Here is a 457467-nt window from a genome sequence, read left to right as displayed (position 1 = left end):
TGGATGGTGCTGCTCGGCGGCTGGGTGTTCGCCGGTGCTTTCTTCGGACTGCTGTGGGCCGCGGGGATCACCACGACGTTCAGCCTCGTGGGCACCGTGTTCTTCGGAACCGTGCTGTTCGACATCGTGCTGTACGTCATCTCGCGCATCGTCGAGGGAGGCCGGCGCGCGAAGGACCGCCTGGTGACCTCGCTCGTGTCGACGGCTTTCGTGATCGCGCTGCTGCCGCTGGTCTCGCTCATCTGGACGGTGGTTCTGGGCGGGCTCGCGCGGCTCGACGTGGCCTTCTTCACCCAGTCGATGCGCAATGTCGTGGGCGAAGGCGGCGGCGCGCTGCACGCGATCATCGGCACGCTGCTGATCACGCTGGCCGCTGCGGTCATCTCGGTGCCGATCGGCTTGCTCACCTCGATCTATCTCGTCGAGTACGGCCGCGGGGCGTTCGCCAAGGCCATCACCTTCCTCGTCGACGTGATGACCGGCATCCCGTCGATCGTCGCCGGCCTGTTCGTGTTCGCACTCTTCGCGCTGATCGCAGGGCCTGCGGTGCGCAACGGCTTCATGGGCGCGGTGGCCCTGTCCGTGCTCATGATCCCCGTCGTCGTGCGATCGAGCGAAGAGATCCTGCGACTCGTGCCGAACGAGCTGCGCGAGGCGTCGTACGCGCTGGGCGTGCCGAAGTGGCTGACGATCCTGAAGATCGTGCTGCCGACCTCGCTCGCGGGCATCGTCACCGGTGTGATGCTGGCCATCGCGCGTGTGATCGGCGAGACCGCACCACTGCTGCTGGTGACCGGATTCACCTTCAGCATGAACTACAACCTGTTCGACGACCGCATGATGACCCTGCCGGTGTTCGTGTACACGCAGTACACGCAGGCGGCCGGAGTCAGCGCGCAGGCGTCGATCGACCGCGCCTGGACGGCTGCCCTCACCCTCATCGTCATCATGCTGGTGCTGAATCTCGCCGGCCGGCTCATCGCCAAGATCTTCGCGCCCAAGCGCGGCCTGTAACCCCAAGGAGACCCGTGTCAAAGAGCATCGACGTCACCGATCTGAACGTCTGGTACAGCGAGTTCCTCGCCGTCGGGGGCGTGAGCATGCACATCGAGCCGCGCAGCGTGACCGCCTTCATCGGGCCGTCGGGATGCGGCAAGTCCACGTTCCTGCGCACGCTCAACCGCATGCACGAGGTGATTCCCGGCGCACGCGTGGGCGGCGAGGTGCTGCTGGACGGCGACGATCTCTACGGCCCGGGCGTCGACCCGGTCGCGGTGCGCCGGCAGATCGGCATGGTCTTCCAGCGGCCGAACCCCTTCCCCACGATGTCGATCCGCGACAACGTGCTGGCGGGCGTCAAGCTCAACAACAGGCGCATCGCCCGCAGCGACGCCGACGACCTCGTCGAGCGTTCGCTGCGCGGCGCGAACCTGTGGAACGAGGTCAAAGACCGCTTGGGCAAGCCCGGTGCCGGCCTGTCGGGCGGCCAGCAGCAGCGCCTGTGCATCGCGCGGGCCATCGCGGTCTCGCCCCAGGTGCTGCTGATGGACGAGCCCTGCTCGGCCCTGGACCCCATCTCGACCTACGCGATCGAAGAGCTCATCGCGAAGCTGAAGACCGAGTACACGATCGTCATCGTCACGCACAACATGCAGCAGGCGTCGCGGGTGTCGGACAAGACGGCGTTCTTCAACATCGCCGGCACCGGCAAGCCGGGCACGCTCATCGAGTACGGCGAGACGGCGACGATGTTCACGACCCCCCGCGAGCAGGCCACCGAGGACTACGTCTCGGGCCGGTTCGGCTGATCGCGGCAGCCGCAGCATCCCGTCCCTGTGCACAGCGTCGGGGATTCTCAGCAACACGCCGCCATCGGCCGGGGAATCACGGCGTGTCCGCGAAGATGCCCTACCGTGTGCACGGCGCGTCGGGGCACGGCGCGTCGGGGCGGGGCGCGTCGGGGCGAGATCAGTCGCGCGGGCTCAGAAGGTACCGATTGAGGGATGCCGTCAGCTCGCGATCGGTCGGGATGCCGACGCCGTCGACGGCCGTGATCGGAGCTGCCAGGCGGACGCTGGAGACGAGCCATGCGGCATCCACTGTTCTCAGCTTCTCGGCCGGAACGATCTCGTAGGCGGTCGGGTGCCCCTGCGCGGCGACGTGCTCGAACACGCTGATCTGCGTCGTGCCGTGCAGGATGCCGCTGCCCACGGCCGGGGTCACGAACCGTTCGCCGAGCTGGAGGATGAGCGACGCGGTGGGCGCCTCGAGCAGGATGCCGTCGCTGGAGACGAAGACGGCGTCGTCAGCGCCGCGGCGGTGCGCCTCGCGGATGGCCGCCATGTTGACCGCGTACGACAGCGTCTTGGCGCCCAGCAGCAGCCAGGGAGCCCGGTCGGCCGCGCCGCTGTCGATGCCGCGATCGAGCAGGACGACGCGGATGCCGCGCTCGCGCACCCCGGTGTTGTCGGCTGCCCGCGCGGCCGTCGCCCACGCGGTGGGTGCCGGCCCGTGCTCGACGCCGCGGCTGAGGATGAGCTTGATGACCGACTCCCCTGCGCCGCATGCTGCGGCCGCCCGCTCGACAGCCTGCCGCCACTGGCCAAGATGCGGCGCGGGCAGGTCGCAGAGCGCTGCCGAGTGCGCGAGTCGTTCGAGGTGCGCGGCGACCTCCTGCGGGTGGCCGTCGACGACGCCGATCGATTCGAAGATGCCGTCGCCGCGCTGCGTGCTCAGTTCACTGACGCTCAGCGCGGGCGCCGAAGGGTCGAGCGCGGTGAAGGTGGCCGCGAAGTCGTCGCGCAGGTCGTCGGGAGCTGCGGGGTCGATGAGCAGGGCGAAGTGTGCGGCCATGGTTCGAGCGTACGGCCAGCCGCGCGTTCATCTCGCAGGACGTTTTCGCGGTCCCGCGCGTGTCGACGGCGTGTCGCGCGCCGTGTCGCAGAAGCCTCCTGCGAGATGAACACGAGAAGTCGCTGGGGAGGGAATAGCCAGGCCGTGACGTCGGTTACACTGGATCGGCCGGGCCGCAGTAACCCCGGGCTCCATCTTCTGCCGCTTCGAGCGGCCTTGCGCCGAGAGGCGTTCTGCGGCCCGGCACTACTGTGTCAGGACGCCTCTCCCGCGAGGCGGCATCAGCACCGCGGCGTTCTGCGGCCCGGCACTACTGTGCCCTGCCCCGCCCTGCCCCGTCCCTCTCAGACTTCGGAAAGTCGCACCAAGCTCGGAGGCTTTGCGCGAAAAGTTCCGAGCTCGGTGAGATTCTCCGAAGCCTGTGGGCGTCGCGCACGCGAACGGCGTCTCGAGCCTGAGGAGAGAAGTGGATGCCGCGGGCTCAGCTCAGCGCATCCATCCGCCACAGTGCGGCGCTGGCCGAAAGGTCGGCCGCGATCGTGGCCAGGCGCGACGCGCGTCGGGTGAGCGTCGTCGCCCGCTCGGGCTCGGAGTCGTCGGCCACGTGCGTCGCACCCGATGCCTGCACCCGGCTGAACGCCGCGGCCCGGTCGAGCGCCACGGCGAAGTCGCCGTCGAACACGCCGCGCAGAATGCGGTCGACGGTGGCGACGAGTTCGTCCGGCCCGGAGGGCACCGGCGCGCCCGCGATCACGGGGTCGGCCGAGCTGATCTCGACTCGTCCGCGCTCGTACAACAGTGCCGCTGTGGCCGGGTCGCGGTGGATCATCAGCTGCAGCAGGTACAGGTTCCACAGCGACCCCGGAAGACTCCGCGCGGGCGCGCGCGACCAGAGCTCGGCGATGTCGTCGATCCCGTGCGTGCGCGTGAAGTCGACGAGCCGGTCGACGGTCTCGGTGTCGGGGTCGGCGCGCACCCGCGACAGCAGCGCGGTCGCGGTCGAGTGCGCGATGCGGGTCGCCTCGGCGGGGTCGTGCGCCCCGAACAACCTGTCGAACTCCTCACTGGCGCGACGCACCGGCTTGTGGAACTCCCTGCCCGAATCCTGCACCCGTCAAGGCTACGCCGTCACGCGGTGCCGTTGATCCGCACGAGGTTGCCGGCCGGGTCGCGGAACGCGCAGTCCCGCGGGCCCCACGGCTGGTCCATGGGCTCCTGCAGCACCTCGGCGCCGGTTGCGCGCACCCGTTCGAAGGTCGCGTCGAGATCGCTCGTCGCGAAGACGACGGGGCCGGGTCCTGCACCTTTGGCGACGAGCCGCGCAAGCGCGTCTGCGTCGTCGGGCGAGCGTCCCGCGCCAGGCGCCGAAAGCACGAGCACGACGCCGGGCTGCTCGGGAAGGCCCATGCTGAGCCAGCGCCAGCCGTTGCCCGAGACGTCGTTGAGCACGGTCAATCCGAGCGCGTCGCGATAGAAGGTCAGGGCTTCGTCGACGTCGTCGACCGTGAGCGGAAAGTATCCGAATCTGATGTCTGCCATGCCCGAAACGCTACGCGGCGGCATCCGCCGTCGCTTCTCGAATCCTGCTCGATCAGGCGTACCGCGTCGGCCGGGTGAGCACGCGCGCGAAGCATTCGGGCAGCGCTTCGGTGTCGTCGTGCGGCCGGGCCCGATAGGCGCTGGGGGCCTCGCCGACGATCTCGGTGAACGTCGAGCTGAACGAACCGAGCGACGTCGCCCCGACGGCGGTGCAGGCATCCGTCACGGTGAAACCGCTGCGGAGCAGCGCCATCGCCCGTTCGATGCGTCGCGTCATCAGGTAGGCGTACGGCGTCTCGCCGTAGGCGGTCTTGAATTCGCGCGAGAAATGCGCGGGTGACATGAACGCGCGTGCCGCCATCGTGGGCACATCCAGTGGGCGCGCGTACTCGCGATCCATGAGGTCGCGGGCGCGTCGCAGGTGCGCGAGGGTCTGTGGACTCTGGGGGGCGGATGCCACGGTCCGAGGCTAGCGGACGGCAGTACGCTCGGACCATGCGGATCGCCATCGCCGGAGGCACGGGGACGGTCGGGCGCCTGGTCGCCGACCTCGTCCTGAACCACGGACACGAGCCCATCGTCATCTCACGGTCCACGGGTGTGGACCTCGTCACCGGCGAGGGGGTGGATGCCGTGCTCGGCGACGTCGACGTGGTGATCGATGTCACCAGCACTCCGTCGATGTCGGCTGCAGCATCCATCCGCTTCTTCGAGACCGTGACGAAGAATCTGCTGGCTGCCGAGGAGCGCGCGGGCGTACGCCACCACGTCGTGCTGTCGATCGTCGGCATCGACAGCGCCGAGAAGGGGTACGGCTACTACCAGGGCAAGCGTGCGCAGGAGCGCGCGGTCGAGGCCGGGGCCATTCCCTACTCGCTCGTACGGGCGACGCAGTTTCACGAGTTCGCGCGGCAGATGTTCGAGCGTATGAAGACCGGCCCGTTCGTGCTCGTGCCGACGATGCGCTCGCAGCCGATCGATGCGTCCGAGGTCGCCGAACGACTCGTCGAGCTCGCCGAGGGAGCCCCGGCGGGGCGCGTGGCCGACATCGCCGGTCCTCGCGTCGAGCGGATGGCCGATATGGCCCGCCGCTACGGCCGCGCCGCCGGGTTGCAGGGCCGCGTCGTCGAGCTCTCGCTGCCCGGTTCTTCGGGTCGGCAGATGCGTGACGGCAGCCTGCTGGCCGGCACCGCCGCACAGGTGCGCGGCAAAGACTTCGCGGCCTGGCTGCGCGAGCAGACCGGTTCGGACGGTCAGGCGAAGAACCCGAAGGGGACGGGCATCGGCGGCATCTCGATCGTGCGCGCTCCCCTGCCCACCGCGCCCGAGCCATCGCTGTCGAATGCGCGCGAACTCGTCGCCGGGTTGCAGACCGCCGGGATGCCCATCACCCTGACGATCGAGGGCGACGAGCGCCGGCTGCCGGTTCACGTCGACGAGGTCGCGTTCCGCGCCTTACAGGAAGGCGCGGCGCTCGTGCTGACCCGCACGAGAGGGGTGGATGCCACGGCCGCCGTCCGCTATCTGCCCCACGCCGTCGAGATCGAAGTGGGGCACGGGCCCGGGCGGCTGACCGCGCAGGCGGAGCACGCGATGACCCTCAGCCGCACGCGGGCCGACATCCGGCGCCTGGGCGGCGCGGTCACGTCGGGCGCGAGCGACGACGGCGCGTTCCACGTGACCGCGACGATCCCCGTGGCGGAGTGATGGTGTCATGCATGCCCCTGCGACAAGTAGGCTTGATGTCACGGGCCTGTAGCTCAGTTGGCAGAGCATCGGACTTTTAATCCGCGGGTCGAGGGTTCGAGCCCCTCCGGGCCCACTCCGACGTCGAGACGTTCATCCGCGAAACAACGCCACCGCGTCATCGATGAGGTCGTCTGTCAGTTCTGCGGGCACTCGACCGCTCGCCACGAGCGTCGCGATCCCCTGCAGCGTGGCGGCCAGCAGCAGCTTGAGGCGCGTCGTGTCTCCCCCGCGCAGCTCGCCGGATGCCTGCCCCTCCTCGATGAGTGCGCCGAGCCGAGTGAAGACCCGCTCCGCCGCCGTGCCGACATCGCTGCGGCCCTCGGTTTTGGCCATCGTGAACATCAGCTCCAGCAGGGCCCCGTCGCGCACGGCGAAGGCGACGAAAGCAGCCGCCGCTGCGCGCACCCGTGCGGCGCAAACATCACCGGCACGTGCGACCGCCTGTGTGATCTCGTCGTCGAGCCGCTCGAAGCCGCGCACGGCAAGGGCTGCCAGCAGCGCCTGCCTGTCGCGGAAGTGGCGGTTCGGCGCGCTCTTGCTCACTCCGCTGCGACGCGCCAGATCGCGCAGAGAGATCTCATCGATCCCCCCCTCCCGCAGCGTCTGCTCGGCGGCCACGAGCAGCACCGCGCGCAGATTGCCGTGGTGGTAGGGCACGCCCGTCATGCACCCACTCTATCACCAATGTATCCCTTGCCAACATTGTTGGCGTCGCCTACTATGTAGGCCATGCCTACTTCACTCCCGAGTCTTACCCTTCCCAACCTCTCCGCACGGACGGCGGTGATCACCGGCGCGTCTGCGGGGATCGGTCTGGCCACCGCGCGGGCGCTCGCCGCCGCCGGCTGCCACGTCGTGCTCGCGGTCCGTGATGTGTCGAAGGGAGAGGATGCCGCGAGCCGCATCGCCGGCAGCACCGAGGTGCGCCGACTCGACCTCGCCGACCTGTCGGCTGTTCACTCCTTCGTCTCGCAGTGGGGCTCGCGCAACATCGACCTGCTCATCAACAACGCGTACGCGGCATCCCCTGCCCTTCAGCACACCGCGGACGGCTTCGAGCTGCAGTTCGGCACCGGCCATCTGGGTCACTTCGCGCTGACCGTGCTCTTGCTCCCGCACATCACGGGGCGGGTCGTCACGGTGTCGTCACAGGCAGAGCGCAGCGGCCGCTTCATCTGGAACGACCTCGCGTGGGCGCACGGTGGATACACATCCGCACGGGCCTACAGCCGCACAAAGCTCGCCGGCCTGCTGTTCATGAGCGAGCTGCAGCGCCGACTCGAGGCCGCAGGCTCGTCGGTTCGCGCGCTCGCCGCGCACCCCGGCTTCATCGCGACGGACATCTACTCGGAGGCAGGAGCTGCGACCCGACTGCTCGTGCGCACCCTCGCCCAGACGCCGGAGCGCGGCGCCCTGCCGGTGCTGCACGCAGCCCTCGCCGATGTGCCGGGTGACAGCTTCATCGGCCCGAGCCGGTGGGCGCGCATGCGCGGTGCGCCCGCGCCGATCCCCCGTTCCGCGCAGGCGGACAACAGCGACCTTGCGGCCCGCCTCTGGGCGGTCTCCGAAGAGCTAACCGGGGTCGCCTGGACCGCGGTCATGCCGACCGAAAGGCATGCCCGGTGACCGGGACCGCGCTGATCAGACCGCGGTGGTGTCACGCCGCGGCAGCACCCAGCCCGCCCGCGGGAAGTGGCAGGTGTACCCGTTCGGGTAGGTGATCAGGTAGTCCTGATGCTCGGGCTCGGCCTCCCAGAACGGCCCCGCGGGCTCGATCGTCGTCACGGCCTTGCCCGGCCACAGCCCCGAGGCGTCGACATCGGCGATCGTCTCGCGTGCGGTCTGTTCCTGCTCCGGCGTGAGCGGGAAGATCGCCGATCGGTAGCTGGTGCCGATGTCATTGCCTTGCCGGTCGAGGGTCGACGGGTCGTGGATCTGGAAGAAGAACGCCAGGATGTCGCGGTACGTGGTCTTCGTCGGGTCGAAGACGATCTCGACCGCTTCGGCATGGCCGGGGTGATGCCGATAGGTGGCGTGGTCGTTCTCGCCGCCGGTGTAGCCGACACGCGTGTCGAGAACGCCCGGCTGGCGACGGATCAGGTCTTCCATCCCCCAGAAGCACCCGCCCGCGAGCACAGCCGTCTCCATGCCCGGTTCGCGCCGAATGTCCCCCGTGTCGTGAATGCCGCTGGTCATGATGACTGTTCCTCCGTTCCGGATGCCGCGGGCTGCGGCATCCACAGGACACAACGTCGCACGAGTCCGTTTTGGTCCCGTTCCATTCTCCCGGCTCTCGGGCGCCCTCGGCGTCACGCGGCGCCGGTATCGTGCTGAGTGTGTTCACCCTCACCGACGACGCCTGCATCATCGTGAAGGCCATCGCCGACCGTACCGACGGCGGGCGCGAGTCCGGCGGCATCCGCGTCTACGACGGCTCCGACCGCGGCACCGACTTCGCCCTCGAACCGGCCGGCGGCCCGGAGGAAGGCGATGTGGTGCTCGAGCAGTCGGGCGCGCACATCTTCCTCGCCCCCGACGTCGTCGACGACCTCGAAGACTTCGTCCTCGAGGCGAGCGTCGGCCCCGATGGCGTGGTGGACTTCTCGTTCGGCACCAACGGCCCGCAGGGCATGACCGGGGTGCGCTCCACGGGCGGCCACGCCCACTGAGCTCACGGCGCGTGTCAGTGGGTGACGAGCTCAGCGCCGCCCTGCGGCATCCGGTTCCCGCCCCACGGCGAAGTACGTGATCGGGCCGACGAAGTTGACCAGGGTGATCAGCCGCCACATGCGCTTCGGGCCGCGCACCTGCGCGTCGGTGCGCCGCGTGAGGTCGGCGTGCGCGAGGGCGAGAAGTGCGAGCTGCGCAACGCCGCCGACCACCACGGCCGCACGCGCCGCGGGCGAGAGGTCTATCCACTGCCGTTTGGCTGCCATGAGGCGAGTCTACGTCGGCGCCACTGTCCAAAACTCAGCTCATCACGGCGACCAGCTCGGCTCCGGCGTGCGCCAGCTCGGCGAGCGCGGCCTCGCTCGAGGCAGCCGCGACGCCCGCCACCAGGTCTGTCAGCACGCGCACGTGGCGGCCATGCGCTATCGCGTCGAGCGCAGACGCACGCACGCAGTAATCGGTCGCTATACCGGTCACGTCGACGTCGATGATGCCGTGCGCGTCCAGCAGCTGCTCGACGGTCTCTCCGTCGTCGGTGACGCCCTCGAACAGCGAGTACGCCGGCTTGCCCTGCCCCTTCTTGACGTGGTGGGTGATGGATGCCGTGACCAGGCCGGGATCGTAGGCGGCACCCTCTGTGCCGGCGACGCAGTGCACCGGCCAGGTGCCGACGAAGTCGGGTTCGCCGGAGAGTGCGAAGTGCCCGCCGTTGTCGCCCGTGCCGTCGTGCCAGTCGCGCGAGGCGACGATGATGTCGTAGTCGTCGGCGTGCTCGGCGAGCAGCCGCGAGACGCCTTCGGCGACGGCATCCCCGCCCTCGACACCGAGGGCTCCGCCTTCGGTGAAATCGTTCTGCACGTCGACGATGAACAATGCTGTGCCCATGCCTCGAGGGTACCGATCAGTCGCGGGTCCGGGCATCCACTCCCCTGCGCCACAGCTTCGACGGCCACCAGATCGCGCGCCCGATGTCGTACGAGACGGCCGGTACCAGCAGGGAGCGCACGATGAACGTATCCAGCAGCACGCCGAATGCGACGATGAACGCTATCTGCGCGAGGAACAGGATCGGGATGACGGCGAGCGCCGCGAACGTCGCGGCCAGAACGAGACCTGCCGAGGTGATCACGCCGCCGGTGGCCACGAGCCCGCGCATGATGCCCGGCCGCGTGCCGTGTCGCTTCGACTCCTCACGCACGCGCGTCATCAAGAAGATGTTGTAGTCCACCCCCAGCGCGACGAGGAACACGAAGCCGTACAGCGGCACCGCCGGGTCTGCCCCCGGGAACTGGAAGACGTGGTTGAACACCAGGGCCGACACGCCCATGGCGGCAGCGAACGACACGATCACCGACAGCATCAGCAGCACCGGCGCGAGGACCGCCCGCAGCAGCAGCATCAGGATCACGAAGATCACCAGGAGCACGATCGGGATGATGAGCGTGCGGTCGCGGATCGACGTGTCGTTCGTGTCGATGTCGGTCGCGGTCACCCCGCCCACCTGCACCGCGCTGTCGCCGAGTTCGGTCGACAGCGCACCGCGCAGGTCGCGCACCGTCTGCTCGGCCGCGTCCGAGTCGGCTGGGTCGGCGAGCGTGCCGGTCAGGAGCACCTGCCCGTCCGACACGGTCGGCTCTGGTGCGGCGGTTCCGGGCGGCCCCTGCGCGGCGATCGTCACGTCGCCGTCGTCAACGGTGACCGTCGCCTGCCCCGATGGGGAGTCGTCGGATGCCGCGGCCAGTGACTCGAGGCCGGGCGAGGCATCCATCACCACCGCGGCGCGGTCCAGATCGGCCTTCTCGACGAGCACGTACACCGGACTGCCGCTGCCGGCGTCGAAGTGTTCGCCAAGCACGGCCTGACCGTCGCGGGCCTGGGACGCGCTCGTGACGAGGTCGCTGGTGGGCACGCCCTCGGCCTTCAACTGCAGGATGCCGGTGCCGGCCGCCAGGAGGACCACCAGGCACACGATCCAGACCGGACGCGAGTGCCGGGCCACCAGCCGCGCCTGACGCGGCCAGAAACCCTTGACCGGCACGGTGAGGTCGTCGGGAATCGTCGCGAGCGGCTGCCTGGGGATGAACGGCCAGAACGCCGCCCGCCCGACCAGAGCCAGCAGTGCCGGCAGGAACGTCAGCGCCGACAGGATCGCGAACGCTATGCCGATGGAGGCGATCGGCCCGAGGGCCCGGTTGGTGGCCAGATCGCTGAGCAGCAGACAGAGCAGGCCCGCGATCACCGTGCCGCCGGAAGCGAGGATCGGCTCGAACGCGCCGCGCCAGGCGGTGGTCGTGGCATCCCACCGCTTCGCCCCCTGCGCCACGGCCTCGCGATATCGCGCGACGTACAGCAGCGCATAGTCGGTGGCGGCGCCGATCACCAGGATGAAGAGGATGCCCTGCACCTGACCGTTGAGGACCACCACCCCCGCCTTGGCGAGCCACCAGACGGTGAGCAGCGCCACACACAGTGCGAAGCAGGCGGTCGCCAGCACGAGGATCGGCAGCAGCGGTGACCGGTACACGATCACGAGGATGACGAACACGGCGAGCAGCGCAACCCCCAGCAACAGGCCGTCGATGCCGAGGAACCCCTGCACGAGATCGGCGGTGAACCCGGCGGGTCCCGTGATCCACGCCGTCGTACCGTCGGGGAGGTCTGCGTCGAGAGCGGTGCGCACGGCATCGACCGAGTCGGAGACCTCTTCGGTGCCCATCGGCACGAACAGCTGCACCGCCTTGCCGTCGTCGGAGGTGATCGGCGGCGACACACTGCCGTTCACACCGGCGACGTCGCCGAGTGGGTCGACGAGATCGCGCAGCGCGGAGAGCTGATCGTCAGTGAGTTTCGCACCGTCGTCGGCGGTGACCACGACGACGGCCGGGATGCTGTCGCTGCCGGTGAAGTCGGCCAACCTGTTCTGCACGACCGTCGACTCGGCCGAGTCGGGCAGGTACGCCGCGTGGTCGTTCGTGGAGACCTCGCTGACCTTTCCGAAGTACGGGCCGCCGATGGCTCCCCCGACCAGCCACACGAGTACCAGCAGCACCGGGATGCCGATGCGCAGCCACCGCGTCGGCAACCTGCTCTGCTCACGGAGCTCTCGACGAGTGTGCGGACGAGGTCGCGACATCATGCCCCCAGACTAGAGAGCCTCTTCGGCAGACGGCGACACTCTAGGCTGACGTCATGCCCGCCGCAGCCATCGCTCTCTTCGGCGCGCTCGTCTACGGCTCGGCGGACTTCCTCGGGGGCCTTGCCGCCAAGCGGCTGCGCTCGATCGTCGCCACGGCCGTCGCCGCGGCATCCGGGCTCGTTCTGCTCGCGGCGCTGTCCCCGGTGCTGGGCGGCGAGTGGAACGGGGTGGATGCGGCATGGGGCGCCCTCTCGGGGGTCTTCGGCGCGATCGCCATCGCCCTCCTGTACGCGTGTCTCGCCATCGGTCCGATGAGCATCTTGTCTCCCCTGACCGCCGTCGTCTCGGCCATCGCGCCGATGACATGGGGACTGCTCGTCGACGGCGAGCAGCTGAGCGCAGTGGGCTACGCCGGGCTCGGCGTCGCGCTGGTGGCGGTCGTGCTGGTGGGGTTCATCCCCGGTGAGGCCGCCGTGCGCCCTGCTGCGCGGGGGCTCGTGATGGCAGCGGGCGCAGGGCTCGCGATCGGCGCCTTCGTCATCGCGATCGATCAGACATCGTCGACCAGCGGCATCCTGCCGCTCGTGGTCAATCGCGGGACGAATGCCGTCATCACCGGAGTGATCGTCGGGATGCTGCTTCTTGCCGGCCGACGCCGCGGGCGAAGCGCGCGACAGGTGTTGGCCGCCCAGGGCGTGGAGATCGGCGCGACGCCCACCGGCCATGCCGACCTCGAGCATGCCGTCGGCGATACCGGCGCGGTCGCCAACGCCGGGATTGCGCCGAGCGCCTGGTGGCTGGCGGCCGTCTGCGGGCTGGCCGACGCCTCCGCCAACGCGGTCATGCTCGTCGCGCTGCGGATGGGCGACCTCTCGGTTGTTTCAGCGCTGACGGCGATGTATCCGGCCGGCACGATCATCCTCGCGGCCCTCGTGCTGCGCGAGCGCATCGCCACCGTGCAGTGGGCGGGTCTGGTGCTCGCCCTCGCGGCGGGCGTCATGCTCGCAGTCGGCTGACAGCGGGGTCGTGCTAGGGTGGAGGTGCCCTTCGGGGCGCACCGCACGTCGTGATCCTGCCGCCTCACCGTCGAGCAGTTCGTGGACCGACGTCCGCACCGGCGCACAACGCCGCATCCATCTCCTACGCGTGGCCTGCCCCGCGTCACACAGCCAAGGTTCTTCATGTCTTCCCCCGCTTCCGTCCCCGTCGCCGCCGTGCAATGGCGCCAGGCCGACGACGACGTCCACGTCGCACACCTCGCAGGTGCGTATGCTGGTTTCATCGAGGTCACCGTGCACGGCTACGCCGCACACAGCGGCCTCGGTGCCGACCTCGGTCTGCATGCGACCCGTTCCGACGCGGTCGCGGCGGTCGAGGCATCCAATCTTTCGGCGCCGGAGTCCCGTCGCCGATCCCGCCGTCCGCTCCGCATTCGTCGGCGCGGCACCCCCGGCCGCTCCGGCGGCCCGCACAACAGAAGGAAAGACACGATGGCCACTGGCACCGTGAAATGGTTCAACGCCGAAAAGGGCTACGGGTTCATTGCACCCGACGACGGCTCCGCCGACCTGTTCGCGCACTACAGCGCGATCACCGGCAACGGCTTCAAGGAGCTGCGCGAGGCGCAGAAGGTCGAGTTTGACGCCGAGCAGGGCCCCAAGGGCATGCAGGCGGCAAACATCCGCCCGCTCTGATCTCTCGAAGAACGGCCGGGGTCCTCATCTGGACCCCGGCCGTTCTGTGTCTGTGCGGGGCCTGTATATTCCGCCTCGCGCACGTGACCGCGCGTAGGGTGGGCATCAGCGATCGGCAACTGCCCTTGGCTCCATGGCCGAAGCGGTCACGATCGAAAGCACAGGTGCTCTCATCTCCTCCACCACCCTCGAGCCGCGGCTCGGGCCCGTTCGTCAGACCTACGCGCGCACCGAGGACTTTCCGCCGCTCACCCGTGCGTTCACTGACGTGTCGCAGGTTGCCCGGGAGAGCGGGCTGCTGGCTCGCACACCGTGGTTCTACGCCTTCGTGGGCCTGCTGATCGCTCTCGGCTTCGGCGGAGCCGTCACGGGCTTCCTGCTCCTGGGCGCCAGCTGGTTCCAGCTGCTGATCGCCGGGGGGCTCGGCATCCTCTTCACGCAGGTCGCTTTCCTCTCGCACGAGGCCGCGCACCGCCAGATCCTCTCCTCAGGCCCCGCAAACGACCGTCTCGCGCGGCTGCTGGGCAACGGCGTGGTCGGCATGAGCTATTCGTGGTGGAGCAACAAGCACACCCGCCACCACGCCAACCCGAATCGGGTCGGTCGTGACCCCGACATCGAGATCGACACGATCTCATTCCTCGACGAAGACGCCGCAACCGCGCGCGGTCTGCGTCGCGCGATCACCCGCCGTCAGGGCTGGTTGTTCTTCCCGCTGCTGGCCTTCGAGGGGATCAACCTGCACCGGCTGGCGTTCACCCACCTGCTGACGCGCAAGCCCGTGAAGGGCCGCTGGATCGAGCTGGGCCTGATCGCGCTGCGCTTCGCGATCTTCGTCGTACCGGTGTTCCTGCTGCTGCCGCTGGGCATGGCCTTCGCGTTCCTCGGAGTGCAGCTGGCGGTCTTCGGAATCTACATGGGCGCTTCGTTCGCGCCGAACCACAAGGGCATGCCGGTCATCGACCGCACGGCGAAGCTCGACTTCTTCAGCAAGCAGGTGCGCACCTCGCGCAACATCACCGGCGGCTGGTGGGCCACCTGGCTGATGGGCGGCCTCAACTACCAGGTCGAGCACCACCTGTTCCCGAGCATGCCGCGTCCGCATCTCGCGCGTGCTCGCGAGCTCGTGCGCGACCAGTGCGCCACGCTCGACGTGCCCTACGTGGAGACGACGCTGTGGCGCTCCTACGCGATCGTGATCGGGTATCTCAACCGCGTCGGCCTGGCCGCACGCGACCCGTTCGACTGCCCGATGGCGTCGTCCTACCGACGCGTCTGACACTCCCCACACACGACGAAGGCCCCCTCTTTCGAGGGGGCCTTCTGTGTGAGCCGCCTGTCGGAATCGAACCGACGACCTATTCATTACGAGTGAATCGCTCTGCCGACTGAGCTAAGGCGGCGTGCGCTGTGCACGATGATCGATCTTACATGGTCGCAGGGCGACCCGTGAAATCGTCCGAGCTCAGTCGCAACGCACGTCGGCGTCGGGTACCGTGCCGTCGACGAAGTAGTCGTTCACGGTGTCATCGACGCAGCTGTTGCCCTTGTTGAATCCGGTGTGCCCCTCACCGACGCGGGTGATCAGGATGCCCGAATCCAGCTGCTTCGCAAGCGCCTGGGCCCAGGTGTACGGGGTCGCCGGGTCGTTGGTCGTGCCGATGACGAGAATAGGGCCCGCACCCGCGGCGTGGATCTCTTCACGCACGCCCGTCGCCTTCGCCGGCCAGCTCTCGCAGCCGTCGATGTCGACGTTCCAGTACGGCGCGATCACCGGGGCCTTCTGCTTCAGCGTCGCCTGCGCGGCCGCTATCTGCGCGTCGGTCGCGTCATTCGGGTAGTCCATGCAGTTGTAGGCCGTGAATGCCTCCTGCGAGTTGTCCTGATACTTTCCATCCACGCGGTTGTAATAGAAGTCAGCGAGCTGGAAGGCGATGCTCGGGTTGCCCTTGGCGATGCCCGCGAGCGACTGGGTGAGGTACTGCCAGCTGTCTTGCGAGTAGAGCGCGGCCACGATCGAGGTCAGCATCGCGTCGGCACCGAGCATGCGCCCGTCGGTGTTGCGCAGTGGCGACTTGTCGACCCTGGCGAACAGCGCGCCCAGGCTCGACATCGCGTCGTCGACCGTCCCCGAGAAGGGGCATCCCCGAGTCTTCAGGCATGACGCCATGTAGGCGCGCAGCGCCGACTCGAACCCGACGCCCTGGGTCACGCTCACCTCGAGTGACGAGGTCGACGGGTCGAGCGCGCCGTCGAGCACGAACCGCCCCACCTTCTGCGGGTACAGCTTTGCGTACGTCGCCCCGAGGAACGTGCCGTACGAGTAGCCCAGGTAGTTGAGCTTCTTGTCGCCGAGCACGGCGCGCATGAGGTCCATGTCACGTGCCGCGAACTCGGTGGTGATGTAGGGCAGGATGCCGCCGCTGTTCTCCTCGCACGCCTGCGCGAAGCCCTTCGCCGAAGCGAGGACCTCTTCGCGCCACTCGGCGGTGTTGCGCGGTGCGCTGGGGATGTCGAATAGGTATGCATCCATCTGCTTGGCGTTGAAGCACTTCACCGCCGTGGACCCGCCCACGCCACGCGGATCGAAGCCGATCACGTCGTAGTGCTCGGCGAGGGTCGATCCCACGGCGTAATCGAGCGAGTCGCGGATGAGCTCGACGCCGCTGGCGCCCGGTCCCCCGGGATTGACCAGAAGCGCCCCCTGCGAGGTGCCGGTCGCGCCGTGCTTGATGATCGACAGCGAGACCTTGCCTTTGCCCGGATCGTTCCAGTCGAGCGGAGCATCGATGTCGGCGCACTGATCAGCACCCGCGCACGACGACCAGTCGATCGTCTGCGTGTAGAACGGCAGCAGTTCGGATGCCACGCCCTCCGCGTCGGGAGTGGGGCTCGACGCAGGTTGAGATGAGGCCGCTCCCCCGTCGGGGATGACGGTGAACAGGCACCCGGACAGGGAGACGGATGCCACGGCCACACCGGCGAGCACTGCCAGCAGACGGGTCTTGGTGTTCACGGGGTCCTTCCGCTTGCGACGGTGATGAGCATGCTCTCCAGCGCGAGTGCCGGAGCGACATTCTGCTCGATGTTCTTACGGGTCGCCGAAATGGCGTCGAGCACGGTGACAGTGCGCGCGGGCTCCCACGCCTTGGCAACGGCACGCAGTTCGGGCTCGAGCTCACGGTTGATGAGATCGTGATCGCGCCCGAACTGCAGCATGAGCACGTCGCGGTACATCGACTGCAGATCGGTGAGCACCCGATCGACGCCATCGCGCCGGCTGCGGGTCGCACGCCGCTTCTGCTCGTCTTCGAGGGCCTTCACCTGCGAACGGACTGCCGGTGGAACCGCCGCGCCGGGCGCCACGCCCATCGTCGCGAGCAGCTGGGCGCGCTCGGCCTCGTCGCGCTCGGCAGTCAGCGCCTTTGCGTCATCGGAGGCACCCGCATCGATCTGAGCGGCGGCCTCGACGGCCGTCGACACTCCGCGCACCTTCAGCACCGCGCGCAGCATGGCATCACGCCGATCACGGGACGCGGCATCCGTCGCCAGTCGCTGCGCCATGCCGATGTGCCGCTGTGCGTGTCGGGCCGACTGCTCGGCGATCTGCACGTCCACGCCGGTGCGCTCGGCCACGAGGGCCGCCACGTCGGCGATCTCGGGGTCGTGCAGGCGCAGGACCCGTACCCGAGAGCGGATCGTCGGGAGCAGGTCGGCGTCGCTCGGCGCGCACAGGACCCAGATGGTGCGCTCGGGCGGTTCTTCGAGCGCCTTCAGCAGCACGTTCGAGGTGCGCTCGCTCATGCGGTCGGCGTCTTCCATCACGATCACGCGATAACGACCGAGGGACGGCGCGAAGTACGAACGCTCGACGAGTGCCCGCGCGTCTTTGATCGAGATGATGACGCCCTCGGTGCGCAGTGCCGTGTAGTCGGGATGCGTGCCCGCGAGCACCTGGCGCATGACGAGCTCGTCACCGGGCTCGGCGATCAGCGCCGCGGCGAAGGCTCGGGCGATCGTGGAGCGGCCCGAACCAGGGGGGCCGGTGATGAGCCACGCATGCGTGAGTTCTGCAGGGTCGGATGCCGCGGCCTGCAGCGAGCGCACGGCGTCGGTTTGCCCCCACACTTCGCCCCACGGGACCGCACGCTCAGAGACGCGGGTCACGGTCTCGGAGGCGGCGTCCATGCCGACCAGCCTAACCGTGGCACCCGACACCGCGCGTCACGCCAGGCGCTCGGTCACGCGGACCCTCACGAGCTCGGCGATCCACTCGACCGGCTGCGCGGCATCCACCACCAGGAACCGTTCGGGTTCGGCCTCAGCCAGTCGCAGGAACGCCGCCCGCACCCGTGCGTGGAAGTCGGCTTTCTCGGCCTCGAGGCGGTCGAACGGCTTGTCGTCGGCGTCGAGGCGACGACGGGCATCGGCCTCGTCGAGGTCGAGCAGCACCGTGACGTCGGGCAGAAGCCCTTCGGTCGCCCACAGTGAGAGCCGGCGCACGTCGTCGGCGTCGAGCACGCGTCCGGCGCCCTGGTAGGCCACCGACGAGTCGAGATAGCGGTCCTGGATGACCACGCCCCCGCGCTCGAGAGCAGGCTGCACGACCGTCGCGATGTGATGCGCGCGATCGGCGGCGTACAGCAGGGCCTCGGCCCGCGGATCCACGTGCCCGCGATGGTGGAGCACGATGTCGCGGATGCGCTCGCCCACCTCGGTGCCGCCCGGCTCACGCGTGCGCACGACTTCGCGGCCGGCATCGCGCAGCCACTGCTCCAGGAGCGCGGCCTGCGTGGTCTTGCCGACGCCGTCGACGCCCTCGAACGTGACGAACAGGCCGGTCACTTCTTCTTCGCCGCGGTCGACTTCTTCGCGGCGGGCTTCTTGGCCGCGGGCTTGCGCTTGGCCGGTCCCTTCGCGCGCTTGTCGGCGAGCAGCTGCACAGCCCGGGCGAAGTCGACGGCCATCGCGTCTTCACCGCGCGGCACCGTGGCGTTGGTCTCACCGTCGGTGACATACGGGCCGAAGCGCCCGTCACGCAGCTTGATCGGCTTGCCGCTGACCGGATCGGCCTCGAACTCCTTGAGCGCGCTCGAGGCGCGTCGTGCGCCGTACTTGGGCTGCTTGTACCGCTCCAATGCCTCGTCGAGCGTGATGTCGAAAAGCTGCTGCTCGGAATCGAGCGTGCGCGAGTCGGTGCCCTTCTTCAGGTACGGACCGTACCGGCCGTTCTGCGCGGTGATCTCCTCGCCCGACTCGGGATCGGCGCCCACCACGCGCGGCAGCGACAGCAGCTTGAGCGCGTCTTCGAGGTCGATCGTGTCGACCGACATCGTCTTGAACAGCGACGCGGTGCGGGGCTTGGGCGCCGCGGCCTTCTTCGCGCTCTTCTTCGCGGACGTGGCAGGCTCGGTCACCTCGCCGGTCGCGGCATCCACCTCTTCGTCCGTCGGCGGATCGTTCTCTTGCACGTACGGGCCGTAGCGGCCATCCTTGACGACGATGACCTTGCCGTTGTCGGGGTTTTCTCCGAGCACGCGGTCGCCCGCAACGGGGGCGTCGATGAGTTCCTGTGCCTTGGCGGCCGTCAGCTCATCAGGTGCAAGCTCTTCGGGGATGTTCACCCGGCGCGGATCGGCGTCGGGATGCTCGGGGTCGATGACCTCGAGGTAGGGCCCGTATCGCCCGATGCGCAGCACGGCGTTATCGGTGACGCGCGTGGAGTTCAGCTCGCGGGCGTCGATGTCGCCGAGGTTGTCGACGATGGCGCGCAGACCGGTGTGGTCGCCGGAGCCGAAGTAGAAGTCCTTGAGCCAGTCGACGCGCTTTCGCTCGCCGCGGGCGATGGCGTCGAGATCGTCTTCGAGCGCCGCGGTGAAGTCGTAATCCACCAGCTCGGTGAAGTGCTGCTCGAGCAGCCGCACCACGCTGAATGCGACCCAGCTGGGCACGAGCGCCTGCCCGCGCTTGGTCACGTAGCCGCGAGCGATGATCGTGTCGATGATGCTCGCGAACGTCGAGGGGCGTCCGATGCCCTTCTCCTCCAGAGCCTTGACCAGCGACGCTTCGGTGTAGCGCGGCTTGGGGCTGGTGGCGTGGCCCTTCGGCTCGACGTCGCGGATGGCAAGCACGTCGCCGACAGCCATCTGGGGCAGCGCCTGGTCGTCATGCTTGTCGGCGTCGGACCGCTTCTCGTCCCGTCCCTCTTCGTACGCCTCGAGGAAGCCCTTGAAGGTGTAGACGGTGCCGGATGCCGTGAACTCGGCCTTCTTCTCGGCGAGCACGATCTCGAGTGTGACGGTGGTGGTCTCGTATGTCGCGTCGGACATCTGGCTGGCGACTGTGCGCTTCCAGATCAGGTCGTACAAGCGCAGCTCGTCGCGGTCGAGCGAGCCCGACACCGACGACGGCGTACGGAAATGCTCGCCGGAGGGGCGAATGGCCTCGTGGGCCTCCTGCGCGTTCTTGCTCTTGCTCTTGTACACCCGGGGGTTCAACGGCACGGCCTTGGGGCCGTACAGCTCCACGGCCTGCTCACGCGCGGCCTGCACGGCCTGCGTCGACAGCGCCGTGGAGTCGGTGCGCATATAGGTGATGTACCCCTTCTCATACAGACGCTGGGCCACGCTCATCGCGTGCTTCGCGCTCATCGAGAGCTTCCGCCCGGCCTCTTGCTGCATGGTCGAGGTGGTGAACGGTGCATAGGGGCGACGGGTGCCCGGCTTGGACTCCAGCTTGGTGACGGAGGCCTCTCCGGCGGTCGCGACCTCGTCGGCGAGCGCTCGGGCGGCCGCTTCGTCCAGCACGACGACGGCCTTCTTGAGTTTTCCGGCGTCGTCGAAGTCGGACCCGCGGGCGATCGACGCACCGCCCAGGCGGACGAGCTGGATGCCGAAGGCGTCCTTCTCCTTCGAGGCAGTGGCCGCGACATCCCAGTACGACGCGGAGACGAACGCGATGCGCTCACGTTCGCGATCGACGACCAGACGCGTGGCGGCCGACTGCACGCGGCCGGCCGACAGTCCCTGCTGCACCTTCAGCCAGAGGACCGGCGAGACGTCCCATCCGTAGAGCCGGTCGAGGATGCGACGGGTCTCCTGCGCGTCGACGAGGTTGAGGTCGAGCTCGCGCGTCTTGTCGACGGCGGCGCGGATCGCGTCCTTCGTGATCTCGTGGAACACCATGCGTTTGACGGGCACCTTGGGCTTGAGCGCCTCGAGGAGGTGCCACGCGATGGCCTCGCCCTCGCGGTCCTCATCAGTGGCGAGCAGGAGCTCGTCGCTTGTCTTGAGTGCGCGCTTGAGCTCGGCGACCGTCTTCTTGCCACGCTCCGACTCGACGTAGTACGGCGAGAAGTCGTTCTCGATGTCGATCGAGTAGCGCCCCACCGAGGTCTTCTTCAGCTCAGCCGGAATCGCCTTGCGATCGGCGAGATCGCGGATGTGACCGACAGAGCTGAGCACCTCGTAGCCGTCGCCCAGGTATCCCTGGATCGACTTCATCTTCGTCGGGGACTCGACGATGACGAGCTTCTTACCGTGTGCCAAAGGGGTGGTCCTTTCTTCGAAGCACACCATACACACAGATTCCTGAGTGCGGCGCCGCTTTCATCTCAGGCGGAGAGGTCTACACGCGCGTGCGACGTCGAGCCCGGCTAGCACGTCGAGAGCATCCTGACCACCCCCTTCACCGCTCGGAGAGCCTGCCCAGACCCTGGGCGGGAGAGCAAGAGAAGGGATATGCATCATGGCACAGTTGACCGACCGGACCGTCGCGTTCCTCGCCACCGATGGATTCGAGGACGCGGAACTGACCAGCCCGTGGGACGCGCTGACCGCGGCCGGGGCGTCCGCGACGATGATCGCCCCCGACGGCGATGAGATCACAGGAAAGAACGGCCACGTGCAGGCCGTCGATCTGCACGCCGAGCAGGCCCACGCCGACGACTTCGACGCGCTGGTGCTGCCGGGCGGCGTCGTCAACGCCGATCACCTGCGCATGGATCAGCCGTCCGTCGACTTCGTGCGCGACTTCTTCGCGCAGCACAAGCCGGTCGCAGTGATCTGCCACGGGCCCTGGATCCTGATCGAGGCCGGCGTCGTCGAGGGGCGCACCCTCACGAGCTACCCGAGCCTGCGCACCGATCTGCGCAACGCCGGTGCCACGTGGGTCGACCAAGAGGTCGTCGTCGACCAGGGTCTCGTCTCCAGTCGCACGCCCGACGACCTGCCTGCGTTCAACGCGAAGGCCATCGAGGAGGTCGCCGAGGGCTCGCACTCCGGCCAGACGCCTTGACCGAGCGCTCATTCTCCCGGCGGCCCCGCGCGGGCCGTCGCCGTGGCTGTGACGGCGCCGAACGGCACCGCCACCGTCACCGTCGCGATAAGACCGTCCACGGCGCACGAGGTCACGGCCGCACCGCCGGCGGCTGCGACGCGCGCCGCCAACTCGCAGGGCACGCCGAAAGCCACACCCGACGCGCCGTCGGCGGCCGCCAGCGCCGCGGCATCGGCGGCGTCGGCGGCGCGCTGCGACTGCACGGCGGCAGCACCTACCGTCGCCAGCCCCATGGTCAGGGCGGCGGCACAGCCGATCGCCCCCACCGCGAGGATGCTCCCGGCCATCAGGCGACGGTTTCCGCGCCGCTCCGACGAGCGAGCATCACAGTCCCCCGGCCAACGCGCACGAGTCGGCGTGCAGCGTGACCGGCACGAGCGGCACACCCGCCGGGGCCGAGGCCTGCACGCACACGAGATCGTCGCGGTGGCTGACCGCGGTGCTCGCGCCCGCCACGGCCGCTCCCACCGCTGCCGACGCCCTCGACACCGGCTCGCCACGTGCTACAAGACGCGCGGCATCGGCCGCGGCATCCTGCAACCGCACCTGACGGCCGCATGCGCCCAGCACAGCCGCACCCAGCACGAGCACCAGCACGACGGCCGGGAGGACGACCGCGAACTCGGCGGTCACCGAGCCGCGGTCGCCCCACCGGGTGCTCATGAGACCGTGAGCGCGCGGCGGACAAGGTCGGTGAGGATGCCGCGGACCTCGTCTGAGCGCATGATCACGACCAGCAGCCCCGCGAAGGCCACCGCCGCCATCGTCGCAATGGCGTACTCGGCGGTCGCAGCCCCGACGTCGTCGGCCTCGTCCAGGAACAGCCGCTCGGCGCGCCGGCGGGTGAGGGTGGGGATACTCATGGCGTTCTCCTTATAGATAGGGATGGATGGGCACGTTCGTTCACAGCGACAAGGGCGTGGTCGACAGCACGCTGAGCAGCATGGGCGCGACGCCCAGCAGCAGGAAGGCCGGCAGCGTGCACACGCCCAGCGGCACGAGCAGCGACGACGAGAGTCGCGCCGCGCGCATCCGCCCGTCGGTGCGCGCGCGGTGCCGCGCGAGCCCCGCGGCCGCCCGCAGCAGTTCGGCCGCCGGCACGCCGGCGCTGTGGGAAAGGGTCAGGATGCCGCGGGTCTCGTCATCGGGTTGGACGGCGCCGGCCGCCCTCACGAGCTCCGTCGCGCGGTCCAGCGACACACCGCCAGACAGCGCGATCGCCATCAGGTCGGCGCCGAGTCCGGCGACGGCCTCGTCGGGATCGGCGCGCCGCACGAGACGCGTGTTCCAGCGATGCGCGGCCAGGATGAGGCCGACGCCGCCCAGCGCGCATCCGATGCCGATCGGATTGGTGGCGAGGGTGCGCAGCGTGTCGAACCCGAGCGCGGCACCGAGGGCGACGGCCACGAGCGGCAGCCAAGACATGAGCCTTGCCGTACCGGCCGGCTCGGCAAGGGCGATGCGCACCTCGTCTCGGGTCCGTGCCGCATCTTGCAGGGCCGCGGCGATGCCGCGCAGACTCTCGGCCAGCGGCGCTCCCACGGTCTCGGCGATGCGCCAGGCCGCAGCCACGTCGCCCCACCCGGCAAGCGCACCGATCGCCGAGGGCACGTCGCCGCCGGCACCCAGCTTCGCGGCGACCACGGCTGCTGCGGCATCCCCCGCCTCCGCGAGGTACCGCCACGCATCGGCCGGCGCGACTCCTGCCTGCAGCAGGACGGCGAGGCGCAGCACCGTGCCGGCATCGGCACGTGCGGGGGCGGCGGCGTGCTTCAGTCCCATGGCAGCTCTTGGATCGCGAGACGCCCGTCGCGCACCACAGGCCTGCCGGCGCCGGCGACCCGACGCACGCCGTCACGGCCGCGGTGCAGGTGGATGACGCAGCCGATGGCGCTCGCCACCTGGCGAGCCAGCGCGATGTCACCGAGGCCGGCGAGCGCGCCGAGGGCCTCCAGCCGGGCGGGCACATCGGCGAGGCTGTTCGCATGGAGAGTGCCCGCGCCGCCGTCATGTCCGGTGTTCAGCGCGCTCAGCAGCTCACGGACCTCTTCGCCGCGACACTCGCCCACGACGAGCCGATCGGGTCTCATGCGCAGGGCCTCTCGCACCAGCCGCGCCAGTCCCACCCCACCGGCGCCCTCGAGGTTGGCCTGCCGGGCCTCGAGCGACACGTGGTGCGGGTGGTCTGGGGCGAGCTCGGCCACGTCTTCGATGGTCACGATGCGCTCGTTGCGCGGCACGAGCGAGAGCATCGCCGACAGCAGCGTGGTCTTGCCGGTGCCGGCGCCGCCGGTGATCAACAGGTTCTCGCGCGCCGCGATGAGCTGTTCGAGCCGCGCATGCCCTGCGGCGTCGACGGCACCGGCATGTACCAGCCCGGCGAGATCCAGCCGCGTGCGCCGCGGGATGCGGATCGAGATGAGCGTGCCCCGGCGCGCGACCGGCGGCAGCACGGCGTGGACGCGCATCCCGCCTTCGAGCCGCACGTCGACGGCGGGATGCGCGTCGTCGATGTGCCGTCCACCGAGTCCTATCAGCGCAACGGCAAGCTCTCGCACATCCGACTCACCGGCTCGCCAGCGGACCGCACGCTCCGCGCCGTTCCCGCGATCGACGAACAGACCAGATGCCCCGTTCACGAACAGGTCGGTGACCGCGGCGTCGTCGAGGAACTCGGCCAGTGGTGCGAGCGCGGTCGGCCATTCGTGCTCCCGTGCCGGCACGGCCCTCGCTGCCAAGGCGGCGGCCTCGCGTTGGTCCGGCAGACGCCCGGGCACGCCGGTGGTCCCGCGACGGGGACGGACGACGAACGGCTCAGGCATGCGTCGAATGTAGGCAGCGCGACGGCCACCGCGGGTGCCGGTTCCCGACATCCGTGGACAACTCGCGCGACACCCCCGCCTGGGGAGGAACCGACGCGCAGTGCGCGTGGCGCATCGTCGGTCGATGCCGCTCATCGACGGCGGGAGAAAATGAGGGCGGCATCCCATGGGGGGAATGGGATGCCGCCACGCGCAGCACCGCAATCGGGGGGGTGGTCGGGTGCCGCAATGCCAGAATCGAATGTTCGGCCGAGGATGAGCATACGCACTTTCTGCGTGCCTGCCAAACAAATCCAGCCGACGCATGACGATATATCAGGTTCCGATTTCCTCATCTCGCAGGCTGGACAACGACACCGACCACCCACTATCGGAGGTAGTCGCTTCCAGACGCGCGGAGTAGATTGACCGCGGCCCGGTTGCACGTCACCGGATGACTGTCCCTCGCAAAGGAGCGCACTATGAGCAGTACCATCGACCATCTCCTCGACGAAGAACGTCAGTTCGCACCGTCACCCGAGTTCGCCGCCCAGGCCAACGGCACCGCCGACCTCTATGAGCGCGCTGCCGCCGACCGCGAGGGCTTCTGGGCCGACCAGGCGCGCGAGCTGCTGCACTGGCACAAGCCGTTCACGCAGGTTCTGGACCGGTCGAACGCGCCGTTCGCGAAGTGGTTCGACGACGGAGAGCTGTCGGTGGCCTACAACTGCCTCGATCGTCACGTCGAGGCGGGCAACGGCGACCGCGTCGCGCTGCTGTTCGAAGGCGAGCCCGGCGACGAGCGCCGCATCACCTACGCCGAACTGACCCGCGAGGTCAAGAAGGCCGCCAACGCACTCGAGGGGCTGGGTATCGGTCATGGCGACCGCGTCGCCATCTACATGCCGCTGATCCCGGAAGCGGTCATCGCCATGCTCGCCTGTGCGCGCATCGGTGCTATCCACTCCGTCGTGTTCGGCGGGTTCTCGGCCGACAGTCTGCGCTCGCGGGTGGATGACGCGGCCGCCCGTGTCGTGATCACGGCCGACGGCGGCTACCGCAAGGGCAAGGTCTCGGCGCTCAAGCCCGCCGTCGACCAGGCGCTCGCCGACCGCGGGAACGGCGCGCAGGAGACCGTCGAGCACGTGCTCGTGGTCAAGCGCGGCGGCAACGACGTCGACTGGGACGACGAGCGCGATCTGTGGTGGCACGACACGGTCGACAATGCGTCCGACGAGCATGAGGCGCCCGCCTTCCCCGCCGAGAACCCGCTGTACATCCTGTACACCTCGGGCACGACGGGAAAACCCAAGGGCGTCATCCACACTTCCGGCGGCTACCTCACACAGGCTGCCTTCACGAACAAGTACACGCTCGACATCCACCCGGAGTCGGACGTCTTCTGGTGCACCGCCGACATCGGCTGGGTCACCGGTCACACCTACGTCGTCTACGGGCCGCTCGCGCTCGGCGCGACGCAGGTCATCTACGAGGGCACGCCCGAGTTTCCGCAACCAGGCCGCTGGTGGGACATCGTCGAGAAGTACGGTGTGTCGATCCTCTACACCGCGCCCACTGCGATCCGCTCGTTCATGAAGCAGGGCCGGCAGATTCCGCAGGAGCGCGACCTGTCGAGCCTGCGCCTGCTCGGCTCGGTCGGCGAGCCGATCAACCCCGAGGCGTGGGTCTGGTACCGCGACATCATCGGTCACGGCGAGACCCCGATCGTCGACACGTGGTGGCAGACCGAGACCGGTGCCACGATGGTCGCCGCCCTGCCCGGCGTCACGGCGACCAAGCCGGGCTCGGCCCAGGTGCCGCTGCCGGGCATCCTCGTCGACGTGGTCGATGAAAGCGGACAGCCGGTGGCGAACGGCAACGGCGGCCTGCTGGTGGTCACCGCCCCGTGGCCGTCGATGCTGCGCGGTGTCTGGGGCGACCCGGAGCGGTTCAAAGAGACCTACTGGGCCAAGTTCGCCGAGCAGGGCTACTACTTCGCCGGCGACGGAGCCCGCAAGGACGAGGACGGCGACATCTGGCTGCTCGGTCGCGTGGACGACGTCATGAACGTGTCGGGCCACCGCCTGTCGACGACAGAGATCGAGTCATCGCTGGTCGCTCACGAGGCCACCGCCGAGGCTGCCGTGGTCGGCGCGAAGGACGAGACGACCGGCGAGGCCGTCGTCGCGTTCGTGATCCTCAAGGAGAGCTATCTGTCCGCGCACACGCCCGAAGGACTCGCGGTGCAGCTGCGGTCGTGGGTCAGTGAGCAGATCGGTCCGATCGCTCGCCCGCGCGACATCTACATCGTCAGCGAACTGCCCAAGACCCGCTCGGGCAAGATCATGCGCCGCCTGCTGCGAGACGTCGCCGACGGCAAGGAGGTCGGCGACACGACGACGCTGGCCGACACTGCGGTCATGAGCGTTATCTCGGCACAGGTGAAGTAAGCCGCGCGACACACGCGAAGGGCCGGTGCCGGGAATTCCCCGGGCACCGGCCCTTCGCGCTCTCGTGCGGCCCCCCGCGTACGCCCCGCGTGAGAATTTCGCGAAAGCAGGTGGATATGCCGCGAGCGAGGGCTGCGGTCGGCCGCCCTATACGAACGAGAAGATGACCTCGACCTCGACGGGCGAGTCCAGCGGCAGCACGGGGGCCGCGACGGCCGAGCGTGCATGGCGGCCGGCCTCGCCGAACACCTGGCCCAGCAACTCGCTCGCGCCATTGATGACGCCGGGCTGGCCGGTGAAGTCGGGGGTGGATGCCACGAACCCGACGACCTTCACGACGCCGGTGAGTCGGTCGACCCCGCCGACGGCGTCCGCGGCCGCGGCGATAGCGTTCAGCGCCGACTGGCGCGCATAGGAGGCGGCGTCGTCGGCCGACACCTCTGCCCCGACCTTGCCGGTCGCGGGCAGCGCCCCGCCCGACATCGGCAGCTGGCCGGAGGTGTAGACGAGGTCACCGTGCACGACGGCGGGAATGTACGCCGCCACGGGTGGGACGACGTCGGGCAGCTCGATGCCCAGGTCGGCGAGCGTCTGCGAAACGGTCATGATCAGTTCCCCCCGAACCGACGCGCGGCGTCGGCCGCGGCATCCAATCCCGCATTCGCCGACGAACCGTCGGCGACCGGGCGCTTGAAGTAGGCGACGAGACCGCCCTCGGGGCCGGGGACGACCTGCACGAGCTCCCAGCCCTGCTTGCCCCAGTTGTTCAGGATGGCGGCGGTGTTGTGGATCACCAGCGGTGTGGTGAGGTATTCCCAGGCGGTCATCGCGACGCGGGCTCCTTCGGCAGGGGGTCACAGGATTCACGACGGAGACTCCTGGAGGCATCGCCCAGATATCTCCTTTACGATCAACCCTATGCCCCACTCGAAACGCAAGGCATCCGGCGTGCTCGGCGGCGTCCTCGGCCTCATCGGCCTGAGCGCTGTCGCCGGTGTCCTGATCACGGCGACCGTCACCCCCGCCGTCGCCGTCACCAGTGCCGCTGCCACCGGCGCGATCGACATGTTCAACAACCTGCCGAGCGTCTTGCAGATCGACAAGCTGATCCTGCCGTCGAAGATCTACTACACCGACGACAAGGGCAAGAACACCCTGATGGCGACGTATTACGACCAGAACAGGTCGCCGGTCACCTTCAAGCAGGTGAACACGGTGATGTATGACGCACTGCTCTCGAGCGAAGACCCCCGCTACTACGAGCACGGCGGCATCGATCTCATCGGCACGACCCGCGCGCTGATCTCGAACATCAAGGGCGGTTCGCAGACCCAGGGCGGGTCATCGATCAGCCAGCAGTACGTCAAGAACGTGCAGTTGAACAAGTGCTACTGGTCGGCCACGACCGACAAAGAGCTGAACGCCTGCTGGTTGAAGGCCAGTGACAGCAGCGGCGCAGACGGCTATGAGCGCAAGCTGCAGGAGATGCGCTACGCCATCTCGCTCGAGCAGAAGTACTCGAAGAACGACATCCTGGTCGGCTATCTGAACCTCGCGAACTTCGGCGGCACGACGTACGGCATCGAGGCCGCCGCGTGGCACTACTTCGGCGTGCACGCGAAGGATCTGAACCTCTCGCAGGCATCGACGCTCGCGGGCATGGTGCAGAACCCGAACACATACCGCATCGACATGGAGGGCGGTTCGGTCACCGACTCCGACGGCAACGGCGTCAACTCCAAGAAGGACGGCTACAAGCTCACCAAGCAGCGGCAGACCTACGTCTTGGACCGCATGCTCAAGGACGGCAAGATCACCCAGAAGCAGCACGACGAAACCGTCAAGGCGCCGATCGAACCCCACATCAAGGTGGCCAAGAACGGCTGCGCGGCCGGTTCGGCAGCCTACTTCTGCGCCTACGTGACGGCGGTTCTCAAGCAGGACCCGGATATCGGCGCCGACCTCCTGCAGAAGGGTGGTCTCAAGATCTACACCACGCTGGATCCGGCCGTGCAGAAGGCCGCCCAGAAGGCACAGGACGACTGGATCCCTTCCTACCAAGACAACATGGACCTCGGCTCAACCTCGGTGAGCGTCGAGGTCTCGACCGGACGGGTTCTGGCGATGGCGCAGAACACCGACTACGTCTCCAGCGGCAAGGCCAAGAAGGGCGAATCGTCGGTCGTCTACGCCGGTAGCAGCAAGCTCGGCGGTTCCATCGGCTTCAATGCTGGATCGACGTTCAAGCTGTTCACCCTCCTGGACTGGCTCGAGCAGGGCAAATCCGTCAACCAGATCGTGGACGGCCGCAAGTACAACCGCACCGATTGGAAGGACAGCTGCGTCGACGGCGGCACGGTGCATGTCAACGACGGCGACATCCCGAACTACAACAAGGAGCGGGGTGTGTTCGGCACGCCCATGTCGTTCACCAAGCAGTCGCTGAATACGGGGTTCATGGGTATGGCGCAGCAGCTGGATCTCTGCGACATCGGAAAGGTCGCCACCCGGCTCGGTGTCACGCTGGGCAACGGCAAGCCGGTCGGCCTGGCCACCGACGGCTCCGACCCGGACAACCCTCCGCTGCCGGCAGAGATCATCGGCTCCGATAACGTTTCGCCGCTGGCGATGGCCGCGGCATACGCGACCGTCGCGAACAAGGGTAAGTACTGCGAGCCGAAGGTCATCGACAAGATCACCGATTCTTCGGGGAAGGACGTGCCGGTCCCCGACACCACGTGCGAGCAGGTGCTCGACGAGAACGTCGCGGCGACGGCCGCGTATGCGCTCAAGGGGCCGCTGTCGCAAGGCGGCTCGGGGGCGCAGGGCAACCCGAACGACGGCACCGAGTTGATCGGCAAGACGGGTACCCACAACAACCTGCAGACATGGCTGATCACTTCGAGCACCAAGGTGACAACGGCAAACTGGGTCGGCAACGCCGACGGCGGCTACCACACGACGCCCGACATCTTCCACCGGTACTACAAGTACTATCAGCTCTCCAGCCTGCGATATCCGCTGGCACGGCAGATCCAGGGTGCCATCGACAAGATCTATAAGGGTGGTTCGTTCCCACAGCCCGATTCGTCCCTGACCCGACAGGTGCTCGTGAACCTCCCCTCGGTGGTCGGCATGTCGATCGATGACGCCACGAAGACGCTGACGGATGCCGGCTTCCAGGTGAAGGTCGGCAAGGAGGTCGACTCGACCGTGGAGAAGGGCAAGGTCGCTGAGCAGAGCCCCGAAGCCGGCAAGACGGCCGGCGGCAGCCTGGTGACGCTGAGTCCGAGCAACGGTGAGGGCCTGGAAGTGCCCGGCGTCGCCGGGCAGGCACCCGCGCAGGCGGTGGCCTCTCTGCGGGCTGCAGGGTTCAGCAATGTGACCGCGGCGTGCACGCAGAAGGACGACGGGTCGGGTCTGGTCACCGGCACCTCGCCGGGCGAGGGCACCGCCGTCAGCCGCGACGCCGCCATCACCGTGAACTACGAAGCCGACGACTGCGGCGGGCGCCCCGGTGACAGCGGCGGCCCCGGCAACGGCAACGGCCGCGGCAACTGATGGCGAGTCCCTCGTCAGCGCGCGCCGCCCTCACCGTGCTCGGCACGGTGGGGGCGGTCGGCGTCGGCGCCGCCGTCTGGGGCGTCGGCATCGAACGTCACCTCTACACCGTGCGCCGACATGAGCTGCGCCTCCTCCCCCACGGCGCGCGGGCCCTTCGTGTGCTGCACCTCTCCGATGCGCACATGGCGCCCTGGCAGCACCGCAAGCAGCGCTGGATCGCTTCCCTCGCGGCGCTGGAGCCCGACGTCATCGTGAACACCGGCGACAACATCGGGCACGCCGAGGGGCTCGACGGCGTGCGCACCGCGTTCGCACCGTTCCGCGGCATCCCCGGTGTCTTCGTCCATGGGTCGAATGACCTCGTCGCGCCGGCACCGCGCAACCCGCTCAAGTACTTCCTCGGGCCTTCCGAACACGTGCCGCACGCGACGAACCTCGATCCGGAGGCCCTCGATTCGTTCCTGCGCGACGACCTCGGCTGGTCAGATCTGAACAACGCGGCCGCCACACTGACGGTGGGCGGAACGCGCATCGACGCCTTCGGTGTCAGCGACGCGCATCGCGACTGGGATCGGTTGGATGACCTGCCCGACGCCATCGCCGGGCTCGGCTCGGGCGCCGACCTCAGCTGGGGCGTCACTCATGCGCCCTACCGCCGTGTGCTCGACAGGTTCACGGATCTGGGCGCCGATGTCCTCTTCGGCGGCCACACCCACGGCGGACAGGTGCGCGTCCCCTTCTCATCGAAGGCACTCGTGGCCAACTGCGACATCCCCCTCGACCAGGCGCGCGGCCTGTCTCGCTGGACGCACGGCGGACGCACCGTGCCCCTGAACGTGAGCGCGGGTATCGGCCACTCGATCTACGCTCCGGTGCGCTTCGGCTGCCGCCCCGAGGCGTCGCTGATCACGCTCCTGCCGCGGTGACACTCGGCGCGGCATCCACCTGATGCTCAGCAAGCCGTCATAGCGTCGCTACCGTGCGCAGAGAGTGGCCGGAAATGAAACGGACTGTCGGCGGGATCGTCGGCGGTCTGCTCGGGCTTGTCGCGCTCGGCGTGGTCGCCGGCCTGCTGGTGAGCATGTCGCTGACTCCGGCCCTCGCGATTGCAGGAGTGAGCGCGAGCAGCGCCATCACGACCTTCGACAACCTGCCCAGCAAGCTGAAGATCGCCAAACTGCAGCTGCCCACCACGATCTATGCGAAGGATCCGAAGACCGGCAAGGAGAAGGAACTCACCCGGTACTACGACCAGAACCGCATTCCCGTCACGTGGAAGGAGATCGCGCCGGTCATGTACGACGCGATCCTCTCCAGCGAAGACCCGCGCTTCTACAGCGAGGGCGGCATCGACCTGACGGGGACGGCCCGCGCGCTCCTGTCGAACATCCGGGGCGACAGCGACATCCAGGGCGGATCGACGATCAGCCAGCAGTACGTGAAGAACGTGCTCGTGCAGGACTGCTACAACGGCGTCGAGGACGAGAAGGACCTCACCAAGAAGCAGAAGCAGAAGAAGATCGAGGAGTGCTACAGCCAGGCCACGAACGACCAGGGCTCGGAGGGTTACGCGCGCAAGCTGCAGGAGATGCGCTACGCCATTGCGCTGACGCAGCGGTACTCCAAGAACGACATTCTGATCGGGTATCTCAACATCGCCAACTTCGGCGGCGTGACGTACGGCATCGAGGCGGCTGCCGAATACTACTTCGGCGTGCATGCCAAGGACCTGAGCTTGACGCAGGCGGCGACGCTGGCCGGCATGGTGCAGAACCCGAACACGTACCGCATCGACATGACGAAGGGTTCTGTGACCGATGCCGACGGCAAGGCCGTCAATTCGAAGAAGGACGGCTACAAGCTGACCAAGCAGCGCCAGTTGTACGTGCTGGGGCGCATGCATCTTGAGGGCAAGATCACCGACGCGCAGTACAACGACGCGGTGAAGGCGCCTATCACACCTCACATCACGGCTCCCAAGACGGGGTGCGGCGTCACCGACGCGCCTTACTTCTGCGAGTACGTCACCTCGATCATCCGCACCGACCCGGCATTCGGGAAGACGCGCGACGATCGGGAGCAGGCCCTGCGCCAGGGCGGTCTGAACGTCTACACGACGCTCGACTGGCACCTGCAGAAGGTCGCGCAGCGCACGGTGTCGAAGTACGCACCGAAGAAGGTGAGCGGTTTCACCTACGGATCGACGATCGTCAACGTGCAGCCCTCGACGGGGGCGATCATGTCGATCGCGCAGAACACGAAGTACAACAGCGTGAAGGCGTCCGCCGGTGAGACCTCGATCGTGTATGCGGGCGACCACAACCAGGGAAACACGAACGGGTTCCCCGCCGGTTCATCGTTCAAACTGTTCACGCTGCTGGCGTGGCTGCAGTCGGGACATTCGCTCAACGAGGTCGTCAACGGCACGGTCCGCGTCATCCCGAGCCTGAAGAACTCGTGTCAAGGTAACTGGACGAACGACGGTCGCGTGATCGTCGGCAACTACCGAAACGAGGCGGGCGTGTACAGCACACCGCTCAAGTTCACCGAGGAGTCGCTGAACTCGGGGTACTTCGGCATGGCTGCGGAGATCGACCTGTGCAAGGCGGCGAAGGATGCTGAAGCGCTGGGCGTCACGTATGCGAACGGCAAGACCGTCCAGATGACGACGCAGACTTCTGTCATCGGGAACACGGCTTACGGCGTCTCCCCCATCGCCATGGCCGGCGCGTACGCGGCGATCGCGAACCATGGGGAGTTCTGCAAGCCCTACGTCATCTCGAAGGTCACCGACGCGTCGGGCAAGGAGCTGGCCGCCCCCGACCACAGCTGCAAGCAGATCATCGACCCCAAGATTGCGGCCACCGCCGAGTATGCCCTGCAGACCGTCATGCACCCCGGCGGTACCGCCGCGATCGCAAACCCCAACGACGGAACCAAGCTGTTCGGCAAGACGGGAACGAATGAGGGCAACCAGACATGGCTGATCACGTCGAGCACGGCGATGACTTCGCTGGTGTGGTCGGGCGTGGTCGACGCCGGATCTATGGCGCTGGACAAGATCGACCTGTTCCACTACTGGTACAAGGGCGTGGATCTCGCCGACATCCGCTACGCGATGTCTAAGAGCATCCAGAGCGCGGCTGACGACTACTACCCGGGCAAGGCACTGGACCAGCCGGACAAGAAGCTGCTCGTCTACTCCAACCCCTACTACGTGGCACCGCCGCCCAAGAAGAAGGATGACGGCGACAAGGGATCCGACAAAGACAAGGGCTCTGACAAGGGATCCGACAAGGGCTCGGGCGGCGACAAGGGGTCGGGTGACTCCGGCGGCGGCAAGGGACACGGCGACCACGGCTGACGCACGGACCGCCCGAACCGGTCTCCTCGATTTCAGCCCCAGGCCCTGTTCGGGGTAGACTCGAACGGTTGCCACGGGGTGTGGCGCAGCTTGGTAGCGCGCTTCGTTCGGGACGAAGAGGCCGCAGGTTCAAATCCTGTCACCCCGACGCATTGTGGAATGGGCTCGCCTTCGGGCGGGCCCATTTCCGTACGAAAGGACACCAATGCCCGCACCGCGCCTGGTCGCGTTCGACCTCGACGACACCCTCGCGCCGTCCAAGAGCGCGATCGATCCACGCATGGGTGAGCTGCTGGTCGCCCTCGCCGAGCGGGTGGAGGTCGCGGTGATCTCCGGCGGCCAGCTGGCGCAGTTCACCACGCAGGTCGTGGACAGGTTGCCGGATGCCGCAGCAGCCGTGCGCGACAGCATCCACCTTCTGCCCACCTGCGGCACGCAGTACTACCGTCTCACCGAGAACGGAGTGCGCACGGTGTACGCCCACGCCCTCACCGACGACGAGAAGGCGCGTGCGCTGACCGCGATCGAGCAGGAGGCCCGACGCCTGGGCTACTGGGAGAGCGAGACCTGGGGACCCATCCTCGAAGACCGCGGTTCGCAGATCACGTTCTCCGCGCTGGGCCAGCAGGCGCCTCTCGAGGCCAAGAGCGCCTGGGACCCCACCGGAGCCAAGAAGAACACGCTGCGGGCGGCTGTGGCCGCTCTGCTGCCCGATCTCGAGGTGCGCAGCGGCGGCTCGACCAGCGTCGACATCACCCACCGCGGCATCGATAAAGCGTACGGCATGCGCCAGCTCGCCGAGCAGACCGGTATCACCCTCGACGACATGCTCTTCGTCGGCGACCGCCTCGACCCCGACGGCAACGACTACCCCGTGCTCGCCCTCGGCGTGCGCTGCCATGCCGTCACCGGGTGGGAAGACACCGCCGTCTACCTTGAAGACCTGATTCCGACGCTGCCCGAACGCTGACAACCCCGTTCATCCGTCGTGGCGCCTGCAGATGGTTAGATTCTTATCGGCGGATCGAGGAGGCGTCACATGGCTGCACGCGTGACCATCACTGAGGTCGCCGCGCGCGCCGGTGTCTCCATCAGCTCGGTCTCGGCCGCGCTCAACGGCCGCCCCGGAGTGTCGGACCGCACCCGCGAGAAGATCGTCGCCCTCGCTGAGGAGCTCGGCTTCGTGCCGTCGGTGCGCGGTCGCAGTCTGGCGGGCAAGCGCACATACGCCGTCGGACTGGTCGTGCACCGCGACCCCGATGTGCTCGAGCTCGACCCGTTCTTCGGCGCGTTCATCGGCGGGATCGAGTCGTACATCGACCGGTACGGCTTCGCGCTCGTGCTGCAGACGAGTTCGAGCAGGGATCAGGTGCTCGATCGTTACCGCCGACTGGCGGCGGGCCGCCGAGTCGACGGGGTCTTCCTCAACGAGCTCGAGGTCGACGACGCGCGCATCGATGTGGTCCGCGAGCTCGGCCTGCCGACCGTCGGCATCAATGCCGACGCCGACTTCCCCCTGCCGAGCGTCCGGCAGGACCACGCCGAGGGGATCCGCGACACCGTCGAGCACCTCGTCGCGCTCGGACACCGCGACATCGCATTCGTGGGCGGGCCACCGCACTACGTGCACTCGCGCCAGCGCGAGCGCGCGTGGCGCGAGAGCATCACCGCCTGCGGACTCTCGCCGCGTCGCGTCGTCCTCGGAGCCTTCACCTACGAGAGTGGTCTCGCTGCGGCGGCGCAGCTGCTCGCGGGCGACGAGCGACCCACTGCGGTCGTCTGCGCGAACGACCTGTCGGCCATGGGCTTCATCGCCCAGGCCGAGCACCTGGGCCTGTCAGTGCCCCGCGATCTGTCGGTGACCGGCTTCGACGGCATCCAGCTCGGCGCCTATCTGCGACCCTCGCTGACCACTGTGCAGACCTCGCCCAAGGCGTTGGGGGCAGAGGCCGCACGTATGCTCCTCGCTCTGCTGGACGATGTCGACGTCGCAGACACCGATATCCCCGCGGCCTCGTTCGTCGTCCGCGACTCCACCGGCCCCGCTCCGCGCTGACGCGGTTGCGCCGCGCCGGGGCGTGTGCCACACTGTTCACGCCCGCAACCGAAACGTTTTGGTTCATGCGGTTCCACGGCGGATGCGCCATTTCTGTCATCAACGAGGAAGCAGCGATCACATGGCACAGGCACAGAGGCGGTCCTTCCGCCTGACACGAGCACTGACGGCCGTGGCGGCCATCACAACGGCGGCGATCAGCCTCGCCGGATGCTCCGGCAACACATCGGACGGCACCGAGGCATCGGGCGACCCGTCGGGAGACCTTCAGATCCTGGTCTCCAGCGCAAGCGCGTCGGACGCGGCCTTCACCGCGATCTCCGACGCGTTCGAGAAGAAGTATCCCGATGTGAAGGTGACGCTCTCGACGGTGTCGAACGACAACTACCCGGCGACCAAGTCGTCGCGGCTGACGGCCGGCAATGTCGACATCATCGTCGTGAAGAACTTCGTCGAGGTCCCCGACTTCGCGTCCGACTCGACCTCCGACGACGTGCTCCTGGCCAAGTCCGGCGGCCTCGTCGACCTCACCGGCGAACCGTTCATGAAGAACTACACGCCGAGCGTTCTGGACACCCAGGCGATCGGCGGCAAGCAGTACGCCGTCCCCACGGGACTCAGCTATTCGACCGGGGTGTACTACAACAAGGCGATCTTCGACAAGTACGGGCTCGAGGTGCCGACGACCTGGTCTGAGCTGCAGAAGGTGATGAGCACGCTGAAGGACAAGGGCGTCAACCCGTTCGGGATCGGCGGCAAGGACAGCTGGCCGGCGGGTCTGGCGATGCTCGGCGCCGTCGGCAGCGCCTACCCGACCGCCGACGACAAGAACGCCCTCGTCGAAGGACTCTGGAAGAACACCGTGTCGCTCACCGACGACAAACCGTTGAGCATCCTGCAGAAGACCGAGACGATCTTCCAGAACGCGCAGCCGAACTTCGCCGGCACCGGGTACGACGACATCCCCGCCGGATTCGCGAAGGGCGACTACGCGATGACCATCGACGGCACCTGGAACGAGCCGACGATCGAGTCGGCCGTGAACGGCGCGTTCGACTTCGGCTACTTCCCGCTGCCGACCAGCGACGATGCCGCCGACAACGCGATGCTCAACGGCAAGATCGAGCTGCAGCTGGCGGTCTCCTCCGGCGCGAAGAACAAGACCGCCGCGCTCGCATGGCTCGACTTCTTCTCCGACCCGGCGAACTACAAGACGTTCCTGGAGAAGTCCGGGTTCTCATCCGCGCAGCCCGACATCGCCGCGACCCCGTTCCTGGAGTCGATCGCGAAGTACACCAGCACCTTCCAGCCGGCGTGGGACACGCTGTGGATCGCGAACAACAAGGCGGGGCAGGACGCGGTCTTCCCGTTCAACTACCCCGCGCTCGCACCACTCGGCCCTGATGACGCCTCTCAGGCCGCCGCGGCCGCGCAGAAGGCCTGGTCCGCCGCCTTCTGACCGTCCGCACGGGCGGCGGCTCCGGCATCCCGGAGTCGTCGCCCCTGACCCGGAGACCACGTGTCCACTTCGTTCCCCTTCCCGCGCCGCGGACCGGTACGCCTCAGCTTCACCGTCGGGCTGCTGGTCCTCACCGTGTTCGGTCTCGTGCCCGCCGTCGCCGTCCTGGTGGTGTCGTTCACGAACCTGCGCGGTCTCCCCTACCTGCCCGTCGACTGGGTCGGCATCGAGAACTACCTCACCTTCTTCTCCCCCGCCAAGTGGGCCGACAGCGCGAACGCGGTCGGCAACACCCTGGTGTTCGCCGTCGTCAGCACCGTCGTGCAGATCGTGCTCGCGCTGGGGACCGCGATCCTGCTCAACCGCCCGCTGCGCGGCCGGAACTTCGTCCGCGCCGTCGTGTTCATGCCGACCGTGCTCGGCGTGACGGTGACCGGGCTGATCTGGTCACTGATGTTCAACGTGAGCGGCGGGCCGGCGGCGTCGGTGCTCGGGTGGTTCGGCGGCGAATCCGCGTTCTTCGGCGACCCACACCTCGCCCTCGCGCTGGTCATCGTGGTGCAGATCTGGATGGTCGTGGGCATCTCCGTGATCATCTTCCTGTCCGGACTGCAGGCGATCCCGACCGAGCTGTACGAGGCCGCCAGCATCGACGGCGCCGGGGGGTGGAAGGCCTTCCGATTCGTCACCGTGCCGATGCTGGCTCCGTCGATCACTGCCAATGTCCTCCTGGGCATCGTCAACGCACTGCAGAGCTACCAGCTCATCTACGTGCTCACCGGCCCAAGCAACAAGGCGACGCAGGTCCTCTCGCTCCTCGTCTACGTGCAAGGCTTCGGCGGACAGTCGGGCACGACGCTCTCGCAGTCACAGGGGTACGCTGCCGCGGTCTCGATGGTCCAGTTCGCGCTGGTGGCGGTCATCAGCCTGCTCTCGCTGTGGTTCCTTCGCCGACGGGAGGCCAGACTGTGACCCTCACTCCGACCCGGACCTCACCCGTCGCGCTGCAGACGCGCGACACCCGAGTGCAGCATCGGCGGCGCCCGGCGATCGGCGGGTACGTGTGTGCGGTGATCCTGCTCATCGTCTTCCTCTTCCCGCTGCTGTACCTGCTGAACACAGCCCTCAAGAGCAACGCGGAGTTCATCGCCGATCCGGTCGGGATCGTCCGCGACCCCCAGTGGGGCAACTTCTTCGATGCGTGGCGTCAGGGCGACTTCGGCGCCTACATCCTCAACAGCGTCCTGTACACGGCCGCGGGCGCCACGATCGGAACGTTCATCTCGCTCGTGCTGGCCTTCCCCGTCTCACGCGGCTACATCCGCGGCGGCAAGCTCTGGTCGGTGCTGTTCGTCCTCGTCCTGTTCCTGCCGAACGCGTTGATCACGCAGTTCCAGCTGCTGCTGCGTCTCGGCCTCTACGACAACCGCCTCGGCTACATCCTGATGGTCGGCGTCGGAGTCGGCGTCGGTCCGTTGCTGTTCAGCGGTTTCGTCTCGTCGATCCCGCGCGAGCTCGACGAGGCCGCCGCCATCGACGGCGTCGGCTACTGGCGCTACCTGTTCGCGTTCGTCCTCCCCCTCGCCAAGCCGGCGCTCGCGACGATCTTCATCCTGCAGGCGGTGTGGATCTGGAACGAGATCATCCTCGCGACCGTGCTGCTCGCCGACCCTGCGAAGTTCCCCGTCACCGTCGGCCTGTACGCGTTCAAAGGCACGTACTCCAACCAATGGCCGCTGCTGGCGGCCGCCACATTCATCGTGGCCGCGCCGCTCATCGTCGGCTACGTGTTCATCCAGCGGTACCTCGTCAGCGGCGTCCTCGGCGCTGTCAAGGGCTGACCCATCTTCCATGAGAGATCCCCACATCGTGACATCCACTCCCCTCATCCCGTACACGCTCGAGCGGCTGGGCGTGCTCATGTCGCCGGATGCCGACAACGTCCTTGAGCAGGAGGGCGTCCTCAACCCCGCGACGGCGTGGGGTGCCGACGGCTCGCTCTACCTGTATCCGCGCCTCGTGGCCGCGGGGAACGTCTCACGCGTCGGCCGCGCCCGGGTGCTTGTCGATGACGGGGTCCCCCGCGACGTCGAGCGGCTCGGGTCCGTGCTGGAGGCCGACCGCGGTTGGGAGCACGGCGTGGCGCACGGCGGGGTCGAGGATCCGCGCATCACGTGGATCCCGTCTCTGGATCGACATGTGATGACGTATGTCGCCTTCGGCCCGCTCGGGCCTCGCCCGGCCGTAGCCATATCGCGCGACGGCGAGCAGTGGACGCGTCTCGGCCCCCTGCAGTTCGCGTACGATGACACGCTCGACACCGACCTGAACCTTTTCCCCAACAAGGACGTGGTCTTCTTCCCCGAGCCGGTGCCCGGTCCTGGGGGGGCCCTCAGTTACGCGCTGTTGCACCGTCCGATGTGGGACTTCAGCTTCGTCCGTCCCGACGAAGCGCCTCCGTTGCCGGCCGGGATCACGGACGACCGGGCGAGCGTGTGGATCTCGTACATCCCCGTCGAGGATGTCGAACGCGATCTCTCCGCCCTGGCGCGGCCTACGGGGCACCGGATGGTGGCCGGTCCCCGGTTCGATTGGGAGGCGCTGAAGATCGGCGCGGGGCCGGCACCGATCCGGGTGCCGGAGGGGTGGCTCGTGCTGCACCACGGCGTCACCGGTGAGGTAGTCGGCGGGGCCTTCGTGCCGCAGCAGAACGTGCGCTACGTCGTCGGTGCTCTTCTGTTGGATGCCGCGGACCCGTCACGCGTGCTCGCGCGTACCGAGACCCCGCTCATGGAGCCGGAGACCGGCGACGAGACGGCGGGAACCGTCGCGAACGTCGTGTTCCCCACCGCCGTCGAGCGGATCGATGGGCGCACCTTCGTCTTTTACGGCATGGCCGATTCGAAGATCGGGGTGGCCGAGCTGCACCGCGGTTCGTCGCTCAGCGCGACGTGATGGAATCGCGCCCCTCTGGCGGTGAAGCGCATCGGCTCCTCCACAAGCAGCCTCGATTCCGGACTTTCCCGAGTTGTCCACAGATATCAGAGCTGATCTGGGATTCGCCTGCTTCCAATGTCGGTGGTGGGCGGCATGATGGAAGCATGAACACGGCACCCGCGGACCTGATCGAGACCCTCACCGGTCTCGACAGCACGCTGGGTGACACCGTGCATGAATCACTCTCCGCCGACGCGGTGCGGAGCCTGTCCGACACCGAACTGCTCGAACTGACCCGAGTCACCGAAGCACTCGGCCGGCGCGTCGACGCGCTACGGATCACCACCGCCGCCGAGGTCGATGACCGCTCCCGCACCGAACTGGGGGAAGAGCGCCTCTCCGCCCGCAGTGGGTGCTCGACCGCCGCGGATCTGCTGTGCCGGGTCACCGGGATCGCGTCTGCCACCGCGCGGGCCCGGATCAGGCAGGGCCGGGCGGTCGCTGTGCGCACTACGTTGACCGGCCAGCCGCTGCCGGCCCGGTTCCCCACCGTGCGGGAAGCACTCATCGACGGGGGCATCGGGGGCGACTCGATCACCGCGATCACCAGCATTCTGAACCCGATCGCCGATCGCACCGACCCCGCCCAGTGGGCTGCGGCCGAGTACGAACTGACCGCCGCAGCCACCGGCAACAGCACCGACCAGGCACCGGCATGCACCGCCGATGAGACCCGCATCCAAGCCAAAGTCTGGGAACTGGTCCTCGACCCGGACGGGAAGCTTCCGGACGACGAACGCGCCGCCCGTAAGCGCGGGATCGTCCTCGGCCGCGAACGCGACAACATCGTCCCCATCCGCGGCGCCCTGCTCCCCGAAGTGGCCGCGCAACTGATCAAACTCAACGACGCGCACCTGAACCCCCGCGTCGAAGACCGCACCACGCCCGAGACCAGCGCGGGCGTCAGCTTCCACGAAACCAGTGACGCCGACACGCTTGGAGCCGCGGAGATCCCCGCCGACACCCGCACCCGGGCACAGAAACTGCACGACGTGTTCGCCACCATTCTCAGCGTCGCCGCCCGCTCCGCCGAAACACCCACCCTGGGCGGACTGCCACCCACCGTGCTGATCACCATCCCCGCCGACGAACTGCACAGCAAAAACGGTGTCGGATTCATCGACGGCACCGACTGCACCGTCCCCGCCTTCGTCGCCCGCCAAGCCGCCTGCTGCGGCGGCATCCAACACATGATCATCGACGACGACGGACGCATCATCGAACTCGGCTCCCCCAACCGCACCTTCACCGCCCAACAACGCCGCGCGATCATCGCCCGCGACGGCGGATGCATCATCCCCGGATGCCACATGCCCGCCACCTGGTGCGAAATCCACCACGTCATCCCCCACAGCAAAGGCGGCCCCACCCACACCGACAACGGCGTCCCCCTGTGCTGGTGGCACCACCCGCACCATCGAAACCAGCGGATGGCAAATCCGCATGGTAGACGGCCTCCCCCAGGTGCGAGCACCACGCAACCTCGACCCCACCGGCACCTGGCGACCCACCCACGGGTCCCTCCACCGAGCCCGCAACACACTCCGCCGACGGCTCAACAGCAGCAGAACGAGAGCACCCGCCACCGAACAGATGAGACGCACGTAGATCGAGCAGCTCAGACGCGGAGCGAGGAACTCACACCCAAGTAGGCCGCTCAGGTCACCCCGCACAGCCGCTTCGACCCGGTCGGGAGCCGTTTCGACGCACGAAGACCCCCACTGAGCGAAGCGAGGCGAAGTCCCGCCCAACGACCGGAGAGCCGTATGCTCCCAGGCCCTCCCACCGCACCCGAGTCAGCGGGTCGCGGCGGCCTTCGCACGCGGCGCGCGCGCCGCGATCATCGCACCGGCACCCGCGGAGCCCACGGGCGTCAGCCGCGTGAGCTGCGTCACATGCTTGGGCTCGAGTTCAGCCAGCGACGAGACGCCGAGCAGCTTCATCGTGCGCTCGATCTCGCTGCGCAGGATCTCGATCATACGGTCGACGCCCTGGCGCCCGCCCGCCATCAGGCCATAGAGGTACGCGCGTCCCACCAGCGTGAACTTCGCACCGAGAGCGATGGATGCCACGATGTCGGCCCCGTTCATGATGCCGGTGTCGACCATGACCGTGGCGTCCTTCCCCACTTCGCGCACGACCTCCGGAAGCAGCCGGAACGGGATCGGCGCCCGATCGAGCTGGCGCCCGCCATGGTTGGAGAGCACGATGCCGTCCACGCCCTTGTCGATGAGCTTCTTCGAGTCCTCGACGTTCTGCACACCCTTGATGACGATCTTGCCGGGCCACATCTCCCGGATGACCTCAAGATCGTCGTAGCTGATGGTCGGGTCCATCGCGGCATCCAGCAGCTCGCCCACGGTGCCACCCGTCGTGCTCAGCGAAGCGAACTCGAGTTTCGGCGTGGTGAGGAAGTCGATCCACCACCACGGCCGCGGGATCGCGTTGATGATCGTTCCCAGGGTCAACTGCGGCGGGATCGAGAATCCGTTGCGCTTGTCGCGCAGCCGCGCGCCCGCGACCGGGGTGTCAACCGTGAAGAACAGCGTGTCGAAGCCGGCAGCCGCAGCGCGCCTCGTGAGTCCGTACGAGATCTCGCGCTCACGCATGACATACAGCTGAAACCAGTTGCGTCCGTTCGGGTTGGTCTTCTTGACGTCTTCGATCGACGTCGTACCCAGCGTGGACAGAGTGAACGGGATGCCGGCGGCACCGGCCGCACCCGCGCCGGCGATCTCGCCCTCGGTCTGCATGAGGCGCGTGAAGCCGGTCGGCGCGATACCGAACGGCAGCGCAGACGGCCCCCCGAGGATCTCGCACGACATGTCGACGGACGGGGCGGGCTTGAGAATTCCGGGGTGGAACTCCACATCTTCGAACGCCTGCCGGGCTCGCGCGATGGACAGCTCGCCCTCGGCCGCACCGTCAGTGTAGTCGAAGGCCGCAGCCGGCGTCCGGCGCTTGGCAATGGTGCGCAGGTCGTAAATGGTCAGCGCGGCATCCAGGCGCCTCTTTCGTCCGTTGAGCTCCGGTTTCTTGAACTGCATGAGCTCGAAGATGTCGTGCAGGTTGGGGATCTGCCTGGTGACCATCAGCGGTCCTTTCCTTCTTCGGTGAGTCCGGCGTGCGCGTAGTAGCCGGTGATGTGGTCGACGACCAGACGCCGGGCCATGCTCGGATCGCCGTGTTCGAGGGCATCGATGATCTCGCGGTGCTGCGCCCGAAGCCGGGGCATGGTCTCGCCCCAGTCGGACACGCGCTCCGCTCCCTCGAGCACGTAGCCCTCGATGGATTCGCGCAGACCCACCATCATCGCCACGACGACGGCATTGCCCGCCGCCTCAGCCAGCGCCAGATGGAACTGGGCGTCCAAAGCCGAAAACTCTGCGGGAGCGAGGCCCGCGGCATCCATCGCCTCCAGCAGTCGGAGGGGCTCGGTGAGGGTCTCGGCCGCAGCCTCGGCCTGCTGGCGCGTGCGTCGCGCCTCTCCGAAGCGCGTGCCGAGCTCCCACGCCGTCGCCGATTCGAGGATCACCCGGGTACGCACGACGTCACCGATCGGAAAGCCGTGCGCTGCCACCTGCAACCGGATGAGTGCCGACATCCCGCCCACCGGCGTCGCGATGACGATAGCGCCCGCGCTCGGACCCGAGCCGGTCGCCGTGCGGATCAGTCCGAGAACATCCAGCACGCGCAGCGCCTCACGGACGCTCGACCGCCCGACGCCCAGGGTCGCAGCGAGTTCGCGCTCTGGCGGGAGGTGATCACCGGGTTTGAGGGTGCCCTCGGCCAGATCGGTCTCGATCTTCTCCAGGACGACGCGCCATGCGCGCGCGGGAACGGCCTTGTCTGCCACGCGATGCTCCTTCTGTGGTCCGACCACCATACTCCCTGTGGTCAGACCAGGCAAGCCAGGGGCTGCAGCCCCTACGCTGAGGGCGTGAACTCTCTCGGCTCCGTCCTCCTCCTCCTCGCCGGTGTCATCAGCGCGTTCTGCTGGATCGCCTCGCTCGCGACGAAAGACACCTCCTGGGTCGACCGGATCTGGTCGCTGGCGCCCATCGCGTACGTATGGACCTTCGCGATCCCCGTCATCGCGAGCGGCCATGACAGCGCACGTGTCCTCGTGATGGCGATCCTCGTCACATTTTGGGGCGCGCGTCTCACCTTCAACTTCGCGCGCAAGGGCGGCTACTCCGGCATGGAGGACTACCGGTGGGCGATCCTGCGCGGACGGATGAAGCGCTGGCAGTTCCAGATCTTCAATCTGCTCTTCATCGTGCTGTATCAGAACGTCCTGCTCGTGCTGATCACTCTTCCGGTGTGGCTGGCATCGCGGTATCCCTCCCCCGTCTCCGGGTGGGACGCGCTCTTCGCAATCGTCTTCCTGGCCGCGCTGATCATCGAGACCGTCGCCGACCAGCAGCAATGGGCGTTCCACCGACGCAAGAAGCAGGCCGGCGGTCACCTCGAGCCGGGATTCGCCGCCGGCGGCCTGTTCCGGTACAGCCGGCATCCCAACTTCTTCGGCGAACAGCTGCAGTGGTGGATGATCTACGCGATCGGCGCCACGGCCGCCGTCGCGTCGGCGCAGGGTTTCTGGGGCGGCGTGGTCAACGCGACGATCGTCGGGCCGGTGCTGCTGACAGGGCTGTTCGTCGGCTCCACGATCTTCACCGAATCGATCTCGGCATCGAAGTACCCGGCGTACCGCGACTACCAGCGCAAGACGTCGATGATCGTGCCCTGGTTTCCGCGACGCTCGGCCGCACGCACCGCCTGATCAGCCGAGGCGTCCGCCCGACTCGTGCAGGTAGCACTCCGCGCACATCGACTCGTAGGTGACGCGGTCGGCCGACAGCTCGTCGATGGCGACCTGGTCGCCGTCGAAGACGAACCGGCCACCCACCAGGCGCGCGTTGAACAGCGCCTTGCGACCACAGCGGCAGATGGTCTTGAGCTCTTCGAGCGTGTGCGCCAATTCGAGCAGCCGTCGCGAGCCGGGGAACGCCTGGGTCTGGAAGTCGGTGCGAATGCCGTAGGCGAGCACCGGCACGCCGTCGAGCACGACGATCCGCAGCAGATCGTCGACCTGCTCACGGGTGAGGAATTGCGCCTCGTCGATGAGGAGGCAGGCAACGTCGACAGAGGCGTCGGGGATGAGCGCTGCCGAGTCGCGGCGCACACGCGCGCGCTGCGCGGCGAACAGCGCACGCACATCGTCATCGGGACGGATGAGGAAATCCACCGGCCGGCTCATGCCGAGCCGGCTCGAGATGCTGTCGGCGTCTTTCGTGTCGATCACGGGCTTGGCCAGCAGCACGTGCTGCCCGCGCTCCTCGTAGTTGTACGCGGCCTGCAGAAGCGCGGTGGACTTGCCCGAATTCATCGCGCCGTAGCGGAAGTAGAGTTTGGCCACCGGACGATTCTACGGTCGCCTAGGCGCCGATCTTCAGCTCCGCCGCCGTGCGATCGATGGTCGTCTCGGCCAGCACCGGCTGGTCGTTGAGTGTCTGCCCGTAGGTCGGGATCAACTCGCGGATCTTGCTCTCCCACGACGGGAACTGCTGCGGGAAGCACGTCTTCATGAGGTTGAGCATGATCGGCACGGCCGTCGACGCGCCCGGCGAGGCGCCCAGAAGGCCCGCGATCGAGCCGTCGGAGTGGGCGACGACCTCGGTGCCGAACTTGAGCTGGCCATTGTGCATCACCTGCGCGCGCTGGCCTGCCTGCAGCAGCCTCCAGTCGGCGTCCTCAGCCCCCGGGAACAGCTCGCGCAGGTCATCCACCTTGCGGTGATGGTTCTTCGCGAGTTCGCTGACCAGGTAGCGGATCAGGTCGAAGTTCGTGAACGCGACCTTGAGCATGCTGAAGAGGTTCGAGAAGCGGACCTGGGTGACGATGTCCCACATGGACCCGTTCTTGAGGAACTTCGGGCTGAATGTCGCGAACGGACCGAAGAGGACGGATGCCTCACCGTCGACCACACGCGTATCCAGGTGCGGCACCGACATGGGCGGTGCACCCACGGTCGCCTTCGAGTACACCTTCGCGTGGTGCTGCGCGACGATCTTCTGATCGCGGGTCTCCAGCCACTGCCCACCGATCGGGAAGCAGCCGTAACCCTTGATCTCGGGAATGCCCGACTTCTGCAGGAGCTTGAGCGCCCAGCCCCCCGCACCGACGAAGACGAACCGCGCATTGATGCGCCCCGGTGCACGCCCGATAGTGCGACGGTACTTGACCTGCCAGGTGCCGTCCGCGCGTCGCTTCAGGTTGCGCACCTCGGTGTTCGTCCGCACATCCACCCCGGCCTCACTCAAGTGCCCGAAGAGCTGCCGGGTCAGCGCACCGAAATCGACGTCGGTACCGCCGGTCACTCGGGTGGCCGCGAACGGCTCGTCGGCCTTCAGCCGCTTGTTCATGAGCAACGGCGCCCACTGGTTGATGACCCGCGAGTCCTCGCTGTACTCCATGTCGGCGAACAGCGTCTGCTGGGTCAGCAGCTCGTGACGCCTCTTGAGGAAGTCGACGTTCTTCTCACCGCGAACGAACGTCATGTGCGGCGTGGGGTTGATGAAGGTGTCGGGAGCGCGCAGGATGCCGCGGTCTACCAGGCTCGACCAGAACTGCCGGCTCAGCTGGAACTGCTCGTTGATCGAGATCGCCTTGCTGATGTCGATGGTGCCGTCGGCGCTCTCCGGGGTGTAGTTGAGCTCGCAGAGGGCCGAATGACCTGTGCCGGCGTTGTTGAACGCGTTTGAGCTCTCTTCGGCGACCTCGCTGAGCCGCTCGATGGCGGTGATCTTCCAGTCCGGCTGCAGCTCGTGGAGGAAAGCACCCAGGGTGGCACTCATGATGCCCCCACCGATCAGTACGACATCGACGGTTTCAGTCACGGTTGTCCAGTCTACGTGTCACAGCGGCGTGGCCCGTTCAGGGGCGCAGCGTCAGGCCGCGGCGGTGATGCGCGCGGCGACGAGCTCGGCGATCTGCACCGCGTTCAGCGCCGCTCCCTTGCGCAGGTTGTCGTTGCTGATGAACAGCACGAGGCCCCTGCCCTCGGGCGCGGACTGATCGGCGCGGATGCGCCCGACGAAGCTCGGGTCTTTGCCGGCGGCCTGCAACGGGGTGGGCACCTCATCGAGAACCACGCCGGGAGCGGATGCCAGGACCTCGCGTGCCCGCTCGGGGGTGATGTCGTGCGCGAACTCGACATTGATCGACAGCGAGTGACCGGTGAAGACCGGCACGCGCACGCAAGTGCCCGCCACTCGGAGATCGGGCAGCTCGAGGATCTTCCGACTCTCGTTGCGCAGCTTCTTCTCCTCATCGGTCTCGTTGTCGCCGTCGTCGACGAGATTGCCGGCGAACGGGATGACGTCGAACGCGATCGGGGCGACGTACTTCTCAGGTTCGGGGAAATCCACCGCTCCGCCGTCGTGCACGAGGGCGATGGTGTTCTGTGCGACCGCGGCCTGAGCCTGGCCCAGCAGCTCTTCGGCGCCCGCGAGGCCCGAGCCCGAGACCGCCTGGTACGTGCTCACGATGAGCCGCTCGAGACCGGCTGCGGCATCCAACGCCTTCAGCACCGGCATCGCTGCCATCGTCGTGCAGTTCGGGTTGGCGATGATGCCCTTCTCCGCCTCGGCGATGGCGTGCGGGTTCACCTCGCTGACGATGAGAGGCACCTCGGGATCCATGCGCCACGCGCTGGAATTGTCGATCACGACGGCGCCGGCCTCGGCGAAGCGCGGCGCGTGCGCGCGGCTGCCTGTCGCACCCGCCGAGAAGAGCGCGATGTCGATGCCGGCGGGGTCAGCGGTCGCGATGTCTTCGACGACGACCGTCTGACCGCCGAACTCGATGGCGCGACCGGCGGAGCGCGCCGTGGCGAACAGGCGCAGCTCACGCACCGGGAACGACCGCTCCGCGAGGATCTCACGCATGACGGCGCCCACTTGACCGGTGGCGCCGACGACGGCGATGGAAAGTCCTGAATCAGAGATGCGGGTCATGCACGTTCCTCGATGACGGGCGCGTCGGTCCTTGCGGAGCGCACGCGCGCCCGCCGGGATGCGACGTCGCAGGGGTTTCGCCGAGTCTACCGGCGCGGCGCCGGGCGGTCGAACGAGACGTCAGCGCCCCGTGCCCGCATAGATCGTGGCATCCACATCGCCGTCCAAGCCGAAGGCGGTGTGCACGGCACGTGCGGCATCGGCGAGGTCGTCGCCGCGCAGCACGACCGAGATGCGGATCTCCGACGTGGAGATCATCTCGATGTTGATGCCGGCGGCGCTCAGCGCCTCGAACAGGGTCGCCGACACCCCCGAGTTCGTCCGCATGCCCGCGCCGACGACCGACAGCTTGCCGATCTGGTCGTCATGCACGAGGCTCGCGAAGCCGACATCGTCCTGTTCGACGGCCAGCGAGCGAAGAGCGAGCGAGGCATCCGACTTGGGAAGGGTGAAGGAGATATCGGTGCGACCGGTGGTGGCCGCCGAGATGTTCTGCACGATCATGTCGACGTTCGCGCCCGACTTGGCCACGATCTTGAAGATCTCGGCGGCCTTGCCGGGGATGTCGGGAACCCCGAGGACGGTGATCTTCGCCTGGCTGAGGTCGGTCGCGACGCCGGCGACGACGGGCTCTTCCATGTGCTCTCCCTTTAGCTGCGGGAACAAGGTGGACAGCTCTTCGCGCCGGGCCTCGTCGATGACGAGGGTGCCCTCTGCGGAGCTGAAGGTGGAACGCGCGTGGATGAGCACGCCGTGGCGGCGCGCATATTCCACCGCGCGGATGTAGAGGACCTTGGCGCCGTTGGCAGCGAGCTCGAGCATCTCCTCGCTGGAGATGACGTCGAGCTTGCGCGCCTTGGGGATGACGCGCGGATCTGCCGTGAAGATGCCGTCGACATCGCTGTAGATCTCGCAGACGTCGGCGTCGAGCGCTGCGGCCAGTGCGACCGCCGTCGTATCGGAGCCACCGCGGCCGAGCGTGGTGATGTCGCGCGTGTCACGGTTGAATCCCTGGAAGCCCGCAACGATGACGATCGCGCCCTCGTCGAGCGCCTCGCGCAACCGCACCGGAGTGACGTCGACGATGCGGGCGGCGCCGTGGTGCGCATCGGTGATCATCCCGGCTTGGCTGCCGGTGAACGAACGTGCTTCGAAGCCCATCGAGTGGATAGCCATCGCCAACAGCGCCATCGAGATGCGCTCACCGCTGGACAGCAGCATGTCGAGCTCGCGAGGAGCCGGAATCGGCGCGACCTCGGCGGCGAGATCGAGCAGTTCGTCGGTGGTGTCGCCCATCGCGCTGACCGCGACGACGACATCGTGCCCGGCACGGCGGGCATCGACGATCCGCTTGGCCACCCGCTTGATGCTTGCGGCATCGGCGACGGACGATCCGCCGTACTTCTGGACGATGAGCGCCACGAACCAACTCCCGGACTGCGTTCAGGGACACGGATGCCGCGCCCGACACCCCATTCTACGGACCGGCCACCGGCGGCTCGACGCGTGTGACATCGCCCGGCACGGGTGCCGCGGGCGCGCGTACACGACCGCCCGTCGCCGCCAGCCAGCACCCCACCAGTACGAGTGGAAAGCCGATCAGCAGCCACGGCGAGAGATGCTCCCCCAGGATGACGACACCCAGGGCGATGGCCACGACCGGGTTCACATAGGTGAAAAGCGGCGCCGTGACCGGCCCGACCTCGGCGATGAGAGCGAAGAACACCACGAACGCCACGGCGGTGCACAGCAGCGCGAGGGCCGCCAGCGCGGCGATGCTGCGCCCCGTCGGCACGGTGTGCGAGGTCATCGCGGCGAAGGGGAGGTAGACCAGCCCCACGAAGACCAGCGCGAGGGTGATGGGCCCCAGCGAGGGCACGTCGTGCAGCTTGGCCGTCACGATGAACGGCGCGATGGCATACAGCAGCGCCGTGAGCAGAACCTCGCCCACCGCGACGAAGGTGGACGCGGCATCTGTCACCGCCAGCCCCTGCCCGGCGACGATCACCGCCACTCCCCCGAAACCCACGAGCAGGCCGATGATGCGCAGCGGGCTGACGCTGCGGTGAGTGCCGATGGTGAAGCCGATGATCGTCGCCCACAGCGGCACCGTCGACACGAGCAGCCCGGTGAGTCCGGAGGGGATCGTGCGCTCGGCGTCGCTGAGCAGGAAGAACGGACCGCCCATCTCGATCGCTCCGAACGCGAGAACCCACGGCCACCGACGCAGCGCGGGGCCGAGCGCCTTTCGATGCAGGGCGATCGGCAGAAGGATCAGCGCACCGCCGAGCGTTCGCCCGCTGACGACAGCCGCCGGCGAGAACGACGTGACCGCCTCGCTGATGAACAGATAAGGCACGCCCCACAGGACGGCCATGGCGGCGAACAGCCACCAGCCCTTTGCACTCACCAGTGAATTGTCACACCGACCTCCGACCCTCGAACGCACGACCGAGGGTGACTTCGTCGGCGTACTCGAGATCGCCGCCCACGGGCAGGCCCGATGCCAGCCGCGTCACGCTGATCTGCAGGGTGTGCAGCAGCCGCGAAAGATAGGTGGCGGTCGCCTCCCCTTCGAGGTTCGGGTTGGTCGCGAGGATGACCTCTTGCACAGTGCCGTCGGCCAGCCGCTGCATCAGCTGCGCGACGCGCAGATCGTCGGGACCGATGCCGGCGATCGGACTGATCGCGCCGCCGAGCACGTGGTAGAGGCCCCGGAACTCACGGGTGCGCTCGATTGCGGCGACGTCTTTCGCGTCCTCCACGACACAGATCACCGTCTGGTTGCGGCGCGGGTCGCGACAGATCGCACAGCGATCCTGCTCGGAGACGTTGCCGCAGATCTCACAGAAGCGAACCCTCTCGCGCACCTCGCCAAGCAGCTGGGCCAGCTTCGAGACGTCGAAGCCCGGCGTCTGCAGGATGTGGAACGCGATGCGCTGAGCCGACTTCGGGCCGATCCCCGGAAGGCGGCCGAACTCATCGATCAGGTCTTGGACGATGCCGTCGTACATGGGTTAGTGGAACCTCGTGGCTGACTCGTAGGGCTCTTCACGGACGAAACGCGCACCGAGCACCTGCCGGACGACGGCTTCGCCGACCCGCTCGATACCGTCATCACGCATCGTCGCGGTCGGAGCGATCGGCGCTGCCATGACCGGTACGCCCGACTCGGGGACGTCGAGGTCTTCTTCCTCGTCGCCGTCAGCGTCGTCGGCCGAAGGCGACATGTCCTCGCGAGGCAGCACATCGCCCTCGCGTGAGCGCGCGAGCGTCGAGACGCGCGACGGGGTGGATGCCGCTTCCTCAGGATCTTCGTCGACGGCGAGTGCACCGCCAGGCGCCGCATCCGGATCGGCGGGGATCGGCGCCACTGCCCAGTCGGTGACCGGTGCCGCGGGCGCGGCGGAAGGCGCGGACCGGGGAGCGCCGGCGGGCGCGGCCGGACCGACCGGGTCGGGGTCGTCGTCGGGCGCAGGACCGTCGCCGGGGGCGGGATGCCGCGGCCCGGGCTGCCCGCCGCCGTGACGCGCAATGTACTTGACGCGCACTCCGAGCACGGCCTGGATGGCCTGGCGGAGATCTTCACTGGGGCCGGCGCCAGCCTGCAGCTTCTTGAACTTCGCAACGTCGGCAGCACTCATGAAGTTCAGCGTGAGCACGTCATCAGCGAAGGCCACCGGCTGCGCGGCGGTTGCCACCAGCCACGACGAACGGCTCGCGCTCTCGAGATGCCGCAGGATGTCGGGCCACGATTCCTGCACCCGATCGAGAGTGACCGGCCCGGGGGGAACGGGGGTCGGCATCGGCTCCGGAGCCGGCTCGGGCGTGGGCATCGGATTCGGCTCCGGAGCAGGCTCCGGCGTGGGCATCGGGCTCGGCTCCGGAGCAGGCTCCGGCGTCGGATTCGGCTCGGGCGAGGGAACCGGAGAGGGCTCCGGCGTCGGCGCAGGGCTCGGTTCGGGCGTCGGAACAGGTGCCGGCGTCGTTTCGACACGCGTCTGCGGCGCTCGCTCGACGACCGGCGACCGTGGCGCTTGCTCGACGACCGGACGTCGTGGCGCTTGCTCGGGGGCCTGAGCCGGTGCACCGCCGCGGGCGAGCACGCGCGCGATCATGAGCTCGAGCTGCAACCGCGGCGAGGTGGCTCCGCTCATCTCGTCAAGCGCCGAGACGACGATGTCGGCGGTGCGCGACAGCCGCTCGACGCCGAATGCCCCGGCCTGCTGCCCCATGCGGGCGAGTTCGTCGCCCGGAACGCCCCGCAGCACGGCGGCGGCGCCCTCCCCTGTTGCGGCGACGACGATGAGATCGCGCAGCCGTTCGAGCAGGTCGTCGACGAACCGGCGCGGGTCCTGCCCGGTCTGCACGACGCGGTCGACCGCGGAGAAGGCGGCTGCGGCGTCGTGTCCCGCGAAAGCGTCCACGACCTCGTCGAGCAACTCCGCCGGTGTGTAGCCGAGCAGCGCGACAGCACGCGCATAGGTGACCGTCGACTCTTCGGAACCGGCGATCAGCTGATCGAGCACCGACAGCGTGTCACGAGGAGAACCGCCCCCGGCGCGCACGACCAACGGCAGCACGCCCTGCTCGACCTTCACGCCTTCTTGTGCACACAACTGCTCGACGTACTCGAGCATGGCCGCGGGGGCCACCAGACGGAACGGATAGTGGTGTGTGCGCGAGCGGATGGTGCCGATGACCTTCTCTGGCTCGGTCGTGGCGAAGATGAACTTGACGTGCTCGGGCGGCTCTTCGACGAGTTTGAGCAGCGCGTTGAACCCCTGCGGTGTCACCATGTGGGCCTCGTCGAGGATGAAGATCTTGAACCGGTCACGCGCCGGCGCGAACACCGCGCGCTCGCGCAGGTCACGGGCGTCGTCTACACCGTTGTGCGATGCCGCGTCGATCTCGACGACGTCGAGCGATCCCCCGCCGCCACGGCCGAGCTCGATGCAGCTGTCGCACGTGCCGCACGGCGTGTCGGTGGGACCCTCGGCGCAGTTCAGGCAGCGCGCGAGGATGCGCGCGGAGGTCGTCTTGCCGCACCCGCGCGGGCCCGAGAACAGGTAGGCGTGGCCGACCCGATCGGCACGCAGCGCGGTCATCAACGGATCGGTGACCTGCGCTTGCCCGATCATCTCCGCGAACGTCTCGGGCCGGTAGCGGCGGTACAGGGCTGTGGTCACCGTTCCAGCCTACGTGGTGCCTCCGACAGCCGCACTGCGGAGGCTGCCTCACCCGAACGAGGACCGCAGCTCGTCCGTGCTCAACAGCTTCTCCACCGCCAGAAGGCGGGCCGTGGGCTGCTGACCGCGCGGCAGTGCCAGCACGATCTCATTAGCGGAGACCTCGTCGTCAATGCGCAGATACGCGACCCGGCCACCGTCGAATGTCTCGGTGCTGGTCGGGCGTCCGCTGAACACGGAGTACCCGAGGCCGCGCGCCACCATTGCGCGCACCGTCTCAGGGTTCGCGAACGACCATCCCTGCCGCGTCGTCACGCCCGCCTCGGCGATCACGGTCTCGATCGCGCGGCGAGAGCCCGCGGAGTGCACCAGGATCAGCGGCTCATCGGCGAGCTCCCGCAGCGACGCCGAGTCGCGGCCCGCGAGCCGGTGATCGGCCGCGACGACGATGTACGGCTGGATCGTGTGGATCGTGCGACCGGCCAGTTCAGGGTCGAGTTGACGCCGATAGAGCAGACAGGCGTCGGCCTCGCCCCGCAGTACCAGTCCCTGCACGCCGGCCGCGAGTCCGTCGGTGAGCTCCAGCGTCACGCGCGGATACGTCTGTGCGCACGCCGCCGCCAGTACCGGGAGCACGCGGGGGGACAGCGCCGAGGTGCACGCTATCCGCAGCGGGCCGGCGACCTCGTCGTGCTCGGAGCGGGCGAGTTCTTCGAGTTCTGCGACGTCGCCGAGGATCCGCCGCGCCACGCCGAGCACGCGTGACCCGCTGGGCGTCAAGGTCACACCCTTTGCGGTACGGCGAACGAACAGCTGCACGGCCAGGCTCTTCTCCAGCTCGCGCAGCGCGGTCGAGACCGCCGCCTGCGACGCCGAGCTGCGTTCGGCCCCGCCGCTGACAGTACCGGCCTCCGCCGTCGCGACGAAGTACTCGAGCTGTCGTATCGTCGTGGCTAGCATAAAGCGATCTTATGCTTTGCTTCGACTTTTTCAGCTTTACAGATGCATTGCGGCGCGCGGATCCTGGGGAGAAGGAACAGCGAGCAAGGAGGCTCCCGTGACACACATCGTCACCCTCGGCACCGCGGGTGGACCGCGCTGGTGGACGCCGGCACAGGCCGAGCCCCGATTCGGAATCGCCACCGCGGTGGTCGTCGGGGACCGCAGCTACCTCGTGGACGCCGGCCTGGGCGCCGGTCGACAGTTCACCCGTGCCGGGCTCACGATCGATGGCCTGGGCGGAGTGTTCCTCACCCACCTGCACTCCGACCACACGACCGACCTCGCGAACATCGCACTGTTCGGCATGTTCGGCCTGAGTGCGGATGCGGCACCCATCCCGATCCTCGGGCCGGGTGACCGTGGCGCACTCCCCCCGCTTTCACCGCGCGCGGCGAGAGCCCCGCGGCCGGTCGCCCCGCACCTGCCCACGCCGGGCACCCGCGACGTCTTCCGCCTTCTCATGGAGGCGCACGCGACCGACCTGAACGACCGCGTGCTCGACGCGCTGCGCCCGTCGCCCTTCGACCTCTTCGCCGCGCGCGACATCGAGGTGCCGGCCTCCTCCGGCTACCATCCGAACGAGCGGCCCACGCCTGCCATGAAGCCCTTCACCGTCTTCGAGGACGATCGGGTCCGCGTCGACGCGATCCTGGTCGAGCACCCGCCGATCGCCCCGGCGTTCGGGTACCGGTTCACGACCGACGAGGGATCGGTGGCGATCTCGGGCGACACCGCGAAGACCGAGAACATGGTGCGGCTGGCCGAGGACGTCGACCTGCTCCTGCACGAGGCGATCAGCTTCGACTGGGTCGAGCAGACCTACGGGGACCCGCAGAACGACACCGCGCGCGCCTCTCACGACCACCACCACAAGTCGCACACGAGCGTCGTGGAGGCCGCCGAGATCGCCGCGGCCGCCGGCGCCCGCTCGCTCGCCGTCCACCACCTCGTGCCCGGAAGCCTCGACACCGCCGCGTGGCATCGCGCCGCGCTCCGTGCGGAGGCCGCAACCGGCACTCCCGTTCTCGTGCCCGACGACCTCGAGCGACTCAGCTTCGCGCGGGCCGCTCAGCGTCTGACCGCCTGATCCGCCGCGCCGCGGCATCCCCCACTGTCCAACCCTGCAAGAAAGGTCAATGATGACCACCGACACCATGCACGAAGAACCGACCCCCACGACCGCCGCCGACGGCACCCAGCTGACGCTGACCACCGCCGACATGCGACGCGTGCTCGCCTCGAGCTTCATGGGCAACATGATCGAGTTCTACGACTTCATCCTCTATGCGACATGCGCGAGCATCGTCTTCGAGCACGTGTTCTTCGGCGGCCTCAGCGCCGGCTTCGGTCTCTTCGCGTCGTTCGCGACGTTCGCGGTCGGCTATCTCGCCCGCCCGCTCGGCGGAATCCTGTTCGGACACTTCGGCGACACGCGTGGCCGCAAGAACGTGTTCATCCTGTCGATCGTGCTCATGGGCGCGGCATCCACTCTCATCGGTCTTCTCCCCGCCACCGCGACCATCGGGATCATGGCGCCTATCGCGCTGGTGCTGCTGCGCATCGTGCAGGGCGTCGCTGTCGGCGGCGACTGGGGCGGGGCGATGCTCGTCGCGCTCGAACACGCGCCGCAGCGCAGCCGCGGGACGGCATCGAGCATCGTCAACGCCGGCGGACCCGTCGGCGCCGTGATCGCGACGCTGGTCCTGGGACTGTTCACGCTGCTGCCGCACGACCAGTTCCTGTCCTGGGGATGGCGCGTCCCGTTCCTCCTCTCGGTCGTGCTGCTCGGAATGGGCCTCGTCGTCCGCCTCAAAGTCGCCGAGACGCCGATGTTCGCCACGCTGCAGGAGCTGAGCGTCAAGAAGCGGGTGCCGATCGTCGAGGTGCTGCGCCACAACTGGCGCCAGGTGATCATCGCGATGATCGCAGTCCTCGCCTTCACCACCAGCCAGGGGCTGATGACCGTGTGGGGCGTCTCCGAGGCGGTCGGCCACGGCGCCGACGCGACCGGCGTGCTCAACACCAAGGCGTTCGCCGCCATCGTGACCGTGGTCGTCGCGCTGCTGGCAGGAAAGGCCAGCGACCGGTTCGGCCGGCGCGCGGTGATCGTCTTCGGCTGCGCTCTGGGCGCCCTGCTGGCCTTCCCGATCATGTGGATGCTGGGCACCGGCACCGTGCTCGGCTTCGCGATCGCCATCTTCCTCGGGAACGGCATCGTGCAGGGCATCGTCTACGGTCCCATCGCCGCATTCGTCACCGAGCAGTTCCCGACCTCGCGCCGCTTCACGGGTGCCTCGGCGTCGTACCAGACCGCCTCGACGATCGGAGCGGGGTTCTCGCCCATGATCGCCACGGCGCTCACTCTCGCGGTCGGTGCGACTTGGCCGGTCGCGGTGCTGTGGATCGCGGTGCTCGCCGCCAGCGCTGTCGCGGTGCTGGTCACCCCAGAGGGACGGGACGTCGACATCCGCACGGTGCGCTGAACACGACACGAGAGGGGTCGGCTTCCCGCCGACCCCTCTCGTGCGTCTGACGACGGCGTTCAGCCGCGGGTCGCTATCACCGGCTCAGTGGATGCCGTCCATGTCGATGATCGGGATCGAGGTCGTATGCGTCGTGGGGACGGAGGCCGACAGCAGAGTCCCGTCTTCCCTGCGCTCACCGATCAGCTCGCGAAGCGTCGGCCGCCCCGGGATGTCGGGCCCCTGGTCGGCGAGCTCCACGACGATCTGTCCGCCCGGCTCGACGGTGTATGCCTCTCCGCGCACGCTGAACGGCACCGGCGCACCGTCGCCCGCGTGCACCGTCAGCCGCTCGCGCTCGAGCACCACGCGCAACGGCGTGCCCTTCCAGTGCATGACGTACTCGAGGTCGTCCCACTCCTTCGGAAGCCGCGGGTCGAACGCCAGCTTCCCGTCGTAGTCGCGCATCCCGCCGAATCCCGAGACGAGCGCCGTCCAGATGCCGCCCGCCGAGGCCACATGCACGCCGTCGGCGGTGTTGTGGTGCAGATCCGCGAGGTCGACGAACAGCGCGTGCTCGAAGTAGTCGTGCGCGAGCGACTGGTAGCCGACCTCGGCTGCCAGCACCGACTGCACGACCGCCGACAGCGTCGAGTCGCCCGTGGTGAGCGGGTCGTAGTACTCGAAGTCGGCCAGCTTCTCTTCGGGGGTGAAGTGGTTTCCCTGCAAGAACAGGCCCAGCACCACGTCGGCCTGCTTGAGCACTTGGTACCGGTAGATGACCAGCGGGTGAAAGTGCAGCAGCAGCGGCCGCTGCGACGGCGGCGTCTTCTCGAGGTCCCACACTTCTTTCTCGAGGAACACCTCGTCTTGAGGGTGGATGCCGAGCTGCGGGCTGTACGGGATGTGCATCGCCTCGGCGGCCCGATCCCACGCGTCGGCCTCGGCCGGATCGAGATTAAGGCGCGTGAGCATGCGCCGGTACACCTCCCCGTCGCGCTCTTCCATGGCCCGGACCGTACGCGCGGCGAACCGCAGGTTGAACCGGGCCATGACGTTCGTGAAGAGGTTGTCGTTGACGACCGTGGTGTACTCGTCGGGGCCCGTGACGCCGTGGATGTGGAACTCCTCCGCGCCGTCATGCGAACGCCAGAAGCCGAGGGTCGCCCACAGGCGAGCCGTCTCCACCACGATGTCGACGCCCTCGCGCCAGAGGAACTCGAGGTCTCCGGTGGCGCGCACATACCTCGCCAGCGCGAAGGAGATGTCGGCGTTGATGTGGTATTGCGCGGTGCCGGCGGCGTAGTACGCCGAGGCCTCCTCGCCATTGATCGTGCGCCACGGATACAGAGCGCCCGCCTCGGTGAGCTGATGCGCGCGGCGACGCGCGGCGGGCAGCATGAGCGAGCGCATCCGCAGCGCATTCAACGCCCACTGCGGCGTCGTGTATGCCAGGAACGGCAGCACGTAGATCTCGGTGTCCCAGAAGTAGTGCCCGCCATAGCCCGAACCGGTCAGTCCCTTGGCGGGGATGCCGAGCTCGTCGGCACGAGCCGCGGCCTGGGCGAGCTGGAAGAGGCACCAGCGCACGGCCTGCTGCAGGTCGTCCCGTCCACCGATGCGCACATCCGAGCGCTCCCAGAACGCGTCGAGCCAGGCGCGCTGCCGTGTGAACTGCGTGGGCAGGTCGACGGTTGCGGCGCGGTCGAGCGTGCGACGACAGCGGTCGACGAGCTCGCCGGCCGGGACCCCGGTCGCCGAGGTGTGATAGCTGACCTGCTTGACCACGCGGATCGGCACGCCGGCCTTCGCCTGCACGCGGAACACGTTCTTCGCGATGTCGGGCTCGACGAGAGTGCGCGCCGTGTACGGATTCTCGGTCTCGATGGAGTGATCGGCGGCCACGGCCAGCGTCATCCTCGAGTGGGCCACCGTGTAGCTGAGCACGGAACGGAGCTTGTCCTGCCAGTACTGCTCGGGCAGCAGCACGCGCTCGGCGAAGCGCTCGGACTTGCGCGGATCGAAGCCCGCACGCCGCGGAGCGACCGGAGTGCCGCCGTAGACGTCCTCGCCGTCCTGACGGTTGACGATCTGACAGCTGATCGTCACGGGGGCGTCGGCGTTCTCGACCGTGACATCTACCGTCATGACGGCCAGGTGCCGCTCCTCGAACGACACCATCCGCTCGAAATCGACGCGCACATGCTTGCCGCTGGGCGTCACCCAGAGAATGCTGCGGCGCAGCACGCCGTCGCGCAGGTCGAGCGCGCGCTCGTACTCGCGCACATCGGCCACGCCGAAGCTCAGCGGCTCATCGTCCACGTACACGCGCATGACCTTCGCGTCGGGCGCGTTGATGATGCTCTGGCCGACCTCGGCGAAGCCGTAGGCCTCCTCGGCGTGGCGGATCGGGAACGTCTCGTGAAAGCCGTTGATGAACGTGCCCTGCTCGTGCGCGTAGCGCCCTTCCGGGTGATTGCCGCGCATGCCGAGGTAGCCGTTGCCCACGGCGAAGAGCGACTCGGTCACCCCGGCGTCGCTGAGATCGAACTCGGTCTCGACCAGCCGCCACGGGTCGACGGGAAAACGGTCGCGATTGATCATTCGGGTCCTGTCTGAAGAAGTTACGACCACACGAGTCTAGGAACCGTTCGGCTCGGTATCGACCACTTGGGCGAGATCGTCGATGACGGCGTCGGCGCCGGCTGCCCACAGCGCGTCCGCGCCGACTCCCCGATCGACCGCGAGAACGAGCCCGAACCCGCCTGCCGCCGCGGAGCGCACGCCGCTCAGGGCGTCTTCGACGGCGGCCGCGCGGGCGGGATCGACCTGCAGCATCCGCGCTGCCGCGAGGAACATGTCGGGGGCCGGTTTCGACGCCAGGTCGTCGCGTTCGGCCACCGTGCCGTCGACGACGACGCCGAAGCGCTCGCGGATGCCGGCGGTGCGCAGGACCTCTTCCGCATTCTTCGAGCTCGACACGACCGCCACCGGTGTGCCGGCGGCGCGCAGCAGGTCGAGCACCCGCAGCGAGCCCGGGTACGGAGCTATTCCGTCGGCGCGCAGTGCCGCCTCGAAGTAGGCGTTCTTGCGGTTGCCGATGCCGCACACCGTGTCGGCGGTGGGCGCGTCGGAGGGGTCGCCCCAGTGCACCTCCACCGACCGGCTGCGCAACACGGCCGCGACGCCGTCGTAGCGCTTCTTGCCGTCCACGTACTCGTAGTAGTCGCGCGCGGTGTAGGCGGGCTCGACGTTCCAACTCGCGAACAGCTCGTCGAACAGGTTCTGCCACGCGTGCATGTGCACCTCGGCGGTGGGCGTGAGCACACCGTCGAGGTCGAACAGCACCGCGTCGTAGGCGGTCAGATCGATTCGGTCGGTCATGGTGTCCCCTTTCAGGCGCCGGCCGCCTGCAGGGTCTGCCGGGCGATCTCGAGCTCCTCGTTCGTCGGCACCACGAGCACCGTCACCGCGGAGCTGTCGGTGGAGATGATCCGGATGCCGCGGTCCGGTGCCTCGTTGCGCGCGGCATCCACTTCCACCCCGACGAATCCGAGCGTCGACATCGCGGCGGCCCGGATCTCGGGCGCGTTCTCGCCGATGCCGGCGGTGAACGAGATCACATCGGCCCCGCCCAGCTGGGCCAGGTACGCGCCGGCGTATGCGCGCAACCGGTGCACGTAGACGTCGAACGCGAGCGTCGCGCCCGGTTCGCCGCGCTGAACGCCGGCCATGACATCGCGCATGTCGGAGAAGCCGCTGAGCCCCTTCAGCCCGCTGCGCTTGTTGAGGAGATCGTCGAGCGCGTCGACGTCGAGACCCGCACGACGGTGCAGTTGGAACAGTGCGGCCGGGTCGACGTCGCCCGAGCGTGTGCCCATGACCAGGCCCTCCAGCGGGGTGAAGCCCATCGACGTCTCCACCGAGCGCCCGCCGTCCACGGCGGTCACCGAGGCGCCGTTGCCCAGGTGGAAGACTATCTGCTTCAGCTCGGCGACCGGGTGCCCCAGGAAGGCCGCTGCGGCCTCGCTGACGAACTTGTGCGAGGTGCCGTGGAATCCGTAGCGGCGGATGCGATGCTGCGCGGCCAGCTTCGCATCGATCGCGTAGGTATAGGCGTCGGCCGGCAGCGTCTGATGGAACGCGGTATCGAACACCGCCACGTGCGGCACGGCGGGGAACGCGCGCTTGGCGGCGATGATCCCGGCGAGGTTCGCGGGATTGTGCAGGGGCGCGAGCACCTCGAGCTCTTCGATGTTGATCTCGACGAGCGGCGTGATGATGGTGGGCTCGAAGAACCGCGCGCCGCCGTGCACGACCCGGTGCCCCACGGCATCGGGCGGGTTGTCGTCGAGGCTCGGGCCATGCGCCGTGAAGTCGTCGAGCATCGCCGCGAACCCGGCGAAGTGGTCGGGGATCGGCAGCTCGCGCTCGTAGGTGGCGTCGAGCATGGTCGGCGCCGGCTCGCCCTCGGCGGCGGTGCGGTGCACCGTGTGCCGGCACCGCCCCATCTCCTGCCCGATGCGCTCGACGAGTCCCGAGGCGAGGACGCCTTCGGTGCTCATGTCGAGCAGCTGATATTTGAACGAACTCGAGCCGCTGTTGACGACGAGGACGATGCTCATGCGGTTTCTCCGGTGGTGGATGCCGTTCCCTGCGCCTGGATCGCCGTGATGGCGATCGTGTTCACGATGTCATCGACAAGGGCGCCGCGGGAGAGGTCGTTGATGGGCTTGTTCAACCCCTGCAGCACGGGGCCGATCGCCACGGCGCCGGCAGAGCGCTGCACCGCCTTGTAGGTGTTGTTGCCGGTGTTCAGGTCGGGGAAGATGAAGACCGTCGCCCGGCCCGCGACATCCGACCCGGGCATCTTCGCCGCAGCGACGGCGGCATCGGCCGCCGCGTCGTACTGGATCGGCCCCTCGACCGGCAGCTCAGGCGCCCGTTCGCGCACCAGCGCCGTGGCGGCGCGGACCTTCTCGACATCGGCGCCGGCACCGGACTCCCCCGTCGAGTACGACAGCATCGCCACCCGCGGTTCGATGCCGAATTGCGAGGCTGTGGCCGCCGACGAGACGGCGATGTCGGCGAGCTGCTCGCTGGAGGGATCGGGGATCACGGCACAGTCGCCGTAGACGAGCACACGGTCGGCGAGCGCCATGAGGAACACGCTCGAGACCACCGAGACCCCCGGCTTCGTCTTGATGATCTCGAACGCCGGACGGATCGTGTGCGCGGTCGTGTGCGCGGCGCCCGAGACCATTCCGTCGGCCAGACCCTCGTGCACCATGAGGGTGCCGAAGTACGAGACGTCGGTCACGGTATCGGCCGCACGCGCGTACGTCATGCCCTTGTGCGCACGCAGGCGCTCATACTCGTGCGCGAACTTGTCGACGTGCACGGCGTCGAACGGGCTCAGCACCTGCGCACCGCTGATGTCGATGCCCAGCTCGATCGCGCGATTGCGCACCTCGAACGGCTCGCCGAGGATCGTGATGTCGGCGATTCCCCGCGACAGGACCGTGGCCGCCGCCCGCAGCACGCGGTCGTCGTCGCCCTCGGGCAGAACGATGCGCTTGCGGTTCGAGCGCGCGCGCTCGACCAGCTGGTAGCCGAACATGAGCGGGGTGACGACGGTCGAACGCGCAAGGCCCAGGGCCCGCGTGAGCTCGTCGACGTCGACGTGCTGCTCGAACATCGCCAGCGCCGTGTCGTACCGGCGCTGCGAGTCGGCGGCCAGTCGCCCGCGCGTGCGCATGATGCGCAACGCGGTTTCGTATGTGCCGTACTCGGTGCTGATGATGGGCAACGACGAGCCCAGCCCCTCGATGAGGCGCTCGATCGCATCGGGCAGCGGAAACGGCCCGTTCAGCGCGATGCCCGCCAGCGACGGGAACGTTCCCGACGCGTTCGCCAGCAGCGTCGCAAGGAGCACGTCGGTGCGGTCGGCGGCCACGACCACCAGCGCGCCCTCCTCGAGCCGCGGCAGCACGTTGTCCATCGACATGCCCGCGACGACGACGTCGAGCACCTCGCGGGTGAGCAGTTCGGGGTCGCCCTTGATGAGCGTCGCATCGAGCGAGCGCATCACACCGCGCACGGATGGGGCGACCAAGACACGGTCTTCGGGGAGGGCCCAGACCGGGATGCCGTGGCCGAAGGCCGAGGCATCCACCACCGCCTTCACGGCCGCCGTCGTCTCGACGAGCGCATCCGGGTCGGTGCGGTTGGCGACGACGGCGAATAGCTCGGCCCGGCCGTGCACGAGCTCGGCCAGCGCGAGCGCGGCTATCTGTCCCATCTGCTCAGCGGTGCGCGGCTGCGATGTCCCGAGCTGCTCGCCCAGCCCCTCCTGCGAGCGGCCGCCCAGCACCAGCAGCACCGGAGCGCCCAGGTTCGCCGCGATGCGGGCGTTGTAGCCGAGCTCGGCGGGACTTCCCACGTCGGTGAAGTCGCTGCCGAGGATCACAACGGTGTCGCACTGCGCTTCGACCGCTTTGTAACGCTCGACGATGACGCCGAGGGCGGCCTCGGAGTCGGTGCGCACGTCGTCGTAGGTGACGCCGATGCACTCGTCGTACGCGAGGTCGACGCCGTCGTGCTCGAGCAGCATGTCGAGCACATAGTCGCGTTCGTCGGTCGAGCGCGCTATCGGCCGGAACACCCCGACCCGCGGCGTCGCATGACTGAGCGCGTCGAGCACCCCCAGCGCGATCGTGGACTTGCCGGAATGGCCTTCTGCCGACGTGATGAAGATGCTCTGCGCCACCTCTTCAGCCTAGGGGCGTACGGACCCGCGTGGGAGGGAGCGGGCCGTGTGAATCAGCCGGCCGGCGCGTCGGGGATCGGCTCTTTGGGCAGCCGGCGCACTCGTTGCCGGCGCCGGCGCCGCTCGGGGATCATCGAGCGCATCTCTTCGAGCTTGCCGAAGCACAGCAGCCGGTCTCCGACCTCGAGCACGACGCCCTTGCGCGGGTTGGGGATCACGGTGGCGCCGCGGTGCAGCGTGAGCACGGTGATATCGCGTTCCCACAGGCCGGATTCGCCGAGGCTCTGACCGACAAGGCCCGCGTCGGCGTGCACGAGCAGTTCGGCGACGCCGTAGCCGGTCGACACGTTCAGACGCTGACGCACGTCGATCTCGGGGAACCCGACCTGATTGGCGATGAAGTCGATGATCGCCCCTGCCACGTCGAGCTTGGTGGCCGTCTCGATGCCCTGCAGGCCCGGTGACGAGTTGACCTCCATCACCAGCGGCCCGTCGTCGCTCTCGAGCATGTCGACGCCCGCGACGCGCAGCCCCATGATCTGGGCGCTGCGCACCGCCGCCGCCTCGAAGGCGGGGTCGAGCGTGACCGGCTCGACGGTGCCGCCGCGGTGCACGTTGGAGCGGAATTCGTCGCCGTTCGCGACCCGCCGCATCGCCGCCACGACGCGGTCGCCGACCACGAGCGCACGGATGTCGCGCCCGCGGCTCTCGGCGATGAACTTCTGGATGAGCACGTTCTGCTTCGTCGAATGGAGTGTCTCGATGATCGCCTCGGCGACCTTCACCTGCGGCGCGAGGATCACGCCGATCCCCTGCGTGCCTTCGAGCAGCTTGATGACGACCGGAGCGCCGCCGACCCGCTCGATGGCCGGGCGCACATCGGCGCGGTTGCGCACGAACGCCGTCGCCGGCAGCGCGATGTTGTGCCGGGAGAGGATCTGGTTCGCGCGCAGCTTGTCGCGCGCGTTCGCTATGCCGTTGGCGGTGTTCGGCGTGTACACGTCCATCTGCTCGAACTGGCGCACCACAGCCGTGCCGAAGTAGGTGATCGAGTTGCCGATGCGCGGCAGGATCGCGTCGTAATCGCTCAGGGGCCGCCCGCGGAACCACAGGTCGGGTTCTTCACCCGACAGGTCGATCGCGAACCGCAGGGTGTTGAGCACCTTGGCGCGGTGCCCGCGCTGCGCGGCGGCCGTGCGCAGCCGCTGCGTGGAGTACGACTGCGGCGCGCGGGAGAGGATCGCGAGTTTCATGTGGGGTGCCCTGCCAAGATGGACGGATGACCGAGACTACCCATCCAAGCACCATCGCGGGGTGGCGCGAGTGGGTGGGACTGCCCGAGCTCGGCATCCCGTGGATCAAGGCCAAGCTCGACACCGGCGCGCGTTCGTCGGCGCTGCACGCCTTCGACGTCGAACCCGTGCCCGGCCAGGCGGATCGGGTACGGTTCCGGGTGCTGCCGTGGCAGGAATCGGACGAGGATGCCGTGAGCTACGAGTGCGCGGTGCACGATCGCCGCACTATCCGCAGCTCGTCGGGGCACACCGCTGAGCGCTACGTCGTGCTCATGGACGTCGTGCTGCTCGGCCGGCAGATCACGGCCGAGATGACGCTGTCGAACCGCGACGAGATGGGCTTTCGCATGCTGATCGGGCGCGAGGCGCTACGACAGGGCTTCGTCGTCGACTCCGCCCGGTCGTTCGTGGGCGGCCGCGCGCCACATCACGCCCGCCGCCGCAACCGCGGGCAGGGCTGAGGCCGCTCAGAGGCTCATCGGGGCAGAAGAGGGCAAAAGAAAGACTCTCCGCGAACCCGGCAGAGCCTGGTTACCCTTGCTACGTTTCCGTCCTGGGGGAGTTGGCCTGGATGCCGCCTCGCGGAGAGCTGTCCCCAGTGTAACCGAACCACGCCGGCCCCTTCACCCCGCCTTCCCAGCCACCGACATCGCCGCCCCGCGTTACGATCGGAAGACACGGGCGATGGTGCCCGCGCCCGACCCGCGAAGGACTGCCCGATGCCGCAGCAGCAGACGACGACCTCCTCCTCCCCTGCCCCCGACGCGCCGCCGATGAGCCCGTCGGCGTTCGCCCAGGCGACCGGGCGGATTCTCGACGAGGTCTCGCGTGTGATCGACGGTAAGCCCGACGCCGTCCGCAGCGCGCTGGTCGTGCTGCTGGCCGAGGGTCACCTGCTCATCGAGGACGTGCCGGGCGTCGGCAAGACGATGCTCGCGCGGGCGCTGGCGGCCACCGTGGAGGCCACGGTCCGCCGCATCCAATTCACTCCCGATCTGCTGCCCAGCGATGTGACCGGCGTGTCGGTCTTCAACCCCGGCGAGCGCGAATTCGAGTTCAAACCGGGCGCGGTGTTCGCGAACATCGTGATCGCCGACGAGATCAACCGTTCCTCCCCCAAGACGCAGTCGGCGCTGCTGGAGGCCATGGAGGAAGGGCAGGTCACCGTCGACGGCCGCACGCACCCGCTGCCTGACCCGTTCCTCGTCGTGGCGACGCAGAATCCGCTCGAGATGGAGGGCACCTATGCGCTGCCCGAGGCGCAGCGCGACCGGTTCATGATGCGGATCTCGATGGGATATCCGGATGCCGCGGCCGAGGCCCAGATGATCCGCGAGCGCGACACCGCCAACCCGCTGTCGGCGATCCGCGCGGTCACCGACGCCGGTTCGGTGCGGGCGCTGATCGCCTGGGCCCGGCGCGTGCATGTCTCCGCTGCCGTCGAGCAGTACGCTGTCGCGCTCGCGCAGGCGACCCGCGTGCACCCCGACCTGCGGCTGGGGGCGAGCCCGCGCGCGACGCTGCAGCTCGTGCGCGCGGCAAAGGTCTGGGCGGCGCTCGACGGACGGGCCTTCGTCATCCCCGACGACATCAGCGCCCTGCTTATTCCGGTGTTCGCGCACCGGCTCATCCCCGCACGTGCGTCGAGCGTGCGCGGCCGCAGCGGCGCCGATGCCGTCATCGCGATCCTGCAGCGGCTCGCCGCGACGGTGCCCGTGCCGCTCGCCGCCGGAGCCTGACATGAGACGCGCGTGGCCACTGACCGCCCGGGGCACCGGCACCGGCGTCCTGGCGCTCGCGTGCTTCATCGCCGCCGCGCAGCTGGGCTCGGTCCAGCTGCTGGCGTTCGGTGTCTTCCTCACGGCGCTCGTGGTCGTGAGCCTCATCGCGCTGCACATCACGCGCCGCGACGTGTCGCTCACCCGGTCATCGTCGCCGACAGCGGTACCCGTCGGTGATGGAGTGCGGGTCACCGTGCATGTCGGGGTGCGCACGGCGCTGCCCACGACACCCGGCACGTGGGAGGACCGCGTGCCCGACGGGCTGGAGGGCCGTACCGACGGGCGCTTCCCCGCGCTCGGGTCGGGGCTGCGCGGCGGCGACCGTGCCGTCGACCTCGTCTACGATCTGCACGCCACGCGGCGCGGAGTGCACTGGCTGGGTCCGCTCGATCTGACCATCCGCGACCCGTTCGGGATCGCCCGACGGGTAGCAGAGGTCGGCGACACGACGCGCCTGATCGTCACCCCGCAGTGCATCGAGCTGCCGCCGCTGACGGCCTTCGCCGGAGCGACGGGCGGGATGCTGCAGGCCACCACGACCCGGCTCGGACAGGGCACCGACAACCTCATCGCCCGGCCGTATCAGCCCGGTGATTCGATGCGGCGCATCCATTGGCGCGCCACGGCGCACCGCGACATGCTCATGGTGCGCGAAGAGGAGCAGGAATCCACCCCCGAGGCGACGGTCGTCCTCGATCGCGGCAAGGCGCGGTGGGGGGCGGATGCTGCGGACCGGCCGGGCGCCGATGAAGACTTCGAGGCGGCCGTGGATGCATGCGTCTCGGCTGTGAACGCGCTCGTGCGCGACGGCTACGCCGTGCAGGTCATCGACGTCGACGGCACGCCGCTGTCGGAGGTCGTGCCCGGTGGCGAGCAGTCCGCCGTCGCCGTGCTCGTCGCGCGGTTCGCGACCGTCACGGCGCAGGGATCGACACACCTGGCGACACTCGCGCACCTGTGGTCGGGATCGACCATCGGCCCGCTCGTCGTCATCACCGGCGCGCTCAGCACCGACGACGTCGACGCGCTGGCACCGGTACCTGCGCACAGCGTGCATCCGGTGCTGCTGACGACCGACGCGCTCTCCGACGCCGTCGAGCGCGCGGCCGCCACCGGGTGGTACGCGACATCCATCGCCCCCGGCACGTCGCTGCGAGATGCCTGGCTCCGCGTCGCGCACGCCGACGTCGTCGCGGCGGAGGTCTCGTCATGAGCGCGCCCGCCGCACCGCGCCGAAGCGGCGCACACCTGTCGCTGTCGATCGCATCGTGGGCGGCGCTGCTGGCCGCCCTCGCACCCCTGCTGGGCGTCATCGCCCCCGGCGCGTGGATCGTCGGGGTCCTCATCGTGAGCGGCACGGTGTTCGCCGTCGGGTTCGTCGGGCGCCGGACGGGCCTCGCGGCGCCGGTCGTCTCGCTCATCGAGGTCGCCGCCTGGGTGGTGCTGGTCACCGGCACGTTCCTGCGTGACGCGGCCATCGTCTTCTTCATCCCGACGCTGCACACCCTGCGCCTGGTGCCCGAACTTGTGCACGAGGCCATCGGACAGATCCAGCTCGGCACCGCTCCCCTGCCCGCGACGACCGCTCTGACATTCTGCATCGTCACCGCGGCGGGCGCGGTCGCCATCGTCGTCGACCACATCGTGCTGACCGCCCGTCTGCCCCTGGCCGCCGCGATAGCGCTCATCGCTGCGTCGCTGATCCCGTCGTTGGCCGTGCCCGGCCCCTTCGATGTGATCGGCTTCGTCGTGCTCGCCGCGGCGATCCTGTTCCTGCTGCGGGCAGACACACGCACCCGGCATCAGCCGCCGCGGTCGGTGCCCACACCGCCGAGCAGCACGTCGGCGATCGCTCTGTCGATCGGCCTCGTGGCGGTGCTCGTCGCCGTCGCGGCGACACCGTTGCTGCCCGCCCCGCCGGTGCGCGCGGGATCGGGCTTCGGCGGAGGCACGTCGATCAACGCGAGTCTCGATCTGGGGCGCGACCTGCGCCGCCCCGACCCGGTGACGGTGCTCACCCTCACCACCACGGGGCTGGGGGCGCCGTATCTCCGGGCCGCGACCCTGTCGTCGTTCAACGAGGACATCTGGAAGCCCGACACCGACCAGACGTCCCTTCTCGAGGGCGACACCGCGTTCGACGCGCTCGACACCGACGCCGACATCCCCGTCAAAAAGACCACGACCACCATCCACATCGACGCGCTGAACGCCCGCTACGTGCCGCTGCCCTACCCCGCAACGACGGTCAAGGGCCTCGGCGAGGGCTGGTTGACCATGTCGTCGAACCGCACCATCGTCAGCAACGGCACGGTGTCGACCTCGGGGGCCGACTACACCGTCGTCGCCGAGGTTCCCAACCCGACACTGGAGCAGATCGAGGCCAGCACCGCACACAGCGGCGATGCCGACAGCATGGGGCTGCAGGCGGTCATCCCGTCGAACATCACGCAGGCCGCGTATCAGATCACCGAGGGCGCGACCAGCGACTACGACGCTCTGCTCGACCTGCAGAACTGGTTCCGCGGTCCCGATTTCCAGTACTCCCTGAGCGCGCCGATCCAGGAGGGCTTCGACGGATCGAGCGTGTCGGCGGTGTCCGACTTCCTACGCGAGAAGAAGGGGTACTGCGTCCACTTCGCGTCGGCGTTCGCGATCATGGCGCGGGTGCTGGGCATGTCGTCGCGTATCGTCGTCGGCTATCTGCCCGGCACCGCCGACACGTCCCGTGTCACCGAGGGCGATCCGATCACGTACACGGTCTCGAGTTCGCAGCTGCACGCGTGGCCGGAGGTGTATTTCGCGGGGATCGGCTGGATCGGCTTCGAACCGACCAAGAGTCTGGGCACGCCCACCGGGTTCCTGCCGGCGGCGGCCGGGGGCGGCGACGACCTCAGCCCGACCGATGCGCCCTCGCAGACACCCGAGACATCGGCCAGTCCGTCGGCAAGCGACGACCCGCACGGGCTGCGCGCCGAGGACGCGAACAACGGGGCGGGTGCTCAGGCGGGTGTGAATCTCCTGCCCTGGGCGCTGGGAGCGGTCGGCATCGTGCTGCTGCTGCTCGTGCCGCTGGCACTGGGCGCGCTGCGGCGCCGGAGGAGGGATGCCGCGGCCCACGCCGGCGATGCGATGGCCGCCTGGAGCTCGGTGCGCGAGACGGCGATCGACCTGGGCATCCCCGTGCCCGTCTCCGAATCACCGCGTTCGCTGGGTCGGCGCCTCGTGCGCGACCACAACGCCCCCGACGCCGAGACGCTGCTGCTCGTGCGCGCGGTCGAAGAGGCCGCGTATGCGGAGTCGGGCGTTCGCGCCGACGGACGGGCGGTGCGGGATGCCGCAGCCGCCGTGCGCACGGGACTGTATCTTTCGGTGCCGGGCGGCCGACGGATGCGGGCGCTGCTGTTCCCGCGGTCGCTGGTCGTGAAGCCGGGCAGCGTGTTCGCGCGGGACGGAGCATCGGCCGCGACCCGGTAGGATGGTCTGCGGCCCCTCGGGGCCACCCGGAGGATTCGCCTAGTGGCCTATGGCGCACGCTTGGAAAGCGTGTTGGGTGCAAGCCCTCGGGGGTTCGAATCCCCCATCCTCCGCCACCTCACCGCGCCGGCGTCGATCGCCAAGCGCGTCACGCGACATCCCGTCCGATGCCCAGCACCTCCACAAGCTCGTCGATGAGCAACGGGTGCGCGGCGACCGTCCATCGGTCGAGGGTGCGCACGGCCGCGCCCGCCTCACGGGCCAGCAGCATCCCGCCGATCCGGTCCCACTGCTCCGACCGGTATGCGACCATGCCCGCGACGGTGCCGCTGATGATCAGCCCCCAGTCGACAGCCGGGCACCATGTGCGCAGCACACGCCGCGCGCGGTATTCGAGAGCGGCGAAGGCCGCGTTGCGCTCTTTGTCGTACGCGGACGTGCGATACCCCTGCGTCCAGGCGACGGTGGCCTCGTCGAGCGGACCCGGCTCCGGCATCGCGATGGGATGCTCGTCGACCAGGGTTCCCGAGCCGACGCTCGCCGAATACGTGTGGCGTGCCGTCGAGTTGTGCATCACCGCCACAACGGGATCGTCGTCGTGGCACAGCGTCACGCACGCGCCGAAGTAGTCGATGCCGAGCACGTAGTTGTTCGTGCCGTCGAGGGGGTCGATCAGCCAGCGGTACTCCGCATCGGGCGGGCCGTGCATGCCCGTCTCCTCGCCGAGGATCGCATGAGTCGGGTACTGCGCGCGGATCTTCTCGACGATGCGCCGCTCGCACTCGCGGTCGACGTAGGTGACCACGTCGCCGCACTCGCCCTTCAACTCGACCTCGGCGCGGTTGCGCTCTTCGACGGCGAAATCACCGGCGTCCCGCGCGAGCTCTACAGCGAGATGCCGCGCCCGCTCCAGGTCCATGCTCACCCCTGCTCGTGCTCTGCCTTGCGCCCACCGGCCTCGAGCACGTCGCCCGTGGGGAGTTCCTTGTGCCCCCCGAACTGCAGCCGCATCGCCGAGAGCAACTGGTTGGCGTAGTGGTCTTCGTCACGCGATGCGAAGCGTTCGAAGAGGGATGCCGCCAGCACCGGTGCCGGCACGCCCACATCCACGGCGGCCTTGACCGTCCAGCGTCCCTCGCCCGAGTCCGAGACCCGGCCGGCCAGGCCGTGCAGGTCGTGGTTCTCTTCCAGCGCCGCAGCGGTCAGGTCGAGCAGCCACGACGAGATCACCGAACCCCGGCGCCACAGCTCGGCGACCTTGGGGGTGTCGATCGTGAACTTGTAGTACTCGGGCTCTTCCAGCGGCGCGATCTCAGCCGAATGCTCGGCCTCGCGGGTGCCGGCGTCGGCGTTCTGCAGGATGTTCAGTCCTTCGGCCAGAGCCGCCATGATGCCGTACTCGATACCGTTGTGCACCATCTTCACGAAGTGCCCGGCACCGCTCGGCCCGCAGTGCAGGTATCCCTGCTCCTCCGGCGCGAAGTCACCGTCACGACCCGGGGTGCGCTCGATCTCGCCCGGCCCGGGCGCGATGGTCTTGAAGATCGGTTCGAGGCGCGTGACCGCGGCATCCGGCCCCCCGATCATGAGGCAGTAGCCCCGCTCGAGTCCGAACACGCCGCCCGAGGTGCCGGCGTCGATGTAGTCGATGCCGCGGTCGGCCAGCGCCGCGGCCCGGCGCACATCGTCGCGGTAGTTGGAGTTGCCGCCGTCGATGATCGCGTCGCCTTCGTCGAAGACGTCGGCGAGCTGGTCGACGACCTTTCCGGTGATGGATGCCGGAACCATCACCCACACCGCACGCGGGACGGTCAGCTTCTCGGCCATCTCCTCGAGCGTCACAGCACCCACAGCGCCCTCGTCGACGAGGGCGGCGATCGCGTCCTTGTTGGTGTCGAACACGACGCACTCGTGTCCGTCGCGCATCAGACGGCGCACGATGTTCGCGCCCATCCGTCCGAGTCCGATCATTCCCAGCTGCATCGTCTCTCCTCCATCTCGAGCGCATGGCGCGCACGTCGGCAGTCTAGGACTGCGACCCGGGGTTCATCTCCCCTCGGCGATCGGCAGCCCCAGCCATTCGGCGAGTTCGTCGAGCTCTGCGCGCACCATCTCGTACTCCTCAGGCTCGAAGGGCAGCAGCTCGTGGATGGCATCGACGCGCAGCACCTCCTGCTTCTTGTCGACGGTCGCGTCGAGCAGGCCGACGAAACGGTCGCCCATCAAAATGGGGTGGGCGAAGTATCCGTAGAGGCGCTGTGCCTTGGGTTTGAACTGCTCGAGCACGTACTCGAACCCGAACACCTCCTTGATGCGCGGCCGGTCAGCGATCATGCCGTCATACGGGTTCAGGAAGGCCACCCGCCCGTCGACCTCGTCATCCGCATGCGCGAGCGCCTCCGGGTCGACCCGCCACTTCCACTTCGAGCCCTCCACGCGAGCGGGCTCGCCGGCGTCACCGACGCGCGTCCACGGGGAGTTCTCTTTCGCGATGCCGTGCGCCTGCAGGCGGCGTTCGCGCAGCATCCTGGCGGCCTCCTCGTCGGGGTAGGCGGGCAGATCCTGCGGGAACACGCGCTCTGCGAGATCCCACACCCGCATGCGCCCCTCGCGGCGGGTGACGGCGACGACGCCTTGCCTGCTCAGCGCCTCGAGCATGCGCGGCACCTGGTTCGGTCCGTACCAGCCGTCGGCCGACTCACGCTCGACGGCAGCCGTGTCGGGAATCTGCTCGGCCCGCAGCGGCCCCTCCGCGCGCAGTCGCGCGACGACCTCGCGCGCGAAGGAGGCGTTGGCATCCATCCACGCTCGCGACTTCTCGTGGCGCGGCCACTGCCGCATCTCGGGCAGCATGAGCGGCAAGAGGCTCGTCGGCCGAAAGGTGCCGTCGAACTCGAAGAGCAGCCGATCGTCTTCGACCGCCTTCTTCAGCTGGCCGGCCTCGTACGACCAGCCGATGCGGCTGAACAGCGTCGTGTGCTCACACGGGGCGATCACCGCGGTCGGGTCGATCTTGAGATACCCGAGCTGCTCGGCGACCTCGACGACGTCGCCGGGGCGGTCAGCATCGAGCAGTTGCGCGCGCACCGCGATGCGCCGCGCCTGGTCGCGTGTCAGCTCATGCACCACGCGGTCGACAGTACTGCGCACCTCCGACGTCGGAAAGAGCCGGATGCCGCGGCGGCCCGCTCACGACGCCAGCGCCGCGACCTTCTTCAAGGCGCCGCCACTGAGTCGCTGCGTCGTCCACTCGTCCATCGGCTCGGCGCCGAGCGCACGGTAGAAAGCTATCGACGGCTCATTCCAGTCGAGCACCGTCCACTCCAGGCGCGAGTATCCCCGGTCCGCGCACACCGCGGCGAGGGCGGCGATCAGCGCCTTGCCGTAGCCGCGTCCGCGCTCAGTCTCGTATACGAACAGGTCCTCGAGCCAGATGCCGTGACGGCCCGTCCACGTCGAATAGGTGAGGAACCACAGAGCGATCCCGACGATACGACCCTCTCGCTCGATGACGTGGGCGAACGCGTGCGAATCGTCGCCGAACAGCGTCTCGGCGAGCATGTCGACGGTGTTCTCGACGGCATCGGGCTCGCGCTCGTACTCGGCGAGCGCCCGGATGCATGCGAGGATGCCCGGCTCATCTCCGGGCCCCGCCTCGCGGAGCAGAGCGTCGGCGGAGAGGGTTCGGGATGCTGCGGTTGGCGCCATGCTCTTCAGCCTACGAGGCGCGGCCCTCTCGCATCCTTGCGAGGATCGGGCCCTGCCGCAGCCTGAGACAATGGTCAGATGCCGAATCAGCTCCGCCCCTCCCGCGCCGTCTGGCCGCTCGTCGCCGACATCGTCATCGTCGTCGTGTTCGCGATCATCGGCCGCGCCAGCCATGGCGAAGCGCTGAGCCTGGGCGGCATCGCGACGACGACCTGGCCGTTCCTGGTCGCACTGCTGGTGGGGTGGACGGCGCTGTTCGCCTGGCGCGCGCCGGTACGGCCGGTGCGCATCGGCCTGCCCCTGTGGGCGGTGACGGTCGCCGGCGGGATGCTGCTGCGCGTGGTCAGTGGTCAGGGCACCGCGGTCCCGTTCATCATCGTGGCGAGCGTGTTCCTGCTGCTGACGCTCGTCGGCTGGCGCGTGGTCGCGACGCTGGTCAGACGCCGCCGTCAGCCCGCGCGCAGCGCCGCGTAGGCGAGCAGGTAGAGCGGCACGAAGACGAGCGCTATCAGCACGGCGTGCGTGAGCACGAAGCCGAACGCCTCGAGCGCCTTGCCCTTGATCGCGAAGTGCGCGCGCAGCTTGCGCAGCATCCCGATCGGATGTCTTACGTCCCAGCTGTTGAAGCGCAGGTAGCGCCCGAAGTACACGCCGACGGCGCCCAGCACGATGACCACGCCCGCGAACACCCAGCTGAGCACCGGCGTGCCGTGCGCCGGATCGAGGATGACGGTCGTGAACGCGAACTCCATGACGCCCATGCTCAGCACGGCGTTCGCGATGCCCGAGAGCGTGAGGGTGAGAGTCTGCACGATGTCGAACCACAGCGGCACCGGGTCGTCTTCCCGACGATGGCTGAAGTTCAGCTCGGTGATGAGGTAGATCGCGTTCGGAAAGAACAGGATCCAGGCGATCGTGCCCACGATCAGATACACCCACAGGATGGTGCTCACGACCGACGGGGCGTTCACGAGGCTTCCCGCTGTGCCGATGAGCAGCAGTCCGATGATGCCGAGCACCGCCACCACCACGGGCACGAACGACAGAACGATGTTCAGAAGCATCGGCCGGTACAGCGCGACCCGGTAGACGACGGCGCGAAGCCAGATCAGGACGGCGGCGTACACGTTCAGCAGGATCACGGCGATGAACGCGGCCAGCAGGGGCATGGGTCCAGGGTAGTGATGGCGAGAGACCAGCGGCCGCGGCATCCATTCACCGGAATAGACCGCGCACGGGTACCGTTGCACCCACCATGCAGCGCTTCGGAACGCTCTCGTTCGGTCACTACGGTCCCCTCGGGGGCGGCCGCCAGCTGACCGCGGGCGACAATCTCCATCAGGCCATCGACCTCGCACAGGCGATGGACGAGCTCGGGGTGAACGGCACCTACTTCCGCGTGCATCATTTCGCCCAGCAGCACTCGTCGCCGATGCCGCTGATGGCGGCCATCGCCGCGAAGACCCAGCACATCGAGGTGGGCACCGGCGTCATCGACATGCGGTATGAGAACCCGCTGTACCTGGCCGAAGAGGCCGCAGCGCTCGACCTGATCAGCGACGGACGGCTCGCCCTCGGCGTGAGCCGTGGCTCACCCGAGTCGGTCGTGCGCGGGTATGAGGCGTTCGGCTACACCGGATCGGTGGACCCCCGCGGCGCCGACATCGCGCGCGAGCACTTCGACCTCTTTCTGCGCGCGATCTCGGGCGAGGGCATGGCCGAAGCGGACGCCTCGAGTCCCTTCGGCGGCGCGCCGGGGATGCAGCGCGTCGAACCGTACTCGGAGGGGCTGCGCTCGCGCATCTGGTGGGGTGCGGGCAGCCACGACACCGCGGTGTGGGCCGGCCAGGTCGGCGTGAACCTCATGTCGTCGACGCTGCTGACCGAAGACCTCGGCATGCCGTTCGACGAGCTGCAGGCTTCGCAGCTGCAGGCCTTCCACGATGCGTGGCGCGAAGCGGGGCACGCCGGCACGCCGCGCACCTCGGTGAGCCGATCGGTGTTCCCGATCACGACGAACCAGGACCGCATGTTCTTCGGACACAGTCAGGAGCGCGGCGGCGTCGGCTACATCGACGGACTGCGCTCGACGTTCGGGCAGACGTATGCGGCCGAGCCGGATGTGCTCATCGAACAGCTGAAGGCGGATGCCGCGGTCCAGGCCGCGGACACTCTGATGCTGACGATCCCGTCGCAGATGGGGGTCGACTTCAACGTACATATCGTCGAGTCGTTCGCCACGCACGTCGCGCCGGCTCTCGGGTGGGTGCCCGCGAACGCCGTGTGAGGTGCGAGTCGAGATGTCGCAGAAGATGACCGCCGAAACGGGCGGCGCCGGGCCGCGGCATCCACCCCCGTTTCGGTCGTCACAGATGACCATTTCTCGCGCGTAGAACCGTCATCTGTGACGACTCAATGAGGCCGCCCGATCTTCGGTCGTCACAGAATGCGGTTTTTCCGCGGTGAAGCGGTAATCCGTGACGACTGCACGAGCCGAGCGGGCGGCTGCGACGCGACGGCGACCGGCAGCAGCAGCCGGAACCGCTCGCAGATGACCGGCATGTCGGGTTCGAACCCACGGGGATTCTCCGAATGCTCACGCCAATAGCGCTCGTGCACCTCGCGCCAAGAGTCGAGCGAACGGTCATCCTCTCCTTCAGCGTACGCGTGAGCGGCGTCGACCCGATCGAAAGACACGATCCGCACGTCGGTGGTCTCGATCACCGCGCGTGGCACGCCGGCGCCGTCGAGGATGATGCTGAACTCCCCAGGCTGCGGCACCGGATCGCCGGTGGCCTCGTAGTCCCACAGCGACGATGCCGTGCCCGTCTTCACGCCGCGCAGCACGAGGTCGAGCAGCTCGTCGGCGTGCGCCGGCGTCGCTCCGAACGCCCATGCCTCGACAAGTACCTCCGGCAGCTGCGGCCGTTGCGTGCGAGACCCCGCCCAGAACGCGGCGATGTCGGTCGGTTCGGGCATGCGTCCACTGTACGGTGGGGCGATGGCGCGCATCCTCATCACCGGCATGTCGGGCGCGGGCAAGTCGTCGCTGCTCGAGGAGCTCGGGCGCCGCGGCCATGACACGCTCGACACCGACTATGACGGGTGGACGCTGGCCGCCGGTACGTGACCGAGGTCGAACCGTTGCTGCGCCGCGGCGCCGACGTCGAGCTCGACGGACGCCGACCGCTCGCGGATCTCGCAGATGGCCTCGAGCGGCTGATGGGGTGAGGGCGCAGCATCCACTTCGCTTTCAGTCGTCACAGATGACCACTTCTCGCGCGCAAAACGGTCATCTGTGACGACTCAATGAGGCCGCCGATCTTCAGTCGTCACAGATGACCACTTTTCGCGATTGAAACGGTAATACGTGACGACCGAAAGCGGGGGCGTCACGGCGACACCCGCGCGATGCAGTAAGGTCTTCTGCATGACAACCCGTTGGTATGCGTATTTCGAGTCGGCTCTGGAGGGGCCGGCGCCGATCTAGCGCAGACCGACCCCTTCAGAGCCGACAAGCCAGAGCATTCGCTCTGGCTTTCGCCGTTTCGGCGGGCTCTGCATCGGGTCTGCCCCGACAAAGGCAGGATCCATGCACACCCTCACCGACACCACCGGCGATCTGCACGTCGCCGCATTCACGCCCATTCCGTCGCCCGCCGCGCTGCGGGCTGATCTCCCCGTCGGCGACGAGCGCACTCGGCTCGTGCAGCGCACGCGCGACGAGGTGCGCGCGATCTTGTCGGGCGACGACCAGCGTCTGCTCGTGATCGTCGGCCCATGCTCGATCCACGATCCCGCTGCGGGTCTCGAATACGCCGGTCGCCTCGCCCGCGCCGCGCACGAGCACCGGGATGAGCTGCTCATCGTCATGCGCACCTACTTCGAGAAGCCGCGCACCACCATCGGCTGGAAGGGGCTCATCAACGACCCGCACCTCGACGGCAGCCATGACATCGCCGCCGGTCTGCGTCTGGCCCGGGCGTTCCTGCGCGACGTCACCGCCCTCGGCCTGCCGTGCGCCACCGAGTTCCTCGAGCCGATCAGCCCGCAGTACATCGCCGACCTCATCACGTGGGGCGCGATCGGCGCGCGCACGACCGAGAGCCAGATCCACCGGCAGCTGGCCAGCGGCCTGTCGATGCCGATCGGCTTCAAGAACGGCACGGACGGCGGCCTGCAAGTGGCGCTCGATGCGGCGGCCGCGGCATCCAGCCCGCAGTCCTTCCTCGGCGTCGACGCCGACGGACGCGCAAGCCTCGTCGCCACGACCGGCAATCCCGACACGGGCGTCATCCTCCGCGGCGGCGCCGACGGACCGAACTTCGACGCCGCGCATGTCGAACAGGCCGCGCAACGCCTCGCCGCTGCCGCTCTCACTCCCCGCCTCGTCGTCGACGCCAGCCATGCCAACAGCGGCAAAGACCACGTGCGTCAGGCCGAGGTCGCCCGCGAGATCGCCGCGCAGCTCACCGGTGGGCAGCGCACCATCGCCGGCGTCATGCTCGAGAGCAACCTCGTTGCGGGCGCGCAGAAGCTCGACGTCGCGCGCGGGCCGGAGGCGCTGACCTACGGTCAGAGCGTCACCGACGCCTGCATGGGGTGGGATGCCACCTCAGACGTGCTCGAGACGCTCGCCGCCGCGGTGCGCGACGGGTCGACCCGTACCCTAGGCTGACGCAATGCGCATACGCGAAGGTGCCCGCGTGAGCGCGCGCTACGAGCTCAGCAGCGACCCGGACCGGCTCGACCGGGAGTGGATCTGGCGGATGCTGTCGACCGAGGCCTACTGGGGACGCTGGCGCACCCGCGGCGACATCGACGTGCAGCTCGACGGCGCCTGGCGCGTCGTCGGCGCATATGACCAGGCCACCGGCGCGCAAGTGGGCTTCGCACGCGCTGTCTCCGACGGCGTCGCATTCGCCTACCTCGCGGATGTCGTCGTCGATCTCGCGCACCGTGGCGCGGCGATCGGCACGCGGATGCTGCAGCTGATGATCGACGACGGCCCGGGCGCCGCCTTCCGCTGGACGCTGTTCACCCGTGACGCGCACGGACTGTACGAGAAGTTCGGCTTCGCCGAACCCGACGCGACCGCGATGGTGCGCCCGGCACGGCGCTGAGCGTCAGGCCAGGGCATCGCGGCATGCCGCCAGAAGTGCGCGGAGCTGCTCGAGATCGCCGCGCTGAAGCGGGCCGGTCATCGTCGCGACCACCTCGGCGACCGCCGCGCGCGCCTCGCTCGTCAGCACGACGGCCTCATCCGTGAGCAGCGTGGCCCGCTCGCGCCGCGGGCCGGGGTCTTCGGAGCGCTCGACGAGTCCGCGCTTCTCGAGCGACTGCAGCAGCACGTTCGTCGACTGCCGCGACACGAACACGCGCCGGGCGAGCTCGGAGCCGGTGATACCGGGGTCGTCATGCAGAGTCTGCAGGCACGCATACTGCGAGACCGTGAGCCCGAGCGGACGCAGCACCTCGTCCATCCGCTGGTTCAGCAGCGCCTGGGCCTGCTTGATGAGCACCCCCACCTGCTCGCCGGGAGTCTGCGCGTCGATGATCATGTCAACATCTTGACACATCCGTCACTGAGTGTCAGGCTATTGACACTCAGATCAAGGAGACATCATGAGCAACCCGACGACAGGGCCCGACTTCATCTCATTCCAGGTGCGCGACCGCGCAGCATCCACCCGCTTCTACGAAGAGCTGGGATTGACCCGGTTGCCCGCGCCGAACCCAGCCGCCTCCGTGTTCTCGGCCGGCGGCGTCGCCTTCGCCGTGCGCGATCCGTTTCCCGGGGTGGACCTCGACGCGATCGGCGCCCTCGGTGCGGGTATCGGTGTGTGGTTCCACAACGATGACGCCGCCGCGCTGCACGAACGCCTCGTGCAGCGCGGCGTGCCGATCGTGCAGGACTCGTTCGAGGGACCGTTCGGCCTGCAGTTCTCACTGCGCGACCCCGACGGCTACGTCGTCACTATCCACTCGAAGGCGTAGGCCGCCGCGGGCGTGTGGACGCGCTCGGCTCGCTCACTCCCCCGATGCAGCCTGCGCGCGCAGCCGGCGTTCGAGGTCGTCGAGCCGCTCGATGACGATGCGGCGCAGCGCCTGCGGCGCCTCGGCCCGCGACGAGAGCCACTCGCGTGCCGCGACGACGAGGGGATGCCGCTGCGCATCGCCGTCGGCCACCTCGGCGTCGGCGGGGAACAGGCCGGCAACCACGCGCGTCGCCTGGCCCTGAGTCTGCGCGCCCCACACGCTTTCGATGCGCTGCCAGTACTCCGCCTCGTGCCCGGCGCCGACACCGGTCGGGTCGATCTCGAGCCCGTCGATCGTCGCCTGCAGGTGGTCGTTCGACAGCACCGCACCGTCGGCGCTTCGGCCGGTGTAGGCGGCCTCGCGTGCGGCATCCTTCACCGCTTCATCGGGGCGCGCCGCGAGTGCGCGGGTCAGCCCCGTGGACGACACCGCGGTCGGTGCAGCCGCCTGCGCGGCACGCAGCTCGGCCTCGTCGGCGGCGCCGTGCGCGGCCAGGGTGACCCAGGCGTCCCAGGTGAGCTCTTCACCGAGAGCCATGTCGGGGTCAACGATCCACGCTCGCACGACCTCGAGCACCGGCTCGACCGGCGAGCGCTGCTCGCACAGCGCGCCGAACAGCGTGCGCAGCAGCACGGTGCGGCGGTCGGAGGTCGACGGGTCTTCGAGCACCGCGTCGACGAGGAACGCCACCCAGCGTGCCAGAAGCTCTTGCCGCTGATCAGCCGACGTGTAGGTGGCAAGCCCCGAGGTCGCCTGCGCCAGCACCTGCGCGAGCACACCGGAGTCTTCGATGAGGTACTCCCCCGCCACCACGCCATCGACGAACCGCTCGGCGGCAAGATCGGCGTCACGCACCATGTTCCAGGCTCCGGCGAGCGCGGTGGCGCGGGCCAGCTCGTCGTCGAGACCCGCGTCGAGCACGACGTCGAGCGAGTGCGCGTCTTGCGCGATCTTCGCGTAGGTGAGATCGCCGTCGTTGGGCAACACCGCGCGATCGGCGGCGACACCGACGAGCTCAGGAACATCGATCGACGCACCGTCGATGCGCGCCTCGAACGCCGCCTCGAACTCGGCCGGACCCTCGTCGTCGGTCGGCGCATAGACGCCGACACGCAGCACATGCGGGCGCAGCACCTCATCGCCCGTGCGCGGATCGACGCCGTCTTGGTGCAGCGCGGCGGAGGCGATCACGCCGTCTTCGACCGTCGTCTGCACGCGCAGCCGGTTCACACCCGCGGTGGTCAGCCAGGCGTCCGCCCAGCCGCGCATGTCGCGGCCGGAGGCCTCACCCAGCGCGTCGAGGAAGTCGTCGAGCGTCGTGTTGCCCCATGCGTGCTTCGCGAAGTACGCGCGGGCCGCGGCCAGGAACGTGTCTTGCCCGACGAACGCCGACAGCTGCTTGAGCACCGAGGCGCCCTTGGCATAGGTGATGCCGTCGAAGTTCTGGTCGGCGGCTTCGAGGTCGACGATGTCGGCCACGATCGGATGCGTGGTCGGGTACTGGTCCTGCCGGTACGCCCACGCCTTGCGTCGTGATGCGAAGGTCGTCCAGGCGGTCGTGAAATCGGTGGCCTCGTCGACGGCCAGCGTGCCCACGTAGTCGGCGAACGACTCCTTGAGCCACAGGTCGTCCCACCAGACCATCGTCACGAGGTCGCCGAACCACATGTGGCACATCTCGTGCAGGAGCGTGTTCGCACGCTGCTCGTGCTGCGCCTCGGTCGCGGGCGACGTGAACACATACCGCTCGGTGAGAGTCACCAGCCCGGGGTTCTCCATCGCGCCGAGGTTGTACTCGGGCACGAACACCTGGTCGTATTTGCCCCACGGATAGGCCACGTCGAATGCGCGATGGAACCAGTCCAGACCGCGCTTGGTGATGTCGAAGACCTCATCGGGGTCCATGCTGTCGGAAAGCGACGCGCGGCACGCGATGCCCAGCGGAACCGTCACTTCGACGCCCGACGCCGTGCGCCCGGTGTACTCGTCGTGCCACTGCGCGTACGGGCCCGCGAGGAACGTCGTGATGTACGTGGACATCGGCTCGGTCACGGCGAACTCGCGCCGGGTCACCCCGTCACGCACGGCATGCGATGCCAGCAGCTCACCGTTCGCAGCGACGTGCCACGACGCGTCAGCCGTGATCGTCACGTGGAAGCGCGCCTTCAGATCGGGCTGATCGAAGCACGGGTAGATGCGTCGGCAGTCGACCGGCTCGTTCTGTGAATAGAGGTACGTGGCGCCGTCGGCGGGGTCGACGAAGCGGTGCACGCCCTCGCCGGATCGCGAGTAGATCGACTCGGACACGATGACGACCTCGTTCTCCTCGGCCAGCGGCCCCAAGGCGATGCGCGCGCCGTCGACGGCGGCTGCGGCATCCACCTCGTGTCCGTTCAGCGTGATCGAGGTGACCCGCGCACCGAGGTAGTCGAGAAAAGTGGATGCCCCGGCCTCGGCGTCGAAGGTGATCCGGGTGCGCACCGGGTAGGTGTCGACAGCCGCGTCGGCGGCACGCGAGAAGTCGATGTCGACGGAGTACTCGTGCGTGCGCACGATGCGCGAACGGGCGGCCGCTTCGTCGCGGGTGAGGTTCTCATTCGTGGGGCGGGGAAGGTCGGTCATCCCTCCAGTCAATCACCCGCCCCCGACGCCCGAGGAGAGAACCCTCATGCGCCGGGCTCTTTCGCCGTGCCGGTGCCCGGGTCTAGTGTGACGGGCGGCCGAGATCCGGCCGAACCGAACGAAAGCGAGTCGACGATGATCCGTGCACGCCGAATGGCGGGCGCCGCCGCGACCGCCGCGCTGACCCTGACCCTGTCTGTGGTCGGCGCGACCTCCGCGCAGGCGTTCTCTCCAGGGCACTCCCCCTCTCCGTCTCACCATCAGTCCCAGACCCTGTCCCCGCGCACCCACTTCACGATGGCTGCCGACGGGACGAGCGGGCGCACGCAGGGCGGTGAGGGCATCCCGAACATCGACGTCGTCAAGAAGACGATCGCCGCCTATTACGGCGACCCGGGCACCGGTATCGCGAACAAGGACGACTCCCCGTACATCGACGAGATGGACGGCATCGTGGCGCGACTGGAGGCGAAGCTGCCGCACTGGCTGCGCGAGGCCAAACGCAGCCACAAGACGCCGGCGATCGTGCTCGACACCGACGACACGATGCTCTGGACGTACGACATGGAAGTCGGCGACATGAAGTTCGTCTACAACCCCGCGCGGCAGGATGAGTGGGTCAAGCAGGAACTCTTCCGGGACGCGACCCCGGGCATGACCGACCTCGTGAAGAAGGCGCAGCAGCTCGGCTTCGCGATCATCGGGATCACCGGTCGCAGCGCCGATCAGAAGGCGGCGTCGATCGACAATGTCAACAGCGTCGGCTACTCCGGTTTCACGAGTGAGAACTACTACACGAAGTGGGCCGCGGGCCAGCAGCCGTCGTACATCACTTGCGCGACCAGCAGCTGCACCACAGTCGAGTTCAAGGCCGGCACACGACGGCACCTGGAGAAGGATCTGGGCTACAACATCGTGCTCAACGTCGGCGACCAGTGGTCGGACCTGCAGGGCGGGTACGCGGACCACGTCCAGAAGCTGCCGAACCCCACGTACTACCTGCCGTCGGCCGATCTGCCGGGCGTGCACGAGCCACGGCTGACTCCGCGCACGCACTTCACGATGAAGGCCGACGGCTCGAGCGGGCTCACGCAGGGCGGCGAGGGCATCCCGAACATCGACAGCGTCAAGAAGACCATCGCCGTCTACTACGGCGACACCGGGGACGGGATCTCGAACAAGAACAGCTCGCCGTACATCAGCGAGATGAACCGCCTGGTGCGCCGTCAATTGCCCGCGATCGCGGCCGAGTGCCACGCGCTGGCGCGTCACCACCGCAACCCGGCCATCGTGCTCGACGCCGACGACACCACGCTGTGGACGTACGACATGGAAGTGGCCGACATGCACTTCGTGTTCGACCCGGCCCGTCAGGACGAATGGGTGCAGCAGGAGCTGTTCCCGGCCACGCCGAGCATGGTGCACGCCACCGACCTCCTGCAGCGCGCGGGGTGCACACTGATCGGCCTGACCGGCCGCAACGACGACCAGAAGGACGCCACCGTCGCGAACCTCGACAAGTACTACTCCGGTTTCACCACCGAGAACTACTACACGAAGTGGACCGGCGTCGGCGCCTCGCAACAGCCGTCGTACATCACGTGCGCGACCGCGAAGTGCACGACCATCGAGTACAAGTCGCAGACCCGCGCGCACATCGAGTCGCGCTCGGGCGGCGACTTCCACATCGTCGCGAACTTCGGCGACCAGTTCAGCGACCTGATCGGCGGGCACGCCGATCGCGCGGTGAAGCTGCCGAACCCGACGTACTACCTGCCCTGACGGTCGTCGCGGTCGGCTTCGCGTCGGCGGGCGAGCACACCGAGGGTCGCGTACTCCATGGTGAATCGCCCGCCGGCGCGGTCGACCACGGCGCCGATCGCGCGCAGCAGTTCGTCGAGCTTCTCGGGCGCTATGCGGTTGTGCCCGCCGCCGGTGGGCACCTGCGCGAGCCACTCGTCGCGCGTGATCTCGGCCTGCCAGTCCACGCGGAACCATTCCGGCTCGTCGAATCCGTCAGACGAGTGGATGCCGTCGGCCGCGGTCTGCAGCATCGCCCGGTATCCCTCGCGCTGGGGTGACGCCCACGGAGTGAACGGCAGCCCGGTGTCGACACTCCGGTAGGCCTCGGCGAAGCCGGCGGCGATCTCGGGGGTGGGGTCGCCGGCGTTCCAGAACACGGCCATACGGCCGCCCGGGGAGAGCACATCACGGGCCTTCGCCGCGCCCGCGACCGGATCGACCCAGTGCCAGGTCTGGCCGGCGATGACGAGGTCGAAGGCGCGGCCCGCGGCATCCCATTCCTCGAACCGGGCGATCTCGACGTCGAAGCCCCGCCGGCGCGCCACCTCGGCCATGCGCTCGTCGACCTCGACGCCGAGGACGCGGCATCCCGCATCGCGGAACGGCAGTGCAGACAGCCCGGTGCCGATGCCGACGTCGACGGTGCGCGGGGCGGTGGGCAGCCCATCGAGCACGACCTCGGCCAGCGGCGCCGGATAATGCGGGCGGAAGCGGTCGTACGCCTCGGCGTCGGCGCCGAAGCCCTCGGCGATCGTACGGGCGCGGAACGGCTGAGCAGCGTCGGTCATGCCGTCACCCTATGCCCGCCTCCACGTCATGGGCTGCCGAGAGCGCCGCGGCCTCGCCGTGCATGGGGCCGATCAGCTGCACGCCCGTGGGCAGACCGTCGGCGCCGGGGCCGGTCGGCACGGCGACCGCCGGCAGGCCGAGGAAGTTCACGACCACCACGAGCCGGAACATGCGCCAGGCCGCGGTCGCCTGCTCGGGGCCGCCCAGATCGAAGTCGACGGGCGGGATGCCGTCGGTTCCGACCGGCCCGAGGATCACCGGGTACTCGGTCTGCAGCCGGCGCCACGCCGCTTCGATCACGAGGCGTCGCGCCCAGGCCTGGGCGTATTCGGTGGCGGTCTCGAAGACCCCGGTGGCCCGGACGCTGTCGCGCATGAAGGTTTCGGCCGAGCGGCCGAGCGGCGACGGCAGCGCACCCTCGCTCATGTCGGTCACAGCCAGCCGGCGCATGAGGGTGAACGCCTCTTCGAGGTGTGGCGGCTCGATCTCATCGACCTGCCAGCCGGCGGTGCGAAGGGCGTCAGCGGCACGGTCGACGCCGGCCGCGACATCCGGATGCACGCCCCACCCCAGCGGGTCGCGCGTGAGGGCGACGCGGCGCGGGCCGTCGTAGACGCCGAGCGGCGGCAACGCGAGCGAGACCGGGTCGTCGACGTCGACGCCGGCGACGACCTGGAGCGAGGCCTCGAGGTCGGCGACGCTGCGCGCGAGCAGGCCGTTCACCGCGAACCGCTGGAGGGTCAGCGCGACGGGCAGGTCGCGCACCGCCGCGCGTGGGACGCGGCCGAGCGAGGGCCGCAGCCCGCAGACGCCCAGCGCCTGCGCCGGCAGGCGGATCGAGCCGCCGAAGTCGTTGCCGAGGCCGATCGTGCTCATGCCGGTGGCCACCGCGACGGCGTCGCCGCCGCTGGAGCCGAACGTCGTGCGCGTGGGGTCGAACGGGTTGAGCGTGCGACCGAACAGGTCGTTGTCGGTGTCCCACCGCATGCCGAAGTCGGGCATGTTGCCGCGCCCGATCGGTATGGCGCCCGCCGCGCGCATCCGCGACACGATCGTCGCGTCGCGCGCAGGGATCGCGCCCACCGCTCCGGCCCACCCCTCGGTCGTCGCCGACCAGGTGAGATCGATGTTCTCCTTGACGCTGATCGGCACACCGGCCAGCGGCCCCGGGTCGTCGCCGCGGGCGATCGCACGGTCGATGTCGTCGGCGGCGCGACGGGCACGGTCGTCGAACACGACGGTCAGCGCGTTCAGCCGCGGATTGCTCTCGGCGATGCGCGCCAGGTGCGCGTCGACCGCCTCGGCGGCCGACGCACGGCCCGCGCGGATGCCGGCCGCGAGCGCAACGGCGTCGGGGAGCGTCTCGCGCAGCGCGTCAGGCCCGACGGGGTCGGGCAGGGCGGGGCTCGGCACGGCGGGGCTCATGCCCCCATCCTGCCGGTTCGCGCGCGAGCCGGCAGCGGTGCTACTGCACCGACCATCCGCCGTCGGAGGGCAGGATGACACCGTTGAGGTTCACGCCGTCATCCGACAGCAGGAAGGTGATGGATGCCGCGAGCTGCTCCGCCGTGGCCACCGTGGGGATCGCCGACTGGAACGGCTGCAGCCGCGCCGCACCCGCCTCCGAGACGTTGGGCGGGAACGGGATGCCGGTGGCCACACCGCCGGGAGCGACGGCGTTCACGCGGATTCCGGCGGGGCCGTACATGAAGGCGGCCGACTTGGTCATGCCGACGACGGCATGCTTCGAGGTCGTGTACGCGTTACCCGACGCGTTGCCGCGCAGACCCGCCTCGCTGGCGATGTTGACGACAGAGCCGCGTCCGGCCTTCAGCATCGCCGGCAGCGCCGCGCGGGTGAGCTTGAACGCGCCCGTCAGGTTCACGCCGATCACGCGGTCCCACGTGGCATCGGTGGTTTCATGCAGCGGCGAGAAGTCGTCGTTGATACCGGCGACGTTGGCCAGACCGTCGATGGTCTCGCCGGCCGCGGCGACGATCTCGTCGACCGACTCCTGCTTGGTGATGTCGCCGGTCACCGCCACGATCTCGGCCTCGGGCAGCGACCCGGCGAACTCGGCGAGCTTCTCGGCCGAGACATCCACCGCCACGACCTTGCCGCCCTCACGCGCGATGCGCGACGCGGTGGCACGGCCGATACCCGAGGCCGCACCGGTGACGATGACGGTCTTGCCCGAGAAGCGGCCGGGTGTGATCTTCTCTGCCCACCCCGTGCTCTCGGTCTCTTCGGGCATGACACCACCGTTGGCCTTGAGGACGAGGTCATCGACGACGGACTGCGGCATCTGCCCCTGGCTCATCGCCACCAGCTGCTGCAGCGGCAGACCCTTCACCGGGGCGAGAGACTCCTCGTTCGCTCCTGCCGCCGACAGCAGTCCGCGCACGAGCTCGCCGCCGATCGGGTGCTCCAGCCATTCGCCGATCGTGCTGTTCGCCGTCAGTGCCTTGTTCTCCGCCATCGTCGTTCCCTTCGCGTCCGGCCGTGGGTTATTCCCACACGGGAAATGCTATGCGCACTCAGGATGCCGCGCCACCGGCAGCGGCCGGAGAAATCTCCCGCGCGCTGCGCCGAGCCACGACGCCGATCGCAGCCACCGCGACCGCGACAAGCAGCGGCTGCACGGTCAGAGATGGGATGCCCAACTCTGTGGTGAACACCGTCTGAGCGAACTCGATCATCCGGGCCGGATCCCGCGCGTACACCCGCGTACTCGCCGCGGATGCGACCGCCCGGACGGTGATCGGCACGAGCACGAGGATCAGGAGGCTGCCGATCCCGGCGGCGATGCGCCCCGGTGAACCCAGACCGCACCAGGCGATGGCCGCGCCCACGAGCACAGCGACCGCCCAGCCCACCGCGCCCGCGGCCCAGAGCTGCAGCGGCGAGGGCGTGATGGTGCCGAACGGCACGATCAGCGCCTGCAGCCACGGCCCGAGGGCGACCGCGCCGATCGCGACCCCGATCGTCGCACCGGCCCGGGGCTTGCGCACGATCAGCCACAGCGCGAGCAGCCCCACGACGAACGACAACGCGCTCCAGGTGAAGACAGCGGCGAAGTAGAGGGTGGCCTCCCGTCCTGGCTGCAGACCACGCAGCACCACGATCGCGGTCTGTGCCAGAGCGACCAGCTGCACGGTCGCCGTTCCTGCGATCGCCGCGCCGGGCCGCGGCATCCTGCCCCGCATCGTCCGGATGACCAGACCGCACGTCACCGCTCCGACGACGAGCAGCGCGGCGGTCTGCATCAGTTCGTACTGGCTGAACGGCAGCAGCGCGACCGGCATCTCGAGCGTCGGCGTGGCCCAGAGGTTCTGCAACGGAAGATGCATGCCGGTGATCAGCCAGGGCACGAGCCCGACGACCGCCGCGAGGGCACCGAGGGCGAAGCGCCACGCGGCGCCAAGCGGTTTCACGGGAGCATTCACCTCGCCGAGTCTGGCACACGGCGAGCGCGGAGCATCGATGCCCGGCGACGGGGATAATGGGGGCATGGCCACCGCCTATAGCGCGATCTCCAGTTACTCGCGTGTGCAGATCCTGCATCTGCTCCAGGAGCACCCTGCCCTTACCATCAGCGACCTCACGAAGTCGACCGGGCTTCACCCGAACACGGTGCGCGAGCACCTGCAGCGGCTGATCGAGTCGGGGTATGTCGTGCCCGAGGCCGAGCGGCGCACGACGCGCGGCCGGCCGCGCATCCTCTACAGCGCGGTGTCGGGTCCGGATGCCCCACACAGTCCGATCGCGCAGCAGCGGGTGCGTGAGGCCGCCGAGCGCGGCGACCTCATGCGGCGCGTCATGCCGTGGACGGAATCGTCGCTGCCGCAGGATGCGCAGCACCAGCTCGACGCCCTCGTCGAAGACCTGCAGGACGCCGGCTTCGACCCGATCGTCGACACCGACGAACTGACGGTCGATCTGACGCCCTGCGAGCACGCGCGCGCCCAGGCCGACCACCGAGACGTGCTGTGCGCGGTGCACATCGGACTCATGCAGGGCGTTCTCGGCGAAGCAGGCGGACCGCTCGAGGTCGACGGGATGCTGCCCGCATGCGACCCGACCGAGTGCCACATCCAGCTGACGCTCAAGGGCTCCCCCGAGCGCGTCTGACCGGTCAGCGGATACTGTCTCGTCATGACGGTCACGGTGCGACAGGCGACGGCCGCCGATGCGCGTGACATCGCGGCGATCCGGGTCACATCGTGGCGCTCGGCATACGACGGGCTGATCCCGTCTGCGCTGCTGGAGCGGCTCGACGTCCGCTTCGAGGCGCAGCGGCGCGCGCAGAACTGGCCCCGGTACCACACCGACCCGCGCTCGGTGGAGTTCCTCGCACTGCGCAGCGGCCACGCCGTCGGGTGGGCATCGGTGGGGCCGTGTCGCGATGACGACGTCGGCGCCGGCGTGCGGGGCGAGCTGTTCGCCCTCTACGCGCTGCCCGCGCAGTGGTCGACGGGCGTCGGGCACGCCCTGATGACGGCCGCCGAGGAGTCACTGCGCTCCTCCGGATTCCGCAGTGCCTCGCTGTGGGTGCTCGACGGGAACGAGCGCGCCGCCGCGTTCTATGAGCGCCACGGCTGGCGCGAGGACGGGTCGGTGAAGGATGACGAGCGCATCGTCGGCAGCACCGGCATCCCGGCACTCCGCGAGCGCCGTCGAGTGCGCGATCTGGCGGAGGAGATTCCGTGCTGAACGACCTTGTGTGGTCTGACCACATAGGAGTATCGTGTGCGGCGAGGACGATAACGGGTCGTCCGAAAGGAAGCGAAAGCTCATGTCCGTTCCCAGCACGATGCGTGCGGCGGTCGTCGTCGCGCCCGACAAGCCCCTGGAGATCCAGGAGGTGCCCGTCCCCACGCCCGGTCCGGGTCAGGCCCTCGTACGTGTCATCACGAGCGGCGTCTGCCACACAGACCTGCACGCGGCCCGCGGCGACTGGCCGGTTCCACCCAAGTCGGACCTCATCCCCGGGCACGAGGGCTACGGCGAAGTCGTCGCACTCGGCGACGGCGTCACCACGCTGAAGGTCGGCGACAAGGTCGGCAATGCCTGGCTGTGGAGTGCCTGCGGCGCGTGCGAGTACTGTCGCACCGGCTGGGAGACGCTGTGTCCCGACCAGAAGAACGGGGGCTACGGCGTTGACGGCAGCTTCGGTGAGTACATGCTGGTCGACGAGAAGTTCGCGGCCCGCATCCCCGAAGGCTCCGATCCCGTCGAGGTCGCCCCGATCCTGTGCGCGGGCATCACCGTCTACAAGGGCCTGAAAGAGACCGAGGTCAAGCCCGGCGAGTGGGTCGTCATCTCGGGCATCGGCGGACTCGGCCACGTGGCCGTGCAGTACGCGGTGGCGATGGGCATGCGCGTGGCGGCCGTCGACATCGACGACGAGAAGCTGGCCCTGGCCCGCACCCACGGTGCTGAGGTGACCGTGAACGCTGCGACGGAAGACCCCGTGGCCGCGATCCAGGAGCAGACCGGAGGGGCCCACGGCGTGCTCGTCACGGCCGTGCACCCCGAGGCGTTCGGCCAGGCGACGGGCATGTGCCGCCGGCGCGGCACCGTGGTGTTCGTGGGACTGCCCCCGGGCACGTTCCCGGCCGACATCTTCTCGACCGTGCTGAACCGCATCACCATTCGCGGTTCGATCGTCGGCACGAGGCAGGACATGATCGAGGCGCTCGACTTCTATGCGCGCGGCAAGATCCACCCGACCGTGTCGTCGGTCGAGAAGCTCGACGACATCAACGACATCTTCGATCGGATGGAGCACGGAAAGATCGAGGGCCGCGTGGTCATGGAGTACGCGACCGCCTGATCGAATCGGGATGCCGCAGCCCGGTGCGACAGCACACGTCGGAGTGCGGCGCGCGAACCTCAGCGCGCGCGCAGGCCGTCCAGGGCAAGGTCGAAGAGCGTCGAGACCTGGGCGCGATCGGTCCCGGCGGCGAGGATACCCGCCAGCAGGGAGCGCACGTCCGTCGCACCGATGTCACTTCGCACATCGTGCGCGCGCGCACCGGCGTCGAGCATCGTGGCGATGATGTCTTCGATCTCACGCCGGCTCGCATCTAGATCGACCACGCCCTCTTGGCGCATCGCCGCCAGGGTGTCGACCATGCCCCGCTTCGCATCGGCCCAGTCGGCGAACAGCTCCATCCACGCGCGCAGAGCCATCGCCGGAGTCTGCTCGCCGAGCAGTCGGGCAGCCCCGGCGCGGAGCTCTTCGACCTGGTCGCGATAGACCGCCTCGACGAGGGCCTCCCGCCGCGGAAAGTGCCGATAGAGGGTGCCGATGCCCACGCCCGCCGCGCGCGCGATCGCCTCGAGGGAGGGGCGCTCTTCGGCTGCGAAAGCCCCGCGAGCGGCACGGATGAGTTCGGCCCGGTTCTCGCGCGCGTCTGCGCGGAGGCGTGAAGGTGAATTCAAAGCGGAGGCTCCTCCGGTTGTGCTACGCTCCCCACTAAGCGGAGGACTCTCCACTTGAGTCTAGCGAGGAGCGTGAGCACATGTCACAGCGGAACGTCCTGATCACCGGCGCCACGTCGGGAATCGGCTTGAGAACGGCAGAATGCTTCATCGCGGACGGGTGGAACGTCTGGGTGACCGGGCGCGACGCCGCGCGCACGCGCGAGGTCGCGGCATCCCTTCACGCCCGCTCCCTCACTCTCGATGTCACCGACACTGCGAGCATCGCCGCGGCAGCGGCAGCGGTGGGAGAACTCGATGCCCTCGTGAACAACGCCGGCATCCAACCCGATTTCTCCACCCCTCTCCTCGAGGCTGATGCGGAGCTGGTACGCAACGCATACGAGACGAACGTTGTCGGCGTCGTGGCGGTGACGAACGCCTTCGTGCCGTTGCTGCGTCGTTCCCGCGCGCCACGCATCGTGAATGTGTCCAGCGGGACCGCCTCATTCGCGTGGAGCACCGGCCCCAATCCGCAGTTCGACTGGGAGGCGACAGCCGACAGCGGCGGGCGCTACGCCGTCTATCGGTCGACGAAGGCGGCACTGAATGCGCTCACCCTCTACTACGCCCAGACCCTCTCCCGTGAAGGCTTCAAGGTCAACAGCACGGCGCCCGGAGCGCGGGCGACCCGGCTGAACACGTCCCAACGAGGCGGTGACGCCGCCGCGGCGGCTCCGGAGATCGTCCGGCTCGCCGGTTTGCCGGATGACGGACCGACCGGCGCATTCTTCTCCTACGACGGCACCGTCGTGCCGTGGTGATACTCAGATCAACCGCATGCCGAAGGCGCTCCCGGCGTCCCATGGCAGCGGAGTGAACCCGACGCGCGGATAGAACGCGATGGCGGCGGCGTTGTCGGATGAGGCGACCAGGTGCACGCCGGGCACGCCGGCCGCACGCAGCGCGTCGGTGAAGGTCGCGATGAGCCGACGGCCGAGGCCCTGCCCCTGCAGCTCGGGCAGCAGGTCGATGTGCAGGTGCGCGGGGTAGCCCTCGGTCTGGGCGGGATTCGGCGTCGTGCCGTGCGCAGAGGCGCCGGTGAGGATCGCCCCCTCGGTGGTCGTCCCGTCTGCGGGCCGCGGCCAGCGCTCGGCGAACGGAGGCCACCACTCGTCGGCGAACCAGCGGTCGAAGGCATCGGAGTCCGGTGCGCCGAGGATGTAGCCTGCGACGCGGCCGTCGTCCGTCTCGACGACGAAGCACAGCTCGGGATGCCGCGCCGCATACGGCCACGCGAAGATCGCGGGCCAGATGTCGTCGTCGCTCAGTTGCCCGGTCGCATCGCCGCCGTTGTCGGCCGTGCGCACGCAGATCTCACCGAGTGCGGGCTCGTCGCCGGGGCGGAAGGGCCGGATGCTGCTCATCCGTCGAGCCTATGCCCCTGGCTCAGGCAGCCCCTCGCCCCAGGCGAGGGCCGCCGCGAGCCGGCCCGCGGGTTGCAACGCCACCACCCACTACGCTGACGAAATGACCCTGCGCTTCTCCCAGGTCGATGTGTTCAGCTCCGAACCGCTCCGCGGCAATCCGGTCGCCGTGGTCCACGACGCCGACGGGCTCACCGACGAGCAGATGCAGGCGTTCGCCCGATGGACCAACCTCTCCGAAACGACGTTCCTGCTGCGTCCGTCGAACGCCGACGCCGACTACCGGTTGCGCATCTTCACGCCCGGCGGCGAACTTCCCTTCGCCGGGCACCCCACCCTCGGTTCCGCCCACGCCTGGCTCGAAGCAGGCAGCACACCGCGTGGCGAGCGCACCGAGAACGACCGCATCGTGCAGGAGTGCGGCACCGGGCTCGTCGAGTTGCGCGAACGGAACGGCCGCCTGGCGTTCGCCGCACCGCCGCTGCGCGAATCCGCCGCGCCCGAGCCCGGCGAGCTCGACCGCGTCGCCGAGGCGCTGCGCATTCCTCGCGACAGCATCCTCAGCGCGCGCCGTCTCGACAACGGCCCGGCCTTCCTCGCCGTCCGTCTGCGCGACGCACGGCAGGTGCTCGAGGTGACACCTGATCTGTCCGCGATCGCCGCACTCCCCCGCCCCGACGTCGGCATCGTCGGCGCTCAGCCCGCCGCCACCGGCCCCGACACCACCGCGATCGAGGTGCGCGTCTTCTGCCCGAACATCGGTGTACCCGAGGACCCGATCACCGGCAGCTTCAACGCCGCCCTGGCGCAGTGGCTCACCGCCGACGGCATCCTTCCCCCGTCCTACGTCGCCGCGCAGGGCACCGCGCTCGGCCGTCGGGGGCGCGTGCACATCACCACCGAGGCCGACACCATCTGGGTCGGCGGCGACACCACGACGACGATCCGCGGCACCGTCGAGATCTAGGCGACGCAACCGGCGCAGCCGGCTCAGCCGCCGATATACGACATCTCGATGCGCTCGGTGGGACGCTGCGTCTGCGCCGACCGGATCTCAGAATAGTGATCGTCGCGCTTCGCCCAGATGCCGACGAGGGCATCCTCGAGTTCTGCGTCCGAGCATCCGCCCCGCAGCAACGCCCGCAGGTCATGGCCGCGCGCGGCGAACAGGCACGTGAAAAGCTTGCCGTCCGCCGACAGCCGCGCCCGCGAGCAGGCGCCGCAGAACGGCGCCGTCACGCTCGAGATCGCGCCGACCTCGCCGCTGCCGTCGCGGTAGCGCCAGCGCGTCGCCGTCTCGCCGGGATACGCCGGGGGCACCGGCTCGAGCGGATGCACGGCGTCGATGCGCGCGATGATCTCGGCCGACGGCACCACCTGCTCGAGGTTCCAGCCGTTGGTCGTACCCACGTCCATGAACTCGATGAACCGCACTGTCGCCCCGGTGCCCTTGAATCGCTCGGCGATCGCGACGACGTCGCCGTCGTTGAGTCCGCGCTTGACGACCGTGTTGATCTTGATCGCGTCGAAACCAACCTCACCTGCCACGCGGATGCCGTCGAGCACGCGCTGCAGCGGGAAGTCGACGTCGTTCATCGCCCGGAACGTCGCATCGTCGAGCGAATCGACCGACACGGTCACGCGATTCAGACCCGCCTCGCGCAGCGCAGCGGCCTTGTGCGCCAGCGCCGACCCGTTCGTCGTGACCGCGATGTCGAGGCGCTCCCCCTCGGGGGAACGCAGCGCCGCCAGCATCCTCACCAGTTCTTCGATGTCGCGCCGCAGCAACGGCTCGCCGCCGGTCAGACGCAGCTTGCGCACGCCGTGCGCGATGCCGGCCCGCGCCACCCGGACGATCTCTTCGAAGGTCAGCAACAGCTCGCGCGGAAGGAACGCGAAGTCGCGCCCGAAGATCTCCTTGGGCATGCAATAGACGCACCGGAAGTTGCAACGATCGGTCACCGAGATCCGCAGGTCGTGCAGGGCGCGACCACGCGTGTCACGGACACTGGGCAACTGCTGCGCGGTCATGGTTCCACGCTAACCGGCCCCGGACACGCCGGGGCCGATCCACGACCGATCACTTCTGCGGCTTCGGGGCGCGTGCGTCGCGCAGCATCCCCGCGACCACCAGAGCGAGGGCGCCCACCAGCACGAGCAGCCACAGACCCAGCGAGTACGAGTTGCTCTCGGCGTGATAGGTGGCGCCCATGACCAGGGGCGGGAAGTAGCCGCCGAGACCACCGGCCGCCGCAACCACGCCGGTGACCGCACCCACCTTGTCGGGAGGCGTCGACGGACCGATCCACGCGAACACCGCGCCCATGCCCAGCCCCATCGCCGCCGCCATCAGCAGGAACACGATGCCGGTGAGCACGCCCTCCGCGGGCTGCTGCCCGACGACGTAGGCGGCGGCGACCACCCCGGCCAGCGACAGCAACGAGATCACCTTCGGCCCGAATCTGTCAGCCAGAACACCACCGATGGGCCGCGCGATCACCGCCGCGACGGCGAACATCGCGGTCCGGGTGCCCGCACCGATCGGATCGACCTCGTCGGGGTAGATCGTCATCAGGTACTTGGGAAGGTAGGTGGAGAATGCGACGAACCCGCCGAAGACGATCGCGTACAGGAACGACATCTCCCACGTGATGAGCAGCTTCAGCGCACCGGTGACCTTGGGCACGAGCTTCTGGCGACTGACCGTCCACGCGGGCGAGTCACGCATGAAGAACCACACCAGGACCGCCATGACGACCATGACCCCCGCGATGAGGAAGTGGGTGTTCAGGTAGCCGATCGAGTTCGCCAGTCGCGGTGTGAAGAACGCCGAGACCGCCGTGCCGATCATGCCCATGCCGAACACGCCGTTGGCGAAGCCGCGACGTGCGGGCGGGAACCAGGCACTGGAGAACGGGATGCCGACCGCGAAGATCGTGCCGGACACACCGAGCAGGAACCCGGCGATCACCAGCAGACCGAAGCTGCCGATCGCACCGGCCAGTGCCACCAGCAGTACTGCCGGGACACCTGCCAGCAGGACGAAGGTGAACATCTTGCGTCCGCCGAAGCGGTCGGTCATCGCGCCCACGACGATGCGGCCCAACGCCCCGACCAGCACGGGCATCGCGAGCATGAGCGAGACAGCTCCCTGACTGAGCCCCATCTGGGTGGCATAGATGTTCTGGAGTGGTGAGATCGCCATCCATGCCCAGAACCCGGCCGTGGAAGCGAGCGTGGCGAGGATGACTTGGAACATCCCGCCGCGCAGATCAGGTGGTACCGCCGCTTGTGTCGGCGTTCCCGGAGCGGACGAAGCCTGCGTCTCGGCCATGTCGATTCCTCTCGTCTGGCCACACAGTAGCGACGATGCGCGCCGGTCTCTACGCCCCTCACCGTGATAATTCCCTTCCCACGCGCGGATCTGTCTTCCCCGATTTCCCACGGGAATAAAAACGGCCGGGCTACTGACAACGGATGTGCGGGCGTCCCATACTGGGGGTAATCGTGAGGCTGGAGGATTCCGCATGACACCCCGCATCCACACCGAGCCGGCTACGGACGGCGCTCTGGCCGACACACTGCTGTCGCTGAGCCGCTTCGTACGCCCCGGCGAGACCTCGCCCGACATGCGCGCTCTCTTCCTCGAGGGCGGTCGCGACGGCGACGTGTTCTATCGTGACCGCTGGTCGCACGACAAGGTCGTGCGCTCCACCCACGGCGTGAACTGCACCGGGTCGTGCTCGTGGAAGGTGTACGTCAAGGACGGGATCATCACCTGGGAGACCCAGCAGACCGACTACCCCTCTGTCGGTCCCGACTCCCCCGAGTACGAGCCCCGCGGCTGCCCGCGCGGCGCGGCGTTCAGCTGGTACACCTACTCGCCCACCCGGGTGCGCTACCCCTATATCCGCGACACGCTGGCGGATCTGTGGCGCGCGGCCAAGAGGCAGCATCCCGACCCCGTCGACGCCTGGGAGTCGATCGTCGAAGACCCCGAGAAGGCCCGGGCGTACAAGAGCTCCCGCGGCAAGGGCGGCCTCATCCGCACGACCTGGAACGACGCGATGGAGATCGCCGCGGCGGCCCACGTGTACACGGTCAAGAAGTATGGTCCCGACCGCGTCGCAGGCTTCTCTCCGATCCCGGCGATGTCGATGATCTCGCACGGCTCCGGCTCGCGATTCCTCAACCTGCTCGGTGGCACGATGCTGTCGTTCTACGACTGGTACGCCGACCTGCCGGTGGCCAGCCCCCAGGTGTTCGGCGACCAGACCGACGTGCCCGAGTCGGCCGACTGGTGGAACTCGTCGTACCTCATCATGTGGGGCTCGAACGTGCCGGTCACCCGCACCCCCGACGCGCACTTCATGGCCGAGGCCCGCTACCGCGGGCAGAAGGTCGTCGTCGTCTCGCCCGACTACACCGACAACACGAAGTTCGCCGACGAGTGGGCCTCGCCGCACCCCGGCACCGACGCCGCTCTCGGCATCGCGATGGGGCACGTGATCCTCACCGAGCACTTCGTGCACAAGCGCACCCCGCGCTTCGAGGACTACATGCGCCGCTTCACCGACGCGCCGTACCTGGTGACCGTCGAGCGCAACGGCGACCAGCTGGTTCCGGGCAAGTTCCTCACGGCGAGTGATCTGGGCGAGGATGCCGGCGCAGCCGCACACGCCGAGTTCAAGCCCGCCGTGCTCGACGCGGACGGCTCGGTCGTCATCCCGAACGGGTCGCTCGGCCACCGCTTCTCGCCGGAGGACGAGGGCAAATGGAACCTCGACCTGGGCGATGTGGTGCCGCAGCTGTCGATCGCCGACCTGGGCGGGTGGGAGAGCGCCGAGCTCGCACTGCCGCGCTTCGACGTCACGCCCGAGTCCGGCCAGGAGCACGCCGGCGGCACGGGCGTCGTGCGTCGCGGCGTGCCGGTGCGCACCGTGGCCGGCAAGACCGTCACCACCGTCTTCGACCTCATGCTCGCCCGCTACGGCGTGGGCCGCGACGGCCTGCCGGGCGAGTGGCCGACCGGCTATGACGACGCCTCGACCCCGGGAACCCCCGCGTGGCAGGAGGAGATCACGTCGGTCCCCGCCGAGCAGGCCACCCGCATCGGCCGCGAGTTCGCCGACAACGCGGAGCGCAGCGGCGGCCGCTCGATGATCCTCATGGGCGCGGGCACGAACCACTGGTTCCACTCCGACACGATCTACCGCACCTTCCTCGCGCTGACGATGATGACCGGCTGCCAGGGCGTCAACGGCGGCGGCTGGGCGCATTACGTCGGCCAGGAGAAGGTCCGTCCGCTCACCGGCTACAACCAGTACGCGGGCGCGGCCGACTGGACCCGCCCGCCGCGGCAGGCTATCGGCACCGCGTTCTGGTACCTGGCCACCGACCAGTGGCGCTACGACGGCCTGCCGGCGAACCAGCTGGCCTCTCCCCTGGCGCGCGGCGCGTTCGACGACCGGACCACCGCCGACTGCCTCGTCGAATCGGTCAAGCGCGGTTGGATGCCCAGCTACCCGACCTTCTCGCGCAATCCGCTGGATCTGTGCGACGAGGCCGAGGCGGCAGGGCTCGAACCCGCGCAGTACATCGTCGACAGCCTCAACGACGGCTCCCTGCATTACGCGTGCGAAGACCCGGATGCCCCGGAGAACTTCCCGCGCGTGATCGACATGTGGCGCGCCAACGTGCTGGGTTCGTCGGGCAAGGGCAACGAGTACTTCCTCAAGCACCTGCTCGGCACCGACTCGGCGATTCGGGTGGGCGAGACCGACTCGCGCCCGCGCGACATCCGCTGGCGCGACGACGCCCCCATCGGCAAGCTCGACCTGCTGATGACCAGCGACTTCCGCATGACGAGCACGACGCTGTTCAGCGACATCGTGCTGCCGACGGCGACCTGGTACGAGAAGTACGACTTGTCGTCGACCGACATGCACCCCTTCGTGCACTCATTCAGCCCGGCCATCGACTCGCCGTGGCAGACGCGCAGCGACTTCGACACGTTCAAGGTGCTCGCCGAGAAGTTCAGCGAGCTGGCCCGCACCCACCTGGGTGTGCGCCGCGATGTGGTCGCCGCTCCCCTGCAGCACGACACGCCGGACGTCATGGCGACCCCGCACGGCGCCGTCCAGGACCTGCCGCTCAAGCCCGGCGTGACGATGGCCAAGCTCGTCGTCGTCGAGCGCGATTACCCGGCACTGGCCGACAAGTGGAAGACCCTGGGCCCGCTGTCGGAGAAGCTCGGCATGGTCACCAAGGGCATCACGTACCACCCCGAGCCCGAGATCGCCATGCTGGGGCAGCTGAACGGCACCGTCGAGGTCGGTCCCATGGCCGGCCGCGTGCGGCTGGACACCGACCGGCGTGCCTGCGAGATGGTGCTCGCGTTCTCGGGGACGACGAACGGCCGCCTGGCCGTGCAGGGCTTCAAACAGCTCGAGCAGAAGACCGGGCAGAAGCTCGCGTTCCTCGCCGAAGAGCACGAGGGCACCCACATCACCTTCACCGATGTGACCGTGCAGCCGCGCAGTGTCATCACGTCGCCCGAGTGGTCGGGTTCCGAGCACGGCGGCCGCCGCTACACGGCGTTCGCCGTGAACGTCGAGCAGCTCAAGCCCTGGCACACACTGACCGGCCGGCAGCACTTCTTCCTCGACCACGATTGGATGGAAGAGCTCGGCGAGAACATGCCGATCTACCGTCCACCACTCGACATGGCACGGCTGTTCGACGACGCCACGCCCGGGAAGACGGGAGTGGATGCCGCGACCGGCGCCGCGGAGGTCTCGGTGCGCTATCTGACACCGCACTCCAAGTGGTCGATCCACTCGGAGTATCAGGACAACCTCTTCATGCTGTCGCTGAGCCGTGGTGGCCCCACGATCTGGATGAGCCTCGAGGATGCCGCGAAGATCGGCGTCCGCGACAACGAGTGGATCGAGGCCTACAACCGCAACGGCGTCGTGGTCGCCCGCGCTATCGTCACGCACCGCATGCCCGAGGGCACGGTGTACATGTACCACGCGAAGGATCGCACGGTGGACGTGCCGATCACCGAGACCAGCAAGCAGCGCGGCGGCATCCACAACTCGCTGACGCGCATCCTGCTCAAGCCCAGCCACCTCATCGGCGGCTACGCGCAACTCGCGTGGGCGTTCAATTATCTCGGCCCCACGGGCAACCAACGCGACGAGGTCACGACGATCCGTCGCCGCAGCCAGGAGGTGCAGTACCGATGAAGGTCATGGCTCAGATGTCGATGGTGATGAACATCGACAAGTGCATCGGATGCCACACCTGTTCGGTCACCTGCAAGCAGGCCTGGACGAACCGCACCGGTGTCGAGTACGTCTGGTTCAACAACGTGGAGACCCGGCCCGGCGTCGGGTATCCGCGCACCTACGAGGACCAGGAGAAGTGGAACGGTGGCTGGGTGCGCACCAAGCGCGGCCGGCTCAAGCTGCGCGCAGGCGGACGCCTCTCGAAGCTCGCGCACATCTTCTCGAACCCCAACCTGCCCGAGATCGAGGACTACTACGAGCCCTGGACCTACGACTACGACATGCTCTTGAATGCCCCGAAGGGGCAGCACACCCCGGTCGCGCGGCCCAAGTCGCTGCTGACGGGCAAGGACATGAAGATCTCGTGGTCGGCCAACTGGGACGATGACCTGGGCGGGTCCGCCGAGACGATGCAGGACGACCCGATCCTCCGCAAGATGAGCGAGCGGGTCTCGGCGGAGTTCGAGCAGGCGTTCATGTTCTACCTGCCCCGCATCTGCGAGCACTGCCTGAATCCCTCGTGCGCGGCATCCTGCCCCTCCGGCGCGATCTACAAGCGCGCCGAAGACGGGATCGTGCTCGTCGACCAGGACAAGTGCCGCGGCTGGCGGATGTGCGTGTCGGGCTGCCCGTACAAGAAGGTCTACTTCAACCACAAGACCGGCAAGGCCGAGAAGTGCACGCTGTGCTACCCGCGCATCGAGGTTGGCCTGCCCACCGTGTGCTCGGAGACCTGCGTCGGCCGGCTGCGGTACCTCGGCCTGGTGCTGTACGACGTCGACCGCGTCGCCGAGGCGGCCAGCGTCGAGAACGAGCACGACCTGCTCGACGCGCAGCGCAGTGTCATCCTCGACCCGAACGACCCCGAGATCATCGAAGCCGCCCGCCGCGACGGCATCCCGGAGGACTGGATCGAGGCCGCGCAGAACAGCCCTATCTACGCGCTGATCAAGAAGTACAAGGTCGCGCTTCCGCTGCACCCGGAGTACCGCACGATGCCGATGGTCTGGTACGTGCCGCCGCTCAGCCCCGTCGTGGACGTGGTGACCGGCTCGGGCAACGACGGAGAGGACGCCCGCACGCTCTTCGCCGCTATCGACAAGCTGCGCATCCCGATCTCGTACCTGGCCGAGCTGTTCACCGCCGGTGACACGGTGCCCGTCGACGAGTCGCTGCGCAAGCTGGCCGCGATGCGGTCGTACATGCGAGGCATCAACCTCGACGACGACCGCGACGAGTCGATCGCCACGGCGGTCGGCATGACGGGTGTCGAGATGGAGGAGATGTACCGGCTGCTGGCCATCGCCAAGTACAACGACCGCTACGTGATCCCCGCCGCGCACGCCGAGCAGGCCCGCGAGCTCGAAGAGCTCGCCTGCTCGCTCGACTACGACGGCGGCCCCGGCATGGGCGGCCCGAACCACTTCGGTCTGTCCAGCGGCCACCCGGTCCCGGTCGCCGTGGAGAACTTCCACGCCCTGGCCGACCGGCAGACCTCCGACACCCCGGCATCTCCCAGCAGCAGGGTGAACCTGCTCAACTGGGACGGCAACGGGTCGCCGGACGGGCTGTTCCCGCCGAAGGACGAGTCCTGATGCCCCTCCTCAGTCGTTCCCGCACCCGCGTGACGCCGCGGCGCAAGCTGCCGCCCCCGCTCGCCGCGCTCACGCTGACCCGCGACGCGCGGCAACGCGTGCACATGGCGGCCTCGCTGCTGCTCGACTACCCCGATGACGCGTGGTTCGCGCGCATCCCCCAGGTGCAGGCGCTGATCGCGTCGGTTCCCGAGGAGGTGCGCACACTGCTGCAGCAGTTCATAAATGTGGCCACGGCATCCGACGATCTCGGTCGTGAATACGTGAACACGTTCGATCTGAAGCGCAAGTGCAGCCTGTACCTGACGTACTACGCCAACGGTGACACCCGCAAGCGCGGCACCGCGCTGGTGACCATCCTCGAGGCGTACCGCGCGGCAGGGTGGGAGTTCGACGCGCAGGAGCTGCCCGACTATCTGCCGGCGGTCCTGGAGTTCTCGGCCATGAGCGACTCCGAGATCGCCGCCGCCGTGCTGTCGAGCCACCGCGAGGGCGTCGAGGTGCTCCGGGCAGCGCTCGAGACCATGGAAAGCCCCTGGGCCGGCGTGGTACGGGCCGTGACGCTGTCGCTGCCCCCGATCGACGAGGCCACACGCGAGCGCTATCTCGACCTGATCAATGAGGGACCGCCCACCGAAACGGTGGGGCTGAGCTTCCTCGGCAACCTGCCGCCGTTCCAAGTGAGGGAGGACGCATGAACCCCCTGTCCATGCTGCTGTGGGTGGCCCTGCCGTACATCGCGATCGCGGTGTTCATCGTGGGCCACATCTGGCGGTATCGCTATGACAAATTCGGGTGGACGACGCGCTCCAGCCAGTCGTACGAGAACCGGCTGCTGCGGTGGGGCTCGCCGATGTTCCACTTCGGCATCCTCTGCGTGGTCGCCGGCCACGCGGTGGGTCTGCTGATCCCCCGCGAGTGGCTGTATGCGATCGGCATCAACGAGCATATGTACCACATCGGCGCGACCGTGCTCGGCACGGCGGCCGCAGTCCTGACCCTGCTCGGTCTCGCGATCCTCATCTACCGTCGCCGTACGGTCGGCCCGGTGTTCTTGGCGACGACGACGATGGACAAGGTCATGTACGTGTTCCTCGGCGCGACGCTCGTGTTCGGAACTCTCGCCACGTTCATCCACCAGCTGTTCGGCCCCGGGTACGAGTACCGGGCCACGATCAGCCCGTGGGTGCGCAGCATCATCCTCTTCCAGCCGCAGCCCGACCTCATGGTCGGGGCGCCGCTGATGTTCCAGCTGCACGCGATCACAGCGACCTGCCTGTTCATCCTCTGGCCGTTCACGCGCCTCGTGCACGTGTTCTCGGCGCCGGTGCAGTACCTCTTCCGCCCGTACATCGTGTACCGCTCGCGCGACGAGCACCGCAGCGGCACCCGTGCCACCCGCCGCGGATGGGACCCGGTCGCCGCCCCCAACCCGGAACGGCTGCGCAGGCCGTAGCACGCAGAGAAAAGGGCGCGACATCCGATTCGGGATGCCGCGCCCTTTGCTGTGCGCGTCAGTCGACCTCCGGCATCCCCGCCCCGTCCACGACCACCGCGGTGGCCGGCGTCTCGGGCTTGGGCATGCGCGTGATCACCGGGACGACCAGCGAGACCAGCGCGATGATGCCGATCACGGTGTAGCCGAGGACGTAATTCTTGTCCTCGCCGATCAGCGCCGCGATGATCGGCGGGCCGATGATGCCGCCGAGGCTCCACCCGATGATCATCAGGCCGTAGATGGCACCGGCGTGCTTGACCCCGAAGAAGTCGCCCGCCGTGGCCGGCATGGTGCCGAACCCGCCGCCGTAGCAGAGGTAGATGATCGCCGCGAGGATGAAGAACAGCACCCCGTTGCTGGCGTGCGGCACGATCAGCAGGCACACGCCCTGCAGTCCGAGCATCAGACCGAACGCGACCATGCGGCCGGTGAAGCCCGAGATCCACGCCCAGAAGATGCGCCCGCCGCCGTTGAACAGGGCCAGCACCCCCACGAGGGCTGCCGCCCCGGCGACCGAATAGCCCGCGATGTCCTTCGCGCTGGCCGCGGCCTGCGCGATCAGCGCTATACCCACCGTCACGTTCAGCGTGAGGATCGCCGTCAGCAGGTACCACTGCGGCGTGCGCAGGGCCTCCTGCTCGGTGAACTGCTTGTACGCGTCACGCGTGCGACCACTCACCGACGGGGTCCACCCCGGCACGGTGTAACCCGCCGGCGGGTTGCGGAAGAACGACGCGCCGATCACCGCCAGCACGATGTATCCGATCCCGAGCGGCAGGAAGGCGCGGTTCGGTTCGGTCGGCGTCATCGCTATCAGCCACTGCGCGACGGGGGCCGTGACCACGGCGCCGAAGCCGAAGCCGGCCACGGCGAGGCCCGTGATGAGCCCGCGCTTGTCGGGGAACCACTTCTGCAGCATCGCGATCGGCACGATGTACGCGTAGCCGAGGCCGAAGCCGCTGATCACGCCGTAGCCGAGGACCAGCAGCCAGAGCAGGCTCGCGTCGTGCGACACCGCGAAGGATGCGAGGATGCACCCGATCCCGTAGATGACACCACCGGTGAGAGCGACCGGGCGGGGACCCGTGCGGTCCTGCACCTTGCCGCCGACGTAGCTGCCGATGAAGATCATGCCGATCGTCACCGTGAACGTCAGCGACGCCTGGGAGGTGGAGAGGTTCATCGCCGTCGGCTCGGCGAGTGCCTTGCCGAAGACACTCCAGGCGTACACGGCGCCGATGGAGAACTGCAGCAGCAGGGCCGCGACGACGATCCACCATCGTCCGGCAGTGGGTTTATGGACTGCGGATTCCGCGCTCGAAGACATCTTTGTCCTTTCTCTCGAGGTGCGGCCGCCTGAGGCTCAGGCGGATACGACGGCTTCGGTGACCGGCTCCAGGCGCACGACGACCGACTTGGATGCCGGAGTGTTGCTGCCCAGCGCGGTGAACGACAGGGGCACCAGCGGGTTTCCCTCCGGGAAGTAGGTGGCCGCGCATCCGCGCGAGGTCGGGAACGCGACCGCCTTGAACGCGTGCACGGAGCGGTCCACGCCGTCCGCGAACTCGCTGTGCACGTCGACGAGCGAGCCGTCTTCGATGCCGAGCTCGGCGAGGTCGTCGGGGTGCACGAAGATCACGCGACGGCTGCGCTTGATGCCGCGGTAACGGTCGTTCAAGCTGTAGATCGTCGTGTTGAACTGGTCGTGCGCCCGCATCGACTGCAGCAGCAGGCGCCCCGGAGGGCGCTCGATGTACTCGAGGTCGTTGACGGTGATCATCGCTTTGCCGGTCGCCGTCGGGAACGTGCGCGAGTCACGCGGGCCGTGCGGCAGGATGAAGCCGTTGTCGGCCTTGAGCCGCTTGTTGAAATCGGTGAACCCCGGGATGACATGCTCGATGTGGTCGCGCACGACGTCGTAGTCCTTCTCGAACGACGCCCAGTCGACAGGTCCGGTGTCACCGAAGTACGCCCGTGCGATGCCGACGACGACCGACATCTCGCTGCGCAGCTTGTCGGAGATCGGCTTCACCTTGCCGCGCGTCGAGTGGATGGCACAGACCGAGTCCTCAACGGTCAGCATCTGGGGACCGGCCTCTTGCATGTCGATTTCGGTGCGCCCGAGCACCGGCAGGATGATCGCCTCGTCGCCCACGGTGAGGTGGTTGCGGTTGAGCTTGGTGGACACCTGCACGTTCAGGCCGACCTTGCGGAAGCCCTCTTCGGCGGCGTGCGTGTCGGACACCGCCGACACCAGGTTGCCGCCCATCGAGATCCACACCTTGGTCTTGCCCTCGCGCATGGCCTCGACCGCCTGCACGACGTCGTAACCGTTCTCGCGGGGCGGGTCGAAGCCGAACTCGCGCTGCAGCGCATCGAGGAACTTCGGCGGCATCTGCTCCCAGATGCCCATCGTGCGGTCGCCCTGCACGTTGCTGTGGCCGCGGATCGGCGAGGCACCGGCACCCGGCTTGCCGATGTTGCCGCGCAGCAGCAGAAGGTTGATGACCTCCTTGATGATGCTCACCGCGTCGCGGTGCTGGGTCAGTCCCATCGCCCAGGTGATGATCACCTTGTCGGCACGCAGATACCGCTCGGCGAGCTCGTCGATCTGCGCGGTGGTCAGTCCCGTGGCGCGCAGCACCATCTCGGGGTCGAGGTCCTTCAGACTCGCGCGGAACTCGTCGAGGCCCTGGCAGTGCTCGTCGAGGAACGCGTGATCGAGGACCGTGCCCGGCTTGGCATCTTCGGCGGCGAAGACGCGCTGCGAGATCGCCTTCATCAGCCACCCGTCGCCGCCCGCGCGGATCTGCAGGTACTGGTCGGCGATGCCGGTGCCGTGACCGATGATGCCCTTGACCTTCTGCGGGTTCTTGTAGCGGATCAGCCCCGCCTCCAGCAGCGGGTTGATCGCGACGATCTCGGCGCCGGCTTCCTTGGCCTCTTCGAGCGCCGTGAGCATGCGCGGGTGGTTGGTGCCGGGGTTCTGCCCCATGATGATGATCAGATCGGCCTTGGCGAAATCCTTGTAGGCGATCGTGTTCTTGCCGATGCCGATCGTCTGCCCCATGGCCAGGCCCGTCGACTCGTGGCACATGTTCGAGCAGTCGGGCAGGTTGTTCGTGCCCATCTCGCGTGCGAACAGCTGGTAGGCGAACGCGGTCTCATTCGCGGTGCGCCCGCTGGTGTAGAACGTCGCCTCGTTCGGCGAGTCCATGGCCTTCAGCCGGTCGCCGATGAGGGTGAACGCCTCGTCCCAGGTGATGGGCCGGTAGTTGTCTTCTCCGGTCGGCTTGTACAGCGGCTCGATGAGGCGGCCCTGCATGCCGAGCCAGTACTCGGACTTGTCCTGCAGGCTCGAGATCGAGTTCTCGGCCCAGAACGACGTCGGAATCGTGACCGGGGTGGCCTCCCACGTCACGGCCTTCGCGCCGTTCTCGCAGAACTCGAACGTCTTGCGCTCCTCCGGATCGGCCCACGCGCAGCTCATGCAGTCGAACCCGTCCTTCTGGTTCATGTCTGTGAGCAGGGTCAGCGCGCGCCCGACGCCCATGTCGGCCATGGCGGGTCCCATGGCGTGAGTGATGCCCGGAACCCCGGCCGCCCAGAGGCGGGGCTCGGCCACCTCCATCGCGGTGGCGGATTCCGTGACATCCTGCACCGGTGCCTTGGCGGTCATCGTGCACTCTCCTTCATTCCAGGCTGCTCCCGCTCAGGCCGGCAGCAGCGCACTCGTTCGCACCCGGTCCGCCCGGGCATAGACGTTCATGGAATCGCCGCGCACGAAGCCGACGAGGGTGAGCCCCGAGGACTCGGCCATCTCGACCGCGAGGGACGACGGCGCTGAGACGGCGGACAGGATCGGGATGCCGGCCATCACAGCCTTCTGCACGAGCTCGAAGCTCGCCCGGCCCGACACCTGCAGCACCGTTGTGTGCAGGGGCAGCCGGTCGTTCAGCACAGCCCAGCCGATCACCTTGTCGACGGCGTTGTGCCGGCCGACGTCTTCACGCACGACGAGCACCTCTCCCGTGCTCGCATCGCACAGCGCCGCCGCGTGCAGACCGCCGGTCTTCTCGAACACGGCCTGCCGCGTGCGCAGCGTGTCGGGCAGCTCGGCCAGGACCGCGGCATCCACCCCCACCGGATCGGCCGACACGTCGAACGACGACGCGGTGCGCACCTGGTCGATGGATGCCGCGCCGCACACTCCGCACGCGCTCGTCGTGTACGAGTGCCGGGCGCGCGCAGGGTCGGGCGGGGGCGTTCCCGGGGCGAGGCGTACGTCGAGCACGTTGTAGGTGTTGGCCTCGGTGCCCGGACCCGAGCAGTGCATCGCCGAGGCGAACTGGTCGGCCCGGGTGATGACGCCCTCCGACACGAGGAAGCCGGCGGCGAGCTCCACGTCGTCGCCGGGTGTGCGCATCGTGACGGTCAGCGGCGTACCGCCGACCCTTATCTCCAGCGGCTCCTCGGCCGCCAGCGTATCCATGCGCCGCACGGTCGAGGCATCCGGCTCGTCGACTCCGACGGTGATCCGGACGATCTTCGTGCGCGTGGTGATCCTACCCATCGCAACCTCCGACGAGAGCGCCGCACTGTGCTCTCGATACCTCTCACCGTAGCGGTTCTCCGCGCGATCGGGGCCGAATGACTCAGACGGATTCGAGGAGCACGTCGACACGACGGAAGCCGCCTGCCGGGGGCGTCTCCCGCTCGGGCGCCGCCCCCGGCGCGAGGCACAGACGCCCCGTGCGCAGAAGCGCTCGCACGAGCACCACGAGCTCGAGTGTCGCAAGCGGCCGGCCCGGGCACACGTGCGCCCCTGCGCCGTACACGAGGTTCGCTGCCGCGTTGTGCACGGGGGCGAAAGCGTCGGGGTCACCGAACACCCGCGGGTCGCGGTTCGCGCTCGGCCAGTGCAGCACGACGAGCTCGTCAGTCGCGACCGGGCACTCCCCCACCTGTGTGTCGGCCGTCGCGCGTCGGCGGCTCGAGATGAACGGGTCGTCGATGCGCAGCAGCTCGTCGATCGCCGCCGCCAGCGCCTCGTCGGGCGCATCGGCGAGCGCGCGCTGCACCTCGGGACGCACGGCGAGGCCGTGCGCGACGACGCCGACGCACAGCGCGAGCGTCGACAGGTCGCCGCCGGTCCAGTTGCGCAGGATCGACACGACCTCCTCCTCGTGCAGCGGGCGTCCGTCGGCCGTGCGGGTCTGAATGAGCTCAGCGGTCACGTCGGTGCCGGTCGCGCAGCGCGCCACGACCAGCGCGTGCACGATCTCGTCGAAGCGTGCGGCGACCGCCGCCGTGCGCGCGCGGTCGCCCGAGCGGGTTGCGGCGCGGTTGTCGGCCACCCAGTCGAGCAGCTCGTCCTCGAGCCCTGCGGGCCAGCCCAGCCACAGCGAGGCGGCGCGCACCGAGTACCGCGCCCCCAGCTCGGCGACGGCATCCACCACCTGACCCGGCGCCGGCACGAGCGAGCGTGCGAGGTCTTCGAGACCGGGCCGCAGCCGCTCCAGCCGCGGCGGCGAGAAGAACGGGTCGAGCAGGTGCCGCGCATCACGGTGCGCCGGTCCATCGAGCCCGTTGGGGATCTGCCGGTACGCGGAGACCCGGCTCGAGAAGGTGTCAGGATCGTGCGCCACCGCCACGACGTCGGCGTGCCGACGCAGCACGAGGCGCCCGCGGTCGTCGCGCTCGCACATGCCCACGCTGCGGGACTCTACCCGACCGTGATCGTCGCGCCCGGCGCGATGGCCGTGCCTATGGGAAGCCGCAGGACCACCTCGGCGCCGTCCGCCGTGCGGGCGCGGGCCGCAAGGCCGTCTTCGTCCTCGTCGACCTGCACGATGCGTGCCTGCAGACCCGCCGGGCCGCGGTGCGGGCGCGTGCCGGCGATGATCGTGACGAACGGGGTGGCCGGCGCATCCATCACCGCCTGCACCGCGCCCGTCTGCGTGACACGGCCGTCCTCGAGGATCACCAGGCGGGAGGCGAGGGATGCCGCGTCCGCCGCGTCGTGGGTGGCCACCAGCGCTGTGGTCCCGGTCTCACGCAGCTGGGCGCTCAGCAGCTCCCGGATGCCGCCCGCAGTCTCGGGGTCGAGCGAGGTCAGCGGCTCGTCGAGCAGCAGCAGCCGCGGCGAGGTGGCCAGCGCCCGCGCCAGCGCGACCCGCTGCTGCTGGCCGCCCGACAGCTCGGCGGGCCGGCGGCCGCCCATGCCGGCCAGCCCCACCCGCTCCAGCCACACATCGGCGTCGGCGCGCGCGGTCGCCCGCACCGTGCCGCGCGCACGCGGTCCGAACGCGATGTTCTCGCGTGCCGTCAGATGCGGGAACAGCCGGGGCTCCTGTCCCAGCAGCACGATCCCGCGATCACGGGGCGTGACGTGGGGGCCGGATGCGGCATCCACCGTCCTTCCGTCCAGATGCACGAATCCCTCGTCGAGGTCGACGAAGCCGGCGAGCGCGCCGAACAGCGTCGACTTCCCTGCCCCCGAGGGCCCCATGACAGCCACGACCTCACCGGCGTCGGCGTGCACCTCCGCCTGGAGCGTGTACCGTCCGCGGTCGACGGTCACCCGGGCCTCCAGCGTTGCGCCGCTCATCCCACACCCTTCACCGAGGTCGGGGTGCTCGGGCGCCACGCGCGCACGAGCAGCAACACGGCGATAGCGGTCACCAGCAGCAGCAGCGAAAGCGCGACGGCCGAGCCTTGCGAGACCCCGGCACCGTTGAACGCCGTGTAGATCGCCAGCGGCATGGTCTGTGTCACGCCCGGTGCGTTTCCGGCGAACAGCGCGGTGGCTCCGAACTCGCCGATCGCGCGGGCGAAGCAGAGGATGACGCCCGAGAGCAGGCCGGGCCCCGCGAGCGGCAGGGTGACCCGCCAGAAGATCGTCCAGCCGCCGGCGCCGAGCGCCGCCGCCGTCTGCTCGTACGCGATACCCGAGGTGCGCAGCGCGCCTTCGAGCGCGAGGACGAGGAAGGGCAGCGCCACGAACGTCTGCGCCATCACGACGGCGGTCGTCGAGAAGGGGATCTGCCACCCGGTCCAGCCGAGCCATCCCGAGCGGCCGAACAGGAACAGCAGCGAGAGGCCGCCCACCATCGGCGGCAGCACGAGCGGCACGGTGACGATCGCCCTCAGCACCGAGGCCTGCCGACCGGAGGCCCGCGCGATCAGCAGAGCGAGCGGCACCCCGATCACGACGCAGAACGCCGTGGCGACGAGGCCGGTGGTCAGCGAGAGGCTCAGCGCGTCGAGCGCCTGCGGCGACGTGATGTCACTCCACAGGCTGCTCCACTCGACCTTGCCGACGAGGGCCGCCAGCGGAAGGACGAGGAACGCGAGGCCGACCAGCGCCGGGACGACGAGGATCGGCGGCGCGTATCCCCGCCGGCTCATGGCTTGTCGAATCCGAACGAGGCGAGGATCGCCTGCCCGTCGCTGCCGGTGACGAAGTCGACGAACGCCTGCGCGGCCGCCTTGTTCGGGGCATCCTTCAGCACGACGATCGGGTAGGAGTTGACGACCGCGTCGGCGCCTTCGGGCGTGAACGAGGTGACCTGATCGCTGGTGGCGGCGTCGGTCTTGTACACGAGCCCGGCGTCGGCCTCGTCGTTCTGCACCTTGGTGAGCACGGCTGTCACGTTCTGCTCGAGGCTTGCGGGCCGCACGGTGACGTCCGCGTTCTTCAGGAGGGTCTGGGATGCCGCACCGCACGGCACCTCCGGTGCGCACAGGACGACCTTCAGGTCGGGGTTCGCCAGGTCTTGCAGGGTCTTCACGTCACCCGGGTTGCCCGAAGGCGTCACCACCACGAGCGTGTTCTTCGCGAAGATCGCCGGGTCAGAAGCGAGGCCCGGGTCGGTCACCTTCGCCATGTTGGCTTCGTCGGCCGAGGCGAACACGTCGACCTTCGCACCCCCGTTGATCTGCGTCGCGAGCGTGCTCGAGCCGTCGTAGTTCGCCGTGATCTTCACCTCGGGGTGGGCAGACTCGAACTCGGAGATCGCCTTGTCGAAGGCGCCTTGCAGCGAGGCCGCAGCCGACACCGCGACCTCGCCGCTGAGCGCGTCGGTCGACGCACCGCCGGCGGGGTCCGCGGACGACGTGGTGTCGCCGCAGCCCGTCAGCAGGAGGGCGAGGGATGCCGCAGCGGCAGTGGCGAAGGCGGTCATTCGGCGCATGTGATGGGCTCTCTCTTCTCGGGCGCGGCGTCAGGCGCGGGGAGTCTCGACGATGACAGTGGTGGCCTTGACGACGGCGACGGCCAGTGAGCCGACCTCCAGCCCGAGCGCCTCGACGGCCTCGGCCGTCATGAGCGACACGACCCGGTGGGGACCCGCCTGGATGTCGACTTGGGCGCAGACGCCGTCGGCGACGACCTTCGTGACCAGCCCGGTGAAGCGGTTGCGAGCGCTGGAGAGCACGTCGGTCGGGTCTTCCGCAGCCTTCGCCAGCTCGACGGCGCGCTGCGCGAGTGCTGCGCCGGGGATCTCGGCCGGGCTCGCGTCGGTGACCGGCAGCACCTCCTGCTCGACCCAGCGACGCACGGTGTCATCGCTGACCCCGAGCAGCCGGGCGGCCTGGGAGATCTTGTAGCTTGCGGACATGAGGCCAAACTAGCACCGCATGCGCGAATATCGGGCCGTTCTTATTCCGCATGCGCGGAGCTTTGGTATTTCCGGTCGCGTCCGGCCCGCGGTGCCGCCGTGCTGGATACGCTGAGACCATGCTGCCCCCGCTGGTCGAGCCCGTCATCGCGCTCAGCGATGCCGAGCAGATGCGTACCGCGCGCCATCAGCGCCTGGCCGGGTTCGGGCCCGACGGGCAACGGCGCCTGGCCGCCGCGCGGGTGGGCGTGATCGGCGCCGGGGGCCTCGGCTCCCCTGCGATCCTCGCCCTGTCGGCAGCCGGCGTCGGTGAGCTCGTCGTCTTCGACGATGACGACGTGGACGCCTCCAACCTGCAGCGTCAGGTGATCCACCGACGCCAAGACATCGGCCGACCCAAGACCGACAGCGCCGAACGGGTGGCCGCCGAGAGGTCGGAGACCCGCGTGCGCCCCGTGCGCACGCGGCTCACTCATGACAACGCCGCCGAGCTGCTCGACGGCGTCGACCTCGTGCTCGACGGCACCGATTCGTTCGACAGCCGCGAGATCGTCGCCGTCGCGTGCGAGCGCCTCGACGTGCCCGTGGTCTGGGGCACCGTGCAAGAGTTCGCGGGCCTGGTCACCGTGTTCTGGTCGGCACCGCCCGCGCCCGCCGAGCCCGTCAGACTGCGCGATCTCTACCCCTCGGGCAGCGAAGCACCCGCGTGCTCGGCGGTCGGCGTGCTGGGCCCCGTGTGCCTGCAGGTGGGGGCACTCATGGCGACCGAGGCGATCAAGCTCATCACCGGCATCGGCCGGCCACTGCTGGGCCGGGTGGCGCTCATCGACGCGCTCGCGGGCACGCAGCGCGAAGCGCCGCTGCGTGCGACGCGAGCGTCGGATGCGGCACCCGCAGTTTCCGCTCCGCTCACCGAGGTCGACGAGCCCGGTGAGACCGACGTCGTCATCGACGTGCGCGAAGACGCCGAGGTCGTCACGGGAATGCTGCCGGGTGCACGACATGTGCCGCTGCGAGCGCTGCTGGGCGATGCGACCGGCGTCGCGGGATCGCTGGGCGGTCAGCCCGCGGTGCTGGTGTGCCAGGTGGGCGTGCGGGCGCGCACGGCCGCCTACGCGCTGAAGGCCGCCGGGGCGCACGTCACGGTGCTGCGCGGGGGCATGGACGGGTGGAACGCCCGGCGGAAGGAGCACGCATGATCACGGTCGACGAGCACCGGGAACGGATCCTGGCCGCCGCGCGCCTGCTGGAGCCCGTCACGGCGCCGGTCGAGGCCGCCCTGGGACGGGTGCTGCGTGAGCCGGTGCGGTCAGCGGTCGACCTGCCGCTTTTCGACAACTCGGCGATGGACGGCTTCGCCGTGCACCACGCGGATGTGGCCACGGCATCCCCCGATTCTCCCGTCACCCTCGAGGTCGTCGCCGATCTTCCGGCCGGTACGTCGCTGAACCCGTCGATCGACCGCGGGCAGGCGGCGCGCATCATGACGGGCGCACCCTTTCCGACAGAAGCCGACACCGTGGTGCCCTTCGAAGACACCGCGGGCGGGCTCGCCGATTCGCTCGAGCGCGTCACGGTGGTCACAGCTCCTCGTTCGCTCGGCATGCACATCCGCCCGCGCGGTGAGGAGTGCCGTGCCGGCGACGAGATTCTCCCCGCCGGGCTCGTGCTGGGCGGTCGGCAGCTGGCCTCGGCCGCAGCCGCCGGCGTCACGGACGTCGTGGTCTCGCGGGTGCCGCGCGTGGCCGTGATCTCCACCGGTGACGAGTTGCGTCCGCCCGGGGCTCCGCTCGAATACGGGCAGATCCCGGAGTCGAACAGCGCGCTGCTCGATGGGCTGTGCCGCGAGAACGGCGCCGAGGTCGTGCTGCGCACCCAGGTCACCGACGATGGCGACGGGTTGCGGATTGCTCTCACCGAGGCGTCGGCACTCGGTGCCGACGTCGTCATCACGTCGGGTGGGGTGAGTGCCGGCGCCTACGAGGTCGTGCGCAATGTCGCCCCGATGCAGTTCGAGAAGGTCGCGATGCAGCCGGGCAAGCCGCAGGGCTTCGGTGACGGCGAGCCGCTGCTGTTCGGATTGCCGGGCAATCCGGTGAGCGTGGCGGTGTCGTTCGAGGTCTTCGTGCGGCCCGCACTGCTCGCCATGCAGGGGGCGACCGTTCTCGATCGGCTGATCCTGCCGATGCGCGTGCTCGAGCCCTGGCGGACGCCGACCGGCCGCCGCCAATACCGACCGGTCGTCGTGACGCGCGAAGGCGTGCGACCCGCCTCGTCGGGCGGATCGCACCTGGCCGCGAGTTTGGGCCGGGCGGATGCCTATGCCATCGTCCCCACCCATGTGGACGCCGTCGCGGCGGGCGACCTCGTCGATGTCATGCTGATCTCATGACTTTCACGCACTTGGATGCCGCGGGCCACGCCCGCATGGTCGACGTCACCGAGAAGCAGCCGACCGTCCGCTCCGCGACCGCCCGCGGCTCGGTACGCTGCGCGGAGCACGTGGTCGCGGCCCTGCGCGACGGCAACGTGCCCAAGGGCGATGTGCTCGCCGTCGCCCGCATCGCCGGCATCGCCGGCGCCAAGCGCACCCCCGAGCTGCTGCCGCTCGCACACATCATCGGCGTGCACGGCGCTGTCGTCGATCTGCAGATCACCGACACCGGCGTCGACATCGAGGCCACCGTGCGCACAGCCGACCGCACCGGCGTCGAGATGGAGGCGCTCACGGCCGTGTCGGTCGCCGCCCTCGCCGTCGTCGACATGGTGAAGGGGCTCGACAAGTCGACCTCGATCGCCGATGTGCGTCTGATCGCGAAGACGGGCGGCAAGTCGGGGTCGTGGATCAGGCCCGACCAGCCATGACTGATCCGGCACCGACACCCGCACAGCCCGGGCCCTCGCTCGGCGCTATCCTCCTCGCCGGCGGACGCGCCTCCCGCATGGGCGGCGTCGACAAGCCGCGCTTGGTCATCGCGGGCGTGAGCATGCTCGACCGCGCGATCACCGCGATGCGCGACGTGGGCGCCGCGCCGATCGTCGTTGCAGGGCCGCGCTCAGGCAGCGCTGCGGATAGCGAGACTGCCGTGCCCGCAGCACCCGCCGTACCGGTGGATTCTGCCGAGCCCGCGGCATCCATTCTCCCGTGTGATGTGCGGTGGGTCCGCGAGGACCCGCCGTTCACCGGCCCCGCCGCTGCGGTCGTCGCAGCGCTGGCCGCCACGGCGGCGGGCTCCGCTCCGGAACCGGAGTGGACGTTCGTGTTGGCATGCGACCTCCCCCGCGTCGACGCCGCCGTGCGGCAGCTGGTGGACGACATCCTGCTCCTGCCCTCCGACACTGAGGGCGCGTGCCTCGCCGACGAGGCGGGCCGCCCGCAATGGCTGACCGGCGTCTACCGCACGTCCGCGTTGCGGCAGGCTGCGGCATCCCTCTCCCACGAGGGCCGTGACCAGTCGATGCGCGCGCTGTTCGCCGATGTCGCTATCGCGTCACTGGCCGATCACAGCGGGGGCGCCCACGACATCGATACGTGGGAGGATTTCAGAAGGTTCACGAAGGAGGACGCATGAGCGAGCACCTGCCCCCCGAGGCCCTGGACGAATGGGCGGACGCACTGCGCGAGCGGTTCGAGCTGACCCAGGAAGACGTGCCGATCGCGCTGGTCCTCAAGCTCGCGAAGGACGTCGCCGACGGCGTCGCCCGCCCCGCCGCCCCGTTCAGTGCCTTTGTCGCGGGCCTGATCGCCGGCCGCGCCGGCGGGTCGCCCGACGACATCAAGAGCTCCGTCGACGCGGTCTCGCAGCTGGCCTCCACCTGGAAGGCGTAATGGCCCACATCCGGTTCTTCGCGGCGGCCGAGGAGGCCGCAGGCGCCGCCGAGCGCCTCGTCGACGCGCCCGACCTGGGCACACTGCGCGCACATCTGGCAGCGGACTACCCTGCGTTAGCGGCGATCCTGCCGAAGTGCTCGGTGCTCGTCGACGGTTCGCGCGTGGACGACGACGAGCCCCTCGCGGCGAGCGCCGTCGTGGACGTCCTGCCCCCGTTCGCCGGCGGCTGAGTCCGCCGGTCAGACCCGAGAAGCGGCGCACGCAGGTCGGCTCAGCCGCCCAGGCCCTTCCAGTTCGTGGTGCCGTCGGCCTCGATCTGGCGCTTCCAGATCGGCAGGCTGTGCTTGATCGCCTCGATCAGCGTGCGCGAGACCTCGTACGCCTCGCCGCGGTGCGCAGCGGCGACCACGACCACCACGGCGAGGTCGCCGACCTCGAGCCGGCCGATGCGGTGACTGGCCGCCACGATCGCCGCGGTGTCGCCGATGGCCTGCTCGCACAGCTGCACGAGGGTCTTCTGCGCATCTGGATGCGACGAGTACTCCAGCGCGACGACACCGGAGGCGGCATCCGGATCATGATCACGCACGCGTCCCGTGAACGTGATCTCCGCGCCCATGCGCGGGTCGTCGACGGCGGCGACGTGGGCGGAAACGTCGAGCGGTTCGGTGCTGATCTGCGCGAGGCGGACGCTCACCGCGTCTCGTCCTCGTGGTGACCGGCGTGTCGGTGATCGGCGCCCTGCAGCTGCCCGAGCACGTGTGCGGCGACCCCGACGATCACGGGCATGCCGGCTTCGACGGCCGCCGGCGCTCCCGGCAGGTTCACCACGAACGCTCCTTCGGCGATGCCGGCGATGCCGCGCGAGAGCATCCCGGCGGGCTTCTCGGCCGTCGCACGGCGGCGCAGCTCTTCGGCGATGCCGGGGATCCGGCGGGTGATGAGGCGGTCGGCCCCCTCCGGCGTCTCGTCGCGGGGACCGACGCCGGTGCCGCCGGTCGTGACGATGACGCGGATGCCGTCGGTCAGCGCCGCGCGGATGGCCGCCTCGACCTCGTCCGCCCCGTCGGGGATGACGATCGGCTCGTCGCAGACGAAGCCCGCCTCATGCAGCGCGGCCACGGCGATCGGCCCGCTGAGGTCTTCTCGTTCGCCCCGCGAGGAGCGGTCCGACACGGTGATCACTGCTGCGGCGTACGGCATGGCACCAGCCTATGCCGCACGCCGCGAGAACGGTCGCGTTATGCGATGTGTCCTCCCGCGATCGTCTCGTCTTCGAGCTCGGACTCCTCTTCGGCGTCCTTGATGTAGTCGTCGACGAGGTGGGTAGGCAGCGTCGAACGCACGGCGAGCCAGTAGATCAGCACCGAGACGCCCAGGTTGATGAGGAACACCCAGAAGAACATGGTCTTGTCGAACGCGGCGCCGAACAGACCCGAGCTGAACAAGAAGCTCACGAGTCCGAAGAGCACGAACCACGGGATGATCCATACCGCCGAGGTGCGGAAGAACAGCGGCGGCTGTTCGCTGCGACGCCCGAAAACCTGGAACAGCACGAGCACCACGTACCCGATGAGAATCGTCACGAGCAGCCTCGAGTTGGTCGCCCATCCTGCCCAGAACATGATCATGTTCGCGCTGTAGAAGGCGAGGAACGGGATGATGTCACCGCCCGGCAGGCGGAACGGCCGAGGCCGGTTCGGGTACTTGCGACGCAGGACCGCGAGCACGAGCGGTCCCGAGCCGAACGACATCACCGTGGAGGTCGTGATGAACCCGACCAGCGATTGCCAGCTCGGGAACGGCAGCAGCAGCACGATGCCGACGCAGAACGTCACCACCAGACTCCAGTGCGGCACACCGTGCCTGTTGTTGCTGGCCAGCCACCGCGGCGCGTTCGCGTTGCGGCCCATGGCGTATGACACGCGCGAGGCGATGGTCGTGTAGATGAGGCCGGTGTCGGCCGGCGAGATGACCGCGTCGAAGTACAGGATGTACGCCAGCCACGCCAGCCCCGCCATGCTCGCCAAGGCCGCCAGCGGTCCGAAGTCGTTCGTGAAGGCCAGCCCCGCCCAGCCGCCCGACTTCTGCAGCACCGACGCGGGCACGGCCAGAGTGAAAGCGACCTGCAGCAGCATGTAGAGGATCGCGCAGAGGATCACCGATCCGATCAGCGCAAACGGGATGTTGCGGTGCGGGTTCTTGGTCTCGCCGGCCAGTTCGATCCCCTGGCGGAAGCCGAGGTACGAGAACGTGATGCCGGCGGTCGAGATGCACACGAACACGGCGGCGAAGCCGTTGGGCGCGAAGCCGTAGGCCGAGAAGTTGGACGGCGACCCCATCTGGGTCGTGCCGAGCGCGGTGATGAGGAACACGATGATGACCAGGGCGATGACGCCGAGCTTCCACCACACCAGCACGTTGTTGATCTGCGCGAACAGCCGCACGCCGAAGTAGTTGATCACCACGAACACGGCCAGCAGCACGATCGCGACGACCATGCCGAGCGGGGTGAGCACCTGGGCGCTGCCGCCCGCGTCGGTGGCACGCACCGTGAACGGCGCGAACTTCGTCGCATAGGTGAGCGCCCCGGTGACCTCGATCGCCGGCACGGCCGCCGAAGCGATCCACGTGATGAACCCGAGCGAGTAGCTGCCGAACGACCCCCACACGAGGTGCGGATACCGCACGACGCCTCCCGAGATCGGGAACATGGGTCCGAGCTCGGCGTAGCACAGGCCGATCAGGATGATCATGACCGCGGCGATGCCCCAGGAGAAGATGGCGGCGGGCCCCGCGATGGCCGAGGCGTGGAAAGCGCCGAACAGCCACCCTGAGCCGATGATCGACCCGACGGCGGTGAACAGCAGGCCGATCGGCCCGAGGCTTCTCTTCAGCTTGTGACGCGGCGGAGCGGTCGTCACGTCGTGTTCGGTCGCGGACATCTTCTTCTCCTTCTGTCGGCGTCGTCAGCCAGGAGAACCGTCGGCACATCGGTCGGGCGGAACCCGACGGAAGGCTACGCCGCCGGACCCGTCGCCGCGAGGGTTCATAAGAAACTCCAAGCTGGGCGGACGGAGAGTCGGGATGCCGCGGCTCAGCGCCGCCCGGTGCCTCAGCGCCGCCCGGTGCCGAAGATGCCGCGGATGATGCCGCCCACGACCGTCTGGGTGGTACGCGAGCCGAGGATCTCCTCCAACGGAGACTTCTGCTTCGTGCGCGCCGTGCGCGTGGTGCCCGCGGTCTTGCGCATGAGCCGCTCGTACTCCGCCTGGGCCTTCTTCTGTGCTGCGGCCTCGGCCTTGTCGATCGCGGCCTTCTGCTTGGCATACTCCGCGTCGGACTTCGCCTTCTCGGCGGCGGCGACCTCGGCCGCGTGCGCCTGGTCGGCGGCGTTCATCTTCGCGGTCAGGATCTCCCGCGCCGACTCGCGGTCGATGGCCGTGCCGTACCTCGCCAGCAGCGGCGACGCATTCACGGCCGCGGTGATCTGCGGGTCGGGCGTCGGCTCCATGAGACCTTGCGGCGCCCGCATGCGCGTCCACGCGACCGGCGTAGGCGCGCCCTTCTCGCTCATCACGGTCACGATGGCCTCGCCGGTGCCAAGCTCCTGCAGCACGCGCTCCAGGTCGTAGCCGGACTTCGGGTAGGTGCCTACCGTGGCCCGCAGAGCCTTCGCGTCGTCGGGGGTGAACGCGCGCAGCGCGTGCTGCACGCGCGAGCCCAGCTGTCCGAGCACGTCAGAGGGCACGTCTTTCGGCGTCTGGGTGACGAAGAACACGCCGACGCCCTTCGAACGGATAAGTCGTACGGTCTGAGTGATGGACGAGAGGAAGTCCTTCGAAGCATCCTTGAACAGCAGATGCGCCTCGTCGAAGAAGAACACGAGTGTGGGCTTGTCGGGGTCGCCCACCTCGGGCAGGATCTCGAACAGTTCAGCCAGCAGGTACATGAGGAACGTCGAGAACAGCTCGGGCTTGTCGATGACACCGGGCACCTCGAGCAGGCTGATGATCCCGCGCCCGTCGGCCGCGGTGCGCAGAAAGTCCTTGACGTCGAACTCCGGCTCGCCGAAGAACACGTCCGCGCCGGCGTCGGCGAACGTGATCAGCTCGCGCAGGATGACCCCCGCCGTCGCCGCGGAGAGGCCGCCGATGCCCTTGAGCTCGGCCTTGCCCTCATCGCCCGTCAGGTACGTCAGCACCGCGCGCAGGTCCGACAGGTCGACCAGGGCGAGACCCGCCTCATCGGCGTAGTGGAACACGAGACCGAGGCTCGACTCCTGTGTCTGGTTCAGCCCCAGCACCTTGCTCAGCAGCAGCGGACCGAAGCCGCTCACCGTCGCACGCACCGGCACGCCCGTGCCGACGCCGCCAAGCGCTAAATACTCGACCGGCGACGCGGTGGCCTTCCAGTCCTGTCCGATCGCCTGGGTGCGCGCGAGGAGCTTTTCGGACGGTTCTCCCGGGGTCGCGATTCCCGTCAGGTCGCCCTTGATATCGGCGGCGAACACCGGCACGCCGTGCGCAGCGAGCTGCTCGGCCAGACCCTGCAGCGTACGGGTCTTGCCGGTTCCGGTGGCGCCGGCCACGAGGCCGTGCCGGTTGAGCATCGCCAGGGGAATGCGGATCTGCGCAGACGGGTCGGGATCGCCGTTCACGAGAGCGCCGAGGTCGAGCGTGGCAGCGTCGAACGTGTACCCGTCGATGATCGCCTGCACGTCGTCGGCGTCCAGCGGACCGTCGACGGGAGGGATGGATGCCGCGGGCTCCGCCGCGGCGGCGGGCTCGGCCGCATCCCCCGCCTTCGCCTTCGCAGCCTCCGCCTCGGCGGCCGCGAGCGCAGCCTTGGCCTGTGCCGCTTTGAGCGCCGCATCGGCGGCCTCGGCTTCGGCGCGCAGGCGGGCGAGTTCGGCTTCGGCAGCAGCGACGTCGGGGTCGGCAGGGGCGCTCATGCGCTCAGCCTAGCCAGGCGCCCTCGGCCGCGATACGGCAGGATGGGCGCCATGACCACGATCCGTCAGACGCTTCGCCGCCTCCTGGCGCCGCTCACCCAGACTGCGGCGTTCCGCCGCGTCGGCCGTCGCCTGATGCCGATGCTGGAGAGGGCGTTCGCGGTCATCGCGCGCGGGAGGATGCCGATCAGCGGCATCCTCGTCCCCTCTCTCACCCTGCGCACGATCGGCGCCCGTTCCGGCGCGGTACGCGACGTGCAGCTGATGTACACGCCCGACGGGGCCGGCAGCGCGATCGTCGCCGGCACGAACTTCGCGGGGTCGCGGCATCCCGCCTGGACGACCAACCTGCGCGCGCATCCCGACGCCGAGATCATCGTGCGGGGACGGCGTCTCGCCGTCCGCGCCGAGCCGATCGGCGACGCCGCGCGGGACGCGGCGTGGGCGCGGATCGAGGCGCAATGGCCGAACTACCGATCGTATGAGCGGGAGTCCGGCCGCACCGTGCGCCTGTTTCGCCTGCGTCCGGTGCGCGAGCTCGGGCGGATCTGAATCAGCCCTTCGTCGCGCCGGCGAGGAGGCCGCGGACGAAGAAGCGCTGCAGGGCGAAGAAGACGAGCAGCGGCACGATGATCGAGATGAAGGTTCCGGCCGATTGCAGGTACCAGCGATCACCCCAGGTGCCCGAGAGCGAGTTCAGCGTCTGTGTCAATGGCAGCGATGAACTCGGTGCGAAGATCGTCGCCACCAGCAGGTCGTTCCACACCCACAGGAATTGGAAGATCGCGAACGACGCGATGGCCGGCATCGCCAACGGGATGATCATGCGGAAGAAGATCTGCCCGTGTCCGGCGCCGTCGACCCGGGCCGCTTCGATCAGCTCGCCCGGGATCTCGGAGATGAAGTTGTGCAGCAGGAAGATCGCCAGCGGCATCGCGAAGATCGCGTGCGCGATCCACACGGTAGCGAAGCTGTGCTCGACATCGCGCAGCGTGAAACCGGGGAAGATCCCGACGCCGGCGATCGTCAGACCCCGCGAGAACAGGCTCAGCAGAGGCACGAGGGCCATCTGGATGGGCACGATCTGCAGTGCGAACACCGCGACGAACAGAGGGCTGCGTCCCTTGAACGGAATCCACGCGAACGCGTAGGCGGCCAGCGCCGCGATCGAGATCGGGATCAGCGTCGCGGGGATCGCGATGGCCAGCGAGTTGATGAACGACTCGCCGAGGGTCAGCGCGGTGCCGCCCGCGGTGAGGGCGTCGAAGTAGTTCGACAGGGTGAAGCTCGGGTCGACGAAGACCGTCCACCAACCGGTGGTGTTCGAGTCGGCGCCGGGGCGGAACGACGTGACGAACAGGCCGAAGGTCGGGATCGTCCACACGACGGCGATGATGGCCGCCGCGAGCGTCGCACCGCGCGACGTGAGCTTCTTGTGCGCGTCGCGCTCAGCCTTGCGACCCGCTCGTCCGCTGACCACCTGCGCGGCCTGCGTGTCGGCGGGAGTGTCGAGGTGCACCGTGGCCATCAGCGGATCTCCTTCTGCTTGCGCATCTGCACGACGTTGTAGATGATCAGCGGCAGCACGAACAGGAACAGCACGACGGCCAGCGCCGATGAGTGTCCGTAGCTCTGGAAGCGCTGCTGCTGATTGACCATCTCGAAGCCGAGCACCGAGCTGTTCGAGCGACCGCCGGTCATCACCGCGACGATGTCATACACCTTCAGCGCCGCTATCGTGATCGTGGTCAGAACCACGATCAGCGAGCTGCGGATGCCGGGAATGGTGACGTTGAAGAACCGCTGCAGGGCCGAAGCGCCGTCGAGCTGTGCGGCCTCGTGCTGATCGATCGGAACCGCCTTGATCGCGGCCGACAGGATGACCATCGCGAAGCCGGTCTGGCTCCAGATGAACACCGCCAGCAGACAGAATGTGTTGATCAGCGGCTGCGCATCGAGCCAGCCGACCGGCTCACCGCCGAACCAGGTGATGATCGCATTGAGCAGACCGATCTGCTGGCCCTGCCGGTAGTCGTAGACGAACTTCCAGATGATGCCGGCGCCCACGAACGAGATCGCGACCGGCATGAACACCCAGAGCTTGAGGAATTTCTCACCGCGAGCCCGGTCGACGAACGCGGCGTAGACCAGGCCGATCGCCGTTGCGATGGTCGGCGCCAGAAGCGCCCAGATGAGCGTATTGATGACCGACCAGAAACCGTAGGGGTTCGTGAAGGTCCACACGTAGTTGTCGAACCAGACGAACTGCGTTCCGGTCTTGTCGAAGAACGACTTCACGAACGTCGAGATCGCCGGATAGATGAGGCCGATCAGCAGCAGGATGGCGGCGGGCGCCATGAAGACGATGAGCTGGAAGACGTAGCCCGCACCTTCACGGGCGCGGTAGTCGGCGAAGAAGAGGATCGCGCCGGCAAGCAACGCGATGCCCACGACGTAGACGACCGAGTTCTGATAGGGGCGCAGCACCATGAAGGCGAGTACCGGGATCAGGAAGCAGACGGCGAGGCGCATCCAGAAGTATCCGCGTCCCGGACGCGGCGCGTACTCGATGAGCAGCAGGATCACACCGACCACGGCGGCGAACAGCACGACCACGATCGGGATCTGGATGAGCGGGTTCAGCGCGCCGATCCAGACGAAGAAGCTGTTCAGCGAGAAGCCGAGGGAGGTGGGCAGGGCGTCCTCGTCGGGGCCGCCCACCAGCAGGAAGACGAAGAGCGCCACAACGAGGATCGCCGCGACGAGGATGATGATGCCGGTGACCTTCCGCGACAGCCGAGGGCCTCGCGAACGGATGATCGGTTGCTCTGTCACGGTCGCCATTGTCCTGCCTTTCTGACCGGTGCCTTCACATCTGCGGAAGCGGGAGGGCGGATGCCCGCTGTGGGGCATCCGCCCTCCCGTCGGACCGGTGGCGGCTAGTTCTCGAAGCCCGCCTGGATGGCCTTGAGCACGTCATCGGTCGACATGCCGTCGATCCAGCTGGTCATGCCCTTCCAGAACGATCCCGAACCCACCGTGGCGGGCATGAGGTCGGAGGCGTCGAAACGCATCGTCGTGTTCTTGTCCTGCAGGAGGGTCATCGCCTCGGTGAGGAACTCGCTGGATGCCAGCGACGGGTCAGCGCCCTTGTTCGCCGAGATGACGCCGCCGAGCTTGACGCGAGCGTTGGCGAACTCGGGCGTCGTCATGAAGTCCTGGACCTGCTTGACAGCCTCGGAGTCGGTGAAGCGTGCGACGAACTCGCCGCCGCCCTCGACCGAGGTCGAGCCCTCTTCGATGCCCGGCAGCACGAAGGCGTACACGTCGCCGTCCGGGGCGACGGTCGGCGTCTTGCCGTCCTTGTTCTTCACGTCGAGGAAGTTCGACGACAGGAACGAGGCCTGGTGGGTCAGCGCGCAGGTGCCGTCGGCGACCTTGGCCGCGACATCCGCGAACGCGGTCGAGTTGATGCTCTTCACGTCGCCGAAGCCCGCGTTCACGTAGTCGGGGTTCAGGAGGATCTTCCCCACCGCGTCGAAAGCCTTCTTGATCTCCGGGTCGGTGAACTTCACGTCGCCCGCGACCCACTTGTCGTAGACGTCGGGGCCGGACTGACGCAGGACGAGGTCCTCGATCCAGTCGGTTCCCGGCCAGCCGGAGGCGTCACCCGATGCGAAGCCGGCGCACCATGGCGCCTTGCCGGTCTTCTCCTGGATCGTCTTGGTGAGGTCGAGCAGCTCGTCCCAGGTCTTCGGAACCTCGACGCCCCAGTCCTTGAACTGTGAGGGCGAATACCAGACGTAGCCCTTGACGTTGGCGAGCATCGGCGCGGCGTAGAAGGTGCCGTCGGACGTGCCGTAGCTCTTCCAGTCCGGGCCCCAGTACTTGTCGACGTTGGCGCTGACGGTGTCGTCCGCCTTGAGCACGTCGCCGGTGGCGATCAGCGACTTGAGCAGACCAGGCTGCGGCACGATCGCGATGTCGGGGGCGGAGCCACCGGTCACCTTCGTGACGATGTTGCCCTCGAAGCTCTTGTCGCCGGTGTACTCGACCTTGATGCCGGTGTCTTTCGTGAACTGATCGAACGACTTGTTCAGCAGGTCGGCCTCGGAGCCGGTGATGCCGCCCGAGATGCGGACGGTCTGGCCCTTGACGTCTCCGTTGTCGCCGCCGCCGGTGCCGGTCTCGGCACATCCGGTCAGCACGATTCCCGCCACGCCCACAAGGGCGAGCGGGAACATCACGGAGCGTCGAATGGACTTGTCCATGTGGTCCTCCTCATTAAGGTGCAGGGGCGCGCACGGCCGGAGTGACCGACGTAAGCGCTTACAGTGACGGTACCGGCGGGATGAGCGCATTTCAACACGAGCGCGGTAACGGCTTGATAACCTATGGGAGCGGTCCCACGCTCAGAGCAGCGGCTCGGTGCGACGCAGCCACACGCGCTGCAGCAGGAATGCGATCCCGATCAGCATGATCCCGGCCGCGCCGATCGCCCACACCAGCTCCAGCAGCGCCGCGCGCATGGGCACGAGCTGGAAGAACCACGTCGTCAGCGGCATCCAGATCACGACGAGATAACCCGCCACCATCGCGGCCACTATGAGCGCCTTGGTCCCGGTCAGGGGCAGCGAGACGAGCACGAGCACCCACAGCCCGAGGATCGCCACCAGTGTCGTCGACGCCGTGCGCACCTCTGCCATGGGCAGCTGCCACACCTCCCGTCCGATGCGTGAGAGCACCGTCATCCCGATTCCGACGACGAAGCCCGCCGGCACGGCGATCGTCAGCGTACGGCGCAGAAAGCCCGGCCGATAGCGTCGCGCGTTCGGCAGCAGTGCCAGGAAGAACGCGGGGATGCCGATGGTGAACCCGTCGGTGATCGACAGCTGCCGCGGCAGGAACGGGATCCGCATGATGAGCGCGCCGAACAGGATGCTGATGACCGACGCGTACACGGTCTTGGTGAGGAACAGCACGGCCACCCGCTCGATGTTGGCGATGACTCGGCGGCCCTCGTCGACCACGTGCGGCAGGTGCTCGAAACGCCCATCGAGCAGCACCAGCTGCGCGACCGCCTTGGTGGCGGCCGAGCCGGTGTTTATGGCGATGCCGATGTCGGCCTGTTTGATGGCGAGCGCGTCGTTGACCCCGTCGCCGGTCATCGCGACGGTGTGCCGGTGCTTCTGCAGCGCCACCACCATGTTCTTCTTCTGCTCGGGCGTGACCCGGCCGAACACGGTGTGCGCATCCATGGCGTCGGCGAGCGCGTCGGCGTCGTCGGGCAGGGTGCGGGCGTCGCAGCCGGATCCCGCGTCGATACCGACCTGCCGGGCGATCGCTGCGACCGTTTCGTGGTCGTCACCGGAGATGACCTTCACGGCGACGCCCTGTCGGGCGAAGTATTCGAGGGTGGATGCCGCATCCTCGCGCACGCGCTCGCGCAGGGTGAGCAGCGCCACCGGGTGCAGTCCGTCGGGCAGTCGCTCGGCGGCGACGTCGTCGGGGGTCAGCGGATGCGGGCTGTGCGCGAGCAGGATCGTGCGGCGACCGCCCGCCGCAAGCTCGTGCACGGCGGCGGCCAAGGTGGCCTCGCCCTCTTCGGCCGCCTCCCCTTCCCACGGCACGGCGCGGTGCAGGGCGTCGTCGATCACGAGCGCGGGCGCGCCCAGGACCCAGGTGCCTCCGATACCCGCAAGGGTCGCGGCGCTCCACTTGCGGGCCGACGAGAAGGTGATCTCGTGCTCCACCACGGGCAGGCGCTCTGCGGTGTACTGCCCAGCCAGGCTCCGCGCGGTGGCGTTGGCCTCGGGGTCGGCGCCGAACCACGCGAGGGCGGTACGCCATCCCTCGGCACGCCGGGTGTCGAGCGCGTGCTCAGCGTCGAAGGCGATGTCGCCGTAAGTGAGGGTGCCGGTCTTGTCGAGGCAGACGACGTCGACGCGCGCGAGGCCCTCGACCGCCGGCAGCTCTTGCACGAGCACCTGCTGGCCCGCCAGCCGCGCGGCACCCACCGCGAAGGCGATGCTGGTCAGCAGCACGAGGCCGAGCGGGATCATGGCGATGATCACCGCGATGGAGTCGACGGCCGCGAGCGTCCAGGCGCCGGTGCGCAGCGCATGCGACCACCCGCCGTGTATCTGCACCTGCGCGTTGGTGACGAGCAGGGCTGCCGGGCCGATCCCCCAGGCCACCCAAGCGAGAATGCGGTTCACCGAGTGACGCAGTTCGGAGCTCGCCAGCTGGAAGCGCTTGGCCTCGTGCGCGAAGCGGTTCGCATACGCGTCCCCGGCGACCCGGACGGCGCGGGCGACGGCGTGGCCGGCGACCACGATGGAGCCGGAGAGGACCTCATCTCCGGCATCCTTCTCCACCGGGGCTGCCTCGCCGGTGAGCATCGATTCGTCGATCTCGAGCCAGTTCTCGCGCACGACGACAGCGTCGGCCGAGACCTGATCGCCTGCGCGCAGCACGAGCAGGTCGTCGATGACCACGTCGCCCGGGGCGATCTCGTGGTCCGCGCCGTCGCGGCGCACGCGGGCGTGCGGGGCGTTGAGCAATGCGAGCCGGTCGAGTGCGATCTTCGCGCGGATCTCCTGATAACAGCCGACGAGGGTATTGAAGATGGCCGACAGGCCGAACAACGCGTCCTGCCAGTGGCCGAGCACGAGCAGAGCGGCGAAGCATGCGAAGACGATCGCGTTGAAGAGGGTGAAGACGTTCGCCCGCACGATGGTCCACCAGGTGCGGCTGGTGTCGGCAGCGAACGCATTCGTGCGGCCGTCGGCCACACGCGCAGCCACCTCGGCGGAACTGAGACCGGCGAGGTCATCGACCGGCACCGCAGGAGGAGGCGCCGCGGCATCCATGATCCACAGCGTAGACGAGCGAAGGCCCCGAGCGCAGTGCTCGGGGCCTTCGAAGAAAGTCAGGCGGACCGGGGTGCCGGCCCGGCCGAACTCACTTGAGGGTGACGGTGGCGCCGGCCTCTTCGAGGGAAGCCTTGGCCTTCTCGGCGGTCTCCTTGTTGGCGCCCTCCAGAACCGGCTTGGGCGCGCCGTCGACGACAGCCTTCGCGTCGCCGAGGCCGAGCGAGGTGAGCTCGCGGACGACCTTGATGACCTGGATCTTCTTGTCGCCGACCGACTCGAGGATGACGTCGAACGAGTCCTTCTCCTCGGCCTCTTCGGCCGGGGCTGCGCCACCGGGCGCGGCAGCGGCCACGGCGACCGGAGCGGCGGCGGTGACCTCGAAGGTCTCCTCGAACTTCTTGACGAACTCGCTGAGCTCGATGAGCGAGAGCTCCTTGAAGGCGTCGAGCAGCTCGTCAGTGCTGAGCTTTGCCATGATGTTTCTCCTTGATCGGGGTTTGTTCTAGCCGTGCCTTGTTCAGGCAGCGGACTCCTGCTTCTCGCGCAGCGCGTCGACCGTGCGAACGGCCTTCGACAGCGGCGCATTGAAGAGATATGCCGCCTGGAACAGCGAGGCCTTGAAGGCGCCGGCGAGCTTCGCCAGCAGGACTTCACGGCTCTCGAGGTCGGCGAGCTTGGTGACCTCTTCCGGGGTCAGGGGGGCTCCGTCGAAGAAACCGCCCTTGACGACCAGCAGAGGGTGTGCCTTGGCGAAGTCGCGCAGGCCCTTCGCGACGGTGACCGGGTCACCGTGCACGAACGCGATGGCCGACGGACCCTTGAGGTCGTCGTCCAGCGTCGAGATCCCTGCCTTGTTGGCAGCGATCTTGGTCAGCGTGTTCTTCACCACGGCGTACTCCGCGTCCTGACGGATGCTGTTGCGGAGCTCCTTGAGCTCTGCAACCGTCAGACCGCGGTACTCGGTGAGCAGAACGGCAGTCGAGTCCTCGAAGTTCTTCGTGAGCTCGGCGACCGCCTGGTCCTTCTGCGCCATGGCCACTCCTTGTCTGTACCTGGCGGCCCGCGGTGGCGGGGCGCCTGCCTCAGATCTCCGTGGCACACGCAACAGAAAAGCTCCGGCGCAGGGCGCACGGAGCTTCAAGAAGAACTTTCGTGTCACCTGCGCGGGCCCCTGCGATGCAGTGCTTCGATCCGTTCGCTTGCGCGTGCGGATGACCGGCGGTCTTCGGCATCGACAAGTCTACGGGATCCCGCGGGGTGCTCCAAATCGCGGCATCCCTTCCTCCCCAACGACACCGCCAGCAGCCGTCTCCACAGAAGAGGGGTGGATGCCGCATCCGCGGCGTCTCCGAGTCCGAGGCATCCTCTACCGTCACCGTCATGCCCCACCTCACCGACGTCCCGCCCCGTTCACGCGAAGCCGCCTACCCAGTGCCTTGGCTCGTCGACCGCAGCCGGCTGCCATGGTGCACGCTGCGCAACGTCGGCGCCGAACGCGTGACGGACGTGGCGACCCAGTTCTTCGGCGATGGGTGGGCCGAACCGGCCGTTCCGCGCGCGAGCCTCTCTCCCGGCGACGAGCTGCAGATAGTGTTCTTCGGCGAGCGCGCCATCGCCTCGGGCCAGGTGACCGTGCACTGGCGACGTCCCGACGGACGTGAGTACGCGTGGACGTTCGTCTGCTGACCGCGCCCCGTCACCCCGCGGCATCCACCCCCAATTCGCGCGCCGCGCGCGAGATCGCCGCCGCCAGATCGGCGTCCTTCGCGGTGAGACCGCCGGCATCGTGGCTGACGAGCCGGACCGTGACAGCGGGATAGGTGACCTCCACATCGGGGTGGTGATTGGCGGTCTCGGCCAGCTCGGCGATCGTGGCGAACAGGCGCGCACCCGTCGCGAAGTCGCCGGTGGCGAAGCGCACGCGCGCCCCGTCGCCTTCTGCCTGCCAATCGTCGACGCCGCCGCCGGCACGGAACTGTTCGAACGTGATGGTGTCCATGCTCTCGACCCTGCCACCCAGCGCGCAGAGCGCAACCCCCAGAGCGCAACCCCCAAGGCGAGCCGTCCGGGAACCCGCGCGCACGGGGCGTACCCTCGATCTGTGACCCCCGAGCTCGAAGCACGCATCGTCGCGGACTCCCGCGACCGGGTCGCGTGGCTGCGAGCCCGCTCGCGCGGCATCACCGCGACCGACGTCGCACATCTCACGAGCGAACGGGCCATCACCCGCGCGGCACAGACCAAGCTGCGCGGCAGCGGATTCACCGGCAACGTCTACACCGAGCACGGCCGCCGCCGCGAACCCGAGATCGCCGCGTGGGTCGCGGCGACCCACGGCATCCAGCCCTCCTCGGCGCTGTTCCGCGCCCTCGTCGAGCCGCGGCATCTGGCCACCCCAGACGGGATCATGCAGGATGCCGACGGACGCATCACCCTTGCCGAGATCAAGACCACCAACAAGGCGTGGCGCAGCATCCCCCGCTCGTATCTGCGACAGGTGTGGTGGCAGCAGCACGTGCTCGGCGCCGAGCGCACCCTCGTCACCTGGGAGCAGCACGTCGACTTCGTGCCGGTCGGCGACGAGCCGAAATGCGCGTGGGTCGACCGCGACGAGACCGAGATCGGCAAGCTCGTGAGGCTCGCCACCGCCCTCATCGACGAGCTGTACCGGGTGACACATCCTTCCCCCTCACGAGAAGTGCATCGAGCCCTCGCGCTGGCCGACTGACGTTAGTTGCGAAACGTCAACAATCGATCTATAGTTGACAAATCTCAACTGTTGACCATCGTCAACCATCTGCGCCAGCGTCGTCGCGCATCAATCCGCACCCTCATCCTCTGAAGGATCTGCATGTCCAAAACTCCCTCTGTCGCCGGCGAGAAGCCGGCCATGTCACACCGGCAGGTACTCGAGGCGCTGTCCGGCCTCATCCTGGGCATGTTCGTGTCGATGCTCGCGTCGACCGTCGTGTCCAGCTCGCTTCCGGTCATCGTCCATGACCTCAAGGGCAACCAGACCGCCTACACCTGGGTGGTCACCTCCACGCTTCTGGCAACGGCCATCGCCACCCCGATCTGGGGCAAGCTGGCCGACCTCTTCAACCGCAAGTTCCTCTATCAGCTTGCGATCGTGATCTTCGTGCTCGCGACGGCCGTCGCCGGGTTCTCGCAAGACACCAACATGCTCATCGCCGCGCGCACCGTGCAGGGTCTCGGCGCCGGCGGCCTCGCCGCCCTCAGCCAGGTCATCATGGCCGACATCCTCAGCCCGCGCGAGCGCGGCAAGTACATGGGCCTGTTCGGCGCCGTGATGGCGGTCTCGACCGTCGGCGGCCCGCTGCTCGGCGGCGTGCTGACCGACACCCTGAGCTGGCGCTGGAACTTCTACGTCTCCCTTCCGGTCGCCGTGATCGCACTGATCATCGTTCAGAAGACACTGCATCTGTCGGCCAACAAACGCCGCAAGGTCTCGATCGACTACGTCGGCATCGTGCTGTTGGCCGCGGCATCCGCCCTCATCATGATCTGGGTGAGCAATGCCGGCACCGACACCACGGGCGACTGGTGGACCAACAACGCCTGGTGGAGCTTCACGACCGTCTGGATGGTCGGTGGCGCCATCCTGGCCACGGTGCTGTTCATCATCTTCGAGCTGCGCTCCAAGGAGCCGCTGGTCCCCCTCACGATGTTCCGCAACCGCACCTTCACCCTCGCGGTCATCGCCTCGATCTCCACGGGCATCGCCATGTTCGGCGCCTCGGTGTTCCTCAGCCAGTACATGCAGCTGGCGCGCGGGGCCACGCCGACCCAGGCGGGCCTGATGACGATCCCGATGATCGCCGGTCTGCTGCTGGCGTCTGTGTTCATCGGGATGCTGATCTCGCGGTACGGGCACTGGAAGCCGTACCTGCTGCTCGGCGCTGTGCTGCTGATCGCCGGCTCATACACACTGTCGACCATCCACTACGACACGAACTTCGTGCTGGTCTCGGTGTACATGTTCCTGCTCGGCGCGGGCGTGGGCATGACGATGCAGAACCTCGTGCTCGTCGTGCAGAACACCTGCAGGCCCGAAGAGCTCGGCGTCGCCAGCTCGGGCGTCACGTTCTTCCGCACCTTGGGTGGAACGATCGGCGTCTCGGTCATGGGCGCTGCCCTGTCGACCAAGGTCATCCAGCTCATGGGCGACAACAAGGAGAACCTGATCACGGCGATCATGAGCCTGGGCGACAAGGCGCAGTACTGGCAGCAGCAGCTGACCAGCGGGACGCTCCCCCAGGTCTCGACGATGCCGCACGCGCTGCGCATCATCATCGAGGACATCTACGCGCAGGGCATCTCGCACTCGTTCCTGATCGCTGTTCCGTTCGCGGTGCTGAGCCTGCTGGCGATCGTGTTCGTCCCGAACAAGCCGCTCACGCGCATGACCAACGTCGAGCGCATGGAGGCCGGCGAGGCCGACCTGGCCACCGTTTCGGTCTCCGAGGGCATGGACGCGCTGTCGGCCACCGGCAGCGTCACGACCGTGACCGGCGGGGATGTCCCCACCCGACGCTCTGCGAGGTCTGAGGAATCATGATCAGCCCCTCCCGCTCCGAGGCGACGCCCGACGGCGCCGCCTCGGGGCAGGATCCCCGCCATGACGCCGTCCGCGACATGGAAGGCGCGTTCTCGCTGCTGTTCACACAGCTGCGCAGATCGTATGCGGAGGCCGCGGAAGGCGTCAGCCCCGGCCTGCTGCCCGGAACCTTCAAGGTGTTCACGGTCATCGACCAGATCGGCCCGGTGAGCGCCTCCACGCTCGCCGAGCGCCTGAACACCGACAAGGGCGGCATCAGCCGCGCGGTCACCGAGTTGGAGGGCCTCGGGCTCATCGAGCGTGAGCTCGACCCCGACGATGCCCGCATCCGCCTGATCTCGGTCACCCCGCTGGGCAGCGAGCGCCTTCAGACCGTCCGCTTCCCGTTCGTCGACCGACTCGAGCAAGCGACGAACGGGTGGAGCCTGGAGTCGATGGAGCGACTGTCGGGCCTCGTCCGGGCCCTGGCATCCACCATCATCCGCCCGCGGGAAGACGACGCAGCACCCGACGACCCTCGCTGATCACCTCGGCCGCGACGGCATCGAGCAGCGGTGACCGCAGATTCCACTGCTGCCAGTGCAGCGGCACGTCGACCGGCTCGCCGCCCAGTCGTACGAGCGACCCGTCGGCCAGCCCCTCGTCGGATTGAAAGCCGGGCAGCAGCCCCCAGCCCATGCCCAGGAACACGGCCCGCGCGAAGTCGCTCGATGCCGGGATGTACTGCCTCGGCGCCGCGGCCGCCAAGCCCTGTGTCCGCAGCCAGGTCGACTGCAGCTCGTCGCGCCGATCGAAGTAGACGACCGGCGCCTCGGCCATCGCCTCCGATGTGAGCCCGTCGCTCAGCCAGGTCTGCACGTAACCGGGCGTCGCGACCGCCTCATACCGCATCGCCCCCAGCGGCTCGACGCGACATCCGGCTACCGGCTGCGACCGTGAGGTGACCGCGCCCATGACCGCGCCGCTCTCGAGCAGGCCCGCGGTGAAGTCCTGGTCATCGCGGTGCAGGTCGAAGACGACGGGATGCCGCTGCATGAGCCGCGCGAGCGGATCGAGGAACCACGTCGTCAGCGAATCGGCGTTGACGGCGAGCGGGATGCTCGTGCGCGCCGCATCGTCACCGAGACCGGCGAGCGCATCGTGCTCGAGCAGTGCGAGCTGACGCGCAAGGCGCACGATGGCGTCACCCGTCGGCGTCGCCCGCGCGGGTTTGGCGCGGATGAGCACGACCTGACCGAGCTGCTCTTCAAGCGCCTTCACGCGTTGACTGACGGCGCTGGGAGTGACGTGCAGGCGGCGGGCCGCAGCATCCAGCGTTCCCTCGTCCACGATCACGGCGAGGGTCTCGGCGAGCTCGAACGGGATACGCATCATCAGTCATGCTAATGCTGCGTAAGGACCATGAGCTGTACTTCATGCGGCCGCGCTCGTAGCGTCAAAAGGTGCTCAGCCCCGTTCTCGCCGGTCTTGGACTCGGCCTGTCGCTCATCATCGCCATCGGCGCGCAGAACATGTTCGTGCTGCGCCAGGGGCTGCGTCGCGAGCACATCCTGGCCGTCGTGCTCATCTGCACGGCGTCGGACGCCACGCTGATCCTGCTCGGCGTCTCGGGCCTCGGGCTCGCACTGCAGGCGCTGCCATGGCTCGTCGACGCCGTGCGCTGGGTGGGAGCAGCGTTCCTGCTCACCTACGCCGTGCTGGCCGCACGCCGCGCGATACGCCCGACCGGCGAGGCCCTGCACGCCGCGTCATCGTCGCCTGCGGCATCCCCCGCCGACGGCACCGTCGCGACGGCGACCCGCACCGCGCTCCCGGTGGTTCTCGCCTGCCTGGCGCTGACCTGGCTCAACCCGCATGTGTACCTCGACACGGTGTTTCTGCTCGGCACCGTCGCGAACACGCACGGCGACGCTCGCTGGTGGTTCGCGCTCGGCGCCGCCTGCGCCAGCGCGCTCTGGTTCTTCGGCCTGGGATTCGGCGCGCGCCTGCTCGGCCCGTGGCTGGCGACGCCGCGCGCGTGGCGCATCGTCGACTGCGCGATCGCCGTGATCATGGCGGCACTCGCGGTGAACCTCGCGCTGGGCGCCTGAGCGCTGGCACGATGGACCCATGCGACGGGTGCATGTGATCGTCTCGGGCGAGGTCCAGGGCGTCGGCTACCGCTACACGATGCGCATGGAGGCCGACGAGGCCGGCGTGAGCGGCTGGGTGCGCAACCGCCGCGACGGCACGGTCGAGGCCGAGGTCGAGGGCACCGACGAGCAGGTCGACCGGATCTTGGCCTGGATGGCCGAGGGTCCGCCCGGCTCGCGGGTGACCGGAGCGGAGGTGCGGGATGCCGCACCCACCGGCGAGCACGGCTTCGAGGTGCGCGCCACGGCGTGAGAAGCGGCATCCACCCGTCCAGACGCGAAACGGGGCCCCGCCCGAAGGCGGAACCCCGTTTCGCGTGAGTGTCAGACTCAGATGGCGTTGACGTCCAGCGGGATGCCGGGGCCGAACGTGGTCGACACGGCGCCCTTCTGGATGTAACGGCCCTTCGAGCTGGCGGGCTTGAGACGCACGATCTCTTCGAGCGCCGTCTTCAGGTTCTCGTCGAGCTGCTCAGCCGTGAACGAGGCCTTGCCGACGATGAAGTGCACGTTGGCGTGCTTGTCGACACGGAACTCGATCTTGCCGCCCTTGATCTCCTCGACGGCCTTGGCCGGGTTCGGGGTCACGGTGCCGGTCTTCGGGTTCGGCATCAGGCCACGGGGACCCAGCACCTTGCCGAGACGACCGACCTGGCCCATGAGCTCGGGCGTGGCGACGGCCGCATCGAAGTCGGTCCACCCGCCGGCGACCTTCTCGATGAGCTCGGTGCTGCCGACCTCGTCGGCGCCGGCGGCCAGAGCCGCCTCAGCGGCCGGGCCGTTCGCGAACACGATGACGCGGGCGGTCTTGCCGGTGCCGTGCGGCAGCATGACGGTGCCGCGCACCATCTGGTCGGCCTTGCGCGGGTCGACCGAGAGCTTGAGCGCGACCTCGACGGTCGAGTCGAACTTCTTCGACCCGGTCTCCTTCGCGAGCGCGACGGCCTCGGTCGGGGTGTAGTACTTGTCTGCCTCGATCTTCTCGACGGCAGCCTTGTAAGCCTTGGACTTGGTAGCCATGTTCGTTACTCCCCTCAGTCCTCGACCGTGATGCCCATGGAACGGGCGGTGCCGGCGATGATCTTCGAGGCGGCCTCGATGTCGTTCGCGTTCAGGTCGGGCTGCTTGGTCTCGGCGATCTGACGCACCTGCTCCTTGGTGAGCTTTCCGACCTTGTCGGTGTGCGGAACGGACGAACCCTTCGGGACGCCCGCGGCCTTCTTGATGAGCTCAGCGGCCGGCGGGGTCTTCAGGACGAAGGTGAAGCTGCGGTCCTCGTAGACGGTGATCTCCACGGGGATGACGTTGCCGCGCTGCGACTCGGTCGCCGCGTTGTACGCCTTGCAGAACTCCATGATGTTGACGCCGTGCTGACCGAGCGCAGGCCCGATCGGCGGCGCCGGGTTGGCGGCGCCGGCGTTGATCTGGAGCTTGATCAGGCCGGTCACCTTCTTCTTCGGTGCCATGTTGTTTCCTTTCATCGAATCGGATGCCAGCGGCATCCGTTCTCCCACGCGTCCGGATGGACGGTGGTGTCTGTACGACGCGCAGAGCGCGTCAAATCATCTTGGTGACCTGGTCGAAGCTCAGCTCGACCGGCGTCTCGCGCTCGAACAGCGAGACGAGGACGGTCAGCTTGCCGCTGGCCGGCTGGATCTCGCTGATCGTGCCCGGCAGGCCCGCGAACGAGCCGTCCTTGATGGTGATGGTCTCGCCGACCTCGAAGTCGACCTCGGCGGGGATGACGCGCGCGGCGACCGGCGCGCCCTTGGCGGCACCGCCCTTGGCCGGTGCGACCTCTTTGATCTCAACGAGCGACTTCAGCATGTTGAAGGCCTCTTCGAAGCGCAGCGGGGTCGGGTTGTGCGCGTTGCCGACGAAGCCGGTCACGCCCGGTGTGTGGCGGACGACCGACCAGGTGTCTTCGTTCAGTTCCATGCGCACGAGCACGTAACCGGGAATGCGCACCCGGTTGACCATCTTGCGCTGGCCGTTCTTGATCTCGACGACGTCCTCCATGGGGACCTCGACCTGGTAGATGTCGTCTTCGACCTCGAGCGTCGACTTGCGCTGCTCGATGTTGGCCTTCACCTTGCGCTCGAAGCCGGCGTAGGAGTGGATGACGTACCACTTGCCCGGCAGCGACCGCAGCTCGGTGCGGAAGGTCTCGTACGGGTCTTCGTCTTCGGCAGCGTCGGCCTCGGCCTCGTCGACGACCTCGGCCGCGGCATCCACCTCTTCGGTGAACTCCTCGTCGAGGACCGGACGATCCTCTTCGCCGTTCACGTCGGGGCCGTCGTAGGGGGCCACCTCTTCTTCGGCCTCGGCAGCACGGCGCTGCTGCTCGTCTGCGGCGTCGTCGTTGAGGACCTCGGCCGCAGCCTCGGCCTCAGCCGTTTCGTCGATGTGCAGTGCGTCGTTCACGATGGCGTCCGCCTCCGGGTCGTCGATGTCGATGTCGTCGAGTTCGTCCGAGTCGCCTTCTGCGTTCTCGCCCTCGACATGGAGAGCCGTGTGCTCGGCGGCGTCGGCAGAGCGCTGCTGCGCCTCGAGCACGTTGCCCTCCTGGGCCTCGTCGTCCTCACTGGACTGCTCGGCGGCGGTCGCCCAATCGGCGTCGTCGGTGTACTTCTCAGACACTTAGTTCTCTTCCGTTCGTGGAGGCGGCGGACCCGCGGGTCACACGCCGCCCGGGTTGCCGAACACCCAGCTCGTCACCATCGTGAACAGGAGGTCGAGCCCCCAGACGATGGCCATCACCACGACGACGAACCCGATCGAGACCAGCGAGTACTTGATCAGCTCCTGCCGCGTGGGGACGACGACCTTGCGGAGTTCAGCGAAGACCTGGCGGATGAAGATGGCGATACGTGCGAAGATGTTGGGCTTGCGCTCGCCCTTCGCGCGCGGCCGGTCGGTTGCGGCGACGATCTCGCCGTTCGGCTCGTCCTGGACCATCGACTCCACCTGAATCGTCTTCGTGATGTCAGCATGCGCTGACGCGCAGGGCGGACAGGAATCGAACCTGCAACCTGCGGTTTTGGAGACCGCTGCTCTGCCAATTGAGCTACCGCCCTAGAGACCCTTGCGAGCCTCACAGTGATCGCATTCCGGCGCCGTGTCGGTGACCTCAGGGGTGTTGCCCGAGACGCCGGGCACGGCGAAAGAATGCAGTTATCAACTGCCTCTCCAGTGTACGGCATGGCCTCCCCCGGCGCGAACCGAGGGAAGCCGAACACCGTCAGGGGCCGACGCGCACGAGCTTCTTGTTCACGAACTCGTCGGCCGCGAGCAGCCCGAGCTCACGCGAGGTGCCGCTGCGCTTCACGCCGCCGAAGGGCAGTTCGGGGCTGTCGGCGAGCACGAGGTTCACGTACACCATGCCCGCGTCGATCCCGTCGGCCACCCGCTGCGCCTGCTCGGGGTCGGTGGTGAACACGTACGAGCCGAGACCGAACGAGGTGTCGTTGGCCAGGGCCACCGCCTCGTCCTCGCCGGCGACGCGATAGACCACCGCGGCGGGGCCGAAGAGCTCCTGCCGGTACACGTCCATCTCGGGCGTGACGTCGGCCAGCACCGTGGGCGCGAAGAACGTGCCCTCGCGGGTGCCGCCGGTGAGCACGGTCGCCCCCTGCGCCACGGCGGTGTCGATCTGTTCCTGCAGGCGAGCCGCGGCCGCCTCGGACGAGAGCGGGCCGAGCACGGTGGCGGCATCGGTGGGGTCGGATGCCGCGACCGCCGCCATCGCGGCGGTGAACTTCTCGGCGAACGCGTCGTAGAGCCCGTCTGTCACGATGAAGCGCTTCGCACCGTTGCAGCTCTGCCCGTTGTTGTCGAGCCGCGCGTCGACGGCGGCCTGCACGACGGTGTCGAGGTCGTCGGTCGACAGCACGATGAACGGGTCGGAGCCACCCAGCTCGAGCGCGACCTTCTTCAGGTTGCGCCCGGCGACCTCGGCCACCGCGGCACCCGCGCGCTCGGAGCCCGTCACCGACACGCCCTGCACGCGCGGGTCGGCGATGATGCGGGCGGCCTGGTCGTTCGTCGCGTACACGTTGACGTACGCCCCGTCAGGCAGCCCTGCGGCCTCGTAGATCTCCTCGAGCAGCGCCGCCGACTCCGGGCACTGCGGCGCATGCTTGAGCAGGATCGTGTTGCCGTTGACGAGGTTGGGCGCAGCGAACCGGGCGACCTGGTAGGCCGGGAAGTTCCAGGGCATGATGCCCAGCAGCACGCCCAGCGGCGCGCGCCGGACCACGGCCGTGCCCTCGCCGAGGATCTCGATCGGCCGATCGGCGGTGATCTCGTCGGCGTGGTCGGCGTAGAACTCGATGATGTCGGCGGCGAAGTCGACCTCGCCCTCGGCTGCGGCGATCGGCTTGCCCATCTCCCGCACGATGATCGCGGCCAACTCGTCGCGGCGCTCGCGGTGCAGTCCGGCGATTCGCCGCACGACGGCGGCCCGCTCGGCGACGGGCGTGTGCGACCAGGTGCCGAAGGCCGCATTCGCCCTGGCGATCGCCGCATCGATCTGTTCGTCGGTGAAGGTGTCGTAGGTGGCGAGGGTCTCGCCGGTGGCGGGGTTGACGACGGCGTAGTCGGTCATGGTGCCTCCTCCTATCGGTCCGTGGGGATCATGGTGTACTTCGTGGACAGGTACTCGTGGATGCCCTCGGCACCGCCTTCGCGGCCCAGGCCCGACTGCTTCACGCCGCCGAACGGGGCCGCCGCGTTGGAGATGACACCCGCGTTCAGGCCCATCATCCCCGACTCGAGCCGGTCGATCATCCGGTGCCCGCGGGCCAGGTCTTCGGTGAAGACGTACGACACCAGGCCGAACTCGGTGTCGTTGGCCATGCGCACGGCCTGATCTTCGTCGCGGAAGGACGCAATGGCCAGCACCGGGCCGAAGATCTCTTCACGGAGGATGTCGCTGCCGGCCTGCACATCACTGATGACCGTGGGCTGGAAGAACGTGCCGTCGGAGGCGATGGCCTCTCCCCCGGTGCGCACGATGGCGCCGCGGGTTGCGGCATCCTTCACCAGAGCACCCGCCTTCGCGACCGCATCGGCGTCGATGAGGGGGCCGATGGCGACGCCCTCTTCGGTGCCGCGACCGATCTTCATCGCCTTGACCCGCTCGGTGACCCGGTTCGCGAACTTCTCGGCGATGTTCTCGTGGACGATGAACCGGTTCGCAGCCGTGCACGCCTGACCGATGTTGCGGAACTTGGCGGCCAGAGCGCCCTCCACCGCCTTGTCGAGGTCGGCGTCCTCGAAGACCACGAACGGGGCGTTGCCGCCCAGCTCCATCGACACGCGCAGCACGTTCTGGGCCGCGTCGGCGATGAGCCGGCGGCCGACCTCGGTCGAACCGGTGAACGACAGCTTGCGCAGCCGCGGGTCGGCGATGATCGGTCCGGAGACGCGGCCCGACGTCGTCGTGGAGACGATGTTCACGACACCGGCGGGCAGGCCCGCCTCCTGCAGCAGGGATGCGAAGAACATCGTCGTCAGCGGGGTCAGCTGTGCCGGCTTGACGACCACCGTGCAGCCGGCGGCCAGCGCCGGCCCGATCTTGCGCGTGGCCATCGCGAACGGGAAGTTCCACGGCGTGATGAAGAACGACGGGCCCACCGGCCGCTGCGAGACGATCATGCGTCCGGTGCCCTCGGGGTTCAGCCCGTATCGGCCGCCGATGCGCACGGCCTCTTCGCTGAACCAGCGCAGAAACTCGCCGCCGTAGGTCACCTCGCCGGCCGACTCGGCCAGCGGCTTGCCCATCTCGAGGGTCATCAGCAGCGCGAGGTCGTCCTTGTGCTCCTGCACGAGCTCCCACGCGCGGCGCAGGATGTCGCTGCGACGGCGGGGCGCCGTGGCCGCCCACGCGTCCTGTGCGGCGACGGCGGCGTCGAGGGCACGGATGCCATCGACGGGCGAGGCATCTGCAATGGTGCGGATGACCTTTCCGGTGCTCGGGTCGTGCACGTCGAAGGTCTTGCCGCCCGAGGCTGCGACCCATTCCCCTCCGATGAAAAGCCCGGTGGGGATTCGCTCCAGCAGCTCTGCTTCTTTTTCGGCGGTCATCTGCTCTCCTTCCTCTCGGCGATGATCTCGGCCGCGATCTCGGCCGCGACGGTGCGGCCCATGCGGATCGCCCCGTCGACGTGCTGGAAGCCGGCACCGGCTATGTCGCTGCACGCGAAGTGGATCGGGCCGACCGGCGTGCGCACGTCCTTCTGGTAGCGCGCGAGCCCGCCCAGGTCGAAGCTGGCGGCGTAGGCGCCGCGGGTCCATTCCTCGGTGCCCCAGTCGCTCTCGTAGTAGACGAGCGGGTTCTTCGCTTCGGGTCCGTAGTAGTGCGACAGCGAATCGAGGATCTTCTCGCGGCGCTCGTCCGCACTCAGCTCGAAGACGCCGTCGGCGAGCCGGTCGGAGACGAAGGCGACCAGGGTGCCGCGCTCATCACCGTGGTTCGTGTTGTCGTACGCCTCGTGAGCAAGCTCATACGGGCTGAAGGCCGTGCCCGACAGGCCCTGCTCGCGCCAGAACGGGCGCTCGTACACGGCGTGCACCTTGATGACCAAGCCCATCGACAGGTGCTGATGCAGCTGCTGCTGCCGGCGCGGCAGAGGCGGCTCGAAAGAGATGCGGCTGTACAGCACCGGCGCGTGCGCGAGGATCGCGTGGCGGGCACGTACCGTCATCCCGTCGGCACGGGCCACGACGCCGTTGTCGGACCACTCGAGGAACCGCACCGGCTGTTCGAGGAACACGTCGTCGCCCAGGCGCGCGGCCAGGCCCTGCGATACCGACTGCATGCCGCCCACGACGCGCTTGTCGAGGATGAAGTCGGCGTCGACGAGGTCGGTGAAGCTGCCGGCCGAGGCGGCCATCTGCAGCGCCTGCAGCATCGAGAACGCGTGCGGCGGCTTGGTGAGCATCATCGCGCCGATGAACAGCCCGATGTTGTCGATGACCTCTTGGTCAGAGGTCTGCTCCCGCAGCCACGCCTCGAACGAGATCTTGTCGAGCGCCTCGGCGTCAGGGGCTTCCCACACGCGGTCCGGGTCGACCTGCGCGACCATGGTGTCGAGCTTCTCGATGAGCGCGACCATGGTCTTCTCGGTCTCGGGCGCCACCGGGAAGATGTCGCCGGTGAAGCGCACGGCCTCCCCCTCGCGCCCGATGTACACCGACTCGCCCTCCCGGTAGCGGCTGTAGGTCTCCAGGCCCAGATCTTCGATCGTCTCGAGCAGCGCGGTCTGGTCGGGCGAGATCCACTGACCGCCCAGCTCGAGCCATGCGCCGTCGACCGTGTTCGTCCACGTGCGGCCGCCCACGCGATCGCGCGCCTCGAGCACGGCGACCGACAGCCTGGCCTCCTGCAGCGTGTTCGCCGCGGCGGTGCCGGCCGGGCCCGCGCCGATGACGACGACGTCACGGGTGATCTCGGTCACAGGGTTCTCCTTCGTTCGTTCGAGTGGCAGCACGGGAGCCGACTCAGTGCGCGGCCAGAGCGGCCGCGACGATCTCGAGGCCCTCGGTCAGCAGCTGGTCGCCGATCGACAGCGGCGGCAGGAAGCGGATGACGTTGCCGAACGTGCCGCAGGTGAGGACGACGACGCCCTGGGCGATGCAGTCCCGTGCGATCGCGCCGGTCAGGGCCGCGTCGGGCGCGCCGGTGGCCGGGTCGACGAACTCGACGGCGACCATGGCACCGCGACCGCGCACATCTCCCACGCGCGGGTCCGACACCTGGATCTCGGCCAGGCGCGGCAGCAGGAGGTCGCCGATCTGGCGCGCGCGCTCGACGAGGCCGTCGTTCTCGAACACGTCGATCGCCGCCAGCGCGGCAGCACAGGCGACCGGGTTGCCGCCGTAGGTGCCGCCGAGGCCGCCGGGGTGCGCGGCATCCATGATTTCCGCACGGCCGGTCACGGCGGCCAAGGGCAGGCCCCCCGCGATGCCCTTGGCCGTCGTGATGAGGTCGGGCTCGATGCCGAACAGCTCGCTTGCGAACATGGCACCGGTACGCGCGAAGCCGGTCTGCACCTCGTCGGCGATGAACACCACGTCGTTCGCGCGACACCACTCCACCAGCGCCGGCAAGAATCCGTCGGCGGGGACGATGAACCCGCCCTCGCCCTGGATGGGCTCGATGAGGATCGCGGCGAGGTTCTCGGCCCCCACCTGCTTCTCGATCTGCGCGATGGCGCGGGCCGCGGCATCCTGCCCGCTCAGTCCGTCACGGAAGGGATACGACATCGGCGCACGGTAGACCTCGCCCGCGAACGGTCCGAAGCCGCTCTTGTAGGGCATCGACTTGGCCGTCAGCGCCATGGTGAGGTTGGTGCGGCCGTGGTAGCCGTGGTCGAACGCGACGACGGCCTGCCGGCCGGTGTGCTTGCGGGCGATCTTGACGGCGTTCTCGACGGCCTCGGCGCCCGAGTTGAAAAGCGCCGACTTCTTCGCGAAGGCGCCCGGGGTGAGCCGATTGAGCGTCTCGGCGACGGCGATGTACGACTCGTACGGCGAGATCATGAAACAGGTGTGGGTGAACTGCTCCACCTGTTCCTGTACGGCCGCGACGACCTTCGGATGCGCGTTGCCGACCGTGGTGACGGCGATGCCGCTGCCCAGATCGATGAGCGAGTTGCCGTCGGCGTCGACGATGACCCCGCCGCCGGCGGCGACCGCCGCGATCGGCACGGAGTGACTGACGCCCGCCGAGACGGCCTCGGACTTGCGCGCGAGGATCTCCTGCGAACGCGGTCCGGGGATGGGGGTGACCAGGCGCCGCTCCTGGGGAAGGGTGGGGCCGCCGACGATGGTGGTGCTCGAAGCCGCAGTGCTCATACCGCGATGCTAAGTCGCAGCCCCGGTGGTGTTCATGTGCCGTCGAGTACAGTGATCGCGTACTGCTCGCCATGATGTACACAGGAGGGTGATGGATGCCACGACCCTGCGCGGTCTGCTCGCGCACAGCGATCTGCATCTGAGGCTGGCCGTCGATGAGGACGAGCTCGAGCACGGAGCGCTCGACGAGCCGTTGCGGTGGGTGCATGGCACCGACCTGGCCGACCCGACGCCCTTTCTCACCGATCAGCTCGTGCTGCTGACCACCGGCACGCAGCTCGGCGACGATGCCGCCGAGATCGAGGCCTACGTCGGGCGTCTGCAACAGGCGGGGGTACGCGGCCTCGGCTTCGGCACCGACGTCGTGCGGGCCGGCATCCCTCCCCTGCTCGTCGACGCCTGCCGCACCGCCCGCATGCCGCTGTTCGAGGTGCCGTACCGCACACCGTTCATCGCCGTGGCCCGCGTGCACACCGAGGCGATGGCCGCGCAGGCGTTCGCCCGGCGCAGCTGGGCCCTGGCCGCCCAGCGCGCTATCGCGCTGGCGGCGCTGCGGCCTGACGGACTGGGAGCGACACTGGCCGAGCTCGCCCGGCAACTGGACGCCTGGGTGGGGCAGTTCGACGCGGCGGGGATGCTGATCCGCGAGCACCCGGTGGGGGCGCTCGACCCTGCCATCGCCGCCGCGCTGACCGACGATGTCGCGCGTGTGCTGCGGCGCGGGGCGCGTGCCGGATCGTCGTTCGCCGTCGATGGCACGCCGTTCACGCTGCAGACGCTGGGCCGCGCGGGTCACCTGCGCGGCGTCATCGCTATCGCCGCGAGCGACCTCGACCAGGAGGGCCGTGGGCTGGTCACCTCGGTGATCGCGATGGCCGGGCTCGCACTCGAGCAGGGCGCCGGCATCGCCCGCGCGCGGGCGCTCATGCGCAGCGGCGTGCTGCAGTCGCTGCGGTCGGGCGACACGACGCTCGCGCGCCGCATAGCGCGCGACATGTGGGGCGGGCTACCCCCAGCGCCCGTGGTGGTGGCGACGACGGATGCAGCGGACGACGCCGTCACCGAGTGGCTCGAGCTGCGCGCCGACTTCGAGCGTGGCACGGTCTTCTTCGGCCGAGACGACGACGGCCTGGTGCTTGCTGCGACGCCGCGTGCGGCATCCCTCTTCGACGATCTGGCCCGCCGGTTCGGCCTGCAGGTGGGGGTCTCGTCGCCCGTGCCGTACGCCGCGTTCGCGCGCGGCGTGGACGAGGCGCGCACGGCACTCGCACGCGGCACCGAGCCCGTAACGCGCTTCGACGAGCTGCACAGCACCGTGCTGTCGGCGCTCGACACCGAGACAGGCCGCGCGCTGGCGGCCGCCTCGCTCGCGCCGTTGGCGGGCCACCCCGCCCTCGTCGAGACGGCGCGGGTCTGGCTCGAACACGATGCCCGCTACGACGTCGCCGCCGAAGCGCTCGGTGTACACCGCCACACCGTGCGCGCGCGCATCGCGCAGGCGCAGCAACTTCTGGGCACTGACCTGAGCGCGTTCCCGGCGCGCGCCGAGCTGTGGGCCGCGCTGCAGGCTGTCAGCCCGCCGAGTCCGTCGCGGTGAGCGTCGCGGTCACGGTCCGCCGCTCGCCGTCGCGCAGGTAGGTGATCTCGACGTCGTCGCCCGCGGTCTTGGTGATCAGCAGCAGGGCGAGCGCGTCGGTGGTGTCCATCGCCCGGCCGTCGATGGACAGGATGACGTCGCCGGCCTTCAGTCCTGCGGAGGCGGCCGCGCCGCCGGCCGACTGCACGAACAGTCCGTGCGGGATGTCCCAGGCACGGGCCACTGCAGGCGGCACCGGGACCACCTGCACATCCAGGCTCGGGTAGGCGATCGAGCCGTGCTCGATGAGCTCGTCGGCGAGACGCATCGCGAGATCGACGGGTACGGCGAAGCCGATGCCTACCGAGCCGCCGCCGTTCGCGCCGGTCTCGTTCGGCACCGTCGCGATGGCCGTGTTAATGCCGATCAGGCGCCCGGAGCAGTCCACCAGTGGTCCGCCCGAGTTGCCGGGATTTATGGCGGCATCGGTCTGGATGGCTCCGGTGAGCACGGTCGTGCGCGTGTCATCGACGGGAACCGGCACGTTGCGGCCGAGAGCACTGACGATCCCCGCGGTCACGGTGCTCGACAGCCCCAGGGGCGCGCCGAGCGCGACGACCGGCTGCCCCACCGCGAGTCGTTCGCTGTCGCCCTGGTCGATGACGGGCAGCTTCGCCTCGGCGTCGGCCTTGATCACCGCGATGTCGTTACGGGCATCGCGGCCGACGAGGGTGGCGAGAACCGTGTGACCGTTGGAGAACGTGACGGTGATCGATCCACCGGTCGCCGCCGCGACGATGACATGGCTGTTCGTGAGGATGTACCCGGTGTCACGGATGATCTCACCGGTGCCGTTGCCTGACCCACCCGGTCCGCTCACGTCGATCGTCACGACCGTGGGCAGCACGTCGTCGGCGACGCGTTGCGCGTTGCACACGGCATCCGGCGTCACCGCCGAGACGATGGCGGTCGTCGCCCAGGCGGCACCGGCACCGACTACGAGAGCTATGACAGCGGCGATCGACCAGATTTTGATGCTCACCCTGGGCATGACCCCAGTGTGCCGCACTCGTCACGCCGGCGCGTGCGCCTGGAGGAACTCGTACACGTCGGTCGTGTCGACGCCCGGGAAAGCGCCCGTCGGCAGGGTCGCCAGCAGGGTGCGGGGCGTGGCGACGTTCGGCCACGAGCTGCCGCGCCATGTGGTCTCGAGGTCGGCGGGCGCCCGCCGGCAGCACACCTCGCTGGCGTGCGGCGAGACCCCGCGATTTCCGGTGTCACGACCGAGGAACCACTTCGTGTCGTCGAAGCGCACCCCGACCGAGACCGAGTGTGCGCCCTCGCTCGACGACTGCACGCGCGCCGTGCACCAGTAGGTGCCGTTGCCGGTGTCGGTGTACTGGTAGTACGGGTTGAAGTAGTCGTCGACGTCGAAGACCACGCGACTGGTCCACTTGCGGCAGCACATCTGCCCCTCGATCGAGCCGAGCCGGTCGGTCGGGAAGTTCACATCGTCGTTCTCGTACGCCTTCGTGATCGTGCCCGATTCGTGCACCTTGAGGAAATGCACGCGGATGCCCAGGTGCACGGTCGCGAGGTTCGTGAACCGGTGCGCGGCCGTCTCGTAGGAGACCGAGTAGGCGTCGCGCAGGTCTTCGATGGAGATCGCCCTGTCTTTCTTGGCGTCTTCGAGGAACGGCACCGCGTGGGCCTCGGGTATCAGCAGCGCGCCGGTGAGGTAGTTCGTCTCCACCCGCTGCCGCAGGAACTGCGCGTAGCTGGTGGGCTCATCGTGCCCGAGGATACGGCTCGACAGCGCCTGCAACACGGCCGTGCGCGGGTCGCCCTTCGCCGTGAGCCGGCTCGACAGGTACAGCCTCCCGTTGCGCAGATCGGCGACGCTGCGGGTGGTCTGCGGCAGGTCGGGAACGTAGTGCAGGGTGAACCCGAGATGGGCGGCGATGTCGGATGCCGTGCGCTGGGTCAGCGGACCGCCCGGGTGGTCCACTGCCTGCAGGATCCGGGCCGCGGCACGCTCGAGCTCGGGAAAGTAGTTGTCCTGCCGGCGCATGAGCCGCCGCAGTGCGACGTTGGCCCGGCGCGCCTCTTCTGGCGTGGCCGAGCGCTCATCCTTGAGCCGGTCGATCTCGCCCTGCAACGCCAGCAGCGCGCGCAGCGCGTCGTCGGGCACCGACTTGCCGATGCGGAAGGGCGCGATTCCCAGGCTCTGGAACGTCTGCCCCGCCATCGCCCGTTCGAGAGCTATCTCCATCTCCGCGCGCTCGTCCAGCGGCTCGGTCGCAAGCAGCGCGTCCAGGGTCGTGCCGAGCGCCTTCGCGATCGCCTTCAGCTGGGTGAGCTTGGGCTCGCGCTTGCCGTTCTCGATCATCGAAACCTGGCTGGGTGCGCGCTCGATGGCGGTGGCGAGGGCCTCCAGCGTCATCTGTCGAGAGGTGCGCAGCTGCCGGATGCGGCGGCCGATCGTGAGAGCGTCTGCATCATCCATCCGGCGATGATGTCACGAAAAACAGAAATACGCCAAAACTTCTCCCTTGATTTGGCCAAAGCAACCCCCGGACTTCACCCAGAGTGGAAACCACACCGACCGAGGCTCACCGCCGACGCATTCGAAGGAGAACGCCATGACATTCACCGCTCCCCAGGGCCCCCTCCGCGCGGGTGACCAGGTCCAGACCGCCGCCGAGCTGCAGGAGATCTGGGACACCGACCCCCGCTGGGACGGCATCGAGCGCACCTACACTGCCGAGGACGTCGTCCGCCTGCGCGGCAGCGTCCGCGAGGAGTCGACACTCGCCCGCCGCGGCGCAGAGAACCTCTGGAACCTCATCCAGACCGAGGACTACGTACGGGCCCTCGGCGCCTACACCGGTGGCCAGGCCGTGCAGCAGGTGCGCGCGGGCCTGAAGGCCATCTACCTGTCGGGGTGGCAGGTCGCCGCCGACGGCAACCTCGCAGGTCAGACCTACCCCGACCAGAGCCTGTACCCGGCCAACTCGGTGCCGGCGGTCGTGCGCCGTATCAACAACGCACTGATCCGGCAGGACCAGCTCGAGCACGCCGAGGGCGAGCTCACCCAGGACTGGCTGGCCCCGATCGTCGCAGACGCCGAGGCCGGGTTCGGCGGTCCGCTGAACGCCTACGAGCTCGCGCACGCCATGATCCAGGCCGGTGCCGCCGGCATCCACTGGGAAGACCAGCTGGCCAGCGAGAAGAAGTGCGGCCACCTGGGCGGCAAGGTTCTCGTGCCCACCCAGCAGCACATCCGCACCCTGAACGCGGCGCGCCTCGCCGCCGACGTAGCGGGCGTGCCGACCGTGCAGATAGCACGCACCGACGCGCTGGCCGCCGACCTGCTCACCAGCGACGTCGACGAGCGCGACCGCGCGTTCCTCACCGGCGAGCGCACCGCCGAGGGGTTCTACCGGGTTCGAGGCGGCATCGAGCCGGTCATCGCACGCGGCCTGGCCTTCGCCCCCTACGCCGACCTGCTCTGGGTCGAGACCGGTGAACCCGACGTCGAACTGGCGCGCGAGTTCGCCACGGCTATCCACGCACAGTTCCCCGGCAAGAAGCTCGCGTACAACTGCTCGCCGAGCTTCAACTGGCGCAGCCACCTGGACGACGCGCAGATCGCGCGGTTCCAGGACGAGCTGGCAGAGCTCGGCTACGCGTTCCAGTTCATCACCCTGGCCGGCTTCCATGCCCTCAACCACTCCATGTTCGACCTCGCTCGCGGGTATGCCGAGCGCGCCATGAGCGCGTACGTCGACCTGCAGGAGGCGGAGTTCGCCGCAGAACGCCACGGCTACACCGCCACCAAGCACCAGCGCGAGGCCGGAACGGGCTACTTCGACGTCGTCTCCACCGCGCTCAACCCTGACAGCGCGACGCTGGCCCTGGCCGGCTCCACCGAGGCCGCACAGTTCCACTAGACCGACCGGCGACCCCGGTCACGGATGCCTCGGCCCCCGAGTCGAATCCCTGGGTCGAGGCATCCGACTCTCTTTCCCTTCTCAGACAAGGACCGATCATGACCATCACCATCACCGAGCAAGAGCCGCAGATCGACATCGAGGGGCCGATCCGCAAGCGCTACGACGAGATCCTCACACCCGAAGCGCTCGACTTCGTCACCGAGCTGCATCATCGCTTCGGCGGCCGCCGGCACGACCGGCTCGCCGAGCGCATGCGCCGCCGCTTCGAGATCGGCAACGGACACGATCCGCAGTTCCGCGACGATACCGCGCACATCCGCAACGACCCGGCCTGGCGCGTGGCCGGCACCGCCCCGGGCCTGGTCGACCGCCGCGTGGAGATCACCGGGCCCACCGACCCGAAGATGACGATCAACGCCCTGAACTCCGGCGCTCGCGTGTGGCTGGCCGATCAGGAAGACGCCACGAGCCCGACCTGGCGCAACGTCATCGAGGGTCAGCTCTCGCTGTACGACGCGATCCGCGGGCAGCTCGACTACACGAGCCCCGAGGGCAAGCAGTACCGGGTGACGGCCGAGCGTACACCGACGATCGTGATGCGACCGCGCGGCTGGCACCTGGTCGAGGAGCACATCCGCTTCACCGATCGCGCGGGGCGCCGCATGGCGGCATCCGGCTCGCTCGTCGATTTCGGGCTGTACTTCTTCCACAACGCCAAGGCGCTGATCGACGCGGGCACAGGTCCCTACTTGTACCTGCCGAAGATCGAGAGCGCCGAAGAGGCGAAGCTGTGGGACGACGTCTTCACTTTCAGCGAGCAGTACGTCGGCATCGCACACGGCACGATCCGTGCCACGGTGCTCATCGAGACACTGCCGGCGGCGTTCGAGATGGAGGAGATCCTCTTCGAGCTGCGTGAGCACTGCGCGGGGCTGAACGCGGGTCGCTGGGACTACATCTTCTCGATCATCAAGAATTACCGCGGCCGGGGTGCCCGGTTCGTGCTGCCCGACCGCAGCGAGGTCACGATGACCGTGCCGTTCATGCGCGCGTACACCGAGCTGCTGGTGAAAACGTGCCACAAGCGCGGCGCCTTCGCGATCGGCGGCATGAGCGCGTTCATCCCGAGTCGGCGCGACCCCGAGGTGACGGCGCAGGCGCTCGAGAAGGTCGCGGCCGACAAGCACCGCGAGGCCGGCGACGGCTTCGACGGCACCTGGGTCGCCCACCCCGACCTGATCCCGGCCGCGCAGGCCGAGTTCGACGCCGTGCTCGGCGAGCGGCCCAACCAGATCGACCGGCAGCGTGACGACGTGCATGTCGAGGCGGGTCAGTTGATCGATCTGCGCATCGGCCGCCCCATCACCGAGGCAGGCGTGCAGAGCAACGTGTCGGTGGGCATCCGCTACATCGAGGCCTGGCTGCGAGGCTACGGGGCCGTCGCGATCGACAATCTGATGGAGGATGCCGCGACCGCCGAGATCTCGCGTTCGCAGATCTGGCAGTGGATCCACCAGGATCGCGTGACCGCCGAGGGCACCGCCATCACGAAGGAGTACGTCGAAGAGCTCATCGACGAGGTGCTCTCGAGTGTGGCGCGCTTCGACGGCGACCGGTTCGACGACGCCGGCGACGTGTTCCGCGAGGTGTCGTTGCGCGAGGAGTTCCCCGCGTTCCTGACCCAGGGCGCCTACTCGCGATTCCTCGTGGAGAGCGACTGACCCTGTGCGGTCAGCCGATCTCGCCGCCCGCGACCGTCTCGGCGAGCGCGTGCACGCGCGGCAGGTGGTGGGCGCCGTAGAAGTCTGCGAGCGTCAGGCGTGCGGCATCCCTCTCCTGCTCGGTCTCGTGCGCGAGCACCGCGGCGACGGTCAGGGCGTGCATCCAGCCGCCGGCCAGCGTGCCGAGCAGCATGAGGTACGGCACGCTGATCGCGGCCACGTCGCGCGGCGACGCGGCGAAACCGAGCAGCGACTGCGTGGCGCGGCGGGATGCCTCGACCGCCCGCTCGAGACGCTCGGCGGTGCGCTGCGCCACCGGGTGCTCGAGAGTGCGCAGCTGTGCGATGGTCTCGTCGACGAGGCCCAGCAGCTGCTGCACGGTGGCGCCGCCGTTGCGGATGACCTTGCGCCCGACGAGGTCGTTGGACTGGATCGCCGTGGTGCCCTCGTAGATGGGCATGATGCGGGCGTCACGGTAGTGCTGCGCGGCGCCGGTCTCTTCGATGAAGCCCATGCCGCCATGCACCTGGATGCCGTCGCTGGTGATCTGCACGGCGTCTTCGGTGGTCCAGCCCTTGAGGATCGGCACGAAGAACTCGGCCAGGGCGGTGTCATCGCGGTCGAACAGGTCGCCCACGTACACGTCGAGCGCGCGCATCGCGAAGATGCGGCTGGCCATCGACAGCAGCAGGCGGCGCACATCGGGGTGCTCGGCGATCGGCGTGCCAGCGGGATGGTCGAGCACGGCGCCCTGCAGACGCTGGGCGGCATAGCCGGCAGCCTGCTGGTAGGCGCGGTCGGCGATGCCGGTGGCCTGGAAGCCCATGCCGGTGCGCGCCGAATTCATCATGACGAACATGCCGGCAAGGCCTCCCCCAACCTCGCCGACGAGGTAGCCGGTGGCGTCTTCGTAGGCGAGCACGCAGGTGGGCGAGCCGTGGATGCCGAGCTTGTGCTCGATCGCCACGGTGGTGATCGCGTTGCGGTCGCCGAGCGTGCCGTCGTCGTTCACGAGGAACTTCGGCGCCACGAACAGCGAGAGCCCCTTGGCGCCCGCCGGTGCGTCGGGCGTGCGCGCCAGGACGAGGTGCACGATGTTCTCGGCGACGTCGTGGTCGCCCCAGGTGATGAAGATCTTCTGACCCGAGATGCCCCAGCTGCCGTCGGCGCGGGGCGTGGCCATCGTGCGGATGGCGCCGAGGTCGGTGCCGGCGTCGGGCTCGGTGAGGTTCATGGTGCCGGTCCACTGGCCCGAGACAAGCTTCGTCAGATAGGTCTCGCGGAGTTCGTCGGATGCCGCAGCGTCGAGCGCATGGATCTGCCCCGCCGTAAGCAGCCAGCACAGCGCGAAAGCGGCGTTGGAGGCGTTCCAGATCTCGCCGAGCCCTGCGCGCACAGCGCCGGGAAGCCCCTCGCCACCGGCGGACTCCGGTGCCTCGGCGGCGATCCAGCCGGCGTCGACGAACGCCTGGTAGGCCTCGGCGAAGCCTGTGGGCAGGTACACCTGGCCGTCGGTCAGCTGCGCGCCGACGCGGTCGCCGACCGACTCGAGCGGCGCCAGCACGGAGGCCGCGAACTCGCCGGCGCCGGCGATGATCTCAGTGGCGTCGTCGGCCGACAGCTCTCCCCCGGTGGCGCGGGCGATGATGTCTGTGCCGAAAACCTCGCCGTACAGGAAGGCGTAGTCGTCGACGGGCGGGGTGTACTCGGCCATGGGTTCTCCTCGTATGGGACTGCGCTCCATCATACGCGAGACTCAGTCTCAGCCTCCAGCGTCGAGCCGCACACCACCGTGCCTCTCGCGGAATCAGGTGTTCTCGCGAAAGCAGGAGAATGCACACCCGAATCGTCCTGAACTCGCGAAAACACCTGATTCGAGTACAGCGCAACGCGTACTCTGGGAGGCGTGACCGAACGCGCTCCGCTGTCCCGCAAACTGTCCGCGATCGCCGAGTCGGCGACCCTCAAGGTCGACGCGAAGGCCAAGGCCCTGAAGGCCGAGGGCAAGCCCGTCATCTCGTATGCCGCGGGCGAGCCCGATTTCGCCACGCCGCAGTTCATCGTGGATGCCGCGGCCGCCGCCCTGCACGACCAGAAGAACTTCCGCTACACCCCCGCCGCAGGGCTCTCCGAGCTTCGCGAGGCCGTCGTCGCCAAGACCCTGCGCGACTCGGGTCTTGCGGTGGACCCCGCCCAGGTGATCGTGACCAACGGCGGCAAGCAGGCCGTCTACCAGGCGTTCCAGGCGGTCGTGAACCCCGGCGACGAGGTGCTGCTGCCCGCGCCGTACTGGACGACCTACCCCGAGGCGATCCGCCTGGCCGACGGCACCCCGGTCGAGGTCTTCGCCGGCGCCGACCAGGACTACAAGGTCACCGTCGAGCAGCTCGAGGCGGCCCGCACCGACAAGACCACCGCGATCGTCTTCGTCTCCCCCTCGAACCCGACAGGCGCCGTCTACACCCGCGAAGAGACCGCGGCCATCGGCCAGTGGGCACTCGAGCACGGCATCTGGGTGATCAGCGACGAGATCTATCAGAACCTCGTCTACGACGGGGTGAAGGCGGTCTCGATCGTCGAGGCGGTGCCCGAGGTCGCCGGTCAGACAATCCTCGTCAACGGTGTCGCCAAGACCTACGCGATGACCGGCTGGCGACTGGGCTGGATGGTCGGCCCGCGCGACGCCATCAAGATCGCCTCGAACCTGCAGTCGCACCTGTGCAGCAACGTCAACAACATCGCGCAGCGCGCGGCCATCGCGGCGCTGAACGGTCCGCAGGACGAGGCCGAGGCCTTCCGCCAGGCGTTCGACCGGCGCCGCAAGCTCATCGTCGCCGAGCTGTCGAAGATCGATGGGATGACGGTGCCCACCCCCCAGGGTGCGTTCTACGTGTACCCCGACGTGCGTGGTCTGCTCGGCCGCGAATGGGCCGGCAAGACCCCGACCACCTCGCTCGAGCTGGCCGACCTCATCCTCGACGAGGCCGAGGTCGCCGCGGTGCCTGGTGAGGCCTTCGGACCCAGCGGCTACCTGCGCCTCTCGTATGCGCTGGGCGACGAAGCGCTGCTGGAGGGCGTGCAGCGCCTGCAGAAGCTGTTCGGCTGAGCTACAGCTCGACGCCGACGAGCACGGGTTCGGGCTGCAGCATGAGCCCGAACTCGGAGTGCACGCGGATGCGGATGTAGCGCGCCAGCTCGGCCAGCTCCCCCGCCGTGGCGCCGCCGCGGTTGGTGAGCGCCAGGGCGTGCTTGGTCGACAGGCCCGCTCGGGAGCGCGGCAGCTTGAAGCCCTTGCCGAACCCGGAGTGCTCGATGAGCCACGCCGAGCTGACCTTGACGTCGGGCTCGGGGGTGGAAGGCATCGGCGACAGGCCCGCGTAGTCTTCGAGCGGGATCACCCGGTCGGGCGCAGGGTCGGGCGCGACCGGCCAGCGCGGGCATTCGGCGGGGAGGGTGCGGGCGAAGGATGCCGGGACCACCGCGTTCTGGAAGAACGACCCGGCACTGTACGTGTCGGGGTCCGCGGCGTCGAGCACCATGCCCTTGCGCGCACGGATCGTGAGGATCTGGTCGCGCACCCACCGCAGCGTCACGGCGTCGTCGGGCGAAAGCCCGAGAGCCGCGCGCAGCTGGGAGCCTGCGACGGTGTGCGCGGCATCCCCCCACTCCGCAAGCTCCAGCGTGAGCGACACGATGACCGCTCGCCGACGCGGCTCGGAACCGTAGTGGGCCTTGAGCACCGAGGTGCGGAAGCCCAGCTCGAGCTCGGCCGCCGGAACGGTCGAGACCTCGCCGGTGTCTTCGTCGAGCAGCTCGACCTCGACGAGGGTCTGCACTATCTCCTGCCCGTACGCGCCGACGTTCTGCACGGGCGCGGCGCCGGCCGAGCCGGGGATGCCCGACATCGCCGTGATGCCGGCAAGTCCGTGGTCGACGGCGTAGGCGACGAGCTCGTCCCAGTTCTGCCCGGCCTGCACGCGCAGGCGCTGATGGCCGTCGGGCGCCCCCGCGACGGGCGTGATCCCCTCGGTGAGGATGCGCACGACCGACCCGTCGAACGGCTCGTCGCCGACCAGCAGGTTCGAGCCGCCGCCGACGACGAACCAGTCGTCGCCGTCGTCCCAGATGCCGCGCAGAGCGTCCACGAGCTCGTCGACGGTGCGTGCCTCATACATGCGGGCGGGCGCGGCACCGGTGCGCAGCGTCGTCAGCCGCGCGAGCGGAACGGGTGTGACCTCGGGCATGTCAGGGCACGCGCACGCGCACCTGGGCCTTGCCCAGCACGGTGGTGTCGGCGCAGGTGACGGTCAGATCGATGCGGGCCACACCCTCGTCGAGGGCGCCCACCTTCGCGGTGACGGCGACGTCGGCCCCGGCCTCGGCGTCGACGACGACCGGGCGGGTGAACCGCACGCCGTACTCGAGGATGCGGCCGGTGTCACCCAGCCACGGCACGATGGTCTCGACGGAGAGTCCCATGGTGAGCATGCCGTGCGCGAGCACGCCGGGCAGGCCGACGCGCGCGGCGACGTCATCGCGGTAGTGGATGGGGTTGAAATCGCCGGAAGCCCCCGCGTAGCGCACGAGCGACTCACGGGTGAGGTGGACGGTGCGCTCGGCGACGACGTCGCCGACGGAAAGCTCGCTCACTCTTCTCCCCCGATCAGCAGAATGGATGTCGCGGTGACGACGTGCTCGCCCGCGGCATCCCGGATCTCGGCCTCGCTGGTGACCATCGCACCCTTGCCCACCGCACGTACACCGGTGATCGCCAGCTGCGCGGTGAGCTCGTCACCGGCGACGATCGGCCGCGTGTAGCGGAAGCGCTGCTCGGCGTGGATCGTGCGCTCGAGCGCGATGCCCGAATCGGGCTCGGCCAGCAGTTGCTGCAGGGTGAGGTCTTGGATCACCATCGCGAAGGTCGGCGGCGCGACCACGTCGGCGTAGCCGAGGGCGCGAGCGGCCTCGGGGTCGGTGTGCTGTGGGTCGGTGGCGAGCACAGCGCGCGCGAACTCGCGCACCTTCTCACGACCCACCAGGTAGGGGGCGGTCGGGGCGAACGCGCGGCCGACCAGATCGGGATTCACGGGCACCGGATCAGTCTACCGAGGCCCGCCGCGCGCGCTGGGCGCGCAGCGTGCGCACGGCCATCTGCACCGCGATGAACACGACGAACGCCGCGAACAGCAGGTTGGCGGCGAACGGGTCGAGCAGACTCGCTATCCACGCGCCGGCTGCCGTCGTCGTACAGGCTGCGACACCGACGAGCGCCGCCGCGGACAGATCGACATTGCCCCGGCGGATGTTGCCCACCGTTCCCGATATAGCGGTCGGGATCATCATCAGCAGCGAGGTGCCCTTGGCGACGAGGTCGCTCGCGCCGAACCCCAGGATGAGCGCCGGGACGACGATGATGCCCCCGCCCACGCCGAGAAGACCCGACAGGATGCCGGTGACCAGGCCGGTCGCAATGAGCCCGGCGACCGACAGCACCGTGAGATCGACGTGCGCCTCGCGCGAGGGGACGACGAAGAACAGCGCGACGACCACCACGCCCAGGAACGCGATGAACGCCCAGCGCAGCGCGAGGACCGGAAGGCGCGCGAGCAGCCAGGTGCCCAACTGCGCACCGACGACGGCCGCGGCGGCGAGGATCAGGGCCGGGACCCAGGCGACGGCGCCGTTCACGGCGTATGAGATGACGCCGACCGCCGCCGTGGGAACGATGGCGGCCAGCGAGGTGCCGGCGGCGCGCCGCTGGTCGAAGTGCGCGAGCAGCGTCAGCAGCGGCACTATCACCGTGCCGCCGCCGACGCCGAACAGGCCGGAGAGCAGGCCCGCGGCCAGCCCGATCGCGAGGAACAGCAGGGTGGATCGGGCCGTCAGGCGGTGCGGGGTCATCGTGTCGAATCTACCGCTCTCAGTGCTGCGGCTGAGTGCAGGTGACCTCGGCGGCGGTGCTGCCGGTGATGCTGCTGGGCAGGTCGACCGCGTCATCGGACGGGCTCGCGCTCGGCCCGGGCGACGCCTCGGCCGTCCCGGTCACGTCGACGCCGTTGACGGGGCTGGCCTTGCCGGTCAGATTCAGTGCCTTGTTGGCCTTGAGCGCGGCGAAGAGGGTGTCGGCGGCGCTGGTGATCGGCAGCACCCGCGACTCATCGGCCGGATCGGTGCCCGTCGGGTACTGGACGAAGACGATGTCTTTGTAGGGCACCGACTTCACCGCCATCGCGATCTGGACCATCCGGGTCGGGTTGGCCAGGTTCTCATCGAGCACCAGCTGACCGTTGCTGACCTGCTGCAGCGCGGTCGTGGCCAGCGCGAACAGCTTCGTCGGGTCGCCGAGCACGCCGCCGGACTGCAGCTTGCGCACCAGAGACGACATGAACTGCTGCTGGTTGGAGATGCGGCCCAGGTCCGACCCGTCGCCGATCCCGTGTCGGATGCGCAGGAACTGCAGCGCCTTGGTGCCCTTGAGCGTGTGCTCACCGGCCTTCAGATGCAGACCCGTGTTGGAGTCGTTGATGTCGCCGGCCACGCACACCTTCACCCCGCCGATGGCATCCGACATGTTGATGACTCCGGTCCACCGGATCGCGGCGGCGAACTGGATGTCGACCCCGCTCAGGTTCTCGACCGTCAGCGCCGTGCACGCCAGTCCCCCGTACTCGTACGACGAGTTCAGCATCTGCGCGCTCATCGCCTGGTACCGGCTCCCGTTCGAGGACGGGCACGACGGGATCGGCACGATCATGTCGCGGGGGAAGGAGACCACCGTGACCCGCCGCGGGTCATCGCCGATGTGCACGAGCATCGTCACGTCGTTGCGCTCGCCCCCGTCGTCGTGCGCGCACCGGGGGAAGATCTTCACATCCTGCCCCTCGCACGAGTCCGTGCCCACCAGCAGCAGGTTCACCCCGCCCTCGATCTCACCGATCGACGGTGGCAGGGGCTTGCTCGATTCGAGCGTGATCGCCTTCTGCTGCACCAGATCGGTCGCGCTCCACGTCGCGAACACGGCCGTGCCCCCGACGCCCACCACGACCACCGCGACCAGCGCGGCAAGGAACGTCGCGATCTGCGCGAGCGGGCGCGGCGACCGCAGTCGCCCATGCCGCGCCAACGGCACCCGAGGGAGCTTCCGACTCATGCACGGCCTCCGTCAGCGGCGGGTCTCGTAGCGGCGCACGTGGTCCACGACCCCGGCGAAGCGGTAAGGACCGGGGGTCTCAGCGGCCGTCTCGTAATCCGAGCCCTGTACCGCGTCGACCGCCTCGTGCAGCGAACGGTAGCGCGCGTGATCGATGACCCGGCGCTCGTCGAGGGTCGCGGCATCCTGCACCGTCCGCAGCAGCTCGCGATACCTGGGCCGCACCACGCCCGTGAACAGCTCGGAGACGCTGCCAGACCCGTAGCTGAAGAAGCCGATGCGCTCACCCGTGAGGTCGGCGTCGTCGCGCTCGAGCAGCGACAGCAGTCCGACGTAGATCGAGGCCGTGTAGCTGTTTCCGGTGCGCCGGTTCATCTCAAGGCTCGCCGCGATCTGGGCCAGACGCTGCTCTTTGTCGAGCTCGGCGCCGGCGATCTTGCACAGCCGGTCGTGCGCCTTGACCGCCATCTTCGTGAACGGCTGGTGATAGCAGAACCGCGCGATCTCGGCGAAGGCCGCGCCGCCACGGGACTGATACTCGTTCCAGGCGCCTTCGAGCGCGCCCAGGTAGGCCGCCAGCGAGTACTTGCCGTCGACCAGGGCCGTGGACAGGTAGTTGGGCCGCCAGAAGTCGTGGATGTCGTCGGTGTGCAGACCCGTGACCGGCTCGATCTCGAGCAGGGCGGGGTCGGCGGTCACGAGGAACGCGACGGCGGCGGCGCCCTGGGTGGGCTCGCCGCTGGTGTCGAGCGCGTAGCGGGCGACGTCGCTGGCGATCACCAGCACCTTCTCGCTCGCGTCCCGCGCGACGATGCCGAGTGCGAACTGCAGAGCTGCGGTGGCCGAGTAGCAGGCCTGCTTGAGCTCGACGACGCGGCAGTGCTCGCCCATGCCGAGCAGGCCGTGCACGAACACGCCCGCCGACTTGGACTGGTCGATGCCCGACTCGGTGGCGAACAGCAGGGTCCGGATGCCGTCGGCACCGTGCCGCGCAAGGATCTGGGCCGCGGCATCCGCCCCCATCGTCACGATGTCTTCATCGGCGAACGGCACGCTCATCTCGCTCTGCCCGATGCCGATGTAGTACTTGCCGACGTCGATGCCCTGGGCGTCTGCCAGCTGCTGCAGGTCGAGCACCTGGTGGGCGGTGGCGAAGGCGATGTCGCTGATGCCGATCGTCATCGCGCGGACTTCCTCTCGATGTTCACGTGGGCGGCCATGAGCTCGCCCGGGTTCGTCTGCGCGGCCATGAGCGAGAGCTCCCCGCACAGCACGGTGGCGGCTACCAGCACGGCCAGGCGCCGGGCGTTCTCGCCGGGTGCGCGGTCTTCGGCGCAGCCCAGCCGCGCTATGTTCTCTTCGACGAAGGCGAGGTCTTTGCCGTTGCCGACGGTGCCGACGATGAGGTTCGGCAGGGTGCACGAGAAGTACAGGTCTCCGTCGCGCACCTCGGCGTGGGTGATGCCCTGCGAGCCCTCGACGATGTTCGCGGCATCCTGCCCGGTCGCCAGGTAGAACCCGAGAAGCATGTTCGCGTAGTGGGCGTTGGCGCTGCGCAGGCCGCCGGCGGTGATGGTACCGATGAGATTCTTGCGCACGTTCAGCTGCGCGATGGCCTCGGGGCTCGTGTGCAGGCGACGGGTCACGACCTCGCGCGGGATGAGCAGCTCGGTCACGACGTTCTTGCCGCGGCCGAGGATGCCATTGACGGCCGTCGCCTTCTTGTCGGAGCAATAGTTGCCCGAGATCGACTCGTAGCGCAGCCCCGGGATCACCCGCAGGATGTGGTCCATCAGATTGTCGGCCGCAAGCGTCACCATGTTGTGCCCCGATGCGTCACCGGTCGACAGCTCGAAGCGCAGGAACAGCAGGTTGCCGACGATCTGGTGGTGCAGGTCGAGCAGCGTCGCGAACCGGCTCGCGCCCGAGATGACCTGCTGCAGCTCGTCGCGGTGCGCATCGAGGTAGTGCACGGCGGCGAGCGCCGTGGCCGCATCGTCGGCCTCGAACAGCACCGACCGGGCCATCCGCTCGTCGATGAGGGTCGCGACGATGCCGCGCTCGGTGAGGGTCGAGATCTTCGCGCCGCGGCCGACCGAGGGCCACAGCGGAGTCTCGTACGTGGCCAGCGGCACTTCCTGCAGCCCCGTCATGACGTTGCCGCTGAGTGAGATCGGGCCGACCCACTTCATCGGGATCGGCGCCGCGCCGATCGGGTCATTCCTCATCTGAACTCCCTGTGTGGCGCTCGCTGCGCCGGCTGAAGGCGGCCGCGTCGACACCGCGCAGCTCGCAGAACTCGCGCACGCCGCCGCGCAGCAGCACATCGGTGTGCACGAGGGCGGTGGGAGTGGATGCCCCGAGCAGCGCCTGCAGTTGTGCGATCTGCTCGAGCCACGCGCGAATCCGGGCGATGAGCGCTTCTTCTCCCCCGTTCAGCACGGCGTGCAGGAACACTCCGGACACGCCGACGGCGCGCGCGCCCAGCGCCAGCGCGCGCACGACGTCGAGCGGGGTGCGCACGCCGCCCGAGGCCACCAGCGCCGGAACGTCGCCGGGCGCGGCATCCACCGCATCCAGCAGGCAGCACACGGCCGACTGCCCCCACCCGGCCATGAACGCGTAGTCGTTCTCGGCGCGGCGAGCGTTCTCGATGCGTGCGAAGTCGGTGCCACCCGCACCGCTGACGTCGGCGACGGCGACGCCGAGATCGGCGAGACGCTCGAGCGTGGGGCGGCTGAGCCCGAACCCGACCTCTTTGACGATCACCGGCACATCGAGCCGGTCGACGATCGCGGCGATGTTGTCGGGCCAGGCCGAGAAGCCCCGGCTGCCCTCGGGCATGACGGTCTCTTGGACGGCATTCAGGTGCACCTGAAGGGCGTCGGCCTCGAGCAGGTCGACGACGCGCGCGGCGTCGTCGGGCGTCGCGTCGGCGCTGAGGTTCACGCACACGTACCCGTCGGGGTTCTCATCGCGCATGACGCGGAAGGTGCCCACCATGTCGGGCTCGCGCAGGGCGACGCTCATCGACCCCGTCGCTATCGGGATGCCGGTCTCGCGCGCGGCGATGGCCAGCTGCCGGTTGATCTCGCCGGTGCGGGTGCTGCCGCCGGTCATCCCGTTCACATACAGCGGCACCGGCCACTCGATGCCGGCGAACGACGTCGCCAGACTCACCGCGTCGCGGTCGAGGCCCGCGAGTGCGTGGTGCACGAAGCGGACGTCGTCGAAGTCGTTGCGGGCAGGGCTCGCGGTCTGCTGCTGCGCGTCCGCAAGATCCACATGCTGGTCTTTACGTTCACTGCTCATTGTTCGCTGCGCTCGTGCTCATCGATGGCCCCCTGCGCCTCCTGCACCTTCAGGTCGAGGTGGCGGATGTCGTTGCGCTCCCACTCTGTCAGCATCCGGTGCACATCGGCTGAAGACGGGGCGAGTACGATGCCGCAGTCGCCGCCGCCCGCGCCGGACGATTTCGCCGCGGCGCCTGCCGACGTCGCGATGTCGCACAGAGCGGTCAGCGCGGGCGTCTCGATCTGCAGGCCCGCATGCCGGGCGAGATCGCCGAGCGCCGTGCGGGCGAGACGGATCGCGAGCAGGGTGGCGGCGGCATCCTGTCTCTCCAGCGCGTCGATCAGCTGCCCGACGGCCGCACGGCTGTCGGCGACGAACTCGCGGTACCGACTCTCACCGGCGGGCTTGCGGTGCTGCACGCTGCCGACCAGGCGCTCGGTCGAGGCAGGCTGGCCCGTCCAGCCGACGAGCAGTCGCAGCCCCTCGGGCGCGGGCAGGCGGCGCACCGACAGCCCTGGCCATTCGCGCTCGAGCAGCACGTGGACCCCCGCGGCGTCGGCGGCGCCGCGCAGGCGGGCGCGGTCGGGGGCGCTGTAAGCGATCCATCCGCCGAAGGCGCTGGCCGCGACATCCCCACCCGACGCCTTCGGCGAGACACGCACGGTCGCGATGAGGGCGACCTTGAACAGCTGCAGCGGGGTCAGCTCGAGTCCGTACAGCCGGTCGAGCGCGCGCACGGTGGCGACCGTGACGGCGGCCGACGAGCCGAGACCGAATTTGCGACCCGACACGTCGTCGAGCTCGCTCGTGATGCGAATGTCGCAGAAGAGCGGGGGGATGCCACGCTCGGCGGCGAGCTGATCGACGGTGCCGATCGCCGACAGCACGTAATCGTAGGGCGCGTGGTCCTGATCGAGCACGACGACGCCGTCGTCACGGGTCCACAGCAGCGGGGCGCGGCCGTACTGGTCGGACGAGATGCTGCCGTGCAGCTCGGCGGGCTCGACCTCGACCGTGATGTGCCGGTCGACGGCGACCAGGACCGAGGGCTCACCCGGCTCGACGACGGCGTACTCGCCGGCGATGAAGAGCTTGCCGGGCGCCTGGGCGCGGATCATGCCACGGCCTCGATGAGGTGCGCGCCGGGGCCGGCGTGGGCTGCGATGAGCCGGTCGGCGGGCATGCCCGCGGCCTCGTCGGCGATGAGGGCGTCGCGCACGGCGTCGACGTCGGCGGCGCGGCACACGAAGACGACGTTCGGGCCGGCATCGGCGGTCGCGTAGGCCTCGAGCCCCGTCCGGCGCAGCCGCTCGGCCGCGTCGAACAACGCGATGGACTGGGGGGCGAGGTAGCGGATCGGCGGGCGGCAGCCCATGATCGCCGCGTGCATGCGCAGGGCGTTGGACTCGGTGACCGCGCCGATCGTGCTGACGTCGTCGGCGGCGAACGCCTGCTGCATGAGCAGGAGGTCCGCCTCGGCGGCGTGCACCCATCCGCTCGCATACGGCGAGGTGCTCTTCGTGCGCTGCATGGCCTCGCGGCTGGAGACGGCCTTGGCCGTGGCATCCACCACCGCTATCACCATGCCCAGGTCGGGACCTGAGACGTGCTCGGCGTAGGAGGTGGCGTCATCGAGGCCTGCGTGCCAGATCGCGGTGCCGCCGATGATCGAGCGGCAGGCCGAACCCGATCCGCGGCGGGCGAGCCGGCTCAGGTCCTTCTCGGCGAGGTCGAGCCCGTACGCATCGGCGGCGGCGACGGCGAGCGCGGCGAAGCCGGAGGCGCTGGAGGCAAGGCCCGCGCCGGTGGGCACCGAGTTGCGGGTGTCGACGCGGGCACGCGCGCTCCTGCCGGCCTGTGCACGCACGAGGTCGAGGAAGGTCGTGATCCGGGCGGCGGGCGACCCGGTGGCGACGGCACCGTCGAACACCATCTCGTCGGCGGTCAGCGCATCATCGACCGTGACGCTCGTCGTGGTCGGAAACACATCGAGCGTCAGGGACAGGCTGCCGGTGTCGGGAAGGATCAGTGCGTCGTCGCGCTTTCCCCAGTACTTCACGAGGGCGATGTTGGGGTGGGCGACGGCGGTGCTGGTCATGCGGCGATGTCCTCGGGGTGCAGCATCCACGTGCGCTCTGCTCCGTTCGCACGCATCGCGGCCGCCACCTGCGCGGCTATCTCGTCGGTGTCGGCGAGTGCGAGTACGCAGCCGCCACGTCCACCGCCGGTCAGCTTGGCACCGAGCGCCCCGGCCGCGGTCGCCGAGGCGACGAGCCGGTCGAGCTGAGCGTTGCTGACGGTCAGCTCGCGCAGCAGGGCGTGTGTGTCGCTCATGCGGGCGCCCAGGGACGCACGGTCGTCGGCGGCGAGATCGGTCACGGCGGCCTCGGTGTGCTCCCGGATGCGGGTCAGGATGCCGGCGACCCGGTCGGGCTCGGCTGTTCTGAGGGCTGCGACGTCGCCGACGGCCTCGCGCGTGCGCCCGTGCAATCCGGTGTCGGCGATGACGAACACGCCGCCCAGCGCGCTGGGCAGTGCGCGCGCCGTGCCGGCCTGGAACCAGACCGGCGTCTCGGACACCACCGAGCGCGCGTCGAGGCCGCTCGGGCGACCATGGGCGACGCGTTCGGCCGCCTGGGTGAGGTCGAACCGTGCGGCATCGTCGAGCTCGACACCGTGACTGCGCGCGACCGCGGTGGCGATGGCGGCTGCGACGGCGGCGCTCGAGCCGAGTCCCCGCTCGGCGGGGATCTCTCCGTCGATGCGCACCGCGAGCCCGGTCGCGGGTGCGCCGACGTGGCGCAGCGTCTCGGTGATCGCGGTCAGGGGCGCTGCGAGCAGCTCGGGGGCGCTTGCGATCGGGCCGCGGTAGAGCACGGAGTCGATCCAGAGCGGACGGTCGGTGCGCGTGACGGTTGCGGTCAGCGTCAGCCCGTGCACCGGCAGTGCTATCGCCGGGGCGCCGTGCACGACGGCATGCTCACCGAGCAGAATGACCTTCGCGTGCGCGACGCCGGTGGCTTCGGCAGGAGCGGCGGCGACGGTCGGGGACGGGCGCGTCCACGCGTCGGAGACGCGACCTGACAAGGCGGCCATGTGTCGTCTCCTGGATGTCGGGAATCGCGGATGCGCGTCACACGCGCCAGCGATCGATTTTATCCACTCTCCGGATGCGTTCGCTGAGTCCGGGCCGTGCGAATGCCCTCCACGGTGCTCTCCGAAGCCGTGAGTCGCGCGCCGACGCGCCGCGATGCGCGGAAAGCCCACCAAGCCAGCGGGTGTTTGCTCCCCTTGCGGTAGACACGATGCGGCACGACGGCATCCTGCGGTCGCGGATACCCGGCCGCGGCGCACACGCTGGGCAGAATCGCCGCAGCGGCGGCCCGGTATCCGGCGTCGGAGGGGTGCAGGTGGTCGTGTATCGAGAACATCCCCTCGGGGTCGCGCCGGAACAGCGGCCCGAGCGTGTCGGCCAGCGAGACAGTGCGCCCGCCGGCGCGCAGCGCAACGATCGCCTGACCGGTCGCGGTGAGCCGACTCGACCAGTGCGCGAAGAATCGCAACGGCTGCGAGAACGGCTGCACCGTGCCCAGGTCGGGGCACGTGGCCACCACAACCTGCACATGACGGCGACGCAGATCGCGCACCGTCTCAGACAGCGGCCACAGTGCATCGGTGAGGCGTTTGAGGTGCATGACGTCGTTCGCACCGATCACGATCACCACGACATCGGGGTCGGGCACATCTTCGAGCAGCTCTGCGAGCTGCGCCACCAGTGCGGTCGACTCGGCGCCCACCACCGCGACGTTCGTCAGCTCCACCTGCCGGTCGGCCGCGTCGGCCAGTCCCATCGCGAGCAGGCTCCCGGGCGTCTCGTCGGGATGGTCGGCGCCGTACCCCACGGCAAGCGAGTCGCCCAGCATCCCGAGCTTCATCGGCGGCCCCGGGTGATGCGCGCCGTAGCGTCCGCCGCGGGGCCGGATCGGCCCCATGCGGGTCGGAGCGAGCCGCTCGCGCACCATGAGCCCTTCAGCGGTGGTCAGCGCCATGACGGCGACGGCGAGACCGAGAGTGGATGCCATGGCCACCCCGACCGCGCGCAGAACAGAGCGGACTCCACTCCGATGCTGTACCTGCGATCGTCTGCGTGAGCCCATGAACCTGTCCCCGATCTCAGGTTAAGCCCGGTGTCAACCGACCGACGTGCCGAACAGCGTTCCCACAGCGAACGTCGCGGCCAGTGCCAGCGCTCCCCCGAGCACGGTGCGGGTCATCGAGCGCCAGCGCACGGCGCCACCTATCCACGCGGCGATGTATCCGGTGACGGCGAGCGCGATCAGCACGGCGACGAACGTCCACGCGACGCGCACGGCGGGCGGGGTCAGCAGGATCGTCAGCAGCGGCAGCAACGCGCCGATCGTGAACGAGATCGCCGAGGCACCGGCGGCGGCCCACGGGCTCACGACGTCGTCTTGGTCGATGTTCAGCTCCATCGACAGGTGTGCCTTCAGCGCGTTCTTCTCGGTGAGCTCGGTCGCCACGGTGCGCGCGGTCTCGCGGCTGAGCCCCTCCTGCTCGTACAGCCCGACGAGCTCTTCGAACTCGGCATCGGGGTCGTCGGCGAGCTCGGCGCGCTCCTTGGCGATGAGGGCGCGCTCGCTGTCGCGTTGACTCGAGACCGAGACGTACTCGCCGAGGGCCATCGAGATGGCTCCGCCGACGAGGGCGGCCGCTCCCGCGAGGAACACCGGACCCACGGCTTCCGTCGCCCCTGCCACTCCGACCGCGACCGCCGCCGTCGAGACGATGCCGTCGTTCGCCCCGAGCACGCCGGCGCGCAGCCAGTTCAGCCGCTGCGCGAGCCCTGGTTCGTGCGGTTCGTTCTCGTGGCCGCTCATGCCCGTCTCCAGACGTTGTCGCTGCTGTGCGGTTCGTCGCACCGCCATTCGACGCGACCGCCTTCCCACTCGCGCGCGCGATCGGTGAGCCAGATCGTGAGGTCGGGGCTGAAGCCGGCGATCACTGTGGCGTGGTCGTCGTCGACGGAGATCGCGCGGGTCGCGGCACGCAGGTATCCGCGGGCGCTGAGGTGCACGGCATCCCATTCCGTCGCCACGCTCTGCCAATCGGGCATGAACCAGCGGCCGTCGCGACCGGTCGTGCGGAACCAGTCGTGACGACGGGATGCCGAGACGTCGAGGGGATGCCGTCGGCACAGCTGCGCCCACGCCTCAGCGTCGTGGATCTCATAGGTGCGACCCGCGCCGCGGATGGGAATCGCTGTGGCCTGCTCCCACCCGAAGCCGTCTTCGACGTGGCGCAGGCCGACGGGCTGGGCTGTGTTGGTGTCTGTGTCGCCGGTCGTGGTGATCACGCCGTGCGGGGTGGTCCACCAGGTGCCGGACCAGTTCGCCGTGGGGTCGCGCGGACGATCGCGCTCGGCGCTCGCCTCTTCGGCGAGGGTGTTCGCACGCCATTGCGCGAGCGCGACCGCCGGGTCGGTGCTCAGCGACACCGGGTCGCCCGGCTCGCGCCACTCAATGGCCCACTGCTCGACGCGGCGGTCGGCGCTCCACCATTCGGGTGCTGCTTCTGCGACGGCGTCGGCGAGCGGCGCAAGTGCGGCGATGATGTCGGGGCGGCCGGCGAGGATGTCTTCCCCCGGAGGTGACTGCCAGTAGCGTGCGTCATCGACCGAGCGGGCGAGGGCTTCGTCGAGCAGGTCGGGTGTGATGCCGTTCAGGTCCGGCGCGGCGAGCAGGCGAGTGAGGTCGCCGATCGTGTGTGGGGCGGGTCGCGGTGCGCCGTCGGGGTCGTCCCCGGCGAACGTCATGCGGACACGAGAGGTTCCCGCATCCGGATCGAACTGGTACCCGAGGTCGAAGACCGCCGACATGACCTCCTCATCAAGGCTCGTCGCGAGGTGGAGGCACAGTCCGCGACCGCGAGGTCCCTCGAGCAGTTCTTTCGCAGACACCATGATCGCGACTGTAGCGCGCGCTCACGACGTCAGTCCTCGTCTTTCGAGCACTGGCTCTCGATGTGCAGCCGAACGAACCCGTCGGTGGCGGTCGTATCGTGCAGTGTCATCCGCTTGATCGGGAGCAGGTCGCTGTACCGGACGGCATCCTGCCCATCGCGATCGTCGTCGTAGCCGGCCTCATCCCAGGCGGCGAGGATATCGGATGCCGCGTTCGGGTCGGCGGTGCGCAGCGCCAGGTCGGCGTACTGTGTGACGTCTCCGAAATACCTGTCGGCGTGGCAGGGCGAGGAGGTGACGGGGACATCGCCGATAGCGAGGCGGTGGCCTTCGGCATCCCACGGATCGACGACGGCGTCGAGCGATTCTCTGACCATCCGATCGATCTCGACGCGTGCGTCGTGGCGTGTCGGCGGCTCGAACCGCGGTGGAGTGCTCGTGCCGTACTCCTGAAAAGATGCGAGCGCGGCGTTCACCCTCGACACGAAGGAGGCCCAGGTGAGTCCCGCGTTGAGCAGGACAACCAGGCTGAACAATCCGATCACGATGCCGAGCGACATCCATCCCTCACGGTCACGGCGCGCGGCCACGACGGCGAGCACGACGGCTGCAACGAGGACCACGCCCGCGATGAGGGAGACCCGCCCGACGGCGATGCCTGCGCCGGCGAGCCGGCGCTGCCAGGCTTCTGGTTCGTCGGCGACGTACGTCGTGTCGGTGCGGCCCCAGACCACGAGCAGCGTCCAGAAGAGCCACGCGAGGAGCACGCAGACGACGGTGACGTACCCGAGCACCGCGGCGACGCGGGCGACGATCCTCACGCGTCGGGCTCCCAGCGCAGGATGTCGCCCGGTTGGCACTCCAGCACACGGCAGATGGCGTCGAGCGTCGTGAACCGCACGGCCTTGGCACGACCGTTCTTGAGCACCGACACGTTGGCCGGCGTGATGCCGATGGCGAGGGCGAGCTCGTTCACGCCCATCTTCTTGCGGGCGAGCTGCACGTCGAGGTCGATGATGATGGGCATCACACGACCTCCGACAGGTCCTGCTCGAGCTGCACGGCCTGGCGCAGCAGCTCTTTGAGTACGACGACGACGAGGGCGATGCCAAGCCCGACGATGATCGCCAGCACGCCCCCGATCAGCACGAGCGGTGTGCCCGCCTGCGCGCGATCGATGAGGACCATGCCCACGATGACCAGCACGACCGCGGCCAGCACGGCGATGACGATGGTGTTCACCCAGCCGAACGCACGCGGCTGGAAGATCTCATCGCGGTCGACCAGCGACAGTAGCCGCCAGACACATACGAGCACGACCTGCACACACACCAGCAGCAGCACGGTCAGCACGATTCCGGGCACCCTGAGGCCTGCGAATTCAGGCGCGGTGGATGCCGTATCCCCCGCGATCGACGGAACAACCCAGACTTGCCCGACCAGGAGCGCGGCGAACAGCAGAACGATGAAGACTCTGGTGAGCAGGACGGCGGCATCGCGCATGATGATTGCACCTATCGTTTCTCAATCTGGACCTATCGAGAAACGATAGCTTAACCGATCGGGATCACAATGGTGGCGGGAGGCAACACATGAGGGTCATCGCTGTAGAAGAACACTGGACGACGCCAGGACTGACGGCCGCGTTGGAGGCGCTCCCCGAGCAATACCGGGACGACAGCCTCGCCCTCAATACGAGGGACGACAACCTCGCCAGGCTCCACGATCTCGACGAGTCGCGCATTGCCATGATGGATGAACAGGGCATCGACCTGCAGATCTTGTCTGCGGCACCCCCGGGTGCCGGGCCGCTCCCAGCCGCCGACGCGGTCGCGCTCAGCCGCGATCTCAATGACCGATCGCTCGAGGCCGTGCGGCGGCATCCCGATCGTTTCCGCACGATGTCGACGCTGCCGACGTCCGACCCCGCTGCTGCGGCCGCCGAACTCGAGCGCGCCGCATCGCTCGGGGCGGTGGGTGCCATGGTCTACGGGCCGACTCGCGGCGTGCCACTGGACGATCCGCGCAACGATGAGCTGTTCGCAGCGGCAGCCGCGCTCGGTCGGCCGATCTTCATCCATCCACAGATTCCGTCGCGGGCTATCCGCGACGCGGCGTATGGCGGGTTCGAGCCGATGACCGAGCTCGCGCTGGCCACGTTCGGCTGGGGCTGGCACATCGAGGCGGCGGTCGCGGCGCTCCGGCTCATCGCACGCGGCACGTTCGACCGGCATCCTGATCTGCAGATCGTCCTCGGGCACTGGGGTGAGCTTCTGCTCTTCTGGGAGGACCGGATAGCCAGCATCGCGCGCATCGCCGGCCTGCAGCGGCCGATGTCGGAGTACCTGCGGTCGAACATGTTCATCACGTGCTCGGGGATGCTCAGCGTGCCTCTTCTGCGTCATGTGCAGACGGCCACGGAGGCGGACCGGCTGATGTTTTCGACCGACTACCCCTTCCAACGACCAGGCCAAGGCGAGATCGAGAAGTTCTTCAGCGCGTTCGAGACCGACGAAGACCGCGGCCTGTTCGCCCACGGCAACGCGCAGCGACTGTTCGGCATTGATGGGATGACGGCGGAATGAACATCATGACGGCAGTCGCCGCGCACGAGTGAACCGCGTGGGCGCCGCTCAGAATGGTGGGTCGTCGGGTAGTTCGGGGGTGGGTCTGGTGCGGTGTCCGGTGGGGAACTCGAGTTGAATGCTCTGGTCTGCTCGGCGTCGATGTTTGATCTTGGTGACGTCTTTGATCGAATGGTCAGGGTCGCACTCCGGTTCGAGGTTCGCGATGTTCGTGGGGCCTCGGCTGGGCCCGTGGTACTGGCACCAGTGGTCGATGTCGGCATCGAGGGCGAGCCGGTCGCATCCATCTCGCACACACGTGCCGTGCCATAACGCCAGCCAGGCCCGTTGCGCGGGCGTCGCCCTGCGGGAACGGCGGTCCATGTCCAGGATCACCCCGGTGACCGGGTCAGTAACCACCCGGGTGAACGCGCCCTCGTCCAGGAGGATCTGCCGGGCGGTCGCGTCATCGATGGGGCCCTCACCGGGGATCAGGGCTTCCCGGTTCAGGTTCAGCCCTTTCCGGCCGGGGACGTGGTCGCGTACCGATGCCCGGGCGCCGGGTGCGAGCCGGTCCAGGGGGATGGTGACGAACACCTTCGTGACCACCGCCTGGTCGGTGTTCTTGCCCTCCAGCCAGTCCGCACACAGGTCAGCACGCAACTGGTGGCGGGTGCGGTCTTCGCGCTTGTTCTTGGCGAGGTGCTTCGCACTCGAGGTCGCCCGGCGGAAGACCGCCCGCGCCCGCCGGGTGGGCATCAGGATCGACAACCACGACATGTCATCGGCGAGATCGGTGACCACGACCTTGCGGGCGGTCAGCGCCTGCGCATGCTTCTGCGCGGCGGTCGCCCCTGTGAGCAGGTGTGCGATCTCTTTCGCCTTGCGTCGGAACACCCCGATACTCACCGTCACCGCCAGCTCAGCCAGCGCCTGGTCGTACCGGGCGAGCAACTCACGATTGCCGGCGATGCCCGACAGGTGGCCTGCGGCGGCTTCCACATGCCTGGGGGTGGCAAACCCCTCGTGGACCAGATGCCACAAGCCCGGCAACTGCCGTCGCCCCGCCCGGGCCGCGCCCGCCAGACGATGCACCTCAGTCTCAGACAGGCACATCCGCGACCCGGCCTCGATCGCCGCGCACCGCTCCGCCCACTCCTCCACCGACCCGGCAGAGCCCGCCTTCATCGGCCGATCCACATACAGACCCCAATTCGAGGCCGCGAAATCGAGGATGTCAGCGAGCTGCTCCGCCCGCCGCGCCGCAGCCCGGTTCGCCTCATACTGGTCAGCCTCGGCCGACTCGAACATGCTCCGCAACACGAAGAGGTCATCGGCACGCTCGACCGGTTCCTCCGGGAACACCGCCTCTTCATCCATACATCTAGATTAGCACTTATCTACGACACTTGAAGGAGGAAACACTCATTTTAGCTCGGGGATAATGTCGCTTGAAGAGCCGTTCACGCCGCGAAACCTGCTGCGACGGGGCGGCTGCCGCGGTCGCCCGACTCGTGCCCATGAGTTTCAACCGAGGTGCGCTGCACACCGGCGTCGTAGCGCGGCCAGTGCGTATCAAGCGAGTCCGAGCTCTCGAGCCTGCACGAGTAGGCCGCAGCAGAGACAAGCCGATGCGCGAAGAACCGCAGGGGAGCTGTCCTACGGTGTCGCCCGAGAGTCCCCCTCTCGAGGGCGAGCCTTCCAAACACAAGCCGCTGCGGGTGGCAGATGGAACCCAGAACACAGACGACAAAACCCCCGGAAATCCGGGGGTTTTGATCTGTAGCAGGAGCGGGGCTTGAACCCGCGACCTCACGATTATGAGTCGTGCGCTCTCACCAACTGAGCTACCCTGCCGCGAGGCATCCCGATCGAAACCGTGATGCGTGCGAGCCCCGAGTCAGGATTGAACTGACGACCCCTTCCTTACCATGGAAGTGCTCTGCCACTGAGCTATCGGGGCGTTCCCGTCACTGCGGGCAACCAGAAAAGAATATCAGAGCAACGCGCGATTACCGAACCGAGCACCGCGTCCGTGACGCACCGTGGTCAGCACTTGTTGTGCGCCCGCAGCCACGGCAGCGGGTCGATCGGCGTCACGCCGTTCTGACGGATCTCGACGTGCGTGTGCGCGCCGAACGAGTACCCGGTGTTGCCGGTACGGCCGATGTACTGGCCGACCTTGACCTTCTCGCCGGCGTGCACCTGCAGCGACCCGTACTGCATGTGGCCGTACAGGCTCGCGACGTGCTGCCCGTCGATCACGTGGTCGATGATGACCGCGACCCCATAGCCCTGGTAACCCTCTTGAGCCACCCGGACTGTGCCGTCGGCGATCGCCTGCACGTGAGCGCCGTTGCCGGGAGTGAAGTCAACACCCTCGTGGAACTCGCCCGGACGCGGACCGAACCCGTATGAGATCGACACGCCCACCGCGAACGGCCACTGCACATCGCACAACGGGTTGTTCGTGAACACCGCGCTCGAGGCATTCGAGATGCCTGTGGTCCCGGCCATCTCGACGAGCGTCGCGGTGCTGTAGTTGCTGGTGCGGTCGAGTTCGCCGGCCACCGGCTGGGCATCACCCGGCGCAACATACGCCTGAATCTCGTCGTCGCTGGACGCCGTGACATCCCCCGCCTGCTGGTTGGGTGCGACCCCGGTCAGCTGCTGGTCGACTGCGGCGACCGCTTCAGCGGGCATCGTCGTGCCGACGGCGAGCAGACCGACCGCGACGATCGCACCGAGCGTGGCGGATGCGGTCGCCATGCGCTTGAGCGAGGTGCGTGTCGTGGCACGCCTGCGGGGGGCCTTGTGCTTCTTCTTGGAAGCTGGAGCCGTCTTCTCGGGCTCATCCTCGACCACTCGCTCGGCGACGAACTCGTTCTCGTCGCGCTGCACGGGCGTCTCACCGGTGAACGAGAACAGCCGCGCGGCGGCCTCGAACTCGTCGACGGATTCGACGGGGGTGGATGCCGCGGGCTCGGGCTCCGGAACGGAAGTGGATGCCGCGGGCTCGGGTGCCCGCTGCGGCGCGGCCTCGGGCTCAGACTGCGGCTTCGACGCGGGCGCCGGCACCGAGAACGACGCCGTGGCGGGGAGGGCGATCGCGGCCGTCGAGACGGCTTCCGGGGGCGTCGACGGGATGATGGGGGTCTGACCGGTGGCCAGGCGACGCGCACGGCGCGTGAGGGGCACCTGCGATTCGGAGGAGGCCGGAGCCTCGACCGCCCGCACGGGTTCGGTCACGGGTGCCGGCACGGCGACCGCAGCATCCGGCTTCACAGGCGTAGGCGCCGGAGTCGCGGCATCCTTCTTCTCTCCCCAGATGACCGAGGGACGCTCGACCGGCGCCGTCACACGACGACGCAGTTCAGACCTGCTGATCTGCGCATCCGCCGACGCCTGAACAGGCGTAGGTGCGGTACGGGCGGAGCGTCGCGAGCGCGCGGGCTCAGCCATAGGGGCGTCAGAAGACAACGGGGAGGCGATCTCTCGGGTCAGGTCGCTGGGGGGCAACAGACGGTCGTAGAAAGATGATCATCTTCGCCGTTCGGGGGACGAAGATAACGAATGGGTAAACACTACCCCGACGAATCTGAAAATGCCATGCACGGCGGCTGATATATCGTCAGCGTCCGTCGATGGCCTCGTCGAGTCTTACGAACAGTTCCGCGCCGGCGGCGATCGTCAGCGGGGTGCCGGGTCGCCCGCCCGGCAGGCCGCCCACACGACCGCCGGCCTCTTCGACCACGAGCGCGCCGGCGGCGTGGTCCCAGGGGTTCAGACCCCGTTCGAAATAGCCGTCGAGCCGGCCGGCCGCGACGTAGCAGAGGTCGAGGGCGGCTGAGCCGATGCGGCGGATGTCACGGGCCAGGGGCATGACCCGCTCGAGCCTGGCCAGGTCGCCGACGTGCGTGGCCGGGTCGTAGCCGAACCCGGTCGCCAGGAGAGCTCCCGCGTCGGGCGCATGCTCGCGCACGGCGAGCCGGTGAGCGTCGGCGTCGCCTGCCTGCAGCCATGCACCGCCCCCGGCCGCTGCGGAGAAGAGCTCACCGAGAGCGGGTGCGTACACGGCACCGGCGAGCGCACGCCAGCGGGTCGGGTCGGGCTCACCCTCGACCGCGGCGATGCTCACGGCGTACGACGGGATGCCGTAGGCATAGTTCACCGTTCCGTCGATCGGATCCACCACCCAGGTGATCGGCGAGGTGCCCTGTTCGGCTCCCGATTCCTCGCCGAAGAAGCCGTCGTCGGGCCGCTTCTGTGCCAAGCGCTCCCGGATGAGCGCCTCGACCTCACGATCGGCCGCCGTGACGATGTCGGCGAGTGTCGACTTCGTGGCGGCGATCTGCACACCTTCTTCACGCCGACGATGCGCGAGGGCACCGGCCTCGCGTGCGATGTCTCTGGCGAGCTGTTCGAGGTCGGAGGGAGTCTCGGCGGCGGTCATCTCTCCACGGTACGTCTTGTAGCGGCGACGATCAGCGCTGACCCGGCAGCGGCGGCGGAGGCGGGAAGCCCTCGTAACCCGGAGCTGCGGGCGGCTGCGCGACCGGAGGCTGTACGGAAGGAGGCGTGGGAGCCGGCCAGTCGGGAGAGGCCGGCGCACCGTACGGATCGGCGTACGGCTGAGCGACCGGCTCAGGCGCGATGGCGGGCGCCTGCTCGGGAGCGGGCCATGCCGGCGCGGGCGCGGCGGCCGCGGCATCCACCCCCTGATATACCTGGGTCGGATACCCGGTGTAATAGGCGTTCCAGTCGGGCTGGCCGTCGGGCAGCACCGGGAGGGGTGTGAACCCATCGGCGTACGTGGGCCAGCCTTGCGGCGCGGTCGGGTGCGCAGCGCCACGATGCGGAGCGAGCAGTGCATTCACGAGCGGTACGAGCGCCGTGCCCACCGCGGCCAGGATCGCGATGGCGACCGTCAGACGCCAATAGATGTCGTAGAAGCGCACCCACTCGCGCAGCATGAGCGGGAACACGAGCGCGAGAGCCAGCAGCGCGACCAGCACGATCGTCACCCACGCGACGATGTTGGTGAAGGTCGCACGGTGGCGGTGCCACGCCTTCACATAGAGGCGCACGTGCAGCACGCCCAGCTGCAGGATCAGCACGATGAGCAGGAAGGCGAGGAATCGGCCCGCTCCCCCGCCGTACTGGTCTTCGAAGAAACTGCGGAACGGCAGCCAGATCATGATCGCGCCGATCAGCAGCGTCACGACCCACACGACCATGCTCGTCAAGGCGAACCAGACCGGCCGACGCGGCGCGAGATAGGTGTCGAGCAGCGCGACCCCCGAGAACGCCACCATGAGCAGGATCGTGAGGAATGCGCGACCGACGATGCCGTTCGCGGACCCGAGCAGCACCATGATCACGCACACGATCGCCGCCGCGATCAGTGCGCCGATCGCCACCCAGATGGCGGCACGCAGCAGCTTCGAGTTCGACGTCGCAGTGTCAGGAGGCGTCACCTGTGGCGCGGTCATGGCAGTCCTCTCGTCAGCGGGCATCCCCGCGCCCCCATCCTGACACGGACCGCCGACAAGATGAGAGGGGATGCCGCGGTTCTGTGGAGAAGGCGTCCGCCGCCGGTCCACCCCTGGGGGTGAAAGACCGGCATTCGGCCCCCGAGGTATCACAGGAGTGTCATGCTGAGCCGAGGGGGAGAATGCGCTTCCGCGTCAGCGTGAATGCTCTCCGGCAGACGGCTCCATCGAGCGGATCTTCCGGACTCCCGTGACGAGAGGCAGGGCTCATGGACGAGCACCCACGGGCAACGTTCACACCGGAGACCGCGACGATCCGCGAGCTGCTGATCGAACTCCAGAAGGTCGAACGGGGGCGCGACCGGGAGGACTGCCTGCGATTGAGGTCGCGGGAACGGATGCTGATGGCCGAGCTGCGCCGCCGTCGCCAACGGCCCGACGAGCCGGCCGCGCAACCGGTGAGCGCGAACGGCACCGCACCGTGAACGCACGCAACGATCTTCACCCCGAAGGGTGAGACTCTTGAGGCTAATGTGACAAAAGTGGGACGAATCCGGGTCGCTGTCGTCAACGACTATCAGGTCGTCGTCGAGGGGGTGGCGGCGATGCTCCGCAGCTACAGCGACCTCGTTGAAGTGGTCGAATTGGACGCGAACAGGACGCCCTCAGCGTCCGTGGACATCGCGCTCTACGACACGTTCGGAGCCCTGCCGGGAAATCAGGCCGACATCCACGGCCTTGTGCGCGACGGACATGTGCGGCTCGTGGCGATCTACAGCTGGAACCTCGACCAAGAATTGGTGGAGGCTTCGCACGACAACGGTGCGAATGCGTATCTCTCGAAAGAGTTGCCCGCAGCGCAGCTCGTCGAAGCGCTGATCGCGGTACACACCGGACGGCAGCCCGAGGATGCGCATTCGCACCGTTTTGCCACCCCGATCGGGAACGATTGGCCGGGCCGCGAGGAAGGGCTCACCCTGCGCGAAAGCGAAGTACTCGCGCTCATCACCCAGGGTCTTTCGAACGATCAGATCGCCGAGCGGATGTATCTGTCGATCAACTCGGTCAAGACGCACATACGCACCTGCTATCGCCGCATCGGCGTCACCAACCGGGCGAACGCGGTGCTGTGGGGTATCGACCACGGCTTTCGCCCGTCAACGGTCCGCAAGAGGAACAGCGAAGGCGAATGGGACGACTGAGTTATGACGGCCATGTCGCCGTCGATATCGATGACCGCGCGCTCGCGCATCTGCAGATCGTGATCGCAGACAAGCTGCGTCGCCGCGAACCGTTCGCCTTCAGCTGGCGTGACGACCCCTCCACCGGCGATGGGAGGACGACGATCTGGATCAACCAGAGCTCATCGATCGTCTTCAAGTACCACGGCAGCAGGACGCCGCGGATCAATCGCGACTGGCTCGAAGTTCTGGCCATCGCCGCGAACGCTGTGAGCGGTCTGCGGCTCGTGCCCGAGCCGGCGCCTGGCCCCTCCGTCGAGCGGGACGACCTGAACGATGAGCAGAGCATCGCGGTGGACTGAGCCCGGTCTAGCATGAGCGGGTGTCGTCGCCCGATCTCGAGCAGCTGAGGGAGCCTCCGCCGTTTCGGCGGGACCGTCTCGCTCACGCGTGGATCCTCATGCGTGGCATCGCCGACGCCGGCGACGCTATCTGGACCGTCGCTCTGGCGTGGACCGCGGTGCAAGTGACGACCCCCGCTCTGGCGGGCCTCGTCATCGCGGCGGGCGCCGTGCCGCGCGCGCTGGCTCTGCTGTTCGGCGGTGTGCTGGCCGATCGGCTGAACGCCCGCAAGATCATGGTGCTGTTCAACTCCGTTCGCACCGCGGTGCTCGTCGCCGTCGCGATCTGGTGCGTGCTCACCGCGCCGTCCGTGTTCGTTCTGCTGCTCGCCGCCCTCGCGTTCGGTCTCTGCGACGCGTTCTATGAGCCGGCCGCGTCGACTATCTCGCGCCAGATGGTCACAAGAGCTGACCTGCCCACCTACGGCGCCGCGATGCAGACCTCGAGCAGGCTCGGGGGCATGCTCGGCTCGGCCATGGGCGGTGTCATCGTCGCGCAAGTGGGTCTCGCCGGCTCGGCATCGGTGAATGCGGTCGCGTTCGCCCTGGTCGTCGCCTTCATCGCCATCTGGCTGCGCCCGCGGTTCGCGCTGCCCCGGGCACAGCGCGAACCGGTGCTGCGTGGCATCCTCTCCGGATTCCGTCACCTCCGCGACGTTCCGGCGACGCGTACTCTCGTCATCGCCCTCGCGAGTCTGAACCTCGCGGCGGCACCTGCCATGGGAATCGGTGTCGCCCTTCGAGCGACGGCGGAAGGCTGGGGCGCCGAGGCCGTGGGCGTCTTCGGTGCCTTCGCAGGAGTCGGCGCCACGGTCGGCGCGGCCATCGTCCTCAAATGGCGCCCGCGCCGCGAAGCCTTCGCGGGGTTCTGGTCGTTCAGCACACAGGGCATCGCGATCATCGCGATCGGGCTGGGGCCGTTCTGGCTTGTCATCGCCGGGGGTGTCGTCATCGGGTTCGGCGCCGGGTTCGGTTCCGTGCTGCTCGGCGCGACATTCGCCGGCACCACCGATCCCAGCTACCTAGGAAGGATGGGCTCCATCATCAAGGTCGGCGACGACAGTCTTCGCCCGCTCACGATGGCGCTGTTCGGTGTGCTCGCGTCGGCGACCGCGCTCTGGGTGCCGTTCCTCATCTACGGCGTCGCGATCACCGCGCTGATCGCGGCGCTGTTGAGCAACAAGCAGTTGCGCACACTGTCGTTGCGGGATGCCGACGGCTCAGCCCGCGACACATCATAAGGTCGGGTCGCGACCCTGCCAGCCACGAGGCGCTTCTCGCGTTCTCTCCATTCTTGGAACCGGAGAGGTCCGCTCTCGACGTCATCACCCGAGATCACGCTGCGCGCGAGCCTGCCCGGAAATCACTCAAGGGCCCCGCTTACGCGGAGCCCTTGAACAGTTGGTGGCAGGTGAGGGATTCGAACCCCCGAAGTCGAAGACGGCTGATTTACAGTCAGATCCCTTTGGCCGCTTGGGTAACCTGCCAAGTGCGCACCCGCCCGGCTTTTCCAGTCGACCAGAGACGCGAGACACAATATTACCCGGTCCGAAGCGATGCCGCGAACCGAGTCGATCGTCACGTGCCGAGGCGATCGAGATCCATCGCGACGGCGTCGGGATGCCGCAGCAGCGCCCCCTGGAATCGCACCGTGGCCGCGGCCACACGCATGGCCTGAACGAGCGCTTCTTCCCACGCGACGGCGTCGGCCGGGGCATCCCGAATCAGTGACGCGACAAGAGAAGCGAGCACGGCATCTCCCGCTCCCATCGTGTCGACGACCGGGCCCGGCAGCGACACCACCGGTGCCGTCACTTCGACGCCGGCTGCCTCGAGCGACGCGCCCTCGGCACCGGCTGTGGCCACCACGGCGTCGGCACCGGCCTCGACCAGTTGGCGCCGAACGGTGTCGAGATCGCTCGCATACAGCAACCGTGCATCGTCGTCGCCGATCTTCACCAGCGAGCAGCGGGGCACGAGCGAGGAGAAGCCGCGGACGAACTCCCCGCGGTCGTGCAGCATGCCGGCCCGCGGGTTCGGGTCGATGGCCAGCGGCCGCTCCCCCACAGCCTCCGCGAGCGCGGCTGTCTGCTCGGCGTCATCGAACGGAAAGCAGCTGACCACCGTCAACGGCGCGACGGCGAGCGCGGCGCGCTCGGCATCACCGTATTGGACCCGGCGGTGCTGCGCGGCATCGTTGAACGCGTACACGGGCTCGCCCGCCGTGCGGGTCGACACAGCCCGCGACGAACCACGCGGACCGCGCGTGGCCAGGAGCCCCACCCCGTAGTCGTGCAGATACGCACGGATGTGCTCGCCCGCCTCGTCGTCGCCGACCATGGCGATCAGCGTCGCGGGGATACCCAGCCGCACGAGGCCGACGGCGACGTTCAGTGCGGCGCCGCCGACGAGTTCGGTCACCGAACGCCCGTCTCGCAGCTCGTCGATGAGGGCGTCGCCGATGACGACGACGGGTGCGGCATCCTGATCCATCCCGTCAGTCTAGAAAGAGGCGTGCCACTACGCGGTCGCGGGCGGTGCGACCACGCCGGGCAGCAGCCACGCGGCGAACACCGGTCCCTCGGCGGTCAGCACGGCCGAGCCGTCTTCGGCCACCCCGAGGGTCGCTTCTCCGAAGACCTTCTCGGCGCCGATGCCGCCGATCACCAGCGGCGCCGGCAGCGCCACGTCGACCCGCCCGCGCGAGGCGAGCACGAGCACGGTGTCGTCGGCGCTCTCGCGCACGAACACGATGGTCTCGTCGTCGACGTGCAGCCAGCGCAGCCCGCCGGTCTGCAGTGCGGTGTACCGGCGACGCAGCCCGATGAGGTCGCGGTAGAGCGCGATGCGTTCGGCGATCTCGGGCTCGTCGACCCGGTCCCACGGAATCGGCGTACGGCTCTGCTCGCCGTCGGTGCCGACCAGCCCGAACTCGTCACCCGCGAACACGACCGGCAGGCCCGGCAGCGTCATCGACAACCCGACGGCCAGCGGCACGGTGCCCTCGGCCGCGTACGCCGCGAACCGCGCGGTGTCGTGCGTGTCGAGCGGCTGCATGCAGCCCAGCCGCACCCGCCACGGGATCTGCGCGGTGAACCGCTGCAGCTGATCGACGAACTGCCGCGCCGTGTAGCCGGGAAGGCCGGTGGGGATGCCGAAGAACCAGGCATCCTCGTTCGGCCCCGCGAGCCACGCCCACACGCTGCGCGTGAACGCCGGATACGTCATGGCGCCGTGCCACGCGTCACCCTGCAGGTCACTCGCCGCGTCGTTCGTCGACTCGGCCAGCAGCAGCGTGTCGGGGTTCACCTCGACCATGGTGCGACGCAGGATGCCGCGCACCTCGCTGTTGAGATCTTCGGCGCCCAGCCGCCCGGTCATGTTTGCGACGTCGATGCGCCAGCCGTCGGTGCCGTACGGGGCATCCAGCCACTTCGCCACGATGGAGTCGCGACCTTCGATGAAACGGCGCCGGAGCTCGGGTGAGTTCCAGTTGAACTTCGGCAGGCTCGGCACACCCAGCCACGACTCGTACTCGGTCTGCGCGGCATCGCGGAAGTAATAGAAGGAGCTCTCGGGCGCCCCCGGGTGCCCGTGCGCGGCGACGAACCACTCGTGTGCGTCGCCGGAGTGGTTGCTCGTGAGGTCGCCCATGATGCGCATTCCGCGCCTGTGGACGGCCTCGATCAGACGCAGGTACGCGTCGTCGCCGCCCAGCAACGGGTCGACGACGTCGAACCGCGCTGCGTCGTACCGGTGGTTCGACCTCCCCGGAAAGATCGGCGTGTGGTAGACGAGCGTCGCCCCGAGGCTCTGGATGTGGTCGAGCCTTTCGACGATGCCATCGAGGTCGCCGCCGTACACCTGATGCCCACGACCCGGCTGCTCGGGGTCGACCGGGTCACCCCAATCGGCCGGGATCGCCCAGTCGGGCAGCTCGCGCCCCTCGGCCGCGGCCGAGCGTGCGAACCGGTCGGGGAACACCTGGTACAGCACGGTGTCGGCCAGCCACTCCGGCGGCGTATTGCCGGCGACGAGCGCGAAGTCGACCGCGTCAAGCGCCTCGAGCTTGGTGTGCCCGCCCTGGCTGAGCGTCGAGGTCGTGCCGTCGTCGTGCACGAGCGCCCAGCGGTAGCCGTGACGCGGGTTCGCGACCGTGACCCGTGCCGACCACCACTCCCAGCCGCAGGCGGAGCCGTCGCGGGATGCCACGGCCCAGACCGGCTCGTGGTCGGGGTTCGAGCGCACGAACGCCCGGACGACGGGCTTCGCACCGTTCGGCACGCGCAGGCGCACGATCACCTCGTCGCCGAGTGCGGCATCCTGCGTCGAGACGTGCAGGGGCGAACCGTCGTGGTGCGGCGTGAGCATGGGGCTCCTCTTACTTGACGCTGCCGGCGGTGAGCCCGCCGACGATGTACTTCTGCAGCGACAGGAACAGTGCCATCGGCAGAATGGCCGCCAGCACGGCGCCCGCGGCGAACACGCTCCAGTTTCGCGCGGTCTCCTGCGAGACGAACTGGTAGAGGCCCACCGCAAGCGTCTGCTTCTCGGGGTCGACGAGGATCACCGACGCGATGACGAAGTCGCTCGTGGTGCCGATGAAGCTCAACAGCCCGATCACTGCGAGGATCGGCGCGACCAGACGCAGGATGATCGTGAAGAAGATGCGCGCATGGCCGGCACCGTCGATCTTCGCCGCCTCGTCGATGGACGCCGGCACGGTGTTGAAGAACCCGTACATGAGGAACGTGTTCACGCCCAGCGCGCCGCCGAGGTAGACCATGATCAGGCCGATCTGGGAGTTCAACCCGAGCACCGGGAAGATGTCGCCGATCGCCGACATGAGAAGGAAGATCGCGACGAACGCGAGCAGCTGGGGGAACATCTGCACCAGCAGCAGGGTCAGCAGGCCGAACCGGCGCCCGGTGAACCGCATGCGGGAGAAGGCATATGCCGCGAGCGCGCAGAGGATCACGGTGCCGATCGCGGTGCACAGCCCGATGACTATGGTGTTCAGGAACCACGCGCCGTACGGGCGCGTCGGGTCTTGGAACAACGCGATGTAGCTGCCGATGTCGATGTTCTGGAACAGGCCGTTCGCCGTCAGCAGCGTGCCACCGGGGTTCAGCGAGGCCGACAGCACGTACACGAGCGGGAACGCTGCGAACACGAGCATGACGATGCCGATGACGTGGCGCCAGCCGGTCTCGCGGAACCACCGCGGGAACGGGCGCCGGGGCAGGGAGGTCTGGGTGGCCATGTCAGTTCAGCTCCTCGAGCGTCTTGGTCTGGCGGAAGCTCAGGTACGAGATGAGTGCGACCAGCACGAAGATGATGATCGAGAAGGCGCTCGCCAAGCCGTAGTCGCGATCAGCGCCGACGAAGGCGACCTTGTAGACCATCGAGATCAGGATGTCGGTCTGCCCGACGTTGATGCTCGCGTCGGCGATGCGCGGGCCGCCGCCGGTGAGCATGTAGATCAGGTTGAAGTTGTTGAAGTTGAACGCGAACGATGAGATCAGCAGCGGCGCCACCGACACCAGCAGCAGCGGGAACTTGATGTGGCGGAAGATCTGCCACACGCTCGCGCCGTCGACACGGCCGGCCTCTTGGATGTCTTCGGGGATCGATTGGATGGCTCCCGTGCACACGAGGAACATGTAGGGGTACCCGAGCCACAGGTTCGTCAGCACGATGGCGAACTTCGCCAGCCACGGATCTTGCAGCCACGGTATCGATGCCCCGCCGAAGAGCACCTGGTTGATGAAGCCGAAGTCCTGGTTGTACATGCCCGCCCAGACCAGCGCCGAGAGGAAGCCGGGGAAGGCATAGGGCAGGATCATGATCACCCGGTAGAACTTCTTGCTCTTCATGCGCGGGTCGTTGAACACGATGGCCAGGAACAAGCCGAGCACGAAAGTCGTCGCCACCGACAGGATGGCGAAGACGAACGTCCAGATGAGCACGGAGAAGAACGGCCCGCGGATCGACGAGTCGGTGAACGCGCGCACGAAGTTGTCGAAGCCGACCCACACCTGCCACCCCGGCAGAAGCTGCGTGCCGTCGTCGGCAGTGAAGGCGCCGCGCCCGTCATCGTGGTAGACGACCCCCGTGGTCGTGTCGGTCATCGTGTCGGCGTCGGGGTCCCAGTGCAGGGTCGACGTGAACAGATACGCGTTCGACCCGTCGGTCGTCTTGAGGAACCCGTCGTTGGGATCGTCGGTGAGCGGCACGGAGAGGTCACCGATAGCGCCCTGGTTCTGCACTATGGCGCCGAAGTCGAGAGTCGTGAAGCCGGGGGCTCCGTCGGCGGTGGCGCCGTCGACCGGCGCGAGAGGCGTGTCTTGACCGCCGACCTCGAAGGTGCCGGTCTGCGGATCGGTCGTCAGCAGGTAGAAGGATCCATCGCGTTCAAGCACACGGATCGGATACGTCGGCGAGTCGTCGACGCGAGTCTGCGACTGCAGCAGCAGCGCGGAGACCGCATCGTCTTTCGTCGAGTTGTGCCCGGACCCGTAGTTGGTGAAGGCGATGTAGCCCGAGTAGATGACCACGAAGATCTGGAACACGACCAGGAAGATGAGCCCCGGTGTGAGGTACTTGGCCGGGAGCAGGCCCGGCTTGAGGTAGATGACATTGACCAGGAGCGTGACGGCGCCGATGATCACCGGCACCAGCCAGTTGCCCTGGGCGAGCAGCGCGAGCATCGCGTAGATCACCAGCGCGTCGATCACACCGAGCAGCACGATCTTGACGAGCCAGACCTTCCACCCGGCAGATGCCGCCTCGGCGATCGCCGCCGCGCGCTTGCGACGGCGACGGGTCGCGGCATCCACCTTCTCGGGCTCGTGCTCGAGGATCGGAGCTGTCATCGTCGACTCCTGTCTGCAGGCTCCCGCCTGCGCGGTACGAGGTGGGGCGGCACCTGTGGCGGTGCCGCCCCACCCAGGGGTACTACTTGAGCTTGGCCTCGATGTTGGAGGTCATCTTCTGCCAGCTCGACACGGGGTCGGCGCCCTTGATGATGGCGGCTTCGGTCTTGCCCCAGTCATCCCACACCGAACCCATCTGCGGGATCGACGGCATCGGCACGGCGTTCTCGCCGACCTTGCCGAAGCCGGCGATGATCGGGTCGGACTGCGCGGCCTGGTAAGCCGTGGTCAGTGCCGGCGGGCGGCCGCCGGCCTTGTACAGCGCGGTCTGCACGTCTTCGGTGGCGATGTAGTTCACCAGGAAGTCGGTGGCCGCGAGGGCGTTCTTCGACTTGGCGCTCAGGAAGAAGGTCTGCACACCGGCGAAGGGAGCAGCCGTCTCACCGCCGGCCGACGGAATCGGGTCGACGGCAACGTCGATGCCCTTGGCCTGCGCATCGGCGACGTTCCAGGGGCCGGACAGGAAGTACGGCGCCTCACCGGCGAGGAAGGCCTCCTTGGCGAGGTCCTGCGACAGGTTGAGGTTGACGACCTTCGTGCCCTTGTCGCCCTGCGAGCCCAGCCACTTCGCGAACGCCTCGCCCGAGGAGTCGCCGATGGTCAGCTTCGAGGCGTCGTATGAGCCGTCGGCGTTCTGCGCGAACACCGCGTTGCCGAACGAGGTCTGGAACGGGTACAGGTGGTACGGGTCGGAGCCCTGGGCGTCCTGACCGACCAGGAACGGGTACTTCGTGCCCGCCTTCTTGCCCGCGGCGATCATCTCGTCGAAGGTCGCCGGCGTGGAGTCTGCCAGCTTTGTGTTGCGCAGGATCGCGATGTTCTCGATCGCGTACGGCAGGCCGTAGGTCTTGCCGTCGTAGGTGACGGCCTGCAGCGCGACCTTCTCGAACTGCGACGCCTTGTCGCCCAGTTCGACGGGGGCGATGACGCCGTCCTGCACGAATCCACCGGTCCAGTCGTGACCGCCGATCGTGAGGTCGGGGCCCTTGCCTGTGGGCACCTGGGCGGTGAAGTCCTGCTGGATCTTGCCGTAGTCCTTGACGACCAGATCGACCTTGATGCCCTTGTCCTTCTGGAACTCGGCCGCGACGTCCTTGAGCGCACGCGCCCGGTCGGCGTCGACCCAGACCGTCAGGGTTCCGGACGTGGTCTTCTTCGGCGCGCTGGCCGCCTGCCCGGAGCAGCCGGCAAGACCCAGCATGCTTCCGGCGATCAGCGCCGCGATGGCGACGGCGCCCTTCTTGTTCACCCTCATCGGTGTGTGCCTCTCTGGAATCTGTGCGCGCGACCCTTCAGGGGTCTTCGCGCTCGGAACGCCTGCGATGCAAGCGCTTACATTGTTACTCAGGAGCGGCGATAGCACAATCTCGCCTTTACGTCGATATCGTCTCGTGACCTTCTCGCGGAGCACCGGCCCTTCATGGAAGCGGTTGCACAGACAGATGAGGGGATGCCGCGGCGCGGAATCACGCCATCCGCATCCCTAAGACCAAAGCTCGCCGGATAGACTCGCGGCATGGCTGACTCATCCTTCGACATCGTCTCCAAGGTCGATCATCAAGAGGCCGACAACGCGCTCAATCAGGCCCGCAAGGAGGTCGAGCAGCGCTACGACTTCAAGGGCACAGGCGCCTCGGTCGAGTGGAGCGGCGAGCAGATCCTCGTCAAGGCCTCGACCGAGGAGCGCGCAAAGGCGGTGCTCGACGTGCTCGAGTCGAAGCTCATCAAGCGCGGTATCTCGCTGAAGAGCCTCGATGTCGGCGAGCCCGTCCAGGGCGGCAAAGAGGTGCGCATCACCTCGAGCCTGAAGGACGGCATCTCACAGGACTCGGCGAAGAAGATCACCAAGCTCATCCGCGACGAGGGACCGCGCTCGGTGAAGGCGCAGATCCAGGGCGACGAGCTGCGCGTGCAGTCCAAGAGCCGCGACGATCTGCAGGAGGTGCAGCGCCTGCTGAAGGCCGCTGACCTCGACGTCGATCTCCAATTCGTCAACTACCGCTGACACAACCTCAGGATTCCCTGAAGACCCTTCGCCTTGTCCCCCATTCGGTGGACAAGGCGAAGTCGACCGGATACCTTGAGATCACTTGAAGCACTGGGGCGAGCATCCACTGGACGCCTGCACCGCCGAGACGGACTGGGGAGTCCTCGGACCGGCAGGGCGCCATCGATCAGCATGCTTGTGAGCAGAGAGTACGTGGGTACCGCGAGCCGTCGCCTGTTGGGGAACCGGGTCTCGCGGCACCCACGCTGGTTGCGCAAATGCGGCAGTCCCGTCTGGGGAACGGGCACAACGCCGAGCTGGGGACTCGACGTGCCACGACAACCATTGTCAACGGTAGATCAGTTCGTGCCAGAGATCGAGTTCGGCGCGCAGGTTCGAAGATCTCGCTCAGCGCACGTGAAGGCCGCACACAAGCCAGTCATCGAGCACCGCGTAGGCATCGGCCCGTGGCGTGACCGTCGACAGGAAGATGTCGTGGATCGCGCCGTCGATGCGCGCGAGCGTCACGAGCTTGCCCAAGCGGGTCGCAGCCTCTGCTATGTCATCGACGACCAGCACTGAATCGGTGCTCGCCATCTGCTCGGACCAGGTCAGCGCCGGTGTCGACCGCGCCGACATCAGCACGAGCACCGGACACGCGATGTCGAGCCCCGCACGCACCCGCCGATGCCCCTCGAGGATCGCCGCCAGCCACCCCGCATGCACGCGGAATCCGCGGGCGGGGCGCCAGTCTTCCCGATAGCCGGCCACGGGCAGCGCACCGACCTCGTGCTGCGCTCGTGTGTAGAAGCCGAAATCGACCACCGGGGCAAGTCCACGCGGGTCGATGCGCGCCCGCGCATTGACCAGAGGCGTGACGGCGTTGCGTCCGATCGCGCCGAGCTGCAGCTCGAGCCACGGGCTGTTCAGCACGAGCGCCGCCGCGCGGCCCGGATGCCGCGATGCCCACAGCGACAGGACGAGGCCACCGGTGGAGTGGCCCAGCAGCACCAGATGTCGCGGACCCGCGGCATCCACCCCCTGCCCCATGGCTTCCAGCGCGGCTTCGATGTCGACGTCGTACTCGTCGAGCCGGCTGATGTCGCCGGGCGTCTGTCCGGGTCGCAGGCTGCGCCCGTACTTGCGCAGGTCAAGCGCATGGAACCGCGCGCCGCGCGCGGTGAAGAACTGGGCCAGCTGGGGCTGGAAGAAGTAGTCCGACCAGCCGTGCACCGACAAGACGTCGACGCCGGCCAAAGGCAGCCGGCGCAGAGCGCGGCGCGGGATGCTGCGCACGAGTGTCGCCACGACGGGGCCCTGGTCATCGGCACCCAGCGGCAGCGTGAGCTGTTCGAACGGCGGACCGAGGAGGTCGGGCTGCCAGTCGTTCATGTCCCCAGCGTAGGGGCGCGGTCAGCGCGCGCGTACCGTCCACACCGCGGCGCCGAACGCCAGCGCTGCGAACACCAGCGCCACCACCGCCATCGGCAGCGCCGTGTGCTCGCCCCACAGTCCGACCACCGGCGAGACCACGGCCCCGACCAGGAACTGCGCGGCCCCGAGCAGCGCCGCCCCGGAGCCGCGTGCCTCGTCGGCGCGAGCCAGCGCGAGCGCCGAGGCGTTCGACATCGTGAACCCGGTGCCGCCGGTGAGGACGAATGCGCACGCGATGAACGACCCGATCTGCAGGCTCGAGGTGCTCGCCAGCACCGTGAGAGCGAGAGCGGATGCCGCGATCATGACGACACCGAGGACCAGCATCCGTCCCGGCCCGACACGGGGCGCGATGCGCGCGTTGAGCGAGTTCGACAGCACGAGCGCGAGCGCCCCCGCGGCGAACGCGAGTGCGTAGGCGAACGGGCTCATCCGCAGCACGACCTGCCCAACGAACGGGGACGCCGAGATGTAGGCCATCATCGCACCGAAGCCGGTCGCGAAAGCGAGCGTGCCACCCACGAACGCCCGATCCGTCAGCAACGCGCGGAACCGGGCCGCAAGGGCCGCGAACCCTCCGGTATGGCGCTGTTCGGGCGGCAGCGACTCGGGCACGACGAGCGCCCCGAGCGCGAGCATGACGACCGCGATCGCGGCCAGCACACCCAGCACGACCTGCCAATTCGCCAGCTCGGCGATCGCGCCGCCGATGGGCGGGGCTATCAGCGGACCGAGACCGCCCACCATCGCCATGAGGCTCAGGGCGCGCACGGCGGTGTCATCCTCGCTGAGGTCCACGGCCACGGCGCGTGAGACGACGATGCCGGCGGCTCCCGAGATCCCCTGCACGAGACGCAGCGCGATGAACACCGCCAACGTCGGCGAGAACACCAGCGCGATACTCGAGGCCGCGAACACCGCGAGCGAAGCCACGAGCACCGGACGCCGCCCGTACCGATCGGAGACGGGCCCCAGCACGAGCTGGCCGGCGCCGATGCCGAGCAGAAACGCCGTGAGCGTCAGCTGCACCGTTGCCGGCGTGCCGCCGAGGTCACGCGCTATGTCGGTGAACGACGCGAGGTACATGTCGGTCGCGAACGGACCGACCCCGGCCAGGAACCCGAGCGTGGCCAGCAGCCACGGCGTGAGTCTGCGCGCGGTCATTCGCCGCGGGAGATGCGCACCATCTCGTCGCGCGGCACCACCTTGATGCGCGCGCGCTCGTGCGGCTCACCCAGGGCGATCTCGTGCGCGTCGAGACGGTGCCAGCCGTCGAGGTCGGTCCACTTCACGTCGCGCGAGGCGAGCAGAGCGGGGATCGCGCTCTCTTCGGGGTGAGCGGGGTGCCACCAGAACGCCTGGTCGTTGATGAGATTGCGGACCGTCTCCATCGCGTCGGACTTGGTGTGGCCGATGAGGCCCACAGGTCCCCGCTTGACCCATCCGGTCGCGTACAGCCCGGGCACGTACTCGTTCGAGTCCTTGTGCAGCACGCGGCCCTCGCGGTTCGGGATGATGCCGTGCCGCTTGTCGAACGGGACGCCCGGCAGCGGGCTGCCGAAGTAGCCGATCGCCCGGTAGAGCTGCTGCACCGCGACCTCGCGCAGCTCTCCGGTGCCGACGACACCGCCCTGCCCGTCGGGCCGCGTGCGCTCGTACACGAACGCGCTGACGCGGCCCGCGGCATCCCGCTTCACTTCGACCGGGCGGGCGAAGAAATGCAGGTGCAGGCGGCGCGAGGCAGGCGCCCGACCCTCTTCGGCTGCGCGCTTGCGCCACGACTGCAGGATGCGGTCGATGACCAGCACCTGCTTGTTCGTGGCGACGGCCTGCTTCTGGGCCTCGTCGTAGTCGAAGTCCTCGTCGTTCAGGACCATGTCGACGTCGCGCAGCTCGCCCAGTTCACGCAGTTCGAGCGGCGTGAACTTCACCTGTGTCGGCCCGCGCCGGCCGAACACGTGCACATCGGTGATCTGCGAGGCGGCGAGCCCCTCGTGGACGTTCTGCGGGATCTCGGTGGGCACGAGGTCTTCGACGTGCTTGGCCAGCATGCGGGCGACGTCCAGCGCCACGTTGCCGTTGCCGATGACGGCGACCGACGACGCGTCCAGCGGCCACTCGCGCGGCACATCGGGGTGCCCGTCGTACCAGCTGACGAAATCTGCCGCGCCGTAGGATCCTGCGGCGTCGACGCCCGGCACGTCGAGCGGAGCGTCGCGGTGCGATCCGGTCGCGAAGACGACCGCGTTGTAGTGCTCGCGCAGGTCATCGAGGGTCAGGTCGGTGCCGAACTCGACATTCCCGAAGATGCGGATGTCGCCGCGGTCGAGCGTGTCGCGCAGCGCCGTGATGATGCCCTTGATGCGCGGGTGGTCGGGTGCCACGCCGTAGCGGACGAGCCCGTACGGGGCGGGCAGGCGGTCGAACAGATCGATCGACACGTCGAACTTGCGCTCGGCCTTCAGCAGGTTGTCGGCGGCGTAGATGCCGGCGGGGCCGGCGCCGACGATGGCGAGACGGAGCGTGGTCATGAGGTCCTTTCCGAGAGCGGATGCCGCGGCGCGGACGATGAGCGCGGCGACGCGGCCGCGGCGGTCAGCTGCTGCGGTCGGCGACGGCCTCGGCGAAGCGCACGAGTCCATCGCGCACCGGGCCGTCGGGCACCGGGTCGAGGGAGGCGATCGCGTCGCGCGACCAGTCGTGCGCCAGGCGCCGGGTCTGCGCGGTCGCGTCGTGGTCGCGCAGCGCCGCCAGCGCGCCGTCGAGGATCGACGGGTCGGCGCCTCCGGCGATCTCGGCGACGCCGTCGTCGATCCGCGTGCGCAGGGCGGCGGATGCGGCATCCTCCCGCTCCCCCAGCAGCAGGTACGGCATGGTCGGCACGCCCGCGCGCAGGTCGGTGCCGGGAACCTTGCCGGTCTCGCCGGGGTCGTCGCTGAGGTCGATGACGTCATCGAGCAGCTGGAAGGCGACGCCGGCCTTCTCGCCGAAGTCGTACATGGGCTGCCGGTACTCGACGGGCGCGTTGCTGAAGATGATCCCCGACTGCGCGGCCGCGGCGATCAGCGAGCCGGTCTTGTCTTTGAGTACCTGCAGGTAGAACTCCACCGGGTCGTCGCCGGGCTGCGCGCCGATGGTCTCGTGCATCTGTCCGAGTACGAGGCGCTCGAAGGTGTTCGCCTGCAGCCGGATGGCGCCTTCGCCGAGCCGCGCCATGATCTGGCTGGCGCGGGCGAACAGCAGGTCGCCGGTGAGGATCGCGATGTTGTTGCCCCACACCGCCTGGGCGGCAGGAACGCCGCGGCGCACGTCCGCGTCGTCCATGACGTCGTCGTGGTAGAGCGAGCCGAGGTGGGTGAGTTCGAGCGCGGTGGCCGCCTGCACGACCTCGGGACCGACCCCGTCACCGAGCTGGCAGGTCAGCAGCACGAGCATGGGTCGGACGCGCTTGCCGCCGGCTTCGTAGAGGTAGCGGCTGGTCGCGTCGACGAGCGGATCGGTCATCCGCAGTTCGCGGGCGAGATCTTCTTCGACGCGCGCGAGACCGTCTTCGACGGTGCGCAGCAGCCTGCGGGACCTCGCACCGGCGAAGACCCGTTCTGTGAGGCCGAGGCGGCTCGCCACGCGCGAACCCGGCACGAAGGGACGACCTGTCACGCGGTCCAGCCTACCTGGGCTCGGACGACGGGTTGATTGCACGATGGAGAGCCACGATGCCGAACGTGAGGTTGCGCCAGGCGACCTCGCTCCAGCCGGCCTGCCGCATCCAGCTCGCCAGCGTCGGCTGGTCGGGCCAGTCGCGGATCGACTCGTTGAGGTAGTCGTACGCGTCGGCGTTCGTGCTCACGACTTTGGCCGCCAGCGGCAGCACTCGGTTGTTGTAGAAGCCGTACAGCCCCGCGAACGCCTTCGAGGTCGGGTGCGAGAACTCGCAGATCACGAGCCGGCCGCCGGGCTTGGTGACGCGACGCATCTCGGCGAGCGCCTTCTTCGGCTCGACGACATTGCGCAGGCCGAACGAGATCGTGACGGTGTCGAACGCGTCGTCGTCGAACGGCAGAGCCGTCGCGTCGGCCTGCTCGAAGGTGAGATTCGGGATGCCGCCATGCCGGCGCCTGCCCTCGGCGATCATGCCGGGCGAGAAGTCGGCGGCGACCACCTCGGCGCCACTGCGCGCGAGACTCACCGAGCTGGCGCCGGTGCCGGCGGCAAGATCCAGGATGCGCTGACCGGGCCGCGGAGCGACCGCGCGGGTCGTGGCCACCCGCCACAGTTTGTCGTTGCCGAGGCTGAGCACGGTGTTCGTGCGGTCGTAACCGCCGGCGACCTGGTCGAACATGCCGCTGACCCGGGCGGGGTCTTTGCCGAGATCGGCGCGATTGTGCTCGGTGCTCATGGGCTCAGAGGGCTCGGTGCTCACCCGTCGAGTCTAGGCCGGGCTGTCTGAGTGCAGCATGGCCAGCCGGGCGAGCCACCGCTGCGCCGTCGCGTCGTCGAAGGGGGCGCTCTGCGCGGTGACCTGCGCTTTCAGCTCGGCGGCTTTGGCCGTGAGCACGTCTTGGACCTCGGCCGGGTAGCCGTAGCGCGCGCGGTGCTCGTCCCACTCGTCTTCGTCGTCGATCCAGATGCCGCGCTCGTCGTCGCAGCGGATGACATCGAGGTCCATGTCGATCGCGGTGGGCTCGGCGTCGGTCCACTGCACGTCCCACGCGATGTCGATGTAGATGCGCACCTGGCGCGGGTGCATGCCGCCGTAGAACGTGCCCGCCCAGGTCGGGTCACCCGTGATGAGGGTCACATTCGGCGACTCGGCCGTGAACTGCCGCCCGGGCCGGTGGCTGTGCCATCCCGCGGGCTGTCCGATCCAGTCGCCCTGCTCGTCCGAGCCGAGGTAGACGCCGTCGTGCTCCCAGTGCGGCGAGCCGTCCCACTTGCGCCAACGGAAGGTGAGGCGGGTGCCCGGCTCGGGGCGGTTCGGCGGCGTCACTCACCCGACGCTACTCCGCGAGAGCCGGCCGCGAGCCGGAATAGGCTGGGATCGTGACCGGATCCGCCCCTGCCCGCTTGCGCGTGCACACGCGCGAGATCGACCCCGTCGACGACCTGCTCGAATACACCGACCCGACGACCCCGCTGGTCTGGCTGCGTCGTGGCGAGGGCATGGTGGGGCGCGGCGTCGTGCTGCGACTGGATGTCGACGCCTCGTCGTCCGAGCCCCGCACCGCCGCGCTGGCACGCGCCTGGACGGCGCTCTGCGCCGATGCCGAGATCGACGACGAGGTGCAGCTGCCGGGCACCGGCCTCATCGGGTTCGGCGCCCTGACCTTCGATGAGCGCTCGGCCGCGGCGAGCTCGATCATCGTGCCGTCGCTGGTGATCGGCCGGCGCGACGGGCACACCTGGGCCACCAGCATCCACGTCCACGATGACAAGGACGAGGATGCCGCGGTCCGGCCGATCTCCTACGGACCGTACTGGTCGGCGACCCTGGGTCCGGGAGCGCTCGACCCCGACGGATACGAGGCGGCTGTGCGGGCCGGGCTCGAGGCCATCGCCGACGGCGAGGTCGGCAAGGTCGTGCTGGCCCGCGACATCGTCGGGACGATCCCCGAGGGGTCCGATCTGCGTCGCCTGCCGCATGAGCTGTCCGCGGGCTACCCCGACACCTGGACGTTCGCCGTCGACGGCCTGGTCGGCGCGAGCCCCGAGACGCTCGTCACCGCCCGGCGCGGTCGCGTCACGGCGCGCGTGCTCGCCGGGACGTTCGGGCGCGGTGCGGATGCGGACGAGGATGCCGCGGCCCGGGCCGCTCTCGCCGCCAGCGCCAAGAACCTCGACGAGCACTCGTACGCGGTGCACAGCGTCATCGAGGCGCTCAGCCCACACACGACGATGCTGTCGGCCGACGACGCGCCGTTCACCCTCGAGCTGCCGAACGTGTGGCACCTGGCCACCGATGTCGCCGGAACCCTGTCGGACGGGTCTACCTCGCTCGACCTCGTCTCGGCGCTGCACCCCACCGCCGCGGTCGCGGGCACCCCGACGGCCGCGGCAATCGAGGCGATCCGCCGCATCGAGCCGTTCGATCGGCGGCGCTACGCGGGACCGGTGGGCTGGATCGACGACTCGGGCGACGGCGAGTGGGCGATAGCCCTGCGCTGCGCCCAGTTCGAGGCCGAGGCCGTCGGCGGGGTGATCCCGGTCGCCGCCCACGCGGGCGCCGGCATCGTCGCAGGCAGCGATCCGGAGACCGAGCTGCTGGAGACGCGGGTCAAGTTCCGGCCGATCGTCGACGCCCTGGCCTGAGCACGGGCCGGGCGGCACGTCGCGTCCCGTAGAATGGGAGACGTAAGTCCAGGCCGATTGAGGAGCCATGAGCCACAGCGGCACGTCGCCTCGCCTCGGACGCGACGCCGCCTTGGCGGCACGGGCCGTGCGCCCGGGCGTTCTGAGCACCATCACCCGTTACTACTCCCTGACCAAGCCGGGAGTGCTCTACGGCAACGTCCTCACGACGTTCGCCGGGTACTTCCTCGCCTCCGCGGCCTTCGGGTTCGACTGGCGTGTCTTCGTCGGCGTCGTCGTCGGCAGCACCCTGGTCATCGCCTCGGCGTGCGTGCTCAACAACGTGCTCGACCGCGACATCGACACGCTCATGCAGCGCACGAGCACCCGCGCGACCGTCACCGGAGCCATCGGCAAGACGCCCGCGACGATCTTCTCGGTCGTGCTGGGCGTGCTGGGCGTGGCGCTGCTGATCGCGACGACGAACTGGCTGGTCGTGGCCACCGGCGTCGGCGGCTTCATCGTCTACGTGTGGTTCTACGGCGCGCTCTCCAAGCGCATGTCGGTGCACGGCACCCTGGTGGGCTCGATCTCGGGCGCGGCGCCCATCCTCGGCGGGTATCTGGCGGCATCCGGCCGCTTCGACATGGCCGCGCTCGCGGTGTTCCTCATGGTGTTCTTCTGGCAGGAGCCGGAGTTCTACGCCATCGCCATCTACCGCCGCGAAGAGTATGCGCGCGCGGGCGTCCCGGTGATCAGCGTGGTGCGCGGCACCCGTCGCACGACGTGGGAGATCCTCGTCTACACGGTGCTGTACGTCGCCTCGTCGATGCTGCTGCCGGCCTTCGGCTTCGTCGGCTGGACATACACCGTCGTGACGGGCCTGCTCGGTCTCGCCTGGATCGCGTTGGCGGTCGTCGGGCTGCGCACGAGCGACGTCGTCGCGTGGTCGCACAAGATGTTCCGGGCATCGATGGTGATCATCCTCGCGCTGTGCGTGATGGTCTCGGTCGGGCCGTTCCTGCCCTGACCCCGGAGTCGCGGCGCCGTCAGGTGGCGAGCAGGCGCTCGCGCTCGGCCTCCACGTCGTAGGTCGGCGCGGGCCAGTGCGGGTCGATGTCGAGCAGGGTGCCCAGCAGCAGCGACTGCACCGCCAGCCGCGCGTACCACTTGCGGTTCGCCGGCACGACGTACCAGGGGGCCTGCGGGGTCGAGGTGCGGTCGAAGACGGTCTGGAAAGCATCCATGTAGGCGGGCCACAGCATCCGCTCGTCCACGTCGCCCGGATGATACTTCCACTGCTTGTCGGGGCGGTCGAGCCGCTCTTCGAGCCGGTCACGCTGCTCGTCGGGCGAGATGTGCAGCATCACCTTGACGATGCGCACGCCGGCATCGGTCAGTTCCTGCTCGAAGTCATTGATGGCGCCGTAGCGGCGCTCGATCTCGTCGGCCGGAGCCAGTTCGCGCACCTTGCCGATGAGCACATCCTCATAGTGCGAGCGGTCGAAGACGCCGATCTTGCCCGCCTCGGGCACCTGGCCGCGAATGCGCCAGAGAAAGTCGTGGGCGAGCTCCTCGGGGGTCGGCGCCTTGAACGCGGCCAGCTGCACGCCCTGCGGGTCAACCGAGCCGACCACGTGCCGAATGATGCCGCCCTTGCCCGCGGTGTCCATCGCCTGCAGCACGAGAAGCACCGCGGCACCCGACACATCCGAGGACGCGTACAGGCGCTCCTGCAGCTCGCTGAGTTCGTCGGCGCCGGCGACGAGGTCGTCGATCGAGTCGCGCTTGCGGCGCCCATACCCGGGAGTGTCGTTCGCGTCGACGCGGTCGAGCCGGAAGCCCTTGCCGACCCGCAACAGCGTTCCGACGTCTCCGGTCCAGTGCTTCTGGCTTTTCGGTGTCACATGCCCATCATGTCCGGGCGTCGGTCACCGGTCCAGAGGGACTTCGATGATCACCGGTCGCGCAGTGACCGTGCTCAGCGCCTGGTCGAGCGCCGAGCGCGTCGTCACCCGCTGGAACTCCCACCCGTACGCGGCGGCGAGCGCCGCGAGGTCGACCGCCTGCGGCGTGTACATGACACGTCGCATCGTGTCATCGCCCGCGGTGGAAGCGACCTCGAGCCCGTCGAAGATCGTGCCGCCGCCGTCGTTGCCGACGATCAGCTGCAGCCGCGGCGCAGGCTCGTCGTCCGGCAGCAGCAGAGCTCCCACATCGTGCAGCAACGTCAGGTCGCCCAGCAGCACGCGCGTCGTGCCCGGGTCGGTGCTCGCCAGCGCGACACCGGTGGCCGTCGCGATGGTGCCGTCGATGCCGGCCAGCCCGCGGTTCGCGTGCACGGGTACTTTCTTGCCCGGCACGAGGGCGTCGGCGACGCGCACCAGGCGCGAAGAGCCGAACACGAGCCGGTCGTGCGGCCACGTTGCCCGCCACACGGCGTCGACGAGCACCTCGCGGTCCAGGGGCATGCGCAGCGCCGCGACCTCGGCGCTGATGGCGGCGAGGTGCTCGGCGGGCACGGCAGACGCCATGCCGGCACGGTCGGGAGCGGGCGGGGCGATCTCCACCCGTGCCGCGTGCGAGGCCCGCATCCAGGCCCCGAGCCAGGTCCGATCGGTCTCGCCGGGTTCGACGGCGAGGGATGCCGCGGCCTCGGTGGCTCCGTTGAGGTTGAGTTGTTCCCCCGGCCCACGGACCGCGACCACTGTCACGTCGGTGCGCTGCAGCAGTGCCGTCACCTCGCGCGAGAGGGTCGGGTGTCCGAACACGGCGACGCGCTCGACACGCCCGCCCAGGTCGGGGTCACGCAGCAGCGCACGGTAGCCGTGCACGAGGTTGCGCCCGAACCGCGACCCGCTCACGACCTCGGCGACCAGCGGCCAGCCGCCGTCGTGCGCGAGCTGCTCGGCGGCAGGGCCCGCGTCGGCACCGGCGACGACGAGCGTGCGGGGACCGCGCGGCAAGAAGGTCGCTGAGCTCTCGGTCGCCCCGCGAGCGGAGCGAGTCGAAACGACACCGGGGCCGCGTTTCGACTCACCGGACAGCGGCTCGCGATATGGCAGGTTGAGGTGCACCGGGCCGCACGGCGCGCCGGCTGCAGCGCCGCGGCCGAGCGCGGCATCCATCGCCTCATCGGCCGCCGCGCGCGCGGCGTCGAGCTCGCCGTCGGCACCGGATGGTGTGTCGAGTTCGGTGCTCCAGCGCGCATGTGCGGCGTACATGCCGGCCTGGCGGGTGGTCTGGTTCGCGCCGATACCGCGCAGCTCGGGCGGCCGGTCGGCGGTCAGCAGCAGCAGCGGCACGCCGGCGTGGTCGGCCTCCATCACCGCCGGCAGCAGGTTCGCGGTCGCGGTGCCCGACGTGCAGACCACCGCCGCCGGCATCGCCGATTCCCGTCCGATGCCGAGCGCGGTGAACCCCGCGACACGCTCGTCGATGCGCACGTGCAGGCTGATCTCACCGCGGCGCTCGAGTTCGGCGGCCACCAGCGCGAGTGCCTGCGAGCGCGAGCCGGGGCTGAGCACGATGTGCTGCAGGCCGCCTTCGACCAGGCGCGTGAGCAGGGCTGCGGCGGCGTCGGAGGCAGGCGACGCGGGCGGCTCAGTGCGCACGGTGCGAGCCGTGCGAGGGGTCGTCGTCATCGTCGAGGCGGGCGAGCTCCTGCTCGAGCTGGCGGATGCGCTCGTCCTGCTCGGCCTGCGCGCGACGCGACGCCGACGTGTCGCCGGCAGAGGGGCGGGATGGCGATGATCCGCCGAGCCTGCGCAGGAAATCGGGGTCATCGTCGGGCGCGACGACGCGCGCCTGGCGGGCGGAGACCCGGCCGACGGCAAGCCACAGCACGCCACCGACGACAGGGAAGACGATCACGAGCACCAGCCACACCGGCTTGCTCACGCCGCGATGGCGCGCCGGGGGCTGCACCGCGGCATCCACGATGCTGAACACCCAGAAGATCACCGCCGCCAGGGCGAGGATCAGGAGGACGCGGACGACCATGCCCTCATCCTAAGCCGCCCAGCAGGGAGCGAGCCGGGCTTGTGCCCAGAGTCCGCACGTAGACTGGTGGGCGTGAAGATCCGGTCTGCCGTCCTCTATTCGGTCCTGCGCCTGCTGGCGTTCCTGGTGCCGTTGGGGATCATGATGCTGTTCCCGATCTTCCGCGAGATGTACTGGATCGCGCTGATCTTCGCGGCGCTGATCGGCATCTCGCTGTCGGTCATCTTCCTGCGCCGCCCGCTCGACGACGTGTCGCAGGGCCTCGCCGAGCGCCGCGCGCAGCGCGCCGAGAAACCGCAGACCGCAGCCCAGCACGACACCGAGATCGAGGATGCCGCGAACGACGCTGCCCGCGGGGCGAGCACCGACCGGCCCGAGGCCTGATCAGCTCAGCCGAAGAACGCCCACATCAGCAGGGCGCCATAGGCGACCGACGTGGGCGACGTCACGCTCAGCGCGGTCACGAGCTCGCGGGGCTCGCGGTACGTCCAGATGATGAGGAGCGCAGGGATGGCCCCCAGCAGCGCCATCATCACGAGCCACGCGATCGGGTAGAACAGCGCAAGGAACGCGGCCACCGCGAACGCGAGCACGATGCAGACCGTGAAGAAGATCTGCGTGCCGCGCTTGCCGATCAGCACCGACAGCGTCTTCTTGCCGGCCGCCTTGTCTTGTGTGATGTCGCGCAGGTTGTTGGCCAGCAGCACCGCGACCGCGAGGAATCCGGCGCCCACTCCCCCGAACCACGCTTCTTGCGGCGCCGCCTGCACCTGGATCCAGGTGGTGCCGACCGTGGCGACCAGTCCGAAGAAGACGAACACGAAGACTTCGCCGAGGGCGTTGTAGCCGTACGGCCGCTTGCCACCGGTGTAGAACCACGCGGCGATGATGCAGACGGCGCCGACCGCCAGCATCCACCACTGCTGTGTGCGGATGACCAGCGCCACGCCCACCAGTGCCGCCAGCCCGAAGAACACGAACGCCACGATCAGCACGGTGCGCGATTTCACGCGGCCCGACGCGGTGAGCCGTGCGGGGCCGACGCGGTGGTCATCGGTGCCGCGCACGCCGTCGGAGTAGTCGTTCGAGAAGTTCACGCCGATCTGCAGCAGCACGGCGACGAGCAGGCAGCCGAGCGCCAGTGCCCAATGGAAGCGGATGTCGATCACGTGCGCGGCACCCGTCCCGATGAGCACCGGGGTCAGGCCCAGCGGCAGCGTGCGCAGGCGGGCGGCGCCGATCCAGTCGCCGAGAGTCGGGCGCGGGATGCTGCGCACCGGTGCCTTCGCCGGGTTTCCGCCGGGGCGGCGCTTGCGGTTCTGCGAGGTGCGGGAAGAGGATGCCACGAGTGTCGATTCTAGGCGGCGCACCTTATGACGTAGCTCCGGCGTCAGCGCTGGCCGCGGCGGGTGATCCAGCTGTTCAGCACCATGACCAGCAGTCCGACCACGAAGATGATCGTGCCGAAGCACAGCACCTGGGGCGGCAGGCCGACCTTGGCGGCGCCGTACACGAACAGCGGGAACGTCACGGCGGGGCCGGCGACGAAGCTCGTGATGACGTAGTCATCGATCGACATCGCAAGGGCCAGCGCACCCGCCGCGATCATGCCCGGCACCAGCAGCGGCAGCGTCACCTTCGTGAACGCGACCAGCGGCGTCGCACCCAGATCGGCCGCGGCCTGCTCGAGCACCATGCCCGACCCCGACAGCCGCGCCCGCACCACGACCACCACGTACGCGAGGCAGAACGTCACGTGCACGAGCAGCACCGTCCAGAAGCCGAGCGTGATGTTGGTGGAGAGGAAGAACGAGAGGGATGCCGCGCCCACGACGATCGACGGCGCGGCGATGTCGGCGAACACCGTCGTCGACAGGGCGCTCTTGCCCCAGAACTTGTAGCGCTCGAGCGCCATCGCCAGCGGCACGCCGAGCGCGATCGAGATGATCGCCGACAGCAGCGCGATGACGACCGAGAGCACGAACGCCTCGGGCAGGCCCTGCACCTGGGTGAGGTTCTGGTACCAGTACGTCGTGAAGCCGTGCCAGTGGAACGTGATGCGGCTGGTCGGGGTGTCGTTGAAGCTGTAGACGATCATCGTGATGATCGGCAGCAGCGTGATCACCAGGAACACCCAGAAGAAGATCGGCAGCCACGGCCCCTTGCGCTTCTTCGGCGGGGCGGCGGGCGGCGCGGGCGTGGCGGTGACGGTGCTCATACCAGGTCCTCGATGTTGTCGGTGCCGGCGATCCGGGCGTACGCGAACAGGATGACGCCGAGCACGATCATCAGCACGGTCGACAGTGCGGCGGCGACGTTGTACTGCTGGTTGGTCAGATACGCATCCTGAATGGCCTGACCGATCGTGTAGGTGTGGGTGCCGCCCAGCAGCGAGGGGCTGACGGGATCACCCGCACTGTCGATGAACACGAGCAGGATGCCCGCGAAGATGCCCGAGCGGGTCAACGGCAGCACGGTGTGGAAGAACGTCGCGGGCTTGCGGCCGTACAGATCGGCCGACGCCTCGATGAGCCGCGGGTCGATGCGCTCGAGCGCCACGTAGATCGGCAGCACCATGAACGCGAGGTCGTTGTAGGCGAGCCCGCCGATGACGGCGGCGTCGGTGCCGAGGATGTGGAAGTCCTTGCCGACGAGGTGGATGCCGCGCAGCATCGAGAGCACCGGGCCCTGGTCGCTGAGCAGGAACGCCCACATGTCGGTGCGGATGATGAACGACACGAGGAAACTCAGCATCACCAGCAGCAGCAGCGCGTTCTTCCACTCCGGCCGGGCACGGAAGGCGATGAAGTACGCCATCGGGTAGCCGACGAGGATCGTGACGATCGTGGCCATCGCACCGTAGAACACACCGCGGCCGAGGAACAGCCAGTAGGGCGTGCTCGCACCGGGCCCGAACAGCTGCCCGTACACGCCCCAGTTCCACGTGAACGTATAGCCCTCCTGCGGGTTGCCGGTCATGAGCGAGACGGCAAGGCCCGAGATGAGCGGGATGACGAAGAGCACCAGCAGCCAGGCCGCGCCGGCGAGCGCCAGCAGGTACGGCGCGGGATTGCGGCGCACCCGGTGGCGCAGGTTCGACGGCGGTGCCGGTGTCGGCGCGGGTGCGGGAGGAGCCAGAGCGGTCATGATTGGATCACCGGGTTGAAGATCGAGTTCCAGAGTTCGTACTCGTCGTAGTTCTTGAACACGTAGAGCTCGTTGCTGCGGGCCTCCATGTCGGCCGTCGGAAACACCAGCGGGCTGTCGGAGACGTCGGGGTCCTCGAGCTCGTCGGCGATGTACTGCTTCGCGTCGGGCACCGGGCAGATGTAGTTGACCCAGTCCTCGACGACCCCGGCGACCTCGGGGGTGTAGTAGAAGTTCATCCACTCGAGGGCGTCGACGGGATGCTGCGCCTGCATCGGGATCATCATGTTGTCGTGCCAGATGGCCTGCCCCTCTTCGGGGACGACGAACTCGATGTCGGTGGCGCCGTTGGCCTGGGCCTGGAAGATGTCGCCCGACCAGGCCTGCGAGACCCAGGTGTCGCCGTTCTGCAGCTTGTCGATGTAGCTCTGGTCGTAGTACCCCGAGACGTTCGACCGCGCCTTCGTCAACCACTCGGCCGCCCGCCGCCAATCGTCGGGCGTCGAGTCGACCGGCTTGACCCCGGTGGCCAGCAACCCCGCCCCGCCGAGCTCGGTGTTGTCGTTCATCATCCCGACATGGCCGGCGAACGCCGGATCGAGCAGATCCTGGAAGCTCGTGACCTTCTTCGGCGCGAGCTTCTTGTTGTACGCCAACCCGGTGAACCCGGACTGCCAGACGACCGAGTGCGCGTTGTTCGGGTCATACGGCGGGTTCTTGACGTTGTCGGCCGCGTACTTCGCGAAGTTCGGCAGGCGGGAATGATCGAGCTCCATGACGAACCCGTTGTTGATGAGCTCGGTGACCTCCCACCCGTTCGTCATGACGATGATGTCGTAGCCGATCGACTGCTGCGCCCGCAGCTGCGGGGCGATGGTCGCGTAGAACGGGGCGTTGTTCTGGATGACGGCCTGGTAGTTGACCGTGATTCCGGTCGCCTTCGTGAACATCTCCAGCGATGGGATCTTGCCCTTCTCCTGGTCGATGTACAGCGGCCAGTTGGCGAAGTCGAGGTGCCCGGTCTTCTTCTGGGAGGCCCAGAACGCCTTCCAGTCGACGTTCTGCTGGGCTTGCCCCGCCGACCCCTTGATGCCGCAGCCGGCAAGCGTCGCGGCCATCGCCATGGCGCCGAGGCCGGTGACGGCACCGCGCAACAGCGTGCGCCGCGACATGCGCGCCTGGCTCAGCCCGCGCAGCAGCGCCGGGTCGGTGGGCGTCATCGCGCCACCGTCCCCACCGTGTGCGTGACGGGCGCCGCGGCACCGGCGCTTTCAGCGGCTGACGGCAGCAGGAACGCATGGCTCGCTTCCCACGAGACCGTGACGTCTTCTCCCGGCCGTGCACGCTGGGCGGGGTCGAGGTTCTGTGCGAAGGCCTTCAGCACACCGCCCCAGGCGGTCTCGACCTCGTACTCGGTGCTGGCGCCCAGGTACGTCGCGGTCTTCACGACGCCGCGTACGTGGTTCACAACGCCGTCGGTGTCGCCGCGCGTCACCACCAGCTTCTCGGGGCGAAGGCCGATCCGGGCGTCGTGCGCGACGATCTGACCGCGGTCGTCATCGCTCGTGTGCACGGCCGTGCCGTCGGGGAGGCGCAGGTCTCCGGCATCCCCGAATTCCGCCGGCAGGATGTTGCATGTGCCCAGGAACTCGGCGACGAACTGGGTCTGCGGCTTGTCGTACACCCGCTGCGGTGCGCCGATGTCTTCGATCCGGCCGCCGTTCATGACGGCCAGCCGGTCGGCCATCGACATTGCCTCGTTCTGGTCGTGCGTGACGTAGAGGAAGGTGATGCCGACCTCCTGCTGGATGCGCTTGAGCTCGACCTGCATCGACTTGCGGATCTTGGCATCCAGAGCGCCCATCGGCTCGTCGAGCAGGAGCACCTTGGGCTCGTTGACCAGGGCCCGGGCCAGGGCGACGCGTTGCTGCTGGCCGCCGGAGAGCTGGTGGGGGCGCCGCTTGGCGAAGCCATCGAGGCCCACCAGGTCGAGCATCCGCTCGGCGCGTGTGCGGGCCTCACCGGCGCCAACGCCCTTGCGGCGCAGCCCGAACGCGACGTTGTCGGCGACCGTCATGTGCGGGAACAGGGCGTACGACTGGAACACGGTGTTCACGTCGCGCCGGTGCGGCGGCAGCATCGTGACATCGGTTCCGCCGAGCAGGATACGCCCCTGCGTGGGCAGCTCGAAGCCGCCCACCATGCGCAGGGTCGTGGTCTTGCCGCAGCCTGAGGGCCCCAGCAGTGCGAAGAACTCGCCGGGGGCGAGTTCGAGGTCGATGTCCTGCACGGCGCGCATCTGGTCGAACGCCTTCGTCACGTGCTGGAGCGCCACGGCGGCTGCCGCGGGAGCCTGTTCGGGCAACGGTGTCTCCTCCCGGGTGGTCATCCCAGGGGTGCGCTGCTGATGCGTCGCCACTCTGCGATGTGCGGACCATTCTGCCCTGCGCGGCCCCGTGCGCAAACCGACGATCTGATGCGCAAGCCGCGGCGGGTCGGTCAATCTGTCCGGGTGGTCGCCATCGCGGTCACCGCGCGGCGGATCGCCTCGCGGTCGGGCTTGCCGCTGGGCAGCAGCGCGAGCTCGTCCACGAGCACCAGCCGGGCCGGGCGTGCCGGTGACCCGAGGGTGGCCCCGACCGCCCGACGCGCCTCGTCGAGCTTCATCGACTCGCTGCGCCGGAACGCCGCGCCACGGGCGACGACGATGACGGATGCCTCGCCCCACTGCGGGTCGGGAACGCCCACGACCACCGCGCCCGAAAGGTCTGGCACGTCCTTCACGACCCGCTCGACGCGGTCGAGCGAGACGTTCACGCCGCCCGAGACTATGACGTTGTCGATGCGGCCGTGGATGCGCAGCACGCCGTCATCGACGAGCCCCGCGTCACCGGTGCGGTACCAGCGGGTGTCGGTCGCGTCGCGCACGAACACTCTGTCGGTGAGCTCGGTGTCGCCGAGATAGCCGTCGGCCAGCGTGGGTCCCGCGATGCGCAGCTCGCCCTCGACGATCGCAAGCTCGACGCCGTCGAGCGGCACGCCGTCGTACACGCAGCCGCCGCAGGTCTCGGTCGACCCGTAGGTGCGCACGATGTGCGCGCCCACCTCCTGCGCGCGCTCGAACACGGCGGCGGGCAGCGCCTGCCCGCCCACGAGGATCGCGGCATACGCGCGCAGGGCGGTGGCGACGGCCATGTCGGTCTCGGCCGCCTCGAGCAGTCGGCTCAGCTGCACGGGCACCAGCGACGTGTAGCGCGAGATCGTCGGCAGTGCGAGCGTGGCCTCGGCGAAGCCGATCGGGGTGAACCGCCCATCCATGACGACCGGCTCGTGGCCGGCGCGCAGCGAACGGATGCACACCTGCAGCCCCGCGACGTAGCCGGCCGGCAGCGCGAGCAGCCAGGCGCCCTCGCCGATGCGGGCCGCGGTCGCGTCGGTGCTGGCCAGCAGCGCATCGCGGCTGAGCACGACCGACTTCGGGATGCCGGTCGATCCCGACGTCGTGATGACCGCGGCGGTGCCGTCGGGCACGTCGGCGGCCGCGGCATCCACCATTCCCAGTCCCAGCGCGGGGCCCTCGCCCGCGAGCACCGCGCGCAGGCGCGGCAGCACCTCGTCGGCGTCGCCTTCGACGGGTTCGAGTCTCATGACGTCACCCTGTCCGTGCCTCCTGCGTGCCTTCTACATGCTGAAACGTCTCGGTCCGCCCGCGACCGGGCCCGAAATGCCAATCGAGCATGTCGAGCGCACGCCCTGCGAGGTTGCATCAGAAGTGCCAGGGGTAGGGCGACCAGTCGGGATCGCGTTTCTGCAGGAACGCGTCGCGCCCCTCGACGGCCTCGTCGGTGCCGTAGGCCAGGCGCGTGGCCTCGCCCGCGAACACCTGCTGGCCGACCAAGCCGTCGTCGACGGCGTTGAACGCGAACTTCAGCATGCGGATCGCGGTGGGCGACTTCGTGAGGATCGTGCGGGCCATCGCGATAGCCTCGCGCTCGAGCTCGGCGTGCGGCACGACGCGGTTGACCGCGCCCATCTCGTACGCGCGGTCGGCGGAGTATTCCTCGGCGAGGAAGAACACCTCGCGCGCGAACTTCTGCCCGATCTGCCGGGCGAAGTACGCCGAGCCGTAGCCGGCGTCGAACGAGCCGACGTCGGCGTCGGTCTGCTTGAACCGGCCCTGCTCGCGGCTGGCGATCGTCAGGTCGCACACGACGTGCAGCGAGTGGCCGCCGCCGGCGGCCCAGCCCGGAACGACGGCGATGACGACCTTCGGCATGAAGCGGATGAGCCGCTGCACCTCGAGGATGTGCAGGCGCCCGGCACGGGCGGAGTCGTGCACGGTGGTCTCATCGTCGGAGTATTTGTAGCCGTCGCGCCCGCGGATGCGCTGGTCGCCGCCCGAGCAGAAGGCCCAGCCGCCGTCCTTCGGGCTCGGTCCGTTGCCGGTCAGCAGCACGACGCCGATGCGCGGGTCCTGCCGCGCGTCGTCAAGCGCACGGTACAGCTCGTCGACGGTGCGCGGGCGGAACGCGTTGCGCACTTCGGGCCGGTCGAACGCTATGCGGGCGATGCGCCCGTCGCAGCTGATGTGCGCGGTGATGTCGGTGTAGGCGTCGGCGCCGGGCGCCGGCATCCACTCCTCCGGGTCGAACAGTTCGGAAACGGTCACCGCACCAGATTACGCGGGCGTGAGAGACTGGATGCCGGAGCCCGTTGCCCGAGCGGACTCCGGGAAGGCCTGCGCATGAAGATCACGAGAACGTCCGATTGGCGCGAAGCCCTCCCCTGGGAGACCCCGATCATCGCCGAGACCGTCATGCCCGGCGAGCCCGCCCGCTGTGTGACCTGCGGCGTGACCTCCGACGCGGTGCCGCGCACCGAGCTGTGGGCCGTCAAGCACCGTCACCCGCACGACCCGGCTGGGTCGGTGCGGCTTTACTGCGTGCGGCACACGCCGGCGGCCCCGGCCGCCCCGGTCGTTGCGGCCACGACGAGCGCTCCGGTGCGGTCTCGCGGCAAGCGCGTGCCCGGCTCACCGGCCTCGCCCCGCGAACAGCGCACACCGCGTGCGCCGCAGCCGGCCGAGCGCGTCGCGGCCGTGTGCCCGGACTGCTTCATGGAGGTGCCGCCGAGCGGCATCTGCGGCATGTGCGGGCAGAAGGTCGCGTAGCCGCCGTCAGCCGTTGCGGGCGTCGCGCCAGCGGAGCCAGCTGTCGACGACGTCGTAGTCCCAGTCCGGACCTTCCAGGGCGAGCGTGAACAGGCGCACGCCCGCGTCGTAGAGGGCCGCGGCACCCCGCTCATCCCGCCGGTGCAGCTCGTTCGACACGATCAGCCCCGACACGTCGCGCTGCTCGCGCTCGGCCCATCGCTCGATGACCTCGATCTTGTGCGCGATGCCGTCGGCGGGCACGAAACTGTGCCAGATGTCGGCATGCCGAGCCACCAGGCGCAGGGTCTTCTGCTCGCCCTTGCCGCCGATCATGACCGGGATGTCGCGGACCGGCGCCGGGTTCAGCTTCGCCCAGCGGTCCTCGACCCGACGCAGCCCTTCGGCGAGCGCATCGAGGCGTGAACCGGGGGTGCCGAACTCGTAGCCGTACTCGTCGTAGTCGCGCTCGAACCAGCCGGCGCCGGTGCCGAAGATGAAGCGGCCGCCCGAGATGTGGTCGAGCGTGCGGGCCATGTCTGCCTGCAGGTCAGGGTTGCGATACCCGTTGCAGTTGACGAGGGTGCCCAACTCGACCTTCTCGGTCTGCTCGGCCCAGGCACCGAGCATGGTCCACGCCTCGAAGTGCGTGCCCTCGGGGTCGCCGTACAGCGGAAAGAAGTGATCCCAGTTGAAGAGGATGTCAACGCCGGCGTCTTCGAGGCGGCGCACCGCGTCGCGCATGTCGGAGTACTGGATCTGTTCGGGCCGCAGCTGCACGCCGAGCCGCACGGGAGTGTCGAGGAGCACGGGTTCAGCCTACGGGGCGGATCACGCCACGACCCGCGAGCGACGCGCCTTGAGGAACGCGTCGAGCGCGTCCCACGCAGCGACCACCACGATGCCGGCGGCCACGAGGATCGCAATGATCCGCGGCGCGTCCGCGCCTTCCGCGCCGACGGCGTCAGTGATCGCGCTGGCGACGACCGGGTTGATCAGCCGGTTCTGCGCGATCAGCGTCACAGCGACCATCGCCGTGATCAGATCGAGGATGCCATGCGCCGCCGCGAAAGCGTACGTCCAGCGCCCGCGCGCGTAGACCGCGAAGCTCACGACCGCTTCCACCGCGATGACGGACAAGAACACGCCCAGCCACCAGGGCCACAGAGCGGGGTCGAGCACCGGAGTCCAGTGATCGGCGATGGAGGCGAGGCCGAAGACCTGGTCCCACACGATGGCCCCGGCCAGGATCAGCAGCCACACAAGCGAGGTGATGAGATCGCTGAAGCGCGCCCCGGTCTCCTTCGGCTCGGGCAGCTTGTCGGGGGACCAGGGTGCGGCATCCATCGTCTCGTGCCCCGTGCGCTCGAGGATCACGAACACGAGGGTCGTCCAGAACGCGACGTGCAGGCCGGCGGTGAGCATCGTGACCCAGACCGAGCCGATGACATCGCCGACGGGCGCATCGGAGAGGACCTTGCCGAGCGCGACCGCTGCTCCCGCAGACGGAATGACGATCCACAGCAGCAGCTTCAGCAGCCGCCACCAGTCCAGGTAATAGCGCGGGCCGATGAGGTGCAGCTGCCGGCCGGTGTACCCGGCGGCCAGCCGCTCGGGGTCGCCCAGCTCGGTGAGCACGGCGCGCTCTGCGGTGTCGGCGGGCTCGCCGACGTCGGTGCGCGCCTCGATCTGGTCGGCGATGGATGCCGCGAGCTCGGCCGCGAGGTCGCCGCGCTGTTTCTCGGGCACGGTGCGCATCGCGGCGTCGACGTAGCGGGTGGTCAGGTTCTCGGCGTCCATGTCAGTCCTCCTCCGGGAGGTCGGCGATCGCGGTCGCGATCGCGCGGAAGTCTTCGGTCAGGGTCTCGGCGAGCCCGGCGCCGGCGCGGCTGGTGCGATAGAACTTGCGCGGACGCGACTCGTCGGTGTTCCACTCGCTGCTGAGGTATCCCTGCTTCTCAAGGCGGCGCAGCAGGGGGTAGAGAGTGTTGGCGTCGGTGGCGAAGCCGCGACGCCCGAGTTCTTCCAGCAGTCCGTAGCCGTAGCCGGGCTGCGTGAGCAGCCGCAGGCACGCGAGCACGACGGTGCCGCGCCGCAGCTCTTGCAGGTGCGTGTCCAGGCTCTCGTTCTCGCTCACGTCTTACACCATACTGTGTCTCACACACTATTGTCCAGGGCACTGTGCCGAATTCATATGAAACTGTCCAGCGCACAGCAAACCGCCCGGCAGATTGATGTGCGTGGGACAAATTCATATGAATTCGGCGGAGAGGCGGGAGGATGGGAGGGTGACGCTGCCTGCCCTCGAAGAGATCGTCCGCACCGCCCGGGTCGTCGCCCTGCCGATGGCCACCCGCTTCCGCGGGGTCACCGAACGCGAAGCACTGCTGTTCGAGGGCCCGCAGGGGTGGAGCGAGTTCTCGCCCTTCGTGGAGTACGGGGATGGCGAAGCCGCCGCCTGGCTCGCGGCCGCCGTCGACTTCGCCTGGCGTGAGCAGCCGGCCCCCGTGCGCGAGAGCGTTCCGGTGAACGCCACCGTCCCGGCGGTGCCCGCGGCCGAAGTGCCCGCGGTGCTCGCCCGCTACGACGGATGCCGCACCGCGAAGGTGAAGGTCGCAGAGACCGGCCAGACCCTCGCCGACGACGTCGCGCGCGTGCACGCGGTGCGCGCCGCGATGGGGCCCGAGGGCCGCGTGCGCATCGATGCCAACGGCGGCTGGAACGTCGACGAGGCCGAGCACGCCGTGCACGCGCTGGCCGACGCCGACCTCGAGTACATCGAACAGCCCTGCGCGAGCATCGACGAACTCGCCGAGCTGCGCCGGCGCATCGCCCGGTGGGACATCCCGATCGCCGCCGACGAGAGCGTGCGCAAGGCGTCAGACCCCCTGGCCGTGGCGCGCGCGGGTGCCGCCGACATCGTGATCGTCAAGGCGCAGCCGCTGGGCGGCGTGCGTCGCGCGCTCGAGATCGTCGCTGAGGCGGAACTGCCCGCGGTGGTCTCCAGCGCACTCGACACCTCGGTCGGGCTGGCGATGGGCACGGCCCTGGCAGCGGCTCTTCCCGAGCTCGATCACGACTGCGGGCTGGGCACGGCGTCGCTGTTCGTGCGGGATGTCGCGACCCCGGCACTGCGGCCGGTGTCGGGCGCCCTACCGCTGGGCCGCGTGAACCCCGACCCCGGCGGGCTCGACGAGCTCGCGGCATCCCCCGCCCGCACCGCCTGGTGGCTCGCGCGCCTCGAGCGCTGCCACGCCCTGCTCGCGCGCTGAGCGGCGGACTTCTCCGCACGCTCGTGAAGCCTTCGCGAAACAGCGTGCACAAGCGCGCACGAGGCGCGGCGCGTCAGCGCTCGACGTGCGAGCGGTTCTCTTCGACGTCGCGGATGCCGGCGGCCACCGCCTTGCGGATCACCCAGTACAGCGCATACAGCGAGGCGCCCGTGAGCACGATGGTGAGCGCGAAGCCGGTGAGAGGATCCATGCGCTCCAGACTGGCACGTGGGCTACTCGGCAGGGAAGCCCTCGACCACCGCATCAGCCAGCACATGCGTGCGGCGGCCCATGAGCCGCGCGGTCTCTTCGTCGCTGAGCCGATCGGTCAGGGCGCTGACCGCCGTACTCTCCCACAGATCGAGCATGATCTGCGCGAACTCGCCGGCCGGCATCCGCAGCGTCATGCCATAGGTCGACACGAGATCTTCGATGATCGCCGTGACACGGGCGACCATCCCGTCCATCCACGCGCGGTATGACACCGCGGTCTGCTCGTCACGCATCGCGCGGGTGCGGATCTCGCTCATCAGCAGCACGCCCTGTCGCGAATCCAGCGACACCTCGACGAGCTGCTGCACGATCACCTCGGGCCCCTCGCGCTCGCCCGATTCGGCCGTGATCTCGCGCACGCGCTCGGTGATCGCCTCGAGCTTGCGCTCGGAGACCGTGCGGGCGAGCTCGAGGAAGAGCTCGTCCTTCGACGCGAAGTTGGAATAGAACGCCCCTCGGGTGAAGCCGGCGCGGTCACAGACGGCTTCGACGGATGCCGCATCGAGCCCGACCTCGGCGAACACGTCGAACGCGGCATCCAGCAGCCTCGCCCTCGTGTTCTCACGACGACGGGTCCCCGTCACGGCATCGGTCACAGCGTCACTCTCCAACTCACAGCGGGCGTCCGGTTTCAGACTGGCCCATCGGTTTACGATACACAAGCGTATTCGATACACTCCTGTATTGGATACAACGTCGTATCGGTTTCGCCCGTTCTGTTCTCGGAGGCTCCGTGTCCACTCTCCTGGCCGCTCTCGGCCGCTGGTCGTTCCGCCACCCGTGGCGCGTACTGGTTGCCTGGCTGCTGCTGCTCGGCCTCGCCGGCGGCGGCGTCGCGCTGTTCGCGCAGGGCACCGACAACTCGTTCTCGATTCCCGGGACCGAGTCACAGGAAGGCCTCGAGCAGCTCAGCCGTACGTTCCCGCAGGTGTCGGGCACGAGTGCGCAGGCCATCGTCGTCGCCGCCGACGGCGAGAAGGTGGATGCCGCGCCCTACACGTCGGATGTGAAGAGCACCGTCAACCGCCTCGAAGACCTCGACGGCATGCTCGCCGTGAGCAACCCGTTCTCGGGTCAGGTCGACGGGCTGGTCTCTGACAACGACACCGCCGCCATCATCCAGATGCAGTTCGACGGTCAGGTCACCGACATCTCCGACAGCACGAAGGCCGCCCTCGAGGAGGTCATCGACGACCTGCGCGCGGAGCTGCCCGACGGCGCGACCGTGCACCTGGGCGGCGACCTGTACTCGACCGAGCTGCCCACGATCTCGATCACCGAGGCCGTGGGGCTCGTCATCGCCCTGCTGGTGCTGATCGTCACCTTCCGCTCGTTCCTCGTGGCCGGGATGCCGCTGCTCACGGCCCTGCTCGGCGTCGGGCTGTCGATGGCCCTGATCTACGTGTCGACGGCGTTCTCGTCGATCTCGTCGACGACGCCGCTGCTCGCACTCATGCTGGGCCTGGCAGTAGGCATCGACTATGCGCTGTTCATCATCTCCCGACATCAGGACCAGGTGCGCGGCGGCATGGACCCCGAGGAGTCGGCCGCACGCGCGACCGGAACCGCGGGCTCTGCGGTCGTGTTCGCCGGCGTCACCGTGCTCATCGCGCTGATCGGTCTGTCGTTCGCGAACATCCCGTTCCTGACGACGATGGGCATCGCCGCGGCTGTCGCCGTCGCGATTGCCGTCGCGGTCGCCGTGACCCTCACCCCGGCCTTCCTCGGTTTCGCGAAGGGGCGCGTCGTCGGGTGGAAGATGGGGGCGCCCAAGAAGAAGAACGCGAAGGCCAAGAAGGGCTTCGCCGCCCGCTGGGTGGGCCTGGTCACGCGGCATCCCGTCGTCACCACCGTCGCCGTGGTCGCCTCGCTGGGCGCACTGTCGGTGCCCGCGGCATCCCTCGCCCTCGCCCTGCCCAACGCGGGCATGCTGCCGCAAGACAGCCAAGCGCGGCAGACCTACGACCTGGTCAGCGAGCACTTCGGTCCCGGATTCAACGGGCCGCTCATCATGACCGGCACGATCGTTCAGAGCAACGATCCGCTGAACCTCATGCACGACATCGGCGACGACATCGCGAAGCTCCCCGGTGTCGAATCCGTCGCGCTGGCGACCCCGAACGAGACCGCCGACACCGGCATCGTGCAGATCATCCCGACCACAGCGCCCGACGACCCCGCCACCGCCGACCTCGTGCGCGAGCTGCGTGACCAGCACGACCGCATCCTCGACGAGTACGGCGTCGACATGAAGGTCACCGGGTTCACGGCCGTGGCCATCGACATCTCCGACCGGCTCGGCGGTGCCCTACTGCCGTTCGGCGTCTTCGTGGTGGGGCTGTCGCTCGTGCTGCTGGCGATCGTGTTCCGGTCGATCTGGGTGCCGCTGAAGGCGGCCGCCGGTTATCTGCTGTCGGTGGGCGCCGCGTTCGGCATCGTCTCGCTCGTGTTCGTGCACGGAGTCGGCGCCGATCTGCTCAACGTCACGAAGGTCGGACCGATCATCAGCTTCATGCCCATCGTGCTGATGGGCGTGCTGTTCGGGCTCGCGATGGACTACGAGGTCTTCCTCGTCTCGCGCATGCGCGAAGACTATGTGCACGGCCTGCGCCGCGCCGAGGGCAGAACGCCGAGGCGCGTCGCGCAAGACGCCGTGCGCTCGGGCTACAGTGCCTCGGCCCGCGTCGTGACTGCCGCCGCTGTGATCATGTTCGCGGTGTTCGCCGCCTTCGTGCCCGAGGGCGACATGAACCTCAAGCCGATAGCGCTGGGGTTGGCCTCGGGGGTCGCGATCGACGCGTTCCTGGTCCGCATGACGCTCGTGCCGGCGGTCATGGCGCTGCTGGGCGACAAGGCGTGGTGGATGCCGAAATGGCTCGGCATGCGCCTGCCGCACTTCGACATCGAGGGCGAAGCCGTCGAGCGCGAGATCTCGCTGGCGGATTGGCCCGAGCCGCACACTCGCGCGGCCGTCGTGGCCGAAGGCCTTGAGCTCGAGTCGGCCGACGGTACCGAGCTGTACCGCGACGCGTCGCTGCGCATCGAGCCGGGCGGCACGCTCGTGCTGCACGGGCGCGACCACCGCGCCGCGCGCGCTCTCGCCCTCACGATTGCCGGACGCGTGGCCCCCACCGACGGCCGCATCAAGGTCAACGGGCACCTGCTGCCCGGACGCGCGGCTTGGGTGCGCGGGCACGTCGGCGTCGCGCTGCTCACGGGCGCCGCGGATCCTGCAGCCGAGATCCGCAGGGCACTGAAGCGTCGCACGCGGCTCCTGGTGGTGGACGGATTGGATGCCGCGGCCTCGGCCGGCACCCGCGACCAGGTCACCGCGCAGCTGCGGGATGCGGCATCCCTCGCCCCCGACCTGACCATCGTCGCCACCGCCGCCTCGCCGGCCGCCGTGAGCGCACTCCTTTCCGAGGCCGGGCGCACGGCCGACGTCGTCGACGTCGCCGCCGCGCCGCACCGCGCCACCGCCGTGCCGACGGCGACCTCCGAACTTCCCGAGGTGATCGCATGACCCTGCCCATCGAGCGCTCCCGCTCCCGCAAGCCCGTCACCTGGCTGACGGTGCTCGGCGTGCTGCTGCTGCCGGTACTCATCGGCGGCATCCTCGTCGCAGCTCTCTACAACCCGACCGAGCGCCTCGACGCAATGAGCGCCGCGGTCGTCAACAACGACGAGCCGGTGACGCTCAACGGGCAGACGGTGCCGCTCGGGCGGCAGCTGACCGCCGGACTGGTCAAGGGATCGGACGACATCGCCAGCAACCTCGACTGGACGATCTCGAACACCGAAGACGCCAAGGAAGGCCTGGCCGACGGCACCTACCAGGCCGTCGTGACGATCCCGGCCGGTTTCTCGGCCGCCGCTGTCTCGTCCGGCCAGGCGATGACCGGCGACGATGACCCGCGCCAGGCGACGATCCACGTAGCCACCGCGCCCGACGCACGGGTCGTCGACGATGCGATCACCGCGCAGGTCTCGCAGACCGCCGCCACCGTGCTCGGGCAGACGCTGTCGTCGTCGACGCTCGAGAACGTGTTCCTGAGCTTCACGACGCTCGGCGACCAGCTGGGTACGGCGGCCGACGGTGCTTCTGACCTCGCAGACGGCACGAAGCAGACCGCCGACGGCACGGTGAGCCTGGCCGACGGCATCCGCAAACTCTCCACCGGCGCATCGTCACTGGCCGACGGCGCCGACGGCATCTCGTCGGGCGTCGGCAAGATCGGCGACGGCGCGAAGGGCGTGGCCTCGGGCGTCTCGGCCCTGTCCGACGGCGCCTCGTCGTGGGCGTCGGGCGCGCGCAGCGCGGCCGATGGCCTCGACACCTGGGCCGGTGGCGCAGGATCCCTCGCCGACAGCACCCGCAAGCTCTCGGATGGCCTGTCGCAGGCGGCATCCGGTCTCTCTCAGGTGCCCGAGATTCCGCAGCAGGTCGTCGACGCCACGAACCAGCTCGCCGCCAACAGCGACAAGATCAAGGCCGGTGTGAATGACACCGTCTCCCAGCTCGACAAGGCCGTCGCCGAGTGCGCGGCGCAGGGCGGCTCAGACGAGCTGTGCGCGACGCTGAAGCAGGCCGTTGCCACGGCGAAGGGCGCGCTCCCCCAGGTGAACGATGTCATCGACCAGTCGGGCACCATCGCGAAGGGCGTCGAAGGGCTCAGCCAGCTGCCCCAGCTCGGCGCGGGTCTCGCGCAGCTGTCCGACGGCATGACCCGGGTCGCGGGCGGCATGGACGGGCTCGCCTCCGGCGCGACCGACGCCGCAGCCGGCGTCGACAAGCTCGCCGACGGCGCTACCTCGCTCGCCTCCGGCGCCGCGCACGCGTCTTCCGGCGCATCACAGCTCGCCTCGGGCGCCTCGCAGGCCGCCGACGGCGCCGCACAGTGGGCCTCCGGCGCGCACACGTGGGCCGACGGTGCCGATCAATCCGCCGACGGCGCTGACACGCTCGCGACGGGCGTCGACAAGCTCGCCGACGGCGCCGACTCGCTCTCGTCGGGCCTCACCAAGGCCTCCGACGCCCTGCCGTCGTTCACTGACAAGCAGGCCACCTCGCTCGCGAAGGTCGTCGCCGACCCGGTGGCGGCGAAGGGCCTGGGCGACAACATGTTCGGCGCATCGGCGATCCCCCTTCTGGCGATGCTGGCGCTCTGGTTCGGCGGCCTCGGGTCGTTTATCGCCCTGCAGGCAGTATCGCGCCGGGCTCTGACATCCCGCCGCCCGTCCGCGCTGCTCGCCCTGCGATCGCTGACCCCGGCTGCCGTGATCGGTGCCGCGCAGGGTCTGCTCGTGGCCGGCGTCGTGCAGATCGCGGCCTCGTACGACTGGGGAACCTGGTCGCTCTTCGCCGTCGTCTGTGTGATCGCGGGTGTCGCCTTCGCCGCCGTGAACCAGGCGCTGGTGGCCGTGTTCGGCGGTGCCGGACGCTGGATCGGCGCCCTGGTCGGTGTGTTCGCCGTCGCGACCGGAGTGGTCTCCACCGTGCCGGGCGTGCTCGTGGCCATAGCGAGCTGGCTGCCCACGGCACCGGGGATGACCGCCGGCATGGCCGCGCTCACCAGCGCGTCGGGCTTGGGCGCCGGCATCGCGGGGTTGCTCATCTGGGCACTGCTGGCGTTCGGCGCGACGATCCTCGCGGTGATGCGCCGACGCTCGACATCGGCGGCACGGCTTCTGACCGAAGTTCCGGCGGCGGCCTGACGGGGTTCGCGCGGCTCTAAGCTGAGGCCATGGGCACGGTTGACATCGATGCGGTGGCCGAGCACGCCGGCGCATACGGCTTCGCGTATCTGATCACGATCACCCCGCACCAGCGCGTGCACACCTCGGTCGTGCATCCCGAGTTCACCGACCACGTCGTGACCGTGCCCGGAGCCAGCGACCGCGCACGCACGAATGCCGCAGCTCACGCCGACGTCTCGCTCGTGTGGCCGCCGGCCGATGAGACCGGATACTCGCTGATCGTCGACGGCATCGCGGATGGGCAGAATGCCGCGGCCCTGCGCATCGTGCCCAGCCGGGCGATCCTGCACCGTCCGGCCGTCGAGCCCGGCCCCGCCGGCGCCGGCTGCGTGCAGGACTGCATCGAGCTGTAGCGGGGTGGATGCCGCGGACCCGGCGTGGCGCGCGGACACACCCATCGCGCGCGGCGCGCAGCCGCGACATCCCGTGCCATCGTTCGGTCGTCGCAGATGACCGTTTTCTCGCGCTGAAACGGTCATCTGTGACGACCGAAGAAGGCGGCAGGCGGGTGGATGCCGCGGGCGGCAGCCAACGCGTACGCTCGGGGCCATGGCCGCCACACCACCCCGGCGCACGGCCGCAGGCGCGGCTGACCCCTAGTTCGTCAGCCCGCTGTAAGCGTGCAGGCCCTTGAAGAACACGTTGACGACCGCGAAGTTGAAGATCACAGCGGCGAAGCCGATGATCGACAGCCACGCCGACCGGGTACCGCGCCAGCCGCGCGTCGCACGCGCGTGGATGTATCCGGCGTAGAGCACCCAGATGATGAACGTCCAGACTTCTTTGGTGTCGAAGCCCCAGAATCGGCCCCACGCGTCGTTGGCCCAGATGGACCCGGCGATCAGGGTGAACGTCCAGAAGATGAAGCCGACGATCGCGAAGCGATACGCGAGCGACTCCAGGGCCTCGGACGAGGGCAGGGTCTTCAAAAAGCCCCAGGTCTTGACGGGCTTGTCACCCGCCGCGATGAGCTTGTGCTCGCGCCGGGTCTGCATCAGCTGCAGCACCGAGAGCCCGAACGTCAGCGCGAAGAACGCGGTGGCCAGGGATGCCACGAACACGTGGATGACCAGCCACGGCGACTTCAACGGGTCGACCAGCGGCGAGACGACGACGTAGAACGACAGCGCGGATCCGCCGAGCAGGATCACCGCGAGGCCCGTGATCAGGGTGCCCAGGAACCGCAGGTCGTAGCGGAACAGCACCCCGAGGTACACCGCGACCATGAGCATCACGCCGGTCAGGGCGAACTCGTACATGTTGGCCCACGGCACGCGTCCCGCCGCGATGCCGCGCGTGACGTCACCGCCCACGTGGAAGAGGAACGCCAGCCAGGTCAGTGACGTGCCGATGCGCGCGAACACGGGGCGCACGCGCTGCGCCGCCGGCACCGCGAGCGGAGAGCGCGACGAGTCGATCGAGCGGTTCGCGGCACCGGTCGGGCGTTTCGTCTCGCTGCGCTCGCTCAACGACCGGGAGGCCGCCGCAACCCCGACGAGTGCGCGTTCGCGGACCGCGGCATCCTTCGCATCCAGCGCCTGCGACGAACGCCGCGCCAGGTCGATCGTGTAGAAGATGAACGCAACGGCGTAGATCGCGACGGCGGTCCAGACCAGCAGCACGGAGATCTGCTCGAGCGAAGGCATGCGATCAGTTTACGCGCGGCTGCGCGCCCTCGGTCGGGGCGTCGGCTTCGAAGGCCGCGCCGTGCTTGACGGCGAGCGCGTCGACCGCGCCGCCAAGGGTGGGATCCTCACCACGGGCCAGCCCCGCGTACTCGAGCTGCAGCACACCGCCATCGGGGGTCGCCTTGACCCACATGCGCCGGCGCGGCACGAACAGCGCGAGCAGCAGGCTCAGCACCGCGAGCACCGCGAAGCTCAGCACCCAGGGTCCGGCGACATCGCGGTGGATCTGCAGCGACACGAACCGCTTGACCGACTGCGAGAGGTCGGTGGCGCCTGCCGGCGACTCGTTGTCGAACGAGACGGTGCCGAGGCCGTTCGGCAGGTCGGCGGTGTCGCCGGGGGCCAGCTCGATCGATTCGGTGCCGGTCTTGCCGCCGGTCAGCTGTGTCATGCCGGTCGTGTCCAGCGCATACACCGAGCGCGGCACGCCGTTGTTCAGCCCCAGGTCGCCGGAGTACACGTTGATCGACAGCACCGGGTTCAGCAGCGCGGGGTACCCCGACGCGTACGCGCCCAGGTCGTTCTTCACCTGCGTCGGATAGAAGAACGCCAGCATGCCGACCTGTTCCTTGAGCCCGTCGGGCACCTTGATGATGCCGAGCGAGGTCAGCTCGTTGTTCTGCGGCAGGAACGCGATGCTGTCGTGGAAGACGATCTTGCCGTCGGCGTTGCGGATCGTCACGGTGGGCGCGTAGCCGTTGCCCATGAGGTACACCCGGTCGCCGGCGATGTTCAGCGGGTGGTTCACCCGGATCTCGGAGTCGGTGGTCTTCTGCCCCGGCAGCTGCGTCGTGAGGTGCGCGACGAAGTCGCCGGCCTGCCCCTGCGATCCGCTGCCGACCGGCTGGTACGAGACGTCGAACTTGTCGAGCTTCATCGTGTACGGGGTCAGCGAGTCAGGGTCGACGAAGCGCCCCGGGTTGAACGATGAGTAGTCGGTGCCCACCGAGTTGACGAACGTGGTGCCCTGCACTATCACCCGCTGCCCGGTGTACGCGTAGCCGCCGCCGATGCCGACGGCCAGCAGCACCCCCAGCAGCGCGATGTGGAAGAGCAGGTTGCCGGTCTCGCGCAGATAGCCGCGCTCGGCCGAGACCGAGTACGAGCCGCGCCCGTCGTAGCGCGCCACTCGGTAGCCGGCGGATTTCAGCTGTTTCGCGGCGATCTCGACGGCGCGGGATGCCGCGGCCGCGGCATCCACTCCGGGAGCCAGCTCTACCAGCGACTCGCGGTGATCGCCCAGACGCCCCAGCCGCGCGGGCGTGCGCGGCGGCTGCGCCCGCAGCGCCTTGAGGTGGTGCCTGACGCGCGGGATCACACAGCCGATGAGCGAGATGAACAGCAGGATGTAGATCGCCGAGAACCAGGCCGACGAGTACACGTCGAACAGCTGCAGCTTGTCGAGCACCGGCGCCAGGCTCGGGTGGTCGGTGAAGTACTCGGTGACGCCGTTGGGGTCGGCGCTGCGCTGCGGCACTATGGAGCCGGGCACCGCCGCGATCGCCAGCAGCAGGAGGAGCACAAGCGCGTTGCGCATGCTCGTGAGCTGCCGCCACGCCCAGCGCGCCCAGCCGGCCGGGCCGAGCCGGGGCGAGGTGATCTCGCCCGAGCCGTCGACGTGGTCGGCCGGCCGCAGCGGGTCGGCACTCGCGGCGGTGGATTCAGAGCGCAGGCGTGACACCGGCGATCACCCCCTGCAGATTCGACATGAGAACTCCCCAGACCCCGGTGACCATGAGCAGACCGAGGATGATCAGCAGTGCGCCGCCGATGATGTTGACCATGCGCACGTGCGTGCGCAGGAACGCGACAGAGCGGGTGGCCCACCCGAACCCGAGTGCAATCAGCAGGAACGGGACGCCGAGACCCAGCGAATACGCCAGGCCCAGCACCGCGCCGCGCGAGGCGGAGGCCCCATCCAAAGACATGTTGATGATGACGGCCAGGGTCGGACCGATGCATGGCGCCCAGCCGACGCCGAGCGCAAGCCCGAGGAGGGGCGCGCCGACCAGGCCCAGATTGCCGCGGATCTGCGGACGGAAGATGCGCTGCGCGAAGCCGAACAGCCCGATGAACACGAGCCCCAGCAGGATGATGACTACGCCCATGACGCGCGTGATGACGTCTTTGTACTTCAGGAAGAAGAGGCCCACCGTGCCGCTGAAGATGTTCACGGCCATGAACACGACCGTGAACCCGGCGATGAACAGCAGCACGCCGAGCACGAGGCGGCCGCGCGCGGGCGCGTCGCCGGTGCGCACGGAGCGGGGCGCCACCGCTCCTCCGATGAAGCCGAGGTAACCGGGCACGAGCGGCAGCACGCACGGCGAGAGGAACGACACCAGGCCCGCCAGGATCGCTATGGGGACCGCGACCCAGAGCGCGCCCCCGGCGACGAGATCCATCACGACGATGCGCCCAGTGCGGTCTTTATCAGCGACTCGAGGATCGACGCGTCGGGGATCGCCCCGACGATGCGCGCGGTGGGGCGGCCATCGGCGTCGAGGATGACGGTCGACGGGGTCGCACTCAGCGGCACGACGCCGGCGAAGGCGGTGGTCACCGATTTCGTGTCGACGTCGATGATGCTCGGGTAGGTGATGCCGAACTCCTTGGCAAAGCTTTGGGCCGTGGGCGCCTGGTCGTAGGTGTTCACACCCAGGAACGCGACATCGTCGCCGAACGCGGCATCCGCTTTCTTCAGCACGGGCGCTTCTTCACGGCACGGAGCGCACGCCGCCCACCAGAAGTTCACGACCGTCACCTTGCCTGCATACGTCTTGTTCGAGACCGTGCTGCCGTCGTCGAGCGTGCCGCCGAAGGCGACGGCCTTCGGCTGCTCGCCGGCCTTGTACTCGTGCACGGCGAAGTCGGCGGCGATGTAGCCCTTGCTGTCACCGTCGCGGTACTGCTGGGCGAGGCCGTCGTTACTTCCGGAGCAGGCCGACAGGCCCGCCGCCAGCATTAGGGCTGCGGCGAGGGATGCCGCGGCTTTCGTCGTTCGGCGCATCACACGGCCCCCACATCGATCGAGCCCGCGACGGTCGCCGGCTCCGCGTATCCGACCTCGACCCACTTCTCGCCGTCGCGCTCGAAGCTCGTGACGCTTGAGAGCGCGCACCGCCGCTTGCGCGGGTCGTGCCGCAGCGGGAGGCCCGCGATGGCGAGGTGGGTGATCCAGATCGGCAGCTGATGGGAGACGATCACGGCGTCTCCGGATTCGGTGCGATCCCAGGCATCTCGCATCGCGGCTTCCATGCGCGCGACGACCTGTGCGTAGGGCTCGCCCCAGCTGGGGGTCGAGGGGCGGCGCAGATGCCACCAGTTCAGCGGGTTGACGACGGCCCGCGACATCCGCTTGCCCTCGAACACGTTCGTGGGCTCGATGACACGCTCGTCGATGACCGGCTCGATGCCGAACAGCTCGGCGAAAGGCTCGGCCGATTCGCGCGTGCGCTGCAGCGGCGAGCACACCAGCGAGCCGATGGGGCGCGCGAGGCCCTGCACGTACTCCGCGGCCTGCCGGGTCATCTGCCGCCCGGCAGTGCTCAACCGGAAATTCGGGAGTCGCCCGTAGAGCACACGACGGGGGTTGTGAACCTCCCCATGGCGCACGAGATGAAGGCGAGCGGCGGGCACGCCCTCCAGTTTACGGTCGGGATCCTTCAGAAGGCGCTGAGAGATCGGTCACGGCTCGACCGCACGTGCGAGCAGCTCGACGAGCAGCCGCTCCACGACCGGGTGCGGCAACGCCTCGACCAGCGCGAGAAATGGCGCCATCTGCTCGGGGAGCGCTCCTCCGCCGCCCAGGCCCATGCCCTGCAGCAGGGCGCCGGCGGTATCGGCATCGAGCGTGGCGGGCAGCTGCGCAGGCAGCGTCTGACGCACCTGCTCGGCGTCTACCGGGGGCACACCGCGCGCGGCGTCGGCGGCGGCGACCAGATCGGGTACGAGGGCCGCGGCATCGGTCACCGGTGTCACGGTCAGGTGCGTGGTGTGGGGCAGCCGGGTGCCGTCACCCTGGACCAAGCCGGGCTGCTGCTGCAGCATCCACCCCGCCGCACGTGCCGCGTCGGACCAGTGGTGCGGGTCGACGCGGCGGTCGGGCGCCGCCTGCTCGTCGGTCGCGACCGCCAACAGCGGGCCGGTGGGCGAGCCGACGACCCGCAGCCCCTCGATGCCGCCGATCGCGGCGCTCAATGCGTGAGTGGCCTGCGCCGTGCGAGCGGCGAGGTCGCGGAACCCGTCAGTACCCAGCGCGCGGATGATGGCCCAGGCGGCGGCCAGGGCACCCGCCGACTTCGAGCCCAGCAGCGTCGGGTTCACGACCGGGTAGCCGGGCCAGTCCGTGGTCGCGAAGTACTGTGCACGCTGGCGGTCGCGCGTGGCGTGCAGCAGCACGCTCACACCTTTGGGCGCGTAGCCGTACTTGTGCAGGTCGGCCGACAGGCTCGTCACCCCGGGCACGCGCAGGGTCCACTCGGGCACGTCGTCGGGCCAGAACGGCAGGATCCATCCGCCGATGCACGCGTCGACGTGGCAGGAGATGCCGGATGCCGCGCACGCGGCCGCGACGTCGGCGATCGGGTCCATCGCCGCGAACGGATACGACGGCGCCGAGACCACCACGAGCGCGACATCGTCGCCCAGGCGCGCGGTGATCGCGGAGGCGTCGAGAGTGCCGGTCGCCGGATCGACGGGAACCCCGTCGAAGCGCAGATCAAAGAGCTCGGCCGCCTTGCGGAACGCGGCGTGCGCGGTCACGGGCGCGACGATCCGCCCGATGCCGCTGCCGCCTCCCGCGCGCCACAGATCGCGCGCGGTCTTCACCGCCAGCAGGCACGACTCGGTGCCGCCGCTGGTGACGGTGCCGGCCGCACCACCGAGCGTCTCGAGGGCGAAGGCCAACACGTCGCGCTCGAGCGCCGCGACCGAGGTGAAGGTCGTCGGGTCGAGGCCGTTGACGGCCTGCATGCGGCGCGCCGCTTCTGCGGCGAGCTCATCGAGCTGCGGCATCCCCGCGTCGTACACATAGGAGAGCACCCGCCCGCCATGGGTGGGCGCATCGGCCGCGCGCAGGGCGTCGAGCTCGGCCAGGATCGCTGCGTCATCGAAGGTCACCCGCACAGCTTAGGCGGACGGGTGCGGGATGCCGGCACCCGCGGTATCGTCGCCGGCATGACGGTCGATGCGATCATGCCGAACCTGCACGCCTCCGACCTCGATGCCGCGCGGAGGTTCTATGTCGGCGAGCTCGGCATGGCCGAACAACCCATGGGGCACGACTGGGTCACGCGCTTCGTCGACCCGTCGACCGGGGCGGCCGTGCAGGTGCAGATCCGCGACGCGACAGCGCCTGAGGACTCGGCCGCGACCGTCAAGGTCGACGACGTCGATGCCTTGTACGCGGCGATGCGCGCCGCGGGCTACGAGATCGTGCATCCGCTGGTGACCGAGGCCTGGGGCGTGCGGCGCTTCTTCGTGCGCTCGCCCGGCGGCGCCGTGCTGAATATCGCGCAGCGGCACGGCTGAGCCGCGGGTCGGCGCCAGGGGCCGGCCAGCGCATGCACAGAAGCCGCAGCATCCCGCCCCGTAGACTTGACGGTGTGACTGAACGCATCCTCGTGAACCAACTCGCCGCCCGAGAAGACGGCCCCGTCTCTGTGTCGGGATGGGTCGAGACCGTCCGCGATCAGAAGAAGGTGCAGTTCGTCGTCCTGCGCGATGAGACCGGCGCCGTGCAGCTGGTGAACCCCGCGACGCGCCCCGACCTTGAGAAGACGGATCAGGATGCCGCGGCCCTCGCGCTCACCGACACGATCTCGAACCTCGCCCACGGCACGTTCTTGACGGTGACCGGCGACCTCAAGCACGACGAGCGCGTCAAGCTCGGCGGCATCGAGGTCAAGCTCACCTCGCTCGAGGTCGCGTCGGCGGCCCTGCCCGAGACGCCGATCGCGTCGGACTCGAGCATGGACAAGCGCATGGACTGGCGCTTCATCGACCTGCGCCAGCGCCGCAACAACCTGATCTTCCGCGTCTCGACGACGCTCGAGCACGCGATGCGCCAGTACTGGATCGACCGCGACTACATCGAGATCCACTCCCCCAAGCTCATGTCGAGCCCCTCGGAGTCGAACGCCGAGCTGTTCGCGCTCTCCTACTTCGAAGACAAGACGGCCTACCTCGCGCAGAGCCCGCAGCACTTCAAGCAGATGGCGCAGGCCGCCGGCTTCGGCAAGGTCTTCGAGATCGGCGACGTGTACCGCGCCGACCCGAGCTTCACGAGCCGGCACGCGACCGAGTTCACGAGCGTCGACGCCGAGATCAGCTGGATCGACTCGCACGAAGACGTCGCGACCATGCAGGAGGAGCTGCTGGCCACCGCGATTCAGGCGGTCAAAGACAAGCACGGCGACGAGATCAAAGAGCTGTTCGACATCGACGTGGTCGTGCCGACGCTGCCGTTCCCGCGCATTCCGCTGGCAGAAGCCCACGAGATCGTCAAGGCCCGCGGTTACGAGAACCCCCGCACCGACGGCGACCTCGACCCCGAGAGCGAGCGCCAGGTCTCGGCCCACGTCGCAGAGACGTACGGCCACGAGTTCGTGTTCGTGACCGACTACCACGCCGGGATCCGCCCGTTCTACCACATGGTCGACGAGGCCACCGGACTCACCAAGAGCTACGACCTGCTGTTCAAGGGCGTGGAGATCACCACCGGTGCGCAGCGCGAGCACCGCATCGAGGTGCTCGAGAAGCAGGCGCTCGAGAAGGGCCTCAAGCTCGAGGGCCTCGAGCACTACCTCGACTTCTTCCGCTACGGAGTGCCGCCCCACGGCGGATTCGGCATGGGCCTGGCGCGCGTGCTGATGCTGCTGCTGGGCGAGGCGTCGATCCGCGAGGTGACGTTCCTGTTCCGCGGCCCGACCCGCCTCGCCCCGTAAGGCGCAGCCGCCTACAGCTCGAAGTCGACCGCCACGCGGTCGGCGACGACGCTGCGCACGTAGGCGACGACCTCTTGGTGCGCGGGGTGCACCGCGTAGGCGTCGAGCGCCGCCTTGTCGGCGAAGTCGGCGACGAGTGCGACATCCCAATTGCCGTCGACGACGTTCGCGCCTGCCGTGAGCGTGCCGATCGTCGGCACCACACCGACGAGAGCGTTGAGGCGCTCCGCGATCTGGCGGGCGTGGTCGGCGCGGGTCGCGGCATCCTGCGCCGCCATCTTCCACGCGACCACGTGACGCAGCGTCATCGCTTGACCGCCGTCGCGTCGAGCAGCGCCTCGCGCAGACGGTCGGCGCCCACACGCCAGTGCGCATGCAGCTGTCCGTCGATGAGCACGACCGGGATCTTCTCCCACCACAACTCGTACAGTGCGGGGTCGTCGGCGATGGATGCCTCGACCACCTCGACCTGCGAGGCCACGCGTTCGGGCAGTTCGGCCAGGACGTGGTCGACGACGCCGTGCGCGACGTCGCAGAGATGGCAGTCGGGCTTGCCGATGAGGGTGAGCGTGGTCACACACTCATCCTATGGCGGGCGGGATGCCGGGGCTCGGCGCTCGAGCCGCGCTCAGTGCTCGACCGGAAAGCCCTGCTCGATCCAGGCCGCGGTGCCGCCCTCGACGTCGGTGACGTCGTAACCGGCCGCATCGAGCTTTCGCGCGACCGAGGCCGAGCGCCCGCCGAGCTCGCAGATGACGTGGAACGGCTCTTTCGGGAACTCTTCGACCCGGTCGCGCCATGTCGAGAACGGGATGTTCACAGCGCCGGCGATGTGACCGGCTTCGTACTCGTGCACCTCGCGCACGTCGATGAGCGGGGTCGTCGCGACCTCGTGCAGCTGCTGAACGGTGATCGACTTCATGTCTGACTTTCCTCTGCGAGCGCCTGATGCGTACACGAAGCGCCCGTCCCGCAGGACAGGCGCTCAGTGTTCAGCCGCTACTTCTTGTTGCGGCGCTGGTGACGAGTCTTGCGAAGCAGCTTGCGGTGCTTCTTCTTCGCCATGCGCTTGCGGCGCTTCTTGATGACAGAACCCACGGGAAACCTCACAACGTCAGGGGTCTGGACGCGGAATCACCCGCGCCCGGGAACGGGCAGATGGAAAAATGCCTCGTCCTAGTCTAGCCGACGTCGGCGATGGGACGTTGCAAGGCCTCTGAGACGGCAGATTCGGGAACGCGATAGCTGCGGCCGAAGCGTACGGCAGGCAACTCTCCGGAGTGCACGAGACGGTACACGGTCATCTTCGAGACCCGCATGATCTCGGCGACCTCGGCGACGGTGAGAAACCGCACATCCGGCAGTTCGGCCATGTCTACGTTCTACCTTCCCCAGCATCGGCTGATGGATCCCCAGCTCACGCAGCCCCACACTGCTGAGCACACTCTATGGTGTCAGAGCGGGCTGTGTAAACCCATGGGACGGGTGTGACACCTGCTGTGCGCTCATGTCGCGCGCTTGGCCTGACGCTCGCGTGCGTCGCGCAGCGTCTGACGCTGATGCGTACGCGCCGCACGCAGTGCCTTCTCCGCTTCGCGGACGGCCTTGCGCGCTTCGCGGTACTTCTTGTCGCCGTGCACGTCACTGTCATCCGCACGCGCGGGGAGCGCAGCAGCCGTCTCACCGACATTCGGCCCCGCCAGATACGCCGCGATGCCGTCGAGGATGCGCTCGAGTCCGAAGCGGAACGGATCGGTCCCAGACTGCAGCACCCCGGCGTCGATCGCCCGGCGGAGGTCGGGAAACGCATCGGCGGTCACGAGCGCATCGAGCACTCCCCCCTCGCCGTCCGTGTCGACGCCACCGAAGTCAGCACCGCGGTGCTGCTCGGCCACGACCGCGGCCGCCGAGCGCGCATGGCCGCTGACAAGCAGCGTCGTCGACAGCCGCGCGTCGTCATCAAGGGGCGTGCCCACGAGCGCAGCGATGCCGGCGTCCAGCCAGGCGGCCGAGTTCGGTGTGACGGTCAGCGTCGCCAGCGGCAGCTCAAGCACCCACGGGTGCGCGAGGTAGGAGCCCATAAGTGCGTCATGGTAGACCGTCAGCCGCTCTCGCCAGCTCTCAGCCTCGTTGACGTCGTCTGGCGGCGCACCGAGCGCCGTCTCCTGCATGAGCAGTGTGAGCTCGTCCTTCGCGGTGACGTAGCGATAGAGCGACATGGGCGTGAATCCGAGACGGGATGCCACGGCCGACATGGACACAGCGGTCAGCCCCTCGGCATCGGCGAGGTCGATCGCGGCATCGACGATCTTCTCGACGCTCATCTCGCGCTTCGGACCGCGTTGCGGATTCGCGGCGACGCCCCATGCCAGCGCTATGCCCCGCGGCAGTTCCGGCTGTTCACTCATTCCGTCATCCTAGTTCTGTATATCTCGTAAACAGTGTGTTACCGTCATAAACAGTTTCATCCATACACAGAAAGGAGACATGATGTCCCCCGCCATCGACATCACCGGCCTGATGAAGGGCTATGGCTCGAAGCAGGTGCTCCGGGGCCTGGATCTGAGGGTCGCCCAGGGCGAGATCTTCGCCTTGCTCGGCTCGAACGGCGCCGGCAAGACGACGACGATCTCGATCCTGACGACCCTGCTCGTCCCCGATGCCGGCCGTGCGCTCGTTGCGGGCTGCGATGTCGTCCGCGACCCGCAGGGTGTGCGCGGCCGCATCGCCCTGACCGGGCAGACCGCCGCCGTCGACGACATGCTCACCGGCCTCGAGAATCTCGTCATGCTCGGGCGCCTGTCGGGGTTGGCATCACAGGCGGCCCGTCTGCGCGCTGACGAGCTGCTCCAGCGCTTCGCGCTCACCGACGCGGCCAAGCGCCGGGTCTCCACCTACTCCGGCGGCATGCGCCGGCGACTCGACCTCGCCCTGAGCTTCGTCGTCGCACCGCAGGTGCTGTTCTTGGACGAGCCGACGACCGGCGTCGATCCGCGCAGCCGGCTCGAGTTGTGGAGTGTGATCCGGGGCCTTGCGGACGCCGGCACCACGGTCTTCCTCACGACGCAGTACCTCGAGGAGGCCGATCGACTCGCCGATCGCATCGCGATCCTGCACGAGGGCCGCATCGTCCGCACCGGCACCGCCGCGGAGCTCAAGTCGCTGCTCGGCGGCGACACCCTCGTCGTCCACGACGCGAGCGGTGCTCCGGCCCACGAGACCGCGACCGACGGGTCGCTCGACGATGTGCGTCGCACGCTCGACCGGCTCGCGGCATCCGGCGTCGACGGCACGCTGTCGCTGCGCCGACCCACTCTCGACGACGTCTTCCTCTCGCTCACCGCACCCCAGGTGCCCGAACCCCTCCGGGAGTCCGCATGACCGCTCTGACCTTCGACCGCCCCACCCGCCCGCGGCTGCGAGGCCTGTCCGCCGAGTCCGTCTTCGTACGCCGCAGCCTGCTGCAGTCGCTGCGCGACGGCGAGACGCTGAGCATGTCGATCATGCTCCCCGTGATGCTCATGCTGCTGTTCACCTTCGTGTTCGGCGGCGCCCTCGACTCGGACGGCCACTACGTCGACTACGTCGTACCGGGGATCATCCTGCTGTGCGCGGGGTACGGCGCAGCATCCATCGCCACGTACGTCGCCCGCGACATGACCACCGGCGTGATCGACCGCTTCCGCACGATGCCGCTGCGGGCCGGAGCCGTGCTCACCGGTCATGTCGTGGCGAGCGTCGCACGGAATCTTGTCGCGACCGCCGTCGTCATCGGCGTCGCGCTGCTGGTCGGCTTCCGGCCGACCGCCGACCCGCTCGAATGGGCCGCAGCGTTCGGCGTGATCACGGTGTACGTCCTCGTGATCACGTATCTGTACGCCGCCATCGGCCTGGCCGCCGGCAGCCCCGAGGCCGCCGCGGGCTACGGTTTCGTGCTGATGTTCGTGCCCTATCTCTCGAGCGCGTTCGTCCCCGTCGACACGATGCCGAACTGGCTGCAGTGGATCGCGCAGAACCAGCCCGTCACGCCGATCATCGAGACGATCCGCGGGCTGCTGCTGGGCACTCCCCTGCACACCGAACCGCTCTGGGCGCTCGGCTGGTGCGTCCTCATCCTCGCCATCGCCGTGGCCTGGGGCGCCTGGCTGTTCCGACGTCCCCGCGCATAGCATCCCCATATCCGGCTCAGGGCGCCGGCTGACCGCGCCCTGGCCGTCTATGGATGCCGGTGTCGTCTGCTGGAAGGCATGGACGAGACAGCGACCGACCCGGCGATCTCCACCGCAGCCGTGCGACGGCGCACGCCCCGCACCGCGAAGCGGCTGATCGGCGCACTCGCACTCGTCCTGACCCTCGCGGGCGGCGGGGGCACCTGGTGGGCGGCGAATCGGTTTCTCATCCCGCACGTCGAGATCTCCGATGTCGCCGCCTATCAGGCCGAACAGAGCGCAGCCGGCGGCTCATCCGAGAAGACCGACACGAGCGGCACCGTCGACGGCTCGACCTATACGTCGGACGACGCCAGCGTGACGATCGCGAAGCACACGTCCGGATCGGGCGACGACACTCTCACCTACTACGTCGCCGACGTGACGCTCACCGACGCGACAGCCCTGCGCAGCGCGTTCGCCGACAACCAGTTCGGCGAGAACATCACCGCGCGAGTCTCCGAGATCGCCGAAGACAACGACGCCGTCTTCGCGATCAACGGCGACTACTACGGCTTCCGTTCCGACGGTATCGAGATCCGAGGCGGCGTGGTCTTTCGCGACGAGGGCGCCCGTGAGGGGCTCGCGTTCTACAAAGACGGCACGGTCAAGGTCTACGACGAGACCACCACCACCGGCGACCAGCTCGTCGCCGACGGCGTGTGGAACACGATGAGCTTCGGCCCCGCGATCGTCGAGAACGGGCAGACTGTGGACGGCATCGACGACGTCGAGGTCGACACGAACTTCGGCAACCACTCCATCCAGGGCGACCAGCCACGGACCGCGGTCGGCGTGATCGACACGAACCACCTCGTGTTCGTCGTCGTCGACGGCCGCGACACCGGCTACAGCCGGGGCGCGAGCCTCGACGAGCTTGCCGGCATCATTGAGGGCCTGGGCGTCCAGACCGCCTACAACCTCGACGGCGGCGGCTCGAGCGAGATGTGGTTCGACGGCGAGGTCGTCAACCGCCCCTCCAACGGCGGCGAGCGCGCCACCAGCGACATCTTCTACATCGCCGGCTGACCGCATGAACGTCGTCCTGATCCCCGCGTACGAGCCCGACGAGCGTCTTGTCGCACTCGTGCAGGAATTGCGCGGGATGCCGGTGGTCGTCGTCGACGACGGGTCGGGGCCGTCGTACCGTGACGTGTACGCAGCGGCCGCGGCATCCGGCGCCCTCGTCTTGGCCCACGAGCACAACCGCGGCAAAGGCGCGGCCCTGCGCACCGGCTTCGCGCACATCGCACGCGCCTTCCCGGGTGCCGGGGTCGTGACCGCCGACGCCGACGGACAGCACGCGCCGGAAGACATCGCCCGAGTCGCCTCGCGCATCGGACCGCACCGCATCACGCTGGGCGTGCGCGCGTTCACGGGCCCTGTGCCCGCCCGCAGCCGGCTCGGCAACACTGTCAGCCGGCTTGCGTTCCGGCTGGCGGCGGGCCAGGCGATCGGCGACACCCAGACCGGCCTGCGCGGGCTGCCGGCCGACGCGCTGCCGTGGCTGCTGAGTGTGCCCGGCGACCGATTCGAGTACGAGTTCCGGATGCTGCTCCAGGCGGCCACCGCCGGGTTCGAACTCATCGAGGAGCCGATCGCGACCATCTACACCGACGGCAACGCGTCGAGCCATTTTCGCCCGGTGCGCGACTCGCTGCGCATCTACGCGCCCGTCGTGCGGTTCGCAGGCTCGGCGGTGCTGGCCTTCGCCATCGACACGCTCGCGCTGCTCGTGCTGCACACGCTCACCGGCTCACTGCTGGTCTCGGTGGTCGCGGCGCGCGTGATCAGCGCGAGCGTGAACTTCGCCGTCAACCGCTCCCTCGTGTTCCATCGCGGCCGCGACGTGCCGCTGCGCACTGCGGCGCGACGGTACTTCTCGCTCGCTCTCCTGCTGCTCGCCGCGAACTACGGCACCATCTCGGCGCTGTCGGACCTGGGTCTGCCGCTGCTGGCCGCGAAGATCGTCACCGAGGCGACGCTGTTCCTCGTCAGCTACGGCGTGCAGCGGGCTGTGGTGTTCGCGCCCGCATCCGCTCGCGCGCCACAGCGATCAGCCGGTCCAGTTTCCGCGCGTGCGGCGCCGGCTGCCGATCGCGTGCGTAAGTGAGTGCGGCAGCGGCCGCGCGCCCGAGGCTGTCGCGCTCATCGAGCAGCCGCTCGAGGGCGGCCGCCAGCCCCGCGGCATCCGGCGTCTCGGTGCCGATCGCCGCCGCCCCGAACTCCCCCGCGAGCACGGGGTCGACGACCACGGCGGGCCGGCCCCGGCTGAATGCCTCGAGTGCGATCATCGGCTGGTTGTCGAAGCCGAGCGACGAGATGAGGACGGCGTCGGATGCCGCCACCAGCACCCCCACCTCGTCACCGGGCACGCGCCCGTGGAAAGTGACGTCGGCCTGGGGCTCGTGCACGCCGCCCGCCACGTGCAGGTGCACGCGGCCGGGGCCACGGCGGGCGGTGACGAGCCGCACCGCGTCGAGGGCGACCTCCAGCCGCTTCTCGGGGGCGAAGCGCGCCGCCCACACGAGGGTCAGCGGCCCGTCGGCACGGGCAGGCGCCGGCTGCAGGGGCTCGGCGATGTTGGAGAGCTCGTGCACGGCATCCACCCCCTCCGCCTGCAACGCCCGCGCCTGATGCGCCGACGGCGACAGCACGGCGTCGGCGCGCGTGGCGACAGTGAGCGTCATGGTGCGCAGCGCGTTGTTGATGGGGGTGCTGCCCGTGTACCGCGGCGACGGCCAGCGCCCGGTGATGTGGTGGTATTCCCACAGGGCGAGCGGAACGAGCGCATTGAGCGCCGACGAGGCCTGCCAGAAGAAGGTGTGCACGGTCTGCAGCACAGGCCGTCTCTGCGCCGCCCCGATCTCGAGGGCGGCGCAGGCCAGAGTGAACTCGGAGTGCACGACCAGTGCCCGCACGTCATGCGCGGCTGCCAATCGTGCGAGCTCGCCGCGCAGCCGGCGGCGGGATGCCAGAACCGGCAGTCCCACGCCGGGCACCGTGAACGCGACCCGCACCGCGACCGGAACGATGCCGGGCACCCCGGCGAGCACGTCGGCGTCGGGGGCGACGACGACCACCGTCCACCCCTCTTCGGCCAGGCCCCGCGCCTGCCGCAGGAAGGCCGTCTGCGCCCCGCCGAGATAGCGCAGCGAGTAGTCGCACAGGAGCATCACGGCGACGGTGTCGCCGCCGTTCACCGCCCGGGCAGCTTCTTGAGCGCGTTCTCCCACGCGTGCTTCGCCGATGCCGCGACGCGCCCGACGGTCTCGGCGGCGTGAGCAGCGGGTTCGGGGAGGGCGATGACATCGGACTGATCCGCCTCATCGAGGAAGGGCACGATCCAGGCGTCGATGACGTCGAGCGGGGCCGCCTGCAGGCGGTAGTAGCGGTGCTGGCCCTCCTCGCGGACCGCGACCAGATCGGCGTCGCGGAGGACCTTGAGGTGCTTCGACACGGTCGGCTGGCTCACGCCCAGGTCGGCGACGATCTGCGAAACGCTGGTGCCGTCGTGCCCTGCGGCAGAGCGGTCCAGCAGCAGGCGCAGGATGTCGCGACGGGTGCCGTCCGCGATCACGTCGAAGATGTCCGCCATGCCCTTAGGTTAGCCGGGCGCCCGGCTGAGTACCATGACACAGGTGTCCATGCATCCGGATCCCGTCCGCCGCCGGCCGCTCGTGCGGCGGCTGCGTACCGCGGGCGCCGAGGCCTGGGACATGCTGCGCGATTTCACCACGGCATCCCCCGCCCGCTTCGCCGTGGGCGTGTACGCCGTGCTCATCGCAATCTTCACCACGCTGCTGATGCTGCCGGCGGCCACCGCCGCACACGAGCACACCCCGTTCGTGGATGCGCTGTTCACCGCGATCTCGACGGTGTGCGTGACGGGCCTGTCGACGGTCGACATGGCCACGCACTGGTCGGGCTTCGGCAACGTCGTCGTCTACATCGGCGTCAACGTCGGAGCTCTGGGCGTGCTGACCCTCGCATCGATCCTGGGCCTCGTGATCTCGAAGAGGCTGGGTCTGCGGGCCAAGCTCATCGCCGCGAGCGAGTCGAACCCGCTGCGCGTGCACGGCGGTCCGGTCAACGAGGGGCAGACGGTGCGTCTGGGCGAGGTCGGCTCGCTGCTGGCCACCGTCGCCCTGTCGACCTTGGTGATCGAGGCGGGGCTGGCGATCCTCATGTACCCGTCGCTCATCGTCGGCGGCATCGACCCGCTGCGCGCGCTGTGGGAGGCCCCGTACTACGCGGCCATGTCGTTCACCAACACGGGGTTCGCGCCGAACCCCGAAGGGCTCGACACGTTCCAGCACGACTACTTCTTCCTCACCGTGATGATGGCCGGCGTCTTCCTCGGGTCGATCGGCTTCCCCGTGATCAACACGCTGTGGCGGCAACGCTGGCACGTGCACCGCTGGTCGCTGCACGCGAAGCTCACCATCATCACGACCGTGCTCCTGTTCATCGCCGGTGCCGTCGTGTTCCTGCTGCTCGAGTTCGATAACCCCAAGACGTTCGGCGATCGCGACGCATGGGACACCGTGTACCAGTCGTTCTTCCTCTCCGCGATGACGCGGTCGGGCGGTTTCTCGGTGGTCGATGTGAGCAGCCTGCACGGCTCGTCGCTCATCGTCGGGTCGATGCTCATGTTCGTCGGCGGCGGCTCGGCGTCGACCGCCGGCGGCATCAAGGTCACGACCCTCGCCGTGCTCGCACTGGCAGTGTGGTCGGAGGCCAAGGGGCGCCCTTCGGTGCAGGCGTTCGGCCGCCGCATCCCCAGCGACGTGCAGCGCGTCGCACTGTCGGTCGTGGCGTGGGGCGCGACGCTCGTCGCGGTGTCGACCGTGACGATCGCGCAGTTCACGAAGGCCCCCGTCGCCGACGTACTGTTCGACGTCATCTCGGCATTCGCCACCGTCGGGCTGTCGACGGGACTCACCGAGCAACTGGCCGATCCCGGCAAGTATGTGCTGGCGGCCACCATGCTCTTCGGCCGCGTTGGTACAGTGACTCTCGCCGCGGCCGTCGCCGCGACCAGCCGCAAACAGCTGTACTCGCTTCCCGTCGAAAGGCCGATCGTTGGTTGAGCAGATCCGTGGCGATGCGCCCGTCCTGGTGATCGGCCTCGGCCGGTTCGGCGCTGCCTGCGCCGGTGAGCTCGACCGCCTCGACCGCGACGTGCTGGCCATCGACGCGAACCTCGAGCTGGTGCAGAAGTGGTCCGAGCGCGTCACACACGCCGTGCAGGCCGACGCGCGAAACCTCGACGCGCTCAAGCAGATCGGTGCGCAGGACTTCCAGGTGGCCGTCGTGGCCACCGGGTCGTCCATCGAGTCGTCGGTGCTCATCACCGCGAACCTCGTCGACCTGAAGGTGCCGCAGATCTGGGCGAAGGCGGTCTCGCAGTCGCACGGCAAGATCCTCGCGCGCGTCGGCGCGAACCATGTGATCTACCCGGAGCGCGAGGCCGGCGAGCGCGTCGCGCACCTGGTCAGCGGTCGCATGCTCGACTTCATCCGCTTCGACGACGACTTCGTGCTGGCCAAGATGTACCCGCCCAAGTACATCCGCGGCATCGGCCTGAACAAGTCGGGCGTGCGCACGAAGTTCAACGTGACGGTGGTGGGCGTGAAGAGCCCCGGCAAGCCGTTCCGCTACGCCGAGGCCGACACGGTCGTCACCAACCACGACCTGATCATCGTGTCGGGCACCAACTCCGACATCGAGCGGTTCGCCTCCCTCGAGCGCTGACGGTCAGGGCCGGTTGCCCCGCCGCGGCTCGTGATCGTAGGGCAGCTGCGGCGTGGTCGGGAAGCCGGCGCGCGTCTGGCCCGGCACCGGCCGCGACCGGCGCCCGTAGATGAGCTCAGACGAGTCCAGCAGCCATGGCACCAGGGTGATCGTCACCCCGTGCACGAGCATGAGCTGCTGCGCCATGCGCCGCGCGCGCCGGTTGTGCAGCACGCGTTCCCACCAGTGCCCGACGATGTACTGCGGCAGGTACACGGTGACCACGCTGGACCCGTGCTCTTCGCGGTACTGCTTGATGAAGGCGATCACCGGCCCCGCATAGCTGCGGAACGGCGACTCGATGGTGACCAGCGGCACCGGCATCCCGTGTTCCTGCCACGCCTTCTGCAGGGACTTCGACTCCTCTTTGGTCACCGCTACGTGCACGGCCAGCGTCTTCTCGTGGCGGGCGGCCAACGCGTAGTCGAGCGCCTTGGCCACGGGCTTCTGCAGCCGGTTCACCAGGACCAGCGCGATGTCGCCCGCCGAGCCGAAGTGCACGGTGTCGTCCATGCGGGTCTCGTGCTCGACGTCGCGGTAATAGCGGTAGACGCCCATCATCAGCGTGGACAGGATCGGGATGGCCAGGAACACCAGCCAGGCGCCGTGCGTGAACTTGGTGATCGTGACGATCACCAGCACCGTCACCGTCAGGGTCGCCCCGACGCTGTTGATCGCGAGGCCCTTGCGGTAGCTGCGCGACTGGCGTCGGGCGGATTCCTGCGCCCGCGCGTCATCGGGCAGTTCGCGGATGCGGCGCAGCCCGCGGATCCAGTGCCGGATCATGCCGATCTGACCCAGCGAGAACGACACGAACACGCCGATGATGTACAGCTGGATGAGGTTCGATAGGTTCGCGCGGTAGATGACCAGCACGACGGTCGCCGCCACACCCAGCACGATCATGCCGTTCGAATAGACAAGCCGGTCGCCGCGGGTGTTCAGTGCCTTCGGAGCGTATCCGTCACGCGCCAGCACCGCGCCCAGCAGCGGGAAGCCGTTGAACGCCGTGTTCGCCGCCAGCAGCAGCACGCACGCGGTCGCCGCCTGAACGATGAAGAACGGGATCGAGTTCATGCCGAACGTGGCGGCCGCGAGTTGCGCCATGAGACTCGGCTGCGGTGTGCCGTGACAGTCGAAGCCGGCGAGGTCGCACGGGTTCTCGGCGTACTGCACGCGCGAGATGAGGGCGAGGGCAACGAGCCCCACGAACATCGTCGCGGCGATGCCGCCCATCGCGGCCAGGGTCGTGCGGGCATTGCCGATCTTCGGCCGCCGGAACGCCTGCACCCCGTTCGAGACGGCCTCGACACCGGTCAGGGCCGAGCAGCCGCTGGAGAACGCCCGCAGCACGAGCAGCAGCACCGCCGCCTGCGAGATGCTCTGCGCGTGCAGGGCATACTGCGCGCTGGAGGCGACCGGCGCCACGCCCAGGAAAGTGCGCACGAGGCCGGTGACGACCATGACCCCGACCGAGCCGATGAACACGTAGGTGGGGATGGCGAAGGCACGCGACGCCTCGCGCACGCCGCGCAGGTTCATCACGACGATGCCCAGCACACACACGACGGCCAGCTCCACGCGCCACTTGTTGAGCGCGGGGATCGCGGAGATGATGTTGTCGACGCCCGACGCCGTCGACACCGCCACGGTCAGCACGTAGTCGACGAGAAGAGCGGATGCCACGATCACGCCGGGCACCTCGCCCAGGTTCTTGCGCGCCACCTCGTAGTCACCGCCGCCGGACGGATACGCGCGGATCAGCTGCCGGTACGAGAGCACCACCACGACGAGCAGCAGGACGACGGCGGCCGCGACCCACGGCGCGAAGGCCAAGAACGCGAGCCCGCCGGTCAGCAGGATCATCAACATCTCCTGCGGCGCGTACGCCACCGAGCTCAACGCGTCGGACGCGAAGATCGGCAGCGCCATGCGCTTGGGGAGCAGATGCTCATCCGCATTCTCAGACGCCAGAGGGTCGCCGATGAGGATGCGCTTCACGATCGGCGACTCAGGCGTGCCGTCGCGATTCTCGCTTGTCACGAGCGGCGACATTACGCCCGAAATCCCCGGTACGCAACGCGGCGCGAGGGGCGGCTCTCGCGGGGCCGTCAGCGCCCTTCGGCGATCTCCCGCGCGCGAGCCAGAGCCGCGTCGGTCGCCCGCGCGAACACCTCGTCGAGGCGCGCTTCCTGCAGCACCGCGACGGCCCGCTCGGTGGTGCCCTTGGGGCTGGTCACCTGCCGCCGCAGCTCGGCGGGATCTTCGGTCGAGGCCTCCAGCAGCGCGGTGGCGCCGACGAACGTCTGCTCGGCCATCGTGCGCGCCTTCTCGGTCGAGAAGCCCTTCGCGACCGCCGCCTTCGTGAACTCCTCGATGAGCAGGTACACGTAGGCCGGCCCCGACCCCGAAATCGTCGACAGCGCGTCGATCTGGTCCTCATCGACCTCGATCACCTGCCCGACCGTGGCGAACAGCGCCCGGACGGTCGCGGTCTGCTCGGCGCTCGCCGCCGGGCCCGCCGCAAGCCCCGTCACACCCTTGCCGACCAGAGCGGGGGTGTTCGGCATCGCACGCAGAACCGGCACGTCCTCGCCCAGAATCTGCGCGAACGTCGCGATGGTGATGCCGGCCGCGACGCTCACGACGACCGTGCCCGGCCGCAGCGCCGTGGCGATCTCGCCGAGCAGATCGGCCACCATGTGCGGTTTGACGGCGACCAACACGATGTCGGCCGCGGCCGCGGCATCCCGATTCGCCTCAGAATCGTCTTCGAGCGCAAGACCGGTCACGCCCGCCAACTCACCGCGCGCGTCGGCTTTTTCACGCGAGCGCGTGGTCACGGTGATGTCGGGAGCAAGCCCCGAGTCGACGAGTCCGAGCAGGATCGCGCCGCCCATGGAGCCGGCGCCGAGGATCGCAATGGGAGGGAGCATGCCGCTCATCCTACGACGCTCGTGCTCGGGCGCGCAGGGCGCGGTTATAGTCGAGTCAGGACCGCTGAGGAGGCCGATTCCATGACCGTGTTCGACGGCATCGCCGCACGCATCATCGAGACCCCGCGCCTGGCGGTGAACGTCCTCGAGCGCACCGCGGACGATCCGAAGACGCCCGCCGAGCAGACGGTCGTGTTCGTGCACGGAAACGTCTCGTCGGCCCTGTTCTGGCAGGAGATCATGGAGGACCTGCCCGGCGACATCCGGGCCATCGCGGTCGACCTGCGCGGGTTCGGCGGCACCGAGGTCAAGCCCGTCGATGCGACACGCGGGCTGCGTGACTTCTCCGACGACCTGCACGCCACGCTCCAGGCACTGGACCTTGAGGCGGTGCACCTCGTGGGCTGGTCGATGGGCGGCGGCGTCATCATGCAGTACGCGCTCGAGCACCCGGTGCTCAGCCTCACGCTGCAGGCGCCGGTCTCGCCGTACGGCTTCGGCGGCACCCGCCGCGACGGCTCGCGTCTGACCGACGACGACGCCGGCTGTGGCGGGGGCGGGGCGAACTCCGATTTCGTGCAGCGCCTGCGCGACGGCGACACGACGGCGGATGCCGCGACCTCGCCGCGCAGCGTGTTCCGGTCTTCGTACGTGTCGGCCGGGTATGTCACCGGCCACGAAGACATCTGGGTGGAGTCGATGCTGAGCACCTCGACCGCCGAGGGCAACTACCCCGGTGACAGCGTGCCGAGCGAGAACTGGCCGGGCTTCGGCGTCGGCACGGTGGGCGTGCTCAACACCATGTCGCCGAAGTACTTCAACGTGTCGGCGATCGTCGATCTGCCGACCAAGCCCCCGATCCTCTGGGTGCACGGCACCGCCGACGCAATAGTGTCGGACGCGTCGTTCTTCGATCTGAACCAGCTCGGCAAGGCCGGGCTGATCCCCGACTGGCCGGGCGAGGAGATCGCCCCGCCGCAGCCGATGGTGAGCCAGACACGCGACGTGCTGAACGCGTATCGGGATGCCGGAGGCCGGGCCACGGAGCTCACTATCGAGGGCGTCGGCCACGCGCCGCACCTGGAGCGCCCCGGCGTCGTGCGCCGCGCCCTGCTGCAGGTCATGGGCTACATCGCCTCCACCACCGGACCGCAGCCGCCGACCGAGTCGATCATCCTCAAGAGCGAGGACTGACGCCGGGCCGCGGCATCCCGTTCTCTCCTCCCCCCGCATCGGTGAGAGAACAACTGCTCGCCGAGAGATAGGGAGATAACCGCTCCCTCGTCCGTCAGATGTTCTCTCACGGTCGTGGCGCTTCCGTAGACTTCGTGCATGAGTTCCTCCGGCGGCGGGAAGGCGATCATCGCCGCATTCCTCGCGAACCTCGGCATCGCCCTCGCGAAGTTCGTCGCGTGGTTCTTCACAGGATCCGCGTCGATGCTGGCCGAAGGCATCCACTCCGTCGCCGACAGCGGCAATCAGCTGCTCCTGCTGCTGGGTGGTCGACAGGCCAAGCGCAAGGCCGACCAGGAGCATCCCTTCGGCTACGGACGCGAGCGGTACGTCTACGCGTTCGTGGTGTCGATCATCCTGTTCTCGGTCGGCGGTCTGTTCTCGATCTACGAGGGTGTCGAGAAGATCACGCATCCGCATGAGCTCGACCACGTCTGGATCGCCGTGCTGGTGCTGGTCATCGCGATCGTTCTCGAAGGCTTCTCGCTGCGCACCGCGATCCACGAGTCGAAGCCCCACAAGGAGAAGGGCGAGTCGTGGCTCGCCTTCATCCGGCACGCGAAGGCGCCTGAGCTGCCCGTCGTGCTGCTCGAAGACACTGCGGCCCTGACCGGCCTCGTGTTCGCCCTGCTGGGTGTGGGCCTGTCGTGGATCACCGGCAATCCCGTGTTCGACGCGATCGGCACCCTCATGATCGGCACGCTGCTGATCCTCGTGGCGATCACGCTCGGCGTCGAGACGAAGAGCCTGCTCGTCGGCGAGGGCGCCGCGCCCTCGGATCTGCGCGCGATCGTGAACGCCATCGAGGACGGCCCCGAGGTCCATCGCCTCATCCACCTCAAGACCCTCTACCTCGGCCCCGACGAACTGTTGGTGGCCGCCAAGCTCGCGTTCGCCTCCGACAAGCCGTTGACCGCGGTGGCTGCCGACATCAACGCCGTCGAGGCCCGCGTGCGCGCGGCGGTGCCCATCGCCCGCGTCATCTACCTCGAGCCCGACGTGTACCGCCCGGCGGCCGATCCGCAGCCGTCGACCGAAGCCTTCATCCTGAAATCGGAGGACTGATGGAGTTCTGTGTCTTCACCGAACCGCAGCAGGGGTTCAGCTACGACGAGCAGCGCATCCACGCGCAGACCACGGAGAAGCTCGGCTTCGACGGCTGGTTCCGCAGCGACCACTACATGCGCATGGGCTCAGGGTCGCCGTTGCCCGGCCCCACCGACGCGTGGACGACACTGGCGGGCCTGGCCGTGCAGACTTCGCGCATCCGCCTCGGCACCCTCGTGTCTTCGGTGACCTACCGCGCGCCGGGCGTGCTGGCGATCCAGGTGGCGCAGGTCGACGCGATGAGCGGCGGCCGCGCCGAACTGGGGCTGGGAACCGGATGGTTCGAAGCGGAGCACAAGGCCTACGGCATCCCGTTCCCGTCGAAGAGATTCGGGATGCTGGAAGAGCAGCTCGAGCTGATCACCGGGCTGTGGGCGGCCACCGAGCCGTATTCGTTCACGGGCTCGCACTACGAGCTCGTCGACTCGCCCGCGCTGCCCAAGCCGCTGCAAGACCGCGTGCCGGTGATCGTGGGTGGTGGCGGCGTGAAGCGCACGCCGGCGCTGGCCGCGCGGTTCGCGACCGAGTTCAACATCGGCTTCGTGGCCGAGGACGTGATCGCCGAGAAGTTCGCCGGCGTGCGCGCCGCGTGCGAGGCGCAGGATCGCGACCCGGCGACGCTCAAGCTGTCGGTGGCGCTGCCCACGCTCGTGGGCGAATCGGAAGACGCGCTCTCGCGGCGCGCCGCGGCCATCGGCAACGACCCCGCGTCGCCGCGCGGCGATGACGTCATCGCCGGCACGCCCGACGAGGTGGTCGAGAAGGTCGCACGGCTGCGGGCATTGGGCGCGCAGCGTGTCTACTTCCAACTGCCCGACCAGCGCGACCTCGAGCACCTCGAGCTGCTGGGCTCGCTGCTGCCGCAGCTGCGGGCGCTCTGAGGCGGGGTCAGCGGCGGGCGTCGAGCGGCGGAGGGGTCCTCCATCGGGGGGATTCTGCCTCGCCCCGGTAGGAGTTGAGCGGCTCGACGGTATCCGGAACGCATGCGGTCGCTAGATTTGCCACATGACACGCCTCGGAGCCGTCGCAAGATCACTGACCTCCCCGTACGCACGGGCTCTCACCGAGCCGGTCGCAGCGGCGGTCCTGTTCGTCTGGTGGCTTGCCGGACCCGCCCGGCCGATCATGCAGGATCTCGGTATGATTCCCGGCCGCTCCGACATGTCGGTCACGAACGTGTACGCGATCCTCGTTGCAGCCGCGTTCGCCGCGTCACTCGCCCTCGCCCGGCTGAGCCCGTTCCTCTCGGTCGCGCTCGCGGCACTCGCAGTGCTGGCACAGGTGGCCGGCTGGGCGAGCCGATTCAGTCTGACCGGATGGGTGGCGTACGGCATTCTCCTCGCCGTTGTGGCAGCGGTGTCGGTCCACGCGAAGGGGCGCATGCGCGTCCTCGCCGTCTGTGTCGGACTCGTGCTGATACCGATGGTCGCCGCGCTCCTGACACTCCCACCACTATCGCTGTCGGGCCAATGGGGTCTGATCAACGGCAAGCCGTGGGGCTCGGGCGAGATCGTCGTGGGCTTCGCCGTGTGGACCGGAACCCAGCTCGTCCTAACGTCGGCGATCTGGTTCCTACCGGCGTGGCTGCGTTCGCTCCGGAGAGCGGAATCGCAGCCAGCCGACGCCGCGGGAACGGCTCTGAGTGCACTATCTTTCCGCGAGCGCGAGGTCTACCTATGGGTCGCGTCCGGCATGACCAACAGCGAAATCGCCACCGCCGCGCACATCGAGGAGTCCACGGTGAAGACGCACATCTCGAAGGTGCTCGCCAAGCTCGAGCTCACGTCGCGTGTCGGCATCATCGCGCACGCCTACCGGACGGGGATCCTCCTCCCGGAACCGGCCTGACGACGCACTCCACCCACGTTCAGCGGCGGGCGTCGAAGAACGCGCGCAGGAGGGCCGACGCCTCGCCCTCGCGCACTCCCCCGATGACCTCGGCACGGTACGGCAACCGGCGGTCGCGCAGCACGTCGTAGAGCGAGCCCGCGGCGCCCGCCTTGTCGTCCCACGCGCCGAACACGACGCGCCCGATGCGCGCCTGCAGGATCGCCCCGGCACACATCAGGCACGGCTCGAGCGTGACCACGAGCGTGTGGCCTTCGAGGTTCCACGAACGGATGGATGCCGCAGCCTGCCGCAACGCCACGACCTCGGCGTGCGCGGTCGGGTCGTGCGTCTCCTCGCGCTCATTGCGTCCCTCGCCGATGATGCGGCCCGCGGCATCCACCACCACTGCCCCGACCGGCACGTCACCGGCCGCCGCTGCTGCTGCGGCGAGCGCGAGGGCACGATCCATGGCGGGAGCGAACGTCACATGACCAGGGTACGGCGCGACTACCCTGGAGGAATGCGCGTGCACATCGCAGACCACCCTCTGATCACCCACAAGCTCACGGTGCTGCGCGATCAGCGCACCCCGTCGCCGGTCTTTCGCCAGCTGACCGAAGAGCTCGTGACCCTGCTGGCCTACGAGGCCACACGCAACGTGCGCGTGGCGCCCGTGGAGATCCAGACCCCGGTCACGACGACGATGGGTGTCCGCATCGACGAGCCCCGGCCGATCGTCGTGCCGATCCTGCGTGCCGGGCTCGGCATGCTCGAGGGCATGGTGAAGCTGCTGCCGACCGCCGAGGTCGGCTTTCTCGGCATGGTGCGCGATGAGGAGACGCTGCAGCCCACGACCTACGCCGAGCGGCTGCCCACCGATCTGAGTGACCGGCAGTGCTTCGTGCTCGACCCCATGCTGGCCACCGGTGGTTCGTTGGGGGCGGCGATGGAGTTCTTGTTCGAGCGCGGTGCGCAAGACATCACCGCGATCTGCCTGCTGGGCACGCCCGAGGGCATCGCGAAGATCGACGAGCAGGTCGGCGACCGTGACGTGACGCTCGTGCTGGGCGCCCGCGACGAGCGACTCAACGAGCGCGGCTACATTGTGCCGGGCCTGGGCGACGCCGGCGATCGGCTGTACGGCACCGTCTGAGGCGCGCGAGCCGGGTCGGCGACCTGAATCCGCGGCACGTCGCGCACCGTGTCACTCCGGCGAGCGCTTACCCGTCTCCTGCTCCCAGTACTCGAGCTGCTGCGTGAGTGCCTTGGCAAGCTCGAACACCTGCTCCGGAGGGATCCGGATGCGGCTGACCACGCGCGCTGGCACGACGGCGACCCGCTCACCGGTGTCTTCGTTGGTCTCTTCGCGCGGCGGCTGGGCCAGGGTGACGAAATCCATGACGAAGACCGTCGGCGTGTGCCACACATTGGCGAAGTCGGCGTAGTTGCCCGGTACGACCTCGGGCGGCAAGTCGATCTCGAACTGCTGGGGCAGGTCTTCGCTCATGCGCCCGAGTCTACGGGCGGGCACGTCGCCGCGAGTGTGGATGACGCGGCGCGGCCCCTCACCGCACACCCACGAGGCGCGCGAACGCGCTGAGCCGCGCGACGCCGTCCGGCGTCCACGGCAGGTCGTCGAGCAGCCCGGGTGCGTACATCAGGTACGCGGCCACCTTCGCGCGCGAGATCGCGACGTTGAGCCGGTTCTGCAGCAGCAGGAACTCCAGCCCGCGCGGCGCATCGCGACCGCTCGATGCCGCCAGCGACACGATCGACACGGCGGCCTCCTGCCCCTGGAAGCGATCGACGGTGCCGACCCGCACCTCGCCGAGCCCGGCGTCGGCGAGTGCCTGCTCGACCAGCACCTGCTGGGCGTTGTAGGGAGTGACGACGATGATGTCGGCGGCCGTCAGCGCGCGCGGCGCGACCGGCTCGTCGTCGACCACGTCGGTGAAGGCACGCCCGAGCAGGTCGTGCACGAGCCGGACGACCTCGGCGGCCTCTTCGGGTGACTGCGTCGCGTTGCCGTGGTGGCGCACCGCCACCGGGTGCAGCCCGGACTCGACCCCATCGATCGCGCGCAGCGCCGCGCACGGGCGCGAGGCCAGCTCGCCGTCGTACGACAGCCGGGAGACGGGCTCTGCGACCGCGGGGTGCATGCGCCACGTCTGATCGAGGAAGAACCCGTACTCCGCGGGCAGGACCGCCGCGCCATCCATCACCCAGCCCAGCGCCGACGCGTCGACGGGCTCGGGATGCGTACCCTGGCTCACCTGCGGCAGCTGTTGTGGGTCGCCGAGCAGCAGCAGGCGACGGGATGCCGCAGCCACCGCGATCGTGGAGGCGAGCGAGAACTGCCCGGCCTCGTCGATCACAAGCAGGTCGAGCGAACGCCGCGGCACGCGGCCGGGATGACTGAAGTCCCAGGCCGTGCCGCCGATGACGTAGCCCTCGCCCTCGTGCTCCTTCACGAACGCCGCCACGCCGTTCTTCGGGATCTCGGTGAACGACACCTCGCCGTCGTCACCGCTGCGGCGGGCCTTGGCCACGCGCGCGGCCGGGACCCCGGCATCCACCACCCGATCCAGCATGTGCTCGACGACCGCATGCGACTGCGCGACCACGCCGACGGCGAAGCCGTGGTCACGCACGAGCCGGGCGATGACGTGCGAGCCGACGTACGTCTTGCCGGTGCCGGGAGGGCCCTGCACCGCCAGGTAGCTGTCGTCGAGCTCGCGCACTGCGGCGGCGATGGCCGCTACCGGATCGGCGGCGCGGCCGTTGACGGTCGCACCGCCGCGCAGCCGCGGCGGGATCCGGCGCAGGATGTCGGTGGCCGGGTCGCCGGGCAGCATCGGGGCCGCGGCGATCACGGCGTCGGCCCACTCCTCGATCGCGGTCTGCTGGTTGCCGGCGCGCGGCGGAGCCGCCGGGGTCAGGGCGACCGGCAGCTCGCTCCACGTCTGGCCGTCGACGGCGCTCTCGGCGACGATCGCGCCGTCGTCGAGCACCTCGACGACTTCGACCTCGCGCGCGACGTGCACCCAGCGTGGCATGGTGCGCGCGGCGAACGGCGCGGGCGTCTCGTACAGCGCGAATGGACGCGACCCCTCGCTCAGCCGGGTGCCGGGCGCGAGCTCGCCGCGCAGCCGCACGAGGCGGCGCACCGAACGGGGACCGGGATGCCACTGCTCGGCGAGCCCGCTGCGCCCGGCGTCGACCACGACGACGTCGCGCGTGTCTTCCCACACCGACAGCGGCTCGCGCAGCCGCAGGAAGTGCGCGGCCCAGAACGCCTTCGCCTCGCGCGGGTAGTAGTCGATCGCGGCCGCCCCCAGGCGCAGCGCCTCGGCGTCGGCCTCGCTCAGCGCCTCGGTGAGCGGGAGCGCGGCGTCGCCGGCGGCGCCGTCGGCGAGCCGCCGCAGGGCCTCGGCCTGCGGCCGGGCCTCGTACGCCACCTCGGCCGACTCGATGTCGCGCGAGGGCACGAGCCCCGCCTCGCGGGCGCGGTCGACGAGCCAGTCGCGCAGCCGGCGCGTGGACACGCAGTCGTAGCGGTTGTAGTCGGCCAGGTCGTCGAAGACAGCCTGGGCCGCGGCATCCTCCGCCGCATCACACAGCGCGCGGGCCTGCACGTACTTCACGATGGAGTCGTCGCCGCGCTGTACGTCGCTCGTGCGCACTTCGTCGCCCATATACAGCGGCTCGAGCTTCTTGATGGAGTATGACCGCGATCCGATCCGCAGCGCCCGCCGCACGATCGGGTACAGGTCGACGAACACGCCGTCGCGCAACAGCGCGTCGACCTCGGTCTCGCGCACGCCGTACCGCGCAGCCATCGCCAGCAGGTGCGTGGGCTCATACGGCGCGTAGTGGTAGATGTGCATGTCGGGATGCCGTCGTCGCACGTCCGCGACGATATCGAGGAAGCGCTCGAACGTCTCCTTCTCGGCTGCGAAGTCATGCGCCCACAGCGCCGTGTACTGCTCGTGCAGGTCAACGAAGCCGAACAGGTAGTCGATGCCCCAGTCGGCGCCGGCGCCCTCGGTGTAGAGCGGATCGCCCTCGAAGTCGAAGAAGAGGTCGCCCTGGTCGGGGCGCGGCAGCGCGCCGAGCGCTTTGGGGAAGACGACCTCGTAGGTGGGGATGGGCGGAGTCGCCGTCTCGCCATCCGGCGCGACCTCGATGGCCGGCGTGCCGGCGGGGCTCTCGAGCTGCAGGCGGGCCTGAGTCCGCAGGCTGTCGAAGGTCTCCGCGCTCATCCGTGCGGGAGGGGTGGATGCCGCAGCCAGCGCGTCGATCGTCGTCACGCCGTCGGCGCGCAGGCGTGCCCGCTGCACCGGGCGCATGCCCGCGACCAGCAGCAGGTCGCGGTGCGCCAAGACCTGCTGCTCGCAGGTCGCGCAGCGCCCGCACGCGACGACGCCGAGCTCGCCCCGCTCATCGCCCCAGGCGATGGGCGGCTCGTCGACGCCGCGATCGAGCCACCGGTCGGCGATGAGCGCGCGCAGGCGCTCGCACCGCAGCCGGAACACCGGCATGAGATCGTCCACACGGTGCGTGCTGGTCGTGCCGTCGCCCAGCAGCAGGTCGACGTCGCCCGCGCGTGGCACGTCGAGAAGATCGAGCTGATCGACGTATGCCGCCAGCTGCATGAGCGCGGTGACCCGCGCATGGCGGGCGAGCTTGGAGTCCTGCACGATCCACTGACCGTCGTCGCCGCGCACGAGGAAGTCGGCGAATCCGACGAATTCGGTGGTCGAGAACGCGGCCTGGTAGACGACCCGGGCCGCGGGGTCGGCGAGCGCCACGAGGGTCGCGGCCGCGGCGTCGGCCAATGCGTCGTCATCGGTCGACCGGGTCTCGGGAATCTCGACCACGCCGTCGCCGAACTCCGCACGGTATCGATCGAGCACGCGCAACTCGTGCGCGGTGCCGAGGCGCCCGGCACGGGCGAGAGTGGCGTCTTCGGGTTCTTCGACCGGCGCGACCCGGCCGACCTTCGCGTCGATGGCGCGCAGCCACGCGAACTCGCACTCGGCGGCCGCCTTGAGATCGCTCGCGCTCCAGACGACGCGGCCCTCAGCCTCGATGTATCGCATGGGTCCCTTTCCGCTCACGACACTATCCGGGGCCTCCGACAGCGCGAGATGCGGCAGTTCTAGTCGGAGGTATCGGCAGCGATGTCTCCCAGATTCGGCGGGCCCTTGACCGGGAGCATTCTTATGAGTTAGTAATGAATCGAAGCGGTTCTGACTGATCGAACTCAAGAGTGAGGTTGCGCACACGATGAGGTTGACGAATGCACTCGGGTTGATCAGTCTGGTTACCGCTATAATTACCGTTTCAACGACAACCACCACAGCAATCCGTCCAACGAGATCGCCATTGCGATGTTCCCAGACCGCGGACAAGAAGACACCCGCGTCGTTGGAGCGAACGTACAGGTGGTGGAGCGCCAGACTTGCGAAGACCACCCTTCGATTGCGCTGACAGACTGCATGGGCGTGAACGAAATCAAGCCTTGGCCGGGTCCTGGCGGGGATTCACGGCCTGTACTCAATCACGATCGAGGCTGGAGAGCACCGAACCTGTGCTGGGTTTCAACAGGCTTCGGCACCGACCAAGATCAAGATCCCTATGTCTATTCCTGCACCGGTGGCGCGTGACGACTGAACGATGCGGAAGCACCTGACTGCTGCGTGGTTTTCGCTAGCGGTATCGTTCGTCGGGACGGTCCTGATCATTGCCGTCGCGGGCGGCATGATCTTGTTGTCACGGTGCGGGGACCGAGTCCTCGACCCCCTCCCCGATGATTTCATCTGTTCGAACGGTGGGGTGAGCGGCGGATTCATCGTCGGCACGTCAGTCGTCAGTGCAACGGTGTTGGTCGTGGGCATCATCGCCGCGGGCGTCTTGGGCGGCGTTGCCTTGAGCTCGCACGGCTCGTCTGGCCGGCCGCAGCCCGCTGCCTTCTTGGTGACGATGGCCACAGCTGTGGCAGTGGCAGTGTGTACCGGCTGGACGGCTGCGGATCATGCGGCCGACGCGACCACGGTGGCAGGGGCGGTGCTTCAGGGCATCACCAGGGCTGCGGTGGCCGGCAGCTTGACAGTTTTCGTCGTCGGACCATGCCTTGGCCTCGTGGCTCATCTGCTTGTGCGACGGATGAATCGGTCCAGGTCCTGACCCCGCCTGTCCACACCGACATCATCCGCCAGGTGCCAGACTGGGGGCATGAGCCTGCCCTTCGCCAGCGCCTACCGGCACGGATTCGCGCGCGTCGCCGCCTGCACGATCCCGATCGCCCTGGCCGATCCGGCGACCAATGCCGAGGCCGTGCTCGACGCGGCACGGGAGTGCGACGCCGACAAGACCGCGGTCGCGGTGTTCCCCGAGTTGTGTCTCACCGGCTACTCCATCGACGACCTGTTCATGCAAGACGCCGTGCTCGACGGCGTCGAGGCCGCGCTCGAGCACCTGGCCGCGGCATCCACTGATCTGTTCCCGATCCTCGTGGTGGGTGCACCCCTGCGCCATCGCAACCGCCTCTACAACTGCGCGGTGGTCATCCATCGCGGGCAGATCATCGGGGTCGCACCCAAGGGGCACCTGCCCACGTACCGCGAGTTCTACGAGCGGCGCTGGTTCGCGGCGGGCGAGCCGTGGTCGGGCGAGCCGATCCGCATCGGCGAGCGCGACGTCGCGTTCGGCACCGACCTGCTCTTCGACGTGCGCGACGTGCCCGGCCTCGTGCTGCACGCCGAAGTGTGTGAGGACGTCTGGGTCCCCGTCCCGCCGTCGTCGCAGGCGGCACTGGCCGGCGCCACCGTACTGGTGAACCTTTCGGGCAGCCCGATCACTATCGCGCGCGCCGAAGACCGCAAGACACTGTGCCGCTCGCAGTCGCTGCGCTGCGTCGCCGCCTACGCGTATGCCGCTGCCGGCATGGGCGAGTCGACGAACGACGTGTCATGGGACGGCCAGACCATGATCTTCGAGGGCGGAGACCTGCTCACCGAGACCGAGCGCTTCCCCGACGGCCCGCGCCGCTCGGTCGCCGACGTCGACCTCGACCGGCTGCGCCAAGACCGCATCCGGCAGGGCACGTTCGACGACAACCGCATATCGGCCGGCGTCGGCGACTTCCTCACGATCGAGGTCTCCCTCGAGCCTCCGGCCGACGACATCGGGCTGCGCCGGCACGTCGACCGCTTCCCGTTCGTGCCCGACGATGAACAGCGGCTCGCCCTGGACTGCTACGAAGCCTTCAACATCCAGGTCGAGGGGCTCATCCAGCGCATGCGCGCGATCGGCGATCCGAAGCCGCTGCTGGGCGTATCGGGCGGGCTCGACTCCACCCACGCGCTGCTCGTGATAGCCCGTGCCATGGACCGCATGGGCCGGCCACGCAGCGACATCCTCACCTTCACGATGCCGGGCTTCGCCACCAGCGAGCACACCAAGAACAACGCCATAGCGCTGGCCGAGGCCATCGGCGCATCGGTCGAGACCATCGACATCCGCCCCGCCGCGATGGAACTGCTCACGAAGATGGGCCACCCCTTCGCCAGCGGCGAGCCCGTGCACGACGTCACGTTCGAGAACGTGCAGGCCGGGCTGCGCACCGACTATCTGTTCCGCCTGGCGAACCAGCGCGGCGGATTCGTGGTCGGCACCGGCGACCTCTCCGAGATCGCCCTGGGCTGGTCGACGTACGGGGTCGGCGACCAGATGAGCCATTATGCCGTCAACTCCGGCGTGCCCAAGACGCTCATCCAGCACCTCATCCGCTGGGTCATCGCCACGGGTGCCGATGAGGGGTGGGTGGATGCCGCGGCCGCCGACGTGCTGCAGTCGGTGCTCGACACCGAGATCAGCCCCGAGCTGGTGCCGGCCGGGCAGGACGGCAAGATGCAGTCGACCGAAGACCGCATCGGCCCCTACGCGCTGCACGACTTCGCCCTCTTCCACACGATGCGCTACGGCGCGCGCCCCTCGAAGATCGCGTTCCTCGCGCAGCATGCGTGGGAAGACAAGGATGCCGGAGCCTGGCCCCCCGGCTTTCCCGTCGACGACCGCTACGCGTACGACCTGCCCACGATCGTGAAGTGGCTGCAGGTGTTCCTGCAGCGCTTCTTCGGGTTCGCACAGTTCAAGCGCACGGCGATTCCGAACGGCCCCAAGGTGTCACCGGCGGGCTCGCTGTCACCGCGGGGCGACTGGCGTGCACCGTCGGACGGCAACGCGCGCGCCTGGCTGGCCGAGCTGAACGCGGCGCTGCCCGACCTCGTCGAGTAGCCACGTTTCGCCCCGCGCGCTGCGCGCTCGGGGGGCGACCGACGTCACTCCGTCGTGGGCGCCCCGTACGCGAGCGTGATGACGAAGCCATTGCGCGACAGATCGACGAGCTTGTAGTCGCCGCGACGGTCGGGCGTGAACGCGCGCGAGAACGGCGGATCGAGCTTGACCTGCTCGGGGCGCACGCTGATCCCGCGGGGATCGGCCTGCCGCACGGCCTGCACGCGTGACCAGTGCAGAACGAGTTTCTCGGGCGTGGCGTTGTCCCACAGGCTGTGCTCGTCCCACAGATGCGAGTGACTGCGGATCTCGTGCACAGCGGCCTCGTCGGGCCGCCGGTCGCGGATGTCGAGCCCCATCAGCAGTCCCGGGTCGCGCACGGCGACCACCGTCGCGGTGCGGAAGCTGGCGGTGCGGATCATGAGCGGCACCGCGCGGCCGTCGATCGATGCGATCGGCTGCGGGTGGTGCCCGAACTGTGCGGGCTCTTCTTTCGAGACGTCGATGAAGGCGGCATCGATCTGAAGCTTCTCGGCGAGGAGCTCCTTGGTCAGCTGCCGGATACGGGCGGGCGCCTCGGTGCCCGGCGCCCATCCCACGCGCGCTTCGATGCCCTCCGGAGCGTCCAGCTTCGTCGATTCCATCTCAACCACCCTCCCCCTCGTGAGCCTGTGTCTCCATCATCCCCCGTTCTCCTCCGACATGTGTCCCGACCGGCCGCAACCCCCCTGCCGGCGTCGGTGCGGAGTGCCAGACTTGACGCATGGCACGACGCGCGACGATCGTCGGCAGCGGGCCGAACGGCCTGGCCGCCGCTGTCTCCCTCGCCCGCGCAGGCTACGCGGTGCGGGTGGTCGAAGCCGCATCCACCCCCGGCGGCGGCGTGCGCACCTCGCCCCTCACGCTGCCCGGCTACCGCCACGACGTGTGCTCGGCCGTGCATCCGGCGGCGCTGAGCTCGCCGTTCTTCCGCGCGTTCGGGCTCGATCGCATCGATTGGATCGTGCCGGACGTCTCGTTCGCGCATCCGCTCGACGACGGGCGCGCCGCGCTGGCCTGGCGCGACCTCGATCGCACGGTCGCGGAGCTGGGCGCCGACGGGCGCGCCTGGCGCAGCCTCGTGCGACCGCTGAACCGCCATCTCGACCACGTCGTGGACTTCACCGGGAACCAGCTGCTGCGCGTGCCGCGGCATCCGATCACCACCACCCGTTTCGCGCTGCGCATGCTCGAGGTGGGCACGGCTGCGGGGCGACGGATGCTGCATACCTTCCGCACCGACGAGGGCGCGGCTCTGCTGACCGGGGTGGTCGCCCATGCCAACACGCGGCTGCCGTCGCTGGCGGCCACCGCGTCAGCCCTCTATCTCCTCGCCCACGCGCACTCCACCGGCTGGGCGTACCCGCGCGGCGGCGCGCAGGCCATCGCCGACGCCCTGATCGCCGATCTGCGGGCACACGGCGGCGAGATCGATCTCGACCACCGCGTCGGCGACCTCTCACTGCTCGACTGGGGCGACCCGGCCGCGGGCGATCTGCTGCTGCTGGACGCCGCACCGCGCCTCGCGCTGACCCTGCCCGACGTGCCCGCCCGCTATGCCCGCGCCGTGCGCCGCTACCGGTACGGCCCCGCGGTGGCGAAGGTCGATTTCGCGCTCGACGGGCCGGTGCCGTGGGCGAACCCCGATGTCGCACTCTCGCCCACCGTGCATGTGGGCGGCACACGCGCCGAGATCGAGTCGGGCGAGAACGCTATCGCGGCCGGCCGCATCGCCGAGCGGCCGTATGTGCTCGCCGTGCAGCCCAGCGTGCTCGACGCCACCCGTGCGCCGCGCGGGCATCAGGTGCTCTGGGCATACATCCACGTGCCGGCGGGGTCGATGCTCGATCCGACCGAGACGGTCACCCGGCAGGTCGAGCGATTCGCCCCGGGATTCCGCGACCGGGTGCTCGCGACGCACGCGATGACCGCGGCACAGCGGCAGGCGTACAACCCCGCCGAGATCGGTGGCGACATCCTGGGCGGCACGTTCTCGATGGCTCAGGCGGTGCGCCGCCCGATCGTGTCGACGGTGCCGTGGCGCACGCCGATGCGCGGTGTGTATCTCGCGTCTGCTTCGACCCCGCCCGGTCCCGGCGTGCACGGGATGCCCGGCTGGCACGCCGCGCGCACGGCCCTGCGGGATGCCGGTGCGCCGGCGGGCCTCGAGGAACTGTTCGGAGCGTGATGTGGACGCCTTCGCCGCCGTCGACTTCGGCTTCGCCCGGGAGGTGCTGCAGCGCGGCATCGCGGCCCTGTTCGTGATCGCGTTCCTCTCGTCGTTCCACCAGTTCCCCGCGCTGCTGGGCGAGCACGGGCTGCTGCCGGCACCGCGACTGCTCGCGTGGGCACGCGGGTCGAAGCGGGCGGCCGGGATGCTGCGCCCCACCCTCTTCCGGCGACTTCGCTACACGGACCGACGGCTGCGTGCGCTGTGCGTGGCCGGCATCAGCGTGGCCGCGGCGCTGGTCTGCGGCATCCCGCAACTGGGTCCGCCCTGGGTGCCGGCGCTGTGCTTCCTCGCCCTGTGGCTGGGATACATGTCGATCGTCTCGCTCGGCCAGACGTTCTACGGATTCGGCTGGGAGATGCTGCTGCTGGAGGCCGGCTTCCTCGCGGCATTCCTCGGCCCGCACGATCAGGCTCCCCCGGTCGTGATCATCGTGCTGTTCTGGTGGCTCGTGTTCCGCCTCGAATTCGGTGGCGGCATGATCAAGATCCGCGGCGGGCGGGAGTGGCGTGACCTCACGGCGCTGATGTACCACCACGAGACGCAGCCGATGCCGGGACCGCTCAGCCGCCAGGCGCATCTGCTGCCGGCGTGGTTCCATCGGCTCGAGGTGCTGGGCAACCACTTTGCGCAGCTCGTGGTGCCGTGGTTCCTTTTCGCGCCCCTGGTGGGTCTGTGGGTCGATTCCCCGGTGCCGGCGATCATCGGCGCGGTCGCAGCCACGATCATGATCGCGACGCAGCTGTGGCTCGTGCTCACGGGCAATTTCGCGTGGTTGAACTGGGCGACGGTCGTCCTCGCGTTCTCGGGCTACGGCATCCCCGCGGCCTCCACGTCTGGGGGCCGCGGCATCCCGCTGTACTGGGTGATCGTGACCGCTGCCGTCTTCGTGCTCTATGCGGTGCTCAGCTGGTGGCCGGCGCGCAACCTCGTGGCGCGTCGTCAGCTGATGAACGCGAGCTTCAACCGGTGGCAGCTGGCCAATGCGTACGGTGCGTTCGGCACCGTGACCATGACCCGCATCGAGTACGTCGTCGAGGGCACGCAGGATCACGATCCGGATGGCGCAACCTGGGCCGAGTACGTGTTCAAGGGCAAGCCGGGGCCGCTGCGGCGCATTCCGGCACAGTTCGCGCCGTACCATCTGCGGCTGGACTGGTTGATGTGGTTTCTGCCGCTGGGGCGCGTGCTGGATCCCTGGTTCGAGCAGTTTCTGATCGCCCTCCTGCGGGCGGATGCCGGGGTGCTGCGCCTGCTCGCAAGGGATCCGTTCTCGGGAACCGAACCGCGGTGGGTGCGTGTCGTCTCCTACCGGTACCGGTTCGCGACACGCGCGGAGTTTCGCGAGACCGGCCAGCGGTGGATGCGCGATCGGAGACGTCTTCTGGTGCGGCCGGTGTCGCATGATCTTCTGACATGAGACCGGGCATTTCCCGCCTGGCCGGATAGGCTTTTGATCGCACCTGTACACATGCTTGGAGATCTCTGTGTCCACTCCCCACGATCCGAACGCCCCTGCGGGCGCGGTTCCGCCGGTCCCGCCGGCCCCCGCCGGCGCTCCCTCGGGCGGTCCGGCACCCGTTCCTGCGGCCGGTCCTGCGACGCCTCCCCCCGCACCGGCCGGCTACCCGCAGGGTTACCAGCAGCCGTACGCGCAGGGACAGCCGGGCGCCTATCCGCCGGTGCCGCCGTCGGGTTACGGCCAGCCGGTGCCCGGCCTGCCGCAGCAGCCCGACAACCGGCCGAAGACGCTGGCCCTGGTCTCGCTGATCCTGGCGGTGGTCGGATTCATCGCCGCCTGCATCGGATTCTTCCCCATCGGGCTGATCTTCGCGATCGTGGGCGGCGTGCTGCTGCTGGCCGCATTCGTGCTCTCGATCGTGGTGCTGGCCAGCCGCAAGCAGGGAGGCAAGGGCCTGGGCATCGCCGGTCTCGTCGTCTCCGTCGTCGGCGGGATAGTGTTCGTCTTCGCGCTCTGGATCTCGATCGTGTGGATGCTCGTCGGGACGGTCAACTCGGCGGTGGAATCGGCCACATCGCCGTCGACGGCGGCGACGGCACCGGCCGATGGCAGCGCGACCGACGAGGGCACGACGGAGGAGAACGCCGCGCCGGTCGACGGCACTTATGACGAAGACGCGTACCTCGCCGACGTGCGTCCGAAGATCCGCGCCGTCTTCAAGGAGATCGAGCCCTCGGTGGACGACGCCACGATCGATTCCGTGTACTCCGACGACACGCTGGTGTTCCTGGGTACCACGCTCCTGAGCGAATACACCACCCTCGGTGATGACGTCATCGCAACGGAGGCCGAGACGCTGGTCTCGTCGAGCAACGACATGTTCACCCAGGAGCAGGCCGAGAAGTTCATGCGCGACATCCTCGAGTCCGCGCAGAAGTACCTCGTCGAGCAGTAGGGGTCACGCCGGGTCGAGCGCGCTCTGACGCACCGCGCTCGGCCCGTGCGCTGCCGCCTCCACCAGCAGCTGCGCCGGGATCTGTTCTTTCATCGCTTCGACGTGGCTGATCACGCCCACCGTGCGGCCACCCTCGCGCAACTCGTCGAGCGTGCGCATGGCCAGGTCCAGCGTCTCGGGGTCGAGCGAGCCGAACCCCTCGTCGATGAAGAGCGTGTCGAGGCGGATGCCGCCGGCGCGGTCGGTCACGACCTGCGCCAGGCCCAGGGCGAGCGCGAGCGAGGCGAGGAACGTCTCACCGCCCGACAGCGACTGCGCGGGCCGCGCCTGCCCGGTATAGGCGTCGACGATCTCGAGTCCCAGCCCGCTGGCCGCATTGCGGGCCGCGAGAGCGTCGGTATGCGCGAGTCGGTAACGGCCCTGTGACATCGCGTCGAGCCGCAGATTCGCGGCGGCGACGATCTGCTCCAGCTCGGCGGCGAGCACGTAGGTCTCGAGGTCCATCTTGCGTTCGTTGCGGCCGGCGACTGCGTCGGCGACGCCCGCGACGAGACGTCGATGCGCCTCCAAGTCGGCGATCTGCGCGTGCGCCGCGCTCGCGCGCGCGGAGAGGCCCGCGAGCGATTCCACACCCGCGGACATCGCGGCGGCCCGACGTGCGGCCGCCTGCGCGGCCTCGTGCGCGTCGGCCAGCGCCGTCTCGCTCGCGGCCAGCGCGGGGAGCGGGTCGTCGACACCCGCCAGACGCATCTCGAGGTCGACGAGGCGGACGCGCTGCGCCTCACGCTCGGTCTCGAATGCGCGAATCGCTTCATCGAGGCGGGTCCGCTCAGCCTCGGCCCGCAGCGCGTCGCGGGCCGCGGCGGCATCGGCGAAAGCGGATGCGGCGACGCGCCGGTCACGGTCATCCGTCGCCGCGCGCGCGGCCGTGTCGGCGACGCGCAGGGTGGCGACCGCGTCACGGAGGCGGGATGCCGCATCGCGGCGCTGCTCACCGTCTGCGATGCGTGCCGCGACGGTGTCGAAGTCGCCCCGCGCCTGCTCGACGGCCGCGGACGATGTCGACACCCGCTCCGCGAGCGCAACTCGTTCGTCGCGTGCCGCGGACACCCGTGCGCGCACGTCGTCGAGTTCAGCGGCCAGTCGCGTGTCTTCGCTCTCCAGCTGCGCGCGCTCGGCACGCAGCGCGTCGCGGGTCCGCAGGGCCTCTTGCGCAGACATCAGCCGCTGCGCGGCCTCGTCGTGCGTGTGCTGCGCGGCGTCGAGATCGAGGCCGCCGGCGCGGGCCCGGGCCTCGGCGTGCGTCGCGAGGGCCTGGGTGTGTGCCTCGTCGGCGAGGCGAGCACGGTCGAGGGCTGTCGCCCGCTCTTCGTCGGCGGCCGCCAACTCGTCGTCCGTGACCGGCGCGTCACCGCGCGGAGCCGGCTGCGGATGCTCGGTCGACCCGCACACCGGGCACGGGACGTCGTCGACGAGGTCCGCGGCCAGCTCACCGGCACGCTCTTCGACGCGTCGGCGCAGCAGCGCGTCAGCCGCGGCGGCGGCTGCCGTGGCTGCCTCGCGCCGGGCGAGCTTGCGCTTCTCTGCCTCCCGCAGCTTCTCGCCGAGCGTCTCCACCTCGAGGGCCGCGTCCCGCCGCTCGGTCGCAGACGTCAGGGCGGCCTGTGCATCGTCGACGGTGGCCGCGGTCGCCTCGTGTGTGCGCAGGGCATCGTCGAGTTCGGCGCGCCGCGCGGGCAGGCCGTTGCGCCGAGCGGTCAGGGTGGCCAGCTGCGTCTCGAGCTCGGCAACGGTGCGTTCGGAGACGGCTTGCTGTTCGCGCAGTCCGTCGAGCGCTCCCTCGTGCGCGCGGGCATCGGCCCAGCGGGCCAGCTGCCCGGTGAGATCGTCGACGAACGCGGCCAGCGCGTCGGCGTCGACGTTCGCGCCTCCCCCGGCCCGCTCCCACGCGGCGCGCGCAGTGGCCTCGGCGGTGCGCGCGGCCTGCGCTGTCTCCACAGCGGTCTCTGCAGCCTCGAGCGTGGCCCGCAACGTCTCGGCCCGCCGGGCGGCCTCGAGCGTGCCGCGGTCGGCGTCGACCCCGGCGGCACGCACCTCGAGCGACGCCAGCGCGGCGCGCGCGTCATCCCGCGCCTGCGCGCTCTCGTGCAGCCGCTTCAGGCCCTCGTGGGCGGTGAAGGCCGCATCGCGGGCGGCGACCGTCTCGGTACGGGCGGCGTCGAGCACCTCGGTGCGATATCGGCCACGCTCGAGTGCACGGTCGAGGGCGGCGAGGCGATCGACCAGCGCCGCGGGCGCGGGTTCTTCTCCCGTCAGCCGGTCACCGCCGAGTTCATGTGCGGCGATGAGGCGTTCGGCTTCGGCGAGCAGCATCTCGACGTCGCGCGCGCGGTCTGCCACGGCTGCGTCGGCGGCCTTTCGCCGCTCATCGAGGGCGCGCTCGTAGTCCTGGTACGTGCGCGACCCGAACAACGTGCGCAACAGCGCCTGCCGCTCGCCGCCCGGCGCCAGCAGGAACTGCGCAAAGCGGTTCTGCGCGAGCAGGATCACCTGCTGGAACTGCTCACGGTTCAGTCCGAGGACCTCACCGAGCACCTCGGCCGCCTCGCGCGGCTTGGCGGCGCGGCCGAGCCACTCGCCGTCTACCAGCTCTTCGACGACCGCACGGTGCTCCTCCTTCGTGAGACCCGTGCCGCTCTTCTTCGGTCGCTCGTATTCCGGCGAGCGCGTGACGCGCCAGCGCCGGTCGGCGACCGTGAACTCGAGGCTGACCTCGCTGCGGTCTTCAGGACGACAGTGGTCGCTACGCAGTCCCTTTGCCGCACCGTCGTAACGCGGCACGCCGCCGTAGAGCGCGAAGCTCACGCCGTCGAGGATGCTCGACTTGCCGGCACCGGTACGCCCGGCGATGAGGAAGATGCCGTCGTCGTCGAACGCGTCGAAGTCGATCGTCTGCCGCTGCAGGAAGGGACCGAAACCCTCCAGCTCGAGCCGGTGCAGCTTCATGCCGTGGCCTCCGTCGCCGCCCGCTCGCCGATGATCTCGCGGACGAGCTCGCCCTCGTCGGCGGTGGCGCCCTCGCCGCCGCGCACGTGTGCGAGGAAGCCGTCGACGAGCCGCGCGTCGTCGGCGCCGGCAGCAGCCACTCGCGCTGTGAACGTACGCGAGTCGGCTGCGGCGCGGTGCGCCGGCTCGTGCCGCACCTCGGCACAGTGCCGGAAGCGCTGCTGCAGCCGCCGCATCGGATCTGCCTGGGCGGCGGTGTCGGTGTAGCGTGCGCTGACCCAGGCGTCTTCGTCGGCGGCGAACCGCTCGTCGGTCAGCAGTTCGTCGAGCGTGCCGGTCAGCTGCACGAGGCGCCGGGGTACCGGCAGGTCGATCCACTCCGTCTCGACGGCGCCCGCGGCATCCAGTTCCACCAGCCATGCGCCGCGGGGCTTGTCACGCTCGCCGAAGCTGTAGTGCAGCGGGGCGCCCGCGTAGCGCACCCGCTCGGACAGCACCTGACGGCCATGGATGTGTCCGAGCGCCATGTAGTCGGGCCCGTCGAACACCGAGGTCGGCACGACGTCGAGTCCGCCTTGCTGGATGTCGCGCTCGAGATGCGGCGTCGCCTCGACGCCGGCGGCGAAGCAGTGCGCGGCGGCGAGGTACCGGCCGCCGCGGACCGCGGCATCCGTCCGCACGAGATCCATCGCGTGCGCCACGGCCTGCGCCTGCGTGCGCACGCCGGGCCAGAGCCGGCGCACGAGCACGGGTTCGAGATACGGGATGCCGTAGAAGTGCACCGGCCCGCGCGCGTCGGCGATCGTGACGGGCGTGGCGATCGCGGCGGGATCGGTGAGGACGTGGATGCCGTCACGCAGCAGCTTCGCCTGAAAGCCCAGCCGCGCCGCCGAGTCGTGGTTGCCGCTCGTGACGATCACGCGTGCGCCGGCGTCGCGCAGGGCCGCGAGCGTGTCGGTGAGCACCGCGTAGCAATCGGCCGCGGGGGTCGCAGAGTCGAACACATCGCCGGCGACCACGACGACGTCGACATCGCGCGCCCGCACTTCGGCGACCAGCGCGTCGAGCACGCCACGCAGCGCGACGACGGTCGAGCTGCCGTGAAAGGTGCGCCCGATGTGCCAGTCGGAGGTGTGCAGGATCCGCATGACTCCACGGTAAGCGGCCCCTCCGACATCGGCCGCGCGGACGCCGGTGGTTCGCGTGAGTGGCCCGGCTTCACATAGATTTGCGCGCATGCATGTCGCCACGCTGACCGTCTTTCCCGTCAAGTCGACCCGGGCTCATCCGGTGTTGACGACGACGGTGCATGCGCACGGGCTGGGCGGCGACCGGCGCTGGGCGCTCGTGGACGGTTCGGGCGCCGTCGTCACGGCGCGCACACGCGACAGGATGCTGCTGATCGCCGCCACGCCGACGGCGACGGGTCTGCGGCTGAGTGCTCCGGGCCGAGCCGAGCTGGACGTCGAGTTCCCAGTCGACGGAGACGTCGTGCCGGTGGGCGTCTCGCGCATGCCGCGGGCACGGTACGCGGGTCGTGCAGCATCCGAATGGTGCTCGACGGTGCTGGGCGAGCACGTCGCGCTGGTCTGGCAGAGCGACCCGCGCGCTCGCACCGTGTCGGCAGAGCACGGCGGACGAGACGGCGACCATATGAGCCTGGCCGACGCCGGTCCGCTGCTGGTGGCCACCACGGCGTCGGTGGCACGTCTGAACGAGTGGATCGCCGAGACGGATCGGGATGCCACGATCCCGATCACCCGCTTCCGCCCGAACGTCGTCGTGGACGACGATTCCGCCGGCGCGCTGGAACCGTTCGAGGAGGACGGCTGGGCGCGCATTCGCATCGGCGGCGTGAGCTACCGGTTCGCCGAGCAGTGCGACCGGTGTGTGCTGACCACGATCGACCCCGACACCCTCGCGCACGGCAAGGAGCCGCTGCGCACTCTCGCCCGGCACCGCAAACGGGCGGGCAAGACGTGGTTCGCGGTGCGGATGATCCCTGAGCGCAGCGGCGTCATCAGCGTGGGCGACCGCGTCGAGGTGCTCGAGCGGCAGCCGGTCGCCGCGGGCTGAGCGCGCCTACGACGCGGAGCGCCGACGCAGGATGCCGCCGCGCTCGGGGTGCGCCGCGAACCAGTCCGCGACGTACCAGCACACCGGCAGCACCTCGCGCCCGCCGTGCTGCTCGAGATCGGCGACGGCGCGCTCGACGAGTTCACCTGCGTAGCCGTTGCCACGGAAGGGCGGCACGGTGTACGCGCGGGTGAGGGCGACGGTTCGTCCGTCGTCGCGGTAGTCCAGGACGCTGACCAGATCCTCCCCGCGATGCAGCGTGTAACGCGACGCATCGGGTTCGTTCGCGAAACGGAGATCACTCACGACGCCAGGCTAACCCCGCCCGGCGCTGGCGTCGTCGCGCAGCGCGCGGATCCAGGCATCCACCGCGCGCTGCCCGCGCAGCCGCACGATCGGCTCGCCGGCGGCGATGCGCTGCTCGAGACGCGCCCGCCCCACCGGATGCTGCGTCCACGACCAGAGCACGATGTTCTCCTCGGGGTCGAGCTTCAGCCATGAACCCGGCCGCTCGCGGTTGCCGTGCCAGAGCTCCTCGCGCATCACAGCCCGGCGGAGCGTGCGTCGCACGACCCGCCCCAGCGTGCGCGCCCGGGAGTGGTCGATCCAGACGGTGAGATCGGCCCCGTCGGGGCCGTCGAGCGCGTCGCCCAGCCGCGAGGTCCAGTTGCCGTCCATCACCCACCCCTCGGGGTGCGCCGCGACGAACTCCGTGATGATCCGGTGCGCCTCGTCGAGGTCGCGGAAGGTCCACTCGGCGTCCCAGAAGACGGCGTCCAGTTCGAGCCGCGGCACGCCGAGCACCGTCGAGACGCGCTCGGCCAGGCGCGACTTGCCCGAGCCCGACGTGCCCACGATGCGTATCTTCACGAGGCGACAGTCTGCCACCCCGGCGCACCCTGTGCCCGAGGGAAACCTGTCACGCACCCCGGGACCGTGTCTCAGGCTGTCAGAAACCGGGTAGCAGACCGCCGCGTTGAGCAATTTGACACATTCCGTCAGAGATCTCTTGCGACATCCGGGCGATTTGACGCACGGGGAAGCAATCGGTCATAATCGGGCACATGACAAGCAACGTGCGCTCTCTGTCCGCCTGGGAGGCGAACGGGACCAACGGCATGATGATGCCGTGCCACGCTGCCATGTGTTGTCGAATGTGCCGCTGAGTCGGTGACCCCCGCCGGGCTCGCGCACGCCTCCTTCTCCACCTCGAAGGTCGTCGCGCGGTAAGCCCCCGAGCACCTCGTCGCACACCGCGCAAGGATGCCTCGCACCCGGCCCTGCTTCGGGCCGCGATCGCAACACACCCGTACCCGGTTTCCGGTCGATTCGCCGACCACCGGGTCCTCGCAGTCAAGGACTCATCCCATGTCGAACACCGCCCTTCTCGACCGTCCCACCGCCACCAGCACCACCGCTCGCCCGACTCTGCGTCTGGTGACCGATCGTCCCGCCGAGACCCCCGTCGCGCCCAGCGGACCGCAGCGCAGCCTGCCCGCGGGCACCACGCCGCGTGGCTTCGCCCTCTACGTCGGCTTCGATGAGGCCAAGGCCGCCGCGTCGGGCGTCTCGCTCGGCGCGATCGTCGATGCGCTCCGTCGCACGCTCGCCGATGTGGCCCCCGGCGCCGAGACGTACGCCACCGTGGCCCTGGCACCCGTCGGTGCCGGGGGTCGCGATGTCGACGTCGTCCGTCGCGCTCTGCAGGAGCCGAGCGCCGTCGCCCGCACCAAGAGCGAGCCCGATCCCGAAGAGACGGCCAGTGCCGGTCGCGTGACCGTCGACATCTCCCGCAAGCGTGTCGTCATCGACGGTGAGTCGGCGGCGCTCACGTTCAAGGAGTTCGAGCTGCTGCAGTACCTCGTGCTGCGCGAGGGCCGCACGATCGATCGTGGCGAGCTCGTGTCTTCGCTGTGGCAGGGCTCAACCGAGAAGGACGCCCCGGGCGAGCGCACGATCGACGTGCACGTGCGCCGTCTGCGTGCCAAGCTCGGCCGCTATGAAGACATCGTGCGCACCGTGCGCGGGGTCGGCTACCGCTTCGATCGGCACGCCGACGTCGTGATCCGCTACGGACACGGCACGCCGTCGCCCGACCGCTTCTGACACCGGGATGTCGCTGGTCACCGCTTAGGGTGGTGGCATGCTCTCCGAGGTCACGACACGTCGCGATCCTCGGCCCGCGCCCGGTCGGCGTCTCGAGAGCGAGTATCGGCCGCGGCATCCCCTCGATCTGCTGCGCACCGTCGGCGCGCAACAGCGCGGCGCGCACGATCCGTCGTTCACAGTCGTCTCGGGTGTGATCTGGCGCGCGAGCCGCACTCCCGACGGAGTGGCGACGCTCGCGTTGCGCGAGGTCTCGCCCGGTGTGATCCGTGCGGGCGCCTGGGGTGCCGGCCGCGAGTGGGCGCTCGCGCAGGTTCCTGCGCTGTGCGGGGCGGACGATTCGTTCGAGGGCTTCGATGCGTCGCGGCATCCCCTCGTCGCCGAGGTCCACCGGCGCCATCCGGGACTGCGGCTCGGTCGCACCGATCGCGTGTTCGATGCGCTGGCCGGCGCGATCCTCGAGCAGAAGGTGACCGGTCTCCAGGCGTTCGGTGCGTGGCGGCGGCTGCTGACCTGGTTCGGTGAGCGTGCGCCAGGGCCCACCCCCGCGCCCATGTTCGCGCCGCCGACGATCGACGGCTGGCGCGGCATCCCGTCGTGGGCATGGCATCGCGCAGGTGTCGAACCGCCGCAGTCACGCGCGATCGTGGAGGCGGCCCGGCGGGGTTCGTCTCTGGTGAAAGCGGTGACCACCGCGCCGGATGGATCGCATCGGGATGCCGCGCTGACGAGCGTCCGCGGGGTCGGAGCGTGGACGGCGGCCGAGACGCGCGCTCGCGCGCTGGGGGATGCCGATGCGGTGAGCGTCGGCGATTATCATCTCGCGCACGAGGTCGGGTTCGCGCTGGCGGGTGCCCGGACGGATGATGAGGGGATGCTGCGGCTGCTGGCACCGTGGCCGGGGCATCGTCAGCGGGTGATCCGGCTGATTCGGCTGAGCGGCGTGCACGAACCGCGGCGAGGGCCGCGGTTGCATCCGGAGGACCATCGCGATCGCTGATCTCCTCTTGCCGATGTCGGAAGTGCGCGCGAGACTCTCGGAATGACGACACTCAATCCCTATATCTCGTTCGACAAGAACGCGCGCGAGGCGATGACGTTCTATCAGTCAGTGCTGGGCGGTTCGCTCGACATTGTCACGTTCAAGGACTTTCCCGATGTGCCGCACGAGGAGTCGGATGACGACCTCGTGATGCATGCGTACCTGCACACGGACGACGGCATCCAGTTGATGGCTTCGGACACCCCGGCGGGTGTGCCGTACAGCGCACCGTCCGGTGTGTCGATATCGCTCGAGGGCGACGATGAAGAGGCGCTGACCCGACAATGGAACGCCCTTGCCGAGGGGGGCACCGTGAGCATGCCGCTGGGGCGCGCGCCGTGGGGCGGCACATTCGGAATGCTGACCGATCGCTACGGGGTGGCCTGGTACGTGACGATCGATGCGGCGGCTTCGTGACCGACGATGACCTGATCATCGAGGATGTCGCGAGCTGGCGGCGATGGCTTGATACACATGAGGCCGATGAAGACGGTGTCTGGTTGGTGTTGGCCAAGAAGGGCACGTCATCGCCGACCTCGCTCAGCTACGATCAGGCGCTCGACGAGGCCCTATGCAGTGGGTGGATCGACGGACCGAAGCGGCGTCGCGATGAGCGCACGTTTCTGCAGCGGTTCACGCCACGGCGGGCAAGGTCGATGTGGTCGGCGCGCAATGTCGAACACATCGCGCGACTCGAAGGCGAGGGGCGCATGCGTGCGCGCGGTCGGGCCGAGGTCGAGCGAGCGAAAGTCGACGGACGGTGGGATCGTGCGTATGCCGGTTCTGCGTCGGCAGAGCCGCCCGAGGTGCTGACCCGTGCGCTGGACGCGGATCCGCGTGCTCGCGCAGCGTTCGATGGATTGTCGCGGGCGGAGCGGTATTCGATCCTGCATCCGCTGATGACCGCACCATCGGCGCAGACGCTCGAGTCGCGGCTGCAGCGTGCACTGGAACGTCTGCGCGCTGCCGCGTCCACGAGCACCCCCTAGCCTGGAGTCATGTCGAGTTCGGGGTGGCCGCGCGGACGCATCACCTGGGTGTTCGGCTCGGTGCTGCTGCTGGTGGTGGGTGTGCTCATCGGTCTCATCCTGAGCAATGTGTGGCTGGGACTGCTGCTGGCGGTGCTCGTGTCGATCGGCTGGCTGATCGCATACGAGTCGCAGCGCGGGCATAACCCGGGTCTGCACGACGACGATGACGACGGGGCACGGCTGTAGCGACAGGCGGTGGCCGTGGGCGTTCCGTCTCCGCGCTGCGCTCGTCGCTCAACGAGCGGACCGGACTCAGCCGATGCGGTCGGGGCGTGCCCACTCCTTGTCGAGCACATGCTGGTCGAGGAAGGCGAACACCGTCTGATACCAGACCACCGCGTGCTGAGGCTTCAGCACCCAATGGTTCTCGTCCGGGAAGTACAGGAACCGATGCGGCGATGTTCCCTCCTCGCTCGCGAAGTGCTCATTGAGCTCGCTCCACAGCCGCAACCCCTCCCCGATAGGCACGCGGTAGTCGCGGTCGCCGTGCACCACGAGCAGGGGGGTGTGGATGTCGCCCACGAACCGATGCGGCGAGTTTTCGAGCATCGCTTCCCGAGTGAAGATGCGCTGCCAGTATCCGGAGTGGTCCGTGGTCCCCGCGAACTGATCCAGCGCCCAGAGGCTCGCGTGCGTCACGATCGCCCGGAAGCGATCGGTGTGCCCTGCGACCCAGTTGGCCATGTAGCCGCCGAACGACCCACCCATCGCGGCCGTGCGCGTCTCGTCGATGTCGCCGCGGGCGACGACCTCGTCGGTGATCGCCATGAGATCCGTGTAGGGCTTGGCGCCCCAGCTGTTCCAACCGCGCGCGATGAACTCGAGGCCATACCCGGTCGACAGCGCCGGATCCGGCAGCAGCACGGCGAAGCCCCGCGCCACCAGCAGCTGCGGGTTCCACCGCCAGCTCCACGCATTCCAGCTGTTCAGTGGCCCGCCATGGATCCACAGCAGCAACGGTGCCGGCGCCGCATCCGTCGCCCCTTCCGGCAGCAGCAGCCAGCCGCGCACGCGCGCGCCGTCTTCCACCACAGTCGACACCTCGGTCATCGTCGCGGGCACGTCTGGCAAGGGCACCGGCGACGAAAGCACCGTGACACCGTCGTTCGACAGCCGCACGGGGTGGGGCGGCAGCATCCAATTCGTCCGCAGCGCCACCACCTCGCCGCTGAACCGATCGACCGCGAGACCCGAATAGGTGAAGTCGTCGTCGGTCAGCTGTTGCACGGCGCCGCCGTCGAGCGGAACACGGAACACCGGTCCGCGCCCGTCCTGATCGGCGGTCACCAGCAGCGAAGCATCATCGGAAGCGAACGCGGCTGCGGTGGGCCAGCGGTCCCAGCCGGCGGCGACGCGCCGCGCGTCCGTGCCGTCGAGCGCCGACACCCAGAGCTCCTGGTCGGCGGGCCCCGCCGGCGTGCTCTTGACCGCGCGCACCCAGGCGATCGTCCCGAAACCATGGGCGATCACGGGGGCTTCGTTGTCGACGCCGGGCTCGTCGCGCACGATGGTGTGCGCACCGGTCGCGACGTCGATCGACACGAGCCGCGCGCGTTCGTCGCGCCCCTCCCTGGCCGGCAGCGCGGCGATGACCGTACCTCCGTCGGGGGTGACCGCGACGCCGTGCGCGCCCGAGACGGTTCCGGGGTGCGGCGTCAGGTCGATCGGACGGGGAAGGGATGCTGGATACGGCGCGGGCACGTCGTCCGCGGCATCCTCATCCGCTCTCTCGACGCCCACCTGCTCGGCGAGATCGCTCAGGTGCAGGGCGAACAGGTGCGGCTGGTCGGGCCCGAGATCATGATCCCAGTACCGCACCGGGTAGCTCTCGTGCAGGATCGCTGAGACCTTGTGCTTCTTGCGGTCGGCGCGCAGCCGTGCGTCGTCCTCGATCGACGCCGCGGCCGGCAGCAGGGGCGCCGAGATGATCACGACGTCGGATGCCTCGGCCACCGCCTCGATCGCCGAGACACCGCCGGCGAGCCGGGTCACGGGGCGTGCCTCTCCCCCGGCTCCCGGCAGCAGCCAGAGCTGCGCAGGATCATCGTCGGCGCCGTCGCCGTCAGGCCGCGCGGAGAGGAAGAGCAGGTCGCCGTCGGCCGTGTATACCGCCGACGACTCACCCTTCACCGAGCGGGTGAGGCGCCGCGCCGGGGCATCGGAGTCGTCGGCCGCGACCTCCCACAGCGCCCGGTCGTAGCCGGTGCCGTCCTTCTTCAGCGTCGCGACGCCGAGGACCACGCGGCTGCCGCCGGGCGAGACAGCGATCGATTCGGTGCGGGGCAGGGCGATGTAGTCGTCAAGGGAGTCGAACGGCGTTGTGCGCATGAGCCCACGCTATCCCGTGCCCCTACATCTCCTCGTGGGTGTCCGGGTCGCCGTCCCAGAGCCGCCCGCGCTCGAGGTCGGACAGCGCCGTGACCTCGGCATCGGTCAGCCGGAAGCCGAAGACGTCGGCGTTCTCGCGCTGGCGTCCGGCGTGTGCCGACTTGGGAATGGGCGTCGAGCCCAGCTGCACGTGCCAGCGGAGCACGGCCTGGGTGGGCGTCACGCCGTGTGCCACAGCGATGTCGCCCACGACCCGTTCGGCCAGCAGCTCGCTGCGTCGGGCCAGCGGGCTCCAGCTCTCCGTGCGGATGCCTCGCTCCGCGTGGTAGGCCCGCAGCGCCGCCTGCGGAAAGTACGGGTGCATCTCGACCTGGTTCACGGCCGGGGTGACGCCCGTCTCGCCGATCAGGCGCGTGAGCATCGCCTCGGTGAAGTTCGACACGCCGATCGAGCGTACGAGCCCCTCATCGCGCAGCCGGATCATCGCCCGCCACGAATCGAGATACTTGTCGATGCTCGGGTTGGGCCAGTGGATCAGGTAGAGGTCGATGCGGTCGAGGCCGAGCCGCTCGAGTGAACCCCGCGCACTCGCAATCGTCTCGTCGTAGCCATGGTCGCGGCCGGGCAGCTTCGTCGCGACGAGCAGGTCGTCGCGGTCCACGTTGCTGCGACGCACGGCCTCGCCGATCACGGCTTCGTTCTCGTAATTCACCGCGGTGTCAAGCAGCCGGTACCCGGCCGCGATCGCGCCGGCTGTGGCATCCACCCCCTCGTCGCCGGTGAGGTTGTAGGTGCCGAACCCCAGCTCGGGAAACCAGGTGCCGTCGTTCAGGGTCACAGTCGGAATGGAAGTCATCAGTCCATCTTGCACACCGAGCGCACGAATGACGCTTGACAGTTAAGGACTTAACCATTAACTTCTTAACCATGACAAGCCGTGCTGAGAGACTCATGGTCGCTATCCGCACGTTGGGGTTCGCTCAGCGTGCGATGGCCGACTCCTGGGTGCGCGAGAGCGGGCTCACACGGCAACAGGGCTTCACGCTCGGTTACATCGAAGAGCACCAAGACCGCGGAGTGATCGCCCGCGAGCTCTCCGAAGTGTCGGGCACGACGCCGGCCGCCGTCGCGGGCCTCCTGCAGGGGCTGCAAGACCGCGGCTACATCACGCGGACGCCGTCACCCGACGACTCGCGCGTCAAGCTGATCACCATCACCCCTGAGGGTTCGCGCCTCATCGAGGGGTTTGACGACGAGATGCGCTCCGGGCAGGAGCGTCTCTTCACCTCGCTGAGCCCCAACGAGCAGGACACGCTGCTCGACCTTCTCGATCGGGTCATCCGAGACTCCGGCGTGCCGGACTCCCCGCCGCCGCCCGAGCGTCGCGACCGACGTCGCCGCTGAGCCGCACCCTCCCCTCCTCTTCAGAAAGCCGTCCCGTGTGACGGAGGTATCACCATGTCTTCGAACAACCGTTTCCAGCTTGCGTCCGCGCCGATCTGGCGCGCACTCATCCACTTGTGCATCCCGATGATCGCCGGCATGTCGGTCGGCGCGGTCTACAACATCATCAACTCGGGCTTCATCGGCTCATTGCACTCGACCCCGCTCCTGGCCGCGCTCACCTTCTCCCTCCCCGTCTTCGCGCTCATCATGGCCGTCGGCGGCGTCTTCGGGGTCGGCGGCGGCACGTACATCTCCCGCCTGCTCGGATCACAAGACCAGGACGGAGAGGATGCCTCGGCTCGCTCGCGCTCGCTCGGCACAGGCGCCGCGGCCGCGGCATCCCGCATCAAGAACGTCTCGTCGTTCACTCTCTGGGGCTCGCTCGCAGCCGGGGTCGTGATCGGCATCGTCGGGGTCGTGTTCGCCACGCCCATCGCCGCCGCCGTCGGCGCATCGGGCGCCTCGCTGGCGCCGACCGCGCTGTACATCGGCGCGATGTTCGCGTTCACGCCGATCTACGTCGCGTGCTTCTCGCTCGAGCAGATCGTGCGCGCCGAGGGCGCCGCCGTCGCATCGATGACCGGGCTGATCGCCTCGACCGTCGCGAACCTGGTGTTCGACGTGCTGTTCATCCTGGTGCTGGGCTGGGGCATCCTCGGCGCCGGCCTCGCACTCGGTCTGTCGAACATCGTCATGGTCGGCTACTACGTCTGGTGGCTCATCCGCCGCAGCGAGATCGCCGCTCTGGGGCTGCGTTGGTTCCGCGCCGACCGCGAGATGCTGCGCACCGTCTTCGGCGTGGGCGTCTCCGAGCTGCTGCAGTCGTCGTTCCTCATCGTCACGACCCTCGTCATGAACTGGATCGCGATCGCTTACGGCGCGGCCTTGCTCGCGTCAATGGGCGTCGCGCTGCGCATCGCGCAGCTGCCCGAGATGATGTGCATGGGCATGTTCATCGGCGTCATCCCGCTGCTGGCCTACGCTTTCGGTGCGCGCAACCACGTGCGGCTGCGCCGCGCGATCACGGGGGCGGCCGTGGCGATCCTCGGCATCACGGTGGTCTTCTCAACGCTCGTTTTCGTGTTCCGCGACCAGGTGTTCGCACTGTTCAGTGCCGACCCGGCGGTGCTGCAGGACGGCACTCTGGTGCTCACGGCGATGCTCGTCTCCACGATCTTCAACGGCATCACCGGCCTGGTGATCGCTGTGTTCCAGGCGACCGAACAGATGCGCAACGCGACGATCATGTCGATCGCGCAGGGCGTACTGTTCATCCCCGTGGTGCTCATCGGCAACGCCGTGTTCGGCATCACCGGCGTCATCTGGGCGATGACGGTCACCGAGCTGCTGACGTTCGCGCTCGGCGTCGCGCTGTTCTTCACGTCACGTCGGGCGCTGGACGCCGAGCCGTCGGAGCAGGCGATCGCCGCTGCCGAGGAGGCGGTCGCGGTCTGAACTCCGAGAGCTGCGGCGCGCTCACGTCACCAGGTGCGCGCGAACCTCGCGGCCGCCGCGCGCTGAGCCTCGTCAGGGGCGCACGGCGCGCACCACCACGGGCACGCTCGCCGCGTGCATGAGACCGGACGTGACGCTGCCGAGCACGGCGGCGCGCATCGCCGGCTGCGTGCGGGTCGCCATGACGACGAGGACGTCATGGCGGCCTCGCACGTACGACGACAGCGCGTCTGCGGGGTCGCCGTGCAGCACCTCCCACTCGGTGTGTATGCCGCGACCCGCAGCGATCAACTCGGCGCGAGAGCGCACGTAGGCGTCCTCGGTCGTGTCGATGCCGGTCATATCCGCACGGCGGGCGTCTATCACCTGCACGACCATCAAGGTCGCCTGCAGCGCCTGCGCCCAGTCGGCGGCCTCCTCCGCCATCGACTCGGAGCGCGCGGTGCCATCCAGCGGCAGCACCACGGTCGAGATCGGCGAGCCGCCGTCTTCGGCGGCGCTGCTCGGCCGGTACACGAGCACGGGGTCGCTGCTGGACTGCACGTACTCGCGGGCGACGCTGCCGAGCACGGCCGTTCCGAGCCCGCTGCGGCCCCGCGCCGAAATGGCGACGAGACTGCCGGGGACCCGGTCGACCTCGCCCATGATGCTCTCGCTCACCGATCCGGTAGCGACCACGGCGCGCCCGTCGACACCGAGTTGCCGGGTCAGCGCCCGCACGTATTCGTCGGCGGCGAGCATGTCACCGGGCCGCTCGGCGATCCGCACGAACGACAGTGTCGCGCCGATCTGCTCGGCGATCCCCGCCGCGCGCGGAATCACCTCCTCGGCGAAAGCCGATCCGTCGAGGGCGACCACGATCCGTGCGTACATCTGCGCCTCCCAGGCTCGAGCGACGGGTATGCACAGAATCTAGAGCCCGTGCATCGGTCCGCGCCAGTGGAGAGCCGAAGTGAGAAGGTCGCAACACGCTGACACCGCGCGGCCCGGGCGCACTAGCGTGGGAGGATGAGCGCTCCGATCGACCCCACCGAGACGTCTGCCTGGGCCCAGCTGCAGCAGCACAAGGCCGCACTGAAGCCCGACCTGCGCGGCTGGTTCGCCGCGGACCCCGACCGCGCCAGCCGTTTGAGCTTCGATGCCGCCGACCTGCGCGTCGACCTGTCGAAGAACCTCGTGACCGACGAGATCCTCGCCTCGCTCGTGCGCCTGGCCGAGGAGACCCACGTCGCCGAGCGGTTCGCGCAGATGCTCGAAGGCGTGCACATCAACACGACCGAAGACCGCGCCGTGCTGCACACCGCGCTGCGCCGACCCGCGGGCGAGCAGCCCTCGCTCGTCGTCGACGGGCAGGATGTCGATCACGACGTGCACGAGGTCCTCGATCGCATGCGCGCCTTCGCGACCCGTGTACGCGCCGGCGAGTGGAAGGGCGTGACCGGCAAGAAGGTCACGCACGTGGTAAACATCGGCATCGGCGGATCCGACCTCGGCCCGGTCATGGTCTACGAAGCACTCCGGCCGCTCGCCGATGCGGGCATCGAGGCGCGGTTCATCTCGAACATCGACCCCACCGACCTCGCCCAGACCACGGCAGACCTCGACCCCGCCACGACCCTGTTCATCGTGGCGTCCAAGACGTTCACGACGCTCGAGACGCTGACCAATGCACGCCTCGCCCGCGACTGGCTGTGGGCCGGATTGCAGGAATCCGGCGCCATCGACGGCACCGACGAGGCGAAGACGGATGCCGTCGCCCACCACTTCGTCGCGGTCTCGACCGCGCTCGACAAGGTCGCAGATTTCGGCATCGACACCGACAACGCGTTCGGCTTCTGGGACTGGGTCGGCGGCCGCTACTCGGTCGACTCGGCGATCGGTCTTTCGCTCGAGCTTGCGCTGGGCCCCGACGCGTTCGAGGAGCTGCTGGCCGGGTTCCACGCTATGGATGTGCACACGGCATCCACCCCGCTCGAAAAGAACGTGCCGGTGCTGATGGGCCTGCTCAATGTCTGGTACAACAACCTGCTCGGCGCCCAGTCGCACGCCGTGCTGCCGTACGCGCAGCTGCTCCACCGCTTTCCCGCGTATCTGCAGCAGCTGACCATGGAGTCGAACGGCAAATCGGTCCGGTGGGACGGCTCACCGGTCACGACCGACACCGGCGAGGTGTTCTGGGGCGAGCCGGGCACGAACGGGCAGCACGCGTTCTACCAGCTCCTCCACCAGGGCACCCGGCTCATCCCGGCCGACTTCATCGCATTCGTGAACCCGGCCTACCCGCTGCAGGACGGCGATCGTGACGTGCACGGGCTGTTCTTGGCGAACTTCCTCGCACAGACGAAGGCGCTCGCGTTCGGCAAGACCGCCGAAGAGGTCGAAGCCGAGGGGACGACCGGCGCGCTCGTGGCCGCCCGTACGTTCAGCGGCAATCGGCCGACGACGTCGATCTTCGCGTCAGCGCTGACCCCGCGCGTGCTCGGCGAGCTCATCGCGCTGTACGAGCACATCACGTTCACGGAGGGCACGATCTGGGGCATCAACTCCTTCGATCAGTGGGGCGTGGAGCTCGGCAAGCAGCTGGCCCTGCAGATCGCGCCGGCGATCGAGGGCGACAGCGAGGCGGTGGAGGCGCAGGATGCCTCGACCCGCGCCCTGCTCGACTACTACCGCGCGCACCGGGCGTAGCAGCATCCCGCGCGTTTCTCTCGCTGAGAGTGCACCTGGTGGACGAGGAAGCGGGTACTTCCCTATCTCTCGTCCAGCAGCTGCACTCTCACGATTTGGGAGGGGGTGGATGGATGCCGCGGCCGCCCGCGCTGCGTCAGTCGCGGTGGCCGGATCCGGGGCCGTAGAGCCGGGCGATGTCCTGTGCGGTGCCCCAGCTGTTGTTGGTGGGTGCCTGCGGCCAGCCCTCGGGGACGTCCTGCCACTCCTCCTGCCGACCGTACGGGAGGATGTCCACGAGCGGGAATGTGTGGGTGAGCACCTCGGTCCCGCGCGCAGTCGTGTGCCAGGTGCGATAGACGTCGTCGCCGTCGCGGAGGAACACGTTGACGGCGACGCCCCCGCCCACGGGCGCGTCCATGTCCGCACCGAAGGGGCTGTCGTAGGTCGAGTACCAGTCCATACGGTTGCCGGTCTTGTCGCGGTATGCGAGCGCTTCGCCGATCTCACCCTGTGAGACGACGACGAAGCGCGCATCGTTCTTGCCGAGGAAATCAAGCCGCGTGTACTGCGCGGTGAAGCCGGTGCAGCCGCCGCACTGCCACTCGGCCCCGCGATTCCACATGTGGTGGTAGGTGATCAGCTGCGACCGCCCCTGGAAGACGTCGGCGAGGCGGACCGGCCCCTCCTCGCCGACGAGCGTGTACTCGGGCAGCTTCACCATGGGCAGTCGGCGGCGCTGCGCCGCGATCGCGTCGAGCTCGTGCGTGGCGGCCTTCTCGCGCACTCGCAGCGCAGCGAGCTCGGCGCGCCAGGTGTCGGCGTCGACGACAGGGGGCAGTGCGGTGACCATGAGACCTCCCGGTGATGTAAACAATGTTCACATGGTATGTTGACAGCGTACACATCCTGGGCGGCACGTCAAGGGGAAAGATGCCGACACCGACACGCGAGCACTACCACCACGGCAACCTGCGCGAGGCGCTCGTGACCGCGGGCCTCGCGCTGGCCCGCACCGGCGGCCCATCCGCGCTGACCTTGCGCACGGCCACGCGTGACGTCGGCGTCTCGGCCAGTGCCGCGTACCGTCATTTCGCGGACCGCGATGCGCTGGTGGATGTCGTCGCCACCCGCATTCGTGACGCGATGGCCGCACGCATGCAGTCCTTCGAACCGGATGCCGCGACCGGGCGCGACAGGCTGAGGGCCGTCGGACTCGGCTACATCGCCTTCGCGCGCGAAGAGCCGGGCTGGTTCGAGACAGCGTTCGGCACGATCAGCGCGACGCCCGGGGCGACGGGCGCCCCCTCTCCCCTGCTCGCGCTCAGCGCCGCGCTGGACGCCCTGGTGCGCGACGGGGACCTCAGCCCCGAGCAGAGGCCGGGCGCCGAGTGGCCGTGCTGGTCAGCCGTGCACGGATTCGCACGGCTCTGGTTGCGCGGGCCACTGCGGCACCTGCCCGACGACGTCGCACAGGCCGCCGCCGAGCGCACGGTCGACACCGTGATCGCGGGGCTGCTGGTGGCGCGCCCGGCGTAGACCAGCGGCCTACGCCTGGAGCGAGATGCCTTCGGGCAGCGAGATCTCGGGCGCCTTCTCCGGCGCCTTGCGCAGCAGCAGGAGCATCATCTTCGAGGGCTCGAGCGCACGCACCGAGTGCGGGATGCGCGCGTCGAGGTGCAGGATGCCGCCGGGGCGCAGATGCTTCGTCACGCCCTCCGCGGTGAATGTCAGGTGGCCTTCCAGCGCTTGGACGATGATCGGCCCGGGCGCCGTGTGCTCGGTGAGCTCGGCGTCAGTGTCGAAGGCGAAGACGACCGCCCGCGCACCGTCGGCCGACAGCGCCACCTGCGAGGTGCGCCTGCCCGGCTCGACGACCACGAGCGCGTCGATGTTCTCGACGGCAGTGATTCCCATGCCTTTCATCCTGCCGCGGATTCACAAGGCGAGGGCCGATGTATCAGGATGCAGGGCCGTGTGCTCTCTGCTGACAACTGACAGTGCGGGCCCGGTGCGGACTCCGACTCTGGGGAGTGTCGGGGTCCGGGCTTTACGGGGGACGTTGCCGGGACCGCACTGTCGTCCATTCGTCACTGGGGAGGGCGATCGTGGGCGCACTGGAGATGACGACGGGCACGCTGGGGAGCGTCGACCTCGACCCGGGGATCCGGGCCTGGGTCGATGCCGTGCCCGCATTCGACGACGGGTACTCGCGGCGGCGCGCGCTTGCAGCGCTGCGCCGCCGCGGCCCGGAAGGCGTCACGGCGCTCGCACGGGCATATCGCGCGCATGACGACGCCGACGCGCTGCGCACGTCACTCGTGCAGTGCGCCGCCGAGTTGGGCACCGCCGAGGCCGGCTGGCTCCTCATCGAGGTGCTGGATGCCGACATCCACCCCTTCGCGTCGGTTGCGATGGAGACGACACAGCGCGTGATCGCCCTGCGCGGGCTGACGCCGCTCGCTTCCACCGGCGACCGCGACGCCGCCGACGCGATAGCGCGGGCGATGCGGCATCCCCTCTCGTCCGTCCGCTACGCGGCGTACGCCACGGTCCGCAGCCTGCCGGACGAGATCCAGCGATCCGCCGAGCTGCGGTTCGGTCTGCTGGTGCTGGCCGACGAGTTCCGCGATCTGTACGAGGTGGATGCCGCGGACTAGGCGATCTGCGTCTGCTGGTAGAGCGCGAGCCGTGGCACGCCGTCGACAAGACGGTAGACGCTGCTCATCAGAGCCCGGAAGGGTGCTTCACCGTCGCGCACAGCGGTGGCGTGGTAGACGAGCGCTGCCGCGTCGACACCCAGCCCGATCATGCGGGCATCGGCGATCTCGAAACGGTCCCACGCCGGGGCGCCGGCGAGCGAGACGGCGACCTCGTCACGATCGAGCACCATACCGTTCACGAGCACCATCACCCCGTCAGACGTCATGACCTCCCCATAGAAGGCGGCGCCGTCGCTGCGGCAGAGCGCCTCCCAGCCATGGCGTTCGATTTCGAGCAGGTCGTCCAGGCACAGCGGCATGCGGCCGACGATACCGGCCGCCGGTCGCGAGGTCATTCGCGGCTCCGCGCGCCATGCCACTCGGGTCACTCGTCACCGCGCCGGAACACGGCCTGGCCCGCACGCAGCTCGGCGGTGAGCGGCTCGAGCATCGGATCCTGCAGCAGCTGCGGCGCAGGATCTGTCACGGTACCCCGTGCCGCATCGCCGATGCCATCGGCCGCGGCCGCGAGCCGCTCGACCTCGTCGGGGTCGACGGCGGCGGCATCGCCGTGCAGGATGATCGCCGTGGTCGCGTCGACGGCGCGCTCGAGTGCCACGATGACCGGCCACCAGCCGGCGGCGGTGCGACTCACCGGCGGCGGCTCGCTCAGCGCCTGCTGCAGCTTGGTGCGCAGATCGGACAGCTCGCGGTAGGCCTGGCGTCGCGCCGTCTGCCGCACGCCCGGCACCGTGCCGAACCCGATCCGGATGTAGTCCGCCAGCGCCGCGGCCGCCCGCGCGATGCGGGGGCCGAAGCGTGAACGTGAGCGCCAGGTGTCGGGCCACGGCAGGTAGCCGACGACGAGCACGATCAGGCAGCCGACGGCGGTGTCGCTGACGCGTCCGATGGCGAGGTCGAAGCCGCCGCCTGCACCCAGGTCGAGCAGCATCACGATGACGGGCGTCAGGAACACCGTGAAAAGACCGTAGTTGCGCCGCTGCGCGAACGGCATCAACGCCGCGAACACCACGATCGCGATCAACGGCACGACATGCCCCGGCGAGAGCGCGAGCAGGGCACTCCCGATGAGCACACCGAGCACCGTCCCGATGCCGCGCTGCACGGCCCGCGCGAAGACACTGCCGAAGTCGGGCTTGAGCGTGACCGCGATGGTCATGACGATCCAGTACGGACGCTCGCCGGTGTACAGCGCCGCCACGATCTCACCCACGACGAGGCACAGCACGAGCCGCAGGATCGGCGTCCATGTCTCGCGGCCGCCGGCGATGGCATCCCGCACTCCCACCAGTCGCGCACGCAGCGTGGTCTGCGCCGTCGTCGCACCGGGCAGGCGCATAGCCCGGGTGATGGGCGACGGCTCGGCGGCAGGCGTCGTCGCGGCACGCGCGTTGTGGCGCGCGAGTTCGTCGACCGCCTCGAGCCCCGCGGCCAGGTCGCGCCACTCAGGCCGCTCGAGCACCGCGAGCCAGAGCAGATCCACCGGCGGATCGGCGCGCGCTATGCGCGCGCTCATGTCACGCACCCAGGCGATGATTTCAGGCGGGATGCCGCGGCTCGACACCGCGCGCATCGTCGTGACCTCGATCACCGGGGTGGCCGCGTTGAGGAACGCGGCCTGTCGGCGGATGTGGGGGTCGCGGCCGCCGACTCGAGCGCGAGAGGTCGTGACGATGTCGTACGCACGGTTCATTGCGAGGGTGAGGCGGTTGCGCGCGTCGCCCGTGTTGGTGGTCCCGCCACACGCCGCCATGTAGTCGGCGAGCCGCGCGTAGACGTCGGCAACGGCATCCCGTCCCGGATCGCTGGCCAGCACCCGGCTCTCGACGACCGCGAGCAGCACCGCCCATGAGGCTCCGACGACATAGCCGACGGGCGGCAGCCACGCGGGCACGTCGCCGAAGTCGGCCCCCGAAGCGACGATCAGGTAGATGAGGAACTGCAGCGACGCCACCGACGCGACCGCACCCTGCAGGCTCAGGATGCCGCCGACAAGTCCTCCGGCGACGACGCACGAGGCGGTCAGCAGCGGGTGCCCGGCGATCAGGCCGCCGAGCACGAAGCCGATGAACCCGCCGGTGGTCGCCCACCCGACGCGTGCGACGCGCGACCGCATCGTGCCCTCGGCGTCGGTGACGCTGCCGGCGAGCGCGCCGATCGAGACGAGAAGTCCCAGCCCGAGCTGGCCGAAGACGGCGCCGAGTGTGACCGGAAGCGAGATAGCGACGGCGACCCGCACCATGCGCATCCACGGCACCGGCAGATGCTGCTGGCGCGCGAGCTCGCGCACCCATCTCGGGCCGGACACGGCATCAGCCTACGTCGCGCGACCGGCTCGGTCCCGCGCGACGGGCTGGCATGCGGCCGGCTCAGCGGTTCCAGCCGCCGGGCGGGCCGATGAGCAGCAGCGCCGTCATGATGACGGCGATGCCGACGACGAACGTGACGATCAGCGTGACGGGATGGTTCAGCATCCACCGCAGGAATCGGCGCGTCCAGAACTGGTCGCGCGGGTCGTCGGTCGCCTCGAGGTGCCAGTCTCCCTCGAGAAGCCCGCGGCGCTCGAGCCAGCGGTCGAACGGGATCGTCGCATAGGGCACGATGGCGGTGGCGACGGCCCCGACGATTCGGGCGGGGCTCCAGCGCTGGTTCACGCCGATGAGGACCGCGGTCATGCCATAGGTGATGAACACGAAGCCGTGAATCGATCCGCCGATCAGCACCGGCAGCGATCCGAGACCCGCGACGTATTTCAGCAGCATCCCGGCGATCAGCAACGTCCACGTGATCGATTCGGCGATCGCGACCGTGCGGTACCAGCCGCGCGGGCTGATGCGGTTCAGCAGCGCGGGGCGCGCCGCGGTCCGTTCGTCGGTGGTCATGGGTGACTCCATTCGGGTCGGAGTGGTGGTCATGAAACCAGTCTCGAAGGGGGATGCCGCGGGCACATCGACCGAAATGATGAGTGGTTCGGTTCCCCTGCTGTCAGCGCTCGGCGTCGGCGCGCCGGCTCAGGGCAGGATTCCCTGCTCGCGCGCCCGTGCAACGGCCTGGGTGCGGCTGTCCACGTCGAGCTTCGTGTAGATGTGGCCGAGGTGCGTCTTCACGGTCGCGGCGGTGAGGAACAGCGCCTTCGCTATCGCCTCGTTCGAGTGCCCAGCCGCCACATGCTCGAGCACCTCGATCTCGCGCGCGGTCAGCGTCGCCGCGGGCGACCGCACGGCCTCCAGCACCCGGACCGACAGCTCGGGTGCCCACGCGGTGCGGCCGGCCGCGGCATCCCGAATCGCGTGGATGATGGTCTGCGGCGCGGCATCCTTCAGCAGATAACCTGCCGCGCCTGCCTGTGCCGCACGGTAGATGTCGTGATCGGTGTCGTAGGTGGTGAGGATGACGACAGCCGGCGCCGCATCGAGCGCACGCAGCGTGCGGGTCGTCGCGATGCCGTCGGCGCCCTCGCCCAGACGCAGATCGCACAGCACGACGTCGGGGCGCAGCGTCGCGCACAGCGCTATGGCCTCGGCACCGTCGGCCGCCTCGCCCACGACGTCGAGCTCGGGGTCCGAGGTCAGCACGGCCCGCAGCCCCGACCGCACGATGGGGTGGTCATCGACGATCACCACCGAGACGCTCATTCGTCCTCCTCCGCACGCCGGGCGGGCGCGAGTGGAACGTGGGCCGAGAGGGCGGTCCCGGCATCCACCGCCGCCTCGATGTCGAGCCCGCCGCCCAGTTCACGCAGCCGGTCCCGCATGGCGCGCAGGCCGTATCCGCCGTCGCCGCCGACCCATTTCTGCAGATCGAAGCCGCGGCCGTCGTCGACGATGTCGAGGCGGATGCCGTCGCCGACGTCGGCGAGATGCACCACGACACGGCTCGCGCCCGAGTGCAGACGAACGTTCGACAGCGCCGACTGCGCCGTGCGCAGCAACGCGACATCCACCTCCACCGGCAGTTGCGGCAGATGGTCGTCGGCATCGAGGGAGGTGAGGATGCCGGTGTCTTCGGCCAGCCGGTCGAGCATGCGCCGCAGCGACACGACGAGGGTGCCCTCCTGCAGCTGCGCCGGCGCGAGCGCTGCGACGATGCGGCGCACGTCGACGAGCCCGGTCTCGGCGACGGTCGCGATGCGTTCGAGTGTCGGGTCCTCGGGCTGCGCCCGTGCGAGAAGCACAATGGCCGACAGCGACTGGGCGATCGTGTCGTGGATGTCGCGCGAGAGGCGCGTGCGCTCCTGGAGGATCCCCGACTCGCGCTGGGTCGCGCCGAGCTCGTCGTGCAGGCGGGCCATGTCGTCTTGCGCTTGCAGCAACGAGGAGACCAGCCGCTGACGCTCGCGCGCGTCGGCGAGCAACCGCAGATAACCGCGCGAGATGCCGTAGGCGAACAGACCGCCGACGACCGGGCCGACGATGTACGCGGTGTCGACGTGGCCGGTGCGTGCGATGGGGGCCGTGATCACGACGGCGAGCACGACAGCGCTGAACACCGCCGCCGGCACCGTCGCCATCATCTGACCCGCCAGCAGCCACAGCGGGAACGCGAGCCAGATGAACTCGGGCGCGAACGCCGAGGCGGCCGCCCAGATCACGGCGAGCACGATCAGCCAGACGACGGCGAGCCGGTGTGACCGGCGGCGCCGCGCCAGCACCGCCCCTGCGATGTACCAGACGACGAAAGCGGCAGCGGCCGACAGCGCCAGGATCGGACGGTCAGCCTGCAGCGCGCTGACGGCGCCGATGACCACCAGCACGGCGGTGATCGCGTGCAGACCCGCCCGCATCATCCGTGTCGCCGTTCCGGTGGCCATCGGTGCTCGCTCTCAGTCGTCGGCGCTCACACCGACCAGCTCGGGGTCGGGCAGCGCGTCGTCTTGACGGTAGCGCGGCGCGGGCCGGTGCGGCCACCAGATGCGGTCACCGGTGAGGGCGAACAGCGCCGGCACGACGATCGTGCGCACGACGAGGGTGTCGACGATCACGCCGAGGCCGACGATGAGACCCAGCTGTCCGAGCGTGACGAGGGGCAGCACGCCGAGCGCCGCGAACACTCCCGCGAGCACGATGCCTGCGCTGGTGATGACACCGCCGGTGGATGCCACGGCCCGGGCCATGCCGCGACGTGTGCCGTGTTCGTCGGCCTCGGTCTTCGCCCGGTGCACGAGGAAGATCGTGTAGTCGATACCCAGTGCCACCAGGAAGATGAACGCGAGCAGCGGCACCGGCAGATCGAGCGATTGCCATCCGAACAGGGTGCGGCCAAGCCACGCGCCGGCACCGATCGCGGCGGCGGCGCTGGCGAGGTTCACGAGCAGCAGCAGGATCGGCGCGACCAGCGAGCGCAGTAGCACCACGAGCACGACGAGGCTGATGGCCAGCACGAGCGGCGCGATCAGCAGCAGGTCGCGCCAGGCTCCATCGCGCGCATCCACGTCGGTCGCCACCGCGCCGCCGACCAGCGCGTCGGCGCCGGGCACCTCGTGCACGGCCGTGCGCACGTCGCGCACGAGATCGAGGCTCGCGTCCGACCCGGGCTCGGGCTCCCCCACCACGACGATCTTGGCAATCGGGGTGCCGTCGACGGTTGCGGTGTCGTGGGAGGTCATCGCGCGCGTGACACCGGGCACGTCTTGTGCGGCGTCGGCCACGGCCTGCGCATGGTCGGCGTCGGCGACGATGATCATGGGCTGCGCCTCACCCGCCGGGAAGTGCGCGGCCACGGTCGTCAGGCCCGTCGCCGACTCGGAGCCGCCGCGGAACTTCTCCACCTGGGTGAGGCCGACGGTGGTGCCGAACAAGCCGGCGGCCATGACGCCGACGACCACGAGGCCACCCACGAGCGCCGGGGTCGGGCGCTTCACGACCCGGTTGGCGATGCCGCCCCAGACACGGCCCTGGGCCGCGTGCTCTCTGGGTCGTGGCGTGAACGGCCAGAACACGCGACGGCCGCAGACGGCGAGCACGGGCGGGAGGACGAGAAGAACGCATGCCGCGGCGATGAGCAGCCCCACGGCGGCAGCGATGCCGAGCCCGTGCGTGCCCGGGATCACGGCGAACACGAGGGTCGCCAGCGCCAGCACGACCGTCAGGTTCGAGGCGACGATCGCGGGCACGGTCTTGCGCCAGGCGACGGCGAGCGCCGTGCGGTGGTCGTCGTGTCGCGCGAGCTCTTCGCGATAGCGCGAGATCAGCAGCAGCGCGTAGTTCGTGCCGGCGCCGAAGACGAGGACGCTGACCACGCCGGTGTCGAACTGAAGGTTCCAAGCCGTGCTGAGGGCAGCAGTGACTTTGGCGGCGAGCTGGTCGGCGATGCCGATCACGGTCAACGGCAGCAACCACAGCACCGGCGAGCGATAGGTGATGACCAGCAGCAGCGCGACGATCGCGATCGTCACGAGAAGCAGGGTGATGTCGGCACCGGCGAACGCGTTCGTGATGTCGGCGCCGAACGCGGGGCCGCCGGTGACGAGCACGTCAAGGCCCGCGGCATCCACACCCGCGATCGCATCGCGGACGGCGTCGACCCTCTCCGCATTCGTGCCGGAGTCATCAGACACCGTCAGCGGCGCCTGCATGACCGCGGCCTCGCCGTCGTCGCTGACGGTGACGCGGCCCGGCTCGTGGCCGGTCTGCGCGTCGATGATCGGGGCAAGGTCGGCGAACGCGGCCTTGTCGGCGGCGGTCAGCACGCCCCCGTCGGTACGGACGGCGACGACCGACAGAGACTGCACGTCATGGCCCGGGAACTCATCGAGCACGGCCTGCGCCTGCGCCGATTCGGACGAGGCGGGAGCCGCGTCGTTGCCGCCGGGCGCTTCGGCGCGACCGAACAGGCCGAACAGGCCGACGAAGACGAGAACGGCGAGCGCGAGGGCTATCCAGGCACCGCGGCGCGAGGTCAGGCGCGCAGGGAACGACCGGGCGGAAGAGGGTTCGGGATGCATGCTTCCAGTTCAGCCGCGGCATCCATCCTCCACATCGGGTGCAGGGGTGAGATCGAGGTCAGCCTTTCGGGGGATGGCTCACGTGGATGTGAGCTCGCCTTCTCTGGCGATGACAGGCCACAGCGTGGCGACGACGCGTTCGGCGAAGTCGGCTGGCACATCGTGGCCGTACCGATTGAAGTCGGCGAAGTAGCTCCCGAACGAAAGGCTCACGACCATATCCACGTCGACGTTCTGGCGCACGGCACCCCGCCTCTGGAGTTCGATGAGCACATCGGTGAGTTCCTGGCATCGTGGTTGATTGCCCAGTTCCCTCATCTGCGCGATCAGGCCCGGCTCGCGCGCCGCTTCGGCCATGAAGTTGCCGTGCAGGGTCATCGCGCGCGGATTGTGGAAGCGCGGATCGAGCCGACGCACGGCTTCGACCACGGCCTCTCGCGGAGTGAGATCGTCCAGCTCCAGCGGCGGGTACGCTTCCCGTTGTTTGCGCAACCCGTATCGCAGGGCGTCGATGACCAGCTCGTACTTGTTCGGCCAGCGTCGATACAGCGTGGGGCGCGTCACGCCGGCATCGGCGACGATGTCGCCGATCGTCATCGCCGAGTAGCCCTTTGTCGCGAGCAGCATGCGCGTCGATTCAATGATCGCCTCTTCGATGATCGGGTCACGGGGGCGTCCGCCCGACCCGGTCGGTGTCTGTGATCTGCGGCTCTTCTCAGACATCGTCGTCGTCCCTTCGTCATCATCCCGTGCCGTTTCGTTACACAACTTGACTGTAACGGATAACCATGGCTAGTGTTCCGAGCATCGGGTTTCGTTACATAGATTAGCTGTAACGTAACCCGCCGCGCACGAACATCTGGAAGGGCATGACATCGATGACAACAACACTCATCACCGGAGGAAACCGCGGATTGGGCTACGAAGTCGCCCGTCGTCTGCTCGATGCAGGGCAGACGGTCTGGATCGGGTCGCGTGACGCGTCCGCCGGGCAGGAAGCCGCCGACGGCCTTGGAGCCCACTTCGTGCAACTGGACGTGACCGACGACGCGTCCGTCACGTCGGCCGTTGCGACGATACGAGCATGGGTGGGACATCTGGACGTCCTCATCAACAACGCAGGCATCCTCGGCGAGGTCGCAGCTCCTGGAGACATGACTGCGGACCAGCTGCGTCCCGTGTACGAGACCAACGTCTTCGGCCTGGTCCGCGTCACGCGCGCCTTCCTTCCGCTACTGCGGAAGGGGACCGATCCGTCGGTGATCAACGTCACCAGCGGCATGGGCTCATTCGCGCTGACGCACGATCCTGCACGAGTGGAGTCCCAATACACGCTCGCGGCGTACGGCTCCTCCAAGAGCGCGGTCACCATGCTCACGACGCAGTACGCGAAGACGATCCCGGAGATCCGGTTCAATGCCGTGGACCCGGGCCAGACGGCAACCGACTTCACCGGCAACGTCGGGCAGACCGTTGCAGAAGGCGCGGAGGCTGCCGTTCGTCTCGCCACCCTCGGCCCAGCGACACCGACCGGAACTGCCTCCGACCGCACCGGCACCCTGCCCTGGTGAGCGCACATCCCGGCCGCCCGGTCATACCGCGACCCGGCGCACCGCCATGTGCGCGCCGGCCGCCGTCGCTGACCGACCCAGCTCATCAGATCCGAAAAACAACCCAGGAGGAAGACAAATGTCTACCAGCAACCCGAAGAACATCGCCCTCGAACCCGCCGCACAGGCCTTCGTCGACGCCACCGCGAACCCGCCGTTCCTGTACCAGCTCGCCCCGGAGGACGGACGCAAAGCCGTCGACGGTGTGCAGGACGAGCCCATCTGGAAGCCCGAGATCGATGAGGAGTGGATCACCGTCGAGGGCGGCCCGACCGGGTCGGTCGTCACCCGCATCGTCAAGCCGAAGGGAGCGACTGGCGTTTTGCCCGTCGTGCTCTATACGCACGGCGCAGGCTGGGTCTTCGGCGACGCCCACACCCACGACCGCCTCGTCCGCGACCTCGCCGTCGGTACCGGCGCGGCCGTCGTGTTCCCCGAGTACGACCGCGCCCCGGAGCACCAGTACCCGGTGCAGAACGAGCAGTCGTACGCTGTCGCGCAATGGGTCGTGCAGCACGGCGCCGAGAAGGGCCTCGATGGGTCCAACGTCGCGATCGCCGGCGACTCGGTCGGCGGCAACATGGCCATCGCTCTGAACCTCATGGCGGAAGAGCGCGGCGATGTGAAGTTCAAGGGCGCGGTCCTGTTCTACCCGGTCACCGACGCGACGTTCGACACCGAGTCGTACAAGGAGTTCGCAGACGGGTACTTCCTCGCGCTCGACGGCATGAAGTGGTTCTGGGACCAGTACACGACGAGCGAGGAGGAGCGGGCGCAGATCACCGTATCCCCGCTTCGGGCGACGGAAGAGCAGTTGGCCTTCTTCCCGCCGACCCTCGTCATCAACGGAGAGGCCGATGTGCTCCGCGATGAGGGCGAGGCGTTCGCCGCGAAGCTCCGCCGTGCCGGCGTCGATGTGACCCAGGTGCGCTACGCCGGGATCATCCACGACTTCGTGATGGTCAACAGCATGCACAAGACTCACGCCGCGAAGGCCGCTGTCGCGCAGGCGATCGCCCACCTGAAGGCATCCCTCTCGGCGTGACCGAAACCGCAGTTGTGGCCCACGTTCGAAGCGCGGGCCACACCTGCACCTTTCCGAATGGAGAACCGGTGGCCGACCAGCCCATTCCGGAGAAGCCCTCCGCGCCGGCGACGGCGGCGGACGCCGCTCGAGACGTCGACGACGCCGATCGTGACGGACCTGCTCAGAATTCTGCGGCGGCGCCCGGACGCCTCCGGCGTCGAGACGATGCTGAAGCCCAGCGGGCCGCGACGCTGGAGCTGTTCTACGACCTTGTGTTCGTCTTCACGATCACTCAGGTCTCACATCTGCTTCTGAGCAACCTGACCTGGGTGGGAGCCGGCCAGGCGGCGATCGTCCTGCTCGCCGTGTGGTGGTCGTGGAATTACACGACGTGGGCCACGAACGAGCTCGATCCGGAGACCAATCCCGTCCGGCTGGTGCTGATCGCCCTCATGCTCGGGAGTCTGCTGATGGCCATCGCCGTTCCCCATGCCTTCGGCGAGCGCGGCCTTCTGTTCGTTGCCGCCTACCTTGCTATTCAGGTGGGCCGTCACTCCTTCCTCACCTTCGTGGTGGCTGCCCGTGGGAGCGTGGAACGAGAGCAAGCCGGACGGATCCTTGCCTGGTTCCTGATAGCCGGCGTGTTCTGGATCGCTGGAGGGCTGGCCGAAGGCGGATGGAGAGCAGGGCTGTGGTCGTTTGCCCTTGCCCTCGACTACATCGCCCCCCGCATCTTCTTCCCACTCCCCGGTCGGCGCCGGCTCGTGGCCGGGTCCTGGCGCCTGGCCACCGGCCACTTCACCGAGCGATTCGGGCTGATCGTGATCGCTACTATCGGCGAGACGATCATCCAGACCGGCGCGACGACCGCGGGACGTGAGCTGGATGCCGCTACCGCGGCCGCGTTCATCAGCGCTTTCACCGGATCAGCAGCACTGTGGTGGCTGTACTTCGTCTCCACACGAGATCTCGGCGAGCGCTCCCTTGGCGCGAGGGAGAACCGAACCAATCGCGCGCGAGACATCTACACCTACGGGCACGTCCTCATCGTCGCCGGGATCATTCTGACGGCCGTGGGCGACGAGATCGTCATCGCGCACCCGCTGGAGCCGTTAGGGCGTGCAGAGCTGATCGCCGTCAGCGCTGGACCGATGCTCTTCCTTCTTGCGCAATTCGCTCTACAGCTGCGGGCGACGCGTCGCGTCGGATACGTCCGGTTGGTCGCCATCGCGGCGTGCGCGGGGCCAGGACTGTTCGGTGGCGCTCTTCCTGCGCTGCTGATCAGCACAGCGCTTGTCGCGGTGCTCATCAGCGTGGCGCTGAGCGATCAGCTCGCCGAGATACGGTTGACCCGCGCCGGAGGATCGATTCGCACCTGTGAGTAGGTTCGGGAGATGACAAGTTTGTCATGAGAATTACGAAAAGATAACGCCGGGGGGTGGCGCCCGTTACCTTCTCGTTATACAGTTATCGAACGGTGGTTGTTTTGCTGTGGCAGCCACCGGCATGTGATTGCAGGACACTCTTGGTGCAAGGGACAAGGGCCGGTCGAGAGCCTCTCCGACCGGCCCTTACTCTGTCTGCGGCATCCCCTGCCGGCACCGCAGAAGCGCCTTCTTCTCACCGTGCACCGGACGCCGTTGCGCACCGCCGAAGAGGTTGCCCTGCCGCGTGCGGAGTGTGAGGCTCGGCATATGAGCACCTCCCCCTGGCACAACGCCCTCTTCTCCGACGGCTGGCGCGCGGGCGCCGGTGCGCCGCTCACCGTCACGGCACCGGCGACCGGCGCCGTCATCGACACCGTCGCACAGGCCGATGCCACCGACCTCGACCGCGCCGTGGCCTCGGCGACGGCCGCGCAGAAGGACTGGGCGAAGGCGCCCTACGCCACCCGCGCCGCCGTCATGTTGAAGGCGGCGCAGCTGCTCGAGGCCGACCCCGCCCGGCTGACGGACGTTTTGATCCCCGAGAGCGGATCGGGCCGCGGCAAGGCTGATTTCGAAGCCGGGCTGGTCATCAGCGAGTTGCAGGAGGCGGCGGCTCTGGCATCCCACCCCTACGGCGAACTGCTGCGCAGCGTCAAAGACCGCACCTCGATCGCCCGGCGCGTGCCGCTCGGCGTCGTCGGGGTGATCTCGCCGTTCAACTTTCCCGCGATACTGTCGATGCGCTCGGTCGCTCCCGCGCTCGCGTTGGGCAACGCGGTCATTCTCAAGCCCGATCCGCGCACCTCGGTCTCGGGCGGTTTGGCCCTGGCCGCGCTGTTCGAAGAGGCGGGCCTGCCGCAGGGCGTGCTGCACGTGCTGCCGGGCGGCGGCGAGCTCGGCGCAGCCTTGGTCGCGCATCCCGGAGTGCCGTGCATCTCGTTCACCGGATCGACGCCCGCCGGCCGCAAGATCGGCGAGGCGGCCGCGCCCCTCTTGAAGCGGGTGCATCTCGAGCTCGGTGGAAACAACGCGATGCTCGTGCTGCCCGACGCCGACGTACACGCGGCGGCCTCGATCGGCGCGTGGGGGTCGTTCCTGCATCAGGGGCAGATCTGCATGACCACGGGGCGGCATCTCGTGCACCGCTCCCAGGCTGACGAGTACATCGCTGCACTCACGGAGAAGGCACGCGGCATCCCGGTCGGAGATCCGGAAGAAGGGATGCCGCTGGGTCCGGTCATCGACGAGAAGCAGCGCGATCGCGTGCACGGGTATGTCACGGCCGCCGTCGAGCACGGTGCGACGCTCGCCGTGGGCGGCGAGTACGAGGGACTGTTCTACCGGCCGACGGTACTGACGGATGTCGCGACCGACAACCCCGCCTGGGCTGAGGAGATCTTCGGGCCGGTCGCACCGATCCAGGTCTACGACGACGTCGACGAGGCGATCGACGTAATCAACGCATCGGAGTACGGACTGTCGGTGTCGATCATCACGTCGAACCCGTACGCCGCGTACGAGCTGTGCGACCGGATCGAATCGGGCGCCGTGCACATCAACGATGCGACGGTGGACGACGAAGCCGTGATCCCGTTCGGAGGGTCGAAGGCCTCGGGCGTCGGCGGACGCTTCGGCGGACCGCGCGCGAACCTCGACACGTTCACCGAAACGCAGTGGGTCACGATGCAGAGTCGGGTGGAGGGGTATCCGTTCTGAGTGCGGGATGTCGCGGGCCCGGCGTGGCTCCGGCGTTGGGCGTCCGTCTCCTTGTTTCACTCACTAGAAGGTCGGTGAAGCGCATCGACTCCTCCACAAGCAGCCTCGATTCCGGACCTTCCCGAGTTGTCCACAGATATCAGAGCTGATCTGGGATTCGTCGCGTTCCAATGTCGGTGGTGGGCGGCATGATGGAAGCATGAACACGGCACCCGCGGACCTGATCGAGACCCTCACCGGTCTCGACAGCACGCTGAGTGACATCGTGCATGAATCGCTCGCGGCCGACGCGGTGCGGACCCTGTCCGACACCGAACTGCTCGAACTGACCCGGGTCACCGAAGCACTCGGCCGGCGCGTCGACGCGCTACGGATCACCACCGCCGCCGAGGTCGATGACCGCTCCCGCACCGAACTGGGGGAAGAGCGCCTGTCTGCCCGGTCCGGGTGCTCGACCGCCGCGGATCTGCTGTGCCGGGTCACCGGGATCGCGTCTTCCACAGCGCGGGCCCGGATCCGGCAGGGCCGGGCGGTCGCTGTCCGCACTACGTTGACCGGACAGCCGCTGCCGGCCCGGTTCCTCACCGTGCGGGAAGCACTCATCGACGGGGGCATCGGGGTCGACTCAATCACCGCGATCACCAGCATTCTGAACCCGATCGCCGATCGCACCGACCCTGCCCAGTGGGCTGCGGCCGAGTACGAACTGACCGCCGCAGCCACCGGCAACAGCACCGACCAGGCACCGGCATGCACCGCCGATGAGACCCGCATCCAAGCCAAAGTCTGGGAACTGGTCCTCGACCCCGACGGCACCCTCCCCGACTTCGAGCGCGCCGCCCGCAAACGCGCGCTCCGGTTCGGCCCCGACCAGGGCGGCATCCGCCCGGTCAACGGATGGATCCTCTCCGACATCTACGAACAGTTCCGCCACCTCTCCGACGCGATGACCAACCCCCGCGTCACCACCCTTCCCGACCCCTCCGGCGGTGTGGCCTTCAGCGAGAACCCCGAGGGTGAGGCGCACACCCACGACGAGCCCCGGGACCCCCGCACACATGCGCAGAAACTGCACGACGTGCTCGCCACCATCCTGAACATCGCCGTACGCTCGGCCGACGCACCCACCCTGGGTGGCGCCGCGCCCGTCACGGTCATCACCATCGACGACAACGACCTGCACCCCGACCGCCACGACACCAGCGAACACGACGACCACGACCAGGACCGTGACCGGGACCGGGAGGGTGAGGAGAGTGTCGGATTCATCAACGGCACCGACTGCACCGTCCCCGCCTTCGTCGCCCGCCAAGCCGCCTGCAACGCCGGCACCCAACACCTGCTCTTCGGCACCGACGGGCGCATCATCGCCCTGGGCACCCCGAACCGCACCTTCAACGCCAACCAACGCAAAGCCATCATCGCCCGCGACGGGACCTGCATCATCCCCGGATGCAACATGCCCGCCACCTGGTGCGAAATCCACCACGTCATCCCCCACAGCAAAGGCGGACCCACCCACGTCGACAACGGCGTCCCCCTGTGCTGGTGGCACCACCGCACCATCGAAACCAGCGGATGGCAAATCCGAATGGTAGACGGACTCCCCCAGGTACGCGCACCACGCAACCTCGACCCCACCGACACCTGGCGACCCACCCACGGGTCCCTCCACCGAGCCCGCAACACACTCCGCAGACGACTCAACAGCAGCAGAACAAGAGCACCCGCCACCGAACAGATCAGACGCACGTGACGCCCGCGCCGACCAACCACCACGCCGCCATCGGTTCGGCCGATTCCAGGATCGATACGGCTGCTCACGAGTCGCTTCGACTCGCGCTTATGACGCTCGCCCCTGCGGCGCTCGCTCAACAGCCAAGAACCCGAACGCGGCCAGACCGCGTCGACGCGCCAAGACCCGTACTGAGCGAGAACAGCGAGACGAAGCGCCGCTCGGTAACCGAGAACTCTGCGCCGGACGGGTGCCGCACAAACATCACGGGATCAGCCCTGGATCAACCCGGGATCAGACCTCTGAATCAGGCCCCGCACCTACACCCGGGATCAGGCCCGGGAACCACACGCGGGGAGCAGACACGGGGAGCAGACGCAGGATCAGACGCAGGATCAGACGCCGCCGCCCCCGCCACCGCCGCCACCTCCGCCGGAGAAGCCACCGCCGCCGGAGCCGCCCGACGTCGATGACGACGACGCCGCCGTCGCCGACAGCGAGCTGATACCCGCCGCGAAGGTCGCCGCGTTGAAGGCCGCCATGTTGCCGCTGTACCAGTACGGCCCTTCTCCGGCCGGATACATCGTCGCGAGCTGCTGCGCCCACTCCTTCTCCTGACCGAACACCACCGCGTACGGCAGCAGCGCCTCATAGATCTTCAGCACCTGGCGCTTGTCATTGACATCCACGGGCGTCTTCTCGGCGCCGGACGGCGACTGCAGCATCCTGATCCGATCCGCCTCGGCCCACTCGATGAACATCTTCAGCCCCTCGAGATGGTCGCGCACCTCCGCACCATCCGCGGTCAGCGGCGATCGCGCGATGAGAATCATCGAAGCCACGAACGCCGCCACGCCGGCCATGAGCAGGATCCCGCTCGCAGCCGCCGACACGTACATCGCCATGGCGATGACTCCGGCACCCACCGAGACGAGCAGGCCGATGAACGCCAACAGCACCGGCAGGCGACGTGCGTACCGAGTGTCGACGCGCTTCCAGCGCCGCCGCTTCACCTCGGCCGCGCCCCACTTGAGCATCTTCTGCCCTGCCTTGGCGAAGCGACTGTTCGACTTCCCGAAGGTGAAGACGTCACCGGGCATCGGCTGGTCGCCGAACATGCCGGCCAGCAGCATCCTGCCGTCCTTGTCACCCGAGCGCGACGCATCGACGAGTTCCGCCTGCATCTTGTGCGTGCCGAACACACGCCGTTCGCCCTCGATCATCCGGATGCTGCCACGAATGGCCTGCTCGAGCACCTCCGCCGGCACCGCCTTCGACGTCGCCCCGCGCAACACCGCCGCCAACAGCGCGTCCACGTTCTTCGGCGGCGTGTACTCGGCGATGATCGTCGGGCGTCCCGGTGCATCCCGAAGCCTGCGCACCCGCACGAGGATCGCCGACACGACGGACGCCAGCGCCGCGAGCACGCCGACGCCCTGCACCCAGCCCCACGGCGATGCGAGCAGCGACGGATCGAAGGGCGTGAACGTGCCCGCGGTGAAGCCGACCGCGATCGTCATGTTCTCGCGTGCGTCCAGCTCGCGGGCCTGCGCGTGCACGGTCACCGCGCCGCCGTCACCGGGCATTGACGTGATCTCGCACGTGTCGTTGATGCCGTACGCACCCTGGTAGCACGACTGCCGCCCGGTGAGGGCGCCGGCGAGATCCGCAGGCACGTGCAGCGTGGCATCCACCGTTCCGAACGGCTGCCCCCAATCGGTACCGTTGACGTCCCAGTAGAACTCGTCGGCGCCGGTGTCGGAGAAGTGCCAGGTCACGTGCCGCGCCGTGTATGTGAACACGAACGTCTGCGGACCGTGCAGGTACTGGTCGCTGCGCGAGGTGATCGTGAACCATCCGTCGTCGTCGTCGGTGTCGGCCGGACGCGGATCGCCGTTCTCATCGGTCACCGACACGAGATGCAGGTTCAGCGGCTGCCCGTTGTACGTGTCGGGGATCGCCCGCTTCATGCCGTGATTCTGATCGGTCTGCGGAAAGTCCGCGACGAACGTCTCCACCACCTTCAGCGTGCTCGTGCCATCGTCCTCACGCCCGAGCGTGTAGTCGACGTCAAGGCTCGAGAACGAGAAGTCGTCGACGTCCGCCGAAACGGGGCCGACGGCCGACACCGGCTCAGCGCCGACGGACGGCAGCACCGCGGCCGCGGCCGGCCCGACCCAGAGGAGGGATGCCGCGGCCACCGCGGCCGCGACGAGAAGAGCACGCAGATATCGAGGCATCTCTGCCAGCCTATGGGGCCGGATACGCTGGAGCGATGACCGACCGTCGCCTGGCCGTCGCCGCCTGGGAGAGCCTGTTCCGCGCGCAGCATGAGATCTTCACGCAGATCAGCGGAGATTTCGATGAATCGACGCTGAGCCAGGCCGAGTACGACGTTCTGCTCACCGTCACGCGCGGACCGCAGATGACCGCACGACTGCGCGACGTGACGGCCAACATGCTCATCAGCCAGCCGAGCGTCTCGCGACTCGTCGAGCGGATGGTCGCCCGCGGCCTCATCGCCAAATGCCCCGACCCCGACGACCGGCGCGGTTCGCTCGTGCGGGCGACCGAGGAGGGGGCTTCACGCTTTCGCGCCATCGCCACTGCGCACGCCCGCGGCATCGCCGAGAAGATGACCCCGCTCGACGACGACGAGCTCGCCCACCTCAAGCGCCTGACCGACAAGCTGCGCGGGCGCCCAGCCGGCTGAAGCGGTGCACAGCGCCGGCGGTGGCGTGAGGCGGCCGGCTCACCACCGGTTGTGCACGTCTTCGGCCCATCCCTCGATGCCGTCGAACCCGATCGTCTCGCCGTCGGCAGCGGTGAACGTTCCCGCCCACGTGCCGAAGCACTGATCGGTGCGCGATGAGAGCACGAGCAGGTTCGTGCGGGACTGCTTGTCGTAGAAGGGGGTGAAGGATGCCACGAGCCCGCCGCCGTGGATCCGCCACGGCGTGAGCGGCTCGGCAAGGTCGTACTCCCACACGAGTTCGTCGTGGATCTTGTGCAGCCGTCCGTCCACGACCAGACCGTTCTCGGTCTGCCCGGTGCCGTCGGTCCACCTGCCGCCGACCTGTATGCCGATCGTGCGGCGGTGCGCGACGCCCGATCCCGCACCCCAGTTCCATCGCACGTCATACGGCCACCGGCCGCGCCCGTGGTCGAGCACCGCCCAGCCCTCGGGCAGTTCATGCGTGGTCCCGTCGACGGTCACGGTGCCGGATGCCGGCAGCGCGACATCCTTCACCGTGTACTGAAACCGGTTCGCACTCCACGGCACGACGACGGCCAGGCACTCGTGACCCTTCGGCCGCGACACCGTGATGTCGAACGACGCCCGCGGGAAGCGGGCGCGCAGACGCACCTGCGGCGCGGCCCCGTCGCGCAGCTCGCCGGAGGGCTCGACGTCGAGCGCGAGGCCCCTCGCGCGGGCACGGGCCGGCGCGGCATCCAGCCGCCCCGGCATCTCGACACCGCGCTGCGGCAGCACGGTCGCGCCGTGGCGCAGCGACCGACCGGTCGACCGCTCGTACACCCAGGCCTCGTGCACGGCTGCGTAGTCGATCGCCGAGACCGTCAGGGCGAGGAAGTGCGTGGGCGTGATCACGCTCCAGTACTCCCAGCGCTTGTTACGGCCCCAGCTGCGCCCCGGCCCACGGCCGATGCCGGTCGTTTCGACGAGGGGATGCCGCGCCCACCCGACAGCGCCGGGGTTGAGCCGCCCGTCCGGACCGGTGAGCGAGACGGGCACGGTCAGTTCGCGGGCGGTCATGCGTTCTCCTCGTGGGATGCGGACGCGCCGGAGTGACCGCCCGACTCCGCCGCGGCGGCGCGCAGCGCGTCGTTCATCCGATGCGTGCGCTGCTCGTCGGCCTTGATGAAGCGGCGATCGTAGGTGACCAGGCCGTTGACCTCGTCTTCGACGTCGGACAGCTGTGTGTACACGAGGGCGGCGACGCCTTTGCGGATCGCCGGCGCGATCTCGCGCTCGTGCAGCCGCTCGAACGCCGCCTGCCACTTCTCGCGCGAGCGGTAGCGCCGGTAGCCGAACGTCTTCGTGCCGAACGTGTGCCCGGGAACGATGAGGCTGTACCCGCCGTATTCGGTCACCGCCAGCACGCGGTCATCGCGCCGGCGACGCGGCCGCACCGGCCGGAAGTAGATGTGCAGGCTCCGCAGATCTCCAGCGCCCTGGTCGTGCCACCCGCTGGCGTGATCGACCGGCCGGGTCGGATCGAGCTCGCTCACCACACCGGCGATGCGCGCAGCGTCGAACTGTCCCCACGCCTCGTTGAACGGCACCCACAGCGCAATCGAGGGCACCGACCGCAGATGCTCGATCATCTCGGCCAGCTCGACCTCGAACTGCTCGCGCCCGCGCTCATCCGCCCGCGCGAACGCCCGATAGCGATCGTCACGGATGGGCGGCGCACCGAACGCCGGCGCCGTGATGATCTGCGGCTTGTACGCCGTGCCTCCGTTGACGGCATCCTGCCACACGAGCATGCCGAGCCGGTCGCAATGGTGGTACCAGCGCATCGGCTCGACCTTGATGTGCTTGCGCAGCATCGTGTAGCCCAGACGCTTCGCGAGACGCACGTCGTACTCGAGCGCCTCGTCGGACGGCGCGGTGTACCCGCCGTCGGGCCAGTACCCCTGATCGAGCAGCCCGACCGGCAGGTACGGCTCGCCGTTCATCAGAAGACGCGGTGTCCCCGCGGCATCCCGACCCACTCCGAACGAGCGCATGCCGACATACGAGCGCACATGGTCGTCGCCGAGGGCGATCTCGACGTCGTAGAGGAACGGATCCTCGGGCGACCACGGACGCACCGGCTGCGGCAGCGCCACCCGCGTCGGCTGCCCGACGAGGACGGCGGTGGATGCCACGACCTCACCGTCGGCGAGCACGGTGACGGCCGCGGTCAGAGCGCCCTCTGTGTCGTTCGCATGGTCGGTGCCGACGGTGACCTCGATCTCGCCGGATGCCAGGTGCGGCGTGAGCACCAGCGTGTCGACGGCGACGCGCGGCACGACCTCGAGCCACACCGTCTGCCAGATGCCGGACTGCGGCGTGTACCAGATGCCCCCGCGCGAGCTCGATTGCTTGCCGCGGGCCAGCCATGAGGCATCGGTCACATCGCGCACGGCGACGACGAGCTCGTGCTCGGAGCGATCGGCCAGCGCGGCCGTCACGTCGACGACGACGGGCAGGTACCCACCCGTGTGGAAAGCGACCTCGACCCCGTCGACCGCGACGCGGCATGACTGGTCGACGGCATCCAGATGCAGGATGACGCGCTCGCCCTCGCCGCATTCGGCGGCGAACGTGCGGCGGTACCAGAGAGTCTCACGACTGTGCAGGGTACGACCCACCCCCGACAGCGGCATCTCGGGCGAGAACGGCACGACGATCTCGCCGTCCCACGCCTGCGGCGGCGCCGTCGGGTCGGCCACGGCGAGCGGGTCATCGGCGCCGCCCTGGCCGTCGTCGAACGGCACGATGGCGTAGTCCCACACACCGTTGAGGTTCTGCCACCTCTCCCGCACGAGCTGCGGTCGCGGATACTCGGGCAGCGGGGCTGCAGGGTCGAGCTGTTCGCCCCACCGGGTCAGCGGGGTCATACGGCGAGGTCCTCCGGATCGGGAGCGGGGGTCTTGCGGAGCGCGAGCACGGGAACCACGACGAACACCGCGACGATCGCGGCGGCGATGAAGATCCACGGAGTGGGCACCTGCTTGACCACTCCGAGGTCGACGTAGGTCTCGTCGGCGCCGATGATGACCGCCGAGCCGATGAAGGGACCCGCGACCATGGGGATGAGCACCATCGCGATCATCCGCAGACCCTGCACCATGCCGACGCGATCGGCCGGCGTCACATCACGCACGCTGGCCGACAGCGACGCCGTCGAGAGCATGAAGCCGCCCATCATGATCGTTCCGAAGACAATCACCGGCAGCATCCCGCGCACGAAGAACATGCCGACCAGGCCCACGATCATGAAGGCGACCGCGGGCAGGATCGCGGCGGTCTTGCCGATGCGGTCGATGAGCCGGCCGCCCAGCACACTGATCACCGCGGCGAGGATCAGGACGCTGGCCAGCACGATCGCGTACCCGTCGATGCGCAGGTACTTCTGAATGTAGATGATCAGGTACGGAATGAACACCTGCGTGCTCGTCCCGATCACCGCCCACGCCGCCAGCAGGATGTACAGCCGCGGGTTCTCGCGCACGGTACGCAGCTTCAGCCCGTTGATCACGGCGCCGAAGTAGCCGTCGGGCGGTGTGCGCGTCTCGGCGGGCTCGCGCACCAGGAAGAACGCGATCACGCCGACGACGGCGGTGGCGCCGCCGACGATGCTGAAGAAGAGCTTCCACTGGCCGTCCTGCGTGAGACCGTCGAGCGCCCCGAACACGATGAGCATGCCCATGAGCGGCATGATCGCGAGCACCCCGTCGACGCGGCCGCGATTGGCGGGAACCGTCGACTCGGTCACCCACGCGTTGAACGCGGCGTCGTTGGCGCCCGAGCCGAAGAACGACATGATGCAGTCCAGGGCGACGATGGCCACCACCGCGAAGCCGACGGCCTGCGCGGCATCCACCCCGCCCTCCGGCTGCACGAAGCCGAACATCGCCGTCGTGGCACCCCACAGGATGTAGCCGACCGCGATGAACGGCTTGCGTCGGCGCACCCGGTCTGAGGCGGCGCCGATGAGCATCGTGGCGAGCGTGGCGGCGATCGCGCTCGACGCGACGAGAATCGCGATCACGGTGGGATCAGTCGAGATCGTGTCGTAGACGAACACGTTGAGATACATGTTCTCGACAGTCCAGGCGAGCTGCCCGACGAGCCCCACGACGATGACGACGAGCCAGGACCGCGCAGAGAACGGCGCGCGCGGGCGCTCGGAAAGAGGGGAAGCGACGCGCACGGGCGTTGCGGGTTCGGTGGCCATCGGCATCCTCGCAGAAACTGACCGGTGTTCGGGTTCGGACAATCCTACGCTGTCTCGTTGTCCGTCAGCATTCGACGACGTTCACGGCGAGCCCGCCCTCGCTGGTCTCCTTGTACTTCGTCGACATGTCGATGCCGGTCTGGCGCATGGTCTCCACCACCGTGTCGAGCGGCACATAGTGCGAGCCGTCGCCACGAAGGGCGAGTCGCGTGGCAGTCACCGCGGTGGATGCCGCGATCGCGTTGCGCTCGATGCACGGGATCTGCACCAGGCCTGCGACCGGGTCGCAGGTGAGCCCGAGGTGGTGCTCCATGGCGATCTCGGCGGCGTTCTCGATCTGGCGGTTCGTGCCACCCATCACCGCGGTCAGCCCCGCAGCGGCCATCGCGCATGCCGAGCCGACCTCGGCCTGGCAACCGCCCTCAGCACCCGAGATCGACGCATTGGCTTTGAACAGCGAGCCCAGCGCGGCCGCCGTGAGCAGGTACCGACGGATGCCGCGGCGCCGGTTGGCCTCGGCGACGTCGGCGGACTCGCCCAACAGTGCGCTGCCAACCGGTTCGGCATCGGGCGTGACAGCGCGGGCTGCGCCCAGCCCCGAATCCGCAAGGAACCGCCACCAATACATGCCGACGGCCGGCACTATGCCTGCCGCGCCGTTGGTGGGCGCGGTCACGACGCGGCCGCCCGAGGCGTTCTCTTCGTTGACGGCGAGCGCGAACGCGCCCAGCCATTCACCGGGCAGCTCGCGGCCGCCGTCCGCCTGTGCCGACTCGAGCTGCGCGCGAAGAGCGCCGGCCCGCCGCTTGACCTTCAGGATGCCCGGCAGCACGCCGTCCGCGTGCAGCCCGGCCGTGATGCAGCCCGACATCGCGTCCCAGGTAGCATCGAGCGAGGCCGCGACCTCCTCCTCGCTGCGCAGCGCCTCCTCGTTGGCTCGAGCGACCTCGGCGATGGTGAGCGCGTGCGCATCGCAGAGCGCGAGCAATTCCGCCGCCGTGTCGAACGAGAACGGGAATGTGCGGGATGCCGCGGCCGTGGCATCCCCTTCCCGCCGGATGAATCCACCACCGACGGAGTAGTACGTCTCTTCGGCGAGCACGTCGCCGCCCTCGCCGAGCGCCGTGAGTGTCAGGGCGTTCGGGTGCCCGGGCATGCGCGTACGCGGAGCGAAGGCGATGTCGTCCTTGGCGAAGGCGACCTCGTGCGTGCCATTCACCCGCAGTCGGCCGCCGTCGGGCCAGTCGCTCCACGCACGGCGCAGCGCGTCGGGGTCGACCGTCTCGGGCTCGTCGCCGCGCAGCCCGGCGACGACGGCATCGGGCGTGCCGTGACCGAGGCCGGTGGCGCCGAGCGAGCCGAACAGGGTGCAGGTCACACGGGAGGTGCGGCCCAGGATCGGCGCGGCGCGCACGGCGAAGTCACGGGCCGCCCGCATGGGGCCGACCGTGTGGGAGCTCGAGGGTCCTACGCCGATGGAGAACAGCTCGAACGCCGAGACGTATGCGCTCACTCCTCCAGGCTAAGGGGTGCGCGGCGCGGTGGGTGCGGGCGGCGCGTGCAGAGCATCAGGTCTCACTGCCTGATGCTGCGCAGATCTGTCATCGTTGCGGGTCGCTGGTGTGCATGGTGCCCAACCGATCCACCCCGCGGCCGGCGACCCCCTCACCGCCGCTGGAAGGCCACCAGCCCGACCGTGTTGTCCTCGGTGTCGCGGATGAACGCCTGCCATTCATCGTGTCCCGCGGGCCCGAGCAGATCGGTCTCGTGCGTGAAGACCACCGTCGGTCGCGAGACGACCTCGGCGAGAGAGTCGATGCGCTCGAGCGTTTCGTGCACGTTGTCCACATGCAGATAGATCAGCGCCGACGGCGCGTTGCGATCGAGCAGGAGACGCACGCCGTCAAGGTCGAAGAACAGCAACCCGGGCGGATCGAACATCGCCGCCGGCTGCCTGCGCAGCAGCGCGGAGTAGAACGTGGCCGCCCGCTCGAGATCGTCGGCGTGCTGAGCCACCTGCACGAGCTTCATACGGCTCAGGGTAGACCCGCGTCTAGGCTTGCGTGGTGACAGATCCCCTCGACGACGACCCGTTCCTCTGGCTCGAAGACATCCGCGATCCCGAAGCCCTTGCCTGGGCCCGCGGGCGCACCGACGAGACGGAGGCTTCCTTCTCCGCGCCGGAACTGGCTGCGCGGTTGAAGACGATCCTCGATGACCCCGACCGGGTCGTGGTCCCGAGTCGTCACGGCGAGTGGATGTACGACCTGTGGCGGGATGCTGCAAACCCCCGCGGTCTGTGGCGACGCGCTTCGCGCACCTCGTTCCTCGCCGGCTCCCCCGACTGGGACGTGCTGCTCGACATCGACGCCCTCGGCCGCGAAGAGAGCACGCCCTGGGCGTTCGCCGGCGCCGCGCATGCCCCGCGCGGCACCGATCGCGCCCTGGTGTTCTTGAGCCCTGACGGCGGAGACGCGCATGTCGTGCGGGAATTCGACCTGGCCGCGCGGAGCTTCGTCGCCGGCAGGCCATTCATGCTCGATGCGGACAAGTCCCACGCCGCCTGGATCGACGCCGACACCCTGCTCGTCGGAACCGCGCTCGAGGGCGGCGCGACGACCGACTCGGGCTACCCCCGATCGGCACGTGTCTGGACCCGGGGCACGCAGCTGGCCGCGTCATCCCCCGTCGTCGAAGCCGACCAGAGCGACGTGTCGGTGTTCGTGGGCGTCGACCACACCGACGGCCGCAGCACGGCGATCGCCTCGATCGCGCACGACTTCTTTCACACCGAGAGGTACGTGTGGCGCGGCGGCGACGCCCCGGCCCACCTCGCGGTTCCCGACGATGCGCACACGAACGTGCACGGCGACCTCGTCGCGGTGCGCACTACGACCGACTGGAAGGTCGGCGACACCATCCACCTCGGCGGCACGCTGCTGGTCGGCCCGCTCGAGACGGTCACGAACGGCGACGGTTCGAGCCTCGTGCCCGTCTTCACCCCCACCGACACCGCGGTGCTCGAAGACTGGTCGTGGACCCGCACCCGCCTCGTCCTCACCGTGCTCGAGAACGTGCGCAGCCGCATCCTCTCCCTCGATCCGGCCGACGGCTGGTCAGCGACCGAGCTGCAGACCGGACTCGACACCGACGACATCCTCACCGTCGACGTGGTCACGGCCGATGCCGACGAGGACGACGAGCTGTTCCTGCTCGCGCGCGGCTTTCTCACTCCGCAGACCCTGATCGCGACGGATGCCGCAACCCCGGCGCCCCGCGTCATAGACCAGGCTCCGGCGGTGTTCGATGCGACGAACCTCGCCACCACGCAGCACTGGGCGGTCTCGGCCGACGGCACGCGCGTCCCCTACTTCCAGGTGGCTCCGCGGGCGCTCGAAGGCCCCGCCGCCGTGCTGCTGAGCGGCTACGGCGGCTTCGAGGTCTCACGCCTGCCCGAGTACGCGACGATCCAGGGCCCGGCGTGGCTCGAGGCGGGAGGGGTCTTCGTCGTCGCGAACATCCGCGGCGGAGGCGAGTTCGGCCCCGCCTGGCACCTCGCGGCGCTGCGCGAGAACCGGCACCGCGCCTACGAGGACTTCGTCGCGGTCGCCCGTGATCTCGTCGCCCGTGGCGTCACGACGCCGGAGAGGGTGGGATGCCACGGCGGAAGCAACGGCGGACTGCTCGTGGGCAACATGCTGACGCAGTTTCCCGACGACTTCGGCGCGATAGCGTGCGGGGTGCCGCTGCTCGACATGCGCCGGTACACCCGGCTGTCGGCGGGCGCCAGCTGGATCGCCGAGTACGGCGACCCCGACGACCCGGCCGACTGGGAGTTCATCCGCACCTTCTCGCCGTATCACCTGATCGATCCGGCCCACTCCTATCCGCCCAGCCTCTTCTACGCCGCGACGAGCGACGACCGCGTGGGCCCGGTGCAGGCGCGCAAGATGGCCGCCCGGCTGCTCGATGAGACGGACGCCGAGGTGCACTATCTCGAGCAGGACGAGGGCGGGCACGCGGCATCCATCGACAACGCGGCCAAAGCCGCACTGCAGGCGGTGATCCACGCGTTCTTCACCGACGCGCTCGTGCGCCGGCCGGGCGCGGGTGACTAAGCCGGGCCGCAGGCGGAAGGCGCGACGGCCGCCGCGGCGCGCCCGCCCCGCTGACGGAGCCCGCCCCGCTGCCGGGGCTCGCCCCTCCCCGGCCACTTACGACCCTTCACGACCCTTCACGACCCTTCACGAAATCAGGTGTTCTCGCGAGAACAGGTCGATATGCGGCGCAAAGAGCCTGATCTCGCGAAAACACCTGATTTCAGCGCTGGCTGACCGGGCCGCCGACGGCGACCGGGCCTTCGTCTCGGCCCGTCAGCGGCGACCGGGCCTTCGTCTCGGCGCGGCGCGCTCCGGTGTCCGTGAAACCACCGCTGCCGCGCGGCGCGCCCAGGGGCCGTGAAACCGCCGCCACCAGCGGCGACCGGACCTCGTCTCCGCGCGGCGCGCCCCGGTGTCCGTGAAACCACCGATGCCGCGCCGCGCTCAGGGAGCCTCTCAGCCGCGCAACACGGCGGAGAGGAACTCCTGCGTGCGCTGCTGCTTGGGCTGCGTGAACATCACCTCGGGCGACGCCTCTTCGACGATCTTGCCGCCGTCGAACATGAGCACGCGGTTCGACACATCACGGGCGAACTGCATCTCATGCGTCACGATCAGCATCGTGATGTCGGTCGTCTTGGCGACGTCGCGCAGGATCGAGAGCACCTCGCCGACGATCTCGGGGTCGAGGGCGCTCGTGACTTCGTCCAGCAGCAGGATCTCGGGGTCCATGGCGAGCGCCCGCGCAATGGCGACGCGCTGCTGCTGGCCGCCCGACAGCTGCATCGGGTGCGCGTCGGCCTTGTCGGCGAGTCCCACCTGGTCGAGCAGTTCGAGGGCGCGCCGCTTCGCGGCATCCTTCGGCGTCTTCAGAACATGGACCGGCGCCTCGATGATGTTCTCCATCACCGTCATGTTCGGGAACAGGTTGAACTGCTGGAACACCATGCCGATGCGCTTGCGCACGTCGTTCTTGTGCTTCTCTTTCAGCTCGACCCGCTTGCCGCCGCGCAGTTCGTGCGTGAGCGGCTCGCCGTCGATGTAGATGTAGCCGTCGGTGGCCTCTTCGAGCGTCATCACCAGGCGCAGGATCGTGGTCTTACCCGATCCGCTGGGTCCGATGAGTGTCACGCGCTCGCCCTTGGCGACCTCGAAGTTCAGGTCGTTGAGCACGATGTTGTCGCCGAACCGCTTCTGCACACGATCGAAGCGAATGACGGGTGCGGTCGACGACCCACCTGCGGCCGCCGGCTCGGGCGCTGTATCAGTTTGTGAAAGCAAGGCGCTTCTCCAATCGCCCCACCAGCAGCGAGGTGGGGTAGCTCGCGACGAGGAAGATGACACCGCACAGGGTGATCGCCTCGATGTATCGGAAGTGGTTGCCGCCGAACTCGAGGCCCGCCTGCACCAGTTCGACCACGCCGATCGCGACGAGGAACGGTGTGTCCTTGAACATCGAGATGGCGTAGTTGCCGAGTGCCGGAATCGTGGCGCGCAGCGCCTGCGGGATCACGACGGCCACCCAGGTGCGGGTGCGCGACATCGACAGGGCCGTGCTGGCCTCCCATTGTCCGGCCGGAACCGCCTCGATGCCGGCGCGATAGACCTCGGACATGTAGGTCGAATAGTGGATGCCGAAGATCACCACGCCGATCGTCAGCGGATCGATCGATGTGAACGCGAAGTAGGCGAACATCAGCTGTACGACGATGGGCGTCATCCGGATGAAGTTCACGATGAACGCGACGATGCCCGAGATCGGCTGGGGTGCCGAACGCTTCACGATCGCGATGATCAGCCCCAGCACCGCGGCGATGAGAGTGCCGAGCACCGTGACCACGAGGGTCACCTTCAGGAAGGCCAGCAGCAGGTCGGGCAGCACCTGCCAGGCCATGCTCCAGTCCCAGATCACCTGGTCGGTCATTGCAGCTTCCCTTCGAGGTCGGCGGTGCTCGAGGCCACCGGATCGACGGGCGGGCGGGTACGGAAGCTCAGTACCTCACGCAACGACTGGCCACGGCCGATCTTGTGCTTGGCATGCACCTCGAGCGCGTTCATCAGCAGCGTGAGCGCGTATGCGATCACGAAGTACAGCACGAGCCCGATGCCGTAGGCGAAGTAGGTGCTGCCGGTGCCGATTCGCAGCTTGTCGATCCAGTGCGTGAGGTCGGCGAGCGTGATGAAGCTCACGATCGCCGTGGCCTTCAGAAGCTGGATGAGCAGGTTCGTCAGCGACGGGATCATGAGCGCCCACGCCTGAGGGAAGATCACCCGGAACATGCGCTGCGTCGCCGACATGCTGAGGGCCGTCGTGGCCTCCCACTGCCCGCGCGGCACGGAGTTGATCGAGCCGCGCACGACCTCCGCGCCGTAAGCGCCGAAGTTCAAGCCGAGGGCCAGGATTCCGACGAGGATCGGCGGCCACTCCACACCGAACATCGGCAGCACGAAGAACAGCCAGAAGAGCTGGACGACCAGCGACGTGCCGCGGAAGAACTCGATGATGACGCGCGCGATGCCGCGCAGCACGATGTTCTCGAGCCGCGCCATGAGCCCGAGTCCGATCGCGATGACCACGGCCAGCAGCGACCCCGCCACCGTCAGCCCGACGGTCACGAGGACCGCCGGGCCGAGCTGTGGAAGCGCGCTGCCGAGCGCGTTCAGCAGGTCGGAAGACAAGAACTCAGCCCTCGTCGCCCTTGCACAGCTGCTCGGTGGTCAGGTCTGCGGGAGGCATGTTCTCCTTCGTGAACCCGTACTCACCCACGAGGCCGAGGTAGGTGTCCTCGTCGCTCGTGATCTTGTCGAGCTGCTCGTTGTAGGCCTTCTGCAGTTCGGTGTCGGCCTTGCGGAACACCTCGGTGCCGGCGCCGATCTGCGGGGTGCCGTCGATCGACTGCACGAAGGCAGGCGTGGTCTCGACCTTGTCATTGCCGCTGTTCTTCGCCATATAGTTCAGCGAGATCGCGGTCATCGCGAACACGTCGGCGCGACCGTTGGCCACGACATCCATGCCGCTCTGCGCATCCTTGACGGACTGCGACACCTTCAGGCCGAGGCTCTTGGCGTACCCGGCCTCGATGCCGCCGTTCAGGACCGCGAGCTTGACGTCCTTTCCGGCGTCCTGTGCCTTCTTCACGTCGTCGAGCGTCTCCAGGCCCAGCGGGTTGCCCTTGGCGACCATGAGACCGGTGGTGTACATGATCTCGGGGTCGGCGAACGCCGCCTGCGCGCAACGGTCGGGCAGGATCGACATGCCAGCGCTGACCGCGTCGAAGCGGCCGGCGTTCAGACCCGGGATCAGCGAGTTCCAGTCGACCTCGACGACCTTGACCTCATCGATGCCCATGGCCTGGAAGATCTTCTTGTCGATCGCGATCGTGGCGCCCTTGGCCTCGCCGTTCTCCTTCCAGGAGTACGGGCGCTCGTCGGCCACCGCGACGGTGATCGACCCCTTCGCCTTCAGCTGTTCGAGCGTGCTCTTGCTGCTGTTGTCGTCACCGTTGCCACCGGTTGACCCACCGCTGCAGGCGGTGAGTGCGGCGAGCGCGAAGACACCGACGGCGGCAACCCCGATGTGAACAGGGGTGCGGGAACGTCGCTTCGTCATCATCTTTCCTCTTTCGGTCGTGTGCGGGGCGAACCAACCAGCCGGCGCTTCCGCGAGCCTGGCGACCCGACCCGAAATCAGTTGATGGGCGTCCCCCACCTTATGACGCGCTGTCGACATTTATGCAATCCGAGAGTCTGGTTGTCTGCATGTATGCAGAAATTGTTATCGTTGCGTTGTGACGTACCGCTTCGGCGCGGTCGATCAGTACGGTTGAGGTGACCGCGAGTCTGCCGGCGCAGATCGATCGGCGCCGGACATCTGGAAGGAATCCCATGGCCTTTGCGAAGCAGCCGCTCGGCGCAGCATCCGTCTTCCGTGTCGCCCGTCCCTCGACGGTCGACCTCATCGCGATCGAGCTGCGCACGGCGATCTTCTCCGGCGCACTGCCCGTGGGCAGCCAGATCGGCGAGGTGGAGATCGCGAGCCAGCTCGGCGTGAGCCGCAGCCCGCTGCGCGAGGCCGCGCAACGCCTCGTGCAGGAGGGGCTGCTGACTGCCACGCCCGGGCGCGGGCTGCGCGTGAGTGTCGTCGGCACCGAGCATCTGCAAGACCTCTACGATGCCCGCGGCGCGGTCGAGTTCGAGGCCATTCGCATCATCGTGCGCGACAAGACCACGCTCGACGACGTCGAGGCCGCGCTCGACGAGCTCGAGAAGGTCAGTGAGGGGCAGGATGCGCGAGCCATCGGCGACGCGGACCTCGCGTTCCACCGCCGCCTGGTCGAAGCCGCGGGCAATCAGCGTCTTGCGCAGTACATGGCGACGTTGGCCATCGAGACGCGCATCGCCAGCTTCTCGACGAGCGACGAGTACATCGTGCGTCGCGACGTCTCCCCCACCTATCGTGCGCTGCTGAAGGCCCTGCGCGCCGGTGATGCCGACAGGGCCATCGCCGCTTTGCAGACGCAATTCGACGAGGCTGTCGCACGCCTGGCCGGCGACCTCGAGCCCGAGAAGGTCGAGACCATCACCGAGGCGATCACGGTGCCGCCGGCACTGCGGCCGCTCGACGTCACCGGCGCGCCGGAGTAGGCGCAGCTCGTCCCGAGCACGCGCCCGTGCACGGGGTCGGGGATCATCCGCGACACGCCGCAAGGGTGCGGGATGCCGCGGCGCGCCGCCCCCGATCCCCGACCGTGTGCACGGCCGGGGACCGGAACGCGTACGCCGGCCCGCGCGTCCGCCCACCGTGAGCCCCCACGAAATCAGGTGTTCTCGCGAGATCAGGCCATTTCGACCTGCGATCGTCCTGATCTCGCGAGAACACCTGATTCGGATTGAAGCGGCCATACGCCGCCCGCGCAGAATCGCCGCCCGCGCAGAAGCACCGCCCCGCAGAAGCACCGCCCGCGCAGATACCTCACCAACGCAAAAACCCCGGTTCGATGAACCGGGGTTTTCGTTACTGTCTCAACACAGTGTGCGCCCGAAGAGACTCGAACTCCCAACCTTCTGATCCGTAGTCAGATGCTCTATCCATTGAGCTACGGGCGCCCGTGCGCTGCTGCGCACAAGAGACCATGTTATCCGACGATCGGCCCTCGCGCGAATCGAGGCGCGGGCCGCGACATCCACCCGCTCCGACGGCGCGGCGCACGCCCCGACGGACCGCAGAGAGCGATCACACGCCGCGCGCCGGCTGCATGCAGAACGACACCCACTCTGTGGCCGTCGGCCGCGGGCGTTCTACTCGAGCTCGGAGAGATCGACGTCGCCGACCTTCTCAGCCGGGGCATCCATCGCCTTCTCGTCGTTCAGCGTGCCGGCCGCGCCCTGCGCGTTACGACGACGATGCGCGGCCAGCCGCGGCAGGTCGATGAGCCGCAGCGACTGCATACGCGCATCGCGCAACTTGCCGTAGTCGGGCTCGAGATCGGGCCGCGCCGCCTCGATGCGGAGGGTGGAGTCGATGTTGCGCTCGACCTCAGACCACGCGGCCTCCCGCGCGTCTTCGACGAGCGTGCGGAGCTCGTTCTCATCTTCAGCCCGGGCGCGCAGCTCGGCCGCAACCTGCTCGGACTGCCGCTGCCGCTTGCGCAGGTTGCGCACGTCGCGGCTGCGGTAGTCGTGCGTGCCGTACGAGTCGCTGTGCCGACGCTTGGCGCGCAGCCTCGCACTCTCGATGCGCTGGGCGTCCTGCTCGGCTTCGGCGGCGAGCGTGAGAAGTGTCTCGCGCGCCTCGGGCATGAGGCGCTGCACGTCGAAGTCCCCGCCGCGGGCGATGACGTCCACGAGGATGCGGTTCTTCAGCTGCAGCCGGGTGGCAGCCGACGCGACGTACAGGCCGTCGGCGACCATGTCGGAGAGCTTCATGCCCTTGGGCCGCCGCCACGACGCCAAGCGACGGGCGGTGTCGCCTCGCTTCGCGTCTGCCACATGCACTCCCGTGAACGGCGGTTGTTCCCCTGCCAAGGGTAGCGGGAATGCGGCCCTCGAAGATTCGCCGGTCCGCCAAAGTCGCGTCATAGCACGCGCATAGTGAACGACGGCCTAATGGAATCCGAACACTTCAGGAGGATTCATGGAACAGCTCGCCGCCGCCGGCCTCGATCTCGTCGCGATCGCGATTCTCGCGTTCGCGGTGTACTTCCCCCGGCACCGGCGTCGTGACCTCGCCGTCGCGTTCGTCGGAATCAACGTCGGCGTCCTCGCCGTATCGATCGTGCTCGGCTCTGCCACGGTGGGCGCAGGACTGGGCCTCGGCCTGTTCGGCGTGCTGTCGATCATCCGGCTGCGCTCGAGCGAGATCGAGCACAGCGAGATCGCCTACTTCTTCGCCGCTCTCGCTCTGGGGCTGATCGCGGGTCTGTCGGGCGGCGTGACCTGGCTCGGCGTGACGCTCATGGCGCTCATCCTCGTCGCGCTCGCCGTCATCGACAGCCCGGCCCTGTTCCGCCGCTACCGCGAGCAGCGCCTCACCCTCGACCGCGCCTACACCGACGAGGTCGCACTGCGTGCCGTCGTCGAAGAGACGCTGGGTGCCCGCATCCACGTCTTGCACGTTCGCGAGGTGAACCTCGTCTCCGACACGACAGTGGTGGACGTGCGGTATGCCATCGACAAGAACGCGAGACGGGATGCCGCAGCCGCCCACACCCGCACCCTCACGCAGGTCGGATCCTGACGATGACTACACCCGCCCCCGTCGCCGACCTCGCCGCCTTCGCGCCGATCGACCTCGTCGAGCTCAACGCCCACGCGGCGTTGCAGACTCGCATCGACCGCAAGTACGTGCTGCCGCTCGCCCAGCTGCCCGAGATCATCGCGCAGCTGCCGGCATCCACCCGCCTCCTGCAGATCTGCGGCACCTCCACCCTCGCCTATGCGTCGCGCTACTTCGACACTCCTGAGCTCGACAGCTACCTGACCACGGCGCGTGGACGCCGGCGCCGCTTCAAGGTGCGCGCCCGCACCTACGTCGATTCGGGCGACTCGTTTCTCGAAGTGAAGACCAAGAGCGGCCGGCGGGCCACCGTCAAGCAGCGCGTGCCGGTCGCTGACGTCGCGCTCGACGACAGCGGCCGGGAACAAGCGGCCGCGCTCCTCACGGCCGGAGAGATCCCGCAGGCCGCGCATGTCGCGCGCCGCCTGCGGCCGAGCATGGACTCCCGCTACCGGCGGATCACCCTCATGCTGCCCGGCGCCGTGACCGCCGAGGACTCGCGCACCACGATCGACATCGATCTGGAGTGGAGCGCCGCGGGCCGCGGCATCCTGCGCACTCCCGACCGTGTGATCGTCGAGACCAAGTCCGGCCGACGCGCCGGCGCCATGGACCGGGCGCTCTGGCGCGCAGGACACCGGCCGACCTCCATCTCCAAGTACGGCACCGGCATGGCCGCGCTGTACCCCGAACTGCCCAGCAACAAGTGGTGCCGAACGCTGCAGCGCCACTTCGCGGACGCCGAGCGCTCCGCCGACGAAAGGACGCCCTCATGACCTCCCGCCCCAAGACCACGAAACTGTGGTTGCTCGCGGCCCCGGCGCTGGCCTTCTCGCTCGTGCTGGCCGGCTGCAGCGGCACCGCATCCGGCGACGAGACGACCGCGGCGGCCGCGAGCTCGTCCGAGGCCTCGCAGACCGCCGAGCAGGTGCTCGCCGCCAATCAGGACGCACACGACTCCGATGATGACGCCGACTGGTCGGCCGATGGTGCAGTGGCGATCTCCCTCGACGGCACGTCGGCCACGTCATCCCGCTCCGACGGCGTGACGGTGAAGGACGGCACCGTCACCATCACCGCGGCCGGCACCTATGTGCTCAAGGGCGACTCCACGAAGCAGGTCGTCGTCGACAGCACCGCCGACGGCAAGGTGAAGCTCGTCCTCGACGGGGTGACGATCGCGAACGCCGAGGGGCCTGCCATCGACATCCAGGCGGCCGACGAAGCCGTGGTGATCCTCGCCGACGGCACGACGAACGCCCTGAGCGACGCGACGAGCTACGCCGACGACGCCGATGCGAACGCCGCGCTGTACAGCAAGGCCGACCTGACCATCACCGGCACGGGTGCGCTGACCGTCGATGGCAAGGGCAATGACGCCATAGCGTCGAGCGACGGTCTGGTCATCCAGTCCGGCACGATCGATGTGACGGCCGTCGACGACGGCATCCGCGGCAAGGACTACCTGGTCGTCCGGGGCGGCACGATCACGGTCGACGCCGGCGGGGACGCGCTCAAGTCCGACAACGACGAAGACGCCGACCGTGGCTACGTCGACCTCGCGGGCGGAAAGATCACCGCCACCTCGGGCGATGAAGGGGTGGATGCCGCGACCGACGTCATCACGACGGGCGGGACGCTCTCCATCGTCGCCGGCGGCGGCTCGGGCGAAGACCCCAACGCCGGCGCGAAGGGCGTCTCGGCCGGGGTCATCGCGGTGTTCGAGGGCGGTACGATCACGATCGACAGCGCCGCCGACGCGGTGAACACCGACAAGTACGCACACTACAACGGCGCCGACGTCACACTGTCGACCGGCGACGACGGCACCCACGCCGACCTGGCGATGGCCATCTCAGGCGGCAGCGTCACCGTGAAGAAGGCGAACGAGGGGCTCGAAGCCGCGGCGATCGACATCACCGACGGCACCGTCGACATCACCACGAGCGACGACGGGATCAACGTGTCGGAGCCCGACGAGGGCACCGGCGCGCAGACGCTGACGATCTCGGGCGGCACCGTGCTCGTCGACGCCGAGGGCGACGGGCTCGACGTGAACGCCGGAACGATCACCCAGAGCGGCGGCACCGTGGTCGTCTCGGGCCCCACGAACGACGGCAACGGCGCGCTCGACGCCGACAAGGGCATGACGATCTCGGGCGGCGTGCTGCTGGCTGCAGGGTCGAGCGGCATGGCGGTCGCGCCGTCGGCCGACGACTCGAAGCAGGCCACCGTCGAGTTCACGCTCGACTCGGCGGCGCAGGCCGGTACCGTGCTGACGGTGGTCGACGCCGACGGCAAGGCTCTGGCATCCCTCACTCTCGCAAAGCAGGCGTCGAACGTCGTCTACTCGTCGTCGGAGCTCAGCAACGGCACCGAGTACACGCTCACCTCGGGCGGCAACGCCGGTACGACGATCGCCGGCCCCCTCTCAGAGGCCGGCACGGCCGGTTCGACGACCGTGGCCACGGCGACGGCCGGCGAGCAGACCTCGTCGGAGATGGGACCCGGCGGCGGGAACTTCGGCGGCGGCGGCGGCGGGGGCGGCCAGCCGCCGCAGGACGGCGAGCGCCCCACCGACATGCCGACCGATATGCCGCAGCCGCCGGCGGGCGGCATGCCGACCGACGTGCCGACCGACATGCCGCAAGACTCGGGCTCGGCGGGCAGCTGACCCTCGTCCCTTCACGAGATCACCCCTGTGCACGCTTTTCGGGCTTCCGAGCGTGCACAGGGGTGATGTCGCGTGAGGGGACAGGAGGAGGACGAGGGGGATGCCGCGGGCCGGCGCAGGCCGGGCCGCAGGCCGGCGCAGGCCGGGCCGCGGGCCGGCGCAGGCCGGGCCGCAGGCTGGCGCAGGCCGGGCGCCGCGCGGGTCAGCCGATCGGCCACACTGCGAGGGTCAGCCCCACGCTGAGGGAGACAGCTGGCGCCGCGCGGGTCAGCCGATCGCGCCGATGCGCCAGTGCGCGGTGGCCGACTCGCCCGGCTGCAGCGTGATCAGGCCCGTGTCGTACGGGTACCGGGCGGCGTTGAACGCGTCGGGCGCACAGGTCATCGGCTCGAGCGCGACGCCGGCGCGGTGGGCCGGGTCGGCGGTTCCGCCGGGCTGGTCGGACGTGTACACCTGGACCCAGGGGCACGCGGCATCCCACACCATCTCGACACCACTGCCCGCGGCGTCCGTCAGCCGCGCGGTGACCACGCCGTCCTCGTCGCCGGAAAGGCCCGTGAACGCGTGGTCGAGCTCGACGGCGCCGACCGCGCGCGCAGTGCGGAAGTCGAAGCGCGCGGCGTCGACGTCGACCCCGGTCAGCTCGGTCGGGATGAGCCGGTCGGGCGTGACCTGCAGCACCTGGGCTGCGGGCAGTTCGAACGTCCAGTCGTCGACGTGGCCGGCGCCGGCGACGAGGTAGGGGTGCGCCGAGGTGCCCCACGGCGCAGGCTCGGCGCTGTCGTTGACGGCGGTCACAGACTGCGTGAGTCCGAGCGAGGTCAGCGCATAGGTGGTGCGCACGATGAGGCGCCAGGGGTACCCCTTCTGCGCCTCGATGACGGCTTCGAGCGTGACATGGCTGGCCTCTTTGTCGACCGGCACGAACTCGATCCACGACGCGAGGCCGTGCAGGGCGTGGTGCCGAGCGGGCTCGGTGAGCGGCACCTGCTGCTCGACGCCGTCGAACGTGTACTGGCCGTCGACGACGCGGTTCGGCCACGGGGCGAGCGTGGCGCCGCGGTGACCCGGACGCACTTCGTCGGCGTCGAACGGGATGACCAGATCGCGTCCCTGGTAGGTGAGGCTGCGCAGCGATGAGCCGACCCCGGCGATGACCGCCTCGTAGTCGCCCGCGCGGAGGGCGTGCTGGGTGCCGGAGAGGGGAATGCGTGCCATGGGGGAACTTCCTGAAGGTTGTGCGATTTTCGGGCCGACGGCCGATTCTACCCGGGAGCCGGCGCGGGCGTGGGACCGTTCACAGGGGATCGGGCCTCACGGGCGCCCGGCGTAGGCTCGGAACCAACGGAAGGTGCGACATGGCTGACGACCCCCGCGAGGCCGCCGCACGCTACCGCCAGGAGCGGGAGCGGCGCGAAGACCCCGAGCTGTCTGGAGAGGCGCCGGCCGCGGCATCCCCTCCTCGTCCCATGACCGAGACGGAGCGCTGGGCATACGTCGAGACGACGATTGCGCAGGCGATCCGCCGCGGCGAGTTCGACGATCTGCCCGGTGCCGGCAAGCCGCTCGAGGGGCTCGGCGATCACCACGATCCGGACTGGTGGATCCGCCGCAAGATCCAGACCGAACAGCTCAGCGGCTTGGGTCCGCCCGCGCTGACGCTGCGCGTCGAGAACGAGCGGCTGCGCGAGACGCTCGACCGCCTGCGCCGCGAGAGCGAGGTGCGCGAGCACCTCGAAGACTTCAACCGGCGTGTCATCGAGGCGCGCCGCCAGCTGCAGGGCGGGCCGCCCGTGGTGACGCCGACGCGCGACGTCGACGCCGAGGTGACGGCGTGGCGGGAGAGGCGGGATGCCGCGGCCGCCGCCGCGGCGGAGGTCGAGGTCGCATCGCGCAGGCCGGCGCCGCGCCGTCGCCTGTTCGGACGCCGCCGGCGGGCCTGAGGCGCGGGTGCGCGGCGCGGCGGCAGAGGCGGCAAATTCATATGAGTTTGTCTCATGCACATCAAACTGGCGGGCAGTTTGATGTGCTCAGGACAGTTTCATATGAATCCGGCGGGAAGGGGCGGCGAGCGGCGGGAAGAGGCGGCGAGCGGCAAGAAGGGGACCGCGGTCAGGCGGGCAGCCCCGCGGCGAGCTCCGCGAAGACCTCGGCCGCGTCCGCGCGTGTCGCCAGCGCCGCGGTCTGACCGGCCCACAGCGATTGATACTCCCCCAGACCCCGCTTGCCGGCCTCGGCGCGAAACTGGCCGGTCAGCCAGTTCTGCGCGGGGAACGGCGCGATCTGGCCCGCCGTCTCGATCGCGCGCATGGCGCGGTTCGGGATGCCGCGGCTCAGCCGCCCGCTCATCGCCCGGGTCAGCACGGTCGTCGTGTCGGTGGCCGCCGCGATCGCGTCGCGATGGGCGTCGGATGCCGCCGACTGGCGCGTGCGCAGGAACGCGGTGCCCACCTGCACGCCCGAAGCCCCGAGGGCGAAGGCTGCGGCCACGCCCCGGCGGTCGGCGACGCCTCCTGCCGCGATGACGGGCACGGTCACGGCATCCACCACCTGCGGCACGAGCGCAAACGTGCCCACGAGCGCGTGCTCAGGCCGGTCGAGGAACGACACCCGGTGCCCCGCCGCCTCCGCACCGCTCGCCACGATCGCGTCGACGCCCGCAGCTTCCATCGCCCGCGCCTCGGCGACGGTCGTGACGGTGCCCGTGATGCGGATTCCGCGCTCGCGCGCGGCCGCCACCAGCTCGGCCGACGGCACGCCGTACACGACGCTGAGCACGGCGGGCGCCTCGTCGAGCACCGCCCGCAGCTGGTCGTCGATCGCCGGCAGAAAGCGCTCGGGCGGGGTCGGCACCGGCACGCCGAGCTCATCGAACAACGGCGCCACGGCGCGGGATGCCGCGGCCAGGTCGACCTCGCCCGGAGTCACCTCGTCGCCGGTGGGCAGCCACAGGTTCACCGCGAACGGCTTGTCGGTGGCCGCGCGCAGCGCGCGGATCGTCTCGCGGATGCGGTCGGGTGCGTAGCCGTACAGGCCGTATGACCCCAGTCCCCCGGCCTCGCTCACGGCGGCGACCAGGTCGATGGACGACAGCCCGCCGAACGGACCGAGGACGATGGGATGCTCGATGCCGAGCGCGTCACGAAGGCTCATGCCCTCGACGCTACTCCGGCTCTGCCCGCGCGCCGCCCGGCCGCCCGCCTGCCCGCAGCGCCCCTCTACAGCCCCTGCGCGAGGCGGTAGTAGGCCTGGTTCCAGCGCACCTCGCGCGCGAAGCCGGGCACGGTGGTGCTCTCGTCGATCACGAGCAGCTCGGTCTGGGCCATCTCGGCGAAGTCGCGCCACACCTCGACACCCACCGCCGTGGTCATGACGGTGTGGTGCGCGGCGCCGGCGGTGAGCCAGCACGTCGTCGAGGTGGTGAAGTCGGGCTGCGGCTTCCAGACCGCGCGGCCCACGGGCAGCTTCGGCAGGTCGGGCGCCGACACGTTCTCGACGACGTTCGCCACGAGCCGGAACCGGTCGCGCATGTCGCTGAGTGCCACCACGACCGCCGGGCCGGGGTCGGCGGTGAACACCAGGCGCACGGGGTCGTCCTTGCCGCCGATGCCCAGCGGATGCACCTCGAGCCGCGGGGTCGCCGTGGTCAGCGACGGCGAGACCTCGAGCATGTGCGCGCCGAGGATCCTCTCCTCGCCGGGCACCAGGTCGTACGTGTAGTCCTCCATGAGCGACGCGCCGCCGGGCAGTCCCGCGCCCATCACGTTCGCGATGCGGATGAGGACGGCCGTCTTCCAGTCGCCCTCGGCGCCGAACCCGTACCCCTCGGCCATCAGCCGCTGCACGCCCAGCCCCGGCAGCTGCTTGAGCGAGCCGAGGTCTTCGAACGAGGTCGTGAAGGCGCCGAAGCCGCCTTCCTCGAGAAACGACCGAAGCCCGACCTCGATCGCGGCGCCGTCACGCAACGACTGGTGACGTTCGCCCCCCGGCCGCAGCTCGGGCGCGACGTCGTACGAGGCCAGGTACTCCTCGATCAGGGCGTCGACGGAGGCGTCGGCCGCGGCATCCACCGCCTCGGCGAGCTCGTTGACACCCCACGTGTTCACCTGCACGCCGAACTGCAGCTGCGCCTCGGTCTTGTCGCCCTCGGTGACAGCGACATTCCGCATGTTGTCGCCGAAGCGCGCGAGCTTGAGGGAACGGGATGCCGCGAGCCCGGCCGCCGCGCGCTGCCACTGCTCGATCTGCGTGAGCACAGCCGGGTTCGACACGTGCCCGACGACCGTCTTGCGCGGCACGCCGAGGCGGGTCTGGATGTACCCGAACTCGCGATCGCCGTGAGCGGCCTGGTTGAGGTTCATGAAGTCGAAGTCGATCTCGCCCCACGGCAGCTCGACGTTCGCCTGCGTGTGCAGGTGCAGCAGCGGCTTGCGCAGCGCATCGAGGCCCGCGATCCACATCTTGGCGGGGCTGAACGTGTGCATCCAGGTGATGACGCCGATGACCTCGTCGTGCGCGTTGGCGTCGAGAGCGAGCCGGCGGATGCCGTCGGGCTCGGTCAGCACGGGCTTGTAGACGACCTTGACGGGCAGGCCCGCCAGGCCTGCGACGACCTGCTGCGCCTGCGCGGCGACCTGCCGCAGGGTCTCGTCGCCGTAGAGCGTCTGGCTGCCGGTGGCGAACCAGACCTCGTAGCCGTCGAGCGTGGTGTTCAGGGTCATGATGTTCCTTCCGGGAGGGCGGCGACGGCGGCGCGCTCGACGGCGAGCCCCGCGCGGTAGCGGTCGAGGTAAGCGGTGAATCCGGCGACGTCGGCCGGGTCGGGATCGGCGACCTCGACCGCCGCGCCGGCGAAGACCCGGTCGCGCAGGTACGAGGTCAGGTCGAGGGTGGATGCCGCATCCAGATACGCGGCGAGCACGGCGATGCCCCACGCCCCGCCCTCTGACGCGGTCTCACCCACGGCCACAGGGGCGTCCAACGCCGCGGCGAGGAAGCGCTGGGCGACCCCCGCGGTGCGGAACATTCCGCCGTGGGCATACATCTGGTCGAGGGCCACCTGCTCGTCGGCGAGGATGCGCATGCCGAGCGCCAGCGTGCCGAACACGCCGTAGAGCTGCGCGCGCATCACATTCGCCAGCGACAGCTCGCTGCCCGGCGTGCGCACGAACAGCGGGCGACCGGCGTCGGTGCCGGCGATGGGCTCGCCGGCGAGGTGGTTGTAGGCAAGAAGTCCACCCGCGTCGGCGGCGCCGGCGAGCGCCTCGCGGAACAGCACGTCGAACACCGCGTCCGACTCGAGCGGGGTGCCGGATGCCGCGGCGAACCGCTCGAACAGGCCGACCCAGGCCGCCAGCTCGCTCGCGCCGTTGTTGCAGTGCACCATCGCGACGGGGTCACCGGCCGGGGTCGTGACCAGGTCGATCTCGTGGTGCACCTCGGCCAGCGCCCGCTCGAGCACCACCATCGCGAAGATGCTGGTACCGGCGCTGACGTTTCCCGTGCGCGGGGCCACGGCGTTCGTTGCGACCATGCCGGTTCCGGCGTCCCCTTCCGGCGGGCACAGCGCGGCTCCCGGCTGCAGGGTTCCGCTCGCGTCGAGCAGTGCGGCGCCGTCGGCGGTCAGCGTGCCGGCGACCTCGCCCGCGCGCAGCACCTCGGGCAGCAGATCACGCAGCCTCGGCACGCGGCCGGCGGCCCGCTCGTCGTAGCGCGTCGCGAGGGCCGCGTCGTAGTCGCCGGTGGCCGCGTCGATCGGGAACATGCCCGATGCGTCCCCCACCCCCAGCACCGCACGTCCGGTGAGCCGCCAGTGGACGTAGCCTGCGAGCGTGGTGATCAACCGCACCGCGCCGACGTGCGGCTCATCGTCGAGCACCGCCTGGTGCAGGTGGGCGATCGACCACCGCAGCGGAATGTTCTGCCCGAGCAGCTCGGTGAGCTCGGCGGCGGCCGGGCCCGTCGACGTGTTGCGCCAGGTGCGGAACGGCACGAGCAGGTCCCCTGCCTCGTCGAACGCGAGGTAGCCGTGCATCATCGCCGACACGCCGATCGCGCGCACGCGCTCCAACGCCACGCCGTGGCGCGCGCGCACCTGCGCGGCGAGGTCGGCGAACGCGGCCTGCAGTCCCGTCCAGACCTCGTCGAGGTCATAGGTCCATCGGCCGTCGACGTAGGAGTTCTCCCAGGTGTGAGCGCCGGTGGCGAGCACCTCGTTCACATCTGCACCGACCAGGCACGCCTTGATGCGGGTCGAGCCGAGCTCGATGCCGAGCACCGCCCGCCCGGCGGCGATGGTCTCGGCGGCGGTCACGACGCGCTCCGCCGGTCGTCGACGCTCTGCCCGTAGACGTTCTGGTACCGGTCGTAGAGGCTGTCGATCGCCTGCTGCGGGATCGGCAGCACCTCGCCACCCTGCCGCGCGATGTGCACGGTGCGGGCCACGTCTTCGAGCATGACGGCCGCCTTGACGGCATCCTTCGCACTGGCTCCGACGGTGAACGGGCCGTGATTCTGCATGAGCACGGCGCGCGAGCGGTGGCCGGTGAGCGTGGAGACGATGCCGCGGCCGATCGAGTCGTCACCGATGATCGCGAACGGCCCCACCGGTACCGGGCCGCCGAACTCGTCGGCCATGGCCGTGATCACGCACGGGATCTCCTCGCCGCGCGCGGCCCACGCCACGGCATAGGTCGAATGCGTGTGCACGACGCCGCCGACCTCGGGCATGTGCCGGTAGACGTACGCGTGCGCGGCGGTGTCACTGGACGGGCTGCGGTCGCTGCCGGGAGTGCCGGGGATGACGTGCCCGTCGAGATCGCAGAGGATCATGTTCTCGGGCGCGAGGTCGTCGTAGCTCACCCCCGAGGGCTTGATGACGAACAGCTCGGTGCCGGGCACTCGCCCCGACACATTGCCGCCGGTCCACACCACCAGCCCGTAGCGCACGAGCTCGTCGTGCAGCCGGGCGACGTCCGCGCGGGTGGTGGCGATGGCTGCGGCGGTGGGCTCATCGAAGTCGGTCACGGTTCCTCCATCGGGATCGTCGGCGCTCGAGTCGTCTCGAGCTATGTTACCGGTAACATCTCGCGCTCGCCAGATCTGTCTCCAGACTGCCAGGCGGTCACCGGGTCGGTGGCGCCGTCGATGCGCGGGCGGCCAGCACCGGTGCGTCGATCGCGGTCGGCACCGCGGCATCCAACACCACCGCCACGCACCGCCGCGCCTCGCCGGAGATGTCCACACGCACGCTGGTGAGCGCCGGGCGGTAATGCGCCGCGTCCGGGTTGTCGTCGAAGCCCACGACGCTGATGTCAGAGGGGATGCCGCGACCCGCGGCGCTGAGCGCCGACATGAGCCCGAGCGCCATCTGGTCATTGGCGACGGCGACCGCGGTCGGGCCGTCCGCACGCCCGATGGCATCGGCCACGGCACCGGCGACGGCCGCTCCGGATGCGGCCGACCAGTCGCCCGACCAGCGGTCGGTGACGGTGATGCCGTGCGCGGATGCCGCGTTCTCGAACCCCTCGGCCCGCGCACCCTCTTCGATCCAGCCGTCCGGCCCGCCGATACGGGCGATGCGCCGGTGGCCGAGCTCGGCGAGGTGCGCCACCGCCAGTGCCGCCGCGTCGGCCTGCAGCGCGGTGCCCTGGTGCAGCGCGAGCACCGGGACCGCCGCGTCACGCTCGAGGCGCGCGACCGTGTCGATGCGCTGCGCGACCAGCAGGATGCCGTCGACACTCTGGTCCAGCAGGTGTCGCACGGCGGCATCGACAGAGTCGGGGTCGGCGGCATCGGCATACGCGGTCGTGACCCAGCGGCCCGCCTCGCGCGCGGCGCGCTCCAGGGCGGCGATGCCGGCGCCGGGCCCGAACAGCGTCGCGTCCGAGGCCAGCACACCCAGCACATGCGAGCGGTCGGTGCCCAGCGCCCGCGCGGCATTGTTGACCCGGTATCCGAGCGCCGCCATGGCCTCGAGCACCCGCCGCCGCGTCTCGGGGCGGATGCTCGCGTGGTCGTTGATGACCCGCGACACGGTCTGGGCCGAGACGCCCGCCGCCCGCGCGACATCGCGCATGCCCACCCGCCGCGCGTCTCGCTCGCTCACGTGCTCAGCGTAACGGGGCACGGTCCATGCTCACCGCCGCTCGATCGTCGACCCGCGGATCACGAGCTTCACCGGCAGATGCCGCACGCCGGGCGTCGGCGCATCTCCCCCGATCGCGTCGAACAGGCAACGCGCCGCCCGCCGCCCGAGCTGCTGCAGATTGGCGTCGATGCTGGTCAGCTCGGGACGGGTGTTCTCGGCGAGCACCGTCCAGTTGTCGTAGCCGATGACCGCGAGGTCCTCGGGCACCCGTCGCCCCAGCTCACGGGCGGTGTCGAGCACGCCGCGGGCGATCTGGTCCGATCCGCAGAAGATCGCGTCGATGTCGGGGTGACGCTGCAGGGCGAGGGCCGCGGCATCCCGCCCCCAGTGCTCCGTCCATGCCGAGAACAGGGGCTCGCCGACGAGCTCGAGCCCGGCGACGCTCAGCGCCTCACGTGCCCCCGTCAGACGGTCCTGTGCCGCCGCGTAGGCGGGGTCGCCGCTGATGTGCGCGATGCGGGTGTGGCCGCAGGCGATGAGGTGCTCGACCGCCATGCGTCCACCGGTGACGTTGTCAGGCGTGAGCGAGATGTCGCGCGGGTCGTCCGAGGGCGCATACGCGTAGACGACGGGCACCGGAACGTCGCCGCCCAGCGACGGCCGTGGGTCGGTCTGGCGCCCCACGACGATGATGCCGTCGACCCGGCGACTCAGCAGCGCCTTCAGATGATGCTGCTCGCGGATCGCGTCGCCCCGCGCGTCGCACAGAAAGACGTTGACCTGCCCCGCACCGAACGCGTCTTCGGCGCCCATCAGGATCGGGATGACGAAACGTCCCTCGAGGTCGCTCGTGAGCAGCCCGACCGTGCCGGTACGTCCGGCCAGCAGCCCTCGCGCCATGGCGTTGGGCGTGAAACTCAGTTCTTCGGCAGCGGCCAGCACCCGCGTTCGCGTGGCGGCGGCCACATCATCGCGGTCATTCATGGCCTTCGACGCGGTGGCGATCGACACCCCCGCACGCTGTGCGACGTCACTGAGTGTCGCGGTGCGCGACCCCGTTTCTGTCCGCATGTCACCTCCGGTTACGGAAACGTTATCGGACGATGCTCTTGACAGCCCGACTCCGCCGACGATACCTTCCCGAAATGGGTTTCGGTAATTTCGAAATCCGCCCTTGCGGTCAGCACCGGACGATGATGAGGCCGGTCTGCTTCCGCTCACTGCCGAGCAAGAGGAGAAAGCAATGACCCGTATTGGACGCCGCCGGCGCTCCGCGATCGCCCTCGTGGCGGCCGGCGCGCTCATGGTGGGCCTCGCCGCCTGTTCCGGCGGCGGCAACAGCGCCGCGCCCGCCGCGTCGATCCCCGCCAACGGGACCGACGACGGCACGAACCTCACCCTGTGGACGCGCGCGCCCCTGGAGAAGCAGGCGAAGCTTCTGGTCGCCGAGTACAACAAGACCCACAAGAACCAGGTCGAGCTCACCGTCGTTCCCAACGACGACTACGTCGCCAAGGTGGGCGCCGCAGCCGGCTCGGGCGGTCTGCCCGACCTGTTCGCCGCCGACATCGTCTACGTGCCGAACTGGGTGAAGCAGGGGCTCTTCCAAGACATCTCGAAGCAGATCGACGGCCTTTCGTACAAGGACACCATCAACAAGGGGCACCTTGCCGCCGGCACCTACGAGGGCAAGGAGCACGTGCTGCCGTTCGTGCTCGACCTGTCGATGATGTTCTGGAACAAGGAGCTGTTCACCGAGGCCGGCCTCGACCCCGACACTCCCCCCGCGAACCTCGCCGAGTTCGCCGCCGACGCCAAGAAGATCCAGGCCCTCGGCAAGGACGGCGTCTACGGCACGGCGACGGGCCTGAACTGCGGTGGATGCCTCGTGTTCACCTGGTTCCCGAGCGTCTGGGCCGACGGCAAGCAGGTGATGAACGACGACGGCACGAAGTCCTTGATGAACAGTGACACCGCCAAGGCCGTGTACTCGACGTGGGCCGACCTGTGGAAGTCGGGCGCCGTCCTGCCCAGCTCGAAGGACGAGTCGGGCGCGACATGGACCGCCGGCTTCACCGAAGGCAAGGTCGGGCTCATGTTCTACCCCGCCACGCTGCTCTCGTCCACGCCGTTCGACGCCGGTGTCGCGGGTATCCCCGGCCCCAACGGAGGCTCGTCGACCTTCGTCGGCGGCGACGGCATCGGCATCTCAAAGGACTCGAAGAACGCCGCGCAGGCGTGGAACTTCCTCTCCTGGATGATGTCGGAGGACGCCCAGGTCGGCGTGCTGGCCAAGGACCACGATGTCGTCTCGCGCTCCGACCTCGCCGAGAACCAGTACACGGCGAAGGACCCGCGCCTGGTCACGATCAACAAGGTCGCAGGCGAAGGTGACACACCGGTCGCCCTCAACTTCCAGCAGGCGTTCAACGCCCCCGGCAGCCCCTGGGTCACCCTCGTGCGCGATGCGGTGCTGAACGACAAGGGCACCGTCGACGCCGACAACGACGCGATCACGCAGATCCTGCAGCAGTGAGACGTGCGGGAGTGGGATGCCGCGGCCTCCCACTCCCGCACCGTCCCTCTCCATCGATACGAGGAATCCCATGACCATCACCGCATCTCCGCCGCTGCGCCGCAGGCGGTCCCCCCGTGCCCGGCGCGACGCATGGCGCGGCTGGGGCTATGCCGCCCCCACCGCCGCGTTCGTCCTGTTCGTCTTCATCCTGCCGCTGCTGCTCGTGCTGCAGATGTCGGGCTCGGACTGGCCGCTGCTCGGCGGCAACCAAGGGCTGAACCTGCCCGACAACTACGTCGATGCCGCCACCCATCGCCTGTTCTGGAACTCGATCGGCTTCACGATCACCTACACCGTCATCACGACCGTGCTGCTGATCGGTCTGGGCCTCGGGCTCGCGCTGCTCGTGCAGGAGTCGACGCGGTGGAAGTCGCTGATGCGCACTGCCTTCCTCATTCCGAGCGCACTCGGCCTGGCATCGGCATCCCTCCTCTTCTACGTCATCTACTCGCCGTACGCGGGACCGTTCGCCGACCTGATGAAGGCCTGGGGCTTCACCTTCCTCGGCAGCCCGCAGGGCGCCCTCTTCTCGACGGTGTTCCTCATCGTGTGGCGGTACGCAGGCTTCTACATGCTGCTCATGCTCGTTGGCCTGCAGGGCATTCCCGACGACGTCTACGAGGCCGCCCGCATCGACGGTGCGAGCAGGTGGCAGACCTTCCGCGACATCACCGTGCCGCTCCTGCGCCCGACCTTCGCCCTGACCACCGTGATGTGCGTCACCGGGTCGCTGCTGGCATTCGAGCAGTTCTACATCCTCACCAAGGGCGGCCCCGACAACAGCACGATGACGGTCGTGCAGCTGATCTACAACGTCGCCTTCCAGGGGCAGAACGACCTCGGCGTGGCTGCTGCACTGTCGGTGATCGTGCTGGCCGCCCTGATTGTGATCAACATCTTCCAGCTGCGCGCGTTCCGGCGCCCCGACGAGAGCTGAACCATGGCCACGCAGACCTTCACCGCCACCGACGTCCTGCGCGTCGATGGGCCGCACCAGCGCCCGACCCGGTCGACCGGTGCCCGGATCGCCGCCGGCATGCCCTTCTGGGTGCTGACCACGGCGCTCGCGATCATCTTCCTCTACCCGCTGATCTGGACCGCGATCTCGTCGGTCGCGCCCAAGGCCGGCACCAGCCAGGTCGACGGCTGGGGCCTGGGCAACTACGCCGCGCTCGCGCACTATCAGGCGGGCATCTGGGTGTACCTGTTCAACTCGCTGTTCGTGTCGCTGCTGACCGTGCTGCTCACGCTCGTCGTGTCCCTTCTGGGCGGCTACGCGTTCGCGCGGTTCGCGTTCCCCGGCAAGAACATGCTGTTCCTCGTGACACTTGCGATCCTCATGGTGCCGTACGCGACGCTGCTGATCCCGCTGTACGTGATCCTCAACGCCGCGGGCCTCTCCAACTCACTCGTCGGCGTGGCCATCGTGCTGACGATGTTCCAGCTGCCGTTCTCGACGTTCATGATGCGCATCTCGTTCGAGTCGATCCCGCGCGAGCTCGACGAGGCCGCGATGGTCGACGGCTGCTCCACCTTCGGGGCACTGCGCCGCGTGCTGCTGCCGGCGGTCAAGCCGGGCCTGGTCACCGTGGGCCTGTTCGCGTTCCTGGCGGCGTGGAACGACTTCATGGCCCCGCTGATCCTCATCACCGACACGAACCGGATGACGCTGCCCCTGGCCGTCGCGAACCTGCGCGTGCAGGTGCAGGGCGTGATCGACTACGGCGCCACCGAGGCGGGCGTGGTCGTGCTGGCGCTGCCGTGCATCCTCCTGTTCCTCCTCCTCCAACGTCACTACGTGCGCGGCTTCATGTCGGGCGCCTTCAAAGGATGACCATGCCTGTTACCCCTGTCGTTCCCTCCGTCAGCACGTTGCGCCCGCTCGGCCTCGACGAGGTGCACATCACCGGTGGGTTCTGGGCGCACCGCCAGGAGGTCAACGCCCGCGGGACGCTCGCCCACATCGGCGCCCGGCTCGAGTCCGAGGGATGGCTGCCGAACTTCGACCTCGCCGCCCAGAGCCGTGTATCCGAGGGCCGTCTGCCCGAGGGACGGCGCGGACGCGAGTTCGCCGACTCGGAGGTGTACAAGTACCTCGAGGCGCTGGCGTGGGAGACCGGCCGCACCGGCGACGCCGATCTCGAACAGCGCCTGCGCGCCACGGTGGCGCGAGTCGCCGCCGCTCAGGAGCCCGACGGCTACCTCAACACCGCCTTCGGCCGCCCCGGGCAGCCTCCGCGTTGGTCGGACCTGGCCTGGGGCCACGAGCTGTACTGCCTCGGCCATCTGTTCCAGGCGGCGGTCGCGCGGCACCGCACCGCTCCGGGCGCCGACGACGGTCTCGTCGAGATCGCGCGCCGCGCCGCCGACCTGATCTGCGCGACGTTCGGCCGCGACGGCAACCCCGGCGTGTGCGGTCACCCCGAAATCGAGGTTGCGCTCGTCGAGCTCGGCCGCGCGCTCGACGTGCCCGCCTACATCGACCAGGCGGCCCTGTTCGTCGAGCGGCGCGGACACGGCGTGCTCGGCGATATCGAGTGGGGCCGCAGCTACTTTCAGGACGACGTGTCCGTCCGCGAGGCGACAGTGCTGCGCGGCCATGCCGTGCGCGCGAACTACCTGGCCGCCGGCGCCGCGGACGTCGCGGCCGAAAGGGACGACCTGCAGCTTCTCGACGCGCTGCGCACGCAGTGGGAGACCACCATCGCCCGCCGCACCTATCTCACCGGTGGGCAGGGATCGCACCACCAGGACGAGGCGTTCGGCGAAGACTGGGAGTTGCCGGCCGACCGCGCGTACTCCGAGACGTGCGCAGGCGTGGGCTCGATCATGTTCTCGTGGCGGATGCTGCTGGCCACCGCCGATCCCCGCTACGCCGACCTCGTCGAGCGCACCCTCTACAACGTCGTGGCCACCTCGCCGTCCGACGACGGCTGCGCCTTCTTCTACGCGAACCCGCTGCACCAGCGCGTGCCGGGAGCGGTACCCGACCCCGATGCGACCTCGCCCCGTGCGTCGTCGTCGCTGCGCGCGCCGTGGTTCGAGGTCTCGTGCTGCCCGCCGAACGTCGCCCGCACCCTGGCCAGCCTCGACGCGTACGTCGCGACGGCGACCGATGACGGCATCCAACTCCACCAGTACGCGTCGTGCGCGATCCGCACCACGCTGCCATCGGGGGCCGAGATCGCTCTCGACGTGCAGACCGGGTACCCCGCCGAGGGGCGCGTGCGCATCGAGATCGGCGCCGATGCGGAGTTCGAGCTGTCGCTGCGGGTGCCCGCGTGGGCCGAGGGTGCGAGCGTGCAAGTAGCGGGAGTGGTGGATGCCGCGGCCCCGGGCGTGCACCGCGTGCGGCGTGCCTTCCGCCGCGGCGACGTCGTCGAGCTGACGCTCCCGGTCGCTCCGCGCGTCACGCGTCCAGACCCGCGCATCGATGCGGCCCGCGGCTGCATCGCCGTCGAGCGCGGGCCCGAGGTCTTCGCTCTCGAGTCGGTGGACCTGGACGGATTCGACGACGTCGCCGACGCGGTCGCCGGGGCCGAGCCGATTGCCCACGACGGACAGGTATGGCTGCCGATCGCCCGACGCGACGAGCGCGACGACACCTGGCCGTACGCGGGTGCCGAGTCCGCGGCATCCCTCACCCCCGTCGAGATGCCGCTGGTGCCGTATCATTCGTGGGGCAATCGGGGTCCGTCGACCATGCGGGTGTGGATTCCGACCGCCTGAGAGGAGACTGGCATCATGCGCATCGCGGTCACGGGTTCATCGGGCAAGCTCGGCTCGGTCGTCGCGCGCGAATTGCGCGCGGCAGGCCACACGGTGATCGGGATGGATGCCGCGGGCACCCGCGGCCCCGACTTCGTCGAGGTGCAGCTCACCGACTACGGGCAGGTCGTCGACGCTCTCACCGCCGTCGGCGACCGGCACGACGGCGTCGATGCCCTCGTGCATCTGGCGGCGATCCCGGCGCCCGGGATCCGCAGCGACGTCGCGACGTTCCACAACAACATGATCGCGACGTTCAACGCGTTCTGGGCGGCCACGCGGCTGGGCATCCGCCGCATCGTCTACGCCTCGAGCGAGACCGTGCTCGGCCTGCCGTTCGATGTTCCGCCGCCGTACGTGCCCGTCGACGAGGAATACCCGCCACGGCCCGAGTCGGTGTACTCACTGGTCAAGGTGCTCGAAGAGCGGATGGCGACCGAGCTCGTACGCTGGCACCCCGACGTGTCGATCACGGCGCTGCGCTTCTCGAACGTGATGTGGCCCGACGACTACGCCGCCTTCCCGTCGTTCGACGCCGACCCCCTGCTGCGCAAGTGGAACCTGTGGGGCTACATCGACGCGCGCGACGGCGCGCAGGCCGTGCAGCGCGCGCTCGAGAAGGCTCCGGCCGGTTTCGACCAGTTCATCATCGCCGCCGCCGACACCGTCATGTCGCGCACGAACGACGAGTTGCTCGACGCCGTGTTCCCCGACGTGCCGCGGCACGGCGATGTCGGAACGCATGACACGCTGCTGTCGATCGACAAGGCGCGGCGGCTGCTGGGCTTTCAGCCGCGGTACTCGTGGCGGGACGAGGTGGGTTAGGCGAGCACGCGCCGGACGAACGCGTTGCGGAAGCGGCTCTCAGGGTCATGCCGGTCGGCGAGCGCGCGGAAGTCGCCCAGCCGCGGGTACATCGCCGGCGCGTCGAGCCCCGCGAACACCTTGCCCCAGTGCGGGCGGGCGCCCAGCGGATACAGCACCTCTTCGATCGCGGGCAGCACGGCCGCCACGCCCTCGCTGTCGCGCACCCAGGTGAAGTGCAGCCCGATCATCTCGGTCTCGTAGGCGGTCGACAGCCACAGTCGGTCGGCGGCCACCGAGCGGATCTCGCTGATCTGCAGCAGGCCGCGCAACCGCGGGCCGAGGGCGCGCACAGCCTCGATGGCCTCGACCGCGCGCGCACGAGGCACGAGGTACTCCGACTGGATCTCGGCCCCGGTGGAGGGCGTGAACTCATAGCGGAAGTGAGCGAGCCGCTCGCTCCAGGGGCCGGCGACGCCCACCTGCTCGGTGACGTTGCGCACGTCCATGCCCGCGATCATGTGCCGCACCTCGGCTTCGGCGATCGCCCCGAAGAAGTCCTCGCCCACGCGCGAAGGCTCGTCGACGCGCTCCTTGATCCACGCGAGCGAGACGGTCGGCTCATCCCAGAGCGTGAACAGCGAAACGCTGTACGCAGAGGCGAAGATCTCATCGAAGCGGGCGGTGGCGGCATCCCACCCCAGTCCTGAGAACAGACGCTGCCGCACCGCGAACGTCGGCACGATGTCGAGGGTGAGCGCCACGACGACGCCGAGCGCCCCGATGGCGACCACGGCGCCCTCGAACCCGGGGTCGCCCCGGCGCAGCTCGACGGCTTCGCCGGTGCCGGAGAGAAAGTGGATGCCGCGGACCGCGGTGGCCAGATTTCCGTTGCGGTCGCCCGACCCATGCGTGGCGGTGGCCACGGCCCCGGCGACGGAGATGTGCGGCAGCGATGCGAGGTTGTGCAGCGCCCACCCGGCCTGCTGCAGAGCGAGCGCGAGGTCGCCGTACCGCACTCCCCCGCCGACGGTCACCGTGCGCGCCTCGGCGTCGATCTCGACCGAGGTCGGCAGGCCCGTCGTGCTGATGAGCAGGTCGTCGCTGTCGGCGATGTCGTTGAACGAGTGCCGGCTGCCGATGACGCGCACCGCCGGCGAATCCGTGATCAGCGCGGCGAGTTCGTCGACGCTCTGCGGTTCAGCGAAGCGCGTCGCGCGGTAGTGGTGGTTGCCGGCCCAGTTCGTCTGCTCGTGCACGCCTCATCTTCCCATCCGGCCTCAGCGCGCGGTCGCCTCGACGAGCACCCAGCCCCATGAGAGCGGCGGCAGCGTGAACGTCAGCACGTCGCCGTCGATGGCGGCGCCGTCCAGCGGCACCAAGCCGACGCGATCCGCCGCGCCCTCGGTGTTGCTGGCGAACCGATCGGCCCCCTCGGGGACCGTCAGCACCTCGGCCTGCACGACGCGGTTCGCCGCGAATCCGTGCAGGGCGACGCTGACCTCGGCCGCCTCGTCGAGCCCGCGGTTGGCGGCGAACACCGCGACGCGGCCGGTCTCGGCATCCCACGTCGCACTCGTGTCGACCACGTCGACATCACCGAAGCGTGCGGTCTCGTACCGATCCGAGCTCGTGCGCGCCGAGAGGATCTGGCCGCGCGCGAAGGCAGACATGCGCGCGAACGGCCAGAAGATCGACTGCCGCCACGCGGGCCCGCCCTCTTCGCTGCGGATCGGGGCTATCACGTTCACGAGCTGCGCCTGGTTGGCGATGGCGACGCGATCGCCGTGGCGCAGCAGCGAGTTCAGCAGGGTGCCGACGACGACCGCATCGGTGACGTTGTACTCGTCCTCGATGATGCGCGGGTGCTCTCGCCACTCCCCGCGCGCCTCGATGGTCGCGGGCATGTCGTCGCCTTCACGGGCGGTCTGGTACCAGACGTTCCACTCGTCGAACGAGAGGTTGATGCGCTTGGTCGCCTTGCGCTGGGCGCGCACGGCGTCGGCGGTGGCCACGACCGACTCGATGAAGTGGTCCATGTCGACCGCCGAGGCGAGGAAGCTCGCGGCATCCCCGTCCTTCTCCTCGTAGTACGCGTGCAGTGAGATGTAGTCGGCGACGTCGTAGGTGTGCTCGAGGACTATCCGCTCCCACTCGCCGAAGGTGGGCATGCCGCTGCCCGAGCTGCCGCACACCACGAGCTCGATCGACGGGTCGACCAGGCGCATGGCCTTGCCGGCCTCGAGGGCGAGCCGTCCGTATTCGTCGGCGGTCTTGTGCCCGATCTGCCAGGGGCCGTCCATCTCGTTGCCGAGGCACCACAGCGTGATGCCGAACGGCTCTTCGGCCCCGTTGGCGCGGCGCAGATCACTGAGCTCGGTGCCGCCGGGATGGTTCGCGTACTCGACGAGGCGGCGCGCAGCATCCACTCCGCGGGTGCCGAGGTTCACGGCCTCCATGATCTCGACATCGGCCTTGCGCGCCCAGCCGACGAACTCGTGCAGGCCGAACGCGTTCGTCTCGACCGTGTGCCATGCCCCGTCGAGGCGACGAGGGCGGGATGCCGCGGGCCCGACGCCGTCTTCCCATTCATAGCCCGAGACGAAGTTGCCGCCGGGATAGCGCACGACGCTCACGCCCATCTCGGCGGTCAGATCGAGGACGTCCTGGCGATAGCCGTTCTCGTCGGCGGTGGGGTGTCCGGGCTCGTAGATGCCCGTGTACACGCAGCGCCCCATGTGCTCGACGAAGGAGCCGAACAGGCGACACGGCACGGGGCCGACGGTGAAGTCACGGTCAAGAGTGACGGTTGCGCGAGTCATGGCAGACATTATTACATCGTTGAATTGACGGCGCACAAGTGACTCTGCGACACGGCGACTCGATTTCAACGTTTACACCGCGGCGGAGCCGGTGCTAGTTTTACCACGTTGAAATGCGCCCCGCTCATCGTCGACGAGGAGGTCTTCGATCGCCATGGACCAAAGAACCGGAACGCTTTCCCGCCGCGGCTTCCTGACCGCAGCAGTCGGAGCCGCCGCCGTCCCCCTGCTCGCCGGCTGTTCTTCGCCGGTGAGCGCCGGACTGTTCGGCACGAGGCTCTCGCCCGAGACGCTCGTCTACTGGAACCTCTTCGGCGGTGGCGACGGCACCCGCATGGAGGCGATGGAGGACGGCTACCGCAAGATCTACGGCCCGAACTCGCTGCAGGCCACGACGTTCGCGTGGGGAAACCCGTACTACACGAAGGTCACGCTGGCCACGGTGGGCAACCGGCCACCTGACGTCGCCGTCTCGCACCTCACGCGCGCGAAGCCGCTGTGGGACGGCGGATTGCTCGAGCCGATCACCGAGGCGGATCTCGCCTCGGTGGGGCTCAGCTCATCGGATTTCAATCAGCGGCCGTGGCAGGCCCAGGTCACCGACGGCAAGAACATCGCCGTCCCCCTGGACACCCACCCGCTCGTCATGTTCTTCAACTCCGACGTCTGCAAGCAGGCGGGTCTGCTCGACGGTTCAGGCAATCTGGTGACGCTGGACGACATGGACACCTTCGAGGCGGCGATGGCCGCCATCAGCAAGGTGACCGGGGGACCTGCGATGACGATCGCCAACGTCGGCGGCGAGACGGCGACGCCGTGGCGCGTGTTCTGGACGTTCTACAACCAGCACAAGGACGCGCCGCCGTTCCTCTCCGACAACGGGTCTCGGCTCACGGTCGACGAGGACATCTTCTTGGAGGTCAACGACCGTCTGCAGAAATGGGTCAAGCAGGGCTGGGTCAACAAGGCGCTCGACTACGCGACGGCGGAGTCGTACCTGTTCACGGGCAAGGCGGGCCTCTACCTCGAGGGCGAGTGGGAGATCACCACCGCGCAGTCGGTCAAGGGATTCGAGTTCGGCATGGTGCCGCTGCCGACGCTGTACGGCACACCGGCATCGCAGGCCGACTCGCACACGTTCATCCTGCCGCGCAAGAACCGCACCGATGAGCAGCGCCTGCAGGCGATGAAGTTCATCAAGGCGATGCTCGACCAGTCGATGACCTGGGCCAAGGGCGGTCACGTGCCGGCGTACCTGCCGGTCGCCGAGAGCGCCGAGTACAAGGCGCTGCGGCCGCAGGCGCAGTACGCGTCCGCCGCCGAGCATGCGGTCTACGACGACGCCGCCTGGTACGGCGGTTCAGGGTCGACATTCGAGGGGATCGTCGGCGCACAGCTGGGCCTCATCCAGCAGCTCGCCAGCACCCCGAAGCAAGCCCTGTCCGCCATCAAAACCCAGCTACGGGTGTTCTTGAACACCCCGAGCCCGCTCTGACACCGATTCTGGAGGGACAACGACGTGACCACCACAACTCTCACCGTCCCGCGCAGCGGGCGTTCTCGCTTCGCCGCGCATCCGCGGGCGGTGCGCGACACACGCTCGGCGTGGCTGTTCATCGCCCCGTTCGGGATCTTCTACCTGGCATTCCTGCTGGGACCGACGATCTACATGTTCGTGATGAGCTTCTTCAACACGTCCACGGTGCGCACCGGCCTCGGCTCGTTCGCAGGGTTTGCGAACTACGCCGAGATGCTCACCCGCGCCGACTTCTGGAGCTCGCTGTGGCACACGCTGCAGTTCACTATCTACACGACGCCGCCGCTCGTGATCATCGCGTTCGTGTTCGCGGTTCTCACCAACCGCATGCGTCACGCGCAATGGTTCTACCGACTGGCGTTCTTTCTGCCGTTCATCCTGCCTTCCGCGACGATCTCGCTGATCTGGGTGTTCATCTTCACCCCCTCCACGGGGCTGTGGGCGCTCGTGCAGGAGGGACTGGGGATGACGCCCGGAGCGGGCGTGCTCTCGAGTCCGAACACGGCGATGATCGGCATCGCGATCGCGACACTCTGGTGGACGCTCGGCTTCAACTACGTGCTGTACCTCGCAGGGCTGCAAGAGATCCCGCGTGAGCTGTACGAGGCGGCGGCCGTCGACGGCGCGACCCCGTGGCAGCAGATCTGGAGCATCACCATCCCGATGCTCCGGCGCACGACGACGCTCGTGCTGCTGCTGCAGATCATCGCGAGCCTGAAGATCTTCGACCAGGTGTACCTGATGACCGGCGGCGGACCGGGCATCTCGACGCAGGTGTCGCTGCAACTGATCACCGGGACGGCGTTCACCGACAACCGCGTCGGCGCCGCCAGCGCCGCCAGCGTCCTGCTGTTCATCGTCATCATCGTGATCGCGGTGATCCGGCAGATCGCCGATCGCGCCGCCGCACGGAAGGAGTTCTGAGATGACCACGGTCACCACTCGTCGCCGCACGGCATCCCCCATCTCCTCCGCCGCACCGGCGCGCCGCCCGCATCGCCCCGTCGACTCGCGCAGTTTCAACATCGTCGCGGGCGTCGTGCTGGTCGTCTTCGCGATCATCTGGCTGATCCCCAGCCTGTTCGCGCTGAAGACGTCGCTCACCGACAACGGCGTGGCCGCGACCGGCGCGGGAGAGATCCTGAAGAGCTGGAACCTGACGCTGTACTCCTACTCCACGTTGCTCGGGCAGAGCGACATCTGGAACTGGTACACCGCCAGCGCCATCACCTCGGTGATCACCGCGGTCCTGACGGTGCTGTTCGCCTCGATGGCTGCGTTCGCCCTCTCGCGCCTGCGGTTCCGCGGGTCGAACCTCGTTCTGCTGCTGATCATCCTCGGCATCATGATCCCCACGCAGGTGCTCATCGTGCCGATCTTCCAGCTGCTGAACTGGATGAATCTGCTGAACACCTACTGGTCGGTGATCTTCCCGCAGGTGCCGGCGGTGATCGCGGTGTTCATCTTCAAGCAGTTCTTCGACGGGATCCCCCGCGAACTCGAAGAGGCCGCGCGCATCGACGGCGCGAGCCAGTGGCGCATCTACTGGTCGGTCGTCATGCCGCTGTCGCGACCGGTGATCGCGGCGGTGACGATCCTCACCTTCGTCGGCGTCTGGAACAACCTGCTGCTGCCGCTGTTCGTGCTGTCGAACCCCGATCTGATGACGATCCCGGTGGGCCTTGCGACCGTGCAGGGCAGCTTCGGGCAGCGCTACGCCGACATCCAGGCCGGCGCGATCCTGGCGGCGCTGCCGCTCGTGATCCTCTATCTGATCTTCCAGCGGCAGATCGTCGAGGGCGTCACCGGCAGCGGCCTGAAGGGCTGACCCCGCGCGCGAGAGCACGTGGCCGCCTGATCCGTCAGCGTTGCCGCGTGCTCTCGCGCTGCACGATCCGGTACGGCACCGTCACGGCGCGTGCCGGCGACCCACGATCGGCGATGCGCCCCGCCAGCAGCTCGAGCGCCTCGTCGGCGAAGGCGCGCTTGTCGAACGAGACCGTGGTCAGCGGCGGGACCGCGAACTCGCCGTCGGCGACATCGTCGAAGCCTGCGACCGACACATCGTGGGGGATGTGGATGCCGCGACGCCACAGCTCGCTCAGCACGCCGATGGCGAGCGTGTCGGTGAAGCAGAAGAACGCATCGGGCAGCCGCTCCCGATCGAGGAAGGCCGATACGGCCGCGGCGCCGCCGCGCGCGGTCCAGTCGTCGCAGGCGATCTCCAGCCGCGCGTCCGAGCCGAGCCCGGCATCGGCGAGCGCACGTCGGTAGCCCCGGGTGCGCAGGACCGACGTGAACGTGTTCGTCGCGAGCGCCGCGCCGACGACCGCGATGCGCTGATGCCCGGCCCGCGCCAGCAGCGTCGTCATGTCGTATGCGGCGTGATCAGGGTCGACGAGCACCTGGTCGAGCTGATTCTGCGGCACTTCGCCGATGAGCACGGCCGCCGGCCGGAGCTGCGGGTCGTCGGGCAGTGCGAACTCGTCGGCGACCGTGGGGTTGAGCACGACACCGTCGACCATGCGCGCACGCGCGCGTGAAAGAAGCGTCGCCTCACGCTCGGGGCGCGCGCCGGTCTCTTCGATCTGCACGGCCCAGCCGCGCTCGTGCGCGGCCTCGACGAAAGCGTGCGCCATCTCCGCCGAGTACGCGGTCGCCAGGTCGGGAAGGGCGAGCGCGATGACGCCTGAGCGGCCGTTGCGCAATCCGCGCGCGCTCAGGTTCGGCACGTAGTCGAGCTCGGCAAGTGCCGCCTCGACGCGCGCGCGCGTATCGGGGCGCACCACGGCGCTGCCGTTGATCACGTTCGACACCGTCTTGGCCGACACGTCTGCCCGCGCCGCGACGTCCTTGAGCGTTGCGCGCATACCACCCCCTTGCCGCGTTCAGCCTAGTCACGCGCGACGCCGGGTATTGGATGCGTCGGGCTGCTGCCCATAGCGTGGAGCGACGGCTGGCCGCGCATGACCTGGCCACAGGACTGACCCCGCGCTCGATTCCCGGTCGCACGGCGGCGCATTCCGCTCTATGGTGGCGTCGTGGGAAGCGTTCCGCTGACGATCCGGGCCGACGACGACCCTGGCACGGCGCTGCTGTACGTGGTGGCCGCCGTCGACGGCGTCGAGCAGGAGTTCCTGCTCGACACGGGCGCCGCCCGCAGCCATCTGCCCCGCAGCGCGCAGACCGAGCACTGGGCGATCGACGTCCCTGACCCGCAGTCGCGCGGTGTGTTCGGCTCGAGTGCGACGGGACCGCAGGCACGCGTGCCCGACATCACCCTCGGCCCGATCGTCGCCCACGACGTGGTCGTCGACGTCTCCGATGACGGCCCCGCCATCCTCGGCGTCGACGTGCTGGCCGGGCACCGCATCGGCGTGCGCCTGTCGGCACACGCCCTGCAGATCGACGAGCAGGCCGCGATCGATCGCTGGCGTCCGCTGCAGCTGTCGTCGCGCGGGCATCCTCTGCTGAAAGTGGTGTGGGATGCCACGACCGCCGTCGCCGTGTGGGACACAGGGGCATCCACTACCGTCGTCGACGCCGGGCTGGCCGCGGCATTCCCGGGGATCTTCCCGGCCACCGGCACCACGTCCGGCACCGATGTGAACGGGCAGGAGGGGTCGGCCGGAATGGTGCGGGTCTCGCCGTGCCGGATCGGCGGCCGCGGCTTCGCCGTCTCGACGGCTGCGACGGTGCCGCTCGCGGGCCTGGAACGGGAGGGTGACCCGGCCTTCACGATCATCATCGGTCGCCCGCTCATCGCTCAGGCGGACTGGGTGTTCGACTTCCGCGCCCGCATGTGGGGGTACCTCGACCGCGTCTGAGGTGTGGCCGGTCACCGACGCCGAGAGCTCAACAGCGGGTAGACCAGCAGCAGAAGGAGCATGCCGATAGCGACGATGCCCCCGAACACCACGGCGAGGATCAGCGACGTCGTCACATCGAACAGGAAGAACACCACGCCGGCCGTCAGGACGCTCACGAGCACGAGCACGATCTTCAGGATGCGGTCCGCCTGGGTGACCAGACGCGGCTTCTCGTGTTTGCGGAAGACGCGCCGATGCAGACTCACCGGCATGAAGCCGAGGGTCGTGGTCGCCGCGGCCACCAACACGAGCGCCAGATAGACGGCGTGCTGGTACGGTTCGAGCTCGGCGAACGTCGACTGGAAGGCCACGGTCAGCAGAAACCCGGCAAGGATCTGCGTGCCCGTCTGGGTGACCCGCAGCTCTTGGACGATCTCGGTCCAGTTGCGATCGGCCCGCTCGGCCGCCGTCTCGTCGCGGCCGTCAGCGCTTGCTTCGGTCATACCGCCTCCTCCGCGGTCATGATGACACGGCGACGGATGCCCCGCCACCCGGTTGCGCCAGCCGGTCCGCCATGGCAATGAACTGCAATACATAATTTCGATTGTTCTGCGTCTCGTCACGTCAGGCATGTTCCGCGTCTTTTCTGGGCTTATGCGCTTGTCTTTCGTAGTTTCGTTCGCTACTCTTGTATCAGGTAAACCAGACAGCGAGGAGGTGGTCAGGATGTCGGCGTCCGTGTCCGCGTTGGTCTCAGAGCTGGACGAGCTGGTGTGGCATCTCTCCGAATCGCAGAACGCCACGGGGCGGGCCTTCGGAGCCGAGATGGTGTTCTTCGCGCAGGTGGCCGACCTCGTGACGCGTCGAGAGGCGGAACGGGCTTCGCGTGGCGGGAAGGGGACGGTGACGCATTCGACCCAGTTGGGGATGCGTGAGATCTTCGCCGAGATCGGTGCCGAGCTGCGTCTGAGCGAATGGCAGGTGGCGCGGAAGGTGTCACTGGCGGCGACGCTGACAAACGTGTTCGGTGAGACTCTCGCCGACGCCAGTGGCGGGGAGATCACGCCAGCACATGCGACCTTGATCGCCGATGCGGGGATCGCGATCGCCGACGCGGAGGTGTGCGCCGAATTCGAAGCGGTCGCCCGCGATATGGCGCGCGAGATGACCCCCGCCCAGTTGAAGGCCGCCCTGTCCGGGCTCGTGGTCCGCTTGGATCCGGAGGGGACCGAGCAGCGGGTGCGCGACGCGGTGAAGGGACGGAAGGTGACGGTGCGCGAGCTGGAGCCGGGCCTTTCGCGATTGACCGTGGACGGGCCCACGGCCCAGGTCGTGGGCGCCTACAATCGAGCGCGCGACATCGCCGAGGACCTCTCTGCGCAGAATGCCGATGAGAAGGCGGATTGGGAGACCGCGCAGTCGGGCGGTGTGCCCGCGGCGAGCGCACCCTCCACCACAAGCGTGACCGACGAGGCGGCGGCGCCCGAGTTCGACGAGCGAACGGTGCCGCAGCTCATGGCCGACGTGCTTTGTGATCTTATGCTCACCAGTGCCGTCGACGGGCACGGCGCCACCGACCAAGCCAGGGAAAGGCTGTCGGCGATCCGCCCGACCGTGCACGTGACCGTGCCGGTCACGATGCTCGCGCGTACCACCGTCGGTGGGGCTACCGTTGACGGGTTCGGGCCCATCGACGACGACACGGCGCGGCAACTGGCCGCCTCCGCGCCCGAATGGGTACGGGTCGCCACCGACCCGGCCACCGGAGTCCCCACCTGCGTGGATCGATACCGGCCCTCAGCGCGACAGGAGCTCTTCCTCCGCGTGCGAGATGAGCAGTGTCGATTCCCCGGGTGCCGCAGACCGGCTCGGAAGTGCGACACCGATCACACGATCGCGCACTCCGAGGGCGGCCCGACGTGCCTGTGCAACCTCGCGCACCTGTGTGAGCGGCACCACACCGTCAAACACGACACCGACTGGTTCGTGGAGCAGTTGCCCGGCGGGATCCTGCGCTGGACGGCACCCACCGGCCGCACCCACGTCTCCCGTCCACCGGGTACCGTGAGATTCACCCCCATCGAGCTGATCGACCCCGACCCACATCTCACGCACGTCCTCACGCAGCAATACGCGCGCGATCCCGCACCCTTCTGAGCGACAGCCTCTCTCGCAGTCGGCCGCGCCAGGCAGATTCGTGGATGATGAGCTTCACGGAGGATGAGCCTCGTGGGCAGGAGCTCGAACCGATCGCGAATCCGGCCAGCGTCAGTGGCCGTCGCCGAGGCCACCGCTGAGCCGCCGGTGCAGGCGCGTCGTCGCGGCGTTCATGCCCTCGATCGTCGCCTGCTTGCCGTGCTCGGCGTACTTCGTCACGATGGCGTCGAGCGCAGCGACCGATGAGGCGTCCCAGATGTGCGAGGCCGACATGTCGATGACGATCCTGTCAGGGTCTTCGGCGTACTCGAACTGGGTCGTCAGGTCGTTGCTCGACGCGAAGAACAGAGCCCCGTCGACCCGGTACCGCGCGGTGACCTCGTCGGCGGTCCGGGTGACGCTCACGACGTGGGCGACCCGTCGGGCGAACAGGACCATCGCGGCCAGCACTCCGACCACGACGCCGATCGCGAGGTTGTTGGTGAGCACGGTGACCACGACGGTGATCACCATCACGAAGGTCTCGCTCTTCGGCATCCTGCGCAGCGTGGAGAGGCGGATGCTGTGCCAGTTGAATGTCGACACCGAGACGAGGATCATCACGGCCACGAGCGCGGCCATCGGGATGAGGGCGACGACGTCGCCGAGCACGACCACGAGGATCAGCAGGAATGTGCCCGCCAGAAACGTCGAGATCCGCGTGCGCGCACCGGATGCCTTGACGTTGATCATCGTCTGGCCGATCATCGCGCACCCACCCATGCCACCGAACAATCCTGACGCGATGTTCGCGACCCCCTGGCCGAACGCCTCGCGGGGCTTGCGCGAGTGCGTGTCCGTGATGTCGTCGACGAGCTTGGCCGTCATCAGCGACTCGAGCAGACCGACCACAGCCATCGCCGCTGCGTACGGACCGATGATCTGCAGGGTCTCCCAGGTCAGCGGGACGTGCGGCAGGAACAGCGTCGGCAGGCTGCGAGGCAGGGCGCCCTGGTCGCCGACGTTCGGCACGGCGATCCCTGCGAACACGACGACGGCGGTGAGCACGATGATCGCGATGAGCGGCGCCGGGACAACGCGGGTGAGCTTCGGGAAGAGGAACACGATGAGCAGGCCGGCGACCACGAGCGGGTACACCGCCCACGGCACGGCGATCAGCTGCGGCAGCTGAGCGATGAAGATGAGGATCGCGAGCGCGTTGACGAACCCCACCATCACGCTGCGCGGGATGAACCGCATGAGCTTGGCGACGCCCACCAGTGCGAGCACAATCTGGAACGCTCCGGCCAGGATGACCGTGGCTATCAGGTAGTCGATGCCGTGAGCGCGGACGACCGGGGCGATCACGAGCGCGACCGCTCCGGTGGCCGCGGAGATCATCGCGGGGCGTCCGCCGACGAACGAGATAGTGACGGCCATCACGAACGCCGAGAAAAGGCCGACGCGGGGATCGACCCCGGCGATGATCGAGAACGCGATGGCCTCGGGGATGAGCGCTATGGCCACGACCAGTCCCGCGAGCACTTCGCGGGTGAGAAGACGGGGGCTACGCAGCGCGTCGAACACCGTGGGCCGAATCCGGTAACGGGCTGCGGGATCACGAGCGGGGATGACGGCGGTCATGGCGTCCTCACGATGAGTGGGCGGGATGGCGAAAGACGCGTCGTCGCGAGGACTTCCGGCCGGGGCGGAGGGGGTGCCGTCACAGAGCTGCCACGGCCGTCGGCCATCTTATCGGCCATTTTCAGCGTGTTCACCCACGGCGGGGCCGCGTGGAATCGCGGATGATGAGCTTCGTCGCCAGGGGCTCTGCCGGCTCGAGCGGCGTCGGGCTCTCCAGCGTCGCGAGCACGCGCTCCATCGTCTGCGCCCCCAGCCGGGCGAAGTCCTGCCGCAGCGTCGTCAGCGGCGGCGACATGAACTCGGCCTCGGGGATGTCGTCGAAGCCCACCACGCTCACGTCCTCGGGCACGCGCAGGTCACGGCTCGACAGCGCCGCGACGAGCCCGAGCGCCATCTGGTCGTTGGCGGCGAAGACCGCGGTCGATCCCGGCGTGACGGTCAGCCGCATCCCCGCCGCATGTCCGCTGCGCGGTGACCAGTCACCGTCCAGCCGCAGCCCGGGCGGGGCGTCCGCCGTCCGCAGCTCCGCCATCCAGCCACGCACCCGCTCGGACGCATCGGGGTTGCGGGCGGGGCCGGCGATGTGCGCGACGGTCTCGTACCCGAGCCCCAGCAGATGGCGGGTCGCCAGGCGCGCGCCGGCGTACTGGTCGATCGACAGCGACAGCGGCTGGGGCTCGGCGCCGGCGGCGACCACGACGACGGGGGTCGTCGCGTCGGTGCCGCGGGCGAACTCGGCGACGGCGACGTCGTTCGCTATCACGACGATCGCCTCGACGTTCTGCCGCAGCATGGCCTCGATGGCATTGCGCACCGACGCCGCCTGCACGTCGGGCAGGTTCACGCTGACCACCGCGTAGCGCGCGTCGCGCGCAGCGTCGTTCACGCTGATCGCGAGGGTCGTCGGACCGAAGTCCGCGGTCGCCGGAGTGATCAGCCCGATGGTGCGCGACCGCTTCGTCACGAGGGCCCGCGCCGCCTGCGAGGGGCGATAGCGCAGCTGGCGGATGGCTTCCTGCACCCGCTCTCGGGTGGCCGGCTTCACGCTCGGGTGGTTGTTGATGACGCGCGACACCGTCTGGTGCGACACCCCCGCCAACCGGGCGACGTCGAAGATGTTCGCGTTGCGCGGGGCGCGCGTGTCAGTCATCGTTCTCGGATCCTTGAGCGATGAGCGCCAGCAGCTGCTCGTCGCTCATATCAGCATTCTCCAGTACCGCGACGACTTCGCGGTCGCGCAGCACCACGATCCGATCCGACAGGCGCAGCACCTCGTCGAGCTCGCCCGAGATGAACACCACCGACATGCCGTTCTCGGCGAACGACACCACCAGCCGCTGCACGTCGACCTTCGCGCCGACGTCGATGCCGCGGGTCGGCTCGTCGAGGATCAGCAGCCGCGGCGCCAGCGCCAGCCAGCGCGCCAGCAGCACCTTCTGCTGGTTGCCGCCCGAGAGGGTGCCCGCCTTGGCCTCGGGATCGGCGGGAACGATATGCAGCGCATCGATGTAGCTCTCGGCAAGCTCGGTCTGGCGGGCGCGCGACAGCGGCCGGAACCACCCGTTGTCTGCCTGCAGGCCGATGAGGATGTTCTCGCGCACCGTCAGGTCGCCGATGATCCCCTCCGACTTGCGGTCCTCCGACGAGTAGACCACTCCCCGACGGATCGCCCGGCGCGGCGAGGTCAGCGCCACGCGCCGCCCCTCGACGTCGATGCTGCCGGTGTCGGCGCGGTCGACGCCGGAGAGGATGCGCGCGGCATCCGTCCGTCCTGATCCGAGCAGCCCGGCGAAGCCGATCACCTCGCCCTCATCGATGCGCAGGTCGAAGGGCGCGATGGCCCGCGATCTGCCTACTCCGCGCGCGTCGAGCACGGGCGCGGCATCCACCGCCGGCTCGATCTGGCTCGCCCGCTCGGCGATCTGTCCCAGCGACGACACCGTGCGCCCGAGCATCTTCTCGACGAGCTCGATGCGCAGAAGGTCGGTGGTGAGGTACTCGCCGACCAGCCGTCCGTTGCGCAGCACGGTGATACGGTCGGCGATCTCGTAGACCTGCTCGAGGAAGTGCGAGATGAACACTATCGCCACGCCGGCTTTGCGCAGCGTGCGCACGACGCGGAAGAGCTCTGCCACCTCGTCCTGGTCGAGGCTCGAGGTGGGCTCGTCGAGCACGAGCACGGTCGGCTCGGCGCGCACGGCGCGTGCTATCGCGACGAGCTGCTGTACGGCAGGCGGGTGCCGGCGGAGAGGAGATGCCACATCCAGCCGTATCCCCAGTCGGTTCAGAGCCTTCGCAGCCTCGTGTCGGGTGCGCTTCCAGTCGATGCCGCCGAATCGGCGCGGCTCGGCGCCGAGCATGATGTTCTCGGCCACCGAGAGGTTCGGCAGGAGTTCGATCTCCTGGTAGACGGCGCTCACCCCGTGCCGCGCGGCATCCCCCGGTCCCGCGAACGAGACCGGAGTGCCCCGCAGCCGGATCTCTCCGTCATCGGGCGCCAGCACGCCGGTCAGAGCCTTGATCAGCGTCGACTTGCCGGCGCCGTTCTCGCCCATGATCGAGTGCACTTCGCCGGGGAACAGCCGCAGCCGCACGTCGTCGAGCGCCACCTGGCCCGCGTACTGCACGCGGATGCCGCTCGCCTCGAGCACGGGCACATCCTCGCTGGTCACCGTCGGCCGTCCTCCACTGGGGTCGCGCCCCGCGTCACCCGCCTCGGCGTGCGGACAGTGCGCGCTGGAACACCACGAACACGAGAAGCATGATCCCGATCACGATGTAGGTCCACCACGAGTCCACGCTCATGTAGGTGATCGCGATCTGGATGAGACCATACACGAGCACGCCGACCAGCGAACCGATCATGTAGCCGCTGCCGCCGGTGAGGATCGTGCCGCCGATGACCACCGCCGCGATCGCCTGCAGTTCCATGCCCAGGCCCGCCAGCGGATTGCCCGACTGGGTGTACGAGGCGAACAGCACGCCGCCGATGCCGGCACACGTGCCACTGATCACATAGACGAGGAACTTCGTGCGGTCGACGGCCAGCCCCATCAGTCGCGCCGACTGCTCACCGCCGCCCACCGCGTACACCGTGCGTCCGAAACGCGTGTAGTGCAGCATCCACGTCGCCACCGCCACCAGCACGAGCGCCAGCACGACGCCCGGCGTGACGTACCAGCCGCCGCCTCCCCAGCTTTCGCCGAGCAGCCAGTTCAGGGTGTCGTCTTTGATGGGCAGCGACTTCAGACTCGTCACGTAGGCCAGGCCGCGGGCGAGGAACATGCCCGCCAGCGACGCGATGAACGGCTGGATGTCGAAGACCGCGACCATCACACCGATGATCACGCCGATCACGGTGCCCGACAGCACCATGAGTGGCAGCACTATCACCGCGGGGAGGCCGGCGGCGAACAACTGCGCGCCGAGCAGCCCGCTGAAGGCTATGACCGATCCGACGGAAAGGTCGATGCCGCCGGTGATGATCACGAACGTCATGCCGATCGCGAGCACTATCAGGTACGGGTTGTTGTCGAACAGCGCCGAGATGAGCCGCGGCGAGATGAAGTCGCCGAAGTACAGCTGCCCGGCCACGAGCATAAGGATGAGGATGGCCAGGGCCGCGAGCACGGGCAGCCAGGCGCTGGCCGCCGACTTCACGCGCGTGAGGATGCTGCGGTCTTCGAACGGCAGGGCGGGGGCGGTCTGCACGCTCATCGTGCCACCGCCTCGGCCTCGGCCTGTGCGACGGCGGCCGCCGGGGCCGCCGCACGTCGGCGACGTCGGGAGAAGAGCATGTCACGCGCTTTCTGAGATTGGACGAGGCAGATCACGATCACGACGAGCGCCTTGAACAGCGGGGTGACCGCCGGTGGCACGCCGAGGAAGGTGATCGAGGTGGTCAGGGTCTGGATGACGAGCACACCGACGACTGTCCCCGAGATCGAGAACTTCCCGCCCATCAGCGAGGTGCCGCCGATGACGACCGCGAGGATCGCGTCGAGCTCGATGTTCAGCCCGGCGTTGTTCGCGTCGGCCGCGGAGATGTTGGAGCTGTAGAGGATGCCGGCAAGACCGGCCAGCACGCCCGACAGCGCGTAGACCATCCAGATGATGCCACGCGATTGCACGCCCGCGAGCCGGCTCGCCTCGGGGTTGATGCCGACCGCTTCCAGCAGCATCCCGAGTGCCGTCCGGCGCACCACGAGCGCCACCAGCACGACGACGACGAGCGCGATGAGGAAGGCCACGGGCAGTCCGAACAGGTGGCCCGACGACAGGTAGCGGTAGGGGGCGCTGGTGATCGTGGTGATCTGGCCCTTTGTGATGAGCATCGCGATGCCGCGCCCGGCGAACATGAGCAGCAGCGTCGCGATGATCGGCTGGATCTTCACCACCGAGACGAGGAATCCGTTCCAGATGCCGAGCACCAGGGTCACCAGCAGGCCGGTGAGGATGGCCACGGTCACCGTGCCGAGGTCGCCGGGGCTGTCGGACGAGCCGATGATCGTCAGCGACACGGCGCCCGACACCGCCAACACGGCCCCGACCGACAGGTCGATCCCGCGGGTGGCGATGACGAGGGTCATGCCCAGCGACACGAGCATGAGCTGCGAGCTGTTGCGCAGGATGTCGATGAGCGATCCGTACAGTCCGCCGTCTTTCACGGTGATGCTGACGAAGCTCGGACGCGAGATCGTGTTCACGATGATGAGCACCACGAGGGCCAGCACCGGCCAGAAGAGGGGATGCCGCACCATCCGTCTGAGCATGGTCATGCCGCCTTCTCCCCACTCTTGTCGTCCGCGATGAGGGCGACGATGCGATCGACATCGATGTCGGCGCCGTCGGCGATCTCGCCGATGATACGCCGGTCGCGCAGCACGTAGATGCGGTGCGACAGGCGCACGACCTCTTCGAGCTCCGACGAGATGAACAGCACGGCCAGGCCGTCGGCGGCGAGGTCGGCGATGACGGTCTGGATCTCGGCCTTGGCACCCACGTCGATGCCGCGGGTCGGCTCGTCGAGAATGAGCAGCTCGGGCTCGGTGGCCAGCCACCGACCCAGCAGCACCTTCTGCTGGTTGCCGCCCGACAGATTGCGGATCAGCGCGTCGGGATCGGCCGGGCGCACGCCGAGCGCGGTCATGTACCGCTCGACGATGGCGTCCTGCTGCGCCTTGGGCACGCGTCGCCACCAGCCGCGCTTGGCCTGCACGGCGAGCACGAGGTTCTCGCGCACGGTGAGGTCTGCGATGATGCCTTCGCTGCGCCGGTCTTCCGACGAGAACGCGAGCCGGTGCGCGAGGGCCGTGCGCGGACTGCTCACCTTGGTCACGCGGTCATCGAGCCGGATGGTGCCGCCATCGGGGCGGTCGGCGCCGTAGACGAGCCGAGCCGATTCGGTGCGGCCCGATCCGAGCAGCCCTGCGAATCCGACGATCTCACCGGGCAGGATCGTGATGTCGAAGGGGTCGACGGCGCCCTTGCGCGCCAGCGCCTCGGTGCGCAGCACCGGGACGCCGGCGGCCGGCTGCGCCGCCCGTTCAGCGCGTTCGCCGATCTCGTCGAGGTGCTCGACCTCGCGCCCGAGCATCTTCGCTATGAGCTCGTGGCGCGGTAGGTCGACGGTCGGGTACTCGCCGACCAGACGTCCGTTGCGCAGCACGGTGATGCGGTCGCACAGCTCGTAGATCTGGTCGAGAAAGTGCGAGACGAACAGCACGGCGACGCCGCGCTCGCGCATCCGTCGCACGACGGCGAACAGCTGCTCGACCTCGCCGCGGTCGAGGCTCGAGGTCGGCTCGTCGAGCACGAGCACCCGGGAATCGAGCACGGTGGCGCGGGCGATGGCGACCAGCTGCTGCACGGCGAGCGAGTGCGACGCGAGCAGCGAACGGGGGTCGATGCGCAGACCGAGCCCGGCCAGCGCCTGCGCCGCGCGCGTGTGCGTGGCCCGCCAGCTGATGCCGAACGGGCCGCGCACCTCCCGGCCGAGCATGACGTTCTCACCGACCGTGAGGTTCTCGCAGAGGTTGACCTCCTGATACACCGTCGCGATGCCGGCGTCCTGCGCGTCGGCGGTCCCGGCGAAGCGGCGGGCGCTGCCGTCGACCGTCACCGTGCCGGCGTCGATCGCATACACGCCGGTCAGCGCCTTGATCAGGGTGGATTTGCCGGCTCCGTTCTCGCCCATCAGCGCATGGATCTCACCGGCGCGAAGCACCAGGTCCACGCCGTCGAGCGCCTTCACCCCGGGGAAGGAGATGGAGATGTCGCGCAGTTCGGCGACGATGTCGTTGCTCATGCGGCTCCTCTGCCGTGACGGGGGCGCCGGGCGGATGTCCGCACCGGCGCCCGAGCCGTCAGTACTTGCGGTCCGGCAGCGCCGTCTTGGCGGCGGCCTGGTCGAAGGCCTCGTCTTTCGCGAGGTACAGCTTGTCGACGCTGGTACCGGCGACGACGTCCTTCACGACCTTCGCCACCTGGTCGCCCAGCAGCGGGTTGCACTCCACGACGTAGTTGAACTCGCCGTTGGCGACCGCGGTCAGGCCGTCGTGCGTGCCGTCGACCGTGACGATCTGGATGTCTTTGCCGGGCGTGAGGCCCGCGGCCTTGATCGCGTCGAGCGCGCCCAGCCCCATGTCGTCGTTCTGCGCGAACAGGACGTTGATCTTCTCGCCGTACTTCTGCAAGAAGCCCTCCATCACGGTCTTGCCCTGCGCGCGCGTGAAGTTGCCGTCCTGCTGGTCGAGGATGTTGATGTCAGACCCCTGCATGGCCTTGGCACAGCCGGTCGTGCGATCGTTGGCCGCGCTCGAACCCGCGGTACCCTCGAGCACGACCATGTTCGCGCCCTTGCCGTTGAAGTTGTCGGTGATCCAGGTGCAGGCCGTCTCGCCCTCCTTCTCGAAGTCGTCGCCGACCCGAGAGGTGATGTACTGCTGATCATCGGCGTCGACGTCGCGGTCCTCGAGGATGACTGGGATGCCGGCCTGCTTCGCCTGCTTGAGCACATCGGTCCACCCGGTCTCCACGACCGGCGCGAAGACGATCGCGTCCACGCCCTGGGTGATGAAGCTGCGGATCGCCGCGATCTGGTTCTCCTGCTTCTGCTGCGCATCCGAGAACGTCAGCTTGAAGCCGTTGTCGGCGGAGAGGGCCTCTTGCAGCGACTTCGTGTTCGCAGTGCGCCACCCGCTCTCGGCGCCCTCCTGCGAGAAGCCGACCTTGATGGTGTCACCCTTTGCACCGCCACCGGCGCCCGAGGTGCCCGACGCCGAGGAACACCCGGTGAGGGCGATCGCGGCGAGTCCGACCGCGGCCACGGCCGCGAAGATGCCTTTCTTCATTGCATTGACTCCCTTGTCGAGGGGCTGAGCTCCCAGCCCGTCTGCGAATCCGGCCCGTGCCGGCGCTCAAAATGTTAGCGCTCACAATTTCTGTCGCAAGATGTGACCGGTAACAATCGCGTAACGGGGGCCCGCGTTGTGTCCCAGATATACGGCTGACCTGACCCTTTTCTTGCGCACGGTGAACACTTCCCGAGGGCGGGTTCCCGCAGCATCCCGCGAATGTGAGTCATCACACTGTTCGGCTGGCACGCCAGCGGCGTGGTCGCGGGCGCCCGGCGGCCCGTGCGGCGTCGGGGCGCCGCCGGGGCACGCCGACGGCCCACGCGCCGGGGACCGCCACCCGGCGGTGTGCCCCGTTCAAAACTCCGCCGATCCGAGCCCGAACGGGCCCCCAGCGCGCTCAAGCACCCACCGCCGGCCGAAACGAGCTGAGTTCTGAACGCCGCGCCCTCGCACCACGGCCGACGTGAGGCCGCGGCATCCACCTCATCCGACCTCGGGGGGATGCAGGTGCAGCCTCGCGGTGCGTGCGCACCGGAGGGGGGTTAGGTTAGGTTAGCCTCACCATATCCACGACGAAGGGTGACGCATGGGATTCGCCGACGGCCGCAAGATCACCGGCCTCTACCGCGCCGAGGTCGCCCGCACCGAACGCATCACGCCACACATGGTGCGCGTGACGTTGCGGGGTGAGGACCTCGCCCGTCTCCCCCAGCGCGGATACGACCATTGGTTCCGGCTCTTCCTGCCGCGCAGCGACGGCCAGACCGACTTCGACACCGTGCCCGACCACTTCACGCTGGGCGGCTACCTGAAGTTCCTCACGACGAAGTCGGGCACCCGGCCACCGTTCCGCAGCTACACGATCCGCGCGCACCGGCCCGAGTCGGGCGAGCTCGACATCGACTTCGTCGCGCACGGTGACACGGGCATCGCCGGTCCCTGGGCGCAGCGCGCGCAGCCCGGCGAGCAGGTCGTGTTCATCGACCAGGGGCGGGGCTTCGACCCCATGGAGGGCACCGAGTCGGTCTTCCTCGCCGGCGATGAGTCGGCGCTGCCGGCGATCGCCGGCATTCTGCGCGATCTGGCGCCCGACACCACCGGCGTCGCTATCATCGAGGTGCCCGACGCGGCCGACCAGCAGCAACTCGCGGCTCCCGCCGGCGTGCAAGTGCGCTGGCTGTGGCGTACCGACCCGCACGACCGACCGGGCGTGCTCGCCCTCGAAGAGGTGCAGGGCTACACGCCCGACCGTGCCGACACGCTGCACGCCTATCTCGCCGGCGAGCAGCACCTCGTCGCCGAGAGCCGGCGCCACCTCGTGGCAGCCGGCGTGCCGAAGTCGCGGATCTCGTTCACCGGCTACTGGCGGGTCGGCCGCACGGGATAAGACCGCGCGGGGGTGGGCGAGGATGGAGGCATGCGTCTCTTCCTCATCCGCCACGGCCAGACCCCCTCGAACGTTGCTGGACGCCTCGACACCGACGCGCCCGGCCCGGGACTGACCGCCCTCGGGCGCCGGCAGGCGGCGGCGATTCCTGCGGCGCTGCGTGATCGGGAGGTGGATGCCGTCGCCGTGTCGCCCCTCGTCCGCACCGGCGAGACCGCGGCTCCGTTGGCGGCCGACCGCGGCCTGCAGCCGGTCACTATCGACGGCCTGCAGGAGATCGAGGCGGCCGAGCTCGAGATGCGCAATGACCGGGACGCCGTGCGCGCGTATGTCACGACGGCATTCGCGTGGGCCCGCGGTGACGTGGCGGTGCGGATGCCGGGAGCCGAGACCGACGGCACCGCGTTCTTCACGCGCTTCGACGAGGGGATCGCCCAGGCGACCACGCTGACCCGCGGGAGTGTGGCCGTGTTCTCGCACGGCGCGGCGATCCGCGTCTGGTCGGCGGCGCGCGTGCACGGGCTCGACCCCGCGTTGCTCGAGCACTCGCCGCTGCACAACACCGCCGTTGTCGAACTCGAAGGCGACGAGCACGGTTGGGAGCTGGTCGACTGGTCGCCCGACCCGGCCGGCGGCCCGCAGCTGATCGCCGCGCATGAGGAGGACCCGACCGGCGAGCCCGTCGAAGAGGCCGGTCGCTGAGCGAGCGCGGCGCCACGAGACGACCCACACATCCCACCCAGGAGAACCCATGGCACATGCACTCGTCACCGGCGCATCGCGCGGCATCGGACGAGCTACCGCCATCGCGCTGAGCCGGCGCGGCGACCGGGTCGCGGTCCATTACGGGCGGGATGCCGCGGCCGCGGCATCCACTCTCCATCAGCTGTCGGGCGAAGGGCATGTGATCGTCGGCGGAGATCTGACCGACCCCGCAGAAGCCGCACGCATCGTCGCGGAAGCGGAGGCTGCGCTCGGCGGCATCGACGTGCTCGTGAACAACGCGGGCGTGGCACCCAGCGCGGCGACCGAACATCGTATCGCCGGGGCCGATTACGAGCGGTGGCAGAGCGTTTGGCGGACGATGGTCGACGTCGACCTCATCGCGCCGGCGAACCTCAGCTACCTCGTCGCCCGATCGCTGATCGCCCGGGATGCTCCGGGGGTGATCGTCAACGTCGGCTCACGTGGTGCGTTCCGCGGCGAGCCGGAGTTTCCCGCCTACGGCGCGGCAAAGGCCGGGCTGCACGCGCTCGGCCAGTCGCTGGCCGTGGCGCTCGCGCCCCACCGGATCGCGGTGGCCACCGTCGCGCCGGGCTTCGTCGGCACCGAACGCCAGCAGTCCAAACTCGGCGGCGCGGGCGGCGACGCCGTGCGCGCGCAGAGCCCGTTCGGCCGCGTCGGCACCGCCGAAGAGGTTGCGGCGGCGATCGTCTACCTCACCTCATCCGAGGCGCAGTGGGCCTCGGGGGCGATCCTCGATCTGAACGGCGCGTCGTACCTGCGCAGCTGAGGTCTCCTTCGTGCCGCAACGCCCCGCTCCGACAGGGGCTTGACGAACGGCCGCCCGCGGCCGCACAGTCTCGTACGAGGGATCGGGCCGACCGATCCCCGACAGCGACGCGAGGTGGACATGCGACTGCACGAGGTCACGCCGCGTGAGGATTCCGGCTTCACGCGCGTCGTGCACGGCAAGACCGTCCGCTTCGAAGACCCGGCCGGCCGGCCGGTGCCGACCAAAGCCCTCGCTCGTGCAGAGGGGCTCGTGCTGCCGCCGGCGTGGACCCACGTGTGGATCAGCAGCGATCCGAACGGGCACATACAGGCCGTGGGCATCGACGCGGCGGGGCGCCAGCAGTACGTCTACCACCCCGAATGGATCGCCGCGCGCGACCGAGACAAGTTCGAGCGATCCCTCGCCCTCGCCGCCGCGATGCCGGGCGCCCGCGCGCGTGTCACCCGCCACATCCGTGCCGAAGGCCTCGGGCGCGAGCGCGTGCTCGCGGCGGCCTTCCGCCTGCTCGACGGCAGCGCGCTGCGCATCGGTTCCGAGGAGTATCTGAGCCGATACGGCACGCGGGGTCTCACGACTCTGCGCTGCAAAGACGCCGTCTGCGACGGGACGACGGTGACCTTCGACTTCGTCGGCAAGGGCGGTCTGCAGGTGCGGCGGACGGTCCAGGATGCCGACATCGTGGCGCTCATGGCAGAGATGGCGCGCTCCTCTCCCCGGGCACGCCTGTTCGCGTACCCGGAAGGGCGACGGCGCGTCCCCCTGCGTGCGGCCGACGTCAACGACTACGTCCGGCTGGTGACGGCCGACGACGTCACGGCGAAGGACTTCCGCACTCTGCACGGCACGATCGTCGCTGCGCGCACGCTGGCGCGCATCGGCCCGCTCGAGACGAAGCGCGAGCGCGCGGCGGCGCGTCGCTCGGCCGTGGAGGAGACGGCGGGCTTCCTCGGGAACACGCCGGCGGTGGCACAGCGCAGCTACATCGACCCGCGCGTCTTCCGCCGGTACGACGAGGGCGATCTGCTCGATCTGCGCGGCTCGCCGGAGCGCGCCCTCCGCCGCCTTCTGAGTTGACCGCCCGTGGTGTCAACCCCCTTCATCGTGGCGCGGAACCCGCCTACCCTGGGGACACACGATGCGAGTCGTGACCACACGATGTGAGGAGCACCCATGGCCGATCAGAAGAAGAGCACGACGAAGAAGAAGCAGAGCACGACGTCGAGCGCGCGGACGGATCTGCAGAACACCGAGTCGGGGTTCCGCGGTTCGCAGAAGCTGCACGACTCTCTGCAGCGCGTGCTCGTCGACATCGTCGATCTCGGCATCCAGGGCAAGCAGGCGCACTGGAGCGTGGTGGGCCCGAACTTCCGCGATCTGCACCTGCAGCTGGACGAGATCGTCGAGGCGGCCCGCGAGTTCGGAGACATCGTCGCCGAGCGCATGCGCTCGCTGCACCTGCTCGTCGATGCCCGTACCGAGACGATCGCAGCAGACTCGTCGCTGCCGAAGCTGCCGGCAGGCGAGCTTCTGACCACGGACGTCGTCAACGCGATGACCGAACGGCTCGACGGGGTCGCCGCCACGGCTCGAGCCGTGCACGATGACGTCGATGAGGAGGACCCTACGAGCGCCGACATCCTGCACGACGTGCTGGATCGCCTCGAGCAGCTCTCGTGGATGGTCGCCGCGGAGAACCGGCGCCCTCAAGCCTGACGTCACGGCCGTCGGGTGCCCCAGAAGCGGCGCCCGATGTCCGCTGGTCAGAGTCGGCCCGCGCGCGTGAGCTCTCCGCGCGCGGCGGCGACGATGTCGCCCACCGCGATGCCCGCCATGCTCATCTGCTCGAGGCTCGTCGCCGAGCCCGGCATCCCGTGGACGGCGAGGAGAGTCGCGTCCGCGCACGCCTGACTGCCGGCGAGCGCTTCGAGCACCGCCGAGCCCAGGCCGCCTTCGATGCGATGGTCTTCGACGATCACTATCCGGCCGTCGGTCTCGTGCAGGGCTGCCTCGACGCCTGCGCGATCGACCGGCTTGATCGAGTAGAGGTCGAGCACGCGCGCGCCGATCCCCTGCTTAGCCAACTCATCTGCGGCCGCCAGGCAGGTGTGCACGGTCACCCCCGTTCCCGCCAGGGTGACCTGATCGTCGGCGCCGGCGCGCACGGTCTTGCTGCCGCCGATCGGAAAGCTCGTGCCCTCGTCGTACAGAACCGGGTAGGCGCCCCGGGTCGTGCGCAGGTATGAGATCCCCTGCACCGTCACCATCTCGCGGGTGAGCGCTGCGGCGCTGACGGCATCGGACGGGCACAGGACCGTCGAGCCGTGCAGGGCGCGCATCGCGGCGATGTCTTCCAGCGCCATCTGCGACGGTCCGTCTTCGCCGATCTCAACGCCCGCGTGCGAACCGCACAGCCGCAGATCGCACTGCGATATCACCGCCATGCGGATGAAGTCATAGGCCCGCGAGAAGAACGCCGCGAACGTCGCTGCGAAGGCGCGATAACCACGCACGTCGAGCGCCACGGCCGTGCTGATCAGCTGCTGCTCGGCGATCCCCACCTCGAAGAAGCGGTCCGGCGCCGCCGAGGCGAAGAGTCCGGCATGGGTGGAGTTGCCGACGTCACCGTCGACGACCGCGATGTCTTCGAGCGCTGCCAGGGCGGCGACCGCCTCGCCGAACGCCGTGCGCGTCGCCACCTCGTCGCCCACCGCATAGTGCGGGAACTCCGGGGCGTCTGCGGCACCGGCCGGTTGCTCGGCAGAACTCCTCAGCGGGGGCAGACCGTCGATCACCGCGTCGCGCACGCCACCGAGTGCGTCGATGGCGCGCGCTGCGACGTCGTCAGGCAGCGGCTTGCCGTGCCAGCCGTTGGTGTCTTCGACCTGCGGCACGCCCTTGCCCTTGATCGTGCGCGCCAGGACCACGGTGGCGCGCTCGCTGTCGCGCGCGGCCGTCAATGCAGCGTCGATCTCGCCGAGATCGTGCCCGTCGACCACCACAGCGTCGACGTCGAATCCACGCACCCTGCGCGCGTAGGCGTCGACATCCCACTCCAGTGCGGTGCTGCCGCTCTGCCCGAGGCGGTTGATGTCGACGATGACGGTGAGATTGCCCAAGCCCAGCTCGCCCGCCTTCGCCACGGCTTCCCACACCGACCCCTCGGCGAACTCGCCGTCTCCGCAGAGCACCCAGACGTGGCTCGCCCGGCGCTCGAGACGCCGCATGACCCAGGCGATGCCCGCGCCGATCGGCAGCCCCTGACCCAGCGAGCCGGTGGCCACCTCGACCCAGGGCAGCACGGGGGTCGGATGCCCCTGGAGGCGGGAGCCCACCTGTCGGTAGGTGTCCGTGAGCTCCTCGTCGCTGATGACCCCCTCGGCCTTGAAGAGCGCATACAACAGGGGCGACGCGTGTCCCTTCGAGAAGATCAGATGATCGTTGTCGGGGTCGTCGGGCGCCGCCCAGTCATATCGCAGGTGTCGCGCGGCCAGAACCGCGATGACGTCTGCGGCCGACAGACTGGAGGTCGCGTGCCCGGACTGCGCCGCAGAGGTGGCGCGGATCGAGTCCACCCGCAGCTGGGCTGCAAGGTCGGAGACTGCCGCGAGGTCGTTCCGTTGCTGAGTATCAGCCACGATCATGCACGGTTGCGGCCGCTGATGAACCGCAGCAGCCACGCGATGACGGCGATGATCAGAAGAGCGATGCCCACCCACAGCAGCCATTTCACGACGGTCACGAAGCCTCCGACGAAGAGCAGCACGATGGCGATGACGGCGACGATGATCAGCAGGATGTTCATGGGTGAGTCCTTTCCACTCTGTGTCGTCGAACTTACGGCGGCCTCCTCGTCGAGGCGAAGGGGTTGCGGCGCGGTGGGAAATGTGCTGAGCCGCCGACGCGCTCTCGCTGCATGGGACCGCTGGCACGAACCTGCTTTTGACGCCTTCTTGTCAAGGGGGAGACACGCGCGTGGCCGTCATGGCAGTGTGATGTGCCATCGGTCGACGGAAGGGGACACCGATGTTGGAGCACTTCGAGAAGCCGCAGGAATTGTTCGCCTACCGGCTGGGGTCGGCGATGACCATGGAGAGCGATTCGCTTCAGATGCTGGCCGATCTGGAGCAGGCGGCGTCTTCGGAGGAGGTGAAGGAGATGTTCCGGCATCATGCCGGCGAGACGCGGCAGCAGATCGAGAACCTGGAAGAGGTCGCCCGCGTGCTGCATCTTGAGCTCACCGACGAGCCGTCGCCCACGACGAAGGGGTTGGCGAAAGAGGGCCACACGCTTCTGCGCAAGGCGGATCCCTCCCTGCGCGATGACGTGGCGGTGTCGGTCGCGCTCGGCACCGAACACCACGAGATCTCCGTGTACCAGAGTCTCGTCGCCACGGCCCGCACCCTGCAGGTGTCGCAGGTCGTGCACCTGCTGTCGGCGAATCTCGATCAGGAGCAGCACACCAGCGAAGAACTCGTCGCCAAGGCCAAGGAGCTCGCCGACGCGAGGTCGTGACGCCGTGCACGACGACCCGCTGCTGCGCCACACCGAGATCGACGCGATCCTGTCTCGCATCGACGAACTCGCCGAGCTGCTGTCCGGGAGCGTGCGACCGCTGTTCCTCCGTTACAGCGAGGGTCCGGCATCCGATCTCGACTCCAGCATCGACACCGAAAGCGGTCTGGACCTGCCGGGTCTGTCGGTGAATCCCCTGCAGCCCGAGGGCTGGTGGACCCGGCCGATCGAGGACTGGCTCGCCCGCCAGATCTGTCAGTACCAGGAGCTGCAGGAACACAACCCCGACCGCTTCGCCTGGGTCCTCACCGGGCGGGAGGTCGGCCGGGGTCCCGACTGCGAGCCCCTTCTGCGTGCCGTCCTTCCGGTGGCCCGCCTGAGCGACGAACTCGTGGACGAGGCGGCCCCACGCTACGCCGATCGCTTCGACGCCGGCCGAGGCCCGGGGGCCTGACACCGGGCACGTACGCTGTCAACCCCATACCCCGTCACGGTGAGAAGAGAGACAGTGGCGACCAGGCCGCCGAGAGGGCTCACATGGGAAAGTTCATCTACGAAGGGGCGGTGCGGGTCGACATCGAAGACCGCATACTCGCCCACTTGCAGCTCGTGATCAGCAGCAAGCTCCGCCGCGGCGAGCCGTTCCCCTTCAGCTGGCGCGACGACGCAAGCATTGGCGACGGCCGTACGAGCGTCTGGCTGCACCCGCAGTCGTCGCTCGTCTACAAGTTCTACGGAAGTCGCCTGCCCCCGCTGAACCCGGCGTGGATCGACGCGCTGGCCTACACCGCGAACTCCACCTCGGGCCTCTACGTCGTACCCGAGCCCGTCGAGCACCCGGGTGAGCCTATGGCGATCGGTGAGATCCCCTGACTCACAGCTCGGGCAGGGACCGCGGAGCCTCACCCGCCGTCGTGGCCTCGACGGCGACGGGCCCGGTGTCGAGATGCTCGGCGACAAGCTGGATGCCGCCTGACGTGTTCGCCGAGTTGGCCAGATCGTGGATCCACTCCCGACTCAACTCGGGAGGCTCGGGGTCGTCGAAGACGAACCGCAGCGGGATGGACGGAGCCAGCCAGACCGTCGACCGTCCGCGCGGCTCGTCATCGGGATGCTGCCACGAAAGCGTGAAGCTCTCACCGCGCCTCAGCTTGGTGGCGATGACGACTTTCAGGTGCGCGAGCGCTCTGTCTTCAATGTGAATGGGCGTGCTCGGCCCGCCGTAATACATGGTGCCCATACGGCCACCTTATGCGCACCCGAACGAAAAGCTCCCCTCAGCCTCGTTCCGATTCCATGTCGGGATCGCCGGCCTCGCCGGCGGCGTAGTCGGGCCGCTCCGGCTGCTCGGGCTGCTCCGTGCCTTCGCCGCCCTCTCGGCCGCCGAAGGGGCGCCCATGGTCGGCGTATTCGTCGCGCATGAAGACGAACGTCCAGTCCCCGAGCGTGAAGCGGGCGCCCGTGCGGAGGATCTCACCGTCCTGCCCCTCGGCGGCCTCCTGCGGCTGCAGCCGCGCGTTCGTCTCGCCTGGCGCATGCGGCACGAAGACGAACTCGTCGCGGTCGTCGTGCCGGATCTCGCCCGCGAGCGCATCGAGCCCGTCGAGGCGGATGTCGGCGTCGGCGCCCGAACCGATCACCACCCGTTCCCCCTCCAGCTCGTGCTCTTGATGCAGGCCCTCCCGCGAGACGATCAGGCGCGGGCGCCCGGCACCCCACGACGCATGTGTTGTGGTCGGGTTCGACATGGTCACACCACCTTCTGGTCGCTGAGGGGAGGCGCAGTCCTCCCGCTCTGACTTCATGCAACCGCACCAGGGGCGTGGCCGCCAGGGGCTTGACAGGCGCGACGCGGTTCGGCGATCTGTCAATCCCCGACTCCCGACCGCAGAGATTGTTCTAGCCTGCACACATGGGACACAACAAAGAAGATGATCGGCGGGATGCCGCACCCCCGAGCCCCGAGCAGCGGGAAGGCTACGGCGCGGAAAGCGCACCGGACGACTCTGCTCCCGATATTGTCAAGCGTGGGGCTGAGAAGGACCAGCATGACGCGGAGGTCCGCCGCCGGCGTCGTTCCTGACCGGGACCGCCTGCCCCGACAAGATCACAGGAGGTCGACGTGGGCAGGTTCACCTATCAGGAGTCCGTCGGTGTCGAGATCGAAGACCGGGCGCTCGCCCACCTGCAGGTCGTGATCCTCGACAAGCTGCGCCGCAACGAGTCGTTCGCGTTCACCTGGCGCGAGGACGCCTCACTCGGCGACGGGCGCACCACGGTCTGGCTGAGCAGCGCGTCGTCCCTCGTCTTCAAGTACCACGGCAGCCGCGTCCCGCAACTGTCGGGCGCGTGGCTTGAGGCGCTGGCCACGATAGCCAACGGCACAGCCGGGCTGCACCTCGTGCCCGAGCCCGACCCTCAGGCACCGGCGGGCGCCTGAGGGTCGCTCGTCGGGGGTCGCGTGCTCACTGCGAGATGTCGGCAACGGTCTCGCCGGTGTCGGCCGGCGCCATGGCGCGCGCAACGTCAGCCTGGCTGATGATGCCGACGAGGTCATGCCCGTCGATGACGGGAAGCCGGCGCACCTGTTCACGGCTCATGACCGTCATCGCCTCTTCGACGTCGTCGTCGGCGCCGATGGTGACCGGCTTGCCCTCGGCCAGCGAACCGGCCGTCGCGGTCGAAGGGTCGCCGCCCTCGGCAAGGCACCGCACGACGATGTCGCGGTCGGTGACCATCCCCTTCAGCAGCTTGTCTTCGCCACAGATGGGAAGAGCGCCGACGTCCAGCGAAGCCATCAGCTTCGCGGCATCCACAAGGGTGTCGTTCTCGCCCACGCAGCGCGGCGCGGGCGTCATGATGTCACGTGCGAGAGTCATGATCTGCCTTTCTTCGATGTGAGCGGTCTGCCGACGGTACGCCCCTGGACAGCGCCCACTTATGGGGTTGACAGATCGCCGAGGAGAACTCTCGCGGATACCCTCGTTCCCTTCCGCCGTCAAGCCCCTCCCCCCTTCTTGCCCCCGTCCCTACCGTCGACTATCGCCGCTGAAGGCGACATGGCACGGGAGGTGGAGCATGGAACGACGGATGCCGCGCACGGCGTGCGCGCTGGCGCTCATGGCGGCGCTCGTCGCCGGAACCGCGGGTTGCGCCGTGGGCACGGGCGACAAGGCCAAGCCGCAGAGTTCCTTCTCGAAGAACGACAAGGTCAGCGGGAAACTGACGGTGATGGGCTTCTCCGGTGGCGACGAGGTCGCCACCGCCCGCATGGACCTCGCGGAGAAGAACATGAGCGGGGTGACACTCAAGCTCATCAAGGGCGATCTCGACCTGCAGCAGTTCCTCTCGGCCGTCGCCACAGGCTCTCCCCCCGACATCATCTACGCCAGTCGTAACCAGATCGGATCACTCGCCGCGCGCGGAGCCATCGTCCCGCTGACCGACTGCGTGAGCGGCGAGGGGATCGACACCCACGCGTTCGTGCCGTCGGCATTGGCCCAGGTCACTCTCGACGGCACCGTCTACGGCATTCCGGAGTTCAACACGATCCAGCTGACGATGGCCGACGCGAAGCTGCTGAAGGCCGCCGGGCTCACGATCGCGGACGTCAACGGGTCGAACTGGGAGGCCATGGCGAACGCCGCGAAGAAGATGACGAAGACCGACGGCGGCAAGCTGACCGTGATCGGCGTCGACAGCAAGCTGCCGGAGTTCCTGCCGCTGTGGGCCAAGGCCAACGGGGCGGACCTCATCTCCGCCGACGGCAAGAAGGCGCAGCTCGACAATCCGAAGGTCGTCGAGGCACTGACCTGGGCGGTCTCGATCTACAACGACGAAGGCGGCTTCAGCAAGGTCAAGGCATACCGCGACTCGGCGGACTTCTTCGGCAAGGGCAACCAGTTCGCCACCGACGTGCTCGGCGCCATGCCGATGGAGCAGTGGTACGTCAACGTCCTCAATGACGTCTCACCGAAGGCGCCAATGGCGTTCGACACGGTGCGCGACCGTTCCGGCCAGACACTGGCGTACGCCTCCGGCTCGGCATGGGCGATTCCGGCGGGCAGCAAGAACCCCGAAGCGGCGTGCCGCTGGGCGCGGCTGATGACCTCGACGGACGCGTGGAAGGCGGCGGCCGACGCCCGCATCGCCGCCCGCGACAAGGATGGCAAGCCGTTCACCGGCATCCTCACCGGGAGCACCACCGCCGACAAGATGATAGAGGGCATGGTGACCTCGGGCGGAGAGCCGTGGGACACCGCGGTGAGCAAGATGTACGAGGCCAACGCCCACACCTTCTCACTTCCGGCCAACCCCGCCGATGCCGAGTTCACCACGGCCCTGCAAGACGCCGTCAACTCCGTGCTCAACGGACAGGACACACCGAAGGATGCCTTGCAGAAGGCCCAGCAGACCGCTCAGAAGGCGCTCGACGACGGATGGGCGCAGCTCGAGAAGAAGGGCTGAGCCGCATGAGCGCCGTCGATGCCTCCCGCGTCCCGGCGACCGTGGACCGTGCCCGGTCCCGGCGCCGGGCACGGCGGCGGAACTCCCGCTCGGCGCTGCTGTTCCTGTCGCCCTGGTTGATCGGCTTCGGGGTGTTCACGGCATGGCCGCTGATCTACAGCGTGTACCTCTCGCTGACGGACTACGACGTCATCAACGACCCGCACTTCATCGGCGGGCAGAATTACGTCGAGCTGTTCCAAGACCCCAAGGTCGCCCTCGCCCTGGGCAATACGCTGTTCTTCACTGTCATCCAGGTGCCCCTGCACGTGCTTGTCGCACTCGTGCTCGCGCTGCTCCTGAACCGCGCCGGCAGGAGCGCCGGAGTCTTCCGCACCATCTTCTACCTGCCCAAGATGACCCCGCCGGTGGCCGTCGGCATCCTCTTCCTCCTCCTGTTCAACGGACAGAACGGACTCATCAACACCGTGCTCGGGTGGTTCGGCATCACGGGACCTGCCTGGACGACCGATCCTGCCTGGGTCAAGCCCGGGCTGATCCTGATGAGCCTGTGGACGGTCGGCGCATCGGTCATCATCTTGCTGGCCGCACTGCAGAACGTTCCCGATGAGCTGTATGAATCGGCGCGGCTGGACGGCGCCGGCTTCTGGCGCCAATCCATGAGCGTGACGCTCCCCATGATCAGCCCGGCGCTCTTCTTCATCATCGTGATCAACACCATCGGAGCGCTGCAGACCTTCGACGAGGCGTACACGGCCTTCTTCGGATCGGGCAACACGACCTACAGCAACGACGCCGCGCTCTTCTATGTGATCTATCTCTTCCAGCAGGCGTTCGAGTTCTTGCACATGGGCTACGCGTCGGCGATGGCGTGGGTGCTGTTCGCGCTGATCATGGCCGTCACCGCCGTCCAGCTCATCGTGTCGCGCCGCCTCGTCTACTACGAAGGGGAGACGGACCGATGACACATGCTCTCCCGCACAGCGCACCCGACGGCGACTACGAGATGGATCCGCTGCCGAGCGGACCGCTGACGACGATCGCCGAGGTGCGTGAACGCGCCGAATCGCGCGGACGCCTACGCCCCGAGCGCCATCGTCATCCGATGCGGTGGCTGATCATGGCGGCCCTGGTCGTGCTGTCGGTCGTGTTCGCGTACCCGTTCATCTGGCTCATCAGCGCCTCGTTCAAGCCCCGCAGTGACGTCTTCGACAACCGGCTCATCCCGCAGACGTTCACATTCGACAATTACGTAACGGTCTGGCAGCAGGCGCCCCTCGCACTCTGGCTGGTGAACACGGTCGTGGTGACGGCGCTGGCCGCCGTCACCGTCACGCTCTCGAGCGCCATGGTCGCATGGGGCTTCGCGTATTTCCGGTTTCGGGGACGCGGGTTCCTCTTCGGGCTCGTGCTGGCGACGATGATGCTGCCGGGTGCCGTCACCATGATCCCCACCTTCCTCATCTGGAATGCGCTGGGCATGGTGGGCACTCTCGTGCCGCTGTGGGCGCAGAATCTCTTCGGAAGCGCCTTCTACATCTTCTTGATACGGCAGTTCATGCTCGCACTGCCCCGCGACCTCTTCGACGCCGCGCGCGTGGACGGGGCATCGCAGTGGGCCGTGTTCTGGAGGGTGGCACTCCCCCTCAGCCGGCCTGCGCTGGCGGTCGCGCTGATCTTCGAGGTGCAGGCGTCGTGGACCGACCTGATGCGCGCCCTCATCTACCTGCGCGACGACACCACGTTCACCGTGCCGCGCGGGTTGAAGTCACTCGTGGACGCCTTCGGTTTCGGCGGCGAATGGCACTGGGAGATCATCGTCACCGCCAGTGTGATCGCCACCGTGCCGATGATCGTCGTCTTCTTCTTGGGCCAACGTCAGATCGTGCACGGTGTCAGCGCGGGCGGAATCAAGGGCTGACGTCAGGCGGCTGAGTCCCCGGGATGGGAACCACCGCCAGCGGCGTGCCCGGGGTGACGAGCAGGAACGCCTCCCGCGGCGCCCCATCGCCATCGTTCACGCGCAGCCAGTGGTCTCCGCCGGCGAGCGCCGCGTCGATCGCGTCCACCACCTCTGAGAGCTCCTGGCCGCCGACGCTGAAGGTCCGTCCGCCGTATTCGATGTCGATGCGCTCGACCACAGCATCCACCCCGTTTCTCATTCCGCTTCTTCCGAACTTGTGGCATGCGGCGTGCCGACCGGCTTGGACTCGCTCGACCCGCGTTGACGCAGGTAGATGGTGAAGGCCACCATCGCGCCCACGGCCAGGAACTCGGACTGCCAGTTCTGCAGCGTCCGGTTCCAGAAGTCAGGCGAGCTGACGTACCCGATCCAGTCCAGCGGCGCCACGCCATGCTCGGCGTTCTCCTCGTTCATCTCCACCATGCCGCCGAGCGACTGCGCGAACCACGACAGGAAGAAGATCGCCCCCATCGTGATCAGCAGCGAGTTGCCGTAGAGCCAGCCGCGGAATCCGCGCACCTTCGCCCACAGGGGCGAGGCAGGCTTCGCGTGCTCGCCGACCATCTGCTCTTCGTCGGTGCCCAGGCCCTGATCGCCCGGCTTCTTCGATTCGGGCGACCCGCGCTGGATGAGCCAGATCGTCGCGAAGATGAAGACGAAGAACTGCAGGAACTCCGACTGCCAGTTCTCCGCGACATCCACCAGGAATGCCGACGAACTCACGAAGTCGCCGTATCCGATGATCGGCTGACTGTGCTCGACGAGCTCCTCATTGTTGGCGGCCCACCCCGCGAAGGACTGCCCGATGAGGGCCGCCAGAAAGATCGCGAGCATGCAGAGGCTCAGGCCGTTGTCGCGCAGGAATCGCTTCATCATGCTCACCGCCCCGCCAGCGGGATCACGATCATCACGGCGAGCCCGCCCGCGATGATCGTCATCCATGCCCAGAACACGAACAGGCGTCCCCCACGACCGGTGGTCTTGTCATCGTCCATGTCTGCACCGTAGCGGGGGACCCCTGCGCCACACGACCCGTTGACAACGGATTCTTCTTCCGGGCTCGCGACGGCGCAGGGCATCCCGCCTACGACGTCGCCGGCGCCGCGTCAACCCCATGGGGCGCCGCGCGCGGTACGGCCCACACTGTTCCCGATGAAAGGAGCACGATCATGAGCGACACCTTCGATGATGCCGCCGCCCGCGAGCCGCACCAGGACGAGGAGATCCCCCAGGAAGACATCGAGGCCTCTGCCGAGTCCTTGCAGCCCGACACGCAGGGCGACGATCCGCAGGAGGCCTGGCAGGGCGAGGACGGGCAGGGCGACATCGCCCCCGAAGACGCCCCCGGCGCCGGTGAGGACGACGACGGCCCCGACGATCTGCGGGTGCAGGTCGAGGACCTGCCCTGACTACGGCTGCTGCGCCGAGATCGGCCGGCGCACGTCCAGAGGGATGACCGGCGGCTCGACGCCGAGGAACACGCCCTGATCCGTGACGATCTGCACGCACTCCCACGGCACGACCCGCGACTTCCGATGGATCCACGCGATCAGCTTCGCGATCGCCACCGGCCGGTTCACCCGGCCCCGTTCGTAGCCGTAGAACGACATCCGGCTGTGCGGGCTGATGATCAGCGCGATCAGGGTGAGCTCGCCCTCGCGGCCGTCGGTGCGCTCGCCACGACGGAACCGCACGTCGACGACCCGTCCGAGGTCTTGCCCGGCGGGTCCGTGCACGCGCGAATCGAGCAACTCACTCAGGAGCATGCGAGCCTCCGGGAATGTGGGCGATCACCCGATCGCGGATCCAACGCTCCAGCCAGGTCGCGTCGAGGTCGTCGCCGCTGTCGGCGAGCGTGATGACGGTGTCCAGCCGCGTGACGTGGCCCCACTCGATCCGCGCCCAGCGCGAGCGGGGCATCCTTCCACCGAAAATCCGCGGGAGGACCGCCGCCCCGATGAGGATGGCGCCGACGACGGGTGGATGCCGGTGGTCGACGGTCTCGCCGAGCACGACGCCGTCCAGCTCCACGTCGTCGACGGTGCTGACGGGCACGTCGTCGCGGTCGAGCATCTGCCGATCAAGCAGATGGAGCCTGGCATCCACGCCCCGCCCGTCGGGGTCGCGGTACCAGTCCAGTATCCGGTCCGGGCCGTGTGCACGTTTCATGAGCCCATTCCCGTCAGGATCATCAGCGGGATCGCGGCGAGCGCCGCCACCATGATCACCACGAGGAAGACGACCGCGAAGCCGTTGCGCACGCGTCCGTTGACCTTGTCACCCATGTATTCGGGGTCGTTCGCGACCACCAGGATCGGGTAGTAGGTGAGCGGCAGCGCGACGGCCGAGAACACCACAGACACCTCGGTGACCATGACCGGATCCACACCGGTCGCGAGCACCCCGATCCCCACGAGCAGGCAGATGATCATCGAGAGATGGAACCGCGCAGCCTGGCGGGGGCGACGGAACTTGCCCCAGCTCCATCCGAAGAACTGCGCCAGGGTGTACCCGCTCGACAGCGTCGTCTCGAGCGCCGCACCGAACGTGGCGGCGAGGATGCCGACGATCACGAACGCGAGCGCCAGACGCCCGCCCGCCTCGGCCACCGGCATCACGAGCTGCGACAGGGAGGTGACATCCACCCCCAGCGGCAGCAGCACCACCGCCGCACACCCTGCGATCGACAGCGAGAGCAGGCCGCCCAGCGGAAAGCCGACGAACACGTTCAGCCGTTCGGTGCCGAGATCCTTCTTCGTCCAGCCCTCTTCGACGGCGCCGGACGAGAAGAAGAACACCTCGTACGGCGTCATGGCGGCGCCGAACAAGGCGACTGCGTAATACCAGTACGAGAGGTCGGGCGAACCCGCCGACCAGGGCCGGATCGCCTGATCGCCCAGGGTCCCCCAATCGGGGCCGAGCAGGAACAGCGCCACTGCGAACACGATCAGGCACAGTCCCAGAAGGCCGGCGACGTTCTCCATGATCGAGAACTTGGTGCGCCAGATGACGATCCAGACGGCGAATGCCGCGACGGGAATCCACATCCCGGGCGCCACTCCCGACGCGAGCTGCAGCGCCAGCGCGATACCGCCGATCTCGGCGGTGAGCGTGAGCAGGTTGATCAGAAAAGACGCCGAGAGATTCGCAAGCCCGGTGCGCGGCCCCAGCCGCTCGCGGATGATCTCGAACGTCGCACGCCCGCTGACGGCCGCCACGCGGCCGGACATGTCGGCGTACACGCAGATGCCGATGATGCCGGCAACGACCACCCACGCCAGACCCATGCCGTAACGCGCGCCCACCACGGCGTTCGTGACGAGGTCTCCGATGTCGACGAAGCCGCCGATCGCGGTGAGGATGCCGAGGGCGACGGCGAAGAGCTTCTTCATTCGGCCCCCAGTGCATCGAAGAGGATGACCGCTCGACGAAGCTTCGTCGCGGCCTGGTTCGGGTGCCCCTGCTCGGCCGCGTGCACGCCCGAGATGGCCAGCCGGGTCGCCTCCAGAGCGCGCTCGCGGTAGTGGGCGTCGAGCGACGTGCTCGTCGTCTCAAGGGCGAGTCGGCTTGCGGCATCCGTCAACTCCTCCCCCATGTCTTGGGAGACGATCGATGCCGTCGTGGGGAACAGGAGGCTCTTCTCGTCCTGCCGGACGCCGAGCAACGCCGTCTGCGTGGCGCTGCGGGCGTCGTCTGCGGCCGAAGTGAGCGCGGGGGCCGGCGTGGTGGGAGCGCAGCCGCTGAGCACCACCGCAAGGGCGAGAGCAACGGGGACGAAGCGGCTGCGCCCGCGACTACAGCGGCTTTCCACCGGTGACCGCCAGCACCGACCCGGAGGTGTACGACGCGTCATCGGAGGCGAGGTAGACGTAGGCTCCCGCCAGTTCGGCCGGCTGGCCGGCACGACCGAGCGGCGTGTCTTGTCCGAACGACTCGACCTTCTCGGCATCCCATCCCGTGGCCGGGATCAGCGGCGTCCAGATCGGACCCGGCGCCACGGCGTTCACGCGGATGCCCTTGGGCCCGAGCTCCTCGGCGAGCGCCTTGACGAACGCCACCTGCGCCGCCTTGGTCATCGCGTAGTCGATGAGTGTCGGCGACGGCTGAAACGCCTGGATGGAGGCCGTCACGATGATCGACGACCCCGCCGGCAACCGGGGAACGGCCGCCCGCGCGGTGAAGAGCATGCCGTAGAGGTTCGTGTGGAACACCCGGTCGACCCCTTCGGTGGGCAGGGTCTCGATGCCGTCGCGGTCCTTCTGGTAGCCGGCGTTGAGCACGACGATGTCGAGTCGACCCAGTTCGTCCACGGTGCGATCCACTATCGCCCCTGCGAACGCCTCGTCGCGCACGTCGCCCGGAAGACTGACGCCCTTGCGCCCGGCGTCGCGGACGTATCCGAGCGTGCCGTCGGCGTCTTCCTGCTCCTCGGGGAGGTGCACGATAGCGACGTCGGCGCCCTCCCGCGCGTAGGCGATGGCCACGGCCCGGCCTATGCCGGAATCGCCGCCGGTGATCAGGGCCACCCGCCCTGCCAGCCGCCCGTGGCCATCGTAGCTGTCCTCACCGTGGTCGGGCTTGGGCTGCTGTTCGCCGAGCTCGCCCGGCTGCTCTTGCTTCTGGGCCGGAAAGCCGGACGTACGGTGCTCGTCCCGGGGATCGTCGGTGGTCGTCATCGTGGTTCCTCCCCTAGATGTATGCCCGCCAGGCTATAGAAGAGGCGTGCGGGGGCGGGACCCCCTTGACAGCGACTCAATCGACGGTCTCGGTCTGCTCCCGCACAAACTGCCGGTCGTCATCGCTCAGACAGGCCCCCGCAGCGGGCGCCGTTCCGGTGATCGCGGCGATGTCGCGGGCCACGAGCGGGCTCAACGGCGCCTCGGGGTCTTCCAGCACGGCGTTGCGTGCGGGAATGGACAGGTGCGGCCACCACGTGTGGATGGGCGGCAGTTCATCACTGGGCATCGTCTGATCCTTTCGACGTCCCGTCGCTGTCATCGCCGGTGTCGTCCCCGTCGTCGGCGTCGTCGGCTCCGGCATCGTGCGCGTGTCCGTCGTCGTGCGCGTCGTGGTCTGCGTCGTGGTCGACCGTGTCGCGGAACGGCTCGGGCGTCTGTTCGGTGTCTGACACGTCCTTGTCGTCTTTCGACGAATCCGTCGGTGACATCGGGGGTCTCCTTTCCTTCATCCTGCTCCGTCGACGCGATGGCTCAGTTTGTCCACGAGCGCCGTGGTCGAGTGTCCGGGGAAGTAGCCGAGCGTGCGGACCTCGCCGCCGTAGGCGTCGACGACGGGGGTCTCATCGAGCATCTCGGGCGTGTAGTCCCCGCCCTTCACGTACAGATGCGGCCGCAGCAGCGAGAGCAAGCGCATCGGGGTGTCCTCCGAGAAGACGACGACGTAGTCGACGCACCCGAGCGCGGCCAGCACCCGCGCCCGGTCCTCGACGGCGTTGATGGGCCGCTCGGGACCTTTGAGGCGCCGCACCGAGTCGTCGTCGTTCACGCCGACGACGAGCACATCGCCCAGCGCGCGGGCCTGCTCGAGGTAGGCGGTGTGCCCGGGGTGCAGGATGTCGAAGCAGCCGTTGGTGAACACGATCGTCTTGCCGAGGCTGCGCTCCTCGTCGAGCCGCTCCCGCAGCGACACATCATCGACCACGCCGTGCTGCGGTGAGCGCGCATGCGGGAGCAGATCACCCAGTCGACAGACCGCCGTCCCCGTCCGGGCGATGACCACGTCCGCCGCGTGCTGGGCGAAGTCGGCGGCCTCGGCCAGCCGTGTGCCGACGGCGCCGGCGACGGCGAGCGCCGCGGCAAAGGTGTCGCCGGCGCCGGTCGCCTGCGACTCGGGGGCCGGATGTGCGACGGTCCGATGCGGAGCGCCGCCGTCGTGCGGCAGGCTCACGGCACCGTCGTGGTCGAGGGTGACGACGGCGCTGGAGGCGCCGGCGGCATGCAGGATGTGCCCGGCCAGCTTTCCGACGGCCGCGGCTCTGTCGGGCCCGGGCAGCTCGTCGCCGAGCAGTCGCTCGACCTCTTCGGCGCTGGGCGTCACGATGTCGGGCTGCACGGCCCGCCAACGGCCGAGATCGTGGGCGTCCACGATGATGCGACAACGGGGACGGGATGCCGCAAGCGCGGCGATGAACTCGTCGGAGAGCATCTCGCGGCTGTAGTCGCAGACGATGAGCGTGTCGTCACGTCGCAGGGCGCCGAGCGTGCGTACCCATCGCCGCACGACCGCATCCGAGGGACGCGGCACGCCGGCGGTGTCGAGCCGTGCCAGGATCTGGTCGTTGCCGATGACGCGCGTCTTGCTGATCGTCGTCGCCCCGGGCGCAGACACCAGTCCCGTCACATCGACCCCACCGGCTCGCAGCACGTCACGCAGGCGCTTCCCGTCCGCGTCGTCGCCGACCACTCCCAGCAGCCGCACCTGCGCCCCGAGCGCGGCCGCGTTCAGTGCGGTGTTCGCGGCGCCGCCGGCGGTCGACTGCACCTTCCGCATCTCGATCACGGGCACCGGGGCCTCGCGGCTGACGCGATGCACGTCGCCGGAGGTCCAGCGGTCGAGGATGCACGTCCCGAGCACCGTCACGCGCGGCTTCGCATCACGTATGCGGCGGGCCGCGGCATCCACTTCTTCCGTCATATTCATCCGGTACCCATTCCGGCCGCCACTCACACTCGGTTTATCGAAAGCGGATTGCGGGAAACAGAATCGGGAGGCGAGAGGAGTGCCATGGCGGAGCCGTTCGACGAGGTGCGCACGATCGCGGTGCTCCGCGGCGGCGGCCTGGGCGATCTCGTGTTCACCCTGCCCGCCCTCGACGCGCTGCGGCGCACGTATCCGGCAGCGCGGATCGTCCTGTTCGGCACACCCGCGCATCGCGCCCTTCTCGCCGACCGGCCGGGCCCGGTCGACCGGGTCGAGGTGCTTCCCGCCGCGACCGGCGTGTACGAACCGCCCCACGGCGCCGTGGCCCGCTCCGCGGCGGACTTCGAGGCGGCCGCGCGCGCTCTCGACATCGATCTGGCCTGTCAGTTGCACGGCGGCGGACGGTACTCCAATCCGTTCCTGCTCGCGCTGCGCCCGCGCCACAGCGTCGGTACCGCAACACCCGATGCCGCCCCGCTCGAACGCACGCTCTCCTACGTCTACTACCAGCACGAGGTAGCGCGGTGGCTGGAGGTCGCGGGGCTCGCCGGCGCCCCGACCGACATCAGCGAGCCGCGACTCGAGCCGACGGCGCAGGAGCGCGAGCTCGGCGCCGGAGCCTGGACCGACGGCGACCGGCCGCTCGTCGTGCTGCACCCGGGCGCGAGCGACCCGCGGCGCCGCTGGCCGATCGATCGGTTCGCCGACATCGCGCGGCGGGCGGCGGCGGATGGAATGGCGGTCATCGCCGTCGGCGACGGCGAGGATGTCGCGCTGGCAGACGCCGTGGCCGCGAGGGCCGGCCACGACCGGGTGGTCTCGGCCGGCGGGCGCCTTTCGCTGCCCGAGCTGATGGCGATGCTCGGCGCCGCATCCGTCTTCGTCGGCAACGACAGCGGCCCGCGCCACCTCGCACAGGCGGTGGGCACCCCCACGGTCGGCCTCTTCTGGGTCGGCAATGTTATCAACGGCGCGCCGCTGAGCCGCGGTCGCCACCGGGTCGAGATGTCGTGGGTCACCGCCTGCCCGATCTGCGGCCGTGACGTCACGCAGGTGGGGTGGACGGCCGCGCGCTGTGCGCACGACCCCTCGTTGCTCACCGGCATCACGGCCGACAGCGTGTACGACGATCTGCGCGCCGTCTGCCACTCACGGCCATGAGGGCTCGTCTTCGGGGCACATGACCAGCTCACGCACTTCGACCCCGACGGGCTGGAGAAGAGCGAACAGGATGCCGTCGGCAACCCGAGCTGGATCGATGAGGTGCGCGTCGGCACCGGGACGGTACTGCTCGTCGCGTCCGTCGAAGAAGTGCGTGTCCATGCCCGCCGGATAGACGGTCGTCACACCGAGCTGGCCTCGGGTCTCCTGCGCGAGAGCCCTCGCGAACCCGACCACGCCGAACTTCGAGGCGCAGTATGCCGTCGCATCGGGCAGCGTGCGCAGGGCCAGCGACGATGCCACCAGCACCGCGCGCCCGTGCGCGTCGCGCAGGGCGGGAAGAGCGGCGCGAACGACGGCCGCGGTGCCGAAGAGGTTCACGGCGACGATGTGCTCCCACGCTTCCCGCTCGACATCGGCGAAGGCTCCGGGCCGGTCGATCCCGGCGGCGGTGACAACGGCGTCGAGCCCGCCGTCCTCGTGCGCGATGCGGGTGACCAGCTCGTGCACGGCACCGGTGTCGGAGACGTCGATGCGGTGGGCCTCGCCCCCGTCGACGCCGGCGACATCCTTGTCGAGGACGATCGGCTGGCCCCCGTCCCTCGCCACTGCGGCGGCCACCGCCGCGCCCAGGCCGGAGGCTCCCCCGGTGACCAGCACTCTTCCGATCCGACGCTTCTCGTTCATCTCGCTCCTCTCGTTCAGCCCACGAGGCGCAGCCGCTGCGCCTCGGTCGTGTGCGCGGGGTACCAGGGCACGGTCACGGTGCAGCCGCCCCACTCGGCGAGCACCTCGCTCTCGGGAATGGGCGTGTGGCTGTCGGCCTTCACCCAGACGTCCGGCTTGAGCCGCCGGATGGCGTTCTCCGGCGTCGCCTCGTCGAACAGGACGACGGCATCGACGCACTCCAGCGCCAACAGAAGCTCGCGGCGATCCTCTTCGCTCGGGCTCAACGGCGTCCGGTCGTCGAGGGCCTGCATCGACCGATCGCTGTTCAGGCACACGACGAGGCAGTCGCCGAGCCGGCGCGCAGCAGCGAGGGTGCGGGCGTGCCCGGCGTGGAAGGCGTCGAAGAAGCCGCTCGTGGCGACCACGGTGCCGCCCGCGGCCCGGGTCGCCGCGACGACCTGCTCCGCGGTGTCGGCCCGGTGGTCGCCCGCGGGGTCGGACCGTTCGAGCGCGGCCACGCCGCCTGACGAGACGAAGGCGCTCGCTGCGTGCACGCCCGACTCGAGCGCCGCCGCGACGCTCAGCCCTTCTCCGAGCGCGATCGCCGCCGCGGCGGCGAGGCAGTCCCCCGCGCCGCAGGCGTCGGCCGTGGCGCTGCCCCGCATCGGAACCACGAACGGATGCTGCCGGCCACCCTCGCTCAGGACCGCGCCCCGCTCACCCAGCGTGACGGCGACCGCGGGCACGCGCCACGCGCGTCGCAGCTCATCCGCCGCGCGCCCGGCCCGGTCGGGATCCGTCCCGGCGCGATGTCCGAACGCGGCGGCCTCGGCGACGTTCGGTGTGACCAGTGTCGCCGAGTGCACCGGGCTCGGACCCCGGGGGTGCGGGTCCCACACGAGCGGTAGGCGCTGCGTCTCGAGAAGCCGGCGCAGGCGCGGGTCCTCGGTCACGCCGCGCCCGTAGTCGGCCACCACGATGGCATCGGCGTCGACGATCGACCCGAGCGCCGGCAGCGGAAACGCCGCCACCGGCGCGAACGCGTCGCCCTCGTCGATGCGCACGACGGTGCGGTCGCCGACGCGCAGGCGCGTCTTGACCGGTGTGGGCCCCCGCAGCGCTGTGGCCGCGAGGGTGATGCGCCCGGCACCGCCCCGGGTCGACGGTGCGTCGAGTGCCCCAAGCAGGCGCCGCGATGGATCGTCGTCGGCGACCGCGGTCACCAGGGTCACATCGACGCCGCGCCGCGCCAGGAGCGTCGCCACCAGTCCTGCGCCGCCGGCGCGGGCATGCGACCGTTCCACCGCGACCACGGGAACCGGCCCGTCGGGGGCGAGACGATCCGCCGTCCCGACGAGGTCGACATCCAGCAGCGTGTCTCCGATGACCGTGATCTTCATGGGTGCTCTCCTTGCCGTACGCAGTCGTCGAAGACGCGGCACAGCATGTGCACGGCCACCAGCTGCGCTTCCTGAACGGCCGCTCCCGTGCCGGCGAGCGCGAGTGTGCTGTGGCACAGCCGCGTGAGCGGATTCGGCGCCGAGCCGGTCATCGCCCAGACGAGGGCCCCGGCCGCTGTGCCCGCCCGGGCGGCCGCGACCAGGTCGGGGCTTCGCCCGCTCGTCGAGAGCAGGAGCAGGATGTCGTCTGTCCGGGCGTGCGCGCGCACCTGCCGGGCGAAGACCTCTTCGTACCCGTAGTCGTTGCCGATGGCGGTGAGGCTCGATGTGTCGGCGTGCAGCGCTATCGCTGAGAACGGCGCGCGCTCCCCGTCGAAGCGGCCGACGAGCTCGGCGGTCAGATGCTGCGCTTCGGCGGCCGATCCGCCGTTGCCGGCCACCAGCAGCCTGCTTCCGGCCTGCAGCCGCTCGGCCAGTTCGCTCCCCCACGCGACCAGCAGGGGGATCTGCGCACGCAGACCCGAGAGCACGCCGGCGTGATCGTCGATGTGCTGCGAGAGCAGGTACGGCGCATCCGCGGGCGCCGCGATGAGTGCGGCGCCGCCCGTGCTCGTCTTCATCGCGCCACCGCCGTTCCGGTGTGCAAAGAGTGCAGCGGGATCGGCCTCTCGGCATAGGCCTGGCGGTAGATGCGCTCGGTGTCGGCGGCCACGCGCGACCACGTGTACAGCCGTTCCACCCGCGCGCGGCCGTTTCTGCCCATCGTGCGGGCCCAGCCGGGCTCGGCGCGCAGCGCGAGGATGGCGTCGGCGAGGGCCTCGGCATCGCGCGAGGTGACCCGCAGTCCGGTCACCTCGTGCACCACCGTGTCGAGCAGACCGCCGACCGCGCTCGCTATCACCGGCGTGCCGGTGCTCATCGCCTCGAGGGGCACGATGCCGAACGGCTCGTACCAGGGCGTGCACGCGACGACGTCGGCGGCGCGCAGCAGAGCGGGCAGGTCGTCGTGCGGCACCTGGCCGCGGAAGCGCACGCTCTCCCCCACCCCGCGACGCGCAACGTGCTCTTGCAGGCGGCGCACGTCGGGATCGGCATCCATCTCCCCCTCCGGCAGCGATCCACCGACGATCTCGAGCTCGACGTCGTCGATGCCGCGTTCGCGCAGCACGGCCATGGCATCGATGACCGACTCCACGCCCTTGCGCGGCACGAGCCTGCCCAGCGCCATCACCCGAAACCGGTCGCCGTGCGACGCGCTCGGCCCGTCAGGGCAGAACAGGTCGGTGTCGACCCCGCACGGCGTGAACGAGATCCTCGATGTCTGCACGCCGATCTGGTGTAGCTCGAACGCCTCGTCCGAGCAGGTGGCGATGACCCGGTCGACGTTGCGCCCGACGAAGGGCTCGAGCTCACGACGCTCGGCCGGGCTCGTGTCGTCGGCGCCCTGATGGCGCCGTTTCACATGCCCCAGCGCATGGAAGCTCTGCACCACCGGCGGCCGTGCCGCGCCCAGCGCGTCGACGGCCCGCAACGCGGCCAGGCCCGACATCCAGAAGTGCGCATGCACGACGTGCGGCGGATCAGCCTCCCACGCGACCGCGAGGTCGTCGCCGAAGTCGTCCATCCACGGCAGCAGCTCGTCCTTGGGCACGCGGTGCGGCGGACCCGCATCGATGTGCACGACCTCGACACCGCGCCCCATGGGCACCCGCCGCGGCAGTTCGGCGTCGTCGCGCCGCGTGTACACCGTGATCGTGTGCCCGCGCGCCGCCAGAGCCGTGGCCAGTGCGGCGACGTGCACGTTCTGGCCGCCGGCATCCACTCCTCCGATCGCGGCGAGCGGGCTCGCGTGTTCCGAAACCATGGCGATCCTCATCTGCGGACTCCTTCCGTGGGTTCCTGCGCCCGCGGTGCGCGGGTGCGTGACGTGAACGAATCGACGGCGTCGACGAGGGTCTCGTCCCAGCGGTCGAGAAAGCGCTCCAGGCCGTAGTGCTCGAGCGCGTGCGCACGCGCTTTCGCGCCCGCGGCGGCGGCCAGGTCGGGGTCGGCGAGATACGCGCGCGCACCGCGGGTCAGCTCGGCGAGCTCGGTCGAGACGATCCCCGCACCCGGCGGCAGCGCGCGGATCATCTCGGTCGCCGCGACCGCGACGATCGGCATCCCGATCATCATGGCCTCGAGAAGCGAGAGCCCCAGCGACGTCCATCGGTACGGATGCACGTACACGCGATGCCGGGCGAGCCGCTCGTGCAGAGTGTGCTGATCCAGATTGCCGGCATCGTGGATGCCGCACCCGACGCCCGACACGGCATCGCCGGCGTCGATCCCGAAGACGTCGACCGGCGCCTCTTCCGCGAACGCGGCGAGCATGTCCGACCCGGTCACCCGACGACGGCGCCCCGGCTCGTTGATGACCACGCCGATGCGTTCGAGGTCGCCGAGATAGGTGGCCTCCGGCTGCGGGATGCCGTGCTCGACGACCGTGGTGCGGGCGCCGTCGCAATCCCAGAACATCTCGTTGAAGTGCGTCACGTGCACGATCGGGATGTCGCGCTGGCCGCCCAGCGGGTGGGGCGAGGATTCGGGGCGCGGGCGGGGCGCGTTGTGCTCCAGGAACACCGCGGGCACGTCGATGCCGGGGCGCCGCCCGGTCAGGGTGCGGACCAGGTCGATCTCTTCGAGACGCTGCAGCACCACGACGTCGATCTGCTCGTCGTGCAGAGCCGCGGCGTCTACCAGCCGGGCACCCGGCCAGTCGCGGAGGGCGGCGCCGGGCTCGTGCCCGTTCTCGACCGGGACGAGGTAGTCGTGCCCTCCGCGCAGAAAGCTGTTGGCATATCCGCCGTGCACGTGCCAGAAGAGAACTCTCACGCCGGCACCCCCTCGATCACCGGGGCGAGGTGTTCACAGGCGTCGGCGACCACCTCCGCCGAGACGGACGTCAGACACGGATGCCCCGGCACGGGGCACTCGCGCGCTCGGCTGTTTCTGCACGGCGCGGTGGGATCGCCGAGCAGCACATGGGGCACGCGGTAGGGCGCCCACTTGGTCGCGGAGACGACCGGGGCGAACAGCGACACGACGGGCGTGCCGACGGCGGCGGCGAGGTGCGCCGGCCCGGTGTTGCCGCAGACGACCACGCGCGCGGCGGCGATGAGCGCCGCGAGGGCGGGCACGTCCAGCCGGCCGCCGAGGTCGACGGCGAGATCTTGGGCCACGTCGCGGGTGAGCTCGCTCTCGGCCGCGGTCCCGGTGACGACCACCTGCCGGCCGCGTGCGTGCAGCAGTCGCACGAGCTGCCGGAACCGTTCTGCCGGCCAGCGCCGCGCGGGCGCGCTCGCCCCCGGGTGGACGACGACGCATCCGCGCAGGTGCTCGGGTATGTCGTCGAGCGGGCGCAGGTGCAGGGCGCCGTCGTCTCCCTCAGGCAGTGCGAAGCCGCCGGCTGCGGCGATAGCGAGCGCGCGTTCAGGCTCGGGGATTTCTTCGGGAAGCGTCTCACCGGGGCGCAGCCGCACGTCGAGCAGGCTGCCGGGGTAGTCCACCGAGGCGCCCGTGATGCGAGTGACCCCAGCCAGGCGCAGGACGAGAGCCGTCGGCAGCGGTGACTGATGGAACGAGGTGAGGATGACGGCCTCGTCGATGCCGGCTGCCCCGACCGTTCGCACGAGCTCATCGATGTCATCGCGATCGATTGCCTGTGGATCCGCAACGATCCACGGGCACTCCCACGTCAGCACGCGGTCCACCCCGGGCAGCAGTCGCGCCGCCGGTGCGCCCTGCGTGCTGCACAGCATCCACACCTCGTCCGCCCCCGCTGCGACGGCGCGCACGGCCGGACCTGCCAGCAGCACGTCGCCGAGGCTGTCGAGTCGTACGACCAGAACGCGCCTCATCGCGTCGCCTCCGCGGGGCCGAGCACGAGGTCGAGCGCCTGAAGCAGGTCGGGCGCGCACAGGCGGGCCCGCTCGACCTCGTCGCGCAGCGTGACCTCGTTGGGCACGAGGATGCCGCGACCGCCCGCCGCCTCGGCGGCGGCGACGTCGGCCTCGGTGTCGCCGATCACGATGACCTGGGCGGGATCGACCCCGAGGATCTCGCAGGCGATCAGCACGAGGCCGGGCGCGGGCTTGCGGCAGTCGCAGTGGTCTTCGGGCGCGTGCGGGCAGTACAGGCACACGTCGAAGGGGCCGAGTTGGTCTTCGAGCCGGCGGTTGACCGCGTTCACCTGCCGGTGGGTGAGCAGGCCGCGGCCGATGCCCGACTGATTCGTCACGAGGCCCACGGGGATGCCGGCCTGGCGTAACCGGCGGACGGCTGCGCCAGCGGCCGGCACGAGCGAGACGCGGTCGGGGTCGCCGTTGTAGGGGACGTCGTCGATGAGGGTGCCGTCGCGGTCGAACAAGACGGCGGCCACGCCGGTGTGCGGCACATCGCCCTCCCCCGCGCGGCCCTCGCTCAAACCCGTCTGGACATCGCGCCCTCCGGCGGGCAGTGTGTCGGCATGACCCCGATGCTGCTGGTCCTGCGGGCGCTCGGGCTCGGCGACCTTCTGGTCGCCGTCCCGGCGCTCCGTGGCCTGCGCCGCGCCTACCCGGGCCATCGGCTGGTTCTGGCGACCTCGCGCTGGCTGACGCCGGTCGCCGATCTGATCGGCGGCATCGACGAGCTGCTCCCGGTTCCAGGGTTGGATGCCGCGCTGCCGTTCGCGGCCGGTGAGGTCGACATCGCCGTGAACATGCACGGCTCGGGCGCACGCAGCCGACAGCTCATCGACGCGCTCGAAGCCCGACGGACCATGGTCCACCGCGTTCCGACGGTCGACGGAGCGGGCGGCGACCGGCTGCCTGCCTGGCGCGACGACCTCAACGAGCGCGAGCGCTGGACGCGCCTGGTCGGCGCGTTCGGCGTGGCGGCCGACCCGCTCGATGTGCAACTCACCGTGCCGGCGACGGCTCCGGCGGTCGAGGGGGCGACGGTCGTGCATGTCGGCGCCGCGTACGGCGCGCGCCGATGGCCCCAGGAGCGCTTCGCCGTCGTCGCGCGCGCGCTCGCCGACGCGGGCCATGACGTCATCTTCACCGGTTCGGATGCCGAGCGCGAACGTGCTGCTCGGGTCGCCGGTGCCGCGAGCCTCGGTACCGAGCGCGTGCTCGCCGGGCGCACAGCTCTGCCCGCGCTGGCCGCTCTCATCGCGGGGGCTCGGCTCGTCGTCTCGGCCGATACCGGCGCGGCGCACCTCGCCTCGGCGTACCGGCGTCCGTCCGTGGTGATCTTCGGTCCGGCGTCGCCGGGCGAGTGGGGTCCCCCGCCGGGGCCGCATGTGGTCCTCACCGACGAGCGCCTGCGCCGGGGCGATGTCTTCGCCCCCGACCCCGATCCCGCCTTGCTCGCGGTCAGTCCTCAGGATGTCCTTGCTGCTGTTGCCCGGCTGCATGTCTAGGCTCCGATCGCCAGGTGCAGCTGACCGAGCGTGCGGCGCAGGATGCGCGACACGTGCATCTGCGAGATGCCGAGGCGGTCGGCGATGGCCTGCTGCGGCAGCTCTTCGAAGAAGCGCAGATACACGATCGTGCGTTCGCGCGGCGCCAGCGTCCGCAGCGCCGCCCAGACCGTCACACGTCGGTCGGCCTCTGCCTCGTGCGAGCTCTCGTCTGCGATGAGTTCGCTCAGCGGCGTCGACGAGTCGCCGACCTGCACATCGAGCGACAGCGGGCGCAGACAGCCGTCGCACGCGCCGGCCGCGGTGACCTCGTCCGGAGTCGCCCCGAGCTCGAGGGCGAGGTCGTCGCGCGTGGGCGTGCGGCGCAGCTGCTGGGTCAGCTCGGGCACCGCCGAGGCGATGCGGCGGTTGAGTTCTTGACGGGCGCGCGGCGGGCGGACCATCCACCCGTGGTCGCGCAGATGCCGCTTGACCTCGCCGGCGATCGTCGGCAGTGCGTAGGCGACGAATCCACCCCGGCTGGGGCGATATCGCCGCGCCGCCTTGATCAGGCCGATGTACGCGACCTGCACGAGGTCTTCGTCACGCGTCGGGTCGTGCTGGAAATACCGGGCTGCCACAGCACGCGCCAACTCGAGGTGCGCGGTGACCAGTCGTTGCGTGACATCGTCGTCCATCGTGCGTCCTCTCGTCCAGCCTCGTTCGTCATTTGACGGCACCCGATCCACCCGTGGGGAGGGGCTTGAAGAAGTAGGAGAAGCGAGCTATGACGCGCGGGGCCGAGAGGGCCGCGCGCGTCGCGCGGGAAAATGGGGCCTAGCGCGTCTCGCGGCGAAGCGGAACCCCCTGCAGAATTCGACGGTGCATTCGTACAGTCGCCGCATGGATGAAAACCTGACTGCCCTTCTCGTGAACTGCACGCTCAAGCCCTCGCCGAGCGAGTCCAGCACCGAGGTGCTGGGCCGGCAGGTGCTGGCGGCGCTGGCCGAGCACAATGTGACCGGCGACGGCATGCGCATCGTCGATCGGCACATCGCGCCAGGCGTGGAGACCGACATGGGCGACGGAGACGAATGGCCCCAGGTGCGAGCCAAGGTGCTCGCCGCCGACATCCTCGTCTTCGCCACCCCGACGTGGATGGGCCAGCAATCGAGTGTGGCGCAGCGCGTGCTGGAGCGCCTGGATGCCGAGCTGAGCGAGACGGACGACCAGGGGCGCCCGATCCTGTTCGACAAGGTCGCCATCCCGGTGGTGGTCGGCAACGAGGACGGTGCGCATCACATCACGGGCATCCTCACGCAGTCGCTGGGCGATGTGGGCTTCACCATCCCCGCGCAGTCGTCGGTCTATTGGAACGGCGAGGCGATGCAGGCGGTCGACTACAAAGACCTCGACTCCACGCCCGACGCCGTCGCCTCGGCCACGGCCACCGCTGCGCGCAACGCCGCGCATCTCGCCCGGCTCCTGCGCGCGGACGCCTACCCCGCCGAGTGACGTCGGTCAGCCGTCGAGCACGGCGTCCGGCGCGTCGAGCGAACGCTCCGGCAGAGTCGTCGGCGCCTCAAGATGGACGGCTCCGCTGGGAAGGATGCCGGCACCGCCGCGCCGGCGCATGACGGCCCACTGCGCGACGACGTCTTCGCCCACGTGATCGGCGGGAAGCGTGGTCCAGAACGAGAACGCGCCCGCGGCGGCGAGTGCCGCGCGCCGGTACAGCACGCACCCGCCGATCCAGGCGACGCGGTACGGGAGCCACCCCTTCTCCGGCAGCGCTACCTGCGCGGCGATGTGCGTGAGATTGGCGGCGTTGTGCAGCATCCACCTCTCGTGCCCCGCCGCGGATCGGCTCATCTTCTCGGGCGTCACCGGGCCCGCCCACGGCTCGAAGGTGTGCCACTCGTCCGGCCGGCGATCGTCCAGATGCGAGAGCCCCTGCACGGCCATGCCGACGAATCCGCAGTCGAGCTCGTCGAGGGCGGACTGCATCACCGTCAGCGCACCGGGTTCGAGCCACACGTCGTCATCGAGGTAGAGGCATGCCGGCGCGGCCGTGTACTCGAACAGATACTGCCGCTGCTCGGCCATCCCGCGATGCGGCAGGTGCCGCACGATGTCGACCGGCCGGCCCTGCGCCCGCAGCACGCGTACCATCGCCTCGACGGCCGGCACCTGCTCCACCGGCGCCTGCGACTGATCGCTGATCACCACGCGGAAGGCCGGGTCATCCTGCGCGGCGAGGCCGGCGAGCGTGACCGCCAACTCGGCGGGTCGATCGGCGGTGGGGATCAACACGTCGACAGCGGGCCGGTGGGTGAGCGGCCGCGTCCAGTCTGCGGCGGAGGCACGGGAAACCATCGAGGCCAGGCTCGGTCGCCGCTGCTCGCGCGGGGAGGGCCTTGACAGCGGCGGCGGGCTGGCGCATCCTCTCCGTGCCGGCGGACGGCCTGCACCGCGCTTGTCAAGGCCATTCCCGCTGCGCGCCCGACGGGCCACTCTGGGCATCATGTCGCAGACAGAGTTGAGGACGATCTCGACGACGATCCCGGCACGCATGGATCGTCTGCCGTGGGCGAAGTGGCACTGGCTCGTGGTCGTGGGCCTCGGCACGGTGTGGATTCTGGACGGGCTCGAGGTGACGATCGTCGGCGCCATCGCCGGCAGGCTCACCGAGAAATCCAGCGGCCTCGGCCTCACCAGCGGACAGGTCGGCCAGGCGGCCGCCATCTACGTCGCGGGCGCCTGCGTCGGCGCGCTCGTGTTCGGCTACCTGACCGACCGGTTCGGCCGCAAGAAGCTGTTCATGATCACGCTGGGGATCTACCTGGCGGCCACCGTGGCCACGGCGTTCTCGTTCGCGCCCTGGTACTTCTTCCTCTGCCGGTTCTTCACGGGCTCGGGGATCGGCGGCGAATACGCCGCCATCAACTCCGCGATCGACGAGCTCATCCCCGCACGGCGGCGCGGCGTCGTCGATCTGGCGATCAACGGCTCGTACTGGCTGGGCACGGCGTTCGGGGCGGTGCTGACGGTCTTCCTGCTGAACACCGCGATCTTCCCGGCCGACCTCGGCTGGCGTCTCGCCTTCGGGCTAGGCGCCGTGCTCGGGCTGACGATTCTGCTCGTCCGCCGCAACGTGCCCGAGTCCCCGCGCTGGATGTTCATCCACGGGCAAGACAAAGAGGCCGAAGCCGAGGTCGCCGAGATCGAGAAGACCATCGCGGACGAGACCGGTGACGATCTCGATCGCGTTCCCGACGACAAGGCCATCGAGATCCACCAGCGACGCTCGACCGGCTTCGGCGAGATCGTGCGCGTGGCCCTCACGCACTATCCGAAGCGGTTCGTCCTCGGCCTGTCGCTGTTCATCGGGCAGGCGTTCCTCTACAACGCCGTGTTCTTCACGTACGCGCTCGTGCTGACGAAGCTGCTCAAGGTGCCCGACGCCATCGCCCCGTGGTCGCTCGTGCCGATCGCGGTCGGCAACTTTCTCGGGCCGCTGCTGCTCGGCCGATTCTTCGACTCGGTCGGCCGTCGCTTCATGATCTCGCTGTCGTATATCGGCAGCGGCGTGCTCCTGGTGGCCACCGGCATCCTCTTCGACCTTCGGATACTGGATGCGACGTGGCTGACCGTCTGCTGGGTCATAGTGTTCTTCTTCGCCTCGGCCGGCGCGAGTGCGGCCTACCTCACCGTCAGCGAGATCTTCCCGATGGAGACCCGCGCCATGGCAATAGCCTTCTTCTACGCGGTCGGCACGGGCCTGGGCGGCATCATCGGCCCGCTGCTGTTCGGCGTCCTCGTCGAGAAGGGCATCTCGGCAGTCGCCGTCGGCTACTTCATCGGGGCGGGCCTCATGATCGCGGCCGGTCTCGTCGAGGTGTTCCTCGGCGTCGATGCCGAACGCAAGTCTCTGGAAGACATCGCCGACCCCCTCTCGAAGACCGGATGAGGCGGCTGGCGATACCTCAGCGCCGACGAGCTCGACGACATCGTGGATTTTCGCCTCGGAACACCGTGAGAAGCCGCCCACCTGATGCCGACGATTGACGTGTGACAACCGTGGTTGTCACACTGGTCAGATGAAGGACATCACGCCCGCGCAGCGCCGCACTCTCGACTGTCTCATCGAGGTCCGAGCGCAAGCGGTCGAACACGTCCGAGTCGCTCGTGAACTCTCGGTGCAGAGGCGACACCTGATCGACAAACTCCTTGCGGACGGGTTCTCTCAGGCCGACCTCGCGAGGGAACTCGGGGTGACCCGGCAGGCGATTCAGAAGATGATGGCGGCGGGCTGACGAATGCTCCCCGGATACGAAGAGAAGCTCGTCGCCTCGCAGGACGGTACACCGATCGGCTACCGCCGCCTCGGGGCGGGGCCGGCGCTGCTCCTCGTCCATGGCGGCATGATGGCGGCGCAGAGCTTCATGAAACTCGGGATGGCGCTGGCTGACAGCTTCACGGTTGCGATTCCAGATCGACGTGGTCGCGGGCTCAGCGAACCGTCCGGCAGCGAATACGGTTTGCAGAAGGAGGTCGAGGATGTGGCGGCCGTCCTCGCCGACGTCGACGCGCACCGGGTCTTCGGATTGAGTTCTGGAGCGATCATCGCACTCGAATCAGCCCGTCAGCTGTCAACCATCACTCGTCTCGCCGTCTACGAGCCACCGTTGTCGATCGGCGGGTCGAACCCGGCGGCCTGGCTGGCACGTTACGACAGGGAGATCGCAGCGGGAGACCTTCCGGCGGCCATGGTGACCGTGTCGAAAGGGGTGCCGGTCTCCCCGAGTTTCAGCCGCTTGCCACGCGTGATCGCCCCCACTCTCATGCGGCTCGCGATTCCGGCAGAAGCGAAGCAGACCCCACCCGGAGACGTTTCGCTTCAGGCACTCATCCCCACGATGCATTTCGATGCCGAAGTCGTTCTCGATGCCTCGGACGCCCCCGACCGCTATCGAGCGCTCGAGGCCGACGTGCTGCTGCTTGGCGGCGGGCGGAGCCCACACTCGCTGACCGAGGCACTTGACGCTCTCGATGCCGTACTGCCGCACGCTCGGCGGCTCGAGATCGCAGGAGTCGGGCACATGGCCGCAGACAACGGCGGGCAACCCGATCGCGTCGCCCAGATTCTGCGCGACTTCTTCGCGCCCCATCGCTAACCACGCGCATCCGGCTCCAGCGAGTTCGGGCGTACCCCTGGCGAACCACCCGCACCGGGGGCGTGCCCGGACGTCAGCTCACCATGGCCGGGGTCGGCCGGAAGACGTTGAGGCGGCGCTTCATCGTGGACCTTCACGCGGCGTACGCGGCCAAGGCGTCGCGGATCAGCTCGGAGTGTGTCTTGTGCGCCTGCGCCGCTCGCGCGTCGAGCTCCGCAAGCTCATCGCTCGTAAGCCGAAGCACCACGACCTGAGACGGCTCGGCACCACGACCAGGTCGACCCCGCCCCCGCTTCCTCAGCGCCTCGACGTCATAGCCGGTTTCTGCCTCTGCCGCCCACGTGGCGATCTGTTCGTCAGCGACCGGCACACGGTTGATGATCTCGCCTGCGCTCATGGTGTCAACGCAATACGAAATTCGAAGCGTGGGGAGATTACTGCAACGCACTGGGCTCAGCGGCGAACGGCCACCGCCGAGCCAACGCTCTGGGATCGCCGTAGGTGACGACCACCTCGATCCGGTGAGGTAGGTCAGCCCTCGCGAATAGGTCCGGAGTGCAATAGACGTACCAGCGCATCGCGCGACCGGGTCGTGTTTCGCTCTAACACTGTCGGCACCGTGTCGGGCGCCCTGTGCTACGCCGATATCGTCGCAGTATGAGCAACGCGCAGCTTCCTCAGTCTCTGCGACGGGCCGATCGAGCCTGGCAGAACGAGGGATGGGTTCCGAGTCTGTCGATCTTCGTGCTCACGATTCTCGCAATCGGGGTGCTCGGATCCCGGGTCTCGATGGCGGCCGACGGTGCCAGCGACCTGCGTTCGGCAGACGCTATCGGCGCGACTGCGCTGGCGATGCTGCACCAGGCTTTCGATGCGCTCGCTAACGCCGGAGTGTTCCTCGCCCCTGCGGCGCCTTGGGTTGTCGAGAGTCTGATCGCCCTCGTTGTTGCGGCGGTCGCGATTCCCGCGTTACGCGATTTGTCTGCGCGCTCGGCGAGTGACGAGTCGGAGCTAGTCGAGGTGCTCGCGCGCCGGGTCCTTGCTCTTCAGGACGACGCTGACGCGATCGGCCTGCGCAGGGAGGTGCCTGGGCTTGCGCTGGATCAGGCGCTACGCGAATTTGCTGGAGTCTTCGGTCAGGCCATCGCGGTACTGGCGGCCGTGATGTGGACCACGACGATTGCCGCGACAGCACGGGTATGGCTTGGCTGGTCAACGGCCGATCCCGTCCTTGAGCAAGCGACAGGGGTGCTTTTCGTGGCCCCGTTCGTCATCGCGATCGCAGCGGTGACGAGCCTCTACCGGATCACGCCCGACCGAATGCGGCTGCGACGACTGGTGGCGATGCTCCTAGACGAGCGGGCAACCCGAGCGCGCGCGTCCGCGTTCACACCAACTTATTCCCTGAGGACCGCCGTCTTTCTCCGCTGGAGTTCGAGAGTCGGCGGGGTCGTCCTGCTAGCGGTCTTGTGGATCGTCGGCCTCGCCGCGCCCCTGCTGACTACTGGGTCGAGTTGGGATGCGGTGTTTGGATCTCCTCTCGACGTAGCCGCAGTGTTCATCCAAGCGCTGCTCATCGTTGCAATCGTTTGGGCACTCTTCGACGGTGTCGCGTCAGGGTTGGTGATGTCGAGATTCTGGCTTGGAGGACGAGTCGGCGTTGTTTGCATCATCATTTGCGGTCTCCTGCTGGCAGTCTTGACCATTTCATTCGCCGTCGTCGTGATCGCCCGGACCGTCGCGGATCATGACTGGTGGTCATCCGCACTTTTCACAGCGTTCCTCGTCATCCCGACGGTCAGTATGGGGCTCCCCGTAGCTGTTCCATGGCGACGAGCCCTTCGATTCATCCCGGGATACGCACAACTACCCAGCCTGGAAAGAGCCCGCGACCGGTTAATCAAGACGTACTCCGATGAGATCAACTTGCGACTGACCCCGGCGCCGCCCGTGGAGAAGCGGATGCGGTGGAGGAGGCGCCTCGAGCGGCCACTGCGCGCGCACTAACTGCTGGTGGCGTAACGAGCCTGTCCCGCCGTCCGAACGGATGCGGTCCGTGCTACTGTCGCATCCGTCTGCGGGTGATGGACGCAGCTGGGTCCGTTGCGGAGCGATTGGAATACGACGCGAGGTAAGGGTGCCCAGGTGGGTTGCCCAAGTGCCAGGGGTTGTCAGCGACCCAAGCGTCTGCCGCGCGAAGCGTCCGTACGCGGGACTGCTGTCCGTTGGGCGAGGTCACTGAATATCAGCGAGACGGAACTGAGCACGGAACCTCCGGTCTGCAGGCGGTACCTCACCACCAGGTTCGCAGGACCCGAGAGCGTCAGCCGAGACACAAGAACGAATTCCCTAGCGTCCCCAGGCCAAAGGGAGGCGGGTTCTGCCGCGACTTCGATCAGGCGCTTCTTGTCGAGGTCGGTCATGCCCGCGACGTCCAGCCCCGCCACGATCGTCGCGCGCTGTTGTGCATCCTTCGACCGTCGGTTCGAGGCTAGCGTGAAGTAGCCGAAAAGCACCGCGACTAGCACCGCGGCCACCGCAGCGCCGACCCAAGTCACTGAGCAGCGAGCGAAGACGATTCGTATGGCGTCACATTCCCGAGAGTAACGGGACCCCGAAAGTGGCCCCCCGCGCCGGTTAGCAAACAGCCGCCGCCGACAATAGCCGGGGCCCCTCACCGGATCCCTCTGCGGGCAGAGTTCGTTGGCGGCACCACTACGAACGCCGGGCAACTATGACCTCAGTGCATCCTCGTATGCCGCGAGCCATACGCCGCACGTGATGCGGCGGGCGTGCGCAGCGAACGCCGTTTTCACAAACCAGCCGCCGAGTATCACTGAGCCAACGCCGAAGATCGAGGCAAGTGCTACTCCGAAGTCAGACATTGACGCCGTTGAGCTCACGAGAATGGCAATTGCCGCGAAGAGCACAGCGACGACGGACGAGGGTGTTTCCGCACCGTTCGTGCTGTGTGCGCGAAGCGTGCCCAAGACGGCGAGGCGGACATCGGGCTTGTCGCGCGTGCCCTCCACAAATGCCAACACCCGCTGAGCGTCTAGCCGTTCGTCTGGATCATGGGGAAGGTACTGCCTAGCCTCCTCCGGTACGCGGTCCGTCACATAAGGTACGGAGGATGAGATCAGCGGCGAGCGAAAGGTCGACATAGTCACAGCATTGGACGGACATCCGACATTCGCAGGATCGCTGTCAGAGCGCTGCACCCTGGGGGGAGGCCGAGCGGGCTATCGGTGCTCGCCTTCGTAACGGCCGCGCACTCTGTGGTTGGTACGAGCCCCCGCTCGCATACCCGCATTGCTCGCCGGAATAGCGACCTCTTGCTCACTCCTCACCGGGACTGAAGGCCTGGTCGGGAAGTCCATTCAAATGCACTGCAACCCGTGCCTTCGCGCTGTCCACGCGGTCGTGCTCCCCGCGCGCGGCACCGTACCATCGCAGGCTAGCTTCGGCTGTGTTGAGCAGGGTCACCGCGACTTGCATCGCAAGCTCGGTGACGATCGGAAGCCGCGCTTCCAAGTTAAGAACCCCACTTTCGGTAACGGTCGTGATGAACGCGTTGATTCCGGATCGGTGTGCGTGGGCTACCGAAGAGAGAATTGAGTAGAGTTGACTTCCACTTTGATGAGGGAGGTCTGCTGTCGCGATCTCCGTCACGAGCGCGGTGGTATCGACCTTCATCGGTGACGGCAGCCCGAGCCTCGTGAGCTCCGCACGATAGTGCGCGCGCTTCTCTGCGGGATCTACGGACAGCCCCTCGCGCGTTGTCAGCTGTTCACGCAGATTCTCTGGATACCTCAGGTCCCCATGCAAGAGGGAAAGTGTTCGATGGACCAGCGTGCCGAGGTCTGAGCTATCATTCGCGAGCCAGCGAGCACGCGCGACCGATTCCAATGTCGCACGAGTGAGTGTGACGATCGCGGTTCCCGGCCGCTGGCTTGCTCGGAGCAACGTCGCGAACGCGCGAGCATGGTCACAAGCACTCAGGAGCGCGTACTCCACCTGGAGAGTCGCGTCGATAAGGTGCGGCCGTGCTTCGAGCCGGCCAGCTTCTTCGAACATCTCATTCAAGGCGGAGCCGCGCGTGGGAGCCGTCACGTTGATATGACGGACCGCCTTCTCGGTAGTGACCGCTGCGTCGAGTAGGACCGACGAGAGCCTAACCAAAGCCAACCGGCGTGCTTCGGCTTGGAGAAGAGAGTCGTCCACGTCCGAAACCATACACAGCGCGTGCCCCGCGAACCCACCACAGCGCGTACGCGGAGGCGCGGCACGAACCCCTATCCGGGCGCGGCATGTTGACTGGGCGCGAACGGGCACTGCGGATCCTCCTGTGGGCATTGCCCGATTGAGAGGCTTGGTGCGCATCGCTCACCTAAGCAGATCGTCGAGGCGACCGGTCTGCTGGGCAGCATCGTCCACCAGCTGACCCACAAGCTCCGCGACGCGCACTTCCTCGAGCTCACCGGCCGCGTCTCCGGCGAACGGACCCTGCTGCATCGGGTCCGTGACAACTTCTGGTGGGAAGCCGCCCGACGCGAGACCAGCGACCGGCAGGCCGCGGCGCAGCGCTCAGCTTCCTAACCGGCTGGCGGCTGCAACGGCAAGTAGTACGCGTCCAGATCGATCGCCAACGCCGTGCCCAGGCGGGAGAGGGCGCGATACAGACGTGTTGCGAACCAGATCAACTCCTGTCCGAGCGGCGCGTAGGTAAACCCGTCCGTCCGGTCGAACGCGCCGCCGCGGACGGCGATGCCGAGATCGAGCACCGCGGGCTGAGTTTCTGTGGTGGCGCCGACGGCCGCGGCGCCGCGGATGTCGCCCCAGTCGATGTCGGTACTGAGAAAGACACCCAGTATTGGCTTCGTGTCCGGGTGCTGCGGCGGGTAGGTACCGCCGGCGTGTCGGATCTCCGCTGACGTGCGGTGAAGCTGCCGGACGCTGGCGACCTTGTCCCGGGCGTAATCGAGATTGACTTTGTTCATGCGGGATTTCACCTCGCACACGGCGTACACGCTTTCTACCGGCACGAAGCGCACATCTCCCTGCTCGAAGAACAGGGGCGAGTACTGCCGATCGAAGATGCCGATATCGATCTGTTCGCTCCGACGACCTAGAGAATCAATCGCGAAGATTGGCCCCACGCCGTACCGCTGAGGCAGGAACTCTCGCAGCACAACAGTCCACTGCTCCTCCGTCGCGTCACCCTTCGCCCCGGGGTGATCGGTGAACTGGGGCATGAGTCCTAGTCCGGTGAGCATGTGATTCTGCTTGGCCGTGTAGGCCTTGGCGAGATCAAACGGTTCAGTCATCCTTCAGATCGCTATCTACTATGTGGGAGGCAAGGTCACTCGGCGGGATGATGTGGCATGTGGGATACGAACGCCACTGCGACTACTCCCCTGTCACGGCTAGAGCTTGGCAGCAACTTCGGCTGCAGTGGCGGACAGCGGTTGCCGATGGCGTCTCAAGCGCGAGGTGCATTACTCGGTGTCTTGATCGGGTGTCATCTCATCCCGAGTGCAGCGATCATTGGCGGCAAGCGTGAGCGCCGCACGGTGGAGTTCGATGCGGTCTTGTGAGTGCACGAGCACCCAGGCGCTGAGGTGCGGCCATGGGTTCAGTGATCCGATGAGCGCGATGAATCGCTCGAAGCGGAGTTCTGGGTCGACGAGGTGAGAGACGTAGGTGTTGAGATCCAGGGGGCTGGGTTCTGGCGGGCCGCTGGGATGGGTGTGCCACTCTCCAATCCATTGCGAGCGGTCCACCTTGTGGGCGCGGTCGGCGGCGAGTTGAGTGTGTTCGAGGTCGCGGAGGAAGTACCCGGATTGGTGCACGGCGTTCGGGCCGGGCCCGGAAGCAGAGGTGACGAGGAGGGCGTGTTCGTGTCCGAAGAGTGCACCTCCGGTCTCAAGGGTCGAGTCGCTTCCCGTGATGATCGCTCTTATCGAGGTGAGCGCATCCGGGGTGATGCCGATGGTCGGTCTCATGAGCGGCGGTGGCACGCGGGACAATCCGGGTAAGAGGGAGTTGCGGAGGCCCAGTGCGGATGGAGAACTCGTCGGGCATCGAAGGGGGCGGCATAGCCAGGTGATGGGCGGAGAGCGATGATCAGGTTGTCATCGGTGAGGGTCTGATCGACTTCTCCGGCGTTTTGCAGGAGGGTGGCGACTGCAGCTTTCGCGGCGAGGCTACCAACGAGGTGAAGGTCTCCGCCTATTGCGGTCATCGGGTTGTGTCGAGTGCCGTCTCCGTAGCCTCGGTCCAAACTCGGTTCGGGGTCGATCATTCCGTTGTCGCGCATGTATCGGCGCTGACAGTCGAGGCATCCGACTTCGGGTAGCGCACGTATGCGCAGAAGCTCTCCATATCTACCGTCGGCGAGGACGCAAGCGAACACGATCGGTTTGCCCGCACGACGTGCAAGGTAGTTCGCGACGCGTCGGGGTTCAACCCCGTCGACGGTGCAGATGATGATGTCGGAGGCGTCGATGAGGGGCCGGGTGATGTCGGCGTTGGCGGCGAGGTCGATGGGCCACGGAGTGATGTCGCATTCCGGCCACTGGCGGCTCAGAGAGGCCTTCAGCCCGTCCACTTTGGACATCCCCACGCTGGCCGTGGTGAGTACATGCCGGGGAACGTTGTGAAAGAGGATCTTGTCGGGATCGACGAGGTCCATGTGGCCGACTCCGTAGCTTGCGAGTGCTTCCGCTGTGGCGCCTCCGATGCTGCCAGCGCCCAGTAGGAGCGCCCGTGAGGTCGAGAGGAGGCTGGTTGGCCAGAGGCCTTCAAGGGAGGCGACGCGCTGGGTTCCGTCCTGGATGTCCAAAGAGATGGGGCGTACGGTGTCGTTCGATATCGTCCACGCAGACCAGGCCGGAAGCCGCTCGCCGTCGCGGATCTCAGGAGGATCGGGACAAAACGTCACGGCGATGTGCCATTGGCCAGGAAGCGGTGCGATCGCCTGCGGGACGAGAGTCTGGAAGGCGTCGAAGGGCATTGTGGCGTGTTGGTGTGTGAGAAGGTACGCGCAGACAGCGGCGTCCCCCGGCACTCGGTACCAGTGGCCGACGCGGTTGAAGTCGGCGACGGTGAGGAAGTGGTCGGGATCCTCGGTGAGATGAACGAGGTCAGAGTCTTCGTTCGAGAGCGCCACGACAATGGCGGCCTTGTCCGGTGCGGACAGACGGCAAGTGAGGTTTCCCCACGCGTACGACTTGTCGACGACCTCCATCGCTTCGGCGGGCAGCAACACCAGCCAGTTCTCGCCACTCATGCGCTCTGCTCGGTCACGGTGTCTCCTCCGCGGTGGCCGTGATCAGGCGATCGAGTTGATCGTCGGTGACGATGCCATTGGCCGTCATGTTCGGGATCTTGCCGCGTTGAAAGAGGGCGAACTCGATCATCCATCCCGACGCTTTGAGGAGCAGATCGCTGGTCCGCGAGAAGAGGTCCCACTGGTCAGCATCACGGAGCAGGCAGAGGCCGCCATTGGGCAGCACGTGGTACTGGGTGAAGCTTCGCAGGGTAACGTCGGGCTGCGGTTCCAGCGGATAGAGGGTAGGTGGGACAGCCGGGAACGCGTGACCGTACATGACGCGCGCCCGTAGCGGCTGGTCAACGAGCTTTGACAGCCCGGCCGGTTCGGGTCGTGTGAATGGCCATACCGGGAGCGGACCGCTGAAGTGACCGGCGCCTTCGGGCGTCCACTCAAGGGCGGAGGCCACCGCCCCAATGTCGTCGATCTCCTGCGCGAGGCGGTGCGGATCATCCTCCCACCAGCTGCGGAGGAACACGGTCAACCCTGCGGCGAATCGCGAACCGGACGCGGGCCGGACTCTCCCGCTCCACCGGGAGGCAGCACGAGCGGGAACGCGGTCCCAAAGACAGACTGCCAGTGACGTGTCGCGGCGGGCTGATCGTTGGAGACGACGGCCCGAAGCGCCGCGACGGCGTCAGCCGCTGCATCCTCCAGAGACCTACGCAGACCGGCCACGTCCAAACTCGGCTGAATCAGCCCGGAGAGCCCTGCGGGGTCTTCCACACGCAGGGAGTGTGTGGAGGCGTTGACGAAGAATTTTTTCAAGGCTTCGGGGCGGTTGTTGCTCACCGGGAGGCATTCCAATGCCAGGACCTCCATCACGAGCGACTTCACCGTGCCAGTCAAATCTTCATGCTGACGAGACCAGTACTTTAGGACCCGGACCAGCGGGCGAAACAACGACCAGTCCTGCTGCCGTCTTGCGACCTCGTCGATGAGGTACTCGGGGTCCGCGAGCGACCAGCGCTCCTCCTTCTTGAACGGGATCAGGATCCCGTCCGAGCGTCGCAGCGCCGGCATCACATCGACGGTGAACGCGTTGTCCTGCTCCGGCGGATCGATGAAACACTTCGCGGCGCGATTGCGGTCGGCGGTGCGGATCAGGCGCACCAGCTGCGCGCGCGATCCGTGGGACACGGAGAGGAGCTCGTTCACCAGATCGCGGCAACGTTCGATCGCCTCTTCGGCAGAGTCCCCGTCCTCACCCCAAGCCGGGTGCGCGTCCTCATCGAACTCGACCACGAGGTCCACATCATGCACAGGTTGCAGTTGGGTGCTACGGGCGAGCGAACCCGACCCCCACACCACCTTCACATCCGGCGCGGTCAGCAACGCGGACTTGAAGACGTCGCGACGGTCACGTGCAGCTTGCACGACCGCCACATCCGCATCGACAGTCGACTGCAAAGTGTCGAACGACTCGAGAACCGTCATGAAGCACCTTTCCCCAGCGGCCCGCGTGGCAGGCGCAGATCCAGCGTACGGGCGACCTCGGACATTCCGCAGGTTCACGCCGCGATGCGCGAGATTAGAGGGAGAATGGCGAGGCCGCCCGCTTCGGAATCCAGCGGCTCGTCAAGCTTGGGAGGACCCGCATGCGGAAGGAAGCAGATCTGGACACTGCCGGGCCATTGTTCTTGTCCTACCGGCAGTCAGACGGGACACCGATCGTGACGTCGCTGGCATGGCGGCTTCGGGCGGCAGGCATTCCGGTCTGGCGGGACAAGGACGATCTGCCCCCGGGGGATACAGCTGATCGGCTCGAGGACGCGATCGCCGACGGCTTGTCCGGGGCCGTCTTCATCATCACGCCCGACATCGCTCACAGCGATGTTGTTCGTGGCATCGAAGCCCCCGAGCTGATTCGAGTTCACCAGGGCGATTCGCGATTCCAGCTGCTTGTCGCTAACGACGTGTCAACGCCCGGGACGGCGTCTGTCGACTACAGCGCCCCGGATCGTCTCCTCGGGAGGCCGAGGAAAGAACTGCAGGGCGTTAACCAATCAGCTGCTTCCTCCGACGGTCTGGACGAACTCGTCAAGGGTGCCTTATGGCACCGGATGGCCGAGCATCGTCAACTGGTCGCCGACGCGGGAGCGGTGTTGAGTCTCACGATCCAGACCCGCAACATCGGCCAGGTCTACGACCGGACCGGCGCGCAACTCGACATCCGTGTCCGCCCCTCCCAACATGAGCGCCTTCCCGACCCGCAGGCGCTCGACGACTTGCGACGGACACTCGGGTTGCTGCCCGATGCTGTCACCCGCACCGGCGCCCAAACTGTCCGCATTGCTGGTGGAGCTCACCTTTCCGTGGCCTTCGCACTCGGCGCAGCACTGCCGTCCTCCCGCGTCGGGCACCTGGAGGTCATCGATCAGCGTGAGGATCGATGGGAGAGCACGACCGAGGCCGTTGTCCCATCAACGCGGAATCTGAGAATCGACACGACCGATCGCGATCACGTTGCCACCAGCGGCGACCGCCCACGTGTAGCGGTGTACGTCGACCTGCTGCCCACGCGAAGCGACTCGGCCTGGGACAGATACCTCGAAGAAAATCAGGCAGCAATCGTGGAGTCCGCGACGATCCGACCGATTGCGCAGGGCCTGCTCGACCCGGCAGCAGCGGGCACGATCGCCGCTGAAGCGGCCGCCCTGATTCGGCAGCTCTCCGCCGAGCATGCCAACGCACCTGTGGATCTCTTGCTCAGGGTGCCGTTTCCGATCGCCGTGCTTCTCGGCCGCCTCAGCAACACCCTCCGCATCCGCAGCTACGAGTGGGACGACAGCACACAAGGCGACCACGACCACCAACCCCGCTACGTCCCTTGCCTAGACATTCACGCCACCGCCCCGGGCGGAGCAATCACGGACATCCTCCTGCCTCGCTCGTGAAGCGGTCTATGTCACACATCGTTCTCAGAGAGATGGCGGAACCGCCAGTTGCCCGCCACTTCACCTGAGAATCCGCCATCTTCGCGAGGAACCTTGTGGTAGCGCGCGCAAACCGGTCCTTGAGCGCGGCACAGTCTTGGGACAGCGCGTCGCGACGATGTGTGCATCAAACGCAGGGCTCACCGTCGCTCATGATGCCCGAGAACCCGGCACGTTGGGTTGTGCGATGAGGGCGCGTCAAACGCTCGGCTCAGTGGGAGTTATACGACTCTTGAGAGCCCGGCGGCTCAGGTTCGATGTCAGCTGCGAGCGACTTGCACACGATGCTGCCGATCGACGCGATGGTCGACCTTACGTGACAACGTCTTCGATACCCAGACTGGGGAGCAATGTTCTGCCATCGCGAGGCCCTACTTGGCACCCGCGAGTGTTGCGATTCGCGTCGAAACCGACATCACCTACTTGAGAGCCCCCTTGCGGCGCACCTCGTCTCGCCGCGCTGCAAAGAAACGAAGACTGACAGTGCCCACGATGAGCGCGATGCCCACGCACCACGTGACGGGGTACGGCGCAAGGGTGGCGTCACCGCCCGGGTTCCCGTCCGTCGCGAGCGCACGCATCCGGTCGCGACTGCGAGCGCGACGGGGAAAGCACGTGCCAGAACGCGCCTGAGCGACAAGACTCGTCGTTGCACGCTCCCCAACCTACTTGCACCGATCGCAAAGGCTGAGCTGGCGCGACTTTCGCGCTGGAGTGAGGGCGAAAGTCAGGCGGATCTTCCCGGTTCTTTCCCACGGCGTCCCGAAAATACGTGCTGACCAGGGATTTATGTGGCGGAGACGGAGGGATTTGAACCCTCGGTCCCCGTGAGGGGACTCCACCTTAGCAGGGTGGTGCACTAGGCCTGACTATGCGACGTCTCCATGTGATCAGCGCCCGAAGGCGTGAACACGTCTGTCAATACTAACCGGTCGGCGCGCAGACGACGAACCACCTCAGATCGCAGGAATACGGCATCCACCCGATGTCGGCCCGCTACCTTAGCGCGGAATGTAGGGGGTGCGATCAAGGAGACATCATGACCATGCACCCCTCACTCAGCTACGACATCATCTCGCTCGAGCTCGAGATGCGCGCCCGCGACGCCGAGCGCCGCCGCTTCGTGCTCGATCACCCCGACCAGATCATCCGGATGCCGCGCAAGCCGTGGCTGCGAGCGATCGGGCGGTTCTTCCACCTCGGCCACCGCACCCCGCGCTCGCGTCGCGCCGTCCGCGCATAGCGATGCGGCCATCCGGCCGCGATGTCGGAGGTGACTGGCACCATGGAGACATGGCCTTCACCGCGACGTCGTCGGCCACGACGACACCCATGGTCGGGCGCGACGCAGAGCTCGCTCGCCTCGACGCGCTGTTCGCGCGCGCCGAGAGTGGGCAGCCCACCGCCGTGGTCATCGCCGGCGAGGCCGGCATGGGCAAGTCGCGCCTGATCCGCGAGTTCGCCGCATCCGTCGTCGATCGCGCCGACGTGGCCACGGGCCGCGCCCTCGACTTCGGTGGCACCCCGGCACCGTACGGCGCCGTGCTCGGGTTGCTGCGCGACCTCGCCACGCAGCGCGGTGCTGACGAGCTCTGGCGCGCGGCCGGACCTGGTCGCGCTGCGCTTCTGCTGCTGATGCCCGAGCTCGCCGAATCGCCCGAGATCGCGGCATCCACTCCCCCGTCCGACACGCAGCCGACGCCCGAGCGCCTGCGCGAGGCGTTCGTCACAGCCGTCGAGTCGCTGGCCGAGAGCCGTCCGCTCGTGCTCGTGCTCGAAGACCTGCACTGGGCCGACGAGGGCACTCTCACCCTGCTGTCGTTCCTGCTGCGGGTGGTCACCCGCGGCCGGCTGCTCGTCGTGCTCGGCTGGCGCAGCGACGAGGGGCGGCGCGCCGACCCGGTGCGGCTGTTCATCGGAGAAGCCGAGCGGGCCCATCTGCTCGAGCGCGTCGCTCTGCGTCGGCTCGATCACGGCTCCGTACAGGCGCTCGTGACCGCGCTCGGCGGAGCCGACGACTCCGACTCCGTCGAACGGCTCGACGAGCGCGCCGAGGGCGTCCCCTTCTTCATCGAAGAGCTGGCCTGCTGCGCCGACGGGCCGCTCCCCGATACTCTTCGCGACGTGCTGCTGACCCGCTATGGGCAGTTGTGGGAGGATGCCGCGGCCGCCGTCCGCGTCATCTCGGCGTCTGATGCGCCACTCGAGCACGACACCCTCGTCGCGCTGACCGGTTTCGACGACGAACGGCTCAACGCGGCGATCCGCGAGGCCGTGGGCACCGGCATCCTCATCGTCGACGACGACCGCTACACCTTCCGGCATGCGCTGCTGCGCGAGGCCGTGCATGCCGAGCTGCTGCCGGGCGAGCATGCCGCGCTCCACCGCGCCTACGCCGAGCTTCTTCAGTCGCGGATGGACGCCGACCCGCGCCGCGACCTGCACGCGGCGCTCGCCCACCACTGGCGGCACGCACACGAGCGACGACGGGCCCTGGTCGCCGCGGTGGCGGCGATGCTCTCGGCCAAGTCGCGCTACGCGTTCTCGACCGCCGCGCGATTCGGCCGGATGGTGCTCGAACTGTGGGACCAGGTCGATGACCCCGAGGCCGCGGCCGGCATGGACCGCATCACCCTGATGCAGCGCATCGCGTCGATCCTGCGCAACGCCGGCGAGATCGAGCGCGCGCTGGCCGTGGTCGATCGGGCGCTCGACGAGGCCTCGCGCACCGATGTCGCCCCGGCTCTGCACGCGCGACTGCTGCGTGACAAGGCCGTGTACCACGTCAACCTCGGCCGTCCGGGCGCCACCGCCCTGTTGAACGAATCACTTCGAGTGATCGACGACGCGCAGATCGACGATCCCGAGCTGAGCGCCGGCGTGCTCAATCTGCTGGCTGCACGGCTCATGGTCGCGGGCCGTCACGCCGATGCGGTCGAGATGGCCACCCGCTCAGCCGACGTCGCACTGCGAATCGGATCCGACCAGCGGCTGTCCGTGGCGTTGAACGTGCGCGGGGCGTCCCGCGCACACGGCGGTGACGTCGCCGGCGGTCTCGCCGACTACGCCGCCGCGCGCGAGCTGGCCCGCGATCAGAGTGCGCAGCTGCGCTACGACGTGAACTACTCCGACCTGCTCACGGTGCTCGGCCGGTACCACGAAGCCCTATCCGTTGCCGAAGAAGGCCTCGAGCGTGCACGCGCGGTCGGCCAGGCCCGCACCACCGGGTCAATATTGATCCAGAACATGGTGCAGCCGCTTCTCGAGCTCGGCGAGATCGACCGCGTGGACGAGCTGCTCGCGCGCGACCTCGAACTGCGCACGTTCCCCGTCTTCCGCATATACACAACCACCTCGCGCGCACGCGCCCTCAGCTGGCACGGCCACCCCGAGGCGGCGGCGACTCTTCTGCGCCAGCAGCGGTCGGCGATCGAAGACGCCACGGCCTTCGAACGCCAAGTCTGGTCGTACGGCGTCCACGCGCGGCTGGCGATCGCGCAGGCGGCGGGTGATCGGGATGCCGCACGGGCGATCGTCCGCGAGATCCTCGACGATGACGGCGAACGCACCGCGCATCTGACGCGTCTGCTCCTCGAAGCGAGCGCGGTCATCGCGACGCTGCGTGCGCACGGCGAAGACGTCGATGATCTGGTCGCGCGGGTCGCCGAGGCGTGGGATGCCCTGCCCGCCGCGCTTCGTCCGGCGCCGTGGCAGCGCATCCTGGCTGCTTTTCTCAGACCGCATCCCGACGCGCTCACCATTGCCGTCGAGAGCGCGGACGACCCTGACATGCCCGCGACATTCTGCGTCACGACCCGACTCGAACTCGCGCGCAGCCTGGTGGCGGCCGGACGGCGCGCCGAGGCCGTGCCCGTGCTCGCGGAGGCCCGCACCGTGGCGGAGTCGCTCGCGCACGAACCGCTGCGCCGCGAAGTCACCGCATTCGCCGAGGCCGTCGGGCTCACTGAGGCCGATGGTGACCCGGATGCCGCGCTCGCCGAGCTCACCGCGCGCGAGCGCCAAGTGCTTGAGCTCATCGCCGAAGGTTTGAGCAACGGGCAGATAGCGCAGCGCCTGTTCATCAGCGTGAAGACGGCGAGCGTGCACGTGTCGGCGATCCTGCGCAAGCTCGGCGTTTCGAGCCGCACCGAGGCCGCGGTGCTCGCGACGCGCGAGCTCGCGTAGCGCGAACCGGCACAGCGGAGGGTGTGGGATTCGAACCCACGGGGCATTGCTGCCCACTGGTTTTCAAGACCAGATCCTTCGGCCGCTCGGACAACCCTCCCGACGGCGAACCGTCAGAGTTCGAGTCTACCGGGCGGGCTCCCCCTCACTGTGTGAACGGAAAGTTCAATACGCTTTTCGAGGTGGTCACGACTCAGGGCGCGGGGAGCGCGGCCAGCGTCGTTTCACGAGCCAGGTGTCAGCGGCCGCGACGACGCAGGGCGCGAATCACGGCGGCCGCGCCGCCGTCCATCACCGAGGCCGTCGTCTCGCCCGCGGCATCCCGCACCTCATCCGGAGCCTGCGCCATGGCCACCGCGCGTCCGCCGTTCTCGCGAGCCCAGCGAAACATGCCGAGGTCGTTGCGCCCGTCGCCGATCACCAGCACCCGCGACGGGTCGAGGCCCATCCAGCCGCGCACGAGCTCGAGCCCGCTCGCCTTGTCGACGCCCTTCGGCGCTATATCCAGCCAGGCTGTCCAGCCGATCGCATACGAGACCTGGTTCAGACCGATCCGCTGCACGAGCTCGATGAAGTCCTGCTCGGTCTGCCCGGGCGAGACCACGACCACGCGCGACACCGGCTGCGCCGAGAGCTCCGTGAAGCTGACGCGCGTCGCCTGCGCGAGGTTCCAGTTGTCCATGGGCTCGGTGTACAGCCGCCGCCCGTCGGCGAGCTCGACCATGTAGTGCGCCTGCGCGACGTTGTCGCGGATAAGCCGCAGCACCTCGCTCGGGTCGAACGTCTCGGTGTGGAACCGCTCATAGGCGGCCACTCCCCCGTCGGTGCGCCGCATCACCACCGCGCCGTTCGAGCACACGACGTACTCGGGGTTCAGGTCCAGCGCCGCGAGCACTCCGCGCGTGCCTTCCCAGCTGCGCCCGGTCGCGAGAGTCACCTCGTGCCCGGCATCCTGCGCGTCACGCACCGCGTCGACGATGCCCGGGCTGGGCGACTCGTCCTCGAGCAGCACGGTGCCGTCCACGTCGAGCGCGATCAGCAGACGCGTGACGACGTGCTCGGCAACGTCCTCGAGCAGCGCAGCGGTCTCCTCGGGCGACTCGATGTCGACAGAGCCGGTCTCGGGCAGCCGCGTCATGCGACGGGCTCCAGCACCTCGAGGCCGCCCAGGTAGGGGCGCAGCACCTCGGGCACGAACACGGAGCCATCGGCACGCTGGTGCGTCTCCAGCAGCGCGACGAGCCAGCGCGTGGTCGCGAGCGTGCCGTTGAGTGTCGCGACGTGCTGCGTCTTGCCGCCGTCGGGTCGGTACCGGATGTCGAGCCGACGCGCCTGGAACGTCGTGCAGTTCGAGGTCGAGGTCAGCTCGCGATATGCGTTCTGCGTGGGCACCCACGCCTCGATGTCGTACTTGCGCGCGGCCGACGAGCCCAGGTCACCGGCGGCGACGTCGATGACCCGGTAGCTGAGGCCCAGGTCTTGCAGCATCCGTTCCTGCATCTCGACGAGCCGCAGATGCTCGGCTTCGGCCTCCGAAGGCGAGGTGTACACGAACATCTCGAGCTTGTTGAACTGGTGCACGCGGATGATGCCCCGGGTGTCTTTGCCGTACGAGCCCGCCTCGCTGCGGTAGCAGGTCGACCAGCCGGCGTAGCGCAGCGCGCCCCGCGACAGGTCGACGATCTCGTCCATGTGATAGCCGGCCAGCGGCACCTCGCTCGTGCCGACCAGGTACAGGTCTTGCTTCTCGAGCCGGTACACCTCGTCGGAGTGCTGCCCGAGAAAACCCGTGCCCTCCATGACCTCGGGACGCACCAGCGTCGGCGGGATCATCGGCACGAACCCCGCCTCGATCGCCCGCTGCAGGCCCAGCGACAGCAGCGCGTACTCAAGCCTGGCGCCGACGCCCTTCAGAAAGTAGAAGCGGCTGCCCGACACCTTCGTGCCGCGGTCCATGTCGATAGCGTCCAGCAGCTCGCCGATCTCGAGGTGGTCGCGCGGCGTGAAGTCGAAGCTCGGCACCTCGCCGTGCGTGCGCAGCGTGACGAAGTTCTCTTCGCCGCCGGCCGGAACGTCATCGATCACGACGTTCTCGATGCGCGAGAGCACCCGGTGTGCATCCTCTTCGGCCGCAGTCACGGCCTGCTGGGCCTCCTTGACGCGGGCGCTCAGGTCCTTCGCCTCGGCGACGAGTGCCGCCTTCTCCTCCTTCGGGGCGGCCGCAACCTTCTTGCCGTGCGCGTTCTGCTCGGCGCGCAGCTGCTCGAACGTCGTGATCGCCGCCCTGCGCGCCGCATCGGCGGCGAGCGCGTCGTCCACCGACTCCGGCGACTCACCGCGCTTGATCTGAGAGTGCTTGACCAGCTCAGGATTCTCGCGCAGAAGAACGGGATCGATCATCCGACAAGTCTAGTCAGCGGCATCCACCGCCCGCCGCTATCGTGGGGCCATGAGCGACGAGCCCGGACGCAGGCAGCGGGCCGCACTCGTCTACAACCCGATCAAGGTCGACCGCAAGCGGCTGCGCGCGCGGGTGGAGAAGGCCTCGAAGGCCGCCGGCTGGCGCCGCCCGCTGTTCTATGAGACGACACCCGAAGATCTGGGGCAGGATGCCACGGGCCGGGCTCTGCGCGAAGGAATCGACGCGCTGCTGGTCGCGGGCGGCGACGGCACCGTCCGTGCGGTGGCGGAGGCCCTCATCGAGAGCCGCGTGCCGCTGACGATCATTCCCAGCGGCACCGGCAACATCCTCGCGCGCAACCTCGGGCTGCCCCTCTCTGACCCCGAGCGCATCATCCGCGCGACGTTCGAGGGCCGCGCCCTGCCGATCGACATCGGGATGGCCCATCTGACCCGCGCCGACCGCTCGACGGAAGAGCACGGCTTCGTCGTGATGGCCGGAATCGGGCTGGATGCCGCGATGATCGCCAACACCAGCGCACAGCTGAAGAAGACGATGGGATGGATCGCCTACGTCGAGGGTGCCGCGCGGGCGTTGAATGGCGCCGAGCCGTTCCGCATCATGTACGAGCGCGGCGGCGGGCGCCTGCATACGACGAAGGCGCACAGCATGCTCTTCGCGAACTGCGGCAGGTTGCCGGCGGGCATCTCCCTGGTGCCCGATGCGTCGGTCACCGACGGAATGCTCGACGTCGCCCTCATCCAGCCGGCGGGCTGGTTCGGCTGGCTCGGCGTCTGGCGCAAGATCTGGTGGGACAACTCCGTGCTCCGCCGCACCCGTTCGGGTCGGCGCCTCATCGAACGACGTCACGACGCATCGGTCCGTTACATGCAGGTGACCAAGGTCGACGCCGGCGTCGACGAGCCGCACGCCGTGCAGCTGGACGGCGACGAGTTCGGCGAGGCTGTGCGCATCCACTGCCAGATCCTGCCCGGCGCACTGCTGGTCGCCCTGCCCACCCGCTGAGCGCGCTCAGCCCTTGACGGCGCCGCCGATCCCGCCGCTGTTCAGGAACGCCCGCTGGAACACCAGGAAGATCACGACCGGGATGAGGGTGGCGATCATGAGCGCCGCAAGGTAGACACCGAGATCAGTGGATGCCGCTATCTGCGGCAGACGCACCGACAGCGGCTGGATGCCGATGTCTTTGAGCACGAGGTTCGGCCAGAGGAAGTCGGCCCATGACGCGTTGATCGCGAGGATCGACACCACGCCGAGAATGGGCCGGGACATCGGCAGCACCACCGACCAGAACAGCCGGAAAGTGCCCGCACCGTCGGTGCGCGCCGCCTCGAAGATCTCTCGCGGCAGCGACCCGAAGAAGCGCATCACCAGCAGCACGTTGAAGGCGCTGGCGCCCGCCGGCAGCCACACGGCCCAGAACGTATTGATGAGCGAGTGACCGATCAGCGGCGGGTTCAGCACCGTCAGATACAGCGGCACCAGCAGCACGACACTCGGAATGAACAGGGTCGCCAGCACCAGCGCGCTGATGACCTTGCCGTACTTCGGCCGCAGCACCGCGAGCGCGAAGCCGCCGGTGGTCGCAACCAGCAGCTGCACCGCCCACGAGCCCGCCGCCATCGCGATCGTGTTGAAGAAGAAGTCGCCGATGTGCACGTCGTTCCACGCCTTGGCGAGGTTCGACCAGGCCCACTCCTGCGGCAGGATCGCCAGCGGATTGGTCAGAGTCTCCTGCGTGGGCGTCACCGCCGACTTCATGAGCCAGAGCAGCGGCAACAGCCCGGCCACGACGAGCGAGACGCCCAGCAGCACGTTCACGATCGGGGCGAAGACGCGCAGGCCGGGGGTGTGCCGGTCGGCGTCGGAGAGGATGCCGCGGTCATCGGTCTCTTCGGCTCGGCGATGCCGCCGCCGGACGCGCGCCGGGATCGCAGCATCCTGCCGCAACTGTGCCGGAATCGAGGTCGTCACTCGTCGCTCCATCTCTTCGTGACCCGGAAGTACACGATCGACAGCACCGCCAGGAACACCGCGAGCATGAGGCTCAGCGCGGTCGCCTTGCCGACACCCACACCCAGGCTGTTGGTGAACGCGTACTGGTAGATCAGCAGCAGGATCGTCGTGGTCGAGTTCGCCGGCCCGCCGCCCGTGAACAAGAACGGCTGCAGGAACACCTGGGCGGTCGCGATGATCTGCAGGATCAGCGTGATGAACAGGATGCCGCGCAACTGCGGCAGCGTGACGTGCCAGATCTTGCCCCAGATCGAGGCGCCGTCGACCTCGGCCGCGTCGTACAGCTCCGGCGCGACCGAGGTGAGGGCGGCCAGGTAGATGATGATCGTTCCGCCCGCCCCGGCCCAAGTGGCCTCGAGCACGAGCGAAGGCATGGCGGTCGTGGCATCCTGAATCCACGGCTGGGGCGGGATGCCGAACCAGCCCAGGATGGAGTTGAATACGCCCGTGGGCCCAGCGTCGTAGAAGATCTTCCACAGCAGCACCGACACCACCGGCGGGATCACGACCGGCAGGTACGCGAGCACCGAGTAGATGCCCTTCATGCGCTTGAACTCGCTCATCAGCACGGCCGCCACCAACGGGAGCGGGTAGCCGAACAGCAGCGCGAGCAGGGCGAAGTAGCCGGTGTTGCGGATGGCGATCCAGAACACGGGGTCGCGGAAGACGGCCTCGAAGTTGCTCCAGCCGACGAACACCGGGGCGGTGACGAGGTTCGTCTTCTGGAAGCTCATCACGACCGCCTCGACGATCGGCGTCCACGAGAAGACGCCGAAGATCACGAGGGTCGGCACGAGAAAAAGGAGCGTGGTCAGTCCCCCGCGCTGCACCCACGTGATCGGGCTGCGGCGCCGGCGGGCGGGCGTCGGTGCGTCGGCGGCCGGGGCTTCCGGCTCGGCGAGGGTGGCGGTCATGGTCTCTTCCGGATCGGGCGTGCGGCCGGGTCGGGTGCCCGGCCGCACGGTGTCGACAAAGAGCGTGTCGATACCGATGTCAGGACGCGGCGGTCACTGACTGTCGGCGTCGATCAGCGCCTGGACCTTCTCATCGACTCCCTTGAGCAGCGAGTCGACATCCGCATTCTTGTCGGTGAGCACGGCCTGCACCACCGCGTCGAGCGCGCCGTACAGATCCTGCGTGTGCGCGGGCGGCTCGGGCGCGATCGTCTGCGCGAAGATCGAGTCGGTGAACGGCTTCAGATTCTCGACCGGGATGTTCGCGTAGGGGGCGATCCATTCCTGGTTCTCCTGCCAGGTCTCCTTGTCGAACACCGGCAGCGTCGGAGCGTTGACGGCCTGGTTGCCGGCCTTGAGCGTCTTGGCGTTCTTGATCGCGGCGTCCTTGTCTACTGTCGGCTGGGTGCGGTAGAAGTCGATCCACTTGACCGCCGCGGCGATCTGCTCGGGGGTGTCCTTCACGTTGACGACGTCGACGTTGCCGCCCGACAGGATGCCGGCATCGGCCCCGTCGGCGAGCGGGAAGGTCGTGACCCCGTACTTCGACTGGTCGAAGCCGTTGGCCTGCATGAGCGAGCCGATCACGTCGGAGCCGCTCATGTACATGCCGATCTTGCCGGCGGCGAACGCCTCGTTGATGCCCGACCAGTCGAACAGGAAGTTGCTGCCCATCGAGTCATCACCCCAGCGCATGCTCTTCAGCCACGCCAGGCCCGCCTTGGTCTGCTCGTTGTCGGTCTTCACGGTGACCGTGCCGTCACTGCCGACGGTCTCGAGCCGTCCACCGAGCGCCTGGGTGAGCGTCGCAAGCTCCCACCCGCCGGTGTTGCTCTGGGTCATCTGCATGTAACCGGCGACCCCGGGCACCTTCTGGGAGATGGTCTTGGCTGCAGCCGCGATCTCGTCCAGCGTCGTCGGCGGCTTGTCAGGGTCCAGGCCCGCCTTCTGGAAGATCTCGCGGTTGTAGGAGAGCGCCATCGCGTAGGGCCCCCACGGGATGCCGTAGACCTTGCCGTCGTCGCCGGTCGCGACATCCAGCACGTTCTTGTTCCACTTGTCGGCGGTGGCCGTCTTGTGGAAGGGCTCGGTGATGTCGGCGAGCTGGCCGTTGTTGGCGAGCGTCTTCGAGTCGGTGAACGGCACGTTGAACACGTCGGGCAGCGTGCCGCCGGCCAGCTCTGCGGCGAACGTCGTGCCGGTCCACTGGTATTCGATGGCCTTGACCACGATGTCGGGGTTGGCCTTGTTGAACTCGTCGACCCGCTCGCCGAGCGCCTTCAGCGCGTCGGCGGTGGCGCCCGGCAGCACCGGGGCGACCACGAGGTGGATCTTTCCGTCGGCGCTGGCGCCGCCGTCGCCGGACGAGCAGCCGGCGAGCGCTGCGATGGTCCCTGCGGTGACGACACCGGCGAGCAGGACCTTTCCTGGTGACTTCATCGTCTTTCCTTTCGTGTGAGGGCGACGTCGGCCTCGTGACGTCGGGTCATCCCTCGGGGTGGGTGATGCGGATCCAAGCGGCGGCGTTGCCCGACAGCATCCCTGCCTCGAGCGGACGGCTCGACAGCAGCAGGGTGTCGTGCGCGGGCAGAGACACGGGCTCGTCGCCCGTGTTGACGACGCAGGCGAAGGTGTCGCCGCGCCGGAAGGCGAGGACGTCGGGACCGAGCCCCTCCATCCAGTCGAGCGGGAGATTCGGGATGCCGCGGCGCAGCCGGAGCGCGGCACGGTACAGGTTCAGCGTCGAGTCGGGGTCGGCCTGCTGCGCCTGCGCGGTGAGTGAGCGCCACGATTCCGGCTGGGGCAGCCAGGTGCCGACACCGTCCGGGCTGAAGCCGAACGGCGGCTCGCCCCCTTCCCAGGGCAGCGGCACGCGGCATCCGTCCCGCCCCGGATCGGTGCCGCCCGAGCGGTAGTGCATCGGGTCCTGGAGCAGCTCGCGGGGCAGGTCTTCGACCTCGGGCAGGCCGAGCTCGTCGCCCTGGTAGATGTAGAGGCTTCCGGGGAGGGCTGCGACCAGCAGCGCCGCCGCACGTGCCCGGTGCAGGCCCAGTTCGGGGTCGGTGGGCACCCCGAACCGCTTCTTCAAGAAGGCGAACGCGGTGTCTTCACGCCCGTAGCGAGTCACCGGCCGGGTCACGTCATGGTTCGAGAGCACCCAGGTGCTGGGTGCGTCGACCGGTGCGTGGGCTGCGAGCGTCGTCTGGATCGAGTCGCGGAAGGATGCCGCGCCCCAGGGCCGGGCGAGAAAGTCGAAGTTGAATGCGGTGTGCATCTCGTCGGGCCGCAGGTACTTGGTGAACCGCTCGATGTCGGGCACCCAGACCTCGCCGACAAGAACCCGGGTGCCGGGGTAGGCGTCGGCGATCGCGCGCCACGATCGGTAGACGTCGTGCAGCTCGTCACGGTCTTCGGTGGGGTGGTCGGCCTTCTCGCCGACCTCAGGCAGCTCGGGGTCTTTGATCAGCAGCGCGGCCGAGTCGATGCGCACTCCCGCGACGCCACGCTCGAACCAGAAGCGCAGCACGTCCTCGTGCTCGCGGCGCACGTCGGGGTGGTTCCAGTTGAGGTCGGGCTGCTGCGGAGCGAACAGGTGCAGGTACCACTCGCCGGGGGTGCCGTCGGGATTCGTCGTGCGGGTCCATGTCGTGCCCTGGAAGTTCGACTCCCAGTGCGTGGGCATCTCGTCGCCGCCGCGCCCCTTGCCGGGGTGGAACCAGAAGCGCTCGCGCTCGGGGCTGCCGGGGCCCGCCGCGAGGGCCGCCTGGAACCAGGGGTGCTGATCGCTGATGTGGTTGGGGACGATGTCGATGATCGTGCGGATGCCGAGGTCGAGCGCCTCGCCGATGAGCGCCTCGGCGTCGGCCAGCGTGCCGAAGCGCGGGTCGATCGCCCGGTAGTCCTGCACGTCGTAGCCGCCGTCGGCCATCGGGCTCGGGTACCAGGGCGTGAACCAGAGGGCGTCGACACCGAGGTCCTTGAGGTACGGCAGCCGCGAGCGGACGCCGGCGAGGTCGCCGGTGCCGTCGCCGTTCCCGTCGGCGAAGCTGCGCACGTAGACCTGATAGATCACGGCGGTGCGCCACCATTGCGGGTCGTCGACGGCTGCGTCCACGGCGTCTCCTCAGCATCGGGGTCGGGCGATTGATGAAAACGTAGCTTCTCCGGGAACTCTGCGCAAGTCTTTAACAATTATTTGCAAGATCACGATCGTGTGACGGCGCGCTTCGGCGACGACCGGCTCTCCCCAAACCGGTCGTTGAGCGAGCGAAGCGAGTCGAAACGCCGGCCTCGGTCGTTGAGCGAGCCGAAGGCGAGTCGAAACGCCCCCGGCCCGCGCCACACCGGTCGTTGAGCGAGCGAAGCGAGTCGAAACGCCCGCCCCTGTCGCGGAAAGCTACGCCGCGACGGGCCCCGTGGAGCCGCGCAGCACCAGCTCAGGCTCGAAGAGCAGCTCGTCACCGGCCTCGGCGGTACCCGCCATCTGCGAGAGCAGCAGATCGATCACGGTGCGCCCCATGGACTCGATGGGCTGCCGCACAGTGGTCAGCGGTGGCTCGGTGCAACTCATCAGCGCCGAGTCGTCGAAGCCCACCACACTCACCTGGCCGGGTACACTCAACCCCCGGCGTCGAGCGGCGCGCACGGCGCCGAGTGCCAACGGGTCGCTCGCGCACACGATCGCGGTCGCGCCGTGCGACAGGAGGCGGGATGCCCCGGCCTGCCCCGATTCGAGCGAGTAGAGCCCCTGCACGACCAGGTCGTCGGACAGCGGCGCCCCCAGCCGCTCGAGAAGCGGCCGGGCCGCGGCGAGCTTGCGCTGCGACGGGATGTGGTCGGTCGGCCCCATCAGCATGCCGATGCGCCGATGACCGAGCTGGTGCAGGTGCAGAATCGCCTGTTCAGCGGCGGCCGCGTCATCCGTCGACACCGTCGGAAACGACAGCCGCGGGATGCGGGCGTTCACGAGCACCGTGGGCAGCTTCACATCGCGCAACCGGTCGTAGTGCTCGTGCGCGGCATCCGCCTGACTGTAGTTGCCACCGAGGAACACGACCCCCGACACCTGCTGCGCCAGCAGCAGGTCGACGTAGTCGGCCTCGGTGATGCCACCCGCATTCTGCGTGCACAGCAGCGGCGTGCAGCCGTTCTGCGTGAGCGCGCCGCCGATGATCTCGGCCAGCGCGGGGAAGATCGGGTTCGTCAGCTCGGGCAGCACCAGTCCCACGAGCCGCGCCCGTTCACCCCGCAGCTTCGTGGGTCTCTCGTACCCCAGCACATCGAGTGCCGTGAGCACCGCCTGACGCGTGCTCTCGGACACTCCGGGCTTGCCGTTCAGCACGCGACTGACCGTGGCTTCGCTCACCCCGACCTTGCGGGCCACCTCGGCAAGACGCTTCGACATGCGCCTCAGTCTACGCAAGAACTTGCGCGAATCACGCAAGCGGCCGGACGAAGCCCTTCAGCTCGTCGACCGACATCGTCGATGCCCCCAACTCGGGCCGCGGCATCCCCTCGGCTCTCAGGCCGTCGAGGACGACGTCGCGCAGCCGCGGAACGACCGTGGCGCGGACGGGCTCGGGCAGATAGGTCATCGCCGCGACCATGGTCGCGGCGAACGCTATGTCGAGCATGCCCACGTCGGCGCGCAGCGCACCTTCGGTCCGTGCACGGTCGACGACGGCTTGGGCCGCGGTGGCGTCCTCTTCGTCGCGGCGGCGAAGGCGCCGGTCTTCGACGCGCATGCTGAGCATCCAGGGGAACTCCGCATACAGCGCGATGTACCCGTCGACGTAGATCTCGACGGCCTTCCATGCCGTGGCAGCCGCGGCCGCCGCACGCGCGATGTCTTTGAACCGCTGCGCGGGCCGGTCGCCGAGGGCAGTCAGAAGCGCGTCACGGTCTGCGAAGTTGCGGTAGAGCGTGCCCACGCCCACGCCGGCGCGATCGGCGACGGCGTGCAGGGGCACCTCGACGCCGCGCTCGGCGATGAGCTCTCCGGCGGCGTCGAGCAGTTTGCGACGGTTCGCCTGCGCATCTGCGCGCGTGCGACTGACCGATTCTGGCATCCCTTCAGGCTAATCGTGCCGTGCCGACGGAACGGATGACGAGCCCTGTCCACCGCATGAGATTCATGTCATGATGGAAGCGGACGTGCACGTCCGCTTCGCCGCAAGGCGAAGTTCCCCTCGGCAGTGCTTCTGGGGAGCCAGGCCGAGGACGTCGGCGGGTGCCACGTGGGACGACGCGCACCCGCCGACGCCGGGAATGCGCAGCGGTCGATGTCACGTTGTCACAGGCGATGAGCATTTCTCCCGCACTCTCCGTCCTCGACCTGGTGCCCGTGCGCACCGGGCAGTCCAGCGCCCAGGCGGTCGCGGCATCCCTCGCCCTCGCCGCCCGGGCCGACGAGCTGGGCTTCCGCCGCTACTGGTTCGCCGAGCACCACAACATGCCGGCCGTGGCGTCGACGACGCCGCCCGTGCTGACGGCGGCGGCCGCAGCACGCACGTCACGCATCCGGGTCGGATCGGGCGGGGTCATGCTGCCGAACCACTCGCCGCTCGTGGTGGCCGAACAGTTCGCGGCGCTCGAAGCGCTCGCCCCTGGCCGCGTCGACCTCGGTATCGGACGGGCACCGGGCAGTGATCCTGTCATCACGCAGCTGCTGCGCATGTCGGGCACCACCAGCGACGTCGAGCGCTTCCCCGAGCACGTACGCGACATCACGCGCCTGCTCGACGCCGAGGGCGCGACCGTGCAGTTCACCAGCGGTGGCACCTACGACGTGCATGCGACTCCGGCTGCCGACGGCGCACCCGAGGTCTGGCTGTTGGGGTCGAGTGACTACTCCGCACAGCTGGCCGCCTCGTTGGGTTTGCCGTACGTGTTCGCGAACCACTTCTCCGGCGAAGGACTCGAGCGGGCGCTCGACCTGTACCGCGGGCAGTATCAGCCGAGCCCGCGGCATCCCGAACCCCGCACGTTCCTCACCGCGAACGCGATCGCCGCGCCCACGCATGACGAGGCCGAGGCGCGCGCCCTGCCGCAGCTGCGCAGCATGGCGCGGCTGCGCACGAACAAGGCCATGCAGCCGCTCGAGACGGTCGAGCAGGCGCAGGCGACTCCCGTGGACGGCATGGCGCAGACCATCATCGACGGCATGCGTGCGAAGTGGTTCGTGGGCACCGGCGACGAGGTCGCCGCCGAGCTGCGCGCGTTCGCCGAGCGGTGGGACGTCGACGAGGTCATGATCTCACCCGTCGCCGGCTCGTACGAGGAAGAGCCGATGGATGCCGCGCCCGGCCGGGTCCGGATGCTCGAGCTGCTGACGGCGGCGCTGGGGTAGGCGCCGGGTCGCGGCCGGCGGCGCTGGTCGCGGCGTCGCCCGCGCTGCCGGCGCGCCCCTGCTCCGCGGCCTGCGTCGGCCCCGAGCCGCAGCATTCCCCAGCTCTGAACTCGGCGCCCGCTCGCACGAGCCGAGGAGATCTCACCGGGCGAGTACAAAATGCGCCCAAAACGTACTCGTCTCGCGAGGTCTCCTCGTTTCGTGAGGGCGCGGCGCGGGGCGACACGTGCGGCGCAAGGCGAAGCGTCGGGTGCAGGCTGGGCACAACGCCAGTCGAGGCTCTGCGCGGGTGACGCCCGAGCCGAGGTGTTATGCCAGCGGCAGTCCGCCCCTACTCCCCCGGCTCGCCCGAGATCAACCCGCGCAGCCAGTCGCGTGCCTCGACGAACACGTCGTCGGAGTAGCGGCTGGGGTAGTGCACTATGGCGTGGTCGGCGCGCGGATACGAGCCGAGAAACACCACCTGCGGGCTGAACCGGCGCAGCCCGAGCAGCGCGTCGGCCATCCGCTCGTCGAAGACGTGGCCGTCGGCATCCACCACGAACCGGTATCGGCCCAGCTCATCGCCGATCGGGCGCGAGGCCAGCAGCGACAGGTTGATGCCGCGGGTCGCGAACTGTTCGAGCATGTCGAGCAGTGCACCGGGATGGTCGTCGGGCAGCTCGACGATCAGCGACGTCTTGTCGGCACCGGTCGGCGATGGCGGCGCGACGGTCCGCGAGACGAGCACGAAGCGGGTCACGGCCTTCGGGTTGTCGCCGATGTTGTCGGCCAGCAGCTGCAGGTCGTGGTGCTCGAGGATCCCCGGGGGCGCAATGGCCGCGTCGGCCCCGCCGACGCCGTCGAGCATGTCGAGCGCGGCCGTCACGTTGCTCGACGAGGGCACGTGCGCGTGCTCGGGCAGGCTCTGCCCGAGCCAGATAAGACACTGCGCATACGCGACGGGGTGAGCTGCGATCACCGAGACGTCGGCGAGCGTCGCCCCCGGCTTGCCAACGAGGACGAACTGCACTGGCACGAGGTATTCGCCCACGATGCGCAGACCGGGCATGGTGGCCAGGGCGTCCTGCGTGGTCGAGACCCCGCCGTCGACGGAGTTCTCGATCGCGATCATCGCGGCATCGGACCGTCCGCTCACGACATCGTCGAGCGCCTCGCCCACGTTGCGCACCGGACGCCAGTTCTGGCCGCGCGCCTCAGGCACCTGAGCGAGCGCGGCCTCGGTGAACGTGCCCGCCGGACCCAGATAACTGTAGGTGCGGACGGGTTCCTCGACACGAGAGTTCACCGTGTCAGCCTAGTCGGGGGCCGCTCGCTCCGGACTTCACAGTGTCGCGCCCGGCCGGAAACGGGCAGACTGGAAGCATGAGCCGTGCCGGAACCCCCGCCGTCGAATCCGACCTCATCGACATCGACGAAGTCATCAACGCCTATTACGACCTGAAGCCCGACGCGGACGTGCCCGCGCAGCGCGTCGTGTTCGGCACGAGCGGGCATCGCGGCTCGAGTCTGAACCGCAGCTTCAACGAGAACCACATCCTCGCCACGACCCAGGCGATAGTGGACTACCGCACCGGCCAGGGCATCGCCGGTCCCCTGTTCCTCGGACGCGACACCCACGGTCTGTCACGCCCCGCCGAGCGCACCGCCATCGAGGTGCTCGTGGCCAACGGCGTCGACGTGCGCATCGACGCCCGCGACGCGTGGGTGCCCACGCCGGCGCTGAGCCACGCGATCCTCACGTTCAACAAGGGGCGGGATGCCGCAGACCCGGCCCGTGCGGACGGCATCGTCGTCACCCCGAGCCACAATCCGCCGGCCGACGGCGGCTTCAAGTACAACCCGCCGTCGGGGGGACCTGCCGACACCGATGCGACGAGCTGGATCGCCGACCGCGCGAACGCGCTGATCGCCGGCGGCCTCGAAGAGGTCAAGCGCACGCGTCTCGCAGACATCGACACCGACACCTTGGGCCGCTATGACTTCCGCCAGGAGTACGTGGCGGATCTGGCATCCATCATCGACATCGAGGCGATCCGCAAGGCCGGCATCCGCATCGGGGCCGACCCGCTCGGCGGCGCGTCGGTCGAGTACTGGGCGCTCATCGCTGAGATGTACGAGCTGGATCTGACGGTCGTCAACCCCGAGGTCGACCCGACCTGGCGGTTCATGACGCTTGATTGGGACGAGAAGATCCGCATGGACCCGTCGTCGCCCTCGGCGATGGCGGCGCTCGTTGCGAAGCGAGACGAGTACGACCTGCTCACCGGAAACGACGCCGATGCCGACCGGCACGGCATCGTGACCCCCGATGCGGGCCTGATGAACCCCAACCACTACCTGGCGGTCGCTATCGACTACCTGTTCGCGCACCGTCCGGAGTGGCCGAAGGATGCCGCGGTCGGCAAGACCCTGGTCTCGTCGATGATCATCGACAAGGTCGCCGGTTCGCTCGGCCGACGGCTGCTCGAGGTGCCGGTGGGCTTCAAGTGGTTCGTGCCAGGTCTCCTCGACGGCTCGGTCGCTTTCGGTGGCGAGGAGTCGGCGGGCGCCTCCTTCCTGCGCAAGGACGGCTCGGTGTGGACGACCGACAAGGACGGGATACTGCTGTGCCTGCTGGCGTCGGAGATCCTCGCGGTGACGGGCAAGACGCCGTCGCAGCGATACGCCGAGCTGACAGAGGAGTTCGGCGCGTCGGCCTACCAGCGCGTGGACGCCCCCGCGACCAAGGAGCAGAAGGCTGCGCTCGCTCGGCTCGCGCCCGAGGACGTCACGGCCACGACCCTGGCCGACGAAGAGATCACCGCGAAGCTGTCGCACGCGCCGGGCAACGGCGCCGCGATCGGCGGACTCAAGGTGCAGACCGAGCACGCCTGGTTCGCGGCGCGCCCTTCGGGCACCGAAGACGTCTACAAGCTCTACGCCGAGTCGCTGCTCGGCGAGGACCACCTGCACCAGGTGCAGGATGAGGCACGCCGGGTGGTGGATGCCGCGCTCGGCGCGTAGCCGGCGGCGTCGAGGCCGCGGCGCGGCATCCACTCTCTCCTCAGCCCCGTTGTGCCACCCGCCCACCCCGCGCGAGAACACCTGATCTCGCGAGTTCAGGACGTTCTGCCCGCGCATTCTCCTGAACTGGCGAAAACACCTGATTCGGCGACTGCAAAACCCGCAGCGCTACCCGTCGCGCTGCCGGTCAGGGCTGATGCGCCTGCGAATCGCGCCCGGTGCAGCGCACGTACGTTCTGCCGTCGCTGAACGTGCGTGAGTCCACTCGACGCGCGTCGGCAGAGTGAGAGCCGGCTACCCCCGGCGCGAACGCGCAAAACGACAGCGCGAGCCGTCCACGCCGCGGGTAGCGCGGGCAGCGTCAGTGCAGGTCGGTGATGGCCGCGGCATCCATGTCGTCGAACGCCTGGTTCTCACCCGCCATCGCCCAGATGAACGAGTACGCGGCCGTTCCCACGCCCGAGTGCAGCGACCAGCTCGGCGAGATGATCGCCTGGCGGTCAGCCACGATCAGGTGCCGCGTCTCGTCGCGCTCACCGAGCAGGTGCACGACGCGGGCGTCTTCGGGCACGTCGAAGTACAGGTAGCACTCGGTGCGGCGGTCATGCGTGTGCGCGGGCATCGTGTTCCACATCGAGCCCGGATGCAGCGTGGTGACGCCCATCACTATCTGGCACGAGCGGATACCGTTCTCGTGGATGTACTGGTTCAGCGTGCGCCTGTTGCTCGTGAGCTGATCGCCGAGCTCGCGCACGGTGCCTTCGCCCGGGTTCACGAGCGCCGTCGGGTAGGCGGTGTGCGCGGGGGCCGAGAACAGGTAGAACTGAGCACCGCTCTGAGCACCCGACTCAGCGTCGACACCGGAATCGGCGTCCGCGAACACCACCTCGCGCACCCCGCGCCCGAGGTACAGGCACGCACCGTTCACGAGCGTGAAGGCCTCGCCGTCCGCGGTGACCGTGCCGGTGCCGCCCACGTTGATGATGCCGACCTCGCGGTGCTCGAGGAAGTATTCGCTGCGGATCTCGGGGTACGTCGGCAGCACAAGATCGGTGCCGGCCGGGACCGCACCGCCGAGCACGATGCGGTCGTGGTGCGTGTAGGTGAGCGTCACCTGGCCGGGCGTGAACACCTCGGGGATGAGGTAGGCGTCGCGTAGATCCTCGGTCGTCATGCCCGGGATCTGGGCGGGGTTGGTCGCGTAGCGCTGTTGCATGTGTTCTCTCCTGTCTTCTCGAAAGCTTCTGTCGCCGGTCACCGCACGAGCCACCCGCCGTCGACCGGCAGCACCGTGCCGGTCACGTAGGCCGCGGCATCCGATGCCAGGAACACGAACGACCCCTGCAGGTCGTCGGGGGTGCCCCAGCGTCCGGCGGGGATGCGGGCGGAGATGGATGCCTCGCGCTCGGTGTCGGCGCGTAGGGCTGCCGTGTTGTCGGTGGCCATGTACCCGGGGGCTATCGCGTTCACTGTCACTCCCGACGCCGCCCACTCGTTTGCCAGGGCCTTCGTGAGGCCGGCCACCGCATGCTTGGAAGCCGTGTAGGCCGGTACGAGGATGCCGCCCTGGAACGACAGCATCGAAGCGATGTTGATGATGCGCCCCCAGCCGCGCTCGATCATGCCACGACCGACCGCCTGCGACAGGTGGAAGACCGCGTCGAGGTTGACCCGCAGCACGTCGTTCCAGTCCGCCGTCGGGTAGTCGACGGCGGGCGCGCGGCGGATCGTGCCGGCGTTGTTCACGAGGATGTCGACATGCCCGAGCGCGTCTTCGATCTCGGTGACGGCGGTTCGGAGCTCGGCGGGCGCAGCCGATGCGAAGTCGCGCTGCACGCGCACGACACGGCGCCCGAGCGCGGCGATGCGCGCCTCGGTCTCGCCGGCATCGCCACGGTCGAGCAGGGCGACGTCGGCGCCGGCCTCGGCGAGCGCGACGGCCGCGCCCTGGCCCAGGCCCCGGGTGGACCCGGTGACGAGCGCCACCTTGCCGTCGAGTCGGAATGCGTCCAGGATCATCGTGCGTCCTCCGTGGTCGTGGTGAAGCGGGTGGTCAACTCGCCGAGGCCGGCGACACGCACCGTGACGGCGTCGCCGTCGGCCAGCGGCCGGTGGGCCTCCGCGGCGGCGGGCAGCTTCTGCGGCGTGCCGGTGGAGATGACGTCGCCCGGCTCGAGGGTCATCACCTGGCTGAGATGGTGCACGAGAAACGCCATCGGAAAGATCATCGTCGCCGTCGACTGGCGGGCCGTGATCACACCGTCGCGTTCGACTTCGACGACGAGGTCCTGCGGATCGGCGATCTCGTCGGCGGTCACCAGCCACGGGCCGAGCGGCCCGAACGTGTCGAACGATTTGCCGAGCGTGAACTGCGAGCCGTGACGCTGCCAATCGCGGGCGGTCACGTCGTCGAACAGCGTGTATCCGGCGACGTGGTCGAGCGCAGCATCCAGCGTGACGTTCTTCGCGCGACGCCCGATGACGAGCGCGATCTCGCCCTCGTAGTCCACATCGGCCTCGACCTGCGGCAGCTCCACGGGGTCGTTCGGCCCGATGAGCACGTTCGCGGTCTTGACGAACACGTCCGGGTACGCCGGGTCGTTCGCGGTCGGGTCCTCGCCGTCGGGCACGTGTCCGCGGTAGTTGTAACCGATGCACAGCAGCTTGCCGGGTCGCACGGGCGGCAGCAGCTCGAGCTCGTCGATCCGCGGCAGATCAAGAGAAGTGGATGCCGCGTCCGCCGCCTCGCGCGCGCCGTCCAGAGCCGCGGCATCCCCCACGATCTCCTCGAGGGTTCCGGCGCGTACGTCGTGCACCCGATCGTCGGGCAGAACGACCCCGATGCGAGGGCCGGTCGAAGCGCGATAGGTCACCAGGCGCATGCGATTCCCCTCACCAGTACGGCGTCCAGTCGGGGTTCGTCGCGCGGGTCAGCGCCTCGAAGTAGAAGTAGTCGCCCCAGAGGTTGCCCTCGTCGACGCCGTTGCTCTTGGGGAGGTCGTAGACGCCGTGCAGCAGCAGCGTGTCGGCGGTGTCGGGCTCGGGCGCGCAGTCGGCCACGAGGGCCGCGAGCAGTCGTCGCGCGTCGGCGTCGGCCTGCTGTGCCCTGTCGGCGTCGGTCTCGACGCGCGCGAGCTCGAACAGTCCCGCCGCCGCGATCGCCCCGGCGGAGCTGTCGCGCGGCGCATCGCTGTCGTCGCCGTAGACCAGGTCCCAGTAGGGCACGGCATCGGCGGGCAGGTGCGCGAGGAAGTAGCGGGCACATCGGTGCGCGGCATCCAGCATCCGCTCGTCGCCCGTGAACCGGTACGCCATCGCGAAACCGTAGATGCCCCAGGCCTGGCCGCGCGCCCAGCACGAGTCGTCGTGTGCGCCCTGCTCGGTAGCCCCGCGCAATGGCTCGCCGGTCACCGGATCCCAGTAGAAGGTGTGGAAGGTCGAGTCGTCGCCCCGCATGATGTGCACCCGCAGCTGCTCGGTGTGCCGTCGCACGGCGTCGACGTAGCGCTCCTGCCCAGTCTGCTCGTAGGCCCACATGAGCAGCGGCATGTTCATGAGGCTGTCGATGATCGTGCGCCCCCGCTGGTGCGGATCGGCGAGATCGCCCCACGCCTGGATGATGCCCGCGGGCTCGAGGAACCGCGTCATCAGCTGGTCGGCGGCGGCGATGGCCGTCTGCCGGGCGTCCTCGTCGCCGAGCAGCCGCCAGGGGGCGACCGAGGCGAGGGTGTAGAGGAAGCCGATGTCATGCGTGTCGAGGTCTTCGCCGGTGCGCAGACGCCGATCGAAGTCACGGGCATGCGCGAGGGCTGCGGTGCGGAACGCGTCGTCCCCGCTGCGCTCGTAGGCGAGCCACTGCATGCCGGGCCAGAAGCTCGTGGTCCACCCGTAGTTGCCGCCCTCGGCGAAGGCGCCGTGGGCGGGGCGCAACGGGTATCTCCCGCCGTCGGTCGTGTCGGCCGGGTACAGCCGATCGAATGTGGGGATGTTGCGGCGCACGGTGCTCAAGGCGGCATCCACGGCCGGCGCGAAGAGGGCGTCGGTACGGGTATCAGCGGAGGAAGGGGAACTCATCGATCTTCTTTCTTCATGACCCCGGCACGACGGCCGGGACCTCGTCATGGGCGAGCACGGTGCGCAGGCTGAACCGGCAGTTCGCCCACGCGAGGTACAGAGCAGGCGCGGCAGTGAGGCCGATCCCGATGGCGGGCACGTTCGTGAACACGGCGAACTGGGTGCCCAGAACAGCCAGCGACACCAGAGTCAGCCACCAGCGCCGCACCCCGAAGTACAAGGCGGCCTTCGCGACGCGCACCAGCGGCGCCGTCGGCGCTTCGGCGTATGCGGCCAGTCCCAGAAGCGCGACCGTCACGGCGAGCACCGCGAGCACGAGCAGCGCGGGCGCCACGACGATGCCGAACGACGCGGTCGAGGCCGCCTTCACATCCACGAGTGCGACGACCACGACCGCGGTGGCGGCCACACCGAGCACGAACGGGCGGCGCCAGGCCTGCAGCCACGCCCGCACGAAGGTGCGCACCACGGTCACACCGCCGGCACGATGGTCGGCGAAGGCCGCGAACGCAGCGACCACGGCCGGCCCGCACAGTGGGGCCGTCATCGCCAGCAGCGGCCAGGAGTGCACCGGGTCGGTCGTGATCAGCAGCAGCAGCGCCGGCGCGCAGGCCATGGCCAGGAGCAGGTTGGTCATGAGGCCCAGGTAGACGGCGCCGATCGTGGTCGACAGGGCGTCATGCGAGATGCGCTTCATGGGTCAGCCCTTCATCCCGCTGGTGGCGATGCCTTCGACGAAGTACTTCTGCCCGAGCAGGAAGACGATAGCGATCGGGACCACCGACATCGTCATGCCGGTGAACATCAGGGCGAAGTTCTGGTCTTGGGTGTTGCTGACCAGGCTCTGCAGGCCCAGCTGCATCGTCCACAGGTTCGGGTTGCGCAGGTAGATGAGCGGACCCAGATAGTCGTTCCAGGTGGTGACGAAGGTCAGCAGCGTGAGGCTGGCCATCGCCGGCACCGACAGGGGCACCATGATGCGCCGCCAGATGCCGTACTCGCTCAGTCCGTCGATGCGGGCGGCCTCGCTGAGCTCTTCGGGAACGGTCTCGAAGAACTGCTTCATCAGGAACACGCCGAACGCCCCGAACGCCTGCAGCAGGATGATCGCCCACAGCGTGTTGGACAGCTTCAGGTTCGACATCAGGATGAACTGCGGGATCATGTACGACTGCCACGGGACCGCTATCGTGCCGATGTAGACGAGGAACAGGATGTCGCGGCCGCGGAACCGCATGCGTGAGAATCCGTAGGCGGCGAACGATCCGGTGAGCACCTGCAGGAACGTGACCACGACCGCCAGCACCAGCGTGTTGCGGATCCAGGTCAGCAGGTTGGTCTGGGTCCAGATGTCGACGTAGTTGCTCCACACGAACGTCTCCGGCAGCCACCGCACCGGCACGCTGAACACGTCGTTCGACATCTTCAACGAGCTCGAGATCATCCAGAAGAACGGCACCAGCAGGGCGACGGCGATGATGGTCATCACGACGTACCCGATGATCCGCGCGGCGCGCTTGGCCGGCGTCGTCGCCTTCGGGCGGTGCCCGCGCGGCGCGTTCAGCAGCGTGGCGGTGGCCGAGTCGTCGGCGGCTTCGAGAATCGTGCTCATGCGCGGTTCCCCCTCTTGTTCCAGAGGAATTGCAGGATCGTGACGACGATGCACAGCAGGAAGAGCACCACCGAGGCCGCCGAGGCATAGCCGAACTGGTTCTCTTCGAAGCCCTTGCGCCAGATGAACTGCGAGAGCACCATCGTCGAGATCCCGGGTCCGCCCTTGGTCATGACCAGGATCAGGTCGAAGATCTTGAACGAGTTGATCGTCAGCATCACCGTGACGAAGAAGGTCGTGGGGCGCAGGCACGGGATCGTGACGTTGACGAACCGCTGCCAGGCGTTCGCGCCGTCCATACGCGCCGCCTCGTACAGTTCGCGCGGGACCGTCTGGAGTCCGGCGAGGAACAGGATCATGTAATAGCCCATGTCGCGCCACGTGCTGATGACGACGACCGCGGGCATCGCCCACTGCGGCGAGGTGAGCCATCCGGGCGGGTGGGCGATGCCGATGAACCGCAGGATCTGGTTGATCGGGCCGTAGTCGGGGCTGAACATGAGATTCCACACCATCGCGATCGCGACGATGGAGGTGATGTAGGGGAAGAACGCGGCGGTGCGGAAGAACGCGACACCGCGGAGCTTGGTGTTCAGCAGCAGCGCGATGCCCAGCGAGACCACCAGGGTCAGCGGGATGTGCATCACGGCGTAGTAGAGAGTGTTCACGAACGCGGTCTTGAACGTCGCGTCGCCGAGCAGGCGCCGGAAGTTGTCGAGCCCGATCCAGTGCGCGACGCCGAACACGTTCCAGTTCGTGAACGAGATGTAGAACAGCGCGATCACGGGGACGAGCGTGAGCAGCGCGAACCCCAGGAAGTTGGGGAGGATGAAGCTCCAGCCGATGAGCGCGTTGCGCACGCGCAGCCGCATGCGCGTGTTCGGCTTCGACGGGCGCGGTGTGCCGGTGACCATCGTGGCGGTGGCGGTCATGATGTGCCTTCGTGGTGAGGGTGGGATGCGGGGTCAGCCGACCTCGTTCTTGACGCGGTCCTGCGCCTCGGAGATGGCCTTGTCGATGCCCTCCGAGCCGCTCATGATCGCGGAGTGCATGTCGTTGAGGATGTTCTGGATCGCCGCGGTCTTCGACGATGTCGGGTTCTCGGGCTTGACCGTGTGGGTCGAGAACGCGAACTTCGACAGGTCGTCCTGCGGGGCGCCCTTCGTCGAGAAGTACGTCTGCACGACGTTGTCGTTCAGCAGCGCCGGGGTGATCCCGATGCCGGCCAGAGCCTTCGCGGCATCCTCACTGGCCGCGTACTCCACGAACTTCTTCGCCGCCGCCTGCTTGGCGCCGTCGGTGTTCGCGTTGACGCCGAACCCGGTCGGGTCGCCGAACGTGACCGGCGTTTTGTCGGTGCCGGCGGTCGACGCGTCGTACTGGGGCGCCGGAGCCATCCCCCACGTGAACTGGTCGGCGTCGCCCGAGGCCTGCTGCGAGATGAGGGTGGCGACAAACCAGGTGCCCATCATCATCATCGCGGCGTGCTGCTTGCCGAACTCGCCCTGGTAGGTGAGCTGGTTCGCGGTGGCTGTGTTGAACGTGACCTGCGCGCCGGACTTCTGCAGGTCGAGGACCCGCTCGTAGTACGGCTTCATGTACTCGTACTTTCCGCTGAGCACGCCTCCGTCAGGCGACTGGTTGTTCGCGAAGCCTTGCACGGTCGACTGCCAGGTGTGCTGGTAGGCACCGTACGCCTTGCTGCCGGCGGCGGCGAGCTTGGTCTTGAGCTCCTTCGCGGCGGCGGCGTAGTCATCCCACGTCCACGACCCGTCCGGCGTGGGGACCCCCGCCTTGTCGAAGAGGTCCTTGTTGTAGAAGAGCACCCACGCGTCCTGGCGGTACGGAACGGCGTAGAGCTTGCCGTCGACCTTGTACGAGTCGGTGCCGCTGATGCCGTCGGGCAGCTTCACGTCCGACAGGTCGAGCAGCTGCCCGCCCTCCTGGAAGGTCGTGACGTACTTGACCTCCTTCTGGGTGATGACGTCGGGCCCGGTACCGGCGGCGAGGTCGGCGGTGACGAGCGTGTTGTAGTTGCTCGGGTCGTATTCCTTGAGCTTGACCGTGATGTTCGGGTTGGCCTTGTGGAAGCCGTCGGCGAGCAGCTGGAATTCGGGGGTCGTGTCCAGGCTCCAGCCGGAGACGGTGATGGTCACCGGACCGGTGGCGTCATCGCTCGGCTCCGAGCCGCCGCTGCACGCGGTCAGCGACAGCGCGGCGACAGCTGCCACCGATGCCGCAAGGGCGATCTTGCGCTTCATGAGAGGGGTGCTCCTTTGCGATTGCTGTCCGGGCCCCAGGCCCGGTCTTGGGCTACCGATCCGCGTCGGGCGCGGGTCGGGAGTCGATGAGGCGCGTGACGGTGGTCACGGCGTCGGGCCAGGTGACGGCGACATCGATGCCGTCGAGCTTCAGGGCGAGAGGGGCCGAGGCCGCACTCGCGCCATCGAGGGCGACGAGCGCCGCGCGCCAGACCCCGGGGGCGACATCCGTCTCGATGACGGGCACCGCGGCCACGTCACCGAGTGGGCTCGCGTCGCGCCGCGTCTCGACGCGGGCGCTCGCCGCCATGCCGACGGCGGCGATGCTGCTGGTCAGCGTGCCGCGGCGCACTGTGGCCCCGCCGTCGGATGTCTCGGGCACGAGGCCGCCGCCGGCGGGCGCCCAGCCGCCGATGCGCAGTCGCACCGTGTCGGCGGGGACGGCGAGCTCGTCGACCCGAACGAGCCGCAGCTCCCACGGCCCGCGCACCACCGAGCACACCGTCATGCGGCCAGCGACGGTCACCGCGCCGGTGATGCCCGACCCGTGGTGCACCTGGTGGACGTCGGGATCGATCCAGTGGATCGGAGACGTGGATGCCGCGACTGCGACGCCCTCGTCGCACCGCACCCCGAGCAGCTCGACGGCAGCGCGATGCGTCGCACGGCCGGTCACATCGACAAGCACCGCCGACTGCTCCAGCGGCTCGCGCCAGGCGCGCCCGTCGTGCAGCGGCGCCGTGGCCGTCGAGTAGCCCAGGCGCGCATAGATCGGCGAGTCGCCGACCAGGGTTCCCGGCGTCGCGTGGTCTGTACCGTGGTTGACGACGCGGACGATGCCGTCGGCCGAGGTGCCCGAGACGATCCAGCCCGGCGCGGCGATAGTGCGCAGCACGTCGCCCTGCTCCACCGGCAGCGGTTCGGCCGGGGTGCTCCACACCGCATGGTCGGCGGGCAGCGCGATGCCGAGCAGGCCCTTGACCGCCCAGTACGGCGAACCCGGGCCCGAGTAGCCCTGCGCGAGCCGCCGCCACTCGCGGTGCCACCCGATGGTCAGCAGGTCGTCGTCGCACGGCACACCGTGGTCGGCGAAATGAGTGACGATGCTCTTCGCGGCGTGGCGCAGCATCCCGGCACTCGTCGACGGCACCTCGGCGAGCACGCCGGCCCAGAACGGGGCGGCGGCCGCAAAGCGGTAGATGAGGCTGCGCCCCTGCACAAGGGGTGATCCGTCGGCGCCGATGAGCGCGGTCGCGTCGACCAGGTAGCGATCGAGCGCAGCAAGGTCGCGCGCGGTGCGCCCGTCGGCGAGATCGGCGGCGCCCTGCATCCGCGACCAGAGCACGGGGTACAGGTGCAGCGCCCAGCCGACGTACTGGTCGTATGACTGCTCGGGGCCGTCTGAGATCCAGCCGTCGGCACGCTGCAGACTGTCGTGCAGCGCGAGGTCGGCGGCGATGTCGGCGGCAGACCACGGACCGCCGACCGACCGCAGGAAGGTCTGCACCACGACCCGGAACCACAGCCAGTTGGTCGGCGGGTATGTGTCGTCGCCGATGACAGGAGCCAAGTAGTCGATGACCCGCTGCTGGGTGGTGGCGTCGAGGCGCTCCCAGATCCACGGGCGGGTCATGTCGAGGATGAGCGCGATGGATGCCGCTTCGACCTTCGCCTGCGCGTGCTCGTCCATGCGCACCCAGCGCTCGGAGTTCGACGGGTCGACGCCGGCCGCGATGCCGCGGCTGTAGAAGGAGACGAGGTCGTCGACACCCTCGCCGCGTGCCCCCGCGATGCGGAAACCTGCGAGCAGGAACGTACGAGCGAAGCCCTCGAGACCGTCGACGTCGTGCCCATACCCGCCTTCGGCGCCCGGCGGCGTGATGCGTGCGCCCGTCGGAGACGCCCAGCGACGCGCGCCGGCGAGCAGCCGGTCGGCGTACGCGAGCCACTCGTCGCGGGTCCAGTCGGTGGGCGTGACGCTCACGGTTCTCCTTCGAACAGGATCGGATTGTTCGATCGATTCAGGAGATTAGCAATCTCAACCGTTCAGCACAAGCATTAATTCGACATGATACGATCATTTTCGATCATCAAGGCAAGGAGGTGGCACAGTGACTGCCGCGCAGATGACAGACGACTTCACCGGCCCCCTCGCCGCCGTGTTCGACGATCGGCGGCATCCCTGCGGCCTTGCGTCTCTGCTGGTCGCCCCCGACCGCGCCCTGCCGGTGCCGCCGGCAACCGATCGCCGGGTATGGGATGCCGCAGCCTCGGTCGCCTCGGCGATCCTCGCCCGCGCACGTGCCGATCTCGGCGTGCCCTGGCCGCAACCGCTGGCCCACGACGCCGCCCGCGTGCACCGCGACGGCGACCGCGCGACGTGGGAGCACGCGGCATTCACCCGGCAGCACCGCCTCACCCGCGCCGCGATCACCGCCGCCGTGACCGATGACGACGTCTGGATCGACGAGGTCGCCGACGGCGCGCAACTGCTGTGCGAGCAGAGCTCCTGGTGCTGGCCCGCACACGACGACACCTTCGCCCGGCACGGCGCGGTGCTGGCGGCCGTCACCGACCCGTTCCTGGATCTGGGGGCCGGCGAGGTCGCCGGCCAGCTCGCCTGGCTTGATCAGCTGCTCGGCGCGCGGCTCGACGAGCGCTACCCCGGGCTGCGAAGGCGCATCCGCCACGAGGTGCGCACCCGCGTCTTCGACCCGTTCGCGCAACGCCGCGACTGGCACTGGATCGGGCTCGACGGGCCTGTGCACAACTGGAACCCGTGGATCCACGCGAACGTGCTCACCGCGGCCCTTCGCCTGCTCGACGGCTCGAACGAGCGGATGCTACGCGCCGACGTCGTCGCGCTGTGCATCGCGGGTCTCGACCGCTATGTCGCCGGGCTCCCGGAAGACGGCGCCGTCGACGAGGGCTCCTCGTACTGGTGGGCCGGCGCCGCCCGTGTGCTCGAGGCGCTCGACCTGCTCGCGCATGCCACCGACGGCGCACTCGACGCGCTGCCGACCGTGCCGGCGCTGCGCGAGACAGTGGCCTTTCCGCATCGCTGCGACCTCGGCGACGGCTGGGTCGTCGACATCGCCGACGGCCAGGCCCGCCCCACCGCACCGGCGCCCTGGGATGTCCTCTTCCGCGCCGCCCTGCGCGTCGGAGACCGCGATGCCGCGGCGTTCGCCCGCGCGTACCGCACGGACCCGGCAGACGAGACGCTGGGCCTGGGCCGCGTGCTGCGCGGGCTGACGGATGCGGCCTGGCTCGCGGCATCCCCTTCCCCCGCGCCACTCCCCCGTGACGTGTGGCTGCCCTCCACCGAGGTCCTGCTCGCCCGCGAGCGAGGCGGCACCGCGACCGGGCTCACGCTCGTGGCCAAGGGCGGCCACAACGGAGAGAACCACAACCACAACGACGTCGGCGAGTTCATCGTGTGTTCGGACGGCGTTCCGGTGCTGGTGGATGCCGGGCGCCCGACCTACACCGCGGCGACGTTCGGCCCCGACCGGTACGACATCTGGACCATGCAGAGCACCTGGCACAATGTGCCGCAGATCGCAGGCGTGGCGCAGGGCGCGGGCCCGGCATTCGCGGCGCGCGACGTCGCGGTGCGCATCGACGATGCGGCCAGCGCGCTCACGCTCGAGCTGGGCGGCGCGTATCCGCAGCCGGCCCTGCGGTCGTGGCGCCGCACCGTGACTCTCGACCGCGCGGCGCGGCAGATCGTCGTCGCCGACGCCTGGGATCTGGCCGACGATGCGGCCGACGGAACAGTGGTGCGGATGCTGGTGGCCGGAGCCGTGCAGCTGTCGGACGACGGCGCGCACATCACGCCGCTCGCGGACGCGACACCCGTCGTGGTGCGCTGGGGCCGCGGCATCCCTGCCCACCTCATCGAACGCGCGCTGGACGACCCGATGCTGTCGGAGGTGTGGGGCGAGACGCTGACCATGATCGAGCTGAACGTCGATGAGCGGCGCACGGTATCTGTCACGGTAGAAAGAGATGAGACCAGCGAGGGTGATGGGCGATGACCGAACTGACACATGCACCGCTGCCGCCGGCGCGGCGCACGCACATTCTGGCGTCGCTGGCGAGAGACGGCGTCGTACGCGTCTCACAGCTGACCGAAGAGCTGGGCGTCGCCCCCGTGACGCTGCGTCGCGACCTCGCCGAGATGGAAGAGCTGGGCCTGCTCGTGCGCGTGCACGGCGGCGCCGTCACGCCCCGCGAAGACACCGCCGCCTCTGCCGCGCCTTCTGACGGGGCGGCAGCCCCGGTCGCCGCGCTGGGCGAGATCGCCGTCCTGGTGCCGTCGATGAGCTTCTACTGGCCCGGTGTCGTACGTGGCATGGAGGCCGAGGCGCAGCGCCGTGGATACCGGCTGCGCGTGCGCGCGGCCTCGTATGAGCTCACCGATGAACGGCCCGTGCTCGAGCGGCTGCTGGCCGCGCCCGACGTGCGCGGCGTGATCGTCGCACCCAACCCCGACACCCCCTCTGCGCAGGACGTCATCGATTGGCTCGGCGCGCGGTCGATCCCCTCGGTGCTCGTCGAGCGTGACGCGCTGAGCATGCCCGGGCGCGTGCCGGTCGAGAGCGCGACGAGCGACCACGCCTTGGGCGCCGTGCTGGCAGCCCGGCATCTCGCCGAGCTCGGACACCAGCGCGTCGGACTCATCCTCTCGCGCGACTCGCCCACCGGGCGCAAGGTCGCCAAGGGATGGGAGGCCGCCTGCGCCGAGCTGGCGCTGACGCCGTCGCAGCACTTCGAGGAGCTGTTCCCCCCGCGCACGAGCCCCGAGTTCTCGGTGGCCGTCGACGCCGTGCTCGACACGATTCTCGCGAACGGGGTGACCGGTCTGCTCGTGCACTCCGACCCCGAGGCCATGGCGCTCATCGATCTCGCGCTCGCGCGGGGACTGTCGCTGCCCGACCACCTATCGGTCATCGCGTACGACGATGAGGTGGCGTCGATGTTCACACCGCCGCTGACCGCGGTGCGACCGCCCCGCGAAGAGGTGGGCGCCGCCGCCGTCGACCTGCTGATCCGGCGACGGGAAGACCCGGACCGTGCCGTGCACCGAGTGTCGCTCAGCCCGACGCTGAACGTGCGGCACTCCACAGCCCGGCCCGCGAACTGAGCCGGCCCCCGGTCGGCTCAGGAACGAGGTCGTAGCCACCGAGCGCTTCGACGCCGGCGACCAGTCGCTCGAGGTCGACTACGGCCTTCCGTCCGATGCCGACGGCGCGCTCTCCTTCGCCGCCGCTGACGGCCTGTCGACGCCCGGCATCGGCGTGGTGCGCGCGCTGCGCTGAGTTCGGCGGGCTCGCTCGTCGTCCGGGTACGGCGCGGCGCTCTGCCGCACAATGAGCTCGGTCGCGACGAGCGAAGACTCCGCCGCGCCCCCCTCGATCTCACGGATGAGAGCCGAGACGGCCGTCGCTCCGACGGTCTCGAAGTCCTGGTGCACGGTTGTCAGCGGCGGCCAGAAGTTCGCCGCCTCGGGCATATCGTCGAAGCCCACCACGCTGATGTCGTCGGGAACGCGCACCCCGTGCTCGTGGAACGCCCGCAACGCGCCCAGCGCCATCTGATCGTTGGCCGCGAACACGGCTGTCACACCCGACTTGTGAACAAGCTGCAGCCCCGCCTGGTAGCCCGAATCGGCACTCCAATCCCCCCGCAGCGCCTCGGGGACCTGCGCGCCGCGGGCGCGGAGCGTCTCTTCCCATGAACGACGGCGCTGCCCGGCGGAGTACGACTCCTCAGGACCGGCGATATGCCAGACGGTCGCATGCCCGAGGTCGAGCAGGTACTCGGTCGCCAGCCGCGCGCCCTGCGCCTGGTCGGTGTCGACGACGGGACGGGCCGCGGGCGCTCCGGCATCGACCACGACGACCGGCAGACCTGTGGGGAGTTCGATGTCGGCCTCGTGCAGCAGGTGCGCCTCGATGACGATGATGATGCCGTCGACCGCCTGTTCGCTCAGCCGCGCAAACGCCCCCGAGACACTCGCCTGGGTCGCGGCATCCAGAGGGATCAACGTCAGTGCATACCCTGCCGCGGTCGCTTTGTCGGCGATCGCCTCGAGATTGCGCATGTTGCCATAGGTGGCGAGGGTGAAGAGGATCACCCCGATGTTGCGGTAGCGTCCGGCCTTCAGCGCGCGAGCGGCGCTGTTGGGCCGATACCCCAGCTGTTGCATGGCCGCCACGACCCTGTCCCGTGTCGCCGGCCGCACGACGTCCTTGCCGTTGGCGACGCGCGAGACGGTCTGCGCCGACACGCCGGCGACCTTCGCCACGTCGTTGATCGACGGCTCGCGCCGCGCCCAGGCCTCGGCCATCCTCGCCCTCCCGACCCGAATGTTTGCGTTGACATCGTAGCCCGAATCCGCGTATGTTTGCGTAAACAACCTGCCGACCACCGTGAATGAGGCACGTCGATGACGACCACCGTCGCCCCACCGCTCGCGACCCGAAGTCCCTCAGCGCTGCGCCGACCGAAGCGCGACTGGCGCGGGTGGGCATTCGTCGCCCCGTTCATGATCGTGTTCACGCTGGTCTTTCTCGCACCGTTGGCGTATTCGATCTATCTCAGCCTGTTCCGTACTCAGCTGGTCGGCGGCACGACCTTCGTCTGGTTCGCGAACTACATCCAGGCGCTGACCGACCCGCAGTTCTGGGAGTCGTTCGGGCGCGTACTCCTGTTCCTGGTCGTCCAGGTGCCGATCATGCTGGCGCTCGCCCTGGCCGCAGCGCTCGCGATCGACAGCGCGCGGCTGCGCGGGGCATCCTTCTTCCGCATCATGCTGTTCCTGCCCTACGCGGTTCCGGCCGTCGTCGCGGTGCTCATGTGGGGGTACATCTACGGCGACCAGTTCGGCCTGACGGCGAACATCAATCAGCTTGTCGGGTTCCACCTCATCACGCCGTTCGCGAAGCAGTGGATGCTCGTCTCGATCGGCAACATCGTCACCTGGGAGTTCGTCGGCTACAACATGCTGATCTTCTACTCGTCGCTGAAGACAATCCCCACCGAGCTGTACGAAGCGGCGTCCATCGACGGTGCCGGGGCCTGGCGCACGGTGTTCTCGATCAAGATCCCCGCCCTGCGCGGGGCCATCGTGATCGCCACGATCTTCTCGATCATCGGCAGCTTCCAGCTGTTCAACGAGCCGAACATCCTCCGGCCGCTCGCGCCGAACGTCATCACCACCTACTACACGCCGAACATGTACGCATACAACCTGTCGTTCGCCGGCCAGCAGTTCAACTACGCCGCCACGATCGCCATCATCATGGGCGTCATCACCGCCGTCATCGCCTACATCGTGCAGTTGCGCGGCTCCCGAGCGGAGGTGAAGTGATGACCGCTCCGGCCTTCGCACGCGACCGGGCCACCGGTCCGCTGCACCCGCGCCACTCGAAGACGCTGCTCATCGTGATGATCGTCTACGCGATGTACACGCTGGTGCCGCTCATCTGGCTGCTGGTGAATTCCACGAAGACCCAGGGCGGTCTCTTCTCGAGCTTCGGGCTCTGGTTCGGCGACGACTTCGCGTTCTGGGACAACCTCGTTCAGACTCTCACCTACAAGGACGGCATCTTCCTGCGCTGGCTGGGCAACACTCTGCTGTACGTGGTGCTCGGCGCCGGGGGCGCGACTCTGCTGGCGACGCTCGCCGGCTATGGCCTGGCGAAGTACCGATTCCCCGGCCGCCCGGCGGTGTTCGCCATCGTGCTCGGCGCCGTGGCGGTGCCCGGCACCGCTCTGGCCGTCCCGACCTTCCTGCTGTTCAGCCAGCTGGGCCTCACCAATACCCCATGGTCGGTGATCATCCCGTCCCTGATCAGCCCGTTCGGTCTCTATCTGGTGTGGGTCTACGCGGCCGACTCGGTGCCCACCGAGCTGCTCGAGGCCGCCCGCATGGACGGTGCCGGAGAGTTCCGCACGTTCTTCACGATCTCAATCCGCCTGCTGACGCCGGGCATCGTCACGGTGCTCCTGTTCACCGTCGTGGCGACCTGGAACAACTACTTCCTGCCACTGATCATGCTCAGCGATCCGCAGTGGTACCCGCTCACGGTCGGGCTGAACCAGTGGGCCGCGCAGGCCCAGGGCGCCGGTTCGCAGCCCATCTACAACCTCGTGATCATGGGCTCGCTCCTCACCATCATCCCCATCGTCATCGCGTTCCTCCTGCTGCAGCGGTTCTGGCAGTCGGGGCTGAGCGCGGGAAGCGTCAAGCAGTGACCGGGGCCTGCTGGCGACATCCCCTCCCGGCCGTCCCGCATCCGCGGGGCGGAGCACTCGAAAGGACACAGCAATGAAGCACATGTCAGGCACGCGCCGTCGTGTCGCGGCTCTGGCCGCGCTCGGCACCGTCGCGGCCCTCGCCCTGGCCGGCTGCGCCGGTTCGAACGACACCGGCGGCACCGACAACACCGGGGCTACGGCATCCGGCAGTCTCGACTCGATCAAGGCGGCGCTTCAGAAGGGCGGCGAGATCACGTACTGGTCGTGGACTCCGTCGGCTGAGGCGCAGGTGGCAGCCTTCGAGAAGGCCTACCCGAAGGTCAAGGTCAAGCTCGTCAACGCGGGCACCTCGAACGATGAGTACACGAAGCTGCAGAACGCCATCAAGGCCGGTTCAGGCGGTCCCGACGTCGCCCAGATCGAGTACTTCGCGTTCCCACAATTCGAGCTGACCGATGCGCTGCTCGATCTCGCACCCTACGGGTTCAGTGGCCTCGAGGACGATTACACGGCATCCACGTGGAACTCGGTGACCTCCGGCGACAAGGTGTACGGCCTGCCGCAGGACTCCGGCCCTATGGCGCTGTTCTACAACAAGGCGGTGTTCGACAAATACGATCTCGCGGTGCCCAAGACCTGGGATGAGTACATCGCCGACGCCGAGAAGCTGCACGCCGCCGACCCGTCGAAATACATCACGAACGACATCGGCGACGCGGGATTCACGACAAGCATGATCTGGCAGGCCGGCGGCCACCCGTTCTCCACCTCCGGCACGGACGTGAAGATCGACCTGCAGGACGCGGGCTCGAAGAAGTGGGCCGACACCTGGAACACGCTCGTCTCGAAGGGGCTCGTGGCACCCACCGGCAGCTGGAGCGACGAGTGGTTCACAGGCCTCGGCAACGGCAGCATCGCCACTCTCGTGATCGGCGCGTGGATGCCCGGCAACCTCGAGTCGGGCGCGCCCGACGGCTCGGGCGACTGGCGCGTCGCTCCGATGCCGACCTACGACGGCCAGCCTGCCTCGGCCGAGAACGGCGGCGGTGGCCAGGCAGTGCTGAAGCAGAGCAAGAATCCCGAGCTGGCCGCCGGCTTCCTCTGGTGGCTGAACAACAGCGACGACTCCATCTCGACGTTCCTCCAGAGCGGCGGATTCCCCTCGACGACGAAGCAGCTGCAGTCGGACGACTTCTTGAACGCGACCCCCGAGTACTTCGGTGGGCAGAAGATCAATGAAGTGCTGGCGGATGCCGCGAACAACGTCGTGACCGGGTGGCAGTACCTCCCGTACCAGGTGTACGCCAACAGCATCTTCGGCGACACCGTCGGGCAGTCGTACGCTGACAAGTCGAACCTGAACGCGGGCCTGCAGAAGTGGCAGAGCGCGCTGGTCGACTACGGCAACAAGCAGGGATTCAGCGTCAACAAGTAGCGCGTGATCCACGACGGGGCGGCCGGCAGCTCGCGGGCCGCCCCTCACATTCCGAACGAGAGCTTCTCTGTGACCACCTTCGCCATCGGCGACACCGATTTCCTCCTCGACGGCCGGCCGCACCGCATCCTGTCGGGCGCGATCCATTACTTCCGCGTGCACCCCGATCAGTGGGCCGACCGCATCCGCAAGGCGCGGCTGATGGGGCTCAACACGATCGAGACCTACGTGGCCTGGAACGCCCACGAACCCGCGCGCGGCCAGTGGGATGCGACCGGTGCGAACGACCTCGGGCGCTTCCTCGATCTGATCGCCGCCGAGGGGATGCACGCGATCGTCCGCCCCGGGCCCTACATCTGCGCCGAGTGGCACAACGGCGGCCTGCCGGTGTGGCTGACCGCCATGGACGGTGTCAGCCTGCGCCGGAGCGAGCCGATCTACCTCGCCGAGCTCGAGCTTTATCTGCGCCGCGTGTACGAGATCGTCGCGCCCCGACAGATCGACCGGCGCGGTCCGGTCGTGCTCGTGCAGATCGAGAACGAGTACGGCGCCTATGGTGACGACGAGGACTACCTGCGCGAGCTTGTGCGGATCACGCGGGATGCCGGTATCACCGTCCCGCTGACCACGGTGGATCAGCCGCAGCCGCAGATGCTGCGCGACGGTTCACTGCCCGAGCTGCACAGGACGGGTTCGTTCGGCTCACAGACCACCGAGCGCCTCGCGACCCTGCGCGAACATCAGGCGACAGGCCCGCTGATGTGCTCGGAGTTCTGGGACGGCTGGTTCGACTGGTGGGGCGGGATGCACCACACGACGAGTGCGCAGGATGCCGCGGCCGAGCTCGGCGCGCTGCTGGCTGCGGGCGCATCCGTCAACATCTACATGTTCCACGGCGGCACGAACTTCGGCCTGACGAACGGCGCGAACGACAAGGGGCGCTACCTGCCGTTGGTCACCTCGTATGACTACGACGCGCCGCTCGATGAGGCCGGTCACCCCACCGAGAAGTACTACGCGCTGCGCGACGTGATCGCCACGTACGCGTCGGTGCCCGACGAGTTGCCGGTGCCGGCGGCCCCCGCCCCCACGCCCGAGGCGGTCTTCACTGCCTCGGCTCCCCTGCTCGGCCGCCTGCCCGACCTCGACGCGGGCGGCCCCGACGAGCCGCCGACGTTCGATGCGCTGGGCATTCCGAGCGGGCTCGTGCTGTACTCGGCGACGCTCGGCGAGGCCGGGGGCTTCGAGGTCGACGAGGTGCGCGATCAGGCCTGGGTGCTCGTCGACGGCGTGCGCGTCGGCTCGCTCTCGCGCACCCGCCACGAGCGGGCGCTGGTCGTGCCGGCAGGCGACCGGATCGACGTGCTCGTCGAAGAGCAGGGCCGTGTGAACTACGGGCACCGCCTCGGCGAGCCCAAGGGACTCATCGGCGCTCCGCGCCTGAACGGGCGGCCGCTCACCGGGTGGACGGCGACGCCGATCGATCTGGAGGCGGCGGCCGCGGCATCCCTCCTCTCCCTTCCCGGCGATGGAGCACCCCTCGCCGGCCCCGTCGTCGCGCGCGGGTCGTTCACGCTTGACGCGGCGGCCGACCTCTTCATCGACACCGACGGCTGGGGCAAGGGCTTCGCGTTCGTCAACGGGTTCCTGCTCGGACGCTACTGGTCGAACGGACCGCAGCGCACGCTGTTCGTGCCCGGCCCGGTCACGCGTGTCGGGCAGAATGAGGTGACCGTGATCGAACTCGAGCAGCTGCTCACCGACCGTGCGCGCTTCGCGCCGGGACTGCTGCTCGGCCCCGTGGAGGAGTGACATGACCTGGCTCGTTACCGGCGGCGCCGGCTATATCGGCGCCCACATCGTCCGAGCGCTCGGCGCTGCAGGGCTCGAGCCGGTCGTGATCGACGACCTCTCCAGCGGGCACACGTCGTTCGTGCCCGACGGCGTGCCGTTCGTGCGCGGGACGATCCTCGATCGCGCGCTCGTCGAGAGCACCCTGCGCGAGTACGGTGTCGAGGGCGTCATCCACGTCGCCGGGTTCAAGTACGCGGGGGTCTCGGTGCAGCGACCGCTGCACACCTACGCGCAGAACGTCGAGGGCACACGGGTCGTGCTGGAGGCGATGGATGCCGCGGGTGTCGCCAGTCTCGTGTTCTCGTCGTCGGCGGCGGTCTACGGAACGCCCCACGTCGACCTGGTCGTCGAAGACACCGAGAAGCACCCGACCTCGCCGTACGGCGAGTCGAAGCTCATCGGCGAGTGGCTGATCGCCGACCAGGGCGTGGCGACCGCAGGGTCGCAGCATCCCCTCCGCCACACCTCGCTGCGCTACTTCAACGTCGTCGGCTCGGGCGACGCGTCGGTGTACGACACCAGTCCGCACAACCTGTTCCCGCTGGTCTTCGAGGCGTTGATCGACGGCAAGACCCCGAAGATCTTCGGCGACGACTACGCGACGCCCGATGGCACGAATGTGCGCGACTACGTGCACGTGGCCGACATCGCCGCCGCCCACGTGGTGGCGGCGCAGCGGCTGGCGGGCGGGCAGCCGATCGAGCCCGCGTACAACCTCGGCTCGCAGAACGGGCTTTCGGTGCGCGAGATCATGGACGCCATGGCCCGCGTCACCGACGTCGACTTCACCCCTGAGGTCTCGCCGCGCCGGCCCGGAGACCCCGATCGGATCGTCGCGACCGGCGAGCTGGCCGCCCGCGACCTCGACTGGCGGAACCGCTACACGGTCGATGAGATGGTGCGCTCGGGCTGGGAGGCCCGCCGGGCCGCCGACGCGTGATGCACGCAGGTCGATTCTTCTCCGGAGCCGGGCGTTGAGCGAGCGCAGCGAGCCGAAGCGCCCCGCGGTCACGGCCGACGGCGCCACCCTCGACTGGGAGCAGCATGGCACCGGCGACCCTATGGTGCTGATTCCCGGCCAGGCGGTGAGCCGTCGCACCTGGGACCTCATCGTGCCCGCGCTGGCCGAACGGTTCCGCGTGATCACCTACGACCACCGCGGGATCGGCGCCTCGACCCTCGGCGCGCCCGCCGAGTGGTCGACGCGCACGCTCGCCGCCGACGCCCTCGCCGTGCTCGACGCCGCCGGAGCCGAACGGGCCCATGTCGTCGGACACTCGATGGGCGGACGCATCGGCCAATGGCTCGCGATCGACGCGCCCGGCCGGGTCGCGTCTCTCGCGCTGATCTCGGCCACACCGGGCGATGCCCGCGGTGTTCCGCGCCCTGCCGAAGCGACCCGCGCGCTGGCCGGCGGTGACCCGGTGGCGCTCGGTCCGTACTTCTTCAGCGAGGGATTCCGGCGGCGGCATCCAGACGTCCTGGGTCTTCTCGCGCGGGGCGATGCCCCGATGCGCGCGCGACGCGGCCACTTCGTCGCCAGCTCGACGCACGACAGCTGGGACGATCTCACCCGCATCACCGCGCCGACGCTCGTGGTACACGGCGCCGACGACGAGATCACTCCCGCGGCGAATGGACGCGCGCTCGCCGAGCGTATTCCGGGTGCGGAATACCTCGAGGTCGCCGGCGGCCACGGCGTGTACCTTGAAGACCCTGCCGTCATCGCCGCCGTCGCAGAGTTCGCAGCGCAGCATCCCGCTTGATCGCTCCCTCGACCGCTCGCGATACACCTGCCCGGGTCCGACCGTATCGCTCACGCGGCAATTCTCGACGTTCGCGCCCGCGAAACGACTGCGCGTGGGCGGCAAACGACAGCGCGACGAATCAGGGTCAGCGCGACGCGAGACCCGAGCTGTCGCGCACGACGAGGTGCGCAGGAATGACGGCCAGCTGCGGCGCCGCGGGCGCCTCGATCCGCGAGACGAGCACATCCACGGCTCGCGCGCCCAGCGCGTCGAAGTCCTGGCGCACCGTGGTCAACGGGGGACGGTAGTCCGCGGCATCCGCCACATCGTCGAAGCCGACGACGCTCACGTCCTCGGGCACACGCCGGCCACCCGAAGCAAGCGCACGCAGCAGTCCGAGCGCCATCTGGTCGTTCGCGGCGAAGACGGCGGTGGCGTCGGCGGGCAGCTCCCGACCACGGAGATGACCGGATGCCGCCGTCCAGTCGCCCCGCAGCGGCTCCGGCGTCTCCGCCCCGGCCTCGGCGAGCGCCGCGCGCCATCCCCGTTCGCGTTCGTCCGCCGAGAACGACCCGGCGGGACCCGCCAGGTGGTGCACGGTGCGATGCCCGAGCCCGAGCAGATGCCGCGTGGCCTCCTGCGCGCCGAGAGCGTGCGCTGTCTGCACGACGTCGAATCGGTCGGCCGCGGGCGCGTCCACGACGACGAGGTGCAGGTCGTCCGGCACAGCGGCCCCCTGCGCCGGCACGGTCGCCTCGTTGAGCACGACGGCACCGTCGACACCCTGGTCGCGCAGCCGTTCGAACGCCACGTCGATCGCGTCGGCCCCGAGCGTGACCACGACGAGCGCATAGCCGCGGGATGCCGCGGCATCGGCAACCGCCTGCAGCATGCGCGAGTTGCCCACCGTGGCGAGAGTTGTCGCGACCAGGCCGATCGTCTGGGTGCGGCCGGTGCGCAGCGCGCGGGCGGCGCGATGCATGCGGTAGCCGAGCTCTTCCATCGCCGCCTCGACGCGCTCGCGCGTGCCCGGATCGACCCGCGGGCTGCCGTTGACCACACGCGAGACGGTCTGCCCCGAGACGCCGGCACGGGCCGCGACATCGGCCATCGACACGCGCTTCATCGCCCGCCCCCGTTCAGAACTCAGCCGGTCCACCGGTGTTGACGATAACACAAGCATGTTGATACCGTGTGATCGTCAACATGAAGGAGTTCTGATCCATGCCCCTGGACCTCCCCCACGACGAGCCCACTGTCCTGGGCGCCGGCGTCGTCAAGCGGCCCTCACGCCTGGCCGATGGTCGCGAGCTGATCTACTACGACGACCCCGACACGACGCTCGGTCCCGACCGCGCCATCGACGCGCGCGACCTCGACCCGCGGCCCGCGACCGCCACCATGCGCCAAGACGTGCTCACCGGCGACTGGATCTCGGTCGCCGCCGCGCGCCAGAACCGTGCCTTCCTGCCGCCGGCCGACCTCGACCCGCTCGCCCCGCAGACGCCGAGCAACCCGTCCGAGATTCCTGCGCGCTACGACGTCGCCGTCTTCGAGAACAAGTCGCCCTCGTTCGGCCCCGCGCTGTCCACCGCGACAGGAACGGCCCCGGCGGGCGAGAACCCGCCGGCCGGCCTCGACGATCTGCGAGACCTCGGCCTCGGCCGCGCGCGCACGAGCGTCGGACGCTGCGAGGTCGTGTGCTTCAGCCCCGACACCGCCGGCTCGTTCGGCACCCAATCCGAGACGCGCGCGCGCACCGTCATCGAGGCCTGGGCGGACCGCACCGCAGCCCTGTCGGCACTGCCCGGCGTCGAGCAGGTGTTCCCGTTCGAGAACCGCGGCGAGGCCATCGGCGTGACGCTCGGCCACCCGCACGGCCAGATCTACTCCTACCCGTACATCACGCCGCGCACTGCGCGCACGCTCGACAGCATCGAACGCACCTCCCCCACGCTCTTCCACGACATCCTCGACTTCGAGCGGGCGGGCGAGCGCGTCGTGCTCGAAGGCCTGCGGTGGACGGCGTATGTGCCCTTCGCCGCCCGCTGGCCACTCGAGGTGCACATGATGCCGCACCGCCAGGTCGCCGACTTCGCCGAGACCGACGACGCTGAGCGCGATGAGCTGGCGCGCCTGTACCTCATGCTTCTGCGCGGCATCGATCGCCTCTACGACACCCCGACGCCGTACATCGCGGCATGGCACCAGGCGCCGGTGCACGTCGCACGCGACACCTACCGGCTGCACCTCGAACTCACGAGCCCGCGCCGTGCCGCCGACAAACTCAAGTTCCTCGCCGGATCCGAGGCCGCCATGGGCGCCTGGATCGCCGACATCCCGCCCGAGACCGCCGCCGCCCGGTTGCGCGACGCCCTCGAAGGAGTGCAGCTGTGACGACGATGGATGCCGCGGCAGCCCTGTTTGCAACCCTCAGCCACCGCGCTCCCGAGGGCGCGTGGTCGGCGCCGGGCCGGGTGAACCTCATCGGCGAGCACACCGACTACAACGACGGGTTCGTGCTGCCGTTCGCGATCGACCACCGCACGCACGCCGTGGTCGGCCGTCGTGACGACGCGCGCATCCGCGTGACATCGACGTTCGCCGACGAGCCGGTCGAGGTCGCGATCGACGAGCTCGACACGCTTTTCCCCTCCGACGGCGACGTGGCTGTACCCGAATGGGCCGCCTACCCTCTGGGCGTCGCTTGGGCGCTGCGCCACGCGGCGACAGCGCCCGCCCTCGGCGTCGACATCGCCATCGCCTCCGACGTGCCGGTCGGGGCGGGTCTGTCGTCATCCGCGGCGATCGAGGGCGCGACCGCCGCCGCTCTCAACGACGTCTGGGACCTCGGCCTCGACTCCGTGGCGCTGGCGCGTGTGGGCCGTCGCGCCGAGAACGAGGCCGTCGGCGCTCCGACCGGCATCATGGACCAGATGGCCGCCATGCTCGGCCGCGCCGACGCGGCGATCTTCCTCGACTGCCGGTCGCTTCAGGCGCAGGTGGTCGACCTCGGCTTCGCCGGGGCGGGCCTCGATCTCGTCGTGATCGACACGCGCGTCACGCACGCCCATTCGACCGGCGGCTATCGGGAGCGCCGCGAGTCGTGCGAGCGCGGGGCCGCGCTGATGGGTGTGCGCGCGCTGCGCGACGTCGACGTTGCCGATCTCGACCGTGCGCGCGAGATCATGGAGGAGGTCACGTTCCGCCGCGTGCGGCACATCGTCACCGAGAACCAACGCGTTCTCGACACCGTCCAGGCCCTCCGCACGCAGGGCCCGACAGCGATCGGGCCGCTGCTCGACGCCTCGCACGCCTCGATGCGCGACGATTTCGAGATCTCGACGCCCGAGCTCGACACGGCTGTCGAGGCAGCGCGCGGCGCCGGCGCGCTCGGCGCACGCATGACCGGGGGCGGGTTCGGCGGTGCCGCGATCGCGCTGACCCCCCACGACCGGGTGGATGCGGTGCGGGATGCCGCGACCCGCGCTTTCGCCGACGCCGGCTTCTCCGCCCCGCGGGTGTTCACCGTGATCCCCTCGGCGGGTGCACGCCGCGACGGCTGAGCATCCACCCCGCCGCGCCCTCGCCCTCCACCACTCCGTACACACGGAAGGGGATCTCCCCCGACACGCCGTCTCGCAGCGCCACGAATCGGCGCGCCGGCCAGAATCTCCGACGCTGCGCACCGCGCCCGCGCGACGCCGGCAGTCCCTTGCGACAGGAAGAGGGCGGGATGCCGCGTGGCATCCCGCCCTCTTTTCTCTCGGCTTGCGCTACTCGTTGCCGACGGCCCCGTCTGCCTGGTCGCGCAGACCATCGATCTTGGCGTCCGCAGAGTCCGGCGCGACCTTCTTGGCGAAGTCGGCGGCGCTGTCGAGGACCTTGTCACTGACGCCCTCGGCCTGGTCACTGTGGATCAGATCGTCGATCTTCTCCTTGTTCTCTTCGAGGAATTCCTTGCCCTTGTTCACGATGTCATCGATACCCATGGGACTCCCTCCCTGTTCGGGGCGCCACGCGGCGCCGTTGTGTTCAGTATCGTGCCGACCGATGTCGCGGCGCCATCCCTCTCACGCCTTCCGGCGACGGACGATCATCAGACCGAGACCGACGAGCACCAGGACCAGGGCGACGGCGCCCACGCCCCAGGCGATCGTGCCGCCGGTGACGGGCAACTCGGGTGAGGGTGATGGTGTGGGACTCGGCGTCGGCGTGCCGCCGTTGGGAGGAATTGTCACCGTCGTCGTGCACCCGTCGCACGTGCCGCCGGATCCCGACGGATCGACGACGTTGCGCAGCGTCATAGCCTCGGCATCCTCGTTGACCCGCACGCGATACTGCACCGACGCCGACGCGTCCGGCTGCAGAGTCGGGATCGTCCAGGTCAGCGTCGTGCCCGCGCGGCTGAGCGCGTCGTCGAGGTCGCCGATCAGGTCGGCACCCGAGAGAACGTCGCTCAGGTCGTCGATCGCCTTCGCACCGGTGACGACCGCATCCGAGGTGTTTCGCGCGGTGAGGGTGTAGGTCACGACGTCACCGGGCTTCACGTCCGAGCCGCTCGGCGGGTCGGAACTCTTCGAGAGCGTCCAGGCCGGCGTCACGTGCGTCGTGGAACAGTCGGTGCAGTCGGTGGGCGGCACCTCGCCGTCGGCGGTGACCGCGTTGCGGATGGTGACGCCGTCGGCAGCCCGTTTGACGATCGCCTGATAGGTCAGGGTCAGCGGCTCGCCGGCACGAACGGTCCCGACATCCCATTCCAGAGCATCGGGTCTGAGCGAGGTCGTGCCCTGCGACGGCGTGATCGAATCCATCTGCAGACTCACGTGCGGATTCACGTCGCTGAGATCGTCGGTCACGACGACGTCGTCGACGAAGCCCACGTCGCCGGGCGTGACGGTCACGGTGTAGGTGATCGTCTGTCCCGGCTCGACAGTCGACCCGCTCGCGGGGTCGCTCGTCTTGGTGACCGAGTAACTGCCGATGGTTCGGGTGAGCTCGTTGACCGCGGCGACGAGGATGTCGACGCCGTCCTCGGTCGTGAACCTCACCGACGCCGCAGGACCCACGGGCGTGCTGGCCACTCCGATGACGGCGAGCGCGCTTGACCAGGTGTAGGAGGGGTCGGATGCCGCGGGCGGGTCCTGTTCGGTGACTGTGCAGTCAGCACCGGCTGCGATGGCCGGCGGGGAGTTCCACGCCTCCCCATCGGCGAGCTCGATAGTGCCGGGCCCGTCGGCCGGGTACAGATCGCCGTTCTGGGCTCGACACTGCCACGTGAAGGTGAACACCGATCCGGGAACGAGGCCCTCCGTGTCGCCGGTGACGGTCTTCGCGAGCGTGAAGGCGCCCACCAGGCGTTGCACGGTGTTCGTGACAGTGATGGTCGGGAACGCCTCGCCGGCATTCGGCGCGACGACGCTCTGCCCGAGGTCCACGGGGAGCCACGCGAACGACGGTGCGCCGGGGACCGGCTCATCCGGCCGGTTCTCGAGCGTCACGGAGCATTCCGATCCGACGAGGATGCCCGGGATCGTGACGACGCCGTCGTGCGCGACGGGACCCCATTCACCGGTCACCGGGTCGTCGTCTGCATATTGGCACACGTATTCGCCGGTGAAGGTCTGCATCCAATCGAGGTTCTGATCGAACGTGTTGGCGCCGGCGACGAGATTCTTCGTGACGGCGAATTCGGTGCGCACCCGGCTCGTCGAGTTGTGCACCGTCACCGATGCCGTCTCGTCGGCGACGGTCGAGACCTCGCCGCTGTCCGGCGTGTAGGTCGGCACGTTCCAGGTGAACGACCCGTCGGTCAGAACGCCGTCGTCGAGCGTATCCTCTTGCACTCTGCAGTCAGCAGTTGCCGGGATGACGTGATCTCCCGGGGCTGCGACGGTGGTGGAGCCGCCACCGGCGTCTGCCGTCCATCGGCCTGAGGCGACCGTCGCCCCGCCCAGGGTGCACGTCCACACGCCGGCCACCTGCAGCCCGTCGGGCAGAGCGGCCGATGCACCGTCGTAGGTCTTCTCGACGTGCAAGCCCGCCCACACGCGTTGCGCGCTGTTGGTCACCGTGAGCGCCGCGGGCTGGGCCGTCGACGTGACGACCGCAGCGTCCGAGAACTCGGGATCCTGCCATGCCCACGACCCATCGACGAGGCCCGCGTCGTCGAGTGCCGTTTCATCGATGGTGCAGCGTGAGGTGAGCGGGATCGCGGTGTCGCCGGTCAGCGTCGCCTCTCCGGCCCCCGTCACCGACCAGGAGCCCGAGTACGTCGCCTCGCCGTCTTCACCCTCGCGGTAGACGCACGCATACGTGCCGGTGAACGTCGCGTCGTCGGCGACCGCTGCAGGCGTCGAGATCAGCTTCGTCACCTGCACCGTCCCGGTGACCCGCGTGATCGTGTTCGTGACGTCGGCATGTGCCGTCTGCCCGGCGACGATCGTGACCGTGTCACCGGCATCGCCGTCGATCGCATAGTGGATGCCGCCCCAGGCATACGACGCGTCCAGAAGCAGGTTCGACGATGGCGAGAGCTCCGTGATCGTGCACGACCACCCTGCGGGAACATCGTCGATGAGGGTCACCGCGGCCTCGCCCGGGCGAACCGTCGCTTCGCGCTCGAGCCGCTGATCGTCACCGAGGGTGCAGGCGACGCCGACAGTGAATCCGGTGAAGCCGCTGCCGGGTGTGAAACCGGCGGTCGCGCCGCTGAGGTGCTTTTCGACATCGATCGATCCGGTGTGCCGGATGAGCGTGTTCGCCACACCCATGACGTTGTCGGCGTCGGTTGCCGACACGCTGGAGATGGGCGAGAACTGCACAGCGGACCATGCGTAAGACGGGTCGCTCGACGGGGTGCCGAGTGCGTCCTCACTCGCGGTGCACGTGCTCGTGAGCAGGATGCCGGCAGCGGGCACGCCCGTCAGCGTCGCCGGTTCGCTGGCCGTGCCTGACCACGTTCCCGTCACCGGATCGTCGTTGCCGTACTGGCAGCTCCAGGTTCCCGTGTACTCCTTGCCCGGGGCGATGACGCCGTTGAAGCCGTTGTCGTCGAACGTCTTCTGCAGCGCGATGGTGCCGCGCCGGCGCACTATCGCGTTCGTGACGGTCGTCGTGTACGTCGCATCGGCCGCGGTCACGTGGACGGGGTCGCCGTAGACCGGCGCTCCCCACGCGAAGGACGCGTCCCGCAGATCACCGTTGACCTGACCTTCGACGGCATGACAGGTTGCACCCAACGGCGCTTCCCAGGACTGGGTGCCCCCCACCGCGATGTTCTTGCTCGCAAGCGTGGTGTCGTCGCAAACGAGCCAGACGGGGAACGTCTTGCCCGTGTCGGTCAGGCCACCATCGGGGTCATCCAGCGACTTCTGCACGACCACGTGGGCCGTCTTCGGGCTGATGGCGTTGGTCGCGGTGACGGCGATCTCCGCATCTGAATCGGGGATCGTGAAGGTCGCCGTCGAGTTCTCGTCGGTGACGCCGTCGCCCGTATAGGACACACCGTCCCAGCTGAACGGATCGATGGCGTCCGGAGTGGATGTCTCCTCGACCGTGCATGACGCCCCGACCGGTATGTCTTCGGTGGGTGCCGCCGTGCCGCCGGCGGACATGCTGAGCACGCCCTGGAGAATCTCGCCGCCCTGGGCCTCGCACCGATAGGAGAAGGTGAACGGTCCTGTTCCGAAGGCCTCGCCGGGCGCGCCGCCGGTGACCGACTTGGTCACCGAGAACGAGCCGGTGACGCGGTCGAGCGCGTTCGTGATCGGCGCTGCCCCACCGCTCGCACCGACCGTCGTCGCGCCGGGGAGGGTCACGCCCCACGAGTATGACGGGTCGTCGTTTCCGGAGGGGTTCGCCGGGGCATCCTCCGTGACGGTGCATACCGAGCCGACATACACGTCGGCGGCGGGATCCAGCGTCGCCGGACCGCCGGCGGCGGGAGCAGACCACGTGCCCGACACTTCGGAATTACCGGCGTATGTGCACGACCAGGTGCCCGTGAAGTCGGCGGTCGGCGTGACGTTGGTCGTGTTGTTCACCGTCTTCGTGATGGTGAACGGGGCCCTCACCCGGGTGATGTCGTTCGTCACCGTCACCGGCTGTGGCGAAGTCGTCGCGGGGACGGTCACGTCCTGCGGGTCGGGGGCATCGGTCCATGCGAAGGAGCCGTCCGGCAGGCTCGCACTTCCCGACGGGGCCGACGTCTCGCTGACGGTGCACGCTGTTCCGATCGGCAGCAGCGGTGTCTGAGGCGTTTGCGGGTTCGGCCAGTTCACGACGAAGTCGGCGGCGTAGTCGGTCGTCTCTCCTTGCGCGGGCGCGTTGCACGTGACGTGGATCGTGAAGCTCGTTCCGGATTCCACCCGGTCACCGAAGTTCGCGATGTCCTTGGTCACCGCGATGCGGCTGAATCCGATGCGATTGTTGTTGGTGACGGTCACCGTCTTCGACCCGCCGGCGGGAATCGTCACGGTGCCGTTGGTGAGTCCCTCGTAGGTCGGAGCATCCCACACGTACCCTTCGTCGAGGAGATCGGCGGAGGGTGCCGTTTCCTGAACGCGACACACGTTGCGCGCGGGCACCTCGACAGTCTGCGCGCCGCCGTCCGCCAGCGTGACCGAGCCGGTCGTCTTGCCGCAGAGATAGGTGATCGTGAAGTCGTCACCGCTGCCGGTGTAGCCATCGCCGGTGACGACCTTGCGCAGTGTCAGATCGACGAGGTGCCGAATGAAGGTGTTCGTGACAGCGACCGTCGCGGTTCCAGACGCCGGGACAGTGACGAGGTCGGTGCGATCGACGTGCCGGCCCAGTCGTACTCCTCAGCAGCGAAATCACCGGTCTGTGTCTGCAAGGCGTCTTCGGTCACAACGCACGACGATGTCGCGGGAACCCCAGGGATCTCGGCGGGTGTGCCGGGTGTCACCGTCGTCGTACCGCTCGCCGTGGTCGACGCACCGATCGAGCAGGTGTAGTGGACCGTGAACTCCCGGCCGAGCCCACCCGTGTACCCGGTGACGGGGGTGCCGTCGTTCGCCGGTTCCACGGTCTTGGTGATCCGCAGCGTGCCGGTCTGCTGTGTGGCGGAGTTCGCGATGTTCACCCGCACGGCTCCGTCGGCGGGAATGATGACGGATGCCGCGGCCGGAGCGGCGTTCCACGCCCACGAGTCGTTCACCAGGCCCGTGGAGCCGCTGGGCACCGTCGTCTCGGTGACGGTGCAGTTGGCGCCCGCGGGCAGATCGGCCACGGTCTTGACGGCCCCGGCCTGCCCTTCGGTGTCGCTCGGGTTCACCGTCACGGTGCCCGTCACACCGCCGTCACACGTGTATCGCGCGGTGAATCCCATCGTGGCCCCACCGGTGTATCCGCCGTCCGGGGTCGTCGTCACGGTCTTGGTGATCTCCAGTGCACCGGTCTGGAAGGTGTTGGCGATGCGGCACGTGACGTTCTGGCCGTTCGCCAGACTGACCGCTCCCCCGGTGACGGGAACGGACTGATTGGGGTTGGCCGTCTGGAAGCAACTCCACGACCCCGCGACATAGCCGCTTGTCCGCGACGAGCCGTCGGGCACCTCCGACAGCGCATATGTCCCGGCGATGACCGATCGGTTCGTGATCGCCGGGTTCGGTGTGGTGTTGGTCTGCCCTGTCTGCCCCTCACCGGAGACGGCGGTCTGTCCGTCGATGCCCTGTGGCCGTGCCGTGAGCGTCCAGTTGAACGGGCTGGCGAGGTCACCCGGTTGCCCCGTCGTGACCACCTGCTTCTGCAGCGTCAAGGTCGCGCGCGGCGTATACGTGTTGACGAACGTGCATCTGATGGGAACGGCCGCGGCGTTCGACGTGGAGTAGTCGCCGTCGAACGTGACCGATTGGCCGGTGACGGTGCCGATCGGGTCACCCACGCCGTCCACGCACGTCAGAGTCGTGAACGACCAGGGTGCCGCCTGCGCACGCTCGGCGATGTTCACCGTCTGGCCGACCGCGAGGTTACGGGTCGTCACGGCGGCACCGGCCGTTCCGGTGCTCGTCGGGGTGAGCGAGAAAGCGCTGCCCCACAGCGAGCCGGCCAGCGTGCTGGAGGCGTCGAACGTGAACGCGGGGAGGGTGCCCGGCGCACCGTTGGGCGCTTCGGCCTGCTTGACGACGGTCAGGGTGCGCACCTGCTCGAGCGACGCATACAGGCACCCGTACGTCGTGGTGCCTTCCACGGTGCTGAACGAATTGATCACGTTCGTCGTCGAGGCGACAGTGGCGTTGCAGGTGTTGCCCTGGCCCTGTGGGGCGGTGAAGCCGAACACGACGAGCGTGTACTGGATGCCGTCGACGGTGATCTGCTGCTGCGAGATCTGATTGGTGAAGTCGAGCAGATCGTTGTTGAGCGGGTTCTCCGGCGGCGTTGCATTGTTCGTCGTCTCGTGCAGCCGCCATTGGTAGGTCAGCGTCGTCGAGAGGAACCGGATGTTCATATCGCCGCGGAACCAGCTGTTGCTGTTGTAGACCGGCCGATTGATGTGGACCATCCGGCCGACGTTGAAGATGGTGCCGGTCTCGACAGCGCCCACTGAGCGAGGCGAAAAGCCGATGGTGCTCTGGTTGCTCAGGGCGATCCCCTGGCTGGCGGCTTGGCACGTCGACGTGTCGTTACCGCTGCGCCCGTGAGCGACGAGGGCCGTGGTTCCCGCGCTCACCCAGGCGGTGTTTCCGTTCTGGTAGGGGGAGGTTCCGTTGTTGCCGCCGGTGTTGGGAGCTCCACCCGTGATCGTCCCGTCCGCGGCGACGCCATACCGCGTGCAGTCGTTCGCCTGCGGGCTCGCGTTGCCTGTGCCGCCCGGCGCGCCCTGGCCGGTCCACCCGGATTGGTTGGCCATTCGCGCCTCGATGGCGCCGACGTTCACCGTCGCGGCGGAGGCGGCATCCGCCCCCGCTGTCAGCTCGCCGACCGTGAACGCTGACGCGAGCGCGGCGATCAAGACCATCACTGTTCCGAACGAGAGCGCGCGAGTCGCGCGCTGCGGCGGTCGACTCACAGATGCAACACGAGACACAGTCGGAGGCTACAGTCCATTTCCCGCACGCGAAAGGGTGTGGAAAACCGGACGACCCCGCCCGGGCAGACGAAAAGGGCCGGAGCCCGAAGGATCCGACCCTTTTCGCAGTGGAGTCAGAGACTCACTTGTTGATCTTGGTCACCGTGCCGGCGCCGACGGTGCGGCCACCCTCACGGATCGCGAAGCCGAGGCCCTCTTCCATGGCGATCGGCTGAATGAGCTCGACCGACATGTCGGTCGTGTCGCCGGGCATGACCATCTCGGTGCCCTCGGGCAACGAGATGACGCCGGTGACGTCCGTGGTGCGGAAGTAGAACTGCGGACGGTAGTTCGTGTAGAAGGGGTTGTGACGGCCACCCTCGTCCTTGGACAGGATGTACGCCGTGCCCTCGAAGTTGGTGTGCGGGGTCACCGAGCCGGGCTTGGCGACGACCTGGCCGCGCTCGACCTCGTCGCGCTTGGTGCCGCGGAGGAGCAGACCACAGTTCTCGCCGGCCCAGGCCTCGTCGAGCTGCTTGTGGAACATCTCGATACCGGTGACGGTCGTCTTCTGCGTCGGACGCAGACCCACGATCTCGACCTCGGAGTTGATGGCCAGCGTGCCACGCTCGGCGCGGCCGGTGACGACGGTGCCACGACCGGTGATCGTGAAAACGTCCTCGATCGGCATGAGGAACGGCTTGTCCTTGTCGCGCACCGGGTCGGGGATCGACTCGTCGACGGCCTCCATGAGGTCGAGGATCGACTGCGTCCACTTCTCGTCGCCCTCGAGCGCCTTCAGCGCCGAGACGCGCACGACGGGGGCGTCCTCAGCGAAGCCCTGGCTGGCGAGCAGCTCGCGGACCTCGAGCTCGACGAGCTCCAGGATCTCCTCGTCGTCGACCGCGTCGGACTTGTTCAGCGCGACGAGCAGGTACGGAACACCGACCTGCTTGGCGAGCAGAACGTGCTCACGGGTCTGCGCCATCGGGCCGTCGGTGGCGGCGACCACGAGGATCGCGCCGTCCATCTGAGCGGCACCGGTGATCATGTTCTTGACGTAGTCAGCGTGGCCCGGGGCGTCCACGTGAGCGTAGTGGCGCTTCGGGGTCTCGTACTCGATGTGCGAGATGTTGATCGTGATGCCGCGCTGACGCTCTTCGGGAGCGGAGTCGATCGACGAGAAGTCACGGATGACGTTGACATCCGACGGGTACTTGTCGGCGAGCACCTTGGAGATCGCGGCAGACAGCGTGGTCTTGCCGTGGTCGACGTGCCCGATCGTTCCGATGTTCACGTGCGGCTTGGTCCGCTCGAACTTGGCCTTAGCCACTGGGTCCTCCTCAGGACGGTCGTGTAGAGATTCCGGGCACTGGATTGCGACCGGCTCGCTACGGGGATGTCTCTCAGTCTAGTAGAGAGGGTTCTGGTTCTTTGATGTGAAGTTGTGAGGGGTGGATGCCGCGGGCCGAAGACCGACCCGCGGCATCCGGACGATCACTCGCCCTTGGTCTTCTGGATGATCTCGTCGGCCACGGCGCGAGGAACCTCGGCGTAGCTGTCGAACTCCATCGAGTAGACGGCGCGACCACTGGTCTTCGACCGGAGGTCGCCGATGTAGCCGAACATCTCCGACAGCGGGACGAGCGCGCGAACAACCTTCACGCCCTGCGCGTCCTCCATCGCCTGGATCTGTCCACGGCGGCTGTTCAGGTCGCCGATGACGTCGCCCATGTACTCCTCGGGCGTACGTACCTCGACAGCCATGAGCGGCTCGAGGATGACGGGGTTCGCCTTGCGGACGGCCTCCTTGAAGCCCATCGAACCGGCGATCTTGAACGCCATCTCCGACGAGTCGACGTCGTGCGAGGCACCGTCGTTGAGGATCGCCTTCACGCCGACCATCGGGTAGCCGGCCAGCACGCCGACCTGCATGGCGTCCTGGAAGCCCTGGTTGGTGGGCTCGATGTACTCGCGCGGGATCCGGCCACCGGTGACCTTGTTCTCGAACTCGTACGTCTTGTCGGCCGTGACCTCGAGGGGCTCGAGCGCGAACTGGATCTTCGCGAACTGGCCCGAACCACCGGTCTGCTTCTTGTGCGTGTAGTCGTGACGCTCGACGGCCTTGCGGATCGTCTCGCGGTACGCCACCTGCGGCTTGCCGACGTTGGCCTCGACCTTGAACTCGCGCTTCATGCGGTCCACGAGGATGTCGAGGTGCAGCTCGCCCATCCCCTTGATGGTCGTCTGACCGGTCTCGGAGTTCTGCTCGACGCGGAACGTCGGGTCCTCTTCGGCGAGCTTCTGGATGGCGACACCCAGCTTCTCCTGGTCGGCCTTGGTCTTCGGCTCGATGGCCACCTCGATGACCGGCTCGGGGAACGTCATGGACTCGAGCACGACGGGCGCGCTCGGGTCGGCCAGGGTGTCACCGGTGGTGGTGTCCTTCAGGCCGATCACGGCGTAGATGTGACCCGCGGTGACCGCGTCGACCGGGTTCTCCTTGTTGGCGTGCATCTGGAAGATCTTGCCGATGCGCTCCTTCTTGCCCTTGGTCGCGTTGATGACCTGGGCGCCGGAGTCGACGTGACCGGAGTACACGCGCACATAGGTGAGGCGGCCGAAGAACGGGTGCACCGCGATCTTGAACGCGAGAGCGGCGAACGGCTCGTCGCGGCTCGGGTGGCGCTCGATGATCTTCTCTTCGTCCTTGGGGTCGTGCGCCTCGATGGCGGGCACGTCCTCGGGCGAGGGCAGGTAGTCGACGACCGCATCGAGCATCGGCTGCACGCCGCGGTTCTTGAACGCCGAGCCGCACAGCACGGGGTACAGCTCGCCGCCGACCGTGAGCTTGCGGATGGCGCCCTTGATCTCGGCGATCGTGAGCTCTTCGCCGCCGAAGTACTTCTCCAGCAGCGCCTCGTCGGACTCGGCGACGGTCTCGAGCAGCTTCTCGCGGTACTCCTGCGCCTTCTCGACGAGGTCGGCGGGGATCTCCTGCACCTCGTACTTGGCGCCCATGGTCACGTCACCCTTGGCATCGCCGGGCCAGACCAGCGCACGCATCTCGATGAGGTCGACGACGCCGACGAAGTCGTTCTCGGCGCCGATCGGCAGCTGAAGAACGAGCGGCTTTGCCTTCAGGCGGTTGACGATGGTGTCGACCGTGAAGTAGAAGTCGGCGCCCATCTTGTCCATCTTGTTGACGAAGCAGATGCGCGGCACGTCGTACTTGTCGGCCTGACGCCAGACGGTCTCGGACTGGGGCTCAACGCCCTCCTTGCCGTCGAAAACGGCGACCGCACCGTCGAGCACGCGCAGCGAGCGCTCCACCTCGACCGTGAAGTCGACGTGGCCGGGGGTGTCGATGATGTTGACCTGGGTGCCGTTCCAGAAGCAGGTCACCGCGGCGGAGGTGATGGTGATGCCGCGCTCCTGCTCCTGCTCCATCCAGTCGGTCGTCGAGGCGCCGTCGTGCGTCTCGCCGATCTTGTGGTTGACGCCCGTGTAGAAGAGGATGCGCTCGGTCGTCGTCGTCTTGCCGGCATCGATGTGCGCCATGATGCCGATGTTGCGGACCTTCTTGAGGTCGGTGAGCACGTCTTGTGCCACGGGATGTCTTCCTTGTCTTTACTCGGTCGTTGAGCGAGCGGCGTCAGCCGCGAGTCGAAACGCGTTCGACTCGGCCGTGCGGCCTCGCTCAACGACCGGGGGTGAGTGTTACCAGCGGTAATGTGCGAACGCGCGGTTCGACTCGGCCATCTTGTGGGTGTCTTCGCGGCGCTTGACCGCGGCACCGAGGCCGTTCGAGGCATCCAGGATCTCGTTCTGGAGACGCTCGGTCATCGTCTTCTCGCGACGGCCCTTCGCGTAGCTGACCAGCCACCGCAGGGCGAGAGTGTTGGCGCGGTGAGGCTTGACCTCTACCGGCACCTGGTAGGTCGAGCCACCGACACGGCGGCTCTTGACCTCGAGCGTGGGGCGCACGTTGTCGAGCGCCTTCTTCAGCGTGGCGACGGCGTCCTGGCCGTTCTTCGCCTCGACACCCTGCAGGGCGCCGTAGACGATCGACTCGGCGAGGGACTTCTTGCCGTCCACGAGGATCTTGTTGACCAGCTGCGAGACGACGGGTGCGCCGTAGACCGGGTCGTTGACAACGGGGCGCTTGGGGGCCGGACCCTTACGAGGCATCTAACTCAACCCTTCTTCGCGCCGTAGTGGGAACGGCCCTGCTTGCGGTTCTTGACGGCCTGGGTGTCCAGAGCGCCGCGAACGATCTTGTAGCGCACACCGGGGAGGTCCTTCACACGACCGCCGCGGATGAGCACGAGCGAGTGCTCCTGCAGGTTGTGACCCTCACCCGGGATGTACGCCGTGACCTCGGTCCCGTTGCGGAGCTTCACACGGGCGACCTTGCGCATCGCCGAGTTCGGCTTCTTCGGAGTGGTCGTGTACACGCGGGTGCACACGCCGGCCTGCTGCGGGTTCGACTTCAGCGCGGGAGCCTTGGTCTTGGAGACCTTCGGCGACCGCCCCTTGCGAACCAACTGCTGAATGGTTGGCACGTTCTTCCTTCTTTTCTGTGCTGCACGGTGACAGCGCGTGGTTTCACCACAGATCCACCGGCACGACAGGATGGCGTCGAGCTGTTCGTGGTGGATATGCCGTGGGGGTGGCCTGTTCACAGGCCGGTCCCGGATCTGTGCGGGCCCGACTCCCCCGGTCCTGCGCCGAGGCACAGTCGAAGGGGCGCATGAGCGCACACTGTGTCAATGATACGCGTCGATGGCCGGACTGGTCAAACGCGGCGGGTCATGCCGGCGCCGGGACGACCTCCTGCGCCGGCGCCGCCGGGAGCGGGCGCATGCTGGTGCGTCAGAATGCCGGAAGGCGTGACTACGGCAGCGTGAGCAGGACGACCAGCAGCACGACGCCGAGGGCTGCGACGAGTCCGACGGCGGCCGTCACGAGCAGCGCCCCGCGTGTGCGCGAGGATCGCGCAGCATGCTGCTGCGCGGCGGTGTCGACGTACTCCTGGGGCGCCTGCGGTGCGGGGGTTGCACGCTCCACCCGCACCGGCGCATCCGCACGGGGCCGGTAGATCGCGCGGGTGGGTGCGCCGTCGGCGGCGGCGCGCTCTCGCGGCGGGATGACGGCGTGCGGGATGCTGCGGCTCGCCGCCTCCGCGGCCCGGGCCGAGACGAGCGTGTCATCGAGCGGGTCATCAGCGACGTCCGGGACGGCAGCCGTCGCCCGTCGCCGAACCGGAACGGTGCGGTCGTCGACGGGAGTCGCCGCGCGGCGGCGCGGAACGCGCGCGGTGTCGTCGGTGTCGTCGTCCGGCTCGGCCTGCGCCGGAGCGTCCGCGGCACGGTGCACGCGCATGGTGTGGTCGTCGGGGTCGTCCGCGAGGACGGCCCCAGCGGCATCCACCGATCGAGCCCGCCCCGCCGACACCGCCGTGTCATCGAGGTCGTCGTCCTCCGGCGCGGCGTCGGCGAGCTGCGAGCCACCAGGGGCAACACCCCGCCGACGCGAGATGCGCGTGTCGGCGAGGTCGTCGTCCTCCGGCACAGCGTCGGGCAGCCGCGAGCCACCAGGCGCAACACCCCGCCGACGCGAAATGCGCGTGTCGTCGAGGTCGTCGTCGTCCGGTGCGGGGGTCACTGGTCGTCGCGCTCCATCGCCAGCTCGGCGTCGCCGAGCAGGAAGCGCCCGAGCACGGGCAGCGGGCGGTACGGCTCCACATCGATCTCGGTGCCGTCCTCGTCGATGATGACGACGCCGTTGGTCGAGTCGAGGTCGGTGATCGCCCAGAGCGTGTCGTCCTTCAGCTCGAGGCGGGCGTGCGTCTTCGAGACGGTGCGCGTCTCGTCGACGATGGAGACCAGCTGCGCGTTCGGGAACGCGGGGTCGCGTGTGGGACGACGACCGATGATGATGACGTCCTGCTGGATCGCGATGGGCGCGCCCAGCGGCGGCACCAGCATCCACGGCGTGCGCCGGCGTGAGGCGATGATCGTCTCATCGAACGCGTCGTCGGGATCGGGCAGCTCGGGCGCCTGCCGCAGTGCCGACACCGACGAGCGCGCCGACATCGGCGCGCCCAGCGACGGGGCCCCCGCGACGGCAGAAACCTCGCCCGAGGTGTCGGAGAACGCGGTCGGGTCGAACGGACGCATCTGCGGCGGCGCGGTCGGCGCGGGCGGCGCCCAGGGGTTCGCCGCGGGCGCGGGCTCGCTCCACTCCGGAACGTCGTGGATCGGCGCCTGAGCACGGACATCGTCGGCCGGCTCGGCGTCGTCGCCGGGCGCGGCCGCACGACGCGGGCCCACCTGCGAGTCTTCGGTCGCGGCGGGGATGATCTGCACGGTCCCGGTGAACGGCCCTGCCACGCGGGGCTGTCGCGCGGCGTCGACAGGACCGTCGAGGTCGTCGTCACCGGCGGCGCCGGTCGGTGCCGCCGGCGCGAAGCCGGCGAAGGACGAGGCGGGCGTCACGGGCGCCGGGCGGGGTGTCTCGCCGAGCGGCGACGACGCCGTCGGTGCCGAGACGGCGGGAGCGGATGCCGCGGGAGCCGCGACGGGGCCCGTAGGCGCCGGAGCCTGGGCACGCGCCGGGGTGCTTCCGGCGCCCGCAGGGGCCCACGCGGGGAAACCGCTGGACTGCGGAGGGACCGGGGGCGCCGGGCGTACCGCCGAGGGCATCGGCGCACGCCAGGCGTCGAACGACTGCGGTTCACTGCGCTGGACACCCGCCCCGCGCGGAGCGACCTCGCGCGCCGAGACCCAGCGGTTGCGCCCCCATGCGATGACCGAGGCCCACACCGGGAACAGCAGGGCGGCGAGCACCGTCATCCCCGCGCCGTAGCCGAAACGGGTTCCGATGCGGTGGCACGCGATGACCAGCACCACGTAGACGACCAGCGAACCGCCCGGGATGATCAGCAGCAGGACCCACCACCAGGCGAAGCCGCCCAGCTCGAGCAGGACCACCGTGTTCAGGACCGGCACCCAACCCTTCCAGCCTTCTTCGCCCGCCTTGCTGAACACCGCCTGCAGGGCCAGCCCGATCCAGAGATACATCGCGATGATCGGCACCAGCGATATCAGGGACACCGCGATGAGCGTGGAGATGTCGATGTTCGTCATTCGTCAGCGGACGCCGCCATACGGCCGCGCCCCCTCCTCTCGGTACCCCGGGTGAACGATTTCAAAGATACGGCCGCGAGCATGCGCCGCCATAACGGAAGGGATGCCGCCATCCGACGGCGCTCGTCGTCGACGATGTCCCAGAAGCGCGCCGACTCCTCCTCGGTGAGCGCGGCATCCGAGAACACCGCCCGGTCTGCTTCGACGGCGAGGGTCGCCGCAGCGGGCGATTCGTGACCCGCCGCAACCTCCGTGCGCGTCGCGTTCGACGGCGTCGGGCGCCCGTGGTCGGCGGCGGCGTCGAGGTATTCGTCCCACCCGCCGACAACGCGTGCGCGGGGCGAGCGGTCCCGGCGGCGGCTGCGCCGCCGTGCAGCCTTGGCGGCGACGATCGCCGCGAACGGCCCGAACAGCACCAGCGCACCGGCCAGAGCCATGCCACCGATCCGCAGCGCCGCCCACAGTCCGCTGAGGTCGGCCTGATCGTCGTCGTGTCGCGGCGAGTCGCTCGAATCCTGCTTCGTCGGGTCGGGCGGATCAACCTCTTCCGCATTCTGGGAACGGACCTCGGTCGGATTCTCGGGATCGCGCAGCTTCGTGACGACGGTGTCGGCCCCTTCGGTGTGCTGGGGTGTCACGTCAACCGGAATCCACTGGCCGGCGGCATCCCGCACCTCCGTCCAGGCCGTGATGTCTCCGCCGGTGCACACCCCGTCGTCGCAGACGGTGAGGTCGTCTCCGGCGGCCGACAGCCGTGCGCCGACGACCACCCGTGCCGGAAACCCGAGCTGCTCGGCGATGAGCGAGACAGCCACGGCGAACTGCTCGTCATCGCCGGTGGCGGCCACGAGCGAGCCGGCCGAGTCGTCGGCCTGACGGGCCAGCAGATCGCGGAACATCGCGTCGACGCGGGCCAGCGAGTGCCCTGCTGCGCTGGGCTGGAAGACGTAACCGCCGCCGAGCGCGGACATCCACTTCGCCCCGCCGTCGGGGACGGAGAGAGCATGGCTGAGGTAGCCGCGCTCGCGCAGCGCCTGCACGAGCGACGCGAGCCCGGCACCGCCGGAGCCGGCGTCTTGCTTCTCGATCCAGGACTTCACGCTGTCGGGGATCGCCACCGCGGCGGATGCTCCCGGCGCCTGTGCGTTCGCCAGATCGGGAACGGTCGGCGAGGTCGCGGTGAGCGTGTAGCTGAGTCCTTCGGCGGTGCCGCCGGTCACCACGCCCGCCTCGCCCGCGGCGTCGTAGTAGAAAGCATCGGCGGCAGAGTCGGCATCCTCACCCGTGAAACGCACCTGTTCGAGGGCACCGAACGTCGGCAGCCAGATGCCTCGCAGACCCTCGACCGTGACCCGGACCGTCGACTCGGTGCCGGCGGCGGCGCTGCGGCGCGAGGGCACCCGCACGAAGCGCGCGTCGGCGTCCGACACCGACACCCGGTATTCGGCTCCGTCATAGGAGGTGAGCGTGGCGAGCCGGATGCGATCGGGCAGCGGCCCGTCGACGGCGCTCACCGTGAACAGCGGAGCGTCGACGGTGTCGTCGGCGAAATTCGTACGGTAGTCGGTGAGCGGGCTGATGGCCTCGCTGATGGTCTGGCTCGGGCCTATGCCGCTGCGCAGCACGTCACGCGAGCGCACGTCGGCGATCGCCGGGGTCACGACCGCACCGGCTGCGACGGCGACCGCGACCATGCCGGCGGCCAGCGCCGTGCGGCGCACGTCGGCGGCACGACGACGGCGCGACAGCCGTACGCCGCTGCTCTGAGCCGCGCGCATCAGCGCGGCCTGACGGGCGGCGGCGGCACGCCACGCCAGCCACACGAGGGAGATGACGAGGGCCAGGATGCCGCAGCCGAGCTCACGCGGGGCGCCGATCGTGAGCGGACCCAGCGTGATCGGGCCACTGGTCACGGTGCGCCCGAACAGCAGCCCGAACGCCGACATGACCAACGCGATGAGGGCGGCGACGGAACCGTGCGGGCGGGCACGCCAGGCCAGGCGGAGTGTGCCCAGCGTGCCGGCGACGAACACGATGACGGCGGGCACGAGCAGGTTGCGGTAGGTGCCGACGGGCAGATCGACCGTGACGAGGTCCTTCCAGCCGGTGACCGCACCGGTGAGCAGGTCGCGCAGCGAGATCGGCAGAGCGGCCGGGCTTGCCGGCGGCACCGCGAGCGCGAGTCCGATGACGGCGATCGCGACCACCGTGACGACGACGGTGAGCCAACCCGCCCAGCGCCAGATGGTGGCGGCCGCCGAGATCAGCAGCGCGACGAGAACGCCGACGCCGGCCACGAGGAGGAATCGCGCGTCGCCGTAGACGGGCCAGGCCGCCAGCGCGGCGACGGCCGCCATCGCCACGGCGTATGCGGTGCCGGTGGCGACGTATCGCGTGCGCAGGGCCGCGAAGCCGCGGGCCTCCTCGTCGGCGCGGCGGATCATCCTGTCGCCCCCGCTCCGGTCATCAGCGACGTCTGCGTCCCGCGGATCATGAGGCCGGCGAGGTCGTCGAGCAGCCCCACGGTCATGACGGTCAGCCCGCCGAGCGGCCGTGTGCGCGGGTGCGCCTTCTCATCGCATACGACGCCGACGACGGCGGTGGCGGAGGAGAACGCGAGCGCCGCCTGCCGCAACTGCCGGGGCGTCGTCTGCGATCCGCAGACGACGAAGGCGAGCGAGAGCGTGTCGGAGGCCTCCACCGCCAGGCGGCACACCTCGGGCAAGGGCATGGTGCTCTCCAGGGCGTTCAGCCGCGAGAACCCGTCGAGCAGGCCGCGCGGTGTGCCGGCCTGCAGCACCTCGATCGACCGCATCCGGCCGCGCACCATCTTCGGGATGGCAGAGCCCGTGACCACGTCGATGTCGCGCCCGTCGCGCACCGCCTGCACGCCGAGCGAGGCGGCGGCACTCACGGCGAGCTCGAACTCGTCGTCGGTGGCGTACTCCGTCTCGGCGAGGCTGAGGATCACGGCCAGCCGCGACCGGCGCGTCTCTTCGAACTGGCGGACCATCAGTCGCCCGGTCTTCGCCGTCGACTTCCAGTGGATCTGGCGACGCGCATCACCGGGCACATACTCGCGGATCGCGTGGAACGACATGTCGGCGTCGACGATGCGCCGTGAGGGATTTCCCTCGAGGTCGCGGATCATTCCGGCGCTCGTTCCGGGGACCATGGCGGTGCGGGGGTGCACGTAGATCTCGTGCCGCTCGTCCCACTCGTGCTCGTGCCGCAGCAATCCGACAGGATCGGTGCGCACCGCGGTGGGCGGGCCGACGGTGATCACGCCGCGGCGCATCGCAGGGATCGAGACGGGCTGCTCGGTCTCGTGCCCCGGCCGCAGCAAGGGGACGCCGAGCTCGACAAGTCCCTGTCCAACGGGCAGGTCGACACGCCCCGGCAGGGTAGTGCGGCCGCCGGTGTTGCGGATCACGATCTGCCCGTCGAGCGGATCGCCGGCGACCACCCGCTCATGCGGCAGGTGCACTGCGACGTCGTATCCGCGCGCGCCGAACAGGAACGGCACGCTCATCACCAGCAGGGCGAGCGAGGCGAACCCTGCCACGAGCGCCTCGACCCAGCCGAACACCCAGCCGAGCGTGAGCCCCACGGTCGCCAGTGCCACCACGAGCCAGCCGGCCGGCGTGACGGTCCGGGCGAGCCAGGCTGCGGCGGTCTTCGTGCCGGTCTGCGCTGCACGCGCCGCCGTCAGCGCCGTGACGATCGCGCGCACCAGGCTGCTGCGCCGCCGGTCGGTGACCTGGGTGCGCCGTGTCGTCGTGCCGTCGGGCGCGGTCAAGCCCCCGAGGGTGGTGGTGGTCCCCTCAGGGAATGCGGTGTACGCGGCGCGGGTGGTCTGGCGAGGGCTCATGCACCCTCGCGCTGGGTGGGCGGCGGAACATCCAGGAGGATCTGCCCGATGACCGCGTCAGCGGTGACTCCGTCGAACTCGGCCTCGGGGTGCACGATGAGACGGTGCGAGAGCACCGGCACCGCGAGCGCCTTCACGTCGTCGGGCGTGGCGTAGGTGCGGCCCTGCGAGATGGCGCGCGTGCGCGTGGCCCGGGTGAGTGCCAGGGCGCCGCGGATGCTGACACCCAGCCGCACCTGCTCGGCTGAGCGCGTCGCATCGACGATGCGGGCGATGTAGTCGAGCACCAGCGCGTTCGCGTATACCTCGCGCGCGAGGTCGGCCATGCCGACGAGTGCCTGCGGCGTGATCACCGGATCGAGCTTCGAGGTCGGCACGGCCGCGCCGTCGAGGATGCGCACGGTTGCCGCGTGATCGGGGTAGCCCAGCGACGTCTTCATCATGAAGCGGTCGAGCTGCGCTTCGGGCAGCCGGTAGGTGCCGGCCTGCTCGACGGGGTTCTGCGTGGCCAGCACGAGGAACGGCACGCCCACCGGACGTGTGACGCCGTCGATGGTGACCTTGCCCTCCTCCATCACCTCGAGCAGTGCCGCCTGGGTCTTCGGGCTCGCCCGGTTGATCTCGTCGGCCAGCACGATGTTCGCGAAGACGGGACCTGAGTGGAACTCGAACACACCCGTCTTCTGGTCGTACACCGTGATGCCGGTGATGTCGCCCGGCAGCAGATCGGGAGTGAATTGGATGCGGGTGTTCGTCCCCTGCACCGACGACGCCAGTGCGCGGGCCAGGGAGGTCTTGCCGGTGCCGGGCACGTCTTCGAGCAGCACGTGACCGTCGCTCAGCATCGCGACCAGGACCAGCTCGATGACGTGGCGCTTTCCGAGCACGGCGTGCTCGACGTTCTCGGCGAGCTGCCGGAACGTGTCGGCGAACCACGTGGCCTGTTCCTGGGGGATCGTCATTCGTGTCTTCCTGTCGGGATGGGGAGTGGGATGGATGCTACGGGCCGTGCCGGTCAGCCGCCGGTGTCGTCGCCGGGGTCGCCGCCGGTGTTGTCACCGCCGCCGTCACCGGGGTCGGAACCGGGTGCGACGTACGGGGAGGAGGTCACCGTCTCGGATGCCGAGGATTCGGCGTGGGCGTTGCTGGCGATGACCCGGTACTTGTGCGCCGAGGCGGCGAAGTCGGCGTTGCCGTCCGTGTAGGTGGTCTCCGCGATGCCGGATTTGACGGTCGACCATCCGCCGTCATACCGCTGCAGCTCGTATGCGGTCGCGTCTGCGACGGACGACCACGTGACGACCACGCCATCGGCCGTGCCCTCTGCGCTCGAGATGGTGGGGGCGGCCAGCTTCTTCGGCGCGCACGAGCCGCCGAACGTGGAGGTGGCGGAGTTCAGACCCCACTCCGACGGCCACGACACGGTCACGCTGACGCGCGCCACCGAGACCGCATAGTCGGGCACGACACCGGCGGTGGTGACGTCGAGGCTCTTTCCATGGACGTCTTCGTACGTCGCCTTGGAGTAGTCGAACGAGACCGTCGCCGCATTCCCGCTCGAGCTGCCCGTGGCCTGCAGCGTGTCGCCGCCTGAGCACACCTTGATCTGCCACTGTGCCCACACCTGGTACGGGGCACTCGCGCTGTTCGCCGTCACAGGACTGTGCGGGCCGGAGAAGATGCCGTAGTCGTACCACACCTCGATGCCCGGATCTCGATCGAAGACCGAGCTGTCAAGACCACTGAACTTCACCGATGCCCAGCGGGGCACCTGCTCCGCCGACGTCGGGTCGTCCTTGATCTTCCACTCGGCGCGCTGCGCGCCGTCATCCACCGAGGGCTTGGCGGCCACCGTATAGGTATAGCCCTTCGGGCCGTTACCCGCTCGAGCGATCGTCTGCTCCGTCGTCTCGACGCGTCCGAACGAGGTGTCGCCGACGAACGACTCCGCGCACAGCCGGTACGTGTACGTCCGCCCCGCGTCGACTTCGAACTCCTTGTAGGCGGTCGAATCGGTCGCCACACAACGATCGCCGTCGAGCACGATGCCGTACAGCACACGCGAGCCGGCGCCGTTGGGGGTCGCCGAGCCCGATGCCTTGATCGTCGCCTTGTCGGAGTCGTCCGAGCTCGTCGACAGTGAGAGGCTCGGATTCTTCGGCGCGCCCACGCCGTTGGCGAGGATCGTACGGGCCTGGCCCGTCGTCGAGCCGTCGAAGCCGGGCGGCAGGGTGAACGGCGACATCGGGGTGACCGTGAGCGGCGTGGAGTCGTTGCTGCCGATCCGGTACTCGGGAACGGTCACCGACGTGCCGCGGCGGGGCACGTCGACGTCGACCGACTCGCCAGTGTCGCTCGTGATGCGCAGCTTGGCGGTCTTGCTCGAGTCGATGCCGTCGACGGTGACCTTGACGACCCCGCCGTCGCCGCTCGTGACCACCGGCGTGGCGGTGACCTTCTTCGGCGTCGGCGGTGCGTCGTAGGCCCAGGCCGTCGTGGATACCGAGCCCGACGACTCGCCCACCGCGTTCACGGCCTTCGCCTCGTACTGTCGTGCCTCGCCGTTGGGAGCCTCGATCGTGGGGCAGACGCCGTCGGCCGAACAGCGGGCGACCACGTCGCCCTTGTAGCGGACGACGAAGCCGGTCAGCTCCGGGTACGCCTGGCTGGCCGCTCCCGCATCCACCCGCAGCGTGATGGTGCCGTCGGCGTACGCCGACTGCACCACGGCGGCCGGTGCCTTCGGGTAACCGTGCAGGTCGAGCATCAGCTGGCCGTCTCGATCCCCGGCCGTCGCGCGCCCCTGCGCATCGCGCACCGAGAAGACCGCGGTACAGGTCTGACCGGCGGTGTCGTCCGACCACGAGGCGCGGATGTGCGCGGCATCCGCCACCGTGAACGTCACACCGCTGCACGTTCCGCCACTGCGGACGTCGACCAGTTCGAGCGGCGTGTTCGGCAGCGGGTTCACTTCGCCGGCGGCACCGATCACCTCGACCGTGCAGCTGGATCCATTGGCCTGTGAACACTTCTGCGCCACGGTCCCGGCCTTCGGCAACGTGCTGGGCACCGCGCCGACGCGCAGGATGAGCCGCGCGGGCGAGACACCCGGGTGACTGGAGACGCCGACGACCGCGACCTCTTCGTCGCCGGGCGCGGCCGCATCGGCGCCGACGATGGTGACGGTCGTGCCCTCGTGCGTGACGGTGAAGTCGCGCCCCTGATAGTCGAGCGTGTAGACGATGTTGTCCCAGTCGTCGCGCCCCTGCCAAGTGGTGAGCTTCTTCAGGTCGTAGGTGACGGTCGCGCCCGGGCTGATCGTGAGCGACGCCGAATCGAGCACCGGGACCGGGTCGAGTGCGGTGACGGCGATCGGGACCGACAGGTAGGTCCACTCCTTCTGACCGGTCATCCGCACCGGCACAACGCAGGCGTCGGTCCACGGTGCGCCGAGTCCCGCGTCGTAACGCACCTTCGTGCCGCCGGCCGAGGCGCAGACCGCGTTCTTGCGCGCCTTGGTCGCCGTGATCTCGTCGCCCACCTCGAGCACCGCGCCGGTGGGCAGGCTCACGAGCTTCGCCATGTCGAAGGTGACGGAGTCGCCCTCGGTGACCTCCTGCGCCTTCTGACCGGGCTTGAGCGCAAGGGTGAGATCATCGGCGCCGGGAATCCGCAGGAACCCGTAAGAGGTCACCTTCTGGCCCGCGGTCGATGTTCCCGAAAGTGCGAACGGGATGATCCGGGTGTGCTCGGGCAGGGCTCCGGAGAGCTTCGTGCCCGACACCGAGACGCCCTCGGGCTCGCCCCACAGACTCAGGGTGAGGCCGCCGATGTCGCCGCCCGTCCAACTCACCTTGCCGGCGACGACGTCGACGCCCGAGGTGAACTGCTCGCGCGTCACGGCCGTCAGCACGGTGTCGGAGATCACCGGGTAGTCGGGCACGGCCCCGCGCACGACCTTCACGACGATGAGACCACGCGCCGTGTTGCCGGTGCTGCTGGTCACGTCATACAGGAACGACATGGTGCCCGGCGACGTGCCGGCGCTGATGACGACCTGCTTCTCGGTCGTCTCTCCGATGAGCGCCTTCAGGCGCGCGTACTCGGCGTTGTCACTGCCGTCGGCGAGCTTCTCGACCGCGTCCGGGCGCACCGCGCTCAGGGCGAGCGCTCCCCCCGTCGGGTCGACGTCGTTGGCCAGTGGCTCGACCCGCACCGTGTTGCTCTCGCCGACCTGCAGCTGCACGTAGTCGGTGAAGGTCACCGGGCTCGGGTTCGCCTGCTCGTCGAGCACGCCGACCCGGACCGTCGCGGTGCCGGTCATGCCCGCGGCATCCACCACCCGGTACGTGAACGACACCTGCCCGTGGAAGCCGGGCACGCTCGCGTACTCGATCGATTCGCCGTCGGCCGCGATCGTCGCCGATCCGCTCGACGGCTGAGTCAGAATGCGGTCGAGGCTCACGTCGTCGCCGTCAGGGTCGACGCCGTACGAGCGGAACGGGATCGTCGTCGCCTGCCCGGTGAGCACACGGCCGGTGAGAGTGCGCGGCCGGGGAGCGCGGTTCGCTTCGTCGGAGATCACCTTGACCCGCACCACGGCGGTGTCGGCCAACGTCGGCGAGCCCGACGCGAACACCGAATACTCGATGCGGTAGTCGCCGGGCGTGCGGGGCGCGAGGTAGCGCAGCATTCGCCCCGAGGCGAAGGCGAGCGCGCTCTTGGTCGACGAGCGCACCGATGCCGGGTTCAGCGTCATCGCCCCGCCCGAGGCCGACACGTCGTTGTCGAGCACCGGGATGTCGACCTGCGCACCGGCGCGGGCCACGACCGTGTCGTCGACGGCGATGGGCGCGAGGTCGCTGGAGGCGGGCAGCAGGTACACCGTCGCTTCGCCGGTGATGCGGGCGCCCGCGTCGTTCGTACCGTCCGACACGGTGTAGGTGATGGTGCCCAGCTGGCCCGGCGAGCCGTCGGCGGTCGAGCCTGAGATGCGGAGGTAGTTCTGCCCGACGGCATCCACCGACATCGTGGCGCCATCGATCGCGTGCGGCTCGATGTCGCTGAGCAGCAGCACACGCCCGGTCGGGTTGCTCACGGCGCTGAACACGTCGAGCGTGACGTCCTGCTGCGGACGCACGAAGGCCACCACGGGCGAAGTCGCCAGCTGCGCGGGCGCGTCGTCGGGCAGCACGGTCACGCGGGCCGTCGCCGATGCCTCGCTCTCGCCGTCGGTGACCGTGTACGAGACGCGGTAGATGCCCGGACTCTTCGTGCTCATGTCGAAGCTCGTGCCGCCGGCGGTCGCCACGGCCTCGGCCGAGGTGTCGTCGAGCACACGCACGCTCGACAGCGACAGGCGCCCCTGCGTGCCCTGCACGTACGGGCCCACATCGACGGTGATGCCGCCGCCCTGCGTCTCGGTGACGGCGAACGACTCGGCCTCGAGCTTCGGCTTGGGTGTGATCCGGACGGTGAGGTCGCGGGTCGTCGTGGCTCCGCGGGTGTCACCGACCGTCACCTTCAGCTGCACGATCTGCGCTTCGGTCACGGACGGATCGGAGTGCTGGTACACGACGTCGCCGTCGGGAGTGGATGCCGCGGCCCCCGCTCCGGTCGGATCGGTGACGCCCAGCAGCATGAGCGGATCACCGTCGGGGTCGACCCATCCGTCGAGGACCGGCACGGTCACCGTGCCACCCGGCGCGACCTGTGGCGACGGCCACGTCGCCAGGCACCCGGCGGTGCCGCACCATTTGGGCGCAGAGTTGTCGCCGCTGCCGCGTACGGTCAGGGTGGCAGTCGCCGGCTCGGAGTACAGGCCGTCCTTCGCGGTGCCATCGGTCACGCGGTAGCGGAAAGTGGCCGACCCGTGTGCATCCGCGGCCACGTGCACCGCCAGACGCTGGCCGTCGTCGGTGACCGAGAGGGTGCCGAAGCCGTCGTCGAGGCCGGTGACGCTGTCGGCGTCGATCGTGAGCACGTCTTCGTTCGGGTCGTGGTCATTGAGCATGACCGGCAGACTCACGAGGCTGCCGGCGCGTACGCCGAACGCGTCCGCCTCGGCGACGGGCGGCTTCGGGTCGATGACGACCTGCGCCTCTTCGTCGCTGGGCGCGGTCTCGGGTGCCGAGGTGTCGTCGAGCGACCAGTCCTGGCTGGAGGGCAGCAGCGCCGCCGTGTGCGCGTTCCACACCCAGCCGCTGCGGGTCTCGTTGAGGATCAGCGCGCTCCCGCTGCCGGTGAACACCGGGCGCCGATCGTCGCCGAGCGTCTTGTCGCCGAAGTCGAGGGCCTGCTCGCCGTCGTCGGAGCGCCACAGGGTTCCGGTGTCGGTTCCCACCCATGCCGCGAAGACGACGCCCCCGTCGACGACGGGTCGTGCGGGCGTGCCCAGGTCGCGGGTCGACCCCGCCCCGCCCACGACACGCTCGGGCTCGGCACCGTCGACTGACAGCTTGACCAGACCGGTGTCGTCGGCGATCCACGCCGCGTCGCCGGACGACTGCGCCTGGCTGTAGGCGATATCACCGACGAGAGAGAGGACGACCGACGACTCCGCGCCGCGACGCCAGAGGCGACCGGCGTCTTCGTCGACGAGGAACCATGTGCCGTCGGCCGCCGTCAGCCCCAGCGCCGAGCCGGAGGGGCCCTTGGGCACCGCGTCGCGGCCGAGCACCTCGCCATCGGAGATGCGATAGCGGACGACCACCGCGTCCTTCTGCGAGTACGCATACACGACGCCGGCGTCATCGACCGCGATGGCCTGTGCAGTGAACTGCGGCGCGTCGGGGTCGGCGCCGTCGGGGTTGAGCTGCCCGGGCGAGGCATCGCCCATGCGGCCCGCGTACACCGCGCCCGAGTCAGTGCGGTAGGCGACGTAGTCGCCGGTGACGGCCGCCTGCACGGTCCCCGCCGGGGTCGAGGGCGACTCGCGCAGCGCCTCGTCGTCGAGGTCGTCGGGAAGCGCCTCGTCGATGCGGGTGACCTTGCCGTAGCTCTCGGAGAACAGGTACGCGCCGTCGCCCGTCTGGGCCACGGCGGAGGGATTGGCCACGCTGCGCACGGTGTCGAGCTCGCCGATGGACGTGTTCACACGCGCATAGCGCCGGCCCTCGCCGGTCTGCAGCGCCCACACCGACGTCTGCTCGGGCGGTGTGGATCGCGAGTCCAAGCCGGGCCACACCACGCTGACGGCGATGACGGATGCCGCGGCCGCCGCC

The 457467-nt window shown here is 68.9% G+C and carries 422 protein-coding genes, 11 tRNA genes and 1 other RNA gene (1 of these 434 cut by a window edge); 164 read left to right on the top strand and 270 right to left on the bottom strand.

What is annotated here, in order from left to right:
• The first annotated feature begins 3 nt into the window (after nucleotides 1-3).
• Nucleotides 4-1014 carry a phosphate ABC transporter permease PstA gene (gene pstA, locus PU630_RS04505; protein ID WP_275280025.1) on the top strand — a complete coding sequence of 337 codons (1011 nt, stop codon included), beginning with the start codon at nucleotides 4-6 and terminating at the stop codon, nucleotides 1012-1014.
• A gap of 14 nt (nucleotides 1015-1028) precedes the next feature.
• Nucleotides 1029-1808, top strand: a complete 780-nt coding sequence (gene pstB / locus PU630_RS04500; protein WP_275279164.1) for a phosphate ABC transporter ATP-binding protein PstB — start codon at nucleotides 1029-1031, stop codon at nucleotides 1806-1808.
• Nucleotides 1809-1968: 160 nt separating this feature from the next.
• Here the strand turns inward: pstB and PU630_RS04495 are convergent, their stop codons facing one another.
• From PU630_RS04495 to PU630_RS04480, 4 genes are all read right to left on the bottom strand, one after another.
• Nucleotides 1969-2853: an aminotransferase class IV gene (locus tag PU630_RS04495; protein ID WP_275279163.1), complete on the bottom strand. Its 885-nt coding sequence runs from the start codon at nucleotides 2851-2853 to the stop codon at nucleotides 1969-1971.
• Between the two features lie 481 nt (nucleotides 2854-3334).
• Complete coding sequence (locus PU630_RS04490; RefSeq protein WP_275279161.1) at nucleotides 3335-3964, bottom strand: DNA-directed RNA polymerase subunit beta; 630 nt, start codon at nucleotides 3962-3964, stop codon at nucleotides 3335-3337.
• A 17-nt stretch (nucleotides 3965-3981) separates the two neighbouring features.
• A complete protein-coding gene (locus tag PU630_RS04485) occupies nucleotides 3982-4392 on the bottom strand; it encodes a VOC family protein (RefSeq protein WP_275279159.1) in 411 nt (136 codons plus the stop codon).
• A 52-nt stretch (nucleotides 4393-4444) separates the two neighbouring features.
• Nucleotides 4445-4852, bottom strand: coding sequence for a helix-turn-helix transcriptional regulator (locus PU630_RS04480; RefSeq protein WP_428981982.1), 408 nt, complete (start codon nucleotides 4850-4852; stop codon nucleotides 4445-4447).
• Nucleotides 4853-4887: 35 nt separating this feature from the next.
• On the opposite strand from PU630_RS04480, the gene PU630_RS04475 reads away from it, so the two are divergent.
• Both PU630_RS04475 and PU630_RS04470 read left to right on the top strand, forming a co-directional pair.
• Nucleotides 4888-6099 (top strand): NAD(P)H-binding protein, encoded by a 1212-nt coding sequence (locus PU630_RS04475; RefSeq protein WP_275279158.1) that lies wholly within the window; start codon nucleotides 4888-4890, stop codon nucleotides 6097-6099.
• A 42-nt stretch (nucleotides 6100-6141) separates the two neighbouring features.
• Nucleotides 6142-6214 (top strand) — tRNA-Lys (locus tag PU630_RS04470).
• Nucleotides 6215-6231: 17 nt separating this feature from the next.
• On the opposite strand, the gene PU630_RS04465 is transcribed toward PU630_RS04470, so the two are convergent.
• Nucleotides 6232-6807, bottom strand: coding sequence for a TetR/AcrR family transcriptional regulator (locus PU630_RS04465; RefSeq protein WP_275279157.1), 576 nt, complete (start codon nucleotides 6805-6807; stop codon nucleotides 6232-6234).
• A gap of 63 nt (nucleotides 6808-6870) precedes the next feature.
• Between PU630_RS04465 and PU630_RS04460 the strand changes: the two genes are divergently transcribed.
• Nucleotides 6871-7767, top strand: coding sequence for an oxidoreductase (locus PU630_RS04460; protein ID WP_275279156.1), 897 nt, complete (start codon nucleotides 6871-6873; stop codon nucleotides 7765-7767).
• Between the two features lie 15 nt (nucleotides 7768-7782).
• Here PU630_RS04460 and msrA read toward each other — a convergent pair whose 3' ends face one another.
• Nucleotides 7783-8337, bottom strand: a complete 555-nt coding sequence (gene msrA, locus PU630_RS04455; RefSeq protein WP_275279155.1) for a peptide-methionine (S)-S-oxide reductase MsrA — start codon at nucleotides 8335-8337, stop codon at nucleotides 7783-7785.
• Nucleotides 8338-8477: 140 nt separating this feature from the next.
• Here msrA and PU630_RS04450 point away from each other — a divergent pair, with 140 nt between their 5' ends.
• Nucleotides 8478-8810 carry a hypothetical protein gene (locus PU630_RS04450; protein ID WP_275279154.1) on the top strand — a complete coding sequence of 111 codons (333 nt, stop codon included), beginning with the start codon at nucleotides 8478-8480 and terminating at the stop codon, nucleotides 8808-8810.
• A gap of 30 nt (nucleotides 8811-8840) precedes the next feature.
• On the opposite strand, the gene PU630_RS04445 is transcribed toward PU630_RS04450, so the two are convergent.
• Genes PU630_RS04445 through PU630_RS04435 form a run of 3 tightly spaced genes read right to left on the bottom strand, consistent with a single transcriptional unit; the run spans nucleotide 8841 to nucleotide 11944 of the window.
• On the bottom strand, nucleotides 8841-9077 hold the full coding sequence (locus PU630_RS04445; RefSeq protein WP_275279153.1) for a hypothetical protein: 237 nt from the start codon (nucleotides 9075-9077) through the stop codon (nucleotides 8841-8843).
• A 34-nt stretch (nucleotides 9078-9111) separates the two neighbouring features.
• The gene (locus PU630_RS04440) at nucleotides 9112-9696 is read right to left on the bottom strand and encodes an isochorismatase family protein (RefSeq protein WP_275279151.1); all 585 of its coding nucleotides are present in this window, start codon (nucleotides 9694-9696) and stop codon (nucleotides 9112-9114) included.
• Between the two features lie 16 nt (nucleotides 9697-9712).
• Nucleotides 9713-11944: an MMPL family transporter gene (locus PU630_RS04435; protein ID WP_428981994.1), complete on the bottom strand. Its 2232-nt coding sequence runs from the start codon at nucleotides 11942-11944 to the stop codon at nucleotides 9713-9715.
• 56 nt (nucleotides 11945-12000) lie between these two features.
• On the opposite strand from PU630_RS04435, the gene PU630_RS04430 reads away from it, so the two are divergent.
• The 3 genes from PU630_RS04430 (at nucleotide 12001) to PU630_RS04420 (ending at nucleotide 14920) form a co-directional block, all read left to right on the top strand.
• Nucleotides 12001-12963 (top strand): EamA family transporter, encoded by a 963-nt coding sequence (locus tag PU630_RS04430; RefSeq protein ID WP_275279148.1) that lies wholly within the window; start codon nucleotides 12001-12003, stop codon nucleotides 12961-12963.
• A gap of 474 nt (nucleotides 12964-13437) precedes the next feature.
• Complete coding sequence (locus PU630_RS04425; RefSeq protein ID WP_275280023.1) at nucleotides 13438-13641, top strand: cold-shock protein; 204 nt, start codon at nucleotides 13438-13440, stop codon at nucleotides 13639-13641.
• A gap of 133 nt (nucleotides 13642-13774) precedes the next feature.
• Nucleotides 13775-14920: a fatty acid desaturase family protein gene (locus tag PU630_RS04420; RefSeq protein WP_275279146.1), complete on the top strand. Its 1146-nt coding sequence runs from the start codon at nucleotides 13775-13777 to the stop codon at nucleotides 14918-14920.
• 51 nt (nucleotides 14921-14971) lie between these two features.
• On the opposite strand, the gene PU630_RS04415 is transcribed toward PU630_RS04420, so the two are convergent.
• From PU630_RS04415 to topA, 5 genes are all read right to left on the bottom strand, one after another.
• Nucleotides 14972-15044 (bottom strand) — tRNA-Thr (locus tag PU630_RS04415).
• 62 nt (nucleotides 15045-15106) lie between these two features.
• Entirely contained in the window at nucleotides 15107-16657 is a 1551-nt protein-coding gene (locus PU630_RS04410) for an alpha/beta hydrolase (protein ID WP_275279144.1), read from the bottom strand.
• Entirely contained in the window at nucleotides 16654-17829 is a 1176-nt protein-coding gene (locus tag PU630_RS04405; protein ID WP_275279142.1) for a DNA polymerase III subunit delta', read from the bottom strand. The genes PU630_RS04410 and PU630_RS04405 overlap by 4 nt, the downstream gene beginning before the upstream one ends.
• Nucleotides 17830-17865: 36 nt before the next feature.
• Nucleotides 17866-18486 carry a dTMP kinase gene (gene tmk / locus PU630_RS04400; protein WP_275279141.1) on the bottom strand — a complete coding sequence of 207 codons (621 nt, stop codon included), beginning with the start codon at nucleotides 18484-18486 and terminating at the stop codon, nucleotides 17866-17868.
• Nucleotides 18483-21188 carry a type I DNA topoisomerase gene (topA, locus tag PU630_RS04395; protein WP_275279140.1) on the bottom strand — a complete coding sequence of 902 codons (2706 nt, stop codon included), beginning with the start codon at nucleotides 21186-21188 and terminating at the stop codon, nucleotides 18483-18485. The genes tmk and topA overlap by 4 nt, the downstream gene beginning before the upstream one ends.
• A 199-nt stretch (nucleotides 21189-21387) precedes the next feature.
• Here topA and PU630_RS04390 point away from each other — a divergent pair, with 199 nt between their 5' ends.
• The gene (locus tag PU630_RS04390) at nucleotides 21388-21936 is read left to right on the top strand and encodes a type 1 glutamine amidotransferase domain-containing protein (RefSeq protein WP_275279138.1); all 549 of its coding nucleotides are present in this window, start codon (nucleotides 21388-21390) and stop codon (nucleotides 21934-21936) included.
• A gap of 8 nt (nucleotides 21937-21944) precedes the next feature.
• On the opposite strand, the gene PU630_RS04385 is transcribed toward PU630_RS04390, so the two are convergent.
• From PU630_RS04385 to PU630_RS04365, 5 genes are read right to left on the bottom strand one after another with little or no spacing between them, the layout of a single operon-like run.
• Nucleotides 21945-22265 (bottom strand): Rv3654c family TadE-like protein, encoded by a 321-nt coding sequence (locus PU630_RS04385; protein ID WP_275279137.1) that lies wholly within the window; start codon nucleotides 22263-22265, stop codon nucleotides 21945-21947.
• Nucleotides 22266-22302: 37 nt separating this feature from the next.
• Nucleotides 22303-22641, bottom strand: a complete 339-nt coding sequence (locus PU630_RS04380; RefSeq protein ID WP_275279136.1) for a TadE family type IV pilus minor pilin — start codon at nucleotides 22639-22641, stop codon at nucleotides 22303-22305.
• Nucleotides 22638-22841, bottom strand: a complete 204-nt coding sequence (locus tag PU630_RS04375; RefSeq protein WP_275279135.1) for a DUF4244 domain-containing protein — start codon at nucleotides 22839-22841, stop codon at nucleotides 22638-22640. Before PU630_RS04375 ends, PU630_RS04380 begins: the two co-directional genes overlap by 4 nt.
• A gap of 40 nt (nucleotides 22842-22881) precedes the next feature.
• Nucleotides 22882-23760 carry a type II secretion system F family protein gene (locus PU630_RS04370; protein WP_275279134.1) on the bottom strand — a complete coding sequence of 293 codons (879 nt, stop codon included), beginning with the start codon at nucleotides 23758-23760 and terminating at the stop codon, nucleotides 22882-22884.
• A complete protein-coding gene (locus PU630_RS04365) occupies nucleotides 23751-24800 on the bottom strand; it encodes a TadA family conjugal transfer-associated ATPase (RefSeq protein ID WP_275279133.1) in 1050 nt (349 codons plus the stop codon). Before PU630_RS04365 ends, PU630_RS04370 begins: the two co-directional genes overlap by 10 nt.
• A gap of 461 nt (nucleotides 24801-25261) precedes the next feature.
• Between PU630_RS04365 and acs the strand changes: the two genes are divergently transcribed.
• Nucleotides 25262-27229 carry an acetate--CoA ligase gene (acs, locus tag PU630_RS04360; RefSeq protein WP_275279132.1) on the top strand — a complete coding sequence of 656 codons (1968 nt, stop codon included), beginning with the start codon at nucleotides 25262-25264 and terminating at the stop codon, nucleotides 27227-27229.
• A gap of 147 nt (nucleotides 27230-27376) precedes the next feature.
• Here acs and PU630_RS04355 read toward each other — a convergent pair whose 3' ends face one another.
• The gene (locus tag PU630_RS04355; RefSeq protein WP_275279131.1) at nucleotides 27377-27835 is read right to left on the bottom strand and encodes a RidA family protein; all 459 of its coding nucleotides are present in this window, start codon (nucleotides 27833-27835) and stop codon (nucleotides 27377-27379) included.
• Between the two features lie 2 nt (nucleotides 27836-27837).
• Complete coding sequence (gene sp36, locus PU630_RS04350) at nucleotides 27838-28056, bottom strand: Sp36 family protein (RefSeq protein WP_275279130.1); 219 nt, start codon at nucleotides 28054-28056, stop codon at nucleotides 27838-27840.
• Nucleotides 28057-28147: 91 nt separating this feature from the next.
• Here sp36 and PU630_RS04345 point away from each other — a divergent pair, with 91 nt between their 5' ends.
• The 11 genes from PU630_RS04345 to PU630_RS04295 all read left to right on the top strand — a co-directional run bounded on the left by PU630_RS04345 (nucleotide 28148) and on the right by PU630_RS04295 (nucleotide 42321).
• Entirely contained in the window at nucleotides 28148-30790 is a 2643-nt protein-coding gene (locus PU630_RS04345; protein WP_275279129.1) for a transglycosylase domain-containing protein, read from the top strand.
• Nucleotides 30790-31719: a metallophosphoesterase gene (locus tag PU630_RS04340; protein ID WP_275279128.1), complete on the top strand. Its 930-nt coding sequence runs from the start codon at nucleotides 30790-30792 to the stop codon at nucleotides 31717-31719. Before PU630_RS04345 ends, PU630_RS04340 begins: the two co-directional genes overlap by 1 nt.
• 74 nt (nucleotides 31720-31793) lie before the next feature.
• Nucleotides 31794-34157 (top strand): transglycosylase domain-containing protein, encoded by a 2364-nt coding sequence (locus PU630_RS04335; protein ID WP_275279127.1) that lies wholly within the window; start codon nucleotides 31794-31796, stop codon nucleotides 34155-34157.
• 74 nt (nucleotides 34158-34231) lie between these two features.
• Nucleotides 34232-34305, top strand: a tRNA-Pro gene (locus PU630_RS04330).
• Between the two features lie 57 nt (nucleotides 34306-34362).
• Entirely contained in the window at nucleotides 34363-35127 is a 765-nt protein-coding gene (locus PU630_RS04325; protein ID WP_275279126.1) for an HAD-IIB family hydrolase, read from the top strand.
• Nucleotides 35128-35196: 69 nt separating this feature from the next.
• Complete coding sequence (locus PU630_RS04320) at nucleotides 35197-36213, top strand: LacI family DNA-binding transcriptional regulator (protein ID WP_275279125.1); 1017 nt, start codon at nucleotides 35197-35199, stop codon at nucleotides 36211-36213.
• 121 nt (nucleotides 36214-36334) lie between these two features.
• The gene (locus PU630_RS04315; protein WP_275279124.1) at nucleotides 36335-37672 is read left to right on the top strand and encodes an ABC transporter substrate-binding protein; all 1338 of its coding nucleotides are present in this window, start codon (nucleotides 36335-36337) and stop codon (nucleotides 37670-37672) included.
• Between the two features lie 60 nt (nucleotides 37673-37732).
• On the top strand, nucleotides 37733-38644 hold the full coding sequence (locus PU630_RS04310) for a carbohydrate ABC transporter permease (protein WP_275279123.1): 912 nt from the start codon (nucleotides 37733-37735) through the stop codon (nucleotides 38642-38644).
• A complete protein-coding gene (locus PU630_RS04305; RefSeq protein ID WP_275279122.1) occupies nucleotides 38641-39513 on the top strand; it encodes a carbohydrate ABC transporter permease in 873 nt (290 codons plus the stop codon). Before PU630_RS04310 ends, PU630_RS04305 begins: the two co-directional genes overlap by 4 nt.
• Nucleotides 39514-39523: 10 nt before the next feature.
• Nucleotides 39524-40627, top strand: coding sequence for a glycoside hydrolase family 130 protein (locus PU630_RS04300; RefSeq protein ID WP_275279121.1), 1104 nt, complete (start codon nucleotides 39524-39526; stop codon nucleotides 40625-40627).
• Nucleotides 40627-42321, top strand: a complete 1695-nt coding sequence (locus tag PU630_RS04295) for an HNH endonuclease signature motif containing protein (protein WP_275279120.1) — start codon at nucleotides 40627-40629, stop codon at nucleotides 42319-42321. Before PU630_RS04300 ends, PU630_RS04295 begins: the two co-directional genes overlap by 1 nt.
• Nucleotides 42322-42465: 144 nt before the next feature.
• Here the strand turns inward: PU630_RS04295 and PU630_RS04290 are convergent, their stop codons facing one another.
• Together PU630_RS04290 and PU630_RS04285 are read right to left on the bottom strand one after the other, a co-directional pair.
• A complete protein-coding gene (locus PU630_RS04290; protein WP_275279119.1) occupies nucleotides 42466-43761 on the bottom strand; it encodes an alpha-hydroxy acid oxidase in 1296 nt (431 codons plus the stop codon).
• Complete coding sequence (locus PU630_RS04285) at nucleotides 43761-44525, bottom strand: FadR/GntR family transcriptional regulator (RefSeq protein WP_275279118.1); 765 nt, start codon at nucleotides 44523-44525, stop codon at nucleotides 43761-43763. Before PU630_RS04285 ends, PU630_RS04290 begins: the two co-directional genes overlap by 1 nt.
• 84 nt (nucleotides 44526-44609) lie before the next feature.
• Between PU630_RS04285 and PU630_RS04280 the strand changes: the two genes are divergently transcribed.
• Complete coding sequence (locus PU630_RS04280) at nucleotides 44610-45452, top strand: DUF1295 domain-containing protein (protein WP_275279117.1); 843 nt, start codon at nucleotides 44610-44612, stop codon at nucleotides 45450-45452.
• On the opposite strand, the gene PU630_RS04275 is transcribed toward PU630_RS04280, so the two are convergent.
• The 8 genes from PU630_RS04275 to PU630_RS04240 form a co-directional block, all read right to left on the bottom strand.
• Nucleotides 45453-46088, bottom strand: coding sequence for a thymidine kinase (locus PU630_RS04275; protein ID WP_275279116.1), 636 nt, complete (start codon nucleotides 46086-46088; stop codon nucleotides 45453-45455).
• Between the two features lie 19 nt (nucleotides 46089-46107).
• Nucleotides 46108-47526 (bottom strand): malate dehydrogenase (quinone), encoded by a 1419-nt coding sequence (mqo, locus tag PU630_RS04270; protein ID WP_428981993.1) that lies wholly within the window; start codon nucleotides 47524-47526, stop codon nucleotides 46108-46110.
• Between the two features lie 93 nt (nucleotides 47527-47619).
• Complete coding sequence (locus PU630_RS04265; RefSeq protein ID WP_275279114.1) at nucleotides 47620-48687, bottom strand: aspartate-semialdehyde dehydrogenase; 1068 nt, start codon at nucleotides 48685-48687, stop codon at nucleotides 47620-47622.
• A 120-nt stretch (nucleotides 48688-48807) separates the two neighbouring features.
• A complete protein-coding gene (locus tag PU630_RS04260; RefSeq protein ID WP_275279113.1) occupies nucleotides 48808-50109 on the bottom strand; it encodes an aspartate kinase in 1302 nt (433 codons plus the stop codon).
• Nucleotides 50110-50164: 55 nt separating this feature from the next.
• Entirely contained in the window at nucleotides 50165-51097 is a 933-nt protein-coding gene (locus tag PU630_RS04255; RefSeq protein WP_275279112.1) for a DMT family transporter, read from the bottom strand.
• Nucleotides 51098-51107: 10 nt separating this feature from the next.
• Nucleotides 51108-51701, bottom strand: a complete 594-nt coding sequence (gene recR, locus PU630_RS04250) for a recombination mediator RecR (protein ID WP_275279111.1) — start codon at nucleotides 51699-51701, stop codon at nucleotides 51108-51110.
• A 3-nt stretch (nucleotides 51702-51704) separates the two neighbouring features.
• On the bottom strand, nucleotides 51705-53876 hold the full coding sequence (locus PU630_RS04245; protein ID WP_275279110.1) for a DNA polymerase III subunit gamma and tau: 2172 nt from the start codon (nucleotides 53874-53876) through the stop codon (nucleotides 51705-51707).
• 48 nt (nucleotides 53877-53924) lie between these two features.
• Nucleotides 53925-54836 carry a LysR family transcriptional regulator gene (locus tag PU630_RS04240; RefSeq protein ID WP_275279109.1) on the bottom strand — a complete coding sequence of 304 codons (912 nt, stop codon included), beginning with the start codon at nucleotides 54834-54836 and terminating at the stop codon, nucleotides 53925-53927.
• A 97-nt stretch (nucleotides 54837-54933) separates the two neighbouring features.
• Between PU630_RS04240 and PU630_RS04235 the strand changes: the two genes are divergently transcribed.
• Both PU630_RS04235 and PU630_RS04230 read left to right on the top strand, forming a co-directional pair.
• The gene (locus PU630_RS04235; RefSeq protein ID WP_275279107.1) at nucleotides 54934-55965 is read left to right on the top strand and encodes an MBL fold metallo-hydrolase; all 1032 of its coding nucleotides are present in this window, start codon (nucleotides 54934-54936) and stop codon (nucleotides 55963-55965) included.
• A gap of 49 nt (nucleotides 55966-56014) precedes the next feature.
• Nucleotides 56015-57361: an MFS transporter gene (locus PU630_RS04230; RefSeq protein ID WP_275279106.1), complete on the top strand. Its 1347-nt coding sequence runs from the start codon at nucleotides 56015-56017 to the stop codon at nucleotides 57359-57361.
• Nucleotides 57362-57445: 84 nt separating this feature from the next.
• Here the strand turns inward: PU630_RS04230 and PU630_RS04225 are convergent, their stop codons facing one another.
• Genes PU630_RS04225 through PU630_RS04205 form a run of 5 tightly spaced genes read right to left on the bottom strand, consistent with a single transcriptional unit; the run spans nucleotide 57446 to nucleotide 65362 of the window.
• Nucleotides 57446-59944 (bottom strand): glycoside hydrolase family 65 protein, encoded by a 2499-nt coding sequence (locus PU630_RS04225; RefSeq protein WP_275279105.1) that lies wholly within the window; start codon nucleotides 59942-59944, stop codon nucleotides 57446-57448.
• Between the two features lie 36 nt (nucleotides 59945-59980).
• Nucleotides 59981-60724 (bottom strand): HAD family hydrolase, encoded by a 744-nt coding sequence (locus PU630_RS04220; protein WP_275279104.1) that lies wholly within the window; start codon nucleotides 60722-60724, stop codon nucleotides 59981-59983.
• An 11-nt stretch (nucleotides 60725-60735) separates the two neighbouring features.
• Nucleotides 60736-61965: an acetate/propionate family kinase gene (locus tag PU630_RS04215; protein ID WP_275279103.1), complete on the bottom strand. Its 1230-nt coding sequence runs from the start codon at nucleotides 61963-61965 to the stop codon at nucleotides 60736-60738.
• Nucleotides 61962-64109: a phosphate acetyltransferase gene (pta, locus tag PU630_RS04210; RefSeq protein ID WP_275279102.1), complete on the bottom strand. Its 2148-nt coding sequence runs from the start codon at nucleotides 64107-64109 to the stop codon at nucleotides 61962-61964. Before pta ends, PU630_RS04215 begins: the two co-directional genes overlap by 4 nt.
• Nucleotides 64110-64162: 53 nt before the next feature.
• Nucleotides 64163-65362, bottom strand: a complete 1200-nt coding sequence (locus PU630_RS04205) for a RimK family alpha-L-glutamate ligase (protein ID WP_275279101.1) — start codon at nucleotides 65360-65362, stop codon at nucleotides 64163-64165.
• Nucleotides 65363-65388: 26 nt separating this feature from the next.
• On the opposite strand from PU630_RS04205, the gene PU630_RS04200 reads away from it, so the two are divergent.
• Entirely contained in the window at nucleotides 65389-65865 is a 477-nt protein-coding gene (locus tag PU630_RS04200; RefSeq protein ID WP_275279100.1) for an ATP-dependent zinc protease family protein, read from the top strand.
• Nucleotides 65866-65901: 36 nt separating this feature from the next.
• On the opposite strand, the gene ffs is transcribed toward PU630_RS04200, so the two are convergent.
• Nucleotides 65902-65998, bottom strand: an RNA gene (ffs, locus tag PU630_RS04195) — signal recognition particle sRNA small type.
• 125 nt (nucleotides 65999-66123) lie between these two features.
• Here ffs and PU630_RS04190 point away from each other — a divergent pair.
• The 4 genes from PU630_RS04190 to PU630_RS04175 all read left to right on the top strand — a co-directional run bounded on the left by PU630_RS04190 (nucleotide 66124) and on the right by PU630_RS04175 (nucleotide 70778).
• Nucleotides 66124-67143, top strand: coding sequence for an AAA family ATPase (locus PU630_RS04190; protein ID WP_428981981.1), 1020 nt, complete (start codon nucleotides 66124-66126; stop codon nucleotides 67141-67143).
• A gap of 1 nt (nucleotide 67144) precedes the next feature.
• A complete protein-coding gene (locus tag PU630_RS04185; protein ID WP_275279099.1) occupies nucleotides 67145-68398 on the top strand; it encodes a DUF58 domain-containing protein in 1254 nt (417 codons plus the stop codon).
• On the top strand, nucleotides 68395-70662 hold the full coding sequence (locus PU630_RS04180; protein ID WP_275279098.1) for a transglutaminase TgpA family protein: 2268 nt from the start codon (nucleotides 68395-68397) through the stop codon (nucleotides 70660-70662). The genes PU630_RS04185 and PU630_RS04180 overlap by 4 nt, the downstream gene beginning before the upstream one ends.
• 28 nt (nucleotides 70663-70690) lie before the next feature.
• A tRNA-Ser gene (locus PU630_RS04175) sits at nucleotides 70691-70778 on the top strand.
• A gap of 32 nt (nucleotides 70779-70810) precedes the next feature.
• Here PU630_RS04175 and PU630_RS04170 read toward each other — a convergent pair.
• From PU630_RS04170 to PU630_RS04155, 4 genes are all read right to left on the bottom strand, one after another.
• Nucleotides 70811-71581 (bottom strand): inositol monophosphatase family protein, encoded by a 771-nt coding sequence (locus PU630_RS04170; protein WP_275280021.1) that lies wholly within the window; start codon nucleotides 71579-71581, stop codon nucleotides 70811-70813.
• Nucleotides 71582-71583: 2 nt separating this feature from the next.
• A complete protein-coding gene (gene gnd / locus PU630_RS04165) occupies nucleotides 71584-72645 on the bottom strand; it encodes a phosphogluconate dehydrogenase (NAD(+)-dependent, decarboxylating) (protein ID WP_275279097.1) in 1062 nt (353 codons plus the stop codon).
• A gap of 63 nt (nucleotides 72646-72708) precedes the next feature.
• Nucleotides 72709-73791, bottom strand: coding sequence for a DNA glycosylase AlkZ-like family protein (locus PU630_RS04160; protein ID WP_428981980.1), 1083 nt, complete (start codon nucleotides 73789-73791; stop codon nucleotides 72709-72711).
• Nucleotides 73792-73851: 60 nt separating this feature from the next.
• Complete coding sequence (locus PU630_RS04155; protein WP_275279096.1) at nucleotides 73852-74370, bottom strand: GNAT family N-acetyltransferase; 519 nt, start codon at nucleotides 74368-74370, stop codon at nucleotides 73852-73854.
• A 78-nt stretch (nucleotides 74371-74448) separates the two neighbouring features.
• On the opposite strand from PU630_RS04155, the gene PU630_RS04150 reads away from it, so the two are divergent.
• Nucleotides 74449-74844: a DUF3054 domain-containing protein gene (locus tag PU630_RS04150; RefSeq protein WP_275279095.1), complete on the top strand. Its 396-nt coding sequence runs from the start codon at nucleotides 74449-74451 to the stop codon at nucleotides 74842-74844.
• Here the strand turns inward: PU630_RS04150 and PU630_RS04145 are convergent.
• Complete coding sequence (locus PU630_RS04145) at nucleotides 74820-75539, bottom strand: DUF1361 domain-containing protein (RefSeq protein WP_275279094.1); 720 nt, start codon at nucleotides 75537-75539, stop codon at nucleotides 74820-74822. The two genes, PU630_RS04150 and PU630_RS04145, sit on opposite strands and share 25 nt — an antisense overlap.
• A gap of 86 nt (nucleotides 75540-75625) precedes the next feature.
• Between PU630_RS04145 and PU630_RS04140 the strand changes: the two genes are divergently transcribed.
• Complete coding sequence (locus tag PU630_RS04140) at nucleotides 75626-76657, top strand: LLM class flavin-dependent oxidoreductase (protein ID WP_275279093.1); 1032 nt, start codon at nucleotides 75626-75628, stop codon at nucleotides 76655-76657.
• Between the two features lie 152 nt (nucleotides 76658-76809).
• Here the strand turns inward: PU630_RS04140 and PU630_RS04135 are convergent, their stop codons facing one another.
• A complete protein-coding gene (locus PU630_RS04135) occupies nucleotides 76810-77349 on the bottom strand; it encodes an ASCH domain-containing protein (RefSeq protein WP_275279092.1) in 540 nt (179 codons plus the stop codon).
• A 22-nt stretch (nucleotides 77350-77371) separates the two neighbouring features.
• Between PU630_RS04135 and PU630_RS04130 the strand changes: the two genes are divergently transcribed.
• The 3 genes from PU630_RS04130 to PU630_RS04120 all read left to right on the top strand — a co-directional run bounded on the left by PU630_RS04130 (nucleotide 77372) and on the right by PU630_RS04120 (nucleotide 79493).
• A complete protein-coding gene (locus tag PU630_RS04130) occupies nucleotides 77372-77500 on the top strand; it encodes a hypothetical protein (RefSeq protein WP_275279091.1) in 129 nt (42 codons plus the stop codon).
• A 462-nt stretch (nucleotides 77501-77962) separates the two neighbouring features.
• Nucleotides 77963-79048: a 3-deoxy-7-phosphoheptulonate synthase gene (locus PU630_RS04125; RefSeq protein ID WP_275279090.1), complete on the top strand. Its 1086-nt coding sequence runs from the start codon at nucleotides 77963-77965 to the stop codon at nucleotides 79046-79048.
• 28 nt (nucleotides 79049-79076) lie between these two features.
• Complete coding sequence (locus PU630_RS04120) at nucleotides 79077-79493, top strand: GNAT family N-acetyltransferase (RefSeq protein ID WP_275279089.1); 417 nt, start codon at nucleotides 79077-79079, stop codon at nucleotides 79491-79493.
• Nucleotides 79494-79496: 3 nt separating this feature from the next.
• Here the strand turns inward: PU630_RS04120 and PU630_RS04115 are convergent, their stop codons facing one another.
• Complete coding sequence (locus tag PU630_RS04115; protein ID WP_275279088.1) at nucleotides 79497-79931, bottom strand: MarR family winged helix-turn-helix transcriptional regulator; 435 nt, start codon at nucleotides 79929-79931, stop codon at nucleotides 79497-79499.
• A 64-nt stretch (nucleotides 79932-79995) separates the two neighbouring features.
• On the opposite strand from PU630_RS04115, the gene PU630_RS04110 reads away from it, so the two are divergent.
• Nucleotides 79996-80367, top strand: coding sequence for a VOC family protein (locus PU630_RS04110; protein WP_275279087.1), 372 nt, complete (start codon nucleotides 79996-79998; stop codon nucleotides 80365-80367).
• A 33-nt stretch (nucleotides 80368-80400) separates the two neighbouring features.
• On the opposite strand, the gene pepN is transcribed toward PU630_RS04110, so the two are convergent.
• A complete protein-coding gene (gene pepN, locus PU630_RS04105; RefSeq protein ID WP_275279086.1) occupies nucleotides 80401-83031 on the bottom strand; it encodes an aminopeptidase N in 2631 nt (876 codons plus the stop codon).
• Between the two features lie 135 nt (nucleotides 83032-83166).
• Between pepN and PU630_RS04100 the strand changes: the two genes are divergently transcribed.
• Nucleotides 83167-84813 (top strand): HAD family acid phosphatase, encoded by a 1647-nt coding sequence (locus PU630_RS04100; protein WP_275279085.1) that lies wholly within the window; start codon nucleotides 83167-83169, stop codon nucleotides 84811-84813.
• On the opposite strand, the gene PU630_RS04095 is transcribed toward PU630_RS04100, so the two are convergent.
• The 4 genes from PU630_RS04095 to PU630_RS04080 are packed head-to-tail and all read right to left on the bottom strand — an operon-like array spanning nucleotide 84801 to nucleotide 89069.
• Entirely contained in the window at nucleotides 84801-85622 is an 822-nt protein-coding gene (locus tag PU630_RS04095; RefSeq protein ID WP_275279084.1) for a class I SAM-dependent methyltransferase, read from the bottom strand. The two genes, PU630_RS04100 and PU630_RS04095, sit on opposite strands and share 13 nt — an antisense overlap.
• A 4-nt stretch (nucleotides 85623-85626) precedes the next feature.
• On the bottom strand, nucleotides 85627-87048 hold the full coding sequence (locus PU630_RS04090; RefSeq protein ID WP_275279083.1) for an amidase: 1422 nt from the start codon (nucleotides 87046-87048) through the stop codon (nucleotides 85627-85629).
• A gap of 40 nt (nucleotides 87049-87088) precedes the next feature.
• Nucleotides 87089-88102 (bottom strand): SDR family NAD(P)-dependent oxidoreductase, encoded by a 1014-nt coding sequence (locus tag PU630_RS04085; protein WP_275279081.1) that lies wholly within the window; start codon nucleotides 88100-88102, stop codon nucleotides 87089-87091.
• 58 nt (nucleotides 88103-88160) lie between these two features.
• A complete protein-coding gene (locus PU630_RS04080; protein ID WP_275279080.1) occupies nucleotides 88161-89069 on the bottom strand; it encodes a hypothetical protein in 909 nt (302 codons plus the stop codon).
• A 64-nt stretch (nucleotides 89070-89133) separates the two neighbouring features.
• Here PU630_RS04080 and PU630_RS04075 point away from each other — a divergent pair, with 64 nt between their 5' ends.
• From PU630_RS04075 to adhP, 3 genes are all read left to right on the top strand, one after another.
• Complete coding sequence (locus tag PU630_RS04075; protein ID WP_275279079.1) at nucleotides 89134-89754, top strand: helix-turn-helix transcriptional regulator; 621 nt, start codon at nucleotides 89134-89136, stop codon at nucleotides 89752-89754.
• A 24-nt stretch (nucleotides 89755-89778) separates the two neighbouring features.
• A complete protein-coding gene (locus PU630_RS04070) occupies nucleotides 89779-90336 on the top strand; it encodes a GNAT family N-acetyltransferase (RefSeq protein ID WP_275279078.1) in 558 nt (185 codons plus the stop codon).
• 100 nt (nucleotides 90337-90436) lie between these two features.
• Nucleotides 90437-91459: an alcohol dehydrogenase AdhP gene (gene adhP / locus PU630_RS04065; RefSeq protein WP_275280019.1), complete on the top strand. Its 1023-nt coding sequence runs from the start codon at nucleotides 90437-90439 to the stop codon at nucleotides 91457-91459.
• A 59-nt stretch (nucleotides 91460-91518) separates the two neighbouring features.
• On the opposite strand, the gene PU630_RS04060 is transcribed toward adhP, so the two are convergent.
• Nucleotides 91519-92070: a TetR/AcrR family transcriptional regulator gene (locus PU630_RS04060; RefSeq protein ID WP_275279077.1), complete on the bottom strand. Its 552-nt coding sequence runs from the start codon at nucleotides 92068-92070 to the stop codon at nucleotides 91519-91521.
• An 80-nt stretch (nucleotides 92071-92150) separates the two neighbouring features.
• On the opposite strand from PU630_RS04060, the gene PU630_RS04055 reads away from it, so the two are divergent.
• A complete protein-coding gene (locus PU630_RS04055) occupies nucleotides 92151-92873 on the top strand; it encodes an SDR family NAD(P)-dependent oxidoreductase (RefSeq protein ID WP_275279076.1) in 723 nt (240 codons plus the stop codon).
• A 3-nt stretch (nucleotides 92874-92876) separates the two neighbouring features.
• Here PU630_RS04055 and PU630_RS04050 read toward each other — a convergent pair whose 3' ends face one another.
• Complete coding sequence (locus tag PU630_RS04050) at nucleotides 92877-93476, bottom strand: GNAT family N-acetyltransferase (RefSeq protein ID WP_275279075.1); 600 nt, start codon at nucleotides 93474-93476, stop codon at nucleotides 92877-92879.
• Between the two features lie 103 nt (nucleotides 93477-93579).
• On the opposite strand from PU630_RS04050, the gene PU630_RS04045 reads away from it, so the two are divergent.
• Nucleotides 93580-94443: a PhzF family phenazine biosynthesis protein gene (locus PU630_RS04045; protein ID WP_275279073.1), complete on the top strand. Its 864-nt coding sequence runs from the start codon at nucleotides 93580-93582 to the stop codon at nucleotides 94441-94443.
• 23 nt (nucleotides 94444-94466) lie between these two features.
• Here the strand turns inward: PU630_RS04045 and moaA are convergent, their stop codons facing one another.
• A complete protein-coding gene (moaA, locus tag PU630_RS04040; RefSeq protein ID WP_275279072.1) occupies nucleotides 94467-95507 on the bottom strand; it encodes a GTP 3',8-cyclase MoaA in 1041 nt (346 codons plus the stop codon).
• Nucleotides 95508-95556: 49 nt separating this feature from the next.
• Complete coding sequence (locus tag PU630_RS04035; RefSeq protein ID WP_275279070.1) at nucleotides 95557-96810, bottom strand: MFS transporter; 1254 nt, start codon at nucleotides 96808-96810, stop codon at nucleotides 95557-95559.
• 193 nt (nucleotides 96811-97003) lie between these two features.
• Here PU630_RS04035 and PU630_RS04030 point away from each other — a divergent pair, with 193 nt between their 5' ends.
• Genes PU630_RS04030 through narI form a run of 4 tightly spaced genes read left to right on the top strand, consistent with a single transcriptional unit; the run spans nucleotide 97004 to nucleotide 103819 of the window.
• A complete protein-coding gene (locus tag PU630_RS04030) occupies nucleotides 97004-100726 on the top strand; it encodes a nitrate reductase subunit alpha (protein WP_275279069.1) in 3723 nt (1240 codons plus the stop codon).
• Complete coding sequence (gene narH, locus PU630_RS04025; RefSeq protein ID WP_275279068.1) at nucleotides 100723-102363, top strand: nitrate reductase subunit beta; 1641 nt, start codon at nucleotides 100723-100725, stop codon at nucleotides 102361-102363. Before PU630_RS04030 ends, narH begins: the two co-directional genes overlap by 4 nt.
• Entirely contained in the window at nucleotides 102363-103061 is a 699-nt protein-coding gene (gene narJ / locus PU630_RS04020; protein ID WP_275279067.1) for a nitrate reductase molybdenum cofactor assembly chaperone, read from the top strand. The genes narH and narJ overlap by 1 nt, the downstream gene beginning before the upstream one ends.
• Entirely contained in the window at nucleotides 103058-103819 is a 762-nt protein-coding gene (narI, locus tag PU630_RS04015) for a respiratory nitrate reductase subunit gamma (RefSeq protein WP_275279066.1), read from the top strand. The genes narJ and narI overlap by 4 nt, the downstream gene beginning before the upstream one ends.
• Nucleotides 103820-103877: 58 nt before the next feature.
• Here narI and PU630_RS04010 read toward each other — a convergent pair whose 3' ends face one another.
• From PU630_RS04010 to PU630_RS03975, 8 genes are all read right to left on the bottom strand, one after another.
• A complete protein-coding gene (locus tag PU630_RS04010) occupies nucleotides 103878-105188 on the bottom strand; it encodes an L-lactate MFS transporter (protein ID WP_275279065.1) in 1311 nt (436 codons plus the stop codon).
• 36 nt (nucleotides 105189-105224) lie between these two features.
• Nucleotides 105225-107540: an FdhF/YdeP family oxidoreductase gene (locus PU630_RS04005; RefSeq protein ID WP_275279064.1), complete on the bottom strand. Its 2316-nt coding sequence runs from the start codon at nucleotides 107538-107540 to the stop codon at nucleotides 105225-105227.
• 33 nt (nucleotides 107541-107573) lie between these two features.
• Complete coding sequence (gene fdhD, locus PU630_RS04000; RefSeq protein WP_275279063.1) at nucleotides 107574-108434, bottom strand: formate dehydrogenase accessory sulfurtransferase FdhD; 861 nt, start codon at nucleotides 108432-108434, stop codon at nucleotides 107574-107576.
• Between the two features lie 82 nt (nucleotides 108435-108516).
• Nucleotides 108517-109569, bottom strand: a complete 1053-nt coding sequence (locus PU630_RS03995; RefSeq protein ID WP_275280018.1) for a cytochrome P450 — start codon at nucleotides 109567-109569, stop codon at nucleotides 108517-108519.
• 17 nt (nucleotides 109570-109586) lie between these two features.
• Entirely contained in the window at nucleotides 109587-110471 is an 885-nt protein-coding gene (locus tag PU630_RS03990) for an ABC transporter ATP-binding protein (RefSeq protein WP_275279062.1), read from the bottom strand.
• The gene (locus PU630_RS03985) at nucleotides 110468-111271 is read right to left on the bottom strand and encodes an ABC transporter permease (RefSeq protein ID WP_275279061.1); all 804 of its coding nucleotides are present in this window, start codon (nucleotides 111269-111271) and stop codon (nucleotides 110468-110470) included. Before PU630_RS03985 ends, PU630_RS03990 begins: the two co-directional genes overlap by 4 nt.
• On the bottom strand, nucleotides 111268-112047 hold the full coding sequence (gene modA, locus PU630_RS03980; RefSeq protein WP_343075853.1) for a molybdate ABC transporter substrate-binding protein: 780 nt from the start codon (nucleotides 112045-112047) through the stop codon (nucleotides 111268-111270). Before modA ends, PU630_RS03985 begins: the two co-directional genes overlap by 4 nt.
• Before the next feature lie 39 nt (nucleotides 112048-112086).
• A complete protein-coding gene (locus PU630_RS03975) occupies nucleotides 112087-112482 on the bottom strand; it encodes a TOBE domain-containing protein (protein ID WP_275279059.1) in 396 nt (131 codons plus the stop codon).
• A gap of 119 nt (nucleotides 112483-112601) precedes the next feature.
• Here PU630_RS03975 and PU630_RS03970 point away from each other — a divergent pair, with 119 nt between their 5' ends.
• The 6 genes from PU630_RS03970 to PU630_RS03945 are packed head-to-tail and all read left to right on the top strand — an operon-like array spanning nucleotide 112602 to nucleotide 116544.
• Nucleotides 112602-113681 (top strand): ThiF family adenylyltransferase, encoded by a 1080-nt coding sequence (locus tag PU630_RS03970; protein WP_275279058.1) that lies wholly within the window; start codon nucleotides 112602-112604, stop codon nucleotides 113679-113681.
• Entirely contained in the window at nucleotides 113678-114874 is a 1197-nt protein-coding gene (locus tag PU630_RS03965) for a molybdopterin molybdotransferase MoeA (protein ID WP_275279057.1), read from the top strand. Before PU630_RS03970 ends, PU630_RS03965 begins: the two co-directional genes overlap by 4 nt.
• On the top strand, nucleotides 114871-115347 hold the full coding sequence (moaC, locus tag PU630_RS03960) for a cyclic pyranopterin monophosphate synthase MoaC (RefSeq protein ID WP_275279056.1): 477 nt from the start codon (nucleotides 114871-114873) through the stop codon (nucleotides 115345-115347). Before PU630_RS03965 ends, moaC begins: the two co-directional genes overlap by 4 nt.
• Nucleotides 115344-116054: a molybdenum cofactor guanylyltransferase gene (gene mobA / locus PU630_RS03955; protein ID WP_275279055.1), complete on the top strand. Its 711-nt coding sequence runs from the start codon at nucleotides 115344-115346 to the stop codon at nucleotides 116052-116054. The genes moaC and mobA overlap by 4 nt, the downstream gene beginning before the upstream one ends.
• Entirely contained in the window at nucleotides 116051-116311 is a 261-nt protein-coding gene (locus PU630_RS03950) for a DUF6457 domain-containing protein (protein ID WP_275279054.1), read from the top strand. The genes mobA and PU630_RS03950 overlap by 4 nt, the downstream gene beginning before the upstream one ends.
• Entirely contained in the window at nucleotides 116311-116544 is a 234-nt protein-coding gene (locus tag PU630_RS03945) for a MoaD/ThiS family protein (protein WP_275279053.1), read from the top strand. Before PU630_RS03950 ends, PU630_RS03945 begins: the two co-directional genes overlap by 1 nt.
• Nucleotides 116545-116585: 41 nt before the next feature.
• On the opposite strand, the gene PU630_RS03940 is transcribed toward PU630_RS03945, so the two are convergent.
• The 4 genes from PU630_RS03940 to PU630_RS03925 form a co-directional block, all read right to left on the bottom strand.
• Nucleotides 116586-117011, bottom strand: a complete 426-nt coding sequence (locus PU630_RS03940; protein WP_275279052.1) for a molybdenum cofactor biosynthesis protein MoaE — start codon at nucleotides 117009-117011, stop codon at nucleotides 116586-116588.
• Nucleotides 117008-117517 (bottom strand): MogA/MoaB family molybdenum cofactor biosynthesis protein, encoded by a 510-nt coding sequence (locus PU630_RS03935; protein WP_275279051.1) that lies wholly within the window; start codon nucleotides 117515-117517, stop codon nucleotides 117008-117010. The genes PU630_RS03940 and PU630_RS03935 overlap by 4 nt, the downstream gene beginning before the upstream one ends.
• Before the next feature lie 38 nt (nucleotides 117518-117555).
• Entirely contained in the window at nucleotides 117556-119259 is a 1704-nt protein-coding gene (locus tag PU630_RS03930; protein WP_275279050.1) for an APC family permease, read from the bottom strand.
• Between the two features lie 170 nt (nucleotides 119260-119429).
• Nucleotides 119430-121268, bottom strand: coding sequence for a helicase HerA-like domain-containing protein (locus PU630_RS03925; RefSeq protein ID WP_275279049.1), 1839 nt, complete (start codon nucleotides 121266-121268; stop codon nucleotides 119430-119432).
• Between the two features lie 51 nt (nucleotides 121269-121319).
• Between PU630_RS03925 and PU630_RS03920 the strand changes: the two genes are divergently transcribed.
• The gene (locus PU630_RS03920; protein WP_275279048.1) at nucleotides 121320-121820 is read left to right on the top strand and encodes a nitroreductase family deazaflavin-dependent oxidoreductase; all 501 of its coding nucleotides are present in this window, start codon (nucleotides 121320-121322) and stop codon (nucleotides 121818-121820) included.
• Nucleotide 121821: 1 nt separating this feature from the next.
• Here the strand turns inward: PU630_RS03920 and PU630_RS03915 are convergent, their stop codons facing one another.
• From PU630_RS03915 to rplJ, 6 genes are all read right to left on the bottom strand, one after another.
• Nucleotides 121822-122796 carry a carbohydrate ABC transporter permease gene (locus tag PU630_RS03915; protein ID WP_275279047.1) on the bottom strand — a complete coding sequence of 325 codons (975 nt, stop codon included), beginning with the start codon at nucleotides 122794-122796 and terminating at the stop codon, nucleotides 121822-121824.
• The gene (locus PU630_RS03910) at nucleotides 122796-124103 is read right to left on the bottom strand and encodes a carbohydrate ABC transporter permease (protein ID WP_275279046.1); all 1308 of its coding nucleotides are present in this window, start codon (nucleotides 124101-124103) and stop codon (nucleotides 122796-122798) included. Before PU630_RS03910 ends, PU630_RS03915 begins: the two co-directional genes overlap by 1 nt.
• Nucleotides 124104-124207: 104 nt before the next feature.
• Entirely contained in the window at nucleotides 124208-125539 is a 1332-nt protein-coding gene (locus PU630_RS03905; RefSeq protein WP_275279045.1) for an ABC transporter substrate-binding protein, read from the bottom strand.
• Between the two features lie 141 nt (nucleotides 125540-125680).
• Nucleotides 125681-128140, bottom strand: coding sequence for an HAD-IC family P-type ATPase (locus PU630_RS03900; RefSeq protein ID WP_275279044.1), 2460 nt, complete (start codon nucleotides 128138-128140; stop codon nucleotides 125681-125683).
• Nucleotides 128141-128231: 91 nt separating this feature from the next.
• Nucleotides 128232-128618, bottom strand: a complete 387-nt coding sequence (gene rplL, locus PU630_RS03895) for a 50S ribosomal protein L7/L12 (RefSeq protein WP_275279043.1) — start codon at nucleotides 128616-128618, stop codon at nucleotides 128232-128234.
• A gap of 42 nt (nucleotides 128619-128660) precedes the next feature.
• Complete coding sequence (gene rplJ / locus PU630_RS03890; RefSeq protein WP_275279042.1) at nucleotides 128661-129176, bottom strand: 50S ribosomal protein L10; 516 nt, start codon at nucleotides 129174-129176, stop codon at nucleotides 128661-128663.
• A gap of 347 nt (nucleotides 129177-129523) precedes the next feature.
• Between rplJ and PU630_RS03885 the strand changes: the two genes are divergently transcribed.
• Nucleotides 129524-129829, top strand: a complete 306-nt coding sequence (locus tag PU630_RS03885) for a hypothetical protein (protein ID WP_275279041.1) — start codon at nucleotides 129524-129526, stop codon at nucleotides 129827-129829.
• Between the two features lie 10 nt (nucleotides 129830-129839).
• On the opposite strand, the gene PU630_RS03880 is transcribed toward PU630_RS03885, so the two are convergent.
• Nucleotides 129840-130142 (bottom strand): 4a-hydroxytetrahydrobiopterin dehydratase, encoded by a 303-nt coding sequence (locus tag PU630_RS03880; protein WP_275279040.1) that lies wholly within the window; start codon nucleotides 130140-130142, stop codon nucleotides 129840-129842.
• A gap of 102 nt (nucleotides 130143-130244) precedes the next feature.
• Here PU630_RS03880 and PU630_RS03875 point away from each other — a divergent pair, with 102 nt between their 5' ends.
• The 3 genes from PU630_RS03875 to PU630_RS03865 all read left to right on the top strand — a co-directional run bounded on the left by PU630_RS03875 (nucleotide 130245) and on the right by PU630_RS03865 (nucleotide 133246).
• On the top strand, nucleotides 130245-130871 hold the full coding sequence (locus PU630_RS03875; protein WP_275279039.1) for a YqaJ viral recombinase family protein: 627 nt from the start codon (nucleotides 130245-130247) through the stop codon (nucleotides 130869-130871).
• A gap of 123 nt (nucleotides 130872-130994) precedes the next feature.
• Complete coding sequence (locus tag PU630_RS03870) at nucleotides 130995-132722, top strand: MDR family MFS transporter (protein WP_275279038.1); 1728 nt, start codon at nucleotides 130995-130997, stop codon at nucleotides 132720-132722.
• Nucleotides 132719-133246 carry a MarR family winged helix-turn-helix transcriptional regulator gene (locus PU630_RS03865; RefSeq protein ID WP_275279037.1) on the top strand — a complete coding sequence of 176 codons (528 nt, stop codon included), beginning with the start codon at nucleotides 132719-132721 and terminating at the stop codon, nucleotides 133244-133246. Before PU630_RS03870 ends, PU630_RS03865 begins: the two co-directional genes overlap by 4 nt.
• On the opposite strand, the gene PU630_RS03860 is transcribed toward PU630_RS03865, so the two are convergent.
• Nucleotides 133200-134093 carry a LysR family transcriptional regulator ArgP gene (locus PU630_RS03860; protein WP_428981992.1) on the bottom strand — a complete coding sequence of 298 codons (894 nt, stop codon included), beginning with the start codon at nucleotides 134091-134093 and terminating at the stop codon, nucleotides 133200-133202. The genes PU630_RS03865 and PU630_RS03860 overlap by 47 nt on opposite strands.
• A gap of 71 nt (nucleotides 134094-134164) precedes the next feature.
• Between PU630_RS03860 and PU630_RS03855 the strand changes: the two genes are divergently transcribed.
• Nucleotides 134165-134812, top strand: coding sequence for a LysE/ArgO family amino acid transporter (locus PU630_RS03855; RefSeq protein WP_275279035.1), 648 nt, complete (start codon nucleotides 134165-134167; stop codon nucleotides 134810-134812).
• Between the two features lie 19 nt (nucleotides 134813-134831).
• The gene (locus PU630_RS03850; RefSeq protein WP_275279034.1) at nucleotides 134832-135107 is read left to right on the top strand and encodes an acylphosphatase; all 276 of its coding nucleotides are present in this window, start codon (nucleotides 134832-134834) and stop codon (nucleotides 135105-135107) included.
• Nucleotides 135108-135184: 77 nt separating this feature from the next.
• Here the strand turns inward: PU630_RS03850 and rplA are convergent, their stop codons facing one another.
• The 9 genes from rplA to gabT form a co-directional block, all read right to left on the bottom strand.
• A complete protein-coding gene (rplA, locus tag PU630_RS03845; RefSeq protein ID WP_275279033.1) occupies nucleotides 135185-135874 on the bottom strand; it encodes a 50S ribosomal protein L1 in 690 nt (229 codons plus the stop codon).
• A 14-nt stretch (nucleotides 135875-135888) separates the two neighbouring features.
• Nucleotides 135889-136320: a 50S ribosomal protein L11 gene (gene rplK / locus PU630_RS03840; RefSeq protein ID WP_275279032.1), complete on the bottom strand. Its 432-nt coding sequence runs from the start codon at nucleotides 136318-136320 to the stop codon at nucleotides 135889-135891.
• A 91-nt stretch (nucleotides 136321-136411) separates the two neighbouring features.
• On the bottom strand, nucleotides 136412-137494 hold the full coding sequence (gene nusG, locus PU630_RS03835) for a transcription termination/antitermination protein NusG (RefSeq protein WP_275279031.1): 1083 nt from the start codon (nucleotides 137492-137494) through the stop codon (nucleotides 136412-136414).
• Nucleotides 137495-137533: 39 nt separating this feature from the next.
• Nucleotides 137534-137812, bottom strand: a complete 279-nt coding sequence (gene secE / locus PU630_RS03830; protein WP_275279030.1) for a preprotein translocase subunit SecE — start codon at nucleotides 137810-137812, stop codon at nucleotides 137534-137536.
• A 46-nt stretch (nucleotides 137813-137858) separates the two neighbouring features.
• Nucleotides 137859-137931 (bottom strand) — tRNA-Trp (locus tag PU630_RS03825).
• Nucleotides 137932-138095: 164 nt separating this feature from the next.
• The gene (locus PU630_RS03820) at nucleotides 138096-139460 is read right to left on the bottom strand and encodes an NAD-dependent succinate-semialdehyde dehydrogenase (RefSeq protein WP_275279029.1); all 1365 of its coding nucleotides are present in this window, start codon (nucleotides 139458-139460) and stop codon (nucleotides 138096-138098) included.
• An 11-nt stretch (nucleotides 139461-139471) separates the two neighbouring features.
• On the bottom strand, nucleotides 139472-140941 hold the full coding sequence (locus PU630_RS03815) for an NAD-dependent succinate-semialdehyde dehydrogenase (protein WP_275279028.1): 1470 nt from the start codon (nucleotides 140939-140941) through the stop codon (nucleotides 139472-139474).
• Nucleotides 140938-142314, bottom strand: a complete 1377-nt coding sequence (locus PU630_RS03810; RefSeq protein ID WP_275279027.1) for a flavin monoamine oxidase family protein — start codon at nucleotides 142312-142314, stop codon at nucleotides 140938-140940. Before PU630_RS03810 ends, PU630_RS03815 begins: the two co-directional genes overlap by 4 nt.
• 43 nt (nucleotides 142315-142357) lie before the next feature.
• Nucleotides 142358-143713: a 4-aminobutyrate--2-oxoglutarate transaminase gene (gene gabT, locus PU630_RS03805; RefSeq protein ID WP_275279026.1), complete on the bottom strand. Its 1356-nt coding sequence runs from the start codon at nucleotides 143711-143713 to the stop codon at nucleotides 142358-142360.
• A gap of 91 nt (nucleotides 143714-143804) precedes the next feature.
• Here gabT and PU630_RS03800 point away from each other — a divergent pair, with 91 nt between their 5' ends.
• Nucleotides 143805-145310 carry a PucR family transcriptional regulator gene (locus PU630_RS03800; protein ID WP_275279025.1) on the top strand — a complete coding sequence of 502 codons (1506 nt, stop codon included), beginning with the start codon at nucleotides 143805-143807 and terminating at the stop codon, nucleotides 145308-145310.
• Here the strand turns inward: PU630_RS03800 and PU630_RS03795 are convergent.
• Both PU630_RS03795 and PU630_RS03790 read right to left on the bottom strand, forming a co-directional pair.
• Nucleotides 145285-146340, bottom strand: a complete 1056-nt coding sequence (locus tag PU630_RS03795) for a S1C family serine protease (protein WP_275279024.1) — start codon at nucleotides 146338-146340, stop codon at nucleotides 145285-145287. The genes PU630_RS03800 and PU630_RS03795 overlap by 26 nt on opposite strands.
• A 21-nt stretch (nucleotides 146341-146361) precedes the next feature.
• The gene (locus PU630_RS03790; RefSeq protein ID WP_275279023.1) at nucleotides 146362-147795 is read right to left on the bottom strand and encodes a helix-turn-helix transcriptional regulator; all 1434 of its coding nucleotides are present in this window, start codon (nucleotides 147793-147795) and stop codon (nucleotides 146362-146364) included.
• A gap of 136 nt (nucleotides 147796-147931) precedes the next feature.
• Here PU630_RS03790 and aceA point away from each other — a divergent pair, with 136 nt between their 5' ends.
• Nucleotides 147932-149242 (top strand): isocitrate lyase, encoded by a 1311-nt coding sequence (gene aceA / locus PU630_RS03785; RefSeq protein ID WP_275279022.1) that lies wholly within the window; start codon nucleotides 147932-147934, stop codon nucleotides 149240-149242.
• A gap of 98 nt (nucleotides 149243-149340) precedes the next feature.
• The gene (aceB, locus tag PU630_RS03780) at nucleotides 149341-150966 is read left to right on the top strand and encodes a malate synthase A (RefSeq protein WP_275279021.1); all 1626 of its coding nucleotides are present in this window, start codon (nucleotides 149341-149343) and stop codon (nucleotides 150964-150966) included.
• 10 nt (nucleotides 150967-150976) lie between these two features.
• Here aceB and PU630_RS03775 read toward each other — a convergent pair whose 3' ends face one another.
• On the bottom strand, nucleotides 150977-152680 hold the full coding sequence (locus PU630_RS03775) for an acyl-CoA dehydrogenase family protein (protein ID WP_275279020.1): 1704 nt from the start codon (nucleotides 152678-152680) through the stop codon (nucleotides 150977-150979).
• Between the two features lie 192 nt (nucleotides 152681-152872).
• Here PU630_RS03775 and PU630_RS03770 point away from each other — a divergent pair, with 192 nt between their 5' ends.
• Nucleotides 152873-154072, top strand: a complete 1200-nt coding sequence (locus PU630_RS03770) for a pyridoxal phosphate-dependent aminotransferase (RefSeq protein ID WP_275279019.1) — start codon at nucleotides 152873-152875, stop codon at nucleotides 154070-154072.
• 1 nt (nucleotide 154073) lies between these two features.
• Here PU630_RS03770 and PU630_RS03765 read toward each other — a convergent pair whose 3' ends face one another.
• The 17 genes from PU630_RS03765 to PU630_RS03685 all read right to left on the bottom strand — a co-directional run bounded on the left by PU630_RS03765 (nucleotide 154074) and on the right by PU630_RS03685 (nucleotide 168893).
• A complete protein-coding gene (locus PU630_RS03765) occupies nucleotides 154074-155210 on the bottom strand; it encodes a UDP-N-acetylmuramate dehydrogenase (RefSeq protein ID WP_275279018.1) in 1137 nt (378 codons plus the stop codon).
• A 1-nt stretch (nucleotide 155211) separates the two neighbouring features.
• Nucleotides 155212-155616, bottom strand: coding sequence for a MaoC/PaaZ C-terminal domain-containing protein (locus PU630_RS03760; RefSeq protein ID WP_275279017.1), 405 nt, complete (start codon nucleotides 155614-155616; stop codon nucleotides 155212-155214).
• Nucleotides 155613-156059: an FAS1-like dehydratase domain-containing protein gene (locus PU630_RS03755; RefSeq protein WP_275279016.1), complete on the bottom strand. Its 447-nt coding sequence runs from the start codon at nucleotides 156057-156059 to the stop codon at nucleotides 155613-155615. The genes PU630_RS03760 and PU630_RS03755 overlap by 4 nt, the downstream gene beginning before the upstream one ends.
• Before the next feature lie 4 nt (nucleotides 156060-156063).
• On the bottom strand, nucleotides 156064-156867 hold the full coding sequence (locus tag PU630_RS03750) for a sulfite exporter TauE/SafE family protein (RefSeq protein ID WP_275279015.1): 804 nt from the start codon (nucleotides 156865-156867) through the stop codon (nucleotides 156064-156066).
• A 19-nt stretch (nucleotides 156868-156886) separates the two neighbouring features.
• Nucleotides 156887-158116 (bottom strand): LCP family protein, encoded by a 1230-nt coding sequence (locus tag PU630_RS03745; RefSeq protein WP_275279014.1) that lies wholly within the window; start codon nucleotides 158114-158116, stop codon nucleotides 156887-156889.
• Between the two features lie 12 nt (nucleotides 158117-158128).
• Complete coding sequence (locus PU630_RS03740) at nucleotides 158129-159298, bottom strand: hydroxymethylglutaryl-CoA synthase (protein ID WP_275279013.1); 1170 nt, start codon at nucleotides 159296-159298, stop codon at nucleotides 158129-158131.
• On the bottom strand, nucleotides 159295-160344 hold the full coding sequence (locus PU630_RS03735) for a hydroxymethylglutaryl-CoA reductase (RefSeq protein ID WP_275279012.1): 1050 nt from the start codon (nucleotides 160342-160344) through the stop codon (nucleotides 159295-159297). Before PU630_RS03735 ends, PU630_RS03740 begins: the two co-directional genes overlap by 4 nt.
• The gene (gene fni / locus PU630_RS03730) at nucleotides 160334-161428 is read right to left on the bottom strand and encodes a type 2 isopentenyl-diphosphate Delta-isomerase (protein WP_275279011.1); all 1095 of its coding nucleotides are present in this window, start codon (nucleotides 161426-161428) and stop codon (nucleotides 160334-160336) included. Before fni ends, PU630_RS03735 begins: the two co-directional genes overlap by 11 nt.
• The gene (locus PU630_RS03725) at nucleotides 161425-162528 is read right to left on the bottom strand and encodes a phosphomevalonate kinase (RefSeq protein WP_275279010.1); all 1104 of its coding nucleotides are present in this window, start codon (nucleotides 162526-162528) and stop codon (nucleotides 161425-161427) included. Before PU630_RS03725 ends, fni begins: the two co-directional genes overlap by 4 nt.
• Nucleotides 162525-163508, bottom strand: a complete 984-nt coding sequence (gene mvaD, locus PU630_RS03720) for a diphosphomevalonate decarboxylase (RefSeq protein WP_275279009.1) — start codon at nucleotides 163506-163508, stop codon at nucleotides 162525-162527. Before mvaD ends, PU630_RS03725 begins: the two co-directional genes overlap by 4 nt.
• Nucleotides 163505-164506, bottom strand: coding sequence for a mevalonate kinase (gene mvk, locus PU630_RS03715; protein ID WP_275279008.1), 1002 nt, complete (start codon nucleotides 164504-164506; stop codon nucleotides 163505-163507). The genes mvaD and mvk overlap by 4 nt, the downstream gene beginning before the upstream one ends.
• Before the next feature lie 59 nt (nucleotides 164507-164565).
• On the bottom strand, nucleotides 164566-165492 hold the full coding sequence (locus PU630_RS03710) for an SGNH/GDSL hydrolase family protein (protein ID WP_275279007.1): 927 nt from the start codon (nucleotides 165490-165492) through the stop codon (nucleotides 164566-164568).
• Between the two features lie 108 nt (nucleotides 165493-165600).
• Nucleotides 165601-166308 (bottom strand): VIT1/CCC1 transporter family protein, encoded by a 708-nt coding sequence (locus PU630_RS03705; RefSeq protein ID WP_275279006.1) that lies wholly within the window; start codon nucleotides 166306-166308, stop codon nucleotides 165601-165603.
• The gene (locus PU630_RS03700) at nucleotides 166305-167390 is read right to left on the bottom strand and encodes a hypothetical protein (RefSeq protein ID WP_275279005.1); all 1086 of its coding nucleotides are present in this window, start codon (nucleotides 167388-167390) and stop codon (nucleotides 166305-166307) included. The genes PU630_RS03705 and PU630_RS03700 overlap by 4 nt, the downstream gene beginning before the upstream one ends.
• A 29-nt stretch (nucleotides 167391-167419) precedes the next feature.
• A complete protein-coding gene (locus PU630_RS03695) occupies nucleotides 167420-168211 on the bottom strand; it encodes a hypothetical protein (RefSeq protein ID WP_275279004.1) in 792 nt (263 codons plus the stop codon).
• Nucleotides 168208-168417: a helix-turn-helix domain-containing protein gene (locus tag PU630_RS03690; protein ID WP_275279003.1), complete on the bottom strand. Its 210-nt coding sequence runs from the start codon at nucleotides 168415-168417 to the stop codon at nucleotides 168208-168210. Before PU630_RS03690 ends, PU630_RS03695 begins: the two co-directional genes overlap by 4 nt.
• Nucleotides 168417-168893, bottom strand: a complete 477-nt coding sequence (locus tag PU630_RS03685; protein WP_275279002.1) for a DUF2975 domain-containing protein — start codon at nucleotides 168891-168893, stop codon at nucleotides 168417-168419. The genes PU630_RS03690 and PU630_RS03685 overlap by 1 nt, the downstream gene beginning before the upstream one ends.
• Nucleotides 168894-168898: 5 nt before the next feature.
• Between PU630_RS03685 and PU630_RS03680 the strand changes: the two genes are divergently transcribed.
• Nucleotides 168899-169975, top strand: coding sequence for an amidohydrolase family protein (locus PU630_RS03680; protein WP_275279001.1), 1077 nt, complete (start codon nucleotides 168899-168901; stop codon nucleotides 169973-169975).
• A 48-nt stretch (nucleotides 169976-170023) separates the two neighbouring features.
• Here the strand turns inward: PU630_RS03680 and PU630_RS03675 are convergent, their stop codons facing one another.
• From PU630_RS03675 to PU630_RS03650, 6 genes are all read right to left on the bottom strand, one after another.
• Nucleotides 170024-171334 (bottom strand): hypothetical protein, encoded by a 1311-nt coding sequence (locus PU630_RS03675; protein ID WP_275279000.1) that lies wholly within the window; start codon nucleotides 171332-171334, stop codon nucleotides 170024-170026.
• A gap of 403 nt (nucleotides 171335-171737) precedes the next feature.
• A tRNA-Met gene (locus tag PU630_RS03670) sits at nucleotides 171738-171811 on the bottom strand.
• Nucleotides 171812-171845: 34 nt separating this feature from the next.
• Nucleotides 171846-171917 (bottom strand) — tRNA-Thr (locus tag PU630_RS03665).
• 86 nt (nucleotides 171918-172003) lie between these two features.
• Entirely contained in the window at nucleotides 172004-173314 is a 1311-nt protein-coding gene (locus PU630_RS03660; protein ID WP_275278999.1) for a M23 family metallopeptidase, read from the bottom strand.
• 271 nt (nucleotides 173315-173585) lie between these two features.
• Nucleotides 173586-174407: an inositol monophosphatase family protein gene (locus PU630_RS03655; protein WP_275278998.1), complete on the bottom strand. Its 822-nt coding sequence runs from the start codon at nucleotides 174405-174407 to the stop codon at nucleotides 173586-173588.
• Nucleotides 174408-174438: 31 nt separating this feature from the next.
• The gene (locus PU630_RS03650; protein WP_275278997.1) at nucleotides 174439-175446 is read right to left on the bottom strand and encodes a hypothetical protein; all 1008 of its coding nucleotides are present in this window, start codon (nucleotides 175444-175446) and stop codon (nucleotides 174439-174441) included.
• A gap of 269 nt (nucleotides 175447-175715) precedes the next feature.
• Here PU630_RS03650 and PU630_RS03645 point away from each other — a divergent pair, with 269 nt between their 5' ends.
• Genes PU630_RS03645 through PU630_RS03630 form a run of 4 tightly spaced genes read left to right on the top strand, consistent with a single transcriptional unit; the run spans nucleotide 175716 to nucleotide 178269 of the window.
• Nucleotides 175716-175931 carry a hypothetical protein gene (locus tag PU630_RS03645; RefSeq protein WP_275278996.1) on the top strand — a complete coding sequence of 72 codons (216 nt, stop codon included), beginning with the start codon at nucleotides 175716-175718 and terminating at the stop codon, nucleotides 175929-175931.
• Between the two features lie 57 nt (nucleotides 175932-175988).
• Entirely contained in the window at nucleotides 175989-176648 is a 660-nt protein-coding gene (locus PU630_RS03640) for a helix-turn-helix transcriptional regulator (RefSeq protein WP_275278995.1), read from the top strand.
• Nucleotides 176636-176989 (top strand): DUF7882 family protein, encoded by a 354-nt coding sequence (locus PU630_RS03635; RefSeq protein WP_275278994.1) that lies wholly within the window; start codon nucleotides 176636-176638, stop codon nucleotides 176987-176989. Before PU630_RS03640 ends, PU630_RS03635 begins: the two co-directional genes overlap by 13 nt.
• Nucleotides 176990-177009: 20 nt before the next feature.
• The gene (locus tag PU630_RS03630) at nucleotides 177010-178269 is read left to right on the top strand and encodes an MFS transporter (RefSeq protein ID WP_275278993.1); all 1260 of its coding nucleotides are present in this window, start codon (nucleotides 177010-177012) and stop codon (nucleotides 178267-178269) included.
• A 161-nt stretch (nucleotides 178270-178430) separates the two neighbouring features.
• Here the strand turns inward: PU630_RS03630 and PU630_RS03625 are convergent.
• From PU630_RS03625 to PU630_RS03600, 6 genes are all read right to left on the bottom strand, one after another.
• A tRNA-Tyr gene (locus tag PU630_RS03625) sits at nucleotides 178431-178515 on the bottom strand.
• Between the two features lie 91 nt (nucleotides 178516-178606).
• Nucleotides 178607-179521 (bottom strand): PfkB family carbohydrate kinase, encoded by a 915-nt coding sequence (locus PU630_RS03620; protein WP_275278992.1) that lies wholly within the window; start codon nucleotides 179519-179521, stop codon nucleotides 178607-178609.
• A 27-nt stretch (nucleotides 179522-179548) separates the two neighbouring features.
• Nucleotides 179549-181399, bottom strand: coding sequence for a glycoside hydrolase family 13 protein (locus PU630_RS03615; RefSeq protein WP_275278991.1), 1851 nt, complete (start codon nucleotides 181397-181399; stop codon nucleotides 179549-179551).
• 10 nt (nucleotides 181400-181409) lie between these two features.
• Nucleotides 181410-182291: a sugar ABC transporter permease gene (locus tag PU630_RS03610; protein ID WP_275278990.1), complete on the bottom strand. Its 882-nt coding sequence runs from the start codon at nucleotides 182289-182291 to the stop codon at nucleotides 181410-181412.
• Nucleotide 182292: 1 nt separating this feature from the next.
• Entirely contained in the window at nucleotides 182293-183903 is a 1611-nt protein-coding gene (locus PU630_RS03605; protein WP_275278989.1) for an ABC transporter permease subunit, read from the bottom strand.
• Between the two features lie 82 nt (nucleotides 183904-183985).
• Complete coding sequence (locus tag PU630_RS03600) at nucleotides 183986-185218, bottom strand: sugar ABC transporter substrate-binding protein (RefSeq protein ID WP_275278988.1); 1233 nt, start codon at nucleotides 185216-185218, stop codon at nucleotides 183986-183988.
• Nucleotides 185219-185479: 261 nt separating this feature from the next.
• On the opposite strand from PU630_RS03600, the gene PU630_RS03595 reads away from it, so the two are divergent.
• Complete coding sequence (locus tag PU630_RS03595; RefSeq protein WP_275278987.1) at nucleotides 185480-185968, top strand: YajQ family cyclic di-GMP-binding protein; 489 nt, start codon at nucleotides 185480-185482, stop codon at nucleotides 185966-185968.
• A gap of 390 nt (nucleotides 185969-186358) precedes the next feature.
• On the opposite strand, the gene PU630_RS03590 is transcribed toward PU630_RS03595, so the two are convergent.
• The 6 genes from PU630_RS03590 to PU630_RS03565 form a co-directional block, all read right to left on the bottom strand.
• Entirely contained in the window at nucleotides 186359-187342 is a 984-nt protein-coding gene (locus tag PU630_RS03590) for an alpha/beta hydrolase (protein ID WP_275278986.1), read from the bottom strand.
• A gap of 21 nt (nucleotides 187343-187363) precedes the next feature.
• Nucleotides 187364-188548 carry a multidrug effflux MFS transporter gene (locus PU630_RS03585; RefSeq protein WP_275278985.1) on the bottom strand — a complete coding sequence of 395 codons (1185 nt, stop codon included), beginning with the start codon at nucleotides 188546-188548 and terminating at the stop codon, nucleotides 187364-187366.
• The gene (locus PU630_RS03580) at nucleotides 188545-189915 is read right to left on the bottom strand and encodes an FAD-dependent oxidoreductase (protein ID WP_275278984.1); all 1371 of its coding nucleotides are present in this window, start codon (nucleotides 189913-189915) and stop codon (nucleotides 188545-188547) included. Before PU630_RS03580 ends, PU630_RS03585 begins: the two co-directional genes overlap by 4 nt.
• Before the next feature lie 64 nt (nucleotides 189916-189979).
• A complete protein-coding gene (locus tag PU630_RS03575; protein ID WP_275278983.1) occupies nucleotides 189980-191041 on the bottom strand; it encodes a polyprenyl synthetase family protein in 1062 nt (353 codons plus the stop codon).
• Between the two features lie 10 nt (nucleotides 191042-191051).
• A complete protein-coding gene (locus tag PU630_RS03570; protein ID WP_275280017.1) occupies nucleotides 191052-191780 on the bottom strand; it encodes a demethylmenaquinone methyltransferase in 729 nt (242 codons plus the stop codon).
• A 33-nt stretch (nucleotides 191781-191813) separates the two neighbouring features.
• Nucleotides 191814-192371 (bottom strand): DUF402 domain-containing protein, encoded by a 558-nt coding sequence (locus PU630_RS03565; protein WP_275278982.1) that lies wholly within the window; start codon nucleotides 192369-192371, stop codon nucleotides 191814-191816.
• Between the two features lie 53 nt (nucleotides 192372-192424).
• On the opposite strand from PU630_RS03565, the gene PU630_RS03560 reads away from it, so the two are divergent.
• Together PU630_RS03560 and cyoE are read left to right on the top strand one after the other, a co-directional pair.
• The gene (locus tag PU630_RS03560; RefSeq protein WP_275278981.1) at nucleotides 192425-193690 is read left to right on the top strand and encodes an isochorismate synthase; all 1266 of its coding nucleotides are present in this window, start codon (nucleotides 192425-192427) and stop codon (nucleotides 193688-193690) included.
• Between the two features lie 67 nt (nucleotides 193691-193757).
• Nucleotides 193758-194699, top strand: a complete 942-nt coding sequence (cyoE, locus tag PU630_RS03555; RefSeq protein WP_275278980.1) for a heme o synthase — start codon at nucleotides 193758-193760, stop codon at nucleotides 194697-194699.
• Between the two features lie 19 nt (nucleotides 194700-194718).
• Here the strand turns inward: cyoE and PU630_RS03550 are convergent, their stop codons facing one another.
• From PU630_RS03550 to PU630_RS03540, 3 genes are read right to left on the bottom strand one after another with little or no spacing between them, the layout of a single operon-like run.
• The gene (locus tag PU630_RS03550) at nucleotides 194719-195576 is read right to left on the bottom strand and encodes a PPK2 family polyphosphate kinase (protein WP_275278979.1); all 858 of its coding nucleotides are present in this window, start codon (nucleotides 195574-195576) and stop codon (nucleotides 194719-194721) included.
• Nucleotides 195577-195600: 24 nt separating this feature from the next.
• Nucleotides 195601-197313, bottom strand: a complete 1713-nt coding sequence (gene menD, locus PU630_RS03545; protein WP_275278978.1) for a 2-succinyl-5-enolpyruvyl-6-hydroxy-3-cyclohexene-1-carboxylic-acid synthase — start codon at nucleotides 197311-197313, stop codon at nucleotides 195601-195603.
• A complete protein-coding gene (locus tag PU630_RS03540) occupies nucleotides 197273-197671 on the bottom strand; it encodes a PLDc N-terminal domain-containing protein (protein WP_275278977.1) in 399 nt (132 codons plus the stop codon). The genes menD and PU630_RS03540 overlap by 41 nt, the downstream gene beginning before the upstream one ends.
• Nucleotides 197672-197743: 72 nt before the next feature.
• On the opposite strand from PU630_RS03540, the gene PU630_RS03535 reads away from it, so the two are divergent.
• Nucleotides 197744-198055, top strand: coding sequence for a DUF4229 domain-containing protein (locus tag PU630_RS03535; RefSeq protein WP_275278976.1), 312 nt, complete (start codon nucleotides 197744-197746; stop codon nucleotides 198053-198055).
• A 5-nt stretch (nucleotides 198056-198060) separates the two neighbouring features.
• Here the strand turns inward: PU630_RS03535 and PU630_RS03530 are convergent, their stop codons facing one another.
• The 7 genes from PU630_RS03530 to PU630_RS03500 all read right to left on the bottom strand — a co-directional run bounded on the left by PU630_RS03530 (nucleotide 198061) and on the right by PU630_RS03500 (nucleotide 205451).
• Nucleotides 198061-199017: a 1,4-dihydroxy-2-naphthoate polyprenyltransferase gene (locus PU630_RS03530; RefSeq protein WP_275278975.1), complete on the bottom strand. Its 957-nt coding sequence runs from the start codon at nucleotides 199015-199017 to the stop codon at nucleotides 198061-198063.
• A 44-nt stretch (nucleotides 199018-199061) separates the two neighbouring features.
• Entirely contained in the window at nucleotides 199062-199889 is an 828-nt protein-coding gene (locus tag PU630_RS03525) for an ABC transporter permease (protein WP_275278974.1), read from the bottom strand.
• The gene (locus tag PU630_RS03520; protein WP_275278973.1) at nucleotides 199886-200818 is read right to left on the bottom strand and encodes an ABC transporter permease; all 933 of its coding nucleotides are present in this window, start codon (nucleotides 200816-200818) and stop codon (nucleotides 199886-199888) included. The genes PU630_RS03525 and PU630_RS03520 overlap by 4 nt, the downstream gene beginning before the upstream one ends.
• Nucleotides 200815-202038, bottom strand: a complete 1224-nt coding sequence (locus PU630_RS03515) for an ABC transporter substrate-binding protein (protein WP_275278972.1) — start codon at nucleotides 202036-202038, stop codon at nucleotides 200815-200817. The genes PU630_RS03520 and PU630_RS03515 overlap by 4 nt, the downstream gene beginning before the upstream one ends.
• Entirely contained in the window at nucleotides 202035-203183 is a 1149-nt protein-coding gene (locus PU630_RS03510; protein ID WP_275278971.1) for an ABC transporter ATP-binding protein, read from the bottom strand. The genes PU630_RS03515 and PU630_RS03510 overlap by 4 nt, the downstream gene beginning before the upstream one ends.
• 134 nt (nucleotides 203184-203317) lie before the next feature.
• Nucleotides 203318-204466: an AMP-binding protein gene (locus PU630_RS03505; protein WP_275278970.1), complete on the bottom strand. Its 1149-nt coding sequence runs from the start codon at nucleotides 204464-204466 to the stop codon at nucleotides 203318-203320.
• Nucleotides 204467-204584: 118 nt separating this feature from the next.
• A complete protein-coding gene (locus tag PU630_RS03500; RefSeq protein WP_275280016.1) occupies nucleotides 204585-205451 on the bottom strand; it encodes a 1,4-dihydroxy-2-naphthoyl-CoA synthase in 867 nt (288 codons plus the stop codon).
• Nucleotides 205452-205562: 111 nt separating this feature from the next.
• On the opposite strand from PU630_RS03500, the gene PU630_RS03495 reads away from it, so the two are divergent.
• Complete coding sequence (locus PU630_RS03495; RefSeq protein ID WP_275278969.1) at nucleotides 205563-205988, top strand: glucose-6-phosphate dehydrogenase; 426 nt, start codon at nucleotides 205563-205565, stop codon at nucleotides 205986-205988.
• A 6-nt stretch (nucleotides 205989-205994) separates the two neighbouring features.
• Here the strand turns inward: PU630_RS03495 and PU630_RS03490 are convergent, their stop codons facing one another.
• Genes PU630_RS03490 through PU630_RS03480 form a run of 3 tightly spaced genes read right to left on the bottom strand, consistent with a single transcriptional unit; the run spans nucleotide 205995 to nucleotide 208104 of the window.
• The gene (locus tag PU630_RS03490) at nucleotides 205995-206777 is read right to left on the bottom strand and encodes an LLM class F420-dependent oxidoreductase (RefSeq protein WP_275278968.1); all 783 of its coding nucleotides are present in this window, start codon (nucleotides 206775-206777) and stop codon (nucleotides 205995-205997) included.
• A gap of 21 nt (nucleotides 206778-206798) precedes the next feature.
• Entirely contained in the window at nucleotides 206799-207767 is a 969-nt protein-coding gene (locus tag PU630_RS03485) for a permease prefix domain 1-containing protein (protein WP_275278967.1), read from the bottom strand.
• Nucleotide 207768: 1 nt separating this feature from the next.
• Nucleotides 207769-208104, bottom strand: a complete 336-nt coding sequence (locus PU630_RS03480; RefSeq protein WP_275278966.1) for a PadR family transcriptional regulator — start codon at nucleotides 208102-208104, stop codon at nucleotides 207769-207771.
• A 208-nt stretch (nucleotides 208105-208312) separates the two neighbouring features.
• Here PU630_RS03480 and PU630_RS03475 point away from each other — a divergent pair, with 208 nt between their 5' ends.
• Nucleotides 208313-209239 carry an o-succinylbenzoate synthase gene (locus PU630_RS03475; protein ID WP_428981991.1) on the top strand — a complete coding sequence of 309 codons (927 nt, stop codon included), beginning with the start codon at nucleotides 208313-208315 and terminating at the stop codon, nucleotides 209237-209239.
• Between the two features lie 73 nt (nucleotides 209240-209312).
• On the opposite strand, the gene PU630_RS03470 is transcribed toward PU630_RS03475, so the two are convergent.
• Nucleotides 209313-209450, bottom strand: a complete 138-nt coding sequence (locus PU630_RS03470) for a hypothetical protein (protein ID WP_275278964.1) — start codon at nucleotides 209448-209450, stop codon at nucleotides 209313-209315.
• A 22-nt stretch (nucleotides 209451-209472) separates the two neighbouring features.
• Nucleotides 209473-210108: a TetR/AcrR family transcriptional regulator gene (locus PU630_RS03465; RefSeq protein WP_275278963.1), complete on the bottom strand. Its 636-nt coding sequence runs from the start codon at nucleotides 210106-210108 to the stop codon at nucleotides 209473-209475.
• Between the two features lie 137 nt (nucleotides 210109-210245).
• Between PU630_RS03465 and PU630_RS03460 the strand changes: the two genes are divergently transcribed.
• The 3 genes from PU630_RS03460 to PU630_RS03450 are packed head-to-tail and all read left to right on the top strand — an operon-like array spanning nucleotide 210246 to nucleotide 215622.
• Entirely contained in the window at nucleotides 210246-213035 is a 2790-nt protein-coding gene (locus PU630_RS03460; protein WP_275278962.1) for an efflux RND transporter permease subunit, read from the top strand.
• Nucleotides 213032-215227, top strand: a complete 2196-nt coding sequence (locus PU630_RS03455; RefSeq protein ID WP_275278961.1) for a YhgE/Pip domain-containing protein — start codon at nucleotides 213032-213034, stop codon at nucleotides 215225-215227. Before PU630_RS03460 ends, PU630_RS03455 begins: the two co-directional genes overlap by 4 nt.
• A gap of 29 nt (nucleotides 215228-215256) precedes the next feature.
• Nucleotides 215257-215622 (top strand): hypothetical protein, encoded by a 366-nt coding sequence (locus PU630_RS03450; RefSeq protein ID WP_275278960.1) that lies wholly within the window; start codon nucleotides 215257-215259, stop codon nucleotides 215620-215622.
• 243 nt (nucleotides 215623-215865) lie between these two features.
• Here the strand turns inward: PU630_RS03450 and ccsB are convergent, their stop codons facing one another.
• Genes ccsB through PU630_RS03420 form a run of 6 tightly spaced genes read right to left on the bottom strand, consistent with a single transcriptional unit; the run spans nucleotide 215866 to nucleotide 222078 of the window.
• Nucleotides 215866-216915, bottom strand: coding sequence for a c-type cytochrome biogenesis protein CcsB (ccsB, locus tag PU630_RS03445; RefSeq protein ID WP_275278959.1), 1050 nt, complete (start codon nucleotides 216913-216915; stop codon nucleotides 215866-215868).
• Nucleotides 216916-216919: 4 nt separating this feature from the next.
• A complete protein-coding gene (gene resB, locus PU630_RS03440) occupies nucleotides 216920-218638 on the bottom strand; it encodes a cytochrome c biogenesis protein ResB (protein ID WP_275278958.1) in 1719 nt (572 codons plus the stop codon).
• On the bottom strand, nucleotides 218619-219362 hold the full coding sequence (locus PU630_RS03435) for a cytochrome c biogenesis CcdA family protein (protein ID WP_275278957.1): 744 nt from the start codon (nucleotides 219360-219362) through the stop codon (nucleotides 218619-218621). Before PU630_RS03435 ends, resB begins: the two co-directional genes overlap by 20 nt.
• Nucleotides 219362-219967 carry a TlpA family protein disulfide reductase gene (locus PU630_RS03430; protein ID WP_275278956.1) on the bottom strand — a complete coding sequence of 202 codons (606 nt, stop codon included), beginning with the start codon at nucleotides 219965-219967 and terminating at the stop codon, nucleotides 219362-219364. Before PU630_RS03430 ends, PU630_RS03435 begins: the two co-directional genes overlap by 1 nt.
• Complete coding sequence (locus tag PU630_RS03425; RefSeq protein ID WP_275278955.1) at nucleotides 219967-220596, bottom strand: histidine phosphatase family protein; 630 nt, start codon at nucleotides 220594-220596, stop codon at nucleotides 219967-219969. Before PU630_RS03425 ends, PU630_RS03430 begins: the two co-directional genes overlap by 1 nt.
• Before the next feature lie 48 nt (nucleotides 220597-220644).
• Nucleotides 220645-222078 (bottom strand): pyridoxal phosphate-dependent decarboxylase family protein, encoded by a 1434-nt coding sequence (locus PU630_RS03420; RefSeq protein WP_275278954.1) that lies wholly within the window; start codon nucleotides 222076-222078, stop codon nucleotides 220645-220647.
• Nucleotides 222079-222135: 57 nt separating this feature from the next.
• On the opposite strand from PU630_RS03420, the gene PU630_RS03415 reads away from it, so the two are divergent.
• The gene (locus PU630_RS03415; RefSeq protein ID WP_275278953.1) at nucleotides 222136-222489 is read left to right on the top strand and encodes a VOC family protein; all 354 of its coding nucleotides are present in this window, start codon (nucleotides 222136-222138) and stop codon (nucleotides 222487-222489) included.
• A gap of 74 nt (nucleotides 222490-222563) precedes the next feature.
• The gene (gene aspS / locus PU630_RS03410; RefSeq protein ID WP_275278952.1) at nucleotides 222564-223904 is read left to right on the top strand and encodes an aspartate--tRNA(Asn) ligase; all 1341 of its coding nucleotides are present in this window, start codon (nucleotides 222564-222566) and stop codon (nucleotides 223902-223904) included.
• Between the two features lie 11 nt (nucleotides 223905-223915).
• On the opposite strand, the gene PU630_RS03405 is transcribed toward aspS, so the two are convergent.
• From PU630_RS03405 to PU630_RS03380, 6 genes are all read right to left on the bottom strand, one after another.
• Nucleotides 223916-224212, bottom strand: coding sequence for a Dabb family protein (locus tag PU630_RS03405; RefSeq protein ID WP_275278951.1), 297 nt, complete (start codon nucleotides 224210-224212; stop codon nucleotides 223916-223918).
• Entirely contained in the window at nucleotides 224209-224481 is a 273-nt protein-coding gene (locus PU630_RS03400; RefSeq protein WP_275278950.1) for a glutaredoxin family protein, read from the bottom strand. The genes PU630_RS03405 and PU630_RS03400 overlap by 4 nt, the downstream gene beginning before the upstream one ends.
• 51 nt (nucleotides 224482-224532) lie before the next feature.
• A complete protein-coding gene (locus PU630_RS03395) occupies nucleotides 224533-224826 on the bottom strand; it encodes a rhodanese-like domain-containing protein (RefSeq protein WP_275278949.1) in 294 nt (97 codons plus the stop codon).
• Nucleotides 224827-224903: 77 nt separating this feature from the next.
• A complete protein-coding gene (locus PU630_RS03390; RefSeq protein WP_003792170.1) occupies nucleotides 224904-225002 on the bottom strand; it encodes a 30S ribosomal protein bS22 in 99 nt (32 codons plus the stop codon).
• Nucleotides 225003-225085: 83 nt separating this feature from the next.
• The gene (locus PU630_RS03385; protein WP_275278948.1) at nucleotides 225086-225277 is read right to left on the bottom strand and encodes a helix-turn-helix domain-containing protein; all 192 of its coding nucleotides are present in this window, start codon (nucleotides 225275-225277) and stop codon (nucleotides 225086-225088) included.
• 132 nt (nucleotides 225278-225409) lie between these two features.
• Entirely contained in the window at nucleotides 225410-226312 is a 903-nt protein-coding gene (locus PU630_RS03380) for a TetR/AcrR family transcriptional regulator (protein WP_275278947.1), read from the bottom strand.
• Between the two features lie 79 nt (nucleotides 226313-226391).
• Here PU630_RS03380 and PU630_RS03375 point away from each other — a divergent pair, with 79 nt between their 5' ends.
• The 4 genes from PU630_RS03375 to PU630_RS03360 all read left to right on the top strand — a co-directional run bounded on the left by PU630_RS03375 (nucleotide 226392) and on the right by PU630_RS03360 (nucleotide 230225).
• Complete coding sequence (locus PU630_RS03375; protein WP_275278946.1) at nucleotides 226392-227285, top strand: ATP-binding cassette domain-containing protein; 894 nt, start codon at nucleotides 226392-226394, stop codon at nucleotides 227283-227285.
• Nucleotides 227282-228073: an ABC transporter permease gene (locus tag PU630_RS03370; RefSeq protein WP_275278945.1), complete on the top strand. Its 792-nt coding sequence runs from the start codon at nucleotides 227282-227284 to the stop codon at nucleotides 228071-228073. Before PU630_RS03375 ends, PU630_RS03370 begins: the two co-directional genes overlap by 4 nt.
• A 78-nt stretch (nucleotides 228074-228151) precedes the next feature.
• Nucleotides 228152-229141: a phosphodiester glycosidase family protein gene (locus PU630_RS03365; RefSeq protein ID WP_275278944.1), complete on the top strand. Its 990-nt coding sequence runs from the start codon at nucleotides 228152-228154 to the stop codon at nucleotides 229139-229141.
• Nucleotides 229142-229145: 4 nt separating this feature from the next.
• Nucleotides 229146-230225 carry a bifunctional glycosyltransferase family 2/GtrA family protein gene (locus PU630_RS03360; protein WP_275278943.1) on the top strand — a complete coding sequence of 360 codons (1080 nt, stop codon included), beginning with the start codon at nucleotides 229146-229148 and terminating at the stop codon, nucleotides 230223-230225.
• Here the strand turns inward: PU630_RS03360 and PU630_RS03355 are convergent.
• Entirely contained in the window at nucleotides 230107-231348 is a 1242-nt protein-coding gene (locus PU630_RS03355) for a glycosyltransferase family 4 protein (RefSeq protein WP_275278942.1), read from the bottom strand. The genes PU630_RS03360 and PU630_RS03355 overlap by 119 nt on opposite strands.
• Nucleotides 231312-231710 (bottom strand): ArsR/SmtB family transcription factor, encoded by a 399-nt coding sequence (locus PU630_RS03350; protein ID WP_275278941.1) that lies wholly within the window; start codon nucleotides 231708-231710, stop codon nucleotides 231312-231314. Before PU630_RS03350 ends, PU630_RS03355 begins: the two co-directional genes overlap by 37 nt.
• Before the next feature lie 34 nt (nucleotides 231711-231744).
• Here PU630_RS03350 and PU630_RS03345 point away from each other — a divergent pair, with 34 nt between their 5' ends.
• The gene (locus tag PU630_RS03345) at nucleotides 231745-233205 is read left to right on the top strand and encodes a TrkH family potassium uptake protein (protein ID WP_428981979.1); all 1461 of its coding nucleotides are present in this window, start codon (nucleotides 231745-231747) and stop codon (nucleotides 233203-233205) included.
• A complete protein-coding gene (locus PU630_RS03340; RefSeq protein ID WP_275278940.1) occupies nucleotides 233198-233869 on the top strand; it encodes a potassium channel family protein in 672 nt (223 codons plus the stop codon). The genes PU630_RS03345 and PU630_RS03340 overlap by 8 nt, the downstream gene beginning before the upstream one ends.
• A gap of 3 nt (nucleotides 233870-233872) precedes the next feature.
• On the opposite strand, the gene PU630_RS03335 is transcribed toward PU630_RS03340, so the two are convergent.
• Together PU630_RS03335 and proC are read right to left on the bottom strand one after the other, a co-directional pair.
• Complete coding sequence (locus PU630_RS03335) at nucleotides 233873-235963, bottom strand: APC family permease (RefSeq protein ID WP_275278939.1); 2091 nt, start codon at nucleotides 235961-235963, stop codon at nucleotides 233873-233875.
• Nucleotides 235964-236019: 56 nt separating this feature from the next.
• Nucleotides 236020-236853, bottom strand: a complete 834-nt coding sequence (gene proC, locus PU630_RS03330; protein WP_275278938.1) for a pyrroline-5-carboxylate reductase — start codon at nucleotides 236851-236853, stop codon at nucleotides 236020-236022.
• Nucleotides 236854-236925: 72 nt separating this feature from the next.
• On the opposite strand from proC, the gene PU630_RS03325 reads away from it, so the two are divergent.
• The 4 genes from PU630_RS03325 (at nucleotide 236926) to PU630_RS03310 (ending at nucleotide 241032) form a co-directional block, all read left to right on the top strand.
• Nucleotides 236926-238038 carry an alpha/beta fold hydrolase gene (locus PU630_RS03325; RefSeq protein WP_275278937.1) on the top strand — a complete coding sequence of 371 codons (1113 nt, stop codon included), beginning with the start codon at nucleotides 236926-236928 and terminating at the stop codon, nucleotides 238036-238038.
• A gap of 138 nt (nucleotides 238039-238176) precedes the next feature.
• Complete coding sequence (locus tag PU630_RS03320; RefSeq protein ID WP_275278936.1) at nucleotides 238177-239142, top strand: cation diffusion facilitator family transporter; 966 nt, start codon at nucleotides 238177-238179, stop codon at nucleotides 239140-239142.
• Nucleotides 239142-240065 (top strand): TIGR03560 family F420-dependent LLM class oxidoreductase, encoded by a 924-nt coding sequence (locus PU630_RS03315; RefSeq protein WP_275278935.1) that lies wholly within the window; start codon nucleotides 239142-239144, stop codon nucleotides 240063-240065. The genes PU630_RS03320 and PU630_RS03315 overlap by 1 nt, the downstream gene beginning before the upstream one ends.
• 124 nt (nucleotides 240066-240189) lie before the next feature.
• Entirely contained in the window at nucleotides 240190-241032 is an 843-nt protein-coding gene (locus PU630_RS03310) for a response regulator transcription factor (protein WP_275278934.1), read from the top strand.
• 19 nt (nucleotides 241033-241051) lie between these two features.
• Here the strand turns inward: PU630_RS03310 and tadA are convergent, their stop codons facing one another.
• On the bottom strand, nucleotides 241052-241483 hold the full coding sequence (tadA, locus tag PU630_RS03305) for a tRNA adenosine(34) deaminase TadA (protein WP_275280014.1): 432 nt from the start codon (nucleotides 241481-241483) through the stop codon (nucleotides 241052-241054).
• Between the two features lie 51 nt (nucleotides 241484-241534).
• Here tadA and upp point away from each other — a divergent pair, with 51 nt between their 5' ends.
• Entirely contained in the window at nucleotides 241535-242167 is a 633-nt protein-coding gene (upp, locus tag PU630_RS03300; RefSeq protein WP_275278933.1) for a uracil phosphoribosyltransferase, read from the top strand.
• A gap of 51 nt (nucleotides 242168-242218) precedes the next feature.
• Here upp and PU630_RS03295 read toward each other — a convergent pair whose 3' ends face one another.
• Nucleotides 242219-242521 carry a DUF3467 domain-containing protein gene (locus PU630_RS03295; protein WP_275278932.1) on the bottom strand — a complete coding sequence of 101 codons (303 nt, stop codon included), beginning with the start codon at nucleotides 242519-242521 and terminating at the stop codon, nucleotides 242219-242221.
• Between the two features lie 58 nt (nucleotides 242522-242579).
• A complete protein-coding gene (locus PU630_RS03290) occupies nucleotides 242580-246116 on the bottom strand; it encodes a TM0106 family RecB-like putative nuclease (protein ID WP_275278931.1) in 3537 nt (1178 codons plus the stop codon).
• Between the two features lie 577 nt (nucleotides 246117-246693).
• Here PU630_RS03290 and PU630_RS03285 point away from each other — a divergent pair.
• Nucleotides 246694-247203 (top strand): hypothetical protein, encoded by a 510-nt coding sequence (locus tag PU630_RS03285; RefSeq protein ID WP_275278930.1) that lies wholly within the window; start codon nucleotides 246694-246696, stop codon nucleotides 247201-247203.
• Between the two features lie 48 nt (nucleotides 247204-247251).
• Nucleotides 247252-249315 (top strand): NAD(+) synthase, encoded by a 2064-nt coding sequence (locus PU630_RS03280; RefSeq protein WP_275278929.1) that lies wholly within the window; start codon nucleotides 247252-247254, stop codon nucleotides 249313-249315.
• A 44-nt stretch (nucleotides 249316-249359) separates the two neighbouring features.
• Here the strand turns inward: PU630_RS03280 and PU630_RS03275 are convergent, their stop codons facing one another.
• Nucleotides 249360-249959 carry a hypothetical protein gene (locus tag PU630_RS03275; protein WP_275278928.1) on the bottom strand — a complete coding sequence of 200 codons (600 nt, stop codon included), beginning with the start codon at nucleotides 249957-249959 and terminating at the stop codon, nucleotides 249360-249362.
• A gap of 119 nt (nucleotides 249960-250078) precedes the next feature.
• Here PU630_RS03275 and PU630_RS03270 point away from each other — a divergent pair, with 119 nt between their 5' ends.
• The 3 genes from PU630_RS03270 to PU630_RS03260 all read left to right on the top strand — a co-directional run bounded on the left by PU630_RS03270 (nucleotide 250079) and on the right by PU630_RS03260 (nucleotide 254001).
• Nucleotides 250079-251542, top strand: a complete 1464-nt coding sequence (locus tag PU630_RS03270; protein ID WP_275278927.1) for a phytoene desaturase family protein — start codon at nucleotides 250079-250081, stop codon at nucleotides 251540-251542.
• Between the two features lies 1 nt (nucleotide 251543).
• A complete protein-coding gene (locus PU630_RS03265; protein WP_275278926.1) occupies nucleotides 251544-253004 on the top strand; it encodes a lipase maturation factor family protein in 1461 nt (486 codons plus the stop codon).
• Between the two features lie 67 nt (nucleotides 253005-253071).
• Nucleotides 253072-254001, top strand: a complete 930-nt coding sequence (locus tag PU630_RS03260; RefSeq protein WP_275278925.1) for a DUF4190 domain-containing protein — start codon at nucleotides 253072-253074, stop codon at nucleotides 253999-254001.
• 3 nt (nucleotides 254002-254004) lie between these two features.
• On the opposite strand, the gene PU630_RS03255 is transcribed toward PU630_RS03260, so the two are convergent.
• A complete protein-coding gene (locus tag PU630_RS03255; protein ID WP_275278924.1) occupies nucleotides 254005-257007 on the bottom strand; it encodes an AAA family ATPase in 3003 nt (1000 codons plus the stop codon).
• Nucleotides 257004-258155 (bottom strand): exonuclease SbcCD subunit D, encoded by a 1152-nt coding sequence (locus PU630_RS03250; protein ID WP_275278923.1) that lies wholly within the window; start codon nucleotides 258153-258155, stop codon nucleotides 257004-257006. The genes PU630_RS03255 and PU630_RS03250 overlap by 4 nt, the downstream gene beginning before the upstream one ends.
• An 88-nt stretch (nucleotides 258156-258243) precedes the next feature.
• Between PU630_RS03250 and PU630_RS03245 the strand changes: the two genes are divergently transcribed.
• Nucleotides 258244-259083 carry an MOSC domain-containing protein gene (locus PU630_RS03245; RefSeq protein WP_275278922.1) on the top strand — a complete coding sequence of 280 codons (840 nt, stop codon included), beginning with the start codon at nucleotides 258244-258246 and terminating at the stop codon, nucleotides 259081-259083.
• Between the two features lie 6 nt (nucleotides 259084-259089).
• Here the strand turns inward: PU630_RS03245 and PU630_RS03240 are convergent, their stop codons facing one another.
• Nucleotides 259090-259389 (bottom strand): GNAT family N-acetyltransferase, encoded by a 300-nt coding sequence (locus tag PU630_RS03240; RefSeq protein WP_275278921.1) that lies wholly within the window; start codon nucleotides 259387-259389, stop codon nucleotides 259090-259092.
• Between the two features lie 9 nt (nucleotides 259390-259398).
• Nucleotides 259399-259953 carry a P-loop NTPase family protein gene (locus tag PU630_RS03235; protein ID WP_275278920.1) on the bottom strand — a complete coding sequence of 185 codons (555 nt, stop codon included), beginning with the start codon at nucleotides 259951-259953 and terminating at the stop codon, nucleotides 259399-259401.
• Between the two features lie 498 nt (nucleotides 259954-260451).
• Between PU630_RS03235 and PU630_RS03230 the strand changes: the two genes are divergently transcribed.
• From PU630_RS03230 to PU630_RS03210, 5 genes are read left to right on the top strand one after another with little or no spacing between them, the layout of a single operon-like run.
• Complete coding sequence (locus tag PU630_RS03230) at nucleotides 260452-261189, top strand: winged helix-turn-helix domain-containing protein (RefSeq protein ID WP_275278919.1); 738 nt, start codon at nucleotides 260452-260454, stop codon at nucleotides 261187-261189.
• 37 nt (nucleotides 261190-261226) lie between these two features.
• Nucleotides 261227-262189, top strand: a complete 963-nt coding sequence (locus PU630_RS03225) for a DNA-3-methyladenine glycosylase family protein (RefSeq protein ID WP_275278918.1) — start codon at nucleotides 261227-261229, stop codon at nucleotides 262187-262189.
• 42 nt (nucleotides 262190-262231) lie between these two features.
• The gene (locus tag PU630_RS03220) at nucleotides 262232-262648 is read left to right on the top strand and encodes a VOC family protein (protein ID WP_275278917.1); all 417 of its coding nucleotides are present in this window, start codon (nucleotides 262232-262234) and stop codon (nucleotides 262646-262648) included.
• Entirely contained in the window at nucleotides 262645-263220 is a 576-nt protein-coding gene (locus PU630_RS03215; RefSeq protein WP_275278916.1) for a YdeI/OmpD-associated family protein, read from the top strand. Before PU630_RS03220 ends, PU630_RS03215 begins: the two co-directional genes overlap by 4 nt.
• Nucleotides 263221-263229: 9 nt before the next feature.
• Nucleotides 263230-263448 (top strand): hypothetical protein, encoded by a 219-nt coding sequence (locus PU630_RS03210; protein ID WP_275278915.1) that lies wholly within the window; start codon nucleotides 263230-263232, stop codon nucleotides 263446-263448.
• 66 nt (nucleotides 263449-263514) lie between these two features.
• On the opposite strand, the gene PU630_RS03205 is transcribed toward PU630_RS03210, so the two are convergent.
• Nucleotides 263515-265590 carry a S9 family peptidase gene (locus PU630_RS03205; protein ID WP_275278914.1) on the bottom strand — a complete coding sequence of 692 codons (2076 nt, stop codon included), beginning with the start codon at nucleotides 265588-265590 and terminating at the stop codon, nucleotides 263515-263517.
• A gap of 22 nt (nucleotides 265591-265612) precedes the next feature.
• Nucleotides 265613-266446, bottom strand: coding sequence for an aldo/keto reductase (locus tag PU630_RS03200; protein ID WP_275278913.1), 834 nt, complete (start codon nucleotides 266444-266446; stop codon nucleotides 265613-265615).
• A gap of 71 nt (nucleotides 266447-266517) precedes the next feature.
• Between PU630_RS03200 and PU630_RS03195 the strand changes: the two genes are divergently transcribed.
• Together PU630_RS03195 and PU630_RS03190 are read left to right on the top strand one after the other, a co-directional pair.
• Nucleotides 266518-266994, top strand: coding sequence for a MarR family winged helix-turn-helix transcriptional regulator (locus PU630_RS03195; RefSeq protein ID WP_275278912.1), 477 nt, complete (start codon nucleotides 266518-266520; stop codon nucleotides 266992-266994).
• Between the two features lie 54 nt (nucleotides 266995-267048).
• The gene (locus PU630_RS03190) at nucleotides 267049-268491 is read left to right on the top strand and encodes an MATE family efflux transporter (RefSeq protein WP_275278911.1); all 1443 of its coding nucleotides are present in this window, start codon (nucleotides 267049-267051) and stop codon (nucleotides 268489-268491) included.
• Between the two features lie 72 nt (nucleotides 268492-268563).
• Here the strand turns inward: PU630_RS03190 and PU630_RS03185 are convergent, their stop codons facing one another.
• Nucleotides 268564-269364, bottom strand: a complete 801-nt coding sequence (locus PU630_RS03185; protein WP_275278910.1) for a universal stress protein — start codon at nucleotides 269362-269364, stop codon at nucleotides 268564-268566.
• A gap of 135 nt (nucleotides 269365-269499) precedes the next feature.
• On the opposite strand from PU630_RS03185, the gene pgi reads away from it, so the two are divergent.
• Complete coding sequence (pgi, locus tag PU630_RS03180) at nucleotides 269500-271179, top strand: glucose-6-phosphate isomerase (protein WP_275278909.1); 1680 nt, start codon at nucleotides 269500-269502, stop codon at nucleotides 271177-271179.
• Nucleotides 271180-271315: 136 nt separating this feature from the next.
• Here the strand turns inward: pgi and PU630_RS03175 are convergent, their stop codons facing one another.
• The gene (locus PU630_RS03175; protein WP_275278908.1) at nucleotides 271316-272011 is read right to left on the bottom strand and encodes a DUF899 family protein; all 696 of its coding nucleotides are present in this window, start codon (nucleotides 272009-272011) and stop codon (nucleotides 271316-271318) included.
• A gap of 80 nt (nucleotides 272012-272091) precedes the next feature.
• On the opposite strand from PU630_RS03175, the gene PU630_RS03170 reads away from it, so the two are divergent.
• Complete coding sequence (locus PU630_RS03170) at nucleotides 272092-272697, top strand: TetR/AcrR family transcriptional regulator (protein WP_275278907.1); 606 nt, start codon at nucleotides 272092-272094, stop codon at nucleotides 272695-272697.
• A 9-nt stretch (nucleotides 272698-272706) separates the two neighbouring features.
• Here PU630_RS03170 and PU630_RS03165 read toward each other — a convergent pair whose 3' ends face one another.
• Nucleotides 272707-273075 carry a cupin domain-containing protein gene (locus PU630_RS03165; RefSeq protein ID WP_275278906.1) on the bottom strand — a complete coding sequence of 123 codons (369 nt, stop codon included), beginning with the start codon at nucleotides 273073-273075 and terminating at the stop codon, nucleotides 272707-272709.
• A 191-nt stretch (nucleotides 273076-273266) separates the two neighbouring features.
• On the opposite strand from PU630_RS03165, the gene PU630_RS03160 reads away from it, so the two are divergent.
• Nucleotides 273267-273818 (top strand): hypothetical protein, encoded by a 552-nt coding sequence (locus tag PU630_RS03160; RefSeq protein ID WP_275278905.1) that lies wholly within the window; start codon nucleotides 273267-273269, stop codon nucleotides 273816-273818.
• On the opposite strand, the gene PU630_RS03155 is transcribed toward PU630_RS03160, so the two are convergent.
• From PU630_RS03155 to PU630_RS03125, 7 genes are all read right to left on the bottom strand, one after another.
• Nucleotides 273815-274216, bottom strand: coding sequence for a nuclear transport factor 2 family protein (locus tag PU630_RS03155; protein ID WP_275278904.1), 402 nt, complete (start codon nucleotides 274214-274216; stop codon nucleotides 273815-273817). The two genes, PU630_RS03160 and PU630_RS03155, sit on opposite strands and share 4 nt — an antisense overlap.
• Nucleotides 274217-274245: 29 nt before the next feature.
• On the bottom strand, nucleotides 274246-276189 hold the full coding sequence (locus PU630_RS03150) for an FUSC family protein (protein ID WP_275278903.1): 1944 nt from the start codon (nucleotides 276187-276189) through the stop codon (nucleotides 274246-274248).
• Between the two features lie 61 nt (nucleotides 276190-276250).
• Nucleotides 276251-276763 (bottom strand): DUF3817 domain-containing protein, encoded by a 513-nt coding sequence (locus PU630_RS03145; protein WP_275278902.1) that lies wholly within the window; start codon nucleotides 276761-276763, stop codon nucleotides 276251-276253.
• Between the two features lie 129 nt (nucleotides 276764-276892).
• Nucleotides 276893-277516, bottom strand: coding sequence for a response regulator (locus PU630_RS03140; RefSeq protein WP_275278901.1), 624 nt, complete (start codon nucleotides 277514-277516; stop codon nucleotides 276893-276895).
• Nucleotides 277513-278691 (bottom strand): sensor histidine kinase, encoded by a 1179-nt coding sequence (locus PU630_RS03135; protein ID WP_275278900.1) that lies wholly within the window; start codon nucleotides 278689-278691, stop codon nucleotides 277513-277515. The genes PU630_RS03140 and PU630_RS03135 overlap by 4 nt, the downstream gene beginning before the upstream one ends.
• Nucleotides 278692-278703: 12 nt before the next feature.
• Nucleotides 278704-280824 (bottom strand): MMPL family transporter, encoded by a 2121-nt coding sequence (locus PU630_RS03130; protein WP_275278899.1) that lies wholly within the window; start codon nucleotides 280822-280824, stop codon nucleotides 278704-278706.
• A gap of 78 nt (nucleotides 280825-280902) precedes the next feature.
• Nucleotides 280903-281547: a TetR/AcrR family transcriptional regulator gene (locus tag PU630_RS03125; protein WP_275278898.1), complete on the bottom strand. Its 645-nt coding sequence runs from the start codon at nucleotides 281545-281547 to the stop codon at nucleotides 280903-280905.
• Between the two features lie 155 nt (nucleotides 281548-281702).
• Between PU630_RS03125 and PU630_RS03120 the strand changes: the two genes are divergently transcribed.
• The 3 genes from PU630_RS03120 (at nucleotide 281703) to PU630_RS03110 (ending at nucleotide 284846) form a co-directional block, all read left to right on the top strand.
• Nucleotides 281703-282395 carry an SDR family NAD(P)-dependent oxidoreductase gene (locus tag PU630_RS03120; protein ID WP_275278897.1) on the top strand — a complete coding sequence of 231 codons (693 nt, stop codon included), beginning with the start codon at nucleotides 281703-281705 and terminating at the stop codon, nucleotides 282393-282395.
• A 118-nt stretch (nucleotides 282396-282513) separates the two neighbouring features.
• Nucleotides 282514-283479 (top strand): alpha/beta hydrolase, encoded by a 966-nt coding sequence (locus tag PU630_RS03115; protein ID WP_275278896.1) that lies wholly within the window; start codon nucleotides 282514-282516, stop codon nucleotides 283477-283479.
• Nucleotides 283480-283547: 68 nt separating this feature from the next.
• Nucleotides 283548-284846, top strand: coding sequence for a low temperature requirement protein A (locus PU630_RS03110; RefSeq protein WP_275278895.1), 1299 nt, complete (start codon nucleotides 283548-283550; stop codon nucleotides 284844-284846).
• Nucleotides 284847-285032: 186 nt separating this feature from the next.
• Here the strand turns inward: PU630_RS03110 and PU630_RS03105 are convergent, their stop codons facing one another.
• Nucleotides 285033-285155, bottom strand: coding sequence for a hypothetical protein (locus PU630_RS03105; RefSeq protein WP_275278894.1), 123 nt, complete (start codon nucleotides 285153-285155; stop codon nucleotides 285033-285035).
• On the opposite strand from PU630_RS03105, the gene PU630_RS03100 reads away from it, so the two are divergent.
• Together PU630_RS03100 and PU630_RS03095 are read left to right on the top strand one after the other, a co-directional pair.
• Nucleotides 285156-286604, top strand: coding sequence for an aldehyde dehydrogenase family protein (locus tag PU630_RS03100; protein ID WP_275278893.1), 1449 nt, complete (start codon nucleotides 285156-285158; stop codon nucleotides 286602-286604).
• 199 nt (nucleotides 286605-286803) lie between these two features.
• Nucleotides 286804-288360: an HNH endonuclease signature motif containing protein gene (locus PU630_RS03095; RefSeq protein ID WP_275278892.1), complete on the top strand. Its 1557-nt coding sequence runs from the start codon at nucleotides 286804-286806 to the stop codon at nucleotides 288358-288360.
• Between the two features lie 374 nt (nucleotides 288361-288734).
• Here PU630_RS03095 and PU630_RS03090 read toward each other — a convergent pair whose 3' ends face one another.
• Nucleotides 288735-290579: a DUF2207 domain-containing protein gene (locus PU630_RS03090; protein ID WP_275278891.1), complete on the bottom strand. Its 1845-nt coding sequence runs from the start codon at nucleotides 290577-290579 to the stop codon at nucleotides 288735-288737.
• 35 nt (nucleotides 290580-290614) lie between these two features.
• On the opposite strand from PU630_RS03090, the gene PU630_RS03085 reads away from it, so the two are divergent.
• Complete coding sequence (locus PU630_RS03085) at nucleotides 290615-291052, top strand: MarR family winged helix-turn-helix transcriptional regulator (protein WP_275278890.1); 438 nt, start codon at nucleotides 290615-290617, stop codon at nucleotides 291050-291052.
• A 39-nt stretch (nucleotides 291053-291091) separates the two neighbouring features.
• Here PU630_RS03085 and PU630_RS03080 read toward each other — a convergent pair whose 3' ends face one another.
• The 5 genes from PU630_RS03080 to PU630_RS03060 form a co-directional block, all read right to left on the bottom strand.
• Nucleotides 291092-292114 (bottom strand): DUF2804 domain-containing protein, encoded by a 1023-nt coding sequence (locus tag PU630_RS03080; RefSeq protein ID WP_275278889.1) that lies wholly within the window; start codon nucleotides 292112-292114, stop codon nucleotides 291092-291094.
• Nucleotides 292111-293967 carry a glycoside hydrolase family 2 protein gene (locus tag PU630_RS03075; protein WP_275278888.1) on the bottom strand — a complete coding sequence of 619 codons (1857 nt, stop codon included), beginning with the start codon at nucleotides 293965-293967 and terminating at the stop codon, nucleotides 292111-292113. The genes PU630_RS03080 and PU630_RS03075 overlap by 4 nt, the downstream gene beginning before the upstream one ends.
• Nucleotides 293964-295307 carry an MFS transporter gene (locus PU630_RS03070; protein ID WP_275278887.1) on the bottom strand — a complete coding sequence of 448 codons (1344 nt, stop codon included), beginning with the start codon at nucleotides 295305-295307 and terminating at the stop codon, nucleotides 293964-293966. The genes PU630_RS03075 and PU630_RS03070 overlap by 4 nt, the downstream gene beginning before the upstream one ends.
• A 64-nt stretch (nucleotides 295308-295371) precedes the next feature.
• On the bottom strand, nucleotides 295372-296820 hold the full coding sequence (locus PU630_RS03065) for an L-serine ammonia-lyase, iron-sulfur-dependent, subunit alpha (protein WP_275278886.1): 1449 nt from the start codon (nucleotides 296818-296820) through the stop codon (nucleotides 295372-295374).
• Nucleotides 296821-296972: 152 nt separating this feature from the next.
• Nucleotides 296973-297338: a VOC family protein gene (locus PU630_RS03060; protein ID WP_275278885.1), complete on the bottom strand. Its 366-nt coding sequence runs from the start codon at nucleotides 297336-297338 to the stop codon at nucleotides 296973-296975.
• A gap of 35 nt (nucleotides 297339-297373) precedes the next feature.
• Here PU630_RS03060 and PU630_RS03055 point away from each other — a divergent pair, with 35 nt between their 5' ends.
• A complete protein-coding gene (locus PU630_RS03055) occupies nucleotides 297374-299425 on the top strand; it encodes a prolyl oligopeptidase family serine peptidase (RefSeq protein ID WP_275278884.1) in 2052 nt (683 codons plus the stop codon).
• Between the two features lie 438 nt (nucleotides 299426-299863).
• On the opposite strand, the gene ehuA is transcribed toward PU630_RS03055, so the two are convergent.
• The 4 genes from ehuA to ehuB are packed head-to-tail and all read right to left on the bottom strand — an operon-like array spanning nucleotide 299864 to nucleotide 303020.
• On the bottom strand, nucleotides 299864-300688 hold the full coding sequence (ehuA, locus tag PU630_RS03050) for an ectoine/hydroxyectoine ABC transporter ATP-binding protein EhuA (RefSeq protein ID WP_428981978.1): 825 nt from the start codon (nucleotides 300686-300688) through the stop codon (nucleotides 299864-299866).
• Entirely contained in the window at nucleotides 300672-301331 is a 660-nt protein-coding gene (gene ehuD, locus PU630_RS03045; protein WP_275278883.1) for an ectoine/hydroxyectoine ABC transporter permease subunit EhuD, read from the bottom strand. Before ehuD ends, ehuA begins: the two co-directional genes overlap by 17 nt.
• Nucleotides 301328-302086, bottom strand: a complete 759-nt coding sequence (ehuC, locus tag PU630_RS03040) for an ectoine/hydroxyectoine ABC transporter permease subunit EhuC (protein WP_275278882.1) — start codon at nucleotides 302084-302086, stop codon at nucleotides 301328-301330. Before ehuC ends, ehuD begins: the two co-directional genes overlap by 4 nt.
• A gap of 4 nt (nucleotides 302087-302090) precedes the next feature.
• A complete protein-coding gene (ehuB, locus tag PU630_RS03035; RefSeq protein ID WP_275278881.1) occupies nucleotides 302091-303020 on the bottom strand; it encodes an ectoine/hydroxyectoine ABC transporter substrate-binding protein EhuB in 930 nt (309 codons plus the stop codon).
• 272 nt (nucleotides 303021-303292) lie between these two features.
• Between ehuB and PU630_RS03030 the strand changes: the two genes are divergently transcribed.
• Nucleotides 303293-304051 carry a GntR family transcriptional regulator gene (locus PU630_RS03030; RefSeq protein WP_275278880.1) on the top strand — a complete coding sequence of 253 codons (759 nt, stop codon included), beginning with the start codon at nucleotides 303293-303295 and terminating at the stop codon, nucleotides 304049-304051.
• A 389-nt stretch (nucleotides 304052-304440) separates the two neighbouring features.
• Here PU630_RS03030 and PU630_RS03025 read toward each other — a convergent pair.
• Together PU630_RS03025 and PU630_RS03020 are read right to left on the bottom strand one after the other, a co-directional pair.
• Nucleotides 304441-304513 (bottom strand) — tRNA-Arg (locus PU630_RS03025).
• A gap of 192 nt (nucleotides 304514-304705) precedes the next feature.
• On the bottom strand, nucleotides 304706-305395 hold the full coding sequence (locus PU630_RS03020; RefSeq protein WP_275278879.1) for an asparagine synthase: 690 nt from the start codon (nucleotides 305393-305395) through the stop codon (nucleotides 304706-304708).
• A gap of 145 nt (nucleotides 305396-305540) precedes the next feature.
• Between PU630_RS03020 and PU630_RS03015 the strand changes: the two genes are divergently transcribed.
• Genes PU630_RS03015 through PU630_RS03005 form a run of 3 tightly spaced genes read left to right on the top strand, consistent with a single transcriptional unit; the run spans nucleotide 305541 to nucleotide 308856 of the window.
• A complete protein-coding gene (locus tag PU630_RS03015) occupies nucleotides 305541-306143 on the top strand; it encodes a DUF4956 domain-containing protein (protein ID WP_275278878.1) in 603 nt (200 codons plus the stop codon).
• Nucleotides 306144-306145: 2 nt separating this feature from the next.
• On the top strand, nucleotides 306146-306958 hold the full coding sequence (locus PU630_RS03010) for a polyphosphate polymerase domain-containing protein (protein ID WP_275278877.1): 813 nt from the start codon (nucleotides 306146-306148) through the stop codon (nucleotides 306956-306958).
• Nucleotides 306955-308856 (top strand): carbohydrate-binding domain-containing protein, encoded by a 1902-nt coding sequence (locus PU630_RS03005; protein ID WP_275278876.1) that lies wholly within the window; start codon nucleotides 306955-306957, stop codon nucleotides 308854-308856. Before PU630_RS03010 ends, PU630_RS03005 begins: the two co-directional genes overlap by 4 nt.
• Before the next feature lie 267 nt (nucleotides 308857-309123).
• On the opposite strand, the gene PU630_RS03000 is transcribed toward PU630_RS03005, so the two are convergent.
• Nucleotides 309124-310074: an aldose 1-epimerase family protein gene (locus PU630_RS03000; RefSeq protein WP_275278875.1), complete on the bottom strand. Its 951-nt coding sequence runs from the start codon at nucleotides 310072-310074 to the stop codon at nucleotides 309124-309126.
• 140 nt (nucleotides 310075-310214) lie between these two features.
• Between PU630_RS03000 and PU630_RS02995 the strand changes: the two genes are divergently transcribed.
• Complete coding sequence (locus PU630_RS02995) at nucleotides 310215-310799, top strand: DnaJ family domain-containing protein (RefSeq protein ID WP_275278874.1); 585 nt, start codon at nucleotides 310215-310217, stop codon at nucleotides 310797-310799.
• A gap of 169 nt (nucleotides 310800-310968) precedes the next feature.
• Here PU630_RS02995 and PU630_RS02990 read toward each other — a convergent pair whose 3' ends face one another.
• The 6 genes from PU630_RS02990 to PU630_RS02965 all read right to left on the bottom strand — a co-directional run bounded on the left by PU630_RS02990 (nucleotide 310969) and on the right by PU630_RS02965 (nucleotide 318016).
• Nucleotides 310969-312009 (bottom strand): NAD(P)H-dependent flavin oxidoreductase, encoded by a 1041-nt coding sequence (locus PU630_RS02990; RefSeq protein WP_275278873.1) that lies wholly within the window; start codon nucleotides 312007-312009, stop codon nucleotides 310969-310971.
• A 65-nt stretch (nucleotides 312010-312074) separates the two neighbouring features.
• Nucleotides 312075-313577 (bottom strand): L-arabinose isomerase, encoded by a 1503-nt coding sequence (gene araA, locus PU630_RS02985; RefSeq protein ID WP_428981977.1) that lies wholly within the window; start codon nucleotides 313575-313577, stop codon nucleotides 312075-312077.
• Nucleotides 313574-315169, bottom strand: coding sequence for a xylulokinase (locus PU630_RS02980; protein WP_275278872.1), 1596 nt, complete (start codon nucleotides 315167-315169; stop codon nucleotides 313574-313576). The genes araA and PU630_RS02980 overlap by 4 nt, the downstream gene beginning before the upstream one ends.
• The gene (locus PU630_RS02975) at nucleotides 315166-315882 is read right to left on the bottom strand and encodes an L-ribulose-5-phosphate 4-epimerase (protein WP_275278871.1); all 717 of its coding nucleotides are present in this window, start codon (nucleotides 315880-315882) and stop codon (nucleotides 315166-315168) included. Before PU630_RS02975 ends, PU630_RS02980 begins: the two co-directional genes overlap by 4 nt.
• 97 nt (nucleotides 315883-315979) lie before the next feature.
• Nucleotides 315980-316963, bottom strand: coding sequence for a LacI family DNA-binding transcriptional regulator (locus PU630_RS02970; RefSeq protein WP_275278870.1), 984 nt, complete (start codon nucleotides 316961-316963; stop codon nucleotides 315980-315982).
• A 30-nt stretch (nucleotides 316964-316993) separates the two neighbouring features.
• On the bottom strand, nucleotides 316994-318016 hold the full coding sequence (locus tag PU630_RS02965; RefSeq protein ID WP_275278869.1) for a LacI family DNA-binding transcriptional regulator: 1023 nt from the start codon (nucleotides 318014-318016) through the stop codon (nucleotides 316994-316996).
• Between the two features lie 172 nt (nucleotides 318017-318188).
• Between PU630_RS02965 and PU630_RS02960 the strand changes: the two genes are divergently transcribed.
• The 5 genes from PU630_RS02960 (at nucleotide 318189) to PU630_RS02940 (ending at nucleotide 324116) form a co-directional block, all read left to right on the top strand.
• The gene (locus PU630_RS02960) at nucleotides 318189-319481 is read left to right on the top strand and encodes an ABC transporter substrate-binding protein (RefSeq protein WP_275278868.1); all 1293 of its coding nucleotides are present in this window, start codon (nucleotides 318189-318191) and stop codon (nucleotides 319479-319481) included.
• Nucleotides 319482-319551: 70 nt separating this feature from the next.
• A complete protein-coding gene (locus PU630_RS02955) occupies nucleotides 319552-320460 on the top strand; it encodes a carbohydrate ABC transporter permease (RefSeq protein ID WP_275278867.1) in 909 nt (302 codons plus the stop codon).
• A 3-nt stretch (nucleotides 320461-320463) separates the two neighbouring features.
• On the top strand, nucleotides 320464-321357 hold the full coding sequence (locus PU630_RS02950; protein WP_428981976.1) for a carbohydrate ABC transporter permease: 894 nt from the start codon (nucleotides 320464-320466) through the stop codon (nucleotides 321355-321357).
• A gap of 2 nt (nucleotides 321358-321359) precedes the next feature.
• Complete coding sequence (locus tag PU630_RS02945; RefSeq protein ID WP_275278866.1) at nucleotides 321360-323252, top strand: glycoside hydrolase family 127 protein; 1893 nt, start codon at nucleotides 321360-321362, stop codon at nucleotides 323250-323252.
• Nucleotides 323253-323267: 15 nt separating this feature from the next.
• Nucleotides 323268-324116 carry an NAD-dependent epimerase/dehydratase family protein gene (locus tag PU630_RS02940; RefSeq protein WP_275278865.1) on the top strand — a complete coding sequence of 283 codons (849 nt, stop codon included), beginning with the start codon at nucleotides 323268-323270 and terminating at the stop codon, nucleotides 324114-324116.
• Here the strand turns inward: PU630_RS02940 and PU630_RS02935 are convergent.
• Both PU630_RS02935 and arfA read right to left on the bottom strand, forming a co-directional pair.
• Nucleotides 324113-325354 (bottom strand): FAD-binding protein, encoded by a 1242-nt coding sequence (locus tag PU630_RS02935; protein WP_275278864.1) that lies wholly within the window; start codon nucleotides 325352-325354, stop codon nucleotides 324113-324115. The two genes, PU630_RS02940 and PU630_RS02935, sit on opposite strands and share 4 nt — an antisense overlap.
• Nucleotides 325355-325375: 21 nt before the next feature.
• The gene (gene arfA / locus PU630_RS02930; protein WP_275278863.1) at nucleotides 325376-326917 is read right to left on the bottom strand and encodes an arabinosylfuranosidase ArfA; all 1542 of its coding nucleotides are present in this window, start codon (nucleotides 326915-326917) and stop codon (nucleotides 325376-325378) included.
• Nucleotides 326918-327167: 250 nt separating this feature from the next.
• Here arfA and PU630_RS02925 point away from each other — a divergent pair, with 250 nt between their 5' ends.
• The 3 genes from PU630_RS02925 to PU630_RS02915 are packed head-to-tail and all read left to right on the top strand — an operon-like array spanning nucleotide 327168 to nucleotide 330282.
• A complete protein-coding gene (locus tag PU630_RS02925) occupies nucleotides 327168-328412 on the top strand; it encodes an extracellular solute-binding protein (protein WP_275278862.1) in 1245 nt (414 codons plus the stop codon).
• 24 nt (nucleotides 328413-328436) lie between these two features.
• Nucleotides 328437-329378, top strand: a complete 942-nt coding sequence (locus tag PU630_RS02920) for a carbohydrate ABC transporter permease (RefSeq protein ID WP_275278861.1) — start codon at nucleotides 328437-328439, stop codon at nucleotides 329376-329378.
• A 1-nt stretch (nucleotide 329379) separates the two neighbouring features.
• Nucleotides 329380-330282 carry a carbohydrate ABC transporter permease gene (locus PU630_RS02915; protein WP_275278860.1) on the top strand — a complete coding sequence of 301 codons (903 nt, stop codon included), beginning with the start codon at nucleotides 329380-329382 and terminating at the stop codon, nucleotides 330280-330282.
• A gap of 34 nt (nucleotides 330283-330316) precedes the next feature.
• Here the strand turns inward: PU630_RS02915 and PU630_RS02910 are convergent, their stop codons facing one another.
• On the bottom strand, nucleotides 330317-331324 hold the full coding sequence (locus PU630_RS02910; protein WP_275278859.1) for a LacI family DNA-binding transcriptional regulator: 1008 nt from the start codon (nucleotides 331322-331324) through the stop codon (nucleotides 330317-330319).
• A 171-nt stretch (nucleotides 331325-331495) separates the two neighbouring features.
• Here PU630_RS02910 and PU630_RS02905 point away from each other — a divergent pair, with 171 nt between their 5' ends.
• Nucleotides 331496-332281 carry an aspartyl protease family protein gene (locus PU630_RS02905; RefSeq protein WP_275278858.1) on the top strand — a complete coding sequence of 262 codons (786 nt, stop codon included), beginning with the start codon at nucleotides 331496-331498 and terminating at the stop codon, nucleotides 332279-332281.
• A gap of 11 nt (nucleotides 332282-332292) precedes the next feature.
• Here PU630_RS02905 and PU630_RS02900 read toward each other — a convergent pair whose 3' ends face one another.
• Complete coding sequence (locus PU630_RS02900; RefSeq protein WP_275278857.1) at nucleotides 332293-332766, bottom strand: DUF6328 family protein; 474 nt, start codon at nucleotides 332764-332766, stop codon at nucleotides 332293-332295.
• A 52-nt stretch (nucleotides 332767-332818) separates the two neighbouring features.
• Between PU630_RS02900 and PU630_RS02895 the strand changes: the two genes are divergently transcribed.
• Nucleotides 332819-334420, top strand: a complete 1602-nt coding sequence (locus PU630_RS02895; protein WP_275278856.1) for an HNH endonuclease signature motif containing protein — start codon at nucleotides 332819-332821, stop codon at nucleotides 334418-334420.
• Between the two features lie 111 nt (nucleotides 334421-334531).
• Here PU630_RS02895 and PU630_RS02890 read toward each other — a convergent pair whose 3' ends face one another.
• The 7 genes from PU630_RS02890 to PU630_RS02860 all read right to left on the bottom strand — a co-directional run bounded on the left by PU630_RS02890 (nucleotide 334532) and on the right by PU630_RS02860 (nucleotide 343395).
• Nucleotides 334532-336043 (bottom strand): SulP family inorganic anion transporter, encoded by a 1512-nt coding sequence (locus tag PU630_RS02890; RefSeq protein ID WP_275278855.1) that lies wholly within the window; start codon nucleotides 336041-336043, stop codon nucleotides 334532-334534.
• Between the two features lie 130 nt (nucleotides 336044-336173).
• A complete protein-coding gene (locus tag PU630_RS02885; RefSeq protein WP_275278854.1) occupies nucleotides 336174-337193 on the bottom strand; it encodes a LacI family DNA-binding transcriptional regulator in 1020 nt (339 codons plus the stop codon).
• Entirely contained in the window at nucleotides 337186-338715 is a 1530-nt protein-coding gene (locus PU630_RS02880) for a sugar ABC transporter ATP-binding protein (protein ID WP_275278853.1), read from the bottom strand. The genes PU630_RS02885 and PU630_RS02880 overlap by 8 nt, the downstream gene beginning before the upstream one ends.
• A gap of 34 nt (nucleotides 338716-338749) precedes the next feature.
• Nucleotides 338750-339760, bottom strand: a complete 1011-nt coding sequence (locus PU630_RS02875; protein WP_275278852.1) for an ABC transporter permease subunit — start codon at nucleotides 339758-339760, stop codon at nucleotides 338750-338752.
• A complete protein-coding gene (locus PU630_RS02870) occupies nucleotides 339757-340821 on the bottom strand; it encodes an ABC transporter permease (protein WP_275278851.1) in 1065 nt (354 codons plus the stop codon). The genes PU630_RS02875 and PU630_RS02870 overlap by 4 nt, the downstream gene beginning before the upstream one ends.
• On the bottom strand, nucleotides 340818-342350 hold the full coding sequence (locus PU630_RS02865) for a sugar ABC transporter ATP-binding protein (protein ID WP_275278850.1): 1533 nt from the start codon (nucleotides 342348-342350) through the stop codon (nucleotides 340818-340820). The genes PU630_RS02870 and PU630_RS02865 overlap by 4 nt, the downstream gene beginning before the upstream one ends.
• A 58-nt stretch (nucleotides 342351-342408) precedes the next feature.
• Nucleotides 342409-343395, bottom strand: coding sequence for an ABC transporter substrate-binding protein (locus tag PU630_RS02860; RefSeq protein WP_275278849.1), 987 nt, complete (start codon nucleotides 343393-343395; stop codon nucleotides 342409-342411).
• 592 nt (nucleotides 343396-343987) lie between these two features.
• Here PU630_RS02860 and PU630_RS02855 point away from each other — a divergent pair.
• From PU630_RS02855 to PU630_RS02835, 5 genes are all read left to right on the top strand, one after another.
• Nucleotides 343988-344788: a siderophore-interacting protein gene (locus PU630_RS02855; RefSeq protein WP_275278848.1), complete on the top strand. Its 801-nt coding sequence runs from the start codon at nucleotides 343988-343990 to the stop codon at nucleotides 344786-344788.
• Between the two features lie 30 nt (nucleotides 344789-344818).
• Entirely contained in the window at nucleotides 344819-345490 is a 672-nt protein-coding gene (locus PU630_RS02850) for a histidine phosphatase family protein (protein WP_275278847.1), read from the top strand.
• 49 nt (nucleotides 345491-345539) lie between these two features.
• Nucleotides 345540-346301, top strand: a complete 762-nt coding sequence (locus PU630_RS02845; RefSeq protein WP_275278846.1) for an SDR family NAD(P)-dependent oxidoreductase — start codon at nucleotides 345540-345542, stop codon at nucleotides 346299-346301.
• 120 nt (nucleotides 346302-346421) lie between these two features.
• Entirely contained in the window at nucleotides 346422-347378 is a 957-nt protein-coding gene (locus PU630_RS02840; RefSeq protein ID WP_275278845.1) for a DNA topoisomerase IB, read from the top strand.
• Nucleotides 347379-347474: 96 nt separating this feature from the next.
• On the top strand, nucleotides 347475-348017 hold the full coding sequence (locus tag PU630_RS02835) for a Dps family protein (protein WP_275278844.1): 543 nt from the start codon (nucleotides 347475-347477) through the stop codon (nucleotides 348015-348017).
• Nucleotides 348018-348064: 47 nt separating this feature from the next.
• Here the strand turns inward: PU630_RS02835 and PU630_RS02830 are convergent, their stop codons facing one another.
• Complete coding sequence (locus PU630_RS02830; RefSeq protein ID WP_275278843.1) at nucleotides 348065-349939, bottom strand: transketolase; 1875 nt, start codon at nucleotides 349937-349939, stop codon at nucleotides 348065-348067.
• Between the two features lie 2 nt (nucleotides 349940-349941).
• Nucleotides 349942-350106 (bottom strand): hypothetical protein, encoded by a 165-nt coding sequence (locus PU630_RS02825; protein WP_275278842.1) that lies wholly within the window; start codon nucleotides 350104-350106, stop codon nucleotides 349942-349944.
• A 221-nt stretch (nucleotides 350107-350327) separates the two neighbouring features.
• Between PU630_RS02825 and PU630_RS02820 the strand changes: the two genes are divergently transcribed.
• The 3 genes from PU630_RS02820 to PU630_RS02810 all read left to right on the top strand — a co-directional run bounded on the left by PU630_RS02820 (nucleotide 350328) and on the right by PU630_RS02810 (nucleotide 351689).
• Nucleotides 350328-350816, top strand: a complete 489-nt coding sequence (locus tag PU630_RS02820; protein WP_275278841.1) for a DUF892 family protein — start codon at nucleotides 350328-350330, stop codon at nucleotides 350814-350816.
• 4 nt (nucleotides 350817-350820) lie between these two features.
• Nucleotides 350821-351270 (top strand): DUF6098 family protein, encoded by a 450-nt coding sequence (locus PU630_RS02815; protein ID WP_275278840.1) that lies wholly within the window; start codon nucleotides 350821-350823, stop codon nucleotides 351268-351270.
• Between the two features lie 83 nt (nucleotides 351271-351353).
• Nucleotides 351354-351689 (top strand): DUF7882 family protein, encoded by a 336-nt coding sequence (locus tag PU630_RS02810; RefSeq protein ID WP_275278839.1) that lies wholly within the window; start codon nucleotides 351354-351356, stop codon nucleotides 351687-351689.
• A 1-nt stretch (nucleotide 351690) separates the two neighbouring features.
• On the opposite strand, the gene PU630_RS02805 is transcribed toward PU630_RS02810, so the two are convergent.
• On the bottom strand, nucleotides 351691-352056 hold the full coding sequence (locus tag PU630_RS02805; protein WP_275278838.1) for a DUF7882 family protein: 366 nt from the start codon (nucleotides 352054-352056) through the stop codon (nucleotides 351691-351693).
• A gap of 37 nt (nucleotides 352057-352093) precedes the next feature.
• Nucleotides 352094-352564 (bottom strand): FHA domain-containing protein, encoded by a 471-nt coding sequence (locus PU630_RS02800; RefSeq protein ID WP_275278837.1) that lies wholly within the window; start codon nucleotides 352562-352564, stop codon nucleotides 352094-352096.
• Nucleotides 352565-352938: 374 nt separating this feature from the next.
• Here PU630_RS02800 and PU630_RS02795 point away from each other — a divergent pair, with 374 nt between their 5' ends.
• Nucleotides 352939-353256 carry a DUF7882 family protein gene (locus PU630_RS02795; protein ID WP_275278836.1) on the top strand — a complete coding sequence of 106 codons (318 nt, stop codon included), beginning with the start codon at nucleotides 352939-352941 and terminating at the stop codon, nucleotides 353254-353256.
• A 25-nt stretch (nucleotides 353257-353281) separates the two neighbouring features.
• On the opposite strand, the gene PU630_RS02790 is transcribed toward PU630_RS02795, so the two are convergent.
• Complete coding sequence (locus tag PU630_RS02790; RefSeq protein ID WP_275278835.1) at nucleotides 353282-353695, bottom strand: CBS domain-containing protein; 414 nt, start codon at nucleotides 353693-353695, stop codon at nucleotides 353282-353284.
• A 199-nt stretch (nucleotides 353696-353894) separates the two neighbouring features.
• Between PU630_RS02790 and PU630_RS02785 the strand changes: the two genes are divergently transcribed.
• Genes PU630_RS02785 through PU630_RS02775 form a run of 3 tightly spaced genes read left to right on the top strand, consistent with a single transcriptional unit; the run spans nucleotide 353895 to nucleotide 357204 of the window.
• Nucleotides 353895-355283 carry an ABC transporter substrate-binding protein gene (locus tag PU630_RS02785; RefSeq protein WP_275278834.1) on the top strand — a complete coding sequence of 463 codons (1389 nt, stop codon included), beginning with the start codon at nucleotides 353895-353897 and terminating at the stop codon, nucleotides 355281-355283.
• A 5-nt stretch (nucleotides 355284-355288) separates the two neighbouring features.
• Nucleotides 355289-356248 carry a carbohydrate ABC transporter permease gene (locus PU630_RS02780; RefSeq protein WP_275278833.1) on the top strand — a complete coding sequence of 320 codons (960 nt, stop codon included), beginning with the start codon at nucleotides 355289-355291 and terminating at the stop codon, nucleotides 356246-356248.
• The gene (locus tag PU630_RS02775) at nucleotides 356245-357204 is read left to right on the top strand and encodes a carbohydrate ABC transporter permease (protein WP_275278832.1); all 960 of its coding nucleotides are present in this window, start codon (nucleotides 356245-356247) and stop codon (nucleotides 357202-357204) included. The genes PU630_RS02780 and PU630_RS02775 overlap by 4 nt, the downstream gene beginning before the upstream one ends.
• On the opposite strand, the gene PU630_RS02770 is transcribed toward PU630_RS02775, so the two are convergent.
• Both PU630_RS02770 and PU630_RS02765 read right to left on the bottom strand, forming a co-directional pair.
• Complete coding sequence (locus PU630_RS02770; RefSeq protein WP_275278831.1) at nucleotides 357194-357424, bottom strand: hypothetical protein; 231 nt, start codon at nucleotides 357422-357424, stop codon at nucleotides 357194-357196. The two genes, PU630_RS02775 and PU630_RS02770, sit on opposite strands and share 11 nt — an antisense overlap.
• 17 nt (nucleotides 357425-357441) lie before the next feature.
• Nucleotides 357442-358122 (bottom strand): DUF6766 family protein, encoded by a 681-nt coding sequence (locus PU630_RS02765; RefSeq protein WP_343075852.1) that lies wholly within the window; start codon nucleotides 358120-358122, stop codon nucleotides 357442-357444.
• Between the two features lie 293 nt (nucleotides 358123-358415).
• Here PU630_RS02765 and PU630_RS02760 point away from each other — a divergent pair, with 293 nt between their 5' ends.
• The gene (locus tag PU630_RS02760) at nucleotides 358416-358655 is read left to right on the top strand and encodes a hypothetical protein (protein ID WP_275278830.1); all 240 of its coding nucleotides are present in this window, start codon (nucleotides 358416-358418) and stop codon (nucleotides 358653-358655) included.
• Here the strand turns inward: PU630_RS02760 and PU630_RS02755 are convergent, their stop codons facing one another.
• The 8 genes from PU630_RS02755 to rfaE2 form a co-directional block, all read right to left on the bottom strand.
• Nucleotides 358656-359012, bottom strand: coding sequence for a PRC-barrel domain-containing protein (locus PU630_RS02755; RefSeq protein WP_275278829.1), 357 nt, complete (start codon nucleotides 359010-359012; stop codon nucleotides 358656-358658).
• Complete coding sequence (locus PU630_RS02750; RefSeq protein ID WP_275278828.1) at nucleotides 358999-359415, bottom strand: hypothetical protein; 417 nt, start codon at nucleotides 359413-359415, stop codon at nucleotides 358999-359001. The genes PU630_RS02755 and PU630_RS02750 overlap by 14 nt, the downstream gene beginning before the upstream one ends.
• Nucleotides 359412-360638: an NRAMP family divalent metal transporter gene (locus tag PU630_RS02745; RefSeq protein WP_275278827.1), complete on the bottom strand. Its 1227-nt coding sequence runs from the start codon at nucleotides 360636-360638 to the stop codon at nucleotides 359412-359414. The genes PU630_RS02750 and PU630_RS02745 overlap by 4 nt, the downstream gene beginning before the upstream one ends.
• Nucleotides 360635-361057 (bottom strand): hypothetical protein, encoded by a 423-nt coding sequence (locus tag PU630_RS02740; RefSeq protein WP_275278826.1) that lies wholly within the window; start codon nucleotides 361055-361057, stop codon nucleotides 360635-360637. Before PU630_RS02740 ends, PU630_RS02745 begins: the two co-directional genes overlap by 4 nt.
• Complete coding sequence (locus tag PU630_RS02735) at nucleotides 361041-361922, bottom strand: SDR family oxidoreductase (RefSeq protein WP_275278825.1); 882 nt, start codon at nucleotides 361920-361922, stop codon at nucleotides 361041-361043. Before PU630_RS02735 ends, PU630_RS02740 begins: the two co-directional genes overlap by 17 nt.
• 76 nt (nucleotides 361923-361998) lie before the next feature.
• Nucleotides 361999-362211 (bottom strand): hypothetical protein, encoded by a 213-nt coding sequence (locus PU630_RS02730; RefSeq protein WP_275278824.1) that lies wholly within the window; start codon nucleotides 362209-362211, stop codon nucleotides 361999-362001.
• Entirely contained in the window at nucleotides 362201-362413 is a 213-nt protein-coding gene (locus PU630_RS02725; protein ID WP_275278823.1) for a hypothetical protein, read from the bottom strand. The genes PU630_RS02730 and PU630_RS02725 overlap by 11 nt, the downstream gene beginning before the upstream one ends.
• A gap of 17 nt (nucleotides 362414-362430) precedes the next feature.
• Complete coding sequence (gene rfaE2 / locus PU630_RS02720) at nucleotides 362431-363900, bottom strand: D-glycero-beta-D-manno-heptose 1-phosphate adenylyltransferase (protein WP_275278822.1); 1470 nt, start codon at nucleotides 363898-363900, stop codon at nucleotides 362431-362433.
• Between the two features lie 90 nt (nucleotides 363901-363990).
• On the opposite strand from rfaE2, the gene PU630_RS02715 reads away from it, so the two are divergent.
• The gene (locus PU630_RS02715) at nucleotides 363991-365067 is read left to right on the top strand and encodes a glycosyltransferase family 9 protein (RefSeq protein ID WP_275278821.1); all 1077 of its coding nucleotides are present in this window, start codon (nucleotides 363991-363993) and stop codon (nucleotides 365065-365067) included.
• Here the strand turns inward: PU630_RS02715 and PU630_RS02710 are convergent.
• The 7 genes from PU630_RS02710 to PU630_RS02680 are packed head-to-tail and all read right to left on the bottom strand — an operon-like array spanning nucleotide 365056 to nucleotide 371601.
• On the bottom strand, nucleotides 365056-365754 hold the full coding sequence (locus PU630_RS02710; protein ID WP_275278820.1) for an SDR family oxidoreductase: 699 nt from the start codon (nucleotides 365752-365754) through the stop codon (nucleotides 365056-365058). The two genes, PU630_RS02715 and PU630_RS02710, sit on opposite strands and share 12 nt — an antisense overlap.
• A gap of 14 nt (nucleotides 365755-365768) precedes the next feature.
• On the bottom strand, nucleotides 365769-367136 hold the full coding sequence (locus tag PU630_RS02705) for a PfkB family carbohydrate kinase (RefSeq protein ID WP_275278819.1): 1368 nt from the start codon (nucleotides 367134-367136) through the stop codon (nucleotides 365769-365771).
• Nucleotides 367133-367756 carry a D-sedoheptulose-7-phosphate isomerase gene (locus tag PU630_RS02700; protein WP_275278818.1) on the bottom strand — a complete coding sequence of 208 codons (624 nt, stop codon included), beginning with the start codon at nucleotides 367754-367756 and terminating at the stop codon, nucleotides 367133-367135. Before PU630_RS02700 ends, PU630_RS02705 begins: the two co-directional genes overlap by 4 nt.
• Nucleotides 367753-369012, bottom strand: coding sequence for a glycosyltransferase (locus PU630_RS02695; protein WP_275278817.1), 1260 nt, complete (start codon nucleotides 369010-369012; stop codon nucleotides 367753-367755). Before PU630_RS02695 ends, PU630_RS02700 begins: the two co-directional genes overlap by 4 nt.
• The gene (locus PU630_RS02690; RefSeq protein ID WP_275278816.1) at nucleotides 369009-370010 is read right to left on the bottom strand and encodes a glycosyltransferase family protein; all 1002 of its coding nucleotides are present in this window, start codon (nucleotides 370008-370010) and stop codon (nucleotides 369009-369011) included. Before PU630_RS02690 ends, PU630_RS02695 begins: the two co-directional genes overlap by 4 nt.
• Nucleotides 370007-371035, bottom strand: a complete 1029-nt coding sequence (locus PU630_RS02685; RefSeq protein WP_275278815.1) for a glycosyltransferase family 9 protein — start codon at nucleotides 371033-371035, stop codon at nucleotides 370007-370009. The genes PU630_RS02690 and PU630_RS02685 overlap by 4 nt, the downstream gene beginning before the upstream one ends.
• A complete protein-coding gene (locus tag PU630_RS02680; protein ID WP_275278814.1) occupies nucleotides 371032-371601 on the bottom strand; it encodes a D-glycero-alpha-D-manno-heptose-1,7-bisphosphate 7-phosphatase in 570 nt (189 codons plus the stop codon). The genes PU630_RS02685 and PU630_RS02680 overlap by 4 nt, the downstream gene beginning before the upstream one ends.
• Before the next feature lie 42 nt (nucleotides 371602-371643).
• Here PU630_RS02680 and PU630_RS02675 point away from each other — a divergent pair, with 42 nt between their 5' ends.
• Complete coding sequence (locus PU630_RS02675; protein WP_275278813.1) at nucleotides 371644-372582, top strand: glycosyltransferase family 9 protein; 939 nt, start codon at nucleotides 371644-371646, stop codon at nucleotides 372580-372582.
• Here PU630_RS02675 and PU630_RS02670 read toward each other — a convergent pair.
• On the bottom strand, nucleotides 372579-373259 hold the full coding sequence (locus tag PU630_RS02670; protein ID WP_275278812.1) for a sigma-70 family RNA polymerase sigma factor: 681 nt from the start codon (nucleotides 373257-373259) through the stop codon (nucleotides 372579-372581). The two genes, PU630_RS02675 and PU630_RS02670, sit on opposite strands and share 4 nt — an antisense overlap.
• A 205-nt stretch (nucleotides 373260-373464) precedes the next feature.
• On the opposite strand from PU630_RS02670, the gene PU630_RS02665 reads away from it, so the two are divergent.
• A complete protein-coding gene (locus PU630_RS02665; protein ID WP_275278811.1) occupies nucleotides 373465-374076 on the top strand; it encodes a flavodoxin family protein in 612 nt (203 codons plus the stop codon).
• Between the two features lie 6 nt (nucleotides 374077-374082).
• On the opposite strand, the gene PU630_RS02660 is transcribed toward PU630_RS02665, so the two are convergent.
• Nucleotides 374083-374937, bottom strand: a complete 855-nt coding sequence (locus PU630_RS02660; RefSeq protein ID WP_275278810.1) for a glycosyltransferase family 2 protein — start codon at nucleotides 374935-374937, stop codon at nucleotides 374083-374085.
• Between the two features lie 148 nt (nucleotides 374938-375085).
• Here PU630_RS02660 and PU630_RS02655 point away from each other — a divergent pair, with 148 nt between their 5' ends.
• The 3 genes from PU630_RS02655 (at nucleotide 375086) to PU630_RS02645 (ending at nucleotide 377738) form a co-directional block, all read left to right on the top strand.
• Nucleotides 375086-376531: an MFS transporter gene (locus PU630_RS02655; RefSeq protein WP_428981975.1), complete on the top strand. Its 1446-nt coding sequence runs from the start codon at nucleotides 375086-375088 to the stop codon at nucleotides 376529-376531.
• Nucleotides 376532-376661: 130 nt separating this feature from the next.
• Nucleotides 376662-376877, top strand: coding sequence for a TrfB-related DNA-binding protein (locus tag PU630_RS02650; RefSeq protein WP_275278809.1), 216 nt, complete (start codon nucleotides 376662-376664; stop codon nucleotides 376875-376877).
• A 3-nt stretch (nucleotides 376878-376880) separates the two neighbouring features.
• Nucleotides 376881-377738: an alpha/beta fold hydrolase gene (locus tag PU630_RS02645; RefSeq protein WP_275278808.1), complete on the top strand. Its 858-nt coding sequence runs from the start codon at nucleotides 376881-376883 to the stop codon at nucleotides 377736-377738.
• 133 nt (nucleotides 377739-377871) lie between these two features.
• Here the strand turns inward: PU630_RS02645 and PU630_RS02640 are convergent, their stop codons facing one another.
• A complete protein-coding gene (locus PU630_RS02640; RefSeq protein WP_275278807.1) occupies nucleotides 377872-378135 on the bottom strand; it encodes a ribbon-helix-helix protein, CopG family in 264 nt (87 codons plus the stop codon).
• A gap of 260 nt (nucleotides 378136-378395) precedes the next feature.
• Between PU630_RS02640 and PU630_RS02635 the strand changes: the two genes are divergently transcribed.
• Nucleotides 378396-379745, top strand: coding sequence for a hypothetical protein (locus tag PU630_RS02635; protein ID WP_275278806.1), 1350 nt, complete (start codon nucleotides 378396-378398; stop codon nucleotides 379743-379745).
• A gap of 725 nt (nucleotides 379746-380470) precedes the next feature.
• On the opposite strand, the gene PU630_RS02630 is transcribed toward PU630_RS02635, so the two are convergent.
• The 8 genes from PU630_RS02630 to PU630_RS02595 form a co-directional block, all read right to left on the bottom strand.
• A complete protein-coding gene (locus PU630_RS02630; RefSeq protein WP_275278805.1) occupies nucleotides 380471-380902 on the bottom strand; it encodes a hypothetical protein in 432 nt (143 codons plus the stop codon).
• Nucleotides 380903-381077: 175 nt separating this feature from the next.
• A complete protein-coding gene (locus tag PU630_RS02625; RefSeq protein ID WP_275278804.1) occupies nucleotides 381078-381962 on the bottom strand; it encodes a hypothetical protein in 885 nt (294 codons plus the stop codon).
• Nucleotides 381963-382124: 162 nt separating this feature from the next.
• Nucleotides 382125-382253, bottom strand: a complete 129-nt coding sequence (locus PU630_RS02620) for a hypothetical protein (RefSeq protein WP_275278803.1) — start codon at nucleotides 382251-382253, stop codon at nucleotides 382125-382127.
• A gap of 80 nt (nucleotides 382254-382333) precedes the next feature.
• Nucleotides 382334-383065: a DUF6602 domain-containing protein gene (locus PU630_RS02615; protein WP_275278802.1), complete on the bottom strand. Its 732-nt coding sequence runs from the start codon at nucleotides 383063-383065 to the stop codon at nucleotides 382334-382336.
• 171 nt (nucleotides 383066-383236) lie between these two features.
• Nucleotides 383237-383743, bottom strand: coding sequence for a Mov34/MPN/PAD-1 family protein (locus PU630_RS02610; protein ID WP_275278801.1), 507 nt, complete (start codon nucleotides 383741-383743; stop codon nucleotides 383237-383239).
• A complete protein-coding gene (locus PU630_RS02605; RefSeq protein ID WP_275278800.1) occupies nucleotides 383740-385029 on the bottom strand; it encodes a HesA/MoeB/ThiF family protein in 1290 nt (429 codons plus the stop codon). Before PU630_RS02605 ends, PU630_RS02610 begins: the two co-directional genes overlap by 4 nt.
• Before the next feature lie 13 nt (nucleotides 385030-385042).
• Complete coding sequence (locus PU630_RS02600) at nucleotides 385043-385549, bottom strand: hypothetical protein (RefSeq protein WP_275278799.1); 507 nt, start codon at nucleotides 385547-385549, stop codon at nucleotides 385043-385045.
• 2 nt (nucleotides 385550-385551) lie between these two features.
• On the bottom strand, nucleotides 385552-386508 hold the full coding sequence (locus PU630_RS02595) for an SMODS domain-containing nucleotidyltransferase (RefSeq protein ID WP_275278798.1): 957 nt from the start codon (nucleotides 386506-386508) through the stop codon (nucleotides 385552-385554).
• 161 nt (nucleotides 386509-386669) lie between these two features.
• Here PU630_RS02595 and PU630_RS02590 point away from each other — a divergent pair, with 161 nt between their 5' ends.
• Nucleotides 386670-387968 carry an SAVED domain-containing protein gene (locus PU630_RS02590; protein ID WP_275278797.1) on the top strand — a complete coding sequence of 433 codons (1299 nt, stop codon included), beginning with the start codon at nucleotides 386670-386672 and terminating at the stop codon, nucleotides 387966-387968.
• A gap of 831 nt (nucleotides 387969-388799) precedes the next feature.
• On the opposite strand, the gene PU630_RS02585 is transcribed toward PU630_RS02590, so the two are convergent.
• A tRNA-Ser gene (locus PU630_RS02585) sits at nucleotides 388800-388891 on the bottom strand.
• Nucleotides 388892-389046: 155 nt separating this feature from the next.
• Between PU630_RS02585 and PU630_RS02580 the strand changes: the two genes are divergently transcribed.
• Together PU630_RS02580 and PU630_RS02575 are read left to right on the top strand one after the other, a co-directional pair.
• Nucleotides 389047-389250, top strand: a complete 204-nt coding sequence (locus tag PU630_RS02580; protein ID WP_275278796.1) for a hypothetical protein — start codon at nucleotides 389047-389049, stop codon at nucleotides 389248-389250.
• Nucleotides 389251-389300: 50 nt separating this feature from the next.
• Nucleotides 389301-392192: a helix-turn-helix transcriptional regulator gene (locus tag PU630_RS02575; RefSeq protein ID WP_275278795.1), complete on the top strand. Its 2892-nt coding sequence runs from the start codon at nucleotides 389301-389303 to the stop codon at nucleotides 392190-392192.
• A gap of 15 nt (nucleotides 392193-392207) precedes the next feature.
• Here PU630_RS02575 and PU630_RS02570 read toward each other — a convergent pair.
• The 3 genes from PU630_RS02570 to serS form a co-directional block, all read right to left on the bottom strand.
• Nucleotides 392208-392292 (bottom strand) — tRNA-Ser (locus PU630_RS02570).
• A gap of 138 nt (nucleotides 392293-392430) precedes the next feature.
• The gene (locus PU630_RS02565; RefSeq protein WP_275278794.1) at nucleotides 392431-393330 is read right to left on the bottom strand and encodes an HAD family hydrolase; all 900 of its coding nucleotides are present in this window, start codon (nucleotides 393328-393330) and stop codon (nucleotides 392431-392433) included.
• Complete coding sequence (serS, locus tag PU630_RS02560) at nucleotides 393327-394592, bottom strand: serine--tRNA ligase (protein WP_275278793.1); 1266 nt, start codon at nucleotides 394590-394592, stop codon at nucleotides 393327-393329. The genes PU630_RS02565 and serS overlap by 4 nt, the downstream gene beginning before the upstream one ends.
• A 49-nt stretch (nucleotides 394593-394641) precedes the next feature.
• Between serS and PU630_RS02555 the strand changes: the two genes are divergently transcribed.
• Entirely contained in the window at nucleotides 394642-395619 is a 978-nt protein-coding gene (locus PU630_RS02555) for a diacylglycerol/lipid kinase family protein (protein WP_275278792.1), read from the top strand.
• A gap of 6 nt (nucleotides 395620-395625) precedes the next feature.
• Here PU630_RS02555 and PU630_RS02550 read toward each other — a convergent pair whose 3' ends face one another.
• From PU630_RS02550 to PU630_RS02525, 6 genes are all read right to left on the bottom strand, one after another.
• Entirely contained in the window at nucleotides 395626-396588 is a 963-nt protein-coding gene (locus tag PU630_RS02550; protein WP_275278791.1) for a carbohydrate ABC transporter permease, read from the bottom strand.
• A complete protein-coding gene (locus tag PU630_RS02545) occupies nucleotides 396585-397544 on the bottom strand; it encodes a carbohydrate ABC transporter permease (RefSeq protein ID WP_275278790.1) in 960 nt (319 codons plus the stop codon). The genes PU630_RS02550 and PU630_RS02545 overlap by 4 nt, the downstream gene beginning before the upstream one ends.
• Nucleotides 397545-397637: 93 nt before the next feature.
• Nucleotides 397638-399023, bottom strand: a complete 1386-nt coding sequence (locus PU630_RS02540; protein WP_275278789.1) for an ABC transporter substrate-binding protein — start codon at nucleotides 399021-399023, stop codon at nucleotides 397638-397640.
• Between the two features lie 46 nt (nucleotides 399024-399069).
• Nucleotides 399070-400698, bottom strand: coding sequence for a glycoside hydrolase family 13 protein (locus PU630_RS02535; RefSeq protein WP_275278788.1), 1629 nt, complete (start codon nucleotides 400696-400698; stop codon nucleotides 399070-399072).
• Between the two features lie 282 nt (nucleotides 400699-400980).
• Nucleotides 400981-401988 (bottom strand): LacI family DNA-binding transcriptional regulator, encoded by a 1008-nt coding sequence (locus PU630_RS02530; protein ID WP_275278787.1) that lies wholly within the window; start codon nucleotides 401986-401988, stop codon nucleotides 400981-400983.
• A gap of 31 nt (nucleotides 401989-402019) precedes the next feature.
• A complete protein-coding gene (locus PU630_RS02525) occupies nucleotides 402020-402652 on the bottom strand; it encodes a TetR/AcrR family transcriptional regulator (protein WP_275278786.1) in 633 nt (210 codons plus the stop codon).
• 233 nt (nucleotides 402653-402885) lie between these two features.
• Between PU630_RS02525 and PU630_RS02520 the strand changes: the two genes are divergently transcribed.
• Nucleotides 402886-403932 carry an LLM class flavin-dependent oxidoreductase gene (locus PU630_RS02520; protein WP_275278785.1) on the top strand — a complete coding sequence of 349 codons (1047 nt, stop codon included), beginning with the start codon at nucleotides 402886-402888 and terminating at the stop codon, nucleotides 403930-403932.
• Between the two features lie 331 nt (nucleotides 403933-404263).
• Here PU630_RS02520 and pheA read toward each other — a convergent pair whose 3' ends face one another.
• On the bottom strand, nucleotides 404264-405220 hold the full coding sequence (gene pheA / locus PU630_RS02515; RefSeq protein WP_275278784.1) for a prephenate dehydratase: 957 nt from the start codon (nucleotides 405218-405220) through the stop codon (nucleotides 404264-404266).
• A 77-nt stretch (nucleotides 405221-405297) separates the two neighbouring features.
• Here pheA and pgm point away from each other — a divergent pair, with 77 nt between their 5' ends.
• Nucleotides 405298-406938 carry a phosphoglucomutase (alpha-D-glucose-1,6-bisphosphate-dependent) gene (gene pgm, locus PU630_RS02510; protein WP_275278783.1) on the top strand — a complete coding sequence of 547 codons (1641 nt, stop codon included), beginning with the start codon at nucleotides 405298-405300 and terminating at the stop codon, nucleotides 406936-406938.
• Nucleotides 406939-407299: 361 nt separating this feature from the next.
• Here pgm and kduI read toward each other — a convergent pair whose 3' ends face one another.
• The 9 genes from kduI to PU630_RS02465 are packed head-to-tail and all read right to left on the bottom strand — an operon-like array spanning nucleotide 407300 to nucleotide 416869.
• On the bottom strand, nucleotides 407300-408154 hold the full coding sequence (kduI, locus tag PU630_RS02505) for a 5-dehydro-4-deoxy-D-glucuronate isomerase (RefSeq protein WP_275278782.1): 855 nt from the start codon (nucleotides 408152-408154) through the stop codon (nucleotides 407300-407302).
• A gap of 38 nt (nucleotides 408155-408192) precedes the next feature.
• Complete coding sequence (gene kduD, locus PU630_RS02500) at nucleotides 408193-408957, bottom strand: 2-dehydro-3-deoxy-D-gluconate 5-dehydrogenase KduD (RefSeq protein WP_275278781.1); 765 nt, start codon at nucleotides 408955-408957, stop codon at nucleotides 408193-408195.
• Nucleotides 408954-409820 carry a fumarylacetoacetate hydrolase family protein gene (locus PU630_RS02495; RefSeq protein WP_275278780.1) on the bottom strand — a complete coding sequence of 289 codons (867 nt, stop codon included), beginning with the start codon at nucleotides 409818-409820 and terminating at the stop codon, nucleotides 408954-408956. Before PU630_RS02495 ends, kduD begins: the two co-directional genes overlap by 4 nt.
• A 10-nt stretch (nucleotides 409821-409830) precedes the next feature.
• Nucleotides 409831-411012 carry a glycoside hydrolase family 88 protein gene (locus tag PU630_RS02490; protein WP_275278779.1) on the bottom strand — a complete coding sequence of 394 codons (1182 nt, stop codon included), beginning with the start codon at nucleotides 411010-411012 and terminating at the stop codon, nucleotides 409831-409833.
• A gap of 13 nt (nucleotides 411013-411025) precedes the next feature.
• Nucleotides 411026-411709 carry a ferredoxin-NADPH reductase gene (locus PU630_RS02485; RefSeq protein ID WP_275278778.1) on the bottom strand — a complete coding sequence of 228 codons (684 nt, stop codon included), beginning with the start codon at nucleotides 411707-411709 and terminating at the stop codon, nucleotides 411026-411028.
• A 3-nt stretch (nucleotides 411710-411712) separates the two neighbouring features.
• A complete protein-coding gene (locus PU630_RS02480; RefSeq protein ID WP_428981974.1) occupies nucleotides 411713-412624 on the bottom strand; it encodes a carbohydrate ABC transporter permease in 912 nt (303 codons plus the stop codon).
• A complete protein-coding gene (locus PU630_RS02475) occupies nucleotides 412621-413556 on the bottom strand; it encodes a carbohydrate ABC transporter permease (RefSeq protein WP_275278777.1) in 936 nt (311 codons plus the stop codon). The genes PU630_RS02480 and PU630_RS02475 overlap by 4 nt, the downstream gene beginning before the upstream one ends.
• 33 nt (nucleotides 413557-413589) lie before the next feature.
• Nucleotides 413590-414885 (bottom strand): ABC transporter substrate-binding protein, encoded by a 1296-nt coding sequence (locus tag PU630_RS02470; RefSeq protein ID WP_275278776.1) that lies wholly within the window; start codon nucleotides 414883-414885, stop codon nucleotides 413590-413592.
• Between the two features lie 52 nt (nucleotides 414886-414937).
• Nucleotides 414938-416869, bottom strand: coding sequence for a DUF2264 domain-containing protein (locus tag PU630_RS02465; RefSeq protein WP_275278775.1), 1932 nt, complete (start codon nucleotides 416867-416869; stop codon nucleotides 414938-414940).
• A 127-nt stretch (nucleotides 416870-416996) separates the two neighbouring features.
• Between PU630_RS02465 and PU630_RS02460 the strand changes: the two genes are divergently transcribed.
• Entirely contained in the window at nucleotides 416997-418925 is a 1929-nt protein-coding gene (locus PU630_RS02460) for a heparinase II/III domain-containing protein (protein WP_275278774.1), read from the top strand.
• A complete protein-coding gene (locus PU630_RS02455) occupies nucleotides 418922-420034 on the top strand; it encodes a substrate-binding domain-containing protein (RefSeq protein ID WP_275278773.1) in 1113 nt (370 codons plus the stop codon). The genes PU630_RS02460 and PU630_RS02455 overlap by 4 nt, the downstream gene beginning before the upstream one ends.
• A 78-nt stretch (nucleotides 420035-420112) precedes the next feature.
• On the opposite strand, the gene PU630_RS02450 is transcribed toward PU630_RS02455, so the two are convergent.
• Nucleotides 420113-421240, bottom strand: coding sequence for a LacI family DNA-binding transcriptional regulator (locus tag PU630_RS02450; protein ID WP_275278772.1), 1128 nt, complete (start codon nucleotides 421238-421240; stop codon nucleotides 420113-420115).
• Nucleotides 421241-421339: 99 nt separating this feature from the next.
• Between PU630_RS02450 and PU630_RS02445 the strand changes: the two genes are divergently transcribed.
• From PU630_RS02445 to PU630_RS02420, 6 genes are all read left to right on the top strand, one after another.
• A complete protein-coding gene (locus PU630_RS02445) occupies nucleotides 421340-422263 on the top strand; it encodes a carbohydrate ABC transporter permease (RefSeq protein ID WP_275278771.1) in 924 nt (307 codons plus the stop codon).
• Nucleotides 422263-423150, top strand: a complete 888-nt coding sequence (locus tag PU630_RS02440) for a carbohydrate ABC transporter permease (protein ID WP_428981973.1) — start codon at nucleotides 422263-422265, stop codon at nucleotides 423148-423150. Before PU630_RS02445 ends, PU630_RS02440 begins: the two co-directional genes overlap by 1 nt.
• Before the next feature lie 73 nt (nucleotides 423151-423223).
• A complete protein-coding gene (locus PU630_RS02435) occupies nucleotides 423224-424588 on the top strand; it encodes an ABC transporter substrate-binding protein (protein WP_275278770.1) in 1365 nt (454 codons plus the stop codon).
• Between the two features lie 69 nt (nucleotides 424589-424657).
• Nucleotides 424658-426400 (top strand): glycoside hydrolase family 35 protein, encoded by a 1743-nt coding sequence (locus PU630_RS02430; protein ID WP_275278769.1) that lies wholly within the window; start codon nucleotides 424658-424660, stop codon nucleotides 426398-426400.
• A gap of 1 nt (nucleotide 426401) precedes the next feature.
• Entirely contained in the window at nucleotides 426402-427382 is a 981-nt protein-coding gene (galE, locus tag PU630_RS02425) for a UDP-glucose 4-epimerase GalE (protein ID WP_275278768.1), read from the top strand.
• Nucleotides 427383-427416: 34 nt separating this feature from the next.
• Nucleotides 427417-428208, top strand: a complete 792-nt coding sequence (locus PU630_RS02420) for an alpha/beta fold hydrolase (RefSeq protein ID WP_275278767.1) — start codon at nucleotides 427417-427419, stop codon at nucleotides 428206-428208.
• A 127-nt stretch (nucleotides 428209-428335) separates the two neighbouring features.
• Here the strand turns inward: PU630_RS02420 and PU630_RS02415 are convergent, their stop codons facing one another.
• Entirely contained in the window at nucleotides 428336-429301 is a 966-nt protein-coding gene (locus PU630_RS02415) for a LacI family DNA-binding transcriptional regulator (RefSeq protein ID WP_275280004.1), read from the bottom strand.
• Nucleotides 429302-429414: 113 nt separating this feature from the next.
• On the opposite strand from PU630_RS02415, the gene galT reads away from it, so the two are divergent.
• Nucleotides 429415-430587, top strand: coding sequence for a galactose-1-phosphate uridylyltransferase (galT, locus tag PU630_RS02410; RefSeq protein WP_275278766.1), 1173 nt, complete (start codon nucleotides 429415-429417; stop codon nucleotides 430585-430587).
• A 5-nt stretch (nucleotides 430588-430592) separates the two neighbouring features.
• Nucleotides 430593-431756 (top strand): galactokinase, encoded by a 1164-nt coding sequence (gene galK, locus PU630_RS02405; protein WP_275280003.1) that lies wholly within the window; start codon nucleotides 430593-430595, stop codon nucleotides 431754-431756.
• 210 nt (nucleotides 431757-431966) lie between these two features.
• On the opposite strand, the gene PU630_RS02400 is transcribed toward galK, so the two are convergent.
• From PU630_RS02400 to PU630_RS02340, 13 genes are all read right to left on the bottom strand, one after another.
• Nucleotides 431967-432182 carry a hypothetical protein gene (locus PU630_RS02400; RefSeq protein ID WP_275278765.1) on the bottom strand — a complete coding sequence of 72 codons (216 nt, stop codon included), beginning with the start codon at nucleotides 432180-432182 and terminating at the stop codon, nucleotides 431967-431969.
• A gap of 81 nt (nucleotides 432183-432263) precedes the next feature.
• Nucleotides 432264-436847: a DUF5979 domain-containing protein gene (locus tag PU630_RS02395; RefSeq protein ID WP_275280001.1), complete on the bottom strand. Its 4584-nt coding sequence runs from the start codon at nucleotides 436845-436847 to the stop codon at nucleotides 432264-432266.
• Between the two features lie 56 nt (nucleotides 436848-436903).
• Nucleotides 436904-439171, bottom strand: a complete 2268-nt coding sequence (locus PU630_RS02390; RefSeq protein ID WP_275278764.1) for a DUF5979 domain-containing protein — start codon at nucleotides 439169-439171, stop codon at nucleotides 436904-436906.
• 193 nt (nucleotides 439172-439364) lie between these two features.
• Nucleotides 439365-440555 (bottom strand): elongation factor Tu, encoded by a 1191-nt coding sequence (gene tuf, locus PU630_RS02385; protein WP_275278763.1) that lies wholly within the window; start codon nucleotides 440553-440555, stop codon nucleotides 439365-439367.
• 164 nt (nucleotides 440556-440719) lie between these two features.
• Nucleotides 440720-442834: an elongation factor G gene (gene fusA / locus PU630_RS02380; protein WP_275278762.1), complete on the bottom strand. Its 2115-nt coding sequence runs from the start codon at nucleotides 442832-442834 to the stop codon at nucleotides 440720-440722.
• 108 nt (nucleotides 442835-442942) lie between these two features.
• The gene (gene rpsG / locus PU630_RS02375) at nucleotides 442943-443413 is read right to left on the bottom strand and encodes a 30S ribosomal protein S7 (protein WP_275278761.1); all 471 of its coding nucleotides are present in this window, start codon (nucleotides 443411-443413) and stop codon (nucleotides 442943-442945) included.
• Nucleotides 443414-443418: 5 nt separating this feature from the next.
• Nucleotides 443419-443787, bottom strand: a complete 369-nt coding sequence (gene rpsL, locus PU630_RS02370) for a 30S ribosomal protein S12 (protein WP_275278760.1) — start codon at nucleotides 443785-443787, stop codon at nucleotides 443419-443421.
• 331 nt (nucleotides 443788-444118) lie between these two features.
• A complete protein-coding gene (locus tag PU630_RS02365) occupies nucleotides 444119-444889 on the bottom strand; it encodes a hypothetical protein (RefSeq protein ID WP_275278759.1) in 771 nt (256 codons plus the stop codon).
• Nucleotides 444886-446373, bottom strand: coding sequence for a DUF5684 domain-containing protein (locus PU630_RS02360; RefSeq protein ID WP_275278758.1), 1488 nt, complete (start codon nucleotides 446371-446373; stop codon nucleotides 444886-444888). The genes PU630_RS02365 and PU630_RS02360 overlap by 4 nt, the downstream gene beginning before the upstream one ends.
• Complete coding sequence (locus PU630_RS02355) at nucleotides 446370-448817, bottom strand: transglutaminase-like domain-containing protein (protein WP_275278757.1); 2448 nt, start codon at nucleotides 448815-448817, stop codon at nucleotides 446370-446372. The genes PU630_RS02360 and PU630_RS02355 overlap by 4 nt, the downstream gene beginning before the upstream one ends.
• Entirely contained in the window at nucleotides 448814-450244 is a 1431-nt protein-coding gene (locus PU630_RS02350; RefSeq protein ID WP_275278756.1) for a DUF58 domain-containing protein, read from the bottom strand. Before PU630_RS02350 ends, PU630_RS02355 begins: the two co-directional genes overlap by 4 nt.
• A complete protein-coding gene (locus PU630_RS02345; protein WP_275278755.1) occupies nucleotides 450241-451206 on the bottom strand; it encodes an AAA family ATPase in 966 nt (321 codons plus the stop codon). Before PU630_RS02345 ends, PU630_RS02350 begins: the two co-directional genes overlap by 4 nt.
• Before the next feature lie 53 nt (nucleotides 451207-451259).
• Nucleotides 451260-457467 carry the 3' portion of an Ig-like domain-containing protein gene (locus PU630_RS02340; protein WP_275278754.1) on the bottom strand. It continues 38 nt past the right edge of the window, so the window shows 6208 of its 6246 coding nt (coding positions 39-6246); its start codon lies off the right edge, out of view; the stop codon is at nucleotides 451260-451262.

Source organism: Microbacterium horticulturae (assembly GCF_029094505.1).
Classification (GTDB): Bacteria; Actinomycetota; Actinomycetes; order Actinomycetales; family Microbacteriaceae; genus Microbacterium; species Microbacterium horticulturae.
The sequence above is the reverse complement of the archived record's forward strand: the minus strand, read 5'-3'. Positions and strand labels throughout refer to the sequence as shown.

Excerpts from the sequence above, each read along its gene's own strand:
- pstA (WP_275280025.1), top strand. The coding sequence starts at position 4 with ATGGTGCTGCTCGGCGGCTGGGTGTTCGCCGGTGCTTTCTTCGGACTG.
- PU630_RS04495 (WP_275279163.1), bottom strand. The coding sequence starts at position 2,853 with ATGGCCGCACACTTCGCCCTGCTCATCGACCCCGCAGCTCCCGACGAC.
- PU630_RS04485 (WP_275279159.1), bottom strand. The coding sequence starts at position 4,392 with ATGGCAGACATCAGATTCGGATACTTTCCGCTCACGGTCGACGACGTC.
- PU630_RS04475 (WP_275279158.1), top strand. The coding sequence starts at position 4,888 with ATGCGGATCGCCATCGCCGGAGGCACGGGGACGGTCGGGCGCCTGGTC.
- PU630_RS04465 (WP_275279157.1), bottom strand. The coding sequence starts at position 6,807 with ATGACGGGCGTGCCCTACCACCACGGCAATCTGCGCGCGGTGCTGCTC.
- PU630_RS04460 (WP_275279156.1), top strand. The coding sequence starts at position 6,871 with ATGCCTACTTCACTCCCGAGTCTTACCCTTCCCAACCTCTCCGCACGG.
- msrA (WP_275279155.1), bottom strand. The coding sequence starts at position 8,337 with ATGACCAGCGGCATTCACGACACGGGGGACATTCGGCGCGAACCGGGC.
- PU630_RS04445 (WP_275279153.1), bottom strand. The coding sequence starts at position 9,077 with ATGGCAGCCAAACGGCAGTGGATAGACCTCTCGCCCGCGGCGCGTGCG.
- PU630_RS04440 (WP_275279151.1), bottom strand. The coding sequence starts at position 9,696 with ATGGGCACAGCATTGTTCATCGTCGACGTGCAGAACGATTTCACCGAA.
- PU630_RS04435 (WP_428981994.1), bottom strand. The coding sequence starts at position 11,944 with ATGTCGCGACCTCGTCCGCACACTCGTCGAGAGCTCCGTGAGCAGAGC.
- PU630_RS04430 (WP_275279148.1), top strand. The coding sequence starts at position 12,001 with ATGCCCGCCGCAGCCATCGCTCTCTTCGGCGCGCTCGTCTACGGCTCG.
- PU630_RS04425 (WP_275280023.1), top strand. The coding sequence starts at position 13,438 with ATGGCCACTGGCACCGTGAAATGGTTCAACGCCGAAAAGGGCTACGGG.
- PU630_RS04420 (WP_275279146.1), top strand. The coding sequence starts at position 13,775 with ATGGCCGAAGCGGTCACGATCGAAAGCACAGGTGCTCTCATCTCCTCC.
- PU630_RS04405 (WP_275279142.1), bottom strand. The coding sequence starts at position 17,829 with ATGGACGCCGCCTCCGAGACCGTGACCCGCGTCTCTGAGCGTGCGGTC.
- PU630_RS04390 (WP_275279138.1), top strand. The coding sequence starts at position 21,388 with ATGGCACAGTTGACCGACCGGACCGTCGCGTTCCTCGCCACCGATGGA.
- PU630_RS04385 (WP_275279137.1), bottom strand. The coding sequence starts at position 22,265 with ATGGCCGGGAGCATCCTCGCGGTGGGGGCGATCGGCTGTGCCGCCGCC.
- PU630_RS04380 (WP_275279136.1), bottom strand. The coding sequence starts at position 22,641 with ATGAGCACCCGGTGGGGCGACCGCGGCTCGGTGACCGCCGAGTTCGCG.
- PU630_RS04375 (WP_275279135.1), bottom strand. The coding sequence starts at position 22,841 with ATGAGTATCCCCACCCTCACCCGCCGGCGCGCCGAGCGGCTGTTCCTG.
- PU630_RS04370 (WP_275279134.1), bottom strand. The coding sequence starts at position 23,760 with ATGGGACTGAAGCACGCCGCCGCCCCCGCACGTGCCGATGCCGGCACG.
- PU630_RS04365 (WP_275279133.1), bottom strand. The coding sequence starts at position 24,800 with ATGCCTGAGCCGTTCGTCGTCCGTCCCCGTCGCGGGACCACCGGCGTG.
- acs (WP_275279132.1), top strand. The coding sequence starts at position 25,262 with ATGAGCAGTACCATCGACCATCTCCTCGACGAAGAACGTCAGTTCGCA.
- PU630_RS04355 (WP_275279131.1), bottom strand. The coding sequence starts at position 27,835 with ATGACCGTTTCGCAGACGCTCGCCGACCTGGGCATCGAGCTGCCCGAC.
- sp36 (WP_275279130.1), bottom strand. The coding sequence starts at position 28,056 with ATGACCGCCTGGGAATACCTCACCACACCGCTGGTGATCCACAACACC.
- PU630_RS04345 (WP_275279129.1), top strand. The coding sequence starts at position 28,148 with ATGCCCCACTCGAAACGCAAGGCATCCGGCGTGCTCGGCGGCGTCCTC.
- PU630_RS04340 (WP_275279128.1), top strand. The coding sequence starts at position 30,790 with ATGGCGAGTCCCTCGTCAGCGCGCGCCGCCCTCACCGTGCTCGGCACG.
- PU630_RS04335 (WP_275279127.1), top strand. The coding sequence starts at position 31,794 with ATGAAACGGACTGTCGGCGGGATCGTCGGCGGTCTGCTCGGGCTTGTC.
- PU630_RS04325 (WP_275279126.1), top strand. The coding sequence starts at position 34,363 with ATGCCCGCACCGCGCCTGGTCGCGTTCGACCTCGACGACACCCTCGCG.
- PU630_RS04320 (WP_275279125.1), top strand. The coding sequence starts at position 35,197 with ATGGCTGCACGCGTGACCATCACTGAGGTCGCCGCGCGCGCCGGTGTC.
- PU630_RS04315 (WP_275279124.1), top strand. The coding sequence starts at position 36,335 with ATGGCACAGGCACAGAGGCGGTCCTTCCGCCTGACACGAGCACTGACG.
- PU630_RS04300 (WP_275279121.1), top strand. The coding sequence starts at position 39,524 with ATGAGAGATCCCCACATCGTGACATCCACTCCCCTCATCCCGTACACG.
- PU630_RS04295 (WP_275279120.1), top strand. The coding sequence starts at position 40,627 with ATGGAATCGCGCCCCTCTGGCGGTGAAGCGCATCGGCTCCTCCACAAG.
- PU630_RS04290 (WP_275279119.1), bottom strand. The coding sequence starts at position 43,761 with ATGGTCACCAGGCAGATCCCCAACCTGCACGACATCTTCGAGCTCATG.
- mqo (WP_428981993.1), bottom strand. The coding sequence starts at position 47,526 with ATGAGTGCCACCCTGGGTGCTTTCCTCCACGAGCTGCAGCCGGACTGG.
- PU630_RS04265 (WP_275279114.1), bottom strand. The coding sequence starts at position 48,687 with ATGACCCGCATCTCTGATTCAGGACTTTCCATCGCCGTCGTCGGCGCC.
- recR (WP_275279111.1), bottom strand. The coding sequence starts at position 51,701 with ATGTACGACGGCATCGTCCAAGACCTGATCGATGAGTTCGGCCGCCTT.
- PU630_RS04240 (WP_275279109.1), bottom strand. The coding sequence starts at position 54,836 with ATGCTAGCCACGACGATACGACAGCTCGAGTACTTCGTCGCGACGGCG.
- PU630_RS04230 (WP_275279106.1), top strand. The coding sequence starts at position 56,015 with ATGATGACCACCGACACCATGCACGAAGAACCGACCCCCACGACCGCC.
- PU630_RS04225 (WP_275279105.1), bottom strand. The coding sequence starts at position 59,944 with ATGATCAATCGCGACCGTTTTCCCGTCGACCCGTGGCGGCTGGTCGAG.
- PU630_RS04220 (WP_275279104.1), bottom strand. The coding sequence starts at position 60,724 with ATGACCGACCGAATCGATCTGACCGCCTACGACGCGGTGCTGTTCGAC.
- PU630_RS04215 (WP_275279103.1), bottom strand. The coding sequence starts at position 61,965 with ATGAGCATCGTCCTCGTCGTCAACAGCGGCTCGAGTTCGTTCAAATAT.
- PU630_RS04205 (WP_275279101.1), bottom strand. The coding sequence starts at position 65,362 with ATGAAACTCGCGATCCTCTCCCGCGCGCCGCAGTCGTACTCCACGCAG.
- PU630_RS04200 (WP_275279100.1), top strand. The coding sequence starts at position 65,389 with ATGACCGAGACTACCCATCCAAGCACCATCGCGGGGTGGCGCGAGTGG.
- PU630_RS04190 (WP_428981981.1), top strand. The coding sequence starts at position 66,124 with ATGCCGCAGCAGCAGACGACGACCTCCTCCTCCCCTGCCCCCGACGCG.
- PU630_RS04185 (WP_275279099.1), top strand. The coding sequence starts at position 67,145 with ATGAGACGCGCGTGGCCACTGACCGCCCGGGGCACCGGCACCGGCGTC.
- PU630_RS04180 (WP_275279098.1), top strand. The coding sequence starts at position 68,395 with ATGAGCGCGCCCGCCGCACCGCGCCGAAGCGGCGCACACCTGTCGCTG.
- PU630_RS04170 (WP_275280021.1), bottom strand. The coding sequence starts at position 71,581 with ATGGACCTGGAGCGGGCGCGGCATCTCGCTGTAGAGCTCGCGCGGGAC.
- gnd (WP_275279097.1), bottom strand. The coding sequence starts at position 72,645 with ATGCAGCTGGGAATGATCGGACTCGGACGGATGGGCGCGAACATCGTG.
- PU630_RS04155 (WP_275279096.1), bottom strand. The coding sequence starts at position 74,370 with ATGGCGCCAACCGCAGCATCCCGAACCCTCTCCGCCGACGCTCTGCTC.
- PU630_RS04150 (WP_275279095.1), top strand. The coding sequence starts at position 74,449 with ATGCCGAATCAGCTCCGCCCCTCCCGCGCCGTCTGGCCGCTCGTCGCC.
- PU630_RS04145 (WP_275279094.1), bottom strand. The coding sequence starts at position 75,539 with ATGCCCCTGCTGGCCGCGTTCATCGCCGTGATCCTGCTGAACGTGTAC.
- PU630_RS04140 (WP_275279093.1), top strand. The coding sequence starts at position 75,626 with ATGCAGCGCTTCGGAACGCTCTCGTTCGGTCACTACGGTCCCCTCGGG.
- PU630_RS04135 (WP_275279092.1), bottom strand. The coding sequence starts at position 77,349 with ATGCCCGAACCGACCGACATCGCCGCGTTCTGGGCGGGGTCTCGCACG.
- PU630_RS04130 (WP_275279091.1), top strand. The coding sequence starts at position 77,372 with ATGGCGCGCATCCTCATCACCGGCATGTCGGGCGCGGGCAAGTCGTCG.
- PU630_RS04125 (WP_275279090.1), top strand. The coding sequence starts at position 77,963 with ATGCACACCCTCACCGACACCACCGGCGATCTGCACGTCGCCGCATTC.
- PU630_RS04115 (WP_275279088.1), bottom strand. The coding sequence starts at position 79,931 with ATGATCATCGACGCGCAGACTCCCGGCGAGCAGGTGGGGGTGCTCATC.
- PU630_RS04110 (WP_275279087.1), top strand. The coding sequence starts at position 79,996 with ATGAGCAACCCGACGACAGGGCCCGACTTCATCTCATTCCAGGTGCGC.
- pepN (WP_275279086.1), bottom strand. The coding sequence starts at position 83,031 with ATGACCGACCTTCCCCGCCCCACGAATGAGAACCTCACCCGCGACGAA.
- PU630_RS04100 (WP_275279085.1), top strand. The coding sequence starts at position 83,167 with ATGATCCGTGCACGCCGAATGGCGGGCGCCGCCGCGACCGCCGCGCTG.
- PU630_RS04095 (WP_275279084.1), bottom strand. The coding sequence starts at position 85,622 with ATGACCGACGCTGCTCAGCCGTTCCGCGCCCGTACGATCGCCGAGGGC.
- PU630_RS04090 (WP_275279083.1), bottom strand. The coding sequence starts at position 87,048 with ATGAGCCCCGCCGTGCCGAGCCCCGCCCTGCCCGACCCCGTCGGGCCT.
- PU630_RS04085 (WP_275279081.1), bottom strand. The coding sequence starts at position 88,102 with ATGGCGGAGAACAAGGCACTGACGGCGAACAGCACGATCGGCGAATGG.
- PU630_RS04075 (WP_275279079.1), top strand. The coding sequence starts at position 89,134 with ATGGCCACCGCCTATAGCGCGATCTCCAGTTACTCGCGTGTGCAGATC.
- PU630_RS04070 (WP_275279078.1), top strand. The coding sequence starts at position 89,779 with ATGACGGTCACGGTGCGACAGGCGACGGCCGCCGATGCGCGTGACATC.
- adhP (WP_275280019.1), top strand. The coding sequence starts at position 90,437 with ATGCGTGCGGCGGTCGTCGTCGCGCCCGACAAGCCCCTGGAGATCCAG.
- PU630_RS04055 (WP_275279076.1), top strand. The coding sequence starts at position 92,151 with ATGTCACAGCGGAACGTCCTGATCACCGGCGCCACGTCGGGAATCGGC.
- PU630_RS04050 (WP_275279075.1), bottom strand. The coding sequence starts at position 93,476 with ATGAGCAGCATCCGGCCCTTCCGCCCCGGCGACGAGCCCGCACTCGGT.
- PU630_RS04045 (WP_275279073.1), top strand. The coding sequence starts at position 93,580 with ATGACCCTGCGCTTCTCCCAGGTCGATGTGTTCAGCTCCGAACCGCTC.
- moaA (WP_275279072.1), bottom strand. The coding sequence starts at position 95,507 with ATGACCGCGCAGCAGTTGCCCAGTGTCCGTGACACGCGTGGTCGCGCC.
- PU630_RS04035 (WP_275279070.1), bottom strand. The coding sequence starts at position 96,810 with ATGGCCGAGACGCAGGCTTCGTCCGCTCCGGGAACGCCGACACAAGCG.
- PU630_RS04030 (WP_275279069.1), top strand. The coding sequence starts at position 97,004 with ATGACACCCCGCATCCACACCGAGCCGGCTACGGACGGCGCTCTGGCC.
- narH (WP_275279068.1), top strand. The coding sequence starts at position 100,723 with ATGAAGGTCATGGCTCAGATGTCGATGGTGATGAACATCGACAAGTGC.
- narJ (WP_275279067.1), top strand. The coding sequence starts at position 102,363 with ATGCCCCTCCTCAGTCGTTCCCGCACCCGCGTGACGCCGCGGCGCAAG.
- narI (WP_275279066.1), top strand. The coding sequence starts at position 103,058 with ATGAACCCCCTGTCCATGCTGCTGTGGGTGGCCCTGCCGTACATCGCG.
- PU630_RS04010 (WP_275279065.1), bottom strand. The coding sequence starts at position 105,188 with ATGTCTTCGAGCGCGGAATCCGCAGTCCATAAACCCACTGCCGGACGA.
- PU630_RS04005 (WP_275279064.1), bottom strand. The coding sequence starts at position 107,540 with ATGACCGCCAAGGCACCGGTGCAGGATGTCACGGAATCCGCCACCGCG.
- fdhD (WP_275279063.1), bottom strand. The coding sequence starts at position 108,434 with ATGGGTAGGATCACCACGCGCACGAAGATCGTCCGGATCACCGTCGGA.
- PU630_RS03995 (WP_275280018.1), bottom strand. The coding sequence starts at position 109,569 with ATGTGCGAGCGCGACGACCGCGGGCGCCTCGTGCTGCGTCGGCACGCC.
- PU630_RS03990 (WP_275279062.1), bottom strand. The coding sequence starts at position 110,471 with ATGAGCGGCGCAACGCTGGAGGCCCGGGTGACCGTCGACCGCGGACGG.
- PU630_RS03985 (WP_275279061.1), bottom strand. The coding sequence starts at position 111,271 with ATGAGCCGGCGGGGATACGCGCCGCCGATCCTCGTCGTCCCGGCGCTG.
- modA (WP_343075853.1), bottom strand. The coding sequence starts at position 112,047 with ATGACCGCCTTCGCCACTGCCGCTGCGGCATCCCTCGCCCTCCTGCTG.
- PU630_RS03975 (WP_275279059.1), bottom strand. The coding sequence starts at position 112,482 with ATGTCCGCAAGCTACAAGATCTCCCAGGCCGCCCGGCTGCTCGGGGTC.
- PU630_RS03970 (WP_275279058.1), top strand. The coding sequence starts at position 112,602 with ATGCTGCCCCCGCTGGTCGAGCCCGTCATCGCGCTCAGCGATGCCGAG.
- PU630_RS03965 (WP_275279057.1), top strand. The coding sequence starts at position 113,678 with ATGATCACGGTCGACGAGCACCGGGAACGGATCCTGGCCGCCGCGCGC.
- moaC (WP_275279056.1), top strand. The coding sequence starts at position 114,871 with ATGACTTTCACGCACTTGGATGCCGCGGGCCACGCCCGCATGGTCGAC.
- mobA (WP_275279055.1), top strand. The coding sequence starts at position 115,344 with ATGACTGATCCGGCACCGACACCCGCACAGCCCGGGCCCTCGCTCGGC.
- PU630_RS03950 (WP_275279054.1), top strand. The coding sequence starts at position 116,051 with ATGAGCGAGCACCTGCCCCCCGAGGCCCTGGACGAATGGGCGGACGCA.
- PU630_RS03945 (WP_275279053.1), top strand. The coding sequence starts at position 116,311 with ATGGCCCACATCCGGTTCTTCGCGGCGGCCGAGGAGGCCGCAGGCGCC.
- PU630_RS03935 (WP_275279051.1), bottom strand. The coding sequence starts at position 117,517 with ATGCCGTACGCCGCAGCAGTGATCACCGTGTCGGACCGCTCCTCGCGG.
- PU630_RS03930 (WP_275279050.1), bottom strand. The coding sequence starts at position 119,259 with ATGTCCGCGACCGAACACGACGTGACGACCGCTCCGCCGCGTCACAAG.
- PU630_RS03925 (WP_275279049.1), bottom strand. The coding sequence starts at position 121,268 with ATGAGCGCCCCTGCCGACCCCGACGTCGCTGCTGCCGAAGCCGAACTC.
- PU630_RS03920 (WP_275279048.1), top strand. The coding sequence starts at position 121,320 with ATGACCACGATCCGTCAGACGCTTCGCCGCCTCCTGGCGCCGCTCACC.
- PU630_RS03915 (WP_275279047.1), bottom strand. The coding sequence starts at position 122,796 with ATGGCCACGGTGCACCTCGACACTCCCGCCGACACGCAGGCCGCGCAG.
- PU630_RS03905 (WP_275279045.1), bottom strand. The coding sequence starts at position 125,539 with ATGGACAAGTCCATTCGACGCTCCGTGATGTTCCCGCTCGCCCTTGTG.
- PU630_RS03900 (WP_275279044.1), bottom strand. The coding sequence starts at position 128,140 with ATGGATGCCGCGGCGCCTCCTCCTGCGGTGCCGGTCGATGACCTCGCC.
- rplL (WP_275279043.1), bottom strand. The coding sequence starts at position 128,618 with ATGGCAAAGCTCAGCACTGACGAGCTGCTCGACGCCTTCAAGGAGCTC.
- rplJ (WP_275279042.1), bottom strand. The coding sequence starts at position 129,176 with ATGGCGCAGAAGGACCAGGCGGTCGCCGAGCTCACGAAGAACTTCGAG.
- PU630_RS03885 (WP_275279041.1), top strand. The coding sequence starts at position 129,524 with ATGCCCCACCTCACCGACGTCCCGCCCCGTTCACGCGAAGCCGCCTAC.
- PU630_RS03880 (WP_275279040.1), bottom strand. The coding sequence starts at position 130,142 with ATGGACACCATCACGTTCGAACAGTTCCGTGCCGGCGGCGGCGTCGAC.
- PU630_RS03870 (WP_275279038.1), top strand. The coding sequence starts at position 130,995 with ATGTCCAAAACTCCCTCTGTCGCCGGCGAGAAGCCGGCCATGTCACAC.
- PU630_RS03865 (WP_275279037.1), top strand. The coding sequence starts at position 132,719 with ATGATCAGCCCCTCCCGCTCCGAGGCGACGCCCGACGGCGCCGCCTCG.
- PU630_RS03860 (WP_428981992.1), bottom strand. The coding sequence starts at position 134,093 with ATGCGTATCCCGTTCGAGCTCGCCGAGACCCTCGCCGTGATCGTGGAC.
- PU630_RS03850 (WP_275279034.1), top strand. The coding sequence starts at position 134,832 with ATGCGACGGGTGCATGTGATCGTCTCGGGCGAGGTCCAGGGCGTCGGC.
- rplA (WP_275279033.1), bottom strand. The coding sequence starts at position 135,874 with ATGGCTACCAAGTCCAAGGCTTACAAGGCTGCCGTCGAGAAGATCGAG.
- rplK (WP_275279032.1), bottom strand. The coding sequence starts at position 136,320 with ATGGCACCGAAGAAGAAGGTGACCGGCCTGATCAAGCTCCAGATCAAC.
- secE (WP_275279030.1), bottom strand. The coding sequence starts at position 137,812 with ATGGTCCAGGACGAGCCGAACGGCGAGATCGTCGCCGCAACCGACCGG.
- PU630_RS03820 (WP_275279029.1), bottom strand. The coding sequence starts at position 139,460 with ATGACCGACTACGCCGTCGTCAACCCCGCCACCGGCGAGACCCTCGCC.
- PU630_RS03815 (WP_275279028.1), bottom strand. The coding sequence starts at position 140,941 with ATGACCGCCGAAAAAGAAGCAGAGCTGCTGGAGCGAATCCCCACCGGG.
- gabT (WP_275279026.1), bottom strand. The coding sequence starts at position 143,713 with ATGAGCACTGCGGCTTCGAGCACCACCATCGTCGGCGGCCCCACCCTT.
- PU630_RS03800 (WP_275279025.1), top strand. The coding sequence starts at position 143,805 with ATGGATGCCACGACCCTGCGCGGTCTGCTCGCGCACAGCGATCTGCAT.
- PU630_RS03795 (WP_275279024.1), bottom strand. The coding sequence starts at position 146,340 with ATGCCCAGGGTGAGCATCAAAATCTGGTCGATCGCCGCTGTCATAGCT.
- PU630_RS03790 (WP_275279023.1), bottom strand. The coding sequence starts at position 147,795 with ATGGATGATGCAGACGCTCTCACGATCGGCCGCCGCATCCGGCAGCTG.
- aceA (WP_275279022.1), top strand. The coding sequence starts at position 147,932 with ATGACATTCACCGCTCCCCAGGGCCCCCTCCGCGCGGGTGACCAGGTC.
- aceB (WP_275279021.1), top strand. The coding sequence starts at position 149,341 with ATGACCATCACCATCACCGAGCAAGAGCCGCAGATCGACATCGAGGGG.
- PU630_RS03775 (WP_275279020.1), bottom strand. The coding sequence starts at position 152,680 with ATGGCCGAGTACACCCCGCCCGTCGACGACTACGCCTTCCTGTACGGC.
- PU630_RS03765 (WP_275279018.1), bottom strand. The coding sequence starts at position 155,210 with ATGCCCGAGGTCACACCCGTTCCGCTCGCGCGGCTGACGACGCTGCGC.
- PU630_RS03750 (WP_275279015.1), bottom strand. The coding sequence starts at position 156,867 with ATGACCCCGCACCGCCTGACGGCCCGATCCACCCTGCTGTTCCTCGCG.
- PU630_RS03745 (WP_275279014.1), bottom strand. The coding sequence starts at position 158,116 with ATGAGTCGGAAGCTCCCTCGGGTGCCGTTGGCGCGGCATGGGCGACTG.
- PU630_RS03740 (WP_275279013.1), bottom strand. The coding sequence starts at position 159,298 with ATGACGATCGGCATCAGCGACATCGCCTTCGCCACCGCCCACCAGGTG.
- PU630_RS03735 (WP_275279012.1), bottom strand. The coding sequence starts at position 160,344 with ATGAGGAATGACCCGATCGGCGCGGCGCCGATCCCGATGAAGTGGGTC.
- fni (WP_275279011.1), bottom strand. The coding sequence starts at position 161,428 with ATGAGCAGTGAACGTAAAGACCAGCATGTGGATCTTGCGGACGCGCAG.
- PU630_RS03725 (WP_275279010.1), bottom strand. The coding sequence starts at position 162,528 with ATGATCCGCGCCCAGGCGCCCGGCAAGCTCTTCATCGCCGGCGAGTAC.
- mvaD (WP_275279009.1), bottom strand. The coding sequence starts at position 163,508 with ATGACCAGCACCGCCGTCGCCCACCCCAACATCGCCCTCGTGAAGTAC.
- mvk (WP_275279008.1), bottom strand. The coding sequence starts at position 164,506 with ATGGCCGCCTTGTCAGGTCGCGTCTCCGACGCGTGGACGCGCCCGTCC.
- PU630_RS03710 (WP_275279007.1), bottom strand. The coding sequence starts at position 165,492 with ATGGCATCCACTCTCGGTCTCGCCGTCGCCGTCATGGCGCTGACCACC.
- PU630_RS03705 (WP_275279006.1), bottom strand. The coding sequence starts at position 166,308 with ATGAGCGGCCACGAGAACGAACCGCACGAACCAGGGCTCGCGCAGCGG.
- PU630_RS03700 (WP_275279005.1), bottom strand. The coding sequence starts at position 167,390 with ATGGTGTCTGCGAAAGAACTGCTCGAGGGACCTCGCGGTCGCGGACTG.
- PU630_RS03690 (WP_275279003.1), bottom strand. The coding sequence starts at position 168,417 with ATGCCCATCATCATCGACCTCGACGTGCAGCTCGCCCGCAAGAAGATG.
- PU630_RS03685 (WP_275279002.1), bottom strand. The coding sequence starts at position 168,893 with ATGCGCGATGCCGCCGTCCTGCTCACCAGAGTCTTCATCGTTCTGCTG.
- PU630_RS03675 (WP_275279000.1), bottom strand. The coding sequence starts at position 171,334 with ATGGATGAAGAGGCGGTGTTCCCGGAGGAACCGGTCGAGCGTGCCGAT.
- PU630_RS03655 (WP_275278998.1), bottom strand. The coding sequence starts at position 174,407 with ATGACCGCCGCCGAGACTCCCTCCGACCTCGAACAGCTCGCCAGAGAC.
- PU630_RS03650 (WP_275278997.1), bottom strand. The coding sequence starts at position 175,446 with ATGACCGCGCCACAGGTGACGCCTCCTGACACTGCGACGTCGAACTCG.
- PU630_RS03645 (WP_275278996.1), top strand. The coding sequence starts at position 175,716 with ATGGACGAGCACCCACGGGCAACGTTCACACCGGAGACCGCGACGATC.
- PU630_RS03635 (WP_275278994.1), top strand. The coding sequence starts at position 176,636 with ATGGGACGACTGAGTTATGACGGCCATGTCGCCGTCGATATCGATGAC.
- PU630_RS03620 (WP_275278992.1), bottom strand. The coding sequence starts at position 179,521 with ATGGATCAGGATGCCGCACCCGTCGTCGTCATCGGCGACGCCCTCATC.
- PU630_RS03615 (WP_275278991.1), bottom strand. The coding sequence starts at position 181,399 with ATGCTCACGCCGCACCACGACGGTTCGCCCCTGCACGTCTCGACGCAG.
- PU630_RS03610 (WP_275278990.1), bottom strand. The coding sequence starts at position 182,291 with ATGGCCACCCAGACCTCCCTGCCCCGGCGCCCGTTCCCGCGGTGGTTC.
- PU630_RS03605 (WP_275278989.1), bottom strand. The coding sequence starts at position 183,903 with ATGACAGCTCCGATCCTCGAGCACGAGCCCGAGAAGGTGGATGCCGCG.
- PU630_RS03600 (WP_275278988.1), bottom strand. The coding sequence starts at position 185,218 with ATGAGGGTGAACAAGAAGGGCGCCGTCGCCATCGCGGCGCTGATCGCC.
- PU630_RS03595 (WP_275278987.1), top strand. The coding sequence starts at position 185,480 with ATGGCTGACTCATCCTTCGACATCGTCTCCAAGGTCGATCATCAAGAG.
- PU630_RS03590 (WP_275278986.1), bottom strand. The coding sequence starts at position 187,342 with ATGAACGACTGGCAGCCCGACCTCCTCGGTCCGCCGTTCGAACAGCTC.
- PU630_RS03585 (WP_275278985.1), bottom strand. The coding sequence starts at position 188,548 with ATGACCGCGCGCAGACTCACGCCGTGGCTGCTGGCCACGCTCGGGTTC.
- PU630_RS03580 (WP_275278984.1), bottom strand. The coding sequence starts at position 189,915 with ATGACCACGCTCCGTCTCGCCATCGTCGGCGCCGGCCCCGCCGGCATC.
- PU630_RS03570 (WP_275280017.1), bottom strand. The coding sequence starts at position 191,780 with ATGAGCACCGAGCACAATCGCGCCGATCTCGGCAAAGACCCCGCCCGG.
- cyoE (WP_275278980.1), top strand. The coding sequence starts at position 193,758 with ATGAGCCACAGCGGCACGTCGCCTCGCCTCGGACGCGACGCCGCCTTG.
- menD (WP_275278978.1), bottom strand. The coding sequence starts at position 197,313 with ATGACGACGACCCCTCGCACGGCTCGCACCGTGCGCACTGAGCCGCCC.
- PU630_RS03540 (WP_275278977.1), bottom strand. The coding sequence starts at position 197,671 with ATGGTCGTCCGCGTCCTCCTGATCCTCGCCCTGGCGGCGGTGATCTTC.
- PU630_RS03525 (WP_275278974.1), bottom strand. The coding sequence starts at position 199,889 with ATGAGCACCGTCACCGCCACGCCCGCGCCGCCCGCCGCCCCGCCGAAG.
- PU630_RS03520 (WP_275278973.1), bottom strand. The coding sequence starts at position 200,818 with ATGACCGCTCTGGCTCCTCCCGCACCCGCGCCGACACCGGCACCGCCG.
- PU630_RS03515 (WP_275278972.1), bottom strand. The coding sequence starts at position 202,038 with ATGACGCCCACCGACCCGGCGCTGCTGCGCGGGCTGAGCCAGGCGCGC.
- PU630_RS03505 (WP_275278970.1), bottom strand. The coding sequence starts at position 204,466 with ATGAGACTCGAACCCGTCGAAGGCGACGCCGACGAGGTGCTGCCGCGC.
- PU630_RS03500 (WP_275280016.1), bottom strand. The coding sequence starts at position 205,451 with ATGCCGGCGCCCGGCGCCGACGCCTACACCGACATCACCGCGCACATC.
- PU630_RS03495 (WP_275278969.1), top strand. The coding sequence starts at position 205,563 with ATGAAGATCACGAGAACGTCCGATTGGCGCGAAGCCCTCCCCTGGGAG.
- PU630_RS03485 (WP_275278967.1), bottom strand. The coding sequence starts at position 207,767 with ATGGACGCCGAGAACCTGACCACCCGCTACGTCGACGCCGCGATGCGC.
- PU630_RS03475 (WP_428981991.1), top strand. The coding sequence starts at position 208,313 with ATGGCCACCCGCTTCCGCGGGGTCACCGAACGCGAAGCACTGCTGTTC.
- PU630_RS03470 (WP_275278964.1), bottom strand. The coding sequence starts at position 209,450 with ATGGATCCTCTCACCGGCTTCGCGCTCACCATCGTGCTCACGGGCGCC.
- PU630_RS03455 (WP_275278961.1), top strand. The coding sequence starts at position 213,032 with ATGACCCTGCCCATCGAGCGCTCCCGCTCCCGCAAGCCCGTCACCTGG.
- PU630_RS03450 (WP_275278960.1), top strand. The coding sequence starts at position 215,257 with ATGGGCACGGTTGACATCGATGCGGTGGCCGAGCACGCCGGCGCATAC.
- ccsB (WP_275278959.1), bottom strand. The coding sequence starts at position 216,915 with ATGCCTTCGCTCGAGCAGATCTCCGTGCTGCTGGTCTGGACCGCCGTC.
- PU630_RS03435 (WP_275278957.1), bottom strand. The coding sequence starts at position 219,362 with ATGGATCTCGTCGCCGGGGGCGCGCTCTGGGTCGCGGTCCCCATAGCG.
- PU630_RS03430 (WP_275278956.1), bottom strand. The coding sequence starts at position 219,967 with ATGCGCCGAACGACGAAAGCCGCGGCATCCCTCGCCGCAGCCCTAATG.
- PU630_RS03415 (WP_275278953.1), top strand. The coding sequence starts at position 222,136 with ATGACGGTCGATGCGATCATGCCGAACCTGCACGCCTCCGACCTCGAT.
- PU630_RS03405 (WP_275278951.1), bottom strand. The coding sequence starts at position 224,212 with ATGACGCTGCGTCACGTGGTCGCGTGGAAGATGGCGGCGCAGGATGCC.
- PU630_RS03395 (WP_275278949.1), bottom strand. The coding sequence starts at position 224,826 with ATGAAGTCGATCACCGTTCAGCAGCTGCACGAGGTCGCGACGACCCCG.
- PU630_RS03385 (WP_275278948.1), bottom strand. The coding sequence starts at position 225,277 with ATGGCCGAACTGCCGGATGTGCGGTTTCTCACCGTCGCCGAGGTCGCC.
- PU630_RS03380 (WP_275278947.1), bottom strand. The coding sequence starts at position 226,312 with ATGAGTGAACAGCCGGAACTGCCGCGGGGCATAGCGCTGGCATGGGGC.
- PU630_RS03375 (WP_275278946.1), top strand. The coding sequence starts at position 226,392 with ATGATGTCCCCCGCCATCGACATCACCGGCCTGATGAAGGGCTATGGC.
- PU630_RS03370 (WP_275278945.1), top strand. The coding sequence starts at position 227,282 with ATGACCGCTCTGACCTTCGACCGCCCCACCCGCCCGCGGCTGCGAGGC.
- PU630_RS03365 (WP_275278944.1), top strand. The coding sequence starts at position 228,152 with ATGGACGAGACAGCGACCGACCCGGCGATCTCCACCGCAGCCGTGCGA.
- PU630_RS03360 (WP_275278943.1), top strand. The coding sequence starts at position 229,146 with ATGAACGTCGTCCTGATCCCCGCGTACGAGCCCGACGAGCGTCTTGTC.
- PU630_RS03350 (WP_275278941.1), bottom strand. The coding sequence starts at position 231,710 with ATGGCGGACATCTTCGACGTGATCGCGGACGGCACCCGTCGCGACATC.
- PU630_RS03345 (WP_428981979.1), top strand. The coding sequence starts at position 231,745 with ATGACACAGGTGTCCATGCATCCGGATCCCGTCCGCCGCCGGCCGCTC.
- PU630_RS03335 (WP_275278939.1), bottom strand. The coding sequence starts at position 235,963 with ATGTCGCCGCTCGTGACAAGCGAGAATCGCGACGGCACGCCTGAGTCG.
- proC (WP_275278938.1), bottom strand. The coding sequence starts at position 236,853 with ATGAGCGGCATGCTCCCTCCCATTGCGATCCTCGGCGCCGGCTCCATG.
- PU630_RS03325 (WP_275278937.1), top strand. The coding sequence starts at position 236,926 with ATGACCGTGTTCGACGGCATCGCCGCACGCATCATCGAGACCCCGCGC.
- PU630_RS03320 (WP_275278936.1), top strand. The coding sequence starts at position 238,177 with ATGAGTTCCTCCGGCGGCGGGAAGGCGATCATCGCCGCATTCCTCGCG.
- PU630_RS03315 (WP_275278935.1), top strand. The coding sequence starts at position 239,142 with ATGGAGTTCTGTGTCTTCACCGAACCGCAGCAGGGGTTCAGCTACGAC.
- PU630_RS03310 (WP_275278934.1), top strand. The coding sequence starts at position 240,190 with ATGACACGCCTCGGAGCCGTCGCAAGATCACTGACCTCCCCGTACGCA.
- tadA (WP_275280014.1), bottom strand. The coding sequence starts at position 241,483 with ATGGATCGTGCCCTCGCGCTCGCCGCAGCAGCAGCGGCGGCCGGTGAC.
- upp (WP_275278933.1), top strand. The coding sequence starts at position 241,535 with ATGCGCGTGCACATCGCAGACCACCCTCTGATCACCCACAAGCTCACG.
- PU630_RS03295 (WP_275278932.1), bottom strand. The coding sequence starts at position 242,521 with ATGAGCGAAGACCTGCCCCAGCAGTTCGAGATCGACTTGCCGCCCGAG.
- PU630_RS03290 (WP_275278931.1), bottom strand. The coding sequence starts at position 246,116 with ATGCGATACATCGAGGCTGAGGGCCGCGTCGTCTGGAGCGCGAGCGAT.
- PU630_RS03285 (WP_275278930.1), top strand. The coding sequence starts at position 246,694 with ATGCGGAAGCACCTGACTGCTGCGTGGTTTTCGCTAGCGGTATCGTTC.
- PU630_RS03280 (WP_275278929.1), top strand. The coding sequence starts at position 247,252 with ATGAGCCTGCCCTTCGCCAGCGCCTACCGGCACGGATTCGCGCGCGTC.
- PU630_RS03275 (WP_275278928.1), bottom strand. The coding sequence starts at position 249,959 with ATGGAATCGACGAAGCTGGACGCTCCGGAGGGCATCGAAGCGCGCGTG.
- PU630_RS03270 (WP_275278927.1), top strand. The coding sequence starts at position 250,079 with ATGGCACGACGCGCGACGATCGTCGGCAGCGGGCCGAACGGCCTGGCC.
- PU630_RS03255 (WP_275278924.1), bottom strand. The coding sequence starts at position 257,007 with ATGAAGCTGCACCGGCTCGAGCTGGAGGGTTTCGGTCCCTTCCTGCAG.
- PU630_RS03250 (WP_275278923.1), bottom strand. The coding sequence starts at position 258,155 with ATGCGGATCCTGCACACCTCCGACTGGCACATCGGGCGCACCTTTCAC.
- PU630_RS03245 (WP_275278922.1), top strand. The coding sequence starts at position 258,244 with ATGCATGTCGCCACGCTGACCGTCTTTCCCGTCAAGTCGACCCGGGCT.
- PU630_RS03230 (WP_275278919.1), top strand. The coding sequence starts at position 260,452 with ATGTCGAACACCGCCCTTCTCGACCGTCCCACCGCCACCAGCACCACC.
- PU630_RS03225 (WP_275278918.1), top strand. The coding sequence starts at position 261,227 with ATGCTCTCCGAGGTCACGACACGTCGCGATCCTCGGCCCGCGCCCGGT.
- PU630_RS03220 (WP_275278917.1), top strand. The coding sequence starts at position 262,232 with ATGACGACACTCAATCCCTATATCTCGTTCGACAAGAACGCGCGCGAG.
- PU630_RS03210 (WP_275278915.1), top strand. The coding sequence starts at position 263,230 with ATGTCGAGTTCGGGGTGGCCGCGCGGACGCATCACCTGGGTGTTCGGC.
- PU630_RS03205 (WP_275278914.1), bottom strand. The coding sequence starts at position 265,590 with ATGCGCACAACGCCGTTCGACTCCCTTGACGACTACATCGCCCTGCCC.
- PU630_RS03200 (WP_275278913.1), bottom strand. The coding sequence starts at position 266,446 with ATGACTTCCATTCCGACTGTGACCCTGAACGACGGCACCTGGTTTCCC.
- PU630_RS03195 (WP_275278912.1), top strand. The coding sequence starts at position 266,518 with ATGACAAGCCGTGCTGAGAGACTCATGGTCGCTATCCGCACGTTGGGG.
- PU630_RS03190 (WP_275278911.1), top strand. The coding sequence starts at position 267,049 with ATGTCTTCGAACAACCGTTTCCAGCTTGCGTCCGCGCCGATCTGGCGC.
- PU630_RS03185 (WP_275278910.1), bottom strand. The coding sequence starts at position 269,364 with ATGTACGCACGGATCGTGGTCGCCCTCGACGGATCGGCTTTCGCCGAG.
- pgi (WP_275278909.1), top strand. The coding sequence starts at position 269,500 with ATGAGCGCTCCGATCGACCCCACCGAGACGTCTGCCTGGGCCCAGCTG.
- PU630_RS03175 (WP_275278908.1), bottom strand. The coding sequence starts at position 272,011 with ATGGTCACCGCACTGCCCCCTGTCGTCGACGCCGACACCTGGCGCGCC.
- PU630_RS03170 (WP_275278907.1), top strand. The coding sequence starts at position 272,092 with ATGCCGACACCGACACGCGAGCACTACCACCACGGCAACCTGCGCGAG.
- PU630_RS03165 (WP_275278906.1), bottom strand. The coding sequence starts at position 273,075 with ATGGGAATCACTGCCGTCGAGAACATCGACGCGCTCGTGGTCGTCGAG.
- PU630_RS03155 (WP_275278904.1), bottom strand. The coding sequence starts at position 274,216 with ATGACCTCGCGACCGGCGGCCGGTATCGTCGGCCGCATGCCGCTGTGC.
- PU630_RS03145 (WP_275278902.1), bottom strand. The coding sequence starts at position 276,763 with ATGACCACCGACGAACGGACCGCGGCGCGCCCCGCGCTGCTGAACCGC.
- PU630_RS03140 (WP_275278901.1), bottom strand. The coding sequence starts at position 277,516 with ATGAGCGTCTCGGTGGTGATCGTCGATGACCACCCCATCGTGCGGTCG.
- PU630_RS03135 (WP_275278900.1), bottom strand. The coding sequence starts at position 278,691 with ATGGCCACCGGAACGGCGACACGGATGATGCGGGCGGGTCTGCACGCG.
- PU630_RS03130 (WP_275278899.1), bottom strand. The coding sequence starts at position 280,824 with ATGCATCCCGAACCCTCTTCCGCCCGGTCGTTCCCTGCGCGCCTGACC.
- PU630_RS03125 (WP_275278898.1), bottom strand. The coding sequence starts at position 281,547 with ATGTCTGAGAAGAGCCGCAGATCACAGACACCGACCGGGTCGGGCGGA.
- PU630_RS03120 (WP_275278897.1), top strand. The coding sequence starts at position 281,703 with ATGACAACAACACTCATCACCGGAGGAAACCGCGGATTGGGCTACGAA.
- PU630_RS03115 (WP_275278896.1), top strand. The coding sequence starts at position 282,514 with ATGTCTACCAGCAACCCGAAGAACATCGCCCTCGAACCCGCCGCACAG.
- PU630_RS03105 (WP_275278894.1), bottom strand. The coding sequence starts at position 285,155 with ATGCCGAGCCTCACACTCCGCACGCGGCAGGGCAACCTCTTCGGCGGT.
- PU630_RS03100 (WP_275278893.1), top strand. The coding sequence starts at position 285,156 with ATGAGCACCTCCCCCTGGCACAACGCCCTCTTCTCCGACGGCTGGCGC.
- PU630_RS03095 (WP_275278892.1), top strand. The coding sequence starts at position 286,804 with ATGAACACGGCACCCGCGGACCTGATCGAGACCCTCACCGGTCTCGAC.
- PU630_RS03090 (WP_275278891.1), bottom strand. The coding sequence starts at position 290,579 with ATGCCTCGATATCTGCGTGCTCTTCTCGTCGCGGCCGCGGTGGCCGCG.
- PU630_RS03085 (WP_275278890.1), top strand. The coding sequence starts at position 290,615 with ATGACCGACCGTCGCCTGGCCGTCGCCGCCTGGGAGAGCCTGTTCCGC.
- PU630_RS03080 (WP_275278889.1), bottom strand. The coding sequence starts at position 292,114 with ATGACCGCCCGCGAACTGACCGTGCCCGTCTCGCTCACCGGTCCGGAC.
- PU630_RS03075 (WP_275278888.1), bottom strand. The coding sequence starts at position 293,967 with ATGACCCCGCTGACCCGGTGGGGCGAACAGCTCGACCCTGCAGCCCCG.
- PU630_RS03070 (WP_275278887.1), bottom strand. The coding sequence starts at position 295,307 with ATGGCCACCGAACCCGCAACGCCCGTGCGCGTCGCTTCCCCTCTTTCC.
- PU630_RS03060 (WP_275278885.1), bottom strand. The coding sequence starts at position 297,338 with ATGAAGCTCGTGCAGGTGGCTCAGCACGCCGACGATCTCGAGCGGGCG.
- ehuD (WP_275278883.1), bottom strand. The coding sequence starts at position 301,331 with ATGACCGACCAGGTGATCTGGGACTGGAGCATGGCCTGGCAGGTGCTG.
- ehuB (WP_275278881.1), bottom strand. The coding sequence starts at position 303,020 with ATGATGACGAAGCGACGTTCCCGCACCCCTGTTCACATCGGGGTTGCC.
- PU630_RS03030 (WP_275278880.1), top strand. The coding sequence starts at position 303,293 with ATGGCCTTTGCGAAGCAGCCGCTCGGCGCAGCATCCGTCTTCCGTGTC.
- PU630_RS03015 (WP_275278878.1), top strand. The coding sequence starts at position 305,541 with ATGGAACAGCTCGCCGCCGCCGGCCTCGATCTCGTCGCGATCGCGATT.
- PU630_RS03010 (WP_275278877.1), top strand. The coding sequence starts at position 306,146 with ATGACTACACCCGCCCCCGTCGCCGACCTCGCCGCCTTCGCGCCGATC.
- PU630_RS03005 (WP_275278876.1), top strand. The coding sequence starts at position 306,955 with ATGACCTCCCGCCCCAAGACCACGAAACTGTGGTTGCTCGCGGCCCCG.
- PU630_RS03000 (WP_275278875.1), bottom strand. The coding sequence starts at position 310,074 with ATGGCACGCATTCCCCTCTCCGGCACCCAGCACGCCCTCCGCGCGGGC.
- PU630_RS02995 (WP_275278874.1), top strand. The coding sequence starts at position 310,215 with ATGGCTGACGACCCCCGCGAGGCCGCCGCACGCTACCGCCAGGAGCGG.
- PU630_RS02990 (WP_275278873.1), bottom strand. The coding sequence starts at position 312,009 with ATGAGCCTTCGTGACGCGCTCGGCATCGAGCATCCCATCGTCCTCGGT.
- araA (WP_428981977.1), bottom strand. The coding sequence starts at position 313,577 with ATGACCCTGAACACCACGCTCGACGGCTACGAGGTCTGGTTCGCCACC.
- PU630_RS02965 (WP_275278869.1), bottom strand. The coding sequence starts at position 318,016 with ATGCGGACAGAAACGGGGTCGCGCACCGCGACACTCAGTGACGTCGCA.
- PU630_RS02960 (WP_275278868.1), top strand. The coding sequence starts at position 318,189 with ATGACCCGTATTGGACGCCGCCGGCGCTCCGCGATCGCCCTCGTGGCG.
- PU630_RS02955 (WP_275278867.1), top strand. The coding sequence starts at position 319,552 with ATGACCATCACCGCATCTCCGCCGCTGCGCCGCAGGCGGTCCCCCCGT.
- PU630_RS02950 (WP_428981976.1), top strand. The coding sequence starts at position 320,464 with ATGGCCACGCAGACCTTCACCGCCACCGACGTCCTGCGCGTCGATGGG.
- PU630_RS02945 (WP_275278866.1), top strand. The coding sequence starts at position 321,360 with ATGCCTGTTACCCCTGTCGTTCCCTCCGTCAGCACGTTGCGCCCGCTC.
- PU630_RS02940 (WP_275278865.1), top strand. The coding sequence starts at position 323,268 with ATGCGCATCGCGGTCACGGGTTCATCGGGCAAGCTCGGCTCGGTCGTC.
- arfA (WP_275278863.1), bottom strand. The coding sequence starts at position 326,917 with ATGACTCGCGCAACCGTCACTCTTGACCGTGACTTCACCGTCGGCCCC.
- PU630_RS02915 (WP_275278860.1), top strand. The coding sequence starts at position 329,380 with ATGACCACGGTCACCACTCGTCGCCGCACGGCATCCCCCATCTCCTCC.
- PU630_RS02910 (WP_275278859.1), bottom strand. The coding sequence starts at position 331,324 with ATGCGCGCAACGCTCAAGGACGTCGCGGCGCGGGCAGACGTGTCGGCC.
- PU630_RS02900 (WP_275278857.1), bottom strand. The coding sequence starts at position 332,766 with ATGACCGAAGCAAGCGCTGACGGCCGCGACGAGACGGCGGCCGAGCGG.
- PU630_RS02890 (WP_275278855.1), bottom strand. The coding sequence starts at position 336,043 with ATGACCGCCGTCATCCCCGCTCGTGATCCCGCAGCCCGTTACCGGATT.
- PU630_RS02885 (WP_275278854.1), bottom strand. The coding sequence starts at position 337,193 with ATGACTGACACGCGCGCCCCGCGCAACGCGAACATCTTCGACGTCGCC.
- PU630_RS02875 (WP_275278852.1), bottom strand. The coding sequence starts at position 339,760 with ATGAGCGTGCAGACCGCCCCCGCCCTGCCGTTCGAAGACCGCAGCATC.
- PU630_RS02870 (WP_275278851.1), bottom strand. The coding sequence starts at position 340,821 with ATGACCATGCTCAGACGGATGGTGCGGCATCCCCTCTTCTGGCCGGTG.
- PU630_RS02865 (WP_275278850.1), bottom strand. The coding sequence starts at position 342,350 with ATGAGCAACGACATCGTCGCCGAACTGCGCGACATCTCCATCTCCTTC.
- PU630_RS02860 (WP_275278849.1), bottom strand. The coding sequence starts at position 343,395 with ATGAAGAAAGGCATCTTCGCGGCCGTGGCCGCGGTCGGACTCGCCGCG.
- PU630_RS02855 (WP_275278848.1), top strand. The coding sequence starts at position 343,988 with ATGGGATTCGCCGACGGCCGCAAGATCACCGGCCTCTACCGCGCCGAG.
- PU630_RS02850 (WP_275278847.1), top strand. The coding sequence starts at position 344,819 with ATGCGTCTCTTCCTCATCCGCCACGGCCAGACCCCCTCGAACGTTGCT.
- PU630_RS02845 (WP_275278846.1), top strand. The coding sequence starts at position 345,540 with ATGGCACATGCACTCGTCACCGGCGCATCGCGCGGCATCGGACGAGCT.
- PU630_RS02840 (WP_275278845.1), top strand. The coding sequence starts at position 346,422 with ATGCGACTGCACGAGGTCACGCCGCGTGAGGATTCCGGCTTCACGCGC.
- PU630_RS02835 (WP_275278844.1), top strand. The coding sequence starts at position 347,475 with ATGGCCGATCAGAAGAAGAGCACGACGAAGAAGAAGCAGAGCACGACG.
- PU630_RS02825 (WP_275278842.1), bottom strand. The coding sequence starts at position 350,106 with ATGAACATCCTGCTGATCATCGTCGCCGTCATCGCCATCGTGCTGCTC.
- PU630_RS02820 (WP_275278841.1), top strand. The coding sequence starts at position 350,328 with ATGTTGGAGCACTTCGAGAAGCCGCAGGAATTGTTCGCCTACCGGCTG.
- PU630_RS02810 (WP_275278839.1), top strand. The coding sequence starts at position 351,354 with ATGGGAAAGTTCATCTACGAAGGGGCGGTGCGGGTCGACATCGAAGAC.
- PU630_RS02805 (WP_275278838.1), bottom strand. The coding sequence starts at position 352,056 with ATGGGCACCATGTATTACGGCGGGCCGAGCACGCCCATTCACATTGAA.
- PU630_RS02800 (WP_275278837.1), bottom strand. The coding sequence starts at position 352,564 with ATGTCGAACCCGACCACAACACATGCGTCGTGGGGTGCCGGGCGCCCG.
- PU630_RS02790 (WP_275278835.1), bottom strand. The coding sequence starts at position 353,695 with ATGACTCTCGCACGTGACATCATGACGCCCGCGCCGCGCTGCGTGGGC.
- PU630_RS02785 (WP_275278834.1), top strand. The coding sequence starts at position 353,895 with ATGGAACGACGGATGCCGCGCACGGCGTGCGCGCTGGCGCTCATGGCG.
- PU630_RS02780 (WP_275278833.1), top strand. The coding sequence starts at position 355,289 with ATGAGCGCCGTCGATGCCTCCCGCGTCCCGGCGACCGTGGACCGTGCC.
- PU630_RS02775 (WP_275278832.1), top strand. The coding sequence starts at position 356,245 with ATGACACATGCTCTCCCGCACAGCGCACCCGACGGCGACTACGAGATG.
- PU630_RS02765 (WP_343075852.1), bottom strand. The coding sequence starts at position 358,122 with ATGATGAAGCGATTCCTGCGCGACAACGGCCTGAGCCTCTGCATGCTC.
- PU630_RS02760 (WP_275278830.1), top strand. The coding sequence starts at position 358,416 with ATGAGCGACACCTTCGATGATGCCGCCGCCCGCGAGCCGCACCAGGAC.
- PU630_RS02755 (WP_275278829.1), bottom strand. The coding sequence starts at position 359,012 with ATGCTCCTGAGTGAGTTGCTCGATTCGCGCGTGCACGGACCCGCCGGG.
- PU630_RS02750 (WP_275278828.1), bottom strand. The coding sequence starts at position 359,415 with ATGAAACGTGCACACGGCCCGGACCGGATACTGGACTGGTACCGCGAC.
- PU630_RS02745 (WP_275278827.1), bottom strand. The coding sequence starts at position 360,638 with ATGAAGAAGCTCTTCGCCGTCGCCCTCGGCATCCTCACCGCGATCGGC.
- PU630_RS02735 (WP_275278825.1), bottom strand. The coding sequence starts at position 361,922 with ATGACGACCACCGACGATCCCCGGGACGAGCACCGTACGTCCGGCTTT.
- PU630_RS02730 (WP_275278824.1), bottom strand. The coding sequence starts at position 362,211 with ATGCCCAGTGATGAACTGCCGCCCATCCACACGTGGTGGCCGCACCTG.
- PU630_RS02725 (WP_275278823.1), bottom strand. The coding sequence starts at position 362,413 with ATGTCACCGACGGATTCGTCGAAAGACGACAAGGACGTGTCAGACACC.
- rfaE2 (WP_275278822.1), bottom strand. The coding sequence starts at position 363,900 with ATGACGGAAGAAGTGGATGCCGCGGCCCGCCGCATACGTGATGCGAAG.
- PU630_RS02715 (WP_275278821.1), top strand. The coding sequence starts at position 363,991 with ATGGCGGAGCCGTTCGACGAGGTGCGCACGATCGCGGTGCTCCGCGGC.
- PU630_RS02710 (WP_275278820.1), bottom strand. The coding sequence starts at position 365,754 with ATGAACGAGAAGCGTCGGATCGGAAGAGTGCTGGTCACCGGGGGAGCC.
- PU630_RS02705 (WP_275278819.1), bottom strand. The coding sequence starts at position 367,136 with ATGAAGATCACGGTCATCGGAGACACGCTGCTGGATGTCGACCTCGTC.
- PU630_RS02700 (WP_275278818.1), bottom strand. The coding sequence starts at position 367,756 with ATGAAGACGAGCACGGGCGGCGCCGCACTCATCGCGGCGCCCGCGGAT.
- PU630_RS02695 (WP_275278817.1), bottom strand. The coding sequence starts at position 369,012 with ATGAGGATCGCCATGGTTTCGGAACACGCGAGCCCGCTCGCCGCGATC.
- PU630_RS02685 (WP_275278815.1), bottom strand. The coding sequence starts at position 371,035 with ATGAGGCGCGTTCTGGTCGTACGACTCGACAGCCTCGGCGACGTGCTG.
- PU630_RS02675 (WP_275278813.1), top strand. The coding sequence starts at position 371,644 with ATGACCCCGATGCTGCTGGTCCTGCGGGCGCTCGGGCTCGGCGACCTT.
- PU630_RS02670 (WP_275278812.1), bottom strand. The coding sequence starts at position 373,259 with ATGGACGACGATGTCACGCAACGACTGGTCACCGCGCACCTCGAGTTG.
- PU630_RS02665 (WP_275278811.1), top strand. The coding sequence starts at position 373,465 with ATGGATGAAAACCTGACTGCCCTTCTCGTGAACTGCACGCTCAAGCCC.
- PU630_RS02660 (WP_275278810.1), bottom strand. The coding sequence starts at position 374,937 with ATGGTTTCCCGTGCCTCCGCCGCAGACTGGACGCGGCCGCTCACCCAC.
- PU630_RS02655 (WP_428981975.1), top strand. The coding sequence starts at position 375,086 with ATGTCGCAGACAGAGTTGAGGACGATCTCGACGACGATCCCGGCACGC.
- PU630_RS02650 (WP_275278809.1), top strand. The coding sequence starts at position 376,662 with ATGAAGGACATCACGCCCGCGCAGCGCCGCACTCTCGACTGTCTCATC.
- PU630_RS02645 (WP_275278808.1), top strand. The coding sequence starts at position 376,881 with ATGCTCCCCGGATACGAAGAGAAGCTCGTCGCCTCGCAGGACGGTACA.
- PU630_RS02640 (WP_275278807.1), bottom strand. The coding sequence starts at position 378,135 with ATGAGCGCAGGCGAGATCATCAACCGTGTGCCGGTCGCTGACGAACAG.
- PU630_RS02635 (WP_275278806.1), top strand. The coding sequence starts at position 378,396 with ATGAGCAACGCGCAGCTTCCTCAGTCTCTGCGACGGGCCGATCGAGCC.
- PU630_RS02630 (WP_275278805.1), bottom strand. The coding sequence starts at position 380,902 with ATGTCGACCTTTCGCTCGCCGCTGATCTCATCCTCCGTACCTTATGTG.
- PU630_RS02620 (WP_275278803.1), bottom strand. The coding sequence starts at position 382,253 with ATGCAGCAGGGTCCGTTCGCCGGAGACGCGGCCGGTGAGCTCGAGGAA.
- PU630_RS02615 (WP_275278802.1), bottom strand. The coding sequence starts at position 383,065 with ATGACTGAACCGTTTGATCTCGCCAAGGCCTACACGGCCAAGCAGAAT.
- PU630_RS02610 (WP_275278801.1), bottom strand. The coding sequence starts at position 383,743 with ATGAGACCGACCATCGGCATCACCCCGGATGCGCTCACCTCGATAAGA.
- PU630_RS02605 (WP_275278800.1), bottom strand. The coding sequence starts at position 385,029 with ATGAGTGGCGAGAACTGGCTGGTGTTGCTGCCCGCCGAAGCGATGGAG.
- PU630_RS02595 (WP_275278798.1), bottom strand. The coding sequence starts at position 386,508 with ATGACGGTTCTCGAGTCGTTCGACACTTTGCAGTCGACTGTCGATGCG.
- PU630_RS02590 (WP_275278797.1), top strand. The coding sequence starts at position 386,670 with ATGCGGAAGGAAGCAGATCTGGACACTGCCGGGCCATTGTTCTTGTCC.
- PU630_RS02580 (WP_275278796.1), top strand. The coding sequence starts at position 389,047 with ATGACCATGCACCCCTCACTCAGCTACGACATCATCTCGCTCGAGCTC.
- PU630_RS02575 (WP_275278795.1), top strand. The coding sequence starts at position 389,301 with ATGGCCTTCACCGCGACGTCGTCGGCCACGACGACACCCATGGTCGGG.
- PU630_RS02565 (WP_275278794.1), bottom strand. The coding sequence starts at position 393,330 with ATGACGCGGCTGCCCGAGACCGGCTCTGTCGACATCGAGTCGCCCGAG.
- serS (WP_275278793.1), bottom strand. The coding sequence starts at position 394,592 with ATGATCGATCCCGTTCTTCTGCGCGAGAATCCTGAGCTGGTCAAGCAC.
- PU630_RS02555 (WP_275278792.1), top strand. The coding sequence starts at position 394,642 with ATGAGCGACGAGCCCGGACGCAGGCAGCGGGCCGCACTCGTCTACAAC.
- PU630_RS02545 (WP_275278790.1), bottom strand. The coding sequence starts at position 397,544 with ATGACCGCCACCCTCGCCGAGCCGGAAGCCCCGGCCGCCGACGCACCG.
- PU630_RS02540 (WP_275278789.1), bottom strand. The coding sequence starts at position 399,023 with ATGAAGTCACCAGGAAAGGTCCTGCTCGCCGGTGTCGTCACCGCAGGG.
- PU630_RS02530 (WP_275278787.1), bottom strand. The coding sequence starts at position 401,988 with ATGTCGAAGCGTCTTGCCGAGGTGGCCCGCAAGGTCGGGGTGAGCGAA.
- PU630_RS02525 (WP_275278786.1), bottom strand. The coding sequence starts at position 402,652 with ATGCCAGAATCGGTCAGTCGCACGCGCGCAGATGCGCAGGCGAACCGT.
- PU630_RS02520 (WP_275278785.1), top strand. The coding sequence starts at position 402,886 with ATGAGCATTTCTCCCGCACTCTCCGTCCTCGACCTGGTGCCCGTGCGC.
- pgm (WP_275278783.1), top strand. The coding sequence starts at position 405,298 with ATGAGCCGTGCCGGAACCCCCGCCGTCGAATCCGACCTCATCGACATC.
- kduI (WP_275278782.1), bottom strand. The coding sequence starts at position 408,154 with ATGCAACAGCGCTACGCGACCAACCCCGCCCAGATCCCGGGCATGACG.
- kduD (WP_275278781.1), bottom strand. The coding sequence starts at position 408,957 with ATGATCCTGGACGCATTCCGACTCGACGGCAAGGTGGCGCTCGTCACC.
- PU630_RS02495 (WP_275278780.1), bottom strand. The coding sequence starts at position 409,820 with ATGCGCCTGGTGACCTATCGCGCTTCGACCGGCCCTCGCATCGGGGTC.
- PU630_RS02490 (WP_275278779.1), bottom strand. The coding sequence starts at position 411,012 with ATGAGTTCCCCTTCCTCCGCTGATACCCGTACCGACGCCCTCTTCGCG.
- PU630_RS02485 (WP_275278778.1), bottom strand. The coding sequence starts at position 411,709 with ATGAAGCGCATCTCGCATGACGCCCTGTCGACCACGATCGGCGCCGTC.
- PU630_RS02480 (WP_428981974.1), bottom strand. The coding sequence starts at position 412,624 with ATGAGCACGATTCTCGAAGCCGCCGACGACTCGGCCACCGCCACGCTG.
- PU630_RS02475 (WP_275278777.1), bottom strand. The coding sequence starts at position 413,556 with ATGACCGCCACCGCCACGATGGTCACCGGCACACCGCGCCCGTCGAAG.
- PU630_RS02470 (WP_275278776.1), bottom strand. The coding sequence starts at position 414,885 with ATGAAGCGCAAGATCGCCCTTGCGGCATCGGTGGCAGCTGTCGCCGCG.
- PU630_RS02455 (WP_275278773.1), top strand. The coding sequence starts at position 418,922 with ATGACCGAACTGACACATGCACCGCTGCCGCCGGCGCGGCGCACGCAC.
- PU630_RS02450 (WP_275278772.1), bottom strand. The coding sequence starts at position 421,240 with ATGGCCGAGGCCTGGGCGCGGCGCGAGCCGTCGATCAACGACGTGGCG.
- PU630_RS02445 (WP_275278771.1), top strand. The coding sequence starts at position 421,340 with ATGACGACCACCGTCGCCCCACCGCTCGCGACCCGAAGTCCCTCAGCG.
- PU630_RS02440 (WP_428981973.1), top strand. The coding sequence starts at position 422,263 with ATGACCGCTCCGGCCTTCGCACGCGACCGGGCCACCGGTCCGCTGCAC.
- PU630_RS02435 (WP_275278770.1), top strand. The coding sequence starts at position 423,224 with ATGAAGCACATGTCAGGCACGCGCCGTCGTGTCGCGGCTCTGGCCGCG.
- galE (WP_275278768.1), top strand. The coding sequence starts at position 426,402 with ATGACCTGGCTCGTTACCGGCGGCGCCGGCTATATCGGCGCCCACATC.
- PU630_RS02415 (WP_275280004.1), bottom strand. The coding sequence starts at position 429,301 with ATGGCCGATGTCGCGGCCCGTGCCGGCGTCTCGGGGCAGACCGTCTCG.
- galT (WP_275278766.1), top strand. The coding sequence starts at position 429,415 with ATGCCCCTGGACCTCCCCCACGACGAGCCCACTGTCCTGGGCGCCGGC.
- galK (WP_275280003.1), top strand. The coding sequence starts at position 430,593 with ATGGATGCCGCGGCAGCCCTGTTTGCAACCCTCAGCCACCGCGCTCCC.
- PU630_RS02400 (WP_275278765.1), bottom strand. The coding sequence starts at position 432,182 with ATGGGTATCGATGACATCGTGAACAAGGGCAAGGAATTCCTCGAAGAG.
- PU630_RS02390 (WP_275278764.1), bottom strand. The coding sequence starts at position 439,171 with ATGGTCTTGATCGCCGCGCTCGCGTCAGCGTTCACGGTCGGCGAGCTG.
- rpsG (WP_275278761.1), bottom strand. The coding sequence starts at position 443,413 with ATGCCTCGTAAGGGTCCGGCCCCCAAGCGCCCCGTTGTCAACGACCCG.
- PU630_RS02360 (WP_275278758.1), bottom strand. The coding sequence starts at position 446,373 with ATGACGAACATCGACATCTCCACGCTCATCGCGGTGTCCCTGATATCG.
- PU630_RS02355 (WP_275278757.1), bottom strand. The coding sequence starts at position 448,817 with ATGATCCGCCGCGCCGACGAGGAGGCCCGCGGCTTCGCGGCCCTGCGC.
- PU630_RS02350 (WP_275278756.1), bottom strand. The coding sequence starts at position 450,244 with ATGAGCCCTCGCCAGACCACCCGCGCCGCGTACACCGCATTCCCTGAG.
- PU630_RS02345 (WP_275278755.1), bottom strand. The coding sequence starts at position 451,206 with ATGACGATCCCCCAGGAACAGGCCACGTGGTTCGCCGACACGTTCCGG.